329 protein-coding genes, 2 tRNA genes, 5 pseudogenes and 1 riboswitch (1 of these 337 running past the window's edge) are annotated in these 384469 nt (G+C 68.1%); of the genes and pseudogenes, 147 read left to right on the plus strand and 189 right to left on the minus strand.

Annotated elements, in window-relative coordinates; translation table 11 throughout:
• Window positions 1-340: the 5' portion of an NADPH-dependent F420 reductase gene (locus ASD47_RS01550; protein WP_056750586.1), read on the minus strand. The gene continues 263 nt to the left of window position 1, outside the view; 340 of the gene's 603 nt are visible here — the first part of the coding sequence; its start codon is at window positions 338-340; the stop codon falls past the left edge of the window.
• A gap of 70 nt (window positions 341-410) precedes the next feature.
• The gene (locus tag ASD47_RS01555; protein ID WP_056750588.1) at window positions 411-1145 is read right to left on the minus strand and encodes an SDR family NAD(P)-dependent oxidoreductase; all 735 of its coding nucleotides are present in this window, start codon (window positions 1143-1145) and stop codon (window positions 411-413) included.
• Between the two features lie 90 nt (window positions 1146-1235).
• Between ASD47_RS01555 and ASD47_RS01560 the strand changes: the two genes are divergently transcribed.
• Window positions 1236-2258 carry a LysR family transcriptional regulator gene (locus tag ASD47_RS01560; protein ID WP_235525722.1) on the plus strand — a complete coding sequence of 341 codons (1023 nt, stop codon included), beginning with the start codon at window positions 1236-1238 and terminating at the stop codon, window positions 2256-2258.
• Between the two features lie 151 nt (window positions 2259-2409).
• Here the strand turns inward: ASD47_RS01560 and ASD47_RS01565 are convergent, their stop codons facing one another.
• Together ASD47_RS01565 and ASD47_RS01570 are read right to left on the minus strand one after the other, a co-directional pair.
• A complete protein-coding gene (locus tag ASD47_RS01565; RefSeq protein ID WP_056750594.1) occupies window positions 2410-3045 on the minus strand; it encodes a carboxymuconolactone decarboxylase family protein in 636 nt (211 codons plus the stop codon).
• Between the two features lie 40 nt (window positions 3046-3085).
• Complete coding sequence (locus ASD47_RS01570) at window positions 3086-3598, minus strand: hypothetical protein (RefSeq protein WP_056750596.1); 513 nt, start codon at window positions 3596-3598, stop codon at window positions 3086-3088.
• Window positions 3599-3834: 236 nt separating this feature from the next.
• Here ASD47_RS01570 and ASD47_RS01575 point away from each other — a divergent pair, with 236 nt between their 5' ends.
• On the plus strand, window positions 3835-4641 hold the full coding sequence (locus tag ASD47_RS01575; protein ID WP_200945214.1) for an SDR family NAD(P)-dependent oxidoreductase: 807 nt from the start codon (window positions 3835-3837) through the stop codon (window positions 4639-4641).
• Window positions 4642-4740: 99 nt separating this feature from the next.
• Here ASD47_RS01575 and ASD47_RS01580 read toward each other — a convergent pair whose 3' ends face one another.
• Window positions 4741-6945, minus strand: a complete 2205-nt coding sequence (locus ASD47_RS01580; RefSeq protein ID WP_056750597.1) for a TonB-dependent receptor — start codon at window positions 6943-6945, stop codon at window positions 4741-4743.
• 366 nt (window positions 6946-7311) lie between these two features.
• On the opposite strand from ASD47_RS01580, the gene ASD47_RS01585 reads away from it, so the two are divergent.
• On the plus strand, window positions 7312-8013 hold the full coding sequence (locus tag ASD47_RS01585) for a TetR/AcrR family transcriptional regulator (RefSeq protein WP_162251603.1): 702 nt from the start codon (window positions 7312-7314) through the stop codon (window positions 8011-8013).
• Here ASD47_RS01585 and ASD47_RS25955 read toward each other — a convergent pair.
• The 5 genes and pseudogenes from ASD47_RS25955 to ASD47_RS01605 form a co-directional block, all read right to left on the minus strand.
• Window positions 7929-8396, minus strand: coding sequence for an SDR family NAD(P)-dependent oxidoreductase (locus tag ASD47_RS25955; RefSeq protein ID WP_200945215.1), 468 nt, complete (start codon window positions 8394-8396; stop codon window positions 7929-7931). The genes ASD47_RS01585 and ASD47_RS25955 overlap by 85 nt on opposite strands.
• Window positions 8397-8538: 142 nt before the next feature.
• Window positions 8539-10986 carry a TonB-dependent siderophore receptor gene (locus ASD47_RS01590; protein WP_056750601.1) on the minus strand — a complete coding sequence of 816 codons (2448 nt, stop codon included), beginning with the start codon at window positions 10984-10986 and terminating at the stop codon, window positions 8539-8541.
• Between the two features lie 69 nt (window positions 10987-11055).
• Window positions 11056-11484: a membrane dipeptidase gene (locus ASD47_RS01595; RefSeq protein ID WP_056750602.1), complete on the minus strand. Its 429-nt coding sequence runs from the start codon at window positions 11482-11484 to the stop codon at window positions 11056-11058.
• A gap of 208 nt (window positions 11485-11692) precedes the next feature.
• A pseudogene (locus ASD47_RS01600) lies at window positions 11693-13291 on the minus strand (LLM class flavin-dependent oxidoreductase); the annotation flags it as partial.
• A 72-nt stretch (window positions 13292-13363) separates the two neighbouring features.
• Window positions 13364-13660, minus strand: a complete 297-nt coding sequence (locus ASD47_RS01605) for a YciI family protein (protein ID WP_056750608.1) — start codon at window positions 13658-13660, stop codon at window positions 13364-13366.
• A 251-nt stretch (window positions 13661-13911) separates the two neighbouring features.
• On the opposite strand from ASD47_RS01605, the gene ASD47_RS01610 reads away from it, so the two are divergent.
• Window positions 13912-14883 (plus strand): MBL fold metallo-hydrolase, encoded by a 972-nt coding sequence (locus ASD47_RS01610; protein ID WP_056750609.1) that lies wholly within the window; start codon window positions 13912-13914, stop codon window positions 14881-14883.
• Window position 14884: 1 nt separating this feature from the next.
• Window positions 14885-16267, plus strand: coding sequence for a M20/M25/M40 family metallo-hydrolase (locus ASD47_RS01615; protein WP_056750611.1), 1383 nt, complete (start codon window positions 14885-14887; stop codon window positions 16265-16267).
• Here ASD47_RS01615 and ASD47_RS01620 read toward each other — a convergent pair.
• The gene (locus tag ASD47_RS01620; protein WP_082564408.1) at window positions 16251-17180 is read right to left on the minus strand and encodes a LysR family transcriptional regulator; all 930 of its coding nucleotides are present in this window, start codon (window positions 17178-17180) and stop codon (window positions 16251-16253) included. The two genes, ASD47_RS01615 and ASD47_RS01620, sit on opposite strands and share 17 nt — an antisense overlap.
• Before the next feature lie 652 nt (window positions 17181-17832).
• Complete coding sequence (locus tag ASD47_RS01625; RefSeq protein ID WP_156402059.1) at window positions 17833-19194, minus strand: HEPN domain-containing protein; 1362 nt, start codon at window positions 19192-19194, stop codon at window positions 17833-17835.
• On the opposite strand from ASD47_RS01625, the gene ASD47_RS01630 reads away from it, so the two are divergent.
• The 5 genes from ASD47_RS01630 (at window position 19136) to ASD47_RS01650 (ending at window position 31544) form a co-directional block, all read left to right on the plus strand.
• Window positions 19136-24529, plus strand: coding sequence for a hypothetical protein (locus ASD47_RS01630; protein WP_156402060.1), 5394 nt, complete (start codon window positions 19136-19138; stop codon window positions 24527-24529). The two genes, ASD47_RS01625 and ASD47_RS01630, sit on opposite strands and share 59 nt — an antisense overlap.
• 197 nt (window positions 24530-24726) lie before the next feature.
• Window positions 24727-27270 carry a hypothetical protein gene (locus ASD47_RS01635; protein WP_056750618.1) on the plus strand — a complete coding sequence of 848 codons (2544 nt, stop codon included), beginning with the start codon at window positions 24727-24729 and terminating at the stop codon, window positions 27268-27270.
• Window positions 27230-28672 (plus strand): hypothetical protein, encoded by a 1443-nt coding sequence (locus tag ASD47_RS01640; RefSeq protein WP_056750619.1) that lies wholly within the window; start codon window positions 27230-27232, stop codon window positions 28670-28672. The genes ASD47_RS01635 and ASD47_RS01640 overlap by 41 nt, the downstream gene beginning before the upstream one ends.
• A 377-nt stretch (window positions 28673-29049) precedes the next feature.
• Window positions 29050-29877, plus strand: a complete 828-nt coding sequence (locus ASD47_RS01645) for a hypothetical protein (protein WP_056750620.1) — start codon at window positions 29050-29052, stop codon at window positions 29875-29877.
• A complete protein-coding gene (locus ASD47_RS01650; RefSeq protein ID WP_056750621.1) occupies window positions 29874-31544 on the plus strand; it encodes a hypothetical protein in 1671 nt (556 codons plus the stop codon). Before ASD47_RS01645 ends, ASD47_RS01650 begins: the two co-directional genes overlap by 4 nt.
• 37 nt (window positions 31545-31581) lie before the next feature.
• Here ASD47_RS01650 and ASD47_RS01655 read toward each other — a convergent pair whose 3' ends face one another.
• Window positions 31582-33963: a S8 family peptidase gene (locus ASD47_RS01655; RefSeq protein ID WP_056750623.1), complete on the minus strand. Its 2382-nt coding sequence runs from the start codon at window positions 33961-33963 to the stop codon at window positions 31582-31584.
• Window positions 33964-34030: 67 nt separating this feature from the next.
• Window positions 34031-35068, minus strand: coding sequence for an AAA family ATPase (locus ASD47_RS01660; RefSeq protein ID WP_056750626.1), 1038 nt, complete (start codon window positions 35066-35068; stop codon window positions 34031-34033).
• Between the two features lie 185 nt (window positions 35069-35253).
• On the opposite strand from ASD47_RS01660, the gene ASD47_RS01665 reads away from it, so the two are divergent.
• On the plus strand, window positions 35254-36495 hold the full coding sequence (locus ASD47_RS01665; protein ID WP_056750630.1) for a PD-(D/E)XK nuclease family protein: 1242 nt from the start codon (window positions 35254-35256) through the stop codon (window positions 36493-36495).
• Between the two features lie 86 nt (window positions 36496-36581).
• Here ASD47_RS01665 and ASD47_RS01670 read toward each other — a convergent pair whose 3' ends face one another.
• The 3 genes from ASD47_RS01670 to ASD47_RS01680 form a co-directional block, all read right to left on the minus strand.
• On the minus strand, window positions 36582-38426 hold the full coding sequence (locus ASD47_RS01670) for a P-loop NTPase fold protein (RefSeq protein ID WP_056750633.1): 1845 nt from the start codon (window positions 38424-38426) through the stop codon (window positions 36582-36584).
• 33 nt (window positions 38427-38459) lie between these two features.
• A complete protein-coding gene (locus ASD47_RS01675; protein WP_056750636.1) occupies window positions 38460-39185 on the minus strand; it encodes a hypothetical protein in 726 nt (241 codons plus the stop codon).
• Window positions 39186-39502: 317 nt separating this feature from the next.
• Window positions 39503-40135: a hypothetical protein gene (locus ASD47_RS01680; protein WP_056750639.1), complete on the minus strand. Its 633-nt coding sequence runs from the start codon at window positions 40133-40135 to the stop codon at window positions 39503-39505.
• Between the two features lie 730 nt (window positions 40136-40865).
• Here ASD47_RS01680 and ASD47_RS01690 point away from each other — a divergent pair.
• Window positions 40866-41429 carry a recombinase family protein gene (locus tag ASD47_RS01690; RefSeq protein ID WP_056750645.1) on the plus strand — a complete coding sequence of 188 codons (564 nt, stop codon included), beginning with the start codon at window positions 40866-40868 and terminating at the stop codon, window positions 41427-41429.
• On the opposite strand, the gene ASD47_RS01695 is transcribed toward ASD47_RS01690, so the two are convergent.
• From ASD47_RS01695 to ASD47_RS01710, 4 genes are all read right to left on the minus strand, one after another.
• Entirely contained in the window at window positions 41430-42539 is a 1110-nt protein-coding gene (locus ASD47_RS01695) for a restriction endonuclease (protein ID WP_056750648.1), read from the minus strand.
• 129 nt (window positions 42540-42668) lie between these two features.
• Window positions 42669-45254, minus strand: coding sequence for a hypothetical protein (locus ASD47_RS01700; protein ID WP_156402061.1), 2586 nt, complete (start codon window positions 45252-45254; stop codon window positions 42669-42671).
• Window positions 45255-45444: 190 nt separating this feature from the next.
• The gene (locus ASD47_RS01705; RefSeq protein ID WP_056750656.1) at window positions 45445-46971 is read right to left on the minus strand and encodes a hypothetical protein; all 1527 of its coding nucleotides are present in this window, start codon (window positions 46969-46971) and stop codon (window positions 45445-45447) included.
• The gene (locus tag ASD47_RS01710) at window positions 46968-49352 is read right to left on the minus strand and encodes a hypothetical protein (RefSeq protein ID WP_156402062.1); all 2385 of its coding nucleotides are present in this window, start codon (window positions 49350-49352) and stop codon (window positions 46968-46970) included. The genes ASD47_RS01705 and ASD47_RS01710 overlap by 4 nt, the downstream gene beginning before the upstream one ends.
• Window positions 49353-49456: 104 nt before the next feature.
• On the opposite strand from ASD47_RS01710, the gene ASD47_RS01715 reads away from it, so the two are divergent.
• A complete protein-coding gene (locus ASD47_RS01715; RefSeq protein WP_056750663.1) occupies window positions 49457-50137 on the plus strand; it encodes a hypothetical protein in 681 nt (226 codons plus the stop codon).
• A 68-nt stretch (window positions 50138-50205) separates the two neighbouring features.
• Here ASD47_RS01715 and ASD47_RS01720 read toward each other — a convergent pair whose 3' ends face one another.
• The 4 genes from ASD47_RS01720 to ASD47_RS01735 all read right to left on the minus strand — a co-directional run bounded on the left by ASD47_RS01720 (window position 50206) and on the right by ASD47_RS01735 (window position 55134).
• Window positions 50206-50736, minus strand: a complete 531-nt coding sequence (locus tag ASD47_RS01720; RefSeq protein WP_056750666.1) for a hypothetical protein — start codon at window positions 50734-50736, stop codon at window positions 50206-50208.
• Between the two features lie 90 nt (window positions 50737-50826).
• On the minus strand, window positions 50827-50994 hold the full coding sequence (locus tag ASD47_RS01725; RefSeq protein ID WP_156402063.1) for a hypothetical protein: 168 nt from the start codon (window positions 50992-50994) through the stop codon (window positions 50827-50829).
• A 742-nt stretch (window positions 50995-51736) separates the two neighbouring features.
• Complete coding sequence (locus ASD47_RS01730; RefSeq protein WP_162251604.1) at window positions 51737-53383, minus strand: alpha-glucosidase; 1647 nt, start codon at window positions 53381-53383, stop codon at window positions 51737-51739.
• Window positions 53359-55134, minus strand: coding sequence for an alpha-amylase family glycosyl hydrolase (locus ASD47_RS01735; protein WP_082564429.1), 1776 nt, complete (start codon window positions 55132-55134; stop codon window positions 53359-53361). The genes ASD47_RS01730 and ASD47_RS01735 overlap by 25 nt, the downstream gene beginning before the upstream one ends.
• A 356-nt stretch (window positions 55135-55490) precedes the next feature.
• Between ASD47_RS01735 and ASD47_RS01740 the strand changes: the two genes are divergently transcribed.
• The 6 genes from ASD47_RS01740 to ASD47_RS01765 all read left to right on the plus strand — a co-directional run bounded on the left by ASD47_RS01740 (window position 55491) and on the right by ASD47_RS01765 (window position 65157).
• A complete protein-coding gene (locus tag ASD47_RS01740) occupies window positions 55491-58265 on the plus strand; it encodes a TonB-dependent receptor (protein ID WP_056751544.1) in 2775 nt (924 codons plus the stop codon).
• Window positions 58266-58467: 202 nt separating this feature from the next.
• Window positions 58468-60726 (plus strand): TonB-dependent receptor, encoded by a 2259-nt coding sequence (locus tag ASD47_RS01745; protein WP_056750676.1) that lies wholly within the window; start codon window positions 58468-58470, stop codon window positions 60724-60726.
• Window positions 60727-60737: 11 nt separating this feature from the next.
• Complete coding sequence (locus ASD47_RS01750) at window positions 60738-61910, plus strand: MFS transporter (protein WP_235525724.1); 1173 nt, start codon at window positions 60738-60740, stop codon at window positions 61908-61910.
• 67 nt (window positions 61911-61977) lie between these two features.
• Entirely contained in the window at window positions 61978-62679 is a 702-nt protein-coding gene (locus tag ASD47_RS01755) for a TetR/AcrR family transcriptional regulator (RefSeq protein WP_056750682.1), read from the plus strand.
• A 40-nt stretch (window positions 62680-62719) separates the two neighbouring features.
• Window positions 62720-63994: a D-arabinono-1,4-lactone oxidase gene (locus tag ASD47_RS01760; protein ID WP_056750685.1), complete on the plus strand. Its 1275-nt coding sequence runs from the start codon at window positions 62720-62722 to the stop codon at window positions 63992-63994.
• Between the two features lie 11 nt (window positions 63995-64005).
• A complete protein-coding gene (locus tag ASD47_RS01765; protein ID WP_056750688.1) occupies window positions 64006-65157 on the plus strand; it encodes a DSD1 family PLP-dependent enzyme in 1152 nt (383 codons plus the stop codon).
• Between the two features lie 6 nt (window positions 65158-65163).
• Here ASD47_RS01765 and ASD47_RS01770 read toward each other — a convergent pair whose 3' ends face one another.
• Together ASD47_RS01770 and ASD47_RS01775 are read right to left on the minus strand one after the other, a co-directional pair.
• Window positions 65164-65781, minus strand: coding sequence for a flavin reductase family protein (locus ASD47_RS01770; RefSeq protein WP_056750691.1), 618 nt, complete (start codon window positions 65779-65781; stop codon window positions 65164-65166).
• Window positions 65782-65841: 60 nt separating this feature from the next.
• Window positions 65842-66531 carry a sigma-70 family RNA polymerase sigma factor gene (locus ASD47_RS01775; protein ID WP_056750693.1) on the minus strand — a complete coding sequence of 230 codons (690 nt, stop codon included), beginning with the start codon at window positions 66529-66531 and terminating at the stop codon, window positions 65842-65844.
• A gap of 321 nt (window positions 66532-66852) precedes the next feature.
• On the opposite strand from ASD47_RS01775, the gene ASD47_RS01780 reads away from it, so the two are divergent.
• Window positions 66853-67521 carry a response regulator transcription factor gene (locus ASD47_RS01780; protein WP_056750697.1) on the plus strand — a complete coding sequence of 223 codons (669 nt, stop codon included), beginning with the start codon at window positions 66853-66855 and terminating at the stop codon, window positions 67519-67521.
• 218 nt (window positions 67522-67739) lie between these two features.
• Here the strand turns inward: ASD47_RS01780 and ASD47_RS01785 are convergent, their stop codons facing one another.
• Window positions 67740-67982 carry a hypothetical protein gene (locus ASD47_RS01785; protein ID WP_156402064.1) on the minus strand — a complete coding sequence of 81 codons (243 nt, stop codon included), beginning with the start codon at window positions 67980-67982 and terminating at the stop codon, window positions 67740-67742.
• A gap of 332 nt (window positions 67983-68314) precedes the next feature.
• On the opposite strand from ASD47_RS01785, the gene ASD47_RS01790 reads away from it, so the two are divergent.
• From ASD47_RS01790 to ASD47_RS01800, 3 genes are read left to right on the plus strand one after another with little or no spacing between them, the layout of a single operon-like run.
• Complete coding sequence (locus tag ASD47_RS01790) at window positions 68315-68566, plus strand: hypothetical protein (protein ID WP_056750704.1); 252 nt, start codon at window positions 68315-68317, stop codon at window positions 68564-68566.
• Window positions 68563-68745 carry a hypothetical protein gene (locus ASD47_RS01795; RefSeq protein WP_056750707.1) on the plus strand — a complete coding sequence of 61 codons (183 nt, stop codon included), beginning with the start codon at window positions 68563-68565 and terminating at the stop codon, window positions 68743-68745. Before ASD47_RS01790 ends, ASD47_RS01795 begins: the two co-directional genes overlap by 4 nt.
• A 1-nt stretch (window position 68746) precedes the next feature.
• Entirely contained in the window at window positions 68747-68941 is a 195-nt protein-coding gene (locus ASD47_RS01800; RefSeq protein WP_056750709.1) for a hypothetical protein, read from the plus strand.
• A gap of 53 nt (window positions 68942-68994) precedes the next feature.
• Here the strand turns inward: ASD47_RS01800 and ASD47_RS01805 are convergent, their stop codons facing one another.
• The 11 genes from ASD47_RS01805 to ASD47_RS01850 form a co-directional block, all read right to left on the minus strand.
• The gene (locus ASD47_RS01805) at window positions 68995-69702 is read right to left on the minus strand and encodes a response regulator (protein WP_056750712.1); all 708 of its coding nucleotides are present in this window, start codon (window positions 69700-69702) and stop codon (window positions 68995-68997) included.
• Between the two features lie 7 nt (window positions 69703-69709).
• The gene (locus ASD47_RS01810) at window positions 69710-72388 is read right to left on the minus strand and encodes a sensor histidine kinase KdpD (RefSeq protein WP_056750714.1); all 2679 of its coding nucleotides are present in this window, start codon (window positions 72386-72388) and stop codon (window positions 69710-69712) included.
• A complete protein-coding gene (gene kdpC, locus ASD47_RS01815; RefSeq protein WP_056750718.1) occupies window positions 72388-72969 on the minus strand; it encodes a potassium-transporting ATPase subunit KdpC in 582 nt (193 codons plus the stop codon). Before kdpC ends, ASD47_RS01810 begins: the two co-directional genes overlap by 1 nt.
• 27 nt (window positions 72970-72996) lie before the next feature.
• The gene (gene kdpB, locus ASD47_RS01820; protein WP_056751547.1) at window positions 72997-75081 is read right to left on the minus strand and encodes a potassium-transporting ATPase subunit KdpB; all 2085 of its coding nucleotides are present in this window, start codon (window positions 75079-75081) and stop codon (window positions 72997-72999) included.
• An 18-nt stretch (window positions 75082-75099) separates the two neighbouring features.
• Window positions 75100-76812 (minus strand): potassium-transporting ATPase subunit KdpA, encoded by a 1713-nt coding sequence (gene kdpA / locus ASD47_RS01825; protein ID WP_056750721.1) that lies wholly within the window; start codon window positions 76810-76812, stop codon window positions 75100-75102.
• Between the two features lie 13 nt (window positions 76813-76825).
• A complete protein-coding gene (locus ASD47_RS26450; RefSeq protein WP_156402065.1) occupies window positions 76826-76918 on the minus strand; it encodes a potassium-transporting ATPase subunit F in 93 nt (30 codons plus the stop codon).
• A gap of 319 nt (window positions 76919-77237) precedes the next feature.
• Entirely contained in the window at window positions 77238-78041 is an 804-nt protein-coding gene (locus ASD47_RS01830) for an MBL fold metallo-hydrolase (protein WP_056750723.1), read from the minus strand.
• Window positions 78038-78817 carry a TatD family hydrolase gene (locus tag ASD47_RS01835; protein WP_056750725.1) on the minus strand — a complete coding sequence of 260 codons (780 nt, stop codon included), beginning with the start codon at window positions 78815-78817 and terminating at the stop codon, window positions 78038-78040. Before ASD47_RS01835 ends, ASD47_RS01830 begins: the two co-directional genes overlap by 4 nt.
• 4 nt (window positions 78818-78821) lie before the next feature.
• Window positions 78822-79826 (minus strand): DNA polymerase III subunit delta', encoded by a 1005-nt coding sequence (locus tag ASD47_RS01840; RefSeq protein WP_056750727.1) that lies wholly within the window; start codon window positions 79824-79826, stop codon window positions 78822-78824.
• 3 nt (window positions 79827-79829) lie between these two features.
• On the minus strand, window positions 79830-80456 hold the full coding sequence (gene tmk, locus ASD47_RS01845) for a dTMP kinase (protein ID WP_056751550.1): 627 nt from the start codon (window positions 80454-80456) through the stop codon (window positions 79830-79832).
• A gap of 54 nt (window positions 80457-80510) precedes the next feature.
• Window positions 80511-81536, minus strand: coding sequence for a septal ring lytic transglycosylase RlpA family protein (locus ASD47_RS01850; RefSeq protein WP_056750730.1), 1026 nt, complete (start codon window positions 81534-81536; stop codon window positions 80511-80513).
• A gap of 137 nt (window positions 81537-81673) precedes the next feature.
• On the opposite strand from ASD47_RS01850, the gene ASD47_RS01855 reads away from it, so the two are divergent.
• A tRNA-Ser gene (locus ASD47_RS01855) sits at window positions 81674-81763 on the plus strand.
• A gap of 29 nt (window positions 81764-81792) precedes the next feature.
• On the opposite strand, the gene ASD47_RS01860 is transcribed toward ASD47_RS01855, so the two are convergent.
• Window positions 81793-83103 carry a VCBS repeat-containing protein gene (locus ASD47_RS01860; RefSeq protein WP_056750735.1) on the minus strand — a complete coding sequence of 437 codons (1311 nt, stop codon included), beginning with the start codon at window positions 83101-83103 and terminating at the stop codon, window positions 81793-81795.
• A 3-nt stretch (window positions 83104-83106) separates the two neighbouring features.
• A complete protein-coding gene (locus tag ASD47_RS01865; RefSeq protein WP_056750739.1) occupies window positions 83107-83994 on the minus strand; it encodes a hypothetical protein in 888 nt (295 codons plus the stop codon).
• Window positions 83995-84236: 242 nt separating this feature from the next.
• Here ASD47_RS01865 and ASD47_RS01870 point away from each other — a divergent pair, with 242 nt between their 5' ends.
• From ASD47_RS01870 to ASD47_RS01880, 3 genes are read left to right on the plus strand one after another with little or no spacing between them, the layout of a single operon-like run.
• Window positions 84237-85145 (plus strand): class I SAM-dependent methyltransferase, encoded by a 909-nt coding sequence (locus tag ASD47_RS01870; RefSeq protein WP_056750742.1) that lies wholly within the window; start codon window positions 84237-84239, stop codon window positions 85143-85145.
• Complete coding sequence (locus ASD47_RS01875) at window positions 85142-85879, plus strand: pseudouridine synthase (RefSeq protein WP_056750744.1); 738 nt, start codon at window positions 85142-85144, stop codon at window positions 85877-85879. The genes ASD47_RS01870 and ASD47_RS01875 overlap by 4 nt, the downstream gene beginning before the upstream one ends.
• Window positions 85872-86105 carry a sulfurtransferase TusA family protein gene (locus ASD47_RS01880; protein ID WP_056750747.1) on the plus strand — a complete coding sequence of 78 codons (234 nt, stop codon included), beginning with the start codon at window positions 85872-85874 and terminating at the stop codon, window positions 86103-86105. Before ASD47_RS01875 ends, ASD47_RS01880 begins: the two co-directional genes overlap by 8 nt.
• Here ASD47_RS01880 and ASD47_RS01885 read toward each other — a convergent pair.
• Both ASD47_RS01885 and ASD47_RS01890 read right to left on the minus strand, forming a co-directional pair.
• The gene (locus ASD47_RS01885; RefSeq protein ID WP_056750750.1) at window positions 86077-87027 is read right to left on the minus strand and encodes a YihY/virulence factor BrkB family protein; all 951 of its coding nucleotides are present in this window, start codon (window positions 87025-87027) and stop codon (window positions 86077-86079) included. The genes ASD47_RS01880 and ASD47_RS01885 overlap by 29 nt on opposite strands.
• A 228-nt stretch (window positions 87028-87255) precedes the next feature.
• The gene (locus ASD47_RS01890; RefSeq protein WP_056750753.1) at window positions 87256-88383 is read right to left on the minus strand and encodes a CaiB/BaiF CoA-transferase family protein; all 1128 of its coding nucleotides are present in this window, start codon (window positions 88381-88383) and stop codon (window positions 87256-87258) included.
• 205 nt (window positions 88384-88588) lie between these two features.
• Here ASD47_RS01890 and ASD47_RS01895 point away from each other — a divergent pair, with 205 nt between their 5' ends.
• From ASD47_RS01895 to ASD47_RS01905, 4 genes and pseudogenes are all read left to right on the plus strand, one after another.
• Entirely contained in the window at window positions 88589-89914 is a 1326-nt protein-coding gene (locus ASD47_RS01895; RefSeq protein ID WP_056750756.1) for a diguanylate cyclase domain-containing protein, read from the plus strand.
• A gap of 6 nt (window positions 89915-89920) precedes the next feature.
• Window positions 89921-90022 (plus strand): annotated as a pseudogene (locus ASD47_RS27350) (hypothetical protein); the annotation flags it as partial.
• Between the two features lie 39 nt (window positions 90023-90061).
• On the plus strand, window positions 90062-90706 hold the full coding sequence (locus ASD47_RS01900; RefSeq protein ID WP_056750759.1) for a DsbA family oxidoreductase: 645 nt from the start codon (window positions 90062-90064) through the stop codon (window positions 90704-90706).
• Window positions 90707-90768: 62 nt separating this feature from the next.
• Window positions 90769-91290: a CcdC protein domain-containing protein gene (locus ASD47_RS01905; protein ID WP_156402066.1), complete on the plus strand. Its 522-nt coding sequence runs from the start codon at window positions 90769-90771 to the stop codon at window positions 91288-91290.
• A gap of 757 nt (window positions 91291-92047) precedes the next feature.
• On the opposite strand, the gene ASD47_RS01910 is transcribed toward ASD47_RS01905, so the two are convergent.
• The 3 genes from ASD47_RS01910 to ASD47_RS01920 form a co-directional block, all read right to left on the minus strand.
• Entirely contained in the window at window positions 92048-92440 is a 393-nt protein-coding gene (locus ASD47_RS01910; RefSeq protein ID WP_056750764.1) for an SRPBCC family protein, read from the minus strand.
• 133 nt (window positions 92441-92573) lie between these two features.
• Window positions 92574-96041, minus strand: a complete 3468-nt coding sequence (gene mfd / locus ASD47_RS01915) for a transcription-repair coupling factor (RefSeq protein WP_056750767.1) — start codon at window positions 96039-96041, stop codon at window positions 92574-92576.
• A 79-nt stretch (window positions 96042-96120) separates the two neighbouring features.
• Window positions 96121-96414, minus strand: a complete 294-nt coding sequence (locus tag ASD47_RS01920; RefSeq protein ID WP_082564410.1) for a succinate dehydrogenase assembly factor 2 — start codon at window positions 96412-96414, stop codon at window positions 96121-96123.
• An 81-nt stretch (window positions 96415-96495) separates the two neighbouring features.
• Here ASD47_RS01920 and ASD47_RS01925 point away from each other — a divergent pair, with 81 nt between their 5' ends.
• From ASD47_RS01925 to mazG, 5 genes are all read left to right on the plus strand, one after another.
• A complete protein-coding gene (locus tag ASD47_RS01925) occupies window positions 96496-97956 on the plus strand; it encodes a cobyric acid synthase (RefSeq protein WP_056750770.1) in 1461 nt (486 codons plus the stop codon).
• Window positions 97957-98060: 104 nt separating this feature from the next.
• The gene (nhaA, locus tag ASD47_RS01930) at window positions 98061-99254 is read left to right on the plus strand and encodes a Na+/H+ antiporter NhaA (RefSeq protein WP_056750774.1); all 1194 of its coding nucleotides are present in this window, start codon (window positions 98061-98063) and stop codon (window positions 99252-99254) included.
• Between the two features lie 14 nt (window positions 99255-99268).
• Window positions 99269-99766: a hypothetical protein gene (locus ASD47_RS01935; protein ID WP_056750776.1), complete on the plus strand. Its 498-nt coding sequence runs from the start codon at window positions 99269-99271 to the stop codon at window positions 99764-99766.
• Between the two features lie 95 nt (window positions 99767-99861).
• Window positions 99862-101274 (plus strand): MFS transporter, encoded by a 1413-nt coding sequence (locus ASD47_RS01940; protein ID WP_056750779.1) that lies wholly within the window; start codon window positions 99862-99864, stop codon window positions 101272-101274.
• Complete coding sequence (gene mazG / locus ASD47_RS01945) at window positions 101237-102073, plus strand: nucleoside triphosphate pyrophosphohydrolase (RefSeq protein WP_082564430.1); 837 nt, start codon at window positions 101237-101239, stop codon at window positions 102071-102073. Before ASD47_RS01940 ends, mazG begins: the two co-directional genes overlap by 38 nt.
• 89 nt (window positions 102074-102162) lie before the next feature.
• Here mazG and ASD47_RS01950 read toward each other — a convergent pair whose 3' ends face one another.
• The 9 genes from ASD47_RS01950 to dusB all read right to left on the minus strand — a co-directional run bounded on the left by ASD47_RS01950 (window position 102163) and on the right by dusB (window position 112810).
• Entirely contained in the window at window positions 102163-102711 is a 549-nt protein-coding gene (locus ASD47_RS01950; protein ID WP_056750784.1) for a lysozyme, read from the minus strand.
• Between the two features lie 64 nt (window positions 102712-102775).
• Entirely contained in the window at window positions 102776-104131 is a 1356-nt protein-coding gene (gene hflX, locus ASD47_RS01955) for a GTPase HflX (RefSeq protein ID WP_056750787.1), read from the minus strand.
• A 48-nt stretch (window positions 104132-104179) separates the two neighbouring features.
• Window positions 104180-104428 carry an RNA chaperone Hfq gene (gene hfq, locus ASD47_RS01960; RefSeq protein WP_012286640.1) on the minus strand — a complete coding sequence of 83 codons (249 nt, stop codon included), beginning with the start codon at window positions 104426-104428 and terminating at the stop codon, window positions 104180-104182.
• Between the two features lie 136 nt (window positions 104429-104564).
• Window positions 104565-105428: a D-amino-acid transaminase gene (locus ASD47_RS01965; protein ID WP_056750790.1), complete on the minus strand. Its 864-nt coding sequence runs from the start codon at window positions 105426-105428 to the stop codon at window positions 104565-104567.
• An 87-nt stretch (window positions 105429-105515) separates the two neighbouring features.
• A complete protein-coding gene (locus tag ASD47_RS01970) occupies window positions 105516-106904 on the minus strand; it encodes a sigma-54 dependent transcriptional regulator (RefSeq protein WP_056750793.1) in 1389 nt (462 codons plus the stop codon).
• Window positions 106901-109144, minus strand: coding sequence for a PAS domain-containing sensor histidine kinase (locus tag ASD47_RS01975; RefSeq protein WP_056750796.1), 2244 nt, complete (start codon window positions 109142-109144; stop codon window positions 106901-106903). Before ASD47_RS01975 ends, ASD47_RS01970 begins: the two co-directional genes overlap by 4 nt.
• Window positions 109145-109257: 113 nt before the next feature.
• Entirely contained in the window at window positions 109258-110679 is a 1422-nt protein-coding gene (locus ASD47_RS01980; RefSeq protein ID WP_056750799.1) for a sigma 54-interacting transcriptional regulator, read from the minus strand.
• On the minus strand, window positions 110676-111806 hold the full coding sequence (locus ASD47_RS01985) for a nitrogen regulation protein NR(II) (RefSeq protein WP_056750802.1): 1131 nt from the start codon (window positions 111804-111806) through the stop codon (window positions 110676-110678). Before ASD47_RS01985 ends, ASD47_RS01980 begins: the two co-directional genes overlap by 4 nt.
• Complete coding sequence (gene dusB / locus ASD47_RS01990) at window positions 111803-112810, minus strand: tRNA dihydrouridine synthase DusB (protein WP_056750804.1); 1008 nt, start codon at window positions 112808-112810, stop codon at window positions 111803-111805. The genes ASD47_RS01985 and dusB overlap by 4 nt, the downstream gene beginning before the upstream one ends.
• A gap of 98 nt (window positions 112811-112908) precedes the next feature.
• Here dusB and ASD47_RS01995 point away from each other — a divergent pair, with 98 nt between their 5' ends.
• The gene (locus tag ASD47_RS01995) at window positions 112909-114060 is read left to right on the plus strand and encodes a bifunctional 2-C-methyl-D-erythritol 4-phosphate cytidylyltransferase/2-C-methyl-D-erythritol 2,4-cyclodiphosphate synthase (RefSeq protein WP_056750807.1); all 1152 of its coding nucleotides are present in this window, start codon (window positions 112909-112911) and stop codon (window positions 114058-114060) included.
• Window positions 114061-114067: 7 nt separating this feature from the next.
• On the opposite strand, the gene ASD47_RS02000 is transcribed toward ASD47_RS01995, so the two are convergent.
• A complete protein-coding gene (locus tag ASD47_RS02000) occupies window positions 114068-114412 on the minus strand; it encodes a hypothetical protein (RefSeq protein ID WP_056750811.1) in 345 nt (114 codons plus the stop codon).
• 79 nt (window positions 114413-114491) lie between these two features.
• Here ASD47_RS02000 and ASD47_RS02005 point away from each other — a divergent pair, with 79 nt between their 5' ends.
• Window positions 114492-114983, plus strand: coding sequence for a CinA family protein (locus ASD47_RS02005; protein ID WP_056750814.1), 492 nt, complete (start codon window positions 114492-114494; stop codon window positions 114981-114983).
• The gene (locus ASD47_RS02010; RefSeq protein WP_056750817.1) at window positions 114984-116099 is read left to right on the plus strand and encodes an FUSC family protein; all 1116 of its coding nucleotides are present in this window, start codon (window positions 114984-114986) and stop codon (window positions 116097-116099) included.
• Window positions 116100-116230: 131 nt separating this feature from the next.
• Here ASD47_RS02010 and ASD47_RS02015 read toward each other — a convergent pair whose 3' ends face one another.
• Window positions 116231-116626 carry a DUF6165 family protein gene (locus ASD47_RS02015; protein WP_056750820.1) on the minus strand — a complete coding sequence of 132 codons (396 nt, stop codon included), beginning with the start codon at window positions 116624-116626 and terminating at the stop codon, window positions 116231-116233.
• Between the two features lie 2 nt (window positions 116627-116628).
• On the minus strand, window positions 116629-117615 hold the full coding sequence (locus ASD47_RS02020) for a glycosyltransferase family 9 protein (protein WP_056750823.1): 987 nt from the start codon (window positions 117613-117615) through the stop codon (window positions 116629-116631).
• Window positions 117616-117712: 97 nt separating this feature from the next.
• Here ASD47_RS02020 and ASD47_RS02025 point away from each other — a divergent pair, with 97 nt between their 5' ends.
• The 3 genes from ASD47_RS02025 to ASD47_RS02035 are packed head-to-tail and all read left to right on the plus strand — an operon-like array spanning window position 117713 to window position 119602.
• Window positions 117713-118273 carry a TetR/AcrR family transcriptional regulator gene (locus ASD47_RS02025; RefSeq protein WP_056750826.1) on the plus strand — a complete coding sequence of 187 codons (561 nt, stop codon included), beginning with the start codon at window positions 117713-117715 and terminating at the stop codon, window positions 118271-118273.
• Window positions 118274-118293: 20 nt separating this feature from the next.
• A complete protein-coding gene (locus ASD47_RS02030) occupies window positions 118294-119079 on the plus strand; it encodes a 1-acyl-sn-glycerol-3-phosphate acyltransferase (protein WP_056750829.1) in 786 nt (261 codons plus the stop codon).
• A 10-nt stretch (window positions 119080-119089) separates the two neighbouring features.
• Complete coding sequence (locus ASD47_RS02035) at window positions 119090-119602, plus strand: CDP-alcohol phosphatidyltransferase family protein (protein WP_056750832.1); 513 nt, start codon at window positions 119090-119092, stop codon at window positions 119600-119602.
• 16 nt (window positions 119603-119618) lie between these two features.
• Here the strand turns inward: ASD47_RS02035 and ASD47_RS02040 are convergent, their stop codons facing one another.
• From ASD47_RS02040 to ASD47_RS02090, 11 genes are all read right to left on the minus strand, one after another.
• On the minus strand, window positions 119619-119819 hold the full coding sequence (locus ASD47_RS02040) for a hypothetical protein (protein WP_056750835.1): 201 nt from the start codon (window positions 119817-119819) through the stop codon (window positions 119619-119621).
• On the minus strand, window positions 119819-120238 hold the full coding sequence (locus ASD47_RS02045) for an iron-sulfur cluster assembly accessory protein (RefSeq protein WP_056750838.1): 420 nt from the start codon (window positions 120236-120238) through the stop codon (window positions 119819-119821). Before ASD47_RS02045 ends, ASD47_RS02040 begins: the two co-directional genes overlap by 1 nt.
• Before the next feature lie 166 nt (window positions 120239-120404).
• Window positions 120405-120764, minus strand: a complete 360-nt coding sequence (locus tag ASD47_RS02050) for an SUF system Fe-S cluster assembly protein (RefSeq protein WP_056750843.1) — start codon at window positions 120762-120764, stop codon at window positions 120405-120407.
• 5 nt (window positions 120765-120769) lie between these two features.
• Entirely contained in the window at window positions 120770-121984 is a 1215-nt protein-coding gene (locus tag ASD47_RS02055; RefSeq protein WP_056750846.1) for an aminotransferase class V-fold PLP-dependent enzyme, read from the minus strand.
• 43 nt (window positions 121985-122027) lie between these two features.
• Window positions 122028-123188, minus strand: coding sequence for a Fe-S cluster assembly protein SufD (gene sufD, locus ASD47_RS02060; RefSeq protein WP_056750849.1), 1161 nt, complete (start codon window positions 123186-123188; stop codon window positions 122028-122030).
• Window positions 123189-123318: 130 nt separating this feature from the next.
• Window positions 123319-124065, minus strand: a complete 747-nt coding sequence (gene sufC, locus ASD47_RS02065) for a Fe-S cluster assembly ATPase SufC (RefSeq protein WP_056750852.1) — start codon at window positions 124063-124065, stop codon at window positions 123319-123321.
• Window positions 124058-124360 (minus strand): hypothetical protein, encoded by a 303-nt coding sequence (locus ASD47_RS02070; RefSeq protein ID WP_056750856.1) that lies wholly within the window; start codon window positions 124358-124360, stop codon window positions 124058-124060. The genes sufC and ASD47_RS02070 overlap by 8 nt, the downstream gene beginning before the upstream one ends.
• Window positions 124357-124716: a hypothetical protein gene (locus ASD47_RS02075; RefSeq protein ID WP_056750859.1), complete on the minus strand. Its 360-nt coding sequence runs from the start codon at window positions 124714-124716 to the stop codon at window positions 124357-124359. The genes ASD47_RS02070 and ASD47_RS02075 overlap by 4 nt, the downstream gene beginning before the upstream one ends.
• A gap of 154 nt (window positions 124717-124870) precedes the next feature.
• Complete coding sequence (gene sufB, locus ASD47_RS02080) at window positions 124871-126340, minus strand: Fe-S cluster assembly protein SufB (protein WP_056750861.1); 1470 nt, start codon at window positions 126338-126340, stop codon at window positions 124871-124873.
• A complete protein-coding gene (locus ASD47_RS02085; RefSeq protein WP_056750865.1) occupies window positions 126340-127473 on the minus strand; it encodes a cysteine desulfurase family protein in 1134 nt (377 codons plus the stop codon). Before ASD47_RS02085 ends, sufB begins: the two co-directional genes overlap by 1 nt.
• A complete protein-coding gene (locus ASD47_RS02090) occupies window positions 127470-127976 on the minus strand; it encodes an Rrf2 family transcriptional regulator (protein ID WP_056750868.1) in 507 nt (168 codons plus the stop codon). The genes ASD47_RS02085 and ASD47_RS02090 overlap by 4 nt, the downstream gene beginning before the upstream one ends.
• Window positions 127977-128174: 198 nt before the next feature.
• Between ASD47_RS02090 and ASD47_RS02095 the strand changes: the two genes are divergently transcribed.
• From ASD47_RS02095 to ASD47_RS02105, 3 genes are all read left to right on the plus strand, one after another.
• A complete protein-coding gene (locus tag ASD47_RS02095) occupies window positions 128175-128828 on the plus strand; it encodes an alpha/beta hydrolase (RefSeq protein WP_028039771.1) in 654 nt (217 codons plus the stop codon).
• 101 nt (window positions 128829-128929) lie between these two features.
• Window positions 128930-129328: a VOC family protein gene (locus ASD47_RS02100; protein WP_082564411.1), complete on the plus strand. Its 399-nt coding sequence runs from the start codon at window positions 128930-128932 to the stop codon at window positions 129326-129328.
• A gap of 57 nt (window positions 129329-129385) precedes the next feature.
• A complete protein-coding gene (locus ASD47_RS02105; protein WP_056751555.1) occupies window positions 129386-130681 on the plus strand; it encodes an NAD(P)/FAD-dependent oxidoreductase in 1296 nt (431 codons plus the stop codon).
• A 722-nt stretch (window positions 130682-131403) separates the two neighbouring features.
• Here the strand turns inward: ASD47_RS02105 and ASD47_RS02110 are convergent.
• Window positions 131404-132507, minus strand: coding sequence for an anhydro-N-acetylmuramic acid kinase (locus tag ASD47_RS02110; protein WP_056750872.1), 1104 nt, complete (start codon window positions 132505-132507; stop codon window positions 131404-131406).
• 286 nt (window positions 132508-132793) lie between these two features.
• Between ASD47_RS02110 and tyrS the strand changes: the two genes are divergently transcribed.
• From tyrS to ASD47_RS02135, 5 genes are all read left to right on the plus strand, one after another.
• Window positions 132794-134053: a tyrosine--tRNA ligase gene (gene tyrS, locus ASD47_RS02115; RefSeq protein WP_056750874.1), complete on the plus strand. Its 1260-nt coding sequence runs from the start codon at window positions 132794-132796 to the stop codon at window positions 134051-134053.
• A 120-nt stretch (window positions 134054-134173) separates the two neighbouring features.
• Window positions 134174-134656, plus strand: a complete 483-nt coding sequence (locus ASD47_RS02120; protein ID WP_056750877.1) for a peroxiredoxin — start codon at window positions 134174-134176, stop codon at window positions 134654-134656.
• A 204-nt stretch (window positions 134657-134860) separates the two neighbouring features.
• A complete protein-coding gene (locus tag ASD47_RS02125; RefSeq protein ID WP_056750880.1) occupies window positions 134861-136018 on the plus strand; it encodes a peptidoglycan DD-metalloendopeptidase family protein in 1158 nt (385 codons plus the stop codon).
• Window positions 135999-136475 carry a polymer-forming cytoskeletal protein gene (locus tag ASD47_RS02130; protein WP_056750882.1) on the plus strand — a complete coding sequence of 159 codons (477 nt, stop codon included), beginning with the start codon at window positions 135999-136001 and terminating at the stop codon, window positions 136473-136475. The genes ASD47_RS02125 and ASD47_RS02130 overlap by 20 nt, the downstream gene beginning before the upstream one ends.
• Window positions 136476-136513: 38 nt before the next feature.
• Window positions 136514-136792 carry a hypothetical protein gene (locus ASD47_RS02135; protein ID WP_156402067.1) on the plus strand — a complete coding sequence of 93 codons (279 nt, stop codon included), beginning with the start codon at window positions 136514-136516 and terminating at the stop codon, window positions 136790-136792.
• 52 nt (window positions 136793-136844) lie between these two features.
• Here ASD47_RS02135 and prfB read toward each other — a convergent pair.
• The 3 genes from prfB to ASD47_RS02150 all read right to left on the minus strand — a co-directional run bounded on the left by prfB (window position 136845) and on the right by ASD47_RS02150 (window position 141735).
• Window positions 136845-137964, minus strand: a protein-coding gene (gene prfB / locus ASD47_RS02140; RefSeq protein WP_156402068.1) for a peptide chain release factor 2 whose coding sequence is annotated in 2 segments (ribosomal slippage) — window positions 136845-137894 and window positions 137896-137964 — 1119 coding nt in all. Because the reading frame shifts where the segments join, the coding sequence is not laid out codon by codon here.
• A gap of 87 nt (window positions 137965-138051) precedes the next feature.
• Window positions 138052-140427, minus strand: coding sequence for a penicillin-binding protein 1A (locus ASD47_RS02145; RefSeq protein ID WP_056750888.1), 2376 nt, complete (start codon window positions 140425-140427; stop codon window positions 138052-138054).
• Window positions 140428-140535: 108 nt separating this feature from the next.
• Complete coding sequence (locus ASD47_RS02150) at window positions 140536-141735, minus strand: N-acetylmuramoyl-L-alanine amidase (protein WP_156402069.1); 1200 nt, start codon at window positions 141733-141735, stop codon at window positions 140536-140538.
• A gap of 411 nt (window positions 141736-142146) precedes the next feature.
• Here ASD47_RS02150 and ASD47_RS26455 point away from each other — a divergent pair, with 411 nt between their 5' ends.
• From ASD47_RS26455 to ASD47_RS02165, 4 genes are all read left to right on the plus strand, one after another.
• On the plus strand, window positions 142147-142365 hold the full coding sequence (locus ASD47_RS26455) for a hypothetical protein (protein WP_156402070.1): 219 nt from the start codon (window positions 142147-142149) through the stop codon (window positions 142363-142365).
• On the plus strand, window positions 142289-144982 hold the full coding sequence (locus tag ASD47_RS02155; RefSeq protein ID WP_056750896.1) for a ribonuclease E/G: 2694 nt from the start codon (window positions 142289-142291) through the stop codon (window positions 144980-144982). The genes ASD47_RS26455 and ASD47_RS02155 overlap by 77 nt, the downstream gene beginning before the upstream one ends.
• Before the next feature lie 147 nt (window positions 144983-145129).
• Window positions 145130-146560 (plus strand): M48 family metalloprotease, encoded by a 1431-nt coding sequence (locus ASD47_RS02160; RefSeq protein WP_056750899.1) that lies wholly within the window; start codon window positions 145130-145132, stop codon window positions 146558-146560.
• 23 nt (window positions 146561-146583) lie between these two features.
• Complete coding sequence (locus ASD47_RS02165; protein WP_056750902.1) at window positions 146584-147321, plus strand: DsbA family protein; 738 nt, start codon at window positions 146584-146586, stop codon at window positions 147319-147321.
• A gap of 7 nt (window positions 147322-147328) precedes the next feature.
• Here the strand turns inward: ASD47_RS02165 and ASD47_RS02170 are convergent, their stop codons facing one another.
• Window positions 147329-148141: a thiazole synthase gene (locus ASD47_RS02170; protein ID WP_056750905.1), complete on the minus strand. Its 813-nt coding sequence runs from the start codon at window positions 148139-148141 to the stop codon at window positions 147329-147331.
• 45 nt (window positions 148142-148186) lie between these two features.
• Entirely contained in the window at window positions 148187-148387 is a 201-nt protein-coding gene (gene thiS / locus ASD47_RS27205) for a sulfur carrier protein ThiS (RefSeq protein ID WP_056750908.1), read from the minus strand.
• A gap of 79 nt (window positions 148388-148466) precedes the next feature.
• On the opposite strand from thiS, the gene ASD47_RS02180 reads away from it, so the two are divergent.
• From ASD47_RS02180 to aat, 4 genes are read left to right on the plus strand one after another with little or no spacing between them, the layout of a single operon-like run.
• A complete protein-coding gene (locus tag ASD47_RS02180) occupies window positions 148467-148910 on the plus strand; it encodes a type II 3-dehydroquinate dehydratase (RefSeq protein ID WP_056750910.1) in 444 nt (147 codons plus the stop codon).
• Between the two features lie 40 nt (window positions 148911-148950).
• Complete coding sequence (gene accB / locus ASD47_RS02185) at window positions 148951-149463, plus strand: acetyl-CoA carboxylase biotin carboxyl carrier protein (RefSeq protein WP_056750912.1); 513 nt, start codon at window positions 148951-148953, stop codon at window positions 149461-149463.
• 5 nt (window positions 149464-149468) lie between these two features.
• Window positions 149469-150812: an acetyl-CoA carboxylase biotin carboxylase subunit gene (accC, locus tag ASD47_RS02190; protein WP_056750915.1), complete on the plus strand. Its 1344-nt coding sequence runs from the start codon at window positions 149469-149471 to the stop codon at window positions 150810-150812.
• A 28-nt stretch (window positions 150813-150840) separates the two neighbouring features.
• Window positions 150841-151494, plus strand: a complete 654-nt coding sequence (aat, locus tag ASD47_RS02195; RefSeq protein WP_056750917.1) for a leucyl/phenylalanyl-tRNA--protein transferase — start codon at window positions 150841-150843, stop codon at window positions 151492-151494.
• Here the strand turns inward: aat and ASD47_RS02200 are convergent.
• Both ASD47_RS02200 and ASD47_RS02205 read right to left on the minus strand, forming a co-directional pair.
• Entirely contained in the window at window positions 151431-152090 is a 660-nt protein-coding gene (locus ASD47_RS02200) for a DUF2155 domain-containing protein (RefSeq protein ID WP_056750920.1), read from the minus strand. The genes aat and ASD47_RS02200 overlap by 64 nt on opposite strands.
• A gap of 1 nt (window position 152091) precedes the next feature.
• Window positions 152092-152487: an NADH:ubiquinone oxidoreductase subunit NDUFA12 gene (locus tag ASD47_RS02205; RefSeq protein ID WP_056750923.1), complete on the minus strand. Its 396-nt coding sequence runs from the start codon at window positions 152485-152487 to the stop codon at window positions 152092-152094.
• A gap of 244 nt (window positions 152488-152731) precedes the next feature.
• Here ASD47_RS02205 and ASD47_RS02210 point away from each other — a divergent pair, with 244 nt between their 5' ends.
• The 3 genes from ASD47_RS02210 to ASD47_RS02220 all read left to right on the plus strand — a co-directional run bounded on the left by ASD47_RS02210 (window position 152732) and on the right by ASD47_RS02220 (window position 157127).
• The gene (locus ASD47_RS02210) at window positions 152732-155497 is read left to right on the plus strand and encodes a ribonucleotide reductase (protein WP_056750926.1); all 2766 of its coding nucleotides are present in this window, start codon (window positions 152732-152734) and stop codon (window positions 155495-155497) included.
• A gap of 69 nt (window positions 155498-155566) precedes the next feature.
• Window positions 155567-156061 (plus strand): pentapeptide repeat-containing protein, encoded by a 495-nt coding sequence (locus ASD47_RS02215; RefSeq protein WP_056750929.1) that lies wholly within the window; start codon window positions 155567-155569, stop codon window positions 156059-156061.
• A 97-nt stretch (window positions 156062-156158) separates the two neighbouring features.
• Window positions 156159-157127, plus strand: a complete 969-nt coding sequence (locus ASD47_RS02220) for a pentapeptide repeat-containing protein (RefSeq protein WP_056750932.1) — start codon at window positions 156159-156161, stop codon at window positions 157125-157127.
• An 82-nt stretch (window positions 157128-157209) separates the two neighbouring features.
• On the opposite strand, the gene aspS is transcribed toward ASD47_RS02220, so the two are convergent.
• Both aspS and ASD47_RS02230 read right to left on the minus strand, forming a co-directional pair.
• Window positions 157210-159048, minus strand: coding sequence for an aspartate--tRNA ligase (gene aspS, locus ASD47_RS02225; RefSeq protein WP_056750935.1), 1839 nt, complete (start codon window positions 159046-159048; stop codon window positions 157210-157212).
• Between the two features lie 820 nt (window positions 159049-159868).
• Window positions 159869-160627 carry an EcsC family protein gene (locus ASD47_RS02230; protein WP_056750937.1) on the minus strand — a complete coding sequence of 253 codons (759 nt, stop codon included), beginning with the start codon at window positions 160625-160627 and terminating at the stop codon, window positions 159869-159871.
• A gap of 313 nt (window positions 160628-160940) precedes the next feature.
• Here ASD47_RS02230 and ASD47_RS02235 point away from each other — a divergent pair, with 313 nt between their 5' ends.
• The 6 genes from ASD47_RS02235 to ASD47_RS02260 all read left to right on the plus strand — a co-directional run bounded on the left by ASD47_RS02235 (window position 160941) and on the right by ASD47_RS02260 (window position 169825).
• On the plus strand, window positions 160941-161639 hold the full coding sequence (locus ASD47_RS02235) for a hypothetical protein (RefSeq protein WP_056750940.1): 699 nt from the start codon (window positions 160941-160943) through the stop codon (window positions 161637-161639).
• Window positions 161640-161845: 206 nt separating this feature from the next.
• Window positions 161846-164074 (plus strand): RNA degradosome polyphosphate kinase, encoded by a 2229-nt coding sequence (locus ASD47_RS02240; RefSeq protein ID WP_056750942.1) that lies wholly within the window; start codon window positions 161846-161848, stop codon window positions 164072-164074.
• On the plus strand, window positions 164071-164514 hold the full coding sequence (locus ASD47_RS02245; RefSeq protein ID WP_056750954.1) for a hypothetical protein: 444 nt from the start codon (window positions 164071-164073) through the stop codon (window positions 164512-164514). Before ASD47_RS02240 ends, ASD47_RS02245 begins: the two co-directional genes overlap by 4 nt.
• 70 nt (window positions 164515-164584) lie before the next feature.
• On the plus strand, window positions 164585-166072 hold the full coding sequence (locus ASD47_RS02250) for a Ppx/GppA phosphatase family protein (RefSeq protein WP_056750957.1): 1488 nt from the start codon (window positions 164585-164587) through the stop codon (window positions 166070-166072).
• A 319-nt stretch (window positions 166073-166391) separates the two neighbouring features.
• Window positions 166392-169376 (plus strand): TonB-dependent siderophore receptor, encoded by a 2985-nt coding sequence (locus tag ASD47_RS02255; protein ID WP_235525727.1) that lies wholly within the window; start codon window positions 166392-166394, stop codon window positions 169374-169376.
• A gap of 164 nt (window positions 169377-169540) precedes the next feature.
• On the plus strand, window positions 169541-169825 hold the full coding sequence (locus ASD47_RS02260; protein ID WP_056750960.1) for a hypothetical protein: 285 nt from the start codon (window positions 169541-169543) through the stop codon (window positions 169823-169825).
• Between the two features lie 80 nt (window positions 169826-169905).
• On the opposite strand, the gene ASD47_RS02265 is transcribed toward ASD47_RS02260, so the two are convergent.
• Both ASD47_RS02265 and rnd read right to left on the minus strand, forming a co-directional pair.
• Window positions 169906-171630, minus strand: coding sequence for an ATP-binding protein (locus ASD47_RS02265; RefSeq protein ID WP_056750962.1), 1725 nt, complete (start codon window positions 171628-171630; stop codon window positions 169906-169908).
• A gap of 55 nt (window positions 171631-171685) precedes the next feature.
• Window positions 171686-172855: a ribonuclease D gene (rnd, locus tag ASD47_RS02270; RefSeq protein WP_056750965.1), complete on the minus strand. Its 1170-nt coding sequence runs from the start codon at window positions 172853-172855 to the stop codon at window positions 171686-171688.
• 112 nt (window positions 172856-172967) lie between these two features.
• Between rnd and purM the strand changes: the two genes are divergently transcribed.
• From purM to ASD47_RS02295, 6 genes and pseudogenes are all read left to right on the plus strand, one after another.
• A complete protein-coding gene (purM, locus tag ASD47_RS02275; protein WP_056750968.1) occupies window positions 172968-173996 on the plus strand; it encodes a phosphoribosylformylglycinamidine cyclo-ligase in 1029 nt (342 codons plus the stop codon).
• 3 nt (window positions 173997-173999) lie between these two features.
• Window positions 174000-174112 (plus strand): annotated as a pseudogene (locus tag ASD47_RS27355) (hypothetical protein); the annotation flags it as partial.
• A gap of 18 nt (window positions 174113-174130) precedes the next feature.
• Window positions 174131-174712: a phosphoribosylglycinamide formyltransferase gene (gene purN, locus ASD47_RS02280; RefSeq protein WP_056750970.1), complete on the plus strand. Its 582-nt coding sequence runs from the start codon at window positions 174131-174133 to the stop codon at window positions 174710-174712.
• A 45-nt stretch (window positions 174713-174757) separates the two neighbouring features.
• Window positions 174758-175807: a hypothetical protein gene (locus ASD47_RS02285; RefSeq protein ID WP_056750973.1), complete on the plus strand. Its 1050-nt coding sequence runs from the start codon at window positions 174758-174760 to the stop codon at window positions 175805-175807.
• 168 nt (window positions 175808-175975) lie between these two features.
• Window positions 175976-176064, plus strand: a riboswitch (glycine riboswitch).
• Window positions 176065-176449: 385 nt separating this feature from the next.
• A complete protein-coding gene (locus ASD47_RS02290; protein WP_056750977.1) occupies window positions 176450-178840 on the plus strand; it encodes a TonB-dependent receptor in 2391 nt (796 codons plus the stop codon).
• A gap of 71 nt (window positions 178841-178911) precedes the next feature.
• Window positions 178912-180144, plus strand: a complete 1233-nt coding sequence (locus ASD47_RS02295) for a dipeptidase (protein WP_056750979.1) — start codon at window positions 178912-178914, stop codon at window positions 180142-180144.
• Between the two features lie 210 nt (window positions 180145-180354).
• Here ASD47_RS02295 and ASD47_RS02300 read toward each other — a convergent pair whose 3' ends face one another.
• From ASD47_RS02300 to ndk, 3 genes are all read right to left on the minus strand, one after another.
• Window positions 180355-180999 carry a YoaK family protein gene (locus ASD47_RS02300; RefSeq protein WP_056750981.1) on the minus strand — a complete coding sequence of 215 codons (645 nt, stop codon included), beginning with the start codon at window positions 180997-180999 and terminating at the stop codon, window positions 180355-180357.
• Window positions 181000-181071: 72 nt separating this feature from the next.
• Window positions 181072-182142 (minus strand): sensor histidine kinase, encoded by a 1071-nt coding sequence (locus ASD47_RS02305; RefSeq protein ID WP_200945216.1) that lies wholly within the window; start codon window positions 182140-182142, stop codon window positions 181072-181074.
• 163 nt (window positions 182143-182305) lie between these two features.
• Window positions 182306-182725 (minus strand): nucleoside-diphosphate kinase, encoded by a 420-nt coding sequence (gene ndk, locus ASD47_RS02310; protein WP_035076992.1) that lies wholly within the window; start codon window positions 182723-182725, stop codon window positions 182306-182308.
• Window positions 182726-182824: 99 nt separating this feature from the next.
• Here ndk and ASD47_RS02315 point away from each other — a divergent pair, with 99 nt between their 5' ends.
• Complete coding sequence (locus tag ASD47_RS02315; protein WP_056750985.1) at window positions 182825-184693, plus strand: ABC-F family ATP-binding cassette domain-containing protein; 1869 nt, start codon at window positions 182825-182827, stop codon at window positions 184691-184693.
• Between the two features lie 3 nt (window positions 184694-184696).
• On the opposite strand, the gene ASD47_RS02320 is transcribed toward ASD47_RS02315, so the two are convergent.
• Entirely contained in the window at window positions 184697-185260 is a 564-nt protein-coding gene (locus ASD47_RS02320; RefSeq protein ID WP_056750986.1) for a hypothetical protein, read from the minus strand.
• A gap of 1 nt (window position 185261) precedes the next feature.
• A complete protein-coding gene (locus ASD47_RS02325; protein WP_056750988.1) occupies window positions 185262-185702 on the minus strand; it encodes a hypothetical protein in 441 nt (146 codons plus the stop codon).
• A gap of 247 nt (window positions 185703-185949) precedes the next feature.
• Here ASD47_RS02325 and ASD47_RS02330 point away from each other — a divergent pair, with 247 nt between their 5' ends.
• On the plus strand, window positions 185950-186354 hold the full coding sequence (locus tag ASD47_RS02330; protein WP_056750992.1) for a hypothetical protein: 405 nt from the start codon (window positions 185950-185952) through the stop codon (window positions 186352-186354).
• Window positions 186355-186372: 18 nt separating this feature from the next.
• On the opposite strand, the gene ASD47_RS02335 is transcribed toward ASD47_RS02330, so the two are convergent.
• From ASD47_RS02335 to ASD47_RS02350, 4 genes are all read right to left on the minus strand, one after another.
• Complete coding sequence (locus ASD47_RS02335) at window positions 186373-186723, minus strand: DUF2200 domain-containing protein (protein ID WP_056750995.1); 351 nt, start codon at window positions 186721-186723, stop codon at window positions 186373-186375.
• 109 nt (window positions 186724-186832) lie between these two features.
• The gene (locus ASD47_RS02340) at window positions 186833-187174 is read right to left on the minus strand and encodes a peptidase inhibitor I78 (RefSeq protein WP_056750999.1); all 342 of its coding nucleotides are present in this window, start codon (window positions 187172-187174) and stop codon (window positions 186833-186835) included.
• Window positions 187171-187632, minus strand: a complete 462-nt coding sequence (locus ASD47_RS02345; protein WP_056751005.1) for a DNA polymerase III subunit chi — start codon at window positions 187630-187632, stop codon at window positions 187171-187173. The genes ASD47_RS02340 and ASD47_RS02345 overlap by 4 nt, the downstream gene beginning before the upstream one ends.
• A 2-nt stretch (window positions 187633-187634) precedes the next feature.
• Window positions 187635-189119, minus strand: coding sequence for a leucyl aminopeptidase (locus ASD47_RS02350; protein WP_056751007.1), 1485 nt, complete (start codon window positions 189117-189119; stop codon window positions 187635-187637).
• A gap of 244 nt (window positions 189120-189363) precedes the next feature.
• On the opposite strand from ASD47_RS02350, the gene lptF reads away from it, so the two are divergent.
• The 6 genes from lptF (at window position 189364) to rsmA (ending at window position 197503) form a co-directional block, all read left to right on the plus strand.
• Window positions 189364-190500: an LPS export ABC transporter permease LptF gene (lptF, locus tag ASD47_RS02355; protein WP_056751012.1), complete on the plus strand. Its 1137-nt coding sequence runs from the start codon at window positions 189364-189366 to the stop codon at window positions 190498-190500.
• Complete coding sequence (gene lptG, locus ASD47_RS02360; RefSeq protein WP_056751015.1) at window positions 190497-191600, plus strand: LPS export ABC transporter permease LptG; 1104 nt, start codon at window positions 190497-190499, stop codon at window positions 191598-191600. The genes lptF and lptG overlap by 4 nt, the downstream gene beginning before the upstream one ends.
• 28 nt (window positions 191601-191628) lie before the next feature.
• Window positions 191629-194064, plus strand: coding sequence for an LPS-assembly protein LptD (locus ASD47_RS02365; protein ID WP_156402071.1), 2436 nt, complete (start codon window positions 191629-191631; stop codon window positions 194062-194064).
• A 75-nt stretch (window positions 194065-194139) separates the two neighbouring features.
• On the plus strand, window positions 194140-195501 hold the full coding sequence (locus ASD47_RS02370; RefSeq protein ID WP_056751021.1) for a peptidylprolyl isomerase: 1362 nt from the start codon (window positions 194140-194142) through the stop codon (window positions 195499-195501).
• Entirely contained in the window at window positions 195498-196502 is a 1005-nt protein-coding gene (gene pdxA / locus ASD47_RS02375) for a 4-hydroxythreonine-4-phosphate dehydrogenase PdxA (protein ID WP_056751025.1), read from the plus strand. The genes ASD47_RS02370 and pdxA overlap by 4 nt, the downstream gene beginning before the upstream one ends.
• A gap of 173 nt (window positions 196503-196675) precedes the next feature.
• The gene (gene rsmA, locus ASD47_RS02380; RefSeq protein WP_056751027.1) at window positions 196676-197503 is read left to right on the plus strand and encodes a 16S rRNA (adenine(1518)-N(6)/adenine(1519)-N(6))-dimethyltransferase RsmA; all 828 of its coding nucleotides are present in this window, start codon (window positions 196676-196678) and stop codon (window positions 197501-197503) included.
• A gap of 46 nt (window positions 197504-197549) precedes the next feature.
• Here the strand turns inward: rsmA and ASD47_RS26460 are convergent, their stop codons facing one another.
• The 10 genes from ASD47_RS26460 to ASD47_RS02425 form a co-directional block, all read right to left on the minus strand.
• A complete protein-coding gene (locus ASD47_RS26460; protein ID WP_156402072.1) occupies window positions 197550-198071 on the minus strand; it encodes a hypothetical protein in 522 nt (173 codons plus the stop codon).
• A 371-nt stretch (window positions 198072-198442) separates the two neighbouring features.
• Window positions 198443-199087 (minus strand): guanylate kinase, encoded by a 645-nt coding sequence (gene gmk / locus ASD47_RS02385; RefSeq protein ID WP_056751030.1) that lies wholly within the window; start codon window positions 199085-199087, stop codon window positions 198443-198445.
• Window positions 199077-199958, minus strand: a complete 882-nt coding sequence (locus ASD47_RS02390; RefSeq protein ID WP_056751567.1) for a YicC/YloC family endoribonuclease — start codon at window positions 199956-199958, stop codon at window positions 199077-199079. Before ASD47_RS02390 ends, gmk begins: the two co-directional genes overlap by 11 nt.
• A 9-nt stretch (window positions 199959-199967) precedes the next feature.
• Window positions 199968-201104: an endolytic transglycosylase MltG gene (mltG, locus tag ASD47_RS02395; RefSeq protein WP_056751031.1), complete on the minus strand. Its 1137-nt coding sequence runs from the start codon at window positions 201102-201104 to the stop codon at window positions 199968-199970.
• On the minus strand, window positions 201101-202381 hold the full coding sequence (gene fabF / locus ASD47_RS02400) for a beta-ketoacyl-ACP synthase II (RefSeq protein ID WP_056751034.1): 1281 nt from the start codon (window positions 202379-202381) through the stop codon (window positions 201101-201103). Before fabF ends, mltG begins: the two co-directional genes overlap by 4 nt.
• A gap of 173 nt (window positions 202382-202554) precedes the next feature.
• On the minus strand, window positions 202555-202794 hold the full coding sequence (locus ASD47_RS02405) for an acyl carrier protein (RefSeq protein WP_007672577.1): 240 nt from the start codon (window positions 202792-202794) through the stop codon (window positions 202555-202557).
• A gap of 190 nt (window positions 202795-202984) precedes the next feature.
• Complete coding sequence (fabG, locus tag ASD47_RS02410) at window positions 202985-203725, minus strand: 3-oxoacyl-[acyl-carrier-protein] reductase (RefSeq protein WP_056751037.1); 741 nt, start codon at window positions 203723-203725, stop codon at window positions 202985-202987.
• Between the two features lie 139 nt (window positions 203726-203864).
• Entirely contained in the window at window positions 203865-204809 is a 945-nt protein-coding gene (gene fabD / locus ASD47_RS02415) for an ACP S-malonyltransferase (RefSeq protein WP_056751040.1), read from the minus strand.
• 67 nt (window positions 204810-204876) lie between these two features.
• Window positions 204877-205365, minus strand: a complete 489-nt coding sequence (locus ASD47_RS02420; protein ID WP_056751044.1) for a hypothetical protein — start codon at window positions 205363-205365, stop codon at window positions 204877-204879.
• A 70-nt stretch (window positions 205366-205435) separates the two neighbouring features.
• Window positions 205436-205915, minus strand: a complete 480-nt coding sequence (locus ASD47_RS02425) for a group II truncated hemoglobin (RefSeq protein ID WP_056751047.1) — start codon at window positions 205913-205915, stop codon at window positions 205436-205438.
• A gap of 122 nt (window positions 205916-206037) precedes the next feature.
• Between ASD47_RS02425 and ASD47_RS02430 the strand changes: the two genes are divergently transcribed.
• The 3 genes from ASD47_RS02430 (at window position 206038) to ASD47_RS02440 (ending at window position 208659) form a co-directional block, all read left to right on the plus strand.
• Window positions 206038-206577, plus strand: coding sequence for a peroxiredoxin (locus ASD47_RS02430; protein WP_056751050.1), 540 nt, complete (start codon window positions 206038-206040; stop codon window positions 206575-206577).
• A gap of 76 nt (window positions 206578-206653) precedes the next feature.
• The gene (locus ASD47_RS02435; RefSeq protein ID WP_056751053.1) at window positions 206654-207781 is read left to right on the plus strand and encodes an AraC family transcriptional regulator; all 1128 of its coding nucleotides are present in this window, start codon (window positions 206654-206656) and stop codon (window positions 207779-207781) included.
• 71 nt (window positions 207782-207852) lie between these two features.
• Window positions 207853-208659, plus strand: a complete 807-nt coding sequence (locus tag ASD47_RS02440) for a sterol desaturase family protein (RefSeq protein ID WP_056751054.1) — start codon at window positions 207853-207855, stop codon at window positions 208657-208659.
• A 4-nt stretch (window positions 208660-208663) separates the two neighbouring features.
• Here ASD47_RS02440 and ASD47_RS02445 read toward each other — a convergent pair whose 3' ends face one another.
• Together ASD47_RS02445 and ASD47_RS02450 are read right to left on the minus strand one after the other, a co-directional pair.
• Window positions 208664-209311 carry a hypothetical protein gene (locus ASD47_RS02445; RefSeq protein ID WP_056751056.1) on the minus strand — a complete coding sequence of 216 codons (648 nt, stop codon included), beginning with the start codon at window positions 209309-209311 and terminating at the stop codon, window positions 208664-208666.
• 92 nt (window positions 209312-209403) lie between these two features.
• Window positions 209404-209943 carry a DUF2059 domain-containing protein gene (locus ASD47_RS02450; protein WP_056751059.1) on the minus strand — a complete coding sequence of 180 codons (540 nt, stop codon included), beginning with the start codon at window positions 209941-209943 and terminating at the stop codon, window positions 209404-209406.
• A gap of 234 nt (window positions 209944-210177) precedes the next feature.
• Between ASD47_RS02450 and rpsF the strand changes: the two genes are divergently transcribed.
• From rpsF to alr, 7 genes are all read left to right on the plus strand, one after another.
• The gene (gene rpsF / locus ASD47_RS02455; RefSeq protein ID WP_012286543.1) at window positions 210178-210558 is read left to right on the plus strand and encodes a 30S ribosomal protein S6; all 381 of its coding nucleotides are present in this window, start codon (window positions 210178-210180) and stop codon (window positions 210556-210558) included.
• Window positions 210559-210573: 15 nt separating this feature from the next.
• Entirely contained in the window at window positions 210574-210852 is a 279-nt protein-coding gene (gene rpsR, locus ASD47_RS02460) for a 30S ribosomal protein S18 (RefSeq protein ID WP_019848089.1), read from the plus strand.
• A 13-nt stretch (window positions 210853-210865) separates the two neighbouring features.
• Entirely contained in the window at window positions 210866-211450 is a 585-nt protein-coding gene (rplI, locus tag ASD47_RS02465; protein WP_035077031.1) for a 50S ribosomal protein L9, read from the plus strand.
• A 173-nt stretch (window positions 211451-211623) separates the two neighbouring features.
• Window positions 211624-214059, plus strand: coding sequence for a TonB-dependent siderophore receptor (locus tag ASD47_RS02470; RefSeq protein WP_056751062.1), 2436 nt, complete (start codon window positions 211624-211626; stop codon window positions 214057-214059).
• 166 nt (window positions 214060-214225) lie between these two features.
• Entirely contained in the window at window positions 214226-215758 is a 1533-nt protein-coding gene (locus ASD47_RS02475; protein WP_082564412.1) for a replicative DNA helicase, read from the plus strand.
• Window positions 215759-215826: 68 nt separating this feature from the next.
• On the plus strand, window positions 215827-216510 hold the full coding sequence (locus ASD47_RS02480; RefSeq protein WP_056751067.1) for a MarC family protein: 684 nt from the start codon (window positions 215827-215829) through the stop codon (window positions 216508-216510).
• A 55-nt stretch (window positions 216511-216565) separates the two neighbouring features.
• Window positions 216566-217648 (plus strand): alanine racemase, encoded by a 1083-nt coding sequence (gene alr, locus ASD47_RS02485; protein WP_056751070.1) that lies wholly within the window; start codon window positions 216566-216568, stop codon window positions 217646-217648.
• Between the two features lie 2 nt (window positions 217649-217650).
• On the opposite strand, the gene ASD47_RS02490 is transcribed toward alr, so the two are convergent.
• On the minus strand, window positions 217651-218844 hold the full coding sequence (locus ASD47_RS02490) for a Yip1 family protein (protein WP_056751073.1): 1194 nt from the start codon (window positions 218842-218844) through the stop codon (window positions 217651-217653).
• A 179-nt stretch (window positions 218845-219023) separates the two neighbouring features.
• Here ASD47_RS02490 and radA point away from each other — a divergent pair, with 179 nt between their 5' ends.
• From radA to ASD47_RS02520, 6 genes are all read left to right on the plus strand, one after another.
• Entirely contained in the window at window positions 219024-220406 is a 1383-nt protein-coding gene (gene radA / locus ASD47_RS02495) for a DNA repair protein RadA (protein WP_056751076.1), read from the plus strand.
• A complete protein-coding gene (locus tag ASD47_RS02500; RefSeq protein WP_056751081.1) occupies window positions 220403-221026 on the plus strand; it encodes a CvpA family protein in 624 nt (207 codons plus the stop codon). Before radA ends, ASD47_RS02500 begins: the two co-directional genes overlap by 4 nt.
• On the plus strand, window positions 221023-222525 hold the full coding sequence (purF, locus tag ASD47_RS02505) for an amidophosphoribosyltransferase (protein WP_056751084.1): 1503 nt from the start codon (window positions 221023-221025) through the stop codon (window positions 222523-222525). Before ASD47_RS02500 ends, purF begins: the two co-directional genes overlap by 4 nt.
• Before the next feature lie 125 nt (window positions 222526-222650).
• Complete coding sequence (locus ASD47_RS02510) at window positions 222651-223634, plus strand: bile acid:sodium symporter family protein (RefSeq protein ID WP_056751088.1); 984 nt, start codon at window positions 222651-222653, stop codon at window positions 223632-223634.
• 42 nt (window positions 223635-223676) lie between these two features.
• Window positions 223677-224429 carry an SDR family NAD(P)-dependent oxidoreductase gene (locus tag ASD47_RS02515; protein WP_056751090.1) on the plus strand — a complete coding sequence of 251 codons (753 nt, stop codon included), beginning with the start codon at window positions 223677-223679 and terminating at the stop codon, window positions 224427-224429.
• A gap of 313 nt (window positions 224430-224742) precedes the next feature.
• Window positions 224743-226233 carry a PAS domain-containing methyl-accepting chemotaxis protein gene (locus ASD47_RS02520; RefSeq protein ID WP_056751094.1) on the plus strand — a complete coding sequence of 497 codons (1491 nt, stop codon included), beginning with the start codon at window positions 224743-224745 and terminating at the stop codon, window positions 226231-226233.
• Here the strand turns inward: ASD47_RS02520 and ASD47_RS02525 are convergent.
• The 15 genes from ASD47_RS02525 to ASD47_RS02595 form a co-directional block, all read right to left on the minus strand.
• Window positions 226230-226799 carry an alpha-ketoglutarate-dependent dioxygenase AlkB gene (locus ASD47_RS02525; RefSeq protein WP_056751097.1) on the minus strand — a complete coding sequence of 190 codons (570 nt, stop codon included), beginning with the start codon at window positions 226797-226799 and terminating at the stop codon, window positions 226230-226232. The genes ASD47_RS02520 and ASD47_RS02525 overlap by 4 nt on opposite strands.
• A 43-nt stretch (window positions 226800-226842) precedes the next feature.
• Window positions 226843-228612 (minus strand): ribosome biogenesis GTPase Der, encoded by a 1770-nt coding sequence (gene der, locus ASD47_RS02530; protein ID WP_056751100.1) that lies wholly within the window; start codon window positions 228610-228612, stop codon window positions 226843-226845.
• A 108-nt stretch (window positions 228613-228720) separates the two neighbouring features.
• On the minus strand, window positions 228721-230136 hold the full coding sequence (locus tag ASD47_RS02535) for a PQQ-binding-like beta-propeller repeat protein (RefSeq protein ID WP_369800248.1): 1416 nt from the start codon (window positions 230134-230136) through the stop codon (window positions 228721-228723).
• A gap of 11 nt (window positions 230137-230147) precedes the next feature.
• Window positions 230148-230906, minus strand: coding sequence for a tetratricopeptide repeat protein (locus ASD47_RS02540; RefSeq protein WP_056751106.1), 759 nt, complete (start codon window positions 230904-230906; stop codon window positions 230148-230150).
• A gap of 177 nt (window positions 230907-231083) precedes the next feature.
• Complete coding sequence (gene panB / locus ASD47_RS02545) at window positions 231084-231911, minus strand: 3-methyl-2-oxobutanoate hydroxymethyltransferase (RefSeq protein WP_056751570.1); 828 nt, start codon at window positions 231909-231911, stop codon at window positions 231084-231086.
• A 250-nt stretch (window positions 231912-232161) separates the two neighbouring features.
• A complete protein-coding gene (locus ASD47_RS02550; protein ID WP_056751109.1) occupies window positions 232162-232539 on the minus strand; it encodes a hypothetical protein in 378 nt (125 codons plus the stop codon).
• Window positions 232532-233119 (minus strand): RNA polymerase sigma factor, encoded by a 588-nt coding sequence (locus tag ASD47_RS02555; RefSeq protein WP_056751112.1) that lies wholly within the window; start codon window positions 233117-233119, stop codon window positions 232532-232534. Before ASD47_RS02555 ends, ASD47_RS02550 begins: the two co-directional genes overlap by 8 nt.
• 31 nt (window positions 233120-233150) lie before the next feature.
• Entirely contained in the window at window positions 233151-233558 is a 408-nt protein-coding gene (locus ASD47_RS02560; protein ID WP_056751116.1) for a DUF6249 domain-containing protein, read from the minus strand.
• A gap of 159 nt (window positions 233559-233717) precedes the next feature.
• A complete protein-coding gene (locus tag ASD47_RS02565; protein ID WP_056751118.1) occupies window positions 233718-234017 on the minus strand; it encodes a hypothetical protein in 300 nt (99 codons plus the stop codon).
• Window positions 234014-234529, minus strand: a complete 516-nt coding sequence (locus ASD47_RS02570; RefSeq protein WP_056751121.1) for an RNA polymerase sigma factor — start codon at window positions 234527-234529, stop codon at window positions 234014-234016. The genes ASD47_RS02565 and ASD47_RS02570 overlap by 4 nt, the downstream gene beginning before the upstream one ends.
• Window positions 234529-234966: a hypothetical protein gene (locus ASD47_RS02575; RefSeq protein WP_056751125.1), complete on the minus strand. Its 438-nt coding sequence runs from the start codon at window positions 234964-234966 to the stop codon at window positions 234529-234531. Before ASD47_RS02575 ends, ASD47_RS02570 begins: the two co-directional genes overlap by 1 nt.
• 57 nt (window positions 234967-235023) lie before the next feature.
• On the minus strand, window positions 235024-235206 hold the full coding sequence (locus ASD47_RS02580; protein ID WP_056751128.1) for a hypothetical protein: 183 nt from the start codon (window positions 235204-235206) through the stop codon (window positions 235024-235026).
• 49 nt (window positions 235207-235255) lie between these two features.
• On the minus strand, window positions 235256-235915 hold the full coding sequence (locus tag ASD47_RS02585) for an HAD hydrolase-like protein (protein WP_056751131.1): 660 nt from the start codon (window positions 235913-235915) through the stop codon (window positions 235256-235258).
• Window positions 235916-236272: an ArsC family reductase gene (locus ASD47_RS02590; protein ID WP_056751133.1), complete on the minus strand. Its 357-nt coding sequence runs from the start codon at window positions 236270-236272 to the stop codon at window positions 235916-235918. It abuts the gene before it with no gap.
• 111 nt (window positions 236273-236383) lie between these two features.
• Window positions 236384-236830 (minus strand): MarR family winged helix-turn-helix transcriptional regulator, encoded by a 447-nt coding sequence (locus tag ASD47_RS02595; protein ID WP_056751135.1) that lies wholly within the window; start codon window positions 236828-236830, stop codon window positions 236384-236386.
• Window positions 236831-236906: 76 nt separating this feature from the next.
• Here ASD47_RS02595 and ASD47_RS02600 point away from each other — a divergent pair, with 76 nt between their 5' ends.
• The gene (locus tag ASD47_RS02600) at window positions 236907-237647 is read left to right on the plus strand and encodes a thioredoxin family protein (RefSeq protein WP_056751140.1); all 741 of its coding nucleotides are present in this window, start codon (window positions 236907-236909) and stop codon (window positions 237645-237647) included.
• 2 nt (window positions 237648-237649) lie between these two features.
• Complete coding sequence (locus ASD47_RS02605; protein ID WP_056751142.1) at window positions 237650-237901, plus strand: hypothetical protein; 252 nt, start codon at window positions 237650-237652, stop codon at window positions 237899-237901.
• On the opposite strand, the gene tet is transcribed toward ASD47_RS02605, so the two are convergent.
• Both tet and ASD47_RS02615 read right to left on the minus strand, forming a co-directional pair.
• Window positions 237876-239051 (minus strand): Tet(A)/Tet(B)/Tet(C) family tetracycline efflux MFS transporter, encoded by a 1176-nt coding sequence (gene tet, locus ASD47_RS02610; RefSeq protein WP_056751144.1) that lies wholly within the window; start codon window positions 239049-239051, stop codon window positions 237876-237878. The two genes, ASD47_RS02605 and tet, sit on opposite strands and share 26 nt — an antisense overlap.
• 84 nt (window positions 239052-239135) lie before the next feature.
• Window positions 239136-239531 carry a DUF983 domain-containing protein gene (locus ASD47_RS02615; protein ID WP_056751149.1) on the minus strand — a complete coding sequence of 132 codons (396 nt, stop codon included), beginning with the start codon at window positions 239529-239531 and terminating at the stop codon, window positions 239136-239138.
• 65 nt (window positions 239532-239596) lie between these two features.
• Here ASD47_RS02615 and ASD47_RS02620 point away from each other — a divergent pair, with 65 nt between their 5' ends.
• Window positions 239597-240967: a PLP-dependent aminotransferase family protein gene (locus ASD47_RS02620; RefSeq protein ID WP_235525729.1), complete on the plus strand. Its 1371-nt coding sequence runs from the start codon at window positions 239597-239599 to the stop codon at window positions 240965-240967.
• A 20-nt stretch (window positions 240968-240987) separates the two neighbouring features.
• On the opposite strand, the gene ASD47_RS02625 is transcribed toward ASD47_RS02620, so the two are convergent.
• A complete protein-coding gene (locus tag ASD47_RS02625; RefSeq protein ID WP_056751155.1) occupies window positions 240988-241563 on the minus strand; it encodes a 2'-5' RNA ligase family protein in 576 nt (191 codons plus the stop codon).
• Between the two features lie 121 nt (window positions 241564-241684).
• On the opposite strand from ASD47_RS02625, the gene ASD47_RS02630 reads away from it, so the two are divergent.
• From ASD47_RS02630 to ASD47_RS02680, 11 genes are all read left to right on the plus strand, one after another.
• Window positions 241685-242122, plus strand: coding sequence for a D-Ala-D-Ala carboxypeptidase family metallohydrolase (locus ASD47_RS02630; RefSeq protein WP_056751158.1), 438 nt, complete (start codon window positions 241685-241687; stop codon window positions 242120-242122).
• A 212-nt stretch (window positions 242123-242334) separates the two neighbouring features.
• Window positions 242335-243363 (plus strand): histidine kinase, encoded by a 1029-nt coding sequence (locus ASD47_RS02635; protein WP_162251606.1) that lies wholly within the window; start codon window positions 242335-242337, stop codon window positions 243361-243363.
• 337 nt (window positions 243364-243700) lie between these two features.
• Entirely contained in the window at window positions 243701-245053 is a 1353-nt protein-coding gene (locus ASD47_RS02640) for an alginate export family protein (protein WP_369800250.1), read from the plus strand.
• A gap of 21 nt (window positions 245054-245074) precedes the next feature.
• A complete protein-coding gene (locus ASD47_RS02645; RefSeq protein ID WP_056751168.1) occupies window positions 245075-246373 on the plus strand; it encodes a CmpA/NrtA family ABC transporter substrate-binding protein in 1299 nt (432 codons plus the stop codon).
• 13 nt (window positions 246374-246386) lie between these two features.
• On the plus strand, window positions 246387-247277 hold the full coding sequence (gene ntrB, locus ASD47_RS02650) for a nitrate ABC transporter permease (RefSeq protein WP_056751171.1): 891 nt from the start codon (window positions 246387-246389) through the stop codon (window positions 247275-247277).
• An 11-nt stretch (window positions 247278-247288) separates the two neighbouring features.
• A complete protein-coding gene (locus ASD47_RS02655; protein WP_056751175.1) occupies window positions 247289-248074 on the plus strand; it encodes an ABC transporter ATP-binding protein in 786 nt (261 codons plus the stop codon).
• 168 nt (window positions 248075-248242) lie between these two features.
• Window positions 248243-251143: a PAS domain-containing protein gene (locus ASD47_RS02660; protein ID WP_235525731.1), complete on the plus strand. Its 2901-nt coding sequence runs from the start codon at window positions 248243-248245 to the stop codon at window positions 251141-251143.
• Window positions 251144-251151: 8 nt separating this feature from the next.
• Window positions 251152-252744 carry a response regulator gene (locus ASD47_RS02665; protein WP_056751177.1) on the plus strand — a complete coding sequence of 531 codons (1593 nt, stop codon included), beginning with the start codon at window positions 251152-251154 and terminating at the stop codon, window positions 252742-252744.
• A 32-nt stretch (window positions 252745-252776) separates the two neighbouring features.
• Window positions 252777-252968, plus strand: a complete 192-nt coding sequence (locus tag ASD47_RS02670; RefSeq protein WP_056751180.1) for an alpha/beta fold hydrolase — start codon at window positions 252777-252779, stop codon at window positions 252966-252968.
• Window positions 252969-253259: 291 nt separating this feature from the next.
• Complete coding sequence (locus tag ASD47_RS02675) at window positions 253260-255320, plus strand: pyridoxamine 5'-phosphate oxidase family protein (RefSeq protein WP_056751182.1); 2061 nt, start codon at window positions 253260-253262, stop codon at window positions 255318-255320.
• A gap of 59 nt (window positions 255321-255379) precedes the next feature.
• Window positions 255380-255844: a DUF1348 family protein gene (locus tag ASD47_RS02680; protein WP_056751184.1), complete on the plus strand. Its 465-nt coding sequence runs from the start codon at window positions 255380-255382 to the stop codon at window positions 255842-255844.
• A gap of 133 nt (window positions 255845-255977) precedes the next feature.
• On the opposite strand, the gene ASD47_RS02685 is transcribed toward ASD47_RS02680, so the two are convergent.
• The gene (locus tag ASD47_RS02685; RefSeq protein WP_056751188.1) at window positions 255978-256898 is read right to left on the minus strand and encodes a LysR family transcriptional regulator; all 921 of its coding nucleotides are present in this window, start codon (window positions 256896-256898) and stop codon (window positions 255978-255980) included.
• Window positions 256899-257178: 280 nt separating this feature from the next.
• Between ASD47_RS02685 and ASD47_RS02690 the strand changes: the two genes are divergently transcribed.
• From ASD47_RS02690 to ASD47_RS02720, 7 genes are all read left to right on the plus strand, one after another.
• Window positions 257179-257478, plus strand: coding sequence for a hypothetical protein (locus tag ASD47_RS02690; RefSeq protein ID WP_056751192.1), 300 nt, complete (start codon window positions 257179-257181; stop codon window positions 257476-257478).
• A gap of 31 nt (window positions 257479-257509) precedes the next feature.
• Window positions 257510-258199, plus strand: coding sequence for a type 1 glutamine amidotransferase domain-containing protein (locus ASD47_RS02695; RefSeq protein ID WP_056751195.1), 690 nt, complete (start codon window positions 257510-257512; stop codon window positions 258197-258199).
• Between the two features lie 2 nt (window positions 258200-258201).
• Complete coding sequence (locus ASD47_RS02700) at window positions 258202-259176, plus strand: amidohydrolase family protein (protein ID WP_056751198.1); 975 nt, start codon at window positions 258202-258204, stop codon at window positions 259174-259176.
• A gap of 40 nt (window positions 259177-259216) precedes the next feature.
• Complete coding sequence (locus tag ASD47_RS02705; protein ID WP_056751201.1) at window positions 259217-260011, plus strand: carboxymuconolactone decarboxylase family protein; 795 nt, start codon at window positions 259217-259219, stop codon at window positions 260009-260011.
• 34 nt (window positions 260012-260045) lie between these two features.
• Window positions 260046-260486, plus strand: a complete 441-nt coding sequence (locus ASD47_RS02710; RefSeq protein ID WP_156402075.1) for a putative quinol monooxygenase — start codon at window positions 260046-260048, stop codon at window positions 260484-260486.
• A 140-nt stretch (window positions 260487-260626) separates the two neighbouring features.
• A complete protein-coding gene (locus ASD47_RS02715) occupies window positions 260627-261559 on the plus strand; it encodes an NAD(P)-dependent alcohol dehydrogenase (RefSeq protein WP_056751204.1) in 933 nt (310 codons plus the stop codon).
• A gap of 2 nt (window positions 261560-261561) precedes the next feature.
• Window positions 261562-262263 (plus strand): YafY family protein, encoded by a 702-nt coding sequence (locus ASD47_RS02720; protein ID WP_056751207.1) that lies wholly within the window; start codon window positions 261562-261564, stop codon window positions 262261-262263.
• A gap of 226 nt (window positions 262264-262489) precedes the next feature.
• Here ASD47_RS02720 and ASD47_RS02725 read toward each other — a convergent pair whose 3' ends face one another.
• The 13 genes from ASD47_RS02725 to ASD47_RS02785 all read right to left on the minus strand — a co-directional run bounded on the left by ASD47_RS02725 (window position 262490) and on the right by ASD47_RS02785 (window position 278629).
• Window positions 262490-263842 carry an alginate export family protein gene (locus ASD47_RS02725; RefSeq protein WP_056751210.1) on the minus strand — a complete coding sequence of 451 codons (1353 nt, stop codon included), beginning with the start codon at window positions 263840-263842 and terminating at the stop codon, window positions 262490-262492.
• On the minus strand, window positions 263839-264549 hold the full coding sequence (locus tag ASD47_RS02730) for a YoaK family protein (RefSeq protein ID WP_056751213.1): 711 nt from the start codon (window positions 264547-264549) through the stop codon (window positions 263839-263841). The genes ASD47_RS02725 and ASD47_RS02730 overlap by 4 nt, the downstream gene beginning before the upstream one ends.
• Complete coding sequence (locus ASD47_RS02735) at window positions 264546-264962, minus strand: DoxX family protein (RefSeq protein WP_056751215.1); 417 nt, start codon at window positions 264960-264962, stop codon at window positions 264546-264548. Before ASD47_RS02735 ends, ASD47_RS02730 begins: the two co-directional genes overlap by 4 nt.
• 2 nt (window positions 264963-264964) lie before the next feature.
• Window positions 264965-266815 carry an amidohydrolase gene (locus ASD47_RS02740; protein WP_056751219.1) on the minus strand — a complete coding sequence of 617 codons (1851 nt, stop codon included), beginning with the start codon at window positions 266813-266815 and terminating at the stop codon, window positions 264965-264967.
• Window positions 266816-266913: 98 nt separating this feature from the next.
• Complete coding sequence (locus ASD47_RS02745) at window positions 266914-267183, minus strand: DUF1427 family protein (RefSeq protein ID WP_056751222.1); 270 nt, start codon at window positions 267181-267183, stop codon at window positions 266914-266916.
• Window positions 267184-267246: 63 nt separating this feature from the next.
• Window positions 267247-267912, minus strand: a complete 666-nt coding sequence (locus ASD47_RS02750) for a hydrolase (protein WP_056751225.1) — start codon at window positions 267910-267912, stop codon at window positions 267247-267249.
• Between the two features lie 277 nt (window positions 267913-268189).
• A complete protein-coding gene (locus ASD47_RS27365) occupies window positions 268190-268552 on the minus strand; it encodes a GntR family transcriptional regulator (RefSeq protein ID WP_056751229.1) in 363 nt (120 codons plus the stop codon).
• Entirely contained in the window at window positions 268549-269964 is a 1416-nt protein-coding gene (locus ASD47_RS02760; RefSeq protein ID WP_162251607.1) for a glycoside hydrolase family 32 protein, read from the minus strand. The genes ASD47_RS27365 and ASD47_RS02760 overlap by 4 nt, the downstream gene beginning before the upstream one ends.
• A gap of 128 nt (window positions 269965-270092) precedes the next feature.
• Window positions 270093-272837 carry a TonB-dependent receptor gene (locus ASD47_RS02765; protein WP_056751234.1) on the minus strand — a complete coding sequence of 915 codons (2745 nt, stop codon included), beginning with the start codon at window positions 272835-272837 and terminating at the stop codon, window positions 270093-270095.
• 504 nt (window positions 272838-273341) lie between these two features.
• Window positions 273342-274853: a glycoside hydrolase family 32 protein gene (locus ASD47_RS02770; RefSeq protein ID WP_056751237.1), complete on the minus strand. Its 1512-nt coding sequence runs from the start codon at window positions 274851-274853 to the stop codon at window positions 273342-273344.
• Window positions 274853-276220 carry a sugar porter family MFS transporter gene (locus tag ASD47_RS02775; protein ID WP_082564416.1) on the minus strand — a complete coding sequence of 456 codons (1368 nt, stop codon included), beginning with the start codon at window positions 276218-276220 and terminating at the stop codon, window positions 274853-274855. Before ASD47_RS02775 ends, ASD47_RS02770 begins: the two co-directional genes overlap by 1 nt.
• A 2-nt stretch (window positions 276221-276222) precedes the next feature.
• On the minus strand, window positions 276223-277191 hold the full coding sequence (locus ASD47_RS02780) for an ROK family protein (protein WP_056751243.1): 969 nt from the start codon (window positions 277189-277191) through the stop codon (window positions 276223-276225).
• A gap of 304 nt (window positions 277192-277495) precedes the next feature.
• Window positions 277496-278629 (minus strand): ROK family transcriptional regulator, encoded by a 1134-nt coding sequence (locus tag ASD47_RS02785; protein WP_056751245.1) that lies wholly within the window; start codon window positions 278627-278629, stop codon window positions 277496-277498.
• Window positions 278630-278971: 342 nt separating this feature from the next.
• On the opposite strand from ASD47_RS02785, the gene ASD47_RS02790 reads away from it, so the two are divergent.
• Complete coding sequence (locus ASD47_RS02790) at window positions 278972-279436, plus strand: GNAT family N-acetyltransferase (RefSeq protein ID WP_056751248.1); 465 nt, start codon at window positions 278972-278974, stop codon at window positions 279434-279436.
• Window positions 279437-279710: 274 nt separating this feature from the next.
• Here ASD47_RS02790 and ASD47_RS02795 read toward each other — a convergent pair whose 3' ends face one another.
• Window positions 279711-282032: a nitric-oxide reductase large subunit gene (locus tag ASD47_RS02795; RefSeq protein WP_056751251.1), complete on the minus strand. Its 2322-nt coding sequence runs from the start codon at window positions 282030-282032 to the stop codon at window positions 279711-279713.
• 586 nt (window positions 282033-282618) lie between these two features.
• Between ASD47_RS02795 and ASD47_RS27890 the strand changes: the two genes are divergently transcribed.
• Window positions 282619-282798, plus strand: a complete 180-nt coding sequence (locus ASD47_RS27890) for a CsbD family protein (RefSeq protein ID WP_056751254.1) — start codon at window positions 282619-282621, stop codon at window positions 282796-282798.
• A 461-nt stretch (window positions 282799-283259) separates the two neighbouring features.
• On the opposite strand, the gene ASD47_RS02805 is transcribed toward ASD47_RS27890, so the two are convergent.
• The 3 genes from ASD47_RS02805 to ASD47_RS02815 form a co-directional block, all read right to left on the minus strand.
• Window positions 283260-284192, minus strand: a complete 933-nt coding sequence (locus ASD47_RS02805; protein WP_056751257.1) for an alpha/beta hydrolase — start codon at window positions 284190-284192, stop codon at window positions 283260-283262.
• Window positions 284189-284605 (minus strand): EF-hand domain-containing protein, encoded by a 417-nt coding sequence (locus ASD47_RS02810; protein WP_056751261.1) that lies wholly within the window; start codon window positions 284603-284605, stop codon window positions 284189-284191. Before ASD47_RS02810 ends, ASD47_RS02805 begins: the two co-directional genes overlap by 4 nt.
• A 79-nt stretch (window positions 284606-284684) precedes the next feature.
• Complete coding sequence (locus ASD47_RS02815; RefSeq protein ID WP_056751264.1) at window positions 284685-285092, minus strand: hypothetical protein; 408 nt, start codon at window positions 285090-285092, stop codon at window positions 284685-284687.
• Between the two features lie 155 nt (window positions 285093-285247).
• Between ASD47_RS02815 and ASD47_RS02820 the strand changes: the two genes are divergently transcribed.
• The 5 genes from ASD47_RS02820 (at window position 285248) to ASD47_RS02840 (ending at window position 291013) form a co-directional block, all read left to right on the plus strand.
• A complete protein-coding gene (locus tag ASD47_RS02820) occupies window positions 285248-285967 on the plus strand; it encodes a response regulator (protein WP_056751268.1) in 720 nt (239 codons plus the stop codon).
• Between the two features lie 2 nt (window positions 285968-285969).
• The gene (locus tag ASD47_RS02825; RefSeq protein ID WP_056751271.1) at window positions 285970-287316 is read left to right on the plus strand and encodes an ATP-binding protein; all 1347 of its coding nucleotides are present in this window, start codon (window positions 285970-285972) and stop codon (window positions 287314-287316) included.
• 434 nt (window positions 287317-287750) lie between these two features.
• On the plus strand, window positions 287751-288353 hold the full coding sequence (locus tag ASD47_RS02830) for a Crp/Fnr family transcriptional regulator (RefSeq protein ID WP_235525732.1): 603 nt from the start codon (window positions 287751-287753) through the stop codon (window positions 288351-288353).
• 101 nt (window positions 288354-288454) lie between these two features.
• A complete protein-coding gene (locus ASD47_RS02835) occupies window positions 288455-288880 on the plus strand; it encodes a VOC family protein (protein WP_056751277.1) in 426 nt (141 codons plus the stop codon).
• A 354-nt stretch (window positions 288881-289234) separates the two neighbouring features.
• Window positions 289235-291013: an alpha/beta fold hydrolase gene (locus tag ASD47_RS02840; RefSeq protein WP_162251608.1), complete on the plus strand. Its 1779-nt coding sequence runs from the start codon at window positions 289235-289237 to the stop codon at window positions 291011-291013.
• A gap of 142 nt (window positions 291014-291155) precedes the next feature.
• Here ASD47_RS02840 and ASD47_RS02845 read toward each other — a convergent pair whose 3' ends face one another.
• The 12 genes and pseudogenes from ASD47_RS02845 to ASD47_RS02895 all read right to left on the minus strand — a co-directional run bounded on the left by ASD47_RS02845 (window position 291156) and on the right by ASD47_RS02895 (window position 311822).
• Window positions 291156-296774, minus strand: a complete 5619-nt coding sequence (locus tag ASD47_RS02845) for an autotransporter domain-containing protein (RefSeq protein ID WP_056751285.1) — start codon at window positions 296772-296774, stop codon at window positions 291156-291158.
• A gap of 525 nt (window positions 296775-297299) precedes the next feature.
• A pseudogene (locus ASD47_RS25960) lies at window positions 297300-297658 on the minus strand (tyrosine-type recombinase/integrase); the annotation flags it as partial.
• Between the two features lie 37 nt (window positions 297659-297695).
• On the minus strand, window positions 297696-300284 hold the full coding sequence (locus ASD47_RS02850; protein WP_156402076.1) for a glycosyl hydrolase 115 family protein: 2589 nt from the start codon (window positions 300282-300284) through the stop codon (window positions 297696-297698).
• A gap of 355 nt (window positions 300285-300639) precedes the next feature.
• Window positions 300640-302931 carry a PAS domain-containing protein gene (locus tag ASD47_RS02855; RefSeq protein WP_056751289.1) on the minus strand — a complete coding sequence of 764 codons (2292 nt, stop codon included), beginning with the start codon at window positions 302929-302931 and terminating at the stop codon, window positions 300640-300642.
• A 560-nt stretch (window positions 302932-303491) separates the two neighbouring features.
• On the minus strand, window positions 303492-305051 hold the full coding sequence (gene guaA, locus ASD47_RS02860; RefSeq protein ID WP_056751292.1) for a glutamine-hydrolyzing GMP synthase: 1560 nt from the start codon (window positions 305049-305051) through the stop codon (window positions 303492-303494).
• Window positions 305052-305154: 103 nt separating this feature from the next.
• A complete protein-coding gene (locus ASD47_RS02865; RefSeq protein ID WP_056751295.1) occupies window positions 305155-306435 on the minus strand; it encodes an RsmB/NOP family class I SAM-dependent RNA methyltransferase in 1281 nt (426 codons plus the stop codon).
• An 8-nt stretch (window positions 306436-306443) separates the two neighbouring features.
• On the minus strand, window positions 306444-306839 hold the full coding sequence (locus ASD47_RS02870) for an MAPEG family protein (protein ID WP_056751299.1): 396 nt from the start codon (window positions 306837-306839) through the stop codon (window positions 306444-306446).
• A 3-nt stretch (window positions 306840-306842) separates the two neighbouring features.
• Complete coding sequence (gene guaB / locus ASD47_RS02875; protein ID WP_056751303.1) at window positions 306843-308306, minus strand: IMP dehydrogenase; 1464 nt, start codon at window positions 308304-308306, stop codon at window positions 306843-306845.
• A gap of 164 nt (window positions 308307-308470) precedes the next feature.
• Entirely contained in the window at window positions 308471-309112 is a 642-nt protein-coding gene (locus tag ASD47_RS02880; RefSeq protein ID WP_056751306.1) for a hypothetical protein, read from the minus strand.
• A gap of 12 nt (window positions 309113-309124) precedes the next feature.
• Window positions 309125-309727, minus strand: coding sequence for a hypothetical protein (locus ASD47_RS02885; protein ID WP_156402078.1), 603 nt, complete (start codon window positions 309725-309727; stop codon window positions 309125-309127).
• Window positions 309728-309990: 263 nt separating this feature from the next.
• Window positions 309991-310698 (minus strand): RlmE family RNA methyltransferase, encoded by a 708-nt coding sequence (locus ASD47_RS02890; protein WP_056751311.1) that lies wholly within the window; start codon window positions 310696-310698, stop codon window positions 309991-309993.
• Window positions 310695-311822, minus strand: a complete 1128-nt coding sequence (locus ASD47_RS02895) for a Ppx/GppA phosphatase family protein (RefSeq protein WP_056751314.1) — start codon at window positions 311820-311822, stop codon at window positions 310695-310697. Before ASD47_RS02895 ends, ASD47_RS02890 begins: the two co-directional genes overlap by 4 nt.
• A 160-nt stretch (window positions 311823-311982) precedes the next feature.
• Between ASD47_RS02895 and hspQ the strand changes: the two genes are divergently transcribed.
• Both hspQ and phhA read left to right on the plus strand, forming a co-directional pair.
• Window positions 311983-312312, plus strand: a complete 330-nt coding sequence (hspQ, locus tag ASD47_RS02900; protein ID WP_035077215.1) for a heat shock protein HspQ — start codon at window positions 311983-311985, stop codon at window positions 312310-312312.
• Between the two features lie 81 nt (window positions 312313-312393).
• Window positions 312394-313275 (plus strand): phenylalanine 4-monooxygenase, encoded by an 882-nt coding sequence (gene phhA, locus ASD47_RS02905; protein ID WP_056751317.1) that lies wholly within the window; start codon window positions 312394-312396, stop codon window positions 313273-313275.
• On the opposite strand, the gene ASD47_RS02910 is transcribed toward phhA, so the two are convergent.
• The gene (locus ASD47_RS02910; protein ID WP_056751321.1) at window positions 313233-314450 is read right to left on the minus strand and encodes an acyltransferase family protein; all 1218 of its coding nucleotides are present in this window, start codon (window positions 314448-314450) and stop codon (window positions 313233-313235) included. The two genes, phhA and ASD47_RS02910, sit on opposite strands and share 43 nt — an antisense overlap.
• 135 nt (window positions 314451-314585) lie before the next feature.
• On the opposite strand from ASD47_RS02910, the gene ASD47_RS02915 reads away from it, so the two are divergent.
• Complete coding sequence (locus tag ASD47_RS02915) at window positions 314586-315389, plus strand: LytTR family DNA-binding domain-containing protein (protein ID WP_056751325.1); 804 nt, start codon at window positions 314586-314588, stop codon at window positions 315387-315389.
• A 143-nt stretch (window positions 315390-315532) separates the two neighbouring features.
• Here ASD47_RS02915 and ASD47_RS02920 read toward each other — a convergent pair whose 3' ends face one another.
• The 7 genes from ASD47_RS02920 to ASD47_RS02950 all read right to left on the minus strand — a co-directional run bounded on the left by ASD47_RS02920 (window position 315533) and on the right by ASD47_RS02950 (window position 327263).
• Window positions 315533-316045, minus strand: coding sequence for a GNAT family N-acetyltransferase (locus ASD47_RS02920; RefSeq protein WP_056751328.1), 513 nt, complete (start codon window positions 316043-316045; stop codon window positions 315533-315535).
• Between the two features lie 2 nt (window positions 316046-316047).
• Window positions 316048-317391 (minus strand): N-succinylarginine dihydrolase, encoded by a 1344-nt coding sequence (astB, locus tag ASD47_RS02925; RefSeq protein ID WP_056751331.1) that lies wholly within the window; start codon window positions 317389-317391, stop codon window positions 316048-316050.
• Window positions 317388-318842: a succinylglutamate-semialdehyde dehydrogenase gene (astD, locus tag ASD47_RS02930; RefSeq protein WP_056751336.1), complete on the minus strand. Its 1455-nt coding sequence runs from the start codon at window positions 318840-318842 to the stop codon at window positions 317388-317390. Before astD ends, astB begins: the two co-directional genes overlap by 4 nt.
• Window positions 318839-319843 (minus strand): arginine N-succinyltransferase, encoded by a 1005-nt coding sequence (locus tag ASD47_RS02935; protein ID WP_056751339.1) that lies wholly within the window; start codon window positions 319841-319843, stop codon window positions 318839-318841. Before ASD47_RS02935 ends, astD begins: the two co-directional genes overlap by 4 nt.
• 3 nt (window positions 319844-319846) lie before the next feature.
• Window positions 319847-321100: a hydrolase gene (locus tag ASD47_RS02940; RefSeq protein ID WP_056751341.1), complete on the minus strand. Its 1254-nt coding sequence runs from the start codon at window positions 321098-321100 to the stop codon at window positions 319847-319849.
• A 203-nt stretch (window positions 321101-321303) separates the two neighbouring features.
• Window positions 321304-325479, minus strand: a complete 4176-nt coding sequence (locus tag ASD47_RS02945) for a translocation/assembly module TamB domain-containing protein (RefSeq protein WP_056751343.1) — start codon at window positions 325477-325479, stop codon at window positions 321304-321306.
• A complete protein-coding gene (locus ASD47_RS02950; protein WP_056751346.1) occupies window positions 325476-327263 on the minus strand; it encodes an autotransporter assembly complex family protein in 1788 nt (595 codons plus the stop codon). Before ASD47_RS02950 ends, ASD47_RS02945 begins: the two co-directional genes overlap by 4 nt.
• A 254-nt stretch (window positions 327264-327517) precedes the next feature.
• On the opposite strand from ASD47_RS02950, the gene ASD47_RS02955 reads away from it, so the two are divergent.
• The 4 genes from ASD47_RS02955 (at window position 327518) to ASD47_RS02970 (ending at window position 332276) form a co-directional block, all read left to right on the plus strand.
• A complete protein-coding gene (locus tag ASD47_RS02955; RefSeq protein WP_156402079.1) occupies window positions 327518-329053 on the plus strand; it encodes a circularly permuted type 2 ATP-grasp protein in 1536 nt (511 codons plus the stop codon).
• 34 nt (window positions 329054-329087) lie between these two features.
• Window positions 329088-330023 (plus strand): alpha-E domain-containing protein, encoded by a 936-nt coding sequence (locus tag ASD47_RS02960; protein WP_056751350.1) that lies wholly within the window; start codon window positions 329088-329090, stop codon window positions 330021-330023.
• 25 nt (window positions 330024-330048) lie between these two features.
• Window positions 330049-331035, plus strand: coding sequence for a transglutaminase family protein (locus ASD47_RS02965; RefSeq protein WP_056751354.1), 987 nt, complete (start codon window positions 330049-330051; stop codon window positions 331033-331035).
• Between the two features lie 62 nt (window positions 331036-331097).
• On the plus strand, window positions 331098-332276 hold the full coding sequence (locus ASD47_RS02970; protein WP_056751357.1) for a DUF418 domain-containing protein: 1179 nt from the start codon (window positions 331098-331100) through the stop codon (window positions 332274-332276).
• Here ASD47_RS02970 and ASD47_RS02975 read toward each other — a convergent pair.
• Genes ASD47_RS02975 through cysT form a run of 3 tightly spaced genes read right to left on the minus strand, consistent with a single transcriptional unit; the run spans window position 332273 to window position 335060 of the window.
• The gene (locus tag ASD47_RS02975; protein ID WP_056751360.1) at window positions 332273-333292 is read right to left on the minus strand and encodes a sulfate/molybdate ABC transporter ATP-binding protein; all 1020 of its coding nucleotides are present in this window, start codon (window positions 333290-333292) and stop codon (window positions 332273-332275) included. The genes ASD47_RS02970 and ASD47_RS02975 overlap by 4 nt on opposite strands.
• A gap of 23 nt (window positions 333293-333315) precedes the next feature.
• Window positions 333316-334176: a sulfate ABC transporter permease subunit CysW gene (gene cysW, locus ASD47_RS02980; RefSeq protein ID WP_082564417.1), complete on the minus strand. Its 861-nt coding sequence runs from the start codon at window positions 334174-334176 to the stop codon at window positions 333316-333318.
• The gene (gene cysT, locus ASD47_RS02985) at window positions 334176-335060 is read right to left on the minus strand and encodes a sulfate ABC transporter permease subunit CysT (protein WP_056751582.1); all 885 of its coding nucleotides are present in this window, start codon (window positions 335058-335060) and stop codon (window positions 334176-334178) included. The genes cysW and cysT overlap by 1 nt, the downstream gene beginning before the upstream one ends.
• A gap of 733 nt (window positions 335061-335793) precedes the next feature.
• Here cysT and ASD47_RS02990 point away from each other — a divergent pair.
• Window positions 335794-336543, plus strand: a complete 750-nt coding sequence (locus ASD47_RS02990) for a hypothetical protein (protein WP_056751362.1) — start codon at window positions 335794-335796, stop codon at window positions 336541-336543.
• Here the strand turns inward: ASD47_RS02990 and ASD47_RS02995 are convergent.
• From ASD47_RS02995 to ASD47_RS03025, 7 genes are all read right to left on the minus strand, one after another.
• Window positions 336540-337451 carry an RDD family protein gene (locus ASD47_RS02995; protein ID WP_082564418.1) on the minus strand — a complete coding sequence of 304 codons (912 nt, stop codon included), beginning with the start codon at window positions 337449-337451 and terminating at the stop codon, window positions 336540-336542. The genes ASD47_RS02990 and ASD47_RS02995 overlap by 4 nt on opposite strands.
• Entirely contained in the window at window positions 337448-338446 is a 999-nt protein-coding gene (locus ASD47_RS03000; protein ID WP_056751365.1) for a stage II sporulation protein M, read from the minus strand. Before ASD47_RS03000 ends, ASD47_RS02995 begins: the two co-directional genes overlap by 4 nt.
• On the minus strand, window positions 338446-339762 hold the full coding sequence (locus tag ASD47_RS03005) for a DUF58 domain-containing protein (protein WP_235525735.1): 1317 nt from the start codon (window positions 339760-339762) through the stop codon (window positions 338446-338448). The genes ASD47_RS03000 and ASD47_RS03005 overlap by 1 nt, the downstream gene beginning before the upstream one ends.
• 35 nt (window positions 339763-339797) lie before the next feature.
• Window positions 339798-340754 carry a MoxR family ATPase gene (locus ASD47_RS03010; protein ID WP_056751369.1) on the minus strand — a complete coding sequence of 319 codons (957 nt, stop codon included), beginning with the start codon at window positions 340752-340754 and terminating at the stop codon, window positions 339798-339800.
• Window positions 340741-342045 (minus strand): hypothetical protein, encoded by a 1305-nt coding sequence (locus ASD47_RS03015; RefSeq protein ID WP_056751372.1) that lies wholly within the window; start codon window positions 342043-342045, stop codon window positions 340741-340743. Before ASD47_RS03015 ends, ASD47_RS03010 begins: the two co-directional genes overlap by 14 nt.
• The gene (locus ASD47_RS03020) at window positions 342042-342683 is read right to left on the minus strand and encodes a DUF4129 domain-containing protein (RefSeq protein WP_056751374.1); all 642 of its coding nucleotides are present in this window, start codon (window positions 342681-342683) and stop codon (window positions 342042-342044) included. The genes ASD47_RS03015 and ASD47_RS03020 overlap by 4 nt, the downstream gene beginning before the upstream one ends.
• Before the next feature lie 259 nt (window positions 342684-342942).
• Window positions 342943-343017 (minus strand) — tRNA-Lys (locus ASD47_RS03025).
• A 126-nt stretch (window positions 343018-343143) separates the two neighbouring features.
• Between ASD47_RS03025 and ASD47_RS03030 the strand changes: the two genes are divergently transcribed.
• From ASD47_RS03030 to ASD47_RS03040, 3 genes are all read left to right on the plus strand, one after another.
• On the plus strand, window positions 343144-343899 hold the full coding sequence (locus ASD47_RS03030) for a hypothetical protein (RefSeq protein WP_056751377.1): 756 nt from the start codon (window positions 343144-343146) through the stop codon (window positions 343897-343899).
• A 65-nt stretch (window positions 343900-343964) separates the two neighbouring features.
• Window positions 343965-345290 (plus strand): M1 family metallopeptidase, encoded by a 1326-nt coding sequence (locus ASD47_RS03035; RefSeq protein ID WP_200945219.1) that lies wholly within the window; start codon window positions 343965-343967, stop codon window positions 345288-345290.
• Window positions 345291-345356: 66 nt separating this feature from the next.
• Window positions 345357-345989, plus strand: a complete 633-nt coding sequence (locus ASD47_RS03040; protein WP_056751380.1) for a dihydrofolate reductase family protein — start codon at window positions 345357-345359, stop codon at window positions 345987-345989.
• A gap of 63 nt (window positions 345990-346052) precedes the next feature.
• Here the strand turns inward: ASD47_RS03040 and tgt are convergent, their stop codons facing one another.
• On the minus strand, window positions 346053-347168 hold the full coding sequence (gene tgt / locus ASD47_RS03045) for a tRNA guanosine(34) transglycosylase Tgt (RefSeq protein WP_056751383.1): 1116 nt from the start codon (window positions 347166-347168) through the stop codon (window positions 346053-346055).
• Window positions 347168-348289: a tRNA preQ1(34) S-adenosylmethionine ribosyltransferase-isomerase QueA gene (gene queA / locus ASD47_RS03050; RefSeq protein ID WP_056751388.1), complete on the minus strand. Its 1122-nt coding sequence runs from the start codon at window positions 348287-348289 to the stop codon at window positions 347168-347170. Before queA ends, tgt begins: the two co-directional genes overlap by 1 nt.
• A gap of 130 nt (window positions 348290-348419) precedes the next feature.
• On the opposite strand from queA, the gene ASD47_RS03055 reads away from it, so the two are divergent.
• Entirely contained in the window at window positions 348420-349019 is a 600-nt protein-coding gene (locus ASD47_RS03055; protein ID WP_056751391.1) for a hypothetical protein, read from the plus strand.
• Between the two features lie 40 nt (window positions 349020-349059).
• Window positions 349060-350040, plus strand: a complete 981-nt coding sequence (locus ASD47_RS03060; protein WP_056751394.1) for an endonuclease/exonuclease/phosphatase family protein — start codon at window positions 349060-349062, stop codon at window positions 350038-350040.
• Between the two features lie 74 nt (window positions 350041-350114).
• Here ASD47_RS03060 and ASD47_RS03065 read toward each other — a convergent pair whose 3' ends face one another.
• The 6 genes from ASD47_RS03065 to gyrA all read right to left on the minus strand — a co-directional run bounded on the left by ASD47_RS03065 (window position 350115) and on the right by gyrA (window position 357262).
• A complete protein-coding gene (locus ASD47_RS03065) occupies window positions 350115-350582 on the minus strand; it encodes a peptidylprolyl isomerase (RefSeq protein WP_035077308.1) in 468 nt (155 codons plus the stop codon).
• Window positions 350583-350696: 114 nt separating this feature from the next.
• Window positions 350697-351545, minus strand: coding sequence for a peptidylprolyl isomerase (locus ASD47_RS03070; RefSeq protein ID WP_056751396.1), 849 nt, complete (start codon window positions 351543-351545; stop codon window positions 350697-350699).
• On the minus strand, window positions 351545-352360 hold the full coding sequence (locus ASD47_RS03075; protein WP_056751398.1) for a peptidylprolyl isomerase: 816 nt from the start codon (window positions 352358-352360) through the stop codon (window positions 351545-351547). The genes ASD47_RS03070 and ASD47_RS03075 overlap by 1 nt, the downstream gene beginning before the upstream one ends.
• Before the next feature lie 135 nt (window positions 352361-352495).
• Window positions 352496-353725, minus strand: a complete 1230-nt coding sequence (locus ASD47_RS03080; RefSeq protein WP_056751401.1) for an Nramp family divalent metal transporter — start codon at window positions 353723-353725, stop codon at window positions 352496-352498.
• Between the two features lie 216 nt (window positions 353726-353941).
• The gene (coaD, locus tag ASD47_RS03085; RefSeq protein WP_056751405.1) at window positions 353942-354430 is read right to left on the minus strand and encodes a pantetheine-phosphate adenylyltransferase; all 489 of its coding nucleotides are present in this window, start codon (window positions 354428-354430) and stop codon (window positions 353942-353944) included.
• Between the two features lie 48 nt (window positions 354431-354478).
• Window positions 354479-357262, minus strand: coding sequence for a DNA gyrase subunit A (gyrA, locus tag ASD47_RS03090; RefSeq protein WP_056751408.1), 2784 nt, complete (start codon window positions 357260-357262; stop codon window positions 354479-354481).
• A gap of 111 nt (window positions 357263-357373) precedes the next feature.
• Between gyrA and ASD47_RS03095 the strand changes: the two genes are divergently transcribed.
• Complete coding sequence (locus ASD47_RS03095) at window positions 357374-357886, plus strand: superoxide dismutase family protein (RefSeq protein ID WP_056751411.1); 513 nt, start codon at window positions 357374-357376, stop codon at window positions 357884-357886.
• A gap of 117 nt (window positions 357887-358003) precedes the next feature.
• Here ASD47_RS03095 and ASD47_RS03100 read toward each other — a convergent pair whose 3' ends face one another.
• Together ASD47_RS03100 and ASD47_RS03105 are read right to left on the minus strand one after the other, a co-directional pair.
• Entirely contained in the window at window positions 358004-358936 is a 933-nt protein-coding gene (locus ASD47_RS03100) for a DMT family transporter (RefSeq protein ID WP_156402081.1), read from the minus strand.
• Window positions 358914-360221, minus strand: a complete 1308-nt coding sequence (locus ASD47_RS03105) for an adenosylmethionine--8-amino-7-oxononanoate transaminase (RefSeq protein WP_056751416.1) — start codon at window positions 360219-360221, stop codon at window positions 358914-358916. The genes ASD47_RS03100 and ASD47_RS03105 overlap by 23 nt, the downstream gene beginning before the upstream one ends.
• Before the next feature lie 85 nt (window positions 360222-360306).
• Here ASD47_RS03105 and bioF point away from each other — a divergent pair, with 85 nt between their 5' ends.
• The 3 genes from bioF to ASD47_RS03120 are packed head-to-tail and all read left to right on the plus strand — an operon-like array spanning window position 360307 to window position 363025.
• The gene (gene bioF, locus ASD47_RS03110; protein ID WP_056751419.1) at window positions 360307-361461 is read left to right on the plus strand and encodes an 8-amino-7-oxononanoate synthase; all 1155 of its coding nucleotides are present in this window, start codon (window positions 360307-360309) and stop codon (window positions 361459-361461) included.
• The gene (gene bioD, locus ASD47_RS03115) at window positions 361461-362135 is read left to right on the plus strand and encodes a dethiobiotin synthase (RefSeq protein WP_056751422.1); all 675 of its coding nucleotides are present in this window, start codon (window positions 361461-361463) and stop codon (window positions 362133-362135) included. Before bioF ends, bioD begins: the two co-directional genes overlap by 1 nt.
• A complete protein-coding gene (locus ASD47_RS03120) occupies window positions 362132-363025 on the plus strand; it encodes a Gfo/Idh/MocA family protein (RefSeq protein WP_200945220.1) in 894 nt (297 codons plus the stop codon). Before bioD ends, ASD47_RS03120 begins: the two co-directional genes overlap by 4 nt.
• A 203-nt stretch (window positions 363026-363228) precedes the next feature.
• Here ASD47_RS03120 and ASD47_RS03125 read toward each other — a convergent pair whose 3' ends face one another.
• Window positions 363229-364302 carry a fatty acid desaturase gene (locus ASD47_RS03125; RefSeq protein ID WP_056751424.1) on the minus strand — a complete coding sequence of 358 codons (1074 nt, stop codon included), beginning with the start codon at window positions 364300-364302 and terminating at the stop codon, window positions 363229-363231.
• 578 nt (window positions 364303-364880) lie between these two features.
• On the opposite strand from ASD47_RS03125, the gene ASD47_RS03130 reads away from it, so the two are divergent.
• Both ASD47_RS03130 and ASD47_RS03135 read left to right on the plus strand, forming a co-directional pair.
• A complete protein-coding gene (locus ASD47_RS03130) occupies window positions 364881-366128 on the plus strand; it encodes an MFS transporter (protein WP_056751427.1) in 1248 nt (415 codons plus the stop codon).
• A 2-nt stretch (window positions 366129-366130) separates the two neighbouring features.
• Window positions 366131-368548: a TIM-barrel domain-containing protein gene (locus ASD47_RS03135; RefSeq protein WP_056751431.1), complete on the plus strand. Its 2418-nt coding sequence runs from the start codon at window positions 366131-366133 to the stop codon at window positions 368546-368548.
• Window positions 368549-368695: 147 nt separating this feature from the next.
• Here ASD47_RS03135 and ASD47_RS03140 read toward each other — a convergent pair whose 3' ends face one another.
• The 4 genes from ASD47_RS03140 to ASD47_RS03155 form a co-directional block, all read right to left on the minus strand.
• Window positions 368696-369628, minus strand: coding sequence for an alpha/beta hydrolase (locus tag ASD47_RS03140; protein ID WP_056751433.1), 933 nt, complete (start codon window positions 369626-369628; stop codon window positions 368696-368698).
• A 93-nt stretch (window positions 369629-369721) separates the two neighbouring features.
• Window positions 369722-372067, minus strand: a complete 2346-nt coding sequence (locus ASD47_RS03145; protein ID WP_056751436.1) for a TonB-dependent receptor — start codon at window positions 372065-372067, stop codon at window positions 369722-369724.
• A gap of 126 nt (window positions 372068-372193) precedes the next feature.
• Window positions 372194-373714: a glycerol kinase GlpK gene (gene glpK, locus ASD47_RS03150; protein ID WP_056751439.1), complete on the minus strand. Its 1521-nt coding sequence runs from the start codon at window positions 373712-373714 to the stop codon at window positions 372194-372196.
• On the minus strand, window positions 373711-375228 hold the full coding sequence (locus ASD47_RS03155) for a glycerol-3-phosphate dehydrogenase (protein WP_056751442.1): 1518 nt from the start codon (window positions 375226-375228) through the stop codon (window positions 373711-373713). The genes glpK and ASD47_RS03155 overlap by 4 nt, the downstream gene beginning before the upstream one ends.
• A 175-nt stretch (window positions 375229-375403) precedes the next feature.
• On the opposite strand from ASD47_RS03155, the gene ASD47_RS03160 reads away from it, so the two are divergent.
• Entirely contained in the window at window positions 375404-376174 is a 771-nt protein-coding gene (locus ASD47_RS03160) for a DeoR/GlpR family DNA-binding transcription regulator (RefSeq protein ID WP_056751445.1), read from the plus strand.
• 107 nt (window positions 376175-376281) lie between these two features.
• Here the strand turns inward: ASD47_RS03160 and ASD47_RS03165 are convergent, their stop codons facing one another.
• Window positions 376282-376935, minus strand: coding sequence for an alpha/beta fold hydrolase (locus tag ASD47_RS03165; protein WP_056751598.1), 654 nt, complete (start codon window positions 376933-376935; stop codon window positions 376282-376284).
• Window positions 376936-377562: 627 nt separating this feature from the next.
• Here ASD47_RS03165 and ASD47_RS03170 point away from each other — a divergent pair.
• Complete coding sequence (locus ASD47_RS03170) at window positions 377563-377976, plus strand: SMI1/KNR4 family protein (protein WP_162251609.1); 414 nt, start codon at window positions 377563-377565, stop codon at window positions 377974-377976.
• Between the two features lie 140 nt (window positions 377977-378116).
• Here ASD47_RS03170 and ASD47_RS03175 read toward each other — a convergent pair whose 3' ends face one another.
• Window positions 378117-379310, minus strand: a complete 1194-nt coding sequence (locus ASD47_RS03175; RefSeq protein ID WP_056751452.1) for a MalY/PatB family protein — start codon at window positions 379308-379310, stop codon at window positions 378117-378119.
• Window positions 379311-379456: 146 nt separating this feature from the next.
• Between ASD47_RS03175 and ASD47_RS03180 the strand changes: the two genes are divergently transcribed.
• Window positions 379457-380212, plus strand: a complete 756-nt coding sequence (locus ASD47_RS03180; RefSeq protein WP_056751455.1) for an aspartate/glutamate racemase family protein — start codon at window positions 379457-379459, stop codon at window positions 380210-380212.
• A gap of 13 nt (window positions 380213-380225) precedes the next feature.
• Here the strand turns inward: ASD47_RS03180 and ASD47_RS03185 are convergent, their stop codons facing one another.
• From ASD47_RS03185 to ASD47_RS28070, 3 genes and pseudogenes are all read right to left on the minus strand, one after another.
• Window positions 380226-381599, minus strand: a complete 1374-nt coding sequence (locus ASD47_RS03185; protein WP_056751458.1) for an APC family permease — start codon at window positions 381597-381599, stop codon at window positions 380226-380228.
• A 339-nt stretch (window positions 381600-381938) separates the two neighbouring features.
• Window positions 381939-383699 carry a calcium-binding protein gene (locus ASD47_RS28065; protein ID WP_056751461.1) on the minus strand — a complete coding sequence of 587 codons (1761 nt, stop codon included), beginning with the start codon at window positions 383697-383699 and terminating at the stop codon, window positions 381939-381941.
• A gap of 21 nt (window positions 383700-383720) precedes the next feature.
• A pseudogene (locus ASD47_RS28070) lies at window positions 383721-384460 on the minus strand (calcium-binding protein); the annotation flags it as partial.
• Window positions 384461-384469 lie beyond the last annotated feature (9 nt).

The raw sequence follows: 384469 nt of genomic DNA on the forward strand, positions 1-384469 counted from the left end.
TGAAGGCCTGCGCGATGAACTTGGAAGAAGGCTGCCCTCCCAGGTGCTCGGGGGGCACGCCATAGGCGTTGGTCACATCGACGATGGTCTTCCCCTTCCAACTGGGCAGCGCCTTGGCGACATCCGGGTGCGCTTCGAAACGGACGGCCAAGAAGATGATGTCCGCCTTGACGGCGTCCGTCAGTGTTTTGGGCATGACTGTAGGGCCGATCGCGGCCGCATCGGCCGCGAAGCTTTCCGGGTCCCGCGTGGTCGCGACGGACACTTCGAGGCCCTTGCGGGCGAACGCTCTGGCCAGAGCGTGGCCGATCTTGCCGAAGCCGATAATTGCGTAGCTCATATGTAGTCTCCTTCAGTTTGGACGCCTGGTCGGGCTCCGAACATCGACAGCGCCCGGCCAGGCTAGCGCGTCAGAGTTGCGCCAGGCCGCCGTCGACGGCGACCTCGCTGGCGGTCATGAAGCTGCTGTCGTCGGAGGCGAGGAAGGCGGCCACAGCTGCGATCTCCGCCGGATCGGCCATGCGCTGGAGCTGCGTCATCGCGGCGAAGACCTTCTGGCCCTCGACGCCAAGTGCTTCCTTGGCCAGTTCGGTCGCCGTCGCCCCGGGCGACAGTACGTTGACCCGGATGCCTGTGCCCTTCAGGTCCTCGGCCCAGGTTCGCGCCAGATTACGCACCGCCGCCTTGCTGGCGCTGTAGGCGCTGAACGCCGGAGCGCCCGTCGTGCCGGCGCTCGACCCGGTCAGGATGATCGAACCGCCCTGACCCATCAGCGGCAGCGCCTTCTGGACCGTGAAGATCGTACCCTTCACATTGGTGTCGAAGGTCTCGTTGATGTGCTGGGCGGTGATCTGGCCGAGCGGAAGCGGACCTCCCGTCCCGGCATTGGCGAAGACGATGTCGAGGGTTCCGCGCTCGGCCTTCACCGCCGCGTAGAGTCGATCAAGGTCGGCCTCAGCGGAGACCGAGCCCTTCACCACGCGGGCGTTGGGCCCCAAGTCGGCCATGGCCGCGCCGAGCGCGTCCTGCCGACGGCCGAAAACGAAGACGACGGCGCCCTCGTCGATGAAGCGCTTGGCCGCGGCGAGGCCGATGCCGGTCGCGCCGCCGGTAATTACGGCGGTCTTGCCATTCAGTCTGGTCATGTCGTGCGTCCTTGGTCTCGCCGTCTAAGTCTTTGGCTGTCCGGGGAGGCCCCCCGGGGACGCTCGAAATGGGTTCGCCGGAGCCGGGCGGTGAGTGCGCAGGCGCGCACATCGGTGGTGCGCAAACGATCCGGCTGGACGGTTGAACACCGCGATGATCGCGTGCACTCCAGCAGAGGATTTCGAAAGCCGCACCACGCGGCGCGGGAATGGGCGATGATCGACTGGGATGACGTCCGCTACTTTCTGGCCGCCGCGCATGGCGGCTCCATACGGGCCGCCGCCAAGAGCCTTGGGGTCAACCACGCCACCGTGTTGCGGCGCATCGGCCAACTCGAGGAGAGCCTCGGCGCGCGGATGTTCGAAAGGTTGCCTTCGGGCTACCGCCTGACGGCCGCGGGCGATGAGGTCCTTGAACTCGCCAGCCAGATGGAAGCCTCGTCGCACCAGTTGGAGACGCGTGTCTTTGGGCGCGACCAGAGTGTGCGCGGGCTCCTGCGGGTGACGTTGCCGCCACCCCTGGCGACACACCTGCTGATGCCCGACTTCGCCGATTTCGCGCGTCTGCATCCCGACATCGAGATGGACATCGCCTCGTCCGGCGAACTGGCGAATCTGACCAATCGTGAGGCCGATGTCGCGATCCGCGTCGTCTACGATCGCAAGACTCTGCCGCTCAACCTCCATGGCTTGAAGGGGCCGGAGGTATTCGGTGGCGTGTATATCGCCCATGATCGGCTCGCCGCCTGGCTTTCGGGAGCCTCCGAGCCCACGCGATGGATCGTCATAAGCGCCCATGGCGTTCCCGATTGGGCCAGCCAGGGTGAGGTTCGTGTCGCCAGAGTTCCGTTCAGGGTCACGGACGCGGAGGCCCAGATCGTTGCGGTTCGGCAAGGACTGGGGATCACCACGCTACCGTGCTTTGTTGGAGACGCCGACCCCCTGCTGGTGCGGGTTCCTGGCGCCGACCTGCACATGTACGGCACGCTCTGGCTCCTGACCCAGGGAGAGACTCGTAAGACCAAGCGGGTGCGGCTGTTCACGGAGTTCGTCTCCGAGAGGCTCGCCGCCTATGCGCCGCTTCTTGAGGGACGGTCCGTCGCGCGTGCGTGACGCCCGCCGGCGCCCGCTGAGGTGAGCGCTGGCGGAGGCCTATAGTCCGTGGTTCAGCCGGTCTCGACGTTGAAAGCGACCTCCCAGGAGCCGGCGCCGTTTTGGCCGGGCCGACTATCATCAGGCGAGCGACTCAAGGGGTGCGGCCCCGTCAGCCCATCGGGATCCGATCGTAGCCCTCGCCCCGTTCCTTGACCGCGACGCCGCCTTCCTTGAGCGCCTCGATCGCGGCGTTGAGGTCCGGCGAGTCCCCGTAGACCGGGTCAGTCGGATAGAAGAGCCGCGACGAGGCCTCCTTGCCCGGCTCGACCCCCAGGATGATCGCCACTCGGCTGCCGGTCGTGTAGCAGGACAGCAGCACCAGATCGACGACCTCCAATTCGGAGAAGTGCTGGCGGGCGCCGTTCCAGATCTCGTCCGTCAGCATCTGCGGCGCCGAGGCCAGGGCGTCGGTGATCCGCAGCGCCGCCTTGGTGCGTTCGGGCAGGTCGCTGGTCTCGAACCGCGTCAGCTTGCTGACCATGTCCTCGTCCAGGCCGGCCTGGACGGCGACGGCCTGACGCGCGTTCTTGCAGTATTCGCAGCCCTGGTAGTTGGCGTTGAACAGGCGCACGCACTCATGGAGCACGGGATCCAGCTGCAGCGACCGGGCGCTGGCGATCGGTATGCCGGCCAGGCGGTTCAGCTCCTGCGGAATGGCGATCCGCGCCGCCGGGCTGTTCTGGTCGCCGGCCAGCATGGTGAAGCCCTGGGCGTACTCTTCGGGGATGCGGGGGGTGGTCGCCATCGATCTGGCTCCTGCGTGCTGATGGAGAGGGGCGGGGGCCTCAGGCGGCCAGCTTGGCGATCTCGAAGTCGGGCAGGGTGTCGGGAACCTCGGCCGGCGGGGCCAGCCGGAAGGCGACCGTGCTGCGCTGCAGCTGGTCCATGACGCTTAGCGCCTTGATCAGGTAGATCATCGGTTCGACGCCGATCGCCTCCTCCAGCTTCTTGACGTCGCCGTCGTCGATGCTGCTGGCCTGGATGGCGAACTGCTCGGCGAATTGAAGGCATTGCCGCTCGGCCGGTGAAAACAGCGGCGAGTTGTAGGCGCGCGGGATGGCCGCGATCTTCTCCTCGGTCAGGCCCGCATCGAGGGCCGGCCGGTAACGCAGGGCCAGGGAGAAGGCGCTGGTGAAGACCGTGGCCATATGCAATCGGCAAAGCTCAAGGATCACGGGGTCGACCCGGGCGATCGACCGGGCGTGATCGGCCATGAATTCCTTGTAGAAATGAGGCCGCAGGCCCCAGACCTGGTCCAGCTCGGTTTTGCCCGCGGCGGGGCGCTCAACTCTTGACATGGTTTCCTCACCCGGGCGTTGGCCGCCGTCGTCGCGCCGGCCTTGTCGCGTTTTCTATTTCAGAGCCGTGGTTCTGATGAAGAAGACGAAAAGGACTTAACGTTGTCAAGTAGGCCGGACCGCCATCGCGAATGAGATATGTGCGCGAAATCCACTTCCCAGGATCGACAAAGCTCATACGAATTCTTTCCAGCGCGGAAAGCGCGCCTGAAATGGCAAAAAAAATGGAGGAACGCATGCGAGGTCTCGAAGGCAAGGTGGCGATCGTCACCGGCGGCGCGTCGGGGATCGGCGAGGCGACCTGTCGGCGCTTCGCCCAGGAAGGCGCCAAGGTGGTGATCGGCGACATCGACGGCGGCCGCGCCGAGGCCTTGGCCAAGGAGCTCGGCGACGCCGCCCTGGCCGTCAGGTTCGATGCCGGCGATGTGGCCTCGGTCGAGGCGCTGGTCGCGGCGGCCGTCGACCGGTTCGGCCGGCTCGACGTGCTGTTCAACAACGCGGCCCTGATGTCTCCGGACGTCATCAAGCTGGACACCGACCCCGTCGGCATCGACTTCGCGGTCTGGGACCGGACGATGGCGGTCAATGCGCGCGGCTATCTGGCGGGCTGCAAATACGCCATTCCGCATATGCTGAAGGCGGGCGGCGGGTCGATCCTGATGACCACCTCGGGATCAGGCCTGCTGGGCGATGTTTCCAACATCGCCTACGGCGCGTCCAAGGCCGCGGTGGCGAGCCTGATGCGCTACGTCGCGACGATCTACGGAAAGCAGGGCATCCGCTGCAACGCCATCTGCCCGGGCCTGATCCGGACCGAGGGCGGCAAGAAGAACGTGCATGGCGCCATGGTCGGGGTCATGGAGCGCAATACCCTAACTCCCCGCCTCGGCCTCCCCGAGGACATCGCCGCCATGGCGGTGTTCCTGAGTTCCGACGACGCCGCCTTCATCACCGGCCAGAATATCGAGGTCGACGGCGGAATGCTGATGCACATGCCCTATTACAGCGACATCATGAGCGGCGACATCGCCTGGGACAGCTGACGCAGGAGCGGACCGTTCCAGGCGGACCGGTTCGAAAAGGCGACACGAAAAACGCCTCCGACCGCAGGGTCGGAGGCGTCGTCGTATAAGCGCCAAGGCTTACCAGCTGTAGCGCAGCTCGAAGCCGAACACCCGGGGATCGCCGACGGTGGCGGAGTTGAAGCCCAGCGACGGGTACAGGATCACGCCATAGGTCAGATATTTCTCCGCCAAGGCGTTCTGGACGTAGAGCGAGGCCCCGATATTGGACCCGCCGATGTGGTCCCAGTCGGCCTTGATGTTGAGCAGGCCATAGCCGGCCTGCTTCTGCGAGGCGTCCGGACCGAAGGCGGGGCCCTGGGTCGTGTCGGTGAAATAGACCTCGCTCTGGTGATAGTAGTCGGCGCCCAGGCGGATCTCGCCGACGGACGCGGGGACGGGCAGGGTGTAGTGGGCGCCGATCGTGAACTGCTTTTCGGGCACCTGGGCCAGGCGGTTGGACGTGAAGTCGCCGCTGGCGGTCACGAAGCTCTTGTACTTCGGCTTGATCACTGACAGCGAGGCCGACAGGCTGAGGCCGGAGACCGGGACCAGGATCACCTCGATCTCGCCACCCGGAATCTTGGCGCCGGCGGCGTTGACGACGGCGATGTTGGACGGATTGTCCACCGCCACGAAGCGCTGGATCTTGCTGTAGTCCTGGTAGTAGGCCGCCGCATTGGTCCGCAGGCTGGCGCCGCCAAGCTGCCAGTCCTTCTTGAAGCCGAGCTCGAAATCCTGGACGATTTCCGGATCGAAGCGCCGGTTGGACTGCACGGTCTGGATGTCGGGCGCGTAGCCGCCGGCCCGATAGCCTCGACGGGTCGCCGCGTAGAGCAGCGTGTCCGTGTCGAGCTGGAAGTTCAGGCTGGCGGTATAGGTTGGCTCGTTGAACTTGGCGTGGTCGTCGAAGCTGCAGGCGCCCACGGACAGGGGGACGCCGTTGTCCGTCAGGGTGCAGGCGCCGCTGTTGTGGTCGATGCCGTCGATGAACACGTCGCGGCGGTCCTGGGTGTAGCGCGCGCCCAGGGTCAGGGAGAGGCGGTCGTCGATGGCTGGCAGCTGCGCCGTGCCCTGGACGAAGGCCGCATAGCTGCGGCTGCGGGTGTGGGAGACCACGTCGGTCAGGGGGAAGCCGAGGAAGCTGGCGCCCGAGCCATGCTCGATCTTCTGGTCGAAGAAATAGAGCCCGGCCACCCATTTCAGGTTTCCGTCCCAGGCCTTGCCCTGGAGCTGCATTTCCTCGGAGAGCTCCGTGCCGTCGTCCGGCACAGAGGCGGTCAGCAGGGGCAGGGCGAAGCCGCTGAAATCCTGGAAATATTTGCGATCGAAGTCGCGGTAGCTGACGATGTTCTTAAGCAGCAGATTGTCGTTGATGTTCCAGGTCGCCGTGTCGGCCACTTGGTACATCTTCAGGTCTACATTGGATTGCACGTCCGAGCGGGTAGACCAAAAGTTGTCGCGGTACTGGCTTTGCAATTGCGCGAAGGCGGCCGTCGAACTTGGGAGCAGGAAGGCGCCGAAGCCCGCGGGATTGAAGCTCGTGGCGTGGAAGGCCGCCCCGTTGGATTTGAAGCGCGTGTAGCTGTAGAGCAGGTAGTTCTCGAAGGTGTCGGTTGGCCGCCATAGCGCCGAAAGCCGGGCGCTGAACTCGCGATCGTCGTCGAGGCGGCCGCCCTTGTTCGGCGGCGTATTCAGGGCGTACTGGGTCGCCGGCAGCGGCGCTTCATTGTCGACATAGCCGTCGCGGTCGATCCAGTTCACGGCGGCGCGCACCGAGAGCGACTTGCTGAGCGGCGCGTTGAGGACGGCCGTGCCGTACAGGCCCTGGCCGCCGTCGAACGCCCGGGCGCCGGCGGTGACCGAGCCTTCGAACGTGTCGGTGGGACGCTTGGGCGCGATCAGGATGGCGCCGCCCGTCGTGCTCTGGCCGAACAGCGTGCCTTGCGGCCCTTTGAGGACCTGCAGCGAGTCCAGATCATAGAACTGCTGGTTGACGCCGACCGGATAGCTCAGGGCCACTTCGGAGAAATAGATCCCGACCGAGGGGTCCTGCCCCGGAACCACCTGGGCGTTACGCTGCCCGCGGATGCCGACGACCAGCTTGTCGGGCGAGTTGAACCCTTCGATCTTCAGGGCGGGGACATAGCTGTTGAGGTCGACGGCGTTGAAGATCGGCCGTTCCGCCAGGGCCTTGGCGCTGAGGGCGGTGACGGCCACCGGCACTTCCTGAAGCCGTTCGGAGATCCGGCGGGCGGTGACGACCACGTCTTCCAAGGTCGACACGCCCGTATCCGGTGCTGGCGCTGGCGGAGTCGGGGATGGAGCCGCCTGGGCGAAACCAGCGTCCGGTCGGGCGGCGACGGCGAGGGCAAGCAAACTGACGGCGCAGAGCAGCCCCGTGGACCTGGTCATTGTTTTCTTCCCTAGATTTTTTAACGTTGTTAAGTGAAGGACGGGCGTCTTGCCGCTCGTCGTCAATCGCTGGGAGCTTGGGATCGCGTATGCGAAATCAGCGCCACGCTGGGTTCAACCTCAGGCTTGTGGGTCGAAATGACGCCAAATCCGGCCAAGCGGCCGGTCGCACGTCTGGGCGCCCCTTGCGGCGCTCTTTACGATGACGCGTCTAGCGGGCGAGGTCAGAAGCGCGGAATGAAGACTTTGAAACTCCAGCGCGGCGTCGCTAACCGGGAGAGCGCCGGTTTTCTAGCTGAGAGCATCGTGTCGGTGACCCGGGCGCTGGCGCGGGAAACCGGGTTCGCCAAGGTCACGATGCGGCAGATCGCGCTCAAACTGAACGTGACCGCGACCGCGCTATACTATCATTTCAGCGACAAGGACGCGCTGTTCGAACGGGTCGCCGAATCGATCTTCGAGGATCTCAAGGTCGAGAATCTGGATCAGCCCTGGGCTGAACAACTGCGGGCCTATGTCCTGGCCTATCAGGCGCGGCTGCTGGAATATCCCGGCCTGGCGCGCATCCTGCTCGCGAACCGCGAGTCGCCCGCGGCCCTGATCTGGACCGAGACGATGCTGAGCATCCTGCGGCGGGCCGGCTTCAAGGATCACAACATCTGGCAGGCGCTGGCCATGCTCGTCTTCTTCGTCAACCCGATGACGTTGATGGAAGAAAAGCCGATGGCCGCGCGCAAGCTTCTGCACGATCCAAGGTCGGTGCGGCGAGCGGTTCTACAGTCCCCGACCCGCTACCCCACCTTCGCGGCCACGCTGAAGCAAACAGCGCGGGGCGGGGACCCCGTCACCCTGACCTATGACGGTCTGCTGCCGGCCGCCCTGGATCGGATCATCGCCAGTTTGGCTGCCGACCTCGAACGGGGCGAGACGGGGACGTGATCGGTCGGCGGTCGAGAACGCCGCAGCCGACGAGTTTCTTCAGTCGCCCGCCTAGCCGGTTCCGCGAGATCTCCAGCTCTTTCTGGAAATCGTCGAACCGGGTCGTGCCCCGTGGCGGCGTTGTTGACCAGGATGTCTATGCCGCCGAGTTCGTAGATCGCCTGTTTGATCAGGGCCTGGACCGAGCCGTCGTCACCAGTGTCGACCACCAGCGGCATGATGCGGCGACCGGTGGCGGTGGCCAGCTCCAAGGCCGTGGCGGTCAGGGGCTCCAGGTTTCGGGCCGCGATCACAACGTCCACGCCGTCCTGGGCCAAGGCCCGGGCGATCGCCTTGCCGATGCCGCGGCTGGCGCCGGTGATCAGGGCGCGCTTGCCGTCCAATTGCAGATCCAGGGGTTGTCTCCAGGCAGGGCGATCGGCCGATCGCTGGGAAAACGATGCGGCGGCCCTACAGCAAGGGGCCGCCTCGGCGCCGGCTTTGGAAAAGGGAAGCATTCCAAGCCGGCGCCTTCGGAAGGCGCGGCTAGAAGCTGTAGGTCAGCCGGCCGTAGTAGTAGCCGCCGTTGATCCCGAACGGCGCGAAGCTGGGATAGAGCGCCACGGCCGGGTTGCCGGCCGCGATCGAGGCGGCGGTTCCGGCCGGGTTCAGCTTGTCGGGATAGATGTCGAACAGGTTGTTGGCGCCCAAGGCCCCTCGTAGCGACGGGGTGATCTTATAGGCCAGCTCAAGGTCGGTGATCAGGCCGGTCTTGATCCTGTCCTTGAAGAAGGCCCCGTTGACGTTGGTGTAGCTCCAGGCCGGGCCATAGACGGTGTTGACCAGGTTCACCGTCCACTTGCCGCTGGAATAGAGACTGGTCAGGTTGACCTTGTAGCGCGGTGAGGCGTGCTCGAGGTTGGCGATGGCGGTCTGGTCGAACAGCACCGAGCGGCCCAGGCCGGCCGGCGGCGCGGCGATGCGGGTGACCTTGGTCTGGTTGAGATTCGCGCCCAGGGCCCAGTCGATCTTGCCGTGCTCGCCCAGGTCGGTCCACGTGGAGGCCAGGATCTCGATCCCGCGGGTGCGGGTGTCCAGGCCGTTGGTGAACAGGTTGATGCCGGTGGTCCCGACGCTGGGATCCAGGACGTTGCCGTTGGCGGTGATGGCGTTGGTGATCGCCGCATTGACCACCGCCCCGCCGATCTTGCCGTAGAGCGCGCCGCTGCCCACGATGCGGTCTTCGATCTTGATTTGGTAGGCGTCGATCGTCAGCGTCACCCGCTCGATCGGCTTGGCGACGATCCCGATGCTGAGGTTCCTGGACTTCTCCGGATCAAGCCCGTCCAGGCCCAGGAGCCGCGCGCCGGCCGAGTTGGGCGGCAGTTGCACGAAGGCGGTGGTCGGCGAGACATTGGTGGCTGAATAGTTCAGCTCGGCCAGGGTAGGGGCGCGGAACCCCGTGCTGGCGGTGCCGCGCAGGGCGAAGGCCGGCGTGAAGTCGTAGCGGGCGGTCAGCTTGACGATGTCGGTGGAGCCGAAGTCGCTGAAGTGCTCGTGGCGGGCGGCCAGATCCAGCTGCAGGTTCTCGATCGGCGAGGCGGCGAGATCCACATAGGCCGCCCAGCTGTCGCGCTTGTGCTTGCCCGCGTCAGTCAGGGCGAAGCCCGGATAGGACTGCGAGCCGGACTTGTAGCGCGAAGCCGGGTCTCCGGCCTTGATTTCGTAGCTTTCGTTGCGCTGCTCCAGGCCGAAGGCGACGTTCAGTGGCGAGGCCCAGCCGACCGCGAACTCGCGGCTGACATCCAGGTTGTTGGTCCACTGGGTGGAGATGAAGTCGCCGGCGTGGAACTGGGTCGGGGTGGAGCCGGTGTCGGCGAACAGCGGCAGGTTGGCCGAGTTGCGCACCCGGATCTCGTGGTCATCCTTGCCGTAGGTGGACGACAGGTCGAAGCTCCAGCCGCCAAAACCTTGGCCCTTGATCCCGCCGGTCAGGGCCAGGTCCTTCTCAAGGGTCTCCAGGCGGGGGCTGAAGCCGGCCGGATAGATCGACGGCAAGCGGTTGGGCAGGCGATAGTTCTCGTACGCCGTGGCCTTCTTCTGGCCGTAGGCGCCGAAGCTGTAGATCTCGATATTTTCGCTCGGCTTGAGGCCCGCCGAAAAGGAGCCGACGTTCAGCTGGACGCGGGCGTCGCCGGCGATACGGTTCACATACGGATAGTCCTGGATGATCGTCGGCCAAGTCGGGTTGGCGGCGACAACGGTGCTGGCGATGATCCGCGCGTCGGGCCCGCCCCGGAAGCTGAAGTCGTGGAAGCGGTTCTCGAAGGTCAGGTTGACGTAGCTGTTGGCGCTGGGCGCGAAGCCGATATTGGCCGACAGGCTGGAGGTCTCGCCGTCGCGCTTGTAATAGGCGCCGCCGGATGCGGACAGCTCGCCGCCGTGGTCGTCGCTCTTGAGGATGATGTTGATCACCCCGGCTATGGCGTCGGTGCCGTACTGGGCCGCCGCGCCGTCGGTCAGCACCTCGATCCGCGAGATTCCCGCCACCGGGATGAAGTTGAGGTCGGCCGCGGCCGAGCCCTGATACGCTCCGGCCAGCACCGCTAGGTTGGCGGTGGTGTGGCGGCGCTTGCCGTTGACCAGCACCAGGGTCTGGTTGGCGCTCGTTCCGCGCAGACGGGCCGAGAGGGTCAGATTGGCTGCGTCGCCGCCAAAGGCCTGAGCGGTGAACGAGGGCGTCAGGTTGCTCAGCGCCAGGCGCAGGTCCGACTGGCCGGTGCGGGTCAGGGCGCCGCTGTCGACCACCTGGACGGGCGCGGCGCTGTCGACGGCCCGCACGCCGGCCTGGCGGGTGCCGGTAACGATCACCGCGTCGACGGCGCTGGCGTCGGCGGCGGGCGCCTCGGTCGGCCTTTCGGCGGCCTCGGCGCGGGCCGCCAGGAGCGCGGCCGAAAGGGCGAGCGCCGAGGCGCCCCAAAACTTGTGAGTCATCGTCTATCCCCGATTGTTCTGGTTGCTTGATGCGCGGTCGGCTCATGGGAGCCCCCGCCGCGCGGCGGATCAGTGGGCGCGCGCGGCGACGACTTCGATTTCGACCAGAGCGCCGGGGGCGACCCGGCCGGCGACCTTGACGGTGCTGCGGGCGGGCTTGTTGGGTTGGTCGGCTGTACCGAAGCGCTGCGACCAGGCCGCGTTGAGGCCCGTAAAATTGATCTCGCCGCCCTTGGCTGGATCGCCGACCAGGAAGACCGTGGCCTTGCCTTCCGGCGTGCGCGGCCCTTGCGGGACGAACACCGCCGGCGCCACCGCGTCGACCTGGCCTCGCTCCAGCTTGGGCAGGTCGACCTGGCCGCCGCCATCGACGGCGGCCTCGTGTGGGCCAATGCCCAGATCAAGCGGCGCATCGACGTGACTGTCGAGGACCAGGACGCGGTCGTGCAGGGGGCTGGCGACCTGGCCCGCGGCCGCAGCATGACGAAGCGTGGGCATTTTCGTTTTCCTAGAGATCATGGCCGTGGCCGAGCGAAACCAGGATCTGGCGGCGCAGCGCCACCGGTGTTGGGCCGATCGCTGACGACGATGGTCCGTTGGCCGGCAGCAAGCCGTCCTCGACGCTACGCGGCTATTCCGCCGCGATCTGGTCGGGGCTTTTGGCCCAGCGATGCTCGGGAACCGGCAGGCCCAGGTGGCCGCGCAGGGTGTCGTGCTCGTACTCGGTGCGGAACAGACCCTTGGCCTGCAGGATCGGCACAACCTTTTCCCGGAACAGCGCGAACTCGCGCGGACCGGTGACGTGCAGGATGAAGCCGTCCACGGCGCGGCCCACGAACCAGCGCTCGATCTCGTCGGCGACGGTCTGGGGCGAGCCGACGAAATTGGCTTTCCAGCGCCCAAAGCGCTCGGCCGTCTGGCGCACGGTCAGGTTCTCGGCCTTGGCGACCCGGACGATGCGCTCGGCGTGGCCCTTGTAGCTGTTGAGGCTGAGCTTGCTGACGTCGGGGAAGGGACCATTCAGCGGATACTGCTTGAAGTCGTGGTAGCCGAAGGCCCGGCCCAGCTCGACCAGCAGCTTGTCGATCTCGCGGCCGCTGGCCTGGGCGGCGGCGATGGCCTGGGCCTCTTCGTCGGTGTCGGCGATGATCGGCGCGATGCCCGGCAGGACGCTGATGTGGTCAGGGTCCCGGCCCAGAGCCGCGGCGCGCGCTTTCAGGTCGGCGTAGTATTCCACCGCGTCCTTGAAAGTATCGACGCCGGCGAACACGCCTTCGGCGATCTTGGCGCCCAGGTCACGGCCCGCGCCGCTGACCCCGGCCTGGAAGATCACCGGCTGGCCTTGCGGCGAGCGGGACAGGGCCAGAGGTCCGGCCACCGAGAAATGCTTGCCCTTGTGGTTCAGCGCATGCTGCTTGGCCTTGTCGAGGAAGACGCCGGCGGCCTTGTCGCGCGGGAAGGCGTCGTCCTCATAGCTGTCCCACAGGCCTTGGACCACCTCGACGAACTCGCCGGCCCGCTCGTAGCGTTCGCCGTGCTCGAAATGCTCGTCGCGACCATAGTTCCTCGAGGCGCCTTCCAGGCCGGTGGTCACCACGTTCCAGCCGGCGCGGCCCTTGCTGATGTGGTCCAGCGATCCGAACTGCCGGGCGACGTTGTAGGGTTCCCAATAGGAGGTGGTCAGGGTGCCGACCAAGCCGATCTTCGAAGTGGTGACGGCCAGGGCCGACAGCAGGGTCAGCGGCTCCAGGCGGTTGAGGAAGTGCGGCGCGGTGTCGGGTGTGATGAACGGGCTGTCGACGATGAACACCAGATCGAACTTGGCGGCTTCGGCCAGTCTGGCGTTTTCGATGTACCAGTTGATGTCGATGCTGGCGTCGCCGGGCAGGGCTGGGTCGCGCCAGCGCGTGTGATCTGTGCCGACGCCCGCCAGGATCGCGCCGAGTTTCAGTTGCCGGGTAGGTTGCTGCGTCATGGTCGAGCCCTCAAAACGGTCATCGACGCTTAGCGCCACGCGGCCACGCGTGAATAATGAGCTCTTCTGATCGATAGTATTGGCGCTGTCGGACCAGTGGGCGCAGCGGGCTTTTTTGCCGTCCCGCCCGCGCTTATCTCTTGCCGTGTTTAGAAAATGTCCGCGCATGCGCGCGTTCGGGCTTTCGATTGACGAGGGCATCAGCCAAGCGCGGCTCTTTATGGACCTTATGGGAGAGCAGCGCTGGTTTGGAGACCGCCCGTGCTCGGCGCCATCGCGCCGGTCGATTTGCCGGCGCATCTCGTGCGGCCAGGTCCGCGACCGCCTCATTGCTGGTCCGTCTGTTCGAGTTGCCTGGAGGCGGATCAAAGCCAGGGGAGGGCGCACGGCCCGCCGACGGCGTCAGCCGCGCGAGCGAAGGCTGAGCATGGGGTGGTGCTCGTAATGGCCCACACCGTTCTTGATGATGGGGTCCTGGGCGGTGAACGCGGTAATGTCCTGCTTGTCGCCGATCTGGTAGAGCGACACGCCGTAGCCACCGGCTGGATCCATCACCGGCCCGTGGGCCACGATCACGCCTTGGTCGAGCAGTTCGTTCATGTAGGCGCCGTGCTGTTTCATCCAACCGGCTTCATCAGCGCTCATCGTCGCCAGGAAGTCGGCGCGCGGCGGGATGTACTTGCAAAGATAGTATTTCATGACCGTTCTCCTCGGGTTCGGGCGGGCGCGAACCGCCGCATCATGTGAAGGCGCCGGCCACCTTCCGGAAAGCGCCAGTCGAAGCAGCCTGAGGCCGCTGGAACTCTCAAGAACATCAGCGCCCTCGGGATATAGGCACGCCAACCGCGGAGGCCATCAACGGCGTTGATACCTCCAATCCAGGCCGCCAGCCTCCCCGCGGTGATCGTGTCCGCCTAGGTCTTGCCCGAACAAAACTTCGGGAGACACCAATGCGCACGAGGCACCTGGCGATCGCCGCCGCCCTTCTTTCTCTCTACGGAACTTCGCCCACCTTCGCCGCGCCGGGCGGCTCGACGCCGCATGTCGTCGCGCAGGGCGCAAATTTCTATCGCTTCCGCGTGGGAGAGGTCACCGTGACAGCCCTGTCTGACGGGACTGTGCCGCAGGACCTGCACGCCCTGCTGACCGGCACCACGCCGGCGAAGACGGATTCGCTTCTGAATGCGAGCTTCCTCCGCAACCCGATCGAGGCGTCGATCAACGCCTTCCTGATCGCCTTGCCGAACCGGCTCGTACTGGTCGACACCGGCTCGGGCGACCTCTTTGGCCCTGGAAACGGCGGAAAACTTCTTTCTAGCCTGGCGGCCGCAGGCCACCGGCCAGAGCAAGTCACCGACATTCTGATCACCCACGTCCACACCGATCACAGCGGCGGCCTCGTCCATGCAGGGAAGATCGTCTTCCCGAATGCGACGGTCCATGTCGGCAAGCCCGACGTCGACTTTTTCCTCAACCCCGCGAACGCCGCCAGGTCCGGCTATGACCGCAAGTATTTCGACGAGGCGATCAAGACGCTGAAGCCCTATGTCGACGCCGGCAAGATCGCGGCGTTTTCGAGCACGGCCGACGTCGTCCCGGGCGTTACGGCGACCCTTCACCCTGGCCACACGCCCGGCAGCGCCTTCTACACCCTCACCAGCCAGGGCGAGCGGGTCACCTTCATCGGTGACATCATCCACGTCGCCTCGGTACAGTTCCCGGATCCGAGCGTCACCATCGTCTACGACGTGAATCCGAAGGCTGCGGAGACCACGCGCGAGCAGGCCTTCGCCGAATTCGCAAGCGATCGCGAGCTCATCGCCGCGCCGCACTTGCCGTTCCCCGGCGTCGGCCACGTCCGCCGGGCGGGCAAGGGCTACCAATGGGCGCCGGTCGAGTACGGCAACCGGGAGGGCGAGTGACATGCGACGGGTGCTCTTAGCGGCCTCGCTGACGGCCATGGCCCTGGTCTCCGTCGCGACGAGCGCGGCCGCACGTGACGCAACGCCTGCGCCGGCGGCGCTTGCCGAGGCGCCTAGCGACAAGGAGCTGGGCTATCGAATCCTGAGCGAGCTGGTGACCCGGTTCGGCGCGCGGCCAGCGGGTTCGGACGCGGATCACGCCGCCGCCGCTTGGCTCGCGGGCCAGCTGAAGGCGCTCGGGTTCGAGGGCGTCGGCCTGGAATCCTTCCCGATCGAGCGCTGGTCGCCGGGCGTCTCCAGTGTCTCCGTCACGGGCGCTCACGCCCAGATGCTGGTCGCCACGCCGCTTGGTGGTCTGGTAGCGGGGCCGCCGGTCGAAGCGCCCGTCGCGTCCTTCGCGTCCTACGCCGACTTCCTGGCCGCGCCCGCCGCTTCGGTCCAGGGCCGCATCGTGGCGGTGCTGGAGCCGCTGCCGCGCACGCAGGACGGGAGCGGCTATCTGCGGATGGCCGTGATCCGTGGCGAGGGGCCGGGCGAGGCGATGCGGCGCGGCGCGGTCGGATTCGTGATGCGCTCGCTTGCGACCCACGAGAACCGGGTAGCGAGCAGCGGCGCCACGACGCCTCTGCCGCGGCCGTTTCCCGCCTTCAGCCTGTCGCCGCCGGACGCCGAGCAACTCGGCCGCCTCGCCGCCCGGGGGACTGTCACCTTGCGGCTGGATTCGTCGGCGGGCTGGATCGGGCCGGGAACCTCGCAAAACGTCGTCGCCTCCGTTCCAGGGCGCGATCCGGCGGCGCCCCCGCTGTTGATCGCGGCGCACCTCGACAGCTGGGAGCAGGGGACGGGCGCCGTCGACAATGGCTTCGGCTTGGCCGCGGTGATCGCCGCGGCCAAGCGTATCGGCGACCTGCCCGAGCGGCCGCGGCGTTCCATCAAGGTGGTCCTCTTCGGCGCCGAGGAGGTGTCGCAAGCCGATCCGGTCAAGAACTTCGCCGGGGCGCGGGCCTATCTTCGCCTGCACCGGAACGCGCCGCGCCTCGACCTGGCGAGCGAAAGCGATTGGGGAGGGGGCCGGGTGCTGCGCCTGCGGTATCCCGCAGGAGATGGCGATCTCCAACGGGATTTGCGCGCGGCGCTGGCTCCGATCGGGGTGAATGTCGTCCCTGAACCGCCTGAGAGCGGCACGCCCGACGCGAACGTGCTCGCCGACAGCGGCGTCCCTCTGTTTCGCCTTGACCAGGATGCGAGCGCCTTGTTCGATACCCATCACACGCCGAACGACACGCTGGCCAAGGTCGACGGCGGCGCGCTCGAGCAGAACATTTCAGCCTGGGCCGTGTCCGTGTGGCTGCTCGCAAACCGGCCAGTCAGCGGCGGCCGGTAGCCGTGGCCGCGGCGAAGATCTGGTCGCGCAGCCAGCGATGCGCGGGGTCGTCCTGATTGCGTGGGTGCCAATAGGCGGCCAATTCCACGGCGCCCAGCTCGATCGGCGGCTCGAACAAATCCAGCGCGTCGGCAAACCGATGCAGGAAGCGGCTCGGCAAAGTGCACAGATAGTCGCTGGAGCCGATAAGCGCCGCCGCCAGCGCGTAGTTCTGGATCGACAAGGCCACGCGGCGTTCGCGGGCGAGGGCGGCGAGCGCCGCATCGACCTGGCCGAAGAATCCTCCGCCATCCGCCGAGACCAGCAGATGCTCGGCGGCGCAAAACGCGTCGAGGTCGAGCGGGGCGCAACCGCGTGGATGCCCCTTGCGCTGTGCGGTCAGAAACCGGTCTTCGAACAATGTTCGCATCCGCCAGGCGGTCTGCGCCAGCCCTCGGTTACCGATGCAGATGTCGATCGCGCCGGATTCGAGCCGCTCGGCCAGCAGTTCCGCATCGGGCGGCGAGACAAACACAAGCCGTGCGGACGGCGCCGCCGTCGCCACCCGCGGAACGAGATCGGGCGCAAGCATCACGGCTGGGATCTCGTGCAGCGCCACCGTGAAGGTCCGGCGAGTGGTCGCCGGCTCGAAATCCACCACAGGCCCTAGCATTTCGTCGATCAGCTCGAGCACCTTGGCGAGAACGGGCCGAAGGGCCAGCGCTCGCGGCGTGGCGAGTACGCCCCGCCCGTCTGGCGAAGGCACGAACAGCCGGTCCTCGAACACCTCGCGCAGGCGGGCGAGCCGCGCGGACATGGCGGACTGGCCTACGCCGAGGCGCTGTGCGGCGCGCGTGACGTTCGACTCGGTCAGCAGCGCGTCGAGCGCGAGCAGCAGGTCGGCGTCGAGCCGTCGGAGCTGGTCGAGGTGCATGCGGTCCCTTAGCCAAAAGTCTTGAAAAGCCATTCAGGGCTAACGATCCGGACGGTGGCTGCAGGTATATTATACGCTCAGGCTCTCGATGGCGCAGCAACCAAGGATCGGCTGTAGCTAGCCGCAATCGGAACTCCAAGGGTGGGTGGGAATATATTCCTATTCTCGAGACTTAAATCGTAAGCGCGCGGTTTGACGCACAGATCCTGAAAGAGCTCTCCCCTATGGGCCATACGTCACGGAATCCTTTCACAAATTCCGTTTGCAAAAGGATTCAGTGACTTATGAGCAAAAAGGGTTGGCGGCTTTTGTCACTGACTCCAAAAGTCGCGACTGGCATATCCAGTAATAGCTGGGCTGCGGCTGACTCAAAAACTTGCGACTGACTCCAAAACCCTAGCGGGCTGACTCCAAAAGCCGCGATTCAGATTATGGCACTTTCTGACTCTTCTCTGCCGGTGAAACAGTCTGCTTCCAGGAGTTATAACAAGCTGAGCTTCGCGCTCTTACTTCATAGCAATTACCTGGAGGTGATAGCGCGCGGGTGGGGAAGGCGGCGTTGACATGTCGTCGTCGTGCTTGCGGGCCAGCCGTTCCCTGAAGCTCGGAAACATCTGGCTTGGGTCGGCGCGCGGGCCTTGGCGCGACAAATCTAGACAGGCGGCGGATCGGCCAGTGCTTGGGCGACATCCGCAGGCTCGGAGGGAAACTCAAGCCCAACCTCCAAGCGGGCCTGGGCGAACCGCAGCAAGCCATAGCGCACGATCCGCTCCAGTCCGGTGAAGGTCGGCGCATCGGCGAGGATCTTGCCGAAGGCCTTGTCGTCGACGATCGGCTTGCCCGTCTGCACTTCAGTGAGGTAAGCGCCGCGCGGCTGGACCAAGTCGCCAAAGCCCTGACCGGTGTGGACATAGCGGCTACGAAGATCGTAGGCGGCCGCCAAGGTTTTCAGATAGCGCTCGGACCGTAAGCGACCCCACGGTTCCTTGCTCTCGCCGCGGGTGAAGAAGCCGGGGTCGGTCAGCTCGGTGAAGGTCCAGATGAACCGCCGGCGGATAGATCGCAGCTTGCTTCGAACCGTCTTGGCCACGGCCGCGCCATCGGGCAGGCCGGCCTCGATCCGGGTCAGCATATGACGGGTCTGGGCGTCCAGCAGCTGATCGGGGCAAACCTCCGAGGCGCTGGAGAGGATTTCCCCGCAGGTGATCAAATGCAGATAGGCCATCTCCACGTCGGCTTCCGCCGTCTGCAGCGCCCGCAGATAGAACTTGGCGGCGTTGCGGAACACCGACGCGGCGGGTGAACGCCCAGGGTCGAAGAACAGCAGTCGCGACAATCGCTCGATCTGGGTGAGCGACAAGGGCACCGGAAAATCGGCGCGCGCCTTGTCGTGATTGGTCGGCAGATTCGGATCGGCGAACGCGTCCATCGCGCGTAGGTCGGGCAGGTAGAACAGGCCCGCACCCTCGAAGGCGCCGTGATTGTCGAACCGCTTGCCGTAGAGCACCGCCAGATAGGCGCACATCATCTCGGCGACATGCTCGTAGTTGGGAATGATGAACTTAGGCAGGTCCGCTTGACGTTCTGCGCGGAACGACAGGGTGATGGCCGTGCGGCCGCCGGCCACGCCGCGCCGCGCATAGCTGGCGGTGTGTCGCAAACCAGGATGGGCCTCGTCGGCGATCAGCCCCAGCGAGACGAACCGATCCGTCAGCGGCGCGGTCGTCGAGATCAGGAACTTCTGGACCGTTTCGTGAGGCCTGAGCGGAGGAAAATCCTCGGAAATCCGGTCAGCGGCGGGGGGATCGACGGACAAACCTCGGCTCCGGATGAAATTGACTGTGGAGATTTGCCGCTGGGAACCGCCGCGCTCGCGTCGAAGGCGTAGACTTCGACCTCCCGGCGCGCGGCGGCGATTCGCACGACCTCCTGCCGGCAAATTGGACGTCCAAATCGTGTCGCAGTCGAGCCAGCTGGCCGCGGGAGCCGGCTTCACCTTCGAGGACGCGGTCACCGCGCGCTACCTGACAGGCTTGCTCGCGCGGGGACCCGCGCCGGGCGTGGAGGGACTGGCCGTGGTCCGGGTCGCCCAGCAACAGCGCGAGCTGGGGGAATCGCTCGACGACGTGATCGTCGACTTCGGCGCCGAAGGGCCGGCCGCACGCCTCAGTCTGCAGGTCAAATCCTCCCTGACCTTGTCGGACGCGGTGAGTAACCAGGATTTTCGCGACATCGTCCGGGATAGCTGGGCAACGCTGCAGAAGGCCGACTTTCGGCTCGGAGCGGATCGCTACGGAGCCGCCGTCGGCGACGCGCCCGCTCAGAAGCTGCGAGACATGGTCCGGCTAACGGATCTGGCGCGGGGGCAGATCGATCCGCAGGCCTTCGCAGGCTATGTCGGGCCAGCCGGTGCGGCGAGCGCCGGCGTGAAGGCCGCCTGGCGCGTGATCGCCACGGTGCTTGACCGCGAACGGGGGACGGTGTCGACGCCAGAAGAGCTCCACCGCTTCCTCCTCCACTTCGTGCTCATCCGCTTCGACTTTGGCCATGCCGCGGCGGTGGACACCGCCGCGATCGTCAGTCTGCTCCAGCCTTTGGTGGAGGATGGCGCGGTCGCGACCGCGACGCTGTTGCTCAATCGGCTGGGCGCCCTAGCGCGCGCAGGCGGCGCGGTGAGCCGGGTTTTCGATCGGGCGGCCCTGCTGGGGGAGGTCGCCGGCCTCGTGCGCCTGGTGCCGATCGGCCATCTGCGCGGCGATCTTCAAACGTTGGCACAGCTGGTCGAGGATAGCTTGGCCACGATCCAGGACGACGTCCAGGCCGCCAAGCTCGAGCGACCAAGGTTTTCAGAGAAGATCGACCAGGCCCTTCAGGGGCATCGCCTGGTGCGTCTGCGCGGCTTGCCGGGCAGCGGCAAGTCGGTGGTCTTGCGTCGGCAGGTCGAGGCCGCGCGCCGTAACGGGCCGGTGCTGTTTCTCAAGGCCGACATGCTGGAGCACCGCAGCTGGACGGCCTTCGCCAGCGCGGTGGGGCTCAAGGCGCCCCTGCGCGAGCTGCTGGCGGAGATCGCCGCGACGGGAACAGCGATCTTCTTTCTCGACGGCGCCGACCGGGTCGAGCGCGACCAGCGCCCGATCGTCGAAGCGGTCCTGAGGTTGATCGCAGAGGATCCGGATTTCGCCCATTGGCGGGTCGTCACCAGTCTGCGCGACAGCGGCGTCGAACCAGTCCGCACCTGGATGCCCTCGGGCCTGGCGGCCGACGGCGTGGGGGATGTCGCCATCGATAACCTCGACCACGAGGAGGCCAGCGCCCTGGCGGCCTTGCGACCGCACTTGCAGCCGTTGCTCTTCGGCGCCGACGCGGTCCGCGAGATCGCCCGGCGTCCGTTCTTCGCCAAGGTGCTGGCGCAAGGCGTCGGGGGCCTTGACGGAACAGCGACCGGTCTGGCGTCCGAAAGCGACCTGATCGATTATTGGTGGCGGCGCGGCGGGTTCGACGCCGAGGGCGGGGATGCGCTGCGCCGTCAGCGCGCCCTGATCGCGCTCAGCCAGACCAAGCTCTCCCAGCTCAGCGCGCCGATCATGCTGCGCGGTCTTGGCGCCGAAACGATCGATCAGATCTCGCCTCTAGAGGCTGACGGCCTGCTGGCCGCCACCACCCACGGTCACGCCGTGCGTTTCACCCACGACATCTTCTTCGAATGGTCCTTGCTGCATGTCCTGATCGACCACGAGGCCAACTGGCCCTTGGCCGTCAGGGCGGCGGGAGAGCCGCCCGCCATCGGCCGGGTCGTGGAGCTCCTGGCGCAACGCCGATTCGTCGATGACGAGGACTGGGCCGGCGATCTGGCGCGGCTGGAGCAGGAAGGCATGCGTTCGCAATGGACGCGCGCCTGGCTGCTGGGGCCGCTCCTGACACCGCGGTTCGACGCGCTTGCGGTGCGCTATGCCCAGACGGTCTTGGCCGACGACGCTCGGTGGCTCAAGCGCGCCCTGGTCTGGTTCCAGGCCGAGAAGACGACGCCCCACCCCCAGATCCTGGACGGTCGGCTGGCGAGCGGCGAGAACGACCCCATCGAACGCGCGCGTCTGGCCGACCTCTTGGGCTGGCCGTCGGACCCCGCGTCCTGGGCGCGCTTGATCCGGTTCCTGGTCGCCTGCGCAGAAGTCTTGCCCAAGCCCCTGGTCGGGGATGTCGTGGCGATCTTCGAGGTCTGGCAAAACCTCTTGGCCGGGCTCGCCAATCCGATCTCCGACGCCTTGCTGGGCGAGGTCGACCGATGGCTCGGCGAGATCGAGGCGTTCCAGGATCAGAAGCCGTCTGAGGCGGCCATGGCCTCGCCTTGGAACGGTCAGGCCCGTCGCGACCTTGTTCAGGCCCTGCGGACGCTGCTGTTACGTTCCGCCGTGGCTGCGCCCGACAGGGTCGCCGGCTATCTCGCGCGTGTGAACCTCGCACGGGGCCAAGACAGTCATCGTTACGAAGACATCATCGCTTTTGCGCCGACCCTCGCCAAGGGCCACGCCCACGCGTTGGTGGATGTGACGCTGGCACGCTTGAAAGGCGAATTGCCGCAACACGCCGCCGCGCGCGAAGACGCGGCGTTTCGCGCTGGGATCGCACGGCGGGACGCGGCGCGGGCCATTCCCGAGGCGCAGCGCACGCAGCATGAGCAGCTGGCCGCTGAAGGGATGTTCCACAGCTTCGGGGTGGATGCTGTCAGCGACCACGACTGGCGCGCCCTGGCCATCGACGGCGATCAGCTGGGCTATTTTCCAGCTTCGCCCCTGCGTGAGCCGTTCCATTCGCTCTTTCGGCACGCGCCCGAGGAGGCGCTGCGCCTGGTCGCGGATCTGAGCCGCCATGCCATGACCGCCTGGCGTCAACTGTATCGTTTGGACCGGGAGCATCCCGGCACGCCGATCCCGATCGACATCACCTTCGCCTGGGGAACCCAGCGGTTTTGGGGCGGACCGCGCATCTATGCTTGGCATCGCGGCGGCATGGCCCCGCCGCCGTTGGATTCTGCCTACGCGGCGCTGGACGCCTGGGCGATCGGCGAGGTGGACAAGGGCCGCGCGGCCGACGCGATCATCGCCGAGATCCTGGCCGATAACGACTGCGTCGCGGTTCTGGGCGTGGCTCTGGCCGTCGCTCATCACGCGCCGGAGCCACCGCTCGCGATCTGGCCCATCGTCACGACCCAACGGCTTTGGGATTCCGACCGCCAGAGATTGGTGGCCGATATGACAGGCAGCAACGCTTACCTGATCGGCTTCGAAGCCGGCGACGAAGCCCATATCCAAGCGTTGCAAGCCGCCAGGAAAGGCGTCTCGCGCCAACGGGAAATTCGCCATCTGGCCGCCAGCTTCGTCCTGAGCGCCGACCAGGATCTGGCGGCGCGGACGCGCCAAGCGATCAGCGCTTTTGCCGATGATCCGCCGTTCGAGCTGGAAGAGGAGCGCAATCATGACCAGGCGCGGGCCGAAGCCAAGCGCCAGGCGCTCGCCAACGCCGCCTGGGGCGACCTAAGCCGATACCGGCGCGGACCTGATCCGGAAGCTCCGGAGGGCGTTGCGATCTATGGGCCACAAACCGCGCCGGAGGAAACACCCCAACAGGTGGCCGAGCGTCGACGGTTCACCCTGACCCACCATGTGCTGCAGTGGGCCGACAAGGCGCTGGCGGCGGGACAGGCGTTAACGCCGGCGCAGGTCGAGGAGGTCTTGGGCGCGGCTCGGGAGCTCGACCACCCCGGCCTGTTCATCGATCCGCCTGGCAACGACGAGGTTCCGGATGCGGCGCCCGGCGCGGTGACCAGCCTAGCGGCGGTGCTGATACGTCTGGCGCCGGCCCAGGCCGATGCGGCGCGAACCTGGGCGCGTGCGGTTCTTGAGCGCGCCGCCAGCGCGCCCGAGCATCGCGGCCTGATGTGGAGCCCCACGGCGATGATGTCCTGGCATGCGGGCGGCTATGCCGCCCAAGGCCTGGCTGAGATTTTACGGGCCGATCCGCAGGACGAGATCGCACGCCGCCTGCTGCTGGGCCTTGTCGCCCATCCCCTTCAAGCCGTGTCCCTGGGCGCCATCGCGGCGGCCTTCGACCTATGGGACCAGGATCCCCGCCTGGGATGGTGCGCCCTGGGCCTGGGCCTTGGCCTATGCAACTTTCGCCGCGTGGCCCGAGGCCCCTCGGACCCGATCCAGTCCGACCAGGAGCGCGCCGATGCGCTGGCCCGGGCTCTCGCCGCCTATGCCGGCGACGCGCCGTGGCCGTCGCCGCCCCTGCCCGAGAGCCGTCGAGCGCCTGTCCCGGTGCCGGTCGCCCAACCGGCGCGTCGCGGCCTACTGTTTGTCCAGGACGTAACGGTCGACAGCCCCGCCTGGAACGGCTCGCAGGTGTCCTGGTACGGAAAACTCGCCGCCCAGATGCTCGAGAAAATCCCGGTCGCCAAGGTGCTGATCAGCGACGCACGGGCGCCGTTCATGGACCTTGTCGAGGCCTTGTTGGGTTGGACCATCGACCGGCTGACGCCGCAGGAAGTCGAGGGTCAGCTCAGGCGTAACCCCTCGCGCGGCTCTCTCTACGAATGGATCGACACGATCGCCAAGATCGCCGGCCGCGCATGCGGGGCTCTGGAAGTCGAAGCGGCAAGGGCGCGGTTCCTCGATCCGATCCTGGCCCTGCCCGATGAGCCACGTCAGTGGCTGCTGGGGCCGTTCGTCGAACTCTATCTGGCGGCCAATGTCCTGGACGCACCCAAACCGCCGCCTCGGTTCCTGGAGCTCCTCCAGCCGTGCCTGGACAGTCTGCTGTCGCACTATGTCTTCAAGCGCGGGGGCTACTCTGCCGGCGAGCTGCGAAACGGGCAGGGCCGATTGGTCCGTGCCTTGATGTTCATCGAACCCAAGGCTTCGGGAGCAGTCCGTTTCGCCAACGACGATTGGACCGACATCGCCCTCATCCTGCCCCTGGTCCAGAACTTCGTGCGTGATGCCGGTTGGGCGGCGTCGATCGCTGGACCGTTCCTGACGCTTTGCGAGCGGGCCAAGGCGGTCTTCCCCGCAGAGACCTTCGCCGACCTTTGGCTCCCTATCCTCCAAGACCCCGACACCCTGGCGGGGTGGCGCGGGACGATGATCCAGGCCCGCATCGCCGGCATGGTTCAGCATCTGGTTGATCGCGAGCCGGTGTTGTCGGCGGCTTTGAGCCAGAAGTTCCTGCGTCTTCTCGACTGCCTGATCGACATGGGCGATCGGCGCAGTGCGGCCCTACAGCAAACCGAAGCCTTTCGCGAAGTCCGCCTGATGCCAGCTTTGGGCGTGAACGGGCAGGCCAGGACTTGAATGAAGCGGTGTTGGCCTTCGCCGTGGCCTTGGTCGGACATGCGCTGTTCCACGTCCGTCTGCAGCCGTGATGATCAAGGCTCTTGTGCCGCGAGGGTTGCACGACCGAGTTTGACGCTTCGGAGTGCTCTCGTCGAAAATGCCGGGACCTGGTCTTGTCCGCGGCGCCCGTCCAGGGGCGGTTGGGAGGCGTAGCCATGCACGAAAGGGAGTATGAGGAGGCCGCCGCGCAGGGGCGTCGCAACAGCCAGACCCTGGCGCTCATCAACAACTGGTGCGCTCACGCCCGTCTGGATCGGTTCGGCGGCTTGGGCATGATCGAGCAGATGACCGGCGATCCCATCGGGCATATGGGGCTGGACTGCGACCATGCCGGCCGCTCAGGCTTGCACTGTTGTGACCTCGCCGACGCCGCGCTCGATTTTTACGATCGCTATTGCTCGACCTGCGACAAGCGCAAGCCCGTCGGCTTTCCCGATCTTTCCAAGCTTGTCAGGGAGCGCGACCAAAGACGCGCCGAGGCTGAAAGGCAAAGGCTGGAGGAAGACGCAAAGCTCAAGGCGGCCCTGGAGCAGCGGCGGCGGCGGCGTCAGGCGCTGAGCGCGGCCTTGCCGACGATCAGTGCGGCCATCCTGGAGGACATCGACGCCTTCGACCGCGATCGTTCCGTCGAAAATCTCGAACGCCTGACCCAAAGCGCCGATCTGGCGCCCGAGCATTTTCCGCCAGCCCTGATCGACTATGTCTTCGAACTGGGCGAAGCCGAGAGCTGGTTTCGGCCCGCGGCCTTGGGCATGCTCGGCAAGGTCGCCGGCGATCCGGCGCGGCTGGCGAACCTGGCGCTCCATGCCCTGGACGCCGACTACGACGCCGCCGCCGACATCCTGATCCAGCACATGGAGCATATCGATCCCAGTCAGATCGCAAGGGTGCTCACCACTATCGTCGATCGCGCCAATCCTGATCCGTCGGACTATTTTGGTCGCCGCGCGGCGGTCAAGCCCCACCTTCTGCTAGGTCTGTGGCAGGCATTTCCAAGCCAAGTGATCAAGGGGCTTGAGGATCAGCTAAGCACTCGAAGCCGCTATCGGGTGGAGCTGGCGGGACGTGGCTTCAAGGTGCTGCAAACAGCCAAGGCGGATGTCGCAAACCCCAGCGCGCGGGCCCTGGTGTCGACCTATGTTCGGGCCCACCGGCTGATCGATGATCTAGACGAGCGCCACGAGCGGCTGGTGCGGCTAAGCGAGGTCATCTGCGGGGTCTTCAACAGCGCGCCCCAGGACACCGACGCGCTGCTGCAAAAGTTCATGCTGGGCGCGGACGCCACGATCAAAGCCCGAATCGTTGGGCTTTACGCTCAGGTGGTTCGACGCGGTGAGGCCAAGGGTCAGGGCGTGCCGCCTACCCCAGCGGAAAAGATCGCGTTCAGCCGTGTGCTCTGGGCGCCCACGACGGACGCCGGCGAAGAGGTCCTGCGCGCCGCGCGAGATGTCTTTGGACATCACGGTCGCGGTCTGGAGGGCCTGGCGGCCGACGAGACCGATGCGCTGCTGGGCGCGGCGCTCCTGCTGGACGATCGTCTGGAAGCGGTGGACAACGACCCGGCCGCCAAGGCCGAAAACATGCTGCAGGCGATGCAACGGGCGAACCTGCGTGGGGCTCTGCGGACCCTGGTGTCCAGCTATCTTGAACTGGCCGCGCGCGTCGCGGGCCGTGATGAGCGCTCGATGGATCGCGTCGTGGCGATGATCGAGGCGATCCCTCAAGAGCGAGAGCATCTTAGAGGCCAGGCGCTCGGCGCCCTGGCGGGCATGGCGGCGTCCATCGAGGGGCTGAAGAAGTTCCTGCCCCATCTCTACTATGGCTTAGTGGGCGCGTCGGTTTATGTGCGCTCTTGCGCGGCCACGGCGCTGGCGGAAATGCCGCGGGAAAGCCGCAAGAATATCCCGCCGCTCGTCTTCGAGGCCTTCACGGTCCTGCTGTCGGATCAATATGTGATGGTCCACAAGGCGGCCGTGCGCGCGCTGGATCGCTTCAGCTTGCCGCAGGTCCATCGCGAGCAGGCCGCCCGCGCGGTGCTGCAAGTCCTCTACGCCTATCGGGGCGGCCAGGACGACGACTTCCTGGCCACATGCGTCGAGCGACTATGCAGCTGGATGGATGTCTTCGAAGGCCGGACCCAGAGCCTCAAGACGATCCTCATCGACACCGCGCTCGGGATCGAACCGCTCTATCTGCGATCTCACATGCTGTCGCTTTCGCATCGGCTCGGGTCGCATGAGACATTTGCGTTGCTGGTCCTGCACGTCCTTCCCCTCTTCAGCGAGGACCTCAACCGGGATGACGAGGGGCATCGCCTGTTGTGGCAGGTCACGGACGAAGGCGTGCGGGTCCATGCTGATCACTTCGTGGAGGCGGCGCTGGCGCTGCTCGACCAGACGCCTTGGTTCGCCTACGAAATCCTTGACCGCCTGAGTCAGGCCGGCGCGGACGCCCAGGCCCGGCGTCTGGCCGACGCCTGCGTCAGCTCCGTGCCCGACATCACCCGAAACCTCCACCTGCGTCTGGTCGGCCAGTTCATGTCGATCGCCCATGCCTTCGAGGCGGCGGTGGCCAATGACGACAGCGAGGAGATGACCGCTTTGTCGAACGCCTGGCGGTCGAATGTGGAACGCTTGGAACAGCACAAGGCCGATACCCGTGAACGCGATACTCGAACAGGTCTACCCTTCGCGGATTGAAGCCATTGCGGCCCTGCGCGACGCTACGTCCAAGAGCTCCGACACGGAGCGGCTCAAGAGCGCGGCCGGTGCGGTGCAAAGCGCGGCTCAGCTGTTCGGACGGGCTCCGGCCGCGCGCCTGTGGGCCACGTTCGCCGAGGCGATCGAGTGCGTGGTTTTGCTCGAAACCTGGCGGTGGGCCGTCCTGGCGGCCGAGCAGGACGCCGATCGCTATTTGCGCGCGGCGCGAAAGCGGTTGGAACGCCTGGCTACCGAGGCCGGGCAGACGGTGTTCGAAGCGGCTGTGCTGGCGTGCCTGGCGCCGATCCAGACGGCGGATCCCGATAGCGGCGCGATCAGAAGCGCCCTGGCCAAGATCCCCATGCCGGTGGCGATCATCGCCGATCCCGAACCCCAGCTTCCCGACTGGGCAAGGCATGATCGACCGGCCGATGAGGCTCGGCCCGAAGAGCTTGCCGTGGCCTTCCTGGAGTTCGCGATCGACGGCAAGGCGGCAAGCCATATCCACTGGCTGGCGCCGCAACAAACCCATGACCTGCATCTGGCGGTGAAGGTCTCACGCTGGCCCGACGGGGCCGATCGCATTCAGTTGAGCCCCGTTTCGGTCGAGCCGAGCCGCACGTTCGAGTTGCCGATCTTCGAGTTCGAAAAACCTGCCGGCGCGCCACCGTACTTCTTCAGCGAGACCGGGCGGATGGTGCTGCATACGCCACAAGCCTTGGCCGCTCGCCCCTACGAGTTCATGTACGCCGCCGAGTTCAGCCCCTTGGACAGCGAACAGCCCGTGGTGGTCGCCGGGCAGCGTGTGCTTCGCTTGGATGGAACGGATCCGAAGCAAAGCCCGATCACCGGCTACTACGGCGTAGACCGCAAGCTGCTCGAAATCCGTGACCAGTTGCGGCGAGAGCCCCGCATCCCCGAGCAGGAAATCGCCGACGTACTTCAAATCCTGGTCGTCCTGGGCAATCTCATGGGCCAGACCGTCCAAGACGCGCTCTATCCCGCGCCGATCCCCGAGGCCCAATTCCAGGCGGATGTCCGCAAATGGCTCAGAGCTTCGAAATATATCGGTTCGGAGCTGGAGGAGCAGGCCCAGGCCGGGGGCGGCCGCACCGACCTGTCCTTCCGCGGCGTGCGGATCGAGCTGAAGTCGGAGCGAAAGCGCGCGCTGTCGTTGGATGATTGCAGGCAGTTCGCCTCCCAGGCCGCGACCTACGCGGTAGGCACCAATCGTCTGGTCTCGATCCTCTGTGTCCTAGAGGCGACGCCCAAGAACGCCACGCCTTTTCCGGTGGAGGACGGGATCCAGATCGTCCCGGTGCAGACGGCGGGCTCGCCGGTCTACGTCATTACCTGCCTAGTCCAGGGTGGAGTCCCCAGGCCCAGCGACCTATCCCGCTAGCGCATCCTCGTGATCGCGCGTGCTTTAGGTCCAAAATCGTCGCCGCGTCCGTCGGCATCCTTGGTCGTCCACTGTTGCAGCAAACCTTCGGTTAGCTCCTTGTGCTGCCCGGCTGGCGATACAGACCTTCGGATCGACCGGGAGGATCGGACGTGACCGTGAGTGTCTACCAGGGCTTGCCCGCTTCCTGCGGGCAAGCCAAAGTCGGCAGTTGGCGCAGGTCGGCGGCAACCGCGCCTTTAAGTGCTCGAGTGTGCCAACCATCCAGCTTCCTCGTCAGACCGTCGAGCAGGCCTCGCGATGGACAGCTATCGCGCGAAAGGTCAAGCTTTCCCGCTCTGAGCGATCGCCTTTGATCGCGTGTTCATGGGGATCCAATGGCCGAGCACAATCGCCGCCGCGCCTTGGCCGACCTAGTCGGCTTAGACGCCTGGAAGGGCGCTCCCGACAAGCAGGGCCGGTTCACGCTTCACGTCGATGTGGCCTTCGGTGCGTCGCGGGTTGGCGGGGACGTCGAGGAAAAGGTTCGATTCAGGCTGAGCCTCAAGCGCGCCGAGGTCGTTGTGATCGTGCCGGAAACCGAGCCGGCGGCCGTCGATAAGGCGTCAGTGGCTCGCGTCAACGACGCCGCGTCGCGGGTCAAGTCGACGAAGACTCGCACGTCGGCGACCAAAATTGCTGCGGGGGGAAGTCTGCTTGCTGGCGTATCGGCCAAGGGCCCCAAAGCGGAGGCTAAGGCCTCGGCAAATGCTTCTGCGCAAGCGGCCCGCAGCGCGACGACGACGAGCACACGACAGACGGCCTCACTGATGGTGTGTCAGGGCAAGACCGAAGACGGGGACTACCGCTGGGTGGTGACGCCGGCGTTGGATGGCGAGCGTCTAGAGGGGCACCCCTGGGACGCGGGAGATGCGCCCAGATTGAAGGTCCGCGACACCCGCAAGGACCGTGAAAAAGGCATCGAGCCGACAGTCCGCGTACAGGTCCGGTGCCTTCGCGAGGACCTGGTGATCAGTGACATCGTGCTTAAGGACGCCAAGCTCTGGCATAAGCTCAGTCAGTCGCCGACCCATCGCAACCGGATCGCCGCCGCTGAGGCCGTCATCCGCGACCGGCTTATGAAGGCTGGGTTGGTTCACGGCGCGCTTGACGAGCCCTATGCGGAGATGTGCCTGGCGGAAGCGACCGTCGGGGAAGATCAATGAGCGAGCGTGGCGGGGACGACGATTGGACCGCCGCGATCGAGGCGGTCTTGACGGCTGATACGGCTGATTTGCGCACTCTGGCCAAGATCGCCAACGCCGATCCAAGAACCTTCTATATTGGCACACCATTGGACGGGACGGACCTTCGCGGCCAGGACCTTCGCGGAATGTTGCTGCCAAACCTCGACCGCGACAGAGTTCGGACGGACGCGGCGACGAAACTGGATCCGATCGAGACCGAGATCGATCCTGATGACGAAGCGTTGATGCGTCGCGCCCGAGTCCTAGTCGGACCCAGGCTCTGGGCGGGCGTCCTACGAAGTAAAGGCAAGGGCATGGGCGCGGCGCTCTTCGCGCCCAATGAAATGGACCACTTCCTTGCTGTGGCGCGCGAGTTCGCGGGTCCAAAACTGGTGGTCGTTAGCATCGGCGATGTCGAATTCATCGATCATCTGGCCGGCGGTCTGCCCCACGATATCCTTATCCTGGTCTACGACCGGGATGGTGGTCCCAGGCCCATGGAAGCCTGGGTGGGTGGGCACAAGCTGAGGTCCTTCGCCACGATCCTGGTTCCATTCCCACAAGACGAGAGGGCCTTTGGCGGGGGAGCCGGCGCCGCCATGTCCTTGCCTACCGTCCTGTCCGACGCGATTGAATTTTGCAGCCTGCATTGGCGGGAGGTTTCGAACTACGCCCGAGAAAGGCGTCGGCTCGTGTTCTTGCGCGCGCGCGCGTCCCGCCATCTGCCGTCGTATTCGATCTGGGGCCACCTTTTTTCCCGCGCGGCGACCTTGGGTCTGTCGAGTGCGGACGGACTGCGATCTGATGGCGGGTTCTCCACGGACAGAGCGCGAGAAACAGCCCGGCTATTGTTTCCGCGTGTGAGAACCTTGAGCGCCGGGGGCGTCGTCCTGGGATCGCGCTTTGGGATGGCCGCCGTCTTTGACCCCACGACCGTGCAAGACGCGCCGGAGATGGAGCACTATCTAGAAACCTCAATCACCTGGCTCTCGAACCTAGGCTGGTACATCACCAAATCGCGGCGCAGCGAAGCCGAGACCGAGCGGCGCATGGCTGGCGGTCGCGGCCGTTATATCTGGGGCGTCGACACCGCGTTGACCCTGTCCAACCGCAATGACGATCAGGTGCTGCATTTGGACGTGGAGTCGCCCACCGCTGATGTCCGCGCTGGAAGGTATCTGTCTGTACAGGATGCGAGACTCGACCATGTGCAACGCCTTGTGCTTACCGAGCAGGCCGATGCGGTGGCTGTCGTTCAGAGACTCGCCGAGCATCATGAACTCTGCGTCAGCGTGCGCGACCTGGCGGCGATGGACGAGAGCGCAGGCGCCAGCCTCTGGCTTTTAATCGCCGCGCAAGCGCTGCGTCTGGGCAGTTCTCGGAACGTCACCGCGCGCACGGCCTATTTGGCGATCCTGACGCTGGAGGGGTTGCGTCACCCCCACGCTCCTGCTTCGCGCAGTCTTGAGGACCGTCTGCATAGCCCGGAGTTTACGGATCACTTTCGGATTCAAGTCATCGGCATAGCCAAGGGCCCGGGCGGCGTCGCGTTCGACCTGGTGATGGCGTCGCGCAAGGCAGAGAAGTTTGGCGGCGACAAACGTTACAGGCTGCGCCTCACCAAAGAGGGTCCCGAAATCGACTAGAGCTGGGAGCTGACGCCGTCCAACCCGTCTCGACCGCCTAGACCGGCACCGCGACCTTGGGCTTCACTGCCACACGATCGCGAACCTGGGTGTAGACCTCCGCGACGCCCGGCATGGCCAGGCTGGTCACGACCGCATAGTTGATCGGCTCGTCGATCTCGTCGGGCTGGCGCTGAAGCATCAGTTCGAACGTGGCGTTCGCGCCGAGCGCGGCGGCCTTGTCTCCCGACCAGCGTCGGTGGATGACCGTGCCGCGATGGATTTGGTTGGCGTCGGGTTGCTCGCCCGCCGCGCCGACCGCGAACTCGGCGGCGGCTTCGCCCGGCTCCACCAGCCGCAACCGCACGCCGCGATAGTTGGCGGTTCCGACCCGCGGCGGGGAGAACCACGCGATGGTCATCGACAGTTCGTGGGGCAGGGGTTTGCCGGACATCACCGGCGGCAGCGGGACGGCGAAGGTATGGGCCTGTTCCTTCACGAGCCGACCGACGGCCCACAGCGTGGCCCGGTCGCTGGCGCAGTCGAGAACCTTTTGGGCGTCGACGGCCCCATAGCCGAGATAGCGACGGATATTATCCTTCTGGCGCACGTGCTGGCGATTGTCGGACGGGCCGAGAATCTCAAGGATCAGGTCACGGGCCTCGGTCCAGCGCGCGCCGTGCACCAGCAAGGCCTTGAGCAGGGCGGCCCGCTGCGGACCGGGCAAGGTCAGGAAGTCGTCATAGGAGGCTTCCAGGGCCTCGTGGGCGCGGGCCGCCACGCCGGTCAGCAAGGCGGCCGCGACGCTGGTGCCGACGGTGCGCGACGTGCGGTCGGGATTGAGGTCGGCGCCGCTGGGCGGGGCGGCCACGCCGATCCCGCCCAGCAGAGCGGCGTTGGCGCCGATCGGCCGTAGCCGATGACCCGCGCCCGCGGGCAAGAGACGAACATGATGCCGGCCGCCCGGCGCCAGAACGTCAGGTTTGACCGCGTTGCCGAAACCCGGACCCAGGCCGCTGGAAATGGTGCACAGGCCGGTATCGGCCCAGACGTCGAAGGTCGACGCCGGCAGGGCGCCGGGGACAAAGCTGTCGCTATGCAGGGCTCCCACCGTCAGGGCGTTCATGGATTCGGCCGGGGCCAAGATGCGGCGGCGCGCGATCGCCGCGGCGCTGGCGCGCAAAGCCGCCCGCGCCTTCTGCCCCGCGTCCAGCGCCTCGAAGGCGATGGTGCTCATCTCTTCGTTGACCAGGTCGTCCAGCTGATTGCCGGCGCTGACGATGAACAGCACCCCGTAGGCGTGCGCCAAGTGGTCGAGTACGCGGGCCCATCCCGACATCCGGCCCGCGAACGGCTTGTTGCGATCGCCCAGTGAGGCGTTGACCACGATCACGCTGGGCGCGGCCGGATCCTCCCCGGCCTTCATCCGCAGCAGGGCCGTCTCGAAGAGGTCGGCAGGCAAGCGATCGGGAAAGCGTTCGGCCTCGCCCAGGTCTTGCGGCGCGTACATGACGTTGAGAAAGAACACCCGGCGGGTCAGCGGCGCGAGCGGCGCGGCGCCCAGATCGCCGTGCACCACGGCCGAGGCCATGGCGGTGCCGTGCTGGCGCGGCCCCACGGCGCGAGGCTCCAGATCGAACGGATCATCGACCGATAGCCGGCCGGCCAGACGCGGGTGGCCGGCCAGGGGCACGGCGTCGAACACCGCCGCGATCGGGTCGCCGTCGGGCAGCGGGAAGATCTCGCCGGGCGCCAAGGCCTGGCTTTCGAAGGTCGAGATCTGCACCGCGCTCTGGGGGCGGATGTGCATCACCGATTCAGACGCCACCAGGCCCGCCTGGCCCTGGGCCAGCACACGGTCGAGTTCGGCCTTGGGCACATCGACGAGCAGAGCGTGATACTTGGCGCCGTCGACCCGGCTGCGGGCGATCAGGGCCCCGCCCGACGCGGCCAGGGCGGTCAGGGCCTGACCCTCGACGCCGACCTGGGTCCGATACACCAGCTCCAGTTCCAGGCGCACCATGCCGCGGGCGTCAGCGCGCTCTTCAGCGAGGACCGCGGCGTCCTCGGGCGAGACCCGATCCTGCGGGCCCCACGGGCGCAGGTCGCGGAGCTGGGCAAAGAGGTCGCGCCAGGGCGTCATTCCCGCCGGCAACGCCTGACCGGCGCGGAAGCGCGTCCACAACGTCACCATCTGGCGCAACGCCATCGCGTCCGGGATCATCAGATAAAGCGACGGGTTCTTGTCGTGCTCGTCGGCCTCCAGGCCTTCGGCGGCGATGAACTCCAGGCCGGGCACGGCCGCGGCCGCCCGCGCGAAGTTGCTCACATCGTCGGTCAGCTCGAAGACCAGCAAGCGCTCGGGGGCCAAGCCGTCGGGATCGGCACGCAGTTCGAGCGGGTCGCGACCGGCCCCGAAGGCTTGGGCCAGGCGTTGCAAGGCTTGCCCTGCTGGCCGTCCGACCTGCTCGGCCGGGGTAAAGCGGCGCGGCGGCGCGAAGCCCGGCTTACGCTTTTGGCGTTCGCCGGGCTTTGGCGGATCCAGGCGCAGCAGAGGATATTGCGGAAGTTTCGCCATTGCCCCACGGCGCGACGCGCGACGCCCAAAGTTCGATTTCCTCGGCGACGAGCGCACGGAGCGACTCGCCACCCTGGGTTAGAATATGACGTCGTCGCACGTTTTGGCAGAATTCGAAAACTTCGGCGAAGCTTACCGCCCCCAGCTTTTCGGCCAGGCGCTCTGGACTGAGGCCCGCGGACTCCGGCCAGGCATCAAAGAAGCGCGCCACCAGGACCGCGCGCCGCGCCGCGTCGGGCGCGGGCATGTCCAGCCGCAGTTGGAAGCGCCGCCACACGGCCCGGTCCAACAATTCCGCATGGTTGGTTGCGGCGACGGCCACCACGTAGCTTGGCAATTGGTCCAGTTGCATCAGCAGGAACGACACCACCCGCTTGATTTCGCCGGTCTCGTGGACGTCGCCCCGCTCCTTACCCACGGCGTCGAATTCGTCGAAAAACAGAACGCAGGGCGTGGCCCGGGCATATTCGAAGAGCTTGGCCATCCGGGCATTGGTCTCACCCAGATAGGCGCCGACCAAGGCGTCGTAGCGGACGGTCAGCAATGGCAAGGCCAGGGCCTCGGCGAGCGCCTCGGCCACGGAGGTCTTGCCGTTGCCCGGCGGTCCCGACAGCAGCACCCGGTGGCGCGGCTGCAAGCCCTGGGCGCGCAGGAGGTCGGAGCGCGACTGCTCTTCGATCAATTGCCGCGCCAGACGCTCGACGGGCAAGGGCAGGATCAGATCGTCGATCCGCACGCGCGGCTCGGACTCGATGACGAAGTCGCGGCCGCCGGACTGTGGGCGGCGCATTTCCGCCGAGGTCGTCACGGGAACCGATTGCAACGCCCGCTGCAGTCGATCGGCCAGGACGTGATGGCTACGTGTCTTCTCCTCCGCGACGATCGCTTCGACCGTGGAGTTCAACAGCGAACGATCGCCGGCGGCGCCAGCGCGAACGAGAGAGACGAGAAGATCGCTTCGGGCCATTTCATCATCCTGCGCATGGGGACGAAGCAGGAACCTTCGACGCACGGTATCATGTTGAACGCGCCATCGCGATACGAGGGCGCAGGAAACAATGTCAACCATACCGGGCCGATTCCCGGCTCAGGTCGAGCTTGTGGTCTTGCCAGCCGACCCGCGCCCCAGCAGGTTGCGCGCGCGGAGGCACGATGACGCAGACGAAGATCGAGGCCATGCCCTGGGCGATCGCCATGGAAGGCCGCTTGGGTTGTCTGTTCGACGACCCGGACTTTCTGGAGATCCATCGGCGGATGTCGCCGTTCAACCTCTTCGAGGCCGTGGGCGCGATCCGCGGCGAGCTGCGCCATTCCAACTTTCTGGGCTATCTGCTCTCGCCCAGCCGGCCTCACGGTCTGGGCGCGCGACCTCTGGCGATGTTTCTGCGCAGGGTCTTGTCGCGTATCCCGCCGCTGGAGCGGCCCATTATGACTTTGGAGCTGATCGCCGGCGAATTGGACGACGCCATCGTCTATCGCGAACGCGACAGCATCGACATCCTCATCGAATTACCGACCCTACAACTCGTCGTGGCGATCGAGAACAAGATCGGGGCCAAAGCAGGCGTCGGCCAACTCAAGCGGTATAGTGAGCGCCTCCAGCAGGCTTTCCCTGATCATTGCCATCTCCTGGTCTTTCTGACGCCGGACGGCGCGACCGCCGATCACGACGGCTACGTCGAATACGACTATGCCGACCTGGCCTCGACATTGGAGGATCTGGTTACCCAGCCTCACGCGCCCGCGCCAAGCGAGACCGCGCTGGTCATTCGCCACTACGTGGAAATGCTACGGAGGCACATCGTGCAGGACGACAAGCTTCGAGCTTTGGCAGTCACGCTCTATGAACGCCACAAGGAAGCCTTCGATTTTATCTTTGACAGTCGCCCGGCGCCCGCCAGCCTTCTGACCCCCGTGCGCGATAGCGTTTTGGGGACGGAAGGCCTGGTCGAAGACAGCAATCTGGGCAGCATCTTCAGGTTTGCGCCGGAGGCCTGGGACGAGCGCCTTGCGGCGATCAAGGGCGACCCGGCCAAATGGTCGAAGACCGGCAGAGGTCTATTGTTCGAGGCCAAGACCTACGCCGGAACGCCGGGCCGCGTGAATGTGTCGCTAATCTTGGGACCGGGCGATCCGGCCACGCGCGTCCAGGTCTATGAGGCGGCCTTGGCCCAACCTGGATTGTTCACCGGCTTGGTCAAACCCATGGGCGTGCAGTGGGTCACGTTGTTCAGTCGCGACCTGCTGACGGCCAACCAGGCCAAGGGCCTTTTGTTCGAGGCTCAGGTCACCAATGTCAGCCTAGCCTGGTCGGATTTCAAAGGCCGGACATTGCAAGTCTTGATCGACGCGGTCCTGGAGATCGACGCCAGGATCATGGCAACCGCTGCCTGACTTTCACGGTGAGCATCAGGATCCATTCCCACGAACGTCGCATTTCTGGAGGAGGGCCAAGGTCCCCTCATGGCGCACCCGGGCAGTCAGCCCGTAACGGTAGCCCGTTTGAAGTTATCAACCACTGGCTCGAAGTAGTAGGCGAGAGCTTGGAGCCAAGCTGTACTGAGTGGGGCAGGGGCGGCCGTGGCGCGTGCCCGCAGTTCGGCATAGAGTGCCTCGACCCAGTCTCGCTCAGGCGCAAGGCTGCCGCTGGTTCCCGCAAAGGTGTATCGCCGCGCCAAAGCCATCAGCAGCGACTTGTCTAGTTTATCGCGTCGCAGGACGGCGTCGGCGAACACGCCAACGTCGAGGTTGTGCAGGAAAGCGTCGCCCTCACATCCACCGCCGAGGTCCACCGGGCGCAGGAGACGATCGCCAACGGGCTCGTTAGCGTTGAGTGACGCCAGGAAGTCGCCCGCCGCCGTTCGCAGCGCCTCGGCTTGCGCATACTCCGTGGCCGATCTGAGGTAACGCCAGATTTCCCCAAACGCCTCGGACGAGATTGATCGGAAGCCGTAGCTGCCGAAACCGTCTCTTTCCGGTTCCTCGAACTGCCGGATATCGGGCGCCAGATCGCCCGCCGCTTCGCGCTCGTCTACATAGCGTTTGAAGGTCGTGACGACGTCGGGAAACAGAGGATCGTCGGCGAGCGCCAGCTCGATAATTAGACCCGCGACATGGAGGATCTCGCCAGGACGCTTGAAAGCGCCAGCCGCCAAGTCCTCGATCACGCGATTGCGGACATCATGATACTCGGCGGGCGAGAGATCACGCCAATCCCACATAACACGCCAGCTCGGCGAGGAGGCTGGGCCGACGATCAGCGGGTGCGTACTCAAGTGCGCGTCGGCGTTGTTGCGATCGAGGATGCCGCTGGCGATCAAGTCCGCCAGCACCTCAGTCGGGACGATCGGGTCACGCCAGTCCACATCCGCATAGGCGCCGATAGTAGTTCGCACACGGTACGTTTCGGGCTGCTCTTCCGGCCCGAGCATGAAGCGGTTGAGATGCTCGTCGAGACCCGACACCTGTTCGGTGCTGAGGCCCTGACGGCGCATCTCGACCCCCACCGCCACCAAGAAGAGCAGCAGCTTTCCCAGAGCCTGAGGCGAAGCCGCAAGCCGCGGATCAAGCTTGTCGACGAGGCGGTCAAAGTCAGCCAACGCCTGGCGAAGGCTGCGAAAATTGGGCGAGCCGCTGGCCTGGAAAACCCGCAACGCAGCCTCACGTCCGCTTAGAGCTGCGGTTTTCGCGGCCGGAGTTGGCATCTCCGAAGCAAACTCGTCAAACACCGTCGCCGCGTCAGCCTGGACGGTGAGTGTACGGCCGATCACCTTTTCCTTCTGATCGAGGTAGGCTGCTCGCGCCTCACCTTTGATCGCCTGCTCATTGGCGATCACGATGACCTTGAAGCCCTTGCTCGGGTCTGCGTCGATGAAGCTGTTGATCAGGCCTAGGGCCTCGCCCATCGGGATGGCGGTTCGCTCCAGGTCGTCGAAGACGATGATCTTGGCGTCGATCTTGACGATATCCGCCGCCTTGAACGTGTCCTTGTCGATCTTCAAGCCGACGTACTTGTCGATCAGGCTACTGCTCAGCGTTCCAGCGAACTTGGCGATGCCGGACGACAGGTATGGGTGCGCGGCGGCGAACAGCGCGTCCCGCACTTCGCCCGATGTCTTTAGCCCAAACAGGCTGACGAACAGTGTGTTGGGCTGAAGAGGGTCGGTGCGCGTGTTCTTGTCGTCGTGACGCTTGATGTAATCGCCGATGAACCGGGTCTTGCCCGCGCCCCAAGGCGCGTTGATAAGCAAGGCGTAGTCGACCTTGGTTCGCTCATCGCAGAAATAGTCAAGGAACTCGACGACGCCGGCCTGCGTGTTTTCCATGGTGCGGGTGTCTCTATCGTGGGCGCAAGCGTCTTAGATGGGCGTCGCCGTCGCCCACAGGTCCTCATAGGCCGCCACCTTGAGGGCGGCGGTTTCAGGGTCCACTCGCACGATGCTGGTCGGCGCGCGGGCGGCGATGGCGTTCAGAGACTGACCAAGGGTCCACACCAGCTTGTTGTCGACGAAGATCAGGCGGTCGTGCAGCGCCTTCTTGGGCGTCAGCCGAACCTCCAGCGGTCGTGAGGCACCGTGTTGAGCTTGCCAGCTTTCCGTCGCCGGCTTCAGCGTTGCCTTGCGATACTCCGCATCAGCCAAAATCCTCATGGCGACGCCTTCCGGCGCCTGCACGGCGAAATCGGTCAAAGCTTTGGCGTCGGCGTAGGGATCGACGATCATCACGTCGACGGTGGCGCTCTCCACGGCCTTGCCGAACGCCACGAAGGCGTCAAAGGTCCCGCCAGCCTGGATAAAGGCACCTTGGACACTCAGCGGCGCAGCCAGTTCGGCGCGGGCGAGTGCGGCATGGACGACCGACTTTATGGTCTGAACGTTACCGACGTGGAGAGTGCCGGTGAGATTTTGCGCCGCGACCTTGAACGACATCTTGTCCGCCAAGTCCGCGTTCTGATCGACCAACGCCGCCGCCCGACCCAGCCAGGCGTTGGTCGCATCGGTGACAGGCCCTGGCCCAACGAAGTCGGGCATGTCCGCGACGAGTCGGCCAAGCTGCAAATAGAGGGCTTCCGGCGTGAGGATCATGGTGCGAGCTTAACAGCTAATTCAACACTCGATAGCCGTTGGGAGCCCTATCCTCGTCGGCGACTACACTTGCTCCACCGTTGAGTGTCCTTTTTCTGACGTCAAGCCACAGTCCGCAGATGGCGCTAGTCGGCGTACCCGACCTCGGGGCCGGTGAGGCTGGGTGCGGGGCATGAACCACCCGCAAAAGCCGCCACTGGGCTATGCGCCGAGCATCGGGAGCCCGGTTGGTGGCGAGGTCCAGGATTCTCGGTCGACGCTTGGTGGCCAATTGGCAGCCCTGCCTCGGTATGCGAAGCCGCATGGCCATAAGGCGGCTACGGCTTGGCGGCCGCTGCGGGCTCGGCGTTCCACTCCGCCAGAGCCGCGCTGTTCTTGCGGTCATAGAACTCGACATGCGTCACGCGGCCGGTCACCGCGCAGCTGTAGGTGTAGACCTCGATGGGATCGTCGATCGTCGCCCCGGCGTGGTCGTCAGAGCATGAGGTCACCGCGCCGTCGGAGTCGGCATCGATCACGCCCTGGACCAGGAGGGTGACCTCCTGGCTGAGGCGGCGGCCCTCGACCGGATCGGCGTTGAGGGTGACGCTCAAGGTGTTGAAGTCGGTCCCGCCCACCGGCGTCAGTTTGGCTTCGGTCTCGGTGTAGCCCTTGATGCGGACCTTCACCCCAAAGGCGTTCTGGCCGGTGTATTCGCCGCTCTTCTTGGACTCGAACTTCAGATACAGCGAATGGACGTAGCTTCGGAAACTCAGGGTCAATTGCTGGGCGGACTTGTCGTACCGCCAATAGGCGTCGTTGGTCTCGGTGCTGCTGTCCTCGTCCGCTAGGCTCTGGGCGAAAATGAACTCGCGCCCAATCACCTGACGCCCCAGATCGTTGGTTTCGAACTTGTCACTCTCGCGACCGGCCGCCGAAAAGGCCAGTGCTGCCAGGCCTTCGCGGGTCAATGTCCCGTCCTTCGTGAAGAGGGCTGGCTTGGGCGCTGGCTTGGCCCCCGGCTTGGGCTTGCGGGCTACCGCCGGCGCGGCCTTGGGTTTTGCCGGGGCGGCTTTGGTTGAGGCTGGTTTGGGGGCGGGCTTGGTGGGCGCGGCAATTGCGCCGATAGGTGCGCTTAAAAGCGCGCAAAGAAAGACGACTTTCCAAACCATCTGGCTTCCCCGGGGTGGTCCTCAGCCTATGGTATAGCTTTCTTTCCTGCCAAGAACAGCGCGCCCCGTCGCTCGCTAGCTCGCGCGCGACGATGCGGCGGCGCCAAGTGTTGGGGTCTCAGGGCGCGGGCGGGAGGGCACCGCATACCGACAGTGCGATGTGCAGGCGGTAGCGTCGCGCGTTCGCCGGCGCGGGATTCGAGCAATCCAGTCGCCTTAATGGAAGCGCTTGCGCTTTATGCGTGGCTGTGGCGGCTCGACGGCCAGAAGACCCTGAGGGATCAGCAGAAGGGCGTAGCCCGCAATACTGGTCAACTGAACTATCTGGAACGGGTGAGCCTAGAGGTGTCGCGTTGGGTCTGCGTTAAGTTGTGCCGACAGATGACGAACTTTGAGATCGATGGGCGCGTCTCATAAATCCTAACTTTTGAGACGGCCAATGCCTCGTTGAATGAACAGGGTGGGGCGCGTCTCAAAAGTCTATCTCACAAGCTTTGATTTGTGAGACGACTTGTGAGACTCTACCCTCATGAATCTCGGCTATGCACGCGTCTCCACCGATGACCAGGATCTGCGGCTCCAGCGGGCCGCCCTAGTTGCGGCCGGCTGCCGTCGATTGTTCGAGGAGAAAATCTCCGGCGCCAAGCGGGTCCGGCCGGAGCTTGACCGACTGCTTGGCCAACTCCGCGAAGGCGACGTGGTGGTCGTCACTCGCCTCGATCGCTTGGCGCGTTCGACCAGAGACCTGCTGGAGATTGCCGACGCGATCGGCGACCTTGGCGCCGGTCTGAAGTCTCTAGCCGAACCCTGGGCCGATACGACCTCGCCAGCCGGGAAGATGGTGCTGACCGTCTTCGCCGGCATTGCCGAGTTCGAACGGGCGCTGATCCTTCAGCGGACGGGCGCGGGTCGGGCAGCCGCCAAATCGCGGGGTGTGAGGTTCGGAAGGCCGGAACGTATCAGCCGAGAGCAGTGGGCCCACTACGGCCCCCTCTTAAGATCCGGGGAAATGCGCCCTGCAGCTGTGGCTAAATTGATCGGGTGCGGGCGGGCGACCGTATATCGCCGACTTGAGCGCGACACGGAGCGATGACTATGGGGATTGACGAACCTGGCGGGTGGCGCGGTCAGCCATGAGGTCCGTGTAGCGGCCCTCAAGCCTAGCTAGCAGCTTCTTGTCCCGCACTTCGATCAGGTGACGCGTGTCCGGTAGGGTCAGGGTTACACTAAAGGTGACCAACTCGCCGAGCTGGAAGCTCTCCACGATGTGCATGCGCACCCAACCACCCATGACCGCCTCGCAGAAACTGTACTGCAACGGCTGCTGGCAGCAGTAGAACTTGCCCGCGACGATCGACTCTACGCCGAGCGGGAGTTGATGGAGGGCAAAACGCAGCACCTCGTCCGTCAGAGCATTGGTGTAGACCACGGGGACACTGAAGGCCCCCGGATCGATCATGCTGTTGCCAGTGATGAAGCGCGCGAACTCGCCTGTCAGCCGCCATTCCAGGCGGTGGACTAGTCCAGGTTCCAGGACGTAGCGGTCGGGCGGCGCTAGGGCCAACGGCGGATCGAAGTCTGCCACGCCATGGCGCACCTCGTGGAGTTCCAAATCAAACAACGGCTGGGCGATGACCTCGTACAAGGTGCGGCCGTCGGCGAGCTTGGTCTTATGGGTGTAGTAGTTCAGCTGGGATTGCTCGTCGGTCAGCGCAACACGCCGTCCCGTGGCGTACTCGACCACCACCTTGTCGACGACTGCGGAAAGGACCGGTTCACTCACGCCCATTTCCATTGGCGGATGGGGCCCCGGCCCCTTCGGCGGAATCGTGATGACGCCGAGTTCAGGCAAGATCGCGGCCGCTTCGGTGTCGAACGTCACCGTGAAGATCTCTACGCCATGGCGGCGCGCGACGGCCTTGGCACCGCTTTGAAAGCCTGCGGCCGTGACGAACACCAACTTGTTGGCGTTCTGGTCCTTGGCCTTGGTGATGAAGGCTTCGATGTCTTCGGCCGAGGCCTTGCGGGTCCGGTTCTTGACCTCAACGACCGCCAAGTAGCGCAGCGGCCCCATCTTGAAGCGAACGGACACGTCGAACTGTCGGCCGCCGATCTTGTCGTTCCAGCGCACGTCGGCGTCGTTGGCTGTGACAGCGTGAATGCCAGCGACGATCCGTTCAAGAAATTCGTCGTCATTAGGCATGAGCTGGACCGTCGAATTGTCGGGACTGCAAGACGAGCCGGATAATTTATGTCGATTCCGACCGCAGCGACCTACGAACGCATCAAGAGAGGGCGCGGATGGCCGCCAGCGTCGGCTTGGCCACACCAATCAGAGATAGGGCGAAGCGTCGATATCGGTCTCTGCGTCCAGGGTCATCAACTCGGGTTTGATGCCCGTGCCGTCGAGCGCTGTCGAAAAGGCCGCGAACTTCGTCGTCAAAGCCGGACTAAGCGGCTCCATCACCGCGATCATGGCGATATCAGGCCTCAGCCGAGACATTGTTCTAGCCAAGCCCTGAGGATCCTTGAACTGTCGGGTCGATTGCTTGACCTCGCACATCAGAACCTGGCCGTTGTCGATTATGGTGAGGTCAATATCAGTCTGCGGGCGTCGGGTCTCGAAAGAGACCTCGTCGAAATAGATGTTGAGCGGTCCTTCGAACCAGAAGGAGTTCTGGTTGTGCCGCTGCAACCGGCCCAACGCCCAAAACAAGGGTCCCACGCCGTGTCGCTGCAAGGCTTCGCGCAGAAAGCCGTTCAGCCGAAACTGCCAGGGCCTGTCGATCGGCGCGGGCTGATCGCCATGGCAGACCTCGCAAATGATCCGAGGCTTCAGGTCACCGATGCCAAGCCAGCTTCGATGCAGGCATTTCTCGCACCGATGTTCGTAGCCCTGATGCAGGACCCCGCGCTCACACAGCCCCTGGACAGATTCCCTCAGGGCGTTCTGGTTGAGACGAAGCTCTTCCTCCAGGTTCAAATCTTCGGTCGCCGGGTTGTCGGCGTTGAACCTCGCTAGAATACCCCGGAAGTCGTCGTGAAAATCGCTCCAATCGAGCGAGGGCAGGGTCATTCGCACGACATCGGCATCCTGTAGCACGATGTCCGCGAGGGTCTGTAGGTGTCCTTCGTCGCTCAGGTCCAGAACACCGCTGCCGAGACGGCGAGCGAGCCGCTTTTCGACTCGATCGCGCCTGGCGTCGGTTCGCTGATCCGTCGCGCCGTAAGCCTCCAATTGCTTGCGCCAAAAGGCGTTGAGCAGCACCGATCTCGCCGCGTTCATGCCGCCGAAAAGCTGATAAACTCCCCAGAAGTGTCGCCCGGCGCTAGAGCGTTCGGCCGCGTAGCAGGCCTGCTCCGGGGAGATTTGATCTATCCCTCGCTCGAAAGGAGGCCAGTCACGGCCGCTCTCTAGCCCTGTACGTATAGCCTGCAGGTCGGTCGGCAAGATGATCTTCGGCAGCTTGGCGTTGGCGGCTGAAAACAGCGTCAGAAATCCGCCGGAACAGACCCGAGGGGAGATCCACGCCCCGTGCTGCCCGCCCAACTGGTAGCCGGCCACGAACGCCCGGGTCACGCGCAGTCGGCGCGGGAGGCGCCAGCGGTGCTGGACATTTGTATAGGGAGAATGGTCGATTCCTCGTGCGATATCGAGATCGACCGCCCAGGTTCCGATCGATTGATCGATCAGGGCGACGGGCGCATGCCTCAGGTGGTCCGGCGAAGGCGGGATGAGCCGCAATTCGTCCCCAAGGCCGTGGGACTCAGTCCATCCACTAGTGGAGCGCAGCTCAGGCCGGCCGACCATCAGATCGGCGTGTTCAGTGGCGCGGGCGTCGGGTACGCAGTCGGCCAATGAGCCAAGTGATTGGTGACTGAACTGTACCCAGCTTTGACCAGCCCGCATCGTCCCGGCGACCACTTCCAATTCGCCGTCGTCCAGACTGATCGATCGCAACGTCACACGAGAGGGGCCCCCACCGCCGCCGCCATTGTTGTTCACATGGTTTCGGCGATTAAGGAAATCGCGCAGGCCGGCCATAAAGGCGGGATCCTCCAGGTGCGCGCGCGGAATGCACAGGTCTACATCGGTGCCGTCGCGCCAGGGCGACATCAATGCCCTGGCGTTCCAGTAGAGGATGCGATCGGCGACTGTATCGCCCACCACGATGTTGAACGCATCCGTCCAGCCACGCGAACTGAGATCCAGGCGCGGCGTGGCCATCGCCGATAGCTGCGCCATTCCAAGGATGCGACGGTTGTCGGCCATCATCGTCAGCAGTGTGCCAACGTTCGGCGTCGTCGCCTCGGAATTGTGGACATAACGGGGGCGGGGTTGGAGATCGGCGTCCGCGATCACCAGCAGCATCGAGGCAGCGTCAGAAAGGATGTTGCGCATGGCATTGCGCGTTTGAGGTGGCGGGTAGCCGAAACTGTCGCGCAAGAACCGATCGTTTTCCTCCGTGCCCATCGCGCCCACGATCTTGATGCCGCGCACGCCGTCAAAGCCACCCGGCAATCCCGCAAGCGGCAGCACGGAGGCGGCCGACAGGGGCGTTATCTGCGGGTTGGGCGCGAGGCCTGGCGCGCGTCCATCTTGTTCGCGGCCATGGAATTGAAACGCCGCCGGATAGAGCGTCTCGTGGACTCGCTGTTGCACGGCTTGGTCGAGGTCGACGTAGGAATAGATCTGATCCGGGTCGTATGTTCTCAACCACGGCCAAAACTCGCTGATAGGGGCGCCATTCTCGCAGGGCACGATCAAGGAAAACCTTCCGCCCCAAATCGAAAAACCATAGGCGAAGATCGCATCGACGATCTCATGGCTTGTGTTGGCGACATCGACGAAAAAGGCGGTTCGAACGGGGCGCGCGCGACTGGAGACCTGTGTTTGCTTCGACGTATTATTATCCAACTGTATTCCCCGCCAGACCCCATCCAGAGTCGCATCCGCGCCAAATCTCGCTGGACACGATCCCTGTTCACTGCAGGCGGCAAGTTAACGTGACTTGGCTATCTCCGTCGCCAATTTCATCAATTCGGGCGGCGTTTCCGTCGACCTTCGGGATGGGGCCGTTGAGGACACAGCGGGTGAGGGGGCCGGGCTAGGGAGCGCTTGTGCCCTGGTCGACCGTTTCAAGAACGCCGCACTCTCGGGTCAGGCTTAGCGCGGCGGCGAGCCTATCGGGCGTTGGGATTGGTGCGTCTCCAAGCCTCACGCCCGGCGCCAGCGTCCAGCCGCTCTCATCCAGCACCACTTTCAGGCGCAAGATCTGATTGCCGGAGCCCCGCGCGTCGGTCAGGCCGCGCCCCACGGACCAGTAGACGTGCTGGGCCAGAACCCAGGCTTCCAGGACGTGGCTGATGAACGCCGGGGCGGACGCTCCCGACCAGGCCGACGCTTCGCGCACGGCGCGTCCGACCGGCAACCGGTCGGCCCGCGCGCCGTCCGGCTTGTCCTCGACAGGCTCGACTAGGCAGAAGGCCAGTCCGTCGGCCAGAGCGACCGCGTAACCCGTCCCGTGAGGGTCGCCGGAAGTCGCCTCGATCCGATCCATCAAGGCAACGGGGTCTTGCGTCGGGGGCACGTTTCGCCAGGGTGCCGGTCCATCCTGGCTTGGCCAGTTGTCGCACTCGGCGACAAATGTCTCGACCAGCCGCGCCGTGCTCATCGGGCCGTCGCTTAGGGTCCAGATGATCCAATGAAGCAGATTTTCCAAGGTGTGCCGAAAGAGCTGGCGCACCTGCAGCTGACGCCAACGGGCGGCGGTGTCGCGGGCGTCGGGCGCAAGGTCAAAGGTGGGCGGGCGTTGCGCCATGGCGGCGCGAACCGCGCCGACGTCGTCGCTTTCAATGTGGCGGGTGGCCGCGAGCATCAGGGCAACGCCGCGCCGGCGCGCAGGATGGGCCACGGCGCCCATCAGCAGCTCGGTGAACACCTCCTGTTCGGCCGTGGTAACCTCGTCCAATGACCAGGCGTGCGACCAGGCCCCGACCTCCGTGGAGGATGCCGTCACGTCGCCCAACTGACTGAAGACGGGATGCTCAAGATGGTCGGCGATCTTCGCTTCGAACGCGTCCAGCGCGGGGCTAACCGACGCGCTCGCCCGAAGGACGGTGCGATGATCGGGGTCGAGTGAAACCCATCCCAGCGCCTTGAGTGCGGGGCCGTAGTTGACGGGTGCGGTGAAGGCGGTCGAGTAGCGCCGTGTTTCGCGCCGCTGTCGCCAGGGCTTGCCACCGAAGCGATAGGCGGACGCGTTGACCAGACTCGCAAGCACCTGTCGGCCCGGCAGTTCGGCGTTGCGGTCCCGCAGAAACTGCGACCAAGCGTAGACGACCTCGATGCGATCGACGAAATCGCGCAGTTCGTCCTCGCCGATTTCGGCGCGACCGGAGGTCTTGGCCACGCGGGCGGCCTGGCGCGCGGCCCACGCCACCACCACGAACGGTCGCACCCGCCGCGCGACGTTGTTCAGCCCCGGCAGGAGCTGATCCATCATGTCGAAGTTCACCTGCCGCAAGCCCAGTGGATCGACACCTCCCAGCTGAGGCGCAAGGGGTGCGGGAATGCTGGGGTCCTCCGCGCCTTGGGCCGCGGCGACAAGATCGTCCAGGGAGATGGTCGTCATTGAGCGCCGCCTTTGAAGAGCACTACGCGGCCACAGCAGTTGGCGGCGGTGGCCACCAGATGGGAGCGAAATTTCTGAACCTCGACGCTCGGCAGGGCCATCTGGCAGCGCGGGCAGATCTGGGCGTTGCGGCCGACAAACAGGATTTGATCGCGATAGCGGCCGCCATCGAACGCGCGCTTGAGGGTCGGCCATTCGTCGGGGGCGTAGTCTTCCAGCGCTCCGCTGGTCGAGGTCGGCGCGCCCGATCGCAACGCCGCCACGTAATCGGCGACCATTTCCTCGTGCGTCCGCACATCCTGGACACGCCGCCAGAGCGCCTCGACGGTCTGTGTCGGCCGCGCCGGCCGAACGAAGCTAGCTTCCATATCGGAGCGGGGCGGCTCTGCCTGGATCTCCAGCCCGAAGCGATGGAGCGTCGCGCGAACCCGCCTTGCGCCTGAAATGTCGGAGGGGTCTTGAAGCAGCAGCAGGCAGCAGGCGGCGACGTCTTGCAGACGAGAGGCGGGTAGGGCGCTGGCGTGCAGCACGCCCACGACCTTAGCGACCCATTCCACGGCGCGGTGCTCTGGAAGGTCCAGGCGCGCGCAAATATAAGCGACGATGTCGAAGGCGATCAGACCAAAGCGCTCGACCCGCTCGGGCGCCAGGAGGCCGTGGACCAGCGCCTCCATGGCGTCATAGGTCCGGGCGATTTGCGCGGCGCGGCGGCGTTCACGCTCGGCCGCGTCCTCTTCGATCGGCGTGTCGTCGTCGGGCGTGTCGTCGTCTGGCCCATCGAGATCGGCGAATGGACCGCGTGGTGCGCGCAGCGCCCTCAGGATTTGGTCGATGAAGCGCCGCCAGCCGTGGTGGCCTGGAGCAAGATCAGGCGCGGTCGTGACCCTTCCATCGAGGGTGACGACCTCCTCCAGATCGGCCACCACGACCATCGCTTCTGAATAGGCGGTGGAGGGGCCGGCGCTCGCGCCGCCAAAGCCGCCGTTGGCGTCTACGAGTCGACCCGGGTTCTCGTGCAGCCAATCCAGGATCGCGGCGACATCGGCCGGGGTTTCGGTGCCGCTGATCAGGGCCAGCAGACGAGGCGCGATGGCGCCGGCTTGGCGCAACGCCTTGGCGACCGCGGCGACGGACACAAAGCCCTGGGCGGCGCGTCCGTCCTCCCCCTCCACGCGCAGGATCAGCCGCCCGACGTTCCACGCCTGCATCTCCAGCGTGGGCGCGGAAAACGCAAAGCGTCCATCGACGTCGAGATCGACCGCACCGAGCGAGACCGGGCCGTGACTGGTGAGTTGGACGAGCGAGGCGGGACCCGCCGAAATCGAGGTCAGAACCCATCCCTGAACCAGATCACCTTCGAGCACCGCCCGCAGGACGCCTAAGGTCACTTGCGCCTCGGTATCGTCATGATCGTCGTTGTTGGGCGTGGGCGGCTCGGACGGCTGCGTCGTCCATCCCACCTGCCGCTGGCGTTGAAGGCGGGCGACGCAGGCTTCGACATTGCCGCCGGCGCCAAGCGCGGCCTGGGTGGCGTTGGCGCTCCCCGTCACCAGCAGACGGCCTCGCCGGCAGACGATCTCGAACGCCTTGGCGTGCAGGCGGCGCGAATCCTCGGCCGCGAAGTCGAGACAAACCGGTTGCAGCCGATCCAGGTCGAGTGTCGGCCAATTGGCCGCGGACCCGCGCGCCGTGCCGCCGGGATGAGCGTGCGCCGAAAAGACCTTGAGCCCAAGCCGATCGCGGAGCTGGCGCACGACCGCGCCGCTGTCCCAATAGGGCGAGGCGATCAACAGGCCGCGCGCGCCGCCCAGCTCCTCGGCCAACCCGACGATCTGATCCACCAGGCTTTGGTCGAGGCTGTGCAAGACCCGAATGGCGCCGTCCTGGGATCGGCCCACGACGGCGCGGCGCAAGCTCCTGGCCACCTCTAGGCAGCGATCTTGCGCGCCGTGGCGCAGCCGCTCATGGCTGGTCATCCGTTCGAAGAAGCCGGCGGCGTCGAGAAAGGCCGTGGCGGCGAAGGTGGGGTGCAGGTGCTCAAGCATCTCAAAGTTGCCGCCCCAACCGGCGAATGTGAGGTTGCCCGAGCCGACAAGCAGGTGGGCGTCGTCATCGCCTTGCAGAACGCCGATCTTGGGATGGAAGACCCCATGGCGAACGGCGACCGGTTCGACTTGGTACTCCCGGCCCGCGCCACGCGCGCCATGCTCTCCCAGGCAGGCGCTGACGCCGGCGACGTCGGCCAGGATTTGGGCGTCGCCGCCACCGCCCCGCACCAGGCCTTCAAGCACGACACTCTCGAAGAACGCCAAGCTCAGGGCGTAGGTCGTGAAGGTCACCGTTCGCCATGGGCGCGCCGCGAGCAAATCAACCTGAGACATCAATTTCCCCCGGTGCCAGTTGCACCACTCAACTGACGCTCGTGCAAGCGTATCGATGCGCGGTGGCCGGTCGGCACGCGGCTGGAATCGTGGGATGAAGCCCCATGCGCTGGGGCACATCTGTGATCGTCGTTGGCTGCCTGCTCTTCGTGGGGGTCATCCTGATTCCAACGGGGGTGTGGCCCGTTGTCTGGAGCATGATCTTCGGCGACAAGGCCGCCGACTGGGTGCAGGCGGTGGGCTCGATCGGCGCGATCCTCGCCGCGTGGTTCCTGGGTCAGCGTCAGGCGGCGCACGAGCGGCGTCTTGAGAGCGAACGGCGGCAGGTCGAGGCCGAGCAGGAACAGAAACGGGTCGATACGTTCAATCGCCGCGGCCTGGACGCGATGATGTTTGCCTATGATGTCGTCAACAATGTCGGGCGCGATCTCAAGCGCGCGACGGCCGAGCGCCCGCTCGATGTGGTCCAGATACGCCGGTGGATCGCCAACGCCGACGATCAGATGGCCTTTCACGCCGACCGGCCCCGCGACTGGTCCGATCTTACGCTCTCGCTTTACGCGGCCCGTCGCCATATTCCGCCGATTGTCGCGGCCATGGACGCCTACCGCGGTGACGCTGAAACCTCAGACAGCCTCATGGCGGTGCTGAAGGCCGCGGTTCGCGCGATGCGGTCCAACATCAACTATCTCGAACCGGATAAGGACTATGTTCCGGTCCATGGCGGTTTGATCCCGAAGTACCTGCCGCCCTGGCCGACGGGCGACGACAAGCCCATCGCCTGAGTGGGCTCGCAGGATCTTCGTTCGCGAAGAGGCGACCGCTGTCGCGGCCGCTTCTAGGCAGCAATGGGCTAGAACGTGATGATCGCCTCGGCGCCGCTGGGCGTCGTCCAGACGATCTGCCAGGTCGTCAAGACGAGCGAGGTCACGCCCGGGTGGGCTTGCATCGACGCATCCAGCAGCCAGCTTTGCGGATTCAGAAAGCCACGCGTGCCGCCGCCGCCCGTGCTGGCAATCCGGGTGCCATTCGCGGTCAGGGCCAACTCGCCGGGATTGCGGGCCAAGGTCCACGGTTGCGTTGTCTTCGTCAGGTCCACGAGCTCCAGGACGGGGGCGCTCACCAGACCAGCGACGGGATTGCGAAATGCCTCCGGGTAGGACGTTACCGAGATGAACGAGCCCTTTGGCATAGCGTTGGCGCCGTTGGTGTAGTCCCCTAGGAGGAATACCCCCTCCTGGGTTCCGCTCAGCAACACCGAGACCTTTACCGCCGGCACGGCATAGGGCGCGCCGGACATCGGGATGAAGACCAGCGCCCCCAGCGGGAACGCCGAAAAATTCTGGTCAATGAAGTCGCTGGGCTGTGGAGCGGCGATGCGCATAGGTCGATTCCCGTGAATATCTCGGATCGGCCGGGGAGGGCGGTTAGAGGTTTGTTTCGGTTCGGGCCATGAGAAGCTATGTCCACGAGCTCAGGAGTCGTCTTCTGGCTCCGCATAGAGTGGGATCAGCCCGTAGCCCAGTAGAAACAGCGCGAGACCGATGACGGCGCCTAGCGCCAGGTTCCAGCTGAAAGCCAGCGTCATCGCCATCCAACCGGCGCAGAGCCCGAACATGACGACGCCGACGTTCCGGATCATCTGAGCGAACATCCGGATCCGTAGCCGCGTGACGTGTGCCGGCGATATTCTAAACGGGCTACGCCTGTGGGAGCGGTTGGCCATGACAGGAGCATCTCACAAACGACTGGGCGTTACAGGCTCGATTTTCGGCGCTGGGGTGGTTGCAACGAATGGAGTCAGCCGGCCGCAGGATTTGGAGCCAGTGACATCTGGTCCATGACATCAGTCCAGCCATCTTTTCGCATTGAATCCAGCCATCTGCGAAAACCGACAGGATCGCTTCCGCGAACATCCTGATCCTCAGGCGCGTGAGGTGCGCCGAGGATCTTCCAAGCAGGCCCGGTGTGCGTGAGCGACTGGTCGTAGCTGCCGAACTGGCGGTCAGCACGATAGGTCGGTCGCGCCAGAAAATAAGATTGCCCGTCGCCATCTATTTCGACGAGTTCAAGGCGACGCGGGGACAGTGACAAAAACCGCGACGACCGACATGCGAAAACCGACATCGATCGTCACAGTTGATCATCGTCTAAGATATATTATCAGAAATATCAAACGATTAAGTACGTTTCGAGTTTCTGGGTTTTGCTGAGATCGACAGCGAAGCAATGCGCTGTCGCCTGGCTGATTTGCAACGCAGGTTTGCCAGGTTGCGGCCGACCAAGGAAAGACCGCCACCGCCGGTGCAGGCTATTAGCCCCACGTCCCTTTGGTCGACGTATTTGACGAGTTTTCGCGGCGATCGCGATTACGGGCGGAGGCTTCAGTCCCTTCGCGCCACCAGTCCGGCCATCGGCGGCAGCGCGCCCCGCCCGCCCAGATTGACGCTCTCGATAATCCGCCAGCCGGCGGGCAGGCGCCAGGTCACGGGCTCGAAACCCAGGTTGAAGGCGCACAGCACCTGGTCGGCGCCTTCGCCGCGCAGGAAGACCAGCAGCGGCTCCGGCGCTTCGACCAGACTCATGGCCCCGGTCCTTAAACCGGGCAACTGGCGGCGCAGGGCCACGAGCCGCCGGGTGACGTTCAGCGTGGAGTCGACGTCGCGCTCCTGGCGGTCGACGGCCAGGTCGATGTGCGACGGATCGATCGGCAACCAGGGCTCGACCTTGGAAAAGCCGGCGTGGGCGGCGACGGCGACCCAGGGCATGGGCGTGCGGGCGCCGTCGCGACCCAGGGTCTCGGGCCAATTGGCGATCGCCTCGGGATCGCGCAACCGGTCGTAGGGCACCTGCGCCTGGGGCAGGCCCAGTTCCTCGCCCTGGTAGAGGAAGACATTGCCGCGCAGGCTGACCAGCAGCAGCAGCGACATCTCGGCGAAGGCCTTGGGATCGCGGCCGCGGGCCCAGCGCGACACCGCCCGCGGCGCGTCGTGGTTCGAGAACGTCCAGGACGGCCAGCCCTGCCCCTCCCCGCCCGGCCACATGGCCGCGCCCTGCCGGATCAGAGCCGGCGCCAGGGTGTCGGCGTAAAGGTAGAGGAAGCCGTAGGCGCTATGCAGGCGGTCCGGCCCCTGCGTGTACAGCTTCATCTCGCTGTCGGCCCGCTCGCCCCCGACCTCGGCGACCATGAACCGCCCGCCGTGCGACTCGCCCAGCTGGCGCAGCCGGGTCAGGAAGGCCGGAATGTCATCATGCGACTGGTTGTGGAAGTGGTGCTGGAAGTCGAACGGCCGGGTGCGCTTGCCGCCGCCGTCGAGGTTCGGCGGATTGTCGGTCAAGGCCTGGTCGTGCATGGCGAAATTGATCGCATCGAAGCGGAAGCCGTCGACCCCGCGGTCCAGCCAGAACCGCGAGGTGGCGACCAGGGCGTCCTGCACCTGTGGGTTGTGGACGTTGAGGTCGGGCTGGGCCGAGAGGAAGTTGTGCAGGTAGTACTGGCGGCGGCGCGCGTCCCAGGTCCAGGACGGGCCGCCGAACACCGACTGCCAATTGCTGGGCGGCGAGCCGTCCGGCTTGGCGTCGGCCCAGACGTACCAGTCGGCCTTGGGGTTGGTGCGGTCCTGACGGCTGGCCTTGAACCACGGATGCTCGTCGGAAGTGTGCGAGAACACCTGGTCGATGATCACCTTCAGGCCCAGGGCGTGAGCCCGCTCGATCAGGCGATCGAAGTCGGCCAGGGTTCCGAAGATGGGATCCACATCCTCATAGTTTGAAACGTCGTAGCCGAAGTCCTTCATCGGCGAGGTGAAGAACGGCGACAGCCAGATGGCGTCCACGCCCAGCGAGGCCACGTGCTCCAGATGGGCGGTGACGCCCGGCAGGTCGCCCACACCGTCGCCGTTGGAGTCCGCGAAGCTGCGCGGATAGATCTGGTAGATCACCGCGCCGCGCCACCAGTCGCGGTCGTGGGCCCGGTCGGTGGACGGCTTTGAAAGGGTCTCGACCGTCACTGGCCAACCTCCGAAACGCAAATCATGTAGTCGAGCGGGTCGATCTCGACCCGATAGCTGCCCGGCGCCGTCGCGGCGGCGGCGCAGGATCCGTGGGCGGACCGCCATGTCCGCGAGGTCTCATCGACCTCGATCTGGGCCGTGATCGGCGTGAGGCCGGTGTTGAACGCCACCAGCACCTCTCTGTCCTGCGTCATCCGCGAGACCGCGAACAGGCCCGGCTTGTCGCTCGCGGTCCGCACGACTTGGCGGGCGCGCCGCAGCGCCGGCTCGGCGGTCCGCAACCGCGCCATGGCCGAGATCGCCTGGTAGAGCGCGCCATCGGTCGCGAAGTGGTCGCCCGCCGCCGAGCGGCCGTCCAAGAGCCGAGTGGCGGCGTAGGCGGGAACCTTCGTCGCGAACAGGTCCTGGCGGGAGTCCTTGTCGCCGCCCTCGCCGGCCAGCCCCTGCTCGTCGCCGTAATAGAGGACCGGGACCCCGCGGGTGAACATCAGCAAGGCGTGGGCCAGGAGCACGCGCCGGGTGACCTCCTCGTCCGAGGCCTCGGGATGGGCCAGGCGCACGAAGTGGCCGATCCGGCCCATGTCGTGATTGCCCAGGAAGGTCGGCAGCTGCAGCGCGGCCGCCTCCCCGCCCTCGTACAGCGCGTCCTGCGCGAACAGGCGCCCCAGGGCGTCGGTTCCGGTCTTGCCGTTGACGACGTCGGTCACGGCGCCCTGGAAGGCGAAATCGAGCACGGCGGGATAGCCGTCCACCCGGGTGAACCTGGCCAGCATGCCCGGCTCGGTTTCGGCCACCTCGCCGAAGATGTGGAAGTTCGGAATTCCCCTGGCCTTGGCGCGGGCCAGCATGGCCGGCACGAAGGCGCGCCAGAACTCGGGGTTCACGTGGCGGGCGGTGTCGATCCGGTAGCCGTCTATCCCGAAGTCGTCGATCCACTGGTCGTAGATGTCGATGAAGCCCTGCAGTACGCGCGGGTTCTCGGTGGCTAGGTCGTCCAGGCCTGAGAAGTCGCCATAGGTCGAGCTTTCGCCGGTGAACCGGCTGTTTCCGCGGTTGTGGTACCAAATCGGATCATTCAGCCACGCGGGCTTCTTGATCGTCGCCTCGTTCTCGGGGACGTAAGGGCTGTAGGCGAAGTCAGGCCGCGTCAGTCGCGCGAAGTTCTCCGCCGTCTGCCGCTCGGCCTGGTCGCCCAGGAAGCCGTCATTGATCACCGCGCCGGCGACGCCGCCCCGGCGGACGAACGGATAGTCGGCCTTGGAGCGGTAGTCGCAGCCGGTCGCGGCGCAGGCGCGATATTGGATGACGTCGGCGGTGTGGTTGACGACGATGTCCAGATAGACCTTGAGGCTGCGTGCATGGGCGGCGTCGACCAGGGCCTTCAACTGAGCCCGCGTACCAAAATGTGGGTCGACGTCGGTGAAGTCGGTGATCCAGTAGCCGTGGTAGCCGGCGGACTCCCGACCTGAAGGCCCCTGCACCACCTTGTTGCGGAAGATCGGACCCAGCCAGATCGTCGTCGCGCCCAGGCCTTGGATATAATCCAGCCGCGCGGTCAAACCGGCCAGATCGCCGCCGTGGTAGAATCCCTTGTCGGTTGGATCGAACCCCGTCGTCAGGCGATCGCCGGAAAGACCTCCCCGATCATTGGTCGGGTCGCCATTGGCGAAGCGGTCGGGCAAAACGAAGTAGATCACCTCGTCCTGTGGCGAGCGGTCGAGATAGGTGGCCCCACCCGGCTGCGCGGTCTGGGCGAACCCGGCGGTCATCGTCGTGGCGGCGATAAGCGCGGCCCACACCGATCGACTCGCCCATGCCCTCCAAAGTTCCAAGCGCCCGCCCCTCTGACATTAACAAGATCGGTCGATTCAGCGCCGATCATTTGATTTGCAATAATTTGCAGAAACCTTCCGAAGCTGTCAATCACCCACGCAAAGCGCCTAAAGGCACCGAATAAACAGGAAATCCGCGAACCATCTTCCGCCACCCGTCCTCTTGCGGGCACCGAGCGCGACGTCCGGCTCATTTTTCCGGTTGCAATGAAGGCATTTGTTTGCAGTAATTTGCACAACGAAGCTGGATCACCGCGGCGAAACCGCGGGAACCGATTGGGAGGGAGCCTATGATGACGACCAATTCCATGCCGCGCCGAACGCGATTGATGAGCGGAGCCGCCACCGGCCTGGCCCTGCTGCTGGCGACCGCCGGCGCCGCCCACGCTCAGGACACCGCCGCGCCGACTCCCGACGCCGTCGAGGAAATCACCGTCACCGGCATCCGCGCGGGCATCGAGAACGCCATCGCGCTGAAGAAGTCCTCCAGCTCGATCGTAGAGGCCGTGTCGGCCGAGGACATCGGCAAGCTGCCCGACACCTCGATCGCCGAGTCCCTGGCCCGCCTGCCCGGCCTGACCGCCCAGCGCCTGGACGGCCGCGCCCAGTCAATCTCGATCCGCGGCCTGGGCCCCGACTACAACACCGTGTTGCTGAACGGCCGCGAGCAGGTCTCGACCGGCGACAACCGCGGCGTCGAGTTCGACCAATATCCGTCGGAAATCCTCAGCGGCGTGCTGGTCTACAAGACGCCCGACGCGGCCCTGATCGGCCAGGGCCTGGCCGGCACCGCCGACCTGCAGACCATCCGCCCGCTGAAGTACGGCAAGAAGGTGCTGTCGGCCAACGCCCGCTACGAGATGAACAGCGAAGACAAGCTGAACCCGGACGCCAAGGACACCGGTCACCGGCTCAGCGCCACCTTCGTCGACCAGTTCCTGAACGACACCCTGGGCGTCGCCGTGGCGGTCTCGGACATCTCGAGCCCGACCCAGAGCCGCCGCTTCAACGCGTGGGGCTATCCCACCACGGCGTCCGGCGATCTGGTCATCGGCGGCGCCAAGCCGTACGTGCAGTCCAACAACCTCAAGCGCACCGGCGTGATCGGGGTGCTGGAATACAGCCCCACCGACAAGTTCCACACCTCGCTGGACCTCTACTATTCGAAGTTCCGCGAAAAGCAGATCCTGCGCGGCATCGAGCTGCCGCTGTTCTGGAGCTCGGCCAGCTTGCAGCCGGGCTACACGGCCCAGGACGGCCTGATCACCAACGGAACCTACACCGGCGTGAAGGGGGTCATGCGCAACGACCTCAACACCCGCCACACCACTCTGAAGTCGGCCGGCTGGAACATCGCCTACGACACCGACAACGGCTGGACCCTCGCCGCCGACCTCAGCCATTCGGACGCCAAGCGTCGCGACGTGATCTTCGAATCCTATTCGGGGACGGGGCCGTCAGGGGTCGGCGCCACCGACACCCTGACCTTCAACACCACGCCCGGCGCGGGCACCACCTTCGGCTCGAGCCTGGACTACACCAACTCGACCCTGTTCGTGCTGACCGATCCCCAGGGCTGGGGCGCCGGCGCCAACGGCGGGGCCGCCACGGGCGGGGCCGTGACCCAGGCGGGCTTCTACAACACCCCGGCGATCAAGGACGAGCTGAACGCCGTCCGCCTGAGCGCCAAGCGCGACTTGGCGTGGGGTCCGATCAACAAGGTCGAGTTCGGCTACAACGCCAGCCGTCGCGAGAAGTCCAAGGAAGTCCACGAAAGCTTCCTGACCTTCGGCGGCGCCATCGCCCAGGGCGCGCCGCTGAGCCGCCCGATTCCCAAGGAAGCGTTGATCGGCACGGTCAGCCTTAACCTGATCGGCATCAAGGCCATGCTGGCCTATGACCCGACCTACCTGCTCGACAACGGCGTCTACACCCTGGTCGCCGACCAGAGCCCGGCGGTCCAGACCCGCAACTGGGCGGTCAAGGAAGACGTGCAGGTCGCCTACGCCAAGTTCGACATCGACAGCACGGTCGGCGCGATCCCGATCACCGGCAACGCCGGCCTGCAGGTGGTCCATACCGACCAGTCCTCGACCGGCACGCGGGTCAATCCGGCCGACACCGCCCATCCGACCAGCAACGACGGCGGCGACAAGTACACCTATGTCCTGCCCAGCCTGAACCTGACGTTCGACCTGAGCAACGAGACCTTCCTGCGGTTCGGCGCGGCCCGCACCCTGGCCCGGGCCCGGATGGACGAACTGCGCGCCAGCCAGTCGTTCAACCAGAACCTGTCGAACCTGACCTCGACCGACCCGAACACGTCGTACTTCAGCACCGAAGGCGGCAATCCCCAGCTGCGGCCCTACATCGCCGACGGCGTCGACGTGTCGCTGGAAAAGTACTTCGGTCGCTCGGCCTACGTCTCGGCCGCCGCCTACTACAAGAAACTGTCGAACTTCGTGAACTCCGGCGCCTCGACGATCGAGGACTTCTCGCCGTTCCTGTCGCTGCTGACGCCGACCCAGCAATCGCAGCTAGGCACCCCCCAGGGCCTGGCCAAGGCGCCGCAGAACGGCAAGGGCGGCTATATCCGCGGCATCGAACTGTCGGCCTCGATCCAGGGCGACATCTTCTTCGAGCCGCTGCGCAACTTCGGCCTGATCATCAGCGGCTCGTACACCGACAGTTCGGTCAAGCTGGACGACAACACCGCGCCCATCGACATGCCTGGCCTGTCGAAGACGGTGATCAACACCACGTTCTATTACGAGAACAACGGCTTCAACGCCCGAATCAGCAACCGCTACCGCAGCAAGTTCCTGGGCGAGGTCGCCGGCCTCAGCGCCGCGCGGATCTACCGGACCGTCGACACCGAGTCCGTGCTTGACGCCCAGATCGGCTACGAGTTCCGGCAAGGTCCGCTCAACGGTCTGTCGATCCTGCTGCAGGCCAACAACATCACCGATGAGCCGTTCAAGACCTACCAGAGCGGCGATCCTCGCCAGACCATCGACTACCAGAAGTACGGCACCACCTACATGGTCGGCGTTTCGTACCGGTTCTAAAGACGTCCCCCTCCCCTGCAACTCCCCGCCGGCCCCTCCGGCGGGGATTTTCTTTTTGGACGCCCTGGAGGGGCGGCCGACCGCGCCGGCTTGGCGTGGGTCACGTTGGCCTGGCTGGCTGAACAGCGCTCCATGAACGCTGCTTGCCATAATGATAGTTATAACTACTATCTCCTGGCAAAAGCAGTGACGGGGGTATGGAATGCGAAAGCTCCAGGTGCTCGCGGGGGTCGCCGGCGCGGCGATGATGACAGCGGCGGGCCAGGCCGGCGCCCAAGAGGCGACCGCGCTCGACGAGATCGTCGTCACCGCCCAGAAGCGCGCGGAAAACCTCCAGGACGTGCCGGTCTCGGTCACCGCCCTGACCGCCGACCAGCTCAAGGACCAACGGGTGGGCGACGTCCTGGCCCTGTCGGGTCTGTCGCCGGGCCTGCAGATCAAAACCGACGACAATGCCGCCAACCCACGCATCTTCATCCGCGGCATCGGGGTCAACGACTTCAACCCCAGCACGGCCAGCGCGGTCGGGGTCTATGTCGACGGGGTCTATGTCGCCTCCCCCCTGGCCCAGATGTCAGGCTTCTACGACCTGCAGCAGGTCGAGGTGCTGCGCGGACCGCAGGGCACGCTCTATGGCCGCAACACCACCGGCGGGGCGATCAACGTCACCACCAAGAAGCCCAGCGCCACGCCTGAAGGCGACCTGGCCGTCGACTACGGCCGGTTCAATTCGCTCAACGTCCAGGGCGGCTTCGGCGGCCCGATCGCCGACACCCTGGCCTTCCGCATCGCCGGCCTCTACGACAAGAGCGACGGCTACACTCTCAACCGCCTGACCGGGAACAAGGGCAACGACGCCGACCGCAAGGCCGTGCGCGGGGCCCTGCGCTGGACACCCGACGACAAGCTGACGGTCGACGTCTCGGCCAGCTACAGCAAGTCCAGCGGCGGCTCGATCCTGACCTATAACCGCTCGCTGGTGGCTCAGACGGCCGAGGCGGCCAGCACGGCTGATCCCGACCCGACCTTCGGCTACATCTTCTGCAAGCCGGCCTACTACACCTCGGGCCAGTGCACGAACGTCGCCGGCTACGCCAACACCAGCACCAACAAGTACCAGGGCGACTACCGCTTCGAGGGCAAGGACATCGTCAAGCTGTTCGGGGCGACCAGCGCCATCAGCTACGACTTCGGCGGGGTGACGCTGTACTCGATCACCGGCTACCAGCGGGCCAAGAGGGACGACTACGAAGAGACCGACGCCAACCCGATCTCGATCTTCGACGCCCGCTACATCGCCCAGCAGGACACCACCAGCCAGGAGTTCCGCCTGCAGTCGAACGGCGCCACGGCCCTGCGCTGGGTCGCCGGCCTCTATGGCGCCCGCGACAACCTGGACAATGACAGCCACTACAACGTGCTGGAGGCGCTGCGCGTCCCCGATCCGGTCAACAACCCCACGGGCATGGATCCGGCCAACAGCGTCGGCGTGTTCGGCTGGCCGCTGCACCAGAAAACCACCAGCTACGCCGCCTTCGGCCAGGTGGACTATGACCTGACCCCCAAGCTCACCCTGACCGGCGGCCTGCGCTGGTCACAGGACAAGAAGACCTTCCACTATGTTAGCGACGTCGATTACGGCCTGCTGACCCTGTTCGAATACGACAACCAGAAGACCTTCAGCTCGATCTCGGGCCGGGTGGGCCTGCGCTACGCGATCAACGACGACGCCAACGTCTACGCCACCTACAATCGCGGGACCAAGAGCGGCGGCTTCTTCAGCGGCCAGACGACGGATCCGGACGACCTGGGCCCTTATCGGGACGAGACCGTCAATGCCTACGAGGTGGGCGCCAAGAGCGAGTTCCTAGACCGCCGCCTGCGGGTCAATGTCTCGGCCTTCTACTATGATTACAAGGACCTGCAGGTCTATACGGTGATCCAGCGCAACGGCCTGCCGGTGCAGCTGTTCACCAATGCCTCCAAGGCCCGGGTCTATGGCGGCGAGGCCGAGATCGAGGCGCGGCCGACGGCCGGCCTGTCCCTGACCTTGGGCGCCTCGCTGCTGAGCGCCGAGTACAAGGACTTCCAGTCGCTGGGCGAGGACTATTCGGGCAACACCCTGCCCTCGGCGCCGAAGACCAGCCTGAACGGCGCGGCGCGTTACGAGCACCCGGTGGGCGCCGGCAAGCTGATCAGCCAGCTGGACTTCACCTATCGCGGCAAGGTCTATTACGACACCGCCAATACCGAGCGGCTCAGCGACAAGGCCCGGGCCTATGTCAACGGACAAGTGGGCTGGGCCTTCGCCGACGGGCGCTACGAACTGGGCGTGTGGGGCAAGAACCTGGCCGACACCACCAACATCTCCGACATCACCCCGATCGCCGCGTTCGGATTCGACGTGTTCAGCATGGGGCCGCCGCGCACCTACGGCCTCTATCTCCGGGCCAGGTATTGAGCGCGGCCGAGATGCCGGCCGCGGTCTCGCCGCCGCCCGTCGCGGGCGCCTGGATCGGCGCGCCGCCCAACTTGATCCAGCGCCTGACGGTGTTCTGGATCGGCTTGGTCGGGGTGCTGTTTCCCGGGGTCGGGCCGCTGCTGTTGGGCGGGCTGGAGGGCGCTGGCCGCCTCACCGCCAACCAGCTGGGCTTGGCCGGCATGGCCGAGCTGGTGGCCATGGGCATCGGAGCGGCGGTTCTCGGCCCGCTGTTCGGCGAGCGCCGGCTGCGACTGGCGGCCGTGAGTTGCAGCCTGGCCCTGGCGACCCTGGATCTGGCCACCACCCGCGTTTCGGGCGACCCGTTGATCCTGGTGCGCGCCGTCGCGGGGCTTCCGGCCGGCGTGATGATCTGGCTGATCACCGGCATGATCGTCCGTTCGCCGCGTCCAGAGCGTTGGGCCGGTCTCTACCTGACCATCCAGACCCTGTTGCAACTGGGCGTGGTCAGTGCGATCGGCGCCTTTGTCGTCGGGCGGTTCGGTCCGGACGGCGGCTTTGTGGTGCTGGCCGCCCTCACCGTCTCGGCCGCCCTGGCCGGCTTGGCCATCCCCGGCGCCTATGCCCTGTTGGTCGAGACCGAAGACAACCCCAAGGGCCTGCCCAGCGCGCGGGGCTGGATCGCCCTGGCCGCCGTCTTCTGCTTCCAGGCCTTCATCCTGGCCGTCTGGATCTATGCCGAGCCCTTGTCGCGGCAGGCCGGACACCCGGCCGAGGTCGCCAGCGCCGCCTTCGCCGTGTCTCTGGCCGCCCAGGTCGCGGGCGGCGCGGCGGCCACGGCCCTGGCCGGACGGCTGTCGTGGTTCTGGTCGCTGGCCGTCGCCGTGGTCCTGGCGATCGGCGCCCTGTTCGTAATGGCCAGCCTGCCGTCAGCGGCGGTGTTCCTGGTCGCGGCCGGCGTGTTCGGCTTCGTCTGGCTGTTCGCCTCGCCCTATCTGACGCCGCTGGCGATCGAGGCCGATCCCAGCCGCCGGGCGGCCTTGCTGGGGCCGGGCGCCAGCCTGCTGGGCTGCGGCGCAGGACCACTGCTGGCCTCATTCGTCGTCACCGGCGCCGACGTGCGGCCCGCGGTCTGGCTGGGCGTCGGCCTGGCCCTGGTCACTCTGATGATCGCGGCCTTCCTGCACCTGACAAGGTCGCGCTAAGACGTCGAAGTGATTGGTTTTTCCCTCGAAGCGCTCTAGTTCGGAACGGACTTGAAGGAGAGACCGCATGCCGAAGGCGACGGCCCGGAAGTCCGCCAGCCCCGACATCGCGCTGGACGCCAAGCTGCAGCCGACCCAGGCTCGCGGCCAGGACACCTACGAGGTCGTGCTGGCCACGGCCGGCGAGATGCTGGGTGAGATCGGCTTCGAACAGCTGACCACCAACGCCATCTGCAAGCGCGCCGGCCTGACCCCGCCGGCCCTCTACCGCTATTTCCCCAACAAGTACGCGATCCTCAAGGAGCTTGGCGACCGGCTGATGAAGGCCCAGGACGAGATGGTCTTCGCCTGGATCGAGAGCGGCGGTCTGGAGGGCGATACGGCGGCCGAGCGCATCGACAAGAACGTCGCCATGCTGACCGAGATGATCGAGATGACCCGCCGGTTCCCCGGCGGGGCGGCGATCGGCCGGGCCCTGCGCGCCGTCCCAATGCTGCAGCAGTTGCGCTTCGCCTCGCGCGACATGGTGGCCGGCCAGTTCGCCGAGATCCTCAAGATGCGCTACCCGGCCGCGCCGGACGGCCGGGTTCGCCTGGCCATGCGGATGATGGTCGAGCTGACCTATTCGGCGACCGAGATGGCGGTGGAGGAGCCGGACCAGGACGCCCTGGCCCTCAGCCGCGAGGTCTGCCTGCTGTTCGAGCGTTATTTCGACACCTTTGGCGACCCGTCGCTGGTTCCATGGAACGACGTCTTGCAAGAACGGTAGTTTTTACTATCATACCGACGTCGCAGACGGAGAGATGCGGATGACGGGGTGGAGCAACTGGTCGGGCAGCGTCACGGCCTCCCCTCGCCTGGTCGCCCGGCCGCGCGACGCCGGCGAGCTGGCGTCGATGATCGGCCAGGCCGGCAAGGTGCGCGTGGTCGGGGCCGGCCACTCTTTCATGCCGCTGTGCCAGACCCACGACCTGCTGCTGAGCCTGTCGGACTACGAAGGCGCGATTGAGGTCGCGCCCGACCGCAAGACCGTCTGGGCCCCGGCCGGCTGGAGCCTCAAGGCGCTGACGGCGGCTTTGTGGGACCAGGGCCTGTCGCTGATAAACCAGGGCGACATCAACCCGCAGTCCCTGGCCGGCGCCATCTCGACCGGCACCCACGGCACCGGCGCGGAGCTGGGCAGCCTGTCGACCCAGGCCTGCGGCTTTCGGCTGATGACCGCCGACGGCGCGATCGTCGAATGCGGTCCTGACCAGAACCCCGAGCTCTACCAGGCCCAGCGCCTGTCGCTGGGGCTGCTGGGCGTCGCCGTCGAGATCCGGATCCACGTCGTTCCCGCCTATCACCTGGAGGAACGGGTCGAGCGCCGCCCCCTGGCCGAGGTCGCCGAACGGCTGGACGAGTTGGCCGCCGCCACCCGCCACATGGAGTTCTTCGTCTTCCCCTATTCGGACGAGGTGATCTTCAAGACCCTGCACCCCGTCGAGGTCGAGGCGACCGCCCCGCCAGCCAAGGAGATCGGCGAGGACAGCGAGGCGACGTTCAAGACCATCTGCGACATCTGCGCCGCCGTTCCGATCCTGACGCCCTCGCTGCAGCGGCTGATGATGCGAATGATGGGCAAGGCCAGCCGGCGCGTCGGCCCGGCCTACGCGATCTTCCCGTCCGAGCGGAACATCCGCTTCGAGGAGATGGAGTACGAGCTGCCGCGCGCGGCCGGCTTGCCGACCCTGAGGGCGGCCATGGCCCATATCCGCAAGCGCCGCCTGCCGATCACCTTCCCGTTCGAGTTCCGCCTGGCGGCCGGCGACGACATCTGGATGAGCCCGTTCAACGCGGGTCCCGGCGCCTCGATCTCGTTCCACCAGTACGCCAGGATGCCCTGGCGACCGGCCTTCGCCGAGATGGAGGCGGTGCTGCGCGACGGCGCGGGCCGTCCGCACTGGGCCAAGCGCCACACCCTGACCACGGCCGACGTCCACCGGCTCTATCCGCGCGCCGGCGATTTCGTCGCCGCCTGCAAGACCTGGGACCCGGCCAGCAAGTTCGCCAACACCCACCTGACCCAGCTTTTCGGCCTCTGACGGGAACCGCCATGACTGACCAAGACCTGCATGCTGGCCTGATCGGCGCCCAAGGCTCGCGCCGCGACCTCAACACCCCGGTGCTGGTGATCGACCGCCCGGCCCTGGAACGCAACATCGCCCGGATGGCGGCGTTCGCGGCCGAAAAGGGCGCCAAGCTGCGGCCTCACGCCAAGACCCACAAGAGCGTCGACATCGCCAAGCTACAGATCGCCGCGGGGGCCGTAGGCCTGTGCTGCGCCAAGATCGGCGAGGCTGAGATCCTGGCCGACGGGGGCGTGACGACCGGTCTGCTGATCACCTCGCCCGTGGTCTCGGCGCCGGCCATCGCCCGACTGGTCGCCCTGAACGGCAGGACCACCGACCTGATGACGGTCGTCGACCATCCGGCCAATGTCGCCGCCCTGGGCGCGGCCGCCAACGCCGCGGGCAAGGCGCTGCGGGTGATCATCGACCTGGATCCGGGCATCCATCGCACCGGCGTGGCCTCGCCCGAGGCGGCGGTCGCCCTGATGCAGGCGATAAAGGCCCAGCCGAGCCTGATCTATGCCGGCCTGCAGTGCTATTGCGGCATGCAGCAGCACATCAAGGGCTTCGCCGACCGCAAGGCCAATCTGGAGGACCGCGGCGCCTATATCCGCTCGGTGATCGACGCCCTGACCGCCGCCGGCGGCCCGCCGCCGATCGTCTCGGGCTCGGGCACCGGTTCGCACCGGATCGACGCCGAGTTGGGGATCTTCACCGAGTTCCAGGTCGGCTCCTACGTGTTCATGGACGGCCAGTACCTGGTCTGCGACATCGCCGGCGACGGGGTGGACCAAAGCCCCTACGAGGCGGCCCTGCTGATCGACGCCCGGGTCGTGAGCGCCAACACGCCGGGCATGGTCACGGTCGATGCCGGCTTCAAGGCGCTGTCGACCGACGCCGAGCCGCCCACGGTGCTGGGCGGCGCGCCGGACGGGTCGCGCTACTTCTTCATGGGCGACGAGCACGGCGCCATCCTGCCGCCATCCGGCACGACGCCGCCGGGCCTGGGCGAGCGGGTGATCCTGGGCGCGCCGCACTGCGACCCGACCGTGAACCTCTACGACACCTACCACGTGGTGGACGGCGACACCCTGGTGGCGCTGTGGCCGGTGTCGGCGCGGGGACGTTCGCGCTAGAGGCGGTCAGCCTGGCCGGAACATCTGGAACTTCCCCGCCTCGTCGATCCCGAAATAGTCGCCTGCCCCGCCGCCCCTCAGGATCGGCTGGGCGGCCACGGTGTCGTAGACGCCGTCGACCAGCAGCGCCTGGTCAATATGGACCATCACCACCTCGCCCAGGGTCAGCCAGGCGTCCACCGGCGCGCCCTCGGCGTCGTTGAGCCTGACGATCTGGGTCAGGCGGCATTCGAAGGCCACGGGGCTTTCGGCCACGCGCGGCGCGGCGACCCGCTGGGAGGGCGCCGCCGTCAGGCCCGCCAGGGCGAACTCGTCGACATGGTCGGGAACCATGGCCGAGGTGGCGTTCACCGCCTGGGCCAGGGGCCGCGTCGCCAGGTTCCAGACGAACTGGCCGGTCTCCTCGATATTGCGCACGGAGTCCTTCCAGCCCGTGCTGGAAAAGCCGATGATCGGCGGCTTGTAGTTGAAGGCGTTGAAGAAGCTGTAGGGCGCGAGGTTGCGCACGCCCGCGGCGCTGACCGTCGAGATCCAGCCGATCGGCCGGGGCGCGACGATGGCGTTCAGCGGATCGTGCCGCAGGCCATGGCCCGCCTTGGGATCATAGGAATGGATCGCAGTCATCGGCGCCTCGCTCGTCGAGGCTGGTCTTAGGGCGATGCGTCGTGATCCGCCAGCCGCCGCTCAGCCGGCGCGCGCCTCCGACCGGTTCGACAATTCGGCCAGGATCAGGTGCGCCGCCCGCGAGGCGGGTTCGGCGTCGTGCTCCACTTCGCCGTGATCCAGAAGCGAGACCAGCTTGGCGCGCGCGCGGCAGACCCGGCTCTTCATCGTCCCCTCGGGCACGTCGCACATCTCGGCGGCCTGCCGATGGGAAAACCCGCCCGCCCCGACCAGGATCATCGCCTCGCGTTGTTCGTCGCTCAAGGCGTTGAGGGCGTTGCGCAGGTCGTTGAGGATCAGCGACTGGATCTGGGCGCCGCCGACACCGGGGATTTGCGCGCTGGCGGCCGGATCCAGGGGCGTCTCGCGCCACCGGCGCCGGCGTTGTGAATAGAAGTGGTTGCGGGCGATCTTCATGAGCCAGCCCTTGAGGTTGGTGCCCGGCGTGAACTGCGCTCGGTGCCGCCAAGCCTTGAGCAGGGTGTCCTGCGCCAGGTCGTCTCCCATCGTCGCATCGCCGCAAAGGCCGCGCGCGAAGGAACGAAGAACCGGGATATTGGCCACGACCTCCTGCCTGAAATCGTTCTCGTCGAGCAAGGCCGAACCGTCCGACTGAGATACGAAGCTGCGGGCCTCGTTCGAGAGCGCGGTCTCCGATCCGCTCCAGCGAGCGGAGGTCTCAAGAAGTTTCGCGGTCGGGCTGATGTCCATTATGGGAACTCCGAAGGTCAGGCGCAGGCGGCGTTCGGACTTTCCGCCGGGCGCGTGCTCGCCTCAATCAGGTGAAACCCTGGCTGTGGGCGGCCATCGCGAAATTCAGCGAAGCTTGGCGCGAATCCGGCGCAAGGCGCTGAGTCGAAAAGGATCTCCCGGGTCGTCGTCGCGCCATGATCTGGTCGTATGGCGTGCAGGTATCGGAATGAACAACTATAAGTTCTTCGGCGAGGCGCCCTCAACCTCGCGCGGAAAATTCAGCAAGCGCTTCAGCCCAAAACAGACAATCATGCCGCCCGCCCGGAGCGAGAATCGAACATGCCCTTGCCTAGCGCCCCAACCATCCTGCTGGCCGACGATCATTCGATCGTGCGGGCAGGACTGCGCGAGGCGCTGGAATCTCAGCCGGGCTGGACCATCTGCGGCGAGGCGTCCAACGGCCGCGACGCGATCCGCCTGGCCAGGGAACTGGTGCCAGATGTCATGATCCTAGACATCAGCATGCCGGACCTGAGCGGCGTGATCGTGGCCCGCGACGTGCGCAAGCTGAAGACCCATACCGAGCTGCTGATCTTCACCATGCACGACAGCGAACAGTTGCTGCGCGAGGTGTTCAGCGCCGGCGCGCGCGGCTTCGTGCTGAAGTCGGCCCCAACCGACCACATCATCGCCGCGGTAGTCTCGCTGCTGAACCACAAACCCTATTTCTGTCCAGGCATCACCGACGCCGTGCTGCGCGGCTACCTTTCGCCCGGTGTCCACGGGCTTGGCGACGTGATCGAAGGGGCGGAAACCTTGACCACGCGGGAACTGCTGATCGTCCAGCTTTTGGCCGAGTCCCGAAGCAACAAGGTCATCGCCTCGATGCTCGACATCAGCGTCAAGACGGTCGAGAGCCATCGCGGCAACATCATGCGAAAGCTCGGCGCCCATTCGCTGGCCGACATCGTGCGGTACGCCATCCGCAACAAGCTGATCGAGGCCTAATCGGGTGGGAGGAGAGCCGGCCCGAGACATGCGTCGGGACATGAGGGCCGGCTCTCGGCTCGCGACCACGGCTCGCTCTTGGGGGTTGAGCGCGCGGTGGCTTGCCAAGGGAAATCGGGGGTGACGCTTGGCGAGCGAGCGGCAGCAGAGTGAGGCCGTAACCGCTCCAACGCCATCAGGTCAAACCCTAGGTCGGCGCGAGAAAACCCCTACAGGCGTCAGGCCAGGTGGATCGAACTCTTGATCGCGCCGCCAGCGACCTCCTTCTGGCGAGCGCGTTCGATCGCGTCGTCCAGCAGTTTCAGGAACTCGGTCTGCATCTGGATCGACTCGAGGTCCGTCGCCCTCGCCCCGTCCAGGGTCGACCGCCGGATTTCCTCAAGCTGCTCGAGCGACAGCGCCGCGCAGAGCCGCAGGCTGAGGAACTGAAGCGCGGCTACTCGAATCTCAAGATTTGTCATCGGCAAGTCGCTGCGAAACAAGGTGCGAGCAGATACGGACGGGGGCGCGGCCGTCGACCATCGACGCAGGACAGCCATAACCACTGGGTTCAAGCGTCGCCATGGCGGACTCCCCAAGCGCGAATCCCGCGACGCGCGAGAGTAGAACGGACGAGACGCGGTTTGGCCCGCCTCAATTGTTAACTAGTGCAAATGAGGGGGAAAGAGGGGGGGCGGCGGCTGGGCATTCGCGAAATGGAAAAGCGTCGAAGCTATTGGAGCGGGATCGCGCTATGATGGCTGAGCCGGTAATCGTCCCGCGCCACGCGGGATCGCCGGCCTGAAAGGACCTCATGTCCGACCGACCGGACGCGCGTCAGGCCACGCGCTGGACCGCCCTGCTCGACCTGGTCGGCATTCACCAGATCACGGCGCAGGAAATCCGCGCCGAGACGCTGTTCCTGGGGAGCCGTCACCAGGGACGGATCGTCGAGGGCGCCCGGCTGGAACTGAAGTCGCCCGAACTCTCCGCCCGTCGCGGCGCCCTGCTGCGGGCCGTGATCCGCGCGACGCCGGCGACCGCCGCCGTGGAGACCGACCAATGACCGACGAGGAAGCCCAGGTCCTGCGCCGCGAAAACGACTATCTCAAGCGCCGTAACGCCCAGCTGCAGGACGACGTCACCAGCCTGGGCGGCCAGCTCCTGCGCCTGCAGCAGGAATTGGAGCGGATGAGCGGCCGCCGCGCCGCAGCCTCGCCCGATCCCCTGTCGGGCGGCCAATAGAATGACGCTTTCCCCGGGACAGCTCGTGGCCTTGAAGAACCTCGCCCGCAAGAAGGCCGGCGAGGCCGTCGACTGGATCAATATCGCCGATGCGCGTGTGTTGACCGACCTGGGCCTGGCGGAGCGCAACGGCGGCGGCTGGGTCATCACGACGGACGGCGTCGCCGCCCTGGCGAGCCAGAACGTTTCCGAATGAAGTCGTAACCACTTGAAGTCATGTAGCTATCGGCAGCAGAATTCGTGCGATATTCAGTCGCCGATGAAGCGGTAGCCGATCCCCGGTTCTGTCAGGATCATCGTCGGGGTCGATGGGTCGGCCTCCAGCTTCTGGCGCAGCTGGCCGACGAACACGCGCAGGTACTGGGTGTCCTGGGCGTGGGCCGGCCCCCAGACCGCGGTGAGCAGGTCCTTGTGAGTTAGCACCTTGCCCCGAGCCTGGGCCAGGCGGGCCAGGACCTCGTATTCGCGCGGCGAGACCTTCACCACGGCGCCGTCGCGGATCACCAGGTGCTTTTCCAGGTCGATCTCGACCGCTCCCGCCCGGATCGGCGCCAGAGGGCCCTGGGCCTGGCCGCGCTGGCGAAGCGCCACGCGAAGACGCGCCAGCAACTCCCCGACTCCGAACGGCTTTTCCACATAGTCGTTGGCGCCCAGGTCCAGGGCCTGGATCTTCTCGGCTTCCCGATCGCGGGCCGACAGGATGACGATCGGGCCCTCGTAGAAGGCGCGGGCCTTCTCCAGCACCGCCTTGCCGTCCATGTCGGGCAGGCCCAGGTCCAGCACCACGGCGTCCGGCGACCACAGGGCGATGCCGCGCAGCCCCTCCTGGCCGCTGTCGGCCCGCAGCGGCTCGTAGCCGGCGGCGTCCAGGGCCGGACCGAGGAATCGATGGATCTGCGGTTCGTCGTCGATGATCAGGATGCGTTGGCGCATTCCCGTGGTCTTGGCGGCGCTCATGGCTTGGTCATAGCAGATGATGCGGAGTCGCGATCGCCTTGGGCAGGCTGATCAGGATCCGAGTTCCCTTGCCATCGTGGATCGGGCTGGCGGCGGCGATCCGCCCGCCCATGGCGTCGACGAAGCCCTTGGAGATCGACAGGCCCAGGCCCGCGCCCTGGTGGCGGTCGGTGGGCTCCTCCATGCGGCGGAACTTCTCGAACACCTGCTCCAGCTCCGCCGTCGGAATGCCCCGGCCCTCGTCCTCGATGCTGATCACCACGTTGGAGCGGTCCTCGTAGGCGGCCATCTCGATCCGGGCGCCGTCCTGGCTGTAGGCGATGGCGTTCTCAAGGATGTTGACCACGGCCTGTTCCAGCAGGCTGGAATCGGCGCGCACCAGGCTTAGCTCGACGGGAAAATCGCGGGCCAGGATTCGGGTCTCCAGCCGTCGCGAGACCCGCTCGGCCGCCGCGCCCAGCACGTCGCGCACGTCGGTCCAGTCGGTGCGCAGCCGCAGCGCCCCGCCCTCCAGCCGGGTCATGTCCAGCAGGTTGCCGACATAGCGGTTCAGCCGCTCGGCCTCCTCGCGGATGCTGAGCAGCAGGTCGTCGCGCACCGCCGCCGTCATGCCCTTGCCATAGTCGATCAGGGTGCTGGAGGCTCCGAGCACAGTGGACAGCGGCGTGCGCAGATCGTGGCTGATCGAGTTCAGCAGGGCCGAGCGGAAGCGGTCGGCGCGACGCAGGGTTTCGGTCTCGACGGCCTCGGTCGCCAGTTCGGCGCGCTCCAGGGCGACGGCCCCCTGCTCCAGCAAGGCCAGCAGCAGTCGTTCGTCCTCGGAGCCGGCGACCATGGCCCCGGCCTCGACGCCGGCCACCCCGGCCCGCGAGCGCACGCCCTCCAGGGGCCAGAAGGTCCAGCGGGTCTGTGGCAGGGTGCCGGTGCCGAACCCCGCCGCCTCGCCCCTCTCCCACGCCCACCGAGCGGCGGCCATCGGCGCGGCGTCCAGCTCCTCCAGCGTCGGCGCGCCGGCGGCGGGCTGAAGTTCGCCGTTGGCCGGCAGCAACACCACGGCCTTGGCCCCGACCGCCGCCGCCGTCTGCTCGGCCAGGGCCTTGGCCGCCGCCTCGCGCCCGGCGGCCGCCGAGAAGGTCCGGCTGGCGGCCAGCAGGGCCGAGACGGCCGAGGCCCGCCGCTGGGCGTCCCGGCCCTGGTCCCGCACCCGCCCCGCCAGCCCGCCGGCGGCCAGGGCCACGGCCCAGAAGACCACCAGGGTCAGGAAGTCGGTCGGCGTGCCGATCGCGAACGAATGGCGCGGCTCCAGAAACATGTAGTTGTAGACCAGGAACGCCACGGTCGCCGCCGCCAGGGCCGGCCGCAGCCCGCGCAGCACCCCGGCCGCCAGCACCGCGGCCAGGAAGATCATCCCCAGGTCCACGCGGTCGAAGGCCACGTCCAGGCCCCAGGCCACGACCGTCGCGGCGGCGACGCAGCCGGCGGCCAGCAGGTAGGCCGTCCAGTCCACCCTTGGTCGGCGGGCCGGGACCTCGACGACCGCCTCGTGGGTGGCCTCGGTGACGACGTGGATCGCCGCCCCGCGCGCCTCGCGCAGCAGGGCCGCCGCCAGCGACCGTCCCAGCAGCTCGCGCCAGCGGCTGTCGGCCGACTTGCCGATGACGATCTGGGTGACGTTGTTGCGGCGGGCGTAGGCCATCACCGTGGCGACGATGTCGGCCCCGCTGAGCACCACGGTCGAGCCGCCCAGCTGCTCGGCCAGCTTCAAGGCGTCGCGCAGCCGGGCCGCCGCCGCCGGGCCCCTGGCCGGCTGGTCCAGGCGGTCGACGTGGGTGACCGTCCAGGGCGCGTCCATCATCATGTCCGACAACCGCCGGCCGGCCCGCACCAGGCCCGAGGCCATGGCGTCGCCGCCGACCAGCACCAGGATCCGCTCGCCGGCCGCCCACGGGCCCTCGACCCCCTTCTCGCGCATGGCGGCGACCAACTGGTCGTCGACCGTCTGCGCCGCACGGCGAAGGGCCAACTCGCGCAGGGCCGTCAGGTTCTCGACCTTGAAGAAGTTCTCGGAGGCCAGGCGCGCGGTCTCGGGCACATAGACCTTGCCCTCGGTCAGCCGCTCGCGCAGCTCGTCGGGTGTGATGTCGATCAGTTCGATGGCGTCGGCCCGCGACAGGGCGCTGTCGGGGACAGTCTCGCGCTGACGCACGCCGGTGATGCGCTGGACGACGTCGACCAGACTTTCCAGGTGCTGGACGTTCAGGGTGGTCCAGACATCGATGCCGGCCGCCAGCAACTCCTCGACGTCCTGCCAGCGCTTGGGGTGGCGCGAGCCTGGGGCGTTGGAATGGGCGTATTCGTCGACCAGCAGCAGAGCCGGCCGGCCGGCCAGGGCCGTGTCGAGATCGAACTCCATCATCACGTGGCCGCGATGGTCGATCGGCTTGCGCGGCAGCACGTCCATGCCGCGCAGCAGGCTTTCGGTCTCGCGCCGGCCATGGGTCTCGACCAGGCCGATCAGCACGTCCTGGCCGTCGGCCTTGCGGCGGCGAGCGGCGCGCAGCATCTCGTAGGTCTTGCCCACGCCGGGGGCCATGCCCAGGAAAACCTTCAGGCGCCCCCGGCCCGCCTTGACGGCGGCGGCCAGGAGCGCCTCGGGATCAGGTCTTTTCGGATCGTCAGCCGGCACTAGCCGCCTTTCGGAAAGCGGGCGTCGAGCGCCCGGTTGACCACCAGCACATTGACCCGCGGCTGGCCGACGAAGCCGAACAGCCGGCCCTGGACCTGGCCGTCGATCACCGCCTGGACGGCGGCGAGCGGCGCCCCCCGCGCCCTGGCGACGCGCGGCGCCTGGAAGCGGGCGTAGTCCGGCGAGATGTCCGGGTCCAGGCCCGAGCCCGAACTCGTCACCGCGTCGGCGGGGATGGTCGCGCCCGGGTTCTCAGCGCGCAGGGCGTCAGCGTCGGCCTTGACCCGCTTGGCCAGGGCCTCGTTCAGCGGGCCCATGTTCGAGCCGCTGGACGCCGAGGCGTCATAGCCGTTGGCGCCGGACGCCGACGGGCGCGGGTGCAGGTAGCTGGGCTGGGCGAACGCCTGGCCGATCAGGGCCGAGCCGACGACCGCGCCGCGCGTATCGCGCACCAGGCTGCCGTTGGCCTGGGTCGGGAACGCGGTCTGGGCGAGCCCGGTGACGGCCAGCGGATAGGCCAGGCCCAGCAGGACCGTGAACAGGCTCATGGAGACGATGGCGGGTCGAAGTTGGGAGAGCATGACTTTTGAGTCTCCGAGAATTGCAGCTTAGGCCAAGCCGAGGCCGGATACGATCAGGTCGATCAGCTTGATGCCGACGAACGGGGCGACCAGGCCACCCAGGCCGTAGACCGTCAGGTTGCGCGACAGCAGCTTTCCGGCCCCGATCGCCCGGTATTTCACGCCTTTCAGCGCCAGCGGGATCAGTGCGACGATCACCAGCGCGTTGAAGATCACCGCCGACAGGATGGCGCTCTGCGGGCTGTGCAGGCGCATGACGTTCAGCGCGCCCAGGGCCGGCAGGGCCACCACGAACATCGCCGGGATGATGGCGAAATACTTGGCCACGTCGTTGGCGATCGAGAAGGTCGTCAAGGCGCCGCGGGTGATCAGCATCTGTTTGCCCACCTCGACGATCTCGATGACCTTGGTCGGGTCGCTGTCGAGGTCGACCATATTGCCGGCCTCCCGCGCGGCCTGGGCGCCTGTCTGCATGGCCACCCCGACGTCGGCCTGGGCCAGGGCGGGCGCGTCGTTGGCCCCGTCGCCGCACATGGCCACCAGCCTGCCCCTGCCCTGCTCCTCGCGGATCAGCCGCAGCTTGTCCTCGGGCGTGGCCTCAGCCAGGAAGTCGTCGACCCCCGCTTCCGAGGCGATGGCGGCGGCGGTCACCGGGTTGTCGCCGGTGATCATCACCGTGCGCAGGCCCATGCGACGCAGGTCGGCGAAGCGTTCCTTGACGTTGGGCTTGACCACGTCCTTGAGGTGGATGACCCCGACCAGGACGCCGTTCTCGCTGACCGCCAGCGGCGTGCCGCCCGAGCGGGCGATGCGGTCGACCGCGGCCGTCACCTCGGCCGGGACCTGCTTGGGATCCAGGGCGAGCGAGCGATAGACCGCGTCCACCGCCCCCTTGCGCCATGACACTCCGCCCGCGTCGAGACCCGACTGACGGGTGGTGGCGCTGAAGGCGATCGAGGTCGCGCCCTCAGGCGCTTCGATGACGATCCCCTGGTTGCGGCCCAGCTCGACGATCGAGCGCCCTTCGGGCGTCTCGTCGGCCAGGGAGGCGCTGACGGCGGCGCGCAGGGCGGCGTCGGGACGCACGCCGGGCGCGGCGATAACCTCGGTGGCCATGCGGTTGCCGAAGGTGATTGTGCCGGTCTTGTCGAGCAGCAGGGTGTCGACGTCCCCCGCGGCCTCCACGGCCCGGCCGGAGGTGGCCAGCACATTGTGCTTCATCAGCCGGTCCATGCCGGCGATGCCGACTGCCGACAGCAGCCCGCCGATCGTGGTGGGAATGAGGGTGATGAACAGCGCCCCCAGCACCAGCGGATCCAGGGCCACGCCCGAGAACCGGCCCAGGCCCAGCAGGGTGACGACGGCGATCAGGAAGATCAGGGTCAGGCCGGCCAGCAGCACGGCCAGGGCGATCTCGTTGGGCGTCTTGCGACGGTCCGCGCCCTCGACCATGGCGATCATGCGGTCCAGGAACGTGCCGCCCGGCGAGGCGGTGACCCGCACCTTGATCCAGTCCGACACGACGGTGGTGCCGCCGGTGACGGCCGAGCGGTCGCCGCCGCTCTCGCGGATGACCGGGGCGCTCTCGCCGGTGATGGCCGCCTCGTTGACGCTGGCCATGCCCTCGATGATCTCGCCGTCCGTCGGGATGATGTCGCCGGCCTCGACCAGGATCACCTCGCCTGGGACCAGCTTGTGGGCGGCGGTCGGGATGATGGTTCCGGTCTTGTCGTCGATGATCAGCTTGGCGTTGGTGGTCACGCGGGTGGCGCGCAGACTGTCGGCGGCGGCCTTGCCCCGTCCTTCGGCGACGCTCTCGGCCAGGTTGGCGAACAGCACCGTGGCCCAGAGCCAAGCCGCGAGCTGGATCGCGAAGCCAGCCGCCTGGTGGTTCGCCAGCGCCGCGACGGCCGAGACCGTCGACAGCAGGGCCACGATCCAGGTGGCGAAGATCACCGGATTGCCGGTCAGCTTGCGCGGGTCCAGCTTGACGAAGGCGTCCTTGGCCGCGCGGGTCAGGATGGCCGCGGACAGGCCGCCGGTCAGGGCGCTGGCCTTGCGCCGGCCCTCCCCGGTCTGGGGCTCGTCCAAGGGAGCTTGAAGGGTCGTCATCTTCAATCGCCTTTGCGATCAGGACGCGTGGGCGACCGCGGCGAGCACCTGGAAGTGCTCGACGATCGGACCCAGCGCCAATGCGGGGAAGAACTGCAGGCCGCCCAGGATCAGGATCACCCCGACTAGCAGGCCGATGAACAGGCCGCCGTCGGTGGGCAGGGTCCCGGCGGACGGGGCCAGCTTGGGCTTGGCGGCCAGCGAGCCGGCCATGGCCAGGACGGCGATGATCGGCATGAACCGGCCCATGGCCATGGCCACGCCCAGGGTCGCGTCCCACCAGGGGGCGTTGGCGGTCAGGCCGGCGAAGGCCGAGCCGTTGTTGGCCGTGGCCGAGGTGTAGGCGTAGAGGATCTCCGACAGGCCATGCGGGCCTGTATGCATCAGGCCCTTCAACGCTTCGGGCAGGACCGCGGCGACGGCCGAGAAGCCCAGGGTCGAGACCGGGATGGCCACCACGGCCAGGATCGACAACTGCACCTCGCGGGCCTCGATCTTCTTGCCGAGATATTCGGGGGTACGGCCCACCATCAGGCCGGCGACGAACACCGACAGCACGGCCATGACCACCATGACGGCGATGCCCGAGCCGATGCCGCCGGGCAGGATCTCGCCCAGGTGCATCAGGAACATCGCCATGCCGCCGCCCAGCGGCATCAGGCTGGAATGCATGCCGTTGACCGAGCCGTTCGAGGCTCCGGTGGTCATGGCGACCCAGGCGGCCGTGGCCGGGGCGCCGAAGCGGGTCTCCTTGCCTTCCAGATTGACCGAGGCGTCGACATGGGCGGCGACCAGGGCCGGCGGGCTCTGCGTCTCGGTGACATAGATCGTCGCCGCGCCGGCCGACAGCAGAACCACGCCCGCCACGACCAGGGCCCGAATGTCCTTCCGCGCCAGCACGCTGCGGCCGAAAGCGAAGAAGGCGGCCCAGCCGAGCACATCGATCGAGACGGCCGTGATCAGGTTGGTCAGCGGCGTGGGGTTCTCGAACGGATGGGCCGAGTTGGCGTTGAAGATCCCGCCGCCGTTGATGCCCAGCATCTTGATGGCCTCCTGCGAGGCCACGGCGTAGAGCGCGATCTTCTGGTCAGCGCCTTCCAGGGTGTGGGCGGTGACGCCGGCGGCCAGGGTCTGGGGCAGACCCAGGGCGACCAGAACCACGGCCAGCAGGAACGACAGCGGCAGCAGCACGTAGAGCGTGGTGCGCACCAAGTCGGCCCAGAAGTTGCCGACCCCCTCGCCCCTATTGGCGACAAACGCCCGGGCCAGAGCCGCGGCGATGGTCGCGCCGGTGGCGGCCGAGACGAAGTTCTGGGTGGTCAGCACCAGCATCTGGCTCAGCGTCGACATCGTCGACTCGCCGGCATAGCTCTGCCAGTTGGTGTTGGTGACGAAGCTGATCGCGGTGTTGAACGACAGGTGTCCGGACAGGCCGGGGAAGCCTTGCGGGTTCAGCGGCAGCACGCCCTGCAGGCGCAGCACCGCATAGACCAGCAGGAATCCGACCAGGTTGAAGGCCAGCAGCGCGCCGGCATAGCCGTACCAGCTCTGGCTCTTGGCCGGATCGACGCCGCAGGCCTTGTAGAAGACGGCCTCGACCGGACGCAGCACCGGATCCAGCCAGGTGCGCTCGCCGTTCCAGACCCGCGACATGTAAACGCCCAGCGGCCAGCCGATCGCGACCGCCAAGCCCAGCGTCAGGGCGATTTCCGCCCAGCCTTGCCAATTCATGGGATGAGTTCCGTCAGAACTTGTCGGGTCGCAGCAGGGCCACGACCATGTACGCCGCGACGACGAACGCCCCGGCTCCCCACAGCACGTTCACCAGCATGGTCACACGCGCCTCAGGGCGGCGGCGAAGGCGGCGAAGGCCAGGAACAGCCCGCCGCCCAACGCCAGGAAGATGAGATCAGCCATCCTTGGCCTCCAGCTAACTTGGCTGGAAAGGACCATGAAGGCGCGTAAGGGCTCCATTCGCCATGGCGCGGGTCTGCGTAAGGGGAGCGTAAAGGCGGTGTTGGTGGGGCCGTGCGTCCTTCGAGGCCCGCTAATGCCGGCGCCTCAGGATGAGGACCGGTGGTCGCGACCTTGCGGAATTCCTCATCCTGAGGTGCGAGGCGTAGCCGAGCCTCGAAGGACGCACCCCGCCGGAGGCCTCAGACCTCGAAGGTCATCCCGTCATAGGCCGGCTCGACCCCCGGCGGAAGTTTCGCCGCCAAGGCATTGAAATCCAGGTCGATATGCAGGTTGGTCAGGATGGCGCGACGCGGCTTGGCGCGGGCGATCCAGTCCAGGGCCAGGCCCACATGGGCGTGGGTCGGGTGCGGCGTCCAGCGCAGGGCGTCCACCACCCAGACGTCGAGATCGCTCAGCGCCGCCCAGCTCTCCTCGGGAAAGCCGATGGCGTCGGGCGTATAGGCGACATCGCCGAAGCGATAGCCGACGGCGCGGATCTCGCCGTGATCGACGTCGAAGGTGGTCACCGGGATCGCGCCGCTGGGGCCGTCGACCTTCCAGGGCTGGCCGTGCGGCGGGATGGGGTGGGCGTCGCAGATGGCCGGATAGCCGCCCTGGCTCTCGAAGATGTAGCCGAACCGCCGTCCCAGGCTCTCCATCGTATAGGCGTCCATGTAGGTGGGGACGCGCCGGCGATGGTTCAGGAAGAACGGCCGCAGGTCGTCGATCCCGTGGGCCTGGTCGGCATGGTCGTGGGTGAACAGGCAGGCGTCGACGCGCTTGACCCCCGCCCTCACCGCCTGCAGCCGGAAGTCCGGGGCGGTGTCGACCACCACCGTGGTGTCGGTCGCTGGATCGCCGCCCGGCCGTCGCACCAGCATCGAGCAGCGGGTACGCAGGTTCTTCGGTTCGGCCGGGTCGCAATCGCCCCAGTTGCCGTCGGCGCGCGGCACGCCGCCCGACGAGCCGGAGCCCAGGATCGTGAACTCCAGCTTGCCGGTCATGTCCGGGGGATCCGGTCGAACAGGGCGAAGAAGGCGTCCTCGGTGCGGGCCTCGGCGTCTGCGCGGGTCCAGCCACGGATCTCGGCCAGCTTGTCCAGCACGTGCGGCAGATAGGCCGGCTCGTTGCGGCGGCCGCGCATCGGCACGGGGGCCAGGTACGGGCAGTCGGTCTCCAGGATGATCTTGTCGGCCGGCATGTCGGCGATGATGTCGCGCACCGCCTGGGCCTGCTTGAAGGTGGCGATGCCCGAGACCGAGAACCAAGCCCCCAGCGCCGCCATCCGCCGAGCCAGCTCGGGACCGCTGGTGTAGCAGTGCATCAGGATCTTGAACGGCCCCCGGGCGTGCTCCGCCTCGAGGATGTCGCCCATCACCGCGTCGGCCTCGCGGGTGTGGACCACCAACGGCAGGCCGGTCTGGCGCGCCGCGGCCGCATGGGCGCGGAACACGTTCGCCTGCACGTCGCGCGGGCTGAGGTCGTAGTGGAAGTCCAGCCCCGTCTCGCCAATGCCGATCACCTTGGGCCGGCCTGCCAGCTCGACCAAACGTTCGGCCGTCAGCTCGACATGGTCCTTGGCCTCATGCGGATGGGCCCCAACCGTGCACCAGATGTCGTCGTTGGCCATGGCGATGGCGTGGACCGCGTCGAACGACGGAATCTTGTCGCAGATAGTGACCATCAGCTGGATCCCGGCGGCGCGGGCGCGGTCGATCACCGCCTGGCGGTCCTCGTCGTACTGATGGGCGTGCAGGTTTACGTGGCTGTCGATGAGCATGCGGTCACATGGCCGCCCGGGCGGCGGCGCGCAAGTCCATGATCGCGGTCCAGAACACGTCGGCGCGATCCAGGTTCACGGCCTCGGCCTCGCCCGGCGCGCGGACGATCTTCTCCCAGGCCGCCACCCAGCGGTCCAGGCCCGCCGGCGTGCGTTCGCCGGCCATGCCGGTGGCCATAGCGTGGATCTGGTCGCCCAGCCGGTCGAACAAGAGCTCGAAGCGCGCGGCGCCCTCGGCCCCCTTGAAGGTGTCGGCCATGGCCAGCAGCGCGCCCTCGTCCAGGTCGGGCAGCTTGCGCAGGATCTCGCCGGCCGCGTCGTCGGCCTCCAGCGCCCCGGCGGCGGCCAGCTGCAGGGCGCGGCCTGGCGCGCCCTTGGCCATTCGCGCCAGGCGGTCGGCCTCGTGGGCCGAGACCCCGGCCCGCTGCTCGACCATGGCGGCGGCCTTGGACAGCTCCGGCGCGGGCACCACCAGCCGGCGGCAGCGCGAGCGGATGGTCGGCAGCAAACGGCCCGGCGAATGGCTGATCAACAGGATCACCCCACGCGGCGGGGGTTCCTCGAGAGTCTTCAGCACGGCGTTGGCGGCGTTGACGTTCAGGTCGTCGGCGGCGTCGATGATCGCCACCCGATAAGGCGAGACGGCCGGCGAATTGGCGAAGAAGGCCGGCAGCAGACGGGCCTCGTCGACGGGGATCGACTTGCGGGCCTTGCCGTCGTCCGTCGCCCGCTCCAGCACCATCAGGTCGGGGTGCGATCGGGCGGCGACCTGGCGGCTGACGAAATCGGTCGGCGCCGATCCCAGGGCGCCGAACGCCGGATCCGGCCTCGCGCCCAGCAGGCGGCGGGCCATCCGATAGGCCAGGGTCGCCTTGCCTACGCCCTCGGGTCCGGTCAGTAGCCAGGCGTGGTGCAGCCGGCCGCGGTCCAGGGCGTCCAGGAAGGCCAGCTCGGCGGCCTCGACGCCGTCGATGGCGAACACGTCGCGGGGATGGGGCGGCGCGTCCACGCGCTACAGGCCCAGCCGGGTGGACACCGCGTCCCAGACGTCGGCCCAGACCGCGTCGATCGCGTCGTCGGCTTCGATCACCACGCAGCGTTGGGGCTCGCGGCGCGCGATCTCGAGGAAGGCCTCGCCCAGGCGCTGGTGGAAGGCCAGGCCCTTGGCCTCGAAGCGCGCCTCGCCGCCCCGGGCCAGGGCCCGCTTCAGGCCCACTTCGGCCGGGATGTCGAAGATCAGCGTCAGGTCCGGCGTCGTGCCGCCCAGGACCTGCTCTTCCAGCGCCTTGATCAGGCTGATCGGCGCCTCGCCGCCCGCCCCCTGATAAGCCCGGGTGCTATCGGCGAAGCGGTCGCACAGCACGATGGCCCCACGGTCCAGGGCCGGCCGGATCACCCGCTCGATGTGGTCACGCCGCGCGGCGTACATCAGCAGGGTTTCGGTGACCGGCGACCAGCGGTCGACGTCGCCGTTCAGGATCAGGTCGCGGATCTGCTCGGCGCCGGGGCTGCCGCCCGGCTCGCGGGTCAGCACCACGTCGGCGCCGTCCGCCTTCAGGCGTTCGGCCAGGCGGCGGATCTGGGTCGACTTTCCAGCCCCCTCGCCGCCCTCGAAACTGATGAAGGTTCCACGCGTCACGGGCTTCAAATCGGCCGTAACGCCCGTCTTGTCCAGAGGGGATCGCGGCCAGGCCTAGGGCCGCAGCACCGTCGCGTCGGAAAAGCCCAGGGCGGCGACGCGGTCGCGCACGCCGAAGGCCTCGGCCTCGTCCGGACCGGCCTGGACAACCACGCGATAGAGCACGCCCTGGGCGCGCTGGATCGGCTCGATCGAGGTCTCCCCAGCCTCACCCAGCTGGGCCACGGCGCGTTCGGCGTTGCCGCGATTGGCGAACGAACCCGCCTGCACGCGATAGGCGCTTCCAGCGCCGCCGTTGACCGTCTCGGCGCCGGCGAGAACCGGCGCGGGTTCAGCCGGGACGACGGGCGCAGACGGGGCAGACGGGACATAGTCCGGGTCGGCGGCCTTGGGCGGCGGCGGCGCGTCGTAGGCCGGTTGGGCCGGCGGCAGGCCCGAGTTGTAGACACGGGTCCTGGGCGCCGGCGCATAGCGCGGCTCGGAGGGCGGCGGGGCCGAGGCGATCATCCGCGGCTGGTCGAACGGAGTCTTGCCGGCCGGGCCGACATAGCGGACGCGGACATGGGCCACGCCCGCCCGGCCATAGCCCAGCTGCTCGGCGGCGGCCTTCGACAGGTCGATGATGCGACCATCGACGAACGGCCCGCGATCATTGACCCGAACCTGCAGCTTGCGGCCGTTGTCCAGGTTGGTGACCTCAACGATGCTGGGCAGCGGCAGGGTCTTGTGGGCCGCCGACGGCACGTCCATGTCGAAGATCTCGCCATTGGCCGTGCGCCGGTTGTGGAACTGCTCGCCGTACCACGAGCCGATCCCCTTCTCGTCATAGTCGCGATCGGCCTTGGGATAGTACCAGATCCCCTTGATCTGGTAGGGCTTCTCGGTGCCGCGCAGGCCCGCGGTTGACCCCGGGGCGGGCGGTCCCGAATAGGGTCTGGCCGTCGATTGCGACGAGGCCGTCGGCGGCAGCCGGGTCGGCATCGGCGTGGCGCAGGCGGCCAGGCCGGCGCAACCGAGCGCGGCCGCCGCCAGTCCGCGCAGCGGGCGACCCGCGCCCCGCGCTTCGCTTGCCTGGTCCAAACGCCTGCTCCCGATCACTCTAGTCTCGAGCGAAAGGGTCGTTCAGGAGGCTTGAAGTCTGGTTAATAAAAGGTGCGACCAAAACGCGCCGAAACGACTGGAGCGGGCGGGCGACCGCTGATATAGGCCCCTGCTCCGGGCAGGTGGCCGAGTGGTTTAAGGCAGCGGTCTTGAAAACCGCCGTGGGTGAAAGTCCACCGTGGGTTCGAATCCCACCCTGCCCGCCAAGGCCCCGGACGAGCGTGCCGGGCGCCGACTAGACGCCGAAGAAGCCGTCGGCGGTGGTGGCCACGCCGATCCAGTTGACGAAGTGGCCGTGGTCCAGGGCGTAGTAGCCCAGGTCGTGGTTGAATTCGTTCTGTAAAAGGATGTCGACGCTGCCGTTCATGTCGAAGTCGCCGACATTGACGACCCGATAGTCGGCCGAGGACGAGCCGACGCCGACCCAGTCGACGAACTGGCCGTGGTCGATCTTGTAGAAGCCGGTGTCGCCCGTCTTGTCGTTGCGGAACAGGATATCGACCGAGCCGTTGCCGTCGAAATCGGCGACGCCGACCACCGTATAGGCCGGCGACGAGGACGCGATCGTCGTCTGCCCGACCACGGCGCCGTTCTGCAGATGGTAGAAGCCAAGATCGCCGCCGCCCGCGCCCGAACCGAGGGTGCGGTACAGGATGTCGTCGTCGCCGTCGCCGTCGAAATCACCCACGCCGGCAACCGCCTTGGTGTTGGCCAGCGTGCCGATCTGGCCCCAGCTGACGACGGCGCCCTCGCTCATCCGGTAGTAGCCCATGTCGCCGCTCACGCCACGGAACAGGATGTCGCTGGTCCCATTGTGGTCGAAGTCGCCGGTCGCCACCACGGCGTAGGCGGTCGAGGACGAGCCGATCGCCTGGTAGCCGACGTTCTGGCCGTCGACCATGCGGTTGAAGCCCAGGTCGCCGGAGATATTGTTGCGGAACAGCACATCGGTGGCGTGGTCGCCGTTAAAATCGCCCACCCCGACCAAAGAATAGGTCATCAGCGAGTGCGTCGGCGCGCTCCACTGATACTGACCGCCGACCAGTTGGTAGGATCCCAGATCGCCCTCGTGGTTGCGCATCAGCACGTCGGAGCGGCCGTCGCCGTTCAGGTCCACCGAACCGATTGACAGCTCGACGGTCGGATCGAGCTCCGCCTTGAAGACGCCGTTGCGGACATAGGGCGTGTAGCCGTCGTTGAAGAAACGGCCGGAGGTCCAGCCGATCACGAAATGCCCATCGGAGAACGTGTCGATCGAAGGCGTGGATTCGTCGTAGTAGGGATTGCCCGCGATGTTGACCGCTTCGGCCACCCGGTGGCCGGTCGAATCGTAGACCGCGACGAACAGCTCGCTCTGCTGACCCGTTTCCGCGGTGGTCTGCGTCCAGGAGACGACGAACTGATTTCCGTCGCCCACGGCGGCGACCGCGATGTCGCCGACCACGTGGCCGTAGGTGTCGTCATGGGTGACGGCGATCGGGCCGGTGATCGCGTGGCCGTCGGCGTCCAGGATCTTGAACGTCACGCCGCCGTCGACCCAGGCCAAGGCCTAATGTCCGTCGGCCAGGGCCGCGACCTCGACGCCTCGGCCGTGGGCGACGACTTCAGACGCGGCGATCTGCGCGCCATTGGCAGCGTACACCGCGCGATGAATGTCGTTGGCGCCGTCGTGGTTTTCGAGCCAGGTCAGGGTGAAGCCGCCGCTGGCGGTGGTCGCGACGTTCAGGTCGGCCTTGATCGTGGTCGAGAACGGGCCGCTGACGGCGATGGGCTGGCCGATCTCGACGCCGTTCGCGTTGAAGATCGAGGTGAAGACGCTGGCTGTCTGGGCGTCGAGCACCGAGATCCAGGACACCGCGTAGCCGGACGCCAGGGCTGTGACGATCGGGGGATCGACGTGGGCCGTGGCGGCCAGATGGGTGAGTTGCGTGGTGGCGGAGACCTGACCAGCCGAATTGAACGTCGCCGTATAGGCGTCGACAGCCCCCGAGGCCTGCTTCTGCGTCCAGGCCAGGGCGACGCCGCCGTTCGGCAGGGCGACGATCGACTCGCCGTCCACGCTGTTGGGAATGCTGAACACCGCGGAGGTCGCCACGCCGGTGGCGTCGAAGGTCTGGAACGCGGCGCCCTCGCTGACGTAGCCGTAGGTGGCGTGCCAAGCCACCGCGAAGCCGCCGTTGGTGAGCGCCACGACCTGGGGCCGGGGATCGACCGAGGCTGGCGCCGCCGAGCTGGCCACGGTGACCTTTCGGATCAGTGCGCCAGCCGCGTCGAAGACGTCAGCGTACAATGTATAGACGTCCGAAAACACGCGCGCAGGCACCGAGGTGTCCCACACCACCACCGATCCTTGTCCGGTGAGGACCGTCACCGGCGGTGTGGCTTCACCCGAATTGGTGTCGATCTTGGCGGCGGGCTGATCGGGTCGAATTTGCATCATAAGCTCCGCACGCCCTGCGTTCAGGGCCGCACCGTGGAAGGATCCGTAAGACCTCTCGTGACGCGAGCCTTGCACGCTTCCAGTCTAGGTCATCGCTACCCTGCCCCGCAATCGAATACAACGTTGGGGCGAGCCCGGCCGCACGCGGGGCTGGACTTCTTGTCTCGATTTTGCGACGCGCTCAGGCTCTCGATGTTCGGAGGCCCATTCACTGGTCTTCGCCAAGCAAAGATCCTGAAATGCCAAACTTCGCCGTCTACGGTTCGCCGTCTCATGACCTCATCGACCTGCCCGGCGGGGCGCTCCAGACCTCGCCGCTATGGGTGGGCGCGACGGACCTGGCCAGCCTCCCGGACGACTCCGTCGATGAGATCGTGATCCAGGCCCCGCCCGGTGTCGCCGAGCGGCGCTACGTGCTGGCCCAGGCCTTGCGGGCGCTGAAGGTGGAGGGACGCCTGACCGCCCTCGCCCCGAAGGATCGCGGCGGCCTGCGCATGAACAAAGAGTTGGTCGCGTTCGGCTGCACGGTCGGTGAAAGCGCCAAGCGTCACCAGCGGATTTGCGTGGCCCTGAAGCCGGCGCACGTGATCGGCCTGGACGCCGCCATCGCCGAAGGCGCGCCGCGCCGGCTGGACGGCGACGGCCTGTGGACCCAGCCGGGGGTGTTCAGCTGGGACCGCCTGGATCCCGGCTCTGCCCTGCTGCTGAAGTCGCTGCCGCCGCTGAGCGGGGTCGGCGTCGACCTGGGCTGCGGCATCGGCGTCCTGGCCCACGCCGTCCTGGCCTCGCCCAAGGTGACCAAGCTGACCCTGGTCGACCTGGACCGCCGGGCGGTCGAGGCGGCCAGGCGCAATGTCGACGACCCGCGCGTCGAGGTCCTGCAGGCCGACGCCCGGCGCGGCGCGGACCTGGCCAGCGGCCTGGACTTCGTGGTCACCAACCCGCCGTTCCACGAAACCGGAAGCGAGGACAAGGGCCTGGGCCAGGCCTTCATCACCGCGGCCGCCGGTATGCTGCGCAAGGGCGGCGTGCTGTGGATCGTCGCCAACCGCCACCTGCCCTACGAGGCGGTGCTGAACGAGCACTTCAAGACCGTCCGCCCGGTCGCCGACGCCGGCGGCTTCAAGGTGTACGAGGCCCGGAAATGAGCAAAGCCTTGATGGCGCGACTGGACCGGCTGCTGGCCAATCTCGGCTACGGCAGCCGGCGCGACGTCCAGGCCCTGGTCTCGACCGGCAAGGTCACGCTGGACGGGGTCGCCATCAAGGACGCCGGCCTGAAGATCGCCGTCGCCGCCGACCTGCCGCTGCGCCTGAAGATCCGCGGCGTCCCGGTCGACCCGCCGGCGCCCCTGGTGCTGATCATGCACAAGCCGCTGGGCGTGGTTTGTTCGCACCGCGAGGACGGCGAGCGGATCTACGACCTCCTGCCCAAGCGCTGGCAGATCCGCGACCCGGCGCTTTCGAGCGTCGGGCGGTTGGACAAGGACACCTCGGGCCTGATCCTGATCACCGACGACGGCGATTTCCTGCACCGGGTGATCTCGCCCAAGCGCCACGTGCCCAAGGTCTATCGCGCCACGCTCGACCGGCCGCTGGCCGGGACGGAGGGCGCGGCCTTCGCCAGCGGGACCCTGATGCTGGAGGGCGAGGAAAAGCCGCTGTTGCCCGCCAGTCTGGAGGTTCTGGGCGAGCGCGAGGCGCGGCTGACCATCACCGAGGGCCGCTATCACCAGGTCCGCCGGATGTTCGCCGCTGTGGGCAACCACGTGGCCGCCTTGCATCGCGAGCGTATCGGCGGCCTTGCCCTGCCGGACGACCTGGCGCCGGGAGCGCACCGCATTCTGACCGCCGCCCAAGCCGAGGCCGTGTTCGATGTCTGAAGAACGCCTGATGGACGCCCGCGGCCATCGCTGCCCCGTGCCGACGCTGCGCCTGCGCCGGGCCCTGGAGGAGGCGCCGGCCGGCGGCCTGGTCCGCCTGCTGGCCGACGACCCGCTGGCCCGCATCGACGTGCCGCATTTCGCCGCCAGCGCCGGGGCGACCGTGCTCGATATCGTCGACGCCCCGGACGGCGCGATCAGCTTTCTGGTGGCGAAGGCGCCTTGAGCGGGATCGGCTTGGGGCCCTCCAGCAGGGCCCGGGGCCGCTCGTCCAGCGCGATCTCCATCTCGGTGGCCAGGGCGCCGCCGTAGAACACGGCGTTGACGCTCCACGACAGCCAGATCAGGAAGATGATCACCGCCGAGATCGAGCCGTAGGTCGCGCCCAGATGGGCGACCTGCTCGACGTAGAAGGCGCTGGCCCAGGACATGAACACGCACATCACCGCGGCGGCGAACCCGCCGGCGATCGACGCGCGCCAGCCGACCGGGGCGCGGGACATGGCGTAGCGATAGATCAGGGTCATGCCGACCAGCAGGCCCAGGCTGGCCCAGGTCCACTCGCTCTGGATCCACGACACGCCGGCCAGGGGGCGAAGGTTCACGGTGCTGGCCAGCAGGCGGAACGTCAGGAACACGCCCGACATCACGAACAGCAGGGCGAAGGCCGCGACCAGCACCACCAGGGCCATGAAGTTGAAGCCGAAGAAGCCGCGCTGGTCCTCCTCGTCATGGATGAAGGACAGGCCGGCCAGCAACGCCTTGAAGCCGCGATGGGCGGCGTAGAGACCGATGATCAGCACCACGGCGCTCTGGGCCGAGATCGCCTTTTCCGGGGCGTGGGCCAGGCGGGCCAGCTCGCTCTGGAAGATCGGTCGGGCGCCCGACGGCATCAGGAACGACAGCTTGTCGGCCTGGTAGGCCGCCTGTTCGGGGGTCAGGAGGAGGCTGAACAGACCGATCAGGATCGCCAGGCCGGGAAACACCGCCAGCAGGATGAAGAACGACACCCCGCCGACATACAGCATCACGTCGCGGCCCCACAGCCGCTGCAGGGCCAGGCCGAGGACTCGGAGGATCTCCCTCACCCAATGGATCGGATCGAGATCGAGGTCTCGAAAGCGAATACGGTCCTGGGGGGAATTCATGCGGCGGAAACTGGCCTCGGCGCCGCTTCGACGCAAGCGCGCCGCCAAAAAAACATCGGATTGGAGATACAAAGACCCGCCGCTTCAGGGAAAGCGGCGGGTCTCCGCAGGACGAACCTGAACCGGTCGCCGCATCGAGGGACGGGTGGCGCGACGGCCGGTTACAGGATCAGGTCTAGACCCTTGCGGCTGAACCGGACCTGAATGATCTCGTCAGGAGACGGGAGGCTACAGCGCGCCCCGCGCCTTCAGCGCCGTGATCGCCTCGGCCGAGAAGCCCCAGTCCGCCAGCGCCGTGTCGTTGTCAGCGCCGATCTTCGGCGGCGGGCCCTGGATCGCGCCGGGGGTGGCCGAGAAGCGCGGGGCCGGCGCCGGCTGGGTTACGCCGGCCACCTCGACGAAAGTCCGGCGCGCGGCGTTGTGGGCATGGGCCGGAGCCTCGTCCATCGTCAGGACCGGGGCGAAGCAGACGTCGGTCCCGTCCATCAGGACGCACCAGTCGTCGCGGGTCCGGGTCGCGATCACCGCCGCCAGCTTCTCCCGAAGCTCCGGCCAGTCCCCGCGGCTCATCTGGTGCTCGAACTGCGGGTCGGTGATCCCGGTCTTTTCCAGCAGGAGACGGTAGAACTGCGGCTCGATCGAACCGATCGAGATCCACTTGCCGTCGGCGCATTGATAGGTGTCGTAGAAGTGGGCCCCGCCGTCCAGCAGGTTGGACCGTCGCCCCTCGCCCCAAAGGCCGCTGGCCTTGAAGCCGTAGAACATGGCCATCAGCGAGGCCGCGCCGTCGCTCATCGCGCAGTCGATCACCTGGCCCTGCCCCGTCGCCCGGGCGTGGATCACCCCCGCCAGCAGGCCGAAGGCCAGATAGAGCGCCCCGCCGCCGAAATCGCCGACCAGGTTCAGCGGCGGCACCGGCTTGTCCGCCGTGCCGATCGCCGCCAGGGCGCCGCTGATGGCGATGTAGTTCATGTCGTGACCGGCGGCCCTGGCGTAGGGGCCGGTCTGGCCCCAGCCGGTCATGCGGCCATAGACCAGCCTGGGATTGCGGACCAGCGCGACGTCGGGGCCCAGGCCCAGCCGCTCCATGACCCCGGGGCGGAAGCCCTCGATCACGCCGTCGGTGCTCTCCATCAGCGTCAGGCAGGCCTCGACCGCGGCCGGCGACTTCAGGTCCAGCGCCACCGAGCGGCGGCCCCGCGCGGTGACGTCGGCGGGCGAGCCCCGGCCTGCGCCCTTGCGGTCGATGCGCACGACGTCGGCCCCCAGGTCCGACAGCAGCATGCCGCAGAACGGGCCGGGACCGAGCCCGGCGAATTCCAGCACCTTCAGGCCGGACAGCGGTCCCTGGGCCATGACGTTCCTCCCGGCCGACTCTCGCGGCGTTCGTCTCACGGCCACTAGAACGGCCCTGCCCTTCGGTCAGGCAAGAGGCTTTGTCCGTTCACAGCCTGCGGCGATGCGGACCTATGAGGGGCCTGCGCCTCTGCTATGGTGCGACGTCGAATCTCGACGGCGCCGCGCCGTCGGGCGACGCCGGTGTCCGGGGCGGAGGCTTGAGTTGGCGGTGAACGCCCGAATCCTGATCGTGGCGCGCGATGATGCTCGCGCCGGGCCGCTGTCCGAAGGGCTCGACAAGCTCGGCTGGCGGACCATCACCGCGCGCGGTCCCTACGCCGCCTTGGCCGCCCTGGGCGACCTGAACATCGAGGCGGTGATCGTCGATCTCGAGAGCGCCGGCCCCGACGCCCACTCCCTGTCGCGCCGCCTGAAGGCCGCCGTGGCCCCGCGCCGCCTGCCGGTGATCGCCATCGGCGAGCCGGGGACGGAGTCCAACACCCAGGCCTTCGACCTGACCCTGTCGCCGCCCCTGCACCCCAGCCAGGCCGTGCTGCGCCTGGAGTCCCTGGTGCGCACCGCCATCGCCGAGGAGGAGTTCGAGCTTCGCCTGGCCACCTTCGGCGATCGCGGCCGCCGGCTGGACCTGCCCGAACCCCAGGCCGAGCCGTTCCGCATCCTGGCGATCGGCGAGCCGGCTCCGCAGTTCCTGGCCCTGTCCAACGCCCTGGCCCGCAGCGGGGCCGACGTGGTCGGCGCCTTCACCGCCTATACGGCCTTCGACTACCTGCACGAGCGGGCCTTCGACGCCGTGGTGCTGTGGGCCGGCGACAACCAGCAGGAAGCCCTGTCGATCGCGGCCGGCATGCGCCGCAACACCCGGCTCTTTCACATCCCGGCCCTGCTCTACCTGAAGGCCGAGAGCTATGTGACCATGTCGGAGGCCTTCCATCGCGGGGTGTCCGACGTCGCTTCGCCCGAAACGGCCGAGATCGAGACCGCCAAGCGGGTCATCGAGCTGGCCCGCAACTATCGTCGCGGCGAGGCCATTCGCGGGGCCCTGGAGAAGGCCCGCAGCTCTGGCCTGATGGACGCCGCCACCGGCCTGTTCACCCGCGACCTGTTCGCCGCCCACCTGGTCCGCCTGGCGACCGCAGCGCGGGAGCGGGCCCGGCCGCTGTCGATCTGCGTGCTGCGGGTCGCCGACAAGCCCGACACGGTCTGGGCGCGCAAGAACGGCTGGCTGGACCGCGCTATCCCGCAGATCGGCTCGATGGTCGGCCGGCTGGTGCGGGTCGAGGACACCGCCGCCCGTCTGGCGCCCGAGGTTTTCGCCCTGGCCCTGCCCGCCACCAACCAGGCGGCCGGACGCGCCGCCGCAGAGCGGATCGCCGCGGTGATCGGCTGCACGGCCTTCGACGCCGGCGACGACCGGCCGCCGTTCGTCTGCGAGTTCGACATCGGGGTGGCCCAGATCGAGGCCGGCGAGAGCGCCGTCCACGCCCTGGAACGCGCCGCCGCCCAGGCCCTGCAGCGCCACAGCGCTTAAAGGTCGGTGTGTGAAATCCTCGTCCTTCGACAGGCTCAGGATGAGGGTTTTTTGAAGCGTCGCGCCAGCAATCGTCCTCAGCCTGAGCTTGCCGAAGGACGAGGACGCCCCTAGGTGCTGCAGCGTTCGCCATCGAAGGACCACGCCATGGGCCAGCCGCTGCTTATCGACCTCGTCGCCGACGTCGTCTGCCCCTGGTGCTATCTGGGCTGGCGGCGGGTGAAGTCGGCCCTGGCCCTGCGGCCCGACGTCGAACCGCTGGTGGTCTGGCGCCCCTACCAGCTGGACCCGACTCTTCCCGAGCAAGGCGTTGATCGCAAAGCCTATATGGCCGGCAAGTTCAAGGATCCCCTGAAGCTGAAGGCGGTGCACGCGGCGCTGGTCGAGGCCGGCGCCGAGGAAGACATCGTCTTCGACTTCGACGTCATCGAATGCTCGCCCAACACCAGCGCCGCCCACCGCCTGATCCGCTGGGCCCAAGGCGCCGGCAAGCAGGACGCCGTGGTCGAGGCCCTGTTCGCCGCCTACTTCACGCTGGGTCGGGACATCGGCGAGCCCGCGGTGCTGGCGGACATCGGCCAGAGCGCCGGCATGGACCCCGTAGTGATCCTGCGCCTGCTGTCCGAGGGCGCGGACAAGGACGTCGTCGCCCGCGAGCACGCCATGGCCGTCCAGGCCGGCGTCACCGGCGTGCCGTTCGCCATCTTCAGCGGCAAACTGGCGGTCGTCGGCGCCGAAAGCCCGGAAAACATCGCCCAGGCCATCGACAAGGCGCTTGAACAGGCGGCCTGACCGGGCCAATCCTGCCGCCGGGGAGGTCGCCCGTGGGGCGGCCCGTTGTCGGAATCCTGTTCATGCCTCAGTCCAGCATCCAGATGGCGGTCACGATCGCCATCGTCGCCGTGGTGTTCGCCCTGCGCTTCCGGGGCATGACCCGTGAGCGCCGGCTCAGGCTGGAGCTGATGTGGATCGTGCCGGCCCTGCTGGTCGCCGCGATGGTCGCCGTCCTCGTGCAGTTCCCGCCGCACGGCGTGGACTGGGCTTGGCTGGCGGCGATCTTCGCGGTCGGCGCGACGATCGGCTGGTGGCGGGGCAAGCTGATCCCGATCGCCATCGACCCGCAGACCCACCTGCTGAACACCAAGCCGTCGCCGGCCGCGATCCTGTTCCTGCTGGGTCTGTTCGTCGTCCGCTTCGCCCTGCGCGCCCTGGTCGAGAGCGAGGCCTCGGCCTGGCACATCAACGCCGCCCTGGTCACCGACGGCTTCATCGTGCTGGGCGTGGGCCTGCTGGCCGTCTCCCGCCTGGAGATGGCCCTGCGCGCCTGGACCCTGCTGCGCGAGGCCCGGGCGGCCAGGGCGTCGGTGGCGGCCTGAGACCAAAAACCTCCCCCTGTGGTGGAGGCAGGATCTGGGACGCGGACGGGACAGGCGCATGCGCCTGTCCCCAGCCACGAGGCGGCGACCTCGGCCTTTCGCGGCCGAGCTGATGGGAAGGGTGCGAAGCGCCCGGGCCTCGCCCGGAGTAGCTTTGATGTGTTGTACCGTTTCGACGAAGTTCGAGCGCTTCGCGTGGAGCCGTTATCCGGAAGCCTTCGGGTCGCGGATTTTTAACCCGCTCCGATGGNCCGTTTCGACGAAGTTCGAGCGCTTCGCGTGGAGCCGTTATCCGGAAGCCTTCGGGTCGCGGATTTTTAACCCGCTCCGATGGAGGCCCCCGACGGGCAGGACGTTGGCGCGTCCTGGACCGCATGGGCCATTTCAGCCCGGGCCTGCTGGCCCTATCCGCCTATCCGGGCGCCGGAGTTTCGTCGCGACTGAGGCGAACCTGCTCCGAACCGACCTGGACGTCCCCGAGGAGACACGGCGGACAAGACCTTCCCGCTCGTCCACCCCTGAAAGCCGCATCGGTCGCCGTACGTGCGCCCTCCCCATGCCTTCAGGTGAGGTCAGGATACCGGCAGTCGAGAGGGGTGAGGATCAAATCGGGTCGAGAAAGCTCAGAGCGTTGAAATCATTGAACTTGATTCGCCATTCACCGAGGATAAGCGCTCGACTTCGGGGACACGCACTCACATCACAACCCTGCAAACCAACCGAGGCCCCGCCGTGAGTGCGCGTCCCCGGCTGCACTTCACCCCTCCAAGGTCGTCTTCATCGCCGCGCAGCCCAGGTCCATGAAGCCGGCGACCCGCTCGGCGGCGTCGTGCGGCAGGATGTCGGCGGTCCAGACGATCCGGCTGCCCGATCCCTCAGGCAGCACCTGCATCGCACCGTTGTGGTGGGTCAGCAGAGCGCTGCCGACCACCGACCACACCAGGCGGCGGGCCTCGTCGTCGACCGCGACGATCAGCTCGCGGGCGACCAGTCCATTGGCGAAGGTGACGGTCCGCACGCCCTCCTCCACCTGGCAGTCGGTCAGCGCGCCGGGGCATAGCCGTTGATGGACGTGGCCCCAGTCGCGCACGGCGTCCCAGACTTGGTCGGGCGCCAGGGCGACATCGACGGAGCGGGTGATCGTGGCCATGGGAAATCTCCTCTCGAGGTTTCCCTGATCCTGGCGGATCCGCGCCACGCTGGCTGGCGAGATCCGGACCCGGTCATCTGAGCCGCATGGGCCTCGGCGTCGGCGAAACGGCCGACCTAGGCGAGCACCAGCATCACGCCGCCTTGGCCAGCTTGGCCAACTGCGACAGGATCTTCTCGGCCGCGTCCAGCCGCTGGGCCGGGGTGTCCCACTCGCCCTTGACCACCACCTTCTGGTCGGGGCGAACCTTCCAGATGAGGCTGTTCTTGCCGACGAACTGCACCAGGGCCAGGGGATTGGCGAAGGTGTCGTTGCGGAAGCTGGCCACCGCCCCCTTGGGGCCGACATCGATCTTGGCGACATTGGCCTCGCGGCACAGGCCCTTGATGGCCACGACCTTGAGCAGGCTGTCGGTCTCGGGCGGCAGCGGGCCGAAGCGGTCGATCAGCTCGGCGGCCAGGGCCTCGCGATCGGCGGCCTTCTCGGCTTCCGACAGGCGGCGGTATAGCGACAGGCGCACGTTCAGGTCGGGCACGTAGTCGTCGGGAATCATCACGGCCGCGCCGGTGTTGATCTGCGGCGACCAGCCCCGATCCTCCAGCAGGGCCTCGGCCCCCTGGCGCTCGCGCAGCTCGGCCACGGCGTCCTCCAGCATCTGCTGGTAGAGCTCGACCCCGATCTCCTTGATGTGGCCGCTCTGCTCGTCGCCCAGCAGGTTGCCGCCGCCGCGCTGGTCCAGGTCGTGGCTGGCCAGCTGGAAGCCGGCGCCCAGGCTGTCGAGCGACTGCAGCACCTTCAGGCGCTTCTCGGCCGACAGGGTGATCTGCTTCTCGGCCGGCGTCGTCAGATAGGCGTAGGCCCGGGCCTTGGACCGCCCCACCCGGCCGCGGATCTGGTACAGCTGGGCCAGGCCGAACATGTCGGCGCGGTGGACGATCAGGGTGTTGGCGCTGGGGATGTCCAGCCCACTTTCGACGATCGTGGTCGCAAGGAGCACGTCGTATTGGCCCTCGTAGAAGGCCGTCATCACGTCTTCCAGCTGGGTCGGCGCCATCTGGCCGTGGCCGACCACGTACTTGATCTCCGGAACCTGGGTGCGGAGGAACTTCTCGATGTCCTCCAGGTCCTTGATGCGCGGCACCACGTAATAGGCCTGGCCGCCGCGGTACTTCTCGCGCAGCAGGGCCTCGCGGAGGGTGACCGGGTCGAACGGGCTGATATAGGTGCGCACCGCCAGGCGGTCGACCGGCGGGGTGGCGATGATCGACATCTCCCGGATGCCGCTGAGCGCCATCTGCAGGGTGCGCGGGATCGGCGTGGCGGTCAGGGTCAGCATGTGCACGTCGGCGCGAAGCTCCTTCAGCTTCTCCTTGTGCTTGACCCCGAAGTGCTGCTCCTCGTCGACGATCACCAGGCCCAGGTCCTTGAACGACACCTGCTTGGACAGGATGGCGTGGGTGCCGACCACGATCTCGAACTGTCCGTTGGCCAGGCCCTCGCGGGTCTCGGCCGCTTCCTTGCCGGTGACCAGGCGCGACAGGCGCGTGACCTTGACCGGCCAGCCCTGGAAGCGGTCCTTGAAGGTCTTGTAGTGCTGGCGTGCCAGCAAGGTGGTCGGGCAGACCACGGCCACCTGCTTGCCGCTCATCGCCACCACGAAGGCGGCGCGCAGGGCGACCTCGGTCTTGCCGAAGCCGACGTCGCCGCAGATCAGCCGGTCCATCGGCTTGCCCGAGGACAGGTCCTCCAGCACGTCGGCGATGGCCGACAGCTGGTCGTCGGTCTCCTCGTAGGGGAAGCGGGCGCAGAACTCGTCGAACACCCCGTGCGGCGGATCGGTCTCTTCCACGGACTTCAGCTGGCGGGCGGCGGCGATCTGGATCAGGCCCTCGGCCATCACCCGCAGGCGCTCTTTCGCCTTGGCCTTGCGGCCCTGCCAGGCCGCGCCGCCCAGCTTGTCCAGCTGGACGTTCTCGCCGTCGGTCCCATAGCGGGTCAAAAGGTCGATGTTCTCGACCGGCAGGTAGAGCTTGGCCTCGCCGCCGTACAGCAGGTCCAGGCAGTCGTGCGGCGCGCCCTGGACGTCCAGGGTCTTGAGGCCCTCGTAGCGGCCGATGCCGTGGTCGATGTGGACGACGAGGTCGCCGGGCGTCAGGGCGCTGGCCTCGGCCAGGAAGTTGGCGGCCCGGCGCTTCTTGCGCGGCCGGGCCAGGCGGTCGCCCAGGATGTCGGTCTCGGAGATCACCGCCAGGCTGTCGGTCTCGAAGCCGTTGTCCAGCGGCAGGACCACGCGCTGCGGGGTCTTCGGGTCATTGGCCTTGGCCGCCTGCCAGTAGGCGGCGTACGGGATCTTCTTCAGGCCGTGGTCGGCCAGCATGGTCCCCAGGCGCTCGGACGAGCCCTCCGACCACGAGGCGAATAGAACCCGCTTCCCCTCCCCGGCCAGCTTGCGGGCGTGGTCGGCGGTGGCCTCGAACAGGTTGACGCTGTCCTGGGCTCGCTCGGCGGCGAAGGTGCGGCCCAGCTTGGCGCCCATGTCGACGACGTCGAGCCCTTGCGGCTGAAAGGGCGTGAACTTGCGGTTGGGACGGTCCTCGACGGCCTGGTCCCATTCCTTGGCGGTCAGGTACAGGGCGTCGGGCGCCAGCGGGCGGTAGGCCGACTTGCGGTCTGCCGAGGCGCGGGCCTCGTAGGCGTCGGCGATCATCGCCAGCCGCTCGTCGCGGCTCTCGGTGACCTGGTGGTCGACGCCGACCAGGGCTCCGGCCGGCAGGTAATCGAACAGGGTCGCCATCCGCTCGTAGAACAGCGGCAGCCAGTGCTCCAGGCCGGCGCGGCGGCCGCCCTCGCTGACCGTGGCGTACAGCGGATCGTCGCCCGGCGCGCCGAACGCGCGGACATAGCCGGCCCGGAACCGCGAGACGCCGTCCTTGTCGAGCAGGGCCTCGCTGACCGGCAGCAGCTGGATCTCGCGAAGCTGCTTGGTCGAGCGCTGGGTCTCCGGATCGAAGGCGCGGATGCTCTCCAGCGTGTCGCCGAACAGGTCCAGCCGCACCGGCTCCTCGGCGGCCGGCGGATAGACGTCGATGACGCCGCCGCGGATCGCGAACTCGCCGCGTTCCGACACCGTCGAGGCGCGGCTGTAGCCGTTGATCGCGAAATAGCGTTCAAGGTCGGCCACGTCGACGCTGTTGCCGACCTTGGCCGAATAGCTGGCGCGCAGCAGGACGGACTTCTCGGGCACGCGCTGCAGCAGGGCCGGCGCGGCGGTCACCAGCATGGCCGGCTTGGCCTGGCCCAGCCCCTCGGCCAGGCGGTGCAGGGTGGCCATGCGCACGGCGGCCACGCCGGCCGACGGGCCGATACGGTCATAGGGCAGGCAGTCCCAGGACGGGAACAGCACGGCCTCGATCTCGGGCGCGAAGAACTTCAGGGCGTCGATGAAGGCGCTGGCCCGGGCGGTGTCGCGGGCCACGAAGGCGGTCAGACCGCCGCGCGCCCGGGCGATGTCGGCCATGACCAGGGCGTCGAAGCCCTCCGGCGCGCCGGCCAGGGTCAGGCCTCCCGAGGCCTTGGCGATCTGTTTGGCGTCGTAGGCCATGCTGCTCTTCGAAGGTTGAGCCAGCGACAACGCCGCCGGTACTGATGCTGTTGCCTGAAAACGGTCCGGAACCGGGCCGCTACATCCCGTCGCCGATCGGCCGCGAGGCGTGCGCCTCGTAGCGGAAGGTCTTGATCAGGGTCAGGACGTCGGTGTCGAACTTGGCCGGGGTCGGCTCCTGGCCGACGATCCAGGCGTAGATCTCGCGATCGGACTCCTCCATCAGGGTTTCGAAGGTGTCGAGCTGCTCGGGAGTCAGGTTCGGCCCATGGGTGTCCGCGAACGGCCCCAGAATGAGGTCCGCTTCCCGAAATCCGCGATGCCAGGCCCGGAACTTCAGCCGCCGGAGGCGGGAGTCGTGATCGATGCTCATGTGACCGGGGATATAGAGCGCTCCAGGCCCCGACGCCAGCCGCCCATTGACCGCGATCCGCGCCCCCTGTAGGCGCGGCCCATGGCCTCGCTGATGATCCAGGGCTGCGGTTCGGACGTGGGCAAGTCGACCCTGGTCGCCGGCCTGTGCCGGCTGTTCACCAATCGCGGCCTGATCGTGCGGCCGTTCAAGCCGCAGAACATGTCCAACAACGCGGCCGTCACCGCCGACGGCGGCGAGATCGGCCGGGCCCAGGCCCTACAGGCCATCGCCTGCCGTACGCCGCCGACCGTCCACATGAACCCGGTGCTGCTGAAGCCGCAGAGCGACGTCGGGGCCCAGGTGGTGGTGCGGGGCAAGGTGGTCGGCGCCTACAAGGCCCGGGCGTTCCAGGGGCTGAAACCCGACCTGCTGGCCACCACGGTCGACAGCTATCGCCGGCTGGCCGCCGAGGCCGACCTGGTGCTGGTCGAGGGCGCGGGCAGCCCGGCCGAGACCAACCTGCGGGCCGGCGACATCGCCAACATGGGTTTCGCCCACGCCGCCGACGTGCCCGTGGCCCTGGTCGGCGACATCGACCGGGGCCACGTGATCGCCGCCCTGGCCGGGGCGCACCTGGTGCTGGACGCCGCCGACCGCGATCGCATCAAGGGCTTCATCATCAACAAGTTCCGCGGCGATCCTTCGCTGTTCGACGACGGCCGGCGCGAGATCGTCGCCCGGACCGGCTGGCCGGACCTGGGCATGGCGCCGTGGCTGGCCCCGGCCCGCGCCCTGCCCGCCGAGGACGCCGTGGTGCTGGAACGTCCCGTCCGGGCCGACGGCGACCGGCGCGTGCGGATCGTGGTCCCCATGCTGTCGCGGATCGCCAATTTCGACGAGTTCGACCCGCTGCGGGCCGATCCCGATATCGATTTCGCCTTCCTGCCGCCCGGAACGCCCGTGCCTGGCGACGCCGACCTGGTGATCCTGCCGGGGACCAAGGCCACGCTGGCGGACCTGGCCTTCCTGCGCGCCCAGGGCTGGGACATCGACATCCTGGCCCACGCGCGACGGGGCGGCCGGGTGCTTGGCGTCTGCGGCGGTTACCAGATGCTGGGGCGCACGGTGAGCGACCCCGACGGGATCGAGGGGCCGCCGGGCTCGGCGGCGGGCCTCGGCCTGCTGGACGTCGAGACCGTGCTGCGGGGCGATAAGGTGTTGCGCGCGGCGTCAGGCCGTCTGCTGGCCGGCGACGCGCCCTTCTCGGGCTATGAGATGCATGTGGGCCGTACGACCGGTCCCGGAACGGTGACCCCGATGCTGGCCTTCGACGGCGGCGCGGTCGACGGCGCGGTCTCGGACAATGGTCGGGTGGCCGGAGCCTATGTCCACGGCCTGTTCGAGCGCGGCGAGGCGCGCGCGGCCCTGCTGGCTCCGCTGGGCCTGACGACCACGCCGCGCGATCATGCCGCCACGGTCGACGCGGCCCTGGACGAGATCGCCGCGATGCTGGGACGGGCGCTGGACATCGAGGCCGTCGCGCGGATCGCGGGGCTCTAGGCGCCGTACGTTCTTCCAGGCTGGCCCAAGTCTTCGCTTCGCATCTTCGCTTCGCGTGGCGTGACAAGCTAGGGTGGCGCCTACGAATCCGCGAGGACCGCCGCATGACGATCGCCCGCTCCCGCCCGCTCTCCGCCGTGCGCGCCTTCCTGCGCAGCGAATCCGCCGGTGGGCTGCTGCTGATGGGCTCGGCGGCCCTGGCGCTGGTGGTCGCCAACTCGCCGCTGGCCGACGGTTATTTCCACGCCCTGCACGTCTATATCGGCGGTCTCAGCGTGGGCCACTGGGTCAATGACGGGTTGATGGCGGTGTTCTTCCTGCTGGTCGGGCTGGAGATCAAGCGCGAGACGGTCGATGGCGAGCTGTCCACCTGGTCGCGGCGTGTGCTGCCGGGCGTGGCCGCCCTGGGGGGAATGGTCGCGCCCGCGCTGATCTATGTGGCCGTCAATCTCCACACGCCCGCCAACCTGCGCGGCTGGGCGATCCCGGCCGCCACCGACATCGCCTTCGCCTTGGGGGTGCTGTCGCTGCTGGGCTCGCGCGTGCCAGGCTCGCTGAAGATCTTCCTGGCCGCCCTGGCGATCATCGACGACCTGGGCGCCATCCTGATCATCGCGATCTTCTACACCGACCACCTGACCCTCTGGGCCCTGGGCGGCGCGGCCGCGACCCTGGTCGTCCTGGTGGCGATGAACCGGCTGAAGGTCATGAAGCTGTGGCCCTATCTGATTGTCGGGGCTGGACTTTGGTTCTTCTTCCTCAGGTCCGGCGTGCACGCCACCCTGGCGGGGGTGATCCTGGCCATGACCATCCCGATCACCAAGTCGCCCTCCCACCTGGACGACGCCCATTCGCCGCTGCACCGGCTGGAGCATGGCCTCAATCCCTGGGTGGCCTATCTGGTCGTGCCGGTGTTCGGCTTCGCCAACGCCGGCGTCGCCCTGGGCCAGGTGGGACTGGCCGAGCTGACGGCGCCGGCCACCCTGGGCGCGGCCCTGGGGCTGTTCCTGGGCAAGCCGATCGGGGTGGGGCTGTTCTGCCTGGCGGCCATCAAGCTGGGCTGGGCCCAGCGCCCCAGCGGGGCCTCGTGGACCCAGCTGTTCGGCGTTTCGGCGCTGTGCGGCATCGGCTTCACCATGAGCCTGTTCATCAACAACCTGGCCTTCAAGGCTCCCGTCCTGCAGGACGAGACCAAGATCGGCGTGCTGGCCGGCTCGCTGCTGTCGGCCCTGCTCGGTTGGGCGATCTTCAACCTGGCGTCGCGGCGGCGCGATCCCCACATTTCAAGCCAAGCCTGAACCGGGAGTCCATCATGCGTCTCGCCCTCGTCTCCGCCATCCTCCTGCTGGGCGCGACCCAGCCCGCCCTCGCCGCTCCCGCGGTCTCCGAGGTCAAGGTCTCGATCGGCCCGAAGCTGGCCGAGAAGGTCAAGGACATCGGCCAGCGGGATTTCGACATCCTGGCCAGCCAACTGCAGCGCGCGGTCGAGCGCCGGCTGCCGCCGCGGCCGGGCGGCGGAACCCTGGAGCTGGTGATCGAGGACGCCAAGCCCAATCACCCGACGCCGCAGCAGATGGGCAAGACGCCGGGCCTGTCCTACCAGAGCTTCGGCGTGGGCGGCGCGCAGATCAGCGGCCGCTACGTCGACGCCGCCGGCCAGAGCACGCCGATCGCCTACGGCTGGTGGGAATCCGACATCCGCTGGGCGCGCTACGGCTCCACCTGGCACGACGCCGAGGACGCCTTCGACCGCTTCGCCGACCGGCTGGCCAAGGACCAGTTCAGCGACGGCTCCAAGCCGCGGCGCTGAAACGTGGGTTTCGGAGACTCCTTGTCAGCGGCCCCGACACGGCGTCTGATCGCGATTCATGAAGGCGGGGCCAACCCGCTCTCGACGAGGAACGCATGACCGGACGGCGCTCATCCTGGACCCTTGCGGCCTTCGCCGCGCCCTGCCTGCCGCTGGCGGGCCTGGGCCTGCCGCTGGTGGTCTACCTGCCGGAATACTATGTCAGCGACCTGGGGCTTTCCCTGTCGGTGGTGGGCGCGGCCTTCCTGCTGGTGCGGCTGGCCGACATCATCCTGGACCCGATCCTGGGCGGGGTCATGGACCGCACCCGGACCCGGCTCGGCCGGTTCCGGCCCTGGCTGGCCGCCGCCGCCCCGGTGCTGATGATCGCCGCCTACGCCCTGTTCATGGCCAAGCCCGGCGTCGGGCCCGTCTATCTCTGGGCCTGGCTGGTCGTCTGCTACGTCGGCTATTCGATGGCGGTGCTGTCGCAGACGGCCTGGGGCGCGGTGCTGTCGCCGGACTACCAGCAGCGGTCGCGGATCTACGGCTGGTGGCAGGCCGGCAACGTGGTCGGCATGATCCTGGTGCTGCTGCTGCCGCCGATCCTGTCGATGGTCTTCAAGGGCGACCACGCCGCCGGCGTCCAGGCCATGGGCTGGTTCATCATTCTCCTGCTGCCCCTGACCTTCCTACTGGCCATCGGCGTGGTCGGCGAGACCAACGTGCCCGCGGTCAGGCACGAAGCCGGTCTCAAGCAGTATCTGGGCCTGCTCAAGCGGCCGTCGGTGCAGAAGCTGCTGATCGCCGATCTGCTGATGGGCCTGGCGCCGGGCATCGCCGGGGCGCTGTTCTTCTTTTTCTTCGAGCGCATCAAGGGCTTCGACAAGGGAGCGGCGGGCCTCCTGCTGCTGGTCTATTTCGTCGCCGCCCTGCTGGGCTCGCCCATCTGGCCGGCCCTGGCCCGCAAGGTCGGCAAGCATCGGGCCCTGGCCATCGCCTCGGTGGTCTATGCGGTCGTACAGGTCGCCTCGGTCTTCACGCCCGCCAACCAGGGCGGCTTCGGCTTCAATGCGGCGACCGTCATCGGCATGGCCATACTGGTGCTGGCCGGCCTGCCCTATTCGGCCGCGCCGCTGCTGGTGCGCTCGATGATGGCCGACATCGGCGACGAGGAGCGGCTGGCCAGTGGCGTCGACCGCACGGGCCTGCTGTACGCCATCGTCAACGGCACGGTGAAGCTGGGCTACGCCCTGGCGATCGGCGTGTTCCTGCTGCTGTCCTGGTTGGGCTTCGACCCCAAGGTCCCCAGCGCCCAGGGCGACACCGCCCTGATCGCCATGTACGCCGTGGCCCCCGCGGTGCTGGGCCTGCTGGTGTACGCGGTCATCCTGCGCTATCCGCTGGACGCGACCGCCCATGCCGAGATCCGCCGTCAGCTCGACGAGCGGGACGCGGCCGAGCTCCCTCCCAGCCCGCCCCCGGAACCGCATGTCGCTCCCCTCGCCGTCCCAAAGCCCGCTGAATGATCCTCGCCAGAAGGACCAGCACCCGCTCTTCACCCTGATCGACATCATGGCCAGGCTGCGGGATCCCGACGGCGGCTGCCCGTGGGACCTGGAGCAGACCTTCGCCACCGTCGCGCCCTATACCGTCGAGGAGGCCTACGAGGTCGCCGACGCCATCGAGCGGAACGACGTGGCCGACCTGAAGGAAGAGCTGGGCGACCTGCTGCTGCAGGTGGTGTTCCATTCGCGGATGGCCGAGGAACAGGGCGCGTTCGATCTGGCCGGCGTGGCCCGGGCGATCAACGACAAGATGGTGCGCCGCCATCCGCACGTGTTCGGCGACCACGCCTACGAGAACCAGGACGCCCAGACCGCCGGCTGGGAGGCGCTGAAGGCCCAGGAGCGCCAAGCCAAGAAGAAGGGCGGCGTTCTCGACGACGTGCCCGCCGGCCTTCCGGCCATGACCCGCGCGGTCAAGCTGACCAAGCGCGCCGCCCGGGTGGGCTTCGACTGGCCCTCCACCGATGAGGTGCTGGACAAGCTGGCCGAGGAGGTCGCCGAACTGAAGGTCGAGATCGCCGCCGGCGACAAGGCCAAGGCCCGCGAGGAACTGGGCGACCTGCTGTTCGTGGTCGCCAATCTGGCCCGCAAGCTGGACGTCGAGCCCGAGGACGCCCTGCGCGCCACCAACGCCAAGTTCGCCCGTCGCTTCGCCTTCATCGAGGCCGAACTGGCCAAGGACGGGCGGACCCCGGACCAGTCAGACCTGGCCGAGATGGACGGTCTGTGGAACGCGGCCAAGGCGGCGGAACGGAAATAGCTCCGGCCGGGGACATGCCCTTGCGGCGTGTCCCCAAGCGGGTCTCGAACGTGGGGACACGCCGCAAGGGCATGTCCCCGGTCCCGACTCTAAAACGCCGGCCAGTCGGTCAGGTCGTCAATCTCGCGCCAGGCCCGGACGCAGGCGTTGACCGGGTCCTTGCCCAGAAAGATCGCCGCCTCGGCCCAGCGGCGGCGCAGTAGGCCGACCAGCGGCTTGCCGTTCTGGTTGATCCAGCGGCGCATCTCGTCGGGCACGGCCGTCTTCTCGCCGGCGTTCAGCTTGCGCAGCATCGTCGAGGTGCGCAGCGCTCCCTCGCCGAGGTTATAGGTCCACGAGATCAGGGCGGCGGCCTCGTAGACCAGGAGCGGGGTCCGCACCCGGATGTGGACGTCCTGGGCGGCGCGCTTCATGTCGCGCAGCAGCAGCTTGACGGCCTGGACCTCGGTGATGGCCGGGGTCGAGGGTGTGACCGGCTTGCCGGCCGCGTCGCGGATCGTGCCGTAGCCGATGGTCCAGGTGCCGCCCGGCAGCGCGCCGTTGTCGTCGTAGGGGTGGGCGAAGAAGCCTTCCACCCGCTTGACGACGATGGTGGCGGCGGCCGGCACGGTAGCGCCGTCCCAGAGATCGTTGGCCATGCTCGCGCTCCGAATGCAGGTTCGGAGTGTTCACCCGCAGGGCGAGCGCGGCAAGCCGGAACGATCAGTCGCCGGTCGCCATCACCCAGACATCGGGAAACTGCCGCTCGAACCGGCCCAGGGCCTGGGCGTCAAGGCGGGCCACCAGGCGCACGCCGCCCTCGGCCTCGTCCTCGCGGCTCTCGACCCGGCCGTTGCGGTAGATCCAGGCCAGGGCCTCGCCGTCCGAGGCCGCCAGGCGCACGGCGACCGGGGGCGTGTCGTCGATCAGGCCGCCGACCCGCTTGAGCAGCTCGGCGCAGCCCTCGCCAGTGACGGCGGAAACCGCCGAGGCGCCCAGGCGGCGCGCCTGGCCTTCCAGGATCTCGCGGGCCTCGCCGTCGACCAGGTCGATCTTGTTCCAGACCTCGATCAGGGTCTTGCCGCCCTCGGCCTCGCCATCGTCGCCCAGCACCTTCAGCTCGGCCAGCACCTTCTGGACGTCGCGGGCCTGGGAATCGGTGTCGGGATTGGCCACGTCGCGCACGTGCAGCACCACGTCGGCCTCCTGCACTTCCTCCAGGGTGGCGCGGAAGGCCTCGACCAGCTCGTGCGGCAGGTCGGAGATGAAGCCGACGGTGTCGGACAGGATCGCCGGCCGGCCGTCGGGCAGCTTCACGGTGCGCAGGGTGGGATCCAGCGTGGCGAACAGCATGTCCTGGGCCACGACCGTGGCGTTGGTCAGGCGGTTGAACAGGGTCGACTTGCCGGCGTTGGTGTAGCCCACCAGGGCCACGGTCGGGTACGGGACCTTCTTGCGGGCGCTGCGGTGCAGGGTACGGGTGCGCCGCACCTCTTCCAGCTCGCGCTTGAGTTTGCCGATCGTGCCGGCGATCAGGCGGCGGTCCAGCTCGATCTGGGTCTCGCCAGGACCGCCGGTGTTGCCGGTGCCGCCGCGCTGGCGCTCCAGGTGGGTCCAGGTGCGGACCAGGCGCGAGCGCTCGTAGTCCAGCCGCGCCAGCTCGACCTGCAGCTTGCCCTCGCGGGTGCGGGCCCGGCGGGCGAAGATCTCCAGGATCAGGCCCGTGCGGTCGACGACCTTTACGTTCAGGGCCTTTTCCAGGTTGCGCTGCTGGACCGGGGTCAGCTGGTCGTCGAACACCGCGACGTCGATCTTCTCGACCTCGCAGAGCGCGGCGAACTCCTCGATCTTGCCCTTGCCGAACAGGGTGGCGGGCGTGACGAGGCGCAGGGGCGCGATCGTGGTCTCGACGACCTCGAGGTCGAGGGCGATCGCCAGGCCGACAGCCTCCTCGAGCCGCGCCTTGGGATCACGCGCCTCGAGGGCCGACTGGCCGCGCGTCGGGCGCACGGGATGGATCACGAACGCCCGGAAGATCGGCGCCGCGTGGTCGATGGATTTCGAAGTGGATTTGGTCAAACGGCCCTAAATCAAACATTTGGAGCGTGGCGAACCACGCTCCGGGGATCAATCGTCTTGATCAGCGCTCGGCTCGTACAGCTGGACGGGCTGGGCCGGCATGATCGTCGAAATGGCGTGCTTGTAGACCAGCTGGGACTGGCCGTCGCGGCGAAGCAGGACGCAGAAATTGTCGAACCAGCTGACAACGCCCTGCAGCTTCACGCCGTTCACCAGGAAGATGGTCAGCGGCGTCTTCGACTTGCGCACGCTGTTCAGGAAGGTGTCCTGAAGGTTTTGTTTTTTCTCGGTCGACATGGGGATTCCCCTCTCATTGTTTCGGAGGGCCACACGCCCCCCACACAAACAAGTTCAGACTAAAGCATTTTTCGCCGGTTGGTATGACCAATCGGCAAAGAAACTGCGCCAATCCTTCGAAAGCTGGTCTTGCAACCTAGATCGCGGCGGCCTTGGCGCGCTCGATATAGAGACGCCGAAGCCGCGTCGCCACGGGTCCGGGCTGGCCATCGCCGATTTGGGCGCCGTCGACTCTGACGATCGGCAGCACCAGCGTGCCGGCGCCGGTGATGAAGGCCTCCCTGGCGGCCTTGGCCTCCTCGACGGTGAACGGCTGCTCGGCCACGGGAAGCCCCGCCTCGGCGATCACGTCCAGCAGGCTGGAGCGCGTGATCCCGCGCAGGATGTTGGCCTGCGTGTCGCGGGTGCGCAGGCGGCCCTCGGCGTCGACGATCCAGGCGTTGGACGAGGCGCCTTCGGTGACCAGGCCCATCTCGTCGACGAACCAGGCCTCGACCGCGCCGTGCTCGCGGGCGACCTGCTTGGCCAGGGCGTTGGGCAGCAGGCCGATCGACTTGATGTCGCAGCGGCCCCAGCGGGTCTCCGGCACGGTGACCACCGACTGGCCCTTGGCGGCCTTGGCCTCGGCCGCCGCGCGGTCGACGCGCTTGGCGGTGATCACCACGGCCGGCGGCACGGCGGGGTTGGGAAAGGCGTGGTCGCGCGGGGCGACGCCGCGGGTCACCTGCAGATAGACCATGCCCTCGACCACCTTGTTGCGGCGGATGGCTTCGCGCAGCACTACGGTCAGGGCTTTCTCGCTCATCGGATGGGCGATCTTCAGCGCGTCCAGGCTGCGCCACAGCCGCGCGAAGTGGCCCGCCGCGTCGGCCAGCTTGCCGCCGAACACCGCCCACACCTCGTAGACGCCGTCGGCCAGCTGATAGCCCCGGTCCTCGATATGCACGGCGGCCTCGCCGTGGCGGACAAAGCGGCCGTTGACGTAGGCGAAACGCGACATGTCTTGAATTCCCTTCCGGGCGCTCATCCGAGCGCCAACACACTCAAACCGTTCGTTCCGGCGAGCGCCGGGATGAGCGGAGTTCCGTTACTCTTCCTCTTCGACCCGGGCGCCGGCGACACCGAGAGATTTCAATTTCCGGTGGAGGGCCGAGCGCTCCATGCCGATGAAGTTGGCCGTGCGCGAGATGTTGCCGCCGAACCGCAGGATCTGGGCGTTGAGGTACTCGCGCTCGAACAGCTCGCGAGCCTCGCGCAGCGGCAGGGCGATGATCCGCTCGGCCCCGATCGCCCCCGCATTGCCGCCGGACGGCTGTTCGTTGGCGTTCAGCATCTCGGCGGTGATCAGGTCGCCCGGCTCGCCCGAGGCCAGGATCAGCATCCGCTCGACGTTGTTGCGCAGCTGGCGGACGTTGCCGGGCCACGCCTGCACCTGCAGCGTCGCCAGGGCGTCCTCGCCCAGCCGACGCCGCTGCAGGCCGGTGGCCTCGCAAATCCGGTCTACGAAGTAGCTGATCAGTTCAGGGATGTCCTCGCGGCGTTCGGACAGGCCCGGCACGCGGACCGGCACCACGTTCAGGCGATGGAACAGGTCCTCGCGGAACCGGCCGGCGGCGATCTCCTCGCGCAGCTCGCGCGATGTCGACGAGATCACCCGCACGTCGACCTGGACGTCGTTGTCGCCGCCCACCCGGCGGAAGCGCTGCTCGACCAGGACCCGCAGGATGCGGCTCTGGGTCTCGCGCGGCATGTCGGCCACTTCGTCCAGATAGAGCGTGCCGCCGTGGGCGCGTTCGAACACGCCGATCTTGCGCGGACGACCGCCCTCGCCTTCCTCGCCGAACAGCTCGACGTCCAGCCGCTCGGGCGCCATCCCCGCGGCGCTGACGGCCACGAACTCGTTGCGCGAGCGGCTGCTGGAACCGTGGATCAGCCGGGCCACCAGTTCCTTGCCCGAGCCGGGCGGACCGGAGACCAGCACCCGGCTGTTGGCCGGGGCGACCTTGGCGATCAGCTGTCGCAGGGCCTGGGCCGCCGCCGACTTGCCCATCAGGCCGTCGGAGCTGAAGCTCTGCACCCGCAGGCGGCGGTTCTCGCGCTTGAGGTTGGCCGCTTCCAGGGCCCGCTCGACCACCAACAGCAGGCGATCGGACTTGAACGGCTTTTCCAGGAACTCGTAGGCCCCGCGCTTGATGGCGCTGACGGCGGTCTCGATGTTGCCGTGGCCCGAGATCATGATCACCGGCAGGTCGGGATCCAGGGCCTTGACCATGTCGAGCAGCTCCAGCCCGTCCATGCCCCCGCCCTGCATCCAGATGTCCAGCACCAGCAGCGCGGGCTTGCGGGCCCGCAAGGCCGCCAGCGCCTGGTCGGAATCGGCCGCCACCCGCACCGCGTAGCCTTCATCCTCCAGGATGCCGGCCACCAGTTCGCGGATGTCGACCTCGTCGTCGACCACAAGCACGTCAGCGCTCATATCATCTCCTCTACGCCGTTCTGGGCGTTGGCGGCGGCGAGCCGCGCGGTCGTGGGGAACTTCAGGATGACCCGGGCGCCGGTTCCGTTCAGCGCGTCGGTCAGGACCAGTTCGCCTTCGTGGTCCTCCATGATCCGCTTGACGATCGCCAGCCCAAGGCCGGTGCCCTTCTCGCGGGTCGTGACATAGGGTTCGGTCAGCCGGTCGCGGTCCTTGGCGGGCAGGCCCACGCCATTGTCCTCGACCACCAGGCACAGGTGTTCGTCGTCCGAGACCAGGCTGGCGGCGATACGGCCCGGTGGCTCCGGCGAGACGTGGCGACGCGCGCTGACCGCCTCGCCGGCGTTCTTGAGGATGTTGGTCAAGGCCTGGCCCACCATCCGGGCGTCGCAGCTGACCCAGACGTCGTCGCCGGGCTCCTCGAGCGTCACCTCGGTTTCCGCGTCGACGAAGCGCTGGGCGAACACCGCCTGGCGCAGCATCTCGGTCAGGTCGGCGGGGGCGAAGCGCGGGGCCGGCATCCGGGCGAAGGCCGAGAACTCGTCGACCATCCGGCCGATGTCGCCGACCTGGCGGATGATGGTCTCGGTGCAGCGGTCGAAGGTGTCCAGATCGCCGGTGATGTCCTTGCGATACTTGCGGCGAATCCGTTCGGCCGACAGCTGGATCGGGGTCAGCGGGTTCTTGATCTCGTGAGCGATGCGCCGGGCCACGTCCTTCCAGGCGGCGTTGCGCTGGGCGGCCATCAGGCGGGTGATGTCGTCGAAGGTCAGCACCAGGGTCTCCGCCGCCTGGCCGGCGCCGCGGAACCGCAACCGCCGGGTTTCCCCGCCGCGCATCACGTCGATCTCGACCTCGGCGTTGGGACGGCCGCCGCTGATCTCCTGGATCACGGTCTCCAGTTCGGGCGCGACCTCGACCAGCGGCTGGCCCACGGCGCTCTCGTCCAGGGCCAGCAGGTCGCCGGCCCGGCGGTTAAGAGCGGTGATCCGCCCCGCGGCGTCCAGGCCCACCACGCCGGCGCTGACGCCCGACAGCACGGTTTCGATGAACTGGCGGCGCGACTCGGCGTCGAGGCTGGCCACCCGCAGGGCGGCCTGCTGGGCCTGCAGGTCGGTGGTCATCATGTTGAACGCCACCGACAGCGCGCGGATCTCCTCGGGACCGGCCTCGACATCGACCCGGGCGTCCAGGTCGCCGGCCGACACCCGGCCCGCCGCCTGCACCAGGCCGGAGACGGGGGCGGCGATCGAATTGGCGGCGGCGATGCCCACCCAGACGGCCGCGACCAGCACCAGCAGCGCGGTCTCGATGTAGCTGAGGCCGAAGATCACCTGGATCCGGTCCTGGTTCTTGGCCGCCTCGCGATACGAGATCAGCGATTCCTCGGATTCGATCAGGTGGGCCAGGATGCCCTTGTCGATCGGCCGGGCCACGTAGAGATAGGCGTCGGGGAAGGCCTTGAGGCGGTAGAGCGCCCGGAACAGGTCTTCCTCGACGAAGCGCTGGGTAGGGATCTCGCCGGTGTCGGTCCATTTGAAGCTGGATGGCGGCGGCGCCAGGAATGGCGGGGCCCTGTCGGACTCGGCGCGCGCCAGAATGCGACCGTCGCGGTCCAGCACATAGGCGGCCGAGAAGCCGTTGTCGTCGGCCAGGCCCCTGAGAAAGTGCCCGAAAGCCACCGGGGAGTCGGCCAAGGTCGGGGCCGCCTGGTTCAGGGTGCTGGCCATCGGCCCGACGTGCTGGCTGATGTAATCCGTCTGCTCGCTGACATAGGAACGGGCCACGGTCGCCGAGTTCTCGACCACGGTGCGCACGCGCTCGCTGAACCAGGCATCGACGCCGCGGTTGACCAGCACGCCGAAGAACAGGGCCACGATCACGGCGGGCGCCACGGCGGCCACCGAGAACAGGCCCACGAACCGCAGGTGCAGGCGCGCGCCGGCGTCGCTGGCCCGGGCGTCCACCAGATCCAGCAGCCGCCAGCCGACGATGCCCGCAATGCAGAGAATCAGGGCCAGGTTGAAGCCGAGAACCACGAGGATGACCGTGGTGGCCGGACCGATCGGTCCGGTGGCGGGCGGCGACGAGGCCAGGAACACCGCCGTGGCCGTCAGGGCGATGGCCAGGCCGTAGGCGCCCCCCAGCGTGAAACGCGACCGCAGCAGCTCGCGCCACCAGGCCCGGCTGAAGCGGGTCGGCGGTCCTTCAAGCTCCAGGACGGATGGAACGGACGCCATTGACCAAGTTTAAGGGGGGCTGTGCCCTAAACTCAACAGGTATGTGCCAATTAAGCGTCAGCAGACGTGGATCGCCCCGCGGATGACCACCCGTTTGGGGTTCTGGACCGCGGTCAGCGCCGGCCGCGGGTCATCTCCACGCCCAGGTCCTGGATCTTCTTGCGCAGGGTGTTGCGGTTGAGTCCCAGGATCTCAGCCGCCCGCACCTGGTTGCCGCGGGTGGCCGACAGGGTCAGCTGGATCAGCGGCCGCTCGACCTCCTGCAGCACCCGGTCGTAGAGACCGGCGGCCGGCACGCCGTCGGGCTGGTCGGCGAAGTGCGACGACAGGTGGCGCTCGACCAGGCTGGCCAGGGTGACCGGTCCTTCGTCGGCGTGGGCGGCGGGGGTGTGGTCCTGCAGCTCGCGATCGACGATCCGGGCGGTGATCAGCTCCTCGGCATAGAGGGCGCACATCCGCCGGATCAGGTTCTCCAGCTCGCGCACATTGCCCGGCCAGGCGTGGGTCTTCATCCGGTCCAGGGCGCTGGAATCGATGGTCTTGGCCGGCAGGCCTTCGCGGTTGGCGCGCAGCAGGAAGGTGCGGGCCAGATCCGGGATGTCCTCGGTGCGGTCGCGCAGCGGCGGCAGGCGCACCGGCGCGACATTGAGGCGGAAGAACAGGTCCTCGCGGAACAGCCCCTGCTGGATCAGGCCGCGCAGGTCGCGGTTGGTGGCGGCGATGATCCTCACGTTCGGCCGGCGGCCGGTCTTGGGATTGAGCACCGGCTCGGTGCCGTCGATCACCCGCAGCAGGCGCGTCTGGGCGTCCAGCGGCATGTCGCCGATCTCGTCCAGGAACAGCGTGCCGCCGTCGGCCTCGATCAGGCGGCCCATGTCGCCCTCCCCGCGCCCGAACAGCTCGGTCTCGACGCGTTCGCGCGGCACGGCGGCCAGGTTGATGACCACGAACTTGCCGTCGCGGCGGCGGCCCAGCTCGTGCAGGGCGCGGGCCACCAGCTCCTTGCCGGTGCCGCTTTCGCCGAGGATGAGCACCGTCAGGTCGGCGCCGACCAGGCGGGCGATCGTGCGATAGACCTCCTGCATCGGGGCCGAGCGGCCGATCAGCGGCAGGCGCTCATCGCGCATGGCCCGGGCCTGGGCCTTGGACGCCTCGGCGTCGGCCGGCCGCGACAGGGCCCGTCGCGCGGCGGCGGTGACGTCGTCCAGGTCGAACGGCTTGGAGACGTACTCGAACGCCCCGGCGTCGGCGGCGTTGACCGCCGTCAGCAGGGTGTTCTGGGCGCTCATCACGATGATCGGCAGCTTGGGCCGTTCCTTGCGGATGCGCGGCAGCACGTCGAAGACGTTCTCGTCGGGCATCATCACGTCGGTGACGATCAGGTCACCCTCGCCGTCCGTCACCCATTTCAGCAGGGTCGTGGCGTTGCCGGTCGCCCGGACCTGGTACCCCAGCCGGGTGAAGGCCTGGCTGAGCACCAGACGCACCGAGCTGTCGTCGTCGGCGATCAGGATCTTCTTGCTGGCGGCGTTCATGCGTGGGCGTCTCCAGTGGAGGGGGCAAGCTTTCCGGTGGCCATCGGCAGCAGCACGCGGAAGACCGTGCGGCCAGGTTCGGAGTCGAAGTCGATCAGGCCGCCGTGGCTGGTCACCAGCTTGGTGACCAGGGCAAGGCCGAGGCCCGTGCCGTTGGCCTTGGTGGTGACGAACGGCTGGAACAGGTGGTCGCGCAGGCTGGGCGGCACGCCCGGGCCGTTGTCCTGCACGCGGATCTCGATCGGCGCGCCCGCCGTGGCCTTGCCGTCGGCGCCGCGCACCCGCACGCCCGGACGCCAGGCGGTGTGGATCGACAGGATGCCCTGGCCGTCGCCGCGCATGTGGGCGGCCTCGGCGGCGTTCTTGACCAGGTTCAGGAACACCTGGATCAGGTGGTCCTCGTCGCCCCAGACGTCCGGCAGCGAAGGGTCGTAGTGCTCCTGCAGCGCCAGGCCGTCGGCCACGCCGTTGACCACCAGGGCCCGGACCCGGTCCAGCACCTGGTGGATGTTGACCGCCTCGCGCGGGCCGGGGACCTCGTCGGAAAAGGCCTCCATGCGGTCGACCAGCCGGCGGATGCGATCGGTCTCGTCGACGATCAGTTGGGCCAGGGGCTGATCGGCGGCGCTGGCGCCGGTCTTCAGCAGTTGGGCCGCGCCGCGGATCCCGGCCAGCGGGTTCTTGATCTCGTGGGCCAGCATGCGGCCCAGGCCCACCACCGAGCGCAGGCCCGCGGCGTCCGAGGCCCGCTCGACGCCCAGCACGCCCTTGACGTGCAGGGTCATCAGCACCGAGCCGTCGCCCAGGGGCGCGGCGGCGCCGTCGGCCTCGAACGGCGGCTGGCCGAACAGGTTGACCTCGACCCCGTGCTCGCGGACCAGGGCCCCTTCGAACAGGGCGCGGTCCATCATCGAGACCAGCACCGAGCCCGGCGGCAGGGCGGCGCGGAACCGGCCGCGGGCCAGCAGCGACAGGCCCTGGCCGAACAGGGCCTCGGCCGCCTCGTTGACCGCCACCAGCGCGCCGTCGCGGTCGACCACCAGGGCCGGCTCGGGGCTGAGATCGAAGGCCGCGATCTTGAGGCTGTCGGCGACCTGGGCCGAGGGGGCGCGGGCGTGATCGCTCATGCGGCCAGCCTCCGGTCGGCCAGCCACAGGGCGGCCAGGCCATCCTCGATCGCGGCGGGATCCTCCAGCCGGCACAGGGCGGCGCGGGCGGCGCGCCGCGCCTCCTCGCTGTCGGGCCAGGGCGCGGCGTCGATGTAGGAGGCCAGGTGCTTGCGGAACATCTTCAGGCCCAGCGCCTGGCCGTAGAAGTCCAGGCTGCGGCGGAAATGGGTGACGGCGATGGCCAGGCGCTCCTCGGCGTCCGGCTCGCGGAAGCCTTCGCCCCGCAGCGCCGCCTCGATCGCCTGGGCGATCCAGGGACGGCCATAGACGCCGCGCCCGATCATCACCCCGTCGGCGCCGGACTGGTCCAAGGCCGCCCGGGCGGTGTCGCCATCGATGATGTCGCCGTTGACCAGCACCGGCACGCCGACCGCGGCCTTGACCGCCGCCACGGCTTCCCAGTCGGCCTGGCCCTTGTAGAACTGGCAGCGGGTGCGGCCGTGGACGGTGATGGCCTGGGCGCCGGCGTCGACGGCGCGGCGGGCGATGTCGGCGGCGTTGCGGCTGTCATCGTCCCAGCCCAGGCGCATCTTGACGGTGACGGGCACGTCCACCGCCTGGACGGCGGCGGCGACCAGGGCCTCGGCCAGGTCGGGTTCGCGCATCAGGGCCGAGCCCGAGGCGACGCCGCCGGTGACCATCTTGGAAGGGCAGCCGAAGTTCAGGTCGATGATCTGGGCCCCGGCCTCGGCGGCCATCCGCGCGCCCTGTCCCATGAAGGTCGGATCGCGACCGACCAGCTGGACGACCATCAGAGGCAGGCCCTCGCCCACCGCGGCGCGGCGCACCACGTCGGGGCGGCCGCGGGCGAACTCGGCGCAAGCCACCATTTCCGTCGCCACATAGGCGGCGCCCAGTCGGCTGGCCGTTTCCCGGAAGGGCAGGTCCGAAACGCCCGTCATCGGCGCGATCCATACGCGCCCAGGCACCTCGACCTTGCCAACTGTGAGACCGTTGCTCATTTTCTACGCATCCCCATCGCACTCTTTTTAGGCATATTGTGCGGCGCCGTAAAGCCTCCTTCTCTGGACAACTCAATTTGGCCCGCTAAACAGCCCCCATGACCTTCTCCGCCGTGATCGTCGCCGCCGGCTCCGGCGCCCGGGCCGGGCCCGGCCAGGCCAAGCAATGGCGTACGCTGGCAGGGAAAGCCGTGCTGCGCTGGTCGGCGGAAGCCTTGCTGGCGGGCGGCGCGCAAAAGCTCGTGATCGTGGCGGATTCGCAGGCCCGGCCGCTGCTGGATGCGGCCTTGGAGGGCCTCTCCGGCTGGACGACAACGCCGGGCGGCGCGACTCGCGCTCTGTCCGTCCAGGCCGGCCTGACCGCCCTCGCCGACCGTCCGCCCGACGAGCCGGTGCTGGTCCACGACGCCGCCCGCCCCTTTCTCGGCGCCGCAACAATTCACGCGGTGATCAAGGCCCTCGACGACGCCGACGGCGCGATTCCAGCCTTGCCCGTGGCCGATACGCTGAAAAGCGGGGCGCTGGATTCCAGCGTCGTCACAAAATCGCGAAACGACCTGTGGCGGGCGCAGACCCCCCAGGCGTTCCGCCGCGACCGCCTGCTGGCCGCCTACGCTGCGTGGGAAGGTTCGGACGAGCCGACCGACGACGGCCAGGTGGTCGAGCGCCATGGCGGCCGTGTCGTGGTCACGCCCGGCGACCCGATGCTAATGAAACTGACCTATCCGGAGGACTTCGCCATGGCCGAAACCTTAGCGGGCCGCGCGCGGATCGTCCGCATGGGCCAGGGCTTCGACGCTCACCGCTGGGGCCCTGGGGACTCCGTGTGGCTGTGCGGCGTCGAGATCGCCCACACCGAGACCCTGATCGGCCATTCCGACGCCGACGCCGGCCTGCACGCCCTGACCGACGCCATTCTCGGCGCGATCGGCGAAGGCGACATCGGCGACCACTTCCCGCCCACCGACCCGCAGTGGAAGGGCGCGTCCTCCGATCGGTTCCTGGCCCACGCGGTCGACCTGGTGCGCCGGCGCGGCGGGACCCTGGTCAATGTCGACGTGACCCTGATCTGCGAGCGCCCGAAGATCAAACCGCACCGCGCGGCCATGCGCGAGCGCCTGGCGGAGATCCTGGACCTGCCGCTCGACCGGGTCAGCGTCAAGGCGACCACCACCGAGGGCATGGGCTTCACGGGCCGCGGCGAGGGCCTGGCCGCCCAGGCGATCGCCGTGGTCGAGACGCCGATCTGATGGGCGGCTAGGCTTTCACGATCCGGCAGGCGATCTCGGAGCCCTTGGCGGTTATCCTGGCCTTGCCCAGGAGTGGGATCTTGTAGCGCTTCACGGTCCCACCGGACGCGACGACGATCCGTCCAGGGTCGTTCAGCAGGCAGGAAATCCCCGCCGCGGAGGTGATGCAGGAACTCGCGCCGCGCTGCTTGTCGAGCCGCAGGTCGCCTGACCGGTAGCTTGACGACAACACGGACGCCTTCACCCCATCGGAGACTTCGTGGCAGGCCAACCCGACCGGTGCGGATCCGGCGACGGCGGGGGATCCGAGGGCGAGAACGACCACGGCGCCAGCCGCGAAACGGATCTTCATGTAACCTGCTCCAGAGACTCGGTTGCATGAGAAGGCCATGCGCCCGGCACGCCGTATAGTTGCATTTCGCGAGGCCCCCATGTTCCCGCTCGAAATCCAGACCCTGGCCCGCCTGCTGATCGACGAGGCGCGGGAGCGGTCCCTGCGGCTGGTCACCGCCGAAAGCTGCACCGGCGGCCTGGTGGCGGGGGCGATCTGCAACATCTCGGGCGCCTCGGACGTCTTCGAGCGCGGCTTCGTCACCTACACCAATCGCGCCAAGTCCGAGATGCTCGGCGTGCCGGGCGACCTGATCGCCGACCACGGGGCGGTGTCGGAGGTGGTGGCGCGCTGGATGGCCGAAGGGGCGCTGGAGGCCAGCAATGGGCACGTCGCCGTGGCGATCACCGGCGTCGCGGGCCCCGGCGGCGGCTCGCCGCTGAAGCCGGTCGGCACGGTGCATTTCGCCGTCGCCCGCGCCAACCGCTCGGTCGTCCATCGCCACGAGCTGTTCGACGGTGAAACCCGCGAAGGCGTGCAACTGGCGGCGGTGCGCACCGCGCTGGAGATGCTGCGCGAGGCGGTGGCCTAGGTGCCGGAGGCCGCGCCCAGCGACTGGCGGCGCTTCGTCGGGCTGGAGCTCTCCCGAAGCGCCCTGGCCCAGGCGGCCGCCCGCAAGACCGAGCTGCGCCACGCGGTCCGGGTGTCGGCGGCGGTCGTGGCGGCCTACGCCCTGGCCACCCTGCTGCGCCTGCCCCAAGGCTACTGGGCGGTGTTCACCGCCGTGATCATCGTCCAGTCCAGCCTCGGCGCCACCATCACCGCCTCGATCGAGCGGCTGATGGGCACGGCCGTCGGCGCCGTCGTCGGAGCCGGCGCGGCGATGCTGCACGCCCGCTGGCCCGAGGCCGGCGGACCGATCCTGGCCGTCACCGCCGCCCTGCTGGCCTTCCTGGCCGCCGTCCGCCCGGCCTTCAAAGTGGCGCCGGTCACCGCCGTGATCATGCTGATCGGCACGACCACCCACATGGACCCGCTGGTCGCCGCCTTCCTGCGGGTGGCCGAGATCACGGTCGGCAGCGTGGTCGGCATCGCCGCCACCCTGCTGATCTTCCCGGCCCGAGCCCACGCCACGGTGGTCGACAGCACCGAAACGGTGGCCGGCCGACTGGCCGAGCTGCTGGAGCACTACGCCCTGAAGCTGAAGGGCGGCGCGACTGACCTGGAGGCTCGCGACCACTACGATGACACGCTCAAGGCGCTGTCCAAGCTGCAGACCGCCATGACCGAGGCCGAACGCGAGAGCGCCAGCCGGCTGAGCGACCATTCGGTCACCGACGCCCTGCCCCGCACGCTGTGGAGGCTGCGCAACGACTGCGTGATGATCGGCCGGGCGCTGCGCGAGGCCTTCCCCTCGCCCGGCCTGGCCCTGCCTTCGGCGGCGATGCTGAACGCCAGCGCGACCTTCCTGCGGGCCTGCGCGGCTCTGCTGTCGGGCGGTCCGCGCCCGGACCGCCTGGCCTTCGCCGAGGCCCACCAGGCCTTCCAGGCGGCGGTGGAGACCCTGCGGGCGGGCGGCGGCACGCGGGCCCTGGCCTTCGACGACGCGGCCCGGGTGTTCGGCCTGGTGTTCGCGATCGAGAACCTGTTCGGCAATCTCGGCGACTTCGAGGAACGGGTCGAGGAGACGGTCGGCAAGCGGGGGTGAGCGGTGAGCGCCATGCGCCCTTCGAGGCTCGCCTGCGGCTCGCACCTCAGGATGAGGAATTCACAGCCAAAACGCTCCTCATCCTGAGGCGCCCCGCGCAGCGAGCCTCGAAGGACGCAAGGGAGCTCTCCCTACCCCGCCAGGTACGGCTTGTAGCTTTTTTCCTCGACGATGTCCGAGCCCGCCAGCAGGTTGATCTGGCGCTTCACGGCGGCGCGGCGGTCGTTGTCGATATAGACCCGGCGGGCCAGCTCGACGAACTTCGGCCCGAAATCCTGGCGCCGCTCGCAGTCGCGCTTGCCGTCCTCGATGTCCCAGAGGGCGGCGTTGATCTCGGTCAACTGGGCGATCAGGTCTTCCAGCTCCGGCGAATGCTGGAGTTCGCGCGCTGCGGTCTCCTCCAGCAGGGCCAGCTCGGCCTTGACGTTGGCCTCCTTGGCCGGATCGCCGATCCTCAGGGCCTTGACCCGCAGGATGGTGATCTTGTCGATCAGCTCGCCGGCCGAGACGGGCGCCAGGATGGGCATTTTCAGGAAACTCCGGCGATCAGGCGTTGCAGGGCCGCGTCCACCACGTCCAATGGCAGGGCGGCCATTTCGTGTCCGTAGTCCTCCGCGACCAGCAGCTCAAGGCGTTCGGCGGCGGGGCGGAACTTGACGGCCTTGCGGCGGTCCTTCTGCAGCGACAGCAAGGGCGCGCCGCCGGCCGCCAGCATGTGGCCGGGGCCAGCGTCGTTGGCGACCGCGGCGGTCAGGCGGCCGGCCAGGGCGATGGCCAGCAGCGGCCCCTTCACGCCGGTGAAGCCGTCGGTGCGGTCCGCCTCCGGGAACAGGGCCTCAGGGACCACGTCGCGCGCCGCCCGGGCGTCGACCGCCTCGTCGGGGCCGAAGAAGAACACCGCCTTGCGGCCGGAGGCCTCGATGCGCCGGGCCAGGTCCAGGTAGCGCTCCAGCGGCCAGCGCTTGTCCTGCCCGCCGGCCCCGGGCGCCAGGCCGACATAGACCGGGCCGCCATAGTGGGCGGTGGGCAGCAGCGCGCGGGCGGCGTTGGCGGCGTCGGGGTCGGTCAGGGTCAGCGGACGCGGCGCGCCAGCCCCGTCGGTGGCCAGGGCCAGCAGCCGCGCCAGGCGCTCGGCCACGGCGACTGGCCAGTCGGGCTTGCGAGCCTGGGCCGCGGCTGAGACGAAACGCCCCTTGGCGGCTCGGCGGGCGACCAGGCTGCGGCGGGCGTTCTCCTGGGTGTCGATCACCAGGTCGAAGGTCCGTCCGCCGAACGGCCTGACCCACGGCAGAACGTCCAGGGGTGCGTCGCCGGTCGGGCCCTCGGTCAGGATCTCGTCGATATAGCCGGCGACCACGGCCTTCAGCGGCCCGGCGTAGACTGTCTGCCCCTTGGCCGCGCACCAGGTGATCCGCGCCTGCGGAAAGGCGGCGCGCAGGCCCGCAATGAAGGGCAGCTTGATCAGGCCGTCGCCGATCACCTCGCCCATGGAATAGATCAGGATCGACTGGACCATGGCCCGGCTTAGGCCGCGGTCCGCGCCAGGGTCAACGCCGGAATGCCCGATGTGAGTAATCACTTGCACCGAGCCAGGCCCATGCTAGAGTTCCGCCATGAACGCCAAGCCCAGGATCGAACGCGCCGCCCTGCAGGTCTTCGTCGACCGCGGCGTCGACGCGGCCACCACCAAGCTGATCGCCGCCAAGGCCGGGGTGTCGGAGGGCGCGATCTATCGCCACTGGAAGAGCAAGGACGAACTGGCCCTGGGCCTGTTCATGGCCACCCACCGCCGACTGTCGGACCTGATCACGGTCAACGCCGACATGGCCAAGGGCGTCCAGGCCAAGGCCGCCGCCGTGGTCCGCGCCTATTGCACCGTGGCCGACGAGGACTGGCTGCTGTTTTCCTTCCACCTGCTGCAGTTGCACCACTTCCTGCCCTACTACCAGGAGGACGGCCGTGACCCGGTGACCATGGTCGAGGGCCTGGTCAAGCGGGCGATGATGGAGGCCGAGCTGCCGCCGGGCGACCCGCGCGTCATCGCCGCCATGGCCATTGGCGTGATCACCCAGATCGCCCAGAACAAGGCCTATGGCCGGCTGGGCGACGACGCCCTCTCCGCCCACGCTCCCCTGATGACCGCGGCCGTCCAGGCCGTGCTTTCCGCCCGTTAATCCCTCAAGGACACCGAACCATGCGCAGCGCGCTGTTCAACGCCTACTACTGGGTTCTGTCGATTTTCTACGGCCTGTCGGCCGCCCTCTCCGCCCTGCTCCCGGGCCGCCGGCCGATCGCCTTCGCCCTGCGGCTCTACAGCCAGCGGATGATCTGGGCGCTGCGGGTGTTCGCCGGGGTGAAGATCGAGCTGAAGGGCCAGGAGAACCTACCGCAGGGCGCCTTCATCATCGCCGCCAAGCACCACAGCTGGGGCGACGGCTTCGTGATGTTCGCCAATGTCGACAATCTCAGCTTCGTGACCGGCGACCACCTGGAGAAGTTCCCGCTGGTCGGCCAGATCCTGCGCAAGTTCGGGGCCATCGTCGTCGACAGCTGCGGCGGTCCGGAAGCCCGCAAGGCCCTCTCGGCCAGCGCGGCCCAGGTGGCCGCCGAAGGCCGCCGCATCCTGATCTATCCGGAGGGCCACCTGGCCGCGCCGGGCGAGCGGTTCCGCTACCGCACCGGCGTCTACCACATGAGCCGGGACTTCGGCCTGCCAGTGGTGCCGGTGGCGACCAACCTGGGCTGCTTCTGGAAGCAGACGGACAAGAAGAAAACCGCCGGCACCGCCACGGTCGAATTCCTGCCGCCCCTGCCCCAGGGCCTGTCGAAGGCGCAGTTCATGGCCCAGATGGAAGAGGTCATCGAGACTCGCACCAACCAGCTGATCGCCCAGGCGCGCAACGAACCGGTCAAGCCGTCGGTGCTGGTGGAGTGGAACGGCCGCAAGAACGTGGCGGCCGGCGCGCCGCAGACCGCCTGAACCGCCTGACGTGGTCGCCAATCTCGTCACCCTTGTGCGTATCCTGCTGCTGCCGGTGCTGGCGGCGGCGATCCTGGCGGGACACGGCTGGACGGCCCTGGCGCTGTTTCTCACGGCGGGGGCCACCGACGTCCTGGATGGTCAACTGGCGCGGCGGCTCGGCCAGGCCTCGGCCCTCGGCGCCATGCTGGACCTGCTGGCCGACCGGCTGCTGACCTTGACGAGCCTGGGCGCCCTGATCGCGACCGGCGCGTTCGCCGGAGCCTGGATTATCGCGCCCCTGGTCCTGATCGCCCGCAACTTCGCCGTGGCGGGCCTGCAGCAGGCGCTTCCGGGAGGCGACTTCGAGCTGGCCGCGATCGAATATCCGAAGATCGCCTTGAACTTCCTGGGCGTGTCGCTGCTTCTGGCGCCGGTTGGCGCGACAAGCGCCGGCCTGTGGGCGATCGCGACCAGCGCCGTCCTGTCGTTAGCCAGCGTGGCGATCTATGCGCGTCGGGCCCTGCCCGCCTTCCGCGGCTGACGCAGCCGGCGGCGGTTCAAAGCTCGACCGGGCACTCCGCCGGCACAGGCACGAACGTCCCATCCTCCCGGCGCTGGTCGAAATGCTTCGTGGCGCAGCCGGTCGAGCACAGGATGCCCTGGTCCGACCAATACAGCGGAGCATGGTCCTCGTGGCGGAAGGCCGGCGCGCCCCAGGCCAGGCCGCATTCCACGCAGGACGGGGTCTTGGTCAGCATCAGTCCAGAGCCTCGGGCGCCGGCTGGATGGTGACGCTCTCGCCGCAGCCGCAGGCGTCGGTTTCGTTGGGGTTGTTGAACACGAACTTCGACGACAGCTTGGTGGTCTCGTAGTCGATCGTGGTGCCGATCAGGAACAGCACCGCCTTGGGGTCGATCAGGATCGTCACGCCCTGGTCCTCGACCACCTCGTCGATCGGGCCCTTCTCGGCGGCGTATTCGAAGATGTACTCCGAGCCCGCGCAGCCGCCGTTCTTCACGCCCACCCGCAGGCCGGCATAGGGCTTGCCCGGCTCTTCGACCGACTTCCGGTCCATGATCTCCTTGACCCGCGCGGCGGCGGCCGGGGTCAGGGTGACGACCTTGGGACGGGGGCGACGGACGCGGGGGGTGATCGTGGGGGAGATCGTAGCTTCCATATCGCGATCCTACTCCAATCCGCTCATCCCGGCGAACGCCGGGACCCAGATCCCAAAGCGCTGACGCTGATTGGATGGGCTCAGAGCTCTTGGCGTCAGCCTCAAAGCCATTCCATCTGGGTCCCGGCATTCGCCGGGGTGAGCGGTATTAAATCGGCGAACCAGTCTAGAACATGTTCAGTTGCAGCTTGGCCTCGTCGCTCATCCGCGAGGGATCCCACGGCGGCTCGAACACCAGGTCGACGTGGCACGACTTGATGCCTTCCAGCTCCATCACCGCGTCGCGGACCCAGCCCGGCATTTCCCCGGCCACCGGGCAGCCGGGCGCGGTCAGAGTCATGTCGATGGCCACGTCCTTCTCGTCGCTGACGTCGACCTTGTAGATCAAGCCCAGCTCATAGATGTCGACCGGGATTTCCGGATCGAACACCGTCTTCAGCTTCTCGATCAGCTGATCGGTCAGCTTGTCGAGCTCGGCTTGAGGGATCGCGGACGGGGTTGCCACGGATGCGGGTTGCTCGGTCATGTCGCTCAACTGAAGAAACTGCGGGCCTTGGCCAGCGCGCTCACGAACGCGTCGGCCTCGTCCAGGGTGTTATATAGGGCGAAGGAAGCGCGGGCGCTCGACGTGACGCCAAATCGCTTCATCAGCGGCTCGGCGCAGTGGGTGCCGGCGCGGACGGCCACGCCGTAGCGGTCCAGCACCTGGGCCACGTCGTGGGCGTGGGCGCCCTCGACCACGAAGCTCAGCACCGCGCCCTTGCCCGGGGCCGTGCCCAGGATCCGCACGCCGTTGACGCCATCCAGCTGGTCGACGACCCGCTGATAGAGAGCGTGCTCGTGGGCCAGGGCCGCGTCGCGGTCGATGCCGTTCAGCCATTCGATCGCCGCGCCCAGGCCGACCGCCTCGAGGATCGCCGGGGTGCCGGCCTCGAACCGGTGCGGCGGATCGGCGTAGGTGATCCTGTCCATCGACACCGAACCGATCATTTCCCCGCCGCCCTGGTACGGCGGCAAGGCGGCCAGGCGCTCGGCCTTGCCGTACAGCACGCCGATGCCGGTGGGGCCGTACAGCTTGTGGCCGCTGAACACGTAGAAATCGACGTCCAGGGCCTTCACGTCGACCTTGCTGTGGACGATGGCCTGGCAACCGTCGAGCAGGACCAGGGCGCCGGCCGCGTGGGCCAGGCGGACGATCTCGGCGGCGTCGTTGATGGTGCCCAGCACGTTCGACATGTGGCTGAGCGCCACCATCCGGGTGCGCTCACTGAGCAGACCCTTGTAGGCCTCCATGTCCAGCCGGCCGTCGTCGGTGACGGGCGTGAACTTCAGCACCACGCCGTAGCGCTCGCGCAGGAAGTGCCAGGGCACGATGTTGGCGTGGTGCTCCATCTCGGAGATCACGATCTCGTCGCCGGCCTTCAGGCTCCGTCCGAAGGTGTCGGCGACCAGGTTGACCGCCTCGGTGGCGCTCTTGGTCCAGACGATTTCCGATGGCTGGGCGTTGATGAACTTCGCGACGGTTTCGCGCGCGTTTTCATAGGCCTGCGTCGTTTCGTTGGCCAGGGTGTGCAGGCCGCGGTGAACGTTGGCGTAGCTGGTGCGGGCCAGGCCGGTCATCGCCTCCAGCACCGCTTCCGGCTTCTGGGCGCTGGCGGCGCTGTCCAGATAGACCAGCGGCTTGCCGTGCACCTGGCGGGCCAGGATCGGGAACTGGGCGCGGATGAGGTCTACATCGAACGCCATCAGTTCTTCTCCCGCAAGGGGAGAAGGAAAGCGGAGGCGAACTTCATTCGCCCCTCCCCAGCTTGGCGGCGACCCAGGCGGCGGCGATCTCGCGCGCGCCCTCGTGCTCGATGCGCTCGACCACCTCGCCCAGGAAGGCCTGGGTCAGCATGGCCTTGGCTTCCGCTTCGGGGATGCCGCGCTGGCGGGCGTAGAAGATCTGCTCGTCGTCCAGGGCGCCGATCGTGTTGCCGTGGGCGCAGGCGACGTCGTCGGCGAAGATCAGCAGCTCGGGCTTGGCGTCGACCTCGGCCTTGTCCGACAGGATCAGCGCGTGGTGGCCCATGCGGGCGTCGGTCTGGTCGGCGCCGGGCTGGACGACGATCCGGCCCTGGAACACGCCGCGCGCCTGGTCGTCGACGACGCCCTTGGTCAGCTGGCTGGTGAGCCCATCGACGCCGCCGTGGGTGACGACCGTGGTCTGGTCGGCGTGGCGCTGGTTGGCCAGCACATAGGCGCCGTCGAGGCGGACGCTGGCGTGGGCGCCGGGATGGTTGACCCGGGTCTCGATCCGCTGGCGCCGGGCGCCGGACGTCAGGATGGTCTGGTTGAAGGTCGCGCCGGGGGCCAGGTTTACGATCGCCGTCGTCACCGCGAAGGCTTCGGCCGCGTCGTCAGCGATCACGATGCGTTCGAGCTTGGCGCCCTCTTCGAGGAAGATCTCGACCAGAGTGTTGGCGAGGTAGCGATCACCCCTGCCCTCATGGCTCTCAAGCAGAACCGCCGAGACGCCGGCCTCGACCACGACGCCGAACCGCGCATGGTGGGAGGTGCCGTCGGTGGCCGACACGAAGCGGATGCTGGCGATGTCGCTCCCCGTGAAGGTGATGATCGAAGCGCGAGGTTCGATCGCCTTGTCGGCCGCCAACGTCGCCATAGGCAGGTCGACAGGATCATAGGGATTGTCGGGCGCGTCATGGTGGGCGAACTCGACAGTGTCCGTATCTTCGCCCGGCCACCAGTTGGCGCGACCGTTGGCGATCACGAGTTCCGCTTCGGCCAGCCCCTCGAAGGGGCCGCCGGCCTTGATCGTGTCGAAGAATTCCGGCGAGACCGGCGGCAAGGTTCGCACCAGGCCGCGCAGGTCGGTCCAGCGCCAGTCCTCGTCGCGGCGCGACGGCAGCTGGGTCAGGTCGCCGGTCTTCAGTGCGGTGGCGAGGGTCATGCGGTCGGCTCCGCGAAATCCTCGTCCTTCGACAGGCTCAGGATGAGGATTTCGAATGAAGCGCCGCGTCCAAATTTGACCTCATCCTGAGCTTGTCGAAGGACGAGGTCGTGGCTTTGAGCCAGCCGCATCATGCCGCCACCGTGTACTTGTCGTAGCCCTCGGCCTCCAGCTGCAGCGCCAGCTCCGGGCCGCCCGAGGCGACGATGCGGCCGGCGGCCAGCACGTGGACACGGTCGGGTTTGATGTAGTCCAGCAGGCGCTGGTAGTGGGTGATGACCAGCATGCCGCGATCGGGGGCGCGCAGGGCGTTGACGCCTTCGGAGACGATCTTCAGGGCGTCGATGTCCAGGCCCGAGTCCGTCTCGTCCAGGATCAGGAACTTCGGCGACAGCATCGCCATCTGCAGGATTTCCATCCGCTTCTTCTCGCCGCCCGAGAAGCCGACGTTCAGGCCGCGCTTGAGCATGTCGAAGTCGATCTTCAGCGCCGCGGCCTTCTCCTTGGCCAGCTTCAGGAAGGCCGGGGCGGCGATCTCGTCCTCGCCGCGCGCCCGGCGCTGGGCGTTGAGGGCGGTGCGGATGAAGGTCAGGGCCGGAACACCGGGGATCTCCAGCGGATACTGGAACGACAGGAACACGCCCTTGGCGGCCCGTTCGTTGGGCTCCAGGGCCAGCAGGTCCTCGCCGTTCAGCGTGGCCGAGCCTTGCGTGACTTCATAGCCGCCCCGGCCGCTCAGCACGTAGGATAGCGTCGACTTGCCCGCCCCGTTCGGCCCCATGATGGCGTGCACCTGCCCGGCCGGCACGTCGAGCGTGACGCCCTTGAGGATGGGTTTGTCGCCGACATTGGCATGGAGGTTCTGGATATTAAGCATTGAAAGCCGTGATCTTTTCGAGCGTCTGGATAGCGAACGTGGTCGGCTTGCCGGTCAGGGTCGGCGCTTCCCATTCGTGTTCGGGGCTGTAGGCGGCGAGCTTGAGCAGCGTGGTCAGCAACTCCCGCTCGGCGACCGCGTCGGCATTGCCGCCCGACAGCAGCTTGGCGCTGCGGTCGACCAACTCCCTGTCGTCGCCGTAGGGGCTTATCCAAGCACCGTGCGCGGCATGGAAGGCCAGCTGACGGGCGTACTTGTATTCCTTGTCGTTCAGGCCGAAGCGGACTGGCGTCATCTCGCGCCCCCTTCAAACGTTGCCACGACCTCGATCTGACCTTCGATGGCGGCGTTGAACAGCGGCAAATCCTCGGCCGGGATCCAGTATTCCTCGTGCTCGCGACCGCCGACGACCTTCTTGTCGAAGGCCGCCAGGAAGTCGGCCGAGACGTCGAAACGCGTGACATAGCCACGCTTGTCGTCGTTGTGCACGGCGTTCCAGTCGCGGGCGATCTGGGCGGCGTAGGCCTGGTTGGTCACCGGATAGAAGATCGGCTGTTCTGGCAGGCGCGGCGGAAAAGCCGTCCAGCCCGCCGCCTCGATCAGCTTCAGCTCTTCCGTGCCAACGGGGCGATAAAGGGTGATGGTGCTCATGCGCCCCCCTCGACCGTCATCCTCGGACTTGTTCCGAGGATCCCTGTGTCCGCCTCCAACGCACCAGACGTCGCCCCCAGCGCCGACGGCGCGAGGGGGCCTCGGAACAAGTCCGAGGATGACGGCGCGGAGAGGAGGATGAAGGCCGGCAAGGTCACCCCACGCTGCCTTCCAGCGAGATCGCCACCAGCTTCTGGGCCTCGACGGCGAATTCCATCGGTAGTTGCTGCAGCACGTCCTTGACGAAGCCGTTGACTAGCAGGGCCACAGCCTCTTCCTGGGAAAGTCCGCGCTGCTGGCAATAGAACAGCTGGTCGTCCGACAGACGGGTGGTGGTGGCCTCGTGCTCGAACACCGAATGGCCGTTGCGGGCCTCGATGTACGGGACGGTGTGGGCCGCGCAGGTCTTGCCGATCAGCAGGCTGTCGCACTGGGTGAAGTTGCGCGCGCCCTTGGCCTTGGGGTGGGCCGAGACCAGGCCGCGATAGGTGCTGGTCGACTTGCCGGCGCTGATGCCCTTGGCGACGATCCGCGAGCGGGTGTTGGCGCCCAGGTGGATCATCTTGGTGCCGGTGTCGGCCTGCTGGTGGCCGTTGGTCACGGCGATCGAGTAGAACTCGCCCGACGAGCCCTCGCCGCGCAGCACGCACGACGGATACTTCCAGGTGATGGCCGAGCCGGTCTCGACCTGGGTCCACGACACCTTCGAGCGGTCGCCGCGGCAGTCGGCGCGCTTGGTGACGAAGTTGTAGATGCCGCCCTTGCCGGTTTCCGGATCGCCCGGATACCAGTTCTGGACGGTGGAATACTTGATCTCGGCGTCGTCCAGCAGCACCAGCTCGACCACGGCCGCGTGCAGCTGGTTCTCGTCGCGCATCGGGGCCGTGCAGCCCTCCAGGTACGAGCAATAGGCGCCCTTGTCGGCGATGATCAGGGTGCGCTCGAACTGGCCGCTGTCCTTGGCGTTGATGCGGAAATAGGTCGACAGCTCCATCGGGCAGCGCACGCCCGGTGGGATGTAGACGAACGAGCCGTCGGAAAAGACCGCGCTGTTGAGGCAGGCGAAATAGTTGTCCGACGTCGGCACGACGCTGCCCAGGTATTGGCGCACCAGCTCCGGATGCTCGCGGATCGCCTCGCTCATCGAGCAGAAGATCACCCCGACCGCCGCCAACTCCTTCTTGAAGGTGGTCACCACGCTGACGCTGTCGAACACCGCGTCCACCGCGTAGCGCGGCGCGCCCTCGACGCCGGCCAGCACGGCCTGCTCCTTCAGCGGAATGCCCAGCTTCTCGTAGACGGCCAGGATCTCGGGATCCACCTCGTCCAGGCTCTTGGGGCCGGCCTTGGTGGAGGGCGCGGCGTAATAATAGCTGTCCTGATAGTCGATCTTGGGGAAGTCGACCTTGGCCCAGGTCGGCTCTTCCAGCTCAAGCCAGCGACGGTAGGCGTCCAGCCGCCAGTCCAGCATCCACTGCGGCTCGTCCTTCTTGGCCGAGATGAAGCGCACGATGTCCTCGGAGAGTCCCTTGGGGGCGAACTCCTGCTCGATATCGGTCGTGAAGCCGTGCTCGTACTTCTCGAGCGACGCGACGGTTTCGATGGTCTCTTTGACCGCGGCCACTACGCCACCTCCCGGCGCCGGGCGCCGATACGCGAATAGGCGGCGAGCCAGGCGTCGCCGCAGGAAATCCAGTCTTGCTCCGTCGAGGCCCAACCGCCGCTGACGCGCAGGGCGAACGGGGCCAGGTCGGCCCGGCCCATGGCCTCCACCACGCGGCTGGCCTTGACCTTGCCCGACGAGCAGGCGCTGCCGGCGCTGACCATCACGCCCGCCAGATCCAGGCTCATCACCTGGATCTGCGAGGCGAAGCCCTCGGCCGCCAAACACAGGGTTTGCGGAAGGCGAGCAGCGCCCTCCCCGAGCACGACCGCGCCAGCGGCCTTGACCCGTTCGGCCAAGGCGTCGCGCCATGTGCCCTGATTGGCCATCGCGGGCAAGTCACGAGCCGCCGCTTCCACGGCCGCGCCGAAGCCGGCGATCCCGGCGACGTTCTCGGTGCCGGCCCGGCGGCCGCGCTCCTGGCCGCCGCCGTGCTGCTGGCGGACGATCGTGGCCCGCGTGCCGGCCACCAGGGCGCCCACGCCTTGCGGTCCGCCCAGCTTGTGGGCCGACAGCGCCATGGTGTCGGCGCCCAGGGCGGTGAAGTCGATGGCGACCTTGCCGGCCGCCTGGACGGCGTCGACATGCAGCCAGCCGTCGGCGGCGCGGACCAGGGCGGCGGCCTGGGCCACCGGCTGGACCACGCCGGTCTCGTTATTGGCCAGCATCAGGCAGACCAGGGCCCGGCCCTCGTCGCTGAGCGCCTCCTCCAGCCAGTCCAGCCGCGCGACGCCGTCGGCGTCCAGCGGCATTTTCAGGACCTGCAGGCCCGAGGCGGCGGCGGTCTCCAGCACGGCGTCGTGCTCGCCCTCGCTGACGATGATGCGGTTGAAGCCGGCGAAGGCGGCGCTGCCGATGGCCAGGGCGTTGGCCTCGGTGCCGCCGCTGACGAAGGTGACCGAGCCGGCCACGACCCCGACCAGGGCCGCGACCTGGGCGCGGGCGGTCTCGACGATGTCGCGGGCGGCCCGGCCGCTGGCGTGCACCGACGAGGGATTGCCGGCGGCCTCGAAGGCGCGCAGCACCGCGTCCCGCGCCTCGGGGCGGACCGGGGCGGTGGCGTTGTAGTCGAGATAGATCGAGGGCTTGCTCACGCCGCCGCCATCTCCTTCGCCTTTTGGTCGCTTGCCTTTTCCGGCGCGCGGTCCTTCTGGCCCCGCGCCTTCAGCTTGCCGTCCAGCACGTCGGCGATCGAGACGCTGGCCAGGTAGCCATGGATCTGGCGGCCCATCTCTTCCCACAGGTCGTGGGTCAGGCACTGGGCGCCGCCGGCCATGCAGCCCTTGGCGCCGGCCTTGCCTTTCGCAACGCCGCAGCGGGTGGCGCGCAGCGGCTCGTCCACGGCCAGGACGATGTCGGCGATGGCGGTGTCGCGGGCCTCGCGGGCCAGGCGATAGCCGCCGCCGGGCCCCCGGGCGCTGACCACCAGGCCCTTGCGGCGCAGGCGGGCGAACAGCTGCTCGAGGTAGGACAGCGAGATCTGCTGGCGGGCGGCGATCTCGGCCAGGGCCACGGCGCGGCCCTCGGCCTGATCCTGGCGGCGGGCCAGGTCGGTCATGGCCATCACCGCGTAGCGTCCCTTGGTGCTCAGGCGCATGCGCCTTATCTCCTTGCGGATTCCCCGCGCATCGGCTTAGGCGTGTGCTACAAGCCGCGACTTCGCGCCGAGGCTCTTGCGAAAGACCAAGGCACGCGGTGCGGATTTAGGAAGACCAAGCGCAGTGGTCAAGTATTCCTTCGCTCGTCAGGGCGCAAGGAGACGGCCCCGTCGCCCCGTTTTGGATAGGGACCTTGAATGCCTGACGTGATTTTGACCGGAGCTTCGGGCCGCATCGAAGGCCGCTATTCGCCGGGCAAGACCGACAACGCCCCGATCGCGCTGATCCTGCACCCGCACCCCAAGGCCGGCGGCCACATGAACCACCCGGTGTCGGTGCAGCTGTACCACCTGTTCATGAAGCGCGGCTTCGCGACCCTGCGCTTCAACTTCCGCGGCGTGGGCCGCAGCCAGGGCGAGTTCGACAGCGGCATCGGCGAGCTGGCCGACGCGGCCACGGCCCTGGACTGGCTGCAGTCCAACAACCCCGCCGCCGCCCAGACCTGGGTCGCCGGCTACAGCTTCGGCGCCTATATCGGCATGCAGCTTCTGATGCGCCGTCCCGAGACCGACGGCTTCATCTCGGTGTCGCCGCCGACCAACATGTACGACTTCAGCTTCCTGGCCCCCTGCCCGGCCTCGGGCCTGATCCTGACCGGCGCGGCCGACACCGTCGTGCCGCCGGTCGAGGTCGAGCGCGTGGTCAGCAAGCTGCGCACCCAGAAGGGCATCGTCATCGACTACGAGGTCGTCGACAAGGCCACCCACTTCTGGGCCGAGCACCTGCCGTCGGTCGAGAGAAGCGTCGGCGACTATCTGGACAAGCGCCTGGAAGCCAACCCGATCCCGTAGGCCTTAGCTGTAGGTAACCAAGAGTTACCGGTACCATAAGGCTTGCGGTCCGAGACAACTCACCGTCATTCTACGCGGAACAGCGTTCCGGGAGAGCGACGGTGAGCCAGACCATACGGCCGTTCCTGATGTTTCAGGCGCGGGACGCCGAAGCGGCGATGACCTTCTACGTCTCGCTCTTCCCCGACGGCGAAGTCCTTGATGTCGAGCGCTACGGCCGTGGCGGCCCCGGCCCCGAAGGCACGGTGATCCGCGCCCGCTTCCGGATCGGCGGCCAGGAGGTCTTCTGCTCCGACAGCTTCGTCAAGCACGCCTTCGACTTCACGCCCGCCTCGTCCCTGTTCGTCGACTGCGGGTCCGAGGACGAGATCGCGCGGCTCGCCGCCGCCCTTGCCGACGGCGGGGCCGAGCTGATGCCGCCGGGCGACTACGGCTTCAGCCGGCGCTTCGCCTGGGTCAACGACCGGTTCGGCGTGTCCTGGCAGCTCAACCTGGCCTGACACGGCCCGCTTTCACCCCTATATATTCACCATCTGAGGAATTTCGGGATGGCGGGCATGCACTACGACATCGTCATCGTCGGCGGCGGGGCCGGCGGGCTGGAGCTGGCGGCGCGGCTGGGGCGCAAGCTGGGCCCCAAGGCCGGCAAGGAACGGGTGCTGCTGATCGACCGCTCCAGCTTCCACATCTGGAAGCCGACCCTGCACGAGGTGGCGGCCGGCACGCTGGACACTCACCAGGAGGGGCTGTCCTATTCGATCCTGGGCCGCGCCAACCATTTCAGCTTCCTGCTGGGCGAACTGGACAGCTTCGATCCCGTCGCCAAGCGCCTGAGCCTCAAGCCCATCCTGGCCGAGGGCGGCAAGGTGCTGGTCCCCGAGCGCGGGGTGACCTTCAGCTGGGGCGTGCTGGCGATCGGCAGCGGCAGCAACCTGTTCGGTACGCCCGGCGCCGACCAGGCCCACCTGCTGGAGCGCACCGAGGACGCCGAGGCCTTCCACACCCGCCTGCTGGCCGCCTTCATGAAGGCCTCGTTCTCGACCGAGAAGACCATGAGCGTGGCCATCGTCGGCGGCGGGGCCACCGGCGTGGAGCTGTCGGCCGAGTTGATCGAGGCCCATCGCGAACTGCTGGACAGCCTGGGCGCCGAGCAACGCTTCCGCCTGGACATCGCCATCGTCGAGGCGGCCCCGCGCATCCTGGGCGGCCTGCCCGAGAAGATCTCCGACCAGGCCACCGTGGCCCTGGAGCGCAAGGGCGTGCGGGTCCACACCGGGGCCAAGGTGGTCGCCGTCCATCCCGACCGCCTGGAGACCAGCCAGGGCGACATTCCCGCCGACCTGATCGTCTGGGCCGCCGGGGTCAAGGCCGCGCCGACCAACGCCGATTACGGGCTGGAGATCAACCGGACCAACCAGTTCGTGGTCAACGAGCGGCTGGAGACCTCGGCCCCGGACGTCTGGGCCCTGGGCGACTGCGCCGCCGCCCCCTGGGTCGGCACCGAAGGCAAGGAGGGGCGGATCATCCCGGCCCGCGCCCAGGCCGCCCACCAGCAGGCCAGCTACCTGGCCAAGGCCCTGATCGCCCGGATGGGCCAGCGCCGCGTGGAGGCGCCGTTCGTCTATCGCGACTTCGGCTCGCTGCTGTCGCTGGGCGAGAACAAGGGCGTCGGCGCCCTGATGGGCGGCCTGGGCGGGCCGAACTTCTTCGTCGAAGGCCTGATCGCCAAGTGGGCCTATATCTCGCTGCACCTGGACCACCACCGGGCGATCATGGGCACGCCCAAGACCATCGTCCTGGCCCTGGCCCGCCTGCTGCAGCAGCGGGTGGCGGGACGGCTGAAGCTGCACTGAGGATGGAGCACGGCGCGGGGACGCGCCCTTGCGGCGTGTCCCCAGGTCTCGCACGGAGCCGGCGGTCGGGGACACGCCGCAAGGGCGCGTCCCCAGCGGAGCGCTTATCCTCGGGGTATCGGGGATGAACCCCAGCAAAATCAACACCCTGAACTTTCTCGACCTAACTTATCCCCAACCCTTCAAACCTCCCTTATCCTGACCTCACCTCGTCGCAGGGAAAGGGCGCATGGCCAGCGACCGATGCGGCGGCGGGGGCGATCGAGCGGGAAGCTCCGTCGGCGGTCCCTTGGGCCAAACCTCGCGTCTCTGGAGCCGGTCGGGCCTGGAACACTAAAACGACGTGGCGCGAGGGCTGATTGAGCAACAGGCGGGCGGTGACGCGCTCGCGGTCCGGGACCGGGGTTCGTTGACAGGTCCGAACAGGGCTCAGCGCCGCGGGCTTCCGGATAACGACCGCGCGGAGCGATCGGGCTTCGTCGAAAACGGTATTCATTTTCAAACTCCGGACGGTGTCCGGCGCTCCGCGTCCCTTTCCATCAGCTCAGCGGCCAGCCGCGTGAGGATGAGAGACCGTGCCTGCCAACGCTTGCCCCCACCTGACCGCTACGCGGTCTGTCCGCCCCCAGAGGGGGCGGAGCCGCACGGCGCTCGCCTCAAGGCTCTTCCCCCTCTGGGGGGAAGACGACCGCGAAGCGGTTCGTAGGGGGCAAGTGACAGCCTCAGGGCCTTACGATCCTTCCCCCCGTCATCGGCGCGGCCACGCCGGTCGTTCCTGGGAAGCTGATCGGCAGGCCGCGCGCGGTGCGGGCGGCCAGGAAGGCGAAGGCCTCGGCCTCGATGGCGTCGCCGCGCCAGCCGACGGCCTCGGCGGTGCGGACCGGCACGGGGGCGCGGTCGGCCAGGGCCTTCATGATCTGCGGATTGTGGCGGCCGCCGCCGCAGACGATCAGGGCCTGCGGACGCTGGCCATGCTCGAACGCCTTGACGACGGCCTCGGCGGTGAAGGCCACCAGGGTGGCGGCGGCGTCCTCGGAGGACAGGTGATCGACAAGGTCGAGCGGAAAGTCGTAGCGGTCCAGCGACTTGGGAGCCGGTCCGGAGAAATAGTCGCTGGCCAGGAAGGTCTTCAGCACGGCCTCGTCGACGGCGCCGGCCGCCGCCAGCCGGCCGTTCTCGTCGAACCGTCCCAGCCCCCGGGCCTGCAGCATCAGGTCGATCATGCCGTTGCCCGGGCCGGTGTCGAAGGCCAGCAGGTCGTCGTCCGGGCCGATCAGGGTGATGTTGGCGACGCCGCCGATGTTCAGCGCCGCCACCGGCGCGGCCAGGCCCGAGGCCTGGGCCCGGGCGGCGTGATAGACCGGGGCCAGCGGCGCCCCCTGCCCGCCCGCCGCCACGTCGGCGCTGCGGAAGTCGAACGCCACCGGCCGTCCGCAGGCCCGGGCCAGGCTCTCGGCGTCGAGCAGTTGCACGGTCCGGCCGATCCGGCCCGGATGAGGCCGCTCGTGCAACACGGTCTGGCCGTGGACGCCCAGCAGGTCGAACTCGGACCAGGCCAGGCCATGCTCGGCCAGGAAGCTCTCGGCGGCATGGAAATGCTCGTCGGCCACCGCCTGGGCGGCCTCTTCGAAGATGTCCGGCGCCGGTTTGTCACGCGGCCAGCCCCTGGCCACCTCGGTGGCCACCAGCAGCAGGTCGCGGGTCTCCTCGCGCAGCTTGCGCTCGCCCGCCGGCCCGAAGGCCTGGATGGTTTCGCCGTCGGTCTCAAGCACCGCCATGTCGACCGCGTCGAGCGAGGTGCCGGTCATGAATCCCAGGATACGCATGGTCCGGTTGACTGCCACGGCCCGGCCCGGCTAGCTAGGCCCCATGATCGATCACCGCCGCCTCACCCGCGCCTATTACCGCCCGCTGTCCTAGCGGGAGGCCGACCGATCACGTCGATGCGCCCGCCCCACCGGCGACGCGTCAGGCCAGCGAACGTCTCCGGATCCCTTCCAGGAGACTGCCACGATGAAACCCTCGCCACAGACCGCCTCCCCCGTGCTAGACGCGCGGTCACCCGAACGCCCGGCGCCGAAATCCCCCGCGCCCGAACTAGAGAGTCGAACCATGTCCGCCGCCGCATCGTTCAAGTCGGAATTCCTCCAGACCCTGCAGGCCCGCGGCTACATCCACCAGATCACCCATCCGGAGGAACTGGACGCCGCGGCCGCCGGCGGGATCGTCACCGCCTATATCGGCTTCGACGCCACCGCGCCGTCGCTGCACGTGGGCAGCCTGATCCAGATCATGATGCTGCGCCGTCTGCAGCAGGCCGGCCACAAGCCGATCGTCCTGATGGGCGGCGGCACGACCAAGGTCGGCGACCCCACGGGCAAGGACGAGAGCCGCAAGCTGCTGTCGGACGCCGACATCGCCGCCAACATCGCCGGCATCAAGCAGGTCTTCGCCAGGTTCCTGACCTTCGGCGACGGGCCGACCGACGCCATCATGGTCGACAACGACGAGTGGCTGAGCAAGTTCGGCTACGTGCAGTTCCTGCGCGACTACGGCGTGCACTTCACGGTCAACCGGATGCTGGCCTTCGACTCGGTCAAGCTGCGGCTTGAGCGCGAGCAGCCGATGACCTTTCTCGAATTCAACTACATGCTGATGCAGGCCACCGACTTCCTGGAGCTGAACCGCAAGTACGGCTGCGTGCTGCAGATGGGCGGCTCGGACCAGTGGGGCAACATCCTCAATGGCGTGGAGCTGACGCGCCGCGTCGACCAGAAGGCCGCCTTCGGTCTGACCACGCCGCTGCTGGCTACGGCCTCGGGCGCTAAGATGGGCAAGACCATGTCGGGCGCGGTGTGGCTGAACGCCGAGCAGCTGAGTCCCTACGACTACTGGCAGTTCTGGCGCAACACCGAGGACGCCGATGTCGGCCGGTTCCTGAAGCTGTTCACCGACCTGCCATTGGCGCGGATCGCCGAGCTGGAGGCCCTGCCGGGCGCCCAGATCAACGAGGCCAAGAAGGTGCTGGCCGACGAGGCTACGCGGATGGCGCACGGCGAGGACGAGGCCCGCAAGGCCCGCGACGCCGCCGAAAAGGCCTTCGAGCAGGGCGCGCTGTCGGCCGACCTGCCGACCTTCGAGGTTGCGGCCGCGGACCTGAAGGCCGGGATCGTCCTGGCCAACCTGTTCGCTGACGCCGGCCTGGCCGCCTCGCGCGGCGAGGCCCGCCGCCTGGCCCAGGGCGGCGGCGTCAAGGTCAACGACAAGGCCGAACCCGACGCCAACCGCGTCGTCACCGAGGCCGACCTCGTCGACGGCGTCGTCAAGCTGGCGGCGGGCAAGAAGAAGATCGTGCTGGTCAAGCCGGTCTAGGATACCGCTCTCGTCCTTCGACAAGCTCAGGATGAGGGCGACTGAGACGACCGCGTGATCCTCACCCTGAGCCTGTCGAAGGGCGAGGATCACACCCAGCGAACTGGAAGGATGAGTGCGATGAGCGACCTGCAGCCCGGCGACAAGGCCCCCGATTTCGACCTGGCCACCGACACCGGCCGCGTCAGCCTGTCCGGCCTGAAGGGCAAGGCCGTCGTGCTCTACTTCTACCCTAAGGACGACACGGCTGGCTGCACGTCGCAGGCCCTGCAGTTCTCGTCCGAGGTCGAGGAATTCGCCAAGATGGGCGCGGTGATCGTCGGGGTGTCCAAGGACAGCGCCGCCTCGCACGCCAAGTTCCGCAAGAAGCACGACCTGACTGTCGATCTGGCCGCCGACCCCACCGGCGAGACGGTCGAGGCCTACGGCGCCTGGGTCGAGAAGAGCATGTACGGCCGCAAGTACATGGGCATCGACCGCTCGACCTTCCTGATCGACCGCGAGGGCGTGGTCCGGGCCGTCTGGCGCAAGGTGAAGGTGCCCAACCACATCAAGGCGGTGCTGACCGCCGCGCGGGCGCTCAAGGAAGGAACTCTGAAATAACGGTGTGGCTTCCCCGCCTCAGGCGTGCGGTTATCGCCACAGCGACCCGCGCCGGTGGTGGCCATGGGGCACGGAACCTTTTATCGGTTGAGTCGCTAAGGCAAAAAGTCGCCCCGTGTCCACACAGGGCGCGAAGTATCTTGCGCGTTTCTGCTTTCTCGTTGCATATCGCCGGGACCTTGAAAACGGGGGTTTCCTAGGGCGATGGCGATCACGCGCTTCAAGCGAATCCGACAATCCCTGGAAGAGCTCTTCCCCGAGCGTCATCTCTATGTGCGCTCCGGCGGCGAGATGCGCGGCTATGTCTTCTCCACCGGCAAGCAACTGATGTGCGCGACCGGCGTGGCCGCCGCCGCCCTGTGGATGGGCGTCTGCACCGCCGCCATGTTGATCAACGTGCTGTCGGTCAGCTCGACCGACCAGATGGTGATCAAGCAGAAGGCCTATTACGAGCGCCTGAACGCCGATCGCCAGGCGCGCCTGAACAGCGCCGTGGCCCAGCTGTCGGCCAGCAGCGGCTCGCTGGACGAATTGGCCAGCTCGGTCGAGAAGCGTCACGCCGCCCTGGCCCTGCTGGTCAGCGACTTCAAGGGCGTGCCCGGCGCCGCCCAGGCCCTGCAGGTCGGCAAGCCGCACGTGCTGGGCGCCTCGCCGGTCGAGCGCATCCAGGCCACGCGGATGGACCAGGAGCGGCTGATCGACGCGGCCGAGACCTTCGCCAAGAGCCGGGCCGAGCGCCTGCGCCTGGCCATGCGGATGGCCGGCCTGGACGCTGGCGCCTTCACCAGCCGCGACGGCGGCTCTTCCCTGGGCGGTCCGCTGATCGAGGCCAAGGATCCCCGCGCCCTGGCCGCCGTGCTCGATGTCGACGAGGACTTCGCCGGCCGCATCCAGCACGCCGCCACCGACATGTCGGACATGCGCCAGCTGAGCGCCGCCTCGCAGCAGCTGCCCTTCTACCGGCCGACCAACAATCCGGCGCTGAGCAGCAGCTACGGCGTCCGCTTCGACCCCTTCACCCATCGCCCGGCCTTCCATTCGGGCCTGGACTTCCCCGGCGCGTTCTACACGCCGATCATGGCCACCGCCCCGGGCGTGGTCTCCTATGTCGGCGTGCGTTCGGGCTACGGCAATGTCGTGGAGATCGACCACGGCGCCGGCTTCAAGACCCGCTACGCCCACCTGCAGGCCGCCTCGGTCCGCGTCGGCCAGCGCGTGGCCATCGGCCAGCGCATCGCGGCCATGGGCTCGACCGGTCGCTCGACCGGTCCGCATCTGCACTACGAAGTATGGGTCAACGGTCGGGCCCAGAACCCGAACCGATTCTTGAAGGCTGGTGAGTATGTTCAGCAAGCAAGCTAAGGCGTCCAAGGGCTCGGTCCAGATCGAGCCCCTGCCCATGTCCATGGCGCCGGCTGCGTCCGACGCCGCCCGCAAGGCCCCGCCCAAGGTGGCCTCCCTGGTCTCCCCCGACATCACCATCGAAGGCGGCATTACCGGCGACGGCGAGCTGCAGATCGACGGCGTGGTGCGCGGCGACGTCCGGGTCGGCCGACTGACGATCGGCGAAACCGGCCATGTCGAGGGCTCGATCTACGCCGAGGCGGTCGAGGTCCGGGGCCGGATCGTCGGCGCGATCACCGCCAAGCAGGTCCGCCTCTACGGCACCGCCTATGTCGACGGCGACATCACCCACGAGCAGCTGGCGATGGAAACCGGGGCCTTCTTCCAGGGCCGCAGCCTGAAATTCCAGCGTCCGGCCGCGCCGCAGGCCCAGCCCGCGCCGCCGCCGATGCTGGAAGCCAAGCCGGTCGCCTAACCCCATTGCCGCACAACGAACCCGGATGGCGGACTTCGTTGAAAGCCCGGCATCGCCGAAAAAGCTGGCTGGCCGTCGTCTGGGTCTTCGCGCTGATCCTGTCTTGCCTGATATCGTCAGGGATGGCGGGCTGGGCGTGGATCTTGTTCTTGGGCCACGCGCCGCCCTGGGACCTGTTGGGCGGAACGATATTCCTCATCGAAGCACCGGTCTTCCTGTGGCTGGCGAGGAAAGGCCCTCAGTTGCCGGCGCCGGGACGAAAGCCTGAAGAAATGGCCGCCGACGCCTTCTTCCACGACCCGGGGCGGCGACCATAAGAAACGCCCCGGATCGCTCCGGGGCGTTTTGCATTGCAAATCGACGCTCAAGCTAGGCCTGGGCGTCTCGCGTGGCCCCGACGCGCTGGGCCAGCGAAGCGCCCATGAACTGGTCGAGGTCGCCGTCCAGTACGCCCTGGGTGTCGGACGTCTCGACATTGGTCCGCAAGTCCTTGACCATCTGGTAGGGCTGCAGGACGTAGCTGCGGATCTGGTGCCCCCAGCCGATGTCGGTCTTCTGGTCTTCCAGGGCCTGCTGGGCGGCTTCCCGCTTCTGCAGTTCGGCCTCGTAGAGCCGGGCGCGCAGCATCTTCCAGGCCTCCTCGCGGTTCTGGTGCTGCGAACGGCCAGCCTGGCAGGCCACGGCGATGCCGGTCGGAATGTGCGTCAGGCGCACGGCCGAATCGGTCTTGTTGATGTGCTGCCCGCCGGCCCCGGAGGCCCGATAGGTGTCGGTGCGCACGTCCGACGGATTGATCTCGATCTCGATCGTGTCGTCGACCACCGGATAGACCCAGGCCGAGGCGAAGCTGGTGTGGCGCTTGGCGGCGGCGTCGTAGGGGCTGATGCGCACCAGGCGGTGGACGCCGGCCTCGGTCTTCAGCCAGCCATAGGCGTTCGTCCCCTTGACCAGCAGCGTCGCCGACTTGATGCCGACCTGGTCGCCGGAGGTCTCTTCGACCAACTCGACGCTCATGCCATGGGCGTTGGCCCAGCGGCTGTACATGCGCAACAGCATGCCCGCCCAGTCGCAGGACTCGGTGCCGCCGGCCCCGGAGTTGATTTCGACATAGCAGTCGTTGCCGTCGGCCTCGCCCGACAGCAGGGCCTCCAGTTCCGCCCGACCGGCGCGTTCCTTCAGGTCCTTGAGCTGGGCGCGAGCGTCCTCCAGCAGGGCTTCGTCGCCCTCCATGTCGGCCAGTTCGGCATATTCCAGCGCGTCCTTCAGGCCGCGTTCCAGCACCTGCACGGCCTCGACCCGGGCGGCCAGGGCGGCGCGTTCGCGGGAGACGGCCTGGGCTTCCGCGGGGCGGTCCCAAAGGGTCGGGTCCTCGACCCGGGCGTTCAGCTCATCGAGCTTGCGTAGGGCGACATCCCAGTCAAAGACGCCTCCTGAGCAGTCCTACGGACTGCTCGATGTCGGCCGCGGAGGCCTCGACATCCGGTCTCATCACGTAACTCCGTGACAGTGTTGAAGGGCGCGGGACATAGCCCGCGCCCGGAGTCGGCGCAATGACCCCGCACGAATTGGGCGACGATTAGTAGAGCCCGCTGATGTCCGGCGCCTGGGGCGGCGGCTTGGCGGGACCCTGGGTGGGGGCCGGTCCGATCTGGCCATCCGGCCAGGCCTGGCCGTAGGGCTGCGGTCCGCTGCTCTCGGTCGGCACGAAGACCTTCGGCTCCGTACCCGGCCGGAAAGCCTCGCGGATACCGCGGACCATGGCGAACTTGGCGTTGGCGGGGGCCCTGAATTCGGTCTTCGGCTGGCCCTTCAGCGCCTCGCGCATGAAGTCCATGAAGATCGGCACCGGGCCAGTCGCGCCCGTTTCGCCCTCGCCCAGCGAGCGGTTGTCGTCGAAGCCGATGAAGACGCCGACCACCAGGTTGGGCGAATAGCCCATGAACCAGGCGCTGCGATACTCGTTGGTCGTGCCGGTCTTGCCGGCCAGCGGATAGCCCAGCGAGCTGGCCTGGGCCGCTGTGCCGCGCTGGACCACGCCTTGCAGCATCGAGGTGATCTGGTAGGCGGTGATGGGGTCCATGACCTGTTCGCCGAGCGCCGGGATACGAGGACTCTCGTCGCCGTTGAAGCCGGCGTTGCAGCGCACGCAGTCGCGCTTGTCGGCGCGGAAGATCACCTTGCCCTCGCGGTCCTGCACCAGTTCGATCAGGTGCGGCTCGACGCGGCGGCCGCCGTTGACGAACGGCGTATAGGCCGTGGTCAATTTGAAGGGCGTGGTCTCACCCGCGCCCAAGGCCATGGCCAGGACCGGCGCCATGTCGCGGGTCACGCCGGTTTTCTTGGCGGTTTCGACGATCTTCTTCATGCCGACGCTCTGGGCCAGGCGTACGGTCATGGCGTTGATCGACTGCTCCAGGCCCTTGCGCAGCGGCAGGGCTCCGTAGAACTTCTTGTGATAGTTCTCGGGGCTCCAGTCCTGGCCATTGGCCCCTTTCAGGGTAATGGCGCTGTCGACCACCACGCTGGCCGGCGTGTAGCCGTTCTCCAGGGCCGTGGCGTAGACGAACGGCTTGAAGGCAGAACCCGGCTGGCGCATCGCCTGGGTCGCGCGGTTGAAGTTCGACAGCGAGAAGCTGTAGCCGCCGACCAGGGCCATGACGCGGCCCGTATAGGGTTCCATGGCCACCAGGGCGCCGTTGACGATGGGAACTTGGCGCAGGCGGTAGGCGGCGGCGCCGTCGGGCTTCTCAACGAACACCAGGTCGCCAACCTTCAGGCCTTTGGTGGCGTTGGCCCAGGCCATGTCCTCGCCAGCGATGGTCCCTTCGCCTTCGCCCTTGGCCAGGCGGACGCCGCCCGAAGCCGACGTGACAATGGCCGGCCGCCAGCCGCGGCGCTCGGAGGCCGGAGCCTTCTTCAGCGCCTGCTTTTCCCAGTCGGCGTCCAGAGCTTCCACATGACCCCAGGCGCCGCGCCAGCCATGGCGACGGTCGTACTTTTCAAGGCCTTCCATCAGCGCCACCCGGGCCGCGGTCTGCAGCTTGGGGTCCAGGGTGGTGCGCATGTAATAGCCGCCCTCGTTGAGGCGCGGACCGAGGGTGGCGACGCCGCGCTGGCGCACCTCCTCGACGAAATAGTCGGCGTCGCGATAGGCGGCGCGCTTAGGGGCCGGCTGGACGACGAGGTCCTCCGCCATCGCCTTCTTGGCGTCGGCCTGGCTGACCCAGCCCAGGTCGGCCATCTGGCCCAGGATCCAGTCGCGGCGGGCCTTGGCCTTCGCCTTGTTGCGGATCGGATGATAGTTGTCCGGTCCCTTGGGCAGCGCCGCCAGGAAGGCGCTTTCCGCCAGGGTCAGTTCCGGCAGCGACTTGCCGAAATAGTTATAGGCGGCCGCGCCGACCCCGTACGAGCGATAGCCCAGCCAGATCTCGTTCAGGTACAGCTCGAGAATCTGCTGCTTGTCGAGCGACTGCTCGAGGCGGTGGGCCAGGATCGCTTCCTTGAACTTCCGCCCGACCGTCGCGTCGCTGGTCAGCAGGACGTTCTTGGCGACCTGCTGGGTGATCGTGGAGCCGCCTTCGAGGCGACGACCGCGCGCAGCGTTGCCGATATTGTTCAGCATGGCCCGCGAGAAGCCGCCGACATCGACGCCGCCGTGCTTGAAGAAGTTGTGATCCTCGGCCGCCAGGAAGGCCTGGGCCAACTGCGGCGGGATCTGGTCGTAGGGCACGAAGATCCGGCGCTCTTTGGAATATTCGCCGATCAGGGTGCCGTCCCACGCATAGACGCGCGTGGCGGTCGGCGGGCGATAGTCCTGCAGTTCGCCAGCGTCCGGCATGTCGTGGAACAGCCAAGCGGCATAGATGGCGATGGCGAATCCGGCGACGGCGATCGCGGACAGCACCGTGACGCCGGCGATGGCGATCCATCGTTGTCTAGGCTTCAGATCCACGCCGCCTCCGTCGGGCGACGCACTTCCGCCCGCTCCGTTGGAATCCTCTAGCGCGCATCGGTCAAGGCGCCAACGGCTCTCGCCGTCCCGACGGGCGAACCCTTGCGCCTAGCGGGCGGCGAGGCGCGTCTGGCTCGCGAAATAAGATTCGATCGATCCGGCCACGGCGTCCATCAGCCGACCGCGACCCGCGGAGGTCTTGAGGAGACGCTCGTCATCGGCATTGGTGATGAAGCCCATCTCCAGCAGCACGGCCGGCACGTCCGGCGCCAACAGCACGATGAAACCGGCGTCGCGGTGGCTGCGGCGCAGCAGGGTCGTCTCCTCGCCCACCGACTGCAGCAGGGTTTCGGCGAAGGCGGCGGAGCGATTCTTGGTGGCGCGCTGCGACAGGTCCAGAAGGATCTGACTGACCGCTCGGTCGCGGCCCGGCAGGTTGGCCTTCATCAGCCAGTCGTCCTTCTCGAGCACCCGCGCCACGCGCTCGGTGCCCTTTTCGGACAAGGTGTAGACGCTGGCGCCGCGGGTCGTGGCGTCGGGGCCCGAATCAGCGTGCAGCGAGATGAACAGGTCCGCATCGGCCCGGCGGGCGATCTGAACGCGAGCCTCCAGCGGCACGAAGGTGTCGGACTGGCGGGTCATGACCACGGTATAGCGGCCCGACTTTTCCAGCCTCGCCTTCAGCGCCTTGGCGGCGGCCAGAGTGACGTCCTTCTCGGCGGTGTCGGAGCCCGAGGAACCCGGATCCTTGCCGCCGTGGCCGGCGTCGATGACGATCACCTTCTTCAAGCGCAGGGCCGGAGCCTTCATCGGCGCCGAAACCAGGGTCGGCTTCGAGCTCGGCGCCTGGGCCGCGCCAGCGGCATCGGTGGATTTCAGGTCGATGACGTAGCGATAGGCCGAAGCGCCGTCGCCCGGCGGCAGCAGGAAGCGCCGGCGAACCTCGGCGTTGGCCTTCAGGTCAAGACGCAGGCGGGCGCCGCCCGCGGCTTCGTCGATCGCCCAGCGCTCGACCAGGCCTTGACCCGCGCCCTGCAGGTCGCCGGCCGTCGCGACGTTGGGCAGCGCGATGACGACCCGGCGATCAGCGGCGCCGTCCGCCAACAGCTTGCCGGTGGCGGCGCGATCGAGGTCGATGACGATGCGGGTTTCGTTACGGTCTCCGCCGAAACGGACCTTCTGGACGCCGGCGGCGGGCGCCGGACCATGGGCCATGGCCACGGCCACGCCAGCCAGAGCCAGGCCGCCGACGATCATCGCCGCGCGCGCCCACCCCGTCCTCGTCGCCGAGATCAAGACACTGTTCATGCCGTCCGTCGCCCCAGGGGCCCAACCTAAACCAAAACTGATATCCGCATTTCCGGGTAGAGAAAGCGTTAACCCAAGGCGCGACACGGCGGCGCAGATGGCGTCAGTCGAGCGCTTTTCTTTTACGATACGATGTTGCTACACTATGGTCCGCGCGCTGAGCGCCGTGATCGTCATGGCGGAAAGCGTGAGCGGCTCCTATCTCACGGACCGGCTTGTATCCTGAGGGTGCAATCTTGTTCGTGGCCGGACCGCCGGACTGAAACGAGTTTGGGCTCGATTACCAGCGTGAGGCGCGAAGCCTTCGCCTGGATCGACCCGCAGGGTTCGCGTCGGACCCTTAAGCCGCTCCGGCGTCGACGCTCCATCCGATCCGCGCCCTCCGGCGCGTTTAAGGAACACAGAAACCTTATGGGCTGCGCCGCACCCGACCGCCTTTGGCGACCGACCTTCCGCAACCGCTTCGGCGGGGCGACGGGCGGTGACGTGCGCGCCTTTCAATCATATCGGCGCCCGGACCTAGCGTTCGCCGCGCGCCGTGGAGATACCCTTTATGTCGAAGAAGATGTTGATCGACGCCGCCCACGCCGAAGAGACGCGTGTGGTGGTCGTGGACGGTACGCGGGTTGAAGAATTCGATTTCGAAAGCCAGACCCGAAAGCAGCTCCGAGGAAATATCTATCTCGCCAAGGTGACCCGCGTTGAACCCAGCCTCCAGGCTGCGTTCATCGAGTACGGCGGCAACCGCCATGGCTTCCTGGCCTTCAACGAGATCCACCCGGACTATTACCAGATCCCGGTCGCCGACCGCGAAGCGCTGATGCGCGACGACTCGCACGACGACGAGGACGATCACCATCACGCCCGCGAAGACGATGACGGTGACGTGGTCGACGACGAGGAAGACGCCGTCGAGGAAGAACTGGCGCGCCGCAAGCGCCGCCTGATGCGCAAGTACAAGATCCAGGAAGTGATCCGCCGCCGGCAGATCATGCTGGTCCAGGTCGTCAAGGAAGAGCGCGGCAACAAGGGCGCGGCCCTGACGACCTACCTCTCGCTGGCGGGCCGCTACGGCGTCCTGATGCCCAACACCGCCCGCGGCGGCGGCATCAGCCGCAAGATCACCACGGTCACCGACCGCAAGCGCCTCAAGAGCGTGGTGCAGGGGCTGGACGTGCCGCAGGGCATGGGCCTGATCGTGCGCACCGCCGGCGCCAAACGCACGAAGGCGGAAATCAAGCGCGACTACGAATACCTGCTGCGGCTGTGGGAAAACATCCGCGACAACACCCTGCACTCGATCGCGCCGGCGCTGATCTACGAGGAGGAAGACCTCGTCAAGCGCGCCATCCGCGACATGTACGACAAGGACCTGGAAGGCATCTGGGTCGAGGGCGAGGCCGGCTACAAGGAAGCGCGCGATTTCATGCGCATGCTGATGCCCAGCCAGGCCAAGAAGGTCTTCCCGTACCGCGAGCCGGCCCCGCTGTTCGTCAAACACAAGATCGAGGACCATCTGGCCCAGATCTATTCGCCGGTCGTGCCGCTGCGCTCGGGCGGCTATCTGGTGATCAACCAGACCGAGGCCCTGGTCGCCATCGACGTCAACTCGGGCAAGGCGACGCGTGAGCGCAACATCGAAGCCACCGCGCTGAAGACCAACCTGGAGGCGGCTGAAGAAGCCGCTCGCCAGCTGCGCCTGCGCGACCTGGCCGGCCTGATCGTCATCGACTTCATCGACATGGATGAAGGCAAGAACAACCGCGCCGTCGAGAAGGTCCTCAAGGACGCCCTCAAGGACGATCGCGCCCGCATCCAGATGGGCAAGATCAGCGGTTTCGGCCTTATGGAGATCAGCCGCCAGCGCCGCCGCACCGGCGTGCTGGAAGGCACTACCCACGTCTGCGAACACTGCGATGGCACCGGCCGTGTCCGCTCCGTCGAGTCCAGCGCCCTGGCCGCCCTGCGCGCGGTCGAGGTCGAGGCCCTGAAGGGCGGCGGCGCCGTCACCCTGAAGGTCAGCCGCCCGGTCGGCATCTACATCCTCAACGAAAAGCGCGCCTATCTGCTGCGCCTGCAGCAGACCCACGCGCTGTTCGTCACAGTCTTGGTCGATGACAGCCTGCACCAGGCCGAGCACGACATCGACCGCACCGAGCTCGGCGAGCGCCCCGCCCCGCAGATCTTCGCACCGATCGAACCGGAGCCCGTCTATGAGGACGAGGCCTTCGACGACGAGGAGGACGAGGAAGACGAGGACATCGTCGCCGGGGACGAGGACGAGAGCGAGGATGACGATGCGTCCCGCGTCGCTCGTCCGGCCCGCGTCGAGACCTCGGAAGACGAAGGCCGTCGCGGCCGCAAGCGTCGCCGTCGCGGCGGTCGTCGCGACGATCGTGACGAGGCGCCGGCCGAGGTCGCTGGCGAAGATGATGACGACGACGTCGAGGGCGCCGATCGCGTTGAGGGCGACATCGAGGGCGAGGACGAGGAATCGCGTCGCCGCCGTCGCCGTCGGGGTCGTCGCGGCGGTCGTCGCGGCGGTCGCGAGGACGGGGATCGTCCGGCCGACGCCTTCACCTGGACCCGTCCGCGGGTGCCGTTCGGCGAGAACGCCTTTGTCTGGCACGATCCGGAGGCCTTGGATGGCCGCCGTCCGGTCAATGATCGTCCGGAGCGCGGCGAACGTCCGGAGCGGGCCGAGGCGCCTGTCGCCGAACGGGCGGAGCGTCCGGAACGCGCCGAGCGCGGCGAACGCGGCGGTCGCCGTGGGCGTGGTCGTGGCGAACGCAGCGAGCGGAACGAGACGTCCGAAGCGCCGCGCGCCGAACGCACTCCCGCGCCGCGGGTCGATGTCGCCGAGTTGGAGGTCGCGCCGCTGGCTCCGGCCGTGATCGAAGGCCCGCCGGCCGATGTCTGGGTCGAACTGCCGGCTCAGGACGAGGCGCCCAAGAAGGCCCGCCGTCCCCGTAGCCGGGGTCGCAAGACCGCCGACGCCGAGGCTTCGGCTGAAGCTGCCGTCGAGGCGCCCGTCGTCGAAACGCCTTCGGCCGCAGCGCCTTCGGTCGAAACGGTTGAGGAAACGCCCTTGGTCGCGGCGGAAGTCGAGATCGCTGCTCCAGTCGCCGAACCGGAACCTGTCGCGGTCGTCGCGGCGGAAGCGGCCCCGGTTTCCGTGGAGCCCGACCCCGCCGAGATCCTGACCCCTCCGGAAAAGCCCAAGCGCGGCTGGTGGCGGCGCGGCTGACGGTCTCGAAATGAAGCTCGGCGGGGCCCTGGTCCCGCCGAGCTTCACGCCTATATCCGGACATAGGTCCGACGGAATGTTCCCAGGTTGTCGAGAACAGCGTTAGACTGCCGGCTTGAGCGCGGGGGCGTGATCAGGAGAGCTTCGATGACCTCCCGGACAAGGGCGGCTTCCGAAACAATAGCCAGGAAGACGGGATCGGCGCTGTCCGCGCTGGCCCTGCTGGCGGCCATCCTGGTTCCCGTCGCGCCGGCCCATGCACAGGACGGCCCCTCGCTGATCCGCGACACCGAGATCGAGGAAATCCTTCACCGCGACGCCGATCCGATCTATGCGGCGGCCGGACTGGATCCCAAGACGGTTCGCATCCTGCTAGTCGGCGACAAGGAACTGAACGCCTTCGCCACCCAAGGCCTGATGATGGGCCTCAATACCGGCCTGATCCTGCAGACCGAGACGCCCAACCAGCTGAAGGGCGTCATCGCCCACGAAACCGGACACCTGGCCGGGGCCCACCCCCTGCGTTCGGGCGAGATGATGCGGGCCGGCCTCAAGCCGATGATCCTGACGATGGGCCTGGGCGTCCTGGCCGCCTTGGCCGGCGCGCCGGACGCCGGCGCGGTGCTGATGGGCAACGCCTCGTACTTCGGCCAACTCGGCGCTCTGGGCTACAGCCGCGACCAGGAATCTCGCGCCGACCAAGCCGGCGCCGGTTTCCTGGAAGCTACGGGCCAATCGGGCCGCGGCCTGGTCGAGTTCTTCGACAATTTCCGCTACCAGGAGGTCTTCGACCAGTCGCGGCGCTTCGCCTATTTCCGCAGCCACCCGCTGTCGGGCGATCGCATCGACGCCCTGCGCGGCCGTGTCGAAAAGCTGCCGCACTACAATGCCGTCGACGATCCGCAGTCCCTGGCCGAGCACGAGATCATGAAGGCCAAGCTGGAGGGCTTCATCAACCCCGGCGTGGCGATCGTGAAGTACAAGGAAACCGACCGAGCCTTCCCGGCCCGTTACGCACGCGCCATCGCCTATTACCAGATGAAGGAGCCTGACCGGGCCCTGAAGATCCTCGACGGGCTGATCACGGAGAATCCGAACAATCCCTATCTTTGGGAGCTGAAGGGCCAGATCCTGTTCGAGTTCAATCGGGTCAAGGAAGCCGAGGAGCCGCAGCGCCGCTCGGTGGCGCTGAAGCCCGACGCCGCCTTGCTGCGGGTCAATCTGGGCCAGACCCTGATCGGACTCGACGACCCTAAGAAGGTCGAGGAAGGCATCAACGAGCTGAAACGCTCTCTGCTCGACGAAAGCGACAACTCCGTCGCCTGGCGCCTGCTGGCCCAGGCCTATGACAAGCGCGGCGAGGACGGCCAAGCCCGCCTGGCCACCGCCGAGCAATATTTCAACATGGGCGCGACCCAGGAAGCGCGGGTCTTCGCCATGCGGGCTCGCGAACTGCTCAAGAAGGACAGCGTGGAGTGGCGCCGCGCCACCGACATCGTCCTGACCTCCAATCCTTCCAACCAGGACCTCAAGGACCTGGCCAAGGAAGGCGCCGTCACCTCGGGCCTGCGCCGCTAGGCCGCCCCCTTCCAGAGATCTCCATGCCCCTCACCTTCCGTCCGCTGGCGGTCGCCGCCGCGTCCCTCGTCGCCCTTTCCCTGATCGGTTGCGGCCAGGCCAACGCCGACAAGGCGTTCGGCGAGAAGGTGCATGCCTATCTGATCGAGCATCCCGAGGTGCTGGTCGAGATGAGCGCCAAGCTGCAGGAAAAGCAGGTCGCCGAGAAGACGAAGAACGCCAAGGGCGCGATCACCAAATATCGCCAGGCGCTCGAGAACGACCCCCGGGACTTCGTGGCCAATCCGAACGGCTCGATCACGGTGGTCGAGTTCTTCGACTACCGCTGCGGCTACTGCAAGCTGGCCGCGCCGCAGATCGTCGAGCTGATCCAGAAGAACCCGGACGTTCGTTTCGTGTTCAAGGACTTCGTGATCTTCGGCCACGACTCGGAAGTCGCGGCCCGGATGGTCCTCGGAGCCAAGGACCAGGGCAAGACGATCGAGCTGCACAAGCGCCTGATGGCCGAAAAGAGCCTGGACGAAGCGGGCGTCGTCCGCATCGCCCAGCAGCTTGGCATCGACGTGGCCAAGGCCCGCGCAACGGGCGTGTCGGAGGCCACGACTCAGCACCTGGCCGACACTCACGCCCTGGCCGAGGCCTTGGCCATTGAGGGAACGCCGGCTTTCCTGGTCGGTGACCAGATGATACCCGGCGCCGACATGCACGCCCTCAACCTGGCGATCGACCAGGCTCGAGCCGGAAAGGCCAAGAAGGTCTAGGCTTGGCCTAGATCAGGCCCGCCAGCGGCGAGCTGGGATCAGCGTAGAGCCGCTTCTGCATCCGACCGGCGAGATAGGCTTCGCGGCCGGCGATCACCGCGTGCTTCATCGCCCGAGCCATGCGAATCGGATCCTTGGCCTCGGCGATGGCGGTGTTCATCAGGATGGCGTCGCAGCCCAGTTCCATGCCGATCGCCGCGTCGGAAGCCGTGCCTACGCCCGCGTCGACCAGCACCGGCACCTTGGCGTTCTCGACGATGATCCGCAGGTTCACGCGGTTCTGGATGCCCAGACCCGAGCCGATCGGCGCGCCCAGCGGCATGATCGCCACCGCGCCGGCGTCCTCCAGCTTGCGGGCGTAGACGGGATCGTCCGAGCAATAGACCATGACCTGGAAGCCTTCGGCGACCAGCAGCTTCAGCGAGCGCAGGGTCTCTTCCATGTCGGGATAGAGGGTCTTGGGATCGGACAGCACTTCCAGCTTCACCAGGTCCCAACCGCCGGCCTCGCGGGCCAGGCGCAGGGTGCGCACCGCATCCTCGCCGGTGAAACAGCCCGCGGTGTTCGGAAGGAAGGTGAATTCGGTGGGTTTGACATGGTCGACCAGCAGCGGCTGGGTCGGGTCCGTCAGATTCACGCGGCGCACGGCCACGGTGACGATCTCCGCCCCTGCCGCCTTCGCCGCCGCGGCGTTGGTGGCGTAGTCCTTGTACTTGCCGGTGCCGACGATCAGCCGCGAGCGGAAGGTGCGGCCAGCGACGGTCCAGGAGTCGTCTTCGGCGGTGGCGATGGCGGATTCGGGGGGCACGTGCGCGTTCATGGGTTGGGTTTACGCCTCCGCGCCCAGGGTTTCAAACGTCCAGGCCTAGCCGCCGCCGATGAAAGTGACGATCTCGATCCTGTCGCCATCAGCCAGGGCGGTGTCGGCGTATGTCGAGCGTGGGGCGATCTCGAGATTGCGCTCCACCGCCACCTTGCGGGCGTCCAGGCCCAGGGCGAACACAAGATCCGCGATGCTGGCGATGTCGGCGATCTCCCGTTCTTCGCCGTTCAGTAGAAGCCTCATGTCACCTCCGAAGCGAGCCCTGCTTGTGACGCGAGGGAACCGGCTATACAAGACCTCCCGGAATCGACGGCGGAGCCGAATGGTAAAACCGATCCATGTGCTGAGCGGACCCAACCTCAACCTATTGGGAACGCGCGAGCCCGAGATCTACGGCAAGGACACGCTCGACGATGTCCGCACGCGCTGCGAGGCGCGCGCGGCCGCTCGGGGTCTTTCCGTTATCTTCCGGCAGAGCAACCACGAAGGCGCGCTGATCGACTGGGTTCAGGAAGCCCGGACGGAGGCCTGCGCGTTGGTGATCAATCCGGCGGGCTATGGACATACGTCGATCGCTCTCCTTGACGCCCTGAAGACCTTGAATATCCCGGTCATCGAGTGTCACCTGTCCAATCCGGCGGCGCGGGAGGAATTCCGCCGCCACACCTTCGTTTCGCTCGCGGCGACCGGGATCGTCTCCGGCTTCGGCGCGGCGAGCTATGAATTGGCGATCGAGGCCGCTGCCGGCCTGATCGGCGCGAACTAGCCGGCGATCCCGGCTTCAGAAGACAGCAAGGTAACCTTCCATGTCCAATCCCAAGGCCCCCGCCGATCCGGTCGAGACTCCGTCGATCGACGCCCGCCTGGTCCGCAAGCTGGCCGACATCCTGAAGGACACCGGCCTGTCGGAGATCGAGGTCGAACATGCGGGTCTGAAGATCCGGGTCGCTCGCGAACTGACCGTGGCCGCCGCGCCGACGCAATATGTCCAGGCCACGGCCGCGCCGGCCTATGCGCCCGCCCCGGCTCCGGCGGCCGCCGCCGCGCCTGCCGCTGAAGCCACGCCCGCGCCGGCCGCCCACGCCGGCGAGGCCGTCAAGTCGCCGATGGTCGGCACCGTGTACCTGTCGCCCCAGCCCGGCGCCGACGCCTTCATCAAGGTGGGCGACACGGTGAGCGCCGGCCAGACCCTGCTGATCGTCGAAGCCATGAAGACCATGAACCCGATCTCGGCGCCCAAGGCCGGTAAGGTCGTCGAGATTCTCGTGGCAGACGCCCAGCCCGTCGAATTCGGCGAGCCGCTCGTCATCGTCGAGTAATCGGCATGTTTGACAAGATCCTCATCGCGAACCGAGGCGAGATCGCGCTTCGGGTTCACCGCGCCTGCAAGGAAATGGGCATCGCCACCGTGGCGGTCCATTCCGAAGCTGACGCCAATTCCATGTGGGTGCGGCTGGCCGACGAAAGCGTCTGCATCGGCCCGGCTTCGGCCGCAAAGTCGTATCTGAATATCCCCTCGATTATCGCCGCGGCCGAGATCACCGGCGCTCAGGCGATCCATCCGGGCTACGGCTTCCTGTCTGAGAACGCCCGCTTCGCCGAGATCGTCGGGGCCCATGGCTACACCTTCATCGGGCCCAAGCCGGAACACATCCGGATGATGGGCGACAAGATCACCGCCAAGCAGGCGGTCAAGGACGCCGGCATTCCGGTGGTCCCCGGCTCGGACGGCGGCGTCTCGACCGAGGAAGAGGCCTTTGCGGCCGCCGAGCAGATCGGCTTCCCGGTGCTGATCAAGGCCGCCTCCGGCGGCGGCGGCCGCGGCATGAAGGTCGCCCAGACCCGCGAGGATCTGGCCGAAGCCGTCTCGACGGCCCGCTCGGAAGCCCGGGCGGCGTTCGGCGACGACACGGTCTATATGGAGCGCTATCTCCAGAAGCCGCGCCACATCGAGCTGCAGGTCATCGCCGACAGCCACGGCAACGTCGTGCACCTGGGCGAGCGCGACTGCTCGCTGCAGCGCCGTCACCAGAAGGTGCTGGAAGAAGCCCCCTCGCCCGCCCTGGGCGCCGAAGACCGCGCCAAGATCGGCAAGATCGTGGTCGATGCCGTCAAGGCGATCGGTTATCTGGGCGTCGGCACGATCGAGTTCCTGTGGGAGAATGGCGAGTTCTTCTTCATCGAGATGAACACCCGCCTGCAGGTCGAGCACCCAGTCACCGAGGCGATCACCGGCATTGACCTGGTCCGCGAACAGATCCGCATCGCCGCCGGCCTGCCGCTGTCGTTCACCCAGGATGACGTGGTGTTCGAGGGCCACGCCATCGAGTGCCGGATCAACGCCGAGAACGCGCGGACCTTCACGCCTTCGCCGGGCACCATCACCGACTTCCACGCCCCCGGCGGCCTGGGCGTACGGCTGGATTCGGCGATCTACACCGGCTATGCGATCCCGCCCTATTACGACAGCCTGATCGGCAAGCTGATCGTGCATGGCCGTGACCGCGAGGAGTGCATCGCGCGCCTGCGCCGTTGCCTGGGCGAGATGGTCGTCGGCGGCATCGAGACCACGATCCCGCTGTTCCAGGATCTGCTGGTGCAACCCGACATCCTGGCCGGCGATTACGACATCCATTGGCTGGAGCGCTGGATCAAGGCGCAGGGCTAGGCCTGCTCAAAGGGTCGGGCGGAACGCCATGGACGACGCCTTCACGGTCGATGATCTCATCGCCTGCTACGAGCGCGGCGTCTTTCCCATGGCGGACGCCCGCCACGACGAGAGCATCTTCCTGATCGACCCGGAACGCCGGGGCGTGCTGCCGCTGGACGGCGTGCACGTCCCGCGCCGCCTGGCCCGCACGGTTCGGGCCCAACCGTTCGAGATCCGTATCGACACGGCCTTCGACGCCGTGGTCGAGGCTTGCGCCGCCGCCCGGCCAGGACGTCTGGAGACCTGGATCAACAATCCGATCCAGCGCCTCTACGGCCAGCTGTTCGCCCGCGGCCTGGCCCACAGCGTCGAGTGCTGGGACGGCGAGGACTTGGTCGGCGGCCTTTACGGCGTGGCGTTCGGCGCCTGCTTCTTCGGCGAAAGCATGTTCTCGACCCGTCGCGACGCCAGCAAGGTGGCGCTGGTCCACTTGGCCGGCCGGCTGATCGTCGGCGACTATCGCCTGCTGGACACCCAGTTCATCACCGAGCATCTCGAACAGTTCGGAACGATCGAGATCTCGCGCGCCGACTATCGCCGTCGGCTGGGACGGGCCTGGACGGCCCCTGCCGATTTCTACCGACTTGCGGCCGGCGCCACCGGGGCCGACGTTTTGCAAGCGATCAGCCAGGCGTCGTAGACCGGATGTTCCAAGGGGTTCAGGCCCGGCGAATTGGCGTACATCCAACCCTTGTAGATCTGGCGCCCGGCCGGCGCCACGCGGCCTGGCAGGGCCTTGGGCTGGGTGTCTACCGTGACATAGGCCACCGAGTCCGGGGCATCCTCGTCGGGCGCGGTCGTTTCGCAGGCGCGGACCGTGAAGATCAGGGTCTTGTAGCGGATCGGCTGGCCGACCGGAGCCTCGAACCGCATGGTCTCGGTGGTGACCTTGTCGAGCGCCTGCAGAATGGCGACCGAAGAGCGGGCGCGCTTGAGCGGCTCGGCCGGCTTGTCCGGCGTCGTCGCGGCGGATTTGGCCGTCGACGCGGCCGGGGCGGGCGTTTCGTTCGCGGCCGATGAGGCGGCGGTCGTAGGCGTAGGGGCCTGCGCCGCGGGGCGTGGTCCGGGTGAAGGGCGTGACTGCTGTGGCACGACGATCGGCGCGGGAGCCGTCGGCGGCGCCGGGGCCGTTGGCGGTTGCTGTGGCGTGTTCTGCAGCGCCCAAGCTCCGCCGCCGGCGAGCGAACCCGCGACGACCAGCGCCGTCACGCCCGCCAAGGACCGCCGGACCGTCATCCTATTCGGGCGACCAGGGCTTGTAGTCGCTGGTGGCGACCGCGCGTTCGCCGCCGCGAGCCAGTGAGCCCTTTGGACGCCAGGCATGGATCGTGCCGGTCAGGTTGGGGTGGTGGTCCTTCTCCCAGGCGCGACGCTTCAGCGGCGCCACGGTCGGCGGCTCGTCGAAGGTGTAGTGCAGCCAGCCGCTCCATTCGGGCGGCACCTTTGAGGCCTCGGCGTAGCCGTCATAGATGACCCAGCGGCGCTTGCGGTCGTCATAGCTGTCGCTGTTGTCGCGGGCCTCGAAGTAGCGGTTGCCGTAATCGTCCTGGCCGACGAACACGCCACGACGGCTAATGTGGAAACGCTGACCGATGGTCGCGCCGTTCCACCACGTAAAGATCGCTTTCAGCACCGCGTCAGCACCAATCTCGCAAAGGTCCCAAACTGGGAGGATTTCGGACAACGCCGAGGCGTTGCGAAGCGGCCGGACTATAGGTCGGCGGCTCCTCAGCGTCCAGCATCCGACGCGCCAACGCCGCTTCAACATCTTGTGGATCGGGAGGCGTCCGAACCCCACATCTATTGAAGGGGCGGGTTCGGCGATCTAGGATGGCTAATTCTTGGCGCGCCCTGGCGCCCAGACCGCGGAATCGCCCATGCGCATTCAGTCCAGACACCCCGCCTCCACCCCACGCCTTGCGTTGCGTGAGATCGAGCGCCCAGACGCGGTCATTGAGGTGCTGGCGCCGGAAGATTGGCCGGACGCCCGGGGCGAGGCGTGGCTGGATTGGGCCGCCCGGGACTGCAACGACGGGGTGATCGACGCCGAGGCTCCGCTGGGCGGCGGCCCCGCCCGCTACGCCGATCACCTGGCCAAGACCGGTCTGTCCGACGGCCTGTTCGGCGACGCCGCCGACGCCAGCGCCTTCCGCGACGCCCTTTTGGCCACCATGCTGACGGGCTTGGCGTCGCCGGCGAGCACCGCCATGGCTCCGCTGCGGCTGCCCGACATCGGTGAGATCGAATTCAGGCGCGCCGCCGAAGGTCACCTGGCGCACTGGCGATCGGCGCGTCTGGCCGCCAAGGCCGCCGCTCGGCTCGACGCCGCCCTGGCCCAGGTCGGCGACGCGGTCCAGCGCTGCCATGGCGACGCCAAGGCCTGCGCCGATCCGTCCAAGAACAGCGCGCTCGGCCGCGCCGCCCGGAGGGCCCGCGACCTGGGGGCCGACGACCGAATGATCCTTGACGCCATCGCCCTGGCCGGCGCGCCGCGCACGGGCCTGATCGAGCCGGACGCGAAGGCCCCAGCCCCGCTCGTCGCCTCGGCTTCCCGCCAGGGCGTGGCGGCGGTGGACGAAGCCGCCAGTTTCGCCGCTCAGGTCGGCTGGGAGACCAGCGCCCTGGTGCTGGCCCTGTCGCCCGACGACGCCGAAAATCTGGCCCGGGGCGCGCCGGTTCGCGCCGCGATCGACGTCACCGCCTTCCAGCACGGCGAGGCCTTCGACACCGCGAGTTTCAATCAGGTTGTGGGCCTGTGGGCGACAGCCCTGGAGATCGAACGGGGCGACCGCCCGGCCGAGATCGGTCTGGCCGGGGTCGGCGACTGGCTGCTGACCCAGGGCCTTTCGCCCGCAGGCGAGCTGGGGCGCGACGCAGCGTCGGCGCTCTGGGCCCTGACGGTCGGCGCCGCGCTGAGCGCCAGCGCCGAGGCCGCCGCCGCGCTCGGCGCCGATCCTGCCTTCGCTCAGGAACGCCAGACGGTGTTGCGCAGCCTGGCCGAGCGCCGCGTGCGCGCCGCCGCCTTGCGCTCGCCCCTGGCCTCGGAGGCCGCCGCGGCCTTGGCTGTCGCCCACGGCCTGGCTCGCAAGCACGGCCTGCGTTCGTCGCGCCTGGTCGCCGCCTTCGCCGATCCGGAGGCGGCTCTTCGCCTGGGCGGCAAGCCCTTGGGTGCAGCCGCCGCCGCCGCGCCGATCTCGACCGCCCAGACCGCCGATGGCTTGCTGGTTCCGACTTTCAGCGCCGCCGGCCACATTTGCCTGACCGAAGCGGGCGCCGACTTCGACGCCGCCCGTCGGCACGCCATGGGTCATGGTTCGCTGGCCGACTCCCCCGCGATCGACCACACGGTGCTGCAGGCTCGCGGCTTCACCGCTCACGAGATCGAGCTGGCCGAGGACGCCCTGCGCCACGCGGACGACCTGCGCGCAGCCTTCGCCCCGGCCGTGATCGGCGCCGGCTTCCTCAGCGACGTTCTGGGCGTTCCCGCCGACCTGTTGGCCGATCCCGACTTCGACACCCTGGCCTTCGCCGGCTTCTCCGAGACCGAGATCGAGACGGCCGAGCGCCACGCCCTGGGCGCGCGCCGCCTGTCCGACTGCGAGGCCCTGGAAGGCGAACTGCGGGCGCTGTTCTCGGCCGTCGAACTCCCGGTCTTGGCGGACCGTCTGGCGATGCAGGCCGCCGTGGAGACCTTCACCTGCCTGGCCAATCCGGCGGTGCTGGACTTGCCCTTCGACGCTCGCCCCGCGGACGCCGCCCGCCTGCAAGCCGCCGCCGCCCGCGCTGGCGTCCGGGCCCTGCGGTTGAACCGCATCGCCGCCCCGGCGGGTTTCGTCCTCGCCCTGCCCGAGGAAACCGAGGCCCCCAAGCCCACGCGCCCCGAAACTGTTGTCGGGTCGCCGCCGCCCGCCCCCGTCAAGGAACGGATCGTCGAACGCGTGGTCGAGCGGGTCGTCGAGCGCGGCGGCCGCTCTCGCCGCAAGCTGCCCGACCGTCGCAAGGGCTATATCCAGAAGGCCGCGGTCGGCGGTCACAAGGTGTATCTGCACACCGGCGAATACGAGGATGGCGAGGTCGGCGAGATCTTCATCGACATGCACAAGGAAGGCGCCGCCTTCCGCAGCCTGATGAACAATTTCGCCATCGCCATCTCGATCGGCCTGCAATACGGCGTGCCCCTGGACGAGTTCGTCGACGCCTATGTCTTCACCAAGTTCGAGCCGGCCGGACCGGTGACCGGCAACGACTCCATTCGGTCGGCGACCTCGATCCTCGACTATATCTTCCGCGAACTGGGCGTCTCGTATCTTGGCCGCGACGATCTGGCCAACGCCGATCCGGGCGAGTTCAACGCCGACGGCCTGGGCCGAGGGGAAGGCGCGCCTGACGGCGAGGTCGAGGCCGAACCCTTGCCCGCCAGCAAGTTCATCTCCAAGGGCTTCTCGCGCGGCGCCGCGCCGGACAACCTGGTGTTCCTGCCGTTCGGCGGCCGCCGGGACCAGGAACCCCGGCCGGTCGGCGCTAGCGGCGACGTCTGCCCGGCCTGCGGCGACCTGGCCCTGAGCCGCAAGGGCGGCCTGGTGGTCTGCGACAGTTGCGGAACCCAGGCCGGCGCCGCTCCCGGCGAGAGCGACGCCGGCTAGCCGTTTGCCTGGCCTTAAGCTTGCGTGGCCATGCTTGATCGCCGTTCCCGCCGAAAGACGCGTGCCAGAATGAAACCGCTGCTCCCGATCCTCGCCGCCGCCGGCCTGCTGGCCCTCGCCGGTCCCGCGATGACCCAGAACGCCAGCCAGATCGCCCAGGTCCGGGGCGGCGCCAACTGTCCGCGCTGCAACCTGTTCCAGGCCGATCTCTCCGGCGCGGTGCTGAAAGGCCGGAACCTGGCCGGCGCCCGCCTGCGCCAGGCCGATCTCAGCCTGGCCGAGATGAACCGCACCAGCTTCGCCGGCGGCGACCTGCGCGACGTCAATTTCTATGGCGGGGTGTTCGGCGGCGCCAGCTTTGCGGGGGCTAACCTGACCAACGCCAGCCTGGTCGGCGCCTACCTCGAAGGGGCGAATTTCCGCGGCGCGACCCTGGCCGGCGCGAACCTTTCCGGAGCCGAGATGGACCGCGCCGTGGGCCTGACCCAGGCCCAGCTGAACCGGGCCTGCGGCGATATGTCCACCCGCTTGCCGCGCGGGCTTTCCGTGCCCGCTTGCCGTTAAACTTCCGTCATTACCGCGATTTAAGTGGCGCTTGGGCCTCGACGGTCCCAAATCGTAACTCACACGGTCGCTTATCTTGACCGGTCTGGAGGTTTCGATGTCCCGCTTGCGGATCACGGTCGCCGCTCTGTCGCTCGCCCTGTCAGCCATGGCCCACCAGGCCTATGCCGGGGTCGAGGACAAGGACGTGCCGCGCATGATCTCGCTGGGTGGCACGTGCGTGAACTGCGAACTGTCGGGACGCAAGCTGACCGGCGCCCGCTTCACCGGCGCCAACTACGCCAAGGCCAACCTGATCGGCGCCGACCTGCGCGGGGCCAGCTTCTTCGGCTCCAACTTCGTGGCCGCCGACCTGTCGCGAGCTGACCTGCGCGGCGCCGAGATGCGCGGCGCCAATTTCGTCGGGGCCCATTTCGCCGACGCCCGCCTGTCGGGCATCGAGAGCAGCGGCGCCAATTTCCAAGGCGCGGACATGCCGAGGGTCGACCTGTCCTCGTCGGAGCTGCACGGCGCCATCATGATCGGGGCCAATCTGGAGCGGGCCAACCTGTCGAGCAGCGAGCTGATGGGGGCCAACCTGCAGGGCGTCAACGCCAAGGGCGCCAATTTCAGCTCGGCCGAGCTGAACGCCAGCAACCTGATCGGCGGCAATTTCGAGCGGGCCTCGTTCCGCGACGCCGAGTTCACCGGCTCGATGCTGCGCGGCGCGATCTTCAACGGGGCCGATTTCGCCGGCGCCGACCTGTCGAACGCCAATCTCAGCGGGGCCGACCTGTCGAACGCCCGGGGCCTGGACCAGGACCAGCTGGACGAGGCCTGCGGCGACGGCGGCACCCGGTTGCCGCGCGGGCTGAGCATTCGCAACTGCTCGGGCGGCAATGTCCGTGTCCGGGTCAGCTCCAGCTTCGAGCGCGCCCAGGCCGAGGCCGCCCGGGCCCAGGTCGAGGCCAACCGCTCCCGGATCGAGGCCGCCGCCCATGCCCGCGCCGCCGCCGCGCTGCGGGCCGCGCCCGCGCCGCCCCGGCCGCCCAAGGCCCCCAAGCCGCCGCGGGAACTGGACAACTAGGCCTCCTCGGCCGCGAGACAAAGAAGCCCTCCGATCCTGCTGGACCGGAGGGCTTTTTCGTATGGGGCCGACCGCGCCAGGCCTACACCTTGATCGGCGGGGCCGAGCGGATGTGCAGTTCCTTGTACTGCCTGTCCTGGGCCTCGGCCGGGGCGTTCATCAGCAGGTCCTGGCCCTGCTGGTTCAGCGGGAAGGCGATCACCTCGCGGATGGCGACCTGCTCGGCCAGCAGCATGACGATCCGGTCGATGCCGGGCGCTAGGCCCCCGTGCGGCGGGGCCCCGAAGCGGAAGGCGTTGAGCATGCCGCCGAACTGGGCTTCGACCACCTCGGCGCCGTAGCCGGCGGTCTCGAAGGCCTTGAGCATGATCTCCGGCTTGTGATTGCGGATCGCGCCCGAGCACAGCTCGTAGCCGTTGCAGACGATGTCGTACTGGTAGGCGCGGATGGTCAGCGGGTCCTGGGTCTCCAGGGCCTCCAGTCCGCCCTGCGGCATGGAGAACGGGTTGTGCGAGAAGTCGACCTTCTTCTCCTCCTCGTTCCATTCGAACATCGGGAAGTCGACGATCCAGCAGAACTTGAACTGGTTCTCGTCGACCAGCTTCAGCTCGGTCCCGATCCGGGTGCGGGCGAGACCCGCGAACTTGGCGAACACCGCCGGGGCGCCGGCCACGAAGAAGGCCGCGTCGCCCTGGCCCAGGCCCAGGCTCTCCATCAGCGCCTGGACCGGCTCGCCCAGGTTCTTGGCGATCGGGCCGCCCCAGCCGCCCTGGTCTTCCGACCAGAAGACGTAGCCCAGGCCCGGCTGGCCCTCGCCCTGGGCCCAGCTGTTCATGCGGTCGCAGAAGGCGCGGCTGCCGCCGGTCGGGGCCGGAATGGCCCAGATGGCGTTCTTGGCGTCGGCGCCGAGGATCTTGGCGAACAGGCCAAAACCGCCGTCACGGAAGTGCTCGGAGACGTCGGCCATCTTGATCGGGTTGCGCAGGTCCGGCTTGTCGCTGCCGTACCAGGCCATCGACTGGGCGTAGGTCAGGCGCTCGAAGCCCTTGTGCTCCATGCTCAAACCGAAATCGTTGGTGAAGGTATGGACGCCGTCGATTGGCGACACCGGCTTACCGCCCGAGAACTCCTCGAACACCCCGTGCATCACCGGCTCGATGGCCGCGAACACGTCTTCCTGGGTGACGAAGCTCATCTCGACGTCGAGCTGGTAGAATTCCAGGCTGCGGTCGGCCCGCAGGTCCTCGTCGCGGAAGCACGGGGCGATCTGGAAATAGCGGTCGAAGCCCGAGACCATCAGCAGCTGCTTGAACTGCTGGGGGGCCTGGGGCAGCGCGTAGAACTTGCCCGGATGCAGGCGCGAGGGCACCAGGAAGTCGCGGGCCCCTTCCGGCGAGCTGGCCGTCAGGATCGGGGTCTGGAACTCGTTGAAGCCTTGCGCGAACATCCGCGAGCGGATCGACTGGATCACCTTGGACCGCAGCACGATGTTCCTGTGCAGGGTCTCGCGGCGCAGGTCGAGATAGCGGTGCTTGAGGCGGATCTCCTCGGGATAGTCCGGCTCGCCGAACACCGGCAGCGGCAGCTCGGCGGCCTCGCTCAGCACCTCGACGGCCGAGACGCGGATCTCGATCTCGCCGGTCGGCAGGTTCGGGTTCACCACCGAAGCGTCACGGGCCACCACCTCGCCGTCGACCCGGATCACGCTCTCGGCGCGCAGGCGCTCGACCACCTCGAAGCCGGGGGTCTCGGGGTGCAGCACCAGCTGGGTCAGGCCGTAATGGTCGCGCAGGTCGATGAAGACCAGGCCGCCGTGGTCGCGCTTGCGGTGGATCCAGCCCGACAGGCGGACGGCGTTACCGGTGTCGGAAGCCCGCAGGGCGCCGCAGGTATGGGTGCGATAGGCGTGCGTCGAGGTCATGAAAAGTCTTTGGAACGCGTGATTTGCAAGGCGCGGAAAGGCGCATGGGGGGGCGTGGATGTCAAGGATTCTGGGGCAAAGTCCCTCCCCCTGTGGGGGAGGCGGCCGAAGGCCGGTGGGGGGCGTTTTCGGATCGTCGATCGTAGGTCCGGCCACCGGCCGATCACTCCCCCCTCCGTCGGCTTCGCCGACACCTCCCCCACAGGGGGAGGATCTTGGATGCATGGCTTGGCCGCCTCACGCGGATCACCGCTGAGCTGATGGAAAGGGACGCGGAGCGCCGGACATCGTCCGGAGTTTGAAAATGAATACCGTTTTCGACGAAGCCCGATCGCTCCGCGCGGTCGTTATCCGGAAGCCCGCGGCGCTGAACCGCGAGCGCGTCACCGCCCGCCTGTTGCTCAATCAGCCCTCGCGCCACGTCGTTTTTGTGTTCCAGGCCCGACCGGCTCCAGAGACGCGAGGTTTGATGCTGTCCATACGCACGCGGACAACACCGCCGACGGAGCTTCCCGCTCGATCGCCCCCCGCCGCCGCATCGGTCGCTGGCCATGCGCCCTTTCCCTGCGACGAGGTGAGGTCAGGATAAGGTAGGTTTGGAAGGTGGGGATCAAATCGGGTCGAAAAAGTTCAACACCTTGAAATTGCTGAACTCTATTTGCTATCCACCGAGCATAAGTCGTTTTCGAACCCTCTCCCGTGGGGAGAGGGAGGGGCCCGCCGCGCAGCGGTGGGAGGGTGAGGGCGTAAACCGCCGGCCGGCGCGCCGGCACGAACTCCGTGTGAAACCGGATAGGGTGTAATCCCTCACCCTCCCAAGCTACGCTTGGGCCCCTCCCTCTCCCGCTGGGAGAGGGTGCGAGGCGGCGCCCTTGGCTTCATCGACCCACCGCATCCGATAGGCCATCATCGCCGTCTTCCCCAGATGCGCCGTCAGCCGCCAGTTGACCACGGCCCCGACCGGGGCGCCGACCACGGGCAGCAGCTGGGCCAGCTTGGCCAGGTCGATGTGGTCGCGGTACTGCTGCTGGAACGACCGCCAGTCGAAGCCCTTCAGGTCGGCCGGGTGGGCGCGCGCGTCCCAGTCGTCCATAGCCTCCAGCACCTTGACGCGGTGCTCGACGTCCGAGAAGGCCAGCTCGAAGATGTGCAGGATATAGAGCCGCTCGCTCAGCACGCTCCCGTCATGGCCGTAGAGGGCGGCGATCTCGAACAGCAGCTTCAGCTTGAAGCTCATCAGCAGCGGGAAGTCGGCCGCCGCCAGCAGGAACCCGCCCGCCCCGGCCACCCCGCCCTCGGCCCCGGCGGCGGTCTTCCAGCCCTGGATCGCGGCGGCGACCTTGGCCTCGCGCTGTTCCAGCGTGGCGTTTTGGAGCGGAGACGCCGTGGCGAAGTCGGCCCCGGTCAGGATCGCCCGGGTCATGGCCTCCATGGCGGCGGTGATCGCGGCGTGGACCTTCTCGGGAATGATCGTGTTGATCTTCCGCTGCACGGCCCGCGAGGCCTTGCCCAACGGCCCGGCGGGCTTGGTGATGCGGGCGCGCCAGGCGGCGAGGTCTTGGGAGGTGGAGGCGGTCATGTGACTCCTATAGCGCGTCCCGCCGCCAGCCCCCACCGTCCGTCATTCCCGCCCTTGTGGCGGGAACCCCTCGTTCAGCTGACGGTGAAACGAAATGGCGCGCTGGCGCGCCACACCTCCGCCCTTGCGGCGGACAGAGAGGTTCCCGCCACAAGGGCGGGAATGACGGAGGTTAGGGGAAGTCTGAGGAAAGCCTGGCCCCCATCCACACCTCCCCGCCCCTCATCCCCAGCCAAACCGTCCGCCCACCTCGCCCTGCCCGCTTGCCGGCCCTATATCTCCGATAACCGAGTAACCCTGTCCGGACGCCGCCTTGCCCCGTCAGTTCCGACTGCCGCTGACCGTCCCGCCCCGCTGGGACCGGGAGTCGTTCGCGTCGTCGCCGACCAACGCCGAGGCGCTGGAGGGGCTGGACGCCTGGCCGGCCTGGCCCGACGGGCGGCTGGCCCTGGTCGGGCCGGCGGGGACGGGCAAGACGCACCTGGCGCGCGACTGGGCGCGGCGGACCTCGGCCGTGGTGGTCGAGGCGGCCTCCACCGGTCACGCGCCGCTGGACCTGGCCGCCCTGCGCGGCCGGCCGCTGCTGGTCGAGGACGCCGACCGCCGCGCTGACGGCGACCGGGTCGACGACGAGACCCTGTTCCACCTGATCAACATGGCCGGGGTCGACGGCGGCAGCCTGCTGCTGACCGGCCGCCTGGCCCCCGTGGCCTGGAACGCGGGCGTCCCCGACCTGCGCTCGCGGCTCAACGCCCTGACCGTGGCCCGGATCGCCGAGCCCGACGACGTGGTGCTGGAGGCGGTGCTGCGCCGCGGCTTCGAGGCCGCGGGCATCCGGCCGGCGGCGGACCTCTATCCCTACCTGATGGCGCGCTTGCCGAGGTCGGCGCCGGCGGCCCTGGCGGCGGTGAGCGCGCTGGACGAGGCGTCCATCCAGCAGGGCCGCGAGGTCAACAAGGCCCTGGCGCTGGCGGTGCTGGATTTCGGAGATCCCGAAGACGACGAAGACTGAGGGGCCGCACCCCCCTCCGGCCCTCCGGGCCACCTCCCCCAGAGGGGGAGGATCTTGGTCGACGCCGCGCTCGATGCTCCCCCTCTGGGGGAGCTGTCGCGGAGCGACTGAGGGGGTCTTCGGCCGGTGACAAGGCAACGAGCCCCCAATGTCTTGCTCCTGTCACCACCCTCCGTCACTCTGTGCACAGTAGACCGGAGACCCCCATGACCGACGCCGCCGCCCTCGACCTGCCCGCCGCGCCCTCGCCGGCCGCGCCGGACCTGGCGGGATTGCGGCTGGACGACGAGCTGCTGGGCTCGCCCGAGCGGTTCTTCAACCGCGAGACCTCGTGGCTGGCCTTCAACCAGCGGGTGCTGGAGGAGAGCGCCAATCCGCGCCACCCGCTGCTGGAGCGGCTGCGGTTCCTGTCGATCAGCGCCAACAACCTCGACGAATTCTACATGGTCCGGGTGGCCGGCCTGAAGGGCCAGGTGCGCGAGGGCGTGCGGGTAGTCAGCCAGGACGGGCTGACGCCGGGCGAGCAGCTGGCGCGGATCAACGCCTCGGCCGCCGAGCTGATGGCCGAGCAGCAGCGGATCTGGCGCGAGGTGCGGGCCGAGCTGTGGGGCGAGGGCCTCAAGCTGCTGGACGCCAAGGACATCGTCGGCCCCGACCGCGAGCGGGCCGAGGAGATCTTCCTGACCCGGATGTTCCCGGTGCTGACGCCCCTGGCCATCGACCCGGCCCACCCGTTCCCGTTCATCCCGAACCTGGGCTTCTGCCTGGCGCTGAAGCTGCGCCGCATCGCCGACGACAAGCACCTGTACGCCCTGGTGCCGGTGCCCAGCCAGGTGCAGCGGTTCTGGGAGCTTAGCCAGGCGCCGGCCAAGAGCACGCGCAAGCGCGAGCGGCGGATCGTGGCGCTGGAGTCGTTCATCATCCTGTTCCTGGGCCACCTGTTCCCCGGCTACGAGGTCGAGGGCCGCGGCCTGTTCCGCCTGATCCGCGACAGCGACCTGGAGATCGAGGAAGAGGCCGAGGACCTGGTGCGCGAGTTCGAGGCGCGGCTGAAGAAGCGCCGGCTGGGCCGCGTCGTGCGGGTCAAGATCCAGACCACCATGCCCGACGACCTGCGCGAGTTCATCATCGAGGGCCTGCGCGCCCAGCCCGAGGACGTGATCCTGGTCGACGGCAAGCTGGGCCTGGCCCAGATGGCCGAGCTGATCCCGCCCGACCGCCCCGACCTGAAGTTCAAGCCGTTCAACGCCCGCTTCCCCGAGCGCATCCGCGACCACGGCGGCGACTGCTTCGCGGCGATCCGCGAGAAGGACATCCTGGTCCACCACCCGTTCGAGAGCTTCGACGTGGTGGTGCAGTTCGTCCGCCAGGCGGCGCGCGACCCCAACGTGCTGGCGATCAAGCAGACCCTGTACCGGACGTCCAAGGACAGCCCGATCGTCGCGGCCCTGATCGAGGCGGCCGACAACGGCAAGAACGTCACCGCCCTGGTCGAGATCAAGGCGCGCTTTGACGAGGAGAATAACCTGAAGTGGGCGCGCGACCTGGAGCGGGCCGGCGTCCACGTGGTGTTCGGCTTCGTCGACTGGAAGACCCACGCCAAGCTGTCGGTGGTGGTGCGGCGCGAGGGCGAGGCCCTGCGCACCTACTGCCACTTCGGCACCGGCAACTATCACCCGCAGACGGCGCGGGTTTATACCGACCTGTCCCTGTTTACGTGCGACGGCGCGCTGGGCCGTGACGGCGGCAAGCTGTTCAACTTCATCACCGGCTACGCCCAGCCGCATGGGCTGGAGAAGCTGTCCTTCTCGCCCGAGACGCTGAAGCCGGACCTGCTGACCATGATCGCGGCCGAGGCCCGCAACGCCCGCGACGGCAAGCCGGCCTCGATCTGGGCCAAGATGAACGCCGTGGTCGACCCGCAGATCATCGACGCCCTCTACAGCGCCAGCCAGGACGGGGTGCAGATCGACCTGGTGGTGCGCGGCATCTGCTGCCTGCGCCCGGGCATCAAGGGCCTGTCGGAGAACATCCGCGTAAAGTCGATCGTCGGCCGGTTCCTGGAGCACGCCCGGGTGGTGGCCTTCGCCAACGGCGGCCCGATGCCCAGCGCCCAGACCCGGGTGTTCATCAGCTCGGCCGACTGGATGCCGCGCAACCTGGACCGCCGGGTCGAGAGCCTGGTGCCGGTCGAGAACCCCACCGTGCACCAGCAGGTGCTGAACCAGATCATGGTCGCCAACCTCAACGACGAGGCCCAGAGCTGGAACCTCGACCCCGAGGGCCACTACGCCCGCGACCCGGCCTGGGACCGCAAGGGCGCCTTCTCGGCCCACGAATACTTCATGACCAATCCCAGCCTGTCGGGCCGGGGCCACAAGGTGAAGGACCTGCCCCAGGCCTTCGACCACGTGGGACCGCGTAAGCGAGGGTGAGGGCGCGGGGGCTCGTCGTCCTGGCGGCGTTGGGCGTCGCGTCCTGCGGACCCCGTCCGGCCGAGCAGGCGCGGATCTGCGCGATTTTCGCCCTGCCCGCCGTTCCCGGCGACACCCAGGTCGGCGACGCCGCGGACCTGGCCTGGGCCAAGGCGCGGGAGCGGGCGCTGTTCAGGTCGGGCGCGATCTACGGGCCCGGCTGGCAGGTGATGGGCCACGGCCGCGCCTGGGGCCGCTGCCCCATTCGCGCCAAGCCGATCGAGCACCTGCTGATCAGCCCGGACGGGACCTACGCCATGACCAAGGGCGGCCGCCGGGCCGGTGGCCGGCCGGTCAGCTTCGGGTCCTGCTATTACGAGAACGGCCCGGCGGGCTGGCGCGTGCGCGCCTGCCGCCGAACCCTGGACGATCCCGCGCCGCTGGTCGGCCTCAAACGCTGAGCTGTGGAGCGGAGAAAGCTTTTTGTTCACGCCGCCTTCCCCTCCCCGCCCAATGCGCTAAACCAAGCCCATGCCTTTTGCGGCGCCGCGCGACGCGGCCGTTATCGATATCGGCTCCAACTCGGTCCGCCTCGTGGTGTACCGGCTGGAAGGCCGCGCCATCTGGACCGTCTTCAACGAGAAGGTCCTGGCGGGGCTGGGCCGTGACCTGGGCGACGGCGGCCGGCTGAATCCCGAGGGCGTGGCCCAGACCCTGGCGGCCCTGAAGCGCTTCCGCGCCGTGCTCGAGGCGGTCAAGCCGGCCGAGACCTTCATCGCCGCCACCGCCGCCGTGCGCGAGGCCAAGGACGGCGCGGCCTTCGTCGAGCAGATCAAGGCCGAGACCGGCTTTGCCACCCGCGTGCTGTCGGGCGAGGAAGAAGCCCGCTACGCCGCGCTGGGCGTGCTGGCCGGCGCGCCCGACGCCACCGGCGTGGTCGGCGACCTGGGCGGGGCCAGCCTGGAGCTGGTGCGTCTGGAGACCACGGGCGCGGGTCTTGGCGTCACCCTGCCGCTGGGCCCGTTCAGCCTGGGCCTTTCGGAAGGCTTCGACCTGGAAAAGGTGCGCCGGCTGTGCGCCCAGCGCCTGGCCCCGGCGGCCCAGGCCTTCAGGACCGACGTCTTCCACGCCGTGGGCGGCGCCTGGCGCAACCTGGCCCTGCTGCACATGCGCCTGGCCGGCTATCCGCTGCACGTGGTCCACCAGTACAGCATCGGCCGGGCCGAGGCCCTGGACGCCGCGCGCCTGGTCGCCCACCAGTCCAAAAGCTCGCTCGACCGCATCGAAGGCATGAGCAAGAAGCGTTCGGAGACCCTGCCCTACGCCGCCGTGGTGCTGGAGCAGCTGATCGAGAGCCTGGACCTCAAGCGCATCGAGATCTCGGCCTATGGCGTGCGCGAGGGCCTGCTGTTCGAGGCCATGCCGCCCGGCGTGCGCCGGCTGGACCCGCTGGTCGAGGGCTGCGCCTCGCTGGGGGCTCGGCAGGGGGTGGCCGACGAGCTGGGGGCGGCGCTGGACGCCTGGCTGGCGCCTGCCCTGGCCCAGCTGCCGCCTTGCTTCGACCAGCGCGACCCCGTCCTGGCTTCGGCCGCCTGCCGCCTGGCCGACCTGGGCGCCCGCCTGCATCCCGACCATCGCGCCGACCTGGTGTTCGAGCAGGTGCTGCGCGCGCCGATCGCCGGCCAGACCCACGCCGAGCGGGCCTTCCTGGCCGCCGCCACCTTCGCCCGCCACGCCACGGCCTTCACGCCGCCGGAGCTGGACGTGCTGGAGCGCCTGCTGTCACCCGGCCGCCTCAAGCGGGCCCGGGCCGTCGGCGCCGCCATCCGCCTGGGCTGCGACCTGTCGGGCCGTAGCGCGCCCCTGCTGGCCCGGTCGCGACTCGCCATCGACAAGGGCGACCTGCTGCTGGCCGCCGAACCGGGCTACGCCGACCTGCTGCTGGGCGAGCAAACTGCCAAAAGAGCGGGCGCCTTGGCGACGATCCTGGGCTTGAAGCTCAAAATCACCGCGCTCTGAAAACGACCTTCAAGGGCGCATCTCAGGATTGCGCGAAATCCGGTTCCGGCCGAAACCCCGTGAATCCGCGAAATTTCACGCATTGAAACTCACATTTCACCCCTGAGACATAAGGGGTCAACTCGTGTCGGATTGTGTCAAAAAAACCACGTTACATTTCATTAATGCGACAACTATTGACCGAACGTTCCAAGCATCGATAGCCCTTCTGCAACCACGCTTAGGAAAGCTAAGCCGTAGGTCACCGCGGCGCGACGAACCGCGCCTGCATTTTTGGGGGTCACCGACTTTGAGAACTAAACCCACGCGCGCGCGGCTGATGGCCACGACGATGATCTGCGGCGCCGCTGTCGCCGCGCTCGGCGCCGGCCAGGCCTCCGCCCAGACCGCCGCCCCGGCCGACCAGACCGAGGTCGAGGAAATCGTCGTCACCGGCTCGCTGTTCCGCCGTACGGACACCGAAACGCCCTCGCCGGTCACCGTGATGACCGCCCAGACCCTGCAGCGCGCGGGCATGACGACGGCCACGGACGCGATCCGTTCGGTCTCGGCCGACGGCGCCGGCTCGATCGGCACCGGCTTCCAGAGCGGCTTCAGCGCCGGCGGCTCGGCGGTCTCGCTGCGCGGCCTGGGCGTCTCCTCGACCCTGGTGCTGGTCGACGGCCTGCGCTCGGCCAACTTCCCGATCAACGACGACGGCCATAACGCCTATGTCGACCTCAACAGCATCCCGTTCAGCCTGATCGACCGCATCGAAGTCCTGAAGGACGGCGCCTCGTCGAGCTACGGCGCCGACGCCATCGGCGGCGTCGTCAACCTGATCCTGAAGAAGCAGTTCGAAGGCGTCTCGGGCAGCGCCGAATTCGGCCAGAGCCAGGAGCGCGACGCGCGCCACCAGCGCTTCGACCTGACCCTGGGCTACGGCGACTACGCCGAGAAGGGCTGGAACTTCTACGTCAACGGCGAATACCAGAAGGACGGCCGCGTCAGCAGCCACAGCCGCGGCTTCCCCTACAACACCCAGGACCTGCGCCCGATCGGCGGCCTGGACAACAACACCGCCGACAGCAGCCTGACGACCGCCACCCCGACCGCCGTCGTCGTGCGCACCACCCAGGGCGACCTGAACAACCCGCTGTCGGGCGGCGTGCAGCCTTTCGCCGACGGAACCTATATCGACTCCAAGGGGGACACCCAGCCCTACAGCAACTACACGTCGCTGGGCCTGGGAACCTGCCTGGCCGGGACCTACACCGCCACCACCGGCGGCTCGCGCGGCGTCGGCTGCAAGTACGACCTGGTCGACCTCTACAACCAGATCCAGCCCAAGCAGGAGCGCTATGCGCTGAACGGCCGCCTGAGCTTCAAGCTGGGCGAGAACGTCGAAGGCTATGTCGCTGGCAGCTACTCGTACGACTTCGTCAGCATCAAGAACCAGCCGCGCGCCGTGCGCAACACCCAGCCGTTCGGCGGTTCGGCGAACCTGGCGTCGACCAACCCCGGCATCGTCCTGCCGGTCTGGATCTGCACCTCCGGCGTCAACTGCGCCGATCCGGCCGCGGCCGGCCGTCGCCTGAATCCGAACAACCCGTACGCAACCACCTACGCCAACGATCCGGCCAACGGCGCGGCCCGCCTCTACTACCTGTTCGGCGACATCCCCGCCGGCAGCGACCGCACCAACGAAGTGTACCGTGGGACCGCCGGCCTGAAGGGCGACTTCGGCGGCGACTGGAACTGGCGCGTCGACGCCGTCGCCGCTCGCGACAACCTGAAGATCGAGCAGTACGGCTACCTGAACATCGCCAACCTGCTGAAGTCGATCAACACGGGCAGCTACGACTTCGTGAACCCGGGCAACAACACCCAGGCCATCCGCGATTTCATCTCGCCGACCGTGACCACCCCGTCGCACTCGACGATGTACTCGCTGGACGCCTCGATCACGAAGGAGCTCTGGGAGCTGCCGGGCGGGACCATGCAGCTGGCCGTCGGCGGCCAGGTCCGCAAGGAAGAACTGGTCAACAACAACCAGAACGCCAAGCTGGACACCTATTCGCTGACCACCTCCTCGGCGTTCGGCAAGCACACCGTCACCGCCGGCTATTTCGAAGTGCTGGCGCCGGTGCTGGACCAACTCGAGATCAACGCCTCGGGCCGCTACGACCACTATTCGGAAGGCTTCAGCCACTTCTCGCCGAAGATCGGCGCCAAGTACACGCCGCTGCGCCAGCTGGCGTTCCGCGGCACCTATTCGAAGGGCTTCCGCGCTCCGACCTTCGCGGAATCGGGCGCGCGCAGCCAGTATGCCGGCTTCTCGACCTTCACGCCGCCGGCGACCTTCCAGAACGCCCACGGCGGCCTGACCTCGGCCGGCAACACCAACCCCTACGCCCAGGCCTATTCGCTGGGCGGCGGCTATGTCGGCAACCCGGACCTGAAGCCGGAAAAGTCGCGTAGCTTCACCCTGGGCGTGATCGCCGAGCCGACTCCGTGGCTCAGCCTGACCGTCGACTATTACGACGTGAAGAAGTCGGACCTGATCGTGGCCGGCCCGCTGCTCGCCAAGGCCCGCAACGCCTACTATACCGGCACGGACGTCACGAGCGCCTGCGCCGCCGTGGCCGCCGTGGGCGCGGGCTATTCGTGCAACCTGGTCGACGGGATCGACCCGCTGTTCCCGACCGCCCTGCCCCGCGTGCTGATCATCAACGCGCCGTTCGTGAACGCCGACTTCTCGAAAACCGCGGGCGTCGACTTCTCGGCCACGGCCAAGGCGAACCTGCCCTTCGACGCCAAGCTGACCAGCCGGGTCGAAGTCACCCACGTGCTGAAGTACGACCTGCACACGTCCAACGGCGTGCAGAAGTACGCCGGCACGCTGGGCCCATACCAGCTGTCCTCGGGCAACGGTACGCCCGACTGGCGCGGCAACTGGCAGAACACGGTCGAGTGGGGCCGCTACAGCCTGTCGGCGACCGCCTACTATGTCGGCAAGATCAAGTCGGTGGCCGCTGACCAGCGGACCAGCACCGATTGCGTCACCGCCAACCAGTATGCGACCGGCGACAAGGTCCTGGGCGAAAAGTTCTGCTACATCAAGAAGTTCGTCAACGTCGACCTGAACGGCACGGCGCAGATCACCGACTCGGTCCAGGTCTACGGCCACGTCGGCAACCTGTTCGACGAGAAGGCCCCGGTCGCGCCGGGCGCCTATGCCAGCGCCCCGAACTTCCTGACCACCTTCCACTATCCCGGCCTGATCGGCCGGACCTTCAAGCTGGGCGTGCGCTTCACCTACTAAGCACTTCGCCTTGAAAACGGACGGGGCCGGTTCCGAAAGGAGCCGGCCCTTTCTTTTTGGCGTTCACCGCCGCGACACCCCGCCGCAACCGAACGACGCTCGGCGAGCACGGTTTGTTATCCACAGCCGCCGCAAGCTCGACCTCATAAACGGGGAGAGCATCCATGCAGAAGCAGCGGATCGTCGAAGTCGAACACGAAGACCATGTCGCCACCTTTCCTGCGCCGCGCGCGGGGCCGCGACTGCGGCTCGCCAACGCCGACGACGTGTCGGTCGTCGGTCCGGCCCGCCGCCTGCAGAACGACCTGGCTCGCGCCTTCGCGGCCGACTCCGGCTGGTCGGTGAAACGCACCGTGATCGTCGGCTGCGTGTTCCATGGCGTGGTGCTGGGCTCCCTGGCCGTGGCGGCCAGCAACCTCCTCCCGCACATCGCCCGCTGGGGCAGCTAGAGCTAGAGCTAGAGCGGACCGGGCGAAGGCGATCGGACGCGGCGCGGAAAAAGAGCCAGCCTCGTTCGATCAGCTCGGCTCTAGGCCCGGACCAGATCCGGATCCAGCGCCCGCCACAGCACCCGCTGCAAGGTCGCGGCCTGGAACGGCTTTTCGATCCAGTCGTCCATCCCGGCCGCGCGGCAGGCTTCGCGCTCGGCGTCCGAGACGCCGGCGGTGACGGCGATCACCGGCGTGGTGGTGTTCGGGCCTGTGAGGCGCAGACGGCGCGTGGTCTCCAGCCCGTCGAGCCCCGGCATGTTGACGTCCATCAGGATCACGTCGAAGCGCCGCTCGCCGGCCAGGGCCAAGCCCGTTTCGCCGTCGGCGGCCAGTTCGACCCGCACGCCCATGGCGTCGAGGATGTGGCTCAAGAGCCGCCGGTTGACCTCGTGATCGTCGACCACCAGGGCCAGGGGCGACCGGTCGAAGACGCTTGGCGGCGGCTTGGGCGCCGCTGTCGGTTCGGCGACGGCCGGCGCCACGCCGGCCGCCATCGGCAGGGTCAGCTCGAACACCGCGCCGCCTTGGGACGGTGAGCGCGCGGTCAGGTCCCCGCCCATCAGCCGCGCCAGGTCCCGGCTGATCGACAGGCCAAGACCCGTCCCGCCGAAGGTGCGCGCCGTATCGGGACCCAACTGGTCATAGGCCGTGAACAGCCGCGCCACCTGCTCGGGCGACAGGCCGGGTCCGGTGTCGGAGACCTCGACGGCCACCCGCCAGCCGTCCCCTCGCCGCTCGGCCCTGACGCTCAGCGCGACCCGGCCCGTCGGGGTGAACTTGATGGCGTTGGACAGCAGGTTGTTGAGCACCTGGCGAAGGCGCACCGGATCGCCGCGCAGCCATGGGGGCAGGTCCCGCTCGCCCGTCAGGTCCAGCGCCAGCCCCTTGGCCCTGGCCTCGTCGCGCCAGAAGCGCACGGTCTCGTCGATCAGCGCTCCCGGCGAAAAATCCAGGACCTCGACGCTCATCCGGCCAGCCTCGATCTTGGAGACGTCCAGCAGGTCGTTGAGCAGCGCGCGCATCATCGCCCCGGCGTCGGCGATCAGGGCGGCCTTGTCGCGGGCCCGCGCGTCGCCGGCCTCGCGCGCCAGGTCGCCGGCCCCGCCGAGGATGGCGCTCAGCGGCGTGCGCAGTTCGTGGCTGACCATGGCCACGAAGGCCGACTTGGCCGCGGTCTGGGCCTCGGCGAGGCGCCGGGCCGACCGCTCGGCCTCGAAGGTCCGTCGCGACCAGGCGAACACCAGGCCCAGCACCAGGGCGAACAGGGCCACGCCCATCAGGTAGTAGGCCCCCAGCGGATCCTGGCGCGTTGCCGACGTCAGGGGCAGGACGAGCATGTAGGTCATGTGCGGCGTCACGGCCGCCAGGAACGCCGCCACGCAGCCCTCGGCGCCCATCAGGGCGGTCAGCACTGAGCCGGACACCAGGATGATCGCCGAGGCCGTCGCCACCGGCGTCCCCAGCGCCCAGATCGGCAGCGACGCCCAGCCGAACACCACGGCCAGCAGCACGTCCGAGGCCAGGTTGAAGATCACGGCGCGCCCGGGTTCCGCGCGGGTCAGAAAATAGCGCAGCGCCTGCTGCTCGATGATCTGGGCGACGATGCACGCCGCGGCCCAAGGCACCAGGAAGTGAAAGGCCGGCCGCCAGACCGTGGCGGCGACGACGACCAGGATGACGAAGACCCGCAGCGGGATCTGGCGGCGATGGGAAATCGCGGCGGGCCTGTAGGCGGCCGCCAGTTGATCCCAAGCCACCCGCATACGCAACGCCCCCGACAGCCGCCGGACATCAGGAGAGGTCGCCCCTCCCGCGCCCTCAGTCCGGCTTGGGCGCGCGGCGCACTTCCACCACACGAACCCGGGCTCCGTCCAGCACCAAGGCCAGCTCGCCGCGCTTGATCTTCAGGGCGTCGGACCCGAAGGCCTCCAGACGCCAGCCTTGCAGGGCGGGCGTGTTGGCCTCGTCGTCGGCGGCGATCTTCTCCAGGTCAGAGACCGTGGCGATCAGCTTGGAGGCCACGCCGGCTTCCTCGGCCCGGGCCTTGAGCAGCACCTTCAGCAGCTCGACCACGGCGCCCGCCGAGGCGGGCGGCGGCGGGCCGGACTTCTCCAGCACCGGGGCGTAGCCTTCCGGATCGGCCAGGGCGGCCTTGATCGCGGCCAGCAGGTCGGGACCGAACTTGGAGCCGCCGAAGCCCTTGGGCACGCTGCGCAGGGTGTTGAGGCCCTCCAGCGAGGTCGGGGCCTGGGTGGCCAGCTCGTCGATGGCCTCGTCCTTGAGGATGCGGCCGCGCGGCTGGTCGCGGCTCTGGGCGGTGCGCTCGCGCCAGGCGGCCACGGCCTTGAACACCGCCAGATACTTGGCGCCGGTCTTGCGCGGGCGCAGGCGGCGCCAGGCCTTTTCCGGATCGACGTCGTAGGCGGTCGGGTCGTTGAGCGCCTTCATCTCCTCTTCCACCCAGGCCAGGCGGCCGGCCTTGTCCAGGCGGTCGCGCAGGATGGGGAACAGGGTCGCCAGGTGGGTGACGTCGGCGACGGCATAGGTCAGCTGGGCCTCGCTCAACGGCCGGCGGGCCCAGTCGGTGAAGCGGCTGGACTTGTCCAGTTCGATCTTCAGCATCTGGCGGACCAGGGCGTCGTAGGCGATCTGCTCGCCGAACCCGGCGGCCATGCCGGCCACCTGGGTGTCGAACAAGGGCGTCGGCATGGCGTCGAGATTGTTGAAGATCTCGACGTCCTGGCGAGCGGCGTGGAACACCTTCAGGACCGACGGGTCGCGCAGGATGTCGAGCAACGGCGCCAGGTCGATGCCTTCGGCCAGCGGGTCGATACAGGCTTCGGTGTCGGGCGAGGCCACCTGGATCAGGCACAGCTTGGGCCAGTAGGTGGTTTCGCGCATGAACTCGGTGTCCACGGCGATGAAGGGCTGGCCCTTCAACTCATTACAGAACGCCGCCAGCTCAGCGGTAGTGGTGATCGTCGTCATCGGCTGCTAATAGCCTCGCGCACCCCCGAGTCTGCAAGCACAAGCTTAGGGGGAGCGGCAAGTTTCCTTTCAAAAACGGCCCATTGGGCCGTCTTCGAGCCAGAGCAAGCGCATGAGCGACCCCCAGAACGGCCTCACCTACGCCCAGGCCGGCGTCGATATCGATGCGGGCAACGCCCTGGTCGAGGCGATCAAGCCCCTGGCCAAGGCCACCCGGCGTCCCGGCGCCGAGGCCGGCCTGGGCGGTTTCGGCGCCCTGTTCGACCTGAAGGCGGCCGGCTACGACGACCCGCTGCTGGTCTCCACCACCGACGGCGTCGGCACCAAGCTGCGCATCGCCATCGACACGGGCATGCACGCCACGGTCGGGATCGACCTGGTGGCCATGTGCGTCAACGACCTGCTGGCCCAGGGCGCCGAGCCCTTGCTGTTCCTCGACTATTTCGCCACGGGCAAGCTGGACGTGGCGACCGCCACCAGCGTGGTGGCCGGCATCGCCGACGGCTGCAAGCTGGCCGGCGCGGCCCTGGTCGGCGGCGAGACGGCCGAGATGCCGGGCATGTACGGCGACGGCGAATACGACCTGGCCGGCTTCTCGGTCGGGGCGGTCGAGCGCGACGGCGTGCTGCCCAAGCTGGACCGCCAGCGGGCCGGCGACCTGATCATCGGCGTCGGCTCGTCGGGCCCGCACTCCAACGGCTACAGCCTGGTGCGCCGGGTGGTCGAGCGCTCGGGCCTGGCCTGGGACGCCCCGGCCCCGTTCGCGGAAGGCGTGACCCTGGCGCAGGCTCTGATGGCCCCGACCCGCATCTACGTGAAGTCGATCCTGCCCCTGCTGCAGTCGGGCCGCGTCAAGGGCGGCGCCCACATCACCGGCGGCGGCCTGATCGAGAACCCGCCCCGCTGCATCGCCGAGGGCCTGGTGCCCGAGTTCGACTGGAACGCCTGGCCCCTGCCCCCGGTCTTCGACTGGCTGCAGCGCGAGGGCGGCATCAGCGACCACGAGCTGCGCCGCACGTTCAACTGCGGCGTCGGCTTCATCCTGGTGGTCGCGGCGTCCGACGCCGAGCCGGTGCTGGCCGCCCTGCTGAACGCTGGCGAGGACGCGTTCATCTGCGGGCAGCTGGTCCAGGCGGCCTAGGTCGTGCGTGAAATCCTCGTCCTTCGACAGGCTCAGGATGAGGATTTCAATTCAGGCTCCAAGCAGCCGGCATCTCCCGTAGCCCTCATCCTGAGCTTGTCGAAGGACGAGGGCGGCCCCACGGAGCCATCCGCGTGACACACAAGACCAAGGTCGCCGTCCTGATCTCCGGCCGGGGCTCCAACATGGAGGCCCTGGTCCGGGCCGCCCAGGATCCCGCCTGCCCGTTCGAGATCGCCCTGGTGCTGTCCAACAAGCCCGAGGCGGGCGGCCTGATCACCGCCGCCGCGGCTGGCGTCGAGGCCCTGGCCGTGGACCAGAAGCCCTACGGCAAGGACCGCGAGGCGCACGAGCGCGCCATCGACGCCGCCTTGCGCGAACGCGGGATCCAGGTGGTGGCCCTGGCCGGCTACATGCGCATCCTGACGCCGTTCCTGGTCAATGCCTGGGAAGGCCGGATGCTGAACATCCACCCGTCCCTGCTGCCCGCCTATCCGGGCCTGGACACCCACGGCCGCGCGCTGAGCGCCGGCGAGGTCGAGGCCGGCTGCACCGTCCACCTGGTCACCGCCGGCGTCGACGAAGGCCCGATCCTGGGCCAGGCCCGCGTGCCGATCCTGCCGGGCGACACCGACCACATGCTGAGCGACCGCGTGCTGGAGCAGGAGCACCAGCTGTATCCGGCGACCCTGGCCGCGTTCGTGCGCGGGCTCTGATATTCGGGCTTCATCGGTCGCCGTTGCGTGGCTAGGTTGCGCATCATGAAGCGTGACCATTTACTGCCGCTGGGTCTCCGGCAGAGCCTGTCGGCGTTCGGAGAGCGTTTAGTCTCGGGTCCGGCGCCCGATGGCGCGATCCTGGAACGGATCCTGACAGACATCGAGGACTTGCCGGCCGACGCCGTCTCGCGCGCGGCGCATGAGATCAACGCCGGAGTGCGGCTCGGCTGGGTTCGTCCCGCGCCAAGAAAGCGGGGCGTCCTGGATCTGTTTCTGGGCGCCCCGGTGGGGCCACCGTCGGAACGCGAGCTGATGACCGCCGATCCGCGCTACGCCCGGCTTTTTCTCTTTCATTCCGACGGGCGGATTCGCGAGGCGGCGCTGGACGCCCTGGTCGAGCCGCCCGCCACGCCCTTTGCCTTCGCAGCGATCGCGCTTCGGCTCAACGACTGGGCCGAGCCGGTCCGGGCCGCCGCCGTCCGCTGCGCCGAACGGCTCTTTCCCCTCGCCTCTCCCGAGTTGACGGCTCGAACCGCGATCGACCTGGTCGACAAGGCCTTCCGTTGGCGAAGGTGGGGGCAAGAGCGCCAGGCGCTGGACGCGGTCTTCGCCAACCCCGCGGTGGCTGCCCATGTCGCGCCCCTATTCCTGACAGGCGCAAATGGGCCTCTCGCGACCCGGTTGCGACAACTGCTGCGTTATCCTGGATTCGATCGAGGCCTGGCTGAACTCGCCCGTGACGCGGTGCAGCCGTCAGTCCGGGCGACGGCGCTGAAATGCCTGATCGAGCGCAAGGTCCATTGGCCCGTCGGACACGGGTGGAAGTGGATCGACAAGGCCTATGGCCTGCGCCGGCGCGTCGTTTTGACCGAAAGCCGTGAACTGGCCACCGATCAGGATCCCGAGGCGCTAATTCGACAGGGGCTTGTCGATCGCTCCGCCGTCGTGCGCCGGGTTGCGGCCGACGCGCTGATCGAGCACCGCGCCTCGGTCCGAGACCTGGATCAACTGATCGCCCACATGACCGCCGACCGCAGTCCATCGATCCGCGAGCGCGCCGACTATATGATCCGCCACCCTCTCGGAACCTGACCACTTTCAGGAACTCCAGCGCACCCCGACTTGCACGAGGGCGAACAAAGCTCGCCTTGGACGCCGCGAAAAGCAGCGCGGGTTGCGATTCAAAACGGCGCCCCGCCGTCTGGCGCGCATGCGCCGCCGTCCCGAATTGACGCAAACTCGGTTGCGGATCCTTCTGTAGGCGCTCTCGCGGGAGAGACCGGGCCTGGCCCGGCGCTGAAGGCGAAACCGCCCCGGAAACGCTCAAGCAAAAGGACCGCGACGGCCTCGAAACGCTGGAAAGCAGGGCGCGTCTGCGTGCGCCCTCGCCGAAGGAGCAAGGCGATCCTGCATCGCTGAATCTCTCAGGCGCCAAGGACAGCGGGGGTGCGGAAGGCGGGCCACGACGGTCCGTCGCGACACCTCTCGGCTGCCCATGACCTGAAACAGACGTCCCGACGTTCCATTTCGAAAAAAGCGCGCACCACCTCAACACGATGACCCTCAGGGTTTTCGTGAGATCCTCATTGGCAAATACAATATGTAATATTTCCGATGTTCATAATTTAGACATGAGTGCGCATCACCTGGACTCGCTTTTATATTGTCGCCGCAAACAGCTTTTCTGAATTTACCGCGATAGACGAACCGTCGAGCTTTCTCCCGTCAAAAAGATTGGGGATAGTCATGACGAACACGCGTCCTTCGCCGGCCTTGCGCCGCTTCCGGGCTCTGCTGCTGGCCGCTTCGGTGCTGGGCGGCGCGACGCCCGCCCTGGCTCAGGAGGCCGACAAGGCCTCGACGGTCGATGAACTGGTGGTGACGGGGGCCCGGGTGTCGGAGGCCAGCGTCGCCATCGGCACCGACCACGCCACCGCCACGGTGTCGATCACCCGCGAGGCTCTGCTGTCGGCCCCGGCCGGCGTCACCGGCCTGAAGATGCTGGAGTCCCTGCCCGGCTTCAACGTCCAGGCCAACGACGCCCTGGGCATGTACGAGTTCGGCAATTCGGTCTCGGTGCGAGCCTTCAACTTCCAGCAGATCGGCTTCCTGCTGGACAATATCCCGATGGGCCGCAGCGACCAGTTCGGCGGCAGCCCGATCTATCGCTATGTGGACAACGAGAACCTGCTGCGGGTGACCGCCTCGGCCGGGGCCGGCGACGTCGCCCTGCCCAGCTACGCCTCGCTGGGCCCGATCGTCGACTACTTCACCCAGAAGCCGGCCGAGACCGCCGGCGGCTCGGTCAGCCAGACCCTGGGCAGCGACAGCCTACGCCGCACCTTCCTGCGCCTGGAGACCGGCGAGCACGGGGGCTTCTCGGCCTATGCCAGCGCCTCGATCATCAAGGGCGACCTGTGGCGCGGTCCGGGCACGATCGACCGCAAGCACTATGAGGGCAAGATCAACTACGCCCTGCCCAACGGCGGAAACATCAGCTTCCAGACCGTGCACAACGACTATTTCGACTATGACAGCCCGTCGATCACCAAGGCCCAGTACGCCGGAACGGCCGGCGACGTGTTCGGCCGCAAGGGCCGCGACTTCGCCTATCTCGGCCACGTGCCGCTCTCGACGCCGTTCGGCACGGCGGCCACGGATTCCAGCCTGCCGCAGACCACGGCCGGCGTGCCCTATTCCAACAGCAACTACGCCCAGTACTACAAGTTCGCGGTCAACAGCCGGCAGGACCACCTCTACGGCCTGACCCTGAACACCCCCGTCACCGACGCGATCGACGTCACCGCCACCGGCTATTACGAGGACAAGGAAGGCTATGGCGTCTCGCCCGAGGCCTACGCCACCTCGCTGGCCAGCTACAACGCCGAGCGCCTGATCGTCACCGGCCTGACCGCGCCCCGGGGTCTGCAGTACGGCCTGTCGGGCATCGACGGCACCCGCAAGGGCGTCACCGGCAAGGTCGCCTGGCGCGCCGGCTTCAACAAGCTGGAGGCCGGCCTCTGGCTGGAGGACGACGACTATCATCGCACCCAGGCGCGCTACAACGTGCAGGACGGCAATCCGGACGGCGCGCCGCTGTTCAACGAGCCCGTCCACCGGCAGCGCAACTATGTCTCGACCCGGCAGACCACGCAGTTTTTCCTGAAGGACACCCTGAGCCTGGTCGACGACAAGTTGAAGGTCGAGTTGGGCTTCAAGGCCACCGACATCGACTACAAGATCAGCGGCTATCGCAATCCGGCCGACTACATCAACAGCCGCCAGCCGACGCTGAAGGCCAACTGGAAGGACGATTTCCTGCCGCAGGTCGGCGTGGTCTATAACGTGAGCAGCCGCGACCAGATCTTCTCGTCCTATTCGGAGAACATGGCCCTGCCGCGCGGCGCCGACGACGTGTTCTCGGCCGCCAGCCCGGCCGTGACCGGCCCCAGGCCCGAGACCTCGACCAACCTCGAGCTGGGCTACCGCGCCAACCGGCCGACCTTCAACGCCTCGGTGGTGGTCTACAAGACCGAGTTCAAGAACCGCCTGCAGGCCTTCGCGGCCCTGGTGCCGGGCGGCGGCGGCACGACCGAGACCTTCTACCAGAACGTCGGAGCGGTGAAGGCCTCGGGCGCCGAGTTCAGCGGCCAGTGGAAGCCGGGCCTGCTGGGCGGCAAGATCTATTTCAACGCCAACGCCTCGTACAACAAGTCGGAGTTCCAGGACGACATCGCCAACTTCACCCTGACCCCGACGCCGGCGGCGCTGAAGATCGCCGGCAACGCGGTGCCCGACTTCCCCGAATGGCTGTTCCAGGGCGGGGTGACCGTCGAACCGACCGACGGGGTGGTGTTCAACGTCTCGGCCCGCCACATCGACGACCGCTATACCAACTTCACCAATAGCGAGACGACCAAGGGCTATACGATCGTCAACGCCTATCTCGACCTGGGCGACGGGTTCGGAGCCGGGCCGTTCGAGCAGATCAAGGCCCGGGTCAATGTCGATAACATCTTCGACAAGGACTATCTGGGCACGATCAACACCACGGTGAACACCCCGGCCAGCTTCCGGCCCGGCTCGCACCGGACGATCCAGTTCACCCTGTCCGCCGACTTCTAGGCCCACGTTCCGGCCGGTCTCGCCCTTGAGCAAAGGGGGCGGGACCGGCCGGACAGCGTTCGAGTGCATCCATGACCCGATCCATCCTGCTGGCCGCCGTCTCGGCCCTCGCTCTCGCCACCAACGCCCTCGCCACCAGCGTCCAGGCCGCCGAACCCGCCGCCTCGGCCCGCGCCATCCACGAGAGCCTGCTAACCCTCGACACCCACCTGGACACCCCGGCCAATTTCGGCCGGCCTGGGTGGGACATCCTGGACCGCCACGACGCGGCCAAGGACGGCTCGCAGATCGACTATCCGCGCATGGTCGAGGGCGGGCTGGATGGCGGCTTCTTCGCCATCTATACGCCCCAGGGCCCGCGCACCCCCGAGGCCACCCGCGCCGCCCGCGACGCGGCCCTGATCCGCGGCGTCGAGATCCGCGAGATGGTGGCCAAGCATGGCGACAAGTTCGGCCTGGCCCTGAAGGCCGACGACGCCGCGACGATCGCCGCCCAGGGCAAGCGCGTGGTGTTCATGAGCATCGAGAACAGCTACCCGATCGACGGCGACGTCACCCTGCTGTCGGCCTTCTACGCCATGGGCGTGCGGATCAGCGGCCTGGCCCACTTCAAGAACAACGACATGGCGGACTCGTCCACGGACAAGCCGGAGTGGCATGGCCTGTCGCCGCTGGGGAAACAGTTCGTGGCCGAGGCCAACCGCCTGGGCGTGGTGCTGGACGGTTCGCATTCGTCGGACGAGGTGCTGGACCAGCTGATCGCCCTGTCCAAGACCCCGGTGATCCTGACCCATTCGGGCTGCAAGGCGGTGTTCGACCATCCGCGCAACGTCGACGACGCAAGGATCAAGGCCCTGGCCGACAGCGGCGGGGTGATCCAGGTCGACGCCTATTCCAGCTACCTGATCGACACGCCCAAGAACCCGGACCGCGAGGCGGCCATGGCCGCCCTGATGGCCAAGGTCGGCGCACGGTCGAAGATGAGCGAGGACCAGCGCACCGCCTTCATGACGGAATACAAGGCGATCGACACCAAATGGCCGGTTCGCAAGGCCACCTTCGAGGACTTCATGAACCACCTCAACCACGCCCTGAAGGTGGCCGGCGTCGACCACGTCGGCATCGGCCTGGACTTCGACGGCGGCGGCGGGGTCACGGGCCTCAATGATGCGGCCGGCTATTGGAAGATCAGCGAGCGCCTGCTGGCCGAAGGCTACACCAAGGCCGACCTGGAAAAGATCTGGAGCGGCAACGTCCTGCGCCTGCTGCGCGCGGCCGAGGCGGCCAAGGCGCCGGCGGGGTAGCCCCCACCATTCCGCTCAGGCGGTGTGGCGGTAGACATTGAAGGCTGTTTTTCGGCGAGCGCCGTGCGTCCTTCGAGGCTTCGCTACGCTACGCGCCTCAGGATGAGGCGCGTTGTTGCTGAATTCCTCATCCTGAGGCGCCCTCCAGAGGAGGGCCTCGAAGGACGCACGGCGGCTCCCAACCTGAACCGTTCAACTGTCCACGCCCCCCTAAACCGCCCGTCGTTCCCGCCACGCCTTGGCGGCGGCCAGGATCGCGACCAGACCCGCCGCCGCCCACAGCGCCAGGACGCCGACCCGCAGATAGGCCGTCGCGCCCAGGGCGCCTCCAAGGCTCAGGCCGGCCCACAGCAGGGCGTAGGGACCCCAGGCCCAGCGGTCGCCGCCGGTCAGGGCCGCGGCGATCCGCTGGCCGGCCTTGACCAGGGCCCCGGTCATGTAGGTCAGCCCCACCCCGACGTCGCCATTGCGCTGGAACACCGCGTTCTCCGCGCCCATGGCCAGGACCATGGCCGCCACCCCGGCCGCGTCGAGACCGACCGAGATCAGGGCGGCCGCCGCCGTCAGCAGCGCCGCCTCCAGCGCCAGGACCATCGAGCGACGCCCCTCGCCGACCTTGCGGGCGACCAGCGCTCCCATCACCACCCCGGCGACGAACAGGCCGATCAGCGTCAAGCCGGTGCGGACCATGGTCCAATGGCCTGTGGCGATCCCGACGCCCAGCCGGGTGGAGTTGCCGCTCATGAACGAGACGAAGAAACCGCCCAGCTTCAGAAAGCCGATGGCGTCGACATAGCCGGCCACGCCCGACAGTCCGACCGCCAGGGCGACGTCGCGGCGGCGATAGTCCTTCATGCCCTTGCCCCCAGACCGCCATGACCCCTTCGTTCGTCAAATTGAGGGATCTGGCCTGAATGTCGATCCGCCCTAGCTTTCCGGCGCCGCGTCCGCGCGGGTGAAGAACACCGTCACGCGCATGCCTTCGCCGGGTCGGGATTCGACCTCGACACGCGCATGGGCGTTCTGGCGCAGCGACTGGACGATCATGTTGCTGAGCTTTCCAGGCCTCGGCCAACTGTAGCCGGGCGCCAAGCCGACGCCGTCGTCGGCGACGATCACCCGGCAGCCAGTCTGGTCGACCAGGCTGTGAAGCTGGATCGTGCCCCCCGCGCGCCCCTTGAAGGCGTGCTTGAGGGCGTTGGTCAGCAACTCGTTGACCACCAGGCCAGCAGGCATCGCCACGTTGATCGACACCATCCAGGTGTCGACCTGGAGATTCAGGTGGATCCCCTCCTGGGCATGAGCCCGCATCACCGCCGAGGCGATTTCGCTCAGATAGACGCCCAGGTCGACGGTTTCGGCCTGGCTCTCGTCCGACAGTGATCGGTAGAGCAGGCCCAGGGCCTCGACCCGGCCCGCCAGTCGGCTGAACCGGTCGTCGGTGGCGTTTTCCGGTACATTGCGCGCCTCGATGCGGATCAGCGCCGTGATCATCTGCAGATTGTTGGCTACGCGGTGCTGAAGCTCCCGCAGCAGCAGATCCTTGTCGTGGATGCGTTGTTCAAATTCGTTGAGGTCGGAGTCACGGGGCGTCGCCCCGACCAAGGCCAGCATCCGAAACACGGGTTGGCCCGCATCGTCCTGGATGACGTTCGACCAGGCGTCGACCGCCTGCTGGCCGTCGTCATGGGCGAAGGAGAAGGCGCCGATATAGTCCTGGTCGTCGACGATCGCGCCGCTGAGCGCCTTTCCGCCTTCGGCGACCGCCTCGCCGGTCAGCACCGACCACGTCGCGCCTTCCAGGTCGGCGGCGGCTTGCCCGCTCAGCCGCTCGAACTCGATGTTGGCGTAGACGATGCGTTCGACCGGATTGAGTTCCGACACCGCGATGGCGATCGGAACCTGGTCGAGGAACTGCCGGAACTGATCGCTTTCCAGCACGCCCGCCAGGTCGGGCGTGTTGAGCAGATGATCCATCGGCTCGTTGTTTTCGGTCACCTCGCCGTACTCCCACCGCCGCGAACTCGGCGGCGGACTGACGCGCCGAAGGCGGTCTTATAGCCCGGCCAGGGCGGAGGGCATAAGAAAAGCGGCGCGGCCCTGGGCCGCGCCGCTTGACGGGTTTTCGAACCGGCGGCCGCTAACGGCCGCCCGACCTCGTTTAGCCGACGATCTCTTCGTCCTTGAAGAACTGGGCGATCTCGATGCCCGCGTTTTCCAGGCTGTCCGAACCGTGGACCGAGTTCTCGCCGATCGACAGGGCGAACAGCTTGCGGATCGTGCCTTCGTCGGCGTTGTCCGGGTTGGTGGCGCCCATCACTTCGCGGTACTTGGCCACGGCGTTGTCGCCTTCCAGCACCTGGACGACGACCGGCTCGGCGGTCATCTGGGCGACCAGCTCGCCGTAGAACGGGCGCTCGGCGTGGACTTCGTAGAACTTCTTGGCCTGGGCTTCAGTCAGCTTGACGCGACGCTGGGCGACGATGCGCAGACCGGCCTCTTCGATGACGGCGTTGATCTTGCCCGTCAGGTTGCGACGCGTGGCGTCAGGCTTGATGATCGAGAAGGTGCGTTCGGTCATGATCCGAAAATCTCACAGAGAAAGTTTGTCGATTGGGAGGTTGCGGGCTTATAGCCGGGCGCCTCCTCCCCGCCAACCCGCCGCGTACCTTTAAATCATATGCTCCAGATCAAAGACCTGACCTTCAGCGCCTGGGGCCGGAAGTTCTTCGACCACGCCAGCGTGAGCCTGCCGCCTGGGGCCAAGGTGGGATTGATCGGCCGCAACGGCGTGGGCAAGTCGACGCTGTTCAAGCTGATCCTGGGCCAACTTCACGCTGGCGATGACGAGATCAGCCTGCCCAAGAGCGCGCGCATCGGTTCAGTGGATCAGGAGCACCCGGCCACGCCCTTCACCCTGCTGGAGACCGTGCTGGAGGCCGACGAGGAGCGCCACCGGCTGCTGACCAGCCTGGACACCGCCGACCCCGAGGACATGGGGGAGATCTGGGCCCGACTGATCGAGATCGACGCCGATGCGGCCCCGGCCAAGGCGTCGGAAATCCTGGTCGGCCTGGGCTTCACACAGGAGGACCTGGCCCGGCCGATGGCCGAGTTCTCGGGCGGCTGGCGGATGCGCGTGGCCCTGGCCGCGGCGCTGTTCGCCGAGCCGGACATGCTGCTGCTGGACGAACCGACCAACTATCTGGACCTGGAAGGCGCCCTGTGGCTGGAAGCCCGCCTCCAGAAGTACCCGCACACCGCCCTGATCGTCAGCCACGACCGTGAGCTGCTCAACAACAGCTGCACCCACATGCTGCACCTGGCCGGGGGCAAGCTGGAGCTCTACACCGGCGGCTACGACGACTTCGAGCAGCGCCGGGCCGAGAAGGCCCGCCTGCAGCTGTCGGCCAAGGCCAAGCAAGACGCCGAGCGCGCCCACCTGCAGGCCTTCGTCGACCGCTTCAAGGCCAAGGCCTCCAAAGCGGCGCAAGCTCAGTCCCGCATGAAGCGCCTGGCCAAGATGCAGCCGGTGGCCACCACCATCGAGGAGCGCGTCGCGCCCTTCACCCTGCCCTCGCCGCCGCGGCCGCTGCCGCCGCCGCTCATTCGCCTGGAACGAGCGAACGTGGGCTACGAGGAAGGCCGCTCGATCCTCAAGAACCTCAACCTACGCATGGACCTGGACGACCGCATCGGCCTGCTGGGCGTCAACGGCGCGGGCAAGTCGACCTTCGCCAAGATGATCGCCGGGGCGCTGGGCGTGCAGTCGGGCGAGTTCCATCGCGACCGCAAGATGAAGGTCGGCTGGTTCCACCAGCACCAGATCGAGGCGATGGATCCGGAAGACACCCCGCTGGAGATCATCCGCCGGGCCATGCCGGACGCCTCCGAATCCTCGCGCCGTTCGAAACTGGCGCAGTTCGGCCTGGGCTTCGAGAAGCAGGAGACCAAGGTCGAGAGCCTGTCGGGCGGTGAGCGGGCCCGTCTCCTGCTGAACCTGGTGGCGATGGACGCCCCGCACATGCTGATCCTGGACGAGCCGACCAACCACCTGGACATCGACTCGCGCCGCGCCCTGCTGGACGCCCTGAACGACTACGAGGGCGCGGTGATCCTGATCACCCACGACCGCTCGCTGATGGAGCTGGTCGCCGACCGCCTGTGGCTGGCCGCGGACGGCACGGTCAAGCCGTTCGACGGCGACATGGACGAGTACGCCAGGTTCGTGCTCGACCGCGCCAAGCAGGCGGTCAAGCCCACCCAGGTAGCCCGCGAGCCGGCCAAGGCCGAACCCGCCGCCGCGCCGAAGAAGTCGGTCGCCATCGAGCCGCTCAAGCGCAAGATCGAGGCCGCCGAGCAGGTCGTCACCCGCCAGACGCGCCAGATCGCCGAACTGGACACCCAGCTGGCCGACCCGCAGCTCTACAAGAACCCAACCAAGGTCGCCGAGCTGACCAAGCGCCGCGACAACGCCAAGGCCAAGCTGGACGAGGCCGAGGCCACCTGGATGGGCCTGGCCGAAGAACTGGCCGCCGCCGAGGCCTGAGGCCTATTTGGCGGGGAAGAAGGCCTGGCGCAGGGCGGTCGACTTGACCTGTCCTGCCCCGATGCGCTGGCGCTTCAGCGTCTTGCGCAGCGCGACCTGGCCGCCCAGGCCCTGGGCGTAGCGGCGCGCGGCGTCCTGGGCCAGGGCGTCGAGCGTGGCCGGCGTCACGCCGTCCTCGCCATAGTCGAAGACCTCCCTCGGCGGGCCGATCAGCCGGCAGGCGCCGGGGCCGCGCGACAGCAGCACCCCGACCTTGTCGACCTCGACGGCGGGCTTGTCGCCCGTCCGCTCAACCAGCTCGCCGCCGACCACCAGGACCTCGCCCGCCGAAGTGCTGGCGTTGCCGGTCTGGGCGAAGATCCACAGTCGCCGGTCCCAGCGGGCGTTGGCCAAGGCCGGACAGGCCTGGACCAGGTCAGCGGGCGCGGCGGTGAACCGCGCCCCGGCCGGCAGGTTCAGGCCCAGCAGCGGGTCGACGGACGGCTGGCGGGGCGGCGGGGACGGTGGCCGGGCCGCGGCCGGACCGGCGGCGAGGCCGGCCAGCAGGGCGAGGATCGCGATCCTCACCTCAGCGCCTGTAGATGACGTAGGCCGGCTTCTCGCTGCGATAGGCCGGCCCCGGCCAGAACGCGTCCTGGACGAAGTCGGAGATCCAGTTGGCGCCGTCATAACCCTGGATGTGCCCGGCGGTGCTGCTGCTGGGATTCTGGATCACCGCGACGTCGCCGACCTCCAGCTTGAACCCCGCCGAATCGACGCCCTTGCTGACGGCGTCGCCGGAGACGAAGCGCGCCACGGCGGTGAAGCCTCGCCCCTCCAGATAGGGTCCATAGTCCTTGGCCAGGCGCGGATTGGGCCCCGTGGGCATGCCGGCCGTCTCAAGGGCGATTCGCACGTACTTGGCGCACTGGCCGCTGCCATAGGGCGGCAGAGCCCGTGTCTTCAGCGTGGCGGCGAACCGCGCCTTGTCGAAATCCACGGACGCCAAGGCTGTCGCCTGATCACTCATCGTCACTCTCCCTGAGGTGGCGTGATGCTGAAGGTCGGCCTTCAGCTTGGCAACAGTCGATGTCGTTTTTTCCGCCCTCCCGACCAAGCTTAAGCTTGGCCATGGACCAGCGAATACCCGAGAGCACGGCTTCTCCGCCGGCGTGGTCCGAGCATTCGCTCCGCCGCACCAATAGAGCGGCATGGTAAACACGCCTAAACCACGTCTCTTATCCTTTACGTGACCCGCGCCGCGTATTCCTGTTCGCATGAGTTCAGGAACCACATCCCGAAATCACGTCGTCGCCAATCCGGAGGGCCTGTCCGCGACCGCGGTGCTGGCCGCGTTCGGCGAGTGGCTGGACCAGCGGCTGGCCGAGGCCATGCGGCTGGACATGGACCTGGCGTTCCGCGACCGGCCGTTCGACGTCGAGATCGGCCGCACGCCCGCCCTGGTCGGCTGGGAGCACCGCTACCTGCAGCCTGGCGCCCCGGCTCCGCGCGGCAAGATGTGGACTGTCTATCGCCTGCAGGACCAGAGGGGACGCCCCGCCCCGCTTCCGCTCAAGGCCGACGACTACGCCGATACGCTGACGCCGCTGCTCGGCGAGTTGGGCTATCTGGGAATCTTCGACGGCGAGCCGGCGCTGTTCCCCGGCGTGGGCGCGCGATAGGCCTTTCGCGCGACGCCGTCAGCGCCGCAGGATCTTGTCCATCGCCTTTCCCTTGGCGAGCTCGTCGATCAGCTTGTCCAGGTAGCGGATCTCCCGCATCAGCGGATCGGCGACCTCCTCCACCCGAACGCCGCAGACCAAGCCCTTGATGTTGGCCCGCGCCGGGTTCAACGCCGGCGCAGTGGCGAAGAAGGTCTCGAAATCGGCCTTGTTGGCCAGCTCGGCCTCGAACGCCTCCGGGCTGAAGCCGGTCAGCCAGAGGATGATCTCGTCGACCTCGGCCCTGGTGCGTCCCTTCCTCTCCGCCTTGGCGACATAGAGCGGATAGACGCTCGCGAAGCTGGTCCCGTAGAGTCGATGCTTGGTCATCACGAACCCTTCCGCCTTGCGACCGGGGCCGCAGGACGCCTGATCGACAAGGCTTTCACCTCGACCGCCGCGTCGCACCGCCACCGTCAGGTCAGAAGGCCTCTCTTCTCTACCCGCACTTGACCTGCTGGACGACGCCGGTGTCGGGATTGAACAGGATGTTCAGGCGGTCGGGACGATAGTCCATGGTGACCGGGCAGGTGGTGCAGGCCACCCGCCAGCGCGAGGGATCGACCGGGGCCGGCAGGTCGGTGCGGTTCTTGCCGACGAAGGCCTGGGCGTCCTTCAGGCCGCACTGGTCCTTTTCCGCGGCCGCCGGCGGCTTGGCCGGCAAGGCGACGGCCGGCGGCGCGGTCGGGGTGGTCGGCGGCGGCATGGGCGCAGGCTCGGGCGCGCCGCTGGAGCAGGAAGCCAGCAACAGCACCGCGCCGATCCACACAAACCGCTTCATGCCTGCTTCTCCCATCCGCGTTCGGCGCCCTGGCGCCAGTAGGACACGGGATGGCCCGCGCCCTTGAAGGCCTTCCACCGGCCCCGCGCCAGGCGCAGGGCTTCCTCGTCGCGACCGTCGAACAGCAGGATGCACCGTTCGAAGGCCGAAAGGTCGCCCGGCTCGGCTCCGTCGAGCAGGAACAACGCCTGGCCGCCGTTCGGGTTGTCCAGCCTGTCGGTCAGCAGCACCGGCTGACGGTCGGCCATCGGCTCGTCGTCCAGGCCGTGCGGCAGGAAGCTGTCGTCGCGCCAGGTCCACAGGTGTGCGTCCAGCGCCCGCAGGCGAGCGGCATCGCCCCCGCGCACCAGGGCCCGCCAGCCGCGGCCCAGGGTCTTTTCCAGCAGCCCGGGCAGCACCTCTTCCAAGGCGCTGCGCTCGAGATGGTAGAACCAGATGTCGCAGGGCGCGGCGGTCAAGATCAACCTTCGTAGGCGTCCGCCACCAGGCGGTTCAGCAGGCGCACGCCGAAGCCGACGGCGCCGTCCGGGACGGTGGGATCGGTCGAGGGCTTCTTCCAGGCCACCGAGGCGATGTCCAGGTGGGCCCACGGCACGCCGTTGACGAACTTCTGCAGGAACAGGGCCGCGGTGATCGAGCCGGCCGGGCGACCGCCGATGTTCTTCATGTCGGCGATCGGGCTTTCGATCTGCTTCTCGTAGGACGCGGGCATCGGCATGCGCCACAGCGGCTCGCGCTCGGCCTTGCCGGCGGCGAGAAGTTTCTCCGACAAGCCGTCGTTATTGCTGAACAAACCACCCAGGTCATGACCCAGGGAGATGATGATCGCGCCCGTCAGGGTGGCCAGGTCGACCATGAACTTGGGCTTGAAGCGGTCCTGGCAGTACCAGAGGGCGTCGGCCAGCACGAGGCGGCCTTCGGCGTCGGTGTTGATGACCTCGATGGTCTGGCCCGACATCGAGGTGACCACGTCTCCGGGGCGCTGGGCGGCGCCGTCGGGCATGTTCTCGACCAGGCCCAGGATCCCGATGGCGTTGACCCTGGCCTTACGGCCGGCCAGGGCGTGCATGACGCCGGTCACGGCGGCCGCGCCGCCCATGTCCCACTTCATGTCCTCCATGCCGTCGGCCGGCTTGATCGAAATGCCGCCGGTGTCGAAGGTGACGCCCTTGCCGACGAAGGCCACCGGCTGGGCCGACTTGTCGGACGCCCCCAGCCACTTGATCACCACCAGTTGGCTTTCGCGCCGGCTGCCCTGACCCACGCCCAGCAGGCTGCCCATGCCCAGCTTGGCCATCTCGGCCTCGCCCAGGACCTCGACCTCCAGGCCCAGACTCTCGAGACCCTTCACGCGGGCGGCGAATTCTTCCGGATGCAGAATGTTGGCCGGCTCGGAAACCAGGTCGCGGCTGAACAGGATCGCGTCGGCGACGGCCTCCAGCGAGGCGAACGCCTTGCCAGCCTTGGCCGGATCGGCGGCGGCCACCTTGACCACGTTCACCGAGGGCTTCTTCTCGGCCTTTTCGGTGGTGCGGTAGCGGTCGAAACGATAGGCCGCCAGCTTGACGCCGAAGGCCGCGCGAGCGGCCGTCTCGGCGTCGCCGCCGCCCAGCTTCAGCACCAGTTCGGTGACGCCGGAGGCCTTCAGGGCCTGGAAGGCGTGGGCGGCGGCCAGTTCGACCGCCTCCGGCTCGAAGGCGCCGTCGCCGTCGATCCCGACCAGCAGCACGCGCGCCGCCTCAAGGCCCGCGGGAGCGACCAGGTCCAGCGTCTGGCCCTTGGCGCCGGTGAAGCGGCCGCCCGCGACGGCGCGGGCCAGGGCCCCGCCGGTCGCATCGTTGACGGCCTTGGCCTCGGGCGAAAGGGCGGCGGCTTCATAGGCCAGGACCGCCAGGGCGGCGTTGGCGCCGGCCTGGGTGTCGGCGGTGACGAACTCGATACGCATGACGCGCTCCTGATGACCGATGGAGCCCTAGCAGGACCTTCAGCTTGTTGGATTGACCCAAACCCGGACCGAAGAAAAGCACCAATCGTCGGGGCCCTCGGCGCCGCCCGGACCAGCGCCGCTTTTCCGCCTGACTTGAGCGGTTGTGCGCACGCGAACACGCCGTGTAGAAGGAACCCTTCCCTGGGGGCGCGCCGCGCGACTCCGCCGCTTCCCGTCCCCCTCGGTCCCCGTCCCCACGTCGATGCGCCTGATCGAACGCTATCTTTTCCGCCAGTTGCTGGGCCCGACGCTGTTGGCGACGCTGGCCCTGGTGGCGCTCGCCCTGCTGGCGCGCAGCCTGTCGGAGTTCGACGTCCTGATCGAGCAGCGCCAAAGCGGCATGGTCTTCCTGAAGATCATCGCCCTGGCCCTGCCCCAGCTGCTGAGCATGATTCTGCCGATCGCCCTGTTCGTGGCCACGCTCGTGGCCCTGAACCGGTTGCATACGGAACAGGAGATCGTGGTCTGCTTCGCCGGCGGCATGAGTCGCTGGCGCGTGATCTCGCCGGCCATGCGCCTGGCCGTGTTCGCCACCCTGCTGTCGCTGGTCATGAGCCTCTGGGCGGCGCCGTGGAGCTCGCGGGCGATTCGCGAGACCTTCTTCGACATCAAGTCCGACCTGGCCTCGACCCTGGTGCGCCCGGGCGAGTTCACCGAACCGGGCCCGGGCCTGACGGTCTACGCCCAGACGATCGACCGCGACCAGATCATCCACAACCTTTTCATCCACCAGGAAAAGGCCAATGGCGGCGCCGTCACCTACACCGCCCGCGAAGGCGTCATCGCCGAGCGCAAGGGCCTGCCGGTGCTGGTCCTGCGCAAGGGCTCCAACCAGGAGTTCTCCAGCTCCGGCGTGCTGCAGTACCTGTCGTGGGACGAATACACCTTCGACCTCAGTTCGCTGTTCCAGAGCGACGAGCTGCTGCACTACAAGATCGGCGATCGCTACCCGCACGAGCTGTTCTTCCCTGACCTGACCCAGGAATGGGAGCAGCAGAACCGCGAGAAGCTGCTGTCCGAAGGCCACTGGCGCCTGGCCAGCCCGCTCTACAATCTGGCCATGATGTCGATGGCCGTGGCGGCCGTGATCGGCGGATCGTTCAGCCGCATGGGCTATGGCCGACGGATCGCTATGGTCGGCGCGGCCGCCGCCCTGGTCCAGATCGTGGGCTTCGGCGTCAAGGCCGCCTGCGACAACGACGTCTGGCTCAATCCGCTGCAGTACGCCGTGCCGCTGGCGGCGATCTGGTGGGGCCTGCGACAGATCTTCCGCCAGAAGGTGTCCCGCTACATCGCCATCGGCGCGCACGACGCCCTCCAGCCGCTGGGGGCCCCATGATCGGCGTCGGCATGATCGAGCGCTATGTGCTCAGGAAGACCTTGGCCGGCCTGGCGGCCGCCCTGGCGGTCGTCGCCGTGCTGGTCATGCTGATCGCCTTCGTCGACATCTCCAAGAACGTCGGCACCCGAGCGGACGTCGGCTTCACCCAGCTGTTGTTCCTGACGGTGCTGCAGGCGCCCGCCACGATCCTGGTGCTGACGCCCTTCATCTTCCTGTTCGGGACCCTGGGCGCGTTCGTCGGGCTGAATCGGCGCAGCGAGCTGATCGCCATGCGGGCGGCCGGAGTCTCGGCCTGGCGCTTCATCATGCCGGCCGCCATCGCCGCCTTCATCATGGGCCTGCTCACCCTGACCCTGCTCAATCCGCTGACCTCGGCGATGAGCGCCCAGTTCGAGACCTCGCGCGACGCGCTGATGGAAAGCTATCTGAAGTCGGCCCCCAAGGGCCTGTGGCTGCGTCAGGGCGACGAGAAGACCCAGGTGGTCATCCGCGCCCGAGCGCGCGACCAGGTGGAAGGCGCGGTCCGGCTGCGGGGGGTTTCGCTGTTCGTCTATGCGGTGCAGCCCGACGGCTCCCTGCAGTTCGCGCAGCGGATCGAGGCCGACGAGGCTCGGCTGGAGCCCGGCTTTTGGCGGTTGTCGGGGGTGCGCGTGGCCATGCCGGGCGCCGGGGCGATCCGATCGGAAACCTACACCATGCCGTCCAATCTGGACGACCGCACGGCGTCGGAGCGATTCAACAATCCTCAGGCCATCGCCGTCTGGCTGCTGCCCGAGACCATCAAGCGCACCGAGGCGGCGGGATTTTCGTCGATCCCGTTCCGCCTGCGGCTGCAGCAGGTGCTGGCCACGCCGCTGCTGTTCGCCGCCATGTCGGTGCTGGCCGCCGCCTTCTCGCTGCGCCTGATGCGGCTGGGCGGACTGGCCGGCCTGGCTGGCGCGGGCGTAACCTTGGGCTTTGGTTTCTTCTTCTTTAACGAGCTGTGTGGCGCATTGGGCAAGGCCGACGTGCTGACGCCGGCCATGGCGGCGTGGACCCCGCCGATCGTGGCGCTTTTGGCGGGTCTGACGCTGCTTTGCTATACCGAGGATGGTTGAGTCTGTGTCGCCGGGATCGAGGACTTTGATGATGGAGCTTCGCTGGGGCGCGAAAGAGAAGGGCCGCGCGGTCCTGCTGGCCGGAGCGGCTTGGCTCGCCCTCGCCGCTTCCGCGCAGGCGCAGCAGCCGCTCGCCACGGTTCCGGCCGCCCCCGCGCCCGCGCCGGCCGTCGACGACGGCCTGGGCGACACCGGCTACTACCTGGAATCCGATCTCCTGATCCGCGACGACGCCAATCAGAAGATGATCGCCCGCGGCGACGTCGAGGCGCGTTACCAGGGCCGCACCCTGCGCGCCGACGAGGTGGTCTACGACACCAAGACCGAGGTGGTCACCGCCCACGGTCACGTGACGCTGATCAACGCCGACGGCACCGCCGAATTCGCCAACGACATGACCATGGACAAGGACCTGAAGGCCGGCTTCGCCCGCGGCTTCTCGGCCCGCCTGGACAAGAACATCAAGATCGCGGCCGACAGCGCCGTGCGCCGCAACGAGCAGATCACCGAGCTGAACAAGGCCATCTACACCCCTTGCGAGGTCTGCGCCGAAAAGCCCAAGCCGACCTGGAGCATCCAGGCCGACAAGGTGGTCCAGGACAAGAACAACCACCTGGTCTACTACCACGGCGCGACCATCCGGGTGTTCGGCGCGCCGCTGATGTACCTGCCGGTGTTCTGGCATCCCGATCCCCAGACCGAGCGCCGCTCGGGCTTCCTGGTGCCCAAGATCGGCGTCTCGAAGAAGCGGGGGCTGGTCTATGAACAGCCCTATCTGTTCGTGCTGTCGCCGTCTCAGGATGTTGTCGTAACCCCTCAATTCAACACGAAAGTTAATCCGTTCCTCAAAGCCCAGTACCGCAAGCGGTTCTATTCGGGCTACGTCGAGGCGCGCGTCGGGGCCACCTACGACAAGGACTTCGACAACCACGGCGACCGCTTCGGCGAGGCGACGGCCAAGAGCTACATCCTGGCCAAGGGCCTGTTCGACATCGACAACCATTGGAAATGGGGCTTCACCGCCGAGCGGGCTTCGCAGGCGTTGATCTTCGACGACTACGACATCAGCGACGTCTACGCCCAGCGCGGCCAGTTCACGGCCGACGACCATCGCCTGATGTCGCAGATCTATACGACCCGGCAATCGGATCGGTCCTATCTGTCGGCCTCGATGATCTCGGTGCAGGGCCTGCGGGTCGTCCAGGTCAGCTCCGCGGGCCTGGCGAACCGGTTCGAGAACAGCGGCGCCTTCCCGCTGATCGGGCCGATGGTCGAGGGACGCTGGGAGCCGGAGTCGCCCATCCTGGGCGGCCGCCTTCGCGTCCAGGGCTCGGGCGTGGTCCTGACCCGCTCGGAATCGCAGTTCGGCGAGCCGCCCTACGCCTACCCCGCCTACAAGGGCGAGGACGGCGTGGATTCCGTCCGCGGTTCGCTCAAGGCCGACTGGCGCGGCAGCCTGACCCTGGGTTCAGGCCTGCGCGTCGAACCGTTCGCCCAGGCGCGTGGCGACACCTATCGCGTCAGCGACGTCTTCCTGCCGCCTGCCGCCACGGTCGCGGGCGACCGGACCACCAACATCGACTATTCGCGCGGGCTGGGCGTCGCCGGCGTCGATCTGAGCATGCCGTTCTTCAAGCCGCTGAAGAACGGCGGCAGCGTGGTGCTCGAGCCCCTCGTCCAACTGGCGGCGGGGTCCGACAGTTCGCGAGTGCCGATCGTCGTGGCCCGCGACCCCGCCGGCAATCCGATCTATTTCAACGAAGACAGCACCAACTTCGAACTGGATGAGACCAACCTGTTCGACGTCAACAAGTCACCCGGCTTCGACCTCTACGAAGGCGGCACGCGCATGAACGTCGGCGGCCGCGCGACGGTGAAGTTCGCCGACGGCCGGGGCGGCAGCGTCCTGCTCGGCCGTAGCCTGCGCACCAAGGTCGATCCGCTGATGCCGACCCGGGCTGGGCTGGACCAGAAGGCCTCTGACTGGATCGTGGCGGCCACGGTCACGCCGATCCGCGGGGTCACCGCCTTCACGCGCGCCCGCTTCGACAACGACACCAGCAAGCTCAACCGCCTGGAAGCGGGCCTCGACGCCTCCCTCGCCCGCGGCTTCGCCTCGCTGCGCTACCTGAAGGACAACAAGGACACGACCGGCTTCCGCCAGGAAAACCTGGACTTCGTCGGCGATTACATGATCCGCGAGAACTGGGGCGTGACCGCCCTGGGTCGCCTGTCCTATCAGGACGCCCGCACCTTCGGCTTGCCGGCCAACGACAGCAAGTGGTCCTGGACCCGTCGCGACCTGGGCGTCTACTACAAGGATGACTGTGTCCGCCTCGACCTGATCTATCAAAACGAGGACCGCTACACCCAGACCGTCAACGGCTTGAAGTTGAAGTCAAATGAGTCGGTGGTCCTGCGCCTAACGCTCGCCACATTGGGCGACACACTGTACAGCGATTAGAATGTCACCGCGTCGGGGGACGCGCGATCAAGCGCGCGCCTTCCTTTGGACGCGTCTAGAGGAACGACAATACCGATGCGGTCTGCGCGTAGCGTGACGAAACTGGCGGCCTGCACCGCTTCCATCCTCGCCTTGACCGTGGCGAGCCTCGGCCTGCCCGCCGTGGCTCAAGAGGCGGCGCCCGCGGCGCCCCCCGTCGTGGACGCGCCGGCGGCTCCGGCCGCCGCCGCGCGCGCCAATCCGTTGTCGGAAAGCGTCGCCGCCGTCGTCAACGACGACATCATCTCCAGCTACGACCTGATGCAGCGCATGCGCCTGCTGATGGTGACGTCCGGCCTGCAGCCGACCCAGGAGAACCTGCCGCAACTGGAGCAGGAGGCCCTGCGCTCGCTGATTGACGAGCACGTCCAGATGCAGGAGCTGCGTCGGGTCGAGAAGGCCCAGAAGATCACGATCATCTCGACCGACAAGGAAGTCGAGGAGCAGATCGAGGACATCGCCAAGGGCAACAACATGACCGCGGCCCAGCTGACCCAGCAGCTGCAGTCCCAAGGCGTCGGGATCGACACCTGGAAGGCCCAGATCCGCGCCGACAGCAGCTGGCAGGCCTGGATCAGCGGTCGCTACGGTTCGCGCCTGCGAATCGGCGACGACCAGATCAAGGCCTTCGAGCGCCGCCAGGCCGAAGCCGCCAGCAAGCCGCAGTACCAGGTCAGCGAAGTGTTCATCGACGCTGGGCGCGTCGGCGGCATGGACGTGGCCCTCAACGGCGCCAAACAGCTGGTCACCCAGATGCAACAGGGCGCGCCCTTCCCGGCCGTGGCGCGCCAGTTCTCGGCCTCGCCGACGGCGGCCAACGGCGGCGACGCCGGCTGGGTCAGCCCGGGCGAAATGCCGCCCGAGGTCGACGCCGCGCTCGAGCAGCTGCGTCCCGGCCAGCTGTCGGCCCCGATCCCGGTGCGCGACGGCGTCTACATCGTCTATCTGCGCGAGAAGCGCTCGGGCGCGAAGACGGCCCTGGTCGACCTCAAGCAGATCGCCGTGGCCCTGCCCAAGGACGCCCCCCAGGCCCAGGTCGACGCCGCCCAGAAGCTGCTCGTCGACCTCAAGCCCAAGATCACCAGCTGCGAGACCCTCGAGGCCACCGCCGGCAAGATCGAGGGCGTGGTGGCCGGTGATCTGGGCGAGGCCGAGATCACCGACCTGGCGCCGGCCTTCCAGGAAGCCGCCAACACCCTCAAGGTCGGCCAGGTCTCCGACCCGATCCGCACCGACGCCGGCCTGCACCTGATCGCCGTCTGCGGCAAGCGCCAGTCCGGCGCTCAAGCTCCGACGCACGACCAGATCGAAAACCGCCTGCGCGGCCAACAGCTTGCGCTGATCTCCAAACGTTATCTGCGAGACCTGCGCAACTCGGCGACCATCGAGACCCGGTGAAGACCACGGCCCTCGCCCTGAGCGCAGGCGATCCGGCCGGCATCGGGCCGGAGATCATCGCCAAGGCCTGGTCGGCCCTGCGTGCGGAAGGGCCGAGCTTCATGGTGGTGGGCGACGCCCAGCTGCTGGCTTCGGCCGGCGGCGGCGTGAAGGTGCGCGCCGTCACCGGGCCGGTCGAGGCGATCAAGGTGTTCGGCCAGGCCCTGCCCGTCCTGGACATCCCGCTGCAGGCGCCCGTGGTGGCCGGCAAGCCCTCCAGCGCCCACGCCGCCCAGGTGATCCGCTGGATCGAGACCGGGGCGGGCCTGGCCCTGTCGGGGGCGGTGACGGGCTTGGTCACAGCCCCCATAGCCAAGGCGCCGCTGTACGACGCCGGCTTCGCCTTTCCAGGCCACACCGAATTCCTGGCCGAGCTGACCCATGTCGGCCAGCGCCAGGCGCCGCATGGCCCGATCATGATGCTGGCGGCCCGCGACCTGCGCGCGACCCTGGTGACCATCCACACGCCGCTGTCGGCCGTGCCCGCCGCCCTGTCGATCGAGGCGATCGTCAACGCCGGCCTGGTGACGGTGGAGGCCCTGCGCAAGGACTTCGGCATCGCGGTTCCGCGCCTGGCGGTGGCGGCCCTCAACCCGCACGCGGGCGAAGCGGGCGCGCTGGGCGGCGAGGAAAACGCGATCATCGAGCCGGCGGTGCGGGTCCTGCGCGACCTGGGCGTCCAGGTCCGCGGCCCTGCCCCCGCCGACAGCCTGTTCCACGCCGAGGCCCGCGCCACCTACGATGCGGTGCTGTGCATGTATCACGACCAGGCGCTGATCCCGGTCAAGATGCTGGACTTCTGGGCCGGGGTGAACGTCACCCTCGGCCTGCCCATCGTGCGCACCTCGCCCGATCATGGTACGGGGTTCGACATCGCCGGCCGGGGCCTGGCCCGGGCCGACAGCCTGATCGCCGCCATCCGTCTGGCCGCCGAGATCGCCGACCGGCGCTCGATCGCCTGAACGATTCCGATCGAACTTTTGACGACAGTGAACCGCCCTCGTCCTTCGACAAGCTCAGGATGAGGGCTATGGCGAAGGTCGTTCAGTAGAAATCCTCATCCTGAGCTTGTCGCCAAGATAGTTTTGGGGGACGAGGATCGCGGTCCAAGACCGGCAAACCAGAGCATCCCACCATGACGTCGCCCACACTTGCCGATCTGCCGCCGCTTCGCGAGGTTCTCGCCGAGCACGACCTGCTGGCCAATAAGAGCTTCGGCCAGCACTTCCTGCTGGACCTGAACATCACCCGCAAGATCGCCCGCCTGTCCGGCGTGGGCGAAGGGGACCTGGTGATCGAGGTCGGTCCCGGTCCCGGCGGTCTGACCCGAGCCCTGCTGGAGACCGGCGCGCGGGTCGTGGCGGTCGAGATGGACAAGCGGTTCATCCCGCTGCTGGAAGAGCTCTCCGCCGCCGCCGACGGCCGACTGACGATCATCCAAGGCGACGCCCTGAAGGTCGACATGGCCGCCCTCGCCGGCGGCCCGGCCCACATGGTCAGCAACCTGCCCTACAACGTCGGCACGCCGCTGCTGATCAACTGGCTGACCGGCCCTTTCCGGCCGCTGTCGATGACCCTGATGTTCCAGAAGGAGGTCGCCGACCGGATCGCCGCCGACGTCGACGACGACGCCTATGGCCGCCTGGCCGTGGTCTCCCAGACCGTCTGCAGCGCCAAGGTGGTGATGGACCTGCCGGCCCGCGCCTTCACCCCGCCGCCCAAGGTGGCCTCGGCCGTGGTGCGCCTGGTCCCGCTGGAGCCCGCGCCCGACAAGGCCCTGGTCGCGGCCCTGGAGAAGGTCACGGCCGCCGCCTTCGGCCAGCGCCGCAAGATGCTGCGCTCCAGCCTCAAGGGCCTGGGCGGCGGGGCGTTGTGCGAGAAGGCCGGGATCGACCCGGACGCGCGGGCCGAGACCATCGACGTGGCGGGCTTCCAGGCGCTGGCGCGGGCGGTGATGGGCTAGCCGGTTCCCGCAAATGATGGCCGATTGAACGTCCGGGGTTTGGACGTCAGTAGCCGACTTCCAGCGTCACGACGGTGAGGCGACCGTTGATTTTGCCAACCAGGGTCACGTTGCCGCCAGGCCAATCGGGGCCATTCATCGCCATGATGGCGATCGTCTCCATTTGAGCCGTAAAAAGCGGCTTGAAGGTCGTCGCTCCGGGCGCCGTGATGGTGGTGATCTTCGGCCCCTCATCGGCCCAGGCCGCGTACCCCCAAGCGGCCCCAATAAATCGCAGTGAGTGACCGGAAAGCTGTGGGGTGGAGGCCGGGTCTTCGGACTTTTGTTGTCCCTCGCAGCCAACCCTGTTCAACCGGCCATTGGAGAGCGCGCCTCCATAATAATCGGCTTGGAGCGAATAGCACCGGCCATCGCTGAACGAGAGCGTCACGGGCAGAAAACCAGGCGACCAGGCAGCAACGACGTGAGCTTTAGTGGATTCAGCGACGGCGAACGCGCCCACGACCTTGGCGTGGCCGGCAGCTACGCCGCGTTTATAGGCCGGATCAACATGGATCAGACCAGACACGGCTGTATCGGGAATCTGCACGAGTAGTGGCGCGCTGGAGTCCGATGGCGGCGCAACACCCGGTCCCGATGCGCCGCCACTATATCCGGCCGGCGGAATGAACTGAGCGTGAGCGCTGATGGGTGCGACCGCCGTCGCGCCCACCAGGCATGCAAGAGCATATGCTGACGCCTTGTTTCTCACCGGGCATCCCCTTGAGCAGCGAGCTTACGACAGAAGCGGTAAGGAGCCAGCCGGTATAGGGCCTTAACCTCAAGATTTGCGCGCCAAAGTAGACCAAGATGCACCGAGGCCGAGCGCGATGCCTGGCGCCTGGTGGGGAGCCCCTTGGTCTTTGCACCTCTGAGAGGATCGGAAGCCGCCCTCGTCCGCTAGATCTCTTCCCTCAGCAGATCCCCCACCAGATTGCCGATCCACGGGTTGCGGACCCGCTTCTGGCGTTCGGCGTGGTAGATGTGGGCCAGGTCCGAATAGGCCTTGTCGAAGTCGTCGTTGAGGATGACGTAATCGAACTGCTCCCAGGCCGCGACCTCGTCCTTGGCGCGGGCCAGGCGGCGGTGGATGACCTCTTCGCTGTCCTGGCTGCGGGCGTGCAGGCGGCGGCTCATCTCGGCCAGCGACGGCGGCAGGATATAGACCAGAACGCTGTCCTCGCCGGCCTGTTTGTGGACCTTCATCGCGCCCTGGAAGTCGATGTCGAACAGCACGCTCTCGCCGCGGTCCAGCGCCTCCATGATCGGCGCGCGCGGGCTGCCGTAATGGTTGCCATAGACCTCGGCCCATTCCAGGAAGGCGTCGTCCTGGATCATGGCCTGGAACTTGTCGTGGCTGACGAAGTGGTAGTCGCGGCCGTCGTGCTCGCCCGGACGCGGGTCGCGGGTGGTGGCGCTGATCGACAGGTGCAGGTCGTTGTGGTCGGCCACCAGGCGGCGGGTCAGCGAGGTCTTGCCCACGCCCGACGGGGCCACGACCATCAGCAGCAGGCCGCGGGTGCGTCCATGCGGATTATTCGACATTCTGAACCTGTTCCCGGAATTGCTCGATCGTGGCCTTCAGATCCAGGCCGTGCGTGGTCAGGGCCGTCAGGGCCGACTTGCTGCAAAGGGTGTTGGCCTCGCGCATGAACTCCTGCGACAGGAAGTCCAGACGCCGGCCGGCGGCCGCATCGGCGGCCAGCAGGGCGCGGGCGGCGGCCACGTGGCTGGACAGCCGGTCCAGTTCCTCGCGAACGTCGGCCTTCACGGCCATGGCGGCGGCTTCCTGCACGATGCGCTCTTCCGACGCCGCCTCGCCGATCAGTTCGGTCAGCTTGCGGGCGTAGCGTTCCCGCAGCACGGCCGGCTGGCCGGCTGCTTCGTGCGAGGCCAGCAGGGTCAGGGCCTCGATGCGGTCGACGGCGCCGGTCAGGATCGGAGCCACGGCGGCCCCCTCCTCCAGCCGCGCCGCCTTCAAGCCGTCCAGGGCCTGGCCGATCGTGGCGGCCATGGCGGCCTCCACCTCGGCCCGGTCCTCGGCGGCCTCGTCCTCCTCGCGGGCGTCGATCACGCCGCGCAGGGCCAGCAGGCCGTCGAGCGTGGGCTTGCCGACCATGCCGGTGGCCACATAGGGCGCGCCGGCCTTCAGATAGCGCTCCAGCACCTCGACATTGACCTGCACGGCGGCCTGGGCCTCCGCCCGCTTGGCCTGGAGGTTGACGGTCAGCTGGCCGCGCTGGAAGCGAGCCTGGGCGCCGTCGCGGGCGGCGCGGTCCAGGGCGTCGAAGCCCGGCGGGCCGCGAAAGCGGGTCTCGAGGTTGCGGCCGTTGACGCTGCGCGCCTCCACCGCCCACGACCAGGCCCCATGCGAGCCTTCGACGCGGGCGAAGCCGGTCATGCCTGACAGCGCCATCATCGCTCCCTAGAGATTCGACGGGCTCTTCGCGGCCCCTACAACGCCGGCCTGGGCCGCCGCCTTCGACCGCTCGACCTGCCGCCACTTGGCGACATTGCGCTCGTGCGCCTCGTAGGTCGAGGCGAAGACGTGGCCGCCGGTGCCGTCGGCCACGAAATAGAGGTCGTTGCTCTTCATCGGATTGAGCACGGCCGCCAGGGCGGCCTTGCCCGGGTTGGCGATCGGGGTCGGCGGCAGGCCCTCGATCAGGTAGGTGTTGTAGGGCGTCTGTCGCTGCAGTTCCGACTGCAGGATGCCCCGGCCCAGCGGCCGCCCGCGGGTCAGGCCGTAGATGATCGTCGGGTCGCTGCCCAGGCGAACGCCCTGGCGCAGGCGGTTGATGAACACCGCCGCCACGTGCGGCCGCTCGCGGGCCAGGGCCGTTTCCTTCTCGACGATCGAGGCCATGGTCACGGCCTCCTCCTTCGTCGCGAACGGCAGGCCCGGCTGGCGCTGGGCCCACAGGCGGTCCAGCACCTCGTCGCGAGCGTCCATCATCCGCTGCAGCACCGCCGCCCGGTCCTCGCCGCGCTGGACCTGGTAGGTCTCGGGCAGGATCGAGCCCTCTGGCGGGGTCGGCACCGTGCCGGTCAGCTCGGGGGCCCGCATCAGGATGTCGACCACCATGTCGGAGGTCAGGCCCTCGGCGATGGTCACCTGGTGGCGGACGATCTTGCCGTCACGGATCTTGGCTAGCACCTGGCGCAACGAGGCGCGCGAGGCGAACTCGTATTCGCCGGCCTTCAGCCTGCGCGCCGCGCCGGTGGTCTGGGCGGCGGTCAGGAACAGCGAGGACGAGCGGATCACCCCTGCCTGCTCCAGGCTGGAGGCGATCTCGGGCAGGCTGGCCCCGCGCCGCAGGACCACCGTGGTCTGGTCGCCCGACCGCGCGGCCGGGCCCGGGCCCTGATAGATCCAGACCGCGCCCAGTACGACCAACACGGCGGCCAAGCCCAGCATGGTCAGCAGCCCAGTGCCCATGGCCGCGATGCGGCGTCCGACCGGCGCGGTCTCGCGCCGGCGCGGATTGGCCTTGCGGGGAGCCCCCGTCTTCTTCGGCGCCGGGCGTGGGGCGCGGCCTGTTGGCGAGGGCTTGCGGCTCACGAGACTTTGCGGAACACGACCGAGGCGTTGGTGCCGCCGAAGCCGAAGCTGTTGGAGACCGCCACGTCGATCTTGTGCGGCACGGCCTTGTTCGGCGCCAGGTTCATGGCGACGTTCACGTCCGGATTGTCCAGGTTGATGGTCGGCGGAGCGATCTGGTCGCGAATGGCCAGGACCGAGAAGATCGCCTCGATCGCGCCGGCCGCGCCCAGCAGGTGCCCGGTCATCGACTTGGTCGACGACATCACCACATTCTTGGCGTGATCGCCCAGGAAGCGCTCGACGGCCCCGGCCTCGATGCCGTCGGCCATGGTCGAGGTGCCGTGGGCGTTGACGTAATTGATCTCCGACGGGGAGATGCCCGCGTCCTTGACCGCCGCCGAGAGTGCGCGGAAGCCGCCATCGCCGTCCTCCGAGGGGGCGGTGATGTGATAGGCGTCGCCCGACAGGCCGTAGCCGATCACCTCGGCATAGATCTTGGCGCCGCGGGCCTTGGCGTGCTCGTACTCTTCCAGGACGACGACGCCGGCGCCCTCGCCCATCACGAAGCCGTCACGGTCCTTGTCATAGGGCCGCGAAGCCTTTTCCGGCGTCTCGTTCCAGTCGGTGGAGACGGCGCGGCAGGCGATGAAGCCGGCCATGCCGACCTTGCAGACCGCGGCCTCGGCCCCGCCGGCGATCATCACGTCGGCGTCGCCGTACTTGATCAGCCGGGTGGCGTCGCCGATGGCGTGGGCGCCGGTGGCGCAGGCGGTGACCACGGCGTGGTTGGGCCCCTTGAAGCCGTAGCGGATCGAGACCTGGCCCGAGATCAGGTTGATCAGGGCCGAGGAGATGAAGAACGGGCTGACCCGCCGCGGGCCCTTGGCTTCCAGCTCCAGGGCGGTGTCGGCGATCGTCGACAGTCCGCCGATGCCGGAGCCCAGGATCACCCCGGTCCGGTACTTGTCTTCCTCGGTTTCCGGGACCCAGCCCGAATCCTTCACGGCCTCATCTGCGGCGGCGATGCCGTACAGAATGAAGTCATCGACGCGCTTCTGGTCGCGCGGGCTCATGGTCAGGTCGGGATTGAACGATCCCTCGACGTCCGGACCGCCGCCGCCGCGGCCATCGACGCGCGGCACTTCGCAGGCCACCTGGCAGGCGTATTCGGTCGGGTCGAAGGCCGAGATGTGGTTCGCGCCGGACTTGCCGGCCAGGATGTTCTTCCAGGTGACGTCGACGCCCTGCCCCAGGGGGGTCAGGAGGCCAAGTCCGGTAATGACAACTCTACGCATGGATCACTCCCAACCTTCGCATCGCGGTCATATGGGGGATGCTGACGACTCGGACAGCCCCCCGACCTCGAATCTCGGCCACATACGAAAACCGCCGCGCGCACGATGGCAAGAGCCCGTGCGACGCGGCGGCTGATAGTCCTGTTCGCGAAAAATGGCGCGAACCCGACGCCTTAGGCGCCGGTCTTTTCCGTGATGAACTTCACGGCGTCACCGACGGTCTGGATGTGCTCGGCGGCGTCATCCGGAATTTCGATGTCGAATTCTTCTTCGAACGCCATGACCAGCTCGACGTTGTCGAGGCTGTCGGCGCCCAGGTCGTCGATGAAGCTGGCCTTTTCGGTGACCTTTTCCGGATCGGCGTCCAGGTGCTCGATGACGATCTTACGCACGCGCTCGAGAATGTCGGACATTCTGTTAGTCCCTCGTTTTGAATCTTTGCAGTTCCGCAGGAGACGGGGGCGAACCCTTCACCACCCACGGGAATTGTCGGGCCACCGCCTATCACGTTCTTTTTCGAGTGACTAGCGGCACGTCCGGTCAGAAATGTGGGCTTTCGTCTTTCCAAGCAGAAAGGCGTCCAGCCCAGGAAAAGACGACCCGTCAGATCATGGCCATGCCGCCGTTGACGTGCAAGGTCTGACCCGTGACGTAGCCGCCCTGGTCACTGGCCAGGTAAACGCACGCGGCGGCGATATCGCTCCCCTCGCCCAGCCGGCCGGCGGGAATGGTCGAGAGGATTCCGGCCCGCTGCTGCTCATTCAGGGCGTCGGTCATGGGGCTGGCGATGAAGCCGGGCGCCACGCAATTGACGGTGACGTTGCGGCTGGCCAGCTCCTGGGCCAGAGCCTTGGAAAAGCCGATCATGCCGGCCTTGGAGGCGGCGTAGTTGGTCTGGCCCGGATTGCCGGTGACGCCGACGATCGAGGTGATGCCGATGATCCGGCCCGACCGGCGCTTCATCATGCCCTTGGCGGCGGCGCGGGACAGGCGGAAATAGCCTTCCAGGTTCACCTTGATCACGGTGTCCCAGTCCTCGTCCTTCATGCGGACGATCAGGCCGTCGCGGGTGATGCCGGCGTTGGCGATCACGATGTCGAGCGGCGCGCCGGCGGCCTCCTCGGCCTTGGCGACAAGGCCGTCGACGGCGGCGGCGTCCGACAGGTTCGCGGCGACGAACGACACCCGCTCGCCGAACTGGGCGGCCAGATCCGAGAGCGCTGATTCGCGGGTGCCCGAGAGCACGACGTGGGCGCCCTGGCCGTGCAGGGCCTTGGCGATGGCCCCGCCGATGCCGCCCGTGGCGCCGGTGACGAGGGCGGTCTTGCCGGTGAGATCGAACATTTGAATTTTCCGTCCGGAGGATGGTGGATGAAACCTTCGTCCTTCGACAAGCTCGGGACGAGGGTTTCAAACGAACCGCCCGCGCCATCGTCCTCATCCTGAGCTTGTCGAAGGACGAGGACGACGCAGGGCGTTGGTGCTAGAGCGACTTGGCGAACGCTTCGAGGTCGGCCGGGCTGTTCAGCGGAACGGCTTCGGCGTCCGGGGCGATCCGCTTGGCCATGCCCGACAGCACCTTGCCCGCGCCGGCCTCGGCGAAGCGGGTGACGCCGCCCTCGCCGGCCAGCCAGGTCATGCTCTCGCGCCAGCGCACGCGGCCAGTGACCTGCTCGACCAGCAGCTTGCGGATGACGTCGGGATCATGGACCGGGGCGGCGGTGATGTTGGCCACCAGCGGGGCGCGCGGGGCGACGATCGTGGTTCGGGCCAGGGCCTCTTCCATCTCGTCGGCGGCCGGTTGCATCAGCGGGCAGTGGAAGGGGGCCGAGACGTTCAGCGGAATGGCCCGCGCGCCCAGCTCCTTGGCCTTCTCGATGGCCTTGTCGACGGCCGCCTTGGCGCCCGAGATCACCACGTTGCCGTTGTTGTTGTCGTTGGCCACGACGCAGACGCCGACCTCCGAGCCGGCGGCGGCGGCGGCCTCGGCCAGGGCCAGGTCGGTCTTGGGGCCGATCAGCGAGGCCATGGCCCCCTCACCCACGGGCACGGCGCGCTGCATGGCCTGGCCGCGCAACTTCAGAAGGCGGGCGGTGTCGGCCAGGGTGATCGCGCCGGCGGCGGCCAGGGCGCTGTATTCGCCCAGGCTGTGGCCGGCCACGAAGGCGGCCTTGTCGATCCCGACGCCAAACTCGCGCTCCAGCACCCGGGTCACGGCCAGGCTGACCGCCATCAGCGCCGGCTGGGCGTTCTCGGTCAGGGTCAGGTCGCCTTCCGGCCCCTCGACCATCAGCTTGAACAGCTTCTGGCCCAGGGCGTCGTCGACCTCCTGGAAGACCTCGCGGGCGGCGGCGAAGGCCTGGGCCAGGTCGGCGCCCATGCCGACCGTCTGGCTGCCCTGCCCCGGGAAGATGAAGGCGATGCTCATGGGCCCGCTCCGTCGTTATAAATCCAAGGGCGGGAGGGTTATGGGATCGCCGCGCCACGGGCAAGGATCAGTTTTGGCCGGCGGCGGGCTCCGAAGCCGTCGCCACGACCGTTCCGGGGGCGAGCGGGGCCGGCGGCCCCAGGTCCAACACGGGTTCGGACGGGCGCGCGGCCGGCACACAGCCCTTGCGCGCCAGCTTCCTGGCGCTCCATGACGGATCGCAGCGACGCGGCGTCTCGGCGGCGCGCATGGCGGTCATCATGGCGATGTTCTGCTGGACCAGCCTCATGGTCCGTTTGTTGTTGTCCGGCTTGGGAAGGCTGACCGAAACCGGCGGCTGGGGCGGCGGCTTGGGGCAGTGCAGCGTCCGGGCGGCGACGGGAACCGGTCGCGGCGTTACCGGACGCGGCGTTACCGAACGCGGCGTGAAAGGGATTGCGACCCGTGAGGACGGCGGCGGCCGAAAGCCGCGGACCGTCGGCGTCCCCGCCTGAGCTCCAGTCGCCGTCAGCAGGGTCAGGGCCAGAACCGTCTTGGAAAGGATCGCGCCGCGCATTCGAGCGACTCCGTCTGCCTGCCTCCGCTTCTACCATGACGGGAGACCGCGCGCGACGGTCGACCGCCTCTCAGCCCAGCCAGGGCCCGCCCGGCGGTCCCCAGCCCCAGACCGGCATCGGCGGGTCGTCCGTGGGCGCTTCAACCCCGGGCGCCGAGTTGATCACCGCCAGCCGCGTGCCCCATTCCAGATAGCCGACGAAGGCGGCGCGGAACTCCGGATCCGCCGGCAGGCCGACCGCGTCGGCGGTGTCCAGCATCAGCGACCCCCAGGCGCGGCGCTGCTCTTCGGTCAGGTGACGCCCCAGGTGATGCCCGATCATCGCGGCGTGGCCGCCGCCGGCCTCGGTATAGGCCTTGGGGCCGCCGAACACCTCGGTGACAAAGGCGGCCACGTGCTGGGCGTGGCGCGGGTTCATGCCGGCGAACACCGGCGCCAGAACCGGATGGTCGGGCACGGCGGCGTAGAACGCGTCGAACAGCGCCCGGAAGCGTTCTGGCCCGCCCGCCCAGGCCGCCAGGGTTGGGATTTCCGTCTCGCCGAGCGCCATGGTCGCCTCCCGTTCTGCTTTCCGACTTAAGGGCCCAGGTAGACGTTTGGAAGCCGGAAGAATGGCGTTATTGAAATCATGACGCAGCTGGCTGCGTCGCCGCCTTCCCCTGGAGTCCACCCATGCAACGCCTGCTCACCGGTCTCGCCCTCTGCGCCGCCCTCGTGGCCTCCTCCCCCGCCCTGGCCGCCCTCAAGGTCGGTGACAAGGCGCCCGACTTCACCGCCCCCGCCGCCCTGGCCGGCAAGGACTTCAGCTTCACCCTGTCCAAGGCGCTGAAGAAAGGTCCGGTGGTGCTGTACTTCTTCCCGGCCGCCTACACCTCGGGCTGTACGGCCGAAGCCCACGAGTTCGCCGAGGCCACCCCGCAGTTCGAGAAACTGGGCGCGACGGTGATCGGGGTCACGGGCGGCAATGTCGACCGCATCAAGGACTTCTCCAAGGAGCACTGCCGCGACAAGTTCGCGGTGGCCGCCGCGAACGCCGACCTGATCAAGACCTACGACGTGGTGCTGCCGATGAAGGACAACCTGTCCAACCGCACCTCCTATGTGATCGCGCCGGGCGGCAAGATCCTGCTGGCCTACAGCGACCTGAACTTCCAGGGCCACGTCACCCAGACGATGGAGGCGGTGAAGGCCTACAAGGGCCGGAAGAAGTAGATTTCGACCAACCTCCTTCGAAAACGGCGTGGGCGAACCGGATCGGTTCGCCCGTGTTTCGACTAGGATCGGAGCCATGGCCGACCTCGTCTTTCTTCAAACCTTGGTCCGTGGCGTCGCCGTCGGCGGCTTCGGCGTCACTGGCCTGGCGCTTGCGCTGGACCGACGGCCCACGCCCCTGCGCTGGGTCGGCGGCTTGTTCTTCCTGTGCGCCGTCGCCCATGTCATCGACAGCTGCCAGCCCGGCCGGACAGGCCATCCCGACCCGTTGATCTGGGCCGCGTCGGTGGCGACCATCGGCCTGTTCTGGCCCCTGGCCTACGCCCTGTTCGCCGACGAGCAGCGTTTCTCGCCGCACCGGTTGTGGCCGGCTGTCGGGCTGGTGGCCCTGTGGGGCCTCGCCCGCGCCTTGCCCGAAGCGATCTGCAAGCCGTTCTGGCTGTTGTTCAACCTGGCCTCGGTGGGTCTGGTGCTGCACGCGCTGCTGGTCATCTGGCGGGGCTGGCGCGGCGACCTGGTCAATGAGCGCCGACGGCTGCGCGGCCCGGTGATGATCGCGGCGGCCGGCTATATCCTGCTGCTCAGCGCCCAGGACGTGGCCTGGGTCACCGGCCTGCCTTGGTTCCACGCCTGGGGATTGCCCCAGGCCCTGGTGCTGGCGACGCTGGCCGTCGCCGGCGCGGTCATCCTGCTGCGGCCCGAGCCCCTTCTGGTCGAAGCCGGATCGACCAGCGGCCGGATCGCGCCGCTCGCCGGCGGCCAGGCCCTGGATCTCGGCCCGGCCGACCGTCTGGTGCTGGCCCGGCTGGAGACCGCGATGGATGTAGAGGAAGTCTGGCGCGGCGAAGACCTGTCGATCACCGCCCTGGCGGCTCTGGTCGGCGCGCCCGAGCACCGCCTGCGTCGGCTGATCAACGGCGTGCTGGGCCATCGCAACTTCGCCGACTACGTCAACAGCCGCCGGATCGAGGCGGCCAAGAGCGCCCTGGCCGCCCCCGACCTGGCCCTGAAGTCGATCTCGACCATCGCCTACGACCTGGGCTTCGCGTCCCTCGGGCCCTTCAACCGCGCCTTTCGCGCCGCGACCGGGGTCACCCCCTCGGAATGGCGCGCGACCAGGACGCCTGCTCCGACCTCCGTGTCGGCCCGCCTGCGACTGGTCGAAACCGCCGATCCCGCGTCGAAAGCCGACAAGTCGGTCTGATTTCGCGATCGGCGCGACGACACGGCCGCCGCCGCGCCTTCCTCGGGACGCCCCCCTTCCGAGGAAACGCCATGCTGTCTTCTCTTCTCCCCTTCGCCGAAAGCTGGCTGAGCGCCGCCTTCACGGACGTGAGTCGCTACGTGATCTTCGCCGTCGGCGTGTGGCTGGCGCTCTGGATCGTCCTGGCCGCGCCCCTGGCCGGCCGGAAGATCCGCGAGGGGCGCCCACCCGCTCGCCAGCTGCTGATCGAGTTCGCCACCTCGATCCGCTCGATCATGATCTTCTCGACCATCGGCCTGTTGAATTTCGGCCTGTTCCGCGCCGGCCTGATGCCCGGCCCCCACATCGCCCGCGAACTGGGGCCGGTGTGGTTCTGGACCAGCCTGGTCCTGATGATCGTCGCCCACGACGCCTGGTTCTATTGGACGCACCGGCTGATCCACGACCGGCGGCTGTTCCGGACCTTTCACCGCCGCCATCACCGGTCCAACAGCCCTTCGCCGTTCACCGCCTACAGCTTCGACCTGGGCGAGGCGGCGATCAACGCGCTGTTCGTGCCGCTATGGATGCTGATCGTGCCCACCCAGTGGCCGGTCGCGGGCCTGTTCATGCTGCACCAGATCGTCCGCAACACCCTGGGCCACAGCGGCTACGAGCTGTTTCCGGCCACGCGCGACGGCCGCCCGCTGCTGCCCTGGCTGACGACCGTCACGCACCACGACTTGCATCACGCCCAGGCGGGATGGAACTACGGGCTCTATTTCACCTGGTGGGACCGGATGATGGGCACCGAGAACCCCCGCTATCTGGAACGGTTCGCCCAGGCCGTGCGGCGTCCCGGGCGAGCGGTCGCGGGGCCGGCGGCCGACGCCGCCTGAAGGCCTACCAGGTGGTGCGAACCAGCTTGACCATCAGCCGGCCGTCCTGGACCCGCTCGTCGGCGGCCCGCAGGCTGACGGTGAACTCGGCGGGGATGTCGAACGGCCGGGTCAGGCTGAAATCGACGCCCTCGTCGCCCTGGGTGCCGCCGCCCACGGCGATCGAGGCGACCGGGCGGCCGTCCAGGGTCAGCTCGGACCGTACGTTGGCGCGGGTGACCGGCGTGCGGCCGCGCAGATAGACCGGCTGGCTGGCGTTCATGTCCATCGACAGCCGCACGTAGTTGGCCTTGGGCAGCAGGCCGAAGCCGAACGAGCGGGCCAGGGACGAGCGAATCGCAGCCTCACGGGCGTTCCAGGATGCGCCGACCCCCATCGTACGATTGGGAGCGGCGTGTTCGTCCGGCTTCTGGTTCAGGTTGAGGTCGAAGTTGTAGGTCGGGTCATTGAGCCCGCCGGCCACCTTGGCGGTGAAGGTCGCCTTCTCGGCGTCGGTCGACAGGTCCAGGGTCTGGGCGGCCGAATAGCCCTGGAAATGACCGTCGGCGCCCCAGACCGCCAGGTCCGGCTTGCGCACGATGTCGCCCGCCGTCGCCGGCGCGGCGGCGACCGTCAGCAAGGCCGCGATCAGGAAGGTCGTCCTGCACCCCATGACCGCCCGATAGCACAGGGCGGCGAAAGGCTGAAGCCTTGCACGGTCAAATTTGTATGACAGTTGTTCGTCCGCCCGTTTTCCAGGCGGCGTCAGGGCTTGGATGGCGCGGCGGCCTTGTCGCAGCCGATCTTGGCGCACAGCCTCTCGCGCATCTTGACCTGCATCTCGGCCATCATGCCCGGCATCTGGCCCATCATCCTCTGGGTGAGCTCGGGCGTCTTGGCGATCAGGGCCTGGCCCGAAGGTCCTTCGTAGAAGGCCACGAGATCGCGCAGCTCCTGCTCGGTGAAGACCTCGGCCATGGCGTCGACCATCGGCGCCTTCATCTTGCTGGTCATCTCGCGCGTGGTCTCGAGAACGGTCTCGCTGAGCGCGCGGCTCTGCTCGTCGGTCATCGACGGCGCCTGCTTGCGCATCGACTCCATCATCATCGGGACCATCTGGTCCATCATCTGGCTCAGCAGCTTGTCGTAGTGGATCGCCTCGAAATAGCGCGCCGCCAGGGCCCGCGTCTCGGGCGTGGCCTTGGAAGCGACCGCCGCCGCCGGCGGCGAGGCCTGCCGGGCCTGGGCCGCGCCGCCCCCCAGGCAAAGGGCCGCGGCGACGGCGAGAATGGTTAGACGCTTCATGATGGCGGCCCCTGACAGTCAGGCCTCAACTTCGCCCGGAACCACCTGAGGATGCAAGCCCGCGCCGCGACTTGTGCTGGCGGGCCCTTTCCTGTATTAGCGCGCCCTCTCACGGATGGCGGTCTTGCACGCAACCCTATGGGTCGGGATTTCCCGCTCGGCATGCAGGATCCATCGTGGTCGACGGACTTCCGCCGTCGCCCGCGCCGCCTTCCAAGCCGGAAGAAGGAAAACATGGCGTTCTACGAACACGTGGTCATCGCGCGGCAGGACATCTCGCCGCAACAGGCCGAAGCTCTGAACGAGCAACTCAAGGCTCTCCTGGAAGAAAATGGCGGTCATATCGCCAAGATCGAATACTGGGGCCTGCGCAATCTCACCTACCGCATCAAGAAGAACCGCAAGGGCCACTACTCCCTGCTCGCCATCGACGCTCCGGCCGCGGCCGTGAAGGAGATGGAACGTCAGCTGCTGATCAATGAAGACGTGCTGCGCTTCATGACCATCCGCGTCGAAGAGCTGGACCTGGAACTGTCGCCGGTTCTGGCCCGTCGCGACCGCGAACGTGGCGAGCGCAGCGAGCGCCCGCGCGACGATTTCGCGCCGGCCGCGTAAGGGAGAAGAGAGATCATGACCGATACCACTGCTCCCGAAGCCGGCGCTCCCGCCGCCGGCGCTGGCGGCGCCCGCCGCCCGTTCTTCCGTCGCCGCAAGGTCTGCCCGTTCTCGGGCGCCAACGCGCCGAAGATCGACTACAAGGACGTGAAGCTGCTGCAGCGCTACGTCTCCGAACGCGGCAAGATCGTGCCGTCGCGCATCACCGCGGTGTCGGCCAAGAAGCAACGCGAACTGGCCAAGGCCATCAAGCGCGCCCGCTTCCTGGCTCTGCTCCCCTACGTCGTGAAGTAAGGGAGACACCACGATGAAAGTCATTCTGCTCGAACGCGTCGAAGGCACCGGCGTCCTCGGCGACGTGGTCACCGTGAAGGACGGCTTCGCCCGTAACTTCCTGCTGCCGCGCTCCAAGGCCCTGCGCGCCAACTCGGCCAACCTGAAGACCTTCGAAGCTCAGCGCGCTGAGATCGAAGCTCGCAACGTCAAGAACCGCGAGAACGCCGGCAAGGCCGGTGAAGGCCTCGACGGCAAGCAGTACGTGATGATCCGTCAAGCCGGCGAAAGCGGCCAGCTGTACGGTTCGGTCGCGGGTCGCGACGTCGCCGACGCCATCAAGGCCGAAGGCGGCAAGGTCGATCGCTCGATGATCGTGCTCGACAAGCCGATCAAGACGCTGGGCGTCCACGAAGTAAAGGTGAAGCTGCACGCGGAAGTGACCGTCACGGTCACGCTCAACATCGCGCGCAGCCAGGACGAAGCCGACCGCCAAGCGCGCGGCGAAAACGTCATCGCCGCTCAGTTCGAGGAAGACCGCGCCGCTGACGCCGAAGCCGCCCAAGACATGGCGGAAGGCGGCGCCGGCTCGTTCGAAGGCGACCACTACGAGGCCTAAACGCTTCAGTAGCTTGAACTATCGGCAACGGCGCGGAGCAATCCGCGCCGTTTTTCTTTGGCCCGTCCCAGAAAATAACTCGTTTACGGCGGGCGCGAATGGGGGCTTTCCTGCGGGAGTAACTCGCGCGCAAAGCGAAAACGCTGCGCGCAAAACGTAGGGGAATAAACCACATGCGCAGTCGTAACCTTCTGCTGGCCGCCGTCTCGGCCGGAGCGCTCCTGCAGCTTCCGACCTTCGCCGCCGCCCAAACCCAGGAGCCCGCCGCGGCCACCGAGGTCGAGGAACTGGTCGTCACTGGGACCCGCACGCCCGGCCGCACGCGGCTGGACACCATCGCGCCGGTCGACGTGATCGGCGGCCAGGCCCTGGCCCGCCAGGGCAGCGGCGCCGAACTGGCCCAGGCGCTGTCCAACCTGACCCCGGCCATCGACTTCCCGCGGCCGGCCATCACCGACGGCACCGACCACGTGCGTCCGGCCACCCTGCGGGGTCTGGCTCCCGACCAGACCCTGGTGCTGATCAACGGCATGCGCGGCCACATCGGCGCCCTGGTGAACATCAACGGCTCGATCGGCCGGGGCTCGACCGCCTTCGACCTCAACTCGATCCCGACGGTCGCCGTGGAACGGGTGGAAGTGCTGCGCGACGGCGCCTCGGCCCAGTACGGCGCCGACGCCATCGCCGGGGTCATCAACCTGCGCCTGCGCGAGGCTCGCACCGGCGGCGGCGCGACCTACAACTACGGGATCTACGACACCGACGTCGACACCGCTCGCGGCAGCCGCAAGGCTCACGACGGCCTGACCCAGTCGCTCTCCCTGTGGCAGGGCCTGCCCCTGGGCAAGGACGGCTTCCTGACGGTGATGGGCGAATATGTGACCCGCCACCCCACCAACCGATCGGACTATGTCAACCTGGCCTCGGCCCCCGACTACGCCCGCCCGGTCGTGCTGGGCCGCTACGGCGATCCCAAGCTGGAGAGCAGCGCCGTCTACCTTAACGCCGGCCTGCCGGTGAACGAGACCTGGTCGCTGTACGGCTACGGCGGCTACCAGCATCGCGACACCGAATCCGCCGCCACGGCGCGGACCTACAACAATTCCAACAACGTTCCGGCGGTCTATCCGGGCGGCTTCCTGCCGATCATCGCCACCGAGATCGACGACTACAACATCGCTGGCGGGATCAAGGGCGAGCTGGGCGGCTTCGCCACCGACCTGGGCGTCAGCTACGGCAAGAACAAGCTGGAATACACGATCAAGAACACCATCAACTCGACCTATGGCGCGACCTCGCCTCGCACCTTCAAGGCGGGCGGGCTCGACTACGACCAGTTCCTGGTCAATCTGAACATGAGCAAGGGCTTCGACCTGGGCCTGATCGAGCCGACCAACCTGGGCTTCGGCCTGGAATATCGCGAGGAAGGTTTCTCGGTCCACCAGGGCGAGCCGGCCTCCTACAGCAAGGGGCCGCTGCCCGGCGCGCCCGTCTCACAGGGCTTCGGCGGCTTCCGCCCCTCCAACGAGGTCGACAAGACCCGGCACAACGTCAGCGCCTATGTCGATCTGGAAGGCAAGCTGACGCAGCGCCTGTCGTTCGACGCCGCCGCGCGCTACGAGGACTATTCGGACTTCGGCTCGAAGGTCACCGGCAAGCTGGCGGCCCGCTTCGACGTCGACGACGCGCTGGCCGTGCGAGCGGCGATCTCCAGCGGCGTCAAGGCCCCTGCCCTGCAGCAGCAGTACTTCAGCTATACCGCCACCAACAACGTCGCGACCCCGACGGGCTCAATCCTGGTGGAGTCGGGCACCTTCACGGTCGACAGCCCGATCGCCGTGGCCCTGGGCGCCAAGCCGCTGAAGGCCGAGGAGTCGATGAACTATTCGGCCGGCATCGTCTTCCATACCGGTCCGTTCGAACTGACCATCGACGCCTACCAGATCGACATCGACGATCGGATCGTGCTGTCGGAGAACCTGCCCAACCCGTCGACCCCGGCGGCGACCGCGACGGTGATCACCGACTTGCTATCCAGCTATGGCGTCAGCGCCGCACGGTTCTTCCTCAACGGGGTGGAGACCCGGACCCGGGGCGTCGACATCGTCGGTCGCTACAAGCTGGAGACCGAGACGGCCGGCCGCTACGATTTCACCGTGGCCGCCAACTTCAACGGCACCGACGTGCGAAAGACGCCCAGCCTGCCGACCATCACCAATGTCAGCCAGCCGCCCTTCCTGTTCGACCGCGGCAACGTCCTGACCTACGAGGAAGGCACTCCGAACCAGAAGTTCGTGTTCAACACCGACTGGAGCCTGGGCGATTTCGGCGTCACGGCCAAGGCGACCTATTATGACAGCGTCCTGGTCCCCAACAACAACCCGACGCTGGACTACGAGACGGGCCATCGCACGATCGTCGACCTGGAAGGCCGCTACAAGCTGGGCCCGGCGGGCCTGGCCCTGGGCGTCAACAACCTGTTCGACCAGTACCCGCGCGAAACCCCGGCCCTGATCAACAGCCCCAGCGGCTCGATCGGCTTCCCCAGCTACTCGCCGTTCGGCTTCAACGGCCGGTTCCTGTACGCCCGGGTCAGCTACAACTGGTAGAGCGTCTTCGAAACTGAATCGAAGCGGCGCGGGAAGCGATTCCCGCGCCGTTTTCATGCGTCCGGATCTGTCGGAGGGGGCTGTCAGAACATACACAGAATATCCCCGTTCATCTTCGCCGACGCCCCGCTGCGTCCGCGCGAAAAATCCGGCTCCGCGTTAACCTGTGGCAATGTCCCTCGTCCCTGCTCTAGACCTTCGCCCACCCTCGCCGATGGGCGACATCGTCGTCGCCGTCGCACCGCACAACCTGGAAGCCGAGCAAGCGCTGCTGGGCGTGCTGCTGTACGATAACGCCGCCTACGAACGCCTGACCGACAGCCTGCAGGGCCGCCACTTCTACGAGCCCTTCCACCAACGGCTGTTCGGCTCGATCGAGACCCACATCCGCAAGGGCCAGCTGGCCGAGCCGATCCTGCTGGCCGATGAGTTCAAGCACGACCCGGCGTTCGAGGAGCTGGGCGGCCTGCGCTACCTGGCCGACCTGGTCGACCGCGCCCCGCCGGCCGCCAATGTCGGCGACTATGCGCGTGCGGTGTTCGACCTGGCCCTGCGCCGCGACCTGATCCGCATTGGCGGCGAGATCGCCTCCACCGCCCACGGCGGCGTCGGCAAGGACGACGTCAAGCTGCCGGCCCGTGACCAGATCGAGGCGGCCGAACAGCAGCTCTACACCCTGGCCGAAAGCGGCACGGCCAGTTCGGGCTTCGTCAGCTTCGGGGACGCCCTGCGCGGCGCCGTCGAGATGACCGCCGAGGCCTACAGCCGCGACGGCGGCATGTCGGGCCTGGCCACCGACCTGATCGACCTGGACACCAAGATCGGCGGCCTGCACCCCTCCGACCTGATCGTCCTGGCCGGCCGACCGTCGATGGGCAAGACGGCGCTGGCGACCAACATCGCCTTCAACGTCGCCAAGAAGTACGCCTGGGAGCCCCAGCCGGACGGCACCAAGAAGACCGTCAGCGGCGGCGTCGTGGCCTTCTACTCGCTGGAAATGAGCGCGGAACAGCTGGCCCTGCGTATGCTGGCCGACGCCTCGGGCGTCTCGGGCGACAAGCTCCGCAAGGGCGAGATCGACGCGTCGGAGTTCGGCCGGGTGCGCGACGCGGCCATCGAGCTGCAGGAAGCCCCGCTCTATATCGACGCCACCGGCGGCATTTCGATCGCCAAGCTGACCGCCCGGGCCCGTCGCCTGAAGCGCCAGGTCGGCCTGGACCTGATCGTCGTCGACTACCTGCAGCTGGTCACCGGCTCGGACCTGGGCTCGAACGCCAACCGCGTGCAGGAGGTCTCGCAGATCACCATGGGCTTGAAGGCCCTGGCCAAGGAGCTGGCCTGCCCGGTCATCGCCCTTTCGCAGCTGTCGCGCCAGGTCGAGCAGCGCGAGGACAAGCGTCCGCAGTTGTCCGACCTTCGCGAATCCGGCTCGATCGAGCAGGACGCCGACATGGTCTGGTTCGTCTATCGCGAAAGCTACTATGTCGGCCGTTCCGAGCCGCGCGAGGGCACGCCCGAGCACCTGCAGTGGCAGGAGGACATGGACCGCCTGCAGGGCCTGGCCGAGGTGATCATCGCCAAGCAGCGTCACGGCCCGATCGGCACCGTGCGCCTGTCGTTCAACAGCGACACCACCCGCTTCGGCAACCTGGCCCGCGACCACTACTTCCACCAGATGCGCAGCGGCTCGGACGAATAGCGCTCCGGGATTTGACGGGGGCGGCGGGACTCGGCCACGGTGCCAGGACCCGCTGAACGAGGCCGCGAATGGATTTCACCCCCCTGCCGACCTCCACGGTGGTCGGCGCGTTCCTGCTGGCCTTTCCGGCGCTGTTCTCGATCGTCAATCCGGTCGGCGCCTCGCTGATCTTCCACCAGGTGCTGGCCGACCGCACCCCGCGCGAGCGGCGGCGGCTGGCCCTGCGAATCGCCGTCAACGCCCTGCTGATCCTGCTGGGGTCGCTGCTGCTGGGCGGCTACATCCTGAACTTCTTCGGGGTCAGCCTGGGTGCGCTGCGGGTGGCCGGCGGCCTGGTGGTGGCGATCCGCGCCTGGGGCCTGCTGATGGGGCCCGAGGCCCACGAGGACCGCAAGAGCGACGCGGCCTCGCCCGCCGAGCGTAAGACCGACGACATCGCCTTCTTCCCGCTGACCATGCCGTTCACGACCGGGCCGGGCTCGATCGCGGTGGCCATCGCCCTGTCGTCCCAGCGACCGGCGGGCGGACACACCGTGATCCCGTTCTTCCTCGGCGCCAGCCTGGCGGCGCTGGCGGTGGCCCTGTCGATCTGGGGCCTCTACCGGGCTTCGGACCGGGTCATGGCCCTGCTCGGCGTCTCCGGCGCCCGGGTCATGTCGCGGCTGGTCGCCTTTCTGCTGCTGTGCATCGGCGTTCAGATCCTGGCCAGCGGCGTCGAGAGCCTGGCGACCGACTTCCTGGCCCGCCGCTGAAGATCCTCAGGATCTGGACTGGCCTTGCGCGGCGCGCTCGGCTACGCCCTGCCCCGTGACCGAAGCCAGCCGCCTCACCCTCGATCTGGACGCCCTGGCGTCCAACCACGCCCTGCTCCGGGCCGCCGCCGGCGGGGCCGAGATCGCGCCGGCCGTCAAGGCCGACGGCTACGGCCTCGGCGCGGCCCTGGTGGCCGGGCGGCTGTGGGACGAGGGCGCGCGGAGCTTCTATGTCGCCCGCCTGTCGGAAGGCGTCGCCCTACGCCGGTCGCTGGGCGACCGCGCGGCGACGATCTATCTGCTGGACGGCGTCACGCCCGGCGCGGCCCCGGCCATCGAGGCGGCCGGCCTGACGCCGGTGCTCAACAGCCTGCCGCAGATCGAAGCCTGGAACAGCCATGCCCGCGGCCGCGTGCTGGACGCCGCCCTGCACATCGACACCGGCATGAACCGCCTGGGCCTGCGCCCCGAGGAGGCCGCGGTTCTGGTGGGAGCGATGGACCGGCTGAAGTTCCTGAACATCACCCTGGTGATCAGCCACCTGGCCTGCGCCGGCGAGCCCGACCATCCGCTGAACGCGCGCCAGCGGGCGCGCTTCGTCGAAGCCGCCGCCCTGTTCCCGGACGCCCGTCGCAGCCTGGCCAATTCGGGCGGGATCTTCCTGGGCGAGGCCTTCCGCTTCGACCAATGCCGTCCGGGGATCAGCCTCTACGGCGGCGGCCCGCGCGATGTTCCCGACACGAGGATCAAGGCGGTGGCGACGCTGGAAGCGCCGATCCTCCAGGCCCGGGTCGTGCCGCGCGGCGAGAGCATCGGCTACGGCGCGGCCTTCACCGCCCAGGACACCACGCGCGTGGCCATTCTGGCGGCCGGCTACGCCGACGGCGTGCCGCGCGCCGCCCATCCGCGGGGATCGGTGTGGTTCGACGGCGCCCGGCGGCCGATGCTGGGCCGGGTGTCGATGGACCTGATCGCCGTCGACATCACTGACTGCGACGCCGCCCGTCCCGGCGCCCTGATGCAAATCATCGGCCCCGACCTGCCGGTCGACGAGGCCGCCGCCGCCGCCGGCACCACGTCCTACGAACTGCTGACCCGCATCGCGCCCCGGGCGCGACGCGTGATCAAGGGCGGCTAGAGCTAGCGCGCCAGCCCTTCCAGTCGCCCGGCGTCCACGGACGCCACGGCCTGCTTCAGCACGTCGATGCTGTCGGCGTTGCCGTTGGCCTCGACCGAGAAGCGCTCGCCGACCAGGATGCTGTAGCGGCCGGACTTGGCCTCCCGGTCCCACTCCTCGGTGGTCAGGCGGCCATCCACCGTGCCCGACTTCTCGTAGCCGGTCTGGGTTTCCTTGGTGGACTGAGCGTCAACCGCGCTGGCCAAGGCGGCCATGCCGGCCATCGCGCCCAGGTCGGTGACCGCCAGGCGGAAGCTGGCGCCGTCCTTCTGGTAGTCGCCGGTGGCGACGGCCATCGACATGCCGCCGGCCCCGCCCGAATTGGTCTCAAGGCCCGTGCGCTGGAACCCCGCGACGGCGCCGGGGAGCAGGCCCTTCAAGGTCTCGGCCGGCACGGACGGGGCGTTCTTGCCCGCTTCCATCCGGGCGGCGGCGGCCTCCATCTTCTTGCTGGCCGCGTCCAGCTTGCCCAGGTCGACCTTGGCGCCGTTGACCTCCATCGTGCCGGACATGGTGCCGGTGTTGGCGGCGTGGCTCGCCAGGCCGGAGCCGAACATCGCCGCGCCGGCCACGGCGCCGGTGATCGCCGCGATGACGATCGACAGCACGATCGCGCAGAGGATGGTGACGGCCGTATAGCCCAGCGCCTTTTCGCTGGGCGCCTTCATCAGCTTGGGCAGGCCGAGATAGAGCAGGTAGAAGCCATAGAGGCTGGCCAGGGCGCCGATCATGACGAGCGGCGGGAAGATCCCCAAAATTCCGAACACCCAGGCGGCGGTGTAGCTGTAGGCCGCGACCTTGAACGCCTGGACCCGGTCCTTCTGGCCATCGAAGCTGGGGGCCAGGGCGTCGATGATCAGCGCCACCAGGAACACCGACAGCAGGCTCAGGCCATAGGCGATCACGGCGCTGACGACGGACGAGACCAGCGGCGGCCTAATGTGGAAGCCGAAGCCGCCGATGCCGAACACCTGTCCGCCGATCAGGCCGGCGACCGGCGGGATCGCGGCCAGGATGCAGACATAGCCGACATACAGCCCCTTGATCGTCGCCGGCTCGGCGTCGATGCGCTCCCACTCGGCCGAAGGCGACAGCAGCAGGCGTTTCACGCGGCCGACGAGATCGGACGAGCCCGCCTGGGGTTCAATGACAGTCATACGATCGCTCCTCCGCGAATCCTGAACGTCCCCCGACGTCGTCCCTGTATAACCATCACCATGGGAGGTTGAGAACATCGTTCCGTGACAAGGGTTCGTCCGCTCGGACGATGCGTCCGTCTTTGGCGCAGGGGAGCGCCAGGCTGTAGTCTCTCGTCATCTTCGAATCAGGAGCATCCATGGCCCGCGACGGCGCCGTCTACGCCTGCCAGTCCTGCGGCGCGGTCTCGACCAAATGGTCGGGTCAGTGCTCGGCTTGCCAGAGCTGGAACAGCCTGGTCGAGGAGGTCGGGGCCCGTGCGCCAGGAGCCCTGTCGAGCACCAAGGCCACCCGTGTACGCGGCCTGCAGTTCACCGGCCTGGAGAGCGACACCCCCGCCCCGCCCCGGATCATCACCGGCGTCGACGAGTTCGACCGGGTCTGCGGCGGCGGCGTCGTGCCCGGTTCGGCCATCCTGATCGGCGGCGACCCCGGCGTGGGCAAGTCCACCCTGCTGCTGGAGGTGATGGCCAAGGCGTCGCTGAGCGGCGTCCACTGCGCCTACATCTCCGGCGAGGAGGCCGTGGCCCAGATCCGCGGCCGGGCCGACCGCATGGGTTTCGCCCAGGCCCCGGTGAAGCTGGCCGCCGAGAGCAGCCTGCGCGACATCCTCGACGGCCTGAAGCGCGAGAAGTTCGACCTGGTGGTCATCGACTCGATCCAGACCCTGTGGAGCGACGCCCACGAGGCCGGGCCGGGCACGGTCACGCAGGTCCGCGCCTGCGCCAGCGAGCTGGTGCGCCTGGCCAAGAAGCAGGGCGTGGCGATCCTGATGGTCGGCCACGTCACAAAGGACGGCCAGATCGCCGGCCCGCGCGTGGTCGAGCACCTGGTCGATGCGGTGCTCAGCTTCGAGGGCGAGCGCGGCTATCCGTTCCGGGTGCTGCGCGGGGCCAAGAACCGGTTCGGGGCCACCGACGAGATCGGCGTGTTCGAGATGGGCGACTCGGGGCTGCGCGAGGTGAAGAACCCCTCGGCCCTGTTCCTGAACGAGGGCGGTGAGCGGGCGGCCGGCGCGGCGGTGTTCGCGGGCATCGAGGGCTCGCGACCCGTCCTGGTCGAATTTCAGGCGCTGGTCGCGCCCTCCGCGTACGGAACGCCCCGGCGCGCGGTGGTCGGATGGGATTCTGGCCGGCTGGCCATGGTTTTGGCTGTGCTGGAATCGCGTTGCGGCCTTGGTTTTGGCAACAAGGACGTCTATCTGAACGTCGCTGGCGGCCTGCGGATCACCGAGCCGGCGGCGGACTTGGCGGCGGCGGCGGCCCTGGCCTCCTCGGCCCTCGACATCGCCCTGCCGCAGGACTGCGTCGTGTTCGGCGAAGTCAGCCTGTCCGGTGAAGTGCGGCCGGTGAGCCGTATGGAGACACGTTTGAAAGAGGCCGCGAAACTCGGCTTTGGTCGAGCTCTGGGACCGTTGTCGGGCCTGCCCGAAGGCGGCGGAGCCCTGCCCGTGGCGGGCGTCGCGCGCCTGGCCGACGCCGTGCGCCGCATCGGCGACGAGATCTGGGGCCAGCTGACGTGACGCCGTTCGACATCATCTTCGGCCTGATCCTGCTGGTCTCGGCCCTGGTCGGCTTCGCCCGGGGCGCCTCGCGCGAGCTGACCTCGGCCCTGTCGTTCATCGTCGCCGCCCTGCTCTCGCTCCTGGCGCTGCGGGTCACCGGACCGCTGTTCCGCGGCCTGATGGACCCCGACTGGGCGGCCACGGCGGCCGCGATCCTGGTCACCTTCGTGATCGCCTTCGTGCTGTTGCGCCTGATCGGCGCCCAGATCACCAAGACCCTGCACGCCGACGGCGCGCTGGGCACGCTGGACCGGTTGATGGGCCTGGCGTTCGGCCTGCTGCGCGGCCTGGTGGTGCTGGGGGTGTTCAGCCTGGTGTTCCACATGGCCACCCCGCCCGACCGCGTGCCCAGCTGGATGTCGAAGTCGGCGCTGTATCCGCTGTCCAACGCCGCCGGCCGCGTGCTGAAGGTGTTCGCACCGAAGGGCGCGGGCCTGGCCGGAAAGTTGGCGCCCGCCATTGAGGACGCCGTTCACGACGGCGCCAGCGACAAACCGTCCGACCGCAAGTCGGGCGATCCGGGTTATGATAAGGACCAGCGTCGCTCGCTCGACGACCTGGTGGAGAAATCGCGATGACGTCCTTCGGCCAGTCGACCGACCGCTTCTCGTCCAAGCCGTGGCGTGATCCGGAGGACGACACCCTGCGGCTCGAATGCGGGGTCTTCGGCGTCTATGACGTGCGAGACGCCGCCGCGGTGACGGCGCTGGGCCTGCACGCCCTGCAGCATCGCGGCCAGGAGGCCTGCGGCATCGCCGCCTTCGACGGCCAGCGTTTCCACACCGAGCGCCACATGGGCCACGTGGGCGACGCCTTCACCGGCAACGACCTGGTCCAGCGCCTGCCCGGCGGCATGGCCATCGGCCACACCCGCTATTCCACGGCCGGCGGTAGCGGCATCCGAAACGTCCAGCCGATGTTCGCCGATCTCGAGACCGGCGGCGTGGCCATCGCCCATAACGGCAACCTGACCAACTTCCTGACCCTGCGCGAGCGCCTGGTGCAGGAGGGCGCGATCTTCCAGTCGACCAGCGACAGCGAAGTGATCCTTCATCTGATCGCCCGGTCGCGGAAAGCCCGGATCGTCGACCGCTTCATCGACGCCGTCGGCCAGATCGAGGGCGGCTACGCGATCGTGGCCATCACCAACAAGAAGATGATCGGCCTGCGCGACCCGCTGGGCATCCGCCCGCTGGTATTGGGCGACCTGGACGGCAAGCCCGTCCTGGCGTCCGAAACCTGCGCCCTGGACATGATCGGCGCCCGCTTCGTACGCGACGTCGAGCACGGCGAGATGGTGGTGATCTCCGAGACCGGCGTGAAGTCGCTTCGGCCCTTCCAGAACGTCGCCGCACGCCCCTGCGTGTTCGAATACGTCTACTTCGCCCGCCCCGACAGCGTCGTGAACGGCCGCTCGGTCTATGACGTCCGCAAGCGCATGGGCCAGCGCCTGGCCGAGGAGACCGGCGTCGAGGCCGACGTCGTGGTGCCGGTGCCAGACAGCGGCGTCCCCGCCGCCATCGGCTACGCGCAGGCCAGCGGCCTGCCGTTCGACCTGGGCATCATCCGCAACCACTATGTGGGCCGCACCTTCATTCAGCCCACCCAGGGCGTGCGCGAACTGGGCGTGCGCATGAAGCACAGCCCCAACCGCGCCGTGCTGGAAGGCAAGCGCGTGATCCTGATCGACGACTCGATCGTGCGCGGCACCACCTCGCTGAAGATCGTCCGCATGGTCCGCGAGGCCGGCGCCCGGGAGGTACACCTCCGCTCGGCCAGTCCGCCGATCAAGTGGCCTGACTTCTACGGCATCGACATGCCCGAGCGGGAACAGCTGCTGGCGGCCACCAAGTCGCTGGAGGAGATGGCCAAATTCCTGGAAGTGGACTCGCTCGGCTTCCTGTCGGTCGACGGCCTGTATCAGGCGCTGGAAGCCGGTCCGCGCGACCCGGCGCGTCCGCAGTTCACCGACCACTACTTCACCGGCGACTATCCCACCCGCCTGACCGATCGCGAGATCGCCGAGGGTCGCAACGACCAGGCCGAAAAGCAGCTGTCGCTGCTGGTCAGCGCCTAGTTCCCGCGTCCCACGAGGCTCGCGATGGTTCGCGCCTCCGGATGAGGAGCGTTTAGCCAAATTCTGAAGCCCTCGTCCTGAGGCGCCGCGCAGCGGCCTCGAAGGACGCAGGCGTCGCCGCAAGGATGCCGCGTTTGCTCAAAGACCTCCTCGCCAAGCTGAAGATCGACGGCTACATCCTGGCCTTGTTCGGCATGGTCGTGCTGGCCTCGGTGCTGCCGGTGCGCGGCGAGGCGGCGATGATCGTCGGCTGGGTGGTCAAGATCGCCATCGCCCTGTTGTTCTTCCTGCACGGCGCCAAGCTGTCGCGCGAAGCCGTGGTCGCGGGCCTGACCCACTGGCGCCTGCACCTGACGATTCTGGCCTTCACCTTCGTACTGTTCCCGGCTCTGGGCCTGCTGATCAGCAGATCCGGCGTGCTGTCGCCCACCCTGTCGAGCGGCATGCTGTTCCTGTGCTGCCTGCCCTCGACCGTGCAGTCGTCGATCGCCTTCACCTCGATCGGCCGGGGCAATGTGGCCGCCGCCGTCTGCGCGGCCTCGGCCTCGAACCTGCTGGGCATCTTCCTGACGCCGGTGCTGGTGGGCGTGCTGATGCAGGCTCATGGCGACGTGGGCGGCTGGGACTCGGTCCAGTCGATCGTCGTCCAGCTTCTGGTTCCGTTCGTAGCCGGCCAGCTGTTGCGGCCCTGGGTCGGCCCCTGGATCGAGAAGCACAAGGCCCTGGTAGGCCAGGTGGACCGCGGTTCGATCCTGCTGGTGGTCTATTCGGCGTTCAGCGCCGCCGTGGTCGGCGGCATCTGGAAGATCGTCTCGATTCCCGAACTGTTCCTGCTGCTGGCGGTTTGCGCCGCGCTGCTGGCCGTTGTCATGGCCGCCACGGTGTTCGGCTCGCGGGCCCTAGGCTTCTCCAAGCCCGACGAGGTGGCCATCGTGTTCTGCGGCTCCAAGAAGAGCCTGGCCACCGGCGTGCCCATGGCCGGCATCCTGTTCCCCGGAGCCACGGCCGGCATCCTGGTCCTGCCGCTGATGCTGTTCCACCAGATCCAGCTGATGGCCTGCTCGGTGATCGCCCAGCGCTATGGCGCGCGGCCGGCGGACGAGGCCTGATCGGCGGTTTCCATCGCTCTGCTTAACCCCTAGAACCCGCCCATGACTTCCGACTCCGAAAAGCCGCTGGCCGGCCGCATCGCCCTCGTGACCGGCGCCACCCGCGGGATCGGCGAGGCTATCGCCCTGGGCCTGGCCCAGGCCGGCGCCCACGTGGTGGCGGTGGGGCGCACCCAAGGCGCCCTGGAGGCGCTCGACGACACGATCTTCGCCGCCACCGCGGAGCACGCCACCCTGGTCCCCCTGGACCTGCGCGAGCCCGACGGCCTGGACCAGCTGGGCGCGGCCCTCTACGAGCGCTACGGCAAGCTTGACGTCCTGGTGGGGGCCGCCGGCGTGCTGGGCGCCCTGACGCCCGTGGGTCACCTCGACCCCAAGGGTTGGGACATGATTATGGCCACCAACCTGACGGCCAACTGGCGTCTGATCCGGTCCATGGATCCGCTGCTGCGTCGCGCCGAGGCTGGCCGGGCCATCTTCCTGACCAGCAGCCTGGCCAAGACCCACCGCGCCTTCTGGGGCGGCTATGCCGCTTCGAAGGCCGGGCTGGAGGCCGTTGTCGGCTGCTATGACGACGAGATGGAGAACACCACGGTGCGCGCCGTCTGCGTCGATCCCGGCGCCATGCGCACCCGCATGCGGGCCGGCGCCTTCCCCGGCGAGGATCCCCAGACCGTGCCCGCGCCCGAGACCATCGTCCCGTTGATCGTCGACCTGTCGCGTCCTGATCGTGAGCCGCCCAAGGGCGTGGTGCGGTTCAAGGAACGTGGCCAGGAGTCCGCCAGCGTCGGCTGACGGCGCCACTCTCGTTCTGTCGTTGATGTTTAACTTGGCGAACGCTCTCCCCGGAGGCCTTCACATTCCAGGTGGCCAGCAAGCCGCGTGTCGACTTTTGGACGATTAACGACACGATGTCAGCGCCTTATGGCGTTCGAGCAGGTCTGCGCCTCCCCCCGGAGAACCGCGCCCATAGATTGACTTGCGCCAAACTGCCGCAGCATCACGTGTAGTCGCAAGCGCCAGGGTTAACCTCTCCTCAACGCCGCCGACGCACGTTTCACGTGCGGGGAAAACCTTCGATTGGGCGCTCCCTCGGGGGAATGCATCCATGTCGCTGTTTTCGACCAAACGTCCTGACCCTAAGGCGGCTCAGAGGCTCGCGGATCTTGAGGCCACCGTCGCGGCGATCGATCGCTCCCAGGCGATGATCGAGTTCCAGCTGGACGGCACGATCATCACGGCCAACAAGAACTTCCTCGACACCGTCGGCTATGCGTTGGACGAAATCGACGGCCGCCACCACGAGATGTTCGTGAATCCGGCCTATGGGCGCAGCGCCGAGTACAAGGCCTTCTGGGCCAGCCTGGCGCGCGGCGAGTTCTTTTCCGACAAGTTCCAGCGCGTGGGCAAGGGCGGCAAGGACGTCTGGATCCAGGGCAACTACAACCCGATCTTCGATGCCGCCGGCAAGCCCTGCAAGGTCATCAAGTTCGCTGTCGACATCACCCAGGCCGAGCTGGAGCGCATCGACAACGAGAAACGCCGGCAGGCCGAGGCCGAGCAGAGCGCCGTCGTCTGCTCGCTGGCCGCCTATCTCAAGCGCCTGGCGGCCGGCGACCTGACCGCCCGGATCACCGAGACCTTCGAAGGCCGCTTCCTGCCGATCAAGGAAGACTTCAACGCCGCCGTCGACAGCTTGCGCTCGGCGATGAGCCAGATCGTCGACTCCACCGAGGGGCTGCGCGCCAGTTCCGACGAGATCGCCTCGGCCTCGGACGACCTGTCGCGCCGCACGGAGCAGCAAGCCGCCTCGCTGGAGGAAACCGCCGCCGCCCTGGACGAGATCACCGCCACCGTCCGCCGCAGCGCCGCCGGAGCCAAAGAGGCCTCGACCGCCGCGTCCAGCGCCCGCCAGCAGGCCGCCCGCTCCGGCGAGGTCGTGCGGGACGCGGTCGCCGCCATGGGCGAGATCGAGCAAAGCTCGGGGCAGATCACCCAGATCATCGGCGTCATCGACGAGATCGCCTTCCAGACCAACCTCCTGGCCCTGAACGCGGGGGTCGAGGCCGCCCGCGCCGGCGACGCCGGCCGCGGCTTCGCCGTCGTGGCCCAGGAAGTCCGGGCCCTGGCCCAACGCTCGGCCGAGGCGGCCAAAGAGATCAAGACCCTGATCGCCAACAGCACGTCTCAGGTGGCGCGCGGCGTCCAGCTGGTCGGCGACACCGGCCAGGCGTTGAGCGGCATCGTCGGCAAGGTGGCCGAGATCGACACCCTGATCTCCGGGATCGCCCAGTCCTCGCAGGAACAGGCCACCGGCCTCAACCAGGTCAATTCCGCCGTCAACCAGATGGACCAGGTGACGCAGCAGAACGCCGCCATGGTGGAGCAGGCCACGGCCGCGGCCTCCAACATGCGCTCCGAGTCCGGCGCGCTGGCCGAGCTGGTGTCGCGCTTCCAGACCGGCGACGCCGCTCGTCGCTCCGGGCGTCCGACCGCCACGGCCCGCGCGGTTGAAGCCCCCCGCCCCACGACCCGCGCCGTTCCCCAGATGCGTCCGGGGTCCAGCGCCGCGGTCGCGCCGGAATGGGAAGAGTTCTAGGCCAGGGTGCGAAAGGTGATCGAGTAGCGCAGGGCCGCGACCGGCGGGATGCTGTGCTCCCAGACCGACCGGGCTTCCCCCGCCAGCCCATAGGCCGAGCGTGGCTCCAAGGTCAGGGAGCGCCGCTCCCACCTCGCCTCGCGCGGTCGTCGAAAGCGCATAACGCACGGCGAGAGCAACGAGAATCCGACGACCCGTCCGAATGCTGGCCTGTCGCGATGCCAGCCGATCGGCGCGCCGGGCGGATATTCATTGATCAGGGCGTGAACCAGTTCGTCCGGCGTCAGTCCGGCGAACGTGGCCGCCTTGCGGCGCAAGGCCAGCAGGAAGTCCGGGATCGGCGGACCGTCCTCCAGCCCTGGCCCCGCGCCTTCATAGCGCCGGCCGAACGAAGCCACGCGGCGTTGAGCCACATAGCCCCGCATCTCGAAGGCCCGCAGGTCGAGCTTGGCAAGGGCCTCGGCCAGCGCGGCTTCATCGTCCCGGTCGATCACCTCGGGCCGGTAGGCGAAGCCGGGCGGTCCCGGCGCGGGGTCGTCGAACAGGCTGGCTTGTCGCGGGTCCATGCCATCGGAAATGGCCCCGCCCACGCCGCCGTTCCAGAGCGACTCAGCGTCCCTTCGGCGGCGCCTTGTTGCCGCGCACGGTGCGCGCGCCGGCCACGGGGCGACGCGCCGCGGTCTTGGAGCCGGCCGCCTTGCCGCCCGCGGCCTTAAAACCGACCTTGTAGCTGGGCGTGGTCGACTTCTTCTGGGCCCGGGGCCCCTGCTTCTTGACCGACTTGACCGCCGCCTTGCCCGGCTCGACGGCTGGCGCCGCGGCGATCTCGGCGGGCTTGGGCGCCTTGGACGCCTTCGAGGCGGGCTTGCCGGCGCTCGGGGCCGGGACGGGCAGGCCCGCGGCCTGTGCGGCGGCGGCGGCCGCGGCTTCGGCGACGCGCACCGACTTCTTGACGGTGTTGCGCGAGGCGCGGATCCGCTCCTTCTCGCGTTCCTTGCGCTCGAACTCCCGCTTGCCCTTGCCGGAGTGGCCCTTGGCCTCGCCCTCGGCATAAGGGTTGGCGCCGGACTTCAGGGTGATGCGCAGCGGCACGCCGGGCAGGTCGAAGCTCTCGCGCAGGCTGTTGATCAGGTAGCGCCGATACTGCTCGGGCATCTGGTCGGCGCGGCTGGAGAACAGCACGAAGGTCGGCGGGCGGGCCTTGGTCTGGGCCATGTACTTGGGCTTGATGCGCTTGCCGCCGACGCTGGGCGGCGGGTGGCGCTGCATGGCCATCTGCAGCCAGTCGTTCAGGTCGCGGGTCTTGACCTTGGTCGACCAGTCCTTGTGGCTCTTGAGCACGGCCGGCATCAGCCGTTCCACGCCCTTGCCGGTCTCGCCCGACAGCGCGATCACGGGCGTGCCCCGCAGCTGGGGCAGCATGCGCTCGGCGTGCTCAATGAAACCCTTGAGGGTCGCGCCGGGATCCTCGACCAGGTCCCACTTGGCCAGCACGAAGACCACGCAGCGCCCTTCCCGCTCGGCCAGGTCGGCGATCTGCAGGTCCTGGGTCTCGAACGGATGGGTGGCGTCCATCACCAGCAGGACGACCTCGGCGAAGGTGATCGAGCGGATGGTGTCGCCGGTCGAGAGCTTTTCGAGCTTCTCGTTGACCTTGGCCTTCTTGCGCAGGCCGGCGGTGTCGACCAGCCGCACCTTGCGCCCGCCCCAGTCCCAGTCGACCGAGATGGAATCGCGGGTGATACCGGCTTCCGGGCCGGTCAGCAGGCGCTGCTCGCCGATCAGGCGGTTGATCAGGGTCGACTTGCCGGCGTTGGGACGGCCGACGATGGCGATCTTGATCGGCTTGTCGTCGTCCAGTTCGTCGTGGTCGGTCTGCAGCTCTTCCGGCGCGACGGACAGCAAGGCCGCATAAAGCTCGGCCATGCCCTCGCCGTGCTCGCCGCTGATCTGGATCGGCTCGCCCAGGCCCAGGACATTGGCCTCGGCCGCGCCGTGGTCGCCGGCCTTGCCTTCGGACTTGTTGGCCGCCACCAGCACCGGCTTGTTCCGCTTGCGCAGGATCTCGGCGAAGATCCGGTCCAGCGGCGTCAAGCCCTCGCGGGCGTCGAACACCAGCAGGCTGACGTCGGCCTCGTCGATCGCCAGCTCGGTCTGGGCGCGCATCCGCGCCTCCAGGCTTTCGTCGGTGACGTCCTCGAAGCCGGCGGTGTCGATCAGTTCGAGGTCCAGGTCGCCCAGGCGGCCGTGGGCGAACCGGCGGTCGCGGGTGACGCCGGGCTGGTCATCGACCAGAGCCAGCTTGCGGCCGGCCAGACGGTTGAACAGGGTCGACTTGCCCACATTGGGGCGGCCGACGATGGCGAGTTTCAAAGGCATGGGCTGTGATTAGTCGATTTCGGGGACAAAAGCGACAAACCCGGACTGGTGAGGACCAGCCCGGGTTCGCGGCGCTCGAATTGTGGATCCGGGCAAACCCGGAAACGTCTAGCGGATGGCGATCAGGTCCGCCTCGTCAGTGGCCAGATAGACCGTATCGCCCATGGCGATCGGACCCAGAAGGACCGACTGGCCGATCTTCAGCGTCTTCAGCGTTTCGCCGGTCTTGGGGTTCAGCGCCACGGCCTGGCCTTCGCTCGACACGGTGATCAGGCGGTTCGAGGCCAGGATCGGGGTCGACCAGATGACGGGGTGCTTGGCGCGCTTCTTCTTCTGCTTCTTGCTCAGCTTGTCGGTGTTGTTGAGGTCGCGGATCCAGTAGACCTGACCGGCCTCGCGCGAGACGCAGATCACCTGGCCGGCCTTGTCGACCACGAAGACCACGTCGCCCGCAGCCCAGGGGCTGGTGATGGCGGTGACCGGCAGGCTCCAGCGGGCCTGACCCGTGCGCAGGTCGGTCGCGGCGAACACGCCCGAGTGGCTGACGGCGAAGACGTCACCCTTGAAGATCACCGGGCGGCCGGCGATGTCGCGGATTTCCGACAGGGCGTTGGTGCGGCTGGCGCGGCTGAGCGCCTCGCTCCACAAGTCGTTGCCGTTGCTGGCGCGCAGGGCGACCAGTTCGCCCGAGGCGAAGCCGGCCACGACGGTGTCGCCGCTCACGGCGGGGCTGGTCGCGCCCAGGATGCGGGCCGGCTCGATCAGGGCCTGATAGGTCCAGCCCGGCGCGCCATCGGCGGCGTTGAAGCTCAGCAGCTCGTTGTCGGTCGAGATCACGAACACCCGGCCGTCGGCCACGGTGGGCGCGGCGTGGACCGGCGTGCTGGTCTGCTGGCGCCAGGCTTCCGCGCCGGTGGCGGCGTCAAGCTGGGCCACGAAGCGGAAGCCGGACGAGACATAGAGCTTGCCGTTGGCGTAGGCGACGCCGCCGCCAAAGCCCGTACGGTCGGCCGCGCTGCCGCCGATGCCGAAGAAGCCCCGCTTCTTGCCAGGCGCCTTCGCGGGACGCAGGTCCTTGCGCCAGATCGTCGAGCCGCTCTTGGCGTCGATGGCGCTGACGGTGGCCTCGCCGTCCATCACGAAGATCTTGCCGTCGGCGGCCACCGGCGGCGCGGTCACGTGATACTTGCGGTTGGCCTTCTGGCCAAAGCCCTTGCGCCAGGCGATGTCGAAATTGGCGGCGGCCGCCACGTGCTCGACCGACTGCTCGGCGTTGCCGCCCGGCAGCGGCCAGTCGGCCTGGACGGTCGGCTCGGGCAGGAAGAAGTCGGCGCCCTTCAGGGCTTCGGCCGGCTCGACCTTCTGGTCGAAGGCGATGACCGAGATCCGCTGCCCCTGGCTGGCCAGGGTCTTGTTCGCTTCCTTCTTGTCGAAGGGGTTGAGCTTGGAAATCGTCGAACAGCCCGCCACCGACACCGCGGCGGTCATCATCGCGGTGAGAAGCAGATAGCGCTTGGTCGTCATGGGGCGTCGGCTCATTGGGCGGTATTGGGGGCGACGTCGGCCTGCGGGCCGGTCGGGAGCGAGAGCGCGGCGGACGGCGGCAGGGCCATGGCGGCCTTGACGACGGCCGGCAGGTCCTTGGCGGAACCGGAATCCATCATGGCCATGGCGCCGCGGGCCCGCTCGCGGATTTCGTCGGACGAGTTGTCGAGCGAGCTGGACAGCACCAGGAAGTCGCCGCGCGCGCCGGCCAGGTCGCCGGCCCGCAGCTTGGCGAAGGCCAGCGCTTCCTTCGCCTGCACGCGATAGGGACTCTTCTCGCCCATCAACGGGGTCAGCCTCGCCTCGACGTCTTTGTAAGGAGCCGTGTCGATGAGCGCCAAGGCGGAATTGAGGCCGGCGAGGTCGGCCAGCACCGGATCGGGCGAAAGCTTGGCTGCTTGGTCGAAATAGGCCACCGCTTCGGCGGTCTTGTTCTGCTCCAGGCGCACGCCGCCCATCTGCAGCAGGGCCAGGGCCTTGTAGACGGGCGTGCCTGTCTTGGAGATCGCCTCGAACGCCGGGAACGCCGCGACCGGGCCTGACTTCTGGCCGGTGGTCAGGGCCGCCTGGTAGGCTTCCGTGGCCTTGTTGGTCAGGTTCTCCTGATAGCTGGTCCAGCCCATCCAGCCGCCAACGCCAAGAACCGCCGCCGCGGCCAGCGCGCCCAGCCAGGGCAGCGACTTCAGCGCGAGGGACTTGTAGCGGTCGGAGCGCAGCTGCTCTTCGACCTCGTCAAACACATCGACCACGAACGAGGCTCCGATAGAGGGCGAAACAGCGCCCTGAGGCGTCGACGCCGGATCGCTCCGGAATCGACACGCGAAATGAAAACCATGGTGAGCGGACCCACCGAGGCGGCGAACCTATAGCGTGTCCGGGCCAGCCGCAACGGGGCGGAACCGGCGCCTTCGCCCTTCTTCTTGGTCCTAGCCCTTCTTGGCGTAGTAGGTCTCGGCCTCGCCGGGGAAGGTGCGGGCCTTGACGTCGCGGGCGTAGTCGGCGGCGGCGCGCTCGATCTCGCCCTTCAGGTCGGCGTAGCGGCGCACGAACTTCGGCGCCCAGTCGAACAGCCCCAGCATGTCGTCGACCACCAGGATCTGGCCGTCGCAGCCGGCCGAGGCGCCGATGCCGATGGTCGGGACCGAGATCGCGGCGGTCACGTCGCGCGCCAGGCCCTCGGCCACGCCTTCGACGACCACGGCGAAGGCGCCGGCCTCCGCGGTGGCGCGGGCCTCCTCCAGCACCTTCAGCCGTCCGGCTTCGTCCTTGCCCTTGGCCTTGAAACCGCCGTCGACCAGAACCGCCTGGGGCCGCAGGCCGACATGGCCCATGACTGGAATGCCGCGCTGTACGAGGTAGGCGATGGTGGCGGGCACGGTGGGGCCGCTCTCGACCTTGACCGCCTGGCAGCCCGTTTCCTTCATGATCCGCACCGCATTGGCGTAGGCTTCCTCCGGCGCGCCCTCGTAAGAGCCGAACGGCATGTCGACCACCACCATGGCCTTGCGCGAGCCGCGCATCACAGCCTGGCCATGCAGGATCATCATCTCCAGCGTCACGCCGACGGTGTTGGGCAGGCCGTGGACGACCATCCCCAGCGAGTCGCCGACCAGCAGCAGGTCGCAGGCCTCGTCCAGGGCCGCGGCGACCGGCGCGGTGTAGGCCGTCAGGCAGACAATGGGCTCGCCGCTCTTGCGCGCGGCGATGTCGGGAGCCGCCAGGCGACGGACTTTCTCTTCACGATGAGCGGACAGGATCAGCACTCCAGCGAAAAACGCCTGCCGTTTTCCGCCAGATCGTTCGGCGCCGCAACATTATCAGTGAAAAGTCCGGCGGACCGCGACCAAGGTCTGTGGACCGTCAGGCGTTTGGCGTCGAGGCGCCGCCCTCGTCCTTCGACAGGCTCAGGATGAGGGCGAGCGGTAGGGCGGGTGAGTAGAATTCCTCATCCTGAGCTTGTCGAAGGACGAGGAATTCAATAAGGCCGTCAGCTGTCCACAGGTTCTAGACCTCATCCACCAGCCGGGTCACGGCGAAGGCCAGCGCCAGGATGGCCAGCGCCGCGCCCACCCAGAGGGTCTCGGAACCGCCCAGGCTGAACAGCTGATCGTAACGGTGGGTCAGCTTGTCCACGCCCAGGTTCAGTTGGTCCGCACCCTCCTTCGACATCTGCGCGAACTCGTCGGCGAACCGCGCCCCGACCAGCTGGACGGCGGCGGCCACCCCCGCCACGACGCCGGTCGCGCCGATCAGCACGCGGCGCAGCGCCCAGCCGCGATCCAGTTTCTGGGTCACCTGCTGGGCGAACAGCTCGGCGTCGCGAAACACCGGCGCCTGGCCGTAGAGACGCGCGAGCTGGGTTTCGAAATCCTGGTCAGCCATGGCTTTCCCTCCTTGCGGAGTCGTTCGATCCATTTTCGGATGGCGCGGCCATCCGGACTCTGAGTTTATCCAGACCACGTTTGACATGGGATTTGACCGTCCCAAGGGGGATGTTCAAGGCCTCGGCTGCTTCGGTGTGCGACCAGTCGGCCCCGTAGCAAAGCGACACGCATAGGCGCTCGGCCTTGGACAGAGACTTGAGCGCCTCGTCCAGATCGAGACGATCGGCGCTCGCGGCCGCACCGTCCGATCCCACGGGAGCCTCGTCCTCCGGCGCCTCGGTCAGCACGAACCGCGACTCCCGCTTGACCTTGCGCAGGTAGAGCCGCGCGGCGGTCTTCTTGATCCACCCCGCGAAGGCCCCCTCCCCGCGATAGTCCGCGATCTGCTCGTAGCCGACCAGGAAGGCGTCCTGGGCGATGTCGTCGGCGGTGGCCGGATCAGCCCCCAGCCGGCGCAGCAGGCCCCGCACGGCCGAGCCGTGGCGGCGCACCAGCTCGCCGAAGGCCCGCCGGTCGCCGGCCGCCGCCAGGGCGGCCAGCTCGACGTCGTGGCCGGTGGGTGGGCGTTCAGTGCCCATGAGCTTGGTCCCCTCTCCCCCTTGTCCGCGCTCAAGCCTCAGGCGGACGCTTGTTGGGGTTGAAGAAGCTGAGGATGACGAAGGCCAGGCCGATCATGCCCGGGATGGCCGCCCCGCTGACGGTGCCGAACATGGCATGATCGTCAATGCTGCCCAGCGCGACGCCCGTGAGTGCAATGCCCGCCGCCACGGCTAGGAGAATGACGCCGATCCGCATATCGCGATGCGCAGACGGCACTTTCACCGGCGCGACATCCTTGGTCAAAGCCTCAAAAAGTTGCGGCGACGGCTCCTGACCGCGCTCGATGGCCATACGGATAAGCTGTTGTGCTTGAAGCCGTTCGCGGCTCCGCAACCACTTCGGAACCAAGACCAGCGCCAAAACCAGAATGACCGGCGCAAAAAAGAAGCCGAATGGAACCAGAACGTCAGGGCCCATGACTTAAATCCCCTCGAATGCTCGGCGGGAGCGCTTCGCCCTCGCCTTCTGTAGATAAGAGACCTGGGCCATGGCGATCGGAGGCGCCGGGTCGGATGAAACTTTCGTAAGGTGGAGCCTTTCGAAAACTTCGACCGAACGCCAGGCGAAATCCACCGACTAGCGCCGCGTCAGGACCTGCGCGCCCAGCAGGCCGGCGGCCGCCGCCAGGGTCAGGATGCCGGCCGCCGGCAGCAGGACGGGCGCCAGGGTTTGGACCGCCAGGTTCAGCACCGGCGCGCAGGCCCACAGCACCGCACCGGCGGCCAGCGCGGTGACGGCGGCCGAGGCCAGCTTGACCTGCAGTTCCCGCCGCGCCACCCGCTGCATCACCTCGGCGACGAACGCGGCGTCCACCGCGGGCCGCACCGGGACGGCGTCGGCGGACAGGAAGGCGGCCAGACGATCTTCGGGGCTCATGACGGGACTCCCAATACGGCCAACAGTCTCTCACGTCCGCGGTTCACATGCGACTTCACCGTGCCCAGCGGCAAGTTCAGGGTTTCCGCCGCCTCGCCGTGCGACCAACCCTGGCCCAGGCAGAGGGTGACGCAGGCCCGCTGGTCCGGCGGCAGGCCGGCCAGGGCCGCCTCCAGCGCCAAGCGGTCGGCCGGATCGACCTCGCGCGGCGCGTCGGCCGCCTGGTCTTCGCGCCAGGCCTCGTCGCGGCGAGCCGCGCGGCGGGCGGCGCGCCCCTGATCCAGCGCCTTGCGCCAGGCGATACCGAACAGCCACGCGCGAAAGCCGTCGTCGTCGCGCAACCGGCCCAGGCTCGACCAGGCCGCCAGGAAGGCCTCCTGGGCGATGTCGTCGGCGTCGCTGAAGCCGCTCTTGCGCAGGAACCCGCGCAGACTCCGCTCGTGCGCCGTGACGAGCCGCGCGAAGGCGGACTGCGATCCGCCCCGCGCGGCCCGAACGAGCGGTCCGTCCATCAGATCCGCGGTCCTCGATCCACCAGGATCGACACCGCCGCCGCCACGGCCAGGGCGGCCATGACGAAGGACACGATCACGAAGGCCGGCCCGGCTTGGTAGAGATCGGTGACCGCCGCGTAGGTGAAGCCGGCGCAGAGGCAGCCGAACAGCGCCACGCGGGACCAGGTGTGCTGGCGCCAATGGCGGCGACGGTGACGACGGCGGTAGCGGTCGTCGTCGTCGTCCACCTCGCCCAGATCGTCGCCATCGTTCCAGCGCTTGCTGAGCTTGGCCATCAGCTCCGGCGGCGGTTCGCGTCCCGACTGCGCGTAGGTCTTGATCAGGTCCAGGGTGTCGCGGTTGGCCCTGTAGGACAGCCAGCTTTGATAGGCGCCGAACACGAACCAGCTCAGCGGAAAGATCAGCCACCAGAACTGTCGAAACATGTCTTCCATGGTCTTGGTCTCCGGAGGCGCGTCGCGCGCCTCGAAATGTTGGCTCGAACCTTGGGATCAGCGGGCGTTGAGCCGCGCCACGAGCGCCGGCGGCGGCTCACGACCGGCCTCGGCGTAGGACCGCAGCACGTGCAGGGCGTCGTGGCGGGCGCGATAGGCCAGCCAGCTTTGAAACACGCCGAACACACCCCAGCTCAGGGGGAACACCAACCACCAATAGGAGCGGAACAGCTCTTCCATCGGTCTCAATCTCCAGGTCGACGCGACCCTTCGCGCCGTTTTCTGAAGACTAGTCGGCGCCGACCCGCGGATTGGATGCGGCGACCCGTGAAATAATTTCGTCCATGGCCGCGAACATCATGGTCGGGCTGTGGTCGGCCAGGGCGCGGCGGGTGGCGTAACCCCATTCGACGGCCCCGCAGGCCAGGCCCGCCTCGCGCGCCGCCTCGATGTCGCGGGTCTCATCGCCGATGCACAGCACCCGGTCCTTGGGGATGCGTGCGGCCTTGACCACGGCCCTGAACTTGGCGGCCTTGCCGAAGATCGCCGCCCCGCAGCCATAGTGGTCGACCAGGGCGGCCAGGTCGGGCCCCAGGATCGAGCGGATGGTGGCCTCGGAATTGGAGCTGACGATGGCCAGGCGCAGACCGGCCGCCGAGAGCGCCCGCAGGAGGTCGCCGGTGCCTGAAAACAGCGGGATGGCGTGGGCCTCGGCCGCCATCATCTTCTTGCCGTGGGCGGCGACCAGCGGCACCTTCCACAGCGGCAAGCCGAGATAGTCGATGATCTGGCGGCTGGTGCGGCCGCGCAGCATGGCGATCTCGTCCTCGGTGACCGCCTTGAACTTGAAGCGTTCCGCCAGCGGCCTGACGGCGCGGATGGCCCAGGCCGTGCTGTCGGCCAGCGTCCCGTCGAAGTCGAAGATGACCAGATCGATCTGGGCGTCCATTCAGCCCCCTGAACCCAAGGCGCGACCATACACGTCAGGCTTGAATCCGACCAGCAGTTGATCGCGCGTCTCAAGAACCGGCCGCTTGATCATCGACGGATTGGCCAGCATCAGCGCGATGGCCTTGGCCTCGTCTACGCCCTGCTTGTCGGCGTCCGGCAGCTTGCGAAAGGTCGTCCCGGCCTTGTTGAGCAAGGTTTCCCAGCCCACGGCCCGGCTCCAGGCCTCCAGGCGCGGACGGTCGATGCCCGCCGTCTTGTAGTCGTGAAAGTCGTAGGCGACGCCGTGACCTTCCAGCCAGTCCCGCGCCTTCTTCATCGTGTCGCAGGCCTTGATGCCGTAGATCATGGTGGTCACGCCTGATTGCTCCGTGCGCGTCAGATTCCCGAGTCTGACCAACCTAGAGTTCGCGCGCCATCGGGCAAAACGGAAAAAGGCCAGGCGGACGCCTCACCCGCCGATGGTCGGTCAGGCCAGGGCGAGCAGCCCGGCGCGCAGGGCGTCGCCGCCACCGAGGGGCAGACCCGCCTCGACCTCGGCATGGGTCTGCGTCCAGACCGGCAGGGCCCGCGCCAGCAGGGCCATGCCGGCCTGCGTCAGGGCCAGACGACGGCTGCGCCGGTCCCGTGGATCAACGCCGACCGTCAGCAGGCCGCGCCGCTCCAAGGGCTTGAGATTGGCGGTCAGGGTCGTGCGATCCATGGCCAGCAGGCCGGCCACCGAGCCGATGGTCGGCGGCTCGGGCCGGTTCAGCGACATCAGCAGCGAGAACTGGCCGCTGGTGATCTCAAACGGCGCCAGGGCCTGGTCGAACCGCCGCGCCAGGGCCCGCGCCGCTCGCTGGGCGTGGAGGCACAGACAGGTGTCCCTGACATGAAGCGTGGCGGCGAACGGGACTTCCAGCGGCTTTGACACTTCGTATTTATGTTGATATCAACTCTTTCTGTCAAGGCCGAACGGCCGCCGGGCTCACGCACCAGGGAGAATAACGATGCCCAACCACAAGGTCGCGTCGCGCGAGGAATGGCTTGAGGCCCGCAAGGCGCTACTGGCCCATGAAAAGGAAGAGACCCGGCTGCGCGACCGTAACGCGGCCGAGCGCCTGGCCCTGCCCTGGGTCAAGGTTGACAAGGCCTACGCCTTCGACACCCCGAGCGGCCGCAAGACCCTGGCCGAGTTGTTCGACGGCCGCAGCCAACTGGTGGTCTACCACTTCATGCTGCCGCCCGAATGGAAGGCCGGCTGCCCGGGCTGCTCGTTCCTGGCCGATCATCTGGACGGAACCCTGCCCCACCTGAACCACCACGACGTGACCCTGATCGCCGTGGCGCGCGCGCCGCTGGACAAGATCGCCGCCTACAAGGCCCGGATGGGCTGGAAATTCCCCTGGGCTTCGTCGTTCGAAAGCGACTTCAATTACGATTTCGGCGTGTCGTTCACGCCGCAGACCATCGCCGCCGGAGCGACCTACAATTTCGAGCCCGTCGGCGAGGACGCCGGCGAGTCGCCCGGCATGAGCACGTTCTACAAGGACGAGGCCGGCCAGGTGTTCCACACCTATTCCAGCTACGGTCGCGGCGGCGAGGAACTGATCGGGACCTACATGGTTCTCGACCGCGCGCCCTTGGGCCGCAACGAGTCCGGCAACATGGGCGACTGGATGCGCCGCCACGACGAATACGAGGACGCCGCGCCGGCCAAGGCCTGCCACGGCGAAGCGGTTCCGGCCTAGCCATGCTGTGCTGCGCGCTGGGACTGCTGGCCTTGGTGACCGGCGCCTCGGCGCGCGGCCTGCGGGCCCTGCTGGGGGCCTGGCCGGTGGCGATCCTCGCCGGCGGCGCGGTCACGGTCCTAGCGGTCCTGGTTCCGCACCACCTGGAGCACTACCGCCAGCGCGCCCGGGCCCATGACCGCACGGTGCTGGCCGAGATCGTCGCCGCGCCGCTGTGCTCGGGCCGGCCTAGCCGGTCTTTAGCGCCCGGCTGAAGAACACCGGTAGGCACAGCAGATAGAGCGCCGCGCCGGCCAGCCAGACCAAGCCCGGGAACAGGCCGCGCGAGGCGAAGTAGACCTGGCTGATCAGCAGCGGCGCGATCACTGAGGACACCCCGCCCAGGCTGGCCAGCACGCCCTGCAATCGCCCCTGATGCGCCTCGCCGACGCGCGACGACAGCAGCGACTGCAGCGCCGGCCCGCCGACGCCGCCCAGGCAGAACACCGGCAACAACAGGAACGCCATCCAACCGCGCGTGACCAGGGCGATGGCCACATAGGCCGCGGCGTCGGCGACGATGCCGACGGCCAAGGCCCGCTTCTCGCCCCAGCGCTCGCTGATCGGGCCCGCCACGAAGGCCTGGGCCAGAGCGTGGAACAGGCCGAACCCGGCCAGGGAAACGCCAATCGTCAGACCGGTCCAGGCGAACTTGTCTTCGCCGTACAATACCCAGACCGTCCCGCCGACGTCACCGACGACGGCCAGGACCAGGAAGGCGGCCAGCAGCGGCAGCAGGGCGCGAAAACTGAACGCCCAACGCAACGGCCCCAGCGGGTTGAAGCTGGAGAGTTCGATCCTGCCGCCTCGCCCCTTGTGCGACTCGGGCAGGATCAGCAGCGCCACCAGGAAGTTCAGGCCGTTCAGGGCCGCAGCGGCCAGGAAGGGCGCCCGCAGCCAGACGTCGCCGAGCAGGCCGCCGATCACCGGGCCGGCGATGAAGCCCAGGCCAAAACACGCGCTCATGTATCCGAAGCGCCGGGTCAGGTGCTCGGCCGGCGTGATGTCCGCGATGTAGGCCGAGGCCACTGCGTTGCTCGCCCCGGTCATCCCCGCGATGGCGCGGCCCACGAACAGCCACCACAACGACGGGGCCAAGGCCAGGAACAGGTAGTCGACCGCCGCGCCGGCCAGAGAGACCAGCAGCACCGGCCGACGGCCGAAACGGTCGCTGAGCGCGCCCAAGATCGGCGCGCAGACGAACTGCATCAGGGCATAGAGCGCCAGAAAAGCGCCGAACCGCCAGCTCAGGTCGCTCGTGTGACCCACCTCGCGCAGCAGGCGCGGAATGATGGGCAATACGAGACCCAGGCCGACCGCATCGAGCGCCACGGCGCCCAGGATGACGCCCAGCGCCCTCTTCATCGTCGCCCCAAGGACCTCTTTCAACCCGACCCGGTCGCACCCGATCATTCGCAGCCACGATCAAGTTGTCCAGTCGGCGCCGTCTTACCGTTTCTGGACGCTGGAAGCGCCGCCCTCGCTGGCGTTGTGGATGTACTGTTCGGCGACCAGCCAGGCTTTGACGGGCCGCAGGGTGCCCAGACAGCCGATCAGCAAGGCCGGAAAGACGGTCGCGAACTGCGCCCAAAGCGGCGGGCTCCAGGCGATCACCGCCCAGGCCCAGACCGCGATCACCAAAATACCCACGCCCGTCATGACGAAGAAGGCCGGGCCGTCCGCCGGATCGGCGAAGCCATAGTCCAGCCCGCAACGGTCACAGCGTTTGGCCAGGCGCAGGAAGCCGCCGAACAGCTTGCCCTCGCCGCAGCGCGGGCAACGGCAGAGCAGCCCGGCCTGCAAGCTCGTCGGACTGTCGAAATGGGTGATGAGGGGCCGTTCCATGCAATGTGAGCCTTGTTGCATACATTCGCTACGAAATGTATGTATCACGCCATGGAAAAGCAACCATGACTCGGGATCGACCGACGACCGCCTGGCTGCGGCACGTCCGCGCGGGCGATGGCCGCCCAATCTATCTGGCGCTGGTCGACGCCCTTGAAACGGCGATGCGCGAGGGCGAGTTGCAGCCGGGCGATCAATTGCCGCCCCAGCGCGTCGTGGCCGACCAGCTGGGCGTCGACTTCACCACCATCACCCGCGGCTATGGGGCCGCCCGAGGCCGGGGCCTTGTCGAGGGCGCGGTGGGACGCGGCACCTTCGTACGTCGCCGCGCCATGGAGGACGAGGCTGGACTGGTCGATCTGAGCATGAACCTGCCGCCGCCGCCGCAGGGCGTGTCCTTGGCGACGCTGCTCAAGGAAACGACCGCCGCGATCCTCGACCGCACCGACGTGGCGACCCTGATGGCCTATCACGCCGGTCCCGGCGCGCCAGGACAGCGCGCGGCCGGCGCGGCGTGGCTGGCGCCTGCCCTGGGCCCGATCGGATCCGAGCGGATCGTGGTCAGCCCTGGAGCGCAGTCGGCCCTGACGGCGGTTCTCACCATGATCGCCTCGCCCGGCGCCGGTCTTGTGGTCGAGCCCCTGACCTATCCCGGAATCATCGCCCTGACCGCGCGGCTGGGCCTGCGCTTGATTCCCTGCCCGGTGGACGCCGAAGGCTTCCTGCCCGAGGTCCTGGCCCGACTCTGCGCCGAACAGAAGCCCGCCGCCGTCTATCTGGTCCCGACCACCCGCAATCCGGTCGCCACGACCATGGGCTTGGCGCGGCGTCGCGAGATCGCCGCTACCGTCCTCGCCAGCGACGCCTGGCTGATCGAGGACGATCCCTACAGCCGGCTGTTCGACAGCCCCCTGCCCGCCATCGCCTCATTGGCGCCGGAGCGGTCCTTCCACATCGCCACGCTGTCCAAGACCCTGTCGCCGGGCCTGCGCACCGCCTTCGTATCGACCCCGACCGCCGCGATGGCCCGACAGGTGGCCGACGCGCTGCACGCCACCGCCCTGATGGGATCGCCCCTGACCACGGCCATCGCCATCCGCTGGCTCCGCGACGGAACCGCCGAACGGATCCTGGCCGGCGTGCGGCGCGAGGCCCGGATGCGGCGAGCCCTCGCCGCCGAGGTCTTGCCCGCCGCCCAAGGTGACGCCGAGGGGCTTCACGTCTGGCTGGACCTGCCGCCCGGCCTGGACACCAACGGCTTTCGCACGCTGGCGGCCGCGCGCGGCCTGGCCCTCGTCGCGTCGGACGCCTTCGCCACGACGCCTGACGCGCCCGTCGGACTGCGCATCTCGCTGGGAGGTCCCGCCAAGGCGTCGCTGCTGCGCCAGGCGTTGGACCATGTCTCGGCCCTGCTGAAGCCGCCGCTGATCATCTGACGCGACGAGGGCCCTCGCTTTCAGCGCAACGTCCATCGCGCCAGCGGGATATGCTCGGTCCGCCCCAGCAGGCTATGGACGAGGGTGAAGCCGCCGACAGTCCATCGGATCGGCGGAAGCGGCTGTTCGGCGACCAGTCGTCTGTCGTAGAGCATCGTCACGTGCGGCGTGAACGTCCTGTCCACCCACTTGCCAAGGCCGGCCCGCGCCATTTCCAGACCCAGGTCGCGCTGGAAGGCCTTGAGGGCTTCCAGCCCCTCGCCGCCCTGCAGGACGAACGGATTGTTGCCGCCGTTGTGGAAGCTGGCGGCGCGATCGAAGAGGACCTCGAACGGCGGGGCCGTCATCGCCTCGGCCGCCTGACGGGCCATCGCCACGATATCGCGCCGCACGCCGGCGTGGTCGCCCAGGTGATGCAGGGTGATGTGAAACCGTTCGGGCGCCAGCGGCCGGCCGCCTAGCTGGTGCGAGGCGCGCAAGGCGTCGGCATGGCGGGCGATACCGGCCGCGGTTTCCACATCGGGAAAGATCGCGAAAAACAGCCGATCGGTGACGGGCGGCGCGTCGAAGAGGGAGAACTGGTCGGTCACCGGCATATTCTGTCCAGATTCCAGAGCCTGCGCCACGGATCCGCCCCGCCGTTTTCCAAGTCTCGGAATTCCCGTTTGGATTGTGATATCTAAGCGCTAATCTTTCGCGACACCCGGAGGGGCGGCCATGAAGCTCAGCGCGCATTTCTCGCTGGAGGAATTCACCATTTCCAGCAAGGCGCTATCGATGGGCGTCAGGAACGACCCGACCCCGGCGCATCTGGAAAACCTCAAACACCTGGCCGAACGCATGGAAGCCGTTCGCGCGCTGTTCAACCGGCCGGTCGAGATCACCAGCGCCTACCGAAATCCGCAGGTCAACACCGCGGTCGGCGGCGTGCCGACCTCGGCCCACGCCTTGGGTCACGCCGCCGATTTCCACGTCGACGGCCTGAACGACCTGGACGTCGCCAAAGGCGTCCGCGACAGCGGATTGAAGTTCGATCAGCTGATCTACGAAAAGAGCCGCTGCGTGCACATCAGCTTCGATCCCAGGCTGCGCCGCCAGGTGATGCGCCAACCCGGCGGACCGGGATCGGCGGTCTATAACGGCCTGGAGCCCTAGCTTCGCCTCCGCGCCGCACTTCCCTATCAGCCGGAAGCGGAGGTCCCACCCTTGCGGCGAACGCAGGCGCCATTCGGCCGTGGAGCGTTGAAATATAAGTTTTGGAGCCTGGCCCGCGAGGGTGAACAATGCGCGGCCTCGTCACGCCGCTGACCGCGCGTCATGACCTACAGAACATAAGGCTCACTACGGAAATGCACACGGCTCACGAGATGAGCGAAGGGTCCGCCTCCGGTTTGTACGAAGTCATTCTCGACACCGTCACGGCGAACGTGGCGATCCTGAACGCCGAGGGTGAGATCGTCGCGGTGAACGACGCCTGGGCGCAGTTCGCCGCGTTCAACGCGCCGCCGCTGGAAAACCATGGGCTGGGCCTGAACTACATCGCCTTCTGCGACAGCCTGGGCGGGTCCGAGACGTCCGAAGCGGCCGCCGGCCTCCGAGGCCTGCTGGCGGGCGAGGCCGGGCCTTTTCGCCATGAATACCAGATGGACCTGGCCAGCGGTCCGCTGTGGGCCAGGATGATCGCCACGCGCATCTCCAGCAACGGCCGAACCCTGGTGATCGTGGCCCAGGAGGACATCACCGTTCAGCGCCATGCCCAGGCGGCCCTTGGACGCGCCACCGCCGCGCTGCTCCATGCCGAGGACGACGAGCGCCGGCGCATCGCGCGCGAGCTTCACGACGGAACCGCCCAGTACCTCACCGGCGCCAAGCTGATGCTGGGCGCCATGAAGGTCGAAGGCCGCGCGGAAAAGGTTCGCGTCGAGATCGAGGCCCTGCTGGTCAACGCCTTGGAAGAGATCCGCAGCCTTTCCTACGTCATGCACCCTCCGGCTCTGGAGGAGACGGGCCTGGGCCCCGCCATTCGGCAGATGGCGGAAGGCTTCGCGCGGCGCACGGGACTGTCGCTGCAGATCTATATCGCCGACGACTTTCCGAAGATGGCCCGGCGGACCGAGGTGGCGCTGTATCGCGTCGCTCAGGAGGCCCTGGCCAATGTGCATCGCCACTCCGGCAGCCCGCGCGCCGCGATCGGTCTGCGGCTGGCCGGCGAAATGGTGCTGTTGTCGATCCGCGACTACGGGGTGGGTCTGCCGGACGGCGCTTCGGCGACGTCGGGCGTCGGCCTGGCGGGCATGCGCTTGCGGCTGGAATTCGTGAACGGCCACATCTCCCTGACCAGCGCCTTTCCCGGCGTGTTGGTCGAAGCCTGGGCGCCGTTTCAGCCCAAGGACTAGGTAGCCAGTCGTCCGACCCGGCCCGCCGCCCTTTCCAAACGCGCGAAATCCGGGCAGCTCCTCTGTCGTCCGTGCACCGCTGCTGTGCAAATCACCCCGTTTTCATGCTGCGATGCGACACGGTGCAGTTTTCGGATTGCCGCGCCGGCCGGTCGGCTCCCTCCTGGTCTCAACACGCGGGACAACGACGTTCCGCTAAGGCCTGAGAGGGCCGCCCGGCGGCGATGCAGCCGCTTGGTACCGTTTGGACAACGACGTCCGGAGTGATCGCTGAAGCGGTCGCGCCGGGCGTTTTTTTTGGCCTTCTGGGGGATAGACCATGCCAAGCCTACGAAAAATGCTGCTTTGCAGCACGACTTTCTGCGCCTTGATTCTGGGTGGCGCAGCCCATGCTCAATCGGCGCCGGAACCGGTGGCGACCACCGTCGAACAGCCGGCCGAAGCCACCGAACCGCCGCCCCCCGCGCCGCCGCCGCCGACCTTCAGCGACCAGGTCGCCGCCGGGAAACTGATCCTGGAAGTCCGGGCCCGCTACGAAAGCGTCGACCAGACCAAGACCGCCACCCTCAAGGACGACGCCTCGGCCTTCACCATCCGCACCCGCCTGGGCTGGGAGACCGCCGAGTTCCACGGCGTGAAGGGCCTGATCGAGTTCGAGGACGTCCGCCAGGCCGGTCCCGAGCACTACGCCGTCAACGTCCCCGGCGCGGCCACCGCCCCCCTGAACGGCGCCGACAAGGCGCGCTATCCCGTCGTCAACGACCCGGACGTGACCGAACTCAACCGCGCCCAGCTGACCTGGACCCCCAGCGCCGCCCTGCAGGTGGTCGCCGGCCGCCAGCGCATCCTGCTCGACGACCAGCGCTTCGTCGGCAATGTGGGCTGGCGCCAGGACGAGCAGACCTTCGACGCCATCCGCACCGACGTCGCCTACGGTCGATTCAAGGCGACCTATGCCTACATCTCGCACGTCAACCGCATCCTGGGCGAACTGCGCGACTGGGACAGCGACAGCCACCTGCTCAACGCCACCTGGTCGCCGGCCGAGGCCCTGCGTCTGCAAGGCTTCGTCTATGCCCTGGACTTCGGCAATTCGGCGGTCAACTCGTCTCTGACCAAGGGCGTCAAGGCGTCGGGCAAGACCTGGGTCGGCCTCTACCAGCTGGCCTACAACGCCACCTACGCCAAGCAGTCGGACTACCACCACAATACGCCGAACTTCGACCTCGCTTATTTCGGCGGCGATGTCTCTGGCACGTTCGACATCTACACCGTCAAGGCCAGCTACGAGTCGCTGGAAGGCGACGGGACGCGCGGGTTCACCACGCCCCTGGCCACCGTCCACGCCTTCCAGGGCTGGTCCGACGCCTTCGTTTCGCCGGGTGGCAACAAGAGCTTCGTCGACGGCATCGAGGACGCCAACCTCAGCTTCAACGCCAAGCCTCGGTTCAAGCGGACCTACTTCTTCAACACCGACATCCAGGTCCGCTACCACGACTTCAACGACCAGCGGACCGGCGCCGACCTCGGTCACGAGTGGGACGTCGCCTTCGCCGCCGCCATCACGCCCAAGCTCTCGATCCAGCTGAAGTACGCCGACTTCCAGCGCGAAACGACCGTGCCCGCGGGCACGGCGACGCCGCCGGCGTCGCGGACCAAGGCCTGGTTCACCCTCGAATACAAACTCTGACCTCCAGCGGGATTTGAGATCATGACCAAGACCGACAAGACCGCCGCCAAGCCAGACACAGGCCTGACCCGCCGCCACGCCCTGGTGGGCGCGGCCGCTACCGTCGCCGCCGCCAAGGCGCTGTTACCGGCCGGCGCCCATGCGGCCGGGGCCGGACCCGAAGTGGCCAAGGCCCGCCTGGGCTTCATCGCCCTGACCGACTCCGCGCCGGTGATCATCGCCAAGGAGCGCGGGCTGTTCGCCAAGTACGGCCTGCCCGACATCGAGGTGGTCAAGCAGGCGTCCTGGGCCGCCACCCGCGACAACCTGGTGCTGGGCTCCGAGCGCGGCGGCATCGACGGCGCCCATATCCTCTCGCCCATGCCTTACTTGATGACCACGGGCGCGATCACCGGCGGCGCGCCGACGCCGATGTACATCCTGGCCCGCCTCAACACCAACGGCCAAGGCATCTCGGTCGGCAACGATCTGAAGGCGGTCAAGGTTGGGCTCAACAGCGGCGGCGCCAAGGCCAAGTTCCTGCAGATGAAGGCCGCCGGCAACATCGCCAAGGTGGCGATGACCTTCCGGGGCGGCACCCACGACCTGTGGGTGCGCTATTGGCTGGCGGCCGGCGGCATCAATCCCGAGACCGACGTCGCCACCATCGTCATCCCGCCGCCCCAGATGGTGGCCAACATGAAGGCCGGCACCCAGGACGCCTTCTGCGTGGGCGAGCCGTGGAACGGCCAACTGGTCAACCAGCGGGTCGGTTACACCGCCTGCCTGACCTCGGAACTGTGGATGAACCACCCCGAGAAGGCTCTGGGCATGCGCGCCGCCTGGGTGGACAAGTACCCCCGCGCCGCGCAGGCGATCACGGCCGCCGTGCAGGAAGCGCAGCTGTGGTGCGACAAGGCCGCGAACCTGCCGGCCATGTGCTCGATCGTCTCGGGCCGCCAATACGTCAACGTGCCGATGGGCGACATCCTGCCCCGCCTGCAGGGCACGGTGGATTATGGCGACGGCCGCACGCTGAAGAATTCGCCGCACCGCATGAAGTTCTGGGCCGACAACGCCAGCTTCCCGTTCAAGTCGCACGACCTGTGGTTCCTGACCGAGGACATCCGCTGGGGCGTGCTGCCGCAGAAGACCAACACCCAGGCGCTGGTCAACAAGGTCAACCGCTCGGATATCTGGCGCGCGGCGGCCAAGAGCATCGGCCAGGCCGGGCCGGCCGGCGACAGCCGGGGCGTCGAGCGGTTCTTCGACGGCAAGGTGTTCGACCCGGCCAATCCGGGCGCCTATCTGGCCAGCCAGCCGATCAAGAAGCTGGTCTAGGGAGGGCGTGCGCATGACCTTTCCCAAGCCCTCCTTCACACCGGCCGAGCCGGTCGCCGCGCCGGTGATCGCCCCGCCGGTCGCCGAGCCGCGCGCCTCGCGCGGGTCGGAGATCGTTCGTCGGGCGGGCGCGACGGCGGCGGCTGTGGTGCCGCCACTGCTGACCCTTCTGGCGATCCTGGGCCTGTGGCAGGCGGCGATCGGCGACTCCTATGGCGGGCTGCCGTCGCCGGTCCAGGTGTGGACCGACTCCAAAGACCTGATCCTCAACCCGTTCTTCGATCACGGCGGCGTCGACAAGGGCCTGTTCTGGCACGTGCTGACCAGCCTCAAGCGGGTCGGGGTCGGCTTCTCGATCTCCGCGATCTGCGGGGTGATGCTGGGCGTGCTGATCGGCTCCAACCGCTGGGCGCACCGGGGTCTGGACCCGATCTTCCAGGTGCTGCGCACCGTGCCGCCCCTGGCCTGGCTGCCGATCTCCCTGGCCGCCTTCCGCGAGGCGCAGCCCTCGGCCCTGTTCGTGATCTTCATCACCTCGATCTGGCCGATCATCATCAACACCGCCGTCGGCGTGCGCAACATCCCGACCGACTATGTCAATGTCGCCAAGGTGCTGCGGCTGTCGCCGATCGAGTATTTCTTCAAGATCCTGCTGCCGGCCACCACGCCCTACATCTTCACCGGCCTTCGCATCGGCATCGGCATGAGCTGGCTGGCCATCGTCGCCTCCGAGATGCTGTTGGGCGGCGTCGGCGTCGGCTTCTTCATCTGGGACCAGTACAACGCCTCGCGCATCTCCGACATCATCGTGGCCTTGGCCTGGGTCGGACTGACCGGCTTCTTCCTCGATCGCCTGGTGGCCCTGCTGGGCCACGTCATCTCGCGCGGCAACGCGGCGAGCTAGGAGACACAACCATGGCCAAGGCCTATCTCTCCATCGAAGGCGTCGGCGTCACCTTCGCCAAGGGCGCCGCCCGCTCCGAGGTGCTCACCGGCGTCGATCTGAAGGTCGACAAGGGCGAGTTCGTCTCGATCATCGGCCACTCGGGATGCGGCAAGTCCACCTTGCTGAACGTGGTCGCCGGCCTCGTGCCGGTGACGACCGGCGCCGTGATCCTCGACAAGCAGGAGGTCAACGCCCCGGGGCCGGACCGGGCGGTGGTGTTCCAGAACCACTCGCTACTGCCCTGGCTGTCGGTGCGTGAGAATGTCTCGCTGGCGGTCGACAAGGTGTTCGGCAGGACCAAGACGGCGGCCGAGCGCCGCGATTGGACGCTGCACAACCTGGAGCTGGTCAAGATGACCCACGCCCTGGACAAGCGCCCCTCGGAAATCTCCGGCGGCATGAAGCAGCGGGTCGGCATCGCGCGCGCGCTGGCCATGGAGCCCAAGGTGCTGCTGCTGGACGAGCCGTTCGGCGCGCTGGACGCCCTGACCCGCGCCCACCTGCAGGACAGCGTCATGGAGATCCACGCGACGCTGAAGAACACCGTGCTGATGGTCACCCACGACGTCGACGAGGCGGCCCTGCTGTCGGATCGCATCGTGATGATGACCAACGGCCCCCGCGCCGCGATCGGCCAGGTGCTCGACGTAGGCCTCCAGCGCCCCCGCGATCGTCTCGCCGTGGCCGAGAATCCGACCTATATCCACGCCCGGGCGGCGGTGATCGAGTTCCTGTACGCCCGACGCGCGGCCTGAAGGAGAGGCCGACCGGCGTTACGGGCGAATTTCGCCGAGGCCCGGCGGCGCTATCGTGGGTTGCGCGCGACCACAGTTGAGATACGACTATCGGCCTCGTAGTTCAGCTCGGGGAGCGCCTTGGCCGACCCCACGCCAGCAGGAACCCTGGGACCGGACGCTGCGGGTTTGGCGCGACCTTCCCGCCCTGCGGTCGGCATACTGGTCGTCCTTGGCCTCATCGGCGGCCTGCTGCTGGCCAGCCAACCCAAGACCTATCCGAACCTCCACACCATCCTCGATACGGGCGTGGGGCTGCTGTCGGGGATTCTGGCGCTGAAGCTGTGGGGCGCCGGCCAGCGCGAAGGCGGCCATATCGCCAGGCGGCTCGCCCTCGTTTTCCTGGCGACCTTCGCCATGGAGATGGTCCATGTCCTGGTGACCGTCGAGTGGTCGGGGCCCCTGGCTCCGATCAAGGCCTCCAGCGGGGTGCTGCGGCCGTCGACCTGGCCGCCGCCGTCCCACCTGCTGCCCCTCGGGGTGATCGGAGCCCTGCTCTGGCCCACGACGAGGCGCTCTGGCCTGGCGACGTTCGCCTCGGCGGTCCTGGCGACCGCCATCGTGCTGTTCGCCGTCTACCAGCGGCTGCCGACCTATCTGCCGCCGGGTCCACTGGGGATCACACGGCCCACGCTGATCCTGGCGCCTATGCTCTGGATCGCGGCGGGCTTGTTGGCGTGGCGCCTGGCGGACCGCGACCGGGTCGTCCGGGCGCTGCCGATGACCGCCGTCATCCTGGCCGCCGCCAACGCCCTGATCCTCTATTCCCGCTCTCCCGCCGACGCGCCGGCGATGGCCTCGCACCTGGGCAAGATGGCCGGCGAGCTTACCCTGCTGTTCTTCCTGTTCCAGACGGCGTCGCGCGACATGGGCGATCGTGTCCGCGTCGAGACCGCCCTGTCGCAGTTGAACGCCGAGCTGGACCAGCGCGTGGCCGAGCGGACCGCCCAATTGGAGGCCGAGACGCAGGCGCGCCAGAAGGGACAGCGCCTGCTGGAGGCGGTGGTCGAAAACTCGCCCGCCGTCATCTACGTCAAGGATCTCGACGGCCGGTATCTGATGGTCAACCGTCGCTACGGCGACATCTTCCACATCGACCGGGACGCGATGGTCGGGCGCACGGATCACGACATCTTTCCGCTGGAGATCGCCGACGCGTTCCGCACCATGGACGTCCGCGTCGCCGCGGCCGACCAGCCGCTGACCGAGGAAGAAAGCGCCCCGCACGACGACGGCCCCCACGCCTACATCTCGGTGAAGTCCCCCCTGCGCGACGCAACCGGCCAAGTCTACGCGGTATTCGGCATCTCGACCGACATCACCGAGCGCAAGGACGCCGAGGCCAAGCTGCACACACAGTTGCAGCGAATGGGCCTGCTGGACGAGATCACCCGCGCCATCGGCGAGCGGCAGGACAACCAGAGCATCTTCCAGGTCGTCGTGCGGAGCATCGAGGACCAGCTGCCGGCCGATTTCGCGTGCCTTTGCCTCTATGATGACCTGGAGCGTGCGCTGACGGTCGCTGCTGTCGGGGTCAACAGCCAGGCCCTGGCGCTCGAACTGGCCATGCCGGAACGCGCGCAGGTCGACATCGACGAGAACGGCCTCTCGCAGTGCGTTCGAGGCCGCCTGGTCTACGAGCCGGACATCGCCCAGGTCCCCTTCCCGTTCCCACGACGGCTCGCGGGCGGCGGCCTGGGATCGATGGTCTGCGCGCCCCTGCAGGTCGAGAGCAAGGTGTTCGGCGTGCTGGTCGTGGCCCGCTTCCAGCCGAACGCCTTCGTCAGCGCCGAGTGCGAGTTCCTGCGCCAGCTGAGCGAGCACGTCGCCTTGGCCGCCCACCAGGCCCAGCTGCACAGCGCGCTACAGGCGGCCTATGACGACCTGCGCCAATCCCAGCAGGCGATCCTGCAGCAGGAGCGGCTGAAGGCGCTGGGCCAGATGGCCAGCGGCATCGCCCACGACATCAACAACGCGCTGTCGCCCGTCTCGCTCTATACCGAAGCGATGATCGAGACCGAACCGGGGCTCAGCGCCGCGGGACGCGGCCAGTTGGAGATCATCCGTCGCGCCGTCGAGGACGTGGGCCAGACGATCGGCAAGATGCGCGAGTTCTACAGGCTGCGTGAAACCCAGTTGGAAACCGAGCCCGTCCAGCTGAACCAGCTCGTCGGCCAGGTGCTGGAACTCACCCGGGCGCGGTGGAACGACATGGCCATGCAGCGCGGCGTCGTCATCGCGGTGGAGACCGCTCTGGCCGACGACCTACCGGCGGTGATGGGCGTGGCCAGCGAGATCCGCGAAGCCCTGGTCAATCTGGTGTTCAACGCCATCGACGCCATGCCCGACGGCGGCGTCCTGACGGTGAACACCGCCCGGCTGGCCACGGACGTCGGCGACGCCGTGCGGGTCAGCGTCGCGGACAACGGAATCGGCATGGACGCCGAGGCCCGTCGGCGATGTCTCGAACCCTTCTTCACGACCAAGGGCGAACGCGGCACCGGATTGGGTCTGGCCATGGTCTATGGGGTTGCTCAGCGCCATGGCGCTGAACTGGACGTCCTGTCCTCGCCCGGCGCCGGCGCGACGATCTCGCTGACCTTCGCCCGGGCGGCGGATGATCGCGCCGCTCCGACAACTCCGGCGGCTGTTCCACGGCGGCGGTTGCGCCTGCTGCTGGTGGACGACGACCCCGTTCTGCTCAAGGCCCTGAGCGACGCCCTGGAAAACGACGGCCATGTCGTGACCATCGCCAATGGCGGCGGCGCGGGAATCGAAGCCTTCGAGGCCAGCCAGGGCGGCGACCGCTTCGACGCCGTCTTCACGGACCTGGGCATGCCCTATGTAGACGGCCGTCGCGTGGCGGCCGCGATCAAGGGGCTGTCGGCTACGACGCCGGTGATCCTGCTCACGGGCTGGGGCCAGGGACTGCTCGCCGACGACGACGTCCCGCCCCATATTGATCTGGTGCTGAGTAAGCCGCCCAAGCTGCGCGAGCTCCGCGCGGCCCTCGCCCGCTTCACGACATGAGCCGCCCCATGGTCGAACCCCGCAAACCACTGGACGAAGACGATCGACGGACGCGTATCCTGATCGTCGACGACGAAGCCGCCAACCTTCAGGCCCTTCGCGTGACGCTGGGAGGCCAGGGCTTCGACGTCACCGGCTTCACCCATCCAGACGACGCGCTGGAGGCGATCACGCCTGGCGCGTTCGACGTGCTGCTGACCGACCTGATGATGCCTTCGACCACTGGCGTCGAGCTGCTGCAAAGGGCCCACGAGCGCGACCCCCACCTTTCCGGCGTCATCATGACCGGGGAAGGCTCGATCGCCTCGGCGGTGGAGTCGATGCGCAGCGGCGCTGTCGACTATGTCCTCAAGCCGCTCAAGCTCAGTAACCTGCTGCCCATCCTGGCCAGCGCGCGCACCCTTGGCCGGCTGCGGCGCGAGAACGACCAGCTGGAACAGAGCGTGCGGGCTCGCACGGCGGAACTGGAGCACGCGCTTGAGGAGGTCGATCGCCAGGCCGCGGAACGCCTCAAGGCCGAACAGGCGCTGATGCAGGCCCAGAAGATCGAGGCCATCGGTCGTCTTACCGGCGGCGTCGCCCACGATTTCAACAATCTGCTCGCCGCGGTGATCGGCAATCTGGAGCTGCTGCAGCGCAAGCTGCCGTCGGAGGCCGAACCGTGCCGGCGGTTCGTCGACAACGCCCTCGAAGCGGCCAGTCGCGGCGCCAAGGTCACCGGCCAGCTCCTCGCGTTTTCCCGGACCCAGCGGCTGCGCCTGGAGCCGCAGGAAGTCGACGCGACCTTGCAGCGCAGCGACCCGCTCCTGCGCCAGGCGCTGGGTCCGGGCGTCGATCTCGAGGTGAACCTCAAGGCCGAGGGCGCCTGGGCCAGCACCGACGCCACGCAACTGGAGCTGGCCGCGCTGAACCTGATCGTCAATGCGCGCGAGGCCTTGCCCGATGGCGGGGTGGTGCGCCTGAGCACGCACCTTGAGCCCGACCGGATCATCCTTGAAGTCGCCGACACCGGCGTCGGTATGACGTCGGAGGTGCTGGCGCGCGCCACGGAACCCTTCTTCACAACGAGGACAGGTTCCGGAACCGGCCTGGGCCTGGCGCAGGTCCATGGCTTCGCGCGCCAGTGCGGCGGCGACTGCGAGATCGACAGCGCTCCAGGCGAGGGAACCCGGGTGCGCGTTTGGCTCCCGCGAACCGAACCTCCCGCCCTGCGCGTCGAAGCGCCGCCGGAACCGGTCGCGACGCCGCGAGACGGCCTTCGCGTGCTGGTCGTCGACGACGATCGTCATGTCCGCGACAGTCTTTGCGAAGCCTTGGCCAGCGAAGGCTTCCTCGTGCGTTGGGCGTCGGACGGTCCTTCCGGACTGGCCCAACTGGAGATGGAGACGCCCGACGCCGTAGTGCTGGACTATGCGATGCCGGGCATGACCGGCGCGGAAGTCGCACGCCGCGCCCAGGCGTCTCATCCCCATCTCCCGATCGTTTTCCTGAGCGGCTATGCGGACTCCCTGGCCCTGGACCAGATCGAAGCCGCCGCCGTCCTGCGCAAGCCGATCTCCATCGCCGACCTCAGCCGCGCGCTAAGGCTGGCGGTGGGCTAGCAACGTCCCGAAACCGCCGGCAGCCGCCGACGTTGATCGTCTGGGGCAAGAACGACGAGATCTTCCCCGAAGCCGGCGCCCATACTTGCATGCGCGCCCTGCCTAAGGTGGAGATGCGCATCCTCGACACCGGCCACTTCGACCCCGAGGACAAGTTCAGCGTCATCGCCCCGATGATCCACGACTTCCTGGATCGCGAGGTCGGCGACGGCGGCGCGCGCTGAGCCGACGCCGTCGCGCCGGAGAGTCGCCGAGATTGTTCCAGTTTTGACAATAATGAAGTGTCTCGGCGGGCCATTCTCATCATCCGACAACAGCGCCACCTTGGCTTCGCGCCTCGGGATCGGGCGCTCCAGACATTCAGGGCCCAGATCATGAAGCTCTACCATCACCCCCCGTCGGCCACTCGCATCGTCCCGTTCGTCGAGACGCCGGTCGGCCTCTCCGCCGCCGCCTGACGCCCAGGGCCGAACGCGCCGCGAAGCGCGCCGGCCTGCCAACCCGACAGGTCCGTCATGAGCACCCATGTCCCGCAGACGAAACTGGCCCCCTGGCACGCCGGCGAGAAGGCCCTTCAGGAGATGGCGGGCGTCTCCGATCGGATGGAGGACTTGGGTAGGCGGGTGATCCGCGACTTCATGCCGGAACAGCACCGCGAGTTCTATAGCCGCATACCTTTCGTCGTCGTCGGCGCGGTCGATCACGCCGGCGCGCCGTGGGCCACGCTGTTGGCCGGCGAGCCCGGCTTCATGCGCTCTCCCACCGACAAGTCGCTGGACATCGGCGCCCGGCGCGAGGCCAGCGACCCAGCCGCGGAAGGCCTGGCCGAAGGCGACGCGATCGGCCTGCTGGGCATCGAGCTGCACACCCGTCGGCGCAATCGCATGAACGGCGTCATCGCCATCGCGAGCCCGGCCGAGCTGCGGGTGGAGGTCGAGCAGAGCTTCGGCAACTGTCCGCAATACATCCAGCTGCGGGACTACAGCTTCGTGCGCGACCCGAAGTCGCCGGCGCCGGTCCTGGTCGAGGAACGCGACACCCTCGACGCCGAGGCGCGGGCCATGATCGCGGGGGCCGACACCTTCTACGTCGCCTCCTACGCCGAGCGGGACGACCGGCGGCAGGTGGACGTCTCTCACCGGGGCGGCAGGGCCGGTTTCGTCCGGGTCGGCGACGACGGGGTGCTGACCATCCCCGACTTCGCCGGCAATCTGTTCTTCGCCACCCTCGGCAACATCCTGCTCAACGGCAAGGCGGGGCTGGTGTTCGTCGACTTCGAGAGCGGCGACCTGCTGCAGATGACCGGCGAGGCCGAGGTCGTGCTCGACTCACCCGAGATCGCCGCCTTCCAGGGGGCGGAACGCCTATGGACCTTCCGGCCCCGCCGCGTGATCCGTCGGCGCAACGCCCTGCCCTTGCGCTGGGCGTTCGAGGCGAACGGCTGGTCGCCCAACGCGCTCATGACCGGCGACTGGACCCAGACCGCCGACCGTCTCAAGGCCGTCGAGCTGAAGGCGCGCTGGCGGCCGTTCAAGGTCTCCAGGATCGTCGACGAAAGCCGCACGATCCGTTCGTTCTACCTTGAGCCCGACGATGGGGCCGGGTTGCTGGCGCACCGGGCCGGGCAGCACCTGCCGCTCCGCCTCACCCTGCCGGGCGCCGACAAGCCGGTGATCCGGACCTACACGCTTTCGGTCGCGCCGTCGGACGGGATCTACCGCATCAGCGTCAAACGCGACGGGGCGGTTTCCCAGCATCTGCACGACCACGTGCGGGTCGGCGATGTCCTCGAGGTCCGCGCGCCGGACGGGGCCTTCACCATCGATCCGGACGCCGAGCGCCTGGCGGTGATGCTCGGCGCCGGCGTCGGCGTCACGCCGCTGATCGCCATGCTGCGCCACCTGGTCTACGAGGGCCTGCGTACCCGGCATGTTCGCCCGACCGTCTTCTTCTACAGCGCCCATTCGAAGGCCGATCGCGCCTTCGACGCCGAGCTCGCCCAACTCGCGGCCGCCGCAGAGGGCTCGGTGACCATTATCCGCGTGCTCAGCGACACCGACGGCGCGCAAGCCGGGATCGACTTCGAGGCCGAAGGCCGTCTCGACCTGGCGAGGCTGTCTCGTCACCTGCGACCGGGCGACTATGACTACTACCTGTGCGGACCGTCGCCCTTCATCCAGACTCTCTACGACGGGCTGCGCGGGGACGAGGTTCCCGACGAGCGGGTCCACACCGAGGCCTTCGGGCCGTCATCGCTGAAACGCGCCACTCGGATGGGCGGACCGCCACCGGCGACCACGCCGGTGTCCGTTATCTTCACCAAGTCCCTGAAAGAGGCCCGCTGGACACCGGGTCCCCAGACCTTGCTGGAGCTGGCCGAGGCGCGGGGCCTCAATCCGGAATACAGCTGCCGCATCGGCAGCTGCGGGACCTGCCGCACCAGGCTCGTCAAAGGCGCAGTTTCGTACCTGACCCCGCCCACCGCCCCGATCGGCGAAGGCGAGGTCCTGATCTGCTGCGCGGCGCCGGCGGCCTCCAGCGACGGGGCCGCCCCCCGCATCGAACTCGCCCTCTGAGGCGAGAGCCGCTCGCAAACCCAATAGGGCCGATCCAGGCCCTTCAGGAGAGATCCACCATGTCACGCCCCCCGCTGCCGCCGTTTACCGAAGCCACCGCCATCGAGAAGATCCGGCTCGCCGAAGACGGCTGGAACAGCCGCAACCCGACCAAGGTCGCCCTGGCCTATACGGAGGACACCCGCTGGCGCAATCGCGCCGAGTTCCTGAACGGCCGGGCTGAGGTCGAGGCGTTCCTGACCCGAAAATGGAACCGCGAACTCGACTACCGGCTGATCAAGGAACTCTGGGCCTTTACCAGCAATCGCATCGCCGTGCGCTACGCCTACGAGCACCACGACGACAGCGGCCATTGGTTCCGGGCCTATGGCAACGAGAACTGGGAGTTCGGCGAGGACGGCCTGATGCAGGTCCGTCACTGCTGTATCAACGAACAACCGATCGCCGAGGCCGATCGGAAGTTTCATTGGCCCTTGGGCCGACGGCCGGACGATCACCCCGGCCTCAGCCATTTCGGCTTCTGAGTTCCGGCGCCGGCGTTGCGGTCCGATCGCAGCGTCGAAGGCCGCCGGGTGATTGCGACCCGTCACAAACTCTAGGAAACGCCTGGGGTCGAAAGAGTGCTGACCGGAGGCGACCCCGTCGAGGCCCCGGGCGTCAAGGCGCCGTCTCGGCCTCGAGGCGCTTGGGTAACTCGGCGACCAGCGCATCGATCGCCAGGCGCGACCGCAGGGGCAGATACCGCGTGGCGGGCCATACGGCGTAGCATTCCATCATCGCGCTCGGGCGGTCCGCCCACAGCTCGACCAGACGGCCCGCAGCCACGTGCGCACCGACCAGCCAGTCGGGCAGCCAGGCCAGGCCCATGGCTTCCACGGCGGCGTCGGCGACGACTTCCAGATCATCGAAACGCAGGCGCGATCTGACGGGCACGTCCACCAGGACGCCGGCCTCGTCGGGCAGGCGCCACGGCAAGCCATAGTCGTTGCGCCAATAGGTGAGCAGCTCGTGCCCCGAAAGGTCGCTCAGCGCGCCCGGCGCGCCGCCCCTCGCCTCCAGATAGGCCGGGGCGGCGCATAGCACCTTGCGCTGGCTGACCAGGCGCCGCCCCTGCAGCGCCGAGCCATGGCCGAGAGCCCCGTTGCGGACCGCCAGGTCATAGCCGTCGGCGATGACGTCGACCTGGCGATCGCTGAAGCTGAGCTCGAGTTCCAGCTTGGGATGCTGGCGGGCATAGGCGCGCAGGATGGGCGCGGCGCAGCGACGGCCGAACAGCACGGGCATCGACACCCGGAGCCGGCCGACCACCTCGCGGCGGCCCGACTCCAGGAGCGACTCGCTGGCCCGCAGCTCCTCGATCGCCCGCGCGCATCGTTCGTAATATTGCTGCCCGTCCTCGGTGAGGCTCTGTGTGCGGGTGGTCCTGTGAAACAGCCGGACGCCGAGCCGCTCTTCCAGGCGCGCGATCGACTTGCCGACAGCGGATCGCGTCAGGGATAGCCGCTCGGCCGCCTTTGCGAAGCTGCCCGCCTCGACCGCCTCGGCGAAGATCTGAACGCCCTCGAACCGGTCACGCATCTGGCGACGCTCCAAAGATGGCCCGGCCCATTGCGGAACAACAGGACCCAAAGACGGGAGAATTAGTCCCCAATGATGAAGCTTATTCTACGATACAACGCCGGCCAGCAAGAGATTTGTCGAGACGACCGCCGATGGCGCCGTTCTTCAGCGTCCCCTGAACCCACCCTCGCGCGACAGGGCCTCCGCTCCGCGGAGCAGCCCGCACGGCCGGCGCGCGGCGCCGCCCACGCTGCGGTTTCAACCTGCCCGGCCGCGCAAGCAACCAAGGAGTCTGACCATGAAACTGCTGTGCCTCGACATTCCCCAGCCGGGCGCGACTCTCGAGAAGTACCAGCCGCACATGGCCGACGAAGCGCGCCACGCCTGGCAAATGTACAAGGGCGGCGTCGTCCGGGACATCTACTTCCGGCAGGACCGTCCCGGCGTCGCCATCATCGCCGAGGCAGAGTCCGTCGAGGCCGCCAGGAAGGCGCTGGCCGAGTTTCCCCTGGCGAAGGCGGGCCTTCTCGATTGGGAGGTGATCCCGCTGGGTCCCTTCCTGAACTGGGAGTCGCTGTTCGCTCCCGGCAACACCTAACAGCCGAACTCAAATCCCGAGGAGGTCGAGCATGGCCGACACCATCAAGCCGATCCTTTGCGTGGTCACCAGCCACCCGATCCGGGGCGACACCGGCGAGCCCACCGGCTTCGCGATGGTCGAGCTGACCCACCCGCTCGAGGTCTTCAAGGCCGCCGACATACCGGTCGAAATCGCCTCGATCCGCGGCGGCCATCCGCCGATCGACTTCTTCGACCTCGGCGACCCGATCAATGACCGCTTCTGGAAGGACCGGGAATTCCGCGAGGTGCTCGCCCACTCGCTGATCCTCGGCGAGCTCAATCCGTCCCGCTACTCGGCGGTGTTCTTCGCCGGCGGCCACGGCACGATGTGGGACTTCGCCGACGATCCGGCCGTGCAGCGGGTCATCCGCGAGATCTGGGAGGCCGGCGGCGTCGTCTCGGCGGTCTGCCACGGCCCCGCCGCGCTGGTGAACGCCACCCTGTCGGATGGCGGTTACCTGGTGGCCGGCAAGAGGCTTGCCGCTTTCACCGACGAGGAGGAGGCCGAGGTCGGTTACACGAAGGTTGTGCCCTACCTGCTGGCGACCACTCTCAAGGCGCGGGGCGCGCTGCATCAGGCCGGACCCAACTGGTCCGAGCAGGTTGTGACCGACGGCCGTCTAGTCACCGGCCAGAACCCGGCGTCGGCGCACGGAGTCGGCCAGGCGGTCGTCGACCAGCTCAAGGCCAGGGCCTGACCATGAAGATCGTTGGCGTCGAGGAGCACGTCCTCCCCCACGCGGTGAAGGCCGCCTGGAGCACTCAGCCCGGCGGCGACGACGGCACGCTCTCGCTCAATCCGGGCGTCATCGGCGAGCGGCTCGCCGACCTCGGCAACCAACGGCTGGCGCTGATGGACGAGACCGGCATCGACGTGCAGGTCCTGTCGCTGACGACCCCGGGCTTGAACAATCTCGGGACCCACGGCGTCGACCTTGCCCGCCAGATCAACGACCTTCTGGCGGAGACCGTGGCCGCCAACCCGTCCCGCTTCCAGGCGCTGGCGGTGCTGGCGTCGGGAAATGGCGACGCCGCGGCGCGCGAACTCCAGCGGGCGGTCGAGGATCTCGGCTGCAAGGGCGCGATCCTGTACGGCCGGGTCGGCGACAAGAACCTCGACGACGCGATCTTCGAGCCCACCTTCGCCTGCGCGGCCGAACTCGGCGTCCCGCTGCTGATCCATCCGCAGATCCCGCAGGCGAGCGTTCGCGACGCCTATTATTCCGGCTTCGGCGCGCCGATCGACCTGGCCCTGTCGACCTTCGGCCTGGGCTGGCACTACGAGGCGGGCGTGCAGTTCGTGCGCGTCGTCCTGGGCGGCGTCTTCGACCGCCATCCCGGGCTGCAGGTGATCCTCGGCCACTGGGGCGAGCTGGTGATCTTCTATCTGGAGCGGCTGGCCATGCTCGACCGCGTCTGCGGACTGAAACGGCCCTTCGTCGACTATGTGCGCGATAATCTCTACCTGACCGCCAGCGGCATGTTCAGCCCGGTCTATCTGCAGCGAGCGATCGAGGCGGTCGGGCCCGACCGGATCCTGTTTTCGACGGACTTTCCCTACCAGTACCGAACGGGCGGCGACGCCCGGCGTTTCGTCGAGGGCCTGGCGCTCGACGACGCCGACAAGGCCAAGTTCGCCCACGGAAACTGGGACCGCCTCTCCAGACGCCCCTAGCCTCGCCACCACCGGGCCGTTCTTCGAAGGAGCGAACGACGTGAAGCTCGTCACCGCCTTGATCGCAGGAGTTTTCGCCATGGCCGCCACCACCGCCGAAGCCCAGCAACCCAATGTCGCTGGCCGCCGTGTCTCGCCCGACCAAGTCCGCTCCGTCGCGCCAGCGCTGGAGCAACACACGCAAGAGCGGCTCTACGGCGAGGTCTGGACCCGGCCGGGCCTAGACCGCCGCGATCGCAGCCTGGTCACCATCGCCGCCCTGATCGCCCGTGGCGAGGCGCCCGCGCTCGGCTACTACGCCGACCAGGCGCTGGAGAACGGCGTCGCGCCGCGGGAGATCTCCGAGACGATCTTGCACCTGGCTTACTATTCCGGCTGGGGCAAGGCGATGGCGGCGGTCGGGCCAGTGGGCGAGGTCTTCGCCCGGCGCGGCTTAGGGCCCGACCAGTTGCCGGCCGAGCCGCCCAGGCCGCTGCCGCTGGACGAACCGGCCGAGGCCCAGCGCGCCCGGAGCGTGGACGACCAGTTCGGGGCCGTCGCGCCGGGCCTGGTCGGCTACACCACCGACTACCTTTTCCGCGACCTGTGGCTACGCCCCGACCTCGCGCCGCGCGACCGCAGCCTGGTCACGGTCGCAGCGCTGATCGCCTCGGGCCAGGTCGGGCAGGTTCCGTTCCATCTGAACCGGGCGATGGACAACGGCCTCACCCAGGACCAGGCGGCCGAGGTGATCACCCACCTGGCCTTCTACGCCGGCTGGCCCAACGCCATGTCGGCCCTGCCGGTCGCCAAGGACGTGTTCGCCAAGCGGGCCGGGGCCGCAGCCAAGGACTGACCCTCGTGACCCAATTCGGATGGACGGAAAGACCATGAAGAGATCGAGGATGGTGATCGGCGCGGGAATCCTGGCGCTCGCCACCGCAGCTGCATCCGGCTTCGGAACAAGAGCCCAAGCCCACGCGGCGGGCGAGCCGCCAATGGTGCGCATCGCCGAGCTGGAGATCGATCCCGCCTACCTGGAGGCTTACAAGGCCATCCTGGCCGAGGAACAGGAAGCTTCGGTGCGGCTTGAGCCCGGCGTGCTGATGCTGCACTCGGTCGCCATCGCCGACAACCCGTCCCACATCCGTCTGCTGGAGGTGTACGCCAGCCGCGCCGCCTATGAGGCGCACCTCAAGGCGCCGCACTTCGTCAAGTACAAGACCGCCACCGAAACCATGGTCAGGTCGCTGAAGCTGGTCGAGACCACGCCGATCCTGCTGTGCGCCAAGTCCAGGGGACGCGCCGGCGGGCCGGTGACCTGCCTGTGACCTTTCGCGCTCGCTCGGATCGATGAGCCAGCCGCTCGACCATGGCGCCAGAAACTGTCCCCATCGGGCTCCATAGCTGCGCCTTCCTGACGGACCGCAACTCGGTCGTCCTTCCCGAAGCCATGGTGCGAGCGCCCACAATGAAACGTATTCAATATCACCGCTACGGCGGCCCGGAGGTCATGCGCCTGGAGGACTTCGACCTGGCCGCGCCCGCCGTGGGCGAGGTGGCCGTGAAGGTCCGGTTCGCCGCCGTCAATCCGATCGACTGGAAGCTGCGCGCCGGCCAGATGAAGATCGTCACCGGCAAGACCTTCCCGCGCGGCATGGGCATGGACCTCGCCGGAACCGTGACCGCCATCGGCGCCGGCGTGACCCGCTTCACGGTCGGCGACGCCGTTTTCGGGCTCGCGCGCTTCAAGGAAACCGGCGCGCTGGGCCAGGCCGTGCTGGCCAAGGAGTCTGCCCTCGCCCGGAAGCCCGACGCGGTGTCCTTCGAGGACGCCGCCTGCCTGGGAACGCCGGGCGCCACGGCCTGGAACGGCCTGGTCGACAGGGCTCGGCTGACGGCCGGCCAGTCTGTGTTCATCAACGGATGCGCAGGCGCGGTCGGAGAGGCCGCCGTCCAGATCGCGCGCGCCCGCGGGGCCCGGATCTGGGGAAGCTGCAGCGCCGACGACCTCGACCGGGCCAGGCGGCTGGGCGTGGAGCAGGCCTTCGACTACCGCACGACCGACCTTTCTCGGACCGGTCAGCGTTTCGACGTCGTCTACGACACGGCCGCGACGATGACAACGTCCCAGGGCCTTGGCCTCCTGCGCAAGGACGGGGTGTACCTGGACCTCAACCCTTCGCCCGGCAAGTTCATCGGCGCGCTCTTCAACAGGCGGTTCAAGCCGATCGTCTGCACGCCGAGGGCCGAGATCCTCGACGCTCTTGCGCTGACCGCCCAAGCAGGAAATCTTCGTCTTCCGATAGCCCAGACCGTGCCCCTGAGCGAGGCGATCGCCTTGATCACCGCCCTGGAAGCGGGCCGCAAACTTCGCGGCAAGGGCTTGGTGGCGATGGATTGAGCATGTCCCGAAGCCATCGTCTTTTCGATCTGTTGCAAGAGCTTCGCCGGCGCCGCGGGACGGTGTCCGGCGGCGCGCTAGCCCGCGAGCTCGATGTGTCGCTGCGCACCATCCGCCGCGACATCGCCACCCTGCAGGCCATGGGCGCCGACATCGACGGCGAGCCGGGCGTCGGCTACATCCTGCGCCCCGGCTTCGTCCTGCCGCCGCTGTCCTTCACCGAAGAGGAGATCCAGGCCCTGGTGGTCGGCGCCCAATGGGTCAGCCGCCAGACCGACGAGGCCCTGGCGCGCGCCGTCCAGAACGCGCTGGCGAAGATCCACGGCGTGCTATCGCCCGACATGCGGCGCGCCTTGGACGATAGCGCGCTTTTCGTCAGCCGGAGCCAGGCCGCGGCATCGGGTGTCGATCTGGCGCGGGTCAGGCGCGCCCTGCGAGAGCAGTGGAAGATGCGTATCACCTATGCCGACGAGGACGATACGCCGATGGACCGAACCCTGTGGCCGATCATGTTGGGTTTCATCGAGAACCAGCGGTTCATCGCGGGGTGGTGCGAGCTCACCTCGGACTTTCGTCTCTTTCGCACCGATCGGATCCTGAAGGTCGATTTCCTGGAAGAGCGGTATGCGCGCAATCGCCGCCGACTCGTCAAGGAATGGCGGGCTCGAGACGAGCACCCATGTCGGCGGACCGATTGCAGCTAGCTCTTTCATCCGCCCAGCCGCGCACAACGCAATAGTGGTCGGAGAAGGCGTCGATCAGCCAACCGTGACGACGATCCTCCCCAGGCTGCGGCAGATCGAGGTCTTAGACGAGCAGGACGTCGGGGCCGCCATCGTCATGGAAACGCACCGCCTTCGTGGATGAACTCCTGGTCCGAAAAAGCCGACGGCCAAGCCATCGCCATTGGTGCTGGGGCCGCGGGCCTCGTCAAAAACGGTACTGAACGATCGCCATCACGAAGTCGCCGTCGCGACCGCCAGCCGCCTTGACCGCCGCATCGACCTCTTGATGCAGCGCCTCGACCTGCAGCTTGACGTTCCGCGTCACTTGCCAGCTGGCGTCGGCTTGCAGCGCATGCCCCACCGCCTTGGCTCGCGAGGCCAGCGAGCCTGGCAGCACCACGGACGGCTGCAGGTAGACGGCGTCGCCGCCGGTCTGACGGGCGCGATCCAGGTAGCTGACCTCCAGGGAAATCGCCTTGGTGGGCGACAACCCCAGGCTCGGCCGGATCGCCATCAGGTTGGACCAGCTGGTCAGGCTGCTCTCGTTGAAATAGGCGCCTTTCGGGAACAACGGGTTGAAGGTCTGCAGCCGGGCGTCGTTGGGATTCTTGTCGCCCGAGCCGGTGTCGAGGCGCAAGCCGATCCGAGGTTTCCAGGGCGCGGCCAGGGTATAGCCGCCACCGACCGATCCGCCCCAGGCACGGATCCTTTGCCCGGCGAAGCCGCCGCGCTGGATCATGCCCTCGGCCTCGAAGTCGATCGCACCGACCTGCCCCGCCAGGCGCGCGCCTAGGCTCCTGCGGCGCTCGTCGCCGGTCACCGCGCCGAACCTGGCACCGTCGCGCTCAAGCTCCAGCGCATAGACATCGAGGTTGAGATGGGACGCCAAGCGCCCCGCGGCGTAGACGCCATAAAAGTGCTGCGCGCGATTGCTGGGATCGTTGAACGCGCCCCGAGCGATCGTGACCGGCGTGACGTAGAACGCGTCCAGCCGCAGCCCCTTGGTCTGGCGAGTCACCCGCAGGCCGTCGAAGCTCTGGCGGATGTTGGGGCCCTCGCGCACCGAGACGAACCGCTGGGTGGGGCTGAGCATCAGCTCCTGCCGCCCCAGGCGCAGGCGCCAGAGCCGGTCGGCGTCCGGCGTGACGTCGATGAAACCGACCTGTGCGTCCAGCCCGTCGCGATCGGTGAGCGCCGGAGCGTCGGACTTGCCGACGTCGCGATGCCAGCCCAGCTCGCCATAGACCCGGACGCGGTCGTTCAGGTGCAGGTCGGCGCTGAACAGGCCCCGCACCAGGCCGTAGGTGTCGGCCGGTTCGCCGGCGACGCCGAAGCGCGGAGCGTCGATCGCATCGATCCTCAAACGGGCCTCGCCGCCAAGGGTCAGATAGGCGTCGCCGCCGACCGGTATGTAGCGCAGGACGTCCAGGCCCGTGCGATCCGCCGCGGCCAAATAGGCATAGGTCTCGTCGGAGCGGATCGGCTTAAAGGCCTCGGCGGCTTGGGCGGCGCTGGCGCTGGCCAGGATGGCGACGAGCGCGGTCGCAGCGAGGTTCATGACCGCTCTCCCCGAACGGCGTGGAGAACCGCCAGCACCGCCACCACGATAACGCCCAGCGCAAGGCTCCAGGCGCCGGCGACCAGCACCCCGATCGCGCCGCCCATGGCGCCGAGCGCGAAGGCCGTCACGGGGGGCCAGGTCTTGCGGATCCGCGCCTTCAGCGCCTCGTCGGGACGGCCACGGGCGATGGCCAGATCGACGATGTCGATCGCCACCTGGGTTACGTTGCCGGTCATCATGGTCGTCGGCGCCAGATGGGTGAAGACGACGCGCGCGCCGACGTTTTGCACCGCCATGGCCGCCACCCCCGTCAATCCGGCCAGCATGACGGACGGCGCGTTGGCGCTGGCGGCGGGCAAGGCCCACACGGTCAGGAGCATGAAGCCCGCTAGCAGGACCGCCTGCAAGGCCAGGACCAAGACCTCGCAAGGCTGGCCCCGGGCGTTGCGCCAGCGGATCAACGCGTAGGCAGCCGCCACCGCGCCGATGAACACCGGCAGGGCCAGGAGCTTGGTGGCCAGGCCGCCCGCGTCGCCCGCCAGCCCTACGCCCAGCATGACGATGTTGCCGGTGGCGTGGGCGACGAACAGGCCGAATAGCAGCACAAAGCCAATCACGTCGACATAGCCGCCGACGAAGGCCATGCCCACGCCGGTCACGCCGGCCAGACGGGTCTCCTTCGTCAGGATCGGCTGCGGGTTCATGCGGCGCGCTCCTTTTCGACCAGGGCCGCCGCGACCATGAAGCCGCCGATCAGGCCGATGTGTTCCAGGAAGGTGTTCAGGGCGTGGAAGCGCTCGGCGGGGTCAGCGACCGTCCAGTAGGGATGGGCAATCAGGGTGGCCAAGGCTGTGAAGACGCCCAGCGCGCCGGCCGCCAGCCAGCTCAGCCGGCCGAAGATCAACAGGACCGAGCCGCCCAGCTGGACGGCGATCGTGGCGGCGACCACCAGGACCGCGGGCCGAAGGCCGAAGTGCGCCGCCTCGCCGAGCGCGTCCCGCCAATGGGTCAGCTTGTAAAGGCCGGCGAACCAGTAGGGCGTGGTGAGGACCGCGCGCGCGACAGGCCCGAACACGGGGGCCCGCAGCAGGGCGGCGATGGGTCGGGGCGTGGTCATGATCACACCGCCCAGCAGCCGCAGCCCATGGCGCCCCAGAAGGAGCGCGCATCGCTGGTCGGAGCGTCCCGCGTGTAGGCGGACGCGTGGTCGTGGCCGTGGACGTTGCAGCCGCTGGCGCAGCCGCAGGCCAAGGCCAGGGCGCGGGCATGGCCGCGCGAACGATCCTGGTAGCCGCCGAAGGTCCGCACCGGCGACCAGTCGGGCATCGGCGGCGGCAGGACTGGCGCCAGCTTGTCGTACTCGCCCTGGCCGTGGACCACCTTGCCGCCCAGCAGGGTCAGCACGGACGACAGGTGCGGGATCTCGTCCTCGGGCACGGTCATGTAGTCGTCAGCGAGCACCGCCAGGTCCGCCAGTTGGCCGACGGCGATCTGGCCCTTCTTGCCTTCCTCGTTCGAGAACCAGGTGTTGGCGGTGGTCCACAGGCGCAGCGCCTCCTCGCGGTCGAGGCGGTTGGCGGGCGGATAGAGCCGCATACCGCCGACCGTCTTGCCGGTCACCAGCCAGTTCAACGAGACCCAGGGGTTGTAGCTGGCCACGCGGGTGGCGTCCGTGCCGGCTCCGACCGGGACGCCGGCCTTCAGCATCTTGTTGATTGGCGGCGTCGCCTCAGCCGCCTTCGCGCCATAGCGGTCGATGAAGTACTCGCCCTGGAACGCCATCCGGTGCTGCACGGCGATGCCGCCGCCCAGGGCCGCGATACGGTCGATGTTGTGGTCGCTGATCGTCTCGGCGTGGTCGAAGAACCAGTGCAGCCCGTCGAACGGCATGTCCTTGTTGACCTTCTCGTAGACGTCCAGCGCCCGCGTGATGGTCTCGTCATAGGTGGCGTGCAGTCGCCAGGGCCAGCGGTTCTCGACTAGGTGGCGGATCACCGGCTCAAGATCGCTCTCCATGCTTGGCGGCATTTCCGGCCGCTCGACGCGGAAGTCCTCGAAGTCGGCGGCGCTGTAGACCAGCATCTCGCCCGCGCCATTGTGGCGGTACTTGTCGTCGCCCTGCCCCGGCTTGACCTGCTTGGACCAGCTTTGGAAATCCGACAGCTCGGCCTTGGGCTTCTGGGTGAACAGGTTGTAGCTGATGCGCAGGGTCAGCTGGTCGTCGGCGTGCAGTTTCTCGACGATCTCGTAGTCGTCGGGATAGTTCTGGAAGCCGCCCCCGGCGTCGATCACCCCGGTCACGCCCAGGCGGTTCATCTCGCGCATGAAGTGGCGCGTGGAGTTCAGCTGGTATTCCGGCGGCAGTTTGGGACCCTTGGCCAGGGTGGCGTAGAGGATCGTCGCATTGGGCTGGGCCAGCAGCAGGCCCGTGGGCTCGCCCGAGGCGTCGCGCTGGATCTCGCCGCCGGGCGGGTTGGGCGTGTCCTTGGTGTAGCCGACGGCGCGCAGGGCGGCGCGATTGAGCAGGGCGCGGTCATAGAGGTGGAGAATGAACACCGGCGTCTCGGGCGCGGCGGCGTTGATCTCGTCCAGGGTCGGCAGCCGTTTTTCGACAAACTGCTGCTCGGTGAAGCCGCCGACCACGCGCACCCACTGCGGCGGCGGGGTGTTGGCGGCCTGCTTCTTCAGCATGGCCATGGCGTCGGCCAGGGTCGGCACGCCGTCCCAGCGCAACTCCATGTTGTAGTTCAGCCCGCCGCGGATGATATGCATGTGGCTGTCGATCAGGCCGGGGATCACGCGGCGGCCCTTCAAGTCGATGATCGTCGGGTTCGGGCCGGCGACGGCGCGGACCTCGCCCTCCTCGCCGACGGCGGCGAACCTGCCCTCGCGGACCAGAGCGGCGTCGGCGCGCGGGTTGCTGCGATCGAGGGTCGTGAACTTGCCGTTGACGAGCAGCAGGTCGGTCATGGGGCCGGGCCTCCGAGGCTGGGCTAAAGCGGAACTGGACAGGAAGGCCGCCCCGAGGGCGACGGCCTGTCTGCGATTTGGGGGGGCGCGGTCGAGGGTCATGCCTGGCCACCTTTAGGATCAGGGCCGTCGCCGGCGATGGCCTGTGGACCCAGCACCTGACCGGCGCATTCTGGGGTCTTAAGATAGGCCACGACGGGGGCCTTGGTGAGCAGACGTTTGGCGATCGGGACCGCCTGTTCACCAAGCAGCATACCCATCAACCCGAGCAGGGCGATGGCCGGCGGGGCGGGCGAGCGCACGCCGACCAGCGAATAGATCACGCCGACGAGCAGGCCGACACCGAGGGATAGCAGGTAAGGTTTCATGCCAACGCTCCCTGAACTGAAGTGGAGGCGGGGTCTTGTACAAACCCCGCCTCGAAACCGGCCTCAGGCGGCGGCCACGTGGCTTTCCGACGCGCCGAACATCGACTTGGCGTAGGTGATGCCAAGGCCGTAGGCGCCGCCCAGCTCGCGAGCGATCCCGGTGGTCAGGTCGTAGGTCTCGCCGCGCGCCCAGTCACGCTGCAGCTCCAGCAGATATTGCAGGGACGTGATCGGCTGGGCCCCGGCCTGGATCATGCGCGACACCGCGCGCTCGTGGGCTTCGTCAGAGACATCGCCGCTGGCGTCGGTGATCACATAAACCTCAAAACCCTGGTCCAGAGCCGAGAGCGCGGGACCGACGATGCAGACCGAGGTCCACAGGCCGGCCAGGACGATGCGCGTCTTGCCGATGGCGTTGACCTCGGCGATCACGGCCTCGTCTTCCCAGGTGTTCATCGACGTGCGGTCCAGCAGGGCCTTGCCGGGAAACGGCGCGGTGACCTCCGAGAACATCGGCCCGGAAAAGCTCTTCTCGGCGACGGTGGTCAGGATGGTCGAGACGCCGAATCCGGCGGCGGCGCTGGCGACCAGGCCGGCGTTGTTGCGCAGCTCGATAGTCGAGATCGACTTGGTCGCGAAGGCCATCTGCGATTGGTAGTCGATCATGATCAGGGTGTGATCGGCGGCGCTCAGGAGGCGGGCGCCTGGGGTGGCGGTGGCTTGGATCATGGCTAGGTCCCTTGATGCTTGGAGGACCTGTTCCGGCCGCCCCGTTGTTCTGACAGGGACACTTTGGACTCGGCGCATCACCACATAAATGGAAAGTATCGAAACCTATTGTTTCCAAAATGGCGTCAAAACTCCCTCACCGCAGGGGCCTGGGATGCACGAACCGCTCAAGGCGCAACGTTCTCCCGCCCAAGGAGTCGCATACCCTGATCGCGCTCGATCCGCCGCTAGGTCGCCCTCAGGAGGTGCTTCACCTTGGTCCCGGTCGTCGCCATTCCTAGTCGGAGGCGAAATAGGTTCCCGCTCCCTGCCTGCGCTGGATGATCCCCTCACGCTCCAAATCCGCCAAAGCTTTGCGGACCGTCACGCGCGCTATCCTGAGCTCTTGCGCCAAGCGTCGCTCGGTCGGCAGCCGAACGCCGCGATGGGGCGCTTCGATCTTGCGGATCATGTCCGCCAGCTGTCGATAGAGCGGACGCCGGGGATCAGATCGCATCAGGCGGGCGCGGGCGAAGGCCAAGTCGATGACGACGGGCGTATCAGCGGGCGTGGGCTCTAGAAGGACCGTCTCCGCCAAAGGGCTCCCGTCGTCGGCTCCGAGCGCTTCGACACGCTTGGGGATCGACCCAGGATGGATCACGGAGGGCTTCCCCCGGAGCCTTGCTTGCGCGCGGCGCGGACCATGACCGACCCGGCCAGCTGCGAGAACCCGCCGTCGGCGAAGAGCGCCAGGTCCGACTTGTCGACGCCGTAGTACCGGAAGCTCAGGGCGCGAAAGCGGTTGATGTAAAGAACCCCCAAGCCCCGTTTCGGGTCGATCACCAGGTCAACCACGTAGCGGCCGTCTGCCGTTCGCGGAAACGCCACCCGCGGCGCGTTCGCGCCTTGCCCACGATAGAGGAACGCGGCCTCGCCCTTGGCGGTATCCAGTTCCAAGACGCTCTTGCCGCCCTTCCCCGCGTCAAAGCTGACGCCGAAGCGGTCCCCCGGCTTGACCGTGATGTCGGCCTTGGCCAGCAGCGCCTGGTCGGCGGGACCGATCAGGGTTTGGGTCAAGGAGATCTTGGCGCGTTCGGTGGAGAACTGGCCTGCCACGGCGTCAGGCAAGCTGACGGCCAGGACGCCAGGTCCTGCCCGACGGATCGCATGCGCGACCAGATCGCCGCCCCAGACCAGGTCCCGGCTGTCCTTGTGCAGCTCCTTGTGCGCCACCCAGCCGAACAGCAGCCGTTCACGTCCCGAGCCGGCCGTCCTGCCCGCGTAGAAGGCGCGCCCATCCAGGCCGTTGAAGCGCCCATATTCATATTTGCCGTCGCTTTTGGGCGCGGTGAGGTACCGGACCAGTCGATATTCTTCGCGCTGATCGGAGAAGACGATGAACCAGTCATCGCCCTCGGAGAAGAGGTCGGGCACTTCCAGATTCAGCGGCGAGCGTTCCGAATAGAGCGGCGCGGCGGCGGTCCATTTGACGAGGTCGGGCGAGGTATAGAGGGCGATCACCGCATCGAACTTCTGGCGCGACGCCAGGACCATCCAATAGGCCTTGGCCTGAGGGTTCCAGAACACGAACGGGTCGCGAAAGTCCCGCTGGTCATAGGTCGGCTTGCCGGCGAACGTCGCCTTCGGATCCTTGACCCAAGGTCCGGCCAAGCTGGCCGCCCTGGCCACCATGGTCACCTCCATGGGCGCGCCGTTCGGGTCGTGCCCGGTGTAGAAGAGGCGATAGCCGCCGGCCGGGTCGGCGATGACGCTGCCGCTACCCGTCCAGACGTCGGGCGAGCCCTGCTCGCCGACCTTGACCGCCTCGATCGGCTTGGACCAGGTGCTCAGGTCGGACGTCTGCGACATCCACCAGGGATGACGCCCCTCGTTCTTGAGGTAGAAAATCGAATAGACGCCGTTCTCGTAGTAGGGATTGGGATCACCGATCCCCTCAGGCTCGCCGGCGAAGTAGACCGCGCCGTCCTGGGCGGTCTGTGCTGCGGGCGTTTGGGCTTGAACGGCCGCTGGCGCTACGGCCAACAGGGCCGCGCCGAGCATTGATGCGAGCATCGCTACGCTCCTTGGCTGATCAGAAATGCGCATCCGCCGCCTGCAAGGCTAAGCGGTCATGGCGGTCGCTCGGAGACGGGGAGCGCCTTGGCGCTCCCCGTTCAGACCGTCCAGATGGCCGTCGCGCGCTACATCTTGAAGCGCAGGCCCAGGCTGATGTAGCGGCCCTCGACCCGCAGATCCCGGCCGAAGGCCTGCGTTTCGCTGTAGTTGCGGTAGGTCTTGAAGGGCGTGCCGAGAATGTTGCTGACGTTGCCGACCAGCGTGAAGCCCTTCGAAAGCTCATACGACGTTGACAGGTCCAGACGGTTCACCGCCCGCGTCAGCTGGCCGGCATAGAGCTCTTCGTTGGTGTTGCGGTTGTAGTTGTCCACGTACTCGGAACGATGGTTGTAGGAGAGCCGCGCGGCGAACGGCCCCTTTTCGTAGAAGCCGGTGAGATTGTAGGCCCACTTGGACACGCCGGGGATCTTCACCTGGCGTGCGGACTCGCCCAGCGTCTGGGGCAAGGCATAGGTCCCGTCGAGGTAGGTCAGGTTGGTCTGGACGCCAAAGCCCGACCACCAGCCCGGCAGGAAGGTGAAGAAGGTCTGGAAGTTGGCTTCCGCCCCCAGCACCCGGCCCTTGCCAGCGTTCTCCGGCCGGCTCAGCTGGATCAGGCCATAGGTCGGATCGGTGACATCGCGGGTGTAGTAGCTGATGAAGCCGTCCAGATCGTGGTAGAAGAGCGCCAGCGTCGCCGAGCCGCTCTTGGCGAAGTAATACTCGAACGAGGCGTCGTAATTGATCGACGTGAGCGGCTTCAGGTCAGGATTGCCGCCGCTGCCGGTAGCGGTGTAGTGCGGCGCAGCGCCGTCCAGACCGGTGCTGTTGATGGTGATGTTGAGCGAGGGGTTCAGCTGCCCAAAGCTTGGCCGCGTCCGCGTCTTGTTGACCGCCAGGCGCAGCTGGAACTCGGGCGTAAACCGGATGCGCGACTGGATGGACGGCAAGACGTCGACATAGTTTTGCGACACCGACTGCGGGACGATCTGCGCGGCGCCATTGGCCCCGGTGACATTGGAGAAGCCGGAATACTGGCCGTCGGTGTTGACGACGCGTACGCCGATCGCGCCGTCCACCGGATAGGCGCCCAGGTCGAACTGATACTTGCCCTGGGCGTAGGCCGCGTAGGTGGCTTCCTTGGCCGTGAAGCCACCCAGCGGGTTGTTGGGGATCTCCGCGGTGGCGTAGTTGGCCTGGCCCGTCAGGTCGAAGGCGCGCTGACGCAGCGCCTCGTCATTGTCGCGCATGGCGTCCCACGTCGGCATCAGCCACTGCCTGAACTGTTGGCCGTCGTCGCCAAAGCCGTTGGAGATCATCTCCAGCGCCCCGGTCGGCAGGCTCGCCAAGGGAATGTTCAGCGGCGCGGTGTAGGCGTAGCGGTCGTTGTTCTGGGAGCTTGCGTCGCGGTCGCTGGCGCGCACCCCGACCTTGATGGTCGGCAGCCAGGAACTGTGGGTGTCCCAGTCCAGGTCCAGCCGGCCCTGGACGCCGTCGCCCTTTTCGACATAGTCGCGCTGGTAGAGGCCGCGCCACACATAGGTGGCGGGATTGGCGATGTCATAGTCCCCCAGATTGAAGATGGCCGTCCCGTCGACATCGAACTGGACGTTGATGGTCGGCGCGCTGGCCAACTGGGCGTCGATATTGACCTGGTTGGACTGGTATTTGCTGGAGGTGTAGGCGAAGTCGCCTGACACCACGGCGCGATCGCCCTTCCATTTGAAGCCGAGCGCGCCCTGGTAGGTGTTGGTCTTGTCTTCCTGAGCCTTCCGCCAGAATTCCGGCACGTAGCCGCCGGTCTTGGTGAAGCTGGCCGCTTTCAGCGGCTCGCCCTCGACTAGGACCACGTTGCTCAGGGTCGGTGACACGCCGGTCAGGTCCGGCCGTTCGAAGTTGACATTGAACGCATCGGTCGTGACGTCGCCGCGATAGGCTTGCCAAAGCCCTTCGGCATAGAACTCCAGCTTGTCGTTGGGGCGCCATTGCAGGGTGCCATTGAAGGCGGGGCGATCGCGCACGCCCTTTTCGTAGAAGTTGCCGGCATTGGCTGGGAAGTTGAACATCCCCACGCCCGGTGTCGTCACCTTGACGGGATTGCTGGGGTTCCAGGCCATCGGCGTGATGATGGCGGAGTCGGCGTAGCGGTCGGCGTTGCGATAGGTCATGCGCACGAAGCTGACATTGGCCAAGGCGCCGATCTCGCCGATGGCCGTGTCCCAGCGCTTGGTCACCACGAGGTTGGCCGAGGGGTCATAGGCCTTGGATTGGGTGTTGTACGACCCGCGCACTTCGCCGGCGATCTCGGTGTCCTTGACATCGAAGGGCCGACGCGAGCGCAGGTTGATCAGCCCGCCAAGGCCGGGCTCGATCAGGTCCGAGGTGCCGGACTTGTAGACCTCGATGCCGGCGATCACGCCGGCCGGAAAGTCCTGCATGTGCAGCGAGCGGTCGTTGGTCGTAAAGAACTCACGGCCATTGAAGGTGGTGGCCACGTCCGGAAGGCCGCGCACCAGCACAGTGCCGGCCTCGTCGTTGTAGCGGGTGACCTGGACGCCGACGACGCGCGACAAGGCTTCGGAAGCGTTATTGTCCGGCAGCTTGCCGATGTCCTCGGAGACGATCGCATCGACCATGGCGTCGGAATTGCGTTTGACCTCCTGGGCCGAGCCGAGGGCGGCGCGGAAGCCGGTGACCACGACCTCTTCGACCGTGGAGTCGTCGACCGGCTTGGCGGGCTTGTCGTCGGTCTGCTGGGCGAAGGCCGGCGAGACGGCCAATAGCGACACCAGCGACGCGGAACAGAACAGGGCGCGAATGGTCCTAGGCATAGTGTTTCCCCTCATTGTTTGATTGTTTTGGTTCGATATCGCGAGCACTGGAGCGCGAACCGGCGCCTGAAGGCTGCGAAAATGGCGGTTGCCTATTCGGCACGGCCAAGACCGCCGCGAGCGTTCGGCGCGGCCGCTGGCGAACAGCGCAAATCCTTCGTCGGGTGGACGACTTCACCGGTTTCCTCCCCTGGACCACAGCGTGCGTTCACGCTTGCGGCAGCCTTGCTTGGCACTAAATCTAGAAAGGTGATTTAGTTAGGTCAAGACGGAATCGTCGTTTTCGGCCGGTTCGGCGACGGAACTTTCCGGGTGAAAACAATGACTTGATGGAACCTCACGACAAGGCGGGTCGGGCGCGCAGGACGCCCGACCCGTAGTCGGGGAGGAAGCCGCTGTCGGGCGGCCGGTTCGGCGCTCGCCGAGGATGGAGCCTGACGAGATCCGCCAAGCTCGATGGGGTCGCGTCTCCCGACGGAGGCTAGGCCCACCGGGAGGATCGCGTCATTTCTTGCGCGGATCCGAAAGTGTCCACGCATTGAGCGTCTCGATCGTCGCCTCGCCGCCTCGCGCGGAGACCGACCAGGAAAGCTCGCCGCCGCCGCGGAAGAACCGGTCGGTGATCGTGCGCGCGCCGTCGTTCACGTAGAGCTCGATGATCGATTCATCGACGAACAGGTGAAGCTTGACCTTGCGCCCCTTGAGGTCCACCGGCGCGATGTGGCGGTCGGGGAAGCCCTCATGGAAACTGGGGCCTGAACGGGTCCGGTCGACATAGACCTCGCCCGTTGGCGCGGTGACGCCGACCAGGGTCTGGTAGCCTTGAGCGTCCTTGATCGCGATCTCGACCTGCTGGCTGGAGCCGGTGTCCAGATCGATAACCAGTTCAGCCCGACCGCCCTTGACGGGTAGCGGCTGGGACGCCTCGCCGAGCTTGAGGCCCTCGGCGCTGCTGTGATCGCGCCGCAGCGCTTCCGCCTCCGCCACCGGGGCTTGGTAGAGGCGGTATCCCTCCGATGTCTTGTGCAGGGACAGCGAGCGCGGCAGGCTCATCAGGCCGCGATTGGGATAGGTCGGGATCAGATTGGCGTAGCGCCAGTTGTTGGCCCAGCCGATCGCGATCTTCCGCGGGTCCGACTTGGGCAGGTCGTTGTAGGTGACCGCCGCATAGTAGTCGGCGCCCCAGTCGAGCCATTGCGGATCACCGGTCCAGCTGGGGTCCAGGGTGAAACGCTGGCCGTCGAAGTCGCCGACGAAATACTGCATCCCCGATCCGCCGTTGACCGAACTATCGCCCAGGCTGATGGCCAGCACCCAGCGCTTCTCGCCGGGCTTGCCGCCCTCGATCGGCAGTTCGAAGATGTCTGGACATTCCCAATTCTTGCCGCGCGCGCCGGTGGGCCCAAAGCTGCTGGCCATCGTCCAGCTCTTCAGGTCGCCGGACGTCCAGACCAGCACCCGGTTCTCCGCGGCGATGACGGTCAGCATCACCCAGCGCTTGGTGGCCTCGTGCCAGAAGATCTTCGGGTCGCGAAACTCCGTCGAGCCGATGTCGAGCACCTTGCCGTGGGTAGTCCAGGTGCGGCCCTTGTCGTTGCTGTAGGCCAGATACTGCGACTGGATGCGGGTCTTGGTGTTGTGGCCCGTGAAGAGGGCCACCAAGGGCGGCCGGCCATCCTTGCCAAAGCCGCTGGTGTTGTTCCAGTCGACCACCACCCCGCCCGAGAAGGCTTGGACGTCGGTTTCGGGGATCGCCACCGGCAGTTCCTGCCAGGTAACTAGGTCGCGGCTGACCGCGTGGCCCCAGCTCATATGGCCCCAGCGGTCGCCATAGGGATTGTACTGGTAGAACAGGTGGTACTCGCCCTCGTAATAGACCAGGCCATTGGGATCGTTGTTCCAGTTGCGCGCCGGCGCAAAGTGGTAGCCTGGACGGGCTTCCTCCGCCCGGGCGGACGGGGCCAAAGGCGCGGTGCAGAGGGCGGCGAGCGCGACGGCGAGAAGTTGACGGCGCATCAATGGACCCTCCGAACGTCCATGTCCTCGAGCGCGACGCCGTTAGTCTCAGGCATCACCTTCCAGACCCAGAAAAACTGCAGCAGCATCATCGCGCCGAAGAAGGCGAAGACCCAGCCGCCGACATGGGCGGCGAAGACCGGGAACGCCCAGGTGATCGCGGCGGCCATCACCCAATGGGTGGTGCTGCCCAGCGCCTGGCCCTTGCCGCGCACGGCGCTGGGAAAGACTTCCGAGATGAACACCCAGATCACCGCGCCTTGCGAGATGGCGAAGGCGGCGATGAAGCCCAGCAGGCCCAGAAGCACCAGCGCGCCGTTGGGATGAGCGCTCTCCAACTGCAGCCCCACAAGAATCAGGGCCACCGCAGTCGCCACAGAGCCGAAATAGAGCAGCGGCTTGCGGCCGAAGCGATCGATCAGGAACAGCGCCAGGATGGTGAAGACCAGGTTGGTCCCGCCCACGGCCACCGACTGCAGCAGGGCGCTGTCGGCCCCTGCCCCGCCCAGTTCGAAGATGCGCGGCGCGTAGTAGAGCAGCGCATTGATGCCCGAGAGCTGATTGAACATGGCGATGGCGATGGCGCAGCCCACCGGCGCCGAATAGGCCGCCTGGAAGAGGCTCGGCTTGGCCCTGCTCGCATCGCGATCGGCCGCCACGCGCATTTGCACCACTTCGCCGGCCGGATCGTGGAAGCCCAGACGCGCCATGACGCGGCGGGCTTCCTCATCGCGGTCTTGCACCACCAGCCAGCGCGGGCTGTCAGGCAGGATGAAGGTGACTACCAGGAAGAGCGCGGAGGGAACGGCCACGACGCCGAACATCCAGCGCCAGGCGACATCGGCCGGCGCGAGGCTGGCGATCGCATAGTTGGACAGGAACGCCAGCAGGATGCCCAGGACGATGTTGAGCTGGTTGAGCGCCACCAGGCGGCCACGCACATGGGCGGGCGAGACCTCGGCGATGTAGATCGGCGTGACGACCGAGGCTGCGCCGATGGCTAGGCCGCCCAGGAAGCGAAAGCCGATCAGGCTGTACCAATCGAAAGCCAGGCCCGTGCCCAGCGACGAGATCACGTAGCAGATCGCCACAGCCAGCAGCATGGGCTTGCGGCCAAAGCGGTCGGCCGGGGCGCCGGCGATCAGTGAGCCGATCACCGTGCCGATCAAGGCCGAGGCGACGGTGAAGCCCAGCGCGCCATCGCTCAAGGCGAAACGGCTTTGCAAGGCCCCGGTCGCGCCGGAGATGACGGCGGTGTCGAACCCGAAAAGCAGGCCGCCCAAAGCCGCCCCCAGAGCGGAGAAAACCATCACCAGGGAAACCCTGGATCGAAGAGGCGGCGCGAGCGCTGTGTCGGTGGTCGTCATGGTCAGGAGACCTTCGCGAGGGTTGAAGCGGCGTTCTGTTGCGCGCCAATGGCCCAGTGCATGGGCCATTGGCGGGTGATCATGCGATAGGCCATGGCCAGGGCACCGGTCAGGCCCGCCGAGTCGCCGGCGCTCGGCGCGGCGACATAGGTGTTCATGTCCAGGCCCGCGACGCTGGAGTCGTAGCCGGCCAGTTGGCGCTCCAGCGACGCGCGAACCTGCTCATGCATGTTGACCGGCTGCATGACGCCGCCGCCGATGATGATCCGGTCTGGGCGAACGATGTAGGTCAGGCTGGCGCAGAGGCCGGCGACGTAGTCGGCGATGATCCCCCAGGCCGGGTGGCCAGGCGCAAGCTGCTCGGCCGGCACGCCCCATCGGGCTCGAATGGCCGGCCCGCTGGCCAGGCCTTCCAGGCAGTCGCCGTGAAACGGACAGATGCCGTCGAAGGCCTGGTCTCCCACAGCCCGCGGGAGACGAATGTGACCCGCTTCCGGATGGTTGGCCCCGCCATGCGGCGCCCCGCCGATCAGCAGGCCCACCCCGATACCGGTGCCGATCGTCACGTAGCAGAAGGTGTCGAGGCCACGCCCGCTGCCGAACAACAGCTCCCCGACCGCGGCGCAGTTGACGTCGGTGTCCAGCGCCATGGGCACATCCAAGGTCTGGCGAAAGTGACCAAGCAGATCAATCTGGCTCCAGCCGACCTTAGGGGTGGAGGTGATGGAGCCATAGTCGGGGGCCGTGGCGCGCAGGGAAAGCGGCCCGAAGCTGCCGATCGACAGCGCCGCCAACGGGCCATGTCGCCCTTGGGCCCGAGCGAAGAAGGCGCTCGCCGCGCTCAACGTCTCATCCGGGGTCGTCGTCGGTATGCGGATCTGATCGAGCACGACGCCATTCTCGTCGGCTACGCCGCACAAGAACTTGGTGCCGCCCGCTTCGATGCCGCCGAACAGATTGGGTTCCGCCATGGACTACTACTCTTGGAAAAGGATCGGATGGTCGACGCAGCGCCCGCGCCCTGCAGGAGACGCCCCTGCGCAGGCGAAGGCCTGGTCAGCGCTCGACGCCGAGCAGGGTCAGGTCTTGGGGCGACATGGCGCTGGAAGGCGATGAAGGGCAGATCGCCGCTGACGGCTGAGCGCGGCGCGATACGACTGGTCGAGAACCATTATTTCCTCCCAGGCGCCTTGGCGGCGCACTGCGTCGCATGGCGACGTTATGGGACTAAATCTAGTTATGTGATTTAGTCTGTCAACGAGGAAATCGCCGAGCTTAGTTTCCGTCGCCTTTCAGCAGCGATCCGAGGTTGGGACTGTAGCTGGCATAAAGCGGCAGGAGCCCTGCCCCCACCGCCGGCGCGGCTTCGCGGAGAGCTCCAATCAGAAGTTGGGGCTTGAAGAAGTCAATCGGCGCGGTCGCGGCGATGTTGGCCTTAACCCGGTCGGCGAGCGCCTCAAGCATGCCGGCGTCAAGCGCGCCGCTGAGAATGATCGCGTCGAGGTCCAAAAGGCTGTTGGTGCTCAGAACGACGAAGGCCAGCGCCTGCGCGCAAGTCGCCAGCCACGTCTCGCGGGCGGCCTCGTCGTTTCCCGAACCGAGGGCGGCTTCCAGGCTGTAGAGCGAGGCTCGATGCAGCAGAAAGTCCTGCCCGTTTTCGCCCGGGACCGGCATTGACGCCAGGGCCGCGGCGTTGCCGTGGCGTCCCTGGTGGATCTGGCCACCGATCACCAGCCCGCCGCCGACGAAGGCGCCGATGTGGAAGTAGAGGTAGTTTTCGACCCCCAATCCGACCCCGCAAAGCAGTTCGGCCAGAGCTGCGGCGTTGCCGTCGTTCTCGAAAAACACAGGGCAGCTCAGGGCCGAGCGGAAGGCGTGCTCGACGTCATCGCCGCTCCATTCGCGAGCCTGAGCCACCGAAACGCCGATTTCCTCCCGCCAGGCCCCGATAAACCAAGGCATGGCGATGCCCACCCCCAGGAACGCGTCCCGCTGTTCCGGCTTCAAGGCCGCTAACTGGGTTCGCGCGAACTCGACGACTTCGTCGATGACCACCGATCGGTCGGGAAAGGTCATGGCCCGCGATTGCGTAGCCAAAACCACGCCATCGAAATTGAGCAGGACGCAAGTGAGCCGGTTGCGGCCGATCTCCACGCCGATCGTATAGCCGTTTTCGCCATTAATCTTGTAGATCGTCGAGGGCTGCCCCATGCCGCCCGTGCGGCGGCCGGCGACCACGAGCAGGCCATCGGCTTCCAAATCCTCCACGATGCGAAGCGCCGCTTGCGGAGACAGGCCGGTTATCCTGGCGAGCTCGGCCTTCGAGGCTCCATTCAACCGGCGGATCGTGGAGAGCACCAGACGTTCGTTGTAGCGGCGTACGCCATTGGAATTGCTGCCGCGCGCCATGGAAACGTATGCTCTCTACAATCTCGTGGGTGACGATCGGCGGCCATCTTGGGCGCCGGCACATGAAGCGAGTGGAACACCATATCGGGCTGGCCGTCGGTCTCCACCCTCCCGGCTCGCCCGTCATAGTATTTCGAGATTCGAGCCGACCGAAAGCGCAGTCTTGTCCGGCCGAGCCGCGTTATCTCTGCATTCGGCTACCCCTGCCCCGATCCTGGCGCGGCGACGTCGCGCCAAGAACTGACCTTCGATCTGCTCCAGAAACACGACCTTCAACCGGATCGGGAATCCCTGCGATATTCCTAGCCGCTACCTAATCATCAACAGCAAGACGACCTGACCATGACCGCGCTCCGAATCGTCCCCGGCGACTTCGACGACACCAGAGTAGTCGCCCTATTAGCCGGCCACTTCGCCGCGATGCGCTCAACCGCTCCGGAGGAGAGTTGCCACGTCATGCCGCTGGACGCCATGCGGGAGGCCGATCTCGACTTCTTCGCCGCCTGGGACGGCGAGGACCTAGCCGGCGTGGGTGCAGTCAAGCGATTGGATGAGGGCCACGGCGAAATCAAGTCGATGCACACCGCTGCCGCCTTCCGGCGTCGTCGGGTCGGCCAAGCCATCCTGGACCATCTTCTGAGCCACGCGGCCGCGCTGGGCCTCTCACGCCTGAGCCTGGAGACCGGGGCCAGCGACTTCTTCGTCGCCGCCCGGGCCCTCTATGCCCGCAATGGCTTTTCGGATTGCGCGCCCTTTGGACCCTACAAGTCCGACCCGAACAGCGTCTTCATGACCCGTTGCGTCTGAAGCAAATCGGCCCGCCTCTCTCGAACGAGGGCCTTCGCCAGCGCCTACCAACACGACGACTCCGGAGGGGACCAAGCCAGGAGCAAAACCACGTCATCGATCTACACGGCCCGCCGTCACCGGAACCTTACTGCCGATTGAGTAGGGCAGTCGAAGCCGCAGGATCGGTCGGTTCGACCTCCGCCCCGCCCAGCTGGTTTCGGCGACCTGCGCCAGAAGCGGAACTCAGGACCGTCCCAGACGCCGGACGCCTCGAACCTGAGGCGCCGGACCGTCATCCGCCCCTGACAACGACGGGCTCAAGATCCGGAAGGGGCGTGTCGGCGGTGTCGTCTTGCCGATGGCGGCCAAACAGGGCGCCCACCATGAAGATGATGAAGGCGGCCACGCCCACCGTGAACACCAGATCGCCCGGCACCCGCATCCATACCAGCGCTTGCATCAGCGGGCTGTGGATGACCTCGGCGCTGCGCGCGTAGGCGTAGTCGCGGGTGAAGCTCTGGTAGGCCTGCAACAGGCCCTGCGGGAAGAGCGAAAGGAGCACCATCATCGCCAGGCCAATATTGAGGCACCAGAACGATGTCGCCAGCAACCCATTGTTCCAGCGGGCCGGGTCCGAGAGCCCGCGCATGCAAAACAGGGTCAGGCCGATGCCAAGCATGCCGTAGACGCCGAACAGGGCGGCATGGGCATGGGTCGCCGTCGTGTTGAGCCCCTGCATGTAGTAGAGCGCGAGGGGCGGATTAATGAAGAACCCGAACAGGCCGGCGCCGACCAGATTCCACACGAGCACGCTGGTGAAGAAGGCGAACGGCCAGCGATAGGCTTCCTGCCAGCCGTGCCGATGCTCGAACTTCAGCCGGTTGTAGGCCTCGAACCCGACGACCATCAGCGGCACGACCTCGAGCGCCGAGAATACCGAGCCCAGGGCGATCACCGCGGTCGGGGTGCCGCTGAAATAGATGTGGTGGAACATGCCCAGCACGCCGCCGCCCAAGAAGATGATCGTCGCCAGCAATACCGACGTCGCGGCCACCGACATGCGCACAAGCCCCATCTTCACGAACAAGGCTGAAACGATGGCTGTCGCGAACACCTCGAAGATGCCCTCGACCCAGAGGTGGACGACCCACCAGCGCCAATATTCCATGACCGAGATATGGGTGTGCTGGCCGTAGAAGAGCCCGGTCCCGAACAGCAGGCCGATCGAAACCGTTGCGATGGCGACGAGGAAGACCAGCGAACGGCCAGACTTCTCCCGCAACGCCGGCCAGATCCCGCGCAGCACCAGTACGACCCACAGCAGCAGGCCGACAAACAGGTAGATTTGCCAGAAGCGACCAAGGTCGAGATATTCGTAGCCCTGATGGCCGAACCAGAAATTGGCGGTCCCCGCGCCCAGGTGGCGATTGATCGCGGCCCATTCGCCGGCGAAGGATCCGACGACGATGACCAACAGGCTGACGAACAGGAAGTTCACGCCAAGGCGCTGGAATTTCGGCTCACGCCCCCCGAGCAGCGGCGCGACATAGAGGCCTGTCGCCAGCCAGGCGGTCGCGATCCACAGGACCGAGAGCTGGGTGTGCCAGGTGCGGGTCACCGCGTAGGGGAAATACTCGGCCATCGGCAGGCCGTAGAGACCTTGCCCCTCGACAGCATAGTGGGCGGTGACGATGCCGAGCAGCACCTGAGCGAAGAACATCGCGGCGACGACGACGAAGTACTTGGCGGTGGCGCGCATCGACGGCGTGATGGTGGCGCTGCCGAACAGGTCGCTGGTCGCGAAGCCTTCGACCGGCTCGGTGTCGCGGCGCCAGACGTCGAACTCGCGCGCGTAGTACCAGACGAGGGCGCCGATGCCGGCCAGCAGCACGAAGATAGAGATGAAGGTCCACAGGAAGATCGCTCCCGTGGGGGTGTTGCCGACCAGCGGCTCATGCGGCCAATTGCTGGTGTAGGTAATCGTCTTCCCCGGCCGCTCGGCCGCCGCCGCCCAGGCGGTCCAGAAGAAGAAGGCGCCGAGTTCGTGGGCTTCGGTCCCGGTCAGGGTCGCGTTCTGCGGCATGGCGTAGAGTTCGCGCAGATGCTGGTCGGCGGGCGTGCGATTGGTGAACAGCCCCTCGAAATGGACCGCGGTCGCCGCGATGGCGCTCGCCCGCTGGTCACTGACGGTGATGGCCGCGGTGCGCGGGTCGTAGCCGCCGGTGCGCATCTCGCGCTTGAGCAGGGCGCCGATCCGCGCTTGATCAGGCTCGGTCAGCGCCGCGTAGCTCGAGTTCGTCAATCGGTCGCGCAGGGCGAGCGCCTCGCGGTGCAGCCAGTCCGCGCTCCAGTCGGGCGCCACATAACCGCCATGGCCCCAGATCGAACCCTGCTGCATGCCGCCGGTCGATTGCCAGACCGCCTGGCCGCGCCGGACCTCCGCGCCCGTGTAGACGACTTGGCCCGAAGCTGACCGCACAACGGACGGCATGGGCGGCTTGGTGTGATAGATTTCGCCGCCGAACCACAGCAGGGCGCCGAACATGATCGCCATGCTCGCACCGAAGATGATCCACAGTCGGCGAATGGAGAATTCAGAGGCGTAGTCGGACATGGCCGTCCCTCGCCCGAAAACCGTGTCGGGTGGCGCGCCAGTTGGGGTGTATCGCCGCGGTCTCGCCGCCGCCGGGCCCAGACATCGCCCGGCCTGGCCGGACACCGGAGGATGCAAAGCCTCCGCCTCTCACCTACGGTAGGGCCAGGACTGGATGGATGACAGCGATTTTTCAGTCTGGCGCGCGAGGGTCACGCTTCGGCCCGACCTCGCAGTCGCTAGCCGACCTTCTCCGACGATCCGAACTTCAGCCGATCAGGCCGAGCGCGACGAGAGCGCCACAAGCGGTCCTTGGCTCCGGGCGGAAAGCCGGACGCTCGCAGATCAACGATGAGGGTCCAGCCTGGGCTGGATCCCATAGCATCAAGGTCCTGAATGTTTGCGCATGACCCCCGGTGCTGCTGGGGTTTGGCCGGCTCCCGGTCCAATGGAGATCCTCCGACGCCGCCACGCCGATGCCCGCGGCCAACACCCTGCGGATGCAACCAAAGGCTCAGCCGGGGCCTACGTCTAATGTGCTTGCCCCGATTGGCCGCGCAGCGGCCATGGCATTTCCCGTGGCCGCAGTCTCAGGTGGAGAATGGCCATGAGCAAAGAACGTATCGAAGGCGTGACCCAGAAGAGCGTCGGAGCCGTCAAGGAAACGGTCGGCAAGGCGATCGGCAACGAGCGACTGCAGGCCGAAGGCGTCGCCGACAAGATCGTTGGCTCGGCGAAGGAAGCCGCTGGCAAGGTGATCGACGCCGTGCACAAGGCGACCAAGTAGCGCTAGGACAGGCGCGGCCGGCGCAGCCACCGACCGCACCGGCCGGGGGGCACTGCCTAGACGTCCGCCGTGCGCCAGAAGCCGACCTTGAGATCGGCCCGATCCCGGACCTTCGCCGCGCTAGGACCTTGACGGGGATTTCATGTCCGAACTGCGCCCCGTCGGGCGTCCGGCGACTGGTAGCCGTGGAGAAAGATGATGGTGGGCCGGGGCCCCTCACCGCTCGGCCTGCTTACGAAATATTCCACCCGCGCCGCGTCGTTGTCGGGATGAGCGATCGTTTCGGCCTTGGCCAAGGGAGGACGGGAATGCCCCAAGAGCAGGACAATATAAAAGGCGATCTGGCGAACTGGACGCATGTCGTCTGAAAGATCCTTAGCGGGGAATGGTAACCTCAAGGCTTGTCTTTCGCGGCCCATGCCCCGCCAGGCGCACTTTAGCGCTAGCCAGCCGCCGGACCGCTAATGCCGCATCGACGATCGGCTGGAGATGAAAGCGTCCACGGCGCTGGTATAGGCGCCCAGTAGGCCCAGAGTTCGGTTGATCTCGGCGTGGGAGAGGTCCTGGGGCAGGACCGGCATGTCGCGACCGCCCGCCTTCGCCTTGGCCTGGAACCGCCTGGCGTCGTCGCAGGGATCATCGGGACGCTGGGTCGAGCACACCAGCATCATCGGCACGGCCTTGGGCGTCCATTGGTCCATCGGCGAGGCCTTGGTCCAATAGGCCGGGTCGTCGCCGAACGCCCGGTCGTAAAAGCGGGGGTGGCGGCCGGCCATGGTCCGCGACAGCTGCATGGCCGCCGAGTCCAGCACCACCGTTCCCGCCCACGGCTGACCAACCAGCTCGGGTTTGGACGACACCAGCGCCACGAGGTGCGCGCCGGCTGAATGACCCATCAGGATGATCTTCCCGGGGTCCCCGCCCCAATCCTCGGCATAGCCCTGCGCCCACTGCACCGCCTCAGCGACGTCTTCGGCTTGCTCGTAGGCCATGGCGTAGGGCAGCATGCGGTAGTTGACGCTGACCACGATCCAGCCCCGGGTCAGCCAGTGCTTGAGCTTGTTCTCGACTGAGCCCGTGTTGGCCTTGTCGCCGACCATCCACGCCCCGCCGTGCACCATGATCAGGATCGGCGCGTTGCGGGCGCCCGGCGGGATATAGACGTCCAGCCGCTGGGCGGCGTCGGTTCCGTAGGCGTCGGTCAGCTTACGGGCGCCGGGGGCGATCGCCTGCAGGTCGATCGGGCGCTCCTCCTCGGCCCTCTTCTGCTGCAGGCGCTGCCGCAGTTTACCGCGTAGCCCTAGGTCGAGCTGGGCGGCCTCGACCGCGCCAGCGCTGGTCAGTAGCGCCGCCGCCAAGGCGATCATCACGGTCTTGCGTCGGCGGGTGTTCATTTCAGACTCTCAAGCTGATCACGAAGGGCGGCGACCTCTTCGCGTGACAGGCGGCCATCATGGTCACGGTCGGCGCGGTCGAACAGCGGCGCGGGTCCATCGACGAATTCGGCGCGGGCCACCCGTCCGTCGCCATCACGGTCGGCGCGGGTGATCACCGCCTTCAACGCCTGGGCCTTGGAACGGGTGGACTTGGCCAGGCGCGGGAATTCGGACAACGACACCACGCCGTCGTCGTTGCGGTCGAGGCGTGCAAACTGCGCCGCGCGCAAAGCCTTGAACTCGTCACGAGTGACATAGCCGTCGTGGTTGGCGTCGGCCTTGTCGAGCCCGGCGCCGGGCGTACGCGCGGCGGCCTGGGCGGTAGAGGCGGCCATCATGATCAGGCAGGCGGACAGGATCAGGATCTTCATCTTCAGGCTCCGGAAAATACCCGCCGCGCCCTTCGCATCGGGGGAGGAAGAAAGGCGCGGCGGGCCTGGACGGGTTCGATCAGGGGCGGGTCGTCGTCCCGCTGACAGACCGCGTCGAGCCGTCATATCCGGTGCGTGAGTAGTCGTAGCTAACCGTACCGTCGCCGTTGTTCACGACATCTGTGGAGCGACTGGCCGAGGCGCCGTTGTTGAACGTGCGTGACGCCCCGCCGTGATAGGCGCCGTCGGCCCAGCTGGCGTTGCGGTTGCTGGCCACGCCGCGACCGGCGTTGGTCTGGGTTCCGCGCGACACCGAGATCGCGCCGGGCTGACGGCTGACGTCGCGGCTGTGGACATAGCCGTGGCCGCCTGCGCCCTGGACGCTGACAAGCCGGCCGTGCTGGCCAGCCTGGGCTGGGACGGCGACCATCGCGGTCAGAACCGCGAGGGTCGAGAGGCTCGCGGCCAGGATGGAAGTCTTGCGCATGATGGCTCCATGGGATGGCGTCGGTGTCCCTCGACGCCGCCATATGACCTCCGCCGTGCAATCCCTGGTTTGCGCGGGCCTGACGAACTGTGTCGAAGTGTAAACGGCCCCTGGGACGGCTTTCCCCGGCGCCGAGCTTGAGGCATCTCCCTGGCATGGCCGACAACACGATGATCGCGGTCGTGGAAGACGACGCCGAAATCCGAGACCTGACCCTGGGGCTGCTGCGCCGCGAGGGCTATGAGGTCATGGGCTGCGCCGACGCCGAGGCCTTCGACCGCCTGACCGCCCGCCGGCGGGTGGATCTCGCGTTGCTGGACATCATGATGCCGGGCGAGGACGGCCTGTCGGTCTGCCGTCGCCTGCGCGCGGCCGGCGAGGTGGCCATCCTGATGGTCACCGCCAAGGGCGATGACATCGACCGGGTCATTGGCCTGGAGATCGGCGCCGACGACTACTTGCCCAAGCCCTACAACCCGCGCGAACTGCTGGCCCGGGTGAAGGCGATCCTGCGCCGCACCCGCGAGGTCCATCGCGTCGCCAGCGCGCCACCGGGCGAGGTGCTGGGCTTCGCCGGCTGGCGGCTCGACACCGCCAGCCGCGACCTGACCGATCCCGGCGGCAGGGCCGTTGTCCTGACCGGCGGCGAGCACGACCTGCTGATGGCCTTCCTGCGCCACCCACAGCGGGTGCTGAGCCGCGACCAGTTGCTGGACTGGACCCGAGGCCGCAGCGCCGAGCCGTTCGACCGCGCTGTCGATGTGCTGCTCAGCCGCCTGCGTCGCAAGCTGGGCGCCGGTTCGGGAGGGGAGACCCTGATCAAGACCGTGCGCGGCGGCGGCTATCTGTTCAGCGCCCCAGCGGAACGGCTCTGACCATGATGCTGTCCGACAACCTCTCCACCCGGATGACGGCGATCCTGCTGGCGGGCCTGGCTGTCATGCTGGTGATCGGCGCGGCCCTGCTGGTCTGGCCGCAAGGCCGAGGCGAAGGGGGCGTGCGCTTCTATCAGTTGCCGCGGCCGTCCGAGGCGCGGGCAATCATCGAAGCGGTCGAGGCCAGCCCGCCAGCTGTACGGGCCAAGGTGGTGAAGGCGTTGGACACCGGCGTGATCCGCACGACCCTGGACGAGGGCTTCCCGCCTCTCCAGCTTCGCGCCCGGGCCGCCGACGCCAGTGATCCGGGCTATCGGGCCTATCGCCAGGCCCTGGGCGCGCGGGATTTGCGGATCGACATTCGGCGCGGCGGCCGCCTGAAGGAAGGCGCCCTGCCCGGCCGGCACGCCCTGCGGCTGTCGGTGCGCTTGGCCGACGGCGAGGTGCTGGTCCTGCGCCGCCGTGCGCCAGACACCGCTCGCCAGTTCTTCGGTCGCGTTTCCCTGGCGGCCGCGACCGTGCTGGTCGTCACCCTGCTGATGCTGGCCCTGGCCGTGCGCCAGACCACCCTGCCCGTCAGCCTGCTGGCGAAGGACGTGGTGCGATTCGGCGACAATCTGAACGCCAAGGCCCTGCCCCTGCAGGGACCGCGCGAGTTGCGCGAGTTGTCCGCGGCCTTCAACACGATGCAGGGACGGATCCGAGGATTGATGGACGAGCGCACGCGGATGCTGGCCGCTATCGCCCACGACCTGCGCACCTACCTCACCCGCCTGACTCTCCGCGCGGAGTTTATCAGCGACGACGCCCAGCGCGCCAAGGCCGGGACCGACCTGGCGGAGATGTCTCAATTGCTCGACGACACCCTGCTGTTCGCCCGCCAGGACGCGGGACGCGGCGACGGCGCCCGGGCGATCGACATTCGCCGCGAGCTGGAGACCCTGGTCGCCCTGCGCTTTGAGATGGGCCAGGTGGTGCTGCTGGCGCCCGAGGCGGCGGGCGCGGCCTGGGCCTCGCCCTTGGCCCTGCGTCGCATGATCGACAATCTGGTCGACAACGCCGTGCGCTACGGCGGCGCGGTGACGGTCGACGCCCGCCCGCTGGGTTGCCGGGTCGAAATCACGGTGCTGGACAACGGACCAGGCCTGCCGGACGCGGTGCTGGAAACCATCACCGCCCCGTTCGAACGCGGCGAGACCTCGCGCAATCGTCTTACCGGCGGAGCAGGTCTGGGATTGTCGATCGTCAAGGCCCTGGCCCAAGGCCAAAGCGGACGCCTCACCCTAGCCAACCGTCCCGAGGGCGGGCTCGCGGCGACGATCGATCTACCGGCTCGGCCAGCCAGCTAGCGCCAACCAACTGGCGCCCAGGCGATTATAAACAACCGCGCTCGGTCCAAGGGCGGGCAGGATCACGGCCCTTTTTCCCGGCCCGTCGAGATAAAGGTCCTGGGTTGGCGAAGACGTCCAGGCTCAAGATCGCCCCGGCTTGGATTTCACCGCGCTGCAGCGAGACCGGCCGCGGCGACACCAGGACGTTGCGGAGGAGCAGGCGGCCGATCCGCAGGATCGGTGCGAAACACTGGGGAACCACCTGCGTCCCACTAGCGGGCGAATATTGATTGCCAGATTCCGGACATCGATCCGCCGGCCGACGACGGGAACCGACCTTTGTGGAGGTCTGAGGATCGGGCATTGTACGCGTCAAGAAGCTTGAGCTGACCGGCGGCGACTTGACCCGATCGGGCTGCGATGAGGTGGCGAGTGAAAGTGTTGTGACCGTCTTGGAAGCCCAATCGGATCTGGCCCAATTCTTCGCAAAGGCCCGGACCTACGCGGATCTGTCGCCGCAGGCGGAGGCGGCTTGGACGGCGATCCTTCGGCGCAGGGATTTGCCGAAGGACGCGCCGCTCATCCGGGCGGGAGATGTCCCTAGCGCCTACGCCTTCGTGGTCAGTGGGCTGCTCTTCCAGCACTACACCGGCCCGGCAGGCGACATGGTGATCAAGTACTTCTTCCCTGAGAACCGCATCGCCGCGTCAGTGACCGCCACCATGCTCGGCGCGCCGAGCCGGTTCGGCATCACCGCCATCGAGGACTGCGTCCTGCTGGAATATGACTTCGTGGCGTTCAAGCGGCTCGTGGACGCCTTCCCGGACATGGCCACGTTCTACATCCGGTACCTTGAGCGCCATTGGATCATCGAGAAGGAACCGGAGGAAATCGCGTTCCGGCACGACGACGCCTTGGACCGCTATCGGGCCTTCATCGAGGCGCAGCCCGACCTTCACCGCCGCTTGAAGCAGCACCACGTCGCCGCCTGGCTCGGGATCACGCCGGAAAGCCTGAGCCGCCTGAGGCGCGCCATCGCCTACGGCCGCCGATAGGCCCTCGACGATCTTACTAAAGGTCAAGGCGTCACGGCGCCCGCGCCGCCATGGTCCTCACGTCGCCGCCCGGCGGCGCACTTTTGACCCTTGGAGGCACGATGAGCCAGTCGATCTATCTGAACCTTCCCGTCCGCGATCTGAACGCGGCCGTGCGCTTCTACGAAGCGATCGGATGCCGCAAGAACCCGGACTTCTCCTCGGACGACTCTGCGGCGATGATCTGGTCCGACACCATCGTCTTCCAGCTCCTGACGCACGACTACTTCCTGAGCTTCTCGAATAAGCCGATCGCATCTCCAGCCACCAACGAGATGCTGATCGCCCTGTCGTTCGGCGAACGCGATGCGGTGGATCAGGTTTGCGACGCCGCGGTGTCGGCGGGGGGCCAAACCAATCTCCGCGAGCCACAGGACATGGGCTTCATGTATGTCCGCACCTTCCAGGATCTGGATGGCCATGTGTTTGAGCCCATGTGGATGGATCCTGCGGGACTGCCGGCAAGCGAGGCTCAAAACGCGGGCTAGCCATCCCTTCGATCCAATCTGCGATCTGCAAGGGCGTCGCTGGCGTGGTGCGAAACTCGGCCTGAGCGATACTATCCCGTCCGATAGCCACCTTGTTTCGGCTGTCCCTCAACCATCGCGACCAGCTCCTGCTGGTCGCGATGTCGCGCCTGCGCCAGAGCGGACATTGGGCCCCGCTCCAGAAACACGGCGTTAGACGAAGTCGTCCGAACGACTGTTGTGAACATCCGCCCGCATCCGCCTCCAGACGTCGGCGGGCTTTTCGTCGCAATTGCCCAAGCGCGTCAGCCGAGGCATGTCTGAGCGGTGATTTGGAGATGATTTGGAATGGACTTTGGGCCTGACGCCGAACGTATGGCGTCGCCGAGCGTTGAGCCGGACATCAGCGAAACCCTCCTGGCGGTGGGCGCAAGTCTCGCGACGGGGGCCCCAAAGGCCTTGTTCCACGAGGAGAGCCTGGCCGCGGCGCTCGTGGATCGACAAGGGCGTATCCTAGCGGCGAGCGCCGCCTTCGCGGCCTTGCGGCCCGAACTGGTATTGGACGAGACCATGCTGACGCGGGTCGCCGACGGCGCTGGCGCTGCGATCGTCGAGCGGGTCAACGACGGGCCTCTCGAAATGACGCTCTGCGCCTACGCCTTGGCCTCGCGCGCCGAGGGTTGGATCCTGCCCGGCGCCGTCCGCGCCGCGGCCGCTGCGTCGCCCAACCAGATCGTCGTCCTCGCCAGCCCTTCGCACCGGTTGCAACGGCCCTTGCAAGCGGCCTGTGAGGCGTTCGGCCTGACGGGCCTTCAGACACGGGTCGCTTTGGAAGCGATCCGTACTGGTGGCGTCAGGACGGCCGCTCAGCGCCTGGGCATCTCTTATCACACCGCTCGTGAGGCCATGGCGGAGGCTATGGTGCGGGTGCGGGCACCGCGCTTGCCCGCCCTGGTGCGTCGCCTGGTGTCGCTGGCCTTCGGGGTGCTTCCCGAGACCGAGGAAGTCGATCTTCTGGGGGACGCATGGGGGCTGTCGACCAGGCAGGCGGCGATCGCGGTCCTGATCGCCGACGGCATGACGCGCGGCGAAACCGCAGCGGCGTTGGGTCTCGGCGAGGCGGTCGTGAAACGAGAGCTCAACGAGGTGTATGGCCTGCTGCAGGTGGGCAGCGCGGCCGCACTCGCCCGTAAGATCGCCGAGGCGAACGCCCTGAACTGGATGACACGATCCACCGGCGGCGACATCGGCGTGATCGAAGCGGGCGCCGAACCGCTGCGGATTGTCCACAGGCCTGGCGGCGGCCGTATTGCGGTGAGCGACTATGGACCGGCGTCCGGTCGTCCCGTGCTTGTCGTCCATAGCAGCATGACCTCCAGGATCGTCGCGAGAGGGCTGCGGCGCGCGCTCCAGAGCGCTGGCTTCAGGCCGATCTCCATCGATCGGCCTGGGTTTGGTCTCACCGACGAAATCGAGAGCCTTCGTCCTGGGCTGCACGATCCGTACCCCGCTGCGGCGGATGACGCGATACTGGTGCTCGACGCCCTCAAGCTGCAGACCGTCGACGTCGTCGCGCGCGGCGGAGCCCAATTCGTCGCCGCGCTGCACAAGATCGCGGCCGACCGTCTGGGACGAGTGGTCCTGGTCAATCCGGATCCACCTTCCGCGGCCAGTGGCCGCAGGATCGGTCCCTTCGGCGTCCTGAAGGATGCCTTTCGTCGAAACCCCGCTCTGATCCGCGTCTGGGCCGGTCTGATCGGGACGCAGCTCACCCAGGCCAGGGTGTCGCGCATGTTGGAGCGCTCGATGCAGGGCAGCCCTCCCGACGAGGCCGCCGCGCGCGACCCCGAGATCGTGCAGGACTATTTCCGGGCCGTGCGCACCTTCGCGACCGGCCGTCACACCGGCTACGTGAACGAACAGATCGACTTTGCTCGCCGCGGGCGCGGACAGCCGCCGATCGACGGCACGTCCAACTGGCTGGTCATGGTCGCCGCTCACGATACCCTGCACGAGCCGCAGGAGGTCATCGCCTACTGGCGCGCCGTCCTGGTCGACGCCCAATTTCAGCTCGTGCAGGACGGAGGGCGCCTGCTGGCGCTGAGCCGGCCGCACGATGTGGTCGAGGGCCTCCTCAACACTAGGTCGGGTTAAGCTCCCTGCGGCGACCGCCTGGTCAGCAAGCCCCGACCGGGACCATCCGCTCAAGCCGCGCGGGTTCAAGCGACGACCGGTCGAGAACGCACCAGGCGCCCTCGACCACCTCGCCTTGGACGCGTTCCAGGGGAGCGCGCGCCTAGAAGCGCCAAGCGCCGCCGGCGCGGATGGCTTGGGCTTCGTAGCGATCGCCATAGGTCCCTTCGTAGGTCACCCCGAATCGAACGCGATCGCCCGAGGTCAGGTCGAGGCCGAACTGAACCGCCAGGGCGCCGGCGTCGTACTTGGCGCCGCTGACCACGAAACGGGTCGTCCCGCCCGTGAAGGCGTTGGAGGTTTCGCCCGCCAGGTCGCCCGTGGTCATCCGCCAGGCGATCGCGGCGCGCGGCCGCAGAACCGCGGTCGAGCCGACGCCGAACTGGCCTCTCACCTTCACTCCGACGTCAACGACGCCAAGATCGCGGGCGCCTCCATCCACTTTAAGGGCCGCGAAGCCGCCGGTTTCGCTGAAGTCGTCGCTCTTCACGCGCAGATAGCTGGCCGACACGAACGGTTCGACCGAGGTCGCGCCGAGCGTTAGTGGGGCCGAGACCTGACCGAAGACCTGACCGACGGTGGCGTCGTACTTGCCCTTGAGGCGGTCCTGAGCGCCCGGGAACAGCACCACCCGCTCGGCGTCGACCGACGACCAGGCATAGGCGCCGCCCAGATTGGCGCGCAGCGGTCCGAAGGCCGTGGCGGCGTAGGCCGCGACCTGGCCGCCGGCGGCCTCCGCGCGGCTGCTACGCGCCGACACCGTGGCTTGGCTCTCGCCATAGGCCGCGGCCAGGCCCAGGCGGGTCTCGCCAAGCATCTTGTCGCCGCCGACCACCAGGCCCGCGCCGCTGACCTTGAGACCCGCCGCGCCCGCTCCGGAGTCGAGCGTGCTCCAGCCCGCCAGGACGTCGCCCCAGCCGCCGACGACTTCCGCCGAAACCGCGCTGCGCGTCTGGATCGCCTCGCGCAAGCGTCCCGCCTCGCCCGCCAGGACGGTGGAGGCGTCAGCGTAGATCTGGCCGTCCAGGGCGTCGTAGGCCTGGACCGAGCCCCCCGCGTTCTGGGTGACGAGGGCGTCATAGATCGGCGCGCCCAAGCCGGGGGCTTCGGCGGCCGTGGCCACGCGGGCCTGGTTCGGGGTCGTGGCGAAGCTGGCGAAGCGGATGTCGTTGCGCACCAGGTTCAGGCGTACGGCGTTGGCCGTGTAGGTCAGGCTCGGCGTCAGGAACGCCATGTCGCTGGTGACGCTGGAGAACCGGCCCGTGATGCCGCCCGCCGAGGTCAGGATGCCGTACTGGCTCAACCGGGCGTATTGCGAGGCCGGACCGCCGGCCAGCACGGCGACCTTGGCGCCAGTCTGGATGGTGGCGGAGCCGCCCACCACGATCAGGTCGTGCTCACCGGTCGGCAGCACCTCGACCTGGTAGGTCGAGCCGGCGGCGAAGGTGAAGTCGCCGGCCACGGTCAGTATCCCAGGCGAATTGCCGGGCGTGACCTGGCCGCCGGTCTGCACGACCACGTCGCCGCCGATGGTTCCGGAGCCGCCAAGCGCGCCCGAAGCGCCGACCGTGACGTCGGACGTCACCGAGCCGTTGACCTTGAGCTTGCCGGCCCCGACCGTGGTCGGGCCGGTATAGGTATTGGCGCCGGTCAGCTCGAACACGCCGCCGCCGGTGATCGTGAACGAGCCCGAGCCGGTGATCGCGCCGGCGAAGGTGGTGCTGCCCGACTGGTTGACGGTCAGGGCCCCGCCGTCGATGTCGACCTCGCCCGTCGCGCCGCCACTGAGATTGGTGATGGTCTGGGTCAGGCCGCTGAGGTCCAGCACGCCGTTGTCGACCTGGACCTCGGCGGTCTGCGGCAGGTGTAGGATGCGCACCGAGCCGCCCTGGACCGTCGTCGCGCCGGTGAAGCCGTACTGGCCCGACAGAGTCAGGCGGGACGCGCCCAGCTTGACCAGCTCGCCCGACCCGGTGATGTCGCCGCCGAAGTCGTAATCGTCCGAACGATTGAAAATCGCCGTGCCGGCGATCGCCAGGTCACCGGTCAGCGCACCCTCCGTACCACCGTCGCCGATCTGCAGGGTCGCGCCCGAGGCCACCGCGACGTCACTGCTCATCGACCCCGTCAACAGCAGCTTGCCGCCCGAAACCGTGGTCGGTCCGGCATAGGCCGCCGCGCCGCTCAAGGTTAGGGTCGCGGCGCCGGACTTGGTCAGGCCGCCGGCGCCCGTCAGGTCGCCGGAATAGGCGGAGGCGTTGGCCTGGGCGATCGTCAGGGTTCCGGCCCCGATGTCCAGGTCGGCGTCGCCCGACAGCCCGCCGGTCGTCTTGACGCCCGAGGCCAGGACGAAGGCGTCGCCCTTCAAGTCCAGCCGCGAGTCCGCCGAAAGGTTGGCGATCGTCACCAGCCCGCCGTCGTTGGTCAGCAGGCCCGTGCGCGAATAGACGCCCGACAGGGTCAGGTCGCCGTCGCCAGCCCAGATCACCTCGCCGCCGGCGCCCGACAGGGCGTTGGTCAGTTCGTAGCCGCCCGCCCGACCGATGAACAACTGGCCGCCGTCGACCTTGAGCCCGCCGGCGAAACCGCCGGTCACGCCCGGTCCGGCGACCTTCACCGTGGCCAGACCCGCGTCGTCGGTCACGTAGCGAGCGCCGACCACGACGACGCCGCCGGTCTGCTCCAGGCCGCCGCCGATGTCGGTCGCCACATGCAGCTCGCCGCCGTTCACCCGCGTCACGCCCGTATAGGTCCAGGCGCCGGAGGCCAGGATCGCGCCCGAGTTCAGCACGACGTCGCCCGTCCCGCTGATCGAAAGCGTCCCGCTGTCGGCATAGAGGTTGTCGTCGTAGCTCTGCGAGATCAGCGTGCCGTCGTTGCGGATCGAAACAGCCGCGCCTGGCGTCGTGGTCTCGAGTCCGGCGTTGCGGTTCTGCTTGTCGTCGATGCGCAGAGTCGCGCCCGAGGCGATGGCGATGCTGTCGGCCTGCAGCAGGCCCGCCAGGGTCCAGTCGCCGGTCTCGATCTTGGCGGTCTCGAAGCCGACGATGTCGCCGAACGTCTGGTCGGCGGTCTGCTGGCTGGAGGTCCCCTTCAGCACCAGGCTGTCCAGCCCGCCCCCACCGTCTACGGCGCCGGCGAAGCTGGCGCCCGTCAGCAGGGTCAGGGTGTCGGCGCCGCCAGCGAACTTCACGGCGGTCGCGCCGCTGCCGCCGACATGGCCGGCCGTGGTCAGGCTGGCGCCATAACCGGCCGTCGGCGAGCCCGAGCCGCCCGGCACGGGAACGGCCCGGAACTCGATTCCGACGCCGCCGAGCGCGGTGACCGAGGCGTCCGCCCCGACCGTGACCTCGGCTCGGTTGAGGGCCGAAACCCGGACCCCGCTCAGGCCGCCCAGGGTTTCACCCGTGACGTTGAGGTTGGCGTCGTGGCTGGCGTACAGATCGATGGCGACGCTGTTGGCGTCCTTGGCGACCGCACGACCCGAGGTCACCGTCACGTCGCCATTGTCGGCCAGGGCCTGGATGGCGCGCGAACCGGTTCCGACGATCTCGGCGTCTTCGCTGACGACCTTCACCTGGTCGCCACGCCCAAACAGAGCCAGGGTGCTGGCGCTGTCGGCCCGGGCCTTGCCGCTGTTGATCTCGACCACGCCGCCGGTGGACTGCCCCCACACGGCGGTGGCGTACTGGCCGACCACGGCGGAGTCGGCGCTGTTGACGATCACGCGGCCGCCGTTGGTCGACAGCGCGCCCACGCCGTCGGCCGTGAAGCCGCCGCCGCTCAAGCCGGTGTTGGCGGTGCGTGTGACGCCGGCGTCGACCACGATGTCGCCCGTCGTACTCTGGATGAAGACGCCCACGTCTCCGGAGGACCCGGCGGAGACCGAGCCGGTGGTCACATGGACCGCGCCCGCGCGGCCGTAGACCACCACGCCCGTGCCGCCAGCCGTCACCTTGTCGGCCGAAACGTTCACCGCGCCCTGACCATAGACGTAGAGGCCCGCGCCATTGCCGACTGTGATCTCGCCGCTGTCGATGCTGATCGGACCGGCGTGGTCCACCCAGACGCCGGTCGAACCCGCGCCCGTGGCGCTGATGATGTCGCTGACGATGCTCAGCGCGCCCGTGCCGCCGCCCGGAACATGCGGCGCGCCATAGGTCAGGACCCCGTCGGCGTCGACCATGATCCCGTGGGCGTCCGCGCCGGTGGTGGTCACCTGGCCGCTGTCGATGGCGACGTCGCCCGTGTTGGTCCAGGCATAGATGCCGCGTGCGCCGTTGCCGGCGGTGCTGGCCGAGCCGCTGCTGATGTCGATGTCGGCCGTCTTGTTGAACGTCAGCGCCATGATGGCGTCGGCCGAATTGCTCGCGCTGGAACCGCCCACGGTCGAGGCCAAGTCGCTCTTGATCGTCACCCCGCCGCCGCCGTTGGCGTAGATCGCCCGGCCGCCCGCTCCAGCCGCGGTGGCGGTCCCGCTGTCGATGTTGATCGCGCCATTGGCCGCCGAGGCGTAGATCGCCCAGGACTGGGCGCCGCCGGCGCTGGCCTTGTCGCTGGTGATGTCGATGCCGCCCAGGAAGCTCTGGGCGCTGATGGCGTTGGCGAAGACCTGGACGCCGCCGGCGGTGACTGCGCCGCCCGTCGCCGAGGCCTCGCCGCTGACGATCTTGATCGCCCCGTCGCCCTTAGCCACAATCGCCGAGCCGCCGTCGCCCGTTGCACTGGCGCGTTGCGAGGTCACGTCCATCAGGCCGGCCGCCTCGACGCGAATGGCGTCGGTGTAGTGGGTCGCGTTGTCGTAGGTGACCGCGCCGTCGGTGGTCGTGGTGTCGGCTGCGACCTTGGCCACGTCGCCCGCCTTCACGTAGATCCCGTATGCGCCGTCGCTGGCCGTGGTGACCGTTCCGCTCTCGATGGTCGCGTCGCCGACGGCGTTGGCGCTGACGCCCAGGAAACCTACGCCGCTGGTCGACAGCTCGTCGACCTTGATTCTGACGTCGCCGTTATAGCTGCGCGCGCCGATCGCCTGGCCATAGGCCGTGTTGCCCGCCGGCGTGACGGTCGGCGCGCCCGTCGCGGTGATCTTGCCCGCGGTCACCGAAACGTCGCCGAACGCATAGGCGCCAATGACGCCGTTGGGCTGGGTGGTCGAGGCTTCGCCGATGACCACGGTCACCTTGCCGCCGGCGGTCGGAGCACCGGGAGGGCCGCTCAGCGCGCGGGCCGAAATGATGCCGCCGTTCAGACCGGTGGAAACGACCCTGCCAACCTCGACCGTGACATCGCCGGTCTTCGACTCCGCCGCGACGCCGGACGTATAGACCCCGGCCGTCGACAACTCGCCGGCCTTGACCTTGACCGCGCCGCTGTCCGACAGCGCGATGATCGCGTCATTTGTATCGACACCGCCGAAGCCCGTTCCGGACGTGGCCGCCTTGGCGACGTCGATGTCGATCGCGCCGCTGGTGGTGGTCACCACGAGACCCGGCGCATTGTCGCCGCTGGTGGCGATGTCGGCCGCAACGACTCCGACCTTCCCGGCCCCGCCGGAAACCTTCACGGCGATCGCGCCGGTGTTGGAGGCCGAGGCCGGGAGATTCACAACCAAGTCGTCGATGGTCGCGTAGCTGACGCCGGTGGTCGTGGCCGGACAGGTCACCACGCCGCTCACGGGCGCACCGCACTCGTCGGCGGCGACGGCGGCGGCGGGCTGGACCAATAGCGAGCACCCCAAGGCCGTCCCCGCCAGCCACAGGGCTCGTGGACTACGCTGCGTCTCACCTCGTCCGATCTGGTTCTTCGACATGCAACACCCCCACTCGATCACTTGAAAGACCACCGTCTCTCGAACGGCGAGCTTCGACCTAGCGAGGACGGGACAGGCGCCACAATCCCCGTTTGGGGGGTGCGGAAGGAACAAAAGGCTCAAGGCGATCAGTCCGACGCGCGCCATTGCCGGTCGATCTTGGGATCACCCTGAGACCCGTGGCGATCTACACGCTGCGCAATCGAACCCTGAGCCCCCTCGCGAAAATGACGATCGACGCCATTCGGGCGACGTCGGCGGGACTGCGCTGACAGCGCATGAATCCAGCGGCGTCTGAGCTACGGATCGTGAAGAGTTGAAATCAGAGACCCGGCGAAAGTCGAGGGCCAAGTCGCGCCCATTGCTACCGTTGGCGCCCATCCAGGACTCGACGTTCAGTGGAGGCGCGTCACCCGCTAAAGCTGGTAAACTGATACCTCAAAGGTCGAGCTGCTCGGACATCTCCAGCGCGTCGTCGACCTCAATGCCAAGGTATCGGACCGTGCTTTCAAGCTTCTGTGTCCGAGCAGAAGTTGGCAAGCGCGCAAATTGCCGGTCTTCTTGTAGATCAGCGCCACCTTCGTTCGGCGGAGGCTATGCGCGCCATGGGCCCGAGGTTCGAGTTCAATCATCGACACCCACTTGTCGACCAGTCGTGCGTACTGCCGCGTGCTTACGTGGTCGCCGGGTCGACTGCGGCTGGGAAACAGCCAGTCGTCGTTTCGCCGTCCTCGCACCTTCAGCCAAACCGCCCAGGCGTCTGTTGTGGGCCCGGTGATCTCAAATGGGACGGGCTCCTGCCGAAATGGGCGACCCCGTGGACTCTGGCGAAGGTCACCGCGTATCGACGATCAGTTCCTCCAACACCGCGTTGTCGTCCAGCCGCCAGACCTTGACCACGTGCGCGCCCGCCGCAACGTCTGGGAAGAGCGTCTCGACCGTGTGCCCGTGGTCCTTGACCGCGGCCACCCAGGCGACCTGTTCGGGTGTCGAGGCCGCGCCGGCGGTCGGGACCAGATTGGCGGTCACCACGTGGACGGGGCCATGGTCCAGCGAGACGCCGATCCGGACGCCCTTGCCGCCCGTTGTGTCCAAGGTCGGCGCCAGGCGCAGTCGAACCTTGGCCGGGCCCGCGCGCGGAACCGACACGGCGTAGTCCAGCCGGACGCCGTCGCGGACGTCCGTCGCGGGCCGGCCCTGCGGCAGCGCCACCACGGCGTCGCCTTGGCCAAGATCGGACAGCACCGTCCAGGCCAGGCCCTTGCCGCCGATCGCGCGGGCGAACCTGAAGGCCTCGATCGTGACCAGGCGCGGATCGGAAGGCGCTGATGGCGCGAACCTGACCTTGGCCGACAGCTTGTCGGGCGGCGTGTCGGCCGCCACCCGGGTGATGCTGGGCATCGACTGCTGGGTGGGGTCGTTCCAGATCACATAGCTCATGTGGACCTGGTTCATCATGCCGTCCCACTTGCCGCCGTTCAGGGCGTGGTATTGCGCGGTCAGGTCGGCGTCGCGTCTGAAGGCCGTCTCCACCTGGTCGGCGAAGGCGTTGGCCCGGGCGTCGTTGCGCGAGGCGAGGCGCCGGTTCCAGGCCGTGGCGTAGTACATCTCGTAAAGGTTGGAGACGGCCAGCACCGGATATTCGACCAGCTGGAAATAGGCGTCCCGCTGGTCCGGGCGCAGGCGGATCTTGATCGCCTCGACCTTGGCGACCAGCCGCCGCCAGTCCTCGACGATGTCACCGAACTGGCCGCCATCCAGCACCGGACCGGTCTCCGATCCGATGGGGAAGCTGTCCTGGTCGATCAGCTCGGGCTTGCGCCGCGAGGCCTGGGTTCCATAGGTCGCCATGACCTCGCCGATCTCCGGGCCCAGTTCGGCCCCGAAGGTCTGGCTGGCCCATCGCCCGGGAAAGGCTTCCAGCGCCTTGGGCGTCATGGCCTCGGGGTTCCAGGCCATGCGCATGAAAAAGTCGAGCGGATATTCCAGCGGCTTGATGTCGCCGACATTGACGATCCATAGGCTGCGCGCGCCGCGCTCATAGGCCAGGTTCATCTGCTGCCAGGTCTTGGCCACCTGGTTGGTGTTGATCCACTTGTAGTTCCGGGGCGCCCCCACATAGTCGAAATGGTAGTAGACGCCGTAGCCGCCGGCTCGATCCAACGGGTCCTTTCCCGCCACCGGCAGGCGCCGGATCTCACCCCAGTTGTCGTCGGCGAACAGCAGGGTCACGTCGTCGGGCACGCGCATGCCGTGGTCGTAATAGTCCAGCACCTCCTTGTAGAGAGCCCAGACCTGCGGGGTCTTCTCGGGCGGCTTGCCGGTGACCTCGGCGATGATCCGACGCTGGTCGGCGACCACCTTTTCCAGGAGCTGGGTCGCCGCGCCCTCGGCCATCGGCTCGTCGCCGTCGCCGCGCATGCCCACCGTCACCAGGCTTTCGTAGGGCGTCCCGTCGCCCTTGGACATCATCCGCTCGATGCCGCCGCGCCAGAAGGCGCGCAGGTTGTCGCCGTTGGTCGCATAGTCCCACCGCCCGCCAGTCACACCCTGGTCTGTATTGCGATGCCACTCGCTCTGGGCCCGGGTCATCGGCTCGTGGTGCGAGCTGCCCATGACCACGCCCATCTCGTCGGCCAGGACCTTGTTGCGCGGATCATCGTCGTTGAAGGCCTTGGGCGCCCACATGGCCGGCCACAGGTAGTTGCCCTTCAGGCGCAGGGTCAGCTCGAAGACGTGGGCGTAGAGATCGGCGTTGATGCCGCCGAACGTCTTCTTGGCCCAGCCACTGAAGGCGGGGTCCTCGTCGTTGATGAAAAAGCCGCGATACTTCACGCGCGGATGGTCGGCCCGCGCGCCGGCGGTCAGGAACAGGTCGGCCTTGCGCGCCACCGGCACGTCGGCCCACCAGGCCCAGGGCGACACCCCGATACGCTCGGAAAGGTCGTAGGCTCCGTAGACCGCCCCGCGCCGATCCGCCCCGACGATCACCAGAGCGCGGGGCACGTTGGCGAGCGGCCGTTCGACCACGACCTGCCGGAAGCCTTCCCACTGGCCCGCCACGTCCCCGACCTTCAGCTTGTCGGCGCGGACAAGGCCGTCGATGACCGGGCTGGCGCCCAGTACGCCGATGATCACGGTGGGGCCGTCGGCCTTTGCGAGATCCGAAAGCTTGGCCGCCTCACCGCCGCTGACCCGTCCCAGATCGCCGCGCAGGCCCTCGGCGGCATGGCGCACCGCCGGATCGGCCGTCGCGTCGACATAGACCGAGGCAGGCGTCCCCTTGCGGATCAGCGCCAGGCTCGTCGCCTCGCCCGTTGCGCAGACGCTGACCGGCGTGTTGCAGGCCAGGGCGCTGGTCGTGGTCAACAGGGCCAAGACCAGGCCGCACGCCAAGCGTGGCAAAAACTTGTGGGTGCTCACGCTTCCTCCAGGCCCGCTTGAATCGGTCGAAATATTATCTGACCAATAAAGCTTAAAGGTCAGACCATAGCGGGGCGGCCCAGGCGCGCAATAGTTGGGTCGGGGCAAGGCAAAGCTTGCCTCTCAGGGGCGTGGTTGAACGTCCAGTTGCCGGATGCAGATCAAGGTCCGGCCGTGGCGCTCACCACCTCACGAACTCCACACGCTAGCTATCCCCAAGGTTTGGAAGAAAACAGCTGGACCGCCGCGCGTTGTGGAAGGCGGAGAGCCTGTTCGACGCGCCAGACCGCCCCCTAAAAAGAACCCTTGAATCATGATTTAGAGTATTCGACTGGATGGTGTCCGACCAAATGCTCTAGGCTTTTGTTTTAATACACGGTGAACCTTGAAGGCCCGCCTCAATGCGGCAGATCACTCCCTCCGGCGCGAAGTCGATCCGCGCCTCGCCCGACAGTTCAGCCGTCAGCCCCCGTTCGATCAGGCGCGAGCCGAAGCCTCGGCGGGTCGGGACGGTGACCGGCGGACCACCGGACTCGGTCCAGGTCAGGGTCAGGCGCGCGGCGGCGAGGCCGGGCGTCACCGTCCATTCGATCCGCACCTGGCCGTCCGGCACCGACAGGGCCCCGTACTTGGTCGCATTGGTGGCCAGCTCATGCAGGGCCATGGACAGCGACAGGGCCATGCGCGGCGACAGCCACACCGGCGGGCCCGAGAACACGAAGCAGCCGGGCCCGCCGTGCAGGTTCCGCAGCCGGTCGAGCACATCCTCCATCTCAGCGCCCTCCCAGTTCTCGCGGGTCAGGATGTCGTGCGCCTCGGCCAAGGCCATGATCCGGGCCGTGAAGGCCTCCCGCGCCTGGGCCTGGGGCAGAGGGCGGGTGGCGTGGAAGGTCTGGGCGGCGATCGCTTGGATCGTGGCCAGGGTGTTCTTCACCCGATGGTTCAGCTCATTGACCATCAGCCGCAGGTGCAGCTCGGCCCGCTTGCGCTCGGTGATGTCGACCGTGGCGCCAACCACTCGCAGAGGCTGGCCCGACTCGTCGAAGAAGGCCCGCCCCTTGGCGGCGATCCAGCGCTCTATCCCGTCGTCGCGGCCGATCGTCCGATACTCGACGTCGTAGTCGCCGCCGTTCACCGGGTCCATGGCCCGCATGAGGGACGTCCACGTGGCCTCGCGATCCTCGTCGTGCATGACGGCGAAGAAGTCCTTGAGGATGACGGGGTCGCCGGGCTGTATGCCGAACATCGCATATAGGCGCTCGCTACAGACCAGCGCGCCGTTGTTGGGATTGTAGTCCCAGGTGCCGACATTGCCCGCGTCGACCGCCAGGGCCAGGGTCGCCTCCTGCAGGACCATGCGGGCGGCGGCTTCCTTGCGCTCGGTGACGTCCCTGACGACGCCGACGAAGCGCACGCACTGCCCGTCCTCGAAGAAGGCGCGGCCGAAGGCCTCGACCCAGCGCGGCGTGTTGCCGCCGTTGCGCTGGATGCGATATTCGCAGTTGATGCCGCCGTCGCCGGCCGGGTCCATCGCGGCCCGCACCGCCTCCCGAACCGATGGCAGATCGTCGGGGTGCACTTGGCGCTCGAACACCTCGACGGTGTTCTCCATCTCGTCGGGGACGCCGAAGATCTGGCGGCAGCGCTTGTCCCAAAAACGTTGACCGGTGAGGGGGGAGTGGTCCCAGCGACCCAGCCCGGCGGCGTCGACGGCGATGCGCAGGTTGGCCTCGGTGGCCTCCAGGGCCGCCTCGATCCGTTTGCGTTCGGTGATGTCGACCATCACGCCGCGATGGCGAACCGGCTGGCCGTTATCGTCGCGATAGACCCGGCCGCGGACCTGCACCCACTTCACTGAACCGTCGGCCTGGACCAGCCGGTAGTCCTCAAGGAAGCTGTTGGTGATTTTCAGGGACCTGCGGCCCGCGCTCAACGTGCGGGCTAGGTCGTCGGGATGCACCGCCGCCATGGTCTCGGCGATCGGCACGCCCTGGGCGGCGCGTTCCGGCGATAGGTTGTGGAACGCGGCGTAGCGGTCATCGCCATAGAGCTTGTCGGCGATGACATCCCAATCCCAGGTGCCCACGCCGCTGGCCGCCTCAAGGGCCAGATGATAGCGCTCCTCGCTGGCGCGCAGGGCGTGTTCGGTGCGCACTCGCTGGGTGGTCTCGATCAGGATGAGCAGCACGCCGCCGACCCCGCTGGCCGTGGTGTCGTCGGGAATGGGACTGAGCGTGAGGTTGAAATAGCCCTGCTCGACGGTGTCGCCGGCCCGGCGCACCAGCATCGGCAGGTCTTCGCTGTAGAGGCCCAGAGCCTCCCCGTTCAACACCAACCGTTGCGAGCCTTCCAGATCGACCTGGGTGCCCCAGGAAAATTGCGCGAAGCTCTTGCCCAACCCGCCGGGGTGATGTTCCCGCAGCAGCGGAGCGTAGGCGTCGTTGTAGATCAGCACCAACTCCGGACCCCACCGCAGGGCCATGGGGAAATTGGTGGCGGTGATCATCTCGACCGCCAGCTTCAGACTCGGCGACCAGGCGTCGCGGGGACCCAGCGGCGTGGCGGCCCAGCCAAAAGCCCGGATCCGCGCGACCATGTCACCGTGCGGAATCTGGTCGATGGTCCGATCCTGATCGCGGATGTCCATGTCCGCGTCCCTTCTGGCCGCGCGTCTGCGACGATCAAAATGCAGCATGACGCCATCGAAAGGGGGGTTTCAAGCGGCGCGACGCGGATCGGGGGTCTGGGTCAAAGAAAAGGGCCACTCCCGCCCCCCTGTGGGCGAAAACATCTTTTATATCAATTAGATGGTATCTATTAGCCGGGCGCCAGGAGCTGGGCCACACGACGAGCACAGGACGGCCAGATAGTCTGCGGGTGGTTGTCTCGAAGTGGTCAGCGACACGCTGAAATTGCGTGAGGCGGCTGATGTTCCCGCAGTCGGCATGGCACGAGCCCGGCCGCGCTATTCCGTGAAGCTAAATTGAAAAATGTACGAATGCATTGAGCTGCGCTTTGAAAGCGTCACCGAATATGCGGCCGCGTTGGCCATCGGATCTCCCCGCTGGGAAGCCGCTTTACACCGAACTGCAAGCGGGCTTCCCTACGGATCACGAGGCTCTGTGCGGGCGAACAGCATTTCAGGGCTCGGCAAAGTGAGCCGTTGACGACGGATGCAGATTCGGCGACTGCGGTATTATACTAACCCTACTCCCACTCAATCGTGCCTGGCGGCTTTGACGTCACGTCGTAGACGACCCGGTTGACGCCGCGGACCTCGTTGATGATCCGGGTGGCCGTCTTGCCCAGCACATCCCAGGGAAACTCGAAGAAGTCGGCCGTCATGCCGTCGGTCGAGGTGACCGCGCGTAGGGCCAGCACGTTCTCGTAGGTCCGGGCGTCGCCCATCACACCGACCGTCTTGACCGGCAGCAGCACGGCGAAGGCCTGCCAGATCTTGTCGTAGAGCCCGGCCTTGCGGATCTCCTCCAGGTAGATGGCGTCGGCGTCCTGCAGGACCTTGACCTTCTCGGGCGTGATCTCGCCTGGAATGCGGATGGCCAGGCCCGGGCCGGGGAACGGGTGGCGGCCGACGAAGGCCGGGGCCAGGCCCAGCTCGACGCCCAGGGCGCGGACCTCGTCCTTGAACAGCTCGCGCAGCGGCTCGACGAGCTTCAGCTTCATATAGTCGGGCAAGCCGCCGACATTGTGGTGGCTCTTGATCACCGCCGAGGGGCCGCCGCGGGCCGAGACGCTCTCGACCACATCGGGATAAAGCGTGCCCTGGGCCAGGAACGCCGCGCCGTCGATCTTGGCGGCCTCCTTGTCGAACACGTCGATGAACAACTTGCCGATCGTCTTGCGCTTGGTCTCCGGGTCGCTGACCCCGGCCAGCTCGCCCAGGAACAGGTCGCCCGCGTCCACGTGGATAAGCGGAATGTTGTAGTGGTCGCGGAACAGGGTGACGACCTGGTCGGCCTCGTTCTTGCGCAGCAGGCCGGTGTCGACGAACACGCAGGTCAACTGGTCGCCGATCGCTTCGTGGATCAGGACGGCGGCCACCGAGCTGTCGACGCCGCCCGACAGGCCGCAGATCACCTTGCCGTCTCCGACCTGGTCGCGGATCTTCTGGACCATCTCCTGGCGGAAGGCCGCCATGGTCCAGTCGCCCTTCAGGCCGGCCAGGGCCAGGAAGTTCTTGTAGATCCGCGCGCCGTTGACCGTGTGCACCACCTCGGGGTGGAACTGGACGGCGTAGATCCTCTTGGCGTCGTTGGCGATGGCGGCGAACGGCGCGCCGGTCGAGGTGGCGACGACCTCGAAACCTTCCGGGATGGCGGTGACGCGGTCGCCATGGCTCATCCAGACGGTTTCCAGCTCGCCGACACCGGCCAAGCCTTGGAATAGCGGGCTGACCTTGCCGACCGTCAACTCGGCGCGGCCGAATTCGCCGGCGTGACCGCCCTCGACCTTGCCGCCCAGCACGTCGCACAGCAGTTGCTGGCCGTAGCAGATGGCCAGCATTGGCAGGCCCAGGTCAAACAGCTTGCGGCCGATGCGAGGGCTGTCCTCTTCCAGCACGCTGGCCGGACCGCCCGACAGGATGATGGCGGCGGGCTTGTAGTCGTCGACCAGAGCCTCGGCCTTGTCGAACGGGTGGATCTCGCAATAGACGCCGGCCTCGCGCACCCGGCGCGCGATCAGCTGAGTGACCTGGCTGCCGAAATCGACGATCAGGACGCGCTGGTGGTGGGGTTCGGCGGTCATGGTCAGGCGTTCTCCAGCGTGTCGTTTCGGTTCGGTCTCCCTGTCGGGAGAAATCTCATTCTTCGGCGAGCCCTTCATCCCGACCGTAAGGGTCGGGCCGGCTCTAGGGCACGTAAGACCCGCGCTCGATCACGGCGGCGAAGAAGCCGTCGGTGCCGGCGCGATGCGGGGTCAGGCGCAGGTAGCCTTCCGGCGTCAGATGCTGTTCGAGCCCGGCCACGGCGATCGGCTTCACCGAGAACCCCGGATGGCGCTCGACGAAGGCCGCCACGCGGTCTTCATTCTCCTCGGTCAGCAGCGAACAGGTGACATAGATCAGGCGACCGCCCGGCTTCACGAAGTCGGAAGCATCGGCCAGCACCGCGTCCTGTTCGATCTGGCGCTTGGCCAGCTGGTCAGGCGACAGGCGCCACTTGGCGTCCGGATGTCGGCGCCAGGTCCCCGAGCCAGTACAGGGGGCGTCGACGAACACCAGGTCCAGCTTGCCTTCCAGCCCCTTCAACGGCTCGCCCTCGATGGGCGAGCGGATCTGCAGGTTGCGGACCCCTGCCCTCTGGCCGCGGCGGATGGTGTCAGCCAGGCGGCGGGCGTCGCTGTCGTGGGCGTAGATCTGGCCGCTGTTGCCCATGGCGGCCGCCAGGGCCAGGGTCTTACCCCCGCCCCCGGCGCAGAAGTCCAGCACCTGCTTGCCCTTGATCGGTCCGGCGGTAGCGGCGGCGATCTGCGAGCCCAGGTCCTGCACCTCGAACCAGCCCTTGGAGAAGGCCGGCACGGCCTCGACCGACGGCGTGCGGTCGGCGGCGCCGGGCGCGGGGATGCGGAAGGCCGTGTCCAGGACGCCGGCCGGTTCGGCGCCGATCAGGGCCACCGCCTTGCCGCCCCGCTCGACGTCAGTCTTCAGGAGGTTGATGCGCAGGTCGACGGGCGCGCGCTCGGCCAACGCGGCCATCTCGGCCCCGTGGTCGGCGCCCAGGGCGCGCGCCAGGTGCGGCTGCAGCCAGTCGGCGTAGTCGCCGGCCACCGGGGCCGGGGCGTCGGCCAGCGAGCGGGGCGCGGCCAGACGTTCGCGCTCCGCATCGGTCAGGGCGCCGGGGCCGTGGTCTTCGCCCGCCGCCTCCGCGATCCGATCCGCAGACCATTTCCAGTCGTGGGCCAGCACGCCCAGGACCACGCCGCGCGGGCTGTCGTCGCCCATCATCCAGCCCAGCGACCGCTTGCGACGCAGAGCGTCCAGTGCCAGGCCCGACACGAAGGCGCGGTCCTTGGAGCCCGCATAGCGCGCGCCCTCGCCCCAGCGCTTCAGCGCCATCCGTACGGGAAAATGACGCGTCTCGATCTCGGTGAGGACCTCGATCGCCGCTGCTAGTCTGCCGCCGTCGCGCATTTTTGCTTTCAGATCACCAGGGCCGCCAGGATCAGGCCAATGCCGATCAGGGAAGCCAGCCAAGCCAGCGACCGGGCGACCGGCACGCCGAAGGCATAGAGAAAGATATAGATCGCCCGCGCCCCGACATAGAGCACCGCGCCATGGGCCGAGAGCATGCCCAGCCGGCCGCCCAGATAGGCGACCAGCACGGCGGCGGCGAAGAGCGGAAAGGTCTCGCGGAAATTGGCGAAGGCGCGTTCGAGACGCCCCGCCATGCCCGTCAGCACCACCGGCGTGTCGCGCGGACCCACGTTCCACTTCAGACCGCGCTGCGGCTGGGCGGCCGCGGCCGCCCAGATCAGATGGACCAGGCCGATGACGACGGCCCAGCCCAGCATCTGAAGTTCGAGGGCCATCCGCACCGGTTAGACCGCGCTCGGATAGTTCGGCGCTTCCCGGGTGATCATCACGTCGTGGACGTGGCTCTCCCGCAGGCCGGCGCCGGTGATCCGCACGAAGCGAGCGCGCTTCTGGAACTCGGCGATGTCCGGCGCGCCGACATAGCCCATGGCCGCCCGAAGCCCGCCGACCAGTTGGTGCAGCACCGGCGCGATCGGCCCCTTGAAAGGCGTTTGCCCTTCAATGCCTTCAGGCACCAGCTTGAAGCTGTCGGTGATGTCCTTCTGGAAATAGCGGTCGGCCGAGCCGCGGGCCATGGCGCCCACGGAGCCCATGCCGCGATAGCTCTTGTACGAGCGACCCTGGTACAGGAACACCTCGCCAGGCGCCTCTTCGGTGCCGGCGAACATCGAGCCCATCATGGCGGTCGAGGCCCCGGCGGCGATGGCCTTGGCCAGGTCGCCGGAATATTTGATGCCGCCGTCGGCGATGACCGGGGTACCGCTCTCGCGGGCCGCGCGGACGGCTTCGGCGATGGCGGTCAGCTGGGGCACGCCCACGCCCGCGACGATGCGGGTGGTGCAGATGCTGCCCGGGCCGATGCCGACCTTCACCGCGTCGGCGCCGGCGTCGATCAGGGCGCGGGCGGCGTCGTAGGTGGCGATGTTGCCGGCCACGATCTGCACGCGGTTGGCTTCGCGTTTCAGGCGAGCCACCGCCTGGGCGACCTGGCTGGAGTGGCCGTGGGCGGTGTCGATGACGACGACGTCGACGCCGGCGTCGACCAGGCCCATCGAGCGCTCGAAGCCGGCGTCGCCGACCGTCGAAGCCGCGCCGACCAGCAGCCGGCCCTTGTCGTCCTTGGCGGCCAGGGGGTGGGCCTGGGCCTTTTCGATGTCCTTGACGGTGATCAGGCCGACGGCGCGATAGGCGTCGTCGACCACGATCAGGCGCTCGATCTTGTGCTTGCGCAGCAGCTCGCGCGCCTCGCGGTGATCGATGCCTTCCGACACCGTGATCAGGTTGTCGCGGGTCATCAGCGCCGAGGCCGGCACCTTGTCGTCGCCCTCGAAGCGCATGTCGCGATTGGTCAGGATGCCGACCAGCTTGCCGCTCTTGGCCTCGACCACAGGGAAGCCCGAGATCTTGCGCCGGGCCTTGATCTCGCGGATCTCCGCCAGGGTAGTTTCGGGATTGATGGTCAGCGGATTGATGACCATGCCGCTTTCGTAGCGCTTCACTTCGCGCACGTGGTCGGCCTGCTCGTCCACCGTCAGGTTGCGGTGCAGGATGCCCATGCCGCCGGCCTGAGCCATGGCGATGGCGAGGCGGCTTTCGGTCACCGTGTCCATGGCCGCGGACACGAGCGGGATGTTCAGACTGATTTCACGCGTGAACTTGGTCTCGGTCGTCACCTGGGTGGGCATGACGTCTGACGGACCGGGTTCGAGCAAAACGTCGTCGAAGGTGAGCCCTTCGCGAATCTCCATTGGAGTCTCCATTTTGCGAGCCGCGTATACCTACGGAGCTCGTCCGTGTCGACCCGCCTGGCCTTGGAAATGGAGATGAATTTTCGCTTCGAAAGAGTCAGACACTGGTTGGGAGCGAAGTCACGCCGGTCTCCGGACGCCGCCGACCGACGGCCAGGCCGCTGTCAGACGTTGAAACCCGGGTGGACGACGAAATCGCTGTTGAGAATATTGTTGGCGCGCTGCCGGGCCAGGGTCTTCATCGCGGTCGAGGTCCGCGTGCCGGCCGACGCGAACCACGACAGCCAGCAGACCTGCCAGCGCCAGGCTCCGTTGTAGCCCCAGCTCGAATCCCGGTCGCCGGCGTCATGGCCCCGTCCATCGGCATGACGCGCCTCATGCACCAAGGTGCCCGCCCGCAGGCTCACCGCCTGGGCGAAGTAGGACAGATAGAGCTCGGTCTTGTTGTCGATGAACGGCCCCCACTGGGTCCAGGCGATCTTGCCCGCCGATCCGCAACGGCCGTCCAGTTCATCGATGGCGTTGCATGCGAAGCGGCAGCCCCACTGCAGGATGTTGCTGTCGTAGGACTCGTTTTGATAGTTTTCGGCCGAATAGGTCAGGCACCAGATGCCGCTCATGGTGCGCGACAGCGGCTGCCGGTTGTCGCACACCGCGTCCCAGCCGAAGCCGTCGTCCCAGTCGCCCTTGTCGAAGTCGAAGGCGTTCCAGGCCCAGTCAATGAATGGCTGCGAGCAGATCTTGGGGCCGTAGAGATTGTCGCCGGACGCATTGAGGTCCGGAACGTTAAACGTGCAGGTCGCCATCGTCTGGCTCCTCTAGCAGCAGGGACCGCAACCCGATTGCGGCGTCGTGATCGCGGTTTTGTCCAGCGACGGCGTCCGCCTGACCTTGTCGACGGCCTTGGAGTCGAAATCGACGTCGAGGACTTCGGCCCGGACCTTCTTGATATCGACGGCGAACCGCAGGTCCTCGGGCAGGATCTCTCTCAACCGGTCCACCTGGTCCGGGGCGACCGAGAGGACGGCTTTCACGGCCTCGATGCGCAGCGCCGGCTCGGCCTGGCGCTCGATGACCTCGAACAACGCGTGGAGCGCGTGCTTGTCCGAGCTGGCCAGGCGTCCGAGGCCTTCTATGGCCATCGTCCGCACCAAGATCTCGCCGTCGCGGGCCGATTCGCAGCCTCGGTTTTCTCGTGACCGCGCGGGGACCGCCTCAAGGGCGGTCGCCAGGAAGACATCCAGGCCTCGGGCTTCTTCGAGATCCGCTAGAAGGTAGAGCAAAGACCAACGAAGACTGATGTCTTCGGCGGGCGCGATGCTCGCCACCCGGGCGATCGTGGAGGCGGCCTCCTCCGTTTTTCGCAGCAACTCGAGGACGCGGACATAGGCCAGCTCGCCCTCGGCGTCGGCGGCGTTCATGTGCCGCACGCCCTCCCCCACAAGCCAGGCGGTCGCGTCCTGGTCATAGAGCCGGCGGCCAGGCTCCACGCCCAACCCATCGCCGGTGACCTCGCAAGCACAGTTCTTTTTGTCCGATTTACGCGGCATGCACACCTCCTCCTTTGCGAGGAACGATGGCGAGCGCGCCGAACAGGCGCAGCCCTGAGATCACGTTAAAATTGATCACCAGGCATAATGCAACTAAAAAGAGTCTGCAAGCTTTAATTGCATCCTGAAGGGCGTTACCGCCCCCTGAACCCCGTCGCCACCAGGAAGACCTCGGAGCTGTCGCTGCGGCTGGCCTTGGGCTTGAAGTGGACGACCTTCTCGAAGTGCTTCTTCAGCCTAGCGATCACCTCGGCCGTCTCGCCGCCTTGGAAGGCCTTGGCGACGAAGGCGCCGCCGGGCTTGAGCACCTCAATCGCGAATTCGGCGCCGATCTCGATCAGGCCGACGATGCGCAGGTGGTCGGTCTCGCGGTGGCCGACGGTGTTGGGCGCCATGTCCGACATCACCAGGTCCGGCGCGCCGCCCAGCAGCTCGATCAGCTTGGGCGGACAGGACGGGTCGGTAAAGTCCATCTCCAGGATGTGGGCCGGGGCGACCGGGTCCACGGGCAGCAGGTCGACGCCGACCAGCTGGGTCACGCCACGCTCGACCGCGATCTGCAGCCAGCCGCCGGGGGCGCACCCCAGGTCGATGACCCGGGAGCCCTTGCGGAAGAAATGGAACTTGTCGTCGATCTCGCTGATCTTGAAGGCCGCCCGGCTGCGATAGCCCAGGGCTCGCGCCTTGGCCGAGAACGGATCGTTGATCTGGCGCTCCAGCCAGGCCTGCTGCGAGGGTGTGCGGCCGAAGGCGGTCTTCAGACGGGCCGGCTTGGCGCGGCCGCTCTCATTGCCGCCGGCCGGCGGCTTGACCATGCGCTTGCGGGGAGGTTCGTCGTTCATGCGTTCACCGTCGAGGGGCGGGATGACCGACCGGAGCCGCCGCGCCGGCGTCGGCGCGGCTTCTGCTGCTGATCGGACATCAGGGACATCAGGAGACCCTCTCTAAGCCCCCGATCGGCGACACGCACGCGTGAACACGGCCAAAGCTCCTGAACGGCCTGCAGGATCGCCGCCCCGGCCAGCACCAGATCGGCCCGATCGGCGCCGATGCAGGGCTCAAGGGCCCGCTCCCTGGCGGTCAGGGTCAGCAAGCGGTCGGCGGCGGCCTCGCATTCATGGCGCTGCATCCACAGGCCATCGACGATGTTGCGATCGTAGCGCGGCAGGCCCAGGTGCAGGCCGGCCAGGCTGGTGATCGCGCCGGAGGTGCCGACCATGTGGGCGCGGCCGCTCTCGAACAGCCGCCGCATCGGCTCGGCGTGCGGGAAGGCTTCGATCCGGGCCTTGACCGCGTCGACCATGGCTCGAAACCACCCCTCCTCCACTCGCTCGCCCTCGGGAAAGCGCTCGGCCAGGGTGACCACGCCGATCGGGATCGACAGCCAGGCCTTGATCGGCAGCTTCCAGGCCGCGAACTGGCGCGGCTTGCTGTCCAGCCCGCCGCCCTTGAGATCCACCCACGACAGTTCGGTCGAACCGCCGCCGACATCGACCACCAGGGCGGCCTCGGCGTCACGGTCGAACAGGCTCATGCAGCCGGCCACCGACAGCTGGGCCTCTTCCTTGGGCGTGATGATCTGCAGCCGAAGGCCCGTCTCCTCGGCCACCCGACGAACGAAGTCGGGACCATTGGTCGCACCCCGGCAAGCCTGAGTGGCCACGGCCTTCACGCGCACCACCTTGCGGCGGCGGATCTTCTCGGCGCAGACCTTCAGGGCGGCCATGGAGCGGTCCATGGCCTCGTCCGAGAGCTGGCCCGTCTGGGAAAGCCCCTCGCCCAGCCGCACGATCCGGGAATAGGCCTCGACGACGCGAAACCCGCGCGGCGAAGGCGTCGCCACCAGCAGGCGGCAGTTGTTCGTACCCAGGTCGAGCGCCGCATAGCACGACTGCTCGGCCGACGGCCGGCGCCGGCCCGAGCCCGAAGGCTGAGGCGCGCCGGGCGCTCTCGGCGCCTCCGACATGGTCGTTCCACCTTGTCTCGCAGGCGATTCATGCCGAACCGCCTCACTTCGGAAGCGAGCATAGCGGCGAGATTCCCGCGCCGGAAGGCCTCGCCTTGTCATCCGATAACGGAAGTCTACGTTCAGGTTCTAGTCAGGAGACTCGTGTAGGCTGCTCGACATGAATTCGAGACTTGCCAAATTCGCGATCGGCCAAGTGGTCAAGCACCGGATCTTCCCCTTCCGGGGCGTGGTGTTCGACGTCGATCCCGTGTTCGCCAATACCGAGGAATGGTGGAACTCCATCCCCGAGGACATCCGGCCGACCAAGGACCAGCCGTTCTACCACCTGCTGGCCGAGAACGACGACAACACCTATGTCGCCTATGTTTCCGAGCAGAACCTGCTGGCCGACGAGACCGGCGAGCCCGTGGGTCACCCGCAGACGGCGGTGATCTTCGAAAGCTTCGACCACGGCGCCTACAAGCTTCGCCCCCGGATCTCGCACTAGACGCAAGCTCTCTCCGGTCGATCTCGGTTCTCGCGCAAAATCCGAACGGAATTTGCCGCGAACCGGGCGTAACGTCGTTTCATGAGCGCAGACGGCTTTAGCAGCGGCCCGCCCCCCGGCGCGGCCGCCGATTGGACGATCGACCAAGGTTGGGAAAACTATTCCCAGGCCGAGCACGACGTCTGGATCACCCTTTACGAACGCCAGGCGGCCTTGCTGCCGGGGCGGGCCTGCGACGAATTCCTGCGCGGCCTCGACGCGTTGGACCTGCACCGTTCCGGCATTCCCGACTTCAGGCGGATCAACGACGAGCTCCAGCGCCTGACCGGCTGGAGCGTAGTGGCGGTGCCGGGCCTCGTGCCCGACGACGTATTCTTCGATCACCTGGCCAATCGCCGCTTCCCCGCGGGCCAGTTCATCCGCAGACCCGACCAGTTGGACTACCTGCAGGAGCCCGACATCTTCCACGATGTCTTCGGCCACGTCCCGATGCTGACCGATCCGGTGTTCGCCAACTACATGCAGGCCTACGGACGGGGCGGTCAGCGGGCCCTGGGCCTGGGGCGGCTGGCCAACCTGGCCCGGCTCTATTGGTACACGGTCGAGTTCGGCCTCATGGAGACCCCGCAAGGCCTGCGGATCTATGGAGCCGGGATCGTCTCCTCGCGCACCGAGTCGATCTTCGCCCTCGACGATCCCTCCCCCAATCGCATCGGCTTCGAGCTGGAGCGGGTGATGCGCACCCCCTATCGGATCGACGACTTCCAGCAGGTCTATTTCGTCATTCCCTCGATCCAGACGCTGCAGGCGGTGACCCTGCGCGACTTCGGGCCGCTGTACGACCGGCTGGCTGGCGCCAGCGATCTCGGCATCGCCGAGATCACCATCGCAGACCGGGTGATCACCGCCGGCACCCAGGCCTATGCGAAGACCGGCGGGCGGCTGGCCTCGGCGGGCGGCTGACCCTTCAGGCCGAACAGGATCCGCAGGCCGGGGATGCGCCGGACGGCCTCGTAGGTCGCGAAGCAGCCGGCGAAAGTGAGGACGACCAGGATCAACGCCTCAACCGGCTGCGGCAGGCCCAGCTTGGCCAGGTGGTGCGCCATCACCACGATCAGGGTCTGGTGGACCAGGTAGAACGGGAACACGCCGAGCGTCAGGTAGCGCAGGACGGGTCCGCCCCGGTTCAGGTGCCTGGCCCCGAAGCCCAGAATGGCCGCGATCGAGCACCAGGCGTCGGTGGCCTGCACGAAGCGCATGATCGGGCGCAGCCACTCGGGCGGGATCGGCGTGTCGTTGCGATAGACATAGGCGTAGGTCGCCCAGCCCAGATAGCCTGCGACCGCCAGGACCAGGGCTAGCCAACGCACCGCGATCAGCCGCTGGCGCAGCGCTTCGGACTTGGCCAGCCCGAACCCCAGCAGGAAGGCCGAGAAGGACACCGCGTGGACATAGTGGTCGCCGACCAGGGCGTGGGTCTCGCCGAAGCGCGGGTAGAGGGTGGCGCGCAGCAGGCCCAGGAACAGGATCGGCCACAGGATCAGGCCCGGGCCGCGCAGCACCAGCTCGGCGGCCGCCTGCAGATGGGCGCCCAGTCGCCGCCAGACCAGCAGCAGACCGGCCAGCACCAGGGTGTAGAACAGCAGGTAGGCCACGAACCACATGTGGTTCCAGGTCGGGGTGACCAGGCAACCCTCCGGGGTGCACCAGCGGCCGGAAGCGGTGACGTACTTGGTCCAGAACTCCGCGTAGGAGGCAAAGTGCAGCGATGAGCCCGGATGGGCGGCCACGTATTCGACGATCTGATAGTAAGACTGCGGCGGCACGATCACGAACATCGCGAACAGCAGCGGCGGCAGCAGGCGGGCGATCCGCGCGCCGGTCAGCTTTCCGACCGTGACCTTGTCGGCCATGAACCGGGTCGCTGCTCCCGAAACGAGAAAGAGCAACGTCAGGCGCCAGGGATTGGTCAGGAACATCGCCAGTTCCAGCTCGTCGACCGGATGTGGCGACTTCACGTGCCAGTCCCAGGGCACGTAGAACATGCCGACGTGGTACAGAATCAACAGGAAGAACGCGCCGACCCGAATCCAGTCGAGGTCGTAGCGGCGGTCAGGGATTGAAGCGGTCAAGGGCATGACGGGGCGTCCGGCGTGAAAAACGATGCGAATGTCGTGGCCCATGCCGCCGAGGCCAGCCAAGCGCCGGGGGATGGGCGGCCGCCGGCAGGGACGAGCGGAAAACACCCAGGGACGAGCGGCGCGCTTTTCGGGATGAGCGGCGAAGAGCGCCAGGGCGTCTGGCGCGCCTGGCTGCTGGGCGCGGGGCTGGTTTCCTGCATCGCCGTCGTCAATGTCCTGACCGTCCGCCATGACGCGCCGCGCCTCGGCACGCTGGCCCCCGCGATCTGGGAAGCCAGCAGCGCCCTGGTGACGATGGTGATCTTCACGCTCCCCGCCGCCGTGGCGGTGTGGACGACGCGAACGGGGCCGCGCTGGTGGCGCGCCCTGCCCGTCCACCTGGCGGCGGTCGTGCTCTATTCGGTGCTGCACGTCTCCGGCTTCGTGGCCCTGCGCAAGTTGGCCTATCTGGCCGTGATGGACGGCCCGTACCGGTTCGGACCGTTGTCGACGGAATTCCCCTACGAGTTCCGCAAGGACCTGCTGGCCTACGGCCTGGCCTCGATCATCTTCTACCTGTCGCTGAGGCGCAGCGCCCGCGAGGCCGCCGCCCAGGTCCAGACGGCGACCGCGGCCGCAAACTTCGACATTCGCGACGGGGCCCGCCTGGTCCGCGTGCCGGTCTCCGAGATCGTGGCCGTGCGATCGGCCGGCAACTATGCCGAGTTCCTGCTGGCCGACGGCCGGCGGCCGCTGATGCGGACGTCGCTGGGGGCGCTGGAGACGGGCATGGCCGCACATGGTTTCGTTCGCACCCATCGCTCCTGGCTGGTCAATCCGGTTCGCGTGACCGGCCTGCGCCCCGAAGGCTCGGGCGACTACGCGGTCGAGCTCGGCGCGGTCGAGGCGCCCCTGTCGCGGCGTTTTCCCCAGGCCCTGGCGGCGCTGCGCGGCTAGAACGTATTCAACTGAGGCGGCCTAAAACCTCGTCCTTCGACAAGCTCAGGATGAGGTTTTCTAAGCGCTGAGCTTGCAAATGGTCCTCATCCTGAGCCTGTCGAAGGACGAGGACCACGCACTCGCCCGAATCTCGGTCAGCGCTAATCCAGCAGCAGGCCCATGACGATGTCGTCGTCGACCGTGCCGTCCGGCAGCCGGCCGCGCCCGATCATCCGCCCCTCTATCCTGAAGCCCAGCCGTTCGTAGAGCCGCTGGGCGCCGGTGTTGGCCGCGCCGGTCCACAGCTCGATCCGGCCGACCGGCGGCGTCATGCTCCGGGCCGTGTCGATCAGGACGCGGAACAGGGCCGAGCCGACGCCCCTGCCCTGCCAGTCGGGATCGACCGCCACGGTCAGGTCGGTCAGCACATGGGCGAAGATCGCGACCTTCATCCGCTCGACGTGCAATTCGCCGCACAGCGCCCCGTCCACGCCCTCTGCGACCAAGTTCACGCCGCCATCGGCAGAGGCCGCCAGAGCGTGGGCCACATAGTCGGCCGTCACCTCCTCGGGCTGACGGGCCAGGCCGCCAGGCTGGGCGGCGACCTTGCGATGCAGCGCCAGGACGGCGGCCGCGTCATCAGGCGTGGCGGGACGAACGGTGAAGTCGCGCATGATCAGGCGGCTCGCTGGAACGGATAGAAGTCGCCGCCAAGGTCGAGGATCGCGGTCAGTTCGTCCAGCGCCTCGCGGCTCTCGACGATCAGCGACGGGTCGGCCAGGTCGGCTGGCGCCAGGCGGTCGCGATAGCGGCGCTCCGCCCAGGCGTTCAGCCGCCCGTGCAGGATCGCGTCGAACCGCTGGCCGGAGTTCGCGGCGGCCAGTTCAGCGTCGGTCAGCACGACCCGCAGCCGCAAACAGGCCGGGCCGCCGCCATTGCGCATGCTCTGGCGGACATCGACATATTCCACCCGGCCGATGGGCCCGTTCGAGCTGGCCAGCGCCTGCGCCGCTGCGTGGGCTCGCGGATTGTCGCGCGTCTCGCCCGGGGCCAGCAGCACCAGGCGATCCTCGCCGGGAAGGACCAGGAGCTGGGAATTGAACAGATAGCTCTTGACCAGGTCTTCCATCGGCAGGTCGGCCTCGCTGATCTCGACGAAGGCCGGTTCGAACAGGCCGTCGGCGGCGCGGCGGACCTCCGCCTCCATCGCCGCGCGATCCTCGAAGGCGCGCTCGTGGAACAGCAGGCACTCACGCGTGCCGACGCAGACCACGTCGTTGTGGAACGCCCCGCCGTCGATCGCCGCCCGGCCCTGGCGGGCGAACACGCCGCGCGCCGCGCCGTGACGGCGCTCGACCGCCTCGAACGCCTCGCGGGTCTGGCGGGCCGGATAGCGGCCTTCCCAGCGTTCCCAGGCCTCACGGCCCCAGACGAACAGGTTCACGCCCGCCTCCCCATGCTCGGCGCACAGCCGTACATGGTTGGCCGCGCCCTCGTCGGCGAAGTGCGGTTGGGCCGGCAGCGGATCGTGCACGGCGAACCGGGCCTCATCCGGGAACAGGCGGCGGAGCGACCGGGCGGTCTGCGGCCCCTCCAGGCTGCGATGCAGGTTGGTCAGCAGGTTGGCGGGGGTGAAGTGCACGCGACCGTCGGCCGTGTCGGCGCTGGGCGTCACCGTGGCGGCGTTGGCTGCCCACATCGGCGAGGCCGAGCAGGCCGCCGCCGCCAGGGCCGGCGCGTCCTTCCAGGCCTTTTCCAGCACGCTGGCGTCCGAGCCCGAAAAGCCGATCGACCGCAGCAGGGCCAGGTCCGGACGCTCGTGCGGCGGCAACACGAACTGCGGCACGCCCCAGTCGGCCAGCTTGCGCATCTTGGTCAGGCCCTCCAGCACCGCGGCCCGCGGATCGGAGACTTCGCCGGCGTTGGCCTGGCTGGCGATGTTGCCCGGCGACAGACCGACATAGGAGTGGGTCGGCCCCACCAGGCCGTCGCAATTGGCCTCGACCGCGCGCGAGGTCATTCGCGCAGGCCCTTGATATCGGCCAGAGTATTGACCACGCCTTGCGCCTCGAAACTGGCCACCGGATAGGCGCAGTAGTCGGCGGCGTAATAGGCGCTGGGCCGATGATTGCCGGAACTGCCCAGGCCGCCGAACGGCATGGTCCCGGCCGCGCCGGTCGTTGGCCGGTTCCAGTTGACGACGCCCGCCCGGATCCGCTTCAGGAAGTGATCCCAACGCGTTGTTTCACTGGAGATCAGTCCCGCGGACAGACCGTAGCGCGTGGCGTTGGCGGCGGCGATCGCGTCCTCGAAGGAGGCGACCCGACGCACCTGCAGCAGCGGCGCGAACAGCTCCTCGTCCGGCACCGTCTCGCCCGTCACGTCGACCAGGCCCGGCGAGACGAACGCCCCGCTCAGGCCGTCAACGCCCGTCATTGCGCGCACGGCCTTCCCGGGCATGGCCTTGGCGCCGGCCAAGGCCTGGGCGGCGGCGCGGTCCGAGATCAGCGGCCCCATGAAGGGCTCCTCGCGACCGTTCCAGGGACCGATCACCAGGCGCTCGGACAGGGCCGCCACGGCGTCGATCACCGCCCGCCCCGCCGCGTCGTCCGACACGATCAGGCGCCGGGCGCACGAACAGCGCTGGCCGGTGGTGATGAAGGCCGACTGCACGACCAGGGCCGCCACGGCCTCGGGATCGCCGGCGTCCCAGACCACCAGCGGGTTGTTGCCGCCCAGCTCCAGGGCCAGGATGACGTCGGGCCGGTCAGCGAAGTGGCGGCGGAAGAAGGCGCCGGCGGCCGCCGAACCGGTGAACAGCAGGCCGTCGATCTCCTGGTCGATCAGGGCCTGGCCGACCTCGCGGCCGCCCTGCACCAGGTTGATGACGCCGGGGGGAACGCCGGCCGCCTCCAGGGCCTCGACCAGCAGTTGGCCGGCCAGGGGCGTCTCTTCCGACGGCTTGAACACCACCGTGTCGCCGGCCAGCAGGGCCGGCACGATGTGGCCGTTGGGCAGGTGGCCCGGGAAGTTGAACGGCCCGAGCACCGCCATCACCCCGTGCGGGCGATGGCGTAGCACCGCGCGGCCGAACGCCATGTCGCTGGCGTGCTCGCCGGTCCGCTCGTCATAGGCCCTGATCGAGGCGTCGACCTTGCCGGCCATCGAGCCCAGCTCGGCCTTGGTCTCCCACAACGCCTTGCCCGTCTCGCGGCTCAAGGCCTCGGCAAAGGTCGCCGTGCGGGCGACCAGCACGTCCTTGTAGCGGCGCAGGACGGCGATGCGTTCTTCGCGCGGCAAGTCAGCCCAGGCCGGAAAGGCCTTGCGGGCCGCCGTGACCGCCGCCGCCACGTCGGCCGGACTGGCCGTCGCCTGGCGCCATATGACCTCGCCGGTGGTCGGATCGACAGAGGTCGCCTCGGCCCCCGCGCCCGCCCGCCAGACGCCCTCGATGAACACGCCGCCGCTCATGCCTTCACCCGCACCATTTCGCCGTCCTTGACGCCCAGGGCCGCCGCGGCGTCCCGTCCGATGATCGCGCTCTCGCCGTCGAGCAGCACCGGGGCGCGCACCGCCCGGAAGCGGGCCACCGCGCCCGAGCAGATCAGGGCCTCCTCGCCATAGGCGTCCTCGCCCAACCGCACGCGCAGCCGCCGGCCCTCGCGCACCGTCTTGATGTCGTCGCGCCGCGCCGCCACGGTCGGACCAGCGTCGAAGATGTCGATCAGGCCCGAAAAGCGGAAACCTTCGCTCTCCAACATGGCCCGGGCGGCCTCGCCCTCGCGGTGCACGCGGCCGATGGTCTCGGACGCCGCCTGCGGAAGCAGCTCGGCATAGATGGGATGGCGCGGCGCCAGGTCGAGGATGAACTGGCCGTCGGTCGAGGCGCTCATCATGTCGGCCTCGTCGAACTCCAGCCGGAAGAACTTGCTGGCGACGTGGTCCCAGAACGGACAGCTGCCGTCGACGTCGAACCAGCCGCGCAGCTCGGCCAGCACCATCTCGGCGAAGCGCTGCGGCTCCAGGCCGATCAGCATGTAGCGCGACTGGGCCAGCAGTCGCCCAGCCCCGCCCTTGCGGCGCTCGGGCTTGAGGAACAGGGACCCGACCTCGGACCAGCCCGCGCATTCGTTGACCAGCACCAGGGCCCGGTGGTCGAAGCGCTTGTCCAGGGTGGGCGAGGACTGGGCCAGGGTCACCACCCGGAACGAGAAGTGCGGGCGCTTCAAGCCCACCCCCGCCTTGACCCCGGCCACGCCGACGACGTCGCCTTCGGCCAGGTCCTCCAGCATCAGGGTGTACCAGGCCTCCGGCGCGGCGACTTCGGAGTGGAAGCTGGCCTGGGACAGGTCCAGGCGGGCGCGCAGGGTCTGTTCGTCCTCGGGCAGGCTGGTGAAGCCGCGACCCGACAGGACGGCCAGCTCCATCAGGCTGTCGAAATCGGCGGGCATGGCGGGGCGGACGACGAGCATGTTTCAGACGGTCTCCGCGAGGTCGGTCATGGCGCGCAGGGCCGGACCGTCGATCTCGCCGCTGGCCAGTTTCATCAGGATCAGGGCCGACAGCTGGGCGCGCTCGACGAAGCTGTCGGGCCAGGCATGCTCGGCCTCGCTGTGGATGTCGCCGCCCCGCACCCCCAGGGTGTCGACGTTGGGCAGGCCCGAGGCGAACAGGTTGTTGCCCTCGCAGACCCCGCCGGACGGCTTCCAGGCGATGTCCTGGCCCAGCAGCGCGCCCACGTCCTTGATCGCCCCGAACAGTCGCTGCTGGGCGGCGTTGAACGGCTTGGCGCCGCGGGTGATCCGGCCGTGAAGGTGAGCGTGCAGCCCCTCGCCCGTCGACGCGACGATCTTGTCGACCTCTCTTTCGAACCAGGCGGCGTCATCGGCGGCGGGGAAGCGCAGATTGAACCGCACCACGGCCACGTCGGGCACCATGTTCAGCGGCGAACCGCCGTCGATCTTGGCGATGTTGCAGGTCACGCCGTCGCGCAGGCCGTTCAGAGCGTGCAGGGCCTGGGCGATGCGGGCGGCCTCCATCACCGCGTTGCGGCCGGCGGCGAAGTCGCGCCCGGCATGGGCCGCCTTGCCGTGGACCACGATATGGAAATTGCCTGAACCCTTGCGGGCGCTGGCCAGCGCCCCGTCGGCCAGGGCCGGCTCGTAGGTCAGGCCCACATGCCCCAGGCGCGCGAATTCCGCGAGGATCGGGGCCGAAGCCACCGAACCGATCTCCTCGTCCGGCGACAGCAGCACGCGATAGCCGACGTTGTGGGCAAGCGGATGGCGCTCGAAGGCCTCCAGCGCCGCCAACATCACCGAAATCCCGCCCTTCATGTCGGCGATCCCCGGACCGTGCAGCGCGCCGTCGGGGCGCGTCGTGACCGCCTGGAAGCCGGAGGTCTCGGGATAGACCGTATCGTAGTGGCCGGTCAGCACGACCTGCACCGACGCTTCGGGCCGCACGACCACGGCGATCGCCGCCGGATGGGCCTGCTCTCCGACGCGACCGTCGGCCCCGACCTCGGGCGAGGCGCCCAGCGGGATATCGGTCGGCGCGGCCGGCAGGTTTCCGAAGGCGTCGAGCAAAACTTGCCGTTGGCGCTCGAGGCCAGCCATGTGCCGGCTTCCCGAGTTGATGGCGCACCAGGCGACCGCGCGATCGATGATCAGCGGGCCCTGATCGGCCAGATGTCGCAGAACGGCGCGATCCTCGTCGTTGAGTCGCATGAATCCACTGTCTCCCTCAGTTCAAACTAAACCAAGGGCCGCGGACAATTCGTGCTTCCTCGAACCCGGAAACCGGTCGCCCGCGCAACAGCCTTGCTCCGAACAAGCCCCGGCCCGGTCAAGGCCAGGGTCGGCGTTCGGATCGGTCACTGCATGCCTCCACCAGCTTGTCGAGCCGACGGCGCGGACGAGGCGGAGGCGCGCTAGTTGTAGTCCTTTCTCCAGCGGACCGAAAGCTGGGCGTCGCCCTGGCTGCCGATCTTGGAGACCAGCGACAGGGCCCGGCGCACGCGCCACTCGACCTGGGCCGAGGTGCCTTCACGTCCGCCGCCGATGATCTCGACATAGACGTCGTCGGTCACGTACTTGCCACCGGAGACCGTCATGCCCGTGGCGCTCTCGGCGAACGACAGGCGGTCTAGCCCGGCCAGGCTGCGCAGGTTGCCGATCACGTCGAAGCCGCCGCCGCCGGCCAGGGCGGCCAGGGCCGAGGCCAGCTGCGCCGCCTCGATCGGGGTCAGGTTGGCGGCTGACGAGCCAAACAGCACCTGCGACAGCACCTCGTCCTGCGGCAGCTCGGGCTTGGAGGTCAGGGTGATCTCGGGCTTGGCCGCGGTGCCCTGCACCTTGACCACGGCGGTCAGGGCCGGATCCTCGCGGGTGGCGGTCAGGTCCAGCCGGATGCGGTCCAGCTGCGTGGCCAGGCGGACCGTGCCGTTCTGGTCGAACTCAAAGCGCTTGCCGGCGAAATCGTACTCGCCGCGCACCATCCGCGCCTCGCCGTCCAGGACCGGGCTGTTGGTCGAGCCGCCGACATGGGCGTTCAGCGAGAGTTCGACGTCCAACCCGCGACCACGCACGAAGATGCGGCGCGGCGCGGTCAGGGTGACGTCCAGCAGCATGCCGCTGCCGGGTTCGACCTTTCGGGCCTCGACGCCCTGGTCCATCTCGTCCGGCCGGTTGCGCTCGACGACATCCATCGAGACCACGCCGGCCGGGGTCTTGGTCTGGGCCGAGACATCGGCGCGGTCGATGACCAGGGCGCCGGCCATCTTGACCTTGCCGTCGGCGCCGCGATTGACCGTGGTCTGGCCGCTGGCCGTGGCCGAGGCCAGTTCGTTGTCGATGACCCGGAAGCCCTTCAGGTCCAGCTTGAAACTGCCCAGGCCGCCGCGGGCCAGGCTGATCCGGCCCGAGCCCGACATCGTGCCGCCCTGGCCGTCGCCCGCCGAGACCTGGCTGACGTCGATGGCGTTGTCGGCCAGGCCCACGCGCACGATGACGTCGCGCAGGCTGAGGCCCGTCTGGCCGTCGTCGACCCGGCCGCCCTCCAGGCTGGCGCGGCCCGTCAGGCGCGGATCGGCCAGGGTGCCGGCCAGTTCGCCCTCGGCGTCGATCTTGCCTGACACGCTGCGCTCGGAGCTGCCCAGGAGATCCCACAACGGCTTGATCTCGCCCTGGGCCGTGAACTGGCCGCGCACCGCACGCTGGCGATTGATCGCCAGGTGGAACGGCTTGGCCGAGGCCTCCGTGGGCAGGACCACCTCGGCCCTGGCCTGCAGACCCTGGCTGGTGGTGCTGGTGGCGTTGATCGTCATGGTGTTGTCGCGCAACACGCCACGGATCTCGGCGTTCAGGGCGCGGTCGGTGCGAGGACCGCGCTCGCGGGCTCCGATCAGGTTGGCGTCGAACTCGCCGGCCAGGGTCGGGCCCGACCCGCTGAGCGTCAGGTGGGCGTCGACCTTGCCGGCCATGTCGGGATTGATCGCGGTGAGGCTGACGCCGGTCAGCTGGGCGCGCAGCGTGGCCAGGTCGCCGCCGACGTCGGCATCGAGATCGGCCGCGCCGTCACCGACCGACAGCCGCAGACGGGCGTTGGTCCGCGGGCCGCCGAACCGGATCTGGGCGGCTTCGCGGGTCTTGATCTCGGTCCGCGCCATGGCGCCGGCCGCGTCGAGGGCCAGGAGGTATTCCGGACCCGACTGGGTCAGCACGCCCGAGCCGTTCAGCTTCCACCGGCCGGACGGAGCCTCGCCCCGCGCGTCGACGGTCAGCGGCAGGCGCGCCATCGGACCGGCCGCCTTGATGCCGGCATGCCGGACCTTCCACGCCCCGCCGACGATGTCGTCGGCGGCCAGGTCGAGCTGGGCCACGGGCCCCGCCGGGCCGTCGGTGATCTTGGCCGTGCCGGCGACCCGGCCCTGGGTCAGGAAGGCGCCCGGCCCGACCGCCACCACGAGGTCGGCCGTAGCCGGGCGGCCGCTGCGGAGCGACACCGCGCCCTTGGCCTTGGCGCCGCCGGCGTCGACGTCCAGGTCGGACAGCTCCAGCCCGCCCAGCGCGAAGCTGAACGCCGCTCGTCCCTTGGCCGGCCCGTACTGGCTGCCCGCCGCGATGGAGGCCGTCCCGTCCCCGCCGTCCGCTCGCTTGGCGAACGACAGGACAAGGTGAGCGTCCTTCAGCGGCAGGCGCGGCACGTCGATGGAGTCGAAGTCGGCGATCAGGTCGACCCTGGGCGCCGTCAGCGTCCCGGTCACCGCGCCCGCGCCCCTGGCCTTGCCGGCGACCTCGATCGGCCCGGCGACGAACGGTCCCGTAGCGGTCCAATCCAGCTTGAAGCCCAGCGCCGGTCCCGGGCCGAGCACGCCCGAGCCGCGGACCGAGGCGGCTGCCCCGTCCAGCTTGGCGTCGGCCACCGACAACCGTTCGTTGGCCCAGGAGGCCCGGGCGTTCAGCCGCGGGGTCTTGCCCAGCAGGCGGTCGAGTTCGGCCAGACCGGTCGCGAAGTTACCGCCCCGCGCATCGACGCTCAGCAGCCAGGGCTTGCCGACGCCTTGGCTGGCCGACCATCGCGCCGTCGCCTGCCCCTTCATGCCGGGGTGAACCGGGGACAGGGAACCGACCCTGGCCTCGCCCTTGAACGACAGGCCGCCGAGGATGCCGCGTTCGCCTTCGGCGATGACGGTCAGGTTGGGGGCCTGGACCTTGGCCGAACGGATAAGGAAGCGACCGTCCTTCAGCCGCGCCCCTTCGAACTGGGCCGATGGCGCGCGGCCCAGCACGGCCAACAGCCCCTGCCCGCCGCCGCCCTCGCTGGTGGCCGCGCCCTTGAGGCTCAGCTCGCCCCGCTTCCAGCCGACGGAAGCCGGTCCCCGGACACGCGCCAGGCGATAACCAAGCAGGGACAAGTCCCGGACATCGACCCGGCCGTCGATCGATAGGCCGTCACCGGCCAGGTGAAGGACGCCTTCCGCGACGCCCGCGCCCATGGTCGGCAGCGGCGTCACGCGCGACAGGTTCCCGACCTTGGCGGAGAAGTTCAGTCCGGCGGGCGCGGTGATCCGCTTGCCCAGGTCGGCCGGGCCGTGGGCGACCAAGCTCAGGTTCTGGCTGTCGACTTTCACGTCCAGGTCACTGAACGCCCCGCTCTTGCGCCCGACGATCGAGAAGCGGGCGTCGGCTCCGAACATCTTCTCCTCACGGTCGGTCAGGCTCGAGGCCGCCAGGTCGATATGGCCCGTCGCCGAACCGCCCTGCGGCGTCCAGGCGCCGCCGGCCTTCAGCGGCGTGGCGTCGCCGGACCGCGCCAGCAGGGTGAACGCGCCCTGGCTCATCGTGCCGTGGGCCTTGGCGTTCAGGTCGAAAGGCCGGTCGGGCGACAGCCCCATCGCCCCGGCCAGGGCTCCGCCATTGGCTTCCTGGGCCTCGGCGTCGAGCAGCAGGGTCTTGTCGCGCCCGAGATCAAAAACCAGCTTCAGGTGATCGCCGACATGCAGGCGACTGATCGCCTTCAAGGCGCCTTTCTGGCCGCCCAGCCGCTCGGACTCGTAGTCGCCGCTCAGGTCGAAGTCGCCGGCCTGACGGCTGAATTCCGGCCGGGTGATCAGGCGCAGGGCGACCCGGTCCAGGTCCACCGAAACCGGCGCGACGCTGGACTTGCCCGCGGGGGTCAAGGTCGGGCGGCGCAGCACCACCACCTGGCGGGCCGTGATCTCGTCGGCGTGGAACCGGCGGTAGAACAGTTCGGCCGGGCGCCAGTCGACATAGAGGTCGGCAGCCTCGAGCCAGACGCCTTTTTCGTCGCTGATCGTCAGACGGCGCACCCCGAACGCGTTCCAGATGTCGCCCGTCAGGCCCTCGATCTTCAGCCGGCCGATGCGGCCCAGCTTCAGCCCGCTGGTGCGAGCTTCCAGGAAGGCGCGGCCCTGAGGCGTAATCGCGCCGAAGCGCACGCCGCCCAGCAGCACGGCGACCAGCACCACCAGGCTGACCGAAATGATGATGACCAGGCCCGGCCAGCCGATCTTGCGCGCGACCTTGGTCGCCGTCTCGGCGACGGCGTCCGCACCCTCTTCAGGCGGTGGGGCTGCGTCGGTCAAAAGGCCTGCCCGATGCTGATATAGACCTGGAACGCCGGGTCGCCCGATCGCCGGCTGACCGGCATGGCGATGTCGGCCCGGATCGGCCCGAAGCCCAGGTCGTAGCGGACGCCCACGCCTACGCCGACTCCGAAATCATCGCCGTTGGGCCATTTGTCGACCCCGACAGCGCCGGCGTCGATAAAGGCCACCGCCCCCCACGTGTCGGTGAACTTGTGGCGCAGCTCGAGCGAGCTTTCCAGCAACGACAGGCCGCCCTGCGGCGTGGTGGTGTTGTCGATCCGCGGCCCGATGGCCTGGTAGGAAAAGCCGCGCACCGACCCGCCGCCGCCGGCGTAGAAGCGTTTGGAGGCCGGCACCTCCGGCATGGTGCCGCCCAGGATCTGCCCGGCCTTGATCCGGCCCGCCAACACGGTGCGCGCGCCCTCGCCGAACGGCAGATAGGCCGTGCTTTGGGCCTGGACCTTCATGAAGGCCATGGTCAGGTCGCCGGTGATCGCGGTCGGCTCGGCCCGCACGTCCAGCCGCCATCCCTTTGTCGGATCCAGCACGCTGTCGGACCGATCCCAGGCCTGCGCGCCCAGTAAGGTGAAGGTGGCGAAGTTCTGCCGGATGTCGGTGGTCACGCCGTTGGCGGTGGTCGGCGAATCGATCTGCGAGACGTCCAGCGACACGCCGTAGGTACGATAGATGGTCGGCTGCAGACGCCGCGTCAGGTCGGCGCCGATGTGGGCGCCGGTTTCGGTATAGGCGTCGGTGTTGTCGCGGAAGATGGCGGTGTTCAGCTTCAAGGTCTGCTGACTGCGCCGCCAGTGCGGCAGGGCCAGCTCGGCCTCCAGGCGGCTGTCCAGCTTGGCCAGGCGCGCCGTCAAGGTGGTGGTGTCGGCCCTGTGGAGGCGGTTGTACCGGATCCACTTGGCGTCCACGCCCGGCCCGTCGGTGCTCGAATAGCTGGCGCCCAGCTCGATCGTCTTGGCTTTGCGATCCGCCAGGGTGACGATCACCGGCCGCAGGCCGTCCGGAGTCGCCTTGTCCTTGGGGGCCAGCGACACCGAAACCGTGTCATAGACCCCCGTGTCGCGCAGCCGCCGCTCAAGCTCGGCGATGTCGTCGGGCTCATAGATGTCGCCCGACTTCCAGGGCGCCAGGTGCTGCACCCAGGCGGACTTGGAGCGTCCCTGGGTGACGACCTGTATGCCGTCAACATGGGTCAGATCGCCGGCCGCGATGTGGAAGGTCGGACGCACCGTGTGGTCGGCGTGATCGACCACGACCTCGCGCGGCTCGGCCGCGGCGTCCGCATAGCCCAGCTGCTGCACCTGGGAGACCGCGCGCCCCTCGGCCGCCAACACGTCGGCGGCCCGGCCCGGCGCGCCCGGCGTCAGCCGGATGACGCTCTGGGCCCGCTGGGCGACGCCTTCGTCGGGCGGCGTTCCGCTCCAGGCCAGCTGGGGGTCGGCGATCACGAAGACCGGCCCCGGCGTGATCTTGAGAATGGCGCGCGGCGGATCGGCCTCGGAGACGTCCGGTTCGACGACATAGCCGTAATAGCCTTCCGAGCGCAGCACGGCGACGGCCTCGTCGCCGGCGTCGCGGGCTCGGCGGCGGGCTTCGGAGCGGCTGCGCGCCGGCTGCTTGGCCTCGGTCATGGCGCGCTGGATCGCCTCGCGCAGCGCACGGTCTTCGACCCCGGTGACGGTCGCCGCAGGCTCGGCCGCATTGGCATGGCCTGCGACCATCAGGGTCGCCGCGGTCACGCTAAGGGCAAATCTCTTACGCACCAAGCCTTCCGATTCCCGCGTGGAGCGCCCCCGAACCCCTGTAATCGCCCCCCCGCCGGCTGTCACGCGGTGAAATGTAATCAAACGCTTCCGGCCACGGGCCTGCATGCGCCAGAGCGGCGCCCAAATGTTGGGCAGGACCGCACATTTCGTCATCGCGGCAAGAAAAGCACCGCTTGCGCCCTTCGCGCGTTCTAGGCTGGATCGGGACGCGCCGCCTCACTGCGGCGCGAAGGGCGGACAAAGTGGACACGGGCGTGGCGGCGAAAATCCAGGACATCGACGATACTCCCACCTTGCCGATGACCGGGGCGGCCTATCTGCCCGGCGTGGCCTATGACGAGATGATCGCCCACGGCGGCGACGTGCGGGCCCACTATGCGGCGCTGCAGAGCCGGATCTCCACGCTCGGGGCCGGCGAGCTGGCCGACCGGCAGCGGATGCTCGAGCGCTCGTTCCTGCTGCAGGGCATCACCTTCACGGTCTACGGGGCCGACAGCGCCACCGAGCGGATCATCCCCACCGACCTTTTCCCACGCATCCTGCCGGCCCAGGAATGGGCCAAGATCGAGGCTGGCCTGACCCAGCGCCTGCAGGCGCTGAACATGTTCCTGGCCGACATCTATGGCGAACAGCAGATCCTGATGGACGGGGTGGTGCCGCGCGAACTAGTGCTGGGCGCGCCCTCGTACCGTCGCGAGATGCAGAACCTCTACGTGCCGCACAAGGCCTACGCCAACGTCTGCGGCAGCGACCTGATTCGCGGCCAGGACGGCGAGTTCGCCGTGCTGGAGGACAATCTGCGGGTGCCGTCCGGCGTGTCCTACATGCTGGCCAACCGCGACGCCTCCAAGCGGACCTTCCCCGGCGCCTATCGCGAAGCCGGCGTGCGGCCGGTCGAACGCTATCCCGACCTGCTGCTGGCTACGCTCAAGAGCATGAGCGCCGACTGGCGGCCGAACCCGCAGGTCGTGGTGCTGACCCCCGGCGTCTATAACTCGGCCTATTACGAGCACGCCTATCTGGCGCGGCTGATGGGCGTGCCGCTGGTCGAGGGGCGCGACCTCGTGGTCCATGACAACATGGTCTACATGCGCACCACCACCGGCTTGCGCCGGGTGGACGTGATCTACCGCCGGGTGGACGACGACTTCATCGACCCCCTCACCTTCCGCCGCGACTCGTCGCTGGGCGCGGCGGGCCTGTTCAACGCCTACCGGGCCGGCAATGTGGTGATGTGCAACGCGCCGGGCACCGGCGTGGCCGACGACAAGGCCGTCTACGCCTTCGTGCCCGACATCATCCGCTATTACCTCGGCGAGGACGCCATCCTGCCGAACATCGAGACTTTCCTGTGCCGCGAGCCCGCCCAGCTGAGCCACGTGCTGGACAATCTCGACAAGCTGGTGGTCAAGGCGGTGGGCGCCTCGGGCGGCTACGGCATGCTGGTGGGCCCCCACGCCTCGGCCCGGGAGCGCTCGGAATTCGCCGACGCCCTGAAGGCCGATCCGGCCAACTACATCGCCCAGCCGACCATCCAGCTGTCGACCGCCCCATGCCTCGTGGACGGCCGCATCGAGCCGCGCCACGTCGACCTGCGGCCCTTCATCCTGTCGGGCGAGAAGACCGTGGTCACGCCCGGCGCCCTGACCCGCGTGGCGCTGAAGCGCGGTTCGCTGGTGGTCAATTCCAGCCAGGGCGGCGGATCGAAGGACACCTGGGTCCTGGCCGAGGAGAACGGCCACAACGGCAATGGCGCCGGCCACTCTGCCGAAAAAGGAACCGGCCAATGATGCTCGCCCCCTTCCTGACTAAGGAGTGGCTCGCATGATGCTCGCTCGCGTCGCCGACAGCCTCTACTGGCTGGGCCGCTACATCGAGCGGGCCGAGCACCTGTCGCGCCTGTCGACGGTGATGCTCAACGCCACGCTCGACCAGACCGACACCGGGGCCGAGGCCGTGCGCATCGCGCTGTCGGCGGTCGGCGAGACCGACCTGACCGCCGGCGCCTTCGAGGCGGCCAAGGGCCTGGTCCTGGACCGCTCGGATCCCAACTCTGTGGTCTCGTCCCTGTCGCGGGCCCGGGAAAACGCCCGCCAGGTTCGCGACCAGATCACGACCGAGACCTGGGAGCGGCTGAACCTGCTCTATCTGAAGGTCATGGACCGCAACGCCGGCCGCGAGTTCGCCGACAATTCGGTGACCTTCCTGCACGACATCATCGCCGACGTGCACCTGTTCAAGGGCGCGGCCGACACCACCATGAGCCATGGCGAAAGCTGGCGGTTCATGATGGTGGGCATGTACCTGGAGCGGGCCCAGTTGATCGCCGGCCTGCTGGAGGCCTGCTTCGCTGAGGACAGCCCCAGGGTCAACGACCACCTGGCGCTGGTCAGCCTGCTGCGGATGGGCTGCGCGCTGGAGCCGTATCTGCGGGTTTATACCGCCGAGATCGAGCCGCGGCACATTCTGGAGTTCATGGTCTTCGACGAGGACTTCCCGCGCTCGATCCGCTTCGCCACCAGCCAGATCGAAAAGCACCTCAGCGAACTGGCCCGCCACGTCGAAGCCACCGGACGGGCCGCCCCCGAACGGCTGGCCGGCCGGCTGAAGGCCCGGCTGGAGTTCGCCGACGTCGGCGAACTGGAAAGCCAGGGCGCCGGCGAGCTGCTGACCACCGTCGCCAACGAATGCGCCCGCATCCACCAGGCGATCTACGAGACCTTCGTCGCCTACCCCTTGGAAATGCGCCTCCCCGCCTGAGGCGGGTCGCTTAGGAATACCGCCCGTGTTGCTCGAGATCCGCCACGTCACCCAGTACCATTACGAGCGGCCCGTCCGCGAAAGCCTGATGGAGCTGTGGATGCAGCCCCAGAAAGGCGCGCGCCAGCGGCTGGTCAGCTTCGAGCTGGACATCGAGCCGGCCGCCCAGATCTTCTCCTACGCCGACAGCTTCGGCAACGCCGTCTACCACTTCGACGTGCCCCAGCCGCATGACGGCCTGACGATCATCGCCCGCTCGGCCGTCGAGACCGAGCCGGTGCACGAATGGCCAATGCCGCTGGACATGGGCGAGTGGGAGCGGCTGAAGAGCGCCTTCGTGAAGGGCGAGTGCTTCGACTACCTGCAGCCGCACGGCTTCGTCCAGGTGACGCCGGCCCTGGAGACCTTCATCGCCGAGCACGATCTGGACGCCCTGCGCCGCCGCGATCCGTTCTCGGCGGTCCAGGCCCTGTGCGACACGATCTACAAGGCCTTCGAATATCAGCCCGGGGTCACCGACGCCGACAGCCCGATCGACCTGGCGCTGAGCGCCGGCCGCGGCGTCTGCCAGGACTTCGCCCATGTGATGCTGGCCGTCTGCCGCGCCTGGGGCATCCCGGCCCGCTACGTCTCCGGCTATCTGTTCACCGACCGCGAAGCCGGCGACCGCTCCGATCCCGACGCCACCCACGCCTGGGTCGAGGTGTTCCTGCCCAGCTATCGCTGGGTGGGCTTCGATCCGACCAACAATGTGATGGCCGGCGAGCGCCACGTGGCTGTGGCCGTGGGCCGCGACTATGGCGACGTCACCCCGTCGCGCGGGGTCTACAAGGGCGATTCCGAGAGCCACCTGGCGGTCGGCGTCTCGGTGCGCCGGGCCCGGGCGGCCGTGGCCGAGCCGGAATTCCTGCGCCTGCCCCGCCCCTCGGCCCCGTTCGGCTCCGCCAATCGCCGCCGGGCCAGCGCCGACGCCATCCGCGAACAGCAGCAACGCCAGCAGCAGCAACAGTAGACCGCCCGCGGCGACCTGGCCTAGGTTAGCGCTAACAAAGCGACGACCTGGGAGGGCCGCGAATGTCGGAAGGGCCAAACGGGGCGTCGCCGCGCCTCGCTCTGGTGGATGGCCTGCGGGGCTACGCCCTGATGGGCCTGTTCCTGGTCCACATGCTGGAATATTTCGAGCTCTACTGGGCGCATCCGAATCCGACGCCGGTGACCACGGCGGTCTTCACCCTGTTCATGGGCAAGACCTTCTCGCTGCTGGCCCTATGCTTCGGCTTCAGCTTCTTCGTGATGATGGACGGCGCGGCGCGCCGGGGCCAGCCGTTCGCCGGCCGCTTCACCTGGCGGCTAGTCCTGCTGGCCCTGATCGGCGTCCTGCACGGCCTGGTCTATCGCGGCGACATCATCGTGGTTCTGGCCCTGGCCGGCTTCGTGCTGATCCCGTTCGACAAAGTCCGGTCCAACCGCGTCCTGCTGCTGGTCGCGGCCGTCTGCTTCCTGCAGCCGTACATCCTGCTGTGGATCGTGGCCGGTAACGCCGGCGCGCCCTGGGCTCCGGCCAAGCCGCACTTCTTCTCCGATCCCGCGATGGCGGTCTATCTGAGCGGCGACATCGGCCAGGTGCTGCAGGCCAACCTGTGGGACGGCCAGGTCAACAAGTGGTGGTTCTTCATCGAGACCGGCCGCTGCGTGCAGGTGCTGGGCCTGTTCCTGGTCGGGCTGGTGTTGGGCCGGGTCGGCTTCTTCGCCGATCCCGGACGCTTCCGCCGGGGCCGCCTGGTCGCCCTCGCCGTCGCGGCGCTTGTCGCCGCCGTCTGCCATGTCGTCAAAGCCAAGACCACGGGCCATGAGAGCGGGCCGGTGTTCTGGACCAACATGCTGGCGGGCGGCTGGTTCGACCTGTCGTGCATGGCCGCGTCAGTGCTGATCTTCGTCCAGCTTTGGCGGGCTGGCGGCGAGCGGGTCCTGCGCGCCCTGGTCCCGGTCGGCAGGATGACGCTCAGCCTCTATGTCGGCCAGTCGCTGGTCTTCATCCCGCTGTTCTATCCGTTGGGCCTGGGCCTCTATGCGCGGATGACGCCGGGCCTGGCCCTGGCGATCGGCCTCGCCGCCGTGGTCGCGCAGCTGCTGCTGGCGGCGGCCTGGTTCAAGGCCTTCCACTACGGTCCGCTGGAGTGGCTGTGGCGGTGCGGGACGCGGCTGTCGTTCGACATCCCGTTCCGGCGCGGACCCGAGTCCCGGACCGCCTAGATCGGGTAGACGTGGCTCTTGCGGGCCACGATCCTGACCGTCCCGGCGAACTGCGCGGCCTCGGACCGCGAGGCGCAGACCTCGACGGCGCGCCCGTCGGCGGCGGTGGCGGCCACGGTCGTCAGGGCGCCCTGCACGTGGGCCCGGTCGACCCGGACCTCGAAGCCGCCTTCGTCCAGGGCGAAGTCGTGCGGCCGCACGAACGCCACGGCCGCCCCGTCGCGGACGCCCTTGGCCGAAAACGAGACCGCGCCCGAGGTGAACCGGCCGCCGGCGACCGTCCCCTCGAAGCGGTTGGCCTCGCCCACGAAGCCGCAGACGAACGGGGTGGCCGGATTGTCGTGCACCTCGTCTGGCGTGCCGATCTGCTCGATGCGGCCGGCGTTGAGGATCGCAACCCGGTCCGCCAGGCCCAGGGCCTCTTCCTGGTCGTGGGTGACGAAGATGGTGGTGACGCCGGTGGCGTCGTGCACCCGGCGCAGCTCCTTGCGCAGCGACTTGCGGACGGTGGCGTCCAGGGCGCCGAACGGCTCGTCCAGCAGCAGCACGCTGGGCTGCACGGCCAGGGCGCGCGACAGGGCCACCCGCTGGCGTTGGCCGCCCGACAGCTGCGAGGGGTAGCGCTTGCCCAGACCCTCCAGCTCGACCAGCTTCAGCAGTTCGTCCACCCGGCGGGCGATCTCGGCCTTGGGCGGCTTGTCCTGGCCCTTCCGCACGTCCAGGCCGAAGGCGATGTTGCGCGCCACGGTCATGTGCTTGAACAGGGCGTACTGCTGGAACACGAAGCCGACGCGGCGGGCCGCGGCCGAGGCGAAGGTCACGTCCTGGCCCGCGAACAGCACCTGGCCGGCGTCGGGGAACTCCAGGCCGGCGATGGTGCGCAGCAGGGTCGTCTTGCCCGAGCCCGACGGACCCAGCAGCGCCACGAGTTCGCCGTCGGCGATCTCCAGGTCGACACTGTTCAGGGCTGGATAGCGCCCGAACTTCTTTTCGACGGAACGGATGGAAATGGTCATGGGAGCGTCTTCGTTCCGGTCATCTAGTGGCCGCCGCCGCGCTTGACGTCGGGTTGGGCGATCTCGAGCAGGCTCTTGAGCACCAGGGTCACGATCGCCAGCAGGCAGAGCAAGGCGGCGACGGCGAAGGCGGCGACGAAGTCGTACTCGTTGTACAGGATCTCCACGTGCAGCGGCATGGTGTTGGTCAGGCCGCGGATGTGGCCGCTGACCACCGAGACCGCGCCGAACTCGCCCATGGCCCGGGCGTTGCACAGCAGCACGCCGTACAGCAGGCCCCAGCGCACGTTGGGCGCGGTCACCCGCCAGAAGGTGTAGAGGCCCGAGGCCCCCATCGAGACGGCGGCCTCCTCCTCCGACACGCCCTGCTCCTGCATCAGCGGGATCAGCTCGCGGGCGATGAACGGGAAGGTCACGAAGATCGTCGCCAGCACGATGCCGGGCACGGCGAAGATGATCTTGATGTCGTGGTCGATCAGGTGCTCGCCGAACCAGCCCTGCAGGCCGAAGACCAGCACGTAGATCAGGCCCGCCACCACCGGCGACACCGAGAACGGCAGGTCGATCAGGGTGATCAGCAGGGGCTTGCCCGGGAAATCGTGCTTGGCGATGGCCCAGGCGGCGCACAGGCCGAACAGGGCGTTGAACGGCACGGTGATCCCCGCCGTGATCAGGGTCAGCTTGATCGCCGCCCAGGCGTCAGGCGTCGTGATCGCGTCCAGCGCCGGCCCCAGCCCCTTGCGCAGGGCCTCGGCGAACACCGCCGCCAAGGGCAGGATCAGGACCAGGCCGAGGAAGAGCAGGACCAGGCCGACGACGACGATCTTGGCCCACAGCGGGTCGTCGGTCGGATGGCGGAAGTCCGCCTTGGTCGGGACGGCCATCAGACGAACCTCCGCGACCAGGCCTGGATGGCGTTGATGACCAGCAGCATCAGGAACGAGACGCCCAGCATGACCAGGGCAATGGCCGCGGCGTTGGCGTATTCGAACTGCTCCAGCTGGATGATGATCAGCAGCGGCGCGATCTCGGACTTGTAGGGCATGTTGCCGGCGATGAAGATCACCGAGCCGTACTCGCCGACCCCGCGGGCGAAGGCCAGGGCGAAGCCGGTCAGCCAGGCCGGGCCCAGGGCCGGCAGGATGATCCGGCCGATGGTGGCGAACCGGCCCGCGCCCAGACTGGCGGCGGCTTCTTCGACGTCCGCGGAGAGGTCGCGCATCACCGGCTCCAGGGTGCGGACCACGAACGGCAGGCCGATGAAGATCAGGGCGATGGTGACGCCGACCGGGTTGTAGGCCGCCTTGATGCCCAGCGGGGTCAGGTACTGCCCGACCCAGCCGTTGGGGGCGTACAGCGTGGCCAGGGCGATGCCGGCCACGGCGGTGGGCAGGGCGAACGGCAGGTCGACCAGGGCGTTGACCACGGCTTTGCCAGGGAACTCGTAGCGCACCAGGGCCCAGGTGGTCAGCACCCCGAACACCCCGTTGATCACCGCCGCCACGAACGCCGCGCCGAAGGTCAAGCGATAGGCGGCCATCGCCCGTTCCGAGAAGGCGGCGGCGACGAACTGGGCCGGCGACAGGGCCGAGGCCTTGATAGCCACCGCCGACAGCGGGATCAGCACGATCAGCGACAGGATCGTCAGGGTCACGCCCAGGGTCAGGCCGAAGCCTGGAATGGCCGAGCGCCGGCGAAACAGCGGGCGGCGCGGGGCCGGCGTCTTGTTCGCCGAAGAGGGCGGCGCGGAGATCGTTTCGGCGGTCATCGGGTGATCGTCGTCCAGCATCCGCGTCGGGCCCCGGAAGGAGCCATGAAAACAGGAACGCGCCAAGCCGCGAATTGGCCAAGGTGCGGTGAAGTTGGAGCGGCTTAAATCCCTACACGGCCGGTCGGGTCAATTGAGTTCATCGAGGGGGGAGGACAGAAAAACTGCGGCCGACGCCGTTCCCCCCTCCGGCCCAACGGGCCATCTCCCCCAGAGGGGGAAGATCTAATCGCGCTAGATGCTCCCCCTATGGGAGAGCTGTCGCGAAGCGACTGAGGGGGTCTTCGGCGGACACAGGTTCGCACTCACGCGCCGAAGCTGCGATCGGATGGGAAGGGTGCGAAGCGCCCGGGCCTCGCCCGGATGATTTGCAGTTGTAAGTACCGTTTCGACGAAGTTCGAGCGCTTCGCGTGGAGCCGTTATCCGGAAGCCTTCGGGTCGCGGATTTTTAACCCGCTCCGAGACGCTTCCGAAGAAGCACGGCGGACAAGGCCTTCCCGCTCGTCCACCCCTGAAAGCCGCATCGGTCGCCGTACGTGCGCCCTCCCCGTGCTTCCAGGTGCAAGCATTATGGGACAGGCTGGAAACCCAAGGATCGGAAACCTGCGTTTTCTTCCAAGGCTTTGATCTTTTTCGATGTTGTTTCGATGATCGCGGGGATAGACGCGCGAACCATGGACACCGGGCTCGTCGCATGGCTGAATCGCGGCCTAGATCGGGGGCTTTCCAGATATGACCGACGCCGCAGTGCAAAGGGGCTTCGAAGCCGCGCGCGTGTTGAAGCACGCCATGACGATCTTCCGGCGCGACGCTTTCAAGATCCTGCTGTTTTCAGCGCTTTTCGTCGCTCTGCCCGACCTGGGCATGGACGCCCTGACCCGGGTCTTCAGCAGGCCCGAGACAGGCTACGCCGCCCCGAATACTTGGATCATGATCTTAGTCAGCCTGCTGGTGTCCATGCTCGGCTCGGTCACCTTGCAGGCCGCGATCTCTCGCAGCGCCCTGAGCAGGCTGGAAAGCCCCCAAACGGCCGGCGCCGCGCCGTTCGGCGGTGCCCGCGACTACCTGACCCTGCTGGCGCTCGGCGTCGTCACCAGCTTGGGAATCCTGGGAGGATTCGTCCTGCTGGTCATTCCCGGCGTCATCCTTTCCTTGGCGTGGATCGTGGTGGTTCCGGCCATGGTGACCGAACGCCTGGGCGTATGGGACGCGATCCGACGCAGCAACAGGCTGACGGGCGAGCGGCGCGGCGCGATCTTCGGACTGTCGCTGGCGGTCGGCGTGGTCTGGTTTGTCTTTGCCTGGCTTATCCAACTCGCCGCCAGCGCGGTCGGAAACCCCGTCGTCGACGCGATCGCGGAACCGATGATGCAGGCCCTGTTAAGCATCGTCAACGCGCTCCTCGCCGTCTCGATCTATTACGAACTGCGCTGGAGCAAGGAAGGCACGCCGACGGATCGCCTGGTCGAAGTCTTCGCCTAGCTCTTGTCGAACTTGTCCTTGCGGCGCTTGCCCAGCAGCAGCCGCGACTCCAGCCGGCCGCGCAGGCCGGCGTAGTAGGCCGCCAGGAAGTCGCCGTTCGACTCGTCGGGCGCGGCGTTCCAGCCGATCTTCAGGCGGATGCGGGCGGCGACCAGGGCGATGGTCTTGGTCTCGTAGCGGCGCAGCACGTCCTCGAGCACGTGCAGTTCCTTGACCCCGTAGGCGTCCAGCTGGGCCATGGTGAACCGGAAGCGTTCCACGGCCGGCCGCGAGGTCTCCACAAGGTCCGGCGCCAGCTTGCGGGTCGGGGCCTTGACCACCCAGGTGCCGGCCACCAGGTCCCCCACCCGCAGGCGATCGCGATTGAACAGCGGGAACAACAGGAAGACCGCGCACCACAAAAGACCCGCCAGGCTGATCCAGGCCCCCACCTGGTCGCCCTGCACGGCCAGGAAGCTGAGGGGCAGGTACAGCTCGATCTCGCGCATGGCGTTGCGGGCGAAGATGGCGTCGGCGGTCAGCCGGCCGCCGTTGCGGGCCGCCACGCGCAGGCCCATGGCCCGCTTGCCCGGCGTGGCCGCGCCCGGGGTCAGCTCGAACAGCACGAAATAGAGGTTGCGCAGCACGAAGAAGACCAGCACCGCCACCGTGCCGATCACCTCCCCGCCCTTGCCCTTCGAACCGATCATCGCCAGGCCCGCCAGCAGGCCGAAGGCGATCAGCGCCGCCACCATGATCAGCAGGTCGATCAGCAGGGCGGCGGCGCGCTCGCCCGCGTCGCCCAGGCGCAGCTTCAGGTCGACGCCCTCCGGCGTGACCAGCGAGCGGGCCTGGCGATCGTCGCCGGCCGTGGGGTCGCCGATCGCCACCGCCGCGGCGGCCTTGGTTTTCTTCCGAGTCGCCTTCATCCGACGACGCTCCGGCGGCGGGGCAGGTAGAGATAGGCCGGCCAGGCGACCAGGGTGACCAGGCCGATCCCGTAGCGGGCGAAGTCGTTCTGGATCACCTGCCGCCCGACGCCCTCCAGGATGCCGGCGCAGAACAGCATGACCACCACCCCGCCCATCAGGGTGGCCGATTGCCGTCCCGCCTGGGCCATGGCCGCCGGCCGGCTGAGGTCGCCTGGGAAGGCCAGGGTCCAGCCGATGCCCAGACCCGCCGCCCCGGCCAGGATCACCGCCGAGATCTCGGTCACCCCATGGATCGCCAGCCAGCCGCCGGCCTCGAAGGCCAGGCCCTTCATGCCGAACGCCGCCAGGAAAGCCCCCAGCATCGCGCCGTTGTAGGCCATCAGCATCGAGGTCGGCAGGCAGAAGGCGAACCCCAGGGCGAAGGCGAAGATCGCCACGCCCGAATTGTGGGTGAACAGGAAGGCGGCGAACACCGACAGGCCCTTGTGCTCGCCTTGGTCGTAGAGCGTGGCCCGCATGGCCTCGACCGACGCCGTCGGCCCGCGCCCGCCCGCCAGGTCGCCCGGCACGAAGGCGCTGAACCAGTCGGGATCGTGCAGGGTCAGGAAATAGGCCGCCAGCACGCCGACCAGGGTCAGCAGGAAGCTGGCCAGGGTCTCGCGCCACAGCGCCTTGGCGGCGTCCGGCCAGGCATGGCCGAAGAAGCCGCCCAGCCGCTCGAGGAAGTTGGACCGCGTGCCGTAGACCAGGAAATAGGCCCGGGTGCTGAGGCTCTCCAGATAGTCGACCAGCCCCTGGTCCAGAGAGGTGGCGCGGGCCACCGACAGCGAGGACAGGGCCTGGCGGTACAGCACCGGCAAGGCCAGCAGCTCCTCGTCGCTGAGGGCCTTGGCCGACCCCTTGCCGACCTTGGTCAGCAGCTTTTCCAGCCGCCGCCAGTCGTCCTCGCGCTCGGCCCGGAAGCGGTAGCTCTTCAGGTGCAGCTCGGCCATCAGAGCAGGTCCCGGCGCTTGAGGTCCAGATAGCTCGCCAGCAGGGCCGGCCCGATCTGGTCGGCCGGCGCCTCGACGATCTCCACGCCCATGCGGCGCAGACGGGTCACCACCACGTCGCGCTCGCGCAGCAGCGAGGCGGCGACCACGGCCCGCGAGACGTCGTCGGCGGTCTCGGGCGCCTTGCGCTCGATCGCCTCCAGCTCCTCGTCGCGCATCATCACGAACAGCACCAGGTGCTGGCGCAACAGGCGGCCGACGTTCTCGAGCATCAGCTCGGCGCTGGTGGAGTCGGCGATGTCGGTGAACACCACGATCAGCGAGCGCCGCGACAGCTGGCCCGACAGCTGGGTCAGGCCCAGGGTGTAGTTGGTCTCCTCGGTCGAATAGTCGATCTTCGAGGCCAGGCGCTGCAGGGCGCCGAAGGCGTTGGGGCCCGAGGTGACGCCACTGGAGACGTTGGGCCGGGCGTCGAAGCCGAACAGCCCGACCTTGTCGCCCATCTTCAGGCCCACATAGGCCAGCAGCAGGGTGGCGTTCAGGGCGTGGTCCAGGCGCGGCCGGCCCAGCAGCGACTGGCTCATCAGCCGGCCGGTGTCGATGGCCGCCACGATGTGGTGGTTGCGCTCGACGTGGAACTCCTTGGCCAGCAGAGCGCCGTGACGGGCCGACTGCTTCCAGTCGATGGCCCGGCGGTTCATGCCGGGTCGGAAATCGGTCAGGGCGTGGAAGTCGCTGCCGCCGCCCAGGTCGAGCTGCAGGCGATGGCCGACCGACGGGTCGCGCGAGAACAGCCGCAGGGCCTCCTCCTTGACGGCGGCGATGTCCAGCGTGACCGGGATCACCTTGTCCAGGGCGTCGTCGCGCTGCTTCCAGGTCAGGCCCAGCGGGCCCCGCCAGCGGGCCGAGACGCGGTGCACCCTGCCCTCGCCGCGCCGAACCGCGGTCAGGGTCAGCGGCAGGACGGCCTGGCGCTCGCGGGTGCGGGCCCGGCCATGGGCCGGCTCGGCCGCCAGCCGATCGTCCAGGTCGATGGCGAACTCCACGCTGCCCGGGGCCACGCCGCGCGTGAACGACGCCTGCAACAGGGCCGGCTGGATCGCGCCGCTGGCCATCGAGCCCGGCGCGGTCAGGGTCAGTTGCATCCGGCGGCGGCCGGGCGCCAGCAGGGCGTCGACGAACAGCAGGGCCGCGACCAGGGCGATCCAGGCCGGCCCCACCAGCCACAGCCGCGCCGAGACGAGCGCCGCCGCCAGGGCCAGGGGCGCGCCCAGGACCATCAGGAAGATCGTTCTCGCCGTCGGATAGATCCGCACGTCCCGCCCCTAGCCGATCCGGCTCGCGACCGGGCTCATCGCGGGGCCTCGACCTGGTCGACCAGGCCGCGCACCACGTCGTCGACCTTGCGGCCCTCGATCTCGGCGGCCGGCGACAGGATCACCCGGTGGCGCAGGGCCGGCAGGGCCAGGGCCTTGACGTCGTCGGGGATCACGTAGTCGCGACCTTCCAGGGCCGCGCGGGCCCGGGACGCCACGGCCAGCATGGCCGCGCAGCGCGGCGAGGCTCCGCCCGACAGCTCGCCTGTGTCGCGGGTGGCCCGCACCACGCCGACGATGTAGCGGACGATGTCGTCGGTCAGGCGCACGGACGCCACGGCGGCCACGGCCTCGCCGATCGTGGCGGTGTCGCCGGCCGCCTCGACGCCGAACGCTTCCGGCGAGGGCTGGCCGGTGCGGCCGCCGTGGCTGGCGACGATGGCGGTCTCCTCGGCCAGGCTGGGATAGGCCAGCACGTGCTTGAACAGGAAGCGGTCCAGCTGGGCTTCGGGCAGCGGATAGGTGCCCTGCTGCTCCAGCGGGTTCTGGGTGGCCACCACCATGAAGCGGTCGCTGAGCGCGTGGCGCTCGCCGTCCAGGGTGACATTGCGCTCCTGCATGGCTTCCAGCAGGGCGGCCTGGGTCTTGGGCGGGGTGCGGTTGATCTCGTCGGCCAGCAGCAGCTCGCAGAAGATCGGCCCCTTGACCAGGGTGAAGGCGCTGGTTTGGAAGTTGAACAGGTTGGCGCCCAGGATGTCGCCCGGCATCAGGTCGGGCGTGAACTGGATGCGGCCGAACTGCAGGTTCACCGCCTGGGCGAAGCACTGGGCCAGGAAGGTCTTGGCCGTGCCGGGCGGGCCTTCCAGCAGCACGTGGCCGCCGGCGAACAGGGCCGTCAGCATCAGGTCGATGGTGTCGTTCTGCCCCACCACGGCCTTGGCCGTCTGGGCGCGGATCCTGCCGGCGAGCGCCTGCACCTCAGCGACGTTCACGGGTCATCTCCAGTCTCCACTGATGCCATCGGACGGCGACCTTCATCAGGTCGCCCAAGGAACGGACCGTCCGGGTTTCTTCGTCCAGGGCCGAGGCGCTGTCGGCCGCGCCGAAACGTTGGCCCTGGCGGTCCAGGAAATCGATCAAGGCCTGGCCCTCCAGGCGCTGGCCGCCGCGCCCCGCGCCGCCCAGGGCCCGGACGGCGGCGGCGCGCTGCAGCTCGGCGTAGCGCGGGGCCAGGGCCGGCTCGCGGCGGGCCATGCGGATCAGGCCGGCGGAATTGTCGATCAGGGCCTCCTTGCCCAGCGCCAGGGCCCGCTCGCCCCGCCGCACGGCGCGGAACCGGGCGGCGGCGTGCAGACCCATCAGCAGGGCCGCGGCCACCAGGCACAGGGTCGCCCCGACGAACGGGGCCTCGAAGGCCAGCTTCAGGAGGCTCTGCGACCGCGCGAAGCCGTTCAGCGTGGCGTCGAAGGCGATGGTCCGGCCCGTGTCGCGTCGATAGATGCCGGACCGGTCGTCGCGCAACACCCGCAGGATCTCGACGCCGACGCGGGCCGTCCGGACGTCCTTCAGGCCCATGGTGTTCAGGAGATCGGGATCGGCCAGGACATAGGTCTCGGTCGGCGCGCGGCGCGCCAGGACCATCCTCCCCTGGCCGTCGACCAGCACCGGCGTCAGGCCTGGACCGGACAAGGTCTGCAGGTTGCGGATGGGGCCGGTCTCCAGCACCAGCCCCTCGGCCAGTCCGCCCGGAGCGCCGGCCAGCCTCTGCGACGCGGTCGCCTTGTCGATCGTGGTCGAGGCCTTGGGAATCCCGATGGCCTTGAGCAGCCCGGCCAGGTCCTTGGGCTCCACGGGCTCCAGGCCGCCCACCCAGCCCGGATGACGCGGATCCAGCCCGCCCGTCCATTTGGGAAGCACCACCAGGGTGCGGGACGACAGCTGGGCCGCCTTGACGTAGGCGTCCCGCGACAAGCTGGATTCCGGCGTGAAGATGATCAGGGCGGGTTCTTCGCGCCGAAGGTCGCGACGGCTGACGATCACCGGCTCGTTCAGGTTCCGCAGCAGGCGCACCATGCCGCCATAACCCACCGCCGACTTCGACAGCGCGTGGGCCCGGCCGTTGTCGCCCGACTGCAGGTCCGGCGCGTAGGTCGACAGCACCACGAAGGCCGAAAAGCCGAAGACCCCGGCCATGATCATGCCCAGCACGACCTTGGGCGAGAACAGCCCCTTGTCCCCGTCGCCCGGCATGGCCGTGGCCGGCTCGGCCTGCACGTCGCTCATCGCCAGGCCTCGTTGAAGGCGAAGCCCTCATAGGCCTGGCGGCAGGCGGCGAATTCGTCGGCGCCCACCGGCCGCCCGCCGAAGAAGCTTCGCTCCACCACCCGGGCGATCTGGCTGAAGGTGCGGCGCACGCGCTCGGGCACGCCGTCAAGCTGGGCGATGTCGCGGCTGGTCAGGGCCGGCTTGATCAGGTCCGGCCGCTTGCCCTCGATATCCTCGATGCTGCGGAACAGGATCAGGTGCACCGCCTCGGCGAAGCGGCCGGCGGCGGCCAGCCGGTCGGCGTCCTCCAGCAGCGTCCGCGCCTTGGCGGCGCTGGGCCGCCAGGCCTCGTCGCCCAGGACCGGGCCCTTGTGCGGCTTGAGGGACGGCCAGCGCGTGGCGATCAGTTCGCGCCCCAGGAAATACAGGATGACCGCCGCCCCCAGGATCAGGCAGCCCCAGAACACGTAGGTCAGGTAGGGCGCTGCGGCCCCCAGGGCCTTGCCGACGGCCAGCAGCCAGTCGGGGACATCCGGCGGCTTGGGCGCGGCGGTCGGCTGGAACTGCAGGTCCTTGCCGCGCAACAGGGCGTCGTGGGCGCGCGCGAAAGCGTCCGACGCGCCGTCGAAACCCGGCGACGCCGCGTTGCGATCCACACCAGCCCCCGCCGCCAAACGCCGACTCCGTCTTGCCCCGACGACACTGCTAGACGATTCAACTTTCAGTGTCGCCTACAACTCGCGCGCCGCCTGCGCGAACCGTCGCCCCTTCCTCCTGCCCCCGGAGAATCGATTCGACGGGGCGACTCGAACGAAACAGCCCAGGCGATCTCTCCAGCCTTCGTCCGGGCGCACGGCAAGCCTCGACCCGAACCGCCGAAGCGGTGGGTTTTGGTCAATCATTTCAAAGAAGGTTTGGTGGGCCGGCTGGGATTCGAACCCAGGACCATTCGATTAAAAGTCGAATGCTCTACCACTGAGCTACCGGCCCGCATCGACACGGCGGGAGGCCGGTGGAAGCGGCGCGGACCATAGTCGGGGGCCGCCCGACCCGCAAGCATGCTTTCGTGCGCGGAGGGAGATGACGAACGCCGCATCCTGGCGTTAGGTTGGCCGCATGCGCAGTCTGGTGCTTCTCGCGATCGTCGTTCCCCTGCTGGCCGCCTGCGCGTCCAAGTCGGAGCCCCCGCCGCAGAAGATCCAGACGACCTCGGACGCCAACAAGGACGGCATCACCGGGGCGGCCGGGGCGCCGCTGCGCGACATGAACCTGCTGCGCACCAAGATCCCGCCGGTCCTGCTGGAGGCGATGGCCGATCCCTATGCCCGCCCGCCGGGCAAGAAGATCAGCTGCGATATCCTGATCTCGATGGTCGCCCCGCTGGACCTGGCCCTGGGCGAGGACGTCGACCGCCGTCCGCCCGAGGACGACGAGGACCTGATGGACCGCGGCAAGCGGATGGCCGGCTCGGCGGCGTTCGGCGCCATGGCCAGCGCCGCCCAGGACCTGATCCCGATGCGCGGCTGGGTCCGCAAGCTCAGCGGCGCCGAAAAGCACGACAAGCTGGTGCAGAGCGCCATGGCCTCCGGCGCGATCCGCCGGGCCTATCTGAAGGGGCTGGGCGAGGCGCGCGGCTGCGATCCGCCGGCCACGCCCCAGCACCTGGCCAAGCCCGCCGCGCCGATCGTCGAAAAGCGCTTCCCCTGGCAGAAGGACGAGCCCGGGGCCGAGACCCCGGTCGTCGAGACGCCCGCGGCCGATACGCCGGTCAACGCCCCGGCGGCCGACGCGCCTGCCGCCGACGCACCGCCCGAGCAACCGGCGCCTCCGCCGGCCAAGAAGAAGAAAAAGCCTTTCTACAAGGTCTGGTAGCCGGCGTGCCTGACGTCGCCGGGTCGTCGAGCGGCCGCGTTGCATCCGCCATTAAGGGAGCCGAAGTGCGCCTGACCAGCATCGCGGCCGCGGTCGCGGCGTCTCTGCTCATGAGCCCGACCCTGGCCGCCGCAGACCCCGGCGAGGGGTTCGACGTCACGCGCTACGACCTGGCGCTGACGCCGAACATCCAGGACAGGACGGTGGCCGGGCGCGAGGTGATCACGCTGCGCGCGACCGCCGATCGGCTCCAGCGACTCAGCTTCTCGAGCAATGCACTGAGCATCGACACCGCGACCATCGACGGCGTCCCGGTGGTCGTCCGTTCCCAGGCCGACGGCCTTCACCTCGACTTGGCCAAGCCGCTGGCGCGAGGGCGCAGCGTCAAGCTGGAGCTGACCTATCACGGCCGACCGGCGCGCGGCCTGTCCGGCTCGGCGACCGCGCTCTACACCAGCTATTTCGCCTGCGACTGGATGGTGTGCGTACAGGATCGGTTCGGCGACAAGGCGGCGTTCTCGCTGGCGCTGCACGTGCCGGCCGGCCTGGACACGCTCTCGGTCGGCCGCAGGGTCGCCCGGCGGACGGCGCCGGACGGGGGTGAGGTCCACCGGTGGGCGGCGCCCCGGTCCTATTCGGCCTATCTGTTCGGCTTCGCGGTCGGCCGGTTCGCCCGCGCCGACGACCGCGTCGGCCCAGCCAGGCTCTCCTACCTCGGCGAGACGGCCGACGCGGCCGAGCTGAAACGGCGGTTCGCCGAGACGGGCCCCATGGTCCGGTTCCTCTCCGACAAGGCTGGCGTCCCCCTCCCGGTCTCCGAATACAGCCAGCTCCTGGTGCAGGGGCGCGAAGCGCAGGAAGCGGCGACCTATGCCGTGCTGGGCGTCGACGCGCTGGCGACGAAAGCGGACGACCCCGCCGAGGACTGGGCCATCGCCCACGAACTGGCCCACCAATGGTGGGGCAATCTCGTCACCTGCGCGACGCTCCAGGACTTCTGGCTCAACGAGGGCGTCACGACCTTCATGACCGCCGCCTGGAAGGAGCACCGGTACGGGCGCGCCGCCTACGAGGCCGAACTGGCCGTCGCGAGGAGCCGGCTGGACAAGGCGCGGGCGGCGGGCTTCGACAAGCCTCTGGCCTGGGAGGGGACCTATCCCACCCTGGCGACCCGACGGGCGGTCCAGTACAGCAAGGGCGCGCTTTTCATGGATCATCTGCGCACCGTGCTGGGCGAAGACGCCTTCTGGGCCGGCCTGCGGCGCTACACCCGCGCGCACGCCGGCGGCGTCGTCACCAGCCTCGACTTCCAGAGGGCGATGGAAGCCTCCAGCGGCCGCGACTTGCGGCCGGTGTTTTCGGAATGGGTGTTTGGCGCCGCTGAAAAATGATCGCCCCCTGTCGGGAGTCGTCGATCTGGTCCGTCCTCGCATCGAGACCAGCAAGAGGAGGACGCCATGAGAGACCTGATCCTGAAGATGGCCGTGTCGGTCGACGGTTTCGTGAGCGACCTGGAGGGCGTGAACCGATGGATGTTCGGCGCCGACCAGGAGGCCAAGGCCTGGGGCGTGGACTATATCTGGGACGCCAGCCTGCACATCATGGGCAGCCGCAGCTTCCAGGCCATGGCCCCGTATTGGCAAACCTCCGCCGACCCGTTCGCCGCGCCGATGAACCAGATTCCCAAGGCCGTCTTCTCCCGCCAGGGGCCGGCGATCCTGGAGACCGCGACCACCACGGCCGCGCTCGACGCCGCCCGCGCCCGCGCGGGGGCTGACCAGCCCGTGGCGCTGCAGCCCAACGCGGAGACCTGGGCCCAGGCCTATGTGGCGAGCGGCGACCTGGCGGAGGAGATCGCGGCGTTGAAGGCCCAGGACGGCAAGCCGATCATCGCCCACGGCGGCGCCAGCTTTGCGCGCAGCCTCGTCGCCCAGGGGCTGGTCGACCAGTTCGCCTTGATCGTCGCCCCGGTGGCGCTGGGCAAGGGCCTGCCGCTGTTCTCGGACCTGGCTGCGCCCAGGCCCCTCAAGCTGGTCAGCTCGAAGGCCTTCCCGGGCGGCGCGGTGGCGCAAATCTACCGGCCGGCCTGACCGCTAGATATTTTCGCATCGCCTCTGCGGAAAACCGGCGTCCGCTTTTTCCGCGCGACGCCCCTAGCCGCCCTGCTGGCGCGCGGCGAAGTCCCGCCGGAACTGCTCGAACCGGCCCTCGGCGATCGCCGCCCGCATGGCCGCCGTCAGGGCCTGGAAGAAGGCGATGTTGTGCCAGGACAGCAGCACCTGGCCGAGGATCTCCTCGGCCTTGAACAGATGGCGCAGATAGGCCTTGGAATAGTCGCGGCTGGCCGGGCAGTCGCTGGCCTCGTCCAGCGGGTCTTCGTCCTCGGCGTAGCGGGCGTTCTTGATGTTGATCGCCCCGTCCCAGGTCCAGGCCTGGCCGTGGCGGCCCGAGCGGGTGGGCAGCACGCAATCGAACATGTCGACGCCACGATAAACCGCCTCGACCAGGTCGATCGGCTTGCCCACGCCCATCAGGTAGCGCGGGCGGTCGGCCGGCAGCATGGCCGGCGCGTAGTCCAGCACCTCGCACATGGCCGCGTGGCCCTCGCCGACGGCCAGGCCGCCCAGGGCGTAGCCGTCGAAGCCGATCTCCTGCAGGCGTTCCGACGACTCCTGGCGCAGGTTGCGGAAGGTCGAGCCCTGCTGGATGCCGAACAGGGCCTGGGCATCCCGCGTGCCGAACGCGGCCTTCGAGCGCTTGCCCCAGCGGGCCGACAGCTCCATGCCCTGGCGCGCCCTCGCCTCCTCCGCCGGCCAGGCCACGCATTCGTCCAGTTGCATGACGATGTCGCTGCCCAGCAGGTCGGCCTGGATCTCCATCGACCGCTCGGGGCTCAGCACGTGCTTGGAGCCGTCGATGTGGCTGGAGAAGGTGACGGCCTCCTCGGTGACCTTGCTGATCCCCGACAGGCTCATCACCTGGAAGCCGCCGCTATCGGTCAGGATCGGCCGGTCCCAGCGCATGAACTTGTGCAGTCCGCCCAGGCGCTTCACCCGCTCGGCGCCGGGCCGCAGCATCAGGTGGTAGGTGTTGCCCAGGATGATGTCCGCGCCGGTGGCCTTGACCTGGTCGACGGTCATCGCCTTGACCGTCGCCGCCGTGCCCACCGGCATGAAGGCCGGGGTGCGGATGTCGCCGCGAGGCGTCTTCAGCACCCCGGTCCGCGCCGCGCCGTCGGTGGCGGAGATCTCGAAGGGAAAGGCGGCCATCAGGTCTGCTCAGGATCGGCGCGGAACAGCAGGCTGCCGTCGCCATAGGAATAGAAGCGATAGCCCGTGGCAATCGCGTGTTCGTAGGCCGCCTTCATCGTCGCCTGGCCGGCGAAGGCGCTGACCAGCATGAACAGGGTCGACTTGGGCAGGTGGAAGTTGGTCATCAGCACGTCGGCGGCGCGGAAGCGGTAGCCGGGGGTGATGAAGATCGCGGTCTCGTCGGCGAACGGCTTGATCACGCCATCCTCGCCCGTGGCGCTTTCCAGCAGCCGCAGGCTGGTGGTGCCGACGCAGACGATGCGGCCCCCGGCGGCCCGGACGGCGTTCAAGGCGTCGGCGGCCACGGCGGGAACCTCGCCGAACTCGGCGTGCATGCGGTGTTCGGCGATGACGTCGGTCTTGACGGGCAGGAAGGTGCCCGCCCCGACGTGCAGGGTGACGAAGTGCAGGGACACGCCCCGCGCCTTCAGCCGTTCCATCAGGTCGGGGGTGAAGTGCAGGCCGGCGGTCGGGGCGGCCACCGAGCCGTCCTCGCGGGCGTAGACGGTCTGGTAGTCGGCCCGGTCGCGATCGTCCTCGGCGCGCTTGGCGGCGATATACGGCGGCAGCGGCATCTCGCCGTGGGCGGCCACCGCCAGGTCCAGGTCGACGCCGGCGAAGTCGAAGGCCAGCTCGATCTCGCCGCCCTCGTGCTTGGCCGCCACGGTGGCGTCCAGCAGGCCGGCCAGGCAGGCCCTGTCCCCTCCCCCCTTGGCGGCGTCGTGACCGAAGGCGATGCGGTCGCCCGCCTTCAGCCGCTTGCCCGGCCGCATGAAGGCGATCCAGCGGTCTGGGGCGACCCGCCGGTGCAGGGTGGCCTCGACCGCCACCGGCGATCCGTCGCCGCCGCCGGTCTCGCGCGCCGCCCGGCGGCCCATCAGGCGGGCCGGGATCACCCGGGTGTCGTTGAACACCAGGGCGTCGCCGGGCCGCAGGAAGTCGGGCAAGTCGCGCACGACCCGGTCTTCCAGTCCCTCGCCCGGCTTGACCACCAGCAGCCGCGCTGAATCCCGCGGCTCGGCCGGCCGCAGGGCGATCGCCTCGTCGGGCAGGTGGAAATCGAAGTCGGACAGGCGCATGGGGCGGCTTCAAGGCCACGACGGGACGGCGAGGTCAAGCGCCGAGGCGCGACTGGCCCAGCCAAGCTTCGATGGACAAACCACCCCTTCGGTCGCCATCCTGCCCTTCCAGGCCTCAAACGGGGGAGCCATGAGCATCATCGACCATCGCCTGCCGGCCCTTCTGGCCTGCCTGGTCCTCGCCGCCTGCAAGCCGGCGACCGAGGTCAAGACACCCGAAGCCGCGCCCGCGCCGTCGACCGCCCCGGCCGCCGCTCCGCCCGCGCCGGTGACCTTCTCGCATGACCCGAAGCTCGACAGCCAAGGCGTCTACCTCACCGACGCCGTCGTACAGTCCGGCGACCTGAAACTGGCCTCGCTGGACATCGGCCAGGCCGACGATTTCGCCGATTGGGAAGCCGGCAAGCGCCCGGCGGCCTATGCGCCGATCTTCATGGCGTTCGACGACGTCGCCAGCCCGACGGCGGAGAACGACCTGGGCCAGACCGATCACACGGTGTCGATCCGGGTGATGCCGACCGCCTATCGCGTCGACGCCCGGGAGGTCAGCTTCCATGGCGTCGATCCGGACCTTGGCCAGGTGACCTTCACCGGCGCCTTCGACCTCCAGGCGCTGAAGTCCGCCAAGGCCGCCGGCCCCGGCCAACCGAAGCCCGTCCTGACCGGCGTGCTGCAGGTCGGCGAGCATCAATTCCGCAACATCGTCTTCCAGTACTTCGGCGGCGACTAGCCTGGGGCGAACGTCACGCCGGCGTGCTAAGGGCCAGCGGATGCGGCTGATCCTCCACCTCACCAACCTATTCCTGCGCGGCACGGCGCTAATGCTGTGCCTGGTCGGCGCGGTCGCCGGCGTTGCCTGCCTGGGGGGCGCGTTCAGCGACTGGCTCGACGTCCTGACCCACGCTGCCCCGCTGTGGATGGTCTGCAGCGTCCTGGGCCTGATCCTGGCCGTCCTGGCCTCGCGCGACGATGAGCGTCGGGCGCTGGTGGCCGTCGCCGCCTTGGGGATCGCCGCCCTGGTCGTGCTGATGGGGCCCGAGCTGCTGTCGACGCTCCGACCGGCCGAGGCGCCGGCCAAGGGCGCCGCCACGCTGAAGCTGGTGCAGTTCAACCTGTGGGCCGAGAACGACGCCCCGCCGGAAACCGCGGCCTGGATCCTGAAGCAGAACGCCGACGTGGTGATCACCGAAGAATCCGGCGGCAACGCCTGGCGGGTCCTGCGCGCACTGAAGAAGGCCTATCCGTACAGCACCACGTGCCACGCCAAATACGGCTGCGACACCCGAATCCATAGTCGGTGGCCGATCGTCGACGAGCACGATTTCTATGGAGACGACGAAAGCCTGGTCGCGACGCAGGCGACGCTGCGCCACCCCGGCGGCGACGTCACCGTAGTGGGGACCCACTTTGTCTGGCCGGTCCCGGCCGGCCGCTGGCAGGCGCAAAGCCGCCTGCTGGCGAAAAAGGTCGCGCCCTTCGCGAAGGACAGCCTGATCGTGACCGGCGACTTCAACGCCACGCCCTGGTCGTGGAGCCTGCGCCGGCAGGACAAGGCCTTGGGCTTGGAGCGCCGCACCCGCGCCCTGGCCAGTTGGCCGACCGGCCAGTTCATCCGCATCGCCAAGGCCCCGTTCCCCGTCCTGCCGATCGACCAGGTCTATGCCGGCAAGGCATGGAAGACGGTGAAGGTCGAGCGCGGCCCCAGCCTGGGCTCGGATCACCGGCCGGTGGTGGCGACCCTCGCCCGCTGAGGCCGGCCGGCGAGCGCCCAGCAAAAAGGCCCCGGTCTCCCGGGGCCTTTTCCGTTCCGAAAGCGCGGCGGCGCTCAGGCGTCGGCGGCGATCTTGGCGCTGAGGATCTTGCCCGGGTTGCGCGGCGGCTCGCCGGTCGGCAGGGAATCGACGTTCTCCATGCCTTCGACCACCTGGCCCCAGACGGTGTACTGGTTGTCCAGGAAGGTGGCGTCGTCGAACACGATGAAGAACTGGCTGTTGGCCGAGTTCGGATCGGGGGTGCGAGCCATCGAGCATACGCCGCGCACGTGCGGCTCCTTGGAGAATTCGGCCTTGATGTCCGGCTTGGCCGAACCGCCGCGGCCGGTGCCGGTCGGGTCGCCGCCCTGGGCCATGAAACCCGGGATCACGCGGTGGAAGACGACGCCGTCATAGAAGCCTTCGCGGACCAGTTCCTTGATGCGGTCCACGTGCCCAGGGGCCAGGTCGGGACGCATCTTGATCGTGACCGGGCCGGTCTCAAGCGTCAGGATCAGGGTGTTTTCGAGGTCGGCCGACATGGTCATCCCTTGAGGATTGGAGGAGTCGCAAGGCTTCTAGCCCGCTTTCGGCAAGCGGGAAACCGCCCGGTTGAATCCCGAACGCGGATCAATTGCTACGGCCCAGCCTGCGGCCTAACGAACATCGACCGCCAGATCGAGGTCACAGACCGAGAAATCCGCCCCGCGGGCCGCGCGCTTGCGGGCGATCTCGGCCTTGAACCAGGGGCTGGCGGGATCGACGACCCGCACCGTCGGGCGCTCGGCCGGCGGGATGTCGGCCAGCAGCCGCACCTTGATCATCCGGTCCTGCGGCTTCTCGACCGGCTCGCCGGTCTTGATGGCCCGCACCACGTCCAGCCCGACCAGAACCCGGCCGAAGGCGGTGTAGCGCTTGTCCAGCGACGGATAGGGCTGGCGCATCAGGAAGAACTGGCTGTTGGCGGAATCGACGGCCTCGTCCCGGGCCTCGCCGACCACGCCGGGGCAGTAGGTCCCCCAGGCCGAGACCTTCTTGTCCGAGGTGACCTCGGCCCAGCTCCACGCCTGGCTGACGACCGGCAGCGACTTGAGCAGGCCCACCTCGGTCCCGGCCGGGGCGGCGGCGGCCACGAACGGCGTGGCGGCGTCGCGGCGGAAGGTGAACTCGGCCTTCAGGTTGGGCTTCTTCGTGCCGCCCTCGCCGGTGTCGTCCGGATCGCCGGTCTGGGCCATGAAGCGGTCGATCACCCGGAAGAAGGTGCGGCCGTCATAGACGCCCTCGCGGGTCAGCTCCTGGAAACGCGCCACATGGCCCGGGGCGACCTCGGGGATCAGCTCCAGGATCACCCGGCCCTTGTTGGTGTCGATCACCACCACGTCCTGCGCCGCCGGCGTCCGCCAGTCGGCGGCCTTGGGCGGCGCGATCTTCGGCGCGGCCTGGGCGGCGCCCACCGCGACGAGGCTCGAGAGAACGGCGACCGCGGCGACCGACGGGCGGATCATCACTTCACCTTCACCGGCACGTCGACGTCGCACGGCCCGAACGCCCCGCCCATCTCGGCCCGCTTCTTGGCGACCAGCGCCGCGAAGGCCGCCGAACGGGTGTCCATCACCTGGATGGACGGGCGCTGGGCGGCGGGCATGTCGGACAGCACGCGGACGGTCAGCATCTTGTCCTGCGGGTCGGGGACGGGTTCGCCGGTCTTGATCGCGCGGATGGCCTCGATGCCGGTCAGGGCGCGGCCGAACGGGGTGTAGGTCTTTTCCAGCGACGCATAGTGCTGGCGCATGAAGAAGAACTGGCTGTTGGCGCTGTCGGGGTCTCCGGCCCGGGCCATGCCCAGGACGCCGGGGCAGAAGGCGCCCCAGGCGGCCACCTTGCCGTCGGCGGTCATGGCCGCCAGGGCGCTGTTCTGGCTGTAGACCGGCAGCGCGCCGACGAAGCCCATCTCGACCGTTCCGGCCTTGCCCGCGGGGACGTAGCCGGGACCGCGCCGGAACAGGAACTCGGCCGCCAGGTTCGGCTGGTCGGAGCCGCCGGTGCCGTCGTTCTTGGGGTCGCCGGTCTGGGCCATGAAGCTGTCGATGACCCGGAAGAAGGTCAGGCCGTCATAGAAGTGGGCCTTGGCCAGGTCGCGCACCCGCGCCACGTGGTTCGGCGCCGTCTCGGGCGACAGCTCCACGATGATCCGGCCCTTGTTGGTGTCCACCACCAGGATGTTCTCGGGGTCGGGCGTCCGCCAGTCGGAGGCCTGCTGGGCGCTGGCGGCCGAGGCCGCGGTAAGCGCCAGGACGGCGGCGATGGACGCAAGCTTCATGGAGATCCCCGATAGAACTGACCCGACGGCGTAGAACGCCGCCGCGCGGACGACAAGTGGCCGCGCGTTACAGCCGAAGATTCCGGCGAGTTTGGGGTCGCTGATCCCGGACCCACCCCGGAATCTCCGACCGCGCTACAGCACCCAGGTCCCCACCAGGAACAAGGTCGCGGCGAAGGTGACGATCGCCGTGCCGCCGGCCAGAAGGTTCGTGCCCGGTCCATTGACCTTGTCGCCCATCATGCGGCGATCATTGGTCATGATCAGCATGAGGACCAGCAGGGGCGGCACGGAAAATCCCTGCACGATCCCCGACCAGACCAGCATCTTCATGGGATTGAAGCCCAAGGTGTTCAGGCCGACGGCCACGACGGTCACGCCCGCGATGGTCCCGTAGAACAGCCCAGCGTCCCTGGGCTTGTCGTGCAGGCTCCCCTGCCGACCGAAGCTCTGCACGAGGTCGTAGGCCGCGCCGGTGGTCATGATCGGTACGGCCAGGAAGCCGACCCCGACCACCCCGGCGATGAACAGCAGGCCGGCCAGGTCGCCCGCCAGCGGCCGAAGCGCCTCCGCGGCGTGGGCGGCGCTCTCGATCTCGGTCCTTCCCGCCGCGTGCAGCGTCGCGCCGGTCGACAGGATGATGAAGTAGAGGATCAGATTGGAGAACAGCATCCCGATCAGCACGTCGCGCCGCGTGCGGCGAAGTTCGGTGCGACTGGCCCCGCGGCGCTGCCACCAATGGCGGCGCCCGACGGCGATCTCCTCCTCGACCTCCTGGTTGGACTGCCAAGTGTAGATGTAGGCCGACAGCGAGGTGCCGATGCAGGCGACGACCAGCGACAGGAACTGGGCGTCCAGTTGGATCCTGGGCGTGAGCGTGGCGCGCAGCACCTCCCGCAGGTCGGGCTTGGTCATGACGGCGGCGATCACGTAGGCCAACAGCGCCAGGGCCAGCCAACGGAAGACCTTGCGCAACAGGGCGTAGGAGCCGAACCACTGGAACGCGAACACCACCATCCCCGCCAGGGCGACGATCACCGGGATGGGCAGCGGAACGTGGAGGTTCAGCGCCGCCGCCACGCCGCCCAGGTCGGCGGCCGCCTCGATGACGTTGCCGACCACGCCGCCCACCAGCATCGGATAGAGCACCCAACGCGGGAACCTGTCGCGGATCGCGTCGAAAAGGCCTTTGCCGTAGACCTGCCCCAGCTTGGACGACAGGTACACGACCGCGTACATCATCGGCAGCAGGACGGGCGCGACCCACAGGAACGCCAGTCCGTACTTGGCGCCGGCGCTGGCATAGGTACCGATCGCGGATGGGTCGTCGTCCGCCGCGCCGGTGATCACGCCCGAACCGACCATCCGGAAAAGGCTCGTGGGCGGCTCGGAGCTCGCGTGACGCTCCCTGGCCTCCAACGGTTCCCGGATCGGTTCGCCCATGCATCGCACCCGCGGCGCGACGCGCGCCTCGGCCTGAAACCCACTCTGGTCGTTCGGGTTCACCGCACTGCTGTTTGACACGCGCGGCGGCCGGGCTCCGCCGGTCGCCGGTGAGGCTGGCCTCGGGGCGTTGGGTCCCTACTTCGCCAGCTTGCCCAGCAACTGCTCGGCCACGCCCGGCGGCACGAACTTGTGGACGTCGCCGCCCAGGGCCGCGATCTCCTTGACCAGGCGCGAGGCGATGGCCTGGTGGCGCGGGTCGGCCATCAGGAACACGGTCTCGATCTCGCGGTCGAGCTGCTGGTTCATGGCCGTCATCTGGAATTCGTATTCGAAGTCGGCCACGGCCCGCAGGCCGCGCACGATCATCTGGGCCCCGACCTCGCGAGCGAAATGCATCAGCAGGCTGTCGAACGGCCGAACCTCGATCTCGGCGATCTGGGTCAGGTGGGCCGTCTCGCGCCGCACCATCTCCACCCGTTCGTCCAGCGAGAACAGCGGCCCCTTGCCAATGTTCACCGCCACCCCGATCACCAGCCTGTCGACGAGCTTGACCGCGCGACCGATGATGTCGAGGTGGCCGTTGGTGACCGGGTCGAAGGTGCCCGGGTAGAGACCGATCCGCATGCTTTTCCCTCACCCGGCCTGAGCCTGCTGGCCCCTTGACGGGAACGCTTACGAGGTCTCGTCCGCCCCGTTTTCGTCGCCCGTGGTGTCGTCGCTCGAAGTGTCGTCCCCGCCGGTTTCGGCGAGGCGCTCGACGCTGACGACATGTTCGTCGGCGGCGGTGCGGAAGATGGTTACGCCTTGAGTATTCCGCGCCGCAACACGAATTTGCGAGACCGGCACCCGGATCATCTGGCCGGCGTCGGTGACCAGCAGGATCTGGTCGCCCTCCTCGATCGGGAACGAGCCCACCAGCTTGCCGCCACGCTTGCTGAGGTCCTGGGCGGTCAGGCCCTGGCCGCCACGGCCGGTGCGGCGGTAGTCATAGGCGCTGGTGCGCTTGCCAAAGCCCTCCGACGACACGGTCAGCAGGATCTCCTCGGCCGCGCCCAGCTCGGCGATGCGCTCGGGCGTCAAGCTGGCCTCGCCGCCCTCTTCCTCGCCCTCTTCCGGCGCGGCCGGAGCTTCGTCGCCTTCCTCGCCCAGGGCCCGGGCCAGGGCCCGCTGGTGCTTGAGGTAGGCGGCGCGCTCGGCCGGGGTGGCGTCGACATTGCGCAGCACGCTCATCGAGATGACGCTGTCGCCTTCCGCCAGGCGCACGCCGCGCACGCCGGTGGAGTCGCGGCTGGCGAACACCCGCACCTCGTCGGCCGAGAAGCGGATGCAGCGGCCCGAGGCGGTGTTGAGCAGGATGTCCTTGCTGCTGTCGCAGACGGCGACGCCGACGATGCCGTCGCCTTCGTCAAGCTTCATGGCGATCTTGCCGTTGCGGCGCACGTCCACGAAGTCCGACAGCTTGTTGCGGCGCACGCTGCCCGAGCGGGTGGCGAACATCACGTCCAGGCTGTTCCAGGTGGCCTCGTCCTCCGGCAGGGCCAGGATCGAGGTGATGGTCTCGCCCGGCTCGATCGGCAGCAGGTTGACGAACGCCTTGCCGCGGCTGTTGGCGACGCCCAGCGGCAGGCGCCAGACCTTCATCTTGTAGACCTTGCCGCCCGAGGTGAAGAACAGCAACGGGGCGTGGGTCGAGGCCGAGAACACGCGGGTGACGGCGTCCTCGTTCTTGGTGGCCATGCCGGCCTTGCCCTTGCCGCCCCGGTGCTGGGTGCGATAGGCGGCCAGCGGCGTGCGCTTGACGTAGCCGCCCAGGGTGACGGTGATGACCATCTCCTCGCGGACGATCAGGTCTTCGTCTTCCATGTCGGCGTCGCCGTCGACGATCTGGCAGCGGCGGGGAATGGCGAACTTGTCGCGCACCTCGACCAGTTCCTCGCGGACCACGGCCATGATGTTGGCGCGGTCCGACAGCAGGTCGAGATAGCCCTTGATGGCCTCGGCCAGGGTGGCGGCCTCGTTGCCGATCTCGTCGCGGCCCAGGCCGGTCAGGCGCGACAGGGTCAGGGCCAGGATGGCGCGGGCTTGCTCGTCGGTCAGGCGGATCAGCCCGCCCTCTTCCTGCACGGTGCGCGGGTCGGCGATCAGCTCGACCAGCGGCAGCATGTCGCCGGCCGGCCACGACTTGGCCACCAGCCGCTCGCGGGCCTCGGTCGGGTCCTTGGACGAGCGGATGATATGGATGAACTCGTCGATATTGGCCACGGCGATGGTCAGGCCGACCAGGACGTGGCCGCGGTCGCGCGCCTTGCCCAGCTCGAACTTGGTCCGCCGCACCACCACTTCCTCGCGGAAGGCGACGAACAGCTCGATCAGCTGGCGCAGGCCCATCTGCTCGGGGCGGCCGCGGTTCAGGGCCAGCATGTTGACGCCGAACGAGCTTTGCAGCGCCGTGAAGCGGTAGAGCTGGTTGAGGATCACCTCGCCGGAGGCGTCGCGCTTCAGTTCGACCACGATGCGCATGCCGTCGCGGTTGGACTCGTCGCGGATGTCGGAGATGCCCTCGATCCGCTTGTCGCGGACCATTTCGGCGATGTACTCGACCAGGTTGGCCTTGTTCACCTGATAGGGGATGGCCGTGATGACGATGGCCTCGCGGCCGGTGCGGATCTCTTCCACCGTGGCCAGGCCGCGCATGACCACCGAGCCGCGTCCGGTCAGCAGCGCCTGGCGCGGACCGGCCCGGCCGATGATCTCGCCGCCGGTCGGGAAGTCCGGCCCCGGCACCAGGTCCAGCAGCTGGTCGGTGGTGACGTCGGGCTGGTCGATCACCAGCAGGCAGGCGTCGATCACCTCGCCCAGATTGTGCGGCGGGATGTTGGTGGCCATGCCGACGGCGATGCCGCCAGCGCCGTTGACCAGCAGGTTGGGAATCCGCGACGGCAGGACGACGGGTTCCTGCTCCTTGCCGTCGTAATTGTCCTGGAAGTCGACCGTGTCCTTGTCCAGGTCGGCCAGCAGCGACATGGCCGGCGGGGCCATGCGGCACTCGGTGTAGCGCATGGCCGCGGGCATGTCGCCGTCGACCGAGCCGAAGTTGCCCTGGCCGTCGATCAGCACCAGCCCCATCGAGAACGACTGGGTCATCCGCACCAGGGTGAAGTAGATCGAGGCGTCGCCGTGCGGGTGGTACTTACCCATCACGTCGCCGACCACGCGGGCCGACTTGACGTAGGGCCGCTCGGGCGTCTGGCCCTGCTCGTGCATCGAGAACAGCACCCGCCGGTGCACGGGCTTGAGACCGTCGCGGGCGTCCGGCAGCGCGCGGCTGACGATCACGCTCATCGCATAGTCGAGATACGAGCGGCGCAGCTCGTCCTCGATATTGATGGGGGTGACGTCCCCGCGGGCGCCCGGCGAGGCCGGGGACCCGGGGATGGTGTTTTGATCGTCGCTCAAGGGAATTTTTCGCCGTCAGAATCGAACACGGAACCGTCAAAAACAGTTAGCATTCCCCTCGCCAAGACGCCACCTTCGCGGCCCCAGCCCTTGGTTTTCCGGGAGTTTCAGATGCGTTTGACCGCCCTCGCCCTGTCCTTTGGCCTGATCGCCGCCCCCGTCTCGATCGCCCACGCCGCCACCGCCGAGCTGAAAGGCGCCGACGGCAAGGCCCTGGGGACCGCGACCCTGACCGACGCGCCGCACGGCGTGCTGCTGCGCATCGAAGCCAAGGGCCTGACGCCGGGCTGGCACGGCCTGCACTTCCACGAGAAGGGCGACTGCGGGACGCCGGACTTCAAGTCGGCCGGCGCCCACGTCCACACCACCACCGCCGTGGTCCACGGCCTGCTGAACCCGGACGGCAACGACAACGGCGACCTGCCCAACCTGTTCGTGGCCGCCGACGGCTCGGCGACCGTCGAGCTGTTCTCGCCCCTGGTGTCGCTGAACGGCGCGGGCGGCCGCCCCGCCCTGCTCGACGCCGACGGCTCGTCCATCGTCGTCCACGCCAGCCCCGACGACTACAAGACCCAGCCGATCGGCGGGGCCGGGGCGCGGGTGGCGTGCGGGGTGGTGAAGTAGCGAACGCCTTGCGTCCTTCGAGGCCCGCTGCGCGGGTGCCTCAGGATGAGGAGCTTTGTGCTGATTTCCTCATCCTGAGGTGCGAGGCGTAGCCGAGCCTCGAAGGACGCACCGCGCCTAAGTCGCCTCGCCCTCGACCGGCACGACCTTCTTGGCCGTCAGGGCCACCAGGGCCACGCCGCCCATGGTTGCGGCCGCGCCGATCACCAGCTGCGGCGACAGGGCGTCGCCCATGAACAGCACGCCGATCGTGCACGACACCAGGGGCGTCAGCAGGAAATAGGGCGTCACCCGCCCCGCCTCGCGCCGCTGGACCAGCCAGAACAGCAATGCGCTGGCCCCGATGGTCGAGACCACGCCGGCGAAGGCCACGCAGGCCCAGGCGATCGGCGCGGCCGTCCTCACCCGCTCGACGACGTTGTCCTCGAAGCCGAACGACATGGCCAGCAGCACCGGCGCGGCGACGACGGCGGTCAGGGCCTGGACCTGCAGCGGCTTGGCGCCCGGCGTCTGGCGGACGAGCACCGTGGCCACGGCCCAGCAGGCGCTGGCCACCACGCCCAGCGCGATGGCCGGCAGGTCGGCCGCCCCGTGCGGGTCCAGGCTCATCCACGCCACGCCGACGAAGGCCACGACCAGGCCGGCCACGGCCAGCGGCTTCATGGTCTCGCCCAGCATCTTCCAGGCGAACAGGGCGGTGAACGGGATCCACAGCTGGGTGGCCACCACCAGCGGGCTCAGCGACTTGGCCAGGCCGAAGGCGATGTAGATGATCCCGAAGTGGATCGGTCCCGACAGCAGGCAGATGGCCGCCAGTCGCCTGGACCACGGGAATGGCGGCTTCAGGAACGGCGCCAGGAAGGCCAGGGCCAGGGCGAAGCGCAGGGCCCCGACCATCATCGGCGGCAGCTCGGCGGTCGCCACCTTGGCCGCGGCGTTGTTCAGGCCCCAGGTCAGGATGATGGCCGCGATGGCCAGGCGCTCGATCGCCGTGAGGGGCGTGCTGGAGGACATGGCCTCGCTTGGATCAGACCCCGCCGTTTCCTTCAACCCCGCCGGCGCTCACGACCTCGCGGATCGCGGCCGTCAGGATCGCCAAGTCGGCGTCCGGGGTCGTGAAGGCGGGGGTCAGGTAGACCGTCCGGCCCATCGGCCGGATCCACGCCCCCTCGGCCGCGAAGGCGTCGCACAGGGCGCCGACGGCCACCGGCGCGTCGAACTCCACCACCCCGATCGCGCCCAGCACCCGGACGTCGACCACGCCCGGCGCGGTCCGGACCGGCTCCAACCCTGCGGCCAACGCCGCCGAGACCCGCGCCACGTCGGCCCGCCAGGCGCCGGCCTCGAACAGGTCCAGCGAAGCGTTGGCCGCGGCGCAGGCCAGGGCGTTGCCCATATAGGTCGGGCCATGCATCAGGGCCGCCCCCGCGTCGTCCGACCAGAAGGCCTCGAACACCCGGGTCGAAGCCACGGCGACCGACAGCGGCAGGGTCCCGCCGGTCAGGGCCTTGGACAGGGTGACGATGTCCGGCTCGACGCCCGCCGCCTGCATGGCGAACAGCGCGCCCGTCCGCCCGAAACCGGTGAAGATCTCGTCGAAGATCAGCAGCACGCCATGCTTGTCGGCCAGCCGGCGCAGGGTTCGCAGCACCTGAGGCGAATGGAACAGCATGCCGCCCGCGCCTTGGACCAGCGGCTCCGTCAGGATGGCGGCGATCTCCCCGCCCCGCTGGGCCAGCACCGCGTCCAGCGCCGCCTCCGACGCCGCGTCCACGGGCAGGTCGGCGATGACCTGCGACGGCATCACGCCGGAGAACAGGCTGTGCATGCCCTCCTCCGGGTCGCAGACCGTCATCGTCGCCAGGGTGTCGCCGTGATAGCCGCCCCGGAACGACAGGAACCGCGTCCGCCCTTCCCGGCCCTGGTTGATGTGGAACTGCAGCGCCATCTTCATGGCGATCTCGACCGACACCGAGCCGGACTCGGCGAAGAAGGCGTGGTTCAGGTCGCCCGGCAGCAGGTTGGCCAGGCGCCGGGCCAGGCGATAGGCGGGTTCATGAGCTAGACCGCCGAACATCACGTGCGGCATGCGCTCCAGCTGGTCGCGGATCGCCCCTGCGATATGGGGGTGGTTGTAGCCGTGGCAGGCGGTCCACCACGAGGCCAGGCCGTCAACCAGCTCGCGCCCGTCGTCCAGAATCAGCCGTGAGCCCCGCGTGGCGACCACCGGCAGCGGCGGGCGGGCGGTCTTCATCTGGCAATAGGGCCGCCAGACGTGGCGGGCGCCGGCCACAAGCCAATCGGGACCCGCTCTTTCCAGATAATGGGCGGTCATCGGGGCGATCCTTCATGCCTGGCCATTGCGTGCTTGGGGCGCACTGCCTATGCCCTCCCGCACCGGGGGGCAAACGGGAACCGCGATGCACAGTCTGGACACCTACGCCGCCGACAAGATCCAGCGCCTGGAGGCCGCCAGCCTGATGCGCCGGCTCAAGCCCACCCAGCGCACGGCCGGCGCCTTCGTCGAACGCGACGGCCGCAGGCTGCTGTCCTTTTCCTGCAACGACTATCTGGGCCTGTCGCAGCATCCGGCGGTCAAGGCCGCCGCCCAGGCCGCGATCGAGACCTACGGCGCGGGCTCCGGCGCCTCGCGACTGATCACCGGCGACACGCCCCTGCTGTCGGAACTGGAGGCCCGCCTGGCGCGGCTGAAGGGGACCGAGGCCTGCGTGGTGTTCGGCTCGGGCTACCTGGCCAATACCGGCGTCATCCCCACCTTCGCCGGCAAGGGCGACATCGTGCTGGTCGACGAGCTGGCCCACGCCTGCATCTGGGCCGGGGCCCAGCTGTCGGGGGCGCGGATCCTCCCGTTCGCCCACAACGACACCGACCACCTGGCCGCCCTGCTGGCCGAGCACCGGGCCGGCGCCCGCCACGCCATCGTCGCCACCGACGGGGTGTTCTCGATGGACGGCGACCTCGCGCCGCTGGACTGGCTGTCGGCGGTCTGCGAGGCCAACGACGCCTGGCTGCTGTCGGACGACGCCCATGGCGTGGGCGTGCTGGCCGACGGCCACGGCTCGGCCGCCCTGTTTCCCGAAGCCCAGATCCCGTTCCAGATGGGCACCCTGTCCAAGGCGCTGGGCTCATACGGCGGCTATCTCTGCGGCTCGCAGGCCGTGGTCGACCTGCTCAAGACCCGAGCCCGCACCCTGGTCTACACCACCGGCCTCCCCCCGGCCGCCGCCGCCGCCGCCCTGGCCGCGCTGGACATCATCGAGGCCCAGCCGGCCCTGACCGCCCTGCCCCTGGCCAAGGCCCGGGCCTTCACGAAAGCCGTGGGTCTGCCGCCGGCCGCGAGCCCGATCGTGCCGGTGATTATCGGCGAGGCCCAGGACGCCCTGGACGCCTCGCGCGCTCTGGAGGCCGAGGGGTTCCTGGTCGTGGCCATCCGCCCGCCCACGGTCGCCGCGGGCGCGGCCCGCCTGCGCATCGCCTTCAGCGCCGAGCACCCCGACGCCGAGATCGCCCGCTTGGCGCAGTTGGTGAAGCCCTATGTGAAGGGGCGCCCCTAGTGCCCGCCCTGTTCGTGACCGGCACGGGCACCGACATCGGCAAGACCTATGTCAGTTGCGCGCTGATCCGCGCCCTGAAGGCCTTGGGCGCGACCGTCGACGCCTTCAAACCCGTGGTCAGCGGCTTCGACCCCAGGGACGCGGCCGGCAGCGACCCGGCCCGGCTGGCCGCCGCCCTGGGCGATCCCGGCGCCGTGCTGCGCATCGCTCCGCGCCGCTACCGCGCCCCGCTGTCGCCCAACATCGCCGCGCGCCTGGAAGGCCAGACCCTGGTCCTGGACGACATGGTCATCGACGCGGTGGCGCGGACCGCCGAGCTGCGCGACGGCCTGCTGGTGGTCGAGGGGGCCGGCGGGGTGATGTCGCCCCTGACCGACGGCGAGACCAATCTCGACATGATCGCCGCCCTGAGCGCGCCGGTGCTGCTGGTGGCCGGATCCTACCTGGGCACGATCAGCCATGTCCTGACCGCTTTGGTCGCCCTGCGCGGAGCCAGGGTACAGGTCGCGGCGGTCGTGATCAGCGAAAGCCTCGAGGCCCCCGACCTTGGCCAGACGGCCCACGCCCTGGCCCCGTTCCTGGACCGCGTTCCGCTGTTCCTCGCGCCGCGCGGGGAATCCTGGGACGCCGGGGCCCTGGCCGACCACCTGCTGCTCCATCGGGAAACTCCATGACCCTGCGCATCGCCATGATCGGCCTGGGCGACATCGCCCGGAAGGCCTACCTGCCCGTGCTGGGGCCTCGCGCCGATGTCGAGCTGGTGTTCGTCACCCGCAACGCCGCGACCCTGGCCGAGCTGGGCGCGGCCTGGCGGGTCCAGCGGTTGCATGCCGACCTCGACAGGGCGCTGGCGCAGGGCCTGGACGGCGCGCTGGTCCACGCCGCCACGGCCGCCCATCCCGACATCCTCCGCCGCCTGCTGGAGGCCGGCGTGCCGACCCTGGTCGACAAGCCGATCGCCGACAACCTCGTCGGCAGCGAGGCGCTGGTCGACCTGGCCGAGACGCGCGGCGTCTCCCTGATGGTGGGCTTCAACCGCCGCTTCGCCCCGGCCTATCGCGACGCCGCCGCCCTGAACCTGCCGCTGGTGGTGATGCAGAAGAACCGCCCCGGGCCGCTGGACGACGTGCGCCGGGCGGTGTTCGACGACTACATCCACGTGGTCGACACCCTGCGCTTCCTGGCCCCGGGCGCGCGGGAGGCCGCCGTCCGCGGCCGGGTCCGCGACGGTCGGCTGGAACATGTGGTGCTGTCGCTGTCGGGCGACGGATACGACGCCGTCGGCATCATGAACCGGGTCAGCGGCGGCAGCGAAGAGCTGCTGGAAGTCTCCGGCCAAGGACGCAAGCGCAGCATCAGCGACCTCGAGCAGATCGTCGACCACGGTCCCGTCGAGGCGGTGACCCGACGGGGCAACTGGACGTCCGTCGGCCGCCAGCGCGGCTTCGAGGCGATGTGCGAGCATTTCCTGGACGCGGTGCGCGACGGCCGCCGGCTGTCGGCGATGGACGCGCTGGAGACGCATCGGCTGTGCGAAACGGTGGTGACCGCATTGAGCGCGTAGGCCCCATGGACAGCTGACGGCCTTGGACCGAATTCCTCGTCCTTCGACAGGCTCAGGATGAGGAACTCTACTCTGCCGCCGTACAAGCAGCCCTCATCCTGAGCTTGTCGAAGGACGAGGGCGGCGCACCGCGCTGGACGGCAACTGTCCACGGCTCCCGGAGCGCCCTGAACGCGCTCCAGGTCCCGCCCATCACAGCTTGCTCAGGCGCTCTGGCGTTCGACCGCGTCGGCCTCGACCGCCAGGGCGGGCGTCACCCCCGCGCGCCGGAACAGCTTGGCCAGGGCCAGGAACAGGCCCTTCTCCTCGACCCGGTGATAGGGCGAGGTCGCCGCCAACTGGGCCGACAGCCGCGCATGGGCCTTGCCCAGGTTGTGATACGGCAGGCGCGGCAGCAGATGGTGCAGGGCGTGGTAGCGCAGGCCGACCGGCGCCCACAGGAACGGCAGCAGGGCCGGCGGCGGCACGTTGACCGAGTCTAGGAACTGGTCCTCGAAACTCATCCGCTCGCCGTCGTTCTCCCAATAGTGGGCGACGAGCGTGCGCAGCTGGTTGACGAAGGTGGCCAGCGAGAACAGCGCGAACCAGGTCAGGACCACGCGCACGGGCGCGACGCCGGCGACGGCCAGGGCCGCGACGCCCCAGCACCACAGCCAGCAACCGACCTCCTGGGCCAGCCAGTCGGGCCGGGTCCTGTCGTTGTCCTCGCGCACGAAGTCGGGATTGATCACCAGGGCCGACAGCTTGGTGCGGACCAGCCGGCGCACGGCCGGGACCGCGAACGACAGCGGGATCAGGATCCCCGAACGCAGGATCACGCCCAGTGGGGCCAGCAGCGAGATCGCCGCGAACAGCGCCAGCTTGAGCGGCGAATAGCGGCCCAGCGGCAAGTATTCCGGGTCACGGGCGGTGCCGAAACGGTCCTTGGCGTGATGCAGGTTGTGCACGCCCTCGTACATCATCGACGGGGTCATCAGCGGCACGCCGATCAGCAGGTTCCAGCCCAGACGGAAGCCCGGCACGTCCTTGGGGCGAAGATGGCTGATCTCGTGGATGAAGCTGAGGCCGCGATAGAGGGCCAGCAGGCCGACCAGGCCCGCGACCAGCCCGATCGCCAGGCCGTGGGTCGTGGCCGCCAGGGCCAGGCCGCCCCAGGCCGCCGCGGCCGTCAGGATCAGGTCGAGCCAGTAGACGGCGCGGCTGGGCGTCGTCAGGTCCGCCGTCAGGCTGTGCGCCTGGCGGACAAGTCCGGCCTCGTCTTTCGGGGATGATCCCACGTCGTCCTCACGCCCACGCCAACTTCAGCGCCCCGACTTGGCGCCCCGACCTTCGAAATTCAATCCGCATGGACGGGTGAACGGACGAAAACCGCTGAAAGCCTCTAACGCAAAATGGCCGGCGTCGAAACGCCGGCCATTTTCGCAGATCCGGGAAAAGCCGGCCTAAGCGGTTATGCGCGCCTATCGGTGCTGCGACGCCATCAAAGCATCTGATCCAACGAAAGTTTTTGTTCACTCAGCGAAAACGACAACAACTTGCCGTTTGGCCCGCCCAGATTGGCCAGGACAATTTCTTAGAATTGACAGGCCAATCTCAATTGGTCATGGATGGAACGCCATAACTCGACCGCCGAACTTGGCCTCTGACGGTCCATTACGCCGAGGCGCGAGGGCGTCGGCTCGCTGGCCTCGCCACGCTGAAGTCGGGACCGACCAAGAGGGCGAATAGGCCTTTTGCGGCCCACTAATCCGCCCGTAAGTGACATGGGGTCGCCCTGGAGCGAGGCGGCGCGGTCGTCGAGTTCCAAGCCAATGAGAGCTCTTCGCTAAAAGAAGATGTTAGGGGGAGAAAAAGAATGACTTGGCGCTCGGCGCGACTGCGCATTCTCTTGCTGGTGATCGTCGGCACGATCATCAACTACATCGCGCGGAACTCGCTCGGCGTGCTGGCGCCGCAGTTGAAGCACGATCTGGCGATCACCACCGAGCAGTACAGCTATATCGTCGGCGCCTTCCAGTTGGCCTATACGATCATGCAGCCGATCGCCGGCCTGCTGATCGACAGGATCGGGCTGACGGCGGGGTTCGCGCTGTTCGCCTTGGCCTGGAGCCTGGCCAACATGGCCCATGGCGCGGCCCGCGGCTGGCTGTCCCTGGCGGCGTTCCGCGGCCTGCTGGGCATGGCCGAGGCCGCCGCCATCCCGGCCGGCATGAAGTCGATCGGCGAGTGGTTCCCCGATCGCGAGCGATCCGTCGCCGTCGGCTGGTTCAATGCGGGGACTTCGCTCGGCGCGGTGATCGCCCCCGTCCTGGTCGTCGTGGTCGCCAAGACCTGGGGCTGGCAGGCGGCGTTCTTCGTCACGGGCCTGTTCGGCGTGGTCTTCGCCGGCGCCTGGCTCCGCCTCTACCGCTCGCCGGCCAAGGCGGCTTACGTCTCGCCCGCCGAACTGGCGGAGATTCAGGCGGGCCAACGCCCGGTGCCGGCCAGCGCCACCACGCTGAAGGCGATCATCGCCACCCCCCGGTTCTGGGCCATCGCCGTGCCGCGCTTCCTGGCCGAGCCGGCCTGGCAGACCTTCTCGTTCTGGATCCCCCTGTACCTGGCCAAGGAGCGGGGCATGGATCTGGCCCACATCGCCCTGTTCGCCTGGATGCCCTTCCTGGCCGCCGATGCGGGCGGCGTGCTTGGCGGCTATCTCGCGCCGTTCCTGCAGAAGTGGCGCGGCTTGAGCCTGGAGTCCTCCCGCATCGCCGGCGTCGCGCTTGGCGCGGTGCTGATGATCGCGCCGGGCTTTGTTGGGCTGGTCGGCCATCCGATGGCGGCGATCGCCCTTCTGTCCATCGGCGGCTTCGCTCACCAGGTGATCTCGGTGCTGATCAACACCCTGTCGGCGGACGTGTTCGCCAAGGGCGACATCGCCAAGGCCAACGGCCTGGTGGGCATGGCCGGCTGGACCGGCGGGCTGCTGTTCTCGCTGGCGATCGGCCAGCTGGCCGACAAGATCGGCTTCGCGCCGCTGTTCGCCTGCCTCGGCGTGTTCGACCTGCTGGGCGCCGCGTGGCTGTTCGCCATGCGTCGTCATCTGATCGTGAAAGAGGCCTGACGATGCGAAAAGCCACCCTGGCCCAGCCTCCCCTCTTCACCCTGGCCGAGCGGACCGGCCCCCGGGTGACCCTGCGCGCCGACACCGGCGCGGTCGCCCATGTCTTCGTCCTGGAGGACGACATCATCCGGGTCCTGCTGCTGGCCGGCGGCGTCTCGACATCGCCGCCCAGCTGGGCCGTCGCACCCGGACAGACGGATATCGCCGAGCCGGGCCGCGATCGGATGGATGTTTCCGGCTTCGCGGCCCCCGTCTTCACCCTCGATGAGGCGGAGGGCGTGCTGGTGCTGACCACCTCGCGCCTGCGCCTCGAGATCACCCTGGCGGGTTTCTTCTGCCGCTGGTCGCAGGCCGCCTCCGACGGCTGGCGCGTCATCGCCGAGGACCGGCCGACCCAGGCCTACAATTTCGGCTGGTGGGACGACGGCGTCTATCACTACGTCAAGCGACAGCCGGGCGAGCGCTATTACGGCCTGGGCGAGCGTGCCGGCGCCATGGACCGGGCGGGACGTCGGTTCCGCCTGACCAATCTGGACCCGATGGGCTACGACGCCTCCGCCGACGATCCGCTCTACAAGGCGATCCCGTACGTGCTGGTCGTCGACGCCGAGGGCGCGGCGCACGGCGTGTTCTACGACACCACCGCCGACCCGGTCTTCGATTTCGGCCACGAGCACGACAACTACCACCCGCACTACCGCTACATGCGGGCCGAAAGCGGCGACCTCGACTACTACATGATCGCCGGACCCGACGCCCGGGCGGTCACTCGCCGCTACACCTGGCTGACCGGCCGGCCGGCGCTGATGCCCCGCTGGGCGGTGGGCTATTCAGGCTCGACCATGACCTACACCGACGCGCCGAACGCCCAGGCGCGGATGGGCGAGTTCATCGCGGGCGTCAGCCGCCACGACATCCCGTGCCAGTCCTTCCACCTGTCGTCCGGCTACACCTCCATCGGCGACAAGCGTTACGTCTTCCATTGGAACCGGGACAAGTTCCCCGACGTCGAGGGCTTCGTGCGCGGCTATGCCGACGCCGGTGTCGAGCTGGTTCCGAACATCAAGCCGGCGCTGCTGGTCAGCCATCCGCTCTATGGCGAACTGGCCGAAAAGGGCTGGTTCGTCAGCGACGCCGACGGCGATCCGGTGGTCTGCCAGTTCTGGGACGAGGTCGGGAGCTATGTCGACTTCACCCACCCCGAGGCCGCAGCCTGGTGGCGCCGGCAGGTCACCGAACAACTTCTGGCCTACGGCATAAGATCGACCTGGAACGACAACAACGAATACGAGATCTGGGACACCCGGGCCCGCATCGCCGGCTTTGGCGATGCGCGTCCGGCGGCGGGCGAGCGTCCGGTCCAGACCCTGCTGATGATGCGGGCCAGCCGCGCGGCGCAGATCGCGTATCGGCCCGGCGAGCGGCCCTATGTCGTCACCCGCAGCGGCATGGCCGGCATGCAGCGCTACGCCCAGACCTGGTCGGGCGACAACTACACCGCCTGGAAGACGCTGCGCTTCAATCAGAAGATGGGCCTGGGCCTGGCGCTGTCGGGCGTCTCCAACACCGGCCACGACATCGGCGGTTTCGCCGGTCCCGCCCCCGAGCCCGAGCTTCTGCTGCGCTGGGTGCAGGCGGGCGTCCTGATGCCGCGCTTCTCGATCCACAGCTGGAACACCGACCACACGGTCAACGAGCCCTGGATGTATCCCGAGGCCACGCCCGCCATCGTCGGCATGATGCAACTGCGCCGGACCTTGCAGCCGCTGCTGCACGACCTGCTGTGGCGCCACCACGTCGACTACGAGCCCGTCACGCGGCCTCTGTGGCTGGACTTCCCCGACGATCCCCGGGCCTGGGAGGACGGCGACGCCTATCTGCTGGGACCGGACCTTCTGGTCGTTCCGGCGCTCGACCCGGGCGTGGCGACGGTGCGCGCCTATCTGCCGGCGGGGACCACCTGGCGCGACGTGCGCGACGACCGGGTCTACGTCGGGGGCGCGGAATACGACCTCGCCGCGCCGCTCAGCGGGCTGCCGCCGATGCTGGCGCGCGAAGGCTCCGGCCTGTTCGTCGACCTGGCGCCCGCCGGGTTCGCCGACTCCGCCCCCCTCCCCGGCGTCCTGCTCTATCCGCCGGACAAGGCGGGACGAATGAGCTGGAGCGGCTTCGACGAAAGCGACGCCGCGCCGCGCGATCCGGCCGCGCCGCAGGGCTGGACCGTTGAGGTCCAGGCCAGCGCCGAAACCCTGGCGATCACGGCCGGCTGGAGGGGGGCGACTTCGCCGCCGGCAGACGCCTTGCGGATCATCCTGCCGCCGACCGAGACCCGGCGGATCACGCTGAACGGCGCGGCGGCGACCTTGCAGCCGATGCAGGTCATGGGGATCGAGCGCCTGGTCATGACCTGGATGGTCTGAGAGCGTCGAGGCGCCGCCCTCGTCCTTCGACAGGCTCAGGATGAGGGCTAATGGCACGGCGGCTGAGTAGAATTCCTCATCCTGAGCCTGTCGAAGGACGAGGAATTCGGCCCAGGATCGTCGACTGTCGACAGCGTCTGGAGCGGATCAGGGCGTCAGCTTCATCGCCTTCAGCCACAGGGCGTACTGATCGAACCAGGCGTCGCTGGTCGTGCCGTGCGGCTGCGAGGCGAAGCCATGGCCGCCCGCGCTGTACAGGTGGAACTCCACCGAGGCGCCGGACGCCCGCCAATTCTGGATCAGGCTCAGATCCTGCGACCGGAAGAAGCGATCATCGGCGGCCAGGGCGGCGAACAGCGGCGGCGCGTTGGGCGGGACCACGCTCGACTGGGTCGGGCCATAGATCATGCCCGCGAAGTCGGGCCGTGCATCGGGCGCGTTGGCCTGCAGGGCGCCCAGCACCGTCATCGCGCCGGCGGAAAAGCCGAGGATTCCCACTCGCTGGGGATCGACGCCCCACTCGCGCGCGTGGGCGCGCACAGCGCGCACGGCCGCTTGGGCGTCGGCGACGGCGTAGGGCGCCTGGCGGGCCCGTTCCTCGCCGCCCTCGCTGCGCTGGAAGGTGGCGGCGAGCGCGGCCTTGAAGCCGTCGAAACCGCCCGGAAGCGGCGTTGTGCGGTACTTCAGGATCAGGACCCGCACGCCCAGGGGCGCCAACCGCTTGGCCACGTCGTAGCCTTCGTTGTCCATGGCCAGGAACTGGAAGCCGCCGCCGGGGACCAGGATCACCGCCGGCGCGGCCTTGTCGGCGGCCGGACCGCCCGGCATCAGGGTCAGGCTCGGCCGCGAGACGTTGTAGACGAGGCGCTGGCTGGCGTCCTGCCGGGCCCAGGCCTCGGGCGCGGGATTGGCCTGCTCGGTCGCCACGGGCAGAGCGATGGCGGGGGGCTCCTTGGGCGTCGGCGCGGCCGTCACGCCCTTGACCCAGTCGCCGGGAGCGGCCTGGGCGCTCAGGCCGGTCAGACCGACCGCCAGGCCGGCGAGAAGGCCGACCAGATGACGGGAAGGTGCGTTACGCATGGCGAGATCCCTTCGTGTCGCTGCACGGATCGAAAAAAGGGGGAGCAGGCCAGGCCCGCTCCCCATCACAGGGTTCGTCCGGGGAGGGCGAGCCTAGAACTTGGTGTCCACCTTCAGGCCGAAATAGCGATCGCTGTCGCGCGACAGCACCTGCGTGACCAGGTGGACGCCGTACGAACCGAAGCCGTCGCCGATCCCCGACACGAAGTGCTCGTTGAGCAGGTTGTTGACGAAGATGGTGGCCTTGACGTTGCCGCGCTCGATGGCGGCCGAACCGTTGAGCAGGCCATAGGCCTTCTGCTCGGCCAGCGGATTGCCCAGCAGGTCGAAATTGACCTTGCTCTGGTGCTGATAGTTCAAGCCGAACATGCCCTTCATGTCGTTGCCCAGGTCGCGCGTGACCATGGCCCCGAGGTTGATCTTGAACTTCGGGCTGTTGGGCAGCTGGGTGTTGGAACGGTCCTGGACGTTGCCCAGGCCCGTCGGATTGGTCGAGGGGGCGCAGCCCGTGCCGGTCTGCGCCTGGCCGGGATAGCAGGCGGCGTTCGGGAACGAGAGCACCTGGGCGTCTGTATAGGCGGCCGAGGCGTCCAGGCGCAGCCACTCGACGGGCATGGCCTGGGCTTCGACCTCCAGGCCCTTGGTGCGCAGCTTGCCGACATTGTTCAGCTTCTGCTGCAGGGCGCCGTTGATGTATTGCGACGACTGGGCCTGGAAGTTGTCGTAGTCGGTGTAGAAGGCCGCGATGTTCAACTGCAGCCGATTGTCGAAGAAGCGGCTCTTCAGGCCGGTTTCGTAGGACGTCGACGTCTCGGACCGCACTGGATTCTGGGTGCGCAGCGGCGTGTAGCCCGACGAGATGTCGTAGGCGTAGCCCTTATAGCCCGTGGCCGCGCTGGCGTAGACCGAGACACGCGGCGCGATCTCCTGGTTCACCGACAGCTTCCAGGTGGCGACGGTGTCCTCGTTGCGGCCGGCGCACTGCTGGCTGCCGGCGCCGCAGGTGCCGATGCTGGTCGGCGACACGTACACCGTGGCGGTCGGCAGGCGGTTGACGAAGAAGTCCTCGATCCGCTCGTTGTTGACGCGCACCGCGCCGCTGAGCGTGGTCTTGGTCGGGAACTTGTAGTCCAGGCCGGCGAAGGCGGCGATGCTGCGCGTGCTCTGCTCGCCGTACCAATTGGCCAGGATCAGGGCCGGGCCGCGCTGGAACGAGCGGTTGGTCTTGGCGTCCGCGAAGAAGGCGCCGGCCACGTAGGACAGCGGGCCCTCGCCCTTCGACGTCAGGCGGACTTCCTGGGTGAACGACTTGGAATGGTACGGGCCCGAATTGCTGACGCCCAGGCCCGGCGCGATCGGGTTGGTGACGTTCGGCGCCGCGCCGTTGACCGCCAGGTCGGTTCCGTCGACGTCGGCCGAGAAGTCGTACTTCCAGTCCTGGTACGAGGTGACGGAGATCAGGCTGGCGAAGCCGAGGTCGTAGGCCAGCTTGCCGCTGAAGCTGGCCTGCTTGTTTTCGGTGAAGCCGTCGTTGTCGACCCGCGTGCGGCGGTTGTCGGCGCCGGGCTGGATGTCGGCCAGGGCCGGCAGGATCGAGACGCCGTTGTAGCGCGGGATCACCGGCGTGGTCGCGCCGGCCGGCCGGTAGTTCAGGTCGATGTAGCGCAGCGTGGCGGCCGTGCCGTCGGACTTGGACTTGGCGTACGAGCCGCTCAGCGACAGCACCAGCTTGTCGGTCAGCTCGGACCGCAGCTTGCCGTGCACGCCGTACGAGGTGTTGTCGTTCAGGCGGTGGCCGTTGTGCAGGTTGCGGACATTGCCGTCCCACTGGTTGTAGTAGACGCCGAGGCGATAGCCGGTGGTGTCCGAGATCGGGCCCGAAATGGCGCCGTCGGCCTTGTAGCCGCGGTCCGTCGTGGCGGTCGCAGAGGCGTGGCCGCTGAAAGCGACTGACGGATCGCGGGTGACGATGTTGATCGCGCCGGCGCTGGCGTTCTTGCCGAACAGCGTGCCTTGCGGACCGCGCAGGACCTCAATGCGCTCGACGTCGGACAGGTTGTCGAAGGCCTGGGCCTGCTGGACCACCGGCACGTCGTCGATGATCACCGCCACCGAGGGCTCCACCCCGATCGAGAAGGCGTAGGTGCCGATCCCGCGCAGGATGATGGCGTTGTTCGGCGAGGCCGTGCTCTGGGTCAGGGTCAGCGACGCGGCCGCGCGCGTGAGGTCGCCGAATTCGTTGATCCGCTGGTTCTCGATCGTCTCGGCGGTGACGGCCGTCACGGCCACGGGGACGCTCTGCAGATTGGCCGAACGCTTGGTCGCCGTGACGACGATCTCGGCCAGGCCGGTGCTCTCGGTCTTGTCCTGGGCCGCCGCCAGATGCGGCGTCGCCAGTACGCCGGCGGCCGCGCTCGCCAGCAGGATCAACTTACGCATGAACACCCTCCCAAAGTTGTTGTTGTTTTTAGAATTGTTGAACCTTGGCTAGGCCAATTTTCTATATTGGTCAAGCCAATATGCGAGAAGTGGCAGAACAGTTCGGGGAGACGAAACCTGTTGGCGTCATCGTCCGGACGTTTCGGCGCGGCGTTCTGGCCGATAGAGGGTCCGGGCGACAGCGTCGCGCCAGCCTTCCAGGCATTGCTCGCGCTCACGCGGCGCCATCTCCGGATCGAAGCCTCGATCCAGGCGCCAGCCCCCGGCGATCGCGTCCAGGCTGGACCAGACGCCTGCCCCCAGACCGGCAAGAAAGGCCGCGCCCAAGGCGGTGGTCTCGATATTGACCGGCCGCTCGACGGGTGCGTCGATGACGCTCGACAGGAAGGCGCACAGCCATTCGTTGGCGGCCATGCCGCCGTCCACGCGCAAGGCGCTGGGCCGCGCGGCCCCGTCGGCGAACATCGCCGCGATCAGGTCGTGAGTCTGGAACGCCACCGACTCCAGGGCGGCCCTAGCGATGTGGGCGGCCGAGGTGTCCAGCGTCAGGCCGTGGATCAGCCCCCTCGCCTGCGGATCCCAATAGGGCGCGCCCAGGCCGACAAAGGCGGGAACCATGTAGACGCCGTGCCCGTCGGGGACGCTGGTCGCCAGGCTCGATGTGTCGGACGCCCGCACGATCAGCCCCAGCTGGTCGCGCAACCACTTGATCGCCGCGCCGGCCACGAAGATCGAGCCTTCGAGGGCGTAGGTGGGCCGCCCGTCGAGGCGGTAGGCGACCGTGGTCAGGAGGCGCGCATGCGAAGTCACCGGCCGCGAGCCCGTGTTCATCAGAATGAAGCAGCCGGTCCCGTAGGTGGCCTTGATCATGCCCTCGTCGAAACAGGCCTGGCCGATCAGCGCCGCCTGCTGGTCGCCGGCCATGCCCCGGATGGGGATCGGGGCGCCGAACAGATCGGCCTGCGTCTCGCCAAAGTCGGCGCAATTGTCGCGCACCTCCGGCAGCAGCGCGGCGGGGATGTCGAACAGCCGCAGCAGGTCCTCGTCCCAGGCCTGGCGGTGGATGTCGAACAGGAGGGTTCGCGAAGCGTTGGTCGCGTCGGTCGCATGCACGCGACCGCCGGTCAGCCGCCAGAGCAGGAAGCTGTCGATGGTGCCGAAAGCCAGCTCTCCGCGCTGGGCGGCCTCGCGCGCGCCAGGGACGTGGTCGAGAATCCAGGCCAGCTTGCTGGCCGAGAAGTAGGGATCCAGGCGAAGGCCGGTCCGCGCCTGGACCAGGGGCTCGTGGCCGGCCTGCCGCAGCGCCTCGCATCGATCGGTCGTCCGCCGGTCCTGCCAGACGATCGCCGGATGGATCGCGCGTCCGGTTCGTCGCTCCCAGACCACGACGGTCTCGCGCTGATTGGCGATGCCGATGGCGGCGACCGCATCGACCGCAACGTCCGCGCTGACGAGGGCGGCGCGCGCGGTGTCCACGACGTCCCGCCAGATGGTCTCGGGGTCATGTTCGACCCAACCCAACTCCGGATAGCTCTGGGCGAATTCGCGCTGGTCGAGGCCGGCGACGCCGCCCTGGTCGTCGAAGACGATGCTGCGGGTGCTGGTCGTGCCCTGGTCGATAGCCAGGATGTAGCGGGCGCCGGTCATGCTTTCATCGCCCTGACCGGCAACGGCGGGGCTTTCTGCTTCAGATAGGCTTCCAGGCGACCGACCGCCTCGGGCGGCAGGTGCAGGCCCAGCTTGCTGCGGCGATACAGGATGTCCTCGGCCGTGCGCGCCCATTCCTCGGCGACCAGATAGTCGACCTCGGCGGCATGGAGCCCCGCGCCGAGGTCCTCGCCCAGGTCGGTCAAGCTCTTCGCGTCGGCCAGGATCCGCCGCGTGCGCGTCCCGTAGGACCGCGCCAGGCGCGCGGCGAGATCGTCGGGAAGGAACGGAAACTCGGCGCGGAGCGCGCGGGCGAGAGCGGCGCGGTCGAAGTCAGGCAGGTCACCGCCGGGCAGCACGGCGCCGCGCGTCCAGGACGGCCGGGCCCGCGGGAAGAATTCGGCCAGGCGGTCCATCGCCTGGTCGGCCAGACGGCGATAGGTGGTGATCTTGCCGCCGAACACCGACAGCACCGGCGCCTGCCCTTCCGGCGCGTCGACCTCCAGCACGTAGTCGCGGGTCACCGCAGAGGCGCTGTCGGCGTTGTCGTCGAACAGCGGACGAACGCCCGCATAGCTCCACACCACGTCTTCGGCGGTGGTCTGGGGCACGAAGTAACGGTTGATGCTCTGGCGGAGATAATCGATCTCCTCCGGGCTGATCCGCGCCGGCCCGGGGGGCGCGTCCCAGGCCACGTCGGTGGTGCCCACAAGGGTGAAGCGGCCCTCGTAGGGGATGGCGAACACGATCCGGCGATCGGGGTTCTGCAGCATGTAGGCGTGCTCGCCCTCGAACAGGCGCGGGACCACGATGTGGCTGCCCTTGATCAAGCGCGTTCCACTGCCCGTCTCCACGTTCAGCGCGCCGCCTAAGACCTCGGAAACCCAGGGGCCGGCGGCGTTGACGATCGCGCGGGCGCGGACCTGGCGCTCGGGGCCGTCCGCGGGTTGCAGGCGGGCTTCCCAGGTCGCGCCCACGCGACGGGCGGAGACCAGCTTGGTGCGGGTTTCGATCACCGCGCCGCGCTCGCGCGCGTCCAGGGCGTTCAGCGTCACCAGACGCGCGTCGTCCACCCAGCAGTCCGAATAGGCAAAGGCCTTGCGGTAGTCCGGACGTAGCGCCGCCCCCTCCGGCGCGCCCTTCAGGCTGAGCCCGCGCGACCCCGGCAAGCGGCGGCGTCCACCGATATGGTCGTACAGAAACAGCCCCAGTCGGACCATCCAGGCGGGACGCGTGGCGTGGGCGTGCGGCAGGACGAAGCGCAGCGGCCAGATGATGTGGGGAGCCATGGCCAGCAACGTCTCGCGCTCCTCGAGCGCTTCGCGAACCAGCCTGAATTCGTAATATTCCAGATAGCGCAGGCCGCCATGCACCAGCTTGGTGCTGGCCGACGAGGTCGCGCTCGCCAGATCGTTCTGCTCGACCAGCAGGACCGACAGTCCGCGCCCGGCGGCGTCCCGGGCCACGCCCGCGCCGTTCACGCCGCCGCCGACCACCAGAAGGTCGAACTCCATCCCTGCTGCTCCCCCGCCTAGAATCAGCCGCTGGCGTATTCATTCGTTAATCGCAAATTCGCAATTGAAAAGCGAAAGTTATTTTCAAAAATCGCGCGTGAATACGAAGGCGCCTGGCACGGCGCTCTGGCCAACAGCGACGCCGACGCGCTAAGCCGGACTTGGAGGTGCGTTGATGGCTATCGAGCAGCGTCACGAGGCGATCCTGGCGCTCGCCCGCAAAAGCGGACGGGTGACGGTCGAAGCCTTGTCCGATCAACTTCAGGTCTCGCGCCAGACCATCCGCAAGGACCTCAACGACCTTTGCGACCAAGGACTGCTCGCCCGCGTGCACGGCGGCGCGGTGATCGCCGCGGGCGGCGTCGACAATCTGGAATACGAGGCGCGGCGAATTCTGGCGCGAGAAGCCAAGGAGGCCATCGGCGCCGCGGCGGCGGCCCTGATCCCCGAAAAGGCCTCGCTGTTCATCAACATCGGCACGACCACCGAAGAGGTCGCCCGGGCCCTGCAGGGGCGGACCGGCCTTCTGGTGATCACCAACAACCTTAATGTCGTCGATATCCTGGCGTCTTCGCCCGGCATCGAGGTGATCGTGGTCGGAGGGCGGGTGCGCAGCGCCGATCGCGCATCCGTCGGGGCCTTCGCGGTCGACTTCATTCGCAACTTCAAGGTCGATTTCGCCATCATCGGCGCCTCGGCGATGGACGAAGACGGGTCGCTGCTCGACTTCGACATCAACGAGGTGCAGGTGTCGCAGACCATCATCCAAAGCTCGAGGCGGGTGATCCTGGTCGCCGACAGCCAAAAGCTGGGCCGTCCGGCGCCGGTGCGGATCGGGCATATCGGCGACGTCCACGTCTTCGTCACCGACCGCCTGGACAGCCCGGACCTGGCGGCCAAATGCGAAGCGCGCGGCGTGCGCGTCATCGAGACAACGATCAAGTAGGTCGGCTGCGCGCCAATTAGCGCCCTTGGGTCCGCGCCAGGCTCCGGACGTTCAGTGCTCGACGAGCATTCTCCAGCAGGCCTCCAAGCGCCGGTTCGATGCTCGCGTCAGACCTGGGCCAGGAGGATCTCAGCCAGCGCCTCAGGCTGAAACCGCGCGACGTTGTGGGGGCAGTCCAGGGAATAGGTGGACCATTCCGGATCGCGGCTCAGGCGCGCGTGGAGATCCAGGAACGGACTTCCCTCCCAGCCGAACGCGCCGACGTAGATCTTGCGGGGCGCCTCGCGCCAACGTCCAGTGAGGCGAATGGACTGCAAGAACGTCCCGATCGGGTGGGGACGGGCCCGGGGATCAAGACCGGGCGGGGGCGCGCAGTTCAGCCCGTCCAACCTTGCGCCTTCGGCAAAGACCTCTCGAAAATGAGGGCTCGTCAGAGACCAGGCGGAATCGCCTGAGTCAGGCACGTAAGCATCGACATAGACCAATGCTCCGATTTGCGATGGCGCGGCGTCGGCCACGCCGCTCACGACCATTCCGCCGTAGGATTGCCCGACAACAACCAAGCCATCGCCCTGCGATTTAATGGCGTCGACGACATCGCCGATGTGCGTGTCCAGGTTGGCCGCCGGGGCCGGCGCGTCGCCAAGGCCCGAGAGCGTGATCTGCAAGGCTCTGTGCCCGTTGGCCGCCAGGATCTTACCAACCTGGTCGTAGACCCAGCCGCCCTGCCAGCCGCCAGGGATCATCACGAACGTGGCCATGAGCATTGTCCCTGCACGGCGCTAAAAGCGCCCCATCGGATCTCTTAACGCCGGACATCACGCGAGAATGAGACAAACAATTGGTCATGCCCCTCACCCGGCGCCCCCCGGTCGGAACCTCGCCTTCGCGCTGGCCATGCCCATGGCCGCGGCAAAGATCGGCGGTAGGTCGAACAGCACAACTTCGAAATACAGATAGCCTTAGGCCCGCTCTCCCCTTCCCTGTTGATCCGAGCGCCAGCCGCCGTTGCCGTAAGTCCAGAAATTGGACGTTCGCGCCGCCTACGGGGCGTGGCGCGACCAGTTGCGCGCTCGCCTGACACCCAACGCCCGGAAGGCTTTCGAAATCCACGCGTCGTCTTGGTATGAAGCACTGCGGCTTCGCAACGAACATCTCGACAATCGCGCATACCCTCGGTCGAGGAGGGGCGGATAATCACACCTATACGGATGCTCGACAGAAGGCGACCTCGCGGTCAGGAAGGTCTGATAACCACCCTGCCCTGAACTTGACGACATCTGCTAACCGGATTGAGCCCGCGCGGTCTCACCAGATGCGTACGGAGAAGGCGCATGCCATTCGATCCAGCTTCTATCATTCCGCCCCCGCCGCCGGGCCGGGTCGAGATGCTCGAGGACTATTTCGAGATCCCGCTTCCTGACGACTACAAGCGGTTCGTCACTACCCATAACGGCGCCGTTCCGCTTGAAAGCCGCTTCGATGTCGCGGGTCTGGAACGGGCGGTCGAGCGCTTCCTGCCGATCATCCAGGATGTCGAGGGCCACCCTCTTGGGTGGCTGGACTTGGAAGTCGTAGCCTCACAACTCGACTCGCGCCTGACCGACGATGAGGACGGCGAGAACATCAATCTCGTCCCGATCGCCGCGGTGCTCGCCGGCGACTTCATCGTACTGGACTACCGTGAGGGATCCGAACACCCGACGATCGGCTTGTGGGACCATGAGGCTTCCGAAGATTTCGCGCCGGCCGTGACCACGGTGGCCCGGACGTTCAACGAGTTCCTATCCATCCTACGCTGACGGCGGCGGCCTCCATTTCGCTGGCGCATGGCGGAAATGCGCAAGGAGCGGACTCGAGACGTGGTCCAGAAACATGACGCCCAGATCCGCCGCGACTCCGGGCCGCTGCGGTTCCTGTGACCTTGCCGCCGGCGAGCGGCTCATGCCTTCCCCAGCGCTTCGGCCATGCGATTCAAGGCGTCCCGCAGCAAGGGCCGTGGACAGCCGATGTTGAGACGGATGAAGCCCTCGCCGCCAGGCCCGTAGACGCGACCACTGTACAGGTTGACCTTCGCCTGTTCGAGAAAGAACGCCTTCACATCGCCGACCCGGTCGTCAACCGGCCGAGCGTCGATCCAGACCAGGAACGAGGCGTCCGGCCGCATGGGATGCAGTCCTGGCAAGGACGCCCCCGCGAAGCGGGTCACGAGATCAAGGTTGCCGCGCAGATAGTACGTGAGCGCGTCCAACCAGGGACCGCCTTCCCGATAGGCGACCTCCAGACCCAGCCTGGAGAAGTAGTTCGGGTTGGTCATGAACGAGAAGCGCAGGGTGTCGAACAGCCGCGCCCGCCACGCGGGGTTGGCTGCCGAAACCGCCGCGCACTGCAGGCCGGCCAGGTTGAAGGTCTTGGTCGGGGCCAGGCAAATGAACGACCGCTGGCGCGCGCTCTCGCTGATCGAGGCGAACACGACGTGCGGCGCCGCGCTCAGCCGGATATCGCAGTGGATCTCGTCTGAAATGACGATGAGACCATATCGCTCGCAGACGGCGTTGAGCGCCGTCAGCTCGTCGAACGTCCAGGCGTGGCCGGACGGATTGTGTGGATTGCACAGGATGAACGCCTTCGCGCCGGATCTCGCCAAAGCTTCGAAGTTCTCAAGGTCGAGATGGTAGCGACCGCCCTCGAGTCTGAGTTGGTTGACCAGCAGACGCCGCCCGTTGCCGCTGACGACTTCAAAATAGGGGGAATAGACCGGCGTCTGCACGATCACGCCGTCGCCGGGCTGGGTGAACGTGCGAAGGATCGCCGCGACGCAGGGCATGACGCCGGGACCGGGCAGCAGGGTTTCCACCTCGGGCGTCCAGCCATGACGCTCGGAGAACCAGGCTCGCACGATCTCGAAGTGGGCGGGGTCGCGCAGGGTGTAGCCGTAAACGCCGTGCTGCGCTGCATCGACCAGCCGGTCGATCACCGGCTGCGGAGCGCGAAAGTCCATGTCGGCGGTCCATAGCGACAGGATTCCTTCGCCCTCGACCGCCGGGGCGTACTCGTCCCACCGATTGGCCCATTTGGCGGATCCGTAGGCGCTGCGATCGTAGATGACGTCGAACTCGGACGCGGCCGTGGTCATGAAAGGCGCTTCCTGCGCCCCAGGCCGATCGGACGCACACCAAGTCGGCGGGGTCGGCGCCAAATTCCGCGGCGCCCGGCTTGATGGCGCGGCCAGACCCGACCGAGACGATTGCGCCCTCCCGCCCGGGCTGACGTCAATCGGCGATGGAATCCCGCCGCCGACTGCTGATCGTCAACCCCAATACCTCGGCGAGGATCACCGGGATGATCGAAGCGCGCGTCCGCTTGCAACTCAAAGACCGCTTCGTGCTGCGAACCGCGACCGCGGGGTTCGGCTTTGATTATGTCGCCTCGCGCGCGGGCATTGCGGTGGCGGGACATGCCGTCCTGGACGCCGTGGCCAAGGCGCTCGCGGAGGGCGACCGGCCCGACGCGATCCTGCTGGCCTGCTTTGGCGATCCGGGGTTCGACGCCCTTGCGGAGGTCTGCGACATGCCCGTGGTGGGCTTCGCCGAAGCGGGACTGCACGCCGCCGCAGCGCTGCCCCGCCCCTTCATCGCCGCCACCCGAGGCCGCGTCTGGCGCGAGGTCATCCTGGAACTGGCGCAGAAGCTGGGGATCGCGGGCCATCTCGCCGGCGTCGAAACCATCGATCACCTGACGGACGACCCGACGCGGATCGCCGCCTTCCTGGCGACACGGGCGCGGGAGACCGGCGCCCGCCGGGTGCTGATGGGCGGGGCGGGGCTGATCCCAAACCTCGCCGCCATCGCCGCCGCGAGCGAAGTCCCCGTGCTGGACGCTCATCGCGCCGCCATCGAAAAGCTCGCCCGCTGCGCGGAAGCCGCAGGCGCGTCCGGTCGCCCGCGGCCCGACGCGGTGCAGGTCGCTGGGGTGTCCGGACCGCTTGAGCAGTTGCTGGCCAGGAGCGGCCTCGCCTTGCCCGCCGCGCCCGATTGAGCTGCGGGTAGGGTCAAGGCTCCACCGCATCGGCCGTCGCGGGCGTCCAGGCGGACGCGTGTTTGGCGCGAAAGCGGAAATAGGCCCAACTGCCGACGAACAGGGCGACGACCAGCAGCAGGGCCGGCCGACCGGCCGCTCGGTCCATCAAGGCCGAATAGATCATGCCACCGGCCGCGACCAGGGTGACCAACGGTACGAGGGGATGCAGCGGCGCCTTGAACGGACCGCCGCTTCGGCCGGTCCGTCGACCAATCAGAACGGCGATCGCCAGCAGCACATATTCTGGAATGTTCTGCATGGCGGTGAAGATCAAAAGCGTCCTCTGCCCGAGCAGCATGAGAGCGGCCGAGGCCAGGCAGACGGCGAGGGTCGCCACCATCGGCGCATGCGAACCGGCTTGAACCTGGGCCAGCAGCCGGCTGATCGGTCGAGGCCAGACGCCGTCGCGACCGGTGGAGTAATAGAGCCGGCCAAAACCCATGATGCCGACGACAAGGGCGTTGAAAATGGCGATCACCAGCACGCCGCTGATCGCCGCCGTGAGCTTCGGCCCGGCCACCAGGTTCATATAGGAGACCACCGGGGTGTCGGAGCCGAGGATCCGCGCAAGGTCGGGAGCGCTCAACACCACCAGTATCAGAGGTACGGCGATCACGAGGGCGGCCAGTCCGCCGATCCATGTGACCAGCGGCCCGATCCGGCGCGGGGCGTCGGTGAGCTCCTCGCCGAAATAGAGCGCCCAGTGGGCGCCGGAGCAGGTGAAGATGGCGGAGACCACGGCAAGGCCCAGCGTCGCGATCGGCAGCGGCTTGGCCACCGCGTGGTCCAGCCAGACTGGATGCGCCAGGGCGCTCAGCAGAGACCGGGATGGGTGGGCCAGGGCGATCGCGGTCAGAACGACCAGCGCCGCAACCTCCATCAGCAGGAACAGGCCGGTGACGATGGCGCCGAGACGCACGCGCAGCACCGCCACACCGCAGGCCAGAACAAGGCAGCCCAGCGCCACCGGAAGCTGCGGCAGGCCAGGAACCAAAACGCGCACATAGTCGGCGAAGCCCAGCAGGCCAAAGGCCATCACGGTGGGCGCCGCCACCATCATCATCGTGATGTACGGAAAGGCCCATAAGGGTCCCAATACGCCGACCAGGCTCGGATAGACACCGCCGGCCTGGGGGAACGCGGCGCCCAGCTCGGCGTAGAGATACGCCGCCACCGCCGCGATCAATCCGCCGGCCATGACGGCCGCCACCGCCCCCGTGCCGGCCATGCGCAGCACGCCGTCCCCATAGATGAACACCGACATCGCCGGCGACAGGGCGGAAAAGACCAGGAACAGGATTTCCAGCGGCCCGAGCGTGCGGTGTAGCGTTCGGGGCGTCTGCACGGCGGGCTCGTTAGCGGCTGGTGAAGGATCCAACCTGACGCGCCATGCATCTTGCCCCCACACATGGCGCCCAAGTCTCGCCCGCTCCCGCAAAGTCTGTACAGATCATGGGCACAGACGAAGGCCGAGGCCTCGGGGGCGGTGAACTTCTGCACGTTCTTCGGCCCACTTTGGCCTTAAGGACGTCGGCGACCCATGGCGCGCGCGATCACCCCGAGCGGACCTTGGGACAACGACGGGCTCTGGACGGCCAGAGAGACGCCGAGCGCTCTGCCCCTCCGGCCACGCCTGGGCGTCGTGCTCGATGGGAGCACGACGCTCGCGCTGTCGGCGGTTCAACTAGAGGAAAAAGTCGCCGCTCGACAGCGAGGCGGAACCCGCCAGTTCGATCGCGAAATCGGCGACGCCGTCTCCGTTGACGTCACCGTAGACCATCGTATGAAGCGGATCGGAATAGTCCGCGCGGAGCTCGCCCGAGAGGTTCGAGAACGCCGCGTTGCCAATGAAGGTGAAGGCCTGGTTGCCCGAGACATTGGTCCTGGCGTCCAGTGTCGTCAGGTCGACATGATCGGTTCCGACAAGGAAGTCGGTGATCACGTCGTGAGCGGCGCCCACCGTGCTGTCGGTGGCCGTCTCCATGAAGAAGATATCGGCCCCGCCGCCGCCGGTCAGGACGTCCTGGCCCAGGCTGAGCATGATCTTGTCGGCGCCGGCCGAGCCGATGATCGTGTCGTTGCCGCCCTGGCCGGTGATGTAGCTGATGCCGGTCAGGGTCGCGTTCGAGAAGTCGAAGTTTTCGGCCCCGTTGGTCCAGCCGCAGATGTAGACGTTGGCGAAACCGTTGTTCGAGAACGCCTCGATCCCGGTGAAACCCAGCATGTAGATGCCGCCCGTCTGCACGGCGACGACGGTGTCGAAGCCCGCGCCGCCGTCGACCAGGAAGTCCGCGTTCTGCCCGGCCTCGATGGCGACCACGCCGATCGTGTCGTTGCCGCCGCCGGCGTAGATGGTGTCCAGTCCGAAGCCGCCATAGATGACGTCATCCCCGGCCGAACCGGTGATGGTGTCGTTGCCGGTCCCGCCATCGATCTTGGTGATGCCGGTCAGGGTAGTCCCCGAAAAGTCCAGGGTGTCGGCCACGCTGGTTCCGGTGATGCTGACCCCGGCGAAACCGTTGGCGGTGATCGACTCCAGGCCGGAGAACAAGGCCAAGCCGATCACCGCCCCCGCCGCCGTCGCCTTCAGCGTGTCGTAACCCAGGCCGCCCGACACGGTGTCCAGGCCATTCGCCGCGGCGGTGTAGAAGAACGTATCGTCGCCCGCTCCGCCGTTCAGGATGTCATCGCCGGCCGAACCCTGCAGAAGGTCCGCATCGGCGGTGCCCGTGATGTTGTCGTTGCCCGCTCCGCCATCAATGAGGCCGATCCCGCTCAAGGCGACGCCCGAGAAGTCCCACAGATCAGCGACCGTCGAACCTGCCAGGCTGACGCCGGTGAAACCACCGGCCGAGATCGCCTCGATCCCGCTCAGGACCCCGACGCCGATCACCGTGCCATTGGCCGTCGCCACGAGGCTGTCATAGCCCAGCCCGCCGTTGATCGTATCGGTGCCCAGGCCCGCGCCGCCGAAACGGAAGACGTCATCGCCGTCGCCGCCCGCCAGGGTGTCATCGCCGACGCCGCCGATGATGACCTCCGCGCCGGCCGTGCCGGTGATCACGTCATTGCCCGCCCCGCCGTCGATGCTGTCGATGCCGCTCAAGGTGAGGCCGGCGAAGTTGAAGGTCTCCGCCGCGGTGGTTCCGGCGAGGGTGACGCCGGTGAAGCCGTTGGCGGTGATGGTCTCGACGCCGGCGATCGAGCGCAGGCTGATGATCTGGTTGTTGGCCGTGGCCTTGAGGCTGTCATTGCCCAGGCCGCCGGCATAGGCGTCCGCGCCGGCGCTGGCCAGGAAGGCGTCGTCGCCGTCGTCGCCGTTGAAGGTGTCGTTGGCCGACGAGCCGACGAAGGTGTCSGCCCCSGCCCCGCCGCTGATCGCGGCGAGGTTGGTGGCGGTCACCACCGTCAGGTCGATCAGGTCATCGCCGCCGCCCAGCACCACCGAGACGCCGGCGAAGCCGGNGCCCCGCCGCTGATCGCGGCGAGGTTGGTGGCGGTCACCACCGTCAGGTCGATCAGGTCATCGCCGCCGCCCAGCACCACCGAGACGCCGGCGAAGCCGGTGGCGTCGATGGCCTCGAAGCCGGTGAAGCTGGTCAGGCCGATCACCGTGCTGGCCGCCAGGGCCTTGAGGGTGTCGGTTCCATTGCCGCCGACGATCGTGTCGAAGCCGTTGGCCGCGCCGGTGTACTGGAAGCTGTCGGCGCCGTCGCCGCCGTTCAGCACGTCGTCACCGCCCGAACCCAGGATGACATCGGCCGCCGCCGTGCCCGTGATGGTGTCGTTGCCCGCCCCGCCGTCGATCTTGGTGACGCCGGTCAGGGTCACCGCCGAGAAGTCCAGATTGTCGGCGTTGACCGAGCCGGCGATCGACACGCCGGCGAAGCCGCCCGAGGARATCGCCTCGATGTTGGTGAAGCTGGCCAGGCCGATCACCGTGCTGGCYGCCAGGGCGACGAGGGTGTCGGTCCCATCGCCGCCATCGATGATGTCGGCCCCGTTGGCCGCGCCGGTGAACTGGAAGCTGTCGTTCCCCTGCCCGCCGACCAGCGTGTCGTCGCCGCCCGARCCSAGSAGGATGTCGGCCGCCGCCGTGCCGGTGATGGTGTCGTTGCCCGCGCCGCCGTCGATCTTGCCGATCCCGCTCAGGGTCGTGGTCGAGAAGTCCAGCACGTCGCCGTTGGCCGAGCCGGCGATGGTCACGCCGGCGAA

It is taken from the genome of Caulobacter sp. Root1472, assembly GCF_001426985.1.
In the GTDB taxonomy this organism is placed as follows: domain Bacteria; phylum Pseudomonadota; class Alphaproteobacteria; order Caulobacterales; family Caulobacteraceae; genus Caulobacter; species Caulobacter rhizosphaerae.

Excerpts from the sequence above, each read along its gene's own strand:
- ASD47_RS01555 (WP_056750588.1), bottom strand. The coding sequence starts at position 1,145 with ATGACCAGACTGAATGGCAAGACCGCCGTAATTACCGGCGGCGCGACC.
- ASD47_RS01565 (WP_056750594.1), bottom strand. The coding sequence starts at position 3,045 with ATGGCGACCACCCCCCGCATCCCCGAAGAGTACGCCCAGGGCTTCACC.
- ASD47_RS01570 (WP_056750596.1), bottom strand. The coding sequence starts at position 3,598 with ATGTCAAGAGTTGAGCGCCCCGCCGCGGGCAAAACCGAGCTGGACCAG.
- ASD47_RS01575 (WP_200945214.1), top strand. The coding sequence starts at position 3,835 with ATGCGAGGTCTCGAAGGCAAGGTGGCGATCGTCACCGGCGGCGCGTCG.
- ASD47_RS01585 (WP_162251603.1), top strand. The coding sequence starts at position 7,312 with ATGAAGACTTTGAAACTCCAGCGCGGCGTCGCTAACCGGGAGAGCGCC.
- ASD47_RS01590 (WP_056750601.1), bottom strand. The coding sequence starts at position 10,986 with ATGACTCACAAGTTTTGGGGCGCCTCGGCGCTCGCCCTTTCGGCCGCG.
- ASD47_RS01595 (WP_056750602.1), bottom strand. The coding sequence starts at position 11,484 with ATGCCCACGCTTCGTCATGCTGCGGCCGCGGGCCAGGTCGCCAGCCCC.
- ASD47_RS01605 (WP_056750608.1), bottom strand. The coding sequence starts at position 13,660 with ATGAAATACTATCTTTGCAAGTACATCCCGCCGCGCGCCGACTTCCTG.
- ASD47_RS01610 (WP_056750609.1), top strand. The coding sequence starts at position 13,912 with ATGCGCACGAGGCACCTGGCGATCGCCGCCGCCCTTCTTTCTCTCTAC.
- ASD47_RS01615 (WP_056750611.1), top strand. The coding sequence starts at position 14,885 with ATGCGACGGGTGCTCTTAGCGGCCTCGCTGACGGCCATGGCCCTGGTC.
- ASD47_RS01620 (WP_082564408.1), bottom strand. The coding sequence starts at position 17,180 with ATGCACCTCGACCAGCTCCGACGGCTCGACGCCGACCTGCTGCTCGCG.
- ASD47_RS01635 (WP_056750618.1), top strand. The coding sequence starts at position 24,727 with ATGCACGAAAGGGAGTATGAGGAGGCCGCCGCGCAGGGGCGTCGCAAC.
- ASD47_RS01645 (WP_056750620.1), top strand. The coding sequence starts at position 29,050 with ATGGCCGAGCACAATCGCCGCCGCGCCTTGGCCGACCTAGTCGGCTTA.
- ASD47_RS01650 (WP_056750621.1), top strand. The coding sequence starts at position 29,874 with ATGAGCGAGCGTGGCGGGGACGACGATTGGACCGCCGCGATCGAGGCG.
- ASD47_RS01660 (WP_056750626.1), bottom strand. The coding sequence starts at position 35,068 with ATGGCCCGAAGCGATCTTCTCGTCTCTCTCGTTCGCGCTGGCGCCGCC.
- ASD47_RS01665 (WP_056750630.1), top strand. The coding sequence starts at position 35,254 with ATGACGCAGACGAAGATCGAGGCCATGCCCTGGGCGATCGCCATGGAA.
- ASD47_RS01670 (WP_056750633.1), bottom strand. The coding sequence starts at position 38,426 with ATGGAAAACACGCAGGCCGGCGTCGTCGAGTTCCTTGACTATTTCTGC.
- ASD47_RS01675 (WP_056750636.1), bottom strand. The coding sequence starts at position 39,185 with ATGATCCTCACGCCGGAAGCCCTCTATTTGCAGCTTGGCCGACTCGTC.
- ASD47_RS01690 (WP_056750645.1), top strand. The coding sequence starts at position 40,866 with ATGAATCTCGGCTATGCACGCGTCTCCACCGATGACCAGGATCTGCGG.
- ASD47_RS01695 (WP_056750648.1), bottom strand. The coding sequence starts at position 42,539 with ATGCCTAATGACGACGAATTTCTTGAACGGATCGTCGCTGGCATTCAC.
- ASD47_RS01705 (WP_056750656.1), bottom strand. The coding sequence starts at position 46,971 with ATGACGACCATCTCCCTGGACGATCTTGTCGCCGCGGCCCAAGGCGCG.
- ASD47_RS01710 (WP_156402062.1), bottom strand. The coding sequence starts at position 49,352 with ATGTCTCAGGTTGATTTGCTCGCGGCGCGCCCATGGCGAACGGTGACC.
- ASD47_RS01715 (WP_056750663.1), top strand. The coding sequence starts at position 49,457 with ATGCGCTGGGGCACATCTGTGATCGTCGTTGGCTGCCTGCTCTTCGTG.
- ASD47_RS01720 (WP_056750666.1), bottom strand. The coding sequence starts at position 50,736 with ATGCGCATCGCCGCTCCACAGCCCAGCGACTTCATTGACCAGAATTTT.
- ASD47_RS01725 (WP_156402063.1), bottom strand. The coding sequence starts at position 50,994 with ATGATCCGGAACGTCGGCGTCGTCATGTTCGGGCTCTGCGCCGGTTGG.
- ASD47_RS01735 (WP_082564429.1), bottom strand. The coding sequence starts at position 55,134 with ATGACCGCCGGGTTCGCCCAGACCGCGCAGCCGGGTGGGGCCACCTAT.
- ASD47_RS01740 (WP_056751544.1), top strand. The coding sequence starts at position 55,491 with ATGACGACCAATTCCATGCCGCGCCGAACGCGATTGATGAGCGGAGCC.
- ASD47_RS01745 (WP_056750676.1), top strand. The coding sequence starts at position 58,468 with ATGCGAAAGCTCCAGGTGCTCGCGGGGGTCGCCGGCGCGGCGATGATG.
- ASD47_RS01750 (WP_235525724.1), top strand. The coding sequence starts at position 60,738 with ATGCCGGCCGCGGTCTCGCCGCCGCCCGTCGCGGGCGCCTGGATCGGC.
- ASD47_RS01755 (WP_056750682.1), top strand. The coding sequence starts at position 61,978 with ATGCCGAAGGCGACGGCCCGGAAGTCCGCCAGCCCCGACATCGCGCTG.
- ASD47_RS01760 (WP_056750685.1), top strand. The coding sequence starts at position 62,720 with ATGACGGGGTGGAGCAACTGGTCGGGCAGCGTCACGGCCTCCCCTCGC.
- ASD47_RS01765 (WP_056750688.1), top strand. The coding sequence starts at position 64,006 with ATGACTGACCAAGACCTGCATGCTGGCCTGATCGGCGCCCAAGGCTCG.
- ASD47_RS01770 (WP_056750691.1), bottom strand. The coding sequence starts at position 65,781 with ATGACTGCGATCCATTCCTATGATCCCAAGGCGGGCCATGGCCTGCGG.
- ASD47_RS01775 (WP_056750693.1), bottom strand. The coding sequence starts at position 66,531 with ATGGACATCAGCCCGACCGCGAAACTTCTTGAGACCTCCGCTCGCTGG.
- ASD47_RS01780 (WP_056750697.1), top strand. The coding sequence starts at position 66,853 with ATGCCCTTGCCTAGCGCCCCAACCATCCTGCTGGCCGACGATCATTCG.
- ASD47_RS01785 (WP_156402064.1), bottom strand. The coding sequence starts at position 67,982 with ATGACAAATCTTGAGATTCGAGTAGCCGCGCTTCAGTTCCTCAGCCTG.
- ASD47_RS01790 (WP_056750704.1), top strand. The coding sequence starts at position 68,315 with ATGTCCGACCGACCGGACGCGCGTCAGGCCACGCGCTGGACCGCCCTG.
- ASD47_RS01795 (WP_056750707.1), top strand. The coding sequence starts at position 68,563 with ATGACCGACGAGGAAGCCCAGGTCCTGCGCCGCGAAAACGACTATCTC.
- ASD47_RS01800 (WP_056750709.1), top strand. The coding sequence starts at position 68,747 with ATGACGCTTTCCCCGGGACAGCTCGTGGCCTTGAAGAACCTCGCCCGC.
- ASD47_RS01805 (WP_056750712.1), bottom strand. The coding sequence starts at position 69,702 with ATGAGCGCCGCCAAGACCACGGGAATGCGCCAACGCATCCTGATCATC.
- kdpC (WP_056750718.1), bottom strand. The coding sequence starts at position 72,969 with ATGCTCTCCCAACTTCGACCCGCCATCGTCTCCATGAGCCTGTTCACG.
- kdpB (WP_056751547.1), bottom strand. The coding sequence starts at position 75,081 with ATGACGACCCTTCAAGCTCCCTTGGACGAGCCCCAGACCGGGGAGGGC.
- kdpA (WP_056750721.1), bottom strand. The coding sequence starts at position 76,812 with ATGAATTGGCAAGGCTGGGCGGAAATCGCCCTGACGCTGGGCTTGGCG.
- ASD47_RS01830 (WP_056750723.1), bottom strand. The coding sequence starts at position 78,041 with ATGACCGGCAAGCTGGAGTTCACGATCCTGGGCTCCGGCTCGTCGGGC.
- ASD47_RS01835 (WP_056750725.1), bottom strand. The coding sequence starts at position 78,817 with ATGCTCATCGACAGCCACGTAAACCTGCACGCCCATCAGTACGACGAG.
- ASD47_RS01865 (WP_056750739.1), bottom strand. The coding sequence starts at position 83,994 with ATGCAAATTCGACCCGATCAGCCCGCCGCCAAGATCGACACCAATTCG.
- ASD47_RS01870 (WP_056750742.1), top strand. The coding sequence starts at position 84,237 with ATGCCAAACTTCGCCGTCTACGGTTCGCCGTCTCATGACCTCATCGAC.
- ASD47_RS01875 (WP_056750744.1), top strand. The coding sequence starts at position 85,142 with ATGAGCAAAGCCTTGATGGCGCGACTGGACCGGCTGCTGGCCAATCTC.
- ASD47_RS01880 (WP_056750747.1), top strand. The coding sequence starts at position 85,872 with ATGTCTGAAGAACGCCTGATGGACGCCCGCGGCCATCGCTGCCCCGTG.
- ASD47_RS01885 (WP_056750750.1), bottom strand. The coding sequence starts at position 87,027 with ATGAATTCCCCCCAGGACCGTATTCGCTTTCGAGACCTCGATCTCGAT.
- ASD47_RS01890 (WP_056750753.1), bottom strand. The coding sequence starts at position 88,383 with ATGGCCCAGGGACCGCTGTCCGGCCTGAAGGTGCTGGAATTCGCCGGG.
- ASD47_RS01900 (WP_056750759.1), top strand. The coding sequence starts at position 90,062 with ATGGGCCAGCCGCTGCTTATCGACCTCGTCGCCGACGTCGTCTGCCCC.
- ASD47_RS01905 (WP_156402066.1), top strand. The coding sequence starts at position 90,769 with ATGCCTCAGTCCAGCATCCAGATGGCGGTCACGATCGCCATCGTCGCC.
- ASD47_RS01910 (WP_056750764.1), bottom strand. The coding sequence starts at position 92,440 with ATGGCCACGATCACCCGCTCCGTCGATGTCGCCCTGGCGCCCGACCAA.
- mfd (WP_056750767.1), bottom strand. The coding sequence starts at position 96,041 with ATGGCCTACGACGCCAAACAGATCGCCAAGGCCTCGGGAGGCCTGACC.
- ASD47_RS01920 (WP_082564410.1), bottom strand. The coding sequence starts at position 96,414 with ATGAGCATCGATCACGACTCCCGCCTCCGGCGGCTGAAGTTCCGGGCC.
- ASD47_RS01925 (WP_056750770.1), top strand. The coding sequence starts at position 96,496 with ATGGCCTCGCTGATGATCCAGGGCTGCGGTTCGGACGTGGGCAAGTCG.
- nhaA (WP_056750774.1), top strand. The coding sequence starts at position 98,061 with ATGACGATCGCCCGCTCCCGCCCGCTCTCCGCCGTGCGCGCCTTCCTG.
- ASD47_RS01935 (WP_056750776.1), top strand. The coding sequence starts at position 99,269 with ATGCGTCTCGCCCTCGTCTCCGCCATCCTCCTGCTGGGCGCGACCCAG.
- ASD47_RS01940 (WP_056750779.1), top strand. The coding sequence starts at position 99,862 with ATGACCGGACGGCGCTCATCCTGGACCCTTGCGGCCTTCGCCGCGCCC.
- mazG (WP_082564430.1), top strand. The coding sequence starts at position 101,237 with ATGTCGCTCCCCTCGCCGTCCCAAAGCCCGCTGAATGATCCTCGCCAG.
- ASD47_RS01950 (WP_056750784.1), bottom strand. The coding sequence starts at position 102,711 with ATGGCCAACGATCTCTGGGACGGCGCTACCGTGCCGGCCGCCGCCACC.
- hfq (WP_012286640.1), bottom strand. The coding sequence starts at position 104,428 with ATGTCGACCGAGAAAAAACAAAACCTTCAGGACACCTTCCTGAACAGC.
- ASD47_RS01965 (WP_056750790.1), bottom strand. The coding sequence starts at position 105,428 with ATGTCGCGTTTCGCCTACGTCAACGGCCGCTTTGTCCGCCACGGCGAG.
- ASD47_RS01970 (WP_056750793.1), bottom strand. The coding sequence starts at position 106,904 with ATGAGCGCTGACGTGCTTGTGGTCGACGACGAGGTCGACATCCGCGAA.
- ASD47_RS01975 (WP_056750796.1), bottom strand. The coding sequence starts at position 109,144 with ATGGCGTCCGTTCCATCCGTCCTGGAGCTTGAAGGACCGCCGACCCGC.
- ASD47_RS01980 (WP_056750799.1), bottom strand. The coding sequence starts at position 110,679 with ATGAACGCCGCCAGCAAGAAGATCCTGATCGCCGACGACGACAGCTCG.
- ASD47_RS01985 (WP_056750802.1), bottom strand. The coding sequence starts at position 111,806 with ATGAGCGATCACGCCCGCGCCCCCTCGGCCCAGGTCGCCGACAGCCTC.
- dusB (WP_056750804.1), bottom strand. The coding sequence starts at position 112,810 with ATGAGCAACGGTCTCACAGTTGGCAAGGTCGAGGTGCCTGGGCGCGTA.
- ASD47_RS01995 (WP_056750807.1), top strand. The coding sequence starts at position 112,909 with ATGACCTTCTCCGCCGTGATCGTCGCCGCCGGCTCCGGCGCCCGGGCC.
- ASD47_RS02000 (WP_056750811.1), bottom strand. The coding sequence starts at position 114,412 with ATGAAGATCCGTTTCGCGGCTGGCGCCGTGGTCGTTCTCGCCCTCGGA.
- ASD47_RS02005 (WP_056750814.1), top strand. The coding sequence starts at position 114,492 with ATGTTCCCGCTCGAAATCCAGACCCTGGCCCGCCTGCTGATCGACGAG.
- ASD47_RS02015 (WP_056750820.1), bottom strand. The coding sequence starts at position 116,626 with ATGCCCATCCTGGCGCCCGTCTCGGCCGGCGAGCTGATCGACAAGATC.
- ASD47_RS02020 (WP_056750823.1), bottom strand. The coding sequence starts at position 117,615 with ATGGTCCAGTCGATCCTGATCTATTCCATGGGCGAGGTGATCGGCGAC.
- ASD47_RS02025 (WP_056750826.1), top strand. The coding sequence starts at position 117,713 with ATGAACGCCAAGCCCAGGATCGAACGCGCCGCCCTGCAGGTCTTCGTC.
- ASD47_RS02030 (WP_056750829.1), top strand. The coding sequence starts at position 118,294 with ATGCGCAGCGCGCTGTTCAACGCCTACTACTGGGTTCTGTCGATTTTC.
- ASD47_RS02040 (WP_056750835.1), bottom strand. The coding sequence starts at position 119,819 with ATGCTGACCAAGACCCCGTCCTGCGTGGAATGCGGCCTGGCCTGGGGC.
- ASD47_RS02045 (WP_056750838.1), bottom strand. The coding sequence starts at position 120,238 with ATGGAAGCTACGATCTCCCCCACGATCACCCCCCGCGTCCGTCGCCCC.
- ASD47_RS02050 (WP_056750843.1), bottom strand. The coding sequence starts at position 120,764 with ATGACCGAGCAACCCGCATCCGTGGCAACCCCGTCCGCGATCCCTCAA.
- ASD47_RS02055 (WP_056750846.1), bottom strand. The coding sequence starts at position 121,984 with ATGGCGTTCGATGTAGACCTCATCCGCGCCCAGTTCCCGATCCTGGCC.
- sufD (WP_056750849.1), bottom strand. The coding sequence starts at position 123,188 with ATGACCCTCGCCACCGCACTGAAGACCGGCGACCTGACCCAGCTGCCG.
- sufC (WP_056750852.1), bottom strand. The coding sequence starts at position 124,065 with ATGCTTAATATCCAGAACCTCCATGCCAATGTCGGCGACAAACCCATC.
- ASD47_RS02070 (WP_056750856.1), bottom strand. The coding sequence starts at position 124,360 with ATGACGCCAGTCCGCTTCGGCCTGAACGACAAGGAATACAAGTACGCC.
- ASD47_RS02075 (WP_056750859.1), bottom strand. The coding sequence starts at position 124,716 with ATGAGCACCATCACCCTTTATCGCCCCGTTGGCACGGAAGAGCTGAAG.
- ASD47_RS02090 (WP_056750868.1), bottom strand. The coding sequence starts at position 127,976 with ATGCGCCTGAGCACCAAGGGACGCTACGCGGTGATGGCCATGACCGAC.
- ASD47_RS02095 (WP_028039771.1), top strand. The coding sequence starts at position 128,175 with ATGCCTGACGTGATTTTGACCGGAGCTTCGGGCCGCATCGAAGGCCGC.
- ASD47_RS02105 (WP_056751555.1), top strand. The coding sequence starts at position 129,386 with ATGCACTACGACATCGTCATCGTCGGCGGCGGGGCCGGCGGGCTGGAG.
- ASD47_RS02110 (WP_056750872.1), bottom strand. The coding sequence starts at position 132,507 with ATGCGTATCCTGGGATTCATGACCGGCACCTCGCTCGACGCGGTCGAC.
- tyrS (WP_056750874.1), top strand. The coding sequence starts at position 132,794 with ATGTCCGCCGCCGCATCGTTCAAGTCGGAATTCCTCCAGACCCTGCAG.
- ASD47_RS02120 (WP_056750877.1), top strand. The coding sequence starts at position 134,174 with ATGAGCGACCTGCAGCCCGGCGACAAGGCCCCCGATTTCGACCTGGCC.
- ASD47_RS02125 (WP_056750880.1), top strand. The coding sequence starts at position 134,861 with ATGGCGATCACGCGCTTCAAGCGAATCCGACAATCCCTGGAAGAGCTC.
- ASD47_RS02130 (WP_056750882.1), top strand. The coding sequence starts at position 135,999 with ATGTTCAGCAAGCAAGCTAAGGCGTCCAAGGGCTCGGTCCAGATCGAG.
- ASD47_RS02150 (WP_156402069.1), bottom strand. The coding sequence starts at position 141,735 with ATGAACAGTGTCTTGATCTCGGCGACGAGGACGGGGTGGGCGCGCGCG.
- ASD47_RS26455 (WP_156402070.1), top strand. The coding sequence starts at position 142,147 with ATGGGCTGCGCCGCACCCGACCGCCTTTGGCGACCGACCTTCCGCAAC.
- ASD47_RS02155 (WP_056750896.1), top strand. The coding sequence starts at position 142,289 with ATGTCGAAGAAGATGTTGATCGACGCCGCCCACGCCGAAGAGACGCGT.
- ASD47_RS02160 (WP_056750899.1), top strand. The coding sequence starts at position 145,130 with ATGACCTCCCGGACAAGGGCGGCTTCCGAAACAATAGCCAGGAAGACG.
- ASD47_RS02165 (WP_056750902.1), top strand. The coding sequence starts at position 146,584 with ATGCCCCTCACCTTCCGTCCGCTGGCGGTCGCCGCCGCGTCCCTCGTC.
- ASD47_RS02170 (WP_056750905.1), bottom strand. The coding sequence starts at position 148,141 with ATGAACGCGCACGTGCCCCCCGAATCCGCCATCGCCACCGCCGAAGAC.
- thiS (WP_056750908.1), bottom strand. The coding sequence starts at position 148,387 with ATGAGGCTTCTACTGAACGGCGAAGAACGGGAGATCGCCGACATCGCC.
- ASD47_RS02180 (WP_056750910.1), top strand. The coding sequence starts at position 148,467 with ATGGTAAAACCGATCCATGTGCTGAGCGGACCCAACCTCAACCTATTG.
- accB (WP_056750912.1), top strand. The coding sequence starts at position 148,951 with ATGTCCAATCCCAAGGCCCCCGCCGATCCGGTCGAGACTCCGTCGATC.
- accC (WP_056750915.1), top strand. The coding sequence starts at position 149,469 with ATGTTTGACAAGATCCTCATCGCGAACCGAGGCGAGATCGCGCTTCGG.
- aat (WP_056750917.1), top strand. The coding sequence starts at position 150,841 with ATGGACGACGCCTTCACGGTCGATGATCTCATCGCCTGCTACGAGCGC.
- ASD47_RS02200 (WP_056750920.1), bottom strand. The coding sequence starts at position 152,090 with ATGACGGTCCGGCGGTCCTTGGCGGGCGTGACGGCGCTGGTCGTCGCG.
- ASD47_RS02210 (WP_056750926.1), top strand. The coding sequence starts at position 152,732 with ATGCGCATTCAGTCCAGACACCCCGCCTCCACCCCACGCCTTGCGTTG.
- ASD47_RS02215 (WP_056750929.1), top strand. The coding sequence starts at position 155,567 with ATGAAACCGCTGCTCCCGATCCTCGCCGCCGCCGGCCTGCTGGCCCTC.
- ASD47_RS02220 (WP_056750932.1), top strand. The coding sequence starts at position 156,159 with ATGTCCCGCTTGCGGATCACGGTCGCCGCTCTGTCGCTCGCCCTGTCA.
- aspS (WP_056750935.1), bottom strand. The coding sequence starts at position 159,048 with ATGACCTCGACGCACGCCTATCGCACCCATACCTGCGGCGCCCTGCGG.
- ASD47_RS02230 (WP_056750937.1), bottom strand. The coding sequence starts at position 160,627 with ATGACCGCCTCCACCTCCCAAGACCTCGCCGCCTGGCGCGCCCGCATC.
- ASD47_RS02240 (WP_056750942.1), top strand. The coding sequence starts at position 161,846 with ATGACCGACGCCGCCGCCCTCGACCTGCCCGCCGCGCCCTCGCCGGCC.
- ASD47_RS02250 (WP_056750957.1), top strand. The coding sequence starts at position 164,585 with ATGCCTTTTGCGGCGCCGCGCGACGCGGCCGTTATCGATATCGGCTCC.
- ASD47_RS02255 (WP_235525727.1), top strand. The coding sequence starts at position 166,392 with ATGGCCACGACGATGATCTGCGGCGCCGCTGTCGCCGCGCTCGGCGCC.
- ASD47_RS02260 (WP_056750960.1), top strand. The coding sequence starts at position 169,541 with ATGCAGAAGCAGCGGATCGTCGAAGTCGAACACGAAGACCATGTCGCC.
- ASD47_RS02265 (WP_056750962.1), bottom strand. The coding sequence starts at position 171,630 with ATGCGGGTGGCTTGGGATCAACTGGCGGCCGCCTACAGGCCCGCCGCG.
- rnd (WP_056750965.1), bottom strand. The coding sequence starts at position 172,855 with ATGACGACGATCACCACTACCGCTGAGCTGGCGGCGTTCTGTAATGAG.
- purM (WP_056750968.1), top strand. The coding sequence starts at position 172,968 with ATGAGCGACCCCCAGAACGGCCTCACCTACGCCCAGGCCGGCGTCGAT.
- ASD47_RS02285 (WP_056750973.1), top strand. The coding sequence starts at position 174,758 with ATGAAGCGTGACCATTTACTGCCGCTGGGTCTCCGGCAGAGCCTGTCG.
- ASD47_RS02295 (WP_056750979.1), top strand. The coding sequence starts at position 178,912 with ATGACCCGATCCATCCTGCTGGCCGCCGTCTCGGCCCTCGCTCTCGCC.
- ASD47_RS02300 (WP_056750981.1), bottom strand. The coding sequence starts at position 180,999 with ATGAAGGACTATCGCCGCCGCGACGTCGCCCTGGCGGTCGGACTGTCG.
- ndk (WP_035076992.1), bottom strand. The coding sequence starts at position 182,725 with ATGACCGAACGCACCTTCTCGATCATCAAGCCTGACGCCACGCGTCGC.
- ASD47_RS02315 (WP_056750985.1), top strand. The coding sequence starts at position 182,825 with ATGCTCCAGATCAAAGACCTGACCTTCAGCGCCTGGGGCCGGAAGTTC.
- ASD47_RS02325 (WP_056750988.1), bottom strand. The coding sequence starts at position 185,702 with ATGAGTGATCAGGCGACAGCCTTGGCGTCCGTGGATTTCGACAAGGCG.
- ASD47_RS02330 (WP_056750992.1), top strand. The coding sequence starts at position 185,950 with ATGAGTTCAGGAACCACATCCCGAAATCACGTCGTCGCCAATCCGGAG.
- ASD47_RS02335 (WP_056750995.1), bottom strand. The coding sequence starts at position 186,723 with ATGACCAAGCATCGACTCTACGGGACCAGCTTCGCGAGCGTCTATCCG.
- ASD47_RS02340 (WP_056750999.1), bottom strand. The coding sequence starts at position 187,174 with ATGAAGCGGTTTGTGTGGATCGGCGCGGTGCTGTTGCTGGCTTCCTGC.
- ASD47_RS02350 (WP_056751007.1), bottom strand. The coding sequence starts at position 189,119 with ATGCGTATCGAGTTCGTCACCGCCGACACCCAGGCCGGCGCCAACGCC.
- lptF (WP_056751012.1), top strand. The coding sequence starts at position 189,364 with ATGCGCCTGATCGAACGCTATCTTTTCCGCCAGTTGCTGGGCCCGACG.
- lptG (WP_056751015.1), top strand. The coding sequence starts at position 190,497 with ATGATCGGCGTCGGCATGATCGAGCGCTATGTGCTCAGGAAGACCTTG.
- ASD47_RS02365 (WP_156402071.1), top strand. The coding sequence starts at position 191,629 with ATGATGGAGCTTCGCTGGGGCGCGAAAGAGAAGGGCCGCGCGGTCCTG.
- ASD47_RS02370 (WP_056751021.1), top strand. The coding sequence starts at position 194,140 with ATGCGGTCTGCGCGTAGCGTGACGAAACTGGCGGCCTGCACCGCTTCC.
- rsmA (WP_056751027.1), top strand. The coding sequence starts at position 196,676 with ATGACGTCGCCCACACTTGCCGATCTGCCGCCGCTTCGCGAGGTTCTC.
- gmk (WP_056751030.1), bottom strand. The coding sequence starts at position 199,087 with ATGTCGAATAATCCGCATGGACGCACCCGCGGCCTGCTGCTGATGGTC.
- ASD47_RS02390 (WP_056751567.1), bottom strand. The coding sequence starts at position 199,958 with ATGGCGCTGTCAGGCATGACCGGCTTCGCCCGCGTCGAAGGCTCGCAT.
- fabF (WP_056751034.1), bottom strand. The coding sequence starts at position 202,381 with ATGCGTAGAGTTGTCATTACCGGACTTGGCCTCCTGACCCCCCTGGGG.
- ASD47_RS02405 (WP_007672577.1), bottom strand. The coding sequence starts at position 202,794 with ATGTCCGACATTCTCGAGCGCGTGCGTAAGATCGTCATCGAGCACCTG.
- fabG (WP_056751037.1), bottom strand. The coding sequence starts at position 203,725 with ATGTTCGATCTCACCGGCAAGACCGCCCTCGTCACCGGCGCCACGGGC.
- fabD (WP_056751040.1), bottom strand. The coding sequence starts at position 204,809 with ATGAGCATCGCCTTCATCTTCCCGGGGCAGGGCAGCCAGACGGTCGGC.
- ASD47_RS02420 (WP_056751044.1), bottom strand. The coding sequence starts at position 205,365 with ATGCGCGGCGCGATCCTTTCCAAGACGGTTCTGGCCCTGACCCTGCTG.
- ASD47_RS02425 (WP_056751047.1), bottom strand. The coding sequence starts at position 205,915 with ATGGCGCTCGGCGAGACGGAAATCCCAACCCTGGCGGCCTGGGCGGGC.
- ASD47_RS02430 (WP_056751050.1), top strand. The coding sequence starts at position 206,038 with ATGCAACGCCTGCTCACCGGTCTCGCCCTCTGCGCCGCCCTCGTGGCC.
- ASD47_RS02435 (WP_056751053.1), top strand. The coding sequence starts at position 206,654 with ATGGCCGACCTCGTCTTTCTTCAAACCTTGGTCCGTGGCGTCGCCGTC.
- ASD47_RS02440 (WP_056751054.1), top strand. The coding sequence starts at position 207,853 with ATGCTGTCTTCTCTTCTCCCCTTCGCCGAAAGCTGGCTGAGCGCCGCC.
- ASD47_RS02445 (WP_056751056.1), bottom strand. The coding sequence starts at position 209,311 with ATGGGGTGCAGGACGACCTTCCTGATCGCGGCCTTGCTGACGGTCGCC.
- ASD47_RS02450 (WP_056751059.1), bottom strand. The coding sequence starts at position 209,943 with ATGAAGCGTCTAACCATTCTCGCCGTCGCCGCGGCCCTTTGCCTGGGG.
- rpsF (WP_012286543.1), top strand. The coding sequence starts at position 210,178 with ATGGCGTTCTACGAACACGTGGTCATCGCGCGGCAGGACATCTCGCCG.
- rpsR (WP_019848089.1), top strand. The coding sequence starts at position 210,574 with ATGACCGATACCACTGCTCCCGAAGCCGGCGCTCCCGCCGCCGGCGCT.
- rplI (WP_035077031.1), top strand. The coding sequence starts at position 210,866 with ATGAAAGTCATTCTGCTCGAACGCGTCGAAGGCACCGGCGTCCTCGGC.
- ASD47_RS02470 (WP_056751062.1), top strand. The coding sequence starts at position 211,624 with ATGCGCAGTCGTAACCTTCTGCTGGCCGCCGTCTCGGCCGGAGCGCTC.
- ASD47_RS02480 (WP_056751067.1), top strand. The coding sequence starts at position 215,827 with ATGGATTTCACCCCCCTGCCGACCTCCACGGTGGTCGGCGCGTTCCTG.
- ASD47_RS02490 (WP_056751073.1), bottom strand. The coding sequence starts at position 218,844 with ATGACTGTCATTGAACCCCAGGCGGGCTCGTCCGATCTCGTCGGCCGC.
- radA (WP_056751076.1), top strand. The coding sequence starts at position 219,024 with ATGGCCCGCGACGGCGCCGTCTACGCCTGCCAGTCCTGCGGCGCGGTC.
- purF (WP_056751084.1), top strand. The coding sequence starts at position 221,023 with ATGACGTCCTTCGGCCAGTCGACCGACCGCTTCTCGTCCAAGCCGTGG.
- ASD47_RS02510 (WP_056751088.1), top strand. The coding sequence starts at position 222,651 with ATGCCGCGTTTGCTCAAAGACCTCCTCGCCAAGCTGAAGATCGACGGC.
- ASD47_RS02515 (WP_056751090.1), top strand. The coding sequence starts at position 223,677 with ATGACTTCCGACTCCGAAAAGCCGCTGGCCGGCCGCATCGCCCTCGTG.
- ASD47_RS02520 (WP_056751094.1), top strand. The coding sequence starts at position 224,743 with ATGTCGCTGTTTTCGACCAAACGTCCTGACCCTAAGGCGGCTCAGAGG.
- ASD47_RS02525 (WP_056751097.1), bottom strand. The coding sequence starts at position 226,799 with ATGGACCCGCGACAAGCCAGCCTGTTCGACGACCCCGCGCCGGGACCG.
- der (WP_056751100.1), bottom strand. The coding sequence starts at position 228,612 with ATGCCTTTGAAACTCGCCATCGTCGGCCGCCCCAATGTGGGCAAGTCG.
- ASD47_RS02535 (WP_369800248.1), bottom strand. The coding sequence starts at position 230,136 with ATGACGACCAAGCGCTATCTGCTTCTCACCGCGATGATGACCGCCGCG.
- ASD47_RS02550 (WP_056751109.1), bottom strand. The coding sequence starts at position 232,539 with ATGGCTGACCAGGATTTCGAAACCCAGCTCGCGCGTCTCTACGGCCAG.
- ASD47_RS02555 (WP_056751112.1), bottom strand. The coding sequence starts at position 233,119 with ATGGGCACTGAACGCCCACCCACCGGCCACGACGTCGAGCTGGCCGCC.
- ASD47_RS02560 (WP_056751116.1), bottom strand. The coding sequence starts at position 233,558 with ATGGGCCCTGACGTTCTGGTTCCATTCGGCTTCTTTTTTGCGCCGGTC.
- ASD47_RS02565 (WP_056751118.1), bottom strand. The coding sequence starts at position 234,017 with ATGAGCCCCGAAGATCGTCTGGCCGCCTTCCTGTCCGCCGACGCCGTC.
- ASD47_RS02570 (WP_056751121.1), bottom strand. The coding sequence starts at position 234,529 with ATGGACGGACCGCTCGTTCGGGCCGCGCGGGGCGGATCGCAGTCCGCC.
- ASD47_RS02575 (WP_056751125.1), bottom strand. The coding sequence starts at position 234,966 with ATGGAAGACATGTTTCGACAGTTCTGGTGGCTGATCTTTCCGCTGAGC.
- ASD47_RS02580 (WP_056751128.1), bottom strand. The coding sequence starts at position 235,206 with ATGGAAGAGCTGTTCCGCTCCTATTGGTGGTTGGTGTTCCCCCTGAGC.
- ASD47_RS02585 (WP_056751131.1), bottom strand. The coding sequence starts at position 235,915 with ATGGACGCCCAGATCGATCTGGTCATCTTCGACTTCGACGGGACGCTG.
- ASD47_RS02600 (WP_056751140.1), top strand. The coding sequence starts at position 236,907 with ATGCCCAACCACAAGGTCGCGTCGCGCGAGGAATGGCTTGAGGCCCGC.
- ASD47_RS02605 (WP_056751142.1), top strand. The coding sequence starts at position 237,650 with ATGCTGTGCTGCGCGCTGGGACTGCTGGCCTTGGTGACCGGCGCCTCG.
- tet (WP_056751144.1), bottom strand. The coding sequence starts at position 239,051 with ATGAAGAGGGCGCTGGGCGTCATCCTGGGCGCCGTGGCGCTCGATGCG.
- ASD47_RS02615 (WP_056751149.1), bottom strand. The coding sequence starts at position 239,531 with ATGGAACGGCCCCTCATCACCCATTTCGACAGTCCGACGAGCTTGCAG.
- ASD47_RS02620 (WP_235525729.1), top strand. The coding sequence starts at position 239,597 with ATGACTCGGGATCGACCGACGACCGCCTGGCTGCGGCACGTCCGCGCG.
- ASD47_RS02625 (WP_056751155.1), bottom strand. The coding sequence starts at position 241,563 with ATGCCGGTGACCGACCAGTTCTCCCTCTTCGACGCGCCGCCCGTCACC.
- ASD47_RS02630 (WP_056751158.1), top strand. The coding sequence starts at position 241,685 with ATGAAGCTCAGCGCGCATTTCTCGCTGGAGGAATTCACCATTTCCAGC.
- ASD47_RS02635 (WP_162251606.1), top strand. The coding sequence starts at position 242,335 with ATGAGCGAAGGGTCCGCCTCCGGTTTGTACGAAGTCATTCTCGACACC.
- ASD47_RS02640 (WP_369800250.1), top strand. The coding sequence starts at position 243,701 with ATGCTGCTTTGCAGCACGACTTTCTGCGCCTTGATTCTGGGTGGCGCA.
- ASD47_RS02645 (WP_056751168.1), top strand. The coding sequence starts at position 245,075 with ATGACCAAGACCGACAAGACCGCCGCCAAGCCAGACACAGGCCTGACC.
- ntrB (WP_056751171.1), top strand. The coding sequence starts at position 246,387 with ATGACCTTTCCCAAGCCCTCCTTCACACCGGCCGAGCCGGTCGCCGCG.
- ASD47_RS02655 (WP_056751175.1), top strand. The coding sequence starts at position 247,289 with ATGGCCAAGGCCTATCTCTCCATCGAAGGCGTCGGCGTCACCTTCGCC.
- ASD47_RS02665 (WP_056751177.1), top strand. The coding sequence starts at position 251,152 with ATGGTCGAACCCCGCAAACCACTGGACGAAGACGATCGACGGACGCGT.
- ASD47_RS02675 (WP_056751182.1), top strand. The coding sequence starts at position 253,260 with ATGAGCACCCATGTCCCGCAGACGAAACTGGCCCCCTGGCACGCCGGC.
- ASD47_RS02680 (WP_056751184.1), top strand. The coding sequence starts at position 255,380 with ATGTCACGCCCCCCGCTGCCGCCGTTTACCGAAGCCACCGCCATCGAG.
- ASD47_RS02685 (WP_056751188.1), bottom strand. The coding sequence starts at position 256,898 with ATGCGTGACCGGTTCGAGGGCGTTCAGATCTTCGCCGAGGCGGTCGAG.
- ASD47_RS02690 (WP_056751192.1), top strand. The coding sequence starts at position 257,179 with ATGAAACTGCTGTGCCTCGACATTCCCCAGCCGGGCGCGACTCTCGAG.
- ASD47_RS02695 (WP_056751195.1), top strand. The coding sequence starts at position 257,510 with ATGGCCGACACCATCAAGCCGATCCTTTGCGTGGTCACCAGCCACCCG.
- ASD47_RS02700 (WP_056751198.1), top strand. The coding sequence starts at position 258,202 with ATGAAGATCGTTGGCGTCGAGGAGCACGTCCTCCCCCACGCGGTGAAG.
- ASD47_RS02710 (WP_156402075.1), top strand. The coding sequence starts at position 260,046 with ATGAAGAGATCGAGGATGGTGATCGGCGCGGGAATCCTGGCGCTCGCC.
- ASD47_RS02715 (WP_056751204.1), top strand. The coding sequence starts at position 260,627 with ATGAAACGTATTCAATATCACCGCTACGGCGGCCCGGAGGTCATGCGC.
- ASD47_RS02720 (WP_056751207.1), top strand. The coding sequence starts at position 261,562 with ATGTCCCGAAGCCATCGTCTTTTCGATCTGTTGCAAGAGCTTCGCCGG.
- ASD47_RS02725 (WP_056751210.1), bottom strand. The coding sequence starts at position 263,842 with ATGAACCTCGCTGCGACCGCGCTCGTCGCCATCCTGGCCAGCGCCAGC.
- ASD47_RS02730 (WP_056751213.1), bottom strand. The coding sequence starts at position 264,549 with ATGAACCCGCAGCCGATCCTGACGAAGGAGACCCGTCTGGCCGGCGTG.
- ASD47_RS02735 (WP_056751215.1), bottom strand. The coding sequence starts at position 264,962 with ATGACCACGCCCCGACCCATCGCCGCCCTGCTGCGGGCCCCCGTGTTC.
- ASD47_RS02740 (WP_056751219.1), bottom strand. The coding sequence starts at position 266,815 with ATGACCGACCTGCTGCTCGTCAACGGCAAGTTCACGACCCTCGATCGC.
- ASD47_RS02745 (WP_056751222.1), bottom strand. The coding sequence starts at position 267,183 with ATGAAACCTTACCTGCTATCCCTCGGTGTCGGCCTGCTCGTCGGCGTG.
- ASD47_RS02750 (WP_056751225.1), bottom strand. The coding sequence starts at position 267,912 with ATGATCCAAGCCACCGCCACCCCAGGCGCCCGCCTCCTGAGCGCCGCC.
- ASD47_RS02760 (WP_162251607.1), bottom strand. The coding sequence starts at position 269,964 with ATGCTCGCATCAATGCTCGGCGCGGCCCTGTTGGCCGTAGCGCCAGCG.
- ASD47_RS02765 (WP_056751234.1), bottom strand. The coding sequence starts at position 272,837 with ATGCCTAGGACCATTCGCGCCCTGTTCTGTTCCGCGTCGCTGGTGTCG.
- ASD47_RS02770 (WP_056751237.1), bottom strand. The coding sequence starts at position 274,853 with ATGCGCCGTCAACTTCTCGCCGTCGCGCTCGCCGCCCTCTGCACCGCG.
- ASD47_RS02775 (WP_082564416.1), bottom strand. The coding sequence starts at position 276,220 with ATGACGACCACCGACACAGCGCTCGCGCCGCCTCTTCGATCCAGGGTT.
- ASD47_RS02780 (WP_056751243.1), bottom strand. The coding sequence starts at position 277,191 with ATGGCGGAACCCAATCTGTTCGGCGGCATCGAAGCGGGCGGCACCAAG.
- ASD47_RS02785 (WP_056751245.1), bottom strand. The coding sequence starts at position 278,629 with ATGGCGCGCGGCAGCAATTCCAATGGCGTACGCCGCTACAACGAACGT.
- ASD47_RS02790 (WP_056751248.1), top strand. The coding sequence starts at position 278,972 with ATGACCGCGCTCCGAATCGTCCCCGGCGACTTCGACGACACCAGAGTA.
- ASD47_RS02795 (WP_056751251.1), bottom strand. The coding sequence starts at position 282,032 with ATGTCCGACTACGCCTCTGAATTCTCCATTCGCCGACTGTGGATCATC.
- ASD47_RS27890 (WP_056751254.1), top strand. The coding sequence starts at position 282,619 with ATGAGCAAAGAACGTATCGAAGGCGTGACCCAGAAGAGCGTCGGAGCC.
- ASD47_RS02805 (WP_056751257.1), bottom strand. The coding sequence starts at position 284,192 with ATGAACACCCGCCGACGCAAGACCGTGATGATCGCCTTGGCGGCGGCG.
- ASD47_RS02810 (WP_056751261.1), bottom strand. The coding sequence starts at position 284,605 with ATGAAGATCCTGATCCTGTCCGCCTGCCTGATCATGATGGCCGCCTCT.
- ASD47_RS02815 (WP_056751264.1), bottom strand. The coding sequence starts at position 285,092 with ATGCGCAAGACTTCCATCCTGGCCGCGAGCCTCTCGACCCTCGCGGTT.
- ASD47_RS02820 (WP_056751268.1), top strand. The coding sequence starts at position 285,248 with ATGGCCGACAACACGATGATCGCGGTCGTGGAAGACGACGCCGAAATC.
- ASD47_RS02825 (WP_056751271.1), top strand. The coding sequence starts at position 285,970 with ATGATGCTGTCCGACAACCTCTCCACCCGGATGACGGCGATCCTGCTG.
- ASD47_RS02835 (WP_056751277.1), top strand. The coding sequence starts at position 288,455 with ATGAGCCAGTCGATCTATCTGAACCTTCCCGTCCGCGATCTGAACGCG.
- ASD47_RS02840 (WP_162251608.1), top strand. The coding sequence starts at position 289,235 with ATGGCGTCGCCGAGCGTTGAGCCGGACATCAGCGAAACCCTCCTGGCG.
- ASD47_RS02855 (WP_056751289.1), bottom strand. The coding sequence starts at position 302,931 with ATGGACATCCGCGATCAGGATCGGACCATCGACCAGATTCCGCACGGT.
- guaA (WP_056751292.1), bottom strand. The coding sequence starts at position 305,051 with ATGACCGCCGAACCCCACCACCAGCGCGTCCTGATCGTCGATTTCGGC.
- ASD47_RS02865 (WP_056751295.1), bottom strand. The coding sequence starts at position 306,435 with ATGCGCGACGGCGGCAGACTAGCAGCGGCGATCGAGGTCCTCACCGAG.
- guaB (WP_056751303.1), bottom strand. The coding sequence starts at position 308,306 with ATGGAGATTCGCGAAGGGCTCACCTTCGACGACGTTTTGCTCGAACCC.
- ASD47_RS02880 (WP_056751306.1), bottom strand. The coding sequence starts at position 309,112 with ATGGCGACCTGCACGTTTAACGTTCCGGACCTCAATGCGTCCGGCGAC.
- ASD47_RS02885 (WP_156402078.1), bottom strand. The coding sequence starts at position 309,727 with ATGAACGCCGCCGACGCCGAGGGCGAGCTGGCCTATGTCCGCGTCCTC.
- ASD47_RS02890 (WP_056751311.1), bottom strand. The coding sequence starts at position 310,698 with ATGAACGACGAACCTCCCCGCAAGCGCATGGTCAAGCCGCCGGCCGGC.
- ASD47_RS02895 (WP_056751314.1), bottom strand. The coding sequence starts at position 311,822 with ATGTCGGAGGCGCCGAGAGCGCCCGGCGCGCCTCAGCCTTCGGGCTCG.
- hspQ (WP_035077215.1), top strand. The coding sequence starts at position 311,983 with ATGAATTCGAGACTTGCCAAATTCGCGATCGGCCAAGTGGTCAAGCAC.
- phhA (WP_056751317.1), top strand. The coding sequence starts at position 312,394 with ATGAGCGCAGACGGCTTTAGCAGCGGCCCGCCCCCCGGCGCGGCCGCC.
- ASD47_RS02910 (WP_056751321.1), bottom strand. The coding sequence starts at position 314,450 with ATGCCCTTGACCGCTTCAATCCCTGACCGCCGCTACGACCTCGACTGG.
- ASD47_RS02915 (WP_056751325.1), top strand. The coding sequence starts at position 314,586 with ATGAGCGGCGAAGAGCGCCAGGGCGTCTGGCGCGCCTGGCTGCTGGGC.
- ASD47_RS02920 (WP_056751328.1), bottom strand. The coding sequence starts at position 316,045 with ATGCGCGACTTCACCGTTCGTCCCGCCACGCCTGATGACGCGGCCGCC.
- astB (WP_056751331.1), bottom strand. The coding sequence starts at position 317,391 with ATGACCTCGCGCGCGGTCGAGGCCAATTGCGACGGCCTGGTGGGGCCG.
- astD (WP_056751336.1), bottom strand. The coding sequence starts at position 318,842 with ATGAGCGGCGGCGTGTTCATCGAGGGCGTCTGGCGGGCGGGCGCGGGG.
- ASD47_RS02935 (WP_056751339.1), bottom strand. The coding sequence starts at position 319,843 with ATGCTCGTCGTCCGCCCCGCCATGCCCGCCGATTTCGACAGCCTGATG.
- ASD47_RS02940 (WP_056751341.1), bottom strand. The coding sequence starts at position 321,100 with ATGCGACTCAACGACGAGGATCGCGCCGTTCTGCGACATCTGGCCGAT.
- ASD47_RS02960 (WP_056751350.1), top strand. The coding sequence starts at position 329,088 with ATGATGCTCGCTCGCGTCGCCGACAGCCTCTACTGGCTGGGCCGCTAC.
- ASD47_RS02970 (WP_056751357.1), top strand. The coding sequence starts at position 331,098 with ATGTCGGAAGGGCCAAACGGGGCGTCGCCGCGCCTCGCTCTGGTGGAT.
- ASD47_RS02975 (WP_056751360.1), bottom strand. The coding sequence starts at position 333,292 with ATGACCATTTCCATCCGTTCCGTCGAAAAGAAGTTCGGGCGCTATCCA.
- cysW (WP_082564417.1), bottom strand. The coding sequence starts at position 334,176 with ATGGCCGTCCCGACCAAGGCGGACTTCCGCCATCCGACCGACGACCCG.
- cysT (WP_056751582.1), bottom strand. The coding sequence starts at position 335,060 with ATGACCGCCGAAACGATCTCCGCGCCGCCCTCTTCGGCGAACAAGACG.
- ASD47_RS02990 (WP_056751362.1), top strand. The coding sequence starts at position 335,794 with ATGACCGACGCCGCAGTGCAAAGGGGCTTCGAAGCCGCGCGCGTGTTG.
- ASD47_RS02995 (WP_082564418.1), bottom strand. The coding sequence starts at position 337,451 with ATGAAGGCGACTCGGAAGAAAACCAAGGCCGCCGCGGCGGTGGCGATC.
- ASD47_RS03000 (WP_056751365.1), bottom strand. The coding sequence starts at position 338,446 with ATGGCCGAGCTGCACCTGAAGAGCTACCGCTTCCGGGCCGAGCGCGAG.
- ASD47_RS03015 (WP_056751372.1), bottom strand. The coding sequence starts at position 342,045 with ATGAGCGACGTGCAGGCCGAGCCGGCCACGGCCATGCCGGGCGACGGG.
- ASD47_RS03030 (WP_056751377.1), top strand. The coding sequence starts at position 343,144 with ATGCGCAGTCTGGTGCTTCTCGCGATCGTCGTTCCCCTGCTGGCCGCC.
- ASD47_RS03040 (WP_056751380.1), top strand. The coding sequence starts at position 345,357 with ATGAGAGACCTGATCCTGAAGATGGCCGTGTCGGTCGACGGTTTCGTG.
- tgt (WP_056751383.1), bottom strand. The coding sequence starts at position 347,168 with ATGGCCGCCTTTCCCTTCGAGATCTCCGCCACCGACGGCGCGGCGCGG.
- queA (WP_056751388.1), bottom strand. The coding sequence starts at position 348,289 with ATGCGCCTGTCCGACTTCGATTTCCACCTGCCCGACGAGGCGATCGCC.
- ASD47_RS03055 (WP_056751391.1), top strand. The coding sequence starts at position 348,420 with ATGAGCATCATCGACCATCGCCTGCCGGCCCTTCTGGCCTGCCTGGTC.
- ASD47_RS03060 (WP_056751394.1), top strand. The coding sequence starts at position 349,060 with ATGCGGCTGATCCTCCACCTCACCAACCTATTCCTGCGCGGCACGGCG.
- ASD47_RS03065 (WP_035077308.1), bottom strand. The coding sequence starts at position 350,582 with ATGTCGGCCGACCTCGAAAACACCCTGATCCTGACGCTTGAGACCGGC.
- ASD47_RS03070 (WP_056751396.1), bottom strand. The coding sequence starts at position 351,545 with ATGATCCGCCCGTCGGTCGCCGCGGTCGCCGTTCTCTCGAGCCTCGTC.
- ASD47_RS03075 (WP_056751398.1), bottom strand. The coding sequence starts at position 352,360 with ATGAAGCTTGCGTCCATCGCCGCCGTCCTGGCGCTTACCGCGGCCTCG.
- ASD47_RS03080 (WP_056751401.1), bottom strand. The coding sequence starts at position 353,725 with ATGGTCGGTTCGGGCGTGATCACCGGCGCGGCGGACGACGACCCATCC.
- coaD (WP_056751405.1), bottom strand. The coding sequence starts at position 354,430 with ATGCGGATCGGTCTCTACCCGGGCACCTTCGACCCGGTCACCAACGGC.
- ASD47_RS03095 (WP_056751411.1), top strand. The coding sequence starts at position 357,374 with ATGCGTTTGACCGCCCTCGCCCTGTCCTTTGGCCTGATCGCCGCCCCC.
- ASD47_RS03105 (WP_056751416.1), bottom strand. The coding sequence starts at position 360,221 with ATGACCGCCCATTATCTGGAAAGAGCGGGTCCCGATTGGCTTGTGGCC.
- bioF (WP_056751419.1), top strand. The coding sequence starts at position 360,307 with ATGCACAGTCTGGACACCTACGCCGCCGACAAGATCCAGCGCCTGGAG.
- ASD47_RS03120 (WP_200945220.1), top strand. The coding sequence starts at position 362,132 with ATGACCCTGCGCATCGCCATGATCGGCCTGGGCGACATCGCCCGGAAG.
- ASD47_RS03130 (WP_056751427.1), top strand. The coding sequence starts at position 364,881 with ATGACTTGGCGCTCGGCGCGACTGCGCATTCTCTTGCTGGTGATCGTC.
- ASD47_RS03135 (WP_056751431.1), top strand. The coding sequence starts at position 366,131 with ATGCGAAAAGCCACCCTGGCCCAGCCTCCCCTCTTCACCCTGGCCGAG.
- ASD47_RS03140 (WP_056751433.1), bottom strand. The coding sequence starts at position 369,628 with ATGCGTAACGCACCTTCCCGTCATCTGGTCGGCCTTCTCGCCGGCCTG.
- ASD47_RS03145 (WP_056751436.1), bottom strand. The coding sequence starts at position 372,067 with ATGCGTAAGTTGATCCTGCTGGCGAGCGCGGCCGCCGGCGTACTGGCG.
- glpK (WP_056751439.1), bottom strand. The coding sequence starts at position 373,714 with ATGACCGGCGCCCGCTACATCCTGGCTATCGACCAGGGCACGACCAGC.
- ASD47_RS03155 (WP_056751442.1), bottom strand. The coding sequence starts at position 375,228 with ATGGAGTTCGACCTTCTGGTGGTCGGCGGCGGCGTGAACGGCGCGGGC.
- ASD47_RS03160 (WP_056751445.1), top strand. The coding sequence starts at position 375,404 with ATGGCTATCGAGCAGCGTCACGAGGCGATCCTGGCGCTCGCCCGCAAA.
- ASD47_RS03165 (WP_056751598.1), bottom strand. The coding sequence starts at position 376,935 with ATGGCCACGTTCGTGATGATCCCTGGCGGCTGGCAGGGCGGCTGGGTC.
- ASD47_RS03170 (WP_162251609.1), top strand. The coding sequence starts at position 377,563 with ATGCTCGAGGACTATTTCGAGATCCCGCTTCCTGACGACTACAAGCGG.
- ASD47_RS03175 (WP_056751452.1), bottom strand. The coding sequence starts at position 379,310 with ATGACCACGGCCGCGTCCGAGTTCGACGTCATCTACGATCGCAGCGCC.
- ASD47_RS03180 (WP_056751455.1), top strand. The coding sequence starts at position 379,457 with ATGGAATCCCGCCGCCGACTGCTGATCGTCAACCCCAATACCTCGGCG.